The following is a 332,726-nucleotide window of genomic DNA, read 5'->3' as shown; positions in this document are numbered from 1 at the left end:
CACGGCACGGCACGGCACGGCACGGCACGGCACGGCACGGCACGGCACGGCACGGCACGGCACGGCACGGCACGGCACGGCACGGCACGGCACGGGCGACGATCGCATCAGGCAGCGAGGAAAGCAAGCCTCGCACCAGATCCCCAGGCGAAAAGATCCCACCAGCCGCCCATCACGCCCTCGCCGCGGGAACCCGAGCAGCGCAGCGAAACCGGCTCAGGCCGAGGGCCAGAACTTCCGCCAGCCTTCAGCTTCCAGCGTCGCCGGTTCGACCCCGGCCCGCCGAGCGGACGTCTCCGCGGCGCGGATGTCGCGGGCGAACTGCTTCGCCACCGCCCTCAGTTCGCCTTCGGGATCCAACCCGCCCCGGCGGGCGGTGGCCGCCGTTCGGAAGAGCTGGGCGGGGGCCGAGGAGTCCTGCGGGAACAGGTCCAGCGGGATCCCGGCCCGGCCGCTGCGCTGGCCCAGTTTTCCGGCCAGTGCGACCGCGGGCTGGCCAAGCGCGACGCCGTCCACAATGGACTTGCGTTGCTTCTCGGCCTGCTTCAGCTCTTCCCACTTCAGTTCCTGGTGCTCGGCCGAGGCGATCCGGGCCGCGTCGGCGAAGACGTTGGGGTGGCGGCCTACCAGTTTGTCCACCAGGTCGCTGGCTACGTCGTCGATGGTGAAGGGCGCACGGCCGTGTTCGGCGGCTACGCGGGCGTGGAACAAGACCTGAAGGAGGACATCGCCCAGTTCCTCGCGCAAGGCCGCGCGGTCGTTGTCCTCGATGGCTTCCAGCAGTTCGTACGTTTCCTCGACCAGGTACTGCCGCAGGGATTCGTGCGTCTGCCGGGCGTCCCACGGGCAGCCGCCCGGCGAGCGCAGGCGGTCCATGACCTCGACCGCTTCGACGAGCGGGGGCACAGGGGTTTCGATCAACCGCGCACCGGCGGCGAGCATGGCGGCCGCAGTCGGTTCGGTGCGGGAAGCGGCGAGCAGCACGATGTCCGCGAAGGACTCGCCTGCCGGTGGGACACCGAACTGCGCGGGGTCGACGTCGGTCGCGGCGTACACGGCACTGGTGCGAAGCAGAGGCAGAGCAGCTGCGGGCAGGGTCGCGCCCCGGACCAGGACTACGGTGCCGGTCACTGCTGCGCCGGGGCACCGCCGTGCAGCGGCACGGCCACGCCCGTCACCTCGGCCGCGCTGGGGGCGAGGTTCATGCCGACTGCGTCCCACACTCCGTAGCGCGGGTTGATTTTGAAGTTCACGCTGCCAACGTACGGCTGGAGCATCCGCACGCCGATCGCGCCCAGCTGAGCCGCGGTCGGCTGCTGGACCTGGTCGGTGGCGACTTTCGAGTCCGTCGTCCGCTTCCGCACCACGGCGGTGACCCACCAGGTCGGCGCGCTCGCCGGGTTCGGCTGGAACGCGATCGCGGTGTTCGCGGGCACGCCGAACAGCACGGTCGCGGCGTCCTGCGGCGACGAGAGCGCGGGAGCCTGCTGGCCCACGTTGCCCTGCGCGCCGCTCTGGATGTCGGCCTGGATCTTGCCCGGGTCGCTCGCGTACTCCTCAGCCTTGGCGATGGCCTGGCTGCGCGCGGCCTTCGGGTCGATCGACGGGGCCTGGCTCTCCGAGGTCGGCGCGCCGATGCTGGTGTAGTCGAAGTTCACCGAGAGCGTCGGCAGGTACTTCAGCGCGATCCGCTGCTGCAGGTACTGATCGGTGATGGCCTCGCGGTGATCGCGCAGCCGCCAGACGAGCTGGGTGACGGCCGCGGACTGGTCCTGCGTGACCGACTCGGGCACCGGCGAGGCGAGCGGATCTTGTTGCATGGCCTCGCTGACGGTGGCCTCGTCGACGGAAATGCCTTCCTTTCGCGCGGCCTTCACGACGACCTCGTGCAGCAGCGTCTGCCGCACGATCTCGCGCCCGACGAGGTCGAGCTGGTGCCGCGAGGCGAGCTGCCGGGCATACGGCTGCTCCTGCACGGCGCGGTCAAGCAGCGCCTGAACCTGGTCGATGGTGGTGACCTGACCGTCGACGACCGCGGCCATGCCCACCTGACTGGGGCCGGCACCGCATCCGGCGAGGAGGAAAGCTCCGGCGAGAACGGCGCCCAGCGCACGGCGGCGCCCCATGATCCGCATCACAGGGCCTACCCTCTCACATGGCCTCGAAACGCAACACCATCGAGGCATCCAGCGGGCTATTGTCGACATATGGACTCTTGGTTGTCGATCGAAGTCCTCGACGGGGCCTTCGCGGCGAGCGCGTGGCAACGTGCTCACGGCGACCGTCTGACCGAGGCCGCGCTGACCAACGGCGCCGAGCAGTGGACGTGGCACGTCCATCGCTGGGGTGTGACGCTGGAGATCGAGTTTTCGTCGGAAGAGAAACGGGATCGCTTCCGGCGCCTGCCCGCGGTGACCGCCGCTCTCGACGCGGTGCCGGATCCGGAACGCGGCTTGCTCGTGTACCCGGGCCGCGGCGGCGGTTCAGGCGCCCGGGTTCCGCGGCGGCCACGGCCGTTGCCGATGTCTGGGTGCGGCGCGCTGCCCACGCCGCAGGAGGAAGTGTCGCTGCGGCTGGCCACGGCGCAACCGCCGGGGTTTGAGGTCTGCTCGACGGGCTGAACCACCGCTTGGTCACGGAGGGCACGCCGTGGCCAAGGGAAACGGCAGAACCTCGCCAGGGAAGCCGCCGCGAGCACCGGTTTCGTGCGGCGGCAGCGTGGCCGTTACCGCTCAGGTTAGGTCCGCGGCGGCGGTTCAGGAGCCCGGTACCTCGCCATCGGGACCGCCGCGAGCACCGATTTCGTGCGGTACCGGCGACGGCCCAGGCGAGGTACGCCGCAGCGCTCACACCGCCGCTGGCGTTTTCGTCAGCTGCGCCAACAGCTTCGTGCACCAGTCGAGCAGTTCCTGGTCCCGCAGCACCGGCGCGCCCATCCGGCCTCCCGCCGGGCCTTCGGTCGGTTTCGGCACCGACACCGTGTTGGTGACCGCCTTGTACAACGCCTTGGGGTACAAGCGTTTCAGCCGCACCAGCTGCGAGTCCATCAACGGCAGCGGCGCGAACCGGATCGTGTTGCCCTGCACCGCGACCTCGGTGACGCCCGCGGCGCGGCAGGTGTGCCGGAACGCCGCGACCGCGAGCAGGCGGGTGACCGGGGCGGGCGGCTGGCCGTAGCGGTCGACCAGTTCCTCGCGTACCGCGTCGAGGGCCGCGGTGTCCGGGGCTGAGGCGATCTTGCGGTACGCCTCCAGCCGCAGCCGTTCGCCGGGGACGTAGTCGTGCGGGATGTGCGCGTCTACCGGCAGGTCGACGCGGACTTCGGCCAGTTCCTCGTCCTCCGCCGGTTCCGCGCCCGCATGCCGCCGGAATGCCTCGACCGCTTCGCCGACGAGCCGGACGTACAGGTCGAATCCGACGCCCGCGATGTGCCCGGACTGTTCCGCGCCGAGGATGTTGCCCGCGCCACGGATTTCGAGGTCCTTCATCGCGACCGCCATGCCCGCGCCGAGTTCGGTGTTCTGCGCGATGGTGGCCAGCCGGTCGTGCGCGGTCTCGGTGAGCGGCGCTTCCGGCGGGTACAGGAAGTACGCGTACCCGCGTTCGCGGCCGCGCCCGACCCGGCCGCGCAGCTGGTGCAGCTGGGCGAGACCGAGCATGTCGCCGCGTTCCACGATCAGTGTGTTGGCGTTGGAGATGTCCAGGCCGGTTTCGACGATCGTGGTGCACACGAGGACGTCGTACTCGTTCTCCCAGAAGCCCTGGATGATCTTTTCGAGCTTGTCCTCGTTCATCTGCCCGTGCGCGGTGACGACGCGCGCCTCCGGCACCAGCTCGCGGATCCGTTTCGCCGCCTTCTCGATCGACGACACCCGGTTGTGCACGTAGAACACCTGGCCGTCGCGCAGCAGCTCGCGCCGGACCGCGGCACCGACCTGCTTGTCGTCGTACGCGCCGACGTAGGTCAAGATCGGGTGCCGGTCTTCCGGCGGGGTGAGGATGGTCGACATCTCGCGGATGCCGGCCAGCGACATCTCCAGCGTGCGCGGGATCGGCGTCGCCGACATGGTGAGCACGTCGACATGCGTGCGCAGCGCCTTGATGTGTTCCTTGTGCTCCACGCCGAACCGCTGTTCCTCGTCGACGATTACGAGGCCGAGGTCCTTGTAGCGGACGCCGGTCTGCAGCAGCCGGTGCGTGCCGATGACGATGTCGACCTCGCCGTCGGCGAGCTGTTCGAGGGTCCGGTCCGATTCCGCCTTGTGTGTGAACCGCGAAAGGCCCTTGATGGTGACCGGGAACGACCGCATGCGCTCGATGAACGTGTTCAGGTGCTGCTGGGCGAGCAGCGTGGTCGGCACGAGCACGGCCACCTGCTTGCCGTCCTGCACCGCCTTGAACGCCGCGCGCACCGCGATCTCGGTCTTGCCGTAGCCGACGTCGCCGCAGATCACCCGGTCCATCGGGACGCCGCGCTCCATGTCCGACTTGACCTCGTCGATGGCCGCGAGCTGGTCGTTGGTCTCGGTGAACGGGAAGGCGTCTTCCAGCTCGGACTGCCACGGCGTGTCCGCGCCGAACGCGTGGCCGGGCGCGGCTTGCCGGGCGGCGTAGAGCTGCACCAGTTCGGCGGCGATCTCCTTGACCGCCTTTTTGGCTCGTGCCTTGGTGTTCTTCCAGTCCGAGCCGCCGAGCTTGTTGAGCGTGGGCAGTTCGCCGCCGACGTAGCGGGACACCTCGTCGAGCTGGTCAGTGGGCACGAACAGCCGGTCGCCGGGCTGGCCGCGCTTGGACGAGGCGTACTCCAGCAGCAGGTACTCGCGGGTCGCGCCGGCGACCGTGCGCTGCACCATCTCCACGAACCGGCCGATGCCGTGCTGGTCGTGCACCACGTAGTCGCCCGCCTTGAGCGCCAGTGGGTCGACCGCGCCGCGGCGGCGCGACGGCATCTTGGTGTTCAAGTCCTTTGTGGACGATCCAGCGGTGGCGCCGCGGCCGGTCAGGTCGGCCTCGGACAGCACCACGAGCGCGCGCTCCGGCGAGACGAAGCCCTCCGCGAGCCCGCCGCAGGTGACCGTGACGGCCCCGGCCGTCGGCACGTCGGCGAGCACCTCGACGTGTTTCGCCGGGACCTCGGCCGCCATCAGCTGCTCGACCGCGCGGCTGGCGGTGCCCTGCCCGGCGACGACGAGCACGCCGGTGCCGCCCGACGCGAGATGCGCGCGCAGGTCGGTCATCGCGCGTTCCAGCTCGCCCCGGTAGGCGGGCGCGGGCTCGATGCCGACACGGTAGACGTCCGGGTCTTCGCTGGTCAGCTGGGTAAGCGTCCACCACGGGCGCTTCGTCTCCTGTGCGTGCGACGCGATCTCGGCCAACTCGCGATACGCCGACGCGCCGAGGTCGATCGGGGCCTGTCCGCCCGCCGCGGCGGTGGTCCAGGAGGCTTCGAGGAACTCCTGCCCGGTGCGGACGAGGTCGGCCGCGCGGGCGCGGATCTTCTCCGGATCGGCCAGCAGCACGTGGCTGCCCTCGGGCATCGAATCGGTGAGCAGGGCCAGTTCGCCCTCGCAGAGCACCGGGATGAGCGCCTCCATGCCCTCGACCGGGACGCCGCCGGACAGCTTGGTGAGCATTTCGGCCAGGTGCGCGTCGGCCTCGTACGTGGTGGCGAGCTCCGCCGCGCGCTCCTTGACGTCCGGCGTGAGCAGCAGCTCGCGGCACGGCGGCGCGGTGACCCGCTGGATCTCGCCGGGCAGCGAACGCTGGTCGGACACCGCGAACGCGCGGATCTCGCTGACCTCATCGCCCCAGAACTCGACGCGGACCGGATGCTGCGCGGTGGGCCCGAACAGGTCGAGAATGCCGCCGCGGACCGCGAACTCGCCGCGCTTCTCCACCATGTCCACGCGCGTGTAAGCCAGCTCGACAAGCCGTTCGAGCAGGTCCTCGAAGCTCTGCTCCTCGCCGACGACCAGATCGATCGGCGCGAGCGAGCCGAGCCCGGGGGCCATCGGCTGGATGAGGCTGCGCACGGTCGCGACCACGACCCGCAGGTCCTCGTCCCCGGCGTGCAGGCGGTGCAGCACTTCCAGCCGCCGTCCGACCGTGTCCGCGCGCGGTGAAAGGCGCTCGTGCGGCAGCGTCTCCCAGGACGGGAAGTCGGCCACGCGATCGGGGCCGAGCAGCGCGCCGAGCGACGCGGTCAGCTCGTCGGCCTCGCGTCCGGTGGCGGTGACGGCCAGCACCGGACGGCCCGCGCCGCCGCGCTCGGAGTCTTCGGCCAGCGCGGCGGCCACGAGCTGCCGTACGGCGACAGCGCCTTGCAGTTCGAGCAGCGGGGCGCCGGCGCGCTCGACAACGCCGCGCAGCGCCGGGTCGGGAAGGATGGCTTGGAGGAGTCCGGACAGTACAGCGTCGGTCACCATCCCAGCCTACGTCGCGGCACCGACAAGTTTTCGCTCCCCGGCGATCACCTCCGCCAACAGGGGCAGCTGCTGCTCGACCGCGCCGGGTTCCAGCGAGCCGACGCGCAGCAACACGTGCTCCGCCCCGGCCTCGGCGTATCGCCGCACCGTTGCCGCGACTTGCGAGATCGGGCCGGTCACGGTCGCCTGGATGGTGCTGATCTGTGCCAATGGCCGCCGGTAGGTCGCCTGTGCGTAGTCCTCCAGGACACGACGGCCGCGGCGCGGATCGGGGTCGACATAGACCGTCAGGAACAGCGACGGCGTGACCGTGCGATCGCTGGCGGCGCGGATCGTCGCGAGGCCGGACGCGTAATCCGCGGGGTCCGGCGGATACGGAAGCCAGCCGTCGTAACGCAGCGCGGTGCGGCGAAGCGCGGCCGGCGTCGCGCCGCCCAACCAGATCGGCGGACCACCTGGGCGCGCGGGCCGGACCGCTGGCGGCAGCCAGTCGTAGTGCAGGACCTTGCCGTGGAACGACTGCGGCTGCCCGGTCCACAGCTCGCGCCAGAGGGTGACGACATCGTCCAGGTGCGGGAACCGCGTCCGGAAAGCGACCCCGGCCAGCTCGAACTCCCGCTCGCTGAAGCCCGGGAAGCCCGCGCCGACGCCGACCGCCAGCCGTCCTTCGGAGATCAGGTCGACCGACGCTAGCGTCATCGCGGTCTGCACCGGATTGCGGTGTGCGGGCAGCAGCACGGCAGTGCCGACGGTGACGCGTTCGGTGGCCTGCGCGACCGCGGTGAGCAGGGTGAGCGGTTCGATCCTGGGCCGGGAAAGCGAGTCACCGGCCCAGATCGACGCGAATCCGAGCCGTTCGGCTTCACGGGCCAATGCGACGAGGGCACGCAGGGTGCCGCCTGCTTCGAGCTGTGCCTGTCCGGCAGGAAGAAGAAGTCCGAATTCCACGCCGTCGACGATCCAGCGCGGGGTGCCGTCCGGCAATTCCCTCCGGGGAATGGCCCGGTGCCGGAAAGCTCGGCCAGAATCGCGCAGGTGCCCACTTCGTTCGCCGACGCCTTGCGCGACGCCCGTTCCCGCCGCCGGCTCAGCCAACTCGACCTTGCGCTGAAAGCCGGGACGACGCAGCGCCACGTCAGCTTCATGGAGCGCGGCCGCTCGCTGCCCGGCCGGGGCATGGTGGTGCGGGTCGCCGAGGCGCTCGGCCTGCCGTTGCGCGAGCGCAACGCCTTGCTGCTGGCCGCCGGATACGCGCCGGTCTACCCTGAAACCCGGCTGGACGACCCCGCGCTGACTCCGGTGCTGGAGTCGCTGCGCGCGCTGCTGGCCGGGCACGAGCCGTACCCGGCGCTGGCCGTGAACCGCTACGGGGATCTCGTCGCGTCGAACGACGGCTTCGACCTGCTCACCGAAGGCGTCGCGGCAGACCTGCTGGAACCGCCGATCAACGTGCTGCGGCTGGCGTTGCACCCGCGCGGAATGGCGCCGCGGATCCAGAACTTCGCCGATTGGGCGCAGCACGTGCTCGAACGCCCTCGCCGCGGTCTGGCGCACGGACCCGATCCGCGACATCAGGCGTTGCTGGACGAACTCACCGGCTACCTGCCGTCGCCTGGCGAACCGTCCGGCGACCATCTCGGATTCGCCGTGCCGTTGCAGTTGTCCAGCTCGGCGGGCGAACTGCGGCTGCTCACCGCGATCACGCAGTTCACCACCGCGGTCGACGTGACCGTCGCTGAGCTGAGCCTCGAAACCTTCCTTCCCGCTGACGCTTCGACCGCGGAACTGCTCAAGGCGCGACCCACCCGGTGACCTGCCCCATCGTCAGCTCGACGCCCGCCCACAGCACTGCCGCGCACAGGCTTCCGACGAAGAAGCGTCGGTACGGCAGTCCGGCGGAACCGGCGACGCGCGGCACCAGAGTCCGTACGCCCGCGAGGCACCGCCCCAGGACAACTGCTGGCACGCCATAACGCGCGACGGTCGCTTCAGCCTTGTCCCACTTCGCTTCGCCAATCCGCTGCCCGACGCGCGACCGTCGCAGCTTCGGACCCCACAGTCGTCCCTCCCAATACGCCAACTGGTCCCCCGCTAACGCCGACGCGACACAGACTGCGAGCGCTGGCCACAGCTGTAAAGTCCCACGCTGCACAAGGAAACCCATGAGCAGCAAGGTGGACAGCGTCGGCAGCACGATGCCGGGCAGCAGCGCTGTCTCGGCCATGATCACCAGCGCACAGATCAGGTAGACGAGCGGCACGGGAGCGTCAAGAAGTGGCTGAAGCAGGCTGTCCATAACGGTCCAGTCCCGACCGCACTGGCAAGGCCGCGCGGTACACGTACGCCGGCGGCAGGTTCCGCCAAACCACACTGGTGCGTTCGACGACCGCGAAGCGACTTCGCAGCAGCCGTGCGAACCGCCGCGCTGGAGGTGTCCAGGCGGTGTGCGCGTACGCGAAGGTGGTGAAGCGGCCTTGTGGAGAAAGCACTTCGCAGACGGCATTCAGCACCGCCGTCTGTGGCGCAGCGTGCATGGCTGTCCACGGCAGGCCAGAGACGACCACGTCGACCGGCATCGTCACATACGCGGCGACGTGTTCCGCAGAACCTTCCGCAACGTGCAGCGACGGGAAGCGCTCGCGTAGCTCCTGTACGAGGTGCGTGTTGATTTCTATCGCCGTGAAATGCGCGTCGCGCTGAAGCATGCGAAGCAGCACTTCGGTGAATACGCCCGTTCCTGACCCTAGCTCCACGACGCTGTGCGCGCTTTCGACGCCCAGCCCGGCAGTCATCACTCCGGCCAGCCGTGCCGAACTCGCCGCAATCGCGCCGGTGCGCATCGGATGCCGGAAGAACTCCCTGGTAATCGACATGTTTTCGACGGTAGGAAGAGCCTTGGTCGGCGGGGATCGGCTCGGCCGGCAGAAAAAGTCGTCCGCTCGGAGGACCACAGACATCCTCCGGAACGACGCGCGCGACGACAGTTCCGCGTTAGGTTCTTCTCGTGCGTCGATTGGTTCCATGGCTACGCAGACAGCAGTGGATGCTGGATCTGCCGCTGTACGCCGTCTTCGTCGCTCTCGGCCCCAACGTCGCCAATCAGCGAACCTGGCAGCTAGAGATGATCCCGACGGCGTTCCTGCTGCCGCTGCTATTTCGCCGTCGCTTCCCGCGCACAGTCGCGGTACTGATTCTCATCGGGGTAGCTGTCGTCTACACGAACGGAGTGTGGGCACACGATCGTGGCCGTAGTGACCTCGCCATGGCAGTGGTTCTGTACACGCTCGTCAAAGCCGGTGACAGATGGTTCATCGGTTTCACAGCAGCAGCCGTCGGGCTCGACGCTTTGTGGGGATTCACCTGGGGTGTCAACACCCTGAACCCGACGCTCACCATCTTCGGCCCGCTGCCGTTGTATTTGGCGGCCTGGGCACTCGGCGCGTTCGTCCGCGCGAAGGAGCAACTGGCCGAAGAAGAACGACTAAGAGCGGAACTGGCGGCGTCCGAGGAACAAGCCCACAGCCGCGCTTCAGTCGCCGAAGAGCGCACACGGATCGCGCGCGAGCTTCACGACGTACTCGCGCACAGCATGAGCGTGATCGTCCTGAACGCCGAAGGAGCGAAGCTCGCACGCCATCACGATCCAGACGCTGTCGACCGTACGCTTGACACCATCAGCAAAACCGGCCGTTCCGCGCTCGCCGAACTACGGCGGCTGTTAGAAGTGATGCACGCTGGCGAACCCGCGCGCGCTCCGCAGCCGACGCTCGACCAGTTGCGCACACTCGTCGCGCAGTCCGGCCGCGACATCACGCTCGAAGTCGACGGCGACATCGCCGACCTGCCGGCCGGCGTGGCGCTTCAGGCGTACCGCATCGTCCAGGAGGCCTTGACCAACATGCTCAAACACGCGCCGCCCGACGCGACCGGCCGGGTCCGGGTCGTCTTCGCCGGTCCGGAAATCCACGTCGAGGTGACGAACTCCGGCGGACGGCAACCGGTCGCGGCGGGACTGCCCGGGTCCGGGCGCGGGCTCGCCGGCATGGCCCAGCGCGTCGCGATGTACCACGGCAGGCTCGAAACCGGCGCGCTGCCGGACGGCGGCTACCGCGTGTCGGCCACCCTGCGGACGGACGCCGCATGACGTCCGTGCTGATCTGCGACGACCAGGAACTCGTGCGCGTCGGGCTGCGGATGATCGTCGACAGCCAGCCCGACCTGGAGGTGGTCGCCGAGGCGGGCGACGGCGCGGAAGCCGTCGAACTCGCCCGTGCGCGACGGCCGGACCTCGTGCTGATGGACGTCCGGATGCCGGTGCTCGACGGCGTCGCGGCCACCGCGCAGATCTGTGCCGAACTGCCGGACACCTCGGTCCTGGTGATCACGACCTTCGACCTCGACGAGTACGCCTACTCCGCGCTGCGCGCCGGGGCCAGCGGATTCCTGGTCAAGGACGCTCCTTCGGACGAGATGCTGGTGGCGATCCGCGGCGTGCTGCGCGGCGACGCGATGGTGTCGCCGTCGGTCACGAAACGCCTGCTCGACCGCTATCTCAGCGCGCACCGGACGCCGCTGGACGAGCAGAAACTGGAGACGCTGACCGAACGCGAGAAGGACGTGCTCGGCCTGATCGCGCGCGGACTGTCGAACACCGAGATCGCCGGGAAGCTGTTCATCGGCGAGACGACGGTGAAGACGCACGTCGGCCGGTTGCTGAACAAGCTCGGGCTGCGGGACCGGGTGCACGCGGTCGTGTTCGCGTATGAATCCGGATTGGTACGTCCCGGCGGCTGAATCGGGCATGCTGGACCCATGCGTCTCGTCGCGTTGCTCGCCTCCGTCCTGCTGCTCGGTGCCTGCTCGGCGGCACCAGCGAGCGCCCCGGCTGAGCCGGAGCGGGGCCGGTTCGCCGTACAGGAGGTCGCGGACGGCCTCGAACACGCCTGGGACGTCGCCTTCCTGCCCGATGGTTCGCTGCTCGTGCCGCAGCGGCCCGGCAAACTCGCGCTGGTCCGCGACGGCCGGACGGCCGACGTGCGCGCCGATTTCTCCGACGTCCTGGTGCAGGGCGAAGGCGGCCTGATGGGCCTGGTACTGGCGGCGGACTTCGCGACCTCGCGCGAGTTCACCACCTGCCAGACCCACCAGGAAAACGGCCGCGCGGTGGACGTCCGGCTCGTCACCTGGCGGCTCGCCGACGACGGCGCGAGCGCGGCGAAGGTGCGCGACCTGCTGAGCGGTCTGCCGGTGAACCCGAGCGGACGCCATTCCGGTTGCCGCCCGACGCTCGCTCCCGACGGCGCACTGCTCGTCGGCACCGGCGACACCGCGCGGTCCACGGTCGCGCAGGACCGGCACAGCCTCGGCGGCAAAGTGCTGCGGATCAACGCGAAGACCGGGGAACCGCTGCCGGGCAACCCCTTCTTGCCCTCTTCTGACCCGAACGAGCGCAGGATCTACACCTACGGTCACCGTAACGTGCAGGGCGTCGCGATCCGGCCGGGCACCGGTCAGGTGGTCACCTCCGAACACGGACCGGCGTTCGACGACGAGGTGAATCTCCTGCGGCCGGGCGGGAACTACGGCTGGGATCCGTCGAAGGGCGGCACTGACTCCAGCTACGACGAGAGCGTGCCGATGACCGACACCAAACGGTTCCCGGACGCGGTTAGTCCATTGTGGACCACCGGGCAGATCACCGAGGCGACCAGCGGCGACGCCTTCCTCACCGGCAAACAGTGGGGTGCGAACGAAGGCGCGCTGGTCGTGGTCGCCCTGAAGGGACAGAAACTCCTGCTGCTGCACCTGGACGCGGCCGCGAAGGTCACCGGAGTCACGCTGCCAGCGGAATTCAACGACAAATTCGGCCGATTGCGCGCGGCCCGAAGCGGACCGGACGGCTCGCTGTACGTGACGACTTCCAACGGCAGCAACGACAAAGTGCTGCGCGTGACCCCCAGCTGAGGTCAGCCGACGTACGCGCCGCCGTTGACGTGCACGACCTGACCGGTGACGTGCCCGGCCTCCGGGGAAGCCAGGAACCGCACCACTTCGGCGACATCCTCCGGCTTGCCCGCGCGTTTCGTCATCGTGTTCTCGACCAGCCGCTCCTGGCGTTCGGCGGAGAGCTTCCCGCGGAAGAATTCGGTGTCCACGATCAATCCGGGCGCGACGATGTTCGCGGTGATCCCGCGCGTCCCGAATTGCCGCGCGGTTTCGGTATTCCACACTTCCACCGCGGCTTTCGCCCAGCCGTACGATTCGGCACCGGTGCGCCCGGCGATCGAACCGATCGTGACGATCCGGCCGTTGTCGGCCAGTCGCTCCTTCAGCGCCGTGGTCACCAACGCGGCGCTGAACAGGTTCGCCCGGAGGTTGGCCGTCCAGGCAGCGTCGAGCGCCTTCAGGTCCCGCCCGCCTTCAAGCAGGAAATCCGTGTTGCCGCCGGCGTTGTTCACCAGCACGTCGATCCGTTCGGGCAACTGGTCGCGCGCCGCCTCGACCGCCTCGGGATCGCTCGCGTCGAAGCTCACCGCACGCGCGCCGAGCAGCGTCGCCGCCTCGGCGAGCACGTCCTCGCGCCGCCCGGTGATCGTGACCTTCTCGCCCGCCCGGACCAACGCCGCGGCGATCGCGTACCCGATTCCGGTACCGCCCCCGGTTACTACTGCTTCCCGTTTCATCCCACGTCCTTTATTGCTAAAGTACCTCTTGTGGACGACGGTACCGGCGACGGGGAAAACCCGTCAAGCGACGAGGTGGACGAGATTCAGCGGGCGTGGCTGCGGGAGCGGCCGGGCACGCCGGTGTCGTCCATCGGCGTGATCACGCGGATCTGGCACATCGCGAAACTGCTGGAGGACGACCGGCGCGCGACGATGCTCGAACTCGGAATGGACGCCTCGACCCGCACCCTGCTCAGTACGCTGCGCCGGACCGGGCCGCCGTACCGGCTCAGCGCGGGCGAACTCGCGAAACGCTGCCGGGTCAGCCCCGGGGCGATCTCCCAGCAAACCGCGCGCGCCGAACGCGACGGTCACGTCCGCCGGGTGAAGTCCACTTCGGACCGTCGCGGGGTATACGTCGAGCTGACCGAGGCCGGCCATGAGCTGATCGAGCGAACCGTCGGAGATCTGCTGGAACACGAGGAAACCTTGGTGTCCTCGCTGTCCTCGGCGCAGCGCGATCAGCTCGCCGATCTCCTGCGCATCCTGCTCGCGGACCTGGACCGGCGCGCACGGAGGTAGGGTGGCTGACATGCCCACCATCGACAAAGTCGCCTGGCTGCACGTGGTCGACGGCAAGCTGCTCGCCGCGCGCTCGGCAGGCAAGGACACCTGGTACCTGCCGGGCGGGAAACGCGAGGAGGGCGAGTCGGACGTCGAAACTCTGGTCCGGGAGATCGCCGAGGAACTGAGCGTGACACTGGATCCAGCTTCCGCGCAGCTGGCCGGAACCTGGGAAGCGCAGGCGCACGGCAAAGCGGACGGCGTCGTGGTGCGGATGACCTGCTACACCGCGGAGTACACCGGCGAGCTGAAGCCGAGCAGCGAGATCGAGTCGTTCGGCTGGCTTGCCCACGCAGATCGCGACCGCGTGTCCGCAACGGTCCAGCTGATCCTCGACGACCTGCACGCACAAGGAAAACTGACCTGATGCTGCGGCTCGGAACCACAGTGCTCGGAGTCGCCGACGTCGAACGCGCGAAACGGTTCTGGTCCGAGGCGCTCGGACTCGTCGAAGACCCGGAATGGGCGAGCGCGACCTGGCGGACGCTGGCTCACCCCGGCGGTGCGCACGCACTCGGGCTCATGCGAAGCGAGTCGCCCGCCGAACCCATGCCGCGGCTGCACCTGGACCTCTACACCGACACCGCGGCCGAACAGCGCGCCGAGGTGGAACGGCTTATCGGGCTCGGCGCACAACGGGTCGACTGGGAGCATTACCCGCCCGAGCCGGACTTCGTCGTCCTCGCCGACCCGGACGACAACCTGTTCTGCGTCGTCGATCTGAGCAACGCGCCGTCCGGCAGCTGAGGACTCAGCCGAGCAACCGGGGCTTGTTTTCCAAGTGCGACAACCCGTTCCAGGCAAGATTCACCAGATGCGCGGCGACCTCGTCCCGTTTCGGCTTACGTGCGTCCAGCCACCACTGCCCGGTGAGCGCGACCATGCCGACCAGCGCCTGCGCGTAGAGCGCGGACAGCTTCTCCTCATACCCGCGCGCGGCGAACTGCTGCGCGAGGATGTGCTCGACCTGGCTGGCGATGTCGTTGAGGACAGTCGAGAAGGTGCCGGTGGAGCTGGCGACCGGGGAATCGCGGACCAGGATGCGAAAACCGTCGTGGGAATCCTCCACGTAGCTCAGCAACGCGACGGCCGCCTGCTCCAGCATCACTCGCGGGTGTCCACCGTGGAGGGTCGAGACCATCCGGTCGAGCAGCAGCTGCGTCTCCCGGTCGACGACGACGGCGTAAATGCCTTCCTTGCCGCCGAAGTGCTCGTAGACAACCGGTTTGGACACGTTCGCCCGCGCGGCGATCTCCTCGACCGAGGTGCCGTCGAAACCTTTCTCGGCGAACAAAGCGCGTGCCACGTTGAGCAACTGCTGCCTGCGCTCGCTGCCCGTCATGCGCACCCGGGGGACCGGTACGGCCGGCCGCGCGCCGGTGACCGCTGCTTCTCGTTTCGCCCGTCGTCTCCCCGCCATTCACCGCAGGGTAGTCGTGCGTGGCAATCCCGGTTCGCACCGGGATTGCCACGCACGAGTGCTACTTGCCCTCAGCCGCGATCCGAGCCAGCCGCTGCGGAGTCGGCCACCTGACGTCGTGCACCCAGCCGAACTTTTCGAACATCCAGATCAGCCGCGCCGACATGTCGATCTGGCCGCGCTTCACGCCGTGCCGGGCCGAGGTCGGGTCGGCGTGGTGCAGGTTGTGCCAGGACTCGCCGAAGGAGAAGATCGCCAGCGGCCAGAAGTTCGCCGAACGGTCGCGGGCGGCGAACGGGCGTTCGCCGATCATGTGGCAGATCGAGTTGACCGACCAGGTCACGTGGTGCAGCACGCACACGCGGACCAGGCCCGCCCAGAAGAACGCGGTGACCGCGCCCCACAGCGACCACGAGATCAGGCCGCCCAGCAGCGCCGGTCCGAACAGGCTCACCAGCGACCACAGCCAGAACAGGTCGTCGACCTTGCGAATGGCCGGATCTTTCACCAGATCCGGCGCGAACCGCGCCTGGTTGCTCTGGTCCCGGTCGAACAGCCAGCCCATGTGCGCGTGCCAGAAACCCTTGGCGATGGCCAGCGGCGAGGTGCCGTACGCCCACGGCGAATGCGGGTCGCCGTCGCGGTCGGAGAACGCGTGATGGCGCCGGTGGTCGGCCACCCAGGTGATCACCGGGCCCTGCAACGCGATGCTGCCCGCGATCGCCATCACGACGCGCAGCCACGGCTTGGCCTTGAACGAACCGTGCGTGAAGTAACGGTGGTAGGCGACGGTGATGCCCAGCCCGCTGATCCCGTAGAACACGACGAAGAGCGCGACGTCCAGCCAGGTCAGCCCCCAGCCCCAGGCGAACGGAACCGCGACCAGCAGCGCCACGATCGGCAGCAGCACCCCGAAGTACACCGACAGCTGAACGCCGATCCCGCGTTGTCCGTCGATGATCGGCTTGGGGCCCTTCGGCGGGTCGCCCGCTGACTGAGAACGATCGAGGGTGGCCGTCATGCGCTCACTTCTTTCCTCTCACAACCCCTTGCGAAGGGTGCCCTTACCTACGGTGTCGTAAGTTACGGTACAGGAGGTTTCCGGCGCTGTGGAGGCCCGAAAAGTCCGATTGCCTGACCCCTGGGACGGCCCTGTGGCGCACGCCTCCCCCTCCTGGCGCCCCCGTCCTCGATCATCGCTATCCTGACCTGGACCGATCCGCCGTAGTGTAATCGGCAGCACTTCAGATTTTGGTTCTGACAGTTCAGGTTCGAATCCTGGCGGCGGAGCTGCACATCCGGCGAGGGCGATGGGAGTGGGGGCGGCTGAGCGAGGAACCGAGCGACCCCGCGGGCGCCCGTCGCCCGACCCTGGTCGAGATGTCGGACGCGTGGCTGGTCGGGCGCGCGCGGGAACTCATCGCGGCCGTTCAGCGCCAGGAGCACGAAAACCAGCTCGAAATCGTCAAGATCATGGACGAGCTGCTTGAGGAGACCCTGCGCCGGGGGGAGCCCACGCTCGTCGCCCAGCTGCTGCGCGCCTCCGCGTTCTCCCGGCTCGTCACCCGCGGTCTCGCCGCTGAAGCGGAGCCTCGCCTCGACGAGATGCTCGCGCACACCCGGCGGCACGGCCTGTCCCTGCTGCGCGCGGACGCGCACGCGCTGCGCGGGCGCCGGCTGGTGCTCGCCGCGCAAGAGGACGCCGCGCTCACCGAGATCGCCCGCGCGCTCGCGATCCTCGACGATTCCACGATCCCGGACCGCCAGATCGGCGTCCGCAACTGGAACCGCATGCAGTCGATGGCGCTCATCGACTGCTGGATAGTGCTCAACCAGCTCGGCGTTTACGAGGCCGCCGAAGAGGTGATCGGCCGCGCGCACCAGGCGATCCGGGAAAGCGCGAGCCCGCACGAGATCACCCTGCAGCTGATGAACCGGGTCAAGATGCTGCTCGGCTGGGGACTTCGGCTCGAACGGATCGAACAGTACGACGAATCGGCGGAGAAGTTCCGCACCGCCGCGTCGATGGCGGTGGCCGCCGAAGGCCCGTTCGCCGAATCGCTGTTCCCGCGCAAGATCGGCGTGTCCGCGGTCGACCAGGTCGGCGTGCTGGCCGCGGCGCTCGCGCTGCCCGACCCGTCGGCCGAGCACGTCGAACGGCTGCAAGGCATGCACCTCGGCCACCACTATCCGCACGAGCAGGAACTGGTCGCGATCGCGCTGGCCCGCTGTCTCGACGCGGCCGGCCGCCGCTCCGACGCGCTGCAGGTGCTGCGCGAGTCCCGCGACGTGCTGGCCGAGGACGTCTCGCAGCCCTCGATGCGGCTCACCCTCTCCCGCGAGCTCGCCCGGCTCGACCCGGAGGCCGCGAGCCAGTCGCTGATCGACTACGCGACCGCGCTGGAAACCGAAATGTGGGCGCTGCGCGAATCGCAGATCGCTACGCTGAACGCGCGCCGCGAGCATGAACGGCTTTCCGCCGAGCACGGCGCGATCACCCAGCAGGCACTGCAGGATCCGCTCACCGGTCTGCCGAACCGCCGCGCGCTCGACGAACGGCTGCGCTCGCTCGCGTCGTCGGCGGACGCCCAGCCGCTCGCGGTCGCGCTGGTCGACCTCGACGGGTTCAAGGGCGTCAACGACAAGCAGTCGCACGCCGAGGGCGACAACGTTTTGCGTGTTGTCGCAAGCACTCTGCGCGACGCTCTGCGCGGCGACGACGTGGTGGCCCGCTACGGCGGGGACGAGTTCATCGTGCTGCTGCCCGGCGCACCGGCGTCAGCGGCGAAGATGGCGCTCGGCCGCGCGGCCAAGTCGGTCGCGACGCTCCCGCATCACCTTTCGCACGGTGTGACGTTGTCCATTGGCTTGGTGTCGCTGCGTCCGCAAGAGCGGGCCGAGCAGGTGCTCGCGCGCGCAGATGCGGCGATGTACGAAGCGAAACGCGGCGGTGGCAACCAGGTGGCGTCGGCCAACTCGATGGCAGGCGACGGCATGGGCGGCTGGCCTGGGGAAACGGCTCCGACCGACCCCGCGTGGAGCGCTGAGGACCCCACGTAGGATCGTTGGTGCTCGTCAACGCACCGGTGAATCGTTGGGAGACTCGTGAGCGGCCCGCTGAGCACGCTGATCCTCGCTGCGGGTGAGGGCACCCGCATGCGTTCCTCCACTCCTAAGGTGTTGCACCCGATCGCCGGAAGGCCGCTGGTGGAACACGCCGTGCGCGCCGCCGCCGGCCTCGCGCCACAGCATCTGGTGGTCGTGATCGGACACGGCCGCGACGCCGTGCGCGCCGAACTCGACCGGGTCGGGCAGGCGCTCGGCCGCGAGGTCGCCACCGCCGTGCAGGAAGAGCAGAAGGGCACCGGGCACGCCGTTTCGTGCGCACTGGCCGAACTGCCGGAAGGACTCACCGGCACCGTGGTCGTCAGCTACGGCGACGTTCCGCTGCTGGACACCGAAACCCTGGAATCCCTGCGGGCCGAGCATGCCAAGACGGGCAACGCGGTCACCGTGCTCACCGCCGAGGTCGCCGATCCGACCGGCTACGGCCGCATCGTCCGCGGCGCCGACGGTTCGGTCAGCGCGATCGTCGAGCACAAGGACGCGACGCCGGACCAGCGCGCGATCACCGAAATCAACTCCGGCGTCTACGCCTTCGACGCGGCCGTGCTGATCGACGGCCTGTCGCGGCTGTCCACCGACAACGCGCAGGGTGAGCTTTACCTCACCGACGTCCTCGGCATCGCCCGCGAGGACGGCAAGGGGGTCGGCGCGCTGGTGGTCGACGACCCGTGGGTCACCGAGGGCGTGAACGACCGCGTGCAGCTTTCAGTGCTCGGTGCCGAGTACAACCGCCGCATCGTGCGCCGCTGGCAGCGCGAGGGCGTCACGGTGACGGACCCGAACACCACCTGGATCGAGGCGGACGTCACGCTCTCCCGTGACGTGCTGATCGAGCCGAACACCCAGCTCAAGGGCCATTGCTCGGTCGGCGAGGGCTCCGTCGTGGGTCCGGACACCACGCTGACCGACGTTCGGATCGGCGCGGGCGCGTCGGTCGTCCGCGTGCACGGTTCGGGCTCTGAGCTGGGCGACGGCGTCAACGTCGGTCCGTACACATACCTGCGTCCGGGCACGAAGCTCGGCGCGAAGGGCAAGCTGGGCGCGTTCGTCGAGACGAAGAACGCGCAAATCGGCATCGGGACGAAGGTGCCGCATCTCACGTACGTAGGCGACGCGATCGTCGGCGACCACAGCAACATCGGCTGTTCCAGTGTCTTCGTGAACTACGACGGGGTGAGCAAGCACCAGACCGTTGTCGGTTCGCATGTCCGGCTTGGAGCGGACAACACGCTGGTCGCGCCGGTGCGGATCGGGGACGGCGCTTACAGTGGAGCCGGTGCGGTCATCCGCGACGACGTTCCGCCGGGCTCTCTGGCGCTGTCGGCCGGTCCGCAGCGCACCATCGAAGGCTGGGCGGTCCGGCGCAGGCCGGGCACGCCCGCGGCGGAGGCGGCGGAAGCTGCTCTCGCCGCCCAGCAGCAGGACACCGTTGTGTCCGAGTCAGCAGCAGGAACCGACGGGGAGTCGCCAGCATGAGTCCGAAGTCAGGTACGCCGAAGAAGAATCTGATGCTCTTCTCCGGCCGTGCGCACCACGAGCTCGCGGAAGAGGTCGCCAAGCACCTCAACGTGACGATCACCCCGCAGACCGCGCACACGTTCGCCAACGGCGAGCTGTTCGTGCGGTTCGAGGAGTCGGTGCGCGGTACCGACGCGTTTGTGATCCAGGCGCACACCACGCCCATCAACGAGTACGTGATGGAGCAGCTGATCATGGTGGACGCGCTCAAGCGCGCCAGCGCCAAGCGGATCACCGTGGTCATGCCGTTCTATCCGTACGCGCGGCAAGACAAGAAGCACAAGGGCCGCGAGCCGATCTCGGCGCGGCTCATCGCGGACCTGTTCAAGACCGCGGGCGCGGACCGGATCATGACGGTCGACCTGCACACCGCGCAGATCCAGGGCTTCTTCGACGGCCCGGTCGACCACCTGATGGCCCAGTCGGTCCTCGCCGACCACATCAAGTCGACGTACGGCAACGCGGACATCACTGTCGTTTCGCCGGACTCGGGCCGCGTGCGCCTGGCCGAGAAGTGGGCGCAGCAGCTCGGCGACCGGCCGATCGCGTTCATCCACAAGACGCGCGACCCGGACAAGCCGAACCAGGCCGTCGCCAACCGCGTGGTCGGCAAGGTCGAGGGCAAGGTCTGCGTGCTGATCGACGACATGATCGACACCGGCGGCACGATCGTGAAGGCCACCGAGGCACTGCTTGAGGAGGGTGCGGCGGACGTGGTCATCGCCACCACGCACGGCATCCTCTCCGACCCGGCCACCGAGCGGCTCTCGCAGTGCAAGGCCCGCGAGGTCATCGTGACGAACTCCCTGCCGATCCCGGAAGAGAAGCGCTTCCCGGGCCTGACGGTGCTGTCCATCGCGCCGATGCTGGCTGAAGCCATCCAGCAGGTCTTCGAGGACGGCTCGGTTACGTCGCTGTTCGACGGCAACGCCTGAGTCTCAACAGCTTTCCGAACGACGCGGCCCGAGTTGGCGGCGCGGCCCGAATCAGGCCGCACCGGCTGGCTCGGGTCGCGTCGTTTGGCGTCGGCGCCCGTTTGCCGGGGTGAGGCTTGCCTGCCCATGCCGCTCTGGGCAGCGTTCGCCCCGGACGACGGGGGCAGGGGCAGAGCGCACCGTCGCAGGCAGAGCCCACGGCTGGCCGAGGCTGCCCGTCCGGGCCGACTGCCCTCGCTGGAACTCCGGGCTCGGTGCTGCGCGCGGTGCCGTCGCTCGGGCGGGGCTGCACGCGCTCGGTGCCGCGCCCGGGCAGAGGGCACACACGGGTCGGCACCCACGCGAACAGCGCTGCACGCGGAGCAGGACCGCACATGAGCAGCACGCCGCTCGGACAGAGCCACACGCGCTCAGCACCGCACCCGGGCAGAGGACACATACGGGTCGGCACCCACGCGAACAGCGCCGCGCGCGGAGCAGGACCGCACATGAGCAGCACGCCGCTCGGACAGAGCCACACGCGCTCGGTGCAGCACCGGCCGGAGGGCGCACGCTCGATGCCGCGGCCGGGGCGGAGCGCGCGCCCCACGCGGGTACAGCCGCACACGGGCGCGGCAGTACCGCATTTAGCGCCGCGCGCCGAAGGGCACACCCTCGATGGCGCACCCGGGCAGAGGGCACACACGGTCAGCGCCTACGCGAACAGCGCTGCACGCCGGGCAGCACCGCACCCGTGCGCGTCAGCACGCGGGACACGACCGCACGACTCAGCGCACCCGCGCGCGTCAACACGCGGGACACGACCGCACGACTCAGCGCACCCGCGCGCGTCAACACGCGGGACACGACCGCACGACTCAGCGCACCCGTGCGCGGCAGCACGCGCTCACCGCAGCACCCGAGCAGGGCCATGCCCGCTCAGCGCCGCCCGTGTCCGGCACCCGCTCCGAGCAGCCATCCCACCGTCGTCAGCCAAAGGCACCCCTCCTTCTCTCCTCCCCTACGCCGTCACGCGCCCAGATCCGCCGACAACCACCGCTCCGGCCGCAGATGGATCGCCATGTGCTCCCCCAGCTGCGTCCGCTCGAACTCCACGTACCCCGCCACCTTGTCCTCTGGCAGGTACCGCGAAGCCATCTCCCACGTCAGCTCGTAGCTGCCCGGCCGAGTCCGCACCACCGGCCCTTCCACCGACACGTACCGGACCGTCGGCTCGACCCGCTGCACCATCAGGCTGAACCGTCCCGCCGCCTCGATCGCCTTCGCCTTGCGCGATTCCGGCTGCGTGATCACCCACAGCTCGCCGCCCGGCGTGTACTGGTACCAGATCGGCACCGTCAGAGGCGCCCGGTCCGGGCGCTCGACCACCGAGAGCGCGCCGATGTGCGGTTCGGCCAGAAACTGTTCCCGTTCTTCACTCGACAACACCATGCCCCGAAGGTAGCCGCGGGGTACGACAAAAACCGGGTTCCGCCGGCGGCGAAAACCGGTGCGTCACCCATCCGGGAGTAGCTACCGTCCTAGCCATGGGGAAATTCGAATTCGGTGTCAGCCTGCGGCTCACGGCCAACGGCACTGAGTGGACCGAAAAATGCAGGCGGGCCGAGGAACTCGGCTACGACCACCTGACCGTTCCCGACCATCTCGGGCCGGGGCGGCTGTCGCCGTTCCCCGCGCTCACGGCCGCCGCGGCGGTGACCGAGCGGGTGCGGGTCGGCACGTTGGTGTCCAATGTGTCCTTTTACAACCTCGCGCTCTTCGCCCGCGATGTCGCTACTACCAACAAACTCACCGAAGGCCGCTTCGAACTCGGTCTCGGCTCGGGCCACATGAAGCACGAGTTCGACGACGCGGGGCTGCCGTGGCGCAAAGCCGCCGACCGGATCACCTACCTCACCGAAGGTCTCGACGAACTGCGCACCCGCGTCGAGGACGAGGGCGGCATGCCGAAGCTGCTGATCGCGGGCAACAGCGACGGCGTGCTCAAGCTCGCGGCGGAACAGGCGGACATCGCCGGATTCGCCGGTCTTCGCCAGGACCGCGGTCGTCCGCCAGGCACGTTCGTGCTCGACAACGACGTGGCGATGGACGAACGGATCGCGTATTTCCGTTCGCTGGCAGGGGATCGCGAGATCGACTACAACATGCTGATCCAACGCGTCGTGGTCACCGACGACCGGCGCGAGGCCGCTGCGGAATGGCATGCCGAGACCGAGGAACGCAGCGCGGCGGACCTCGACGAACTGCTGCGCGCACCGCAGCTTCTCTTCGGCACGGTGGACGAGATGGTGCAGCAGCTGATCGCGCACCGCGAACGGTACGGCTTCTCCTACTTCACCGTTTTCGAGGCGATGATGGAGACTTTCGCTCCGGTGGTGGCTGAACTGCGGGGTCGTTAGCCGCCGCCCGCACCTTCGCGACGGCGTCTCCGGCGATGAGCGTGAGCACCCGGCCGAGGAGCCCGTCCGGCACCGCTTCGTCGTCGATGTCGGCTTCCACGGCCAAACCATTGCTCAACGCGAGCAGCACGACGGCGAATTCCTCGGCAGGCAAAGGAAGTTCGAGGTCCAATCCCTCGGCAAGCCGGTTCAAAGCACGCGCGATCGTGTCGCGAACCTCCCGGCGGCGCCGGCGCAATGCGTCGCGCCGCCGGTCGTCGTGGTGCGCCATCGCGAAAAACTCGGCCAGCAGCCGGTGCCACACCGCGTCGGCGCGCATTTCGTACATCAGCACCGCGGCGACGTTCGCCAGCCCGGCACCACCGTCGTCCGCTTCGGCGAAACTCGCCAGGCTCGCTTCGAGCCGGTGCGCGGCGTGCTCTTCCATCAACGCCAGCACCAGCTCGTCTTTCGACGCGAAGCTTGAGTAAACCGCGCCTTTCGTCAGCCCGGCCGCCGCGGCCACCTCGGTCAGTTTCGTCGCGGCGATGCCCTGTTCCCCGAACACGGCGAAGGCAGCGTCGAGAATGCGCCGCCGGGTCTCCGCCCGGGTCGGCCGCGTCCGGCCGGTCATCGGCTTCTCCCTCATCCGGGGGTTGACACTGCCTCAGCCCGCTCAATACCTTCAGGTATCCAATACCCACGGGTATCCACTGTCAAGGACGACAGGGAAGGACCGCTCCGATGAGGTTGCGCATCGTCCTGGCCGCCGCGGCATTGCTGACCGCCGCGTTCGCCGCCCCAGCCACCGCAGCTCCGGCCGGCGGCGTCAACGATCCGGCGTGCCGGCCGAGTGCGGCGCATCCGCGTCCGGTGGTGTTCCTGCACGGACTCGGCGCCACGTCCGATGAGGACTTGAACCTCCTGCAGGATCACGTCGCGGCCAAGGGATACTGCACCTTCAGCAGGACCTACGGCGCGTATCCGCAATTCCCGGTCGTCGGCGGGCTGCGCCCGATCGCTGACTCCGCAACGGAAATCAAGCAGTTCATCGGCGAGGTACTGGCGGAAACCGGTGCGGCGCAAGTGGATCTGGTCGGCCACTCCGAGGGCGGATTCCAGACCTTGTACGTGACGAAAACGCAAGGCATCGCCGACCGCGTCGGTTCCGTCGTGGCCATCGCACCGCCCACACACGGCACCACGTTCGCCAATCTCACGAAACTGGCGTACCTGCTGGGAATTCGCGACGAAGTCGGCAAGGTGCTCACCACGTTCGGCTGCCCGGCTTGCGACAACCTGATCACCGACGGCAGCGCGGTCCAGACGCTCACGAACGGTCCCATCGCGCAGCCCGGCGTGCGCTACACCGTGCTCACGTCGCGGTTCGACGAACTGGTCACGCCCACCGAAACGTCTTTCGTGCGGGAGCCGGGAGTCACGAACGAATACGTCCAGGACACCTGCCCGTTCGATCCCGTCGGGCACATCGGCGAGGCTTACGACCGCAACGTCTGGAACCTGGTCACCAACGCGCTCGACCCGGCCCACGCCACGAAATTCCTGTGCGCCGCCGGATCTCCCGGCTGACACAACAGCAAAGAACCCGGTGGTGCCACGAAGCGCGCCACCGGGTTCCACGCGCTCAGTACGCCAGGGTGAACCGGGCGCGCGAGTGCTTCGGCTCTTCGATCTCGTCCAGGAACGCGATCGCCAGGTCCGCACCGCTGATGTGCGAGCGGCCGTCGGCGTCGCTGACCAGCACGTCGCCGCCGAGACGGAACTTGCCGGTGCGCTCGCCGGGGATCCAGGAACCGAACTCGGCCGCCGGGCTGACGTAGAACCAGTCGACGTCGTCCGGCAGTTCGCGCAGCGCCTCCAGAACCAGGACGTGGCTGCCTGCCTCCGGCTTGTACTCCTCCGGGAACTCCGGGGTGTCGATCACGCGCGGCCCGTCCTCGCTGACCCGCAGCGAACCGGCACCGCCCACGATCGCCAGCCGCGCGCCGTTCGCACGGGCCGCTTCCACCAGCGTCGGCAGGGCGTCCACCAGGCGGCGGCCCTGGTCGTCCGCGCGGCCCGGCGTCGCGACCACGAGCACGTCCGCGCCCTTGGCCACCGAAGCGACGAATTCCGCGTCATGCATCGACCCCGACCGCGCTTCGACCCCGGAAGGCAACCCGTCGGCCTTGCGCGCGACCCCGGTCACGGAGTGCCCGCGCCGCAGCGCCTCGTCGGTGATCCGGCTCCCGGCGTATCCCGTCGCGCCGAACACCACCAGCTTGCTCATTGCCGCTCCTCGAAAAGAAAATCCGTATCGACGCCACCGATGGTAAGGACCGGTCTTCGGCTACTTCAACGGAAGAAACGCACCTAGAGGTGAGCGTGCAGGTCAGCCGCCGAGCGCGGCGAAAGCGGTGGCCAGCTTCGCCTTCACCGCGTTCGCGTCGACCGGCGAGCGCACCTCGGCGACCGCCGTCGGCTTCGCCAGCACCTGGTAGCTCGCGGTGCGGTTGGGCAGGGTGAATTTGACCGAACAGGACATAGTGATGGTCGCGTCCGCGGCGGCGTCGCCTTCCGTGGCGCAGCTTTGCGAGCCGAGCGTGTCCGCGCTGATCTCCACCGAGAGCTTGATGTGCACGCTCGGTTTCGAGCCCGGCTGATTGCCGACGACGCTGTTCGAAACGTCCACTGTGGTCTTGCAGGAACCGACGTAGTCCTGGCAGTCGAGCTTGTCGTTGAGCACCGTGACGCTCGCCTGCGCGAGTCCGTCGAACGGCTGTCCGATCGCGTCGACCGCGGCGTTGAAATCGGTGTGGAACTGCTTGATCTCGGCGTCGCCCAGCGGCCGGACGCGGAACGCGGCACCCAGCTTCGGGCCGCCGCGCGGATCGAGCAGCGCCGGCGCGAACCCGGTGACCCGGTGCGGTTCGGCGGTGGTCACCTGCAATGCGCCGCCGAGGTCGTACACCTCGGTGCCGTCCGGCAGCTTCTGCTTCTGCGGCGCGCCGGAACCGAGACCGACGAGCGCCTTGCGCAGTTCGCCGGCGAGCTTCGGCGGGGCCATCCGCGCGGCCGGGTCGACCGGCAGTTCGCTGGCGACGGTGTGCACCCATCCGCTACCGAACTGGGTGCTGTTCTCCTCCAGGCCGTGCGACTTCCAGTAGTCCGCGTCGGCCGCGAGGTACAGCTGCCCATCCGGTTCGGTCAGCCGCACCGACTTGCCCTCCAGCGGCAGTGCGCCGAAGCCGTTGCCGTCGCGCGCGACGCGGTACGTCAGCGTCGCCGGATTGCCGGTGCCGTCCTTCAGCGTCGCGTCGTATTGCAGCGCCGGCGCCTCCTCCAACGCCGCCAGCGCAGCGTCGATCGCCGTCTGCTGCTGTGTACGCTGCGTAGCCAGCTGCCGGTCGGCATCGGACAGTCCCGCCGTGCCGGTCACCGCGACCTGGCAGCCCGCGAGAAGCCCACCAAGCAGCACCAATGCTGTCGCAGTCCATCGAGCCCGCATGTCGGCCGCCCCTCTTTCCGCGGAAATCATGCCACCCCCACCAGATCGGTGAGCGGGACGGGATTTGTGTCGTCACCCACCCATGCGGGGGAGGCTGGGCCGACCCGGTGCACGCCCGCGCGGACCGGCTGGTTTACACTTCTCGGGTTGTCTCGGCGAGGCGGGTGCGCCTGTAGGTGCCCGGCGTGATCGACGCGGCGGCTTGAGAAGCCCCGTGGTCAATTCACGCCCGCAATCTCGCCGCCGTGCCAACCGCCCCCGAGCAGAGATCGACGATCCCCGCCGCCCCCTGCCGCACGTCGTGTGATTGAAGGAGTGCTACACCGTGTCCGAGGTACGTCTTTCCGTCGAACCGCGCACCGAGTTCGGAAAGGGTGCCGCCCGCCGCACCCGTCGCGCCGGCAAAATCCCCGCGGTGCTCTACGGGCACGGCTCGGACCCGCGGCACTTCGCGCTGCCGGCCATCGAGTTCGCCCGGGTCGTCCGCGAGAACGGCGCCAACGCCGTCATCACGCTCGACCTGGAAGGCGCCAGCGAGCTGGCGCTGACCAAGACCATCGTGGTCCACCCGCTCAAGAACTACATCGAGCACGTCGACCTGCTGGTCGTCAAGCGCGGCGAGAAGGTCACTGTCGACGTCCCGATCGTCGTCTCCGGCACCCCTGGCCCGGGCACTCTGGTCGCCCAGGACATCGACACGATCCAGGTCGAGGTCGAGGCGCTGCACATCCCCGAGCAGTTCGAGGTCTCCGTCGAGGGTCTCGAGGCGGGCACCCAGATCACCGCGGGCCAGATCACCCTGCCCTCGGGTGCGGAGCTGGTCACCGACGCCGAGGCGCTCGTCGTCGCCGTCAACGAGGCCCCGCGCGGCGCTGCTGACGAGGACGCCGAAGCCGAGGAAGCCGCTGAGGAAGCGGCCGAATAAACTCGCTTTCGTGAGTGAAGACCTGCCCGGGGCCGGCGAGCTGATTCTGCTCGCCGGCCTTGGCAATCCAGGGCCCCAATACGCCGGCAACCGGCACAACGTGGGATTCATGGTGCTCGACGAACTGGCCGGCCGGATCGGCGGGAAGTTCAAGGCCCACCGCAGCGGGGCCGAGGTGCTCGAAGGCAGGCTGGCCGGTTCCCGCGTGGTGCTGGTGAAGCCGCGGTCGTTCATGAACCTCTCCGGCGGGCCGGTGGTCGGCGCGGCCCGGTTCTACAAGGTGCCACCGTCCGGTGTCGTGGTGGTGCACGACGAGCTGGACGTCGATTTCGGCGCGCTGAAGCTCAAGCTCGGCGGCGGCGACAACGGGCACAACGGACTGCGGTCCATCACCAAATCGCTCGGCACCCGTGACTACTACCGCGTGCGTTTCGGCATCGGGCGGCCGCCGGGCAGGCAGGATCCGGCGGATTTCGTGCTGAAGGACTTTTCGACGGTCGAGCGCAAGGAGCTCCCGTTCGAGGTCGACCGGTGCGCGGACGCCGCCGAGGCGTTGATTTCGCGGGGACTTGCCGCGGCGCAGAACGCGTTTCACGCCGCCTGACCTGCCCGGTTCCGCCCCCATGCGGCGTTGGGTGTGCTGGACGCACCGAACGCCGCTTTGGGTGCGTGGGATGCACCGAACGCCGCATGGGGTTTCTCAGTAGCTGTGGCGATGCGCGGAGTCCGGCCGGGTCGAGTGGTCTCGCCAGCCCGACCAGGGGCAGCGGCAAAGGGCAGCTTCGCGCACTGCGGCCGCGCGGGTTCACAGACCTCAGCAGGAGAAAAGCCGCCCGGCACGTCTCGCCAGCCGGTACGCCGCAGCGCCCCGACCAGCACCGCTACCGCGAACCCGCCGCCCGCCGCGCCACCGAGAAAACCTCGACGCGGCATTCAGTGCGTCCCACGCACCCAATGCGGCATTGGGGTTGAGTGAGCTGTTGTGCGTGTGGGTGAGTCGTTGTGGCCGTCCGTGATGGATTTCTCACTCGATGGGCGGCTTCTGGGGCCCTGATCGAGTCGTCCGGGCGGGTGCGGGCTTCCCGGGGTGGCCGGGAACGGTTAGGACGGACTGCAGGAGTTCGCACCACCCCGACCTGAATCGGAGAATGATCCATGCCGTTTACCGCCGAGGATCTCGCTGAGGTCGCTTTCGGTAACGCCCCGATCGGCCGCCGCGGCTACGCCAAGCAGGAGGTCGACGACTTCGTGCGGCGGATCGCCAAGACGATCGCCGACGAGGACGATCTCACCGCTGCCGAGGTCCACCACGTGCTGTTCTCCAAGCCGCTGATCGGCAAGCGCGGATACGACGAGCGCGAGGTCGACCAGTTTCTCGACGAGGTGGAGACGCAGCTGGCCGAACGCTCCGGACGGCGAGCACCCCTGATTCCGGGAAGCCGGGACCACAGCGAGGCGACCGCGGGACGCGCTTCCTGGCCCGTGGTCACCGAGGCACCGGCCGAACGACTGCCCGGCCGATAGGTCTTGACGCGAAGACCGCTGCGAGGAGCCGCAGCGGCCTTCGTCGCGTTCGGGCGCTGCCCGAGCGCCCCGCGAACGATCAATCGTCCGCGTTCTTGGCGATCTTGTCCGCGTACTGCACCGCAGTAGCCGCCCGCTTCACCTTGCCGGAAGGGGTTTTGGGCAGGCTCCCGGCCGGAAGCACCACGACCGCGAACGGGCGCATGTCCACGGCGTCTCGCACGCGGGCGGCGATTTCCTTGGCCAGGCGGTTTTCCTCGGTGGCGTCACCGGCCAGTTTGGACTCCACGACCACGGCGAAGCGTTCGCGGCGGCTGCCTGCGTCCAGGCGGACGGCGACCGCGTTGCCTGCCCGGACGCCCTCGACCGAGCCCGCGGCACGTTCGATGTCGGTCGGGTACAGGTTGCGGCCGCCCATGATGATGACGTCCTTGCGGCGGCCGCAGATGACGATCTGGCCGTCGACCAGGTAGCCGAGGTCGCCGGTCTTCATCCAGCCGTCCGGGCCCTGGGTGTCCAGCGGGCCGTTGGCGGTCAGGTAGCCGGGCGTCACGGCCTCGCCGCGCAGGCGGATCTCGCCGACCTGCCGTTCACCCAGTACGGCTCCGGATTCGTCGACGATGTCCGCTTCCAAGCCGTCCAGCGGGCGGCCGAGCAGGGCGAACGAGCGCGCCTCGTCCGTGCCGCGGCGGGGGTCGCCTTCCGGCACCGGCACCGCGCGGTTGTCGGCTTCCAGCGCGTCGGCTTCGACGACGTCCAGCGTGAGTCCGGTGAACAGCGGCGCGAACGAGACCGCCAGCGTCGCCTCTGCCATGCCGTACGCGGGGAACACGCACTCGGGCGGCATGTTGAACCGCTTTCCGGCGTCCACAAAGGTCCCGACGGCCTTCTCGTCGATCGGCTCCGCGCCGTTGAGCGCGATCCGCAGCTTCGACAGGTCGTAGGCGTTGTCGTCCTCGACCCGGGCCATGCGCTTGCCGACGATGGCGTACGCGAAGTTCGGCGCGGCCGTCGTGGTGCCGCCGTACTTGCTGATCAGCTCCGGCCAGATCAGCGGGCCAGTCAGGAACTCCACCGGGGTGATCTTGACCAGTTCGACGCCGAACGTCATCGGCACGGTCAGGAAGCCGACCATGCCCATGTCGTGGAAGGTCGGCAGCCACGACACCATCACGTCGGTTTCGAACTCGAACTCGGCGCGGTCGACCATCGCCTTGACGTTGGTGTACAGGTTGCCGTAGGTGATCCGGACGGCCTTCGGCTCCGCGGTCGATCCGCTGGTCAGCTGCAGCAGCGCGGTGTCGCCCTCGGCTGTCTGCACGATCTCGGCCAGCGGTTCCGCGTCGGCCAGTTCGGAGATCAGCCGGTAGCTGATGTCCTTGCCTTCGAGCACCGGGGCGAGCTGGTCGAACGGTTCGCCCAGCACGACCAGCTCGGCCCCGATCATCTCAAGCACCTTCACCGTGTCCTCGGCCCATTCGGCGAGGTCCGTGCGCGGGGTCGGCTGGTGCAGCATCGTCACGCTGCCGCCGGTGAGCCACACCGCCTGCACGGTCGGCGCGATCAGCACCGGCGCGGCGGCCAGCACCGCCACCGCGCTTCCCGGCTTCAATCCGCCGCTGACCAGCCCGCCCGCGATCCGGCGCGCTTCGTCGTGCACCTGCGCCCAGGTCCGGCGCACCGGCTCCTTGGGCTCGCCGGTCACCATGCCGCGCCGTTGCCCCCGGCCCGCCGCGTTCCCGACGAGTGTGTCCACAAACCGACTCATGTGCGTCAGATTACTGTCCGGTTTTTCCGGCACTGCTCGCGGCGGCGTGAACAGCGGATGTCCGGCGTCCGGCGGGTTGCGGACGCACCCGGTCCGGATAGGCCCGCGGCAGCTCGTCGCGGGTTAGTTTCCGGAACTCCAGCGGCCCGGACGGGGGTAGAAATCCTCCGCCGCAATCAGGCCGTCCGCGTCGACCGGCCACACGATCAGCTGCCTGCTGACATACCGGTAGTCCGCGTCCGGATCGTCGATCGGGAAGCTCATCTGCCGCGCGGCCGCGCCAGGAGGCAGCGTGTGCAGATCGCCTTCCGTGACCAGCGCATGATCGTCAACAATGAGCCGGTCCATCCGGGATTCGAGGTGATTCGCCTTGCTCGCTGCGAATGCCGCGTAGTACTCGCGGACGGCGTCGTGGCCCTTCGGTCCGGTGTCGCCGCAGAAGTGATACGCGGCGTCCTTGCTGACCGTCGCCATCAGCCGGTCGAGATCCGGTTCCGCTTCGGCCTTCAGGTGTTCCAGGACGATGCCGAACACCCGCCGGTGCCGGGGGTTCACGGTCGTCTTGAGCCGCTGTTCGAGCATCTGCCAGGTGCGGGCGAGGTCGATCATGAGCGTCCCTCCGGGAAACGCGCGCCGCCGGACCCGCCCAGTCCGAGCGACGGGCGTCGCCTACCCGACGTCGCCCAGCGTGCGATCCGAGGTCACCAACCGCCGGGCCAGCAGCGCGAACGTCGCCTGGAACCGGTCCATCGCGTCCTCGAGCCACCAGCCGGTCGCCGCTTCGATCCGGTCCAGGCGACGGCCCGGCGATCGAACACAGTGGACGATGCGAAGCGCAGCGCGGTGCGGGCTTGCTGCCACTACAGGGGTGCGGCTGACTCGCCGTAGCGATCCAGACGTCCACGGCTCGGTCCAGACCGGTCGAGGCGGGCGGGCGGCGAGGTCGTCGTGCAGGCCCCGGCCAATTCGCGGGGTGCCGGACCGCCTTGGGTCAGTGCTCGGGTCGGGCGGCCGAGGCGGTGGTGTCGCGGCCGACCGGCACCGGCGCGGGCGAGTGCGTCCAGGCCGTCCTCTGGAGCACCGGTGCGGACGAGCGCGGCGACTGGCTGGGCGAGGTCGTGGCCGAGCAAATGCAGTGCACGCAAGCGATCCCGGTGTTATTCGCGGGTCGATACCGCGATTTCCAGCAGGCTGGGTTCGCCGGGCCGGAGCGGCGGGCAAACCCGCGCCGTCGAGCCACACGGATGCTCCGTCGATGACAGCGCCGACCGGACCACCGCGTCTGGCGCAAGGCCGGCCGGACGCGTTGAAATGCGCGATCGGCCGGAGTCGTGAGTCACTCGGCGAGTTCGGACGTCTCCAGCCACCGTGCTTCGACGTCGTCCTTCTCCGCCAGGACGGCCTTCAGGTCGGTGTTCAGCTCGATCAGCTTCTCCGGGTCGGTGGCCGCTTCCGCCAACGCGGCGTGCAGCTTCTCTTCCCGCTTCGCGAGCTGGTCCAGCTTCCGCTCCAATCGGCCCAATTCCTTTTGCGCCGCACGGGTTTCCGCCGCACTGCGCTTGGCTTCGGCCTTCTCCGCCGGAGGTGCCTCGCGACGCGGCGTGGCTTCCTTCGCCCGAGCGCGGCGTTGCAGATACTCCTCGATGCCGCCCGGCAGATGGGTGACCTTGCCGTCGCCGAGAAGCGCGTACGTGGCGTCGCAGACGCGCTCGACCAGGTACCGGTCGTGCGAGACCACCACCATCGTGCCCGGCCAGCCGTCGAGCAGGTCTTCGAGCTGTTGCAGGGTGTCGATGTCCAGGTCGTTCGTCGGCTCGTCCAGCAGCAGCACGTTCGGCTCGGCCATCAGCAACCGGCACAGCTGCAGCCGACGACGTTCGCCACCGGACAGGTCGCCGACCGGCGTCCATTGCCGAGCGGCGGGGAAGCCGAGCTTCTCGCCGAGCTGCGAGGCGGTCATTTCCTGCTTGCCGAACACGACGCGACCGGAGATCTGCTCGATCGCTTGCAGCACGCGAAGGTCAGCGGGCAGGTCGTCGAGTTCCTGGCGCAGGTGCGCGAGCGCGACCGTCTTGCCTTGCACCCGCCGTCCGGTCGGCGATTCGACATCACCGCCCAGCAGCTTCAGCAGCGTGGTCTTGCCGGAGCCGTTCACCCCGACGAGACCGATCCGGTCGCCCGGGCCGATCCGCCATGTGACGTGGTCGAGCAAGGTCCGGTCGCCAACCCGCAGCGAAGCGTCTTCCAACTCCAGTACCGTCTTGCCGAGCCTGCGTTTCGCGAACGCCATCAGCTCCACCGAATCGCGCAGCGGCGGCACGTCGGCGATCAGCGCCTCGGCGGCTTCGACGCGGTAGCGCGGCTTCGAGGAACGCGCCTGCGGTCCGCGCCGCAGCCACGCCAATTCCTTGCGCGCCAGGTTCTGCCGCTTCTCCTCCGCGGTCGCGGCGAGGCGGGCGCGTTCGGCGCGGGCGAAAATCCAGTCGGCGTAACCGCCTTCGTACTGCTCGACCCGGCCGTTCGCGACCTCCCAGGTGAGGCTCGCGACGGTGTCGAGGAACCACCGGTCGTGCGTCACGACCACGACCGCGATCCGGCGGCCCAGCAGATGGTCGGCGAGCCAGCGAACGCCTTCGACGTCAAGGTGGTTAGTGGGCTCGTCGAGCACCACGAGGTCCAGTTCGCCGGTCAGGGCGGCGGCCAGCGCGACGCGACGGCGTTCGCCGCCGGACAGGTTCGCGGTCGGGGTGTCGAGACCGATCGCGGTGATGCCGAGACCATCCACAATAGACCGGACGCGCGCGTCGGCGGCCCATTCGTGCTCGGCTCCGTAGCGCTGCAGCACCACGTCGCCGACCGTGCTGCCCGCGGGCAGTTCGGTGCGCTGGGTGACGACAGCCATCCGCAGGCCGCGCACCTGGCTCACCCGGCCGGAATCCGGCTCGCTCAGTCCGGAAAGGACTTCGAGCAGCGTGGTCTTGCCGCCGCCGTTGAGCCCGACGACGCCGATGCGCTGCCCCTCGGCGACACCGAGGGAAACGTTGTCCAGCAACGGCTTCACGCCGTAGGACCTGCTCACCGATTCCAGGTTGACCAGGTTGGCCATCCGGATCCTTTCCACTGTGGACTATTGACTCAAGCTTGCGGTTCAGGCGTGCACGCGCGGCGGCGCGTTGCGCGGCGCGTCGTCGCCGCCGACCACCCTGGCCCCGGGCACCGGGCCGTGCGCGACTCGCACCGTCCGGCACACTCCCGCGCCGGACAGTTCAGCGGCCACCTCGACCGCGGTTTCCGCGTCGGAGCACAGGAACGCGCACGTCGGCCCGGAGCCGGACACGCATCCGGCGAGCGCGCCCGCGTTCACCCCGGCGCGCAGCGTGCGGCGCAGGCCGGGCCGCAGCGACACCGCGGCCGCTTGCAAGTCATTGCCGAGCAACAGCGCGAGTTGGCGAGGATCACCCGAGGCGAGCGCCTCCACTACCGGCGTGTGCGACCCGATCCGCGGCGGCTTGCCGTCGGCGCGCAGCCGGTCGAGTTCGCCGAACACCTGGGGCGTGGACAGGCCTTCCTCGTCGAAGGCCAGCACCCAATGGAACGTGTGCCGCGCGAGCACCGGCACGAGCTGCTCGCCGCGGCCGGTGCCGAGCGCAGTGCCGCCGTACAGCGCGAAGGGCACGTCGCTGCCCAAGCTGCTGGCGATGGTGGCCAACTCGTCGCGGGTGACGTCGAGCTTCCAGAGCGACGAGAGCCCGACCAGTGCCGCCGCCGCGTCCGCGCTCCCGCCCGCCATGCCGCCTGCGACCGGAATGCCCTTGCGCAGCACGATTCGTACCTTCGGCTCATCCGCGTCCGGCCGTCCGGCGTAGGAGGCCAGCTCGCACGCCGCGCGCCAGGCGAGGTTCGCGCTGTCGGTGGGTACGGTGCGCTCCCCCTCGCCGTACACCTCAAGCCCTGGCTCGTCGGTGGCCGCGACGGTCACCTCGTCGGTGAGCGAAAGCGCCTGGAAGACGGTGACCAGCTCGTGGAACCCGTCCGCCCGCAGGTCGCCGACGGCCAGGTGCAGGTTGACCTTGGCCGGGACCCGGACGGTGACTGGTGGTGGAACGACGGCGAGCACCCGTCCAGCCTACGTGGCTGTCGCTGACCAGGCGCCGCCAGGAGAAAACGTTGGCACGGAAGTTCCCCCAACCGTCGCTCCGAAGTGGCCAGGCGGGCTAATTTGGAACTACTTTGTAACTATGCGCGCGCCGGAGGTCAACCTGTCCGAGCTGTCCCTGCACCCGCGCCGGGTCGTGGAACAGCTCGAAGGTTCGCCGACCCGTTCGGTCCGGATTCGCCGCCGGGAGAAGGACAAACCCGATCTGGTGCTCGTAACCGCCGAGCGCGCCGAGCAGGCGGCGGCCGGGTTTTCGGCGACCGTCACGATCCTCGTGGAGCTGATGCGCCGCAGCGCCGAGACGGCCGCGCTCGCCGCCGAGGCGCTGCCCGCCGCGTTCCCGTGGGCGCGGTACCTGTCGGCGGACGAGGTGCGGACGTTCGCCGGCGAACTGGCCGAAACCCTGGAACGAGCCGAATCCCTCGGCAACCCGGTGCCGTTCGCCGCCCTCGTGGCGAAGTGGAAGCAGACCGCCGAGGCGCACGCGGATCCGGAACTGGCGGAGATCGTGCGCCGGAGCGACCACAATGGACAGACTTCAGGACGCATGTCCTATAATTTTGACCACGCGACCTGATTCCTCGGGCGACGCGTCCCGCAGACGTGGCGAGGGCCGTCCCAACCGAATGGGACGGCCCTCGGAAACCGCTCAGGCAAAGGTTAATCAGGCGGCGACGACGCTTTGCGGGCCGCGAGCCGGCTGGCTCACGTGCGCGCCCCGGTCGGAGATCCAGGACAGCGCGGCGTCGGCCCGCTCGCCGCGGACGCCGAGGCGGAACCGGGCGATCGGGGTGTCCCCGATGCGGGTGAGGCCGCCGCCGATGGTGGCGAGCTCCACGTCGAAACGGCTGGCCGCCTCGGGCAGCAGGGCACCCACCGAAGCGAAGCCGATCAGGACGACGTCGACCGCGCGGTCGTACTTCGCGGACTGGGCGCGCGAGGTCTCGACCGACGGCAGCACCGCCTGCGCGGTCCAGCTGTCCGGCGTCGAGATCAGGTCGAGCACCGTGCCGCGCTCGACGATCGCGCCGTTGTCGAGCACGGCGACGTCGTCGCAGACCCGGCGGACGACGTCCGCGTCCGGAGTGGTGACGACGACCGTCACGCCCAGCTCGGCCCGCGCCCGGTCGAGCACGGCGAGCACCGCGCCCGCGTCCTCGGCCGCGATCCCGGCGGTCGGGTCGTCGGCGAGCAGCACGGCCGGTCCGGCGGCGAGCGCCTTGGCGACCGCGACCCGGCGGAGCTGGCCATCGGTGAGTTCTTCCGGCTTCTGCGCGGCACGGGCGGTGAGGCCGACCAGGTCGAGCAGCGAGCCGACCCGGCTGCGCCGCTGCGGGCCGTCGACACCGAGCTGCTCCAGCGGGCTGGCGATGTTGCCCGCGATGGTGCGCTCGGCGATCAGCTCCGGCTTGGTCCCGACGACACCCAGCTGGCGGCGGATCTCCCGCAGCCGCTTGCCGTCGAGCGTCGCGGTGTTGAGGCCGTCGAGCCGCACGACGCCGCGGTCGGGACGCTCCTGCAGCGCGATGCACCGGGCGAGGGTCGACTTGCCGGAACCGGACGGACCCACGACCCCGAACAGCGAACCGGCTTGCACGTCAACGCTCACGTCGCGCAGCGCGGCGACACGATTTCCGTGGAAGGGAAAGGACTTGGACACGTTTTCGACAGTGATCACGAAAGGGCTCCAGGCAAACGAGGCGCAGCGCCGATTCCGGGCGCGCCAGGCGTCATCGAATTACCGTCCACTGTGGACGGCGCAAGAAACTGCGGAAAAAACGATCAGGCGATGACCATGAAGCGTGGACACGCACATACCGAGCGGCGACCTTCGTCGACTACGCGCCGGCGGGTCAGCAGGAGCGGGCGGGTGACCCTCTTCATCGAAAACAGCCTCCATCGGTCCTGGCGGTAGCACCTGCCCCGCGGAGGGTGGTTGCTGCGACTTCGGCGAGCCAGGTCTCTCAGTCGCTCGGGATGGACGCTTCTGAGTAAAGCCGATCCCATTGGCTGAACGCAAGCGCGTTGGTGCAGATCACACGTCTGGTGGTGCCCGCATACCGGAACACCGCGTCCAGAACCCGGAAACCCGGAACCTCGGCCGCCGAACAGTGCCTCGACCTGCGAAACACTCGCGGCGATGGCAGGCGGCGAACTAGTTCGGTCTACTGTGGACGATCCAGGTTCTTGATGGAACAGGAGTTTTCCCGTTGTCAAGGGGCGATGGTCCGCAGGCCTCGGCACTCGGGCCGCCGAGGCTTCGGCCGGGCTGAGATAGGTCAGCGGAGCGAAGCACCTCGGGTCGGCGCCGCCGAACAATCCGGGGTGCGGAGCAAGCAGACTCGCCCGAATGCCAAGGGCCGGACGAGCTGCTCGTCACAGGAACACGGCTGCCTTGGCCGTGCTCGCACGATGACCGAAAGTAGCTAGCCGCTCACGGAATACCTGTCCCGGCGCCGCCGTTGGATGTCACAAAGCGCACGCGATTCGGGGATCTCTGCGACGGGGGGTGCTTGCGATGCCCGGCTACCACCGGTACCGCTTCTTCGACGCGAAGTAGGCCACCGGAATCCCGGCCAGCACGCGCACGAAGGAGATCCCCGCGACGTACGGGCCGCGGTCGTAGGAGGCTTGCTGTGCTCGCGCCATCGATTCGTACGTGCCGCCACCGCTGCAGAAGTACGACGGATCGCGCGGCATCACCCGGTCACCGCACATCACCGCGTCCGGTTCCGTGAACCGCATCGAGACCCCGGCCGCCGTGCCGACGAGGCCGCCGACGATCAGCACCGCGCCGACGAGCTGAAGCAGGGCCAGCGAAAGATTCCGGACCATGCCGGGGAACCTAGCCTCGCCCCTGCGGGAGGGGTCTCCGATCAGTTACCGGCGACCGCGATCCGCGCGAACGCTTGCACGTCCAGCTGCTCCCCGCGCGTCTTCGGATCGATCCCCGCCTCAGCGAGCAGCTCGCCTGCCCGCTCGGCAGAACCGGCCCACCCCGCCAATGCGGCCCGCAAAGTCTTGCGCCGCTGCGAGAACGCCGCGTCGATCACCGCGAACAGCCGTGCGCGATCCACTCCGGAAACCGGGTCGGTCCGGGTGAACGAGACCAGCGCGGAATCGACGTTCGGCACCGGCCAGAACACCGCGCGCGGCACCGCGGCCACCTTGCGCGCCGGGCCGTACCAAGCGAGCTTCACACTCGGCACGCCGTAAGTGCGGCTGCCCGGCCCGGCCGCCATCCGGTCGGCGACCTCGGTCTGGACCATTACCAGCCCGCTGCGCAGCGAGGGCAGTTCGGCCAGCAGGTGCAGCACCACCGGCACCGCGACGTTGTACGGCAGGTTCGCCACGATCGACACCGGCTCAGCCGGCAGGTCAGCCGCCCGCACCCGCAGCGCGTCCGCGCCGACGACGGTCAGCCGCTCCGCTGCCTCAGGCGCGCGCTCGGCCACTGTGCGCGGCAGGCGGGCGGCCAGCACCGGATCGATCTCCACGGCGACGACCTGAGCGCCCGCGGCCAGCAGGCCCAGCGTCAGCGAGCCGAGACCGGGCCCGACCTCCAGGACGACATCCCCCGGCCGCACGCCGCCGAGTTCGACGATGCGGCGGACCGTGTTGGGGTCGTGCACGAAGTTCTGCCCGAGCTTCTTCGTGGGCCGGACGTCGAGTTCGTCGGCCAGCCCGCGGATTTCGGCAGGCCCCAGCAGTTCCACCACCGGACGAGCCTACCCAGCGACAACGCGGCGGACGAAAACAGGCGGCCGGGAGCGCGAGGCTCCCGGCCGCCTGCCGGAAAATCAGCGAGTGCTCAGGCCTTGTAGCCGCAGCCCCAGGCGCTGTAGCCACCGCGGGCGTCGCGCACCTTCTCGGCGACCGCGATCTGCTGCTCACGGGTGGCCTTGTCGGCCGTCGGGGCGTACTGCTGGCCGCCGTAGGCGTTCCAGGTCTGCCGGTCGAACTGCAGGCCGCCGTAGTAGCCGTTGCCGGTGTTGATCGACCAGTTGCCGCTCGACTCGCACTGCGCGATGCGGTCCCACACGCCGGTGTCGCCGATCGCCGGGGCCGGCGGCTTCTTGGTGCCGACCTTGATGATCTTGGCCTTGGCCTCGACGAGAACCTTCTCCGAGACCTGCTCGCGCGCGACCTCTTCGCCGTTTTTCTTCGTGACCTTGTAGGTCACCAGCTTCTTGCCCGGCGTGCCCGGGTCCTCGACGCTCTGCTGGCCCTGCAGCTGCGTCGGGTCGTCGACCTTCTGCACCTCGGGGTCGATGGTCTCTTCCTGGTTGACCATCGACACGCCCATGCGGCTGACGTGGACCTCGGCGCCGTTCTTCAGGCTGACGTCGAGACCGCCCTCGATCGCGTCGTCCGGGCCGAGGTTCAGCTTCAGGTCGGAGGCGAACTCCTTGGTGGTCACCGCGGTGGTGTCCACCTTGCGGGGCGCGTTGGTGCCGTCGAAAAGCGTGATGTGCTTGAGGGTCTTGACCTGGACGGTCGAGCCCTGCAACGGCAGTTCGCCGGACGAGGGCATCGACGTCCACGCGCCCTGGGAAAGCATGCTGCCCATGCCGAGCTGGTTCATGGCCTCGCTGAGCGTGGTCGCGCGGACCCAGGAGGGCCGGGACACGCCGTCCACGACGAGGTTCAGCTGGCGGCCGCGCTCAAGCTTGATGACGCCGCCGTCGCCGACCGCCGCCTGCGGCGAGGGCGAAAGCGCGTCGTGCTCGCCGACCGACAGGCCCGCGTCCTTGAGGACGTCGCCGACGGTGCCGCCGAAGCTGTGCACGGTCTGCTGGTGGCCGTCGACGTCGACGGTGATGCTCTTGTTCATCGCGAGCGCCGCCGCACCGCCACCGCCGACGGTGACCAGCAGCGAAAGCACCGCGCCCTTGAGGAAGCGCCGCTTCCAGGTCTTGGTCGCCTCGCGCAGCCCTTCCTCGACCGCGGCCTTCTTGGCCTGCGGGGAGGCGGTGCGGTCCTGCTCGACCTCGTCCGGGAGGACGAGCGGCGGAAGCATCGTGGTTTCCGCGTTGATGAGCCGGATCAGCTCGTCGACGTCGACATCGATTTCCGACATCAGCATGTCGGCGTCCGGGCCGAGCGCGGCGAGCACGTCCTGCTCGGTCACGCGGAGCTCGTCGGAGAAGTCCAGCTGCCCGTAGGCGGTGTCCTCCAGCTCGCGATCGAGCACGGCCACCGAGGACTCGGAGGAGGAGAAATACGCCGAACCCGCGTCAAGACGCGAGTCATCCTGCCGACTACCAGTCACCGGGTCGTTCCCTTTCCCAAGACACCGCGCGTCATGCGCGCGTCGTCCTTCGTTAGCGACGCGCCCTCGGGCGCGCCTCTCAAGTCCGACACCCCCAGCCAGCGCCATCGTCACGGTCCCGAGTCGTACCAACCCCGGTTCCGCTTCCCCGACGTGCACTGACGTGACTGGTGGGCGTATCAGCCGGCATCCGCTGCGCGGTACCGACCGGCACGATCACGGGACAGTAACGGGTGTTGGCAGGTTGCGCAAACACCCCCCGGAGTGTCGTGACTTGCGTCACTCATCAGGTGGACGAATGCGCGGTCTCGAATGTCGCAATCCGTGCAACCCGTTGTGACACTACGGAATCATGCCGGCAGCCGGTATGCGCGTTCGGCAGTGGTCCGGACCGCTTCGGCCACCTCGTGCACCGCTTCGCCGCGCAGCTGAGCGAGGAAGCGAACGGTGTAGGCAGTGCAATACGGCTCGTTCGGCCGCCCACGGTAGGGATGAGGCGTCAGAAATGGTGCGTCAGTCTCCGCGAGGAACTGCCCGCGCGGCACGAGCCGCGCGGCCTCGCGCAGCCCGCGCGCGTTCTTAAAGGTGACCGTGCCCGCGAAGGACAGGATGTAGCCCTTGTCGACACAGCGGCGCGCGATGTGCTCGTCGCCGGAGAAGCAGTGGAAGACGACCGTCTCGGGCGCGCCTTCCTCGTCGAGGATGCGAAGCACGTCCTCGTGCGCGTCGCGGTCGTGGATCATCAACGCCTTGCCAAGCCGCTTCGCAAGGTCGATGTGCCAGCGAAACGCAGCCTGCTGCGCATCGTGCGGCGAGTAGTCCCAGTAGTAATCGAGCCCCGTCTCGCCGACCGCGACCACCCGTTCCCCGCGCGCCAGACGCTCCACTTCGGACTGTTCGGCAGGCCCGAATTCCTTGGTGCGCGTGGGATGAATAGCGACCGCCGCGAAAACCCGCGAGTCCCAGGTGGACGCTTCGGTCGCCCATCGAGCGGCAGCGAGATCATCCGCGACCGTGACAACACGCGCGACACCAGCCCGCTCCGCGCGGTCAACCATCTCCGCGACATCAGCCGCAGTCTTCGCACCACACGCGTCCAGATGAGTGTGCGCGTCAACCACCGTCACCGGCAGCCGGTCGGGAATCGGGGGAAGTTCGCGCTTTTCGTCACCCATGGCCCCCAAGTTACTGCGCGCCTGACCCCCGAATGCCGTGAGGGGAACCCTCACAGACGCTGTTTCCCCCAGGGTCCCCCTCACGGACCGTCGAACTTAGATTCCCTCAAGAGCCCTTCACCACCCCACCCACAAACCGCAGCCGCTGCACCCACGATCGAGGCACCCAGCCCCTCCCCCGCACCCCGATACGAAGCCTCCCTGCGGGCGGCGGGTGCTTGTCAAGGCATCTTTCCCGCCTTGACAAGCACCCGCCGCCCGTCAGCACACTCAAGCTTCGGGGTGCCCCACGCCAGCCCAAAGGCAATGTCGCCGCCAGGCGACGAGCCCCCCAGACTCAGTCAGTCACGATCGGAGCCCACTCCGGCCCAGTCTCCCCCAGCTTCGGGTCCAGCTTCGTGAACAACGGCGTCGGCTTCTCAAGCGGACGCCCGACCTCGACCGGCTTCGACTCCCACTTGGCCTGCTCACTCTGGTAATCACCGGTCAAGATGGGATTGACCCGATCCGGCAGGTCAAGATCCTCGACCTCCTGCAGCTCAGGCTGCGCAGCCCACACCCCAGTCCCGCCAAGCGCCTCATGCACCTTCTGCGCCGAATGCGGCAGGAACGGCGTCAGCAACGTATTAGCGTCGCTAACCACCTGCAACGCCGTATGCAGCACCGCGTCCCGCCGATCCGGATCGTCCTTGAGCTTCCAAGGCTCCTGATCCGACAGGTACCGGTTAGCCGCCGTAACCACCCGCATCGCCTCAGCCGCAGCCAGCTTGAACCGCGACCGCGCCAGATGCCCGCCCGCCGTCTCGAACGCCTGCCGAGACAGCGCCTTCAACTCCTCGTCAGCGGGCGCGGGCTCGGTCGGAGCCGGAATCGCCCCATTGTTCTTGTGCGCCATCGAAATCGACCGGTTGACGAGGTTGCCCCACTCGTTGGCCAGCTCGAAGTTGGTCCGCCGAACGAACTCGTCCCACGTGAAGTCCGTGTCCTGGGTCTCCGGCCCGGCCACCGAGATGAAGTACCGCAACGCGTCCGGGCCGAACTCGCGCAGGAAGTCGTGCACGTAGATGACCGTGCCGCGCGAGGTGGAGAACTTCGAGCCGCTCATGGTGAGGAACTCGCTGGACACGATCTCGTCCGGCAGGTGCAGCTTGCCGTACTTGCCCGGCTCGCCGCCGTGGTCGCCGTCGCCGTTCTGGCCGAGCAGCAGCGCGGGCCAGATCTGGGCGTGGAAGGTGATGTTGTCCTTGCCCATGAAGTAGTAGGCGCGCGCGTCGGCGTTGGCCCACCACTCCTGCCAGGCGTCCGGTGTGCCGTTGCGGCGCGCCCATTCGACGCTGGCGGAGAAGTAGCCGATGACCGCGTCGAACCAGACGTAGAACCGCTTGAGCGGCTGGTCGCGCCAGCCCTCCAGCGGGATCTTCACGCCCCAGTCGAGGTCGCGGGTGATCGGCCGCGGCCGCATGTCGTCGATCAGGTTCTTGGTGAAGTTGAGGACGTTCGGGCGCCAGTCGGTCTTGGTGCCCAGCCAGTCGCCGAGGGTCTGGGTGAACGCGGGCAGGTCGAGGAAGTAGTGCTCGGTCTCGACGAACTTCGGCGTCTCGCCGTTGATCCGCGACTTCGGGTTGATCAGCTCGGCGGCGTCGAGCTGGTTGCCGCAGTTGTCGCACTGGTCGCCGCGTGCGCCGTCGTAGCCGCAGATCGGGCAGGTGCCCTCGATGTAGCGGTCGGGCAGCGTGCGGCCGGTGGACGGGCTGATCGCGCCGCGGGTGGTCTTCGGGACGACGTAGCCGTTGCGGTTGAGCGCGAGGAAGATCTCCTGCGTCACCGCGGCGTGGTTGCCGGTGGTGGTGCGGGTGAACAGGTCGTAGGAGAGGCCGAGACCTTGCAGGTCCTCGTCGATCTGGCGGGTGTACTTGTCCGCGGTCTGCTGCGGGGTCATCCCCTCTTTGTCCGCCTGGACGGTGATCGGCGTGCCGTGTTCGTCGGTCCCGGACACCATGAGCACCCGGTTGCCGGCCATTCGCTGGTAGCGGGAGAAGACGTCGGACGGGACGCCGAATCCGGACACGTGGCCGATGTGGCGGGGGCCGTTGGCGTAGGGCCAGGCCACCGCGGTCAACACAGGGGTGCTCATACCTGTTTAGCCTACGGATGCGTTCCAGGGCGTTTCCTGGCGGTCGGGGAAGGGAGAGCCGGTGTCGGCGACGCGTCTGCTGGTGCTCGGGGTCGTGCGGATGTTCGGCCGCGCGCACGGCTACCAGGTGCGCCGCGAACTGCTGTCGTGGTCGGCGGACAAGTGGGCGAACGTCCAGCCCGGTTCGATCTACCACGCGCTCAAGAAAATGGCCGCCGAGGACCTGCTGGAGAAGATCGACGTCGAACCGGGCGACGGCGGCCCGGACCGGGTCGCCTACCGGCTCTCTCCCGCGGGCGAGCAGGAGTTCCAGGTGCTGCTGGCGAAGGGCTTGTCCGATCCGAGCGCGAGCAACGCGGAGCTGTGCGCGGCGATCAGCCTGATGCCCGCGCTCCCTCGCAAGCACGTGATCAGCCTGCTTCGGCAGAACCTCATCCACTTCGAGGCGGAAGAGCGCCGTTCGCAGCTGGGCCTGGAGGACGACACCTGGAACAAGCCGCCGCATGTGTCCGAGCTGTTCCGGCTGTGGGGCGGGATCGCCAGGGCCAGCACGGAATGGCTCACCGGGCTGATCGCCAGGCTCGAGGCGGGCGAATACGTGATGGCCGACGATCCGGGCTCGGCGTTCGGCCAGCCGCCCCAGTAATCAAATTTGACTAACCCTTCGGTTCCGGGCACAGTGTGCGCGTCAGCTATTCAAAATTGACTAGCTGATCTTCTGGGAGGAGAGGGCAATCCATGATCACGGCACGCGGACTTGAGCGGCGGTTCCGCCGCAAGGGCCGAGCCGGTGGCGAAGTGCACGCGGTGCAGGGGGTCGATCTCGACGTCGAGGCGGGCGAGCTGGTCGGCTTCCTCGGCCCGAACGGGGCGGGCAAGACCACCACGCTGCGCATGCTCACCACCTTGCTGAAACCGACCGCGGGCACCGCGACCGTCGGCGGGCACGACCTGCTCACCGATGCGGCGGGGGTGCGCCGCACCATCGGGTACGTCGCCCAGGGCGGCGGGACCGCGCCCGAATCGCGCGTCGGCGAAGAGCTGGAGCTGCAGGGCAGGCTGTACCGGATGAGCAAGGCCGACGCGATCGCGCGCGGCAAGGTGCTCACCGAGCAGCTCGACCTGGCCGGGCTGGAGCAGCGGGCCACGAAAACGCTGTCCGGGGGTCAGCGGCGGCGGCTCGACATCGCGCTGGGGCTGATCCATTCGCCGGGGCTGGTGTTCCTCGACGAGCCGTCCACCGGGCTCGATCCGCAGAGCCGGGCGAACCTGTGGGAACACATCCGGCGACTGCGCGCCGAGCAGGGCGTCACGATCTTCCTGACCACGCATTACCTCGACGAGGCCGACGCGCTGGCCGACCGGCTGATCGTGATCGACGACGGCCGGATCGTCGCCGAGGGGCATCCGGACGCGCTGAAGGAGCAGGTCTCCGGCGACGGCGTGGCGATCGAGGTCGATCCGCGCTCCGCCGCGGCCGCCGCGGACCTGGCCCGGCAGCTGCCCGGCGCGCACGAGTTCGCCGTGCGCGAGGGGTCGATCCGGTTCCGGGTGCCGCGCGGCGACACCGCGATGCCGGAGCTGCTGCGCGCGCTCGACGCCAAGGAAATCGCGACGACCTCGATGCAGGTCACGCGGCCGACCTTGGACGACGTATTCCTTACGCTCACCGGCCGGTCGCTGCGCGAAGCCGAGCAGCCCGCGCCGGCGGAACCGGAGGTGTCCGGTGTGGCATGACACCTGGCTGATCTTCCGCCGCGACATGGCGGGCGCGCTGCGGAATCCCGCGTGGCTGCTGATCGGGCTCGCCCAGCCGTTGCTGTACCTGTTCTTCTTCGGCCCGCTGCTGGTGAAGTCGCTCAGCGCGCAGGGGATGTCCGAGGTCGACGGCTGGATGGTGCTCACGCCCGCGCTGATCGCGCAGCTGGCGCTGTTCGGCAGCTCGTTCGTGGGCTTCGGGCTGCTGGCCGAGTTCCGGTCCGGCGTGGTCGAGCGGCTGCGCGTCACCCCGGTGCACCGGGCCGCGCTGCTGCTCGGGAAGGTGCTGGCGAACGCGTTGCAGGCGACCGTGCAATCGGTGCTGATCATCCTGCTCGCCTACCTGGTGTTCGACCTGAACGCGCCGTTCGGCGGCGTGCTGCTGAGCCTCGCGATCGTGTTCCTGCTCGCGCTCACGCTGGCGTCGTGCTCCTACGCGCTGGCCCTCACGCTCAAGAGCGAGGAGGCGTTCCCGGCGCTGCTCAACGCGGTGCTCATGCCGTTGCTGCTGCTGTCCGGGATCCTCATCCCGATCACCGCGGGCCTGGCTCCGAAGTGGCTGTACACGATCTCGCAGATCAATCCGTTCCGGCACGTGGTCGACGTGGAGCGCAACAGCTTCCGCGGCGACTTCTCGATGGACGCGCTGTTCACCGGCAGCGTGGTCGTGCTGGTCATGGCCGTGGTGGCGATCTGGTGGGGAACGCGCACCTTCCAACGGGAAAACGCCTGATCAAAGCCTATCGACACGCCGGGTGAAAGGTCACCCCGCTCCGGAATTCCGGACGTAGGGTGGCCTTTCACCCGTCGTGGGGCTTGTCAGGGGTGCGAGGTGGCGGAACCGGAGAGTGGGCGCGGACTCACGCTCACTCATCGCGAGCAAGTGCTCGACTGGACGGCGGTGCGCGGTGCCGACGTGCGGTTCGCCTCGGTCACGATCAGTGAAAACGTCAACTGGAGCGATCCGGGCGCGGAGCGGACGCTGGCCGCGGCCCAGCACGCGGGCATCCACACCGGGGCCCGGCACTACGCCCGGCCCGGCGCGGTGCACGACCAGGCCGACCATTTCGTCCGGACGGCGAGCAGGCTCGGCGCGTTCGCGCCCGGATCGCTCGCCCCCGCACTGGAGGTGGACGCGCAAAGCGTCGACGACCGGTTCGTGAAGGCGTGGATCAAGCACGTGCGGCACGCCGCGAAGATCAGCCGGGTGCTCGTGTACGCCGGGCACGACTGCTGGGCGCACCGCCTGCACCCGGACCGCTGGGCCGATTCCGAGGTGGTGCTGTGGCTCGTGCGGCACAACGGCATCCCCGGGCGGCCCGGCTGGTTCCATTCGCGGCTCGGGCTGCACCAGCACGCCTTCGCACCGGACGTGCCAGGCGTCGACGGGCCGGTGGCCCAGGACGCGGTGGTGTATCCGTTCGCGCTGTCCGATGTGCTGCTCTGATCACCTTTTCCGCTGGTCACCGCCGGATTCCGGCACAATGGCGCGATGCGTTTCCAGCGGCTGCGGACCGACCTGACCCCTTCCCGGGTGCTCGTTCTGCTGTCCACGTACGCCCGGGCGCACGGCCTGCCCGATCCGGCCGCGGTATGCGGGAACTGGTTCGGGTCGCGGGCCGTGGTGGCGCCGTTCGTGGCGGTGACTCCGCGGCCGTTCCCGGCTGATTTCCCGGCCTCGGGGCCGTCGGGCCGGATCGGCGGTGGATGGTTCGGGTTTCTGGCTTACGACCAGGCGGATCCGTCCGGCCGATCGACCGGGGTTCCGGCGTCGGCCTGGGGCTGGGCGGATCACCTGCTGCGCTGGGACGCGGCGGGGGTGTGCTGGTTCGAGTCGATCGAAGGTGACGCTGACGCGCAGCTCGCCGTGGTGGAGCGGGCGTTGGCCGGGTCCGCGGAGGTGTCGTGGTCCGCTAGTGCGTTGGACCGGCCGTCCGGGCACGCGCAGGCGGTGAAGGCGTGCGTGCACGAGATCGAGGCGGGCGAGCTGTTCCAGGCGAACATCTGCTCGCGGTTCATCGGGGCGTTCGAGGGCTCGCCCGCCGCGCTGTTCGCCGAGGGGGTGCGGCGGCTGGCTCCGCGGCGGGCGGCTTACGTCACCGGTGAATGGGGTTCGGTGGTTTCGCTGTCGCCGGAGCTGTTTTTGGAACGCCACGGCCGCCGCGTGCGGTCGTCGCCGATCAAGGGGACGCTGCCCCGCCGCGGTCCGGCGGACGACGGCAACGCGCTCCGGCTGCGGCAGTCGGCGAAGGACGTCGCGGAGAACGTGATGATCACCGACCTGGTGCGCAACGACCTCGGCCGGGTGTGCGAGGTCGGCAGCGTCGTGGTGCCGGAACTGCTCGCGGTGCACCCGGCTCCGGGGGTGTGGCATCTGGCGTCCACTGTGGAGGGTGTGCTGGCGGACGGGGTAACCGACGCCGCACTGCTGGCGGCGACGTTCCCGCCGGGTTCGGTTACCGGGGCGCCGAAGATTCGGGCACTGGACCTGATCGCCGAGCTGGAACCGGCCGCGCGCGGCGGGTACACCGGCGCGGTCGGGTTGCTGTCGCCGCTGGCGGGGCTGGAGCTGAACGTGGCGATCCGGACGTTCGAGATCGCCGGGGACCGGATCGCGTTGGGGGTCGGCGGCGGGATCACGGCGGACTCGGACAGTGCGGCGGAGTGGCAGGAGTGCCTGCACAAGGCGGCGCCGTTGGAGGAACTGCTGGCTAGCCCTCGTGAGTGCTGATCGCGGTGAGAACCGCGATCAGCACTCACGAGCCCTACCTGCGCGGGTCGAGCAGCAACTTCCCCGTCGTGCCCCGCGACCGCAGCGCCTCGTGCGCCCTCCGCGCGTCCGCCAACGCGTACTCGCCGCCCGCGATCGCGCGGAGCTTCCCGTCCCGCACCATGGTGAACAGCTCGCCGAGGGCGGTGCCGAAAACGTTGCCCGGCAAGCGGAACACGTGCGGCAACCACATCCCGGCGACGGTCGCGCTGTGGCCGAGCAGATTGCGCAACTCGATCGGCTTCGGCGACCGGCGGCCGGCCATCCCGTAGAACACCAGACGGCCGAACGGGGCGAGCGCGGCGATGCTCTGGTCGGTCGTGGTGCCGCCGACCATGTCGAGAACGATGTCCACCCGCTTGCCGCCGTTGGCTTCCCGCAGGACTTCGGTCATGTTCTCCGCGCGGGAATCGACCGCGACGTCCGCGCCGAGCTCGATCGCCAGCTCGCGTTTTTCCGCACTGCTCGCGGTCGCGATGACCCGGCCCGCTCCCCACGCGTTCGCCAGCTGCACCGCGATCGAACCAACCCCGCCGGCCGCGGCGTGCACGACCACCGTCTCGCCGGGCTCAAGGTGAGCGTTCTTGCGCAGCATGATCCACGCGGTCGCGCCCTGGACCAGCATCGACAGCGCGTTCAGGTCGTCGACGCCGTCCGGCACCGGGAACGTCATGGCCTCGTCGGCCGCGACGCGCTCGGCGTACCCGCCGCCGTCGTTGAGCAGCGCGACCACGCGCTTGCCGTCCGCCGTGCGGCCGACCACCTCGCCGCCCGGCACGAGCGGCAGTTTGCTCGGAGCGAGATACGAGTTCTCCGCCTGATGCGTGTCCGCGTAATTCAGCCCGACGCGGTCGACCTCGATCAGCACCTGCCCCGGCCCGGCCACCGGATCGGGCAGCTCGACCGGCTTCAGCACCTCGGGACCGCCGAACTCGGTCACCTGCACAGCACGCATCTTCGCGGCTCCTCTCGCTCTCCGTGAGACATTCTGCCACATGTCTCATTCTCGGGACACTTTCTGCTAACGTCTCACCCATCGACACGCCACTCTCCGCCCGCACCTCGCGACCCGACGCCGTCGCGGCCTTCCGCCTCGCCCGCGCCCGGTTCCTCGCCGGAGACCGCGTCGACATGCGAGACCTGGCCGGCGACCTCGGCGTCAGCCGCGCCACCCTGCACCGCTGGGTCGGCAGCCGGGACCATCTGCTGAGCGAAATCCTGTGGGCGGAGACCTCGGCGGTGCTGGATAACGTGAGTTACGCGGGCCGCGGCGGCGACGGCATCGCGGAGGCGATCGGCGCGTTCGTGCGGACAGTCAACGCTTCTGAGCCGTTCCGCGCGTTCTTGCGCCGGGAGCCGGAACGCGCGCTGAGGTTGTTGACCACCAAGGCGAGTCTGGTGCAGTCGCGGACTATCGAGAAGGTGCAGGCGTTGCTGTCGGCCGAGGCCGCGGCCGGGCGGCTGGCATCTCCGCTGCCGGTAGCGGATCTGGCGTATCTGCTGGTGCGGGTCGGCGAGTCGTTTATCTACACCGACGCGATCACCGGCGAGGAGCCGAACGCGGAGAAGGCCTTGGTAGCGGCGAAAATGCTGTTGCGCGGTCGCTAAAGTCTTCTGGTGACCGCTGTCCAGGCCATCGCCCGGATCCCCACCGCTTCGATCGGCAAGCTGGTGTGCCATCCGAAACTGCCGCTCGTCGCCGGGATCGATCAGGACCGGCCCGCGGTGCGCCTCTACTACGCCGAGCGAGTGCTTCGCGAATTCGGCGCAGTGGGCGCGGATTCCGCGCAGTACGGGAAGTTCGACCGCTGGCCCGTCGTCGCCTGGCATCCGGAGCGGCCGGAACTGGTCGTGTCCGGCGGCGGGGAAACGGTGCGCTGGACCCGGAACGGCACCTCCGTGCTGGATATCGCCGTCTCCGACGACGTGGCGTTCAGCCCGGACGGCCAGTCATTGTGGACGTCGCCGACCCCGCCCGGTCTCTGCGATCGTTCGGACGTCATCGACCTCGGCACCGGCATCGTCGAATTCGCTCCGGTCTGGGACACCGGCATCGTCGCGCATCCGGCGGGCGGGCTGATCGCCACTAAGCAGAGCGATCAGGGCGCGACCTTTGTGCTCTTCTCCCGCCCAGGCGACCGGCTGCGGTTCCGCGACCGGGCCCTGATTCTGGACGGCGGCGGCTACGGGCTTCCGGTCTTCAGCCCCGACGGGCGACACCTGGCGATTCGCGGCGACGACCCCGGACACCTGGTCCTGGTCTTCGAGTTCCCCTCGCTGCGCCGAGTCCGCAAAACCACGTTCTCCGTTCCGGAGCCAGACAGCATTGACGACATGAACTGGGTCGCCGAGTACCGCAGCTGGGCCTGGCACAACATCGCTTTCGGCACGCGGCCCGGCGCACTGTGGATCGGGACGCCGTCCGGCACCGTGCTGGAGCTGGACGTGGAGCGCGGCCGAACCACGGAGCACAAACTGCTCCGCTCGGCAGTGACCGCGCTGGCCGCGACGTCGAGCGGCGACCTCGTGGTCGCCGGAGACGGCGAACTCGCGCTGGTGCCCGTTCCCGGTCCGCGCACTGTCGCGGATCCGGCCACCGTCGCCGAGTTCCTCGCCAGCACCGCGGAAATTCCCGGCGACGGCCTGCCGGAAGACCACGTCGTGCACACCGACGGCATCAGCACCTGGGGGCAGGAGGACCTGGCCACGATCACTGAAGCCGCGCCCGGCGACCCGCACTGGCTGCAGACCCGCGCCTGGCTCAACGCCCGCCGGAGCTGACTCACTTCCGAGCAGCGAGCACCGCCGCGTAAAGCTCCTTTGTAGACACCCCAGCCGCACCCGCCACCTCGGCCGCGACGGTCTTCAGCCGCTCCCCCGACGCGACCCGCTCCGCCACCTCCGGCACCAAGTCCGGCACCGATACCTGCCGAGGCGGCGCGCCCTCCAGCACCACCGAGATCTCGCCGCGCACCCCGTCCGCTGCCCACTCGGCAAGTTCCGCGAGAGTGCCGCGTTTGACCTCTTCGTAGGTCTTTGTCAGCTCCCGGCATACCGCGGCCCGCCGCGACCCGCCCAGCGCGGCGGCAGCGTCGGCCAGCAGGGACGCGATCCGGTGCGGCGATTCGAAGAACACGACAGTCCGACGCTCGCTCACCAACTCCGCGAACCACTTCGTCCGCTCGCCGGGCTTGCGCGGCGCGAAACCCTCGAAGCAGAACCGGTCGCACGGCAGCCCGGACAACGCGAGCGCCGTCGTCACCGCCGACGGGCCGGGGAGGCAGGTGATCGGCAGGTCCTCCTCGACGCAAGCAGCCACGAGACGGAAGCCCGGATCGGACACGCTCGGCATCCCGGCATCGGTCACGACCAGCACCGTCTCGCCGCCGTGCAGTGCTTCCAGCAGCTTCGGCAGCCGGGCCGTCTCGACGTCCTCGTAGAAACTCACCACCCGGCCGGAAGGCGACACGCCGAGCGCGGAAGCGAGGCCGCGCAGGCGCCGGGTGTCCTCGGCCGCGATCACGTCTGCCGAGCCCAGCGCCTCGATCAGCCGGGCGGACGCGTCGCCGGGATCGCCGAGCGGGGTGGCGGCGAGCACGAGCCGTCCGGACGCAGAAGTCATGGCAGTCAGCCTAACCAGACGCCACCGGTGGATCAGGCCGTACTATCGGGCCCCGTGACCGCGCTGCTGACCCGTGCCGACGACGAGAGCGTGCGGCCGGACCCGGTCGACGCGCGCCGTCCCCCGACCGACCGCGAAGCCACCTTGCTCGGCCGGGCCATGCCCGCCGACCGGCTGCGCGGCTGGATCGTCACGATCGTGCTGACCGTGATCGGCGGCGTTGTCCGGCTGCAGAATCTGGGCCTGCCCACTGACCACGGCAGTCCCGTCTTCGACGAGAAGCACTACGTGCCCCAGGCCGCGCAGATGTTGCGCAACGGCGGGTACGAGGACAACGCCGGGTACGAGCTGATCGTGCACCCGCCGCTGGCCAAGGACTTCATCGCCTTCGGCGAGTGGCTCTTCGGCTACAACGGCTGGGGCTGGCGGCTGATGTCGGCCGTGGCCGGCACGCTGATCGTGCTGCTCACCGTGCGCATCGCACGCAGGCTGACCCGCTCGACGCTGCTCGGCGGTATCGCGGGCGTGCTGGTGATCTGCGACGGCGTGCTGCACCTGCAGTCGCGGATGGGGATGCTCGACATCTTCATCGCGTTCTTCGTCCTCGCCGCGTTCGCCTGCGTGCTCTGCGACCGCGACCAGGTTCGGCAGCGGCTGGCCGTCGCGGTGCGCGAGGGCTGGATCGGCGAATCGCAGTGGGGGCCGAAGCTCGGCTTCCGGTGGTGGCGGTTCGCGGCCGGGCTGATGATCGGCCTGACCTTCGGTGTCAAATGGTCGGCGCTGTACTACATCGCGGCGTTCGGCCTGCTCACCGTGTTCTTCGACGTCGCGGCCCGGCGTGCGGCGGGCGTGCGGCGGCCGTGGGTCGGCACGATCCGGCGCGACGTCGCGCCCGCGCTGTGGGCGATCCTCGTCGTGCCGGTGCTGATGTACCTGGCGGCGTACTGGGCGTGGTTCGCCAGCGAGACCGCGACCGACCGGCACTACACCGAGATCAAGAACCTCGGCCCGGGCATGTTCGGCTGGATCCCGCCCGCGCTGCGCTCGCTCGGCAGCTACACCGCCAACGTGCTGCATTTCCACGAAACCCTGCTGACGCCCAAGGACAATCCGCATCCGTGGGAGTCGAAGCCGTGGACCTGGCCGATGGGCCTGCGGCCGATGCTCTACTACTACGACGGCAACGTCACCGGCTGCGGCGAATCGCGCTGCCTTGGCGCGACGATGCTGATCGGCACCCCCGCGATGTGGTGGCTGGCCGTCCCGATGCTCGGCTGGGGTCTGTGGCGCTGGTTCTTCCGCGCGGACTGGCGCTACGCCGCCGTGCTGACCGCCTACTTCGCCGGCTACCTGCCCTGGTTCACCAACATCGACCGGCAGATGTACTTCTTCTACGCCACGCCGATGGCCCCGTTCCTGGTGCTCGGCCTGGTGCTGGCCCTCGGGCAGATCCTCGGCAGCGCCAAACGCGGATTCGAACGCCGGGGCACCGGTCTGCTCGTCGTCTCGCTCTACGTCGGGCTGGTGGTCGCGAACTTCGCCTGGCTGTGGCCGGTCCTCAATGGCATCCCGATCACGAACGCCCATTGGCAGGCGGAAATGTGGCTGCCTTCGTGGCGCTGAAGTAGGCGCCCGGCGGCACTCCGACCGCCCGGCGGAAGGCGGCGACGAACGCGCTCGCCGTCGCGTATCCGACCCGGTGCGCGACGGTCGTCATCGGCGTTCCCCGCGCCAGCAACGGCAATGCCGCGCGCATCCGCGCTTGCGTGCGCCAGGTCCCGAACGTCATCCGGCAGTCGCGGACGAACGCGCGGGACAGCGTCCGCTCGCTCGCACCGACTTCCCGGCCGAGCTCGGCCAGGCTGCGCGAGTCGGCGGGGTCGGCGAGCACCGCGTCGGCGACGTCCCGCGCTCGTGGATCGGCAGGCACCGGGACGACGATCGGCGCCACGTCCATCGGCTCCAGCAGATCGAACGCGACGGCTTCGGCACGGCGGCGGGCGTCGTCGCCGATGCCGTCCGCGGACAGGTGCTCCAGCAGCTCCCGCAGCAACGGCCGGACGATGACGATTCGCGGCGACGGCCAGTCGACCGGGCACTGTTCGGGATCGGCGTAGATACCGCGCAGCTCGACGTTCCCGGCCGCGCCGGTGCGATGCCGGACGCCGACCGGGATCCAGAGCGCGCGCGTGGACGGCAGCACCCACTGCGCGTCGCCGACCATCACCGCGGCGACCCCGCGCGCGGCCCAGACCAGCTGGTGCGCCGGATGTTCGTGCCAGGGGAACCAGGCTCCGGCCGCGATCGGGAGGTCGCCGAGCAGCATCGCGCCGGTTTGACCGTACTGCGACATGAGGTGACAGCCTATCGTCTTCCGGTCAGCGCGGCTCGTCCCTAGCGTCGGGACCATGCCGATGAACCTGATGCACCGCAAGCTCTGCAGCTCGGAAAAATGGGCCGCCGCGGTGGCCGAGGTGCTGCCGGACTGGCTCGCCCGCTTCGACCTGGGCGACGACGTGCTGGAAATCGGGCCGGGTTTCGGGGCCACCACGCGGGTGCTGGTCGACGCTCTCCCGCAGCTGACCGCGCTCGAAATCGACCCCGCGTCGACCCGGCTGTTGCAGGAGAAATACGGGGACCGGGCGGACATCGTCGAGGGCAGCGGCGCGGAAATGCCGTTCGAGGACGGCCGGTTCTCCGCGGTCGTGTGCTTCACGATGCTGCACCACGTGCCGACCGACGAACTTCAGGACCGGATCTTCGCCGAAGCGTTCCGGGTGCTGCGGCCCGGCGGCACCTATTGCGGGGTGGACAGCCAGCTCAGCTTCGGATTCCGGCTGCTGCACATCGGGGACACGATGAACGTCCTCGACGCGGAAGCCCTGCCGGGGCGGTTGGCGACGGCGGGGTTTGAGCAGGTGCGGGTGCGGGTGGAGCGGAAGCGGCTGGAGTTTTCCGCGGTGCGGCCGTCGTGAGTGTTGATCACGGTGCGCACCGTGATCAACGCTCACGAGCGTCAACGGGGTGAGCGGCGGGGCACGATCTGCGTAACCGGCCCGTCAAGCGCCTTGCCCGCCCGGCTCAGCCAGCCGTCGACCTCGCGCCGCACCGAGTTCAGCGTCGGGCGGCGGCGCGGCTCCGGGTCCAGCGAGGCCGCCAGGATCCGCGCGTGCACTGAACGCTGCGGCAGGTGCGTGACCGGATCGGCCCGCGCCGCGGCCATCAGCGCGGCCATCGGCGTCTCGCGGGTGCCGCGCGGCGGCTGGCCGGACAGCGCGTAGCTGACCGTGGCGGCGAGCTGCCAGGCGTCCGACGCCGGGCTGGCCGGGGAGCCCATCGCCTGTTCCGGCGCGACGAAATCGGGCGTGCCGATCATCATTCCGGTGGCGGTCATCTTGGAGTCGCCCTGGCTGCGGGCGATGCCGAAGTCGATGAGGTGCGCGATGCCCGCCGGGTCGAGGATGACGTTGGACGGCTTCACGTCGCGGTGCAGCACGCCCCGCTCGTGCGCCGCGACCAGCGCGCCCGCCATCGTCGACCACAGCCGTCCGGCGGCGACGTCGTCGATCGGGCCCTGTCCGTCGACCACCTCGGCGAGCGGTCGGCCCTGGAGGTACTCCATGACGAGCGCGAGCCCGTCCGGTTCCTCGACCAGGTCGTACACGCGGACGCAGTTCGGGTGGTTCACCACGGCCAGCGCCCGCGCCTCGCGCTGCATGCGCTCCTCGGTGTCGCGGTCGGGCGCGTGCGCGATCTTGAGCGCGACAGTGCGGTTGAGCTGCGTGTCGACGGCTTCCCAGACCGTGCCGAACCCGCCGTGCCCGAGCTGGCGGACGCGCCGGTACCGGCTGCTGCCCGCGTTGCGCGAACCGGGCGGCGGCGGGATCGCGCCGGGCGCGGCGGCCAGCATCCCGGCGGGCGGTGGCTCCGGAGCGGACGCCAGCGCGGTGGCCGGGTACTGCTTGTTCTGCGGCGGCGGAGGCGGCGGCAGCTGCTCCCGGCGCGACGGCGGCGGCGCGGCGGGCGGTTCGTCGCGGCGCGGCTCCGGCCGGTTGATCACCGACCACGGCGGCGGGCCGACCAGCGCGACCGGGATCAGTCCCAGGATGCTGAACGGAAGGAACCCGAGCCAGAAGTGCACGGCGGTGTTGGCCGACATGCCCGAGGTCGCGACCGCCATGACCACGAAGGGAATCCAGAAGAACCGCGACGGCCACTTCGGCCCGCGGCGGAAGGCGGTGCGCGCCTGCAGCATCACGAACAGCAGCGAGCCGACCGGCAGCACGGTGAAGGCGAGCAGGTACAGCGCGTAGGACAGCTTGAGGCCGCGCGGGTAGAAGAGCGTCTCGAAGACGTTCGGCCCGCCGCCGAGGTAGGTCTTCTGCACGCCGATGAACGAGCAGTAGTTCGTGCTCAGCTTGGCGGTTTCGGAGGCGGACAGCCCGCTCGCGCTACCCGCGTTGGCCGCGCGGAAGGTCTCCGAGATGCCCGAGGCCATCAGCCACGGCAGCACCAGCACGCTGACCACGCCGATGAGCCCGAACACGGTGAGCGTCGTCGCGTCGTACCGGTTGCCGGTCCCCTTGCGGACGATCGCCACGATCAGCGCCCCGGCCGCCGGGAAGAGCGCGACGAGCGCACCCGCTGTGGTCGTCGCCCACACCCAGTCGCCGGGGCAGAACCCCGGGCCGAACAAGGTGTGCGCGAGCGAGAGCAGCGCGCTCGCGATTCCGCTCACCGGCTGGTTCCCCTCACTGTCAGTGTTGTCTTCGTGCCGCTGCGCGGCCGTTCCCCACGGTCCAGCTTAGGACGCACACGGCCTTCGCGAGGTTGCCGGGTCGCGCCGGGATCGTGATCCGCCGCATCGATGTCGCCTGACCTCGCTGACCTGCGTTCCGCCGGGGGAAAGGCCATTATGAGGGCAGATCCGGCCGGCTGAAGTCAAAGGAGACCACGTGGGCGCGTACACCGAGACTTATCGGCGCAGCCTGGACGACCCGGAGCGGTTCTGGCTCGAAGCGGCCCGGGCGATCGACTGGACGCAGCGGCCCACCCGCGCGCTCGACTCGTCCGCCGCGCCGTTCTACCGCTGGTATCCCGACGGCGAGCTGAACACCTCCTACAACGCGCTCGACCGGCACGCGGACGGCGGCCGCGGCGCACAGGACGCGCTGATCTGGGATTCGCCGGTCACCGGACGCAAACGCCGCTACACCTATGCCGAGTTGCGCGACGAGGTCGCGACCTTCGCCGGCGCGCTCGCGTCGCTCGGGGTGACCCGCGGCGACCGCGTGATCCTCTATCTGCCGATGATCCCGCAGGCCGTCATCGCGATGCTCGCCTGCGCGCGGATCGGCGCGGTGCACTCCGTGGTGTTCGGCGGGTTCGCGCCGAAGGAACTGGCCGCGCGGATCGAAGACGCCAAGCCGAAGCTGATCCTCGCCGCGTCGTGCGGGATCGAGCCGGCCCGGGTCGTCGAGTACAAGCCGATCATCGACGCCGCTCTCGAAACCACTGAGCACCAGCCGGAGCACGTCGTGGTGTTCCAGCGCGAGCAGGCGCGCGCGGAACTGTCGGGCGCCGACCTCGACTGGACCGGCCTCGTCGCCGACGCCGACCCGGTGGATCCGGTTCCGGTGAAGGCGACTGACCCGCTGTACATCCTCTACACGTCCGGCACCACCGGGCGCCCGAAGGGCGTCGTGCGCGACACGGGCGGGCACGCGGTCGCGCTCGCGTGGTCGATGGGCGCGCTGTACGACATCCACGCCGGGGACGTCTGGTGGACGGCTTCCGACGTCGGCTGGGTCGTCGGGCATTCGTACATCGTCTACGCGCCGCTGCTGGTCGGCGCGACAACCGTGCTGTACGAAGGAAAACCCGTCGGGACTCCGGACGCGGGTGCGTTCTGGCGGGTCATCTCCGAGCACGGCGTGCAGGCGCTGTTCACCGCGCCGACCGCGTTGCGCGCGGTGAAGAAGGTGGACCCGGACGCGGACGAGCTCAAGAAGTACGACCTGGCCCAGTTCCGCACCCTGTTCATGGCGGGCGAGCGGCTCGACCCGGAGACCTACCACTGGGCGCACGACATCCTCGGCACGCCGGTCGTCGACCACTGGTGGCAGACCGAAACCGGCTGGCCGATCGCGGCCAACCCGCGCGGGCTCGAACCGATGCCGGTCAAACCCGGCTCGGCGACGAAACCGGTGCCCGGCTGGGACGTGCGCATTCTTGACCAGGCGGGCGAGGAACTGCCGGCAGGCCGCGAGGGCGCGATCGCGCTGAAACTGCCGCTGCCGCCGGGTTCGCTGCCGACGCTCTGGGGTGACGACGAGCGCTACCGCGAGGCGTACCTGTCGCGCTACCCCGGCTACTACCTGACCGGCGATTCGGGCTACCTCGACGAGGACGGCTACCTGTTCGTCATGGGCCGCACCGACGACGTGATCAACGTGGCCGGGCACCGGCTCTCGACCGGCTCGATGGAGGCCGTGCTGGCGTCGCATCCAGCGGTCGCGGAGTGCGCGGTCATCGGGGTCGCGGACCAGCTGAAGGGTCAGGTGCCGCGCGGTTTCGTGGTGCTGAAGTCCGGCGTGGAGGTGCCCGAGGAGCAGTTGCGGGACGAGCTGGTGGCGCTGGTTCGCCGGGACATCGGGCCGGTGGCGGCGTTCCGGGACGTCTCCGTGGTCAATGCGCTGCCGAAGACGCGCTCGGGGAAGATCCTGCGCAAGACGATGCGCGGGATCGCCGACGGTCGTGACGAGGCGGTTCCGTCGACGATCGAGGACCCGTCGGTGCTCGACGCGCTGCGGGCGATCCTGCGGCCCTGAGGACCGCCCAATGCGGTTTTCTCGGTGGCGTGGTGGGCGGCGAGACGCGCCGGGCGGCTTTTCTGCTCCTGAAGCCGCGCGGCCGCAGTGCGCGAAGCTGCCCCTTGCCGCTGACCCCGGCCGGGCTGGCGCGAACGTCTGTGAGGGGAACCCTGGCGAGACCACGCGACCCGGCCCGATGCCACGCACCCAATGCGGCATCGGGTGCACTGCGGGCATCCCGGCGAACGGGACATCCGGCACCGGCCGACCCTTTCGGGCGTTGTCAGCCTCCCGGGTAGTGGTCTATACCTCTTGGAGTCCGCCTTCTCCGCGACGCGACCGGAGGTATGCCGTGAGGAAGACCCTGTCCAGGGCCGTGCTTGGGGTGACCGTGCTCGGGCTCGCCGCGGTGGGAGTGCCCGGGCCTGCCGCGGCGACTCCCGCGCCCAGCGAACGGCAGGTCACCGATCTCGTACCGGTGCCGGTGCACGCCGTGGCGAAGGCGGACGCCACCTTCCGGCTCACGCCGCTGACCGTGATCCGCGCCGGGCACGGCACCGGCGAGGTCGCCGCGTACCTGCGCGGCCTGCTGCGGCCCGCGACCGGCTTCCCGCTGCCGGTCGTCCCGGTGAGCCCGGGATTGTCCGCGATTTCGCTCGACCTAGGCCACGCCGACCCGCGCGTCGGCGACGAGGGGTACCAGCTCGATGTCACGAAGAACGGCGTCCGGCTGCGCGCCAACACCTCCGCCGGGCTGTTCACGGGCGTCCAGTCGCTGCGGCAGCTGCTGCCGTCAGCGATCGAGGCGAAGACCGTGCAGCACCGCACGTGGACGATCGCGGGCGGCAGCGTTCTCGACTACCCGCGCTTCGCCCACCGCGGCGCGATGCTCGACGTCGCGCGGCACTTCTTCACACCAACGCAGGTGAAGAAGTACATCGACCAGATCGTCCAGTACAAGATCAACACGCTGCACCTGCACCTCACCGACGACCAGGGCTGGCGCATCGAGATCAAGAGCTGGCCGCGGCTGGCGACCGAAGGCGGAAAGACCGCGGCCTACGGCGACCCGGGCGGTTACTACACGCAGGAGCAGTACCGCGACATCATCGCCTACGCCGCGAGCCGCCACGTGACGGTCGTGCCGGAAATCGACATGCCCGGACACACGAACGCCGCGCAGTCGGTGTACGCGGAGCTGAACTGCGACGGGGTCGCCGTCCCGCCGCGCACCGACATCGAGGTCGGCTACAGCTCGCTGTGCATCAATTCGCCTACGACGTACCGATTCGTGGCGGATGTGATCCGCGAGCTCGCCGCGATCACGCCGGGCGAATACCTCAGCATCGGCGGCGACGAAGCACATTCGACGTCCGCCGAGGACTACAAAACCTTCTACGAGAAGGTGAGCCCGATGGTCGCCAAGTACGGCAAGCTGATCACCGGCTGGCACGAAATCGTGAAGACGCCGCTGCCGACGTCCGCCGTACCGCAGTACTGGGACCAGGGCGGCCCGAACGAGGACATGGCCGCCGCCGCGGCGCGCGGGAACAAGTTCATCATGTCGCCCGCCAACCACGCTTATCTCGACATGAAGTACACCGAATCGACGAAACTGGGCCAGGATTGGGCCGGCCTGGTCGAAGTCCGCGACGCCTACGAATGGGACCCGGCGACGCTCGTTCCCGGTGTCGAGGAGAAGTCGGTCGCCGGTGTCGAAGCTCCACTGTGGACGGAAACCATCCGGACCGGCGACGACATCGAGTACATGGCCTTCCCGCGCCTGCCCGGCGTCGCGGAAATCGGCTGGTCGCCGCGAGCGTCCCGAACCTGGGACGGATATCGGGAACGAATCGCCAAGCAAGCGCCACGCTGGCAAGCACAGGGAATCGGCTTCTACCGCTCACCGCAGGTCGACTGGAAGTAACCCCTTCGCCCGGTCCACTTTGGACTTGATCCCTTCGCGATAGCTTTCGGGCAGTGCGGTCGACGTCAGCACGCGCTCGGCCAGCTCCAGCATCGGCCCCGGCTCAGGCAACCGCGCGTAATTCGCTGACGCGACGAGGAAGGTCTCCGCGACGGTCGGCCCCTCGGCCCGCTCCACGAGGTCGAGCGGCCCGGCCGCCGGGACCGTGCCCGGGCGCAGCACGCGCAGATACCAGCCGCAGCGGTTCGTGCTGATCATCGCGGGCACGACATCCTTGCGCCCGGTCCGCATCGCGAGCTTGAAGCACGGATGCCGCGGCTGGGCGATCTGCACGAGCGCGTCGCCCCAGCCCCAGACGTCGCCGATCCGCGCGTCGCTCTCAAGCGCGCCTTCTACGGAGAGGTTCTCGCCGAAGTCGCCGTGCGCCACGGAGTACCCCTCCGCGGTCCACACCGGATAGTGCTCGACCGGGTAGACGTAGACGGCTTTGTCGGGACCGCCGTGCACCGAAAGGTCGGCTTGGCGGTCGCCGTCCAGGTTGAGTTCGGACAGCGCCAGTTCCGGATCGCCGACCCGGGTTTTCCGGATGGCGCTCAGGACCGGCTGGTCCCGCTGGCGGCCGAGGACGGTCGGCTCGCCCACGTAGACGTCTTTCAGCGACAGCATGCGGTGAACCTAGCAAGTTTCCCCGGCTACTTGGAGCGACCGGGGAAGCCAGCGGCAGGACTCCGCACGTAGACCGTCTCCTCCGTACCGGATTTCACGAACGCTGAGAACGTCGCGTGGTACGGCGTATCGAGGTGGGGTAAAGGCCGGCCTTCGCCCAGCCGACCTCCCGCATCTCGTCCGCGTCGAACGAAGGCCGCGGCGACCGCCATTGCCAAGGAGCTACGGAAAGATTTCACGGCATTCCCCCTGGACACAAAAATAGCGAACTGATGATTATCAGCAGGAACTGGCCGGGATTTCCCGGATCGCAATTCGACGAGCGGGGTGAACCCGCGTGGCGACGTCCTTGACCACCACGGTCGCCTTGAGCTGGTGCTGGTCGCCGGTGACGGCGTAGACATCCGGCACGTCCATGGTGAGGTAGCCGGACTCTCCGGTGATGCGGAAGCGGAAGAAGTCGTTCGCCGCGGCACGGCTCCACACCTTGACGAGCGTGCCTCCGGAGGCGCAGTCGGCGAACAGGATGTGCCCGTCCCCCTTCAGCAGCCGAAGGTGGTATTGGGCATAGATCTGATCCGCGCCGGGATAGTCGAAGCCTTCGACGATGGGCGACGGAGCGTCGTCGGTCGCGGCGATCTCGGAAACGAATGGAAAAACGGCAATGAAAAGCGTCGCCGTGGCGAGTACCCGCCCGGACAGTTTCCCTGGCATCCCCGAACCACCAGGAAGCTTAATGGCACGCTCAACCAGGCGTCGACAAACAACCGGCGACACCCGGTGAGCGGGAAACACTCACCGGATGCCGCCGCAGCTGGCCTGCCCGGTTTATCCGTTCAGCTCCGCCGATTCCTCGTCACTGAACAACCGGGACCGGATCAGGAACCGCACCCCCTCCGGGGCCTCCAGCGAGAAGCCGCTGCCCCGCCCCGGCACCACATCGATCGTCAGATGCGTATGCCGCCAGTACTCGAACTGGGGCCCCGACATCCACACCGGCACCGCGTCGATGCCGTCCACTGTCAGATCGCCCAGATGCACGTCGCGAGAACCGACCCGGAATTCGCCGATCGGGTAACACATCGGGGCGCTGCCGTCGCAGCATCCGCCGGACTGGTGGAACATCACCGGCCCGTGGACTGGCACCAGCCGCCGCAGGAGGTCGGCGGCGGCCGGGGTCAGGTCCACCCGCTCGGGCATCAGAAGAAGCCCAGCGCCTGGTCGGAGTAGGAGACCAGCATGTTCTTCGTCTGCTGATAGTGGTCCAGCATCATCTTGTGGTTCTCGCGGCCGATGCCGGAGGCCTTGTAGCCGCCGAAGGCCGCGTGTGCCGGGTAGGCGTGGTAGTTGTTCACCCACACGCGGCCGGCCTGGATGTCGCGGCCCGCGCGGTAGGCGGTGTTGCCGTCGCGGGACCAGACGCCGGCGCCGAGGCCGTACAGGGTGTCGTTGGCGATCTTCAGCGCGTCGGCGTAGTCGTCGAACTTCGCCACGGACACCACCGGGCCGAAGATCTCCTCCTGGAAGATGCGCATCTTGTTGTCGCCCTCGAACACCGTCGGCTGCACGTAGTAGCCGCCGGACAGGTCGCCGCCGAGGTCGGTCTGCCCGCCGCCGGTGAGGATCTTCGCGCCCTCCTGCTTGCCGATGTCGATGTAGGACAGGATTTTCTCGAGCTGGTCGTTCGAGGCCTGTGCGCCGATCTGCGTCTCGGTGTCGAGCGGGTTGCCCTGCTTGATCTTCTTCACGCGCTCGACCGCGTCGCCGAGGAACCGGTCGTAGATGCCGGACTGGATCAGCGCGCGCGACGGGCAGGTGCAGACCTCGCCCTGGTTCAGCGCGAAGAGCGCGAAGCCTTCCTGCGCCTTGTCGTAGAACGCGTCGTTGGCCGCGGCGACGTCGTCGAAGAAGATGTTCGGGCTCTTGCCGCCCAGTTCGACGGTCACCGGGATGATGTTTTCGCTGGCGTACTGCAGGATCAGCCGCCCGGTCGTCGTTTCGCCGGTGAAGGCGACCTTGCGCACGCGGTTGCTCGACGCGAGCGGTTTGCCCGCCTCGACGCCGAAGCCGTTGACGACGTTCAGCACGCCCGGCGGGATCAGGTCGCCGATGATCGACAGCAGCAGGTGGATCGACGCCGGGGTCTGCTCGGCGGGCTTGAGCACGATCGCGTTGCCCGCGGCCAGCGCCGGGGCGAGCTTCCAGACTGCCATCAGCAGCGGGAAGTTCCACGGGATGATCTGGCCGACGACGCCGAGCGGCTCGTGGAAGTGGTAGGCAACCGTGTTGTCGTCGATCTGCGAGATACCGCCCTCCTGGGCGCGCAGCGCGCCGGCGAAGTAGCGGAAGTGGTCGATCGCGAGCGGGATGTCCGCGGCGAGGGTCTCGCGGACCGGCTTGCCGTTCTCCCAGGACTCGGCGACCGCGATCTTCTCGAGGTTCTGCTCCATCCGGTCGGCGATCTTGAGCAGGATGTTCGCGCGCTCCTCGGCCGAGGTGCGGCCCCAGGCGGGCGCGGCGCCCTCGGCCGCGTCGAGCGCCCGGTCGATGTCGGCCGCCGTCCCGCGGGCGATCTCGGTGAAGGTCATCCCGGTCACCGGCGTCGGGTTCTCGAAGTACTGCCCGCCGGCCGGCGCGACGTATTCGCCGCCGATGTAGTGGTCGTAGCGGGTTTCGTAGTCGACGACGGAGCCGTCGGTGTTCGGTGCGGCGTATACGGCCATCTTGCCCTGCCTCGTTGCTGGTCGGTGACGGTCGGCGACGACCGTAGGCCGGGCAACGTTGCGCCGACGTTGCAACCGTGTGACCAGGGTCTCTACTCTCGTTGATGTGGCGGAGCTGCCCGAAGCCGATCTGCTGCGCGATCCGGAGTCGTACGCGCGGCTGCTCCGCCATGTCCGCGAGGCGGTGCTGTCCGGGACCACCGCGCCGCGCTCGCCACGGTCGGTGGTGTCGGCGTCGTGGGAGCGCTCGCTGGCCGCGCACGTCGACCCGGACGCCGGAGAGGCCCCGCTGATCTGCGAGCCGGACGAACTCACTGACCTGCGCGCGGAGCATCCGCTGGCCCCGGTGCTGCCGCTGTTGCGCGAGATGCTGGTGAGCATCGCCGACGACGCCGAGCACATGATGATCGTGACCGACGCGAACGGGCTCATCCTGTGGCGTGAGGGCGCGACCGGCGTGCTGCTGCGCGCGGACCAGGTCGCGCTCACCGAGGGCACGCGATGGAGCGAAGAGGCGATCGGCACGAACGCGATGGGCACCACGCTGGCCACCGGGCAGCCGGTGCAGATCTACTCCGCCGAGCACCTCGTCCGCCGCTATCACACGTGGACCTGCGCGGCGGCCCCCGTGCGCGACCCGGACACCGGCGCGTTGCTCGGCTCGATCGACGTCAGCGGACCCCTTCGCACAGTGCATCCGGCGATGTTGTCGCTGGTCACCGCCACGGCGCAGCTTGCCGAGGGACGGCTGCGGGCCCAGCTGGCGGTCCGCGACGAGAAGGTGCGGCGGGCGAACATGCCGCACCTGGCGTCGTTGCGCGGCCGCCCCGGCGCGCTCCTTTCGGCGGGCGGGCGGGTGCTGGCCGCCGAAGCGTGCACCCTTCCATCCACTGTGGAGGTACGAAAAGGCGGCGGCACCGTGACGCTGCCGGACGGCCGGGTCGCCACCGTCGACCCGCTCGACGAGGGCTACCTGCTGCGCATCGCCACGTCCGGCTCCGCGACCCGGCGGAAGCTGTCGCTCGAATACCTCACCGACGGCCCCGGATCGACCACTGTGGACGGTCGAGACATCCCGTTCACTTTGCGGCACGCCGAATTGCTGACTCTGCTTGCCCTTCAGCCGCGCGGTTTGCCGGCGGAAAAGCTGGCGTTGCAGCTGTATGGCGAAGCTGGCAATCCGGTGACCGTGCGCGCCGAAATCCACCGGTTGCGCACGCAGCTGGGCACTGGGGTGTTGCAGACGCGTCCGTACCGCCTCGCGGCCACAGTGGACGCGGATTTCCTGCGCGCCAAAGCCGCCCTGCGCACCGGAGACGCCGCGGCAGCGGTCCGGTCGTTCCGGGGCCCGCTGCTCGCGGATTCGGAATCGCCCGCGATCCTGGAGGAACGCGAGTCGATCAGCGCGCAGGTCCGGCAGCTGGCGTTGAACAGCGGGGACGCGGATACGCTGTGGGCGTTCTGGGAAACCTCCTGTGGTGCTGATGATCTGGCGATCCTGGACGCGCTGTCCGCGGTGCTCGCACCGTCGGATCCACGGTTGGCGGCGGTACGGACGCACCGGGCTCGGCTGGGCTGATTCTTACCGCGCCACAGCGGTTTCCCGAATCGCCTCGTCCACCGGAGCCGGGTAATTCAGCTCCAAATACAACTCCCGCAGCAACAATCCGTCCATGTGCCGCACCGTCAGCCCCGGCTGTTTCCCGCTCAGCCCGTTGAGGAATCCGCCGAGTTTGACCGCACCGCGCACTGGCCAGGACGGCAGCGGCCGCACCCGGCGCGGTCGTCCCGCTGCCGCGGCCAGCCGGGCGAACATGTCGGTCCACTGGAGATTTTCCTGTGCTACCGGGACATCCGCGCCCGACGCCTGCTCCAGCGCATCCACCGTCGCGACGCCGACGCCGCGCGCACTTGTCGCCGCGGTCCCGCCGGGAGGCGCGAAGAGCGGGGAGTTGGAACGGACCCACTTGACGATCGGCACCGACCACTGCGGCACCCGGTCCTCCGCAACACCGAAGACAAACGGCACCTCGATCACCGCCACCGGCAACCCCGGCCCAGCCGTTTCGCGCGCGACGCGGGCCTGCTCCAGCCGACTGCGCACGTACGGATGCTTAGCAGCCAATCCCCACTCAGGGCGTACGCGATCGAAGTACGTGTAATACGACCCGAGCACTGCCGCACGCGTACAGCCTGCTTCGCGCGCCGCGCGCAACAACGCGACGACAGGTGCGACGTTGCCCGCGCGCAACCGAGGCTCGACCGGTCCTCGTCCGACTGCACGGTCGTCCATGCCACCGGCGAAGACGACGCCGTCGTATCCGTCGAGCGCTTCGCGCAGTTCGGCGTGCGAAGCTTTCGAGACGTCGAGCGTCCGGTCGACCCCTTCACGTGCCGTACGCGCGACGGCGGTCGTCTCATGACCGCGGTTCCGCAGCTCGTCGAGCACATGTTGGCCCAGCAGACCGCTGCCGCCTACCACCAAGATCTTCATGGTTCGTTCCATTCGGGCTTCGTCAGCCGCACTGCATCGAGCAGCGGGGCCGGATGAGCCAGTACAGCATCTCGACGTCGCCCCACATCATGTCAGTTTCCTCGGCGCTGTCGAACTGGGCGAGCAGCACCCAACGGGCCGCTTCCTCCGTGAGGTGAGCTGTCCGAACACGTGACGGCTTCGGTGATGCGGTCCAGCCGGACGCGCCCTCGCTCCGGGGCGGTGGCCACGATCTCCGCGAAAACGTCGCGGGTAGGGCGCGAGGCCGGACGAGGGCGTTCGTTCGGCGACCGGAGTGCCCGCGGGCACGAAGAGCACCCGATAGCCGTCGGCGTCGCCGGGCAGAATGTGCTGGCAGCGATCAGGTGAGCAGCGGCGGTCGAACCGTTTCGCCGCCACCTCAGCGGGCAGACGATCCTGAGCGAGAGCGCTGAGCCGATCCTTCCGTGCCGGCACGCCGCCATGATGGCGCAGCGCACCGGCGAAACCGCTTGCGCGGTGCCCTCCGGTCCGGCCGACCTTGCCCGGCAGAGGTTTTCGCTGCCTCTGCCGGGCCGCCGCGATCAGGTGAAGATCACGTCCGAGCAGGAGTAGAAGGCCTCGCCGGAGTCGGGCCAGTGGCGTTGCCAGATCGAGTAGATCAGGTGCCTTCCGGTGCGCCCGCCGGGCAGGTTCGCCTGGAGCTGGTAGGCGTTGCCCGCGATCGGCGGGTTGTCCTGCCGGTAGAACGGGGTGTCTTCCAGGTCGGACCACTTGAGCGGTTTCGCCGGGTCGTAGCCGGGCTTGGTGACGTACAGCTCGAAGGTGCCCTCGTGGGCGGCGGTCAGCTGGTACTGGAAGGTGTACGGGCCGCTGCTCGGCAGCGTGGTCGCCGGCCAGTCGTCGCGGGCGAGGTCGAGCCCCTTGTACTTGTCCCGGCCGGCGCTGCACAGCTTGCCGTCCGGGATGATCTCGCGGCTGTGGCCGCTGGCGTCGCCGATGTTGACCTCGTCCCAGTCGTAGATCGGCCAGCTGTCGCCGACCGCGACGGCGGCCTTGCACGCGGCGGACTGCGGATTCTCCGGACCCTCCTGGAAACATTGCATGATCCGGCTGATCGGGTTGCCCATCGAGCCGTGCGCGAGGGCGGGGACGGCGGTGAACACCGAGACCGTGCCGAAAACGGCGGTCAGTATCCCGGCTTTGACGGCGGAGCGGGAAAACTTCATCGCAGGATTCCTCTCTTGAGAGGTCTAGACCACACCCACGGTAAAGGCGCGGACACACCGGCTTGTAGGCCCGAAAGTCGGACACCCCGAGGTAGACACCGTCTACTTACTTTGATAGACAGTGTCTACAACATGAACCAGGGGTTACGGAGAGCGGAATGGGTTTCCACACGTTCGTCGCCGTCGGCGACAGCTGCGCGGAGGGGCTGGACGATCCCTATCCGGATCACAGTCAGTACCGCGGCTGGGCGGACTACGTCGCCGGGCGGCTCGCGCGCGACGAAACCGCGTTCCGCTACGCCAATCTCGCCGTTCGCGGGCGGCGGCTGGACCAGATCGCCGCGGAGCAGCTGCCCGCGGCCGAGCGGCACGAACCGGACCTGATCGCGTTGTTCGGCGGCGGCAATGACGTGCTGAGCCGCGGCTGGGACGCTCGCACCGTCGCTCGTCGCGTCGACACGGCGATCCGGCAGTGCACGCACGTCGCGCCCACCGTCGTCACCTTCACCTTGAGCGACATCGCGCATCGCATGCCGCTGGGCGGGCGGATGCGGCCGCGGGTCACCGCGCTCAACGACGCTATCCGCGAGGCTTCGGTCAGCTACGGCACGAAGCTCGTCGACCTGTGGCCGGACCAGGCCGCGCACGACTCGCGCTACTTCGGGCCGGACCGGCTGCACCTGTCGCAGGCCGGACACCTGCGCGTCGCCGGCCACGTGCTCGACCGGCTCGGCGTCGCGCACGACGGCAGCTGGCTGCGGCCGCTTCCCGGAGCCCCGGCCCAGGGCAGCGCGATCGCCGACCTGCGCTGGCTGTGGCAGGAGGTGCTGCCGGTGGGGATCACGCGGCTGCGCAACCGCCTCACCGGCCGGTCCCCTGGCGACGGCTTCCTGCCGAAGCGCCCGGAGCTGCTGCCGGTGGCCTTCTCCGAAGCTCAGGCATGAGCGCACGACAGCGGTTGATCCGCACCGCGGCGGATCTGCTCGTCGGCTCCGGCGTCGAGGCCGTGACGTTGCGCGGTATCGCGAAGGCAGCAGGTGTGTCGCACGGTGCGCCGCTTCGTCACTTCTCGGGACGCGCGGAGCTGCTATCCGCCGTAGCGACGCTTGGCTTCACACAGCTGCTCCATCGCGGCACACAGTTGCCTGACGGCACTCCGCGCGAACGCGTCACGGCCGCCTGCCACACGTACGTCGACTTCGCGGTTACGAACCCCGCGATGTTCGAGCTGATGTTCCGTCGCGACCTCATCGACCCGGAGGAGCCGGGGTTGGTCGCGGCCAGCAGCGCCGTCTTCGACACCTTCGCCGAGCTAGTGCGGCTCGACCGCGCCGAAGCGGACGACGACCGGCTGCGTCCCGGTACGGATCCCCGGCTGGTCGCAGCGTCGCTGTGGGCCGCGTTGCACGGTCTCGCGCAGCTGTGGTTGTGGGGCGGGCTGGCCGGAGCCAGCTTCGCGCCTTCGCCGGAATCGGCGTTGGCGGTGACGCTCGACGCGTATCTGGGGTGAAGCTCAGCGGAGAGCCCGGAATCCTCCCCACCCCTGGCTCTCCGCCGAACAGCGGGAATGGGATGACCATTCAGCACCGACCGTAACGCTCGATCCCGTCCGCGGAATCCGCCCTTCGCCGCAGCCCTGGGTAAACCCTGGCGGTAGGCGGCCTGCCGCGATCGCGGTACGGAATTGGGAAACCGCCGGTCAGGAAGGTAGTTTCGGCGTGTGATGCGGATCCTGCGGGCGCGGCCGCTGGGCACGGATTCGCTGCTGGCGGCTGCGGTCGGACTATTCCTTTTCGCCGGGGCGGCGGTCCACCACGGTTCCCTCGGCGACCGGCCGGGACTATTCGGACTGCTGTTCGCCGCGGCGGGCGCGGTGCCGCTGGCGGTCCGGCGGCGCTACCCGATCAGCGTGCTGCTCGCGGTGACCCTGCTGGTCGGCGCGTTCGCGCTGGCCGGGTACCGTGCGACGCTCGGCCGTCCTGACCTGCTGATCGCCGCGTACACGGTGTGGGCGCGTTACCCGGCGCGGCAAGCCTGGCCGCCGTCGCTGTTCGCGGCTGCCGGTTTCGAGGTCACGATGCTCCTCGGCGACAGCGCGAACCCGATCGGCGACACGGTGATCGCGGTGCTGCAAGCCTCCGCGACCGTCCTTATTGGACACTCCATCTATCTCCGCGGGCTCGCCCTGCACGCGACCGCGGAACGTGCCGACCGCGCCGAACTGGCGGTCGTCGAGGAGCGGCTGCGCATCGCCCGCGAGCTGCACGACGTTGTCTCGCACCATCTGTCGGTGATCTCCGTGCAGGCCAACCTCGCGCGGTACGTCTTCGAGTCCGCGCCGGACACCGCACGTGGCGCGCTCGACACGATCACCGGCACGACCACCGAGGCGCTCGACGAACTCCGCCGCCTGCTCAGCGTGCTGCGTCCACCGCACCACGAGCCGGGCGAATACCGCCCACAGCCGGGTCTCGAAGAGCTTCCCTCGCTGGTCGGCCGGGTCCGCGAGGCCGGGCTGACCGTGCGGCTGCGGGTCGCCGGAACGCGGCGGACGTTGCCTTCTGGGCAGCAACTGTGCGCGTACCGGGTCGCGCAGGAAGCGCTGACGAATGTCCTGAAGCACGCGCCGGGTTCCTTCGCCACGCTGGACGTCGAGTACCTCTCCGACGCACTGCGGCTGAGCGTGGCCGACTCCGGCGGCGGTCCGCGCGCCGAGGGCAATCCCGCCGGTCATGGCCTCGTCGGCATGCGGGAGCGGGCACGTATGTACGGTGGCGAGATCGAAATCGGACCGCGCGAGCCGGCGGGGTTCGAGGTGGTGCTGACCCTCCCGTACCCGGACCGGACCGGCGGAGAACCGAAGTGACCAGTGTGCTCGTGGTGGACGACCAGGATCTCGTCCGCGCCGGCCTCGTCGCGCTGCTCAACGCCGCGCCGGGCGTCGAAGTCGTCGGCGAGGCGCGCGACGGGCTGGAGGCCGTGCACGAGGCGGCGCGGCTGCGGCCCGAGGTGATCCTCATGGACATCCGGCTGCCCGGCCTCGACGGCGTGTCGGCCACCGCCCGCATCCTCGCCGGGCCGGAGAACCCGCGTGTGCTGATCCTGACCGTCTTCGACCTCGACGAATACGTGTACCGCGCGCTGCGGGCCGGCGCGGCCGGGTTCCTGCTCAAGGACAGCCCGCCGGAAACACTGATCTCCGGCATCCAGGCAGTGGCGCGCGGGGACCTGCTGTTCGGCCCGACAGTCACGCGGCGGCTGGTGGAGGCGTACACGAGCGCGCCGCCCGCGGAGCCCGCACCGGAGCTGAGCGGGCTGACCGAGCGCGAACGCGAGGTGCTCCGGTTGGTGGGCACGGGGATGCCGAACGGGGAAATCGCGACCCGGCTGCTGGTCAGCGAGGCGACGGTGAAGACGCACCTCAACCGGCTCATGCCCAAACTCGGCATCTCCAGCCGGGCACAAGCGGTCGTCGTCGCCTACGAAACCGGCTTGGTCCGGCCAGGGCGATAGCCGAACTCGTTGCGCAGCACGCGTTCCGCGGCGTGTTGGCCGGCCATTCCGTGCACCCCCGGCCCGGGCGGGGTCGCGGCCGAGCACAGGTAGACGCCGCGCAACGGGGTTCGGTACGGGTCCCAGCGCAGGACCGGACGGCCCAGCACCTGGCGCAGCGTGACCGCGGCGGCCGCGATGTCCCCGCCGACGTAATTGGCGTTGTAGGCCTCGAAATCGCTCGCCGGGATCGCCCGCGAGGCGAGGATCGTGTCGCGGAAACCGGGGGCGAAGCGTTCGACGCGGCGGATGATCGCGGCGGTCGGGTCGAGCGGATCTCCGTGCGGGACGTGGGCGTAGGCCCAGATCGGCTGTTTGCCTGGGCGGCCGCGCGAGGAGTCGGCGATCATTGGCTGGGAGAGGAGGACGAACGGATCCCGCGCCCGCTTTCCGGCAGCGACGGCGTTTTCCGCCGCGTGCACCTCGGCTTTCGTCCCTCCGATGTGGACAGTACCGGCTCGGGCGAGTTCCTTTTCGCGCCACGGGATTGCTTCGGAGACCAAGAAGTCGACCTTCGCCGCGGCCGGTCCGTAGCGGACGTTCTCCAGCGCTCTGCGGTACTGCTGGGGCAGCAACGACCCCGCGATGTCGAGGACGCCTTTAGGCGCTAAGTCCAAGAGGACAGCACGCGCGTGCGCTAACTCGCGTACGTCGGTGACGCGCGCGTTGGCGCGTACGCGGCCACCGTGGGCCTCGATGTCGGCGACGAGAGCATCGGTGATGCGTTGCGAACCGCCGCGGGGAATTGGCCAGCCTGTGGTGTGCGCGAGATGGGCCAGCAGGACCGCGATACCGCCGCCGATGAGTGAGGGCAGCTTGCCGAGCGCGTGCGCCTCGACGCCAGCTATGAGTGCTGCCGCTTCCTTGCTCTTGAAGGAATTCGCCATGAGAGCGCGCGTCGCGATGTACGCCGCCGTACGCGGATGCGGGGGGCGGCGAAGGTCGCCGAGGAGCACTTCGGTGATCTCAGCACTGTGCTCGATCAGTGGTGCCATGAAGCGACGCCAGCGCGCACCTTCGGTTCCTAGCCGCGCACAGGTGCGGTCGAGGTCCGCGTACGCGATCGCTGTGGTCTTCTCGTCGATCGGGTGCGCGTACGGGATTTCGGGATGGCAGAGGTCGAGATCGAACTGCCGGAGGAACGGCGAAGCCGCGGCCATCGGATGGACTGCCGAGCAGATGTCATGGATAACGTCAGAGTCGAACAACCGTTTCGACCGCGCCCCGCCGCCTGGCCCGTCCGCCGCCTCGTACACCTCGACCGACAACCCCGCCCGCGCCAGCAGCACAGCCGCGGCCAGGCCGTTCGGCCCCGAGCCGACGACCGCGACGTCCAGCGTGACGGGCGGAGACACGTCCCGATCGTAGGACCGCGACGAACCGGGCGCCCAGTGTCACGCCCGAACATCTGATCGAATATTGTCGTACCCCACGCCTACCGTGCACCCCATGCCGGTCCGCACGGGCCGCGCCTGCTGGAGAGGGGGGTCATGCCCGACCACGACACGCTGCTGGAGCGCGTGCGGAAGCTGCTGGCCAAGGCCGAGGATCCGGCCGTCACGCCCGCCGAAGCCGAGTTGTACAACACCAAAGCGGCGCAACTGATCGCGCGGCACGGGATCGACAACGCGATGCTGGCCGCGTCCGGTCAGAGCGGCGACGACATCACGGTGCTGAAGCTGCCGATCTCCAATCCCTACAGCCGCGACAAAGCCAGCCTGCTCACCAGCATCGCGTACCCGTTGCGCTGCCGGACCTTGCTGCACCGGGTCGGCCAAGGGGTCGAAGAGGTCACTGTGTTCGGCTTCCGCACCGATCTCGCGCGGGTCGAGCTGCTGTTCACCAGCCTGTTGCTGCAGGCGAGCACGCAGCTCACGCGGGTGCGGCCGGAGGAACGGGTGTTCCGCGAATCGCTGGCGGCGTACCGGCGGACCTGGCTGCACGGGTTCGCGCGTGCGGTGCACGAGCGGCTGACCGCGGCGGAGGAGAATGCCGCGCGGACGTACTCCGATGTCGCAGGCGGAAAGTCGGCGGAACTGGTGGTGCGGGACCGGACGGCGTTGGTGCAGCAGGCCTTCGACCGCGAGTACGGCGACCTGCGTTCGGCAGGCCCGCGCCGGTTGTCGGGATCGGGGTACCGGGAGGGGCACCGGGCCGGAACCCGGGCGAATCTCGACCCGGCGGCGCTCGGAAGGCGGAGGTCGGCGCTTCCGGTGCGCTGAACTGGAGGGCGTCGTGCTGCGCATCGAAGACCTTGCCACCCGGCCCGAGCTGCGCGTTCTCGCGCTCCAGCTGGGATTCGTCGGCGGAGAGTTCCTCGGCCGAGGCCTCACCGCCGGGCTGGCCAGTTCTCGGCGGATTGCTCCCGAGTTCTTCCTGGTCCTCCTCGACGACGGCGTTCCGGTAGCGCGAGCGGCGGCGATTCCCGTCGCCTTCCCCGCCCCGGAGCGACCGGAACTGCCTGACCACGGCTGGGACGGCGCCCTCGTCTGGGCTGCCGAAGACCACCTCGACAGGCGGGAACCCACCACGCTGGTCGCGCTGGAGGTATACGTCGCGGAATCCGCGCGCGGGCAAGGCATTGCCGCCCAGGCGCTCGTGGAGTTGCAGAACCGGGCACGCCGGGCTGGGCTTTCCCGGCTGGTCGTGCCGGTGCGGCCGACCGGCAAACCACCCATGGAGTCCATTGTGGACTATCTCGGCCGGGGAGCCGATCCCTGGCTGCGCAGTCACGAGCGGCTGGGCGCGGAGTTCCGGAAGATCGCGCCGTTCGCGATGACCGTCACCGGCACGCTCGCGCAGTGGGAGCAGTGGACCGGCATCCGGCTCAACGACGGTCACACCGTCGTGCCCGGCGGAATCGCACCGGTGCTCGCGTCAACGGAACAGGATCTGGGCGTATACGTCGAGCCGAACGTCTGGTACGAACATCCGCTCTGATTACGCCTGCTCCCAGCCGGGCAGCCAAACCCCGTCTCCTGGTTCCTGTCCGGTCACCAAGTGATCACGCAGTTTCCGCACGTCCGGATGCGCGGGCTCCCGCCGCCACAGCAGCGACATCGGGTACACCGGCGTCGGGTCCACCACCAGCACCCGGCGGAGGTCGTATTCGTCCGGCCAGAAGTAACGCGAGCCAGCACCCACGAAGGTCGACAGGCCGGGCGACGTCGCCAGTTCGTCCAGCATCGTTTCGTTGCCGAAGACCGGGCCGGACACGTCGATGGTCAGGTCGAACGCCTCGGCCAGCTCCGCGTAGTACGCGCCCCATTCCGTGCTCGCCGACAGCCCCGGCATCCAGATCCGATGGCCGACGAGCTTCGCGATCGGCACCGACGGCAGGTCAGCGAACGGATGGCGCGGGCCGACCAGCAGCTCGTGCGCGTCGTAGTCCACCACCCCGCTCGTCACGCCGCCCGGCAGGTCGCGCTTCGGCACACCGCGGAACGCGGCGTCGACCGAACCGGCCGCGACCGCGGCGACGGCTGCGTCGAAGCTCAGCTCGGCACCGGTGGTCACGACCTCCAGCTCCACCTCCGGGAACGCCCGGTGGAAGCTCAGTGCGAGATGCGCCGACTTGGTCCGCCGGTTCAGCACGTCCACCCGCAGCGGACGCTTCTCCGGACGCACTGCGGCGAGCGCGCTTTTCTCCGCGTCGAGCAGCACCCGCGCGTGCGGCAGGAACGCCTCGCCGTCGCTGCTCAACCGGGCTCCGCGGGCGGTGCGGGTGAACAACCGCACGCCTAGCTCGCGTTCCAGCGCACCGACGCGTTTGGACACTGCTTGCTGCGTGATCCCCAGCTCCGCGGCCGCTTCCTGGAACTGCCCTCCGTCCACGACGGCGACGAAGGTCCGCACGAATTCCAGCTCCACGGGCCAATCCTAAGCGCTCGCGCCGCCCGCCGCGGCGGCCTGCCCTAACCCCGCTACTTGTCTGAGGAGTTGTGCTACGCTTCGCCTCGATGTTCACACGCTTCCTTCTCCTTCGCCGCCACGGCGGGGCCTGACCGGACCGGCCCCCCGCCGTGGGGCAAGCACGCGCGCCGGTCGGCTTCCGACCACCTGAAGGACCGCAGATGAACACCGTTGGGAACCGGCAGCGAGCCTCCCGCATGCCGTCGTACCGCTACCGCGACGTCTACCAGCGCGTCGACGTCCCCAACACCGGCCGCGCCTGGCCCGGCAACCGGATCACTCAAGCCCCGCTCTGGGTGCCGGTCGACCTGCGCGACGGCAACCAGGCACTGGCCGAACCGATGGACCCGGCGCGCAAACGCCGGTTCTTCGAGCTGATGATCAGCATGGGCTACAAGGAAATCGAGGTCGGCTACCCGTCCGCCTCGCAGACCGACTACGACTTCGTCCGGCTGCTCGCGGACACCGAGCTGGCCCCGGAAGACGTCACCATCGTCGTGTTCACCCCGGCGCGGCGTGACCTGATCGAGCGCACCGTCGAGTCCGTTCGCGGCATCCGCAACGACGTCGTGATCCACCTGTACACCGCCACCGCGCCGACCTGGCGCACGGTGGTCCTCGGCCACGATCAGGCGTCGCTGAAAGAACTGATCCTCGACGGCGCCCGCGACGTTCTGCGCGCGGCCGGCGACCTGCCGGACATCCGCTTCGAGTTCTCCCCCGAGGTCTTCAACCTCACCGAACCGGACTACGTCCTGGAAGTCTGCGACGCGGTCACCGAAACCTGGCAGGCGAGCCCGGACCGTCCGGTGATCCTGAACCTGCCAGCGACCGTCGAGATCGCGACGCCCAATGTGTACGCCGACCAGATCGAGTACATGCACCGCAACCTCGCCCGCCGCGATTCGGTGATCCTCTCCGTGCACCCGCACAACGACCGCGGCACCGGTGTCGCCTGCGCCGAACTCGCCGTGCTGGCCGGAGCCGAACGCGTCGAGGGCTGCATCTTCGGCAACGGCGAGCGCACGGGCAACGTCGACTTGGCGACGCTCGCGCTCAACCTGCACGCACAGGGCGTCGACCCGATGATCGACTTTTCGGACATCGACGAGATCCGCCGCACTGTCGAGTACTGCAACCGGATCGAGGTCCACGCCCGGCATCCGTACGTCGGCGACCTCGTGCACACCGCGTTCAGCGGCACCCATCAGGACGCGATCAAGAAGGGTTTCGCCGAACACCACGCGCGCGCCGCGGAAACCGGCGTGCCCGCGCACGAACTGGACTGGCGCGTCCCGTACCTGCCGATCGACCCCGCCGATCTCGGCCGCGACTACGCCGCCGTGATCCGGGTGAACTCGCAGTCCGGCAAAGGCGGAATCGCCTATCTGCTGGAAAACGAGTACGGAATCACGCTGCCACGGCGGCTGCAGATCGACTTCGCGCGCCGCGTCCAAGACCACGCCGACGGCTCCGGCCACGAGGTGACCGCGACCGAACTGTGGCAGCTCTTCGAAGCCGCCTACCTCCAGCCGAACCCGGCAATCGCGTTGTCTCGCTTCGAAAACTCCGCCGACGAACACACCAGCATCACCCTGCGCGTCGACGGGATCGAGCACACCAGCACGCACACCGGAACCGGACCGGTCGAAGCGCTCACCGCGGCGCTCGGCGAGCACGGGCGGAAGGTGGACATCGTGGCCTTGCACCAAACGAGCATCGGCTCCGGCAACGACAGCGAAGCGTTGACTCTGCTGGAGTATCGCACTGACAGCGGTACACAATGGACAGCCGGGCGCGATCGTTCAGTACTCGCGGCCAGCTTGACCGCGGTGGTGAACGCGGCCCACTGTGCCGATCGTTACTAATCCGGCCACAGCCACGGCCGAATGACTTCGCTGCAACGGTTGCGTGCCGCTTCAGGGTCGGCCTGCTTTAGCCCGGATCAGTAAACCCAGCGGTGCGAGCGCGAACCGCGCTCGCACCGCCTCAGCCGTTACCGCGAAGAAACGCCAGCACCGCCAGCACCCGACGGTTCCCGTCGTCCGTCGGCGGGAGGTCGAGTTTCGACAGGATGCTCCCGACGTGCTTGCCCACCGCGGCTTCGGACACCACCAGCCGCCGGGCGATCGACGCGTTGGAGTGCCCCTCGGCGATCAGCGACAGGACTTCCCGTTCCCGCGCCGACAGCCGGGCGAGCGGGTCGGCCCGGCGGCGCAGCAGCTGGCGCACCACCTGCGGATCCACCGCCGTGCCGCCGTCCACGACCTGGCGCAGCGTCCCGACGAATTCCTCGACGTCGACCACCCGGTCCTTCAGCAGGTAGCCGACCCCGCGCCCCTCGGCGGAGTCGAGCAACTCGGCCGCGTGGTGGTGTTCGACGTATTGGCTCAGCACCACCACGGCCAGCTCCGGGCGCGTGCGGCGCAGCTCGACCGCGGCACGCAGCCCCTCGTCCGAATGGCCGGGCGGCATCCGGATGTCGGTGAGCACCAGGTCCGGATCGTGCTCGCGCACGGCGGCGTGCAGGCCCTCGGCATCGCCGACCGAGGCGACGACCTCGAAGCCGAACCGCTCCAGCAAACCGCACAATCCCTCGCGCAGCAGCACCTCGTCTTCGGCGAGGACGACCCGCATCGGCTCGCCCCTCAGCACGGCAGCTCCACTCGCACGACAGTCGGCCCGCCGATCGGACTGCGCACCCACATCCGTCCGCCCAGCACGGCAATCCGGTCGCTCAACCCGGTGATCCCCGTGCCGCGCGACGGCTCAGCACCGCCAGCTCCGTTGTCCCATACCTCAATGGTAAGCACCCGGCCGGCAATTCCGGCGGTCACCGAGGCGCAACTGGCCGCGGAATGCTTGGCCACGTTGGTCAGCGACTCGGCCACCACGAAGTAGGCAGTGGATTCCACCGATTCCGGCAATCGCACCGGCACCACCACGTCCACGGTGACCGGCACCGCGCAGCCGTCGGCGAGTTCCTCCAACGCGGCGGGCAAACCGAGTTCAGCGAGCGCGCGCGGGTGGATTCCGTTGATCAGCTCGCGTAGCTCGACCATCAGCTTCTTCGCCTGGTCATGCGCGTCCGACACCGCTTTCGCCGCCGCGGAATCCGGTGGCAGATCGACCTTCGCGAGCCCGAGTTGCAGGCTCAGCCCGACCAGCCGCTGCTGCGCGCCGTCGTGCAGATCGCGTTCGATGCGCTTGCGTTCCGCGTCGAACGCCGACAACAACCGGGTGCGGGATTGCGACACCTCGGCCAGCTCGCCGCGGAGCTTCTCAGCGGCCCCGTCGGTGAGCAGCGAACGGGCCAGCATCGCGTGCAGACCAGCGAAACCGGACAGCAGATAGCCCGACAGCACGAGCAGCACCACACCGGCCAGCGCGTACGGCACCGCCGCCCCCGGGGTGGAAACTTCAGTGAAGCCAAAGGAAATCGTGTCATTCGCGTTGACGAGCAGCGGACTTGCCACCAGAACCACCGCGAACAACGCGACCATTCCGGCCACTGAGTACAACGCGGGAATCGCGGTGCACAACAGAACCGCGTACCCGAGTTCGCGCCATGCCGCCGGTTCCGTGTACCGGGTCCGCATTCGGGGCCACCAGCCCGGTTCGCCGATCGGTCCCAAGGGGACAGTCACCGGATTGAGGTCGACGATGCGCAGCCGCTGCCGTTCGACCCCGGCGACCACCGCCGCCCAGGCCGGGCCCGCGCTCAGGAACAACAGCATGCCGAACACCGAGAACACCGCGACGAGCCCCAGGTCGGAGGTTTGCCCGTGCACGACGCGGCTGACCAGCACCGCGAGCGGCAGCAGGCAGCACCCGAACGGAAGGCCGAACAGCAGCGTCATCGGCCCGGTGCTGAGCCCGTAAAGCAGCGCCCGCCACGGCCAGGAGGAAATCAGGAACGTCCGATGCGGCAAGGCATCCAGCACAGTGCGCGGTTTCGCGGTCGTAGAGACGGTAGCCACGAGATCCAGATTAGCCAGCGTGCTGCCCGGTTTCGATCAGCTTTCCCATAGTCTTGGAGGTAGGGCTAGGCATACCACGGGGGCAGGTTGCCTGCCCGCGCGAGCAAGCGGCGCAGGGGCGTGCGCGTGAACATCCGCATCGCCATCGCGCTCCGCCGCGCCTGCCTCACAGTGTCGGGAGCCCACCGCTTGAGCGTCGTCGTCCCCAGTGGACGAACCGGCGCATCCGGGTTTCGTGACTGCCGAGGTCGCCTGCCTCGACCGCAGCGGCCAACGCCTCCGCGCCCATGATCGCCATCGCGGTGCCGTGCCCGGCCATCGGCGAGCAGCACCGCCCGCCCAGCGGACCGCGACGGAGCGGCGACCTTCACCAGCTCGTCGCAGTAGAATCCGGGGTCGTGCGCGATCGCGTCGAGCGCTGACGGCAGGTGCCAATCGTCCGCTGTCCCGGCCCGTTTGATGCTGTCCGCGACGAATTTCCGCTGCGCCGCACCACCTCGGGCAAAGTCTTCGCGTCGCGGGGCGCGTACCGCGATCAACGCTTGGCCACCGCCGCGCCCCGGTCGGATGGCGACCGTCACCCCGCCGCCAGCGAACATCCGCATGTCGGAGCCGAATTCGCGGGGAGGGAAACACCCGTGTCCTGACAGGTGACCGGGTTCCCTCAGCAACCACCAGGAGGTCCGCGCCGATCCGGTCTCCACCCGAACGCCAGCGGCCGTGACGTCGACGTCTACCAAGTGTTCTCCATAGTGGACGTCCGCGGTGGACGCCTTCTCCAGCACCGCGTTCAGGTCCCCGCGACCAATCTCGACGTCCTATGCGGGCATCCGCCACAACTCGCGACCGTCCCGGCCGACCGAGACCATCCGCTCCTCCGCCGCCCGCGACGCGAGCACGTCGTCGAGCAGCCCCATTCGCGAAGGACGTCCTGACCGTGCCCGCGCAAGCCCACCGTGTGGCCGCCGATCGGCGGCCCGTCCGCGCGTTCGAGCACGGCGGCGCTGATCACCATCCTTGGTGTTTTCACTGGTCTGAAGGTGATGCCAGCCTAGAACATTGTGCAAGACGTCGTCTCAGACAGCCGGGTGAGGTGTGGCCCGCGGGCAACCGAGAGGATCTTCTGGAAGCCGCTCGCGTCTACTTGCGCGAACGCGGCCTGAGCACGACCGCACGCGACATCGCGTCCGAAGCGGGCGTCAGCCTGGCCGCGATCGGCTATCACTTCGGCACGAAAGACGCGCTGCTGGCGCAAGCCGCCACCGAAGCCATCGGCGACGCACTGGGCGCTTGGATCGAACAAACCCTCCGCGAGACCCCGGCCGGAGCCGAACCCGGCAAGACTTTCGCCGAGTTCTGCGGACGACTGCCCGAGGCGTTCGCCTCAGTGCACACCCACCTGCTGACGTCGCTGGAACACCTCACGCGTCTCGTCCGTAGCGGCGATCCGCAGACAACGATGGCACCGGCGATGCGGCAGAGCACCGACGCGCTCACGAAGATCCTCGGCGCCGTCCATCCGCAACTTCCGCCGTCCGAGCTGGCCGGGCTTGCGCAGCTGTACCACGCGGTGCTCAACGGCGCGTCCCTGATCTGGCTCGCCGTACCGGATTCCGCTCCCACCGCACCCCAGTTCCAGCACGCGGTCTCGGCATTGACTTCAAGTTAACTTTAGGTTCTATCTTCGGCCTCGTGACCGAAACGACTGACGCCGGAGTACGGCGCCCACCGAGATCCCTGCTGGCGACGCTGCTCGGCGTCAGCACCATGACCATCATGGCCAGCGCCACGATCACGCCCGCCCTGCCGGGCATGCAGCGGCACTTCGCCGCCGAACCGCACGCGGAACTTCTCGTCCGGCTGGTGCTTACGTTGCCAGGGCTGGCGATCATGGTGTCCGCACCGTTGCTCGCCAAGCTGAGCGGCCGGACCGGACGCGTACCTCTGCTGCTCGCCTGCCTCGCCCTCTACACCGTCGGCGGCGGATCCGGTCTGCTGCTGGATTCCCTTCCCGCGCTGCTCGTCGGACGGGCCGTGCTCGGGATCGGCATCGCCGGGATCATGACCACGTCCACCGCATTGATCGCCGACCACCATGATCCCGAGGAACACGGCCGGGTGCTCGGATTACAAGGTGCGGCAATGGGTTTCGGCGGCGTCGTCGCACTGCTCCTCGGCGGATTGCTGGCCGCGCTGGACTGGCGGGGGCCCTTCGCCATTTACCTGCTGGCGATTCCGATGCTGGCGCTCGTGCTGCGATTCGTTCCCGACGCACCCGGCCAGCCAGCCGACCCGACGGACACCACCACTGCCGCGTCGCCGTGGCAACCGCGCCTGCTCGGATTGTACGCGCTGATCTTCATTGGCGTCGTGGTCTTCTACACCGTTCCGACGCAGGCTCCGTTCTGGCTGGCCGAAGTCGGCGGCGCGGGACCGGCTGTCGCCGGAGCCTTGATCGCCGCGGTCAACCTGGTGATGACCTTGGTGGGACTGAACTTCCGCCGGCTGCGTGCCCGCTGGTCCTTCCCCGTGCTGGCCATCGCGATGTTCGCCGCGTTCGCCGTCGGGCTGGTCGTCCTGGGTAGCGCGGGTGCGTTGTGGACGGCTGCGCTGGGCATGGTCGTGGTCGGACTTGGCGTGGGGTTGCAGAACCCGACCGTCAACGGATGGCTGGTCTCCACCGCGTCGCGTGGGGTTCGGACCAGGTCGCTGGGATTGCTGACCTCCGCGTTGTTCCTCGGACAGTTCTCGTCGCCGCTGATCGCGCAGCCGGTGATCGACGCCGTCGGGATGGGGACGACGTTCGTTCTGGCTGGAGCGTTAGCCGCGGCCGTCGGCATTGTCGTGGCTGTCATTCATCGGCGTTGACACGTAGTCGACGACTTGCGCGTGCGTAGCGAACCAAACCCCGTCGTGCGAAGCGATGTGCTCCAGCAGCTCGGCGAGAATCGTGATGCGGGAACGATGTCCGATGATGTGCGGGTGCATGGTGAGCTGGAAGAGGCCGCCCTCGGCCAGCGCGAGGTCGAACTCGTCGCGCCAGATCGGCAGCACTTCCCGCGGCGGAGTGTAGGGGCGCTGCGAGCCGAAGCGGTTCATCGTGAAATACGGCGCGTCGTCGCGGATCCATTCCACCGGAAGCTCGACGATGCCGGTCGGTTCGCCGTCGGCGAGGATCTCGTAGCAGTCGTTGTCCGCCATCAACGAGGAGTCGTAGGCAAGGCCCAGTTCGCGGATGATCGCGAGGGAGCTTTCGGAGAAGTCCCACGACGGGGTGCGGATGCCGACCGGACGCGTGCCGGTGAGCCGTTCCACCGTGTCGGCGGCCCGGAAGGTGAGGTCGCGTTCGGCGGCGGGCGGCAGTTGAGCGTTGCTTTCGTGGATCCAGCCGTGCAAGGCGACCTCGTGTCCGGCGTCCACATAGGACTGTGCCTCGCCGTCGTGCAGCAACGCCGAAACCGCGGGCAGGAAGAACGTCGACGGCGCCCCGAACCGCTCCAGCAGCTTCAGCACCCGCGGCACGCCGACCCGCGAGCCGTACTCGCCTTGCGAGAGCTTGCCCGGCAGCACGTGGCCGTCGCGCAGCGAGATCGTCTCGTGGTCGGAGTCGAACGACAACGCCACGGCCACCCGCGCCCCGCCCGGCCAGGATTCCGGCCGCAACGGCCGCCCGGCACGCACGCGATCGACGTGGCCCCGCCAGGTCTGCTCGTTCCACTGCCACGGTTCGGTCATGCCTGCTCCCCCTGCGACGCGAGGCTTCATCGTATCGCTGTGCCACGATGAGGCACATGCACGACGAGGAGGCCGACAAACCGGCCAGCGGGGTCCGGACGATGAACAGCGTCCTCAGCACGCTGCGAGTTTTCGAGGAAGTCGCCCAGCGACAGCCGATCGGCGTCTCCGAGCTGGCGCGTTGCACGGAGATCCCGAAGAGCACCGTGCAGCGCGGGCTGATGACGCTTCAGCAGGCAGGATGGCTGAAAGTCGTGGACGCCGAACGCGCTCGCTGGGGCGTCGCGCCGCGGGTGCTGGCGCTCGGTCTGCGCGATTGCGGAAAGCCGGATCTCAAGGAGGTCGCGGGCCCGGTCATCAAACGGCTCGCCGCGGAGACCGACGAAACCGTCATGCTGGCCGAACGCGACGGCGACAACCTGGTCATCGTCGCCACCCAGCACACCGACCAGATCGTGCGGGTTGTGCTGGACGTCGGCACGCGCGTCCCGCTGCTGGCCACTTCCGGCGGCACGGCGATCATGGCCCGGCTCGACGAATCCGAGGTCGAGGAGCTGTTCACCCACGAACTTCCCGAGTTCGCCCAGAACCCGGGACCGGATTTCGTCGCCCTCCGCCGCGACATCGCCCTGACTGCGAAGCGCGGATACGCGCTCAACGGGTCCTCGTCGTGGTACCGCCCGCAGGTGTCGTCGATTGGTGCGGCCATTACGGATCCGGCCGGACGGCCGGTGGCGACGATCACCCTCGCGATTCCGGACATGCGCTACACCCGCGCGCAGGAGAAGACCTTCGCGCCGCTGGTCGTGGCGGCAGCAGCAGAGGTCAGCCGCCTGCTCGCCGAGAACTGACACCTGTGTGCCGCATTGCGGAATGAGGCGTACCGTCTAGTGGCATGAGTGAGTTCAGTGCGTCCAGCGCGGAGTTCCCGGAGACGACCCCGTTGCGCTTGCGCGATGTCACCTTCGGCAACCGCGTCTGGATGTCCCCGATGGCGCAGTACGCGGCGGGCCCGGACGGGCTGCCGACCGAATGGCATCTCGCGCACTACGGCCCCCGCGCGATCGGCGGCGTCGGGCTGGTCATGGTCGAGGCCACCGCGATCAGCCCCGGCAACCGGTGCACCGCGGCCGACCTCGGGATCTGGAACGAGGAACAGGCGCTCGCGCACCGGAGGCTGACCTCGTTCGTCGCGGGCCACGGCGCGGTGCCCGCGGTGCAGCTGAACGCCGTCGGCCGCAAGGGATCGCACCAGGTCCCGTGGGTCGGCGACGGGCAGAACGGGCCGGTGCCGGTCGCCGACGGCGGCTGGGAGCTGATCGCGCCGTCGGCGATCCCGTTCGGCGACCTGGCGGTGCCCCGCCCGGCCACCGCGGCTGACCTGGACCAGGTCGTCGAGGACTTCGCACACGCGACCCGGATGGCCGAACTGGCCGGTTACCAGGCCGTCGAAATCCACGCCTCGCACGGCTATCTGCTGCACCAGTTCCTGTCCCCGCTGTCCAATCACCGCACCGACGAGTACGGCGGGAGCCCGCGGAACCGGATGCGCTTCCCGTTGCGCGTGGCCCGCGCCGTGCGGGAGGCGTTCCCCGAGGACAAGCCGGTGTTCGTTCGCATCACCGCCACCGACTGGGTCGAGGGCAGCATCGCGCTCGACGACGCCGCGGAGTTCGCCAAGGAACTGGCGGCCATCGGGATCGACCTGCTCGACGTAACGTCCGGCGTGCTCGTCCGCGACCGGGGCGCCCGCCCGCCGAGCCGGGAAGGCGTGAACGTCGATTTCGCCGCCACGCTCAAGGAAGCGTCCGGGCTGGCCGTCGCGCCGGTCGGCCAGATCACCGATCTGGCGGCCGCGGGCCAGATCATCCGCGAGGGCAGGGCCGATGCCGTGCTGATGGGCCGCTCGCTGCTGCGCGACCCGTACCTCGCCCTGCGCAACCAGCCCAAAGACGCCTGGCCCGTCCGCTACCACCGCGCTTTCTGATGGACTGCACCATGAATCACGAAACCAGCCGTCCGGATGGCACGAGAATCCATTACACCGCGACCGGTTCCGCCGATGGACCCACGCTGACGCTCATCCACGGCTGGGGCTGTGACCGCGGGGACTTCGACACGATCGTCGAGCACGGCGACTCACGGTCGCGGTCGAGACCGCCCGGCTGCTTCCGGACACGGTCACCCGGGTAACCGCGCTTGAGGTGTTGCACTACTTGAATTTGTTCCCCGCGCAGAGCGAGGACGACGTGCAAGCGTTGCCGCGGCCGTTCCGGGAGAACTTCGCCGGCGCGATGCGCGGCATGGTCGAAGCCGGTGCGCCCGAGGGCACCGATCCGTCCTTAGTGGACCGTTACACCGAGAAGATGGGCTCGGCACGCCAGCCGGCTGGACTGCACTCGCTCGAAGGCCTGGTGCGCTGGGACCTGGACGCGGCGCTGCGCGAGGTCGCCCAACCGGTCGCGCTGTTCGTCGTGCGCTCGATCATCGCCAAGGAGGCGATCGAGCGCTACGGCGACCGGATCCGGATCGAGCTGGTCGACCTCGGCAGCCGCCACTTCCCCGTCGAATCCCCCGCCGAGACCACCAAGCTCCTGGCCGGCGAACTCTAGGCGCGGTGCAGGTGGGCCGCGCACCGTCAAGAGCTACGCCCGCCGTCCGCCATCGACCGACAACGTCGTCCCGGTGACGTACGACGCGGCGTCCGAGCAAAGCCAGACCACGGCCGCGGCGGCTTCCTCCGGAGTGGCCAGCCTGCCGAGCGGAGTGATCGCCTCCTGCCGGGCGATCACAGCGGGGTCGGCAGCCCACTTGTCGAACCCCGGCGTCCGAGTCGGCCCAGGGCACACCGCGTTGACGCGGATGCCGTCCGCCGCGTAGTCCACCGCCGCGACCTTGGTCAGGCCCACAATCCCGTGCTTCGCCGCGACGTAAGCCGGTGCGTTCGGGATCGCGTACAACCCGCCGTTGGATGCGACGTTCACGATCGCGCCGCCCTTCAGGTGCGGCAGTTCGTACTTCATGCAGAGGAAGGTCCCGGACAGATTCACCTGCACGACGCGCTCGAACTCGGCGAGGGTCAGCTGGTCGACGCGTTTATGCGACGACAACCCGGCATTGTTGACCGCGAAGTCGAGCCCGCCGTACGCCTCGACTGCCTGCTTCACCGCGGCCTGCACCGAAGACTCGTCGCCGATGTCGACCTGGACGGCCAGCGCTTCCCCGCCGTCCTTCTTGATCATCTCGACGGTTTCCGCCGCGGCCGCCTCGTCGAGGTCCAGCACGGCCACCGCTGCCCCGGTGCGCGCGAACCCGATCGCCGCTGCCCGGCCGATCCCGCTGCCCGCCCCGGTGACGAGCCCACGCCGCCGGTTCACCCGAGCGACTCGTGGTTCGCCCAGGCCACGCGGTACGAATACCGCGCCTGCCACTTCTCGATCACCTCATGCAGTTCAGGTGCGGTGAAGCTCTTGGCCAGCGTGTCGAGGTCGGCGAGGGTGACCTGGACGATCGCCGTCGCGATCAGCGCCGGGATGGCGTCTTCACCGGGGATCGGCAGGTGGCGCCTGGTCTGTACCGACTCGGCGAACCCGGTCGCCAGCATGGCCTGTTTGATATCGCTGAGGTACTGATCCAGCTCACCGTCGGGTAGCGGCTGTTCGAACGAAACAAGCATCGTGTGCGTTATCATGCTTCAAGTTTTGCCCTGTTTCCGACCGGAAGTCCAAGACCGATTCGCTATTTGGCGATAACCTGGAGGCATGGCTGAGCTGGAGACGCGCGAACTTGAGTACTTCCTGGCTGTCGCCAACGAACTGCACTTCGGCCGGGCTGCCGTACGGCTGTCGATCGCCCAGCCAGCGCTCTCGAAGGCGATCCAACGCATCGAAACCCGGCTCGGCGTGCAACTGTTCGCCCGCTCAAGCCGCCACGTCGAACTGACCGCGGCCGGCGAGGCGCTCCAGGAACACGGACGGCACGCGCTCAACGCGGTCAGCGCCGCCGCCCGCAACGCCCGCCGCGCCGGGGAAAGCCACCTGCGCCTGGTGCTCAAGCCTGGCGGGGACGCCGGACTGCTGTCCGGAATCCTCGCCGAGTACTCCCATCATCCCGACGCGCACCAGGTCGACATCCTCTTCAGCGGCCCCGCCGACCGCGCCGACTTCCTCCTCAGCGGCCGCGCGGACGTCGGCCTCCTGTTCGTCCCGTTCGACAACCTGACCAGGCTTGCGCACGAAACCCTGCACGCCGAGGACCGCGTGGCCATCGTCCCCAGCACGCACCGGCTGGCACAGCACGCGTCCGTCCGGCTGTCCGATTTGGACGGAGAACCGCTGCCGTCCTGGAAGGGCGTGCCCGGCCTCGACGGAACCGGCCCGGAGGTGGCTGACGTGGTCCAGCTGCTGCACCTCATCTCGCTGGAGCGGATGGTCGGCGTACTGCCGCGGTCTTTGGTCGGCCAGGTCCCGCCGGACGTGGTCTGCGTGCCGATCGAGGACGCTCCGCCCAGCCAGCTGGTGCTCGCCTGGAATGAGCAGGACCGGCGGCCGCAGGTGGCCTCGTTCGTGAACGCGGCGCTGGATTCGGTCCGGTGAAGCTCGGTTGAAAGCCGCCAGCGGCAACCTGGCAGGGGGCTTCCGGGCCTGAACACGCGAGCAGGCGAAACATCCGCCCGCGGTCGATCGCGGACAGCCGTCGGGCTAATTGCGTTCAGTCCTGCGGCCAGAAGTGTCATGCTGGCCTGGTGGAGGACATCATCGCCGCGGTCGGACCCCGGCTTCGGCACTTCCGGCGGCAACGGAACCGCACCCTGGACGAACTGTCGAACGCGACCGGCATCTCCATCAGCACCCTCTCCCGGCTCGAATCCGGCCAGCGCAAGGCCACCCTCGAACTGCTGCTCCCCATCGCCCGCGCGCACCGGGTCCCGCTGGACGAACTGGTCGGCACCGCCCCGCTGCAACCGGTCACGCGCAGCGACCGGACCGTCGTACCGCTCACCCGGCAGCCCGGCCGGCTGCAATCGCTCAAGATGATCTTCGACGCCGCCCGACGCGAGCCCGAACCGCGCACTCATCCCGGTCACGAATGGTTCTGCGTGCTCAGCGGCAAGGGCAGGCTCGTGCTCGGCGAACACGACGTCGTCCTCAAAGCGGGCGAGGTCGCCGAATTCGACACCCGGATTCCGCATTGGTTCGGCAGCACCGGCGAGGGTCCGGTCGAAATCCTCAGCATGTTCGGCAGTCAGGGCGAGCGCATCCGCGTCCGGGCCAAGACACGCTGATTGCTCCATGTGGCGGCATAACCCAAGGCGTAGGGGAAAACCTATGCCCGCGCTGACCTGCGCCGATCCGAACCCACCATCGAAAGTCGGTGCCTAGCACCAAAAATCCCGGCTTAACATCCGTGTCCCGCGGACGGACACCCTTTTCCCTCCGCGCGTTTCCTTCGCCCACGACGAGGAGATGCATCGATGCGGAAACTCTTTGCCCTGCTCACTTCCGCCCTGGCGGCCGCGGCCGTCGTCGCCGGCAGCCCGCCGGTTTCCGCGGCGCCGGACAGCGGGGTGGTGCCCGGGCTGACCGGGGCCGCCGCGAAAGCCGCCGCCGGGACCGCGGCGGACAAGTTCCTCAAACTGCGTCGCGAAAAAGCCGGCCGCTCCGTCAAACCGCGGCTCGACGCGCAGCAGCACACCTTCTGGGGCCCTGAACCGCAACTCTCCAGCGGCGCGGACGGAATTCTCGTCACGCACAGTGTCGTCCCCGACCTCCGGCTCTCGAACAGCGCGGACGTCGTTTACGCCCCGACGGTCAAGCCCACCGGGCATTCCTGCATCGAGGTCGTCACCGCGTACGGGCTCGACCAGGGCGGTCAGGTCTGGGCCTGGGACTGGTGCGGGACGGTCGGACCGGCGAAAGTAGTCCCACTGGACAGCTCGTTCCTCTCCACCTACACGTCCACAGTGGATGGACACCCGGCGTTCACCGTGCAGGAGGTCCAGACCGACGCGGGCAGCAACCGCTGGACCGCCTCGCTCTACAACGTGAAGACCGGCAAGTGGGACGACCTGTTCTCGCAGAGCGGGAGCGATCAGAGCACCCTCAACGAGGGCTGGGACATCTTCGAGCTGTACTCGACCGTCGACCCGTCGACCGGCCAGGCCTACTACTGCTCGGATGCCAAGGGCAAGGTGTTCGAATCCAGCCAGCTGCAACTGCGCATCGGCGGCCAGTGGACGCCGGCGACGGAGTCGAACTCGCCGTTGCAGCCGACCGCCAACCCGAACCCCAGCGACTACAGCTGCTCGTCGCTGCGGTTCGAGGTGCCGACGCCGAACAGCAACTGGCGCGTCACCGTCTAAGCCCCGGCCGGCAGGGGTGCGTGCCACCAGCGGTCGAACGCGGCACTGCACCCCTGCCGGTCGGCGTAATCGCGGGCCACCTTCCGGGATATCTCGCCGGCCCGGTCCGCGACCGCCGTGCCCGGCCGGTAACACAACCGCAGCTCCTGCCACAGCGGTGCGTCCTCGATCGCCCGCACCACGATCCCGCCCTGCCGATCCTCGCGAGTCGCCAACGCCGGCGCGACCGCCATGCCCTCGCGCACCAAGTCCAGCAACGTAGCCAGGCACTGCGGCCGGTGCGGCTGATCGAGTACGACGCCGCGCTGTCGGCAGACCTCCTGCAAGTACACCGACCACCGAGTCGTCCACGGCGGATCGTCCGCCCAGGGATACCCGGCCAGCTCCGCCAGCGGTATCTCCCCGCGCGAGGCCAGCGGATGATCTTCGGCCAGAATCACGAAAACCGGCTCCCGCGCCTGCACCACGATGCTCTCGACGCCGTCCGGAACGATCCGGTCCGGAAGCGGCGCAAGATAAACCAGCGCGAGATCAAGCTCCCCGTCCGCGAGCGCCGCCAACGCCCGGGCTTCGTCCTGCTCCTCATGCACCCGGACCCCGGCACACCACGGCTGATCCCGCAACCACCTCGCCAACGCGAGATGCAAAAACCCGCTATACCCGCCGATGCGCACCGCTCCACCCGGCTCCCGCCGCACGCCGGCCCGCTCGGTCAGCGCGGACATCCCGGCCAGCACCGCCCGCGCGTCCGCGACAACGTCCTCGCCGAGCGCCGTGGGCACACACCCGGTCGGCGAGCGCGCGAACAAACTCCCGCCGACCGACCGCTCGACGCGCCGCAGCAACCCGGACAACGCCGGTTGAGACACGTGCAACGTCTTGGCCGCGCGAACGAGACTGCGCGCGTCGGCGATGGCCACGAGCGCGCGCAGATGGCGCAGTTCCAGCTCCATGACTCCTCCGGCCGCAACCCCTCTCGCCTGGTCACTGTAACGCCGCAGATCGTGAGGAATTACCGACGCGAGTCGGTACTCGGCCGCGAAATCACTCCTCCGCTGCCAGACGGGGTTCCGTTGGAGAGGGAGAACTCCGAAACGCTGGAGGAACCGCCGCCGCGCGCCGTCGGCTGGGCTGAAGACCACCGAACTGGCCGATGCCACCTGGGCGAACGTCCTCTCCCTGCCATCGCTGGCCTGGAGGCCGCTCCTGGCCGCGAGGAACCCTTGCGGTACTCGACTGACGCCTCCGCGGCCGAAATCCGAGGAGACTTTTCGCGACGGCAAGAACACGCGCCGCCCTGGCACCAGCGATCCTGGCCGCGTGCGGTTCGACCGAAGCGGCCAGTTCGCCGGACCAGCCGCCTCGGCGCCGAACAGCGCTCCCCAGCCGTCCGGGACGCGGCAGCCCGCGTCCGGTACCCGGCCTACCAGACCGCAGTCGAACGCTGGGTCAGCCAGATCCTGCGGAAGCACTACGCGAAAGCCTGCCTGTCAGCGCTCCCGTGCTGCCGCCCGGCAAAGACGCTGTGCAAGAGCGCCGAGCCGCTGCACGACGCCTGGGCCAGGCCCGGCGGCACGCTGCCACTACCAGGGAAAGTCACCGTGGACGAGGCCAACGCGTCCGGAGAAGTCAAGCTCGACGGCCACACCCTGCGCAGCCTCGAACTCGTCGGAGCCACCGGCTCACCTTCAAGGCGGAAGCCCGAGGGCGCCTAGTACGTCCAGGGCTTCGACCTCAACATCTGATCCCGACTTTCGTCGGTCCGATAGGTCTGGACAACTTCGCGAGTGGTCTAGACAATAACGAGCCAGGGGGTCGCATCGGACCGGAGGAACCGCAATGAAGCGTGCTCGTTTCCTCGTCGTGCTCCTGCTAGCCGCAGCCGGACTTGTCGTCGGCGGGCCAGCGCAGGCGGCGAACCTGCTCGCCAACCCCGGTTTCGAAGCCGGTTCGACATCCGGCTGGACCTGCCCGGCAGGTGCCGCCGTGAAGACGCCGGTGCACTCGGGAACCTATGCCCTAGCCGTCGCCCCCGGTGCCTCTGACCAGGGTCAATGCACCCAAACGGTGCCCGTGCGCCCCAGCACGACCTACTCGGTTTCCGCCTGGGTGCAAGGCGCGCCGGTCTACCTCGGCGTCACCGGCGGCTCCTCCACGTGGACCAACGCATCCGCGTACAGCCAGCTTTCGCTGTCCTTCACCACCACCGCGAACCAGACATCCGCGGAGCTGTACCTGCACGGCTGGTACGGCGCCGGCACGTACCACGTCGACGACGTAGTACTCGACGGCCCTGGCGGCGACACGCCCGACGCCCCCGGCGTCCCAGGAAGCCCGACAGTCGGCACCGTGGCCGACACGTCGATCGCGTTGAACTGGGGCGCAGCCGCAGGCACCGTCACCGGCTACCGCGTCTACGAAGACAACGCCCTGCGCGCCACCGTGCCCGGCACGTCCACAACGCTTTCCGGCCTGACCGCCTGCACCTCGCACAGCTACTCAGTCACCGCCTACAACGACAAAGCCGAATCCGCCCACACGCCCGCAGTTTCCGCGACCACCAGCGGCTGCACCAGCACCGGCCTGCCGAAACACTCATTGATCGGCTACGTCCACGCAAGCTTCGCGAACGGCTCGGGGTACCTGAAGCTCGCCGACGTCCCGAGCGCGTGGGACATCATCGACCTGGCCTTCGCCGAACCAACCTCGGTGACCTCCGGCGACGTGCGCTTCAACCGCTGCTCCGCCACCGAATGCCCCGGCGTGGAAAGCGACGCGGACTTCATCGCGGCGATCCGCGCGAAGCAGGCGCAGGGCAAGAAGGTCCTGATCTCGATCGGCGGCCAGAACGGCGAAGTCCAGCTCACCACTACCGCCGCCCGCGACAACTTCGTCAACTCGGTCGCGGCGATCATCGACAAATACGGCCTTGACGGCTTGGACGTCGACTTCGAAAGCCAGTCCCTGTCCCTGAACTCGGGCGACACAGACTTCCACAACCCGACCACACCAGTGATCGTCAACCTGATCTCGGCTTTGAAGACCCTGAAAGCCCGATACGGAGCCAAATTCGTCCTGACGATGGCCCCCGAAACGTTCTTCGTCCAGGTGGGCTACCAGTTCTACGGAGGCGCCGGCGGCGGCGACAGCCGTACTGGTGCGTACCTGCCGGTCATCTACGCCCTGCGCGACTCGCTCACGGTGCTGCACGTCCAGGACTACAACTCGGGCCCAGTCATGGGATTGGACAACCAGTACCACACCATGGGCGGCGCGGACTTCCTGATCGCGATGACCGACATGCTCAAGTCCGGCTTCAAGGTCGCGAACACCGGCCAGACTTTCCCCGGCCTACGCGAGGACCAGATCGCCGTCGGCCTCCCCGCAGCCGTCAGCGCAGGCAACGGCTACGTCTCTCCGTCCGAAGTCCAAACCGCCGTGACCTGCCTGGCCCACGGAACCGGCTGCGGCTCATACACCCTGCGCGGCGGGCCGTCGCCCGCACTGCGGGGGTTGATGACTTGGTCGGTGAACTGGGATCGGTACTACAACTGGGCTTTCCAGAACGCGCACCGGCCGTTCCTGGACGGACTCGGCTGAGCGATCGAAAGCACGATGTGAGGCCTAAACGCGGATGGTCATGGGGACACCTACCGGAAATTCTCCAAGGTTGCTCTTCAGCGCGATATTTGAGATGGAAATTGAGGTGATCCGCGCATCCGGCTGCGCGGGTTTCCCGAAAAGAGAAAACAATGCATCGCATTGAACTTCATACCCCAATATTAAGTCTGCTCGATTGCGAGCAAGCGCAGCTGGACATTGCTGGCGAAACTGCCCATCCTTGAAGCCGAACAGACGGTCCTCGGGAAAGCTTTCGCGCGCAGACGCTGACGAAGCCCGCCGTGAAGCTCTTCCGCACAAGCCCGATGCTCAAAACGTCCGCACCAGCGCCATCTGCTTTAAAATCGACGACTTCTCCGTCCTTCATTATTACGGCGGCAACAATATAGGCACTGATCCTCCTTATGGTCGGACCCGCACGAAGGGGAACCGTCATTCGCGACCCCGCGAGCCGAACAGTCCGTCCAGTGCGCCTAGCACGCGATCAACCGCCGCATCGAGCAGCACCGTGTCATCCGCAGACGACCAGTAGGCGACCGTCCGGGCGAGTTGCTCTCGCCAGAACGACTCCGGATCGGCAACCTCGAACCCCAGCGAGGCGGCGAACTGAGCGAACCCCTTGCCAGGCTGGCCGTCATCCATGCTGGTGGCCAGCGAACTCAGCAGCGGCCGACCGTGCTCGTGCTCGTATTGGCTGACCCGGCCTAGGGCGTCATTGAGCCCGCCGGAAGGGTGGCCGGCTCATCGGACAGCGCCACCGGCCGGCTGGATCAACCAGCGACCCAAGGTCTCGGTAGTAGATGCGGGCGTCCTCGGGCTGGTCCGGGGACCCCGCCCGAGCGCAGTCGCGCAGCCGCCGCCAGATAAGCCGCACGTCGGTCGTGAGCTGAATCAAGAGGGCCTCCGGACCATCCTCACGGCGCAGCCTCTCCGCTCTGTCGCGATCCGGGTCGGCTCGTGATCGTCGAACGTTACAAAATTGGCCGGCGACCGGTAACAATCGCAGTGATGCGGCGCTCCGCATCAAGCGCCGCAGAAGCGCAGGCCCGCATGCGCCGGAGTACTTCGGCAACCTCGGTGCCGTGCCCTCCCCAGTTCGCTCCGGGCAGTGCGGCTCTCTCGCTTCCGCGATGGTTGTCGACGATCTGGACGGAATACTCCATGACGCACAGCGGCAACCCGCTGCCGGAACCGAAAATCCCTACGCCGTCCACCAACCGGAGTCCCCGAAAGCGACGGCCAGCTCCTCCGGACTACGGAACTCCTCGCAGTAGTCACCCAGCGCCAGCACGGTCCCGTCCAGCCAGAACCGCGCCCGCTCCGCAGTCGTCAAGCCATCCACGATCGCCTCCGCGCCAACCCGGTGCGCCAAGCCCCGGCAACTCCCGCAGCACGCCGGCCCCGGGCGCGTCGGGCGCGATCCCGTCCAGCAGCCCGGAGTCCAGCCGCACGCTGAGCACCGGCCGCGCGCCCAGGCCGGACATCGGCCCGCAGGTTGTCCCTGTCCTCTCCAACAACCCATTTCGAGAAGAATGATCGCCCGCAGGTCCGCGAGGTCACGACCCACTACCACTGCTGTACTTTGCCGCTGTACAGGCACGAAAAAGGCTCTTCCCGATTTCCCGGAAAGGGCCTCTGACTTGCGGTGGAGGTTAGGGGACCTTACTCGAACATAAAAGACCAGTTCAGGGCACTGGAAGAGCTCCGTGAGAAGCTTCCCAGCCTCGATACACCCGAGCCACCGTCGATGAAGCGCGACAGCCCCGGCCGCGCCCGGCAACTCGGCCCCGAGCAGGTCGAGCAGCTGATCGCCGGCTACCGGTCCGGCGCGACGGTGTACGAGCTCGGTGACCGGTTCGGCATCGAGCGGCGGACGGTCAGCACCATCCTTCACCGGCGCGGCGTGCCGATGCGCCGCCGCGGCCTCACGCCCGACCAGGTCGACGACGCCATCCACCTCTACAACCTTGGCTGGTCCCTGGCCCGAGTCGGCGACCACCTCGGCGTCAACCACACCACCGTGCTGAACAAGCTGCGCGAACGCGGCATCCCCACCCGAGACACCCATGGGCGTCCACGCGTCGAAGCAGGTGGTGCTCGATGACCAGGCGTGCAGCTGTGTCGACGCGACCTGCTTCGGACGGGGCCTCCGTCGTACAGGCCGTCACCGTGATCATGGGCGTCGTCGTTGGACTCACTTTCCTCTTCGGCTTCGGCAACGTCCTCAACCTCGCGCTGCGGCTCGGCGTGCCCACTTGGGTCGCTCCGCTCGTGGCTCCCGCGGTTGACCTTTCGATCCTCGGGCTTCTGCTCGGCACCCGGCATCTGGCTCTCACCGGTGCATCCTTGGAGGTGCTACGGCCAGCGCGTCGACTGCTGATCTTCGCCAGCGTGGTCACGCTCGCGCTGAACGTGGCAGAGCCTCTCGTCGCGAGCGAATTCGGTAAGGCGGCGTTCGACGCGGTAGGGCCGCTCCTCCTGATCGGATGGTCCGAGGTCGGCCCTGGCCTGTTGCAAGCGATCGGCGCAACAAGTCGTACGCCAGTCGCACGCGAGGTCGAGCGGTCGGAGTCGGCTGCCGATGTGCCTTCGAATGACGGTGCGCCGGAGACGCAGGCGCAACCTGACGAAGACGTTCTGCAGCAAGGTCGAGAGAAAGCAGCCGTTGAGCGCACGCCGGAGGCGCTCTTGGCTCAGGCGCGGCGCGAGGACGCCGCTCATCGTGCGGCTCACCAGAAGCCGATATCCGCCGACACCTTGCGCGTCCGGCTCGGGGTGGGGGCTGCTCGGGCCCGTCACCTCGTCAAGACCGTCCGGGCCGAGTTCGACGAGCAGGTCGGGGCCCAGCGAGCCGAGAGTGACGTGGCGGATGAGACGCATGCGAGAGCGATGCTCGTGGCCTAGCGGTGGCAAGCGTAACGCCAGGTCGAGCAGGTACGACGCTTGGTGATAACCGAACGGGTGAGGTGATGGCGTGGGTGGTGAGGACGACGAGCTCGCTGGATTGCTGGCTGCCTGGTGTGAGGACATCGACAGCGTTCCAGCGCCGACCATGCTTGAGTTGGAGGTCGCGCTCGTGCTCCATGCCGACTCAGTTGTGACGCCCGCGGTGCGTCCTCCCACCCAGTCCCGCCGGTTCGGGACGACGGAGTTGCGTCGTCCGTGCTTTGGTGGCCGCCGTCGCCCTCGGCTCACTCATTCTCCAGGGCGACGCTGACTCTTCCCGTCCGCTCGGGCCACGGTCTTCAAGACGTTCGGCAGCGGGCCGCCAGACGGAGCAGAGGACCACGAAAGTGTCGAAGGTGAAGCAAGGTCTAACGCTCAGTGACTGTCGCGGCGGTCGGAACGGATCCGGCGCAGACTGTCGTGATGTAGGTATGACGCAGATCGACGAACGGCCAGCACAACGGCACGCGGAGGACCGGGTGAGCGATGAGCGCGAGCCAACCGCGGCCGAGATCCTGGAATGGCGCCGCGACGGCGTGTTCCTTCCCGATGGGAAGGCAACCCCGGAAGAGTTTCCAAGCCTGAAGAACATGTCGGCCGGCTTCCTGTTCAATGGCGTGCTCCGTCCGCTGGAACCCGCTCCGCCCGAGTACGTGGCGCTCCCGATGGCCCGATCGGACATGGAGCTGGTCGGAGCGGTCGGGCAGTGGAACATGCTGTGGGAGTCAGCCCAGTTCCGGCGACGCTTCTTCGACATGGACGACCTGCCCAAACCGATGGCGAAGATCGCAGACCTCGGCGACGTCAACGTCACGTTCGTGCCTCGGACACGCGCCCGGTACTTCGAGTACGCGCCGCTCTTCCACCTGCTGCCCAAGCGCGTCCTGGACATGTTCGGACTCCCGCTGTTGCGTGGTGGCCAATGGCCGTTCATGGCTGACTGGGCAGGCATCGACGACTTCCTCCCGACCGACTTCGAAGCCCGGCTGGCCCACGCCTGGGCGTGGACGGTCTGGCCGCACCTGATGTCCGGGTCGAAGATGAAGGCGTTCTCGGCCGACGACCCGATCCGGCTGCTGGCCCACAACCTCGACTTCTGGGTGCCCGCGGTCACCGCGACGATCCAGGACCGGCTGAGGGACTTCCCCGAGGTCGACAAGGGCAAGACCCCCAGCCCGGTCACCTTGGAGGACGAGAGCGTGCTCGCCGGAGCTATCGCCGGCAATCCGCGGATGGGCGGGCCTGTGTGGTTCGGTGAGGATGACGCCCAAGACGCCGTGGTTGAGACCGTGGATGCCGCCGACCGGACCGGCCAACTCCGCGGCATCCTGGACGCCGTCCGTTCCCACCGCGTAGAGGACGACTTCTCCAGCCAGTGGTCGTATGCACGCGAAGACTTCGAACGCAAGCTGCACGGCAAGCGACGCAAGGTCACGGTGAAGCTCGTCGAGTTGACCGACACGATCCCGGTCCAAGGGCCGGAGAGCGAGGTGTTGGGCAATCTGGTCACCAACGACTTCCTCGCGCTCATGGATGCGCGTAACCAGCAGATCGTGGTGCTGCTCAACAGTGGCATGACTAAGAAAACCGAGATCGCCGAGGTTCTCGGCTACGCCAACCACAGCGCCATTTCGAAGCGGCTGGCACAGATCCGCCGAACCGCGGAGGTGTACTTCGACGGGACCTGAGTCGCTGGGCGAGCCGTATATCGGATGCAATGACGCTGCCGATGTCGCTCCTGACTCGTTGTGGACACGCTGGACCCTCGGCGGGCCGAATCTGTGCCGATCACCGCTGAGGTATTGCTGTGACCGGTCGTCGCGCCGGACGGCGGCCAAACGTACTCGAACTGGTCGTTTACGCCCGATATGACCCAGCTAGGAGCCGGTCGAAGAAGTCTGAGACGGTCTTAGTGGCGCGGTCTTCGCTGAGTTCGTAGCCGCTGAAGCGGTAGACCTCGTATCCGGCCAGGCGAAGGTCGCGATCGCCGCGGGTGGTCTCGCTGTAGATACGAGGGCTCGGTTGCCGGGAGGGGGTCGCGTAGTGCTGTTCCCCATCGACTTCAAGCACGACTCGCCTGAGCCCAGGCAACAACATCAGGAAGTCCATGCGTTGGTTCAGGAAGGCGTCCTCGCCGCGCTGTCTCCGCGAGATTGGATCCCAATGCAACCAAACCTCCGGTAACAGCGCGAACAGCGGGTCGTGGTCCTTCGCGTAGTCGTAGTATGCAACGAGTAGCGCGTGCTGAGCTGGTGACGCATCGGCACAAACTGTCACTAGCCGTCGCCAAAGCTCAAGCTTCGCCTGGTCGGCGGGGATGCCCTTGCGGTGCGACCACCATGACTCTACGTCTCGCCAGGTCAGGCCGCGATCGCCGACGGGGACGTCGTAGGTGAGTACGGCGTCATCCCCAGTCAATATCTCGATGCTCTGATCAAGCACGTCGCGCAGCCGCAGCGCAGGCTTACCGTGCCGACCGGCAAAGAGGATAAGTTGGGCTGGCCGAGGTCGGGTTCCCAGCGCAACGATCGTGAAGGTCGGGTAGCCGTCATTCGTGCCGGACTCCGTAACCTTCAGGCCCGCGCGGGCAAGGATCGGCGAGATGGCTGCGACCATCTCCCGCTGTCGTGCCTCCCTCGGGTTCACCGACGCAGACAACAGCCCTTCCAGGAACAGCACGAACCGGCGATCTCCACCGTTTAGAGCACCGATCTCCTTGAAGAACTGCAGCGTTGTCCAGTCGCCCGGGAAGCGGAACATGTGCCGCACGACCGGCTCATACGGGTCCGTGGGCTCGAACGACCACTCGGGTGAGGGCAACACCCAGTGCCGCTTGACCAGGTTGAGAAGTCCGTCCGCCTCCAACCAGATCGCATCGAACGCGTCCAGCGCTTCGGCGACTTCACGGCGTGTCCGGGCGGTAATCTGCGGCCAGTTTTCGCGTGACCAAAGCAGGTCCTCGACTCGGTTGCTCAGTTCGATCGTTAGATCACCATGCTTGAGGAAGCTGGCACACACGGCCTCGTAATCACTCGGTGCAATGGCGTCGAACGCCATGTCGAGCCGCTGCCGTTTGGACAACGGCTTCCCCTCGCCGACCTGTGACGGGTCCGGATGCTCCGGTGGTATGACCAAACCCAACGCTGTACCCGCTTTGTCCAGGTCGACGTGCCGAAGATGGTGCAGACCTGACACGAGCTCTCTGGTTAACTCGCGGGCGTCGATATTCGCCTCAATCGGGTCGGCTGCCATCTCAGACCCCAGCGCTGCGCGGACGAGCGAACACGGCATCGGACCCAGATGGCCGCGTCAATACGACCGGTTTCGCCTGACCCGACAGGTACACCGTCTTCACCATGACCTCATCGTGCACCGTCGTAACTGACCATCGTGAGCCACCTTCGGTGGAAGATGCCGATTCCGCCGAGCTGGCAGGCAAACGGAGGATTCGTCGTGCCCGAAGCCGTGAACTTCGAACAGTACCGACCGTCGACCTGCAGACGTCGTCACCGCAGTCAGCCGTCTTCGGTCGCCCCTAGGAACCAGTTGATCTTCGCCGCGTTCTTGAGGGTCCAACGCTTGACCTCCTCGCTCACTAGTCGGAACCGACGATTTCGGGAGCCACGAAGTGCAAGTCGTGGCCTTGCATGGTTATGACGATGTCAAGCCCGCTCGCTAGGACAGCATCGACATCTGCATGTAAATCGACATCGACAACTGCGACCGCTAGGCCGGAGTCGCTGACGATCTGCAGTTCGGAGGGTGCATCGGTCGTTGTCGAAATATAGACGATCTCCGGCACCTGATAAGCAATTGCAAGCTCACTGCGAAGTGTCACTTGGGCGCGTCCTGTCTCAAGCAGAGATCGCAGCACATTGTTTCGACGAGCCCGGATGAACTGCAAGAGATCGAGGATCTCGCGTGCCACCGCGTCAAATGTGCTCCGCCAGCCTCGGATATGGAGGCTCGCGAGCCATGACCGTACGTCTTCAACCTCGACACCTTGGCGCTGCGCCTCGCTCCCGACGGCATGTGCCAATCGACGAGAACGCACTCCTTCGTTGAGCAACGCCAGAGCGTGCGGTGTGTTGACCCCGTGTCGGATGCACCATGCGGTGTCGGGCCGAAGGCGGCTTACAAGCCCGGCTTCCTCAAGGCCGGCGTTGACTTGCTCGACGAGCACGCCGACAGTCCAAGCCAAATAGTGTTCGAATGTTGAGCTGATGGCGTCGACAGTCTGTTCCAACTGCCACTCGACGGCAAGACCGGGAAGGATCCGTTCGGCAAGAGCAGGAACGTCAAGGCCGTCTATCCAGCCGGTCAATCCATCTACGATGGACACATCGATTAGGTTCTTGGTTCCCTTAGCCCTCGTCGACCAGAACTTCCAGCAGTTGTCGGCTTCTGGTTGTGCCAACAGTAATGTGAGTACTTGTTGTTCTGACAACAGTAGAATAGTCTCGTTGAGTGGCCAGTACCATGCGTCATCAGGGATAGCAACGCCCTGTTGGCGAAGCTCATATTCCCGTGCGGCAACAGCACCAACTACCCGACCGGCTATAGCATCTAGCCGCGCCGCGGTACCGAGCGAGGTTCCGGCAGCTGTCCAACGCCGTCGCTGCGCTGGGCTTGCACGTTCATAAGTGGCTCGAACCTGTTCGGCCAGCCGCAGCCAGCGTTGCCGAAGCGCCGGGTCCATCTGCTGAAATGCCAGTAGTTTGTCGAGGACGATGTCCATCTGGATGGGATCGTCGAAGACCGTCCACAGTGGCTGCAGCGTCGTTAGGACAAACCATGTATACGAGACGAAGTCGGACGCGACTGTGTCCGGCGCAAGTTGGAAGACCGCGTCAGCCGTAGTGGCGATGAGCTCCTCTGCATCGGCAAGGGCTGTCAGCGACTCGTCTGCCAAAAGAGTGGAGCGGGCTTCCAGCGCCTCGTCATTCGGGCGAAGCTCATCAAAATCCTTGAGTTCGGAGCGCTTCTGTAGCGCGAGCACGATCCAGCCTTCGGACTCACGGCCGGCCCGTCCAGCTCGCCCGATGGCGTTCATAAGCCGCGCGGCTCCGAGTTGAGCGCCAGGGTGTTGACCTTCAAACCGAGTTTCGGCGATCACGACTGTCCGAACCGGCAGGTTTACCCCGTCGGTCAGCGTGCTCGTAGAAACGATCGCCAATAGGACCTCGGTTCGGACTGCCTCCTCGATCGCGTCGAGAACGTCGACGGGCAGGCCGGCATGGTGGTATGCGACGCCGTGTTCGGCACACGCAATCAGCGGGTGCTGGTCGCCGAGCCGCTCACGGAGAAATTCGACGAGCTCACGCGCGACTTCACGCAGCGGTAGGTGATCTGCCAAGGATTTGGCAGCGTCACGCGCCATGGTTCGCGACGACACGATCATCAATAGACTGCCCGCGTGCGTCAGTATGGAAGCTGCCGCGGCGAAGATCTTGTACCCAGGCGTGCCGCCATCCTTACTCCTGACTCCAGTCGATGTTTCCTTGAGAATCAACTCACCCAGCGGCTGTTGAGGGCTTGTAGTAAGTGTCGTGACCGGCCCCGCCTCGGCAGGACGAAGACGTAGCTGCGCCACCTGTGGCACAGTGACCCGCGTTGGGTACTGTGCCGACTTTCGGAGACTCCGCACCGCGGAGTCCCAGACTGGCAAGGTGTTGAGTAGCGCATGGAGACGGCGGGGTCCCCGCCAATCAGACGTAAACAATACTTCTGGACGCTCAGAGTCAAGCCAGGACGCGAGCGAGGCAGCATTTCCGAGTACGCCGGAGAGAAGCACAATCCGCGGGTTCTCGTCCGCCGCCATGAGGTAAGCGAGCAGTCCTTCTACCGTGAACCCTCGCCCTGGTTGCGCCAGTAGGTGCGCTTCATCGATGACGAACAAGGAAAAGCGTTGCATGACAGCGTCGGCGTCATGACGCAGCAGGTGCATCAGTCGTTCGGGTGTCGTAACCTCGACGTCGGCGGGGTCTTGCGAGAACGACAAGATGTCGAACAGGTCGCTGTCGTCACTCAACTCGCGGTTGAGTACCCGAAGCCGTCCCGACAGCGCTTTTCGCATCTCCCGTCCAAGGCTGCGCAACGGGGTGACATAGCAGACTCCCCCCGGCTGCGTCGCGATGTGAGTGCAGATGATCAGCTGCGCGAGCAACGTCTTCCCTGCACTGGTAGGTACTGACAAGAGCAGCCGGCGCGTGGCTGGGTCCAAAGGGTTCATTCCTGGCCGCTCAAGCAGTTCTCTTTGAGGTGGCCACAGAGTCAAGACCGGCGGGTCAGCAAGGCAAAACGCCTGCGCCACGGCGCTCGGGGTTCCAGGGGGAAGGATCGAGTAGAGGCTGCCAGATTCAAGGCCATCGGCGATCGACAAGAGGTGTGCGGCTACCCAGCGGGCGTCGAGGTCTCCGGTTCCCGCAGTACCGTCCAGGACGGACACCAGCGCCGCTCGCGCTACTGGCAGCTGGCGGGCGGTGCCGAATGCTAAGAACCGGAGCAGCGACCACACGGCGCGCACGATCTGTTGTGCTGGACCAAACATCGTCGACTGGAGGTCGTCGAGCTCGACTGTTGTGGCGAGTTCGGTGAGTTGGCGTCGCCAACTGCGAAGTAGGGGGAACAGGAACCTCGTGTCGAGGCCGAGGAAGGCAACGCCGGCCTCGACCGCCAGTGTGTCAGCGTGATCGACTAGTGGTGTGGTGTCGACGAGGAGGTCCGAGACACGGCGGTATACCGCCGTGGCGTTCGGGTCGAGGTCAGCGCGTCGGTAGCCGACTTGTGCGCCGAAGGCAAGGTTCAGGCGTTGGCGTGCATCATGGCGGGGGTCTGCCAAGGTCAAGTCGAAGACGTGTGCGCTTACGGCAAAAGCTCGACGTTGTCGTGCCGGCGTATACAACTCGGCGGCTTCCGATGCCGACGCAACCGCGTGGAGGTACCACGCAGCACGTTCGAGGTTCTCGTCAACGGCGAAGTCTCCGCGGAAGGCCCTTATTTCGACGTCGGCGATCAGGCTCGCCAGTTCTTGTGGCGATGGCAGGACGCCCGTCTGGTGGACACCAAGTGCCTCGACGAGGTCCGGCAGGTTCAGAGCGCGCTCCATACCATCCTCCTGACTTCGTTGGCGAACTCAGTGAAGTTTTCGATCACGCAGAGCAGTCCTTCAAGTTGCCCCGCATCGGCGAACTGATCCAAGGTGCTCTCCAGCGGGGAGAAGCACGTCGCGGGAGGGGTTACGGTGTTCGTGGCGACCCCGACTCCTGCTCCTGCTCGTGGGTCTGCGTTGATCCACAGATCACCTAGCTCAGCAAAGAGGCTCCCGAGATCACCGTCTGTCTGGCGATGAGCGCTGGTGAGCTTGGCCAGATACTGCAGGCCCCTGATATTGAGCTGGTCCGAGGCGCGCTGCACGGTCGCAGTGACTACCGAATTTTCGGTATTGTGTTTCTTTATTTCCCACAGTCTGAAGAACAGTGAGGTGTTCGCGCCTGGCGGTGCATACACCACGAAACCGTCTTCACCTTGTTCAGTAACAGAGTAGCTCGGTTCGCTAAGGTATTGGCGCACGCGATGTGAGGCTTGCTGTTCTTTCATGATGAGATGCCACAACCACTCGGCGACGAATCCCTCCAGATGGTTGCTCTTTCCCTTTTTTTCCTTGGTGTCGCCGGACTGGACAGCGTTGGGCCGACCAAAGACAGAGATGATAAACGATGAGACAAGTTCTAGATCGTCGTCGGCTACGGCGTTCCCGGACAGGGCTGCCGCTTGCCAACAAGGGAATGCTCGTGATTTTCCGCATCGGAACCTCATGATCGCCTCTGCGAGGATCCACGCGACTGCACTGCGGCGGTCGGCGGAGAGGCCAACCATCGCCACGAGGTCCCATGCGCATTTACCGGGTGCATGCTGACCTCTGAACTCACTCACCAAGAGGCGACTGACCTGGTTGTCATGCTGAGCCGCGAGTCGGGCGGCCTCGGCCGGGCTCGTCGGCGGCACGACGGTTGCAACGGGGTGGTCACCTCGCGAACCGTCCGCCTCGGACGCGCTTCCGACGACGCTCTCCATCCGGTGGACCCTACGCCGATGTCACCTCTGACCTGGGGAAGCTCGCCGACGGGGCGCCCAAACGGCCTAGTGCGGCACGGCGAGACTCACCCCAGAGTGCCGACGTCTGGCTACAGCCCTGCCTACTCACGCTTCCGTAATGCGGAGAACGGAACGAGTTGGTCGACTAGCTGCAGCTTGCTGCCTCGGCCGTCTGCGAACGGGATCTCATAGTTGACGACGCGAGCCAGTCCCCTTCGACGCTCGGGAAGCGACCATGGAGTCGTCCTTGGACCTCGCCGGTCAGGTCGAGGCCGGTCTCGATGACGTGACGAGGGGCATCCGAGGCACGAACGAACAGCGCGTCCAGTCGGACCCAAACTGCGGTGAGCACCGGCCTGCATCCGTGGAGGTCGTCGCCTTCCCATGCTGTGAACGGGCTGTCGAGCAACTGGATCACCTGCCTACCGCGGAGCCGGAGGGCGCGGTAGGCGCAGGTCAAGGTAAGGCTCGTCATCAAGTTCGGCGCGCATCGGGCTCGTGCCGTTGACGGTTAGCCTCCAGCAATGGTCTGCGCCTGGCGTAGCAGCGCAGGCCGGACAGCTGACGTGGACCTCGTCGTCAACCACGATCGCACTGCACTCCGCCGGACGTAGAACGTGAAGGCCGAGCTTGCACGTGGCGGGCAAGACGGCGACCTGCGTGCCAGTTCCGTCGACCCGGCAGCGCAGTGCGCCGTCTGACCGAGTATTTGAACGCATCTGCAGGTCCACGACCGACAACATACACCCGAGTCGCACATACGTTCGAGGAACGTGGGTGATCTCTACAGTTGATCTTCGGATGCGTCCGTGAAGCCGAACGCTTGTCCCATGTACACGAACGCCTGGCGAGTCAGCGCTCGCCGGAGTTCCCGTGGAAGCTGCGGTGGCGCGGTGATCGTCACGGCCATGCTCGTGAGCTGGGCATCGACGCGCTCGCCGAATGCCGCGAAGTCGACCAGGTCGGTCAGTAGCGGCGGTGGCCCCGGAACATCGTGCTTCTGCTCGGCGCTCAACCGCAGCTCTACGGTCGGAGGGCCGGCCCACCGGCCGCCGCGCGGATCAGGAGTGATGATTGCTGGCAGTACCTCGGTCGCGGTCTGCCATGCAATGGAGAGGAACTCGGTCAACTCCTCCAGCGAGAGCCGGAGATCGGCGCTGGCTGCTACCTCACCTGACAACCCCAGCACGTCTGCCCAGGCCGCGAGATCGTATATCCGCAGCTCGGCGCAGGTCACGACAGCCGAGGACGTCGCGTTCGGCAGCGCAGCCATCACCTCGCCAGACAGCGCCGAGCGGTGGTCGGAGGTCTCGATCGTGGTCGAGAAACTGGCAGCATCACGAGCGTTCCGGTTGGGGCCTGGCTTCCACTGAGCGGCACGCAAGTCGGCACCACGCCGCTGCGACAGGATGGTCACGGCGCCGGCCAGCTCGCTGATCGGCAAGGTCATGGCGAACTCGCGCCGCCGAGCGGTCGGTATCTCTCGTTCTCCATTCCCAACCGAGGGCAGCGTTGCGATCGCCCGAACACGTAGCAGCGGCGGCGCGCCCCCGCCGGTCCAGTTCCCGGCGTAGCGGGTCGTGGTGAGGCTGAAGCTAGGGCTGGGCTCCCACGTCCAGGTCCGACCGGAATCAGCGCGGACCAGCAGGCCAGTTCCCCAGCGTCCTCCGCGCAGCTCGACCACGGTGGCCAGTTCGTTGACGACCCGTCCGGCCCGCGTGCTGTCCTGCTCGATGAACGGAAGCCCGAGGGCACCGAGCACATCACCGTCCGGTACTCCGCTCCCTGCAGCGTGCAGCGCGTCCCATACCGATTCTGCGATCGTGACGGGCAGCTGGTCAGGTAAGGCACAAATGATCCACCCGTCAGCCGGTCCACCCGATTCGAACTCCTGGGCGACACCTGGGCCGATCCGGTAGACCTCGGTCGTTGGCCGACCCAGGTGAATTAGCTGACGCGCCCGCTCGTATGCCTCCCGAAACGGCCGTCTCCAGCCCGGCTCGCCGACCCCGACCTCGTGTGCCGGTCGAGCTGCGTCCGCGGCGCGACTGGCGGCGGAGACCGCCTCGGTGACCAGCGCAGAGAGCACTTCCTCACTGGGGCCGCCGGCCTCCGCCCAGCCGAGCGCCAACAGCCGGCGGATCTCAGATTGTGGCAACCAGTGGGTACCATCGGCCTCCCGCACCGGAACCGCTACCGAGCGCTCACTCGCCTTGTCGTTGCCCGACGGCCCTGGTACGACGAACGGACGTTGTGTTTGCGATTGGGCGGGGATGTCGATCACCAGGACACCTCGTGCGTCGCCGCAGTCGATCCACTCGACGGTGAAGCCGCGTGGGGGCGGCATCACGCGGGTCCTGATGAGCTTGCGGTGCTGGTCGAGGTCCACCTTGTCCCTGGGAATCGGGCCCAGTTCAGAGACGATCTCTTCGCCGTTCTCGACCTGCGTCTTGAACCCGATCAGGAGCAGGCCGCCGGTCGCGGCGTTCGCGAACGCCGCGACGTCCTTGACCAACTCCTCCTTCCCGGTTGCGCTATCCAGCCGATATGGGCCGCCCTTGACGTCGAGCCAGGCGCACTCCCGCAGACCGATAACAGCGGCTGGATCGTTGATGCGCAGGGCATGCCGAACGTCGTCCAGGCTGGTAGCTGACATGCGATGCATTCTCCCTGGCCCGCGTCGGTGGCCTTCGGCAGCTGGGCTCTGCGACGAAATGCCATGTCGAAGAGGCGTGGGGGTTCGTCGGTCGACGGAGCAGCGGCGAGCGCAGCGTAGCTGCATGCCTTCTTAGTCTCAGTTTTCATCGCGGTGCACTTCCGCCGCCATCCGGCGCACGTACGCAGGACCCGTGCTGGTCGAGGCTGGCGAACTCATGGAATGATCAAGCACTTCACATCGAGCGTGTTCGTCTTCGGGCTGGTCGGTGGAGTGTGGCGCCTTGGATTGATCGAGCATCCTCGCCTCAGGCGTTGGATGATCCCAGGTGGTCATGCCGAACCGGGCGAGTCGCAGGTTGATGCTGCACTTCGCGAGGTCGAAGAGGAAACTGGCCGACGGGTTCGGTTGGTGCGGCCCCCCGGCCCAGCAGTCCCGCCCGACTTTCCCCGCACCGTTCTGACGATGCCGTGGTGGATCACCGAGCAGCCGGTGCCGCCGGATGGGCACTGCGGGAATCGTCACGTGCATGTCGATCACCAGTACGTCGCCTTCGTCACCGATCCGGACGAGGTGACCCGGAAGCCTGAGCACCCCTTCCGCTGGACCGACCGGGATGAACTCGACGGCCTCGCGATGTTCGCCGACACGCGGCTGCTCGCGGCCGGCTTGTTCGCGGTCGTGCCGATGCTCGGCGCTGGCGACTTCGACGCGGTGTCCGTTCTGACGTCGCTGGCTAGCGATGGGCAGTCGTGATTCAGCCTTGAAGGGCGCGAACCCGGTCGTGCAGAGCGGTGAACTCCTCGACCCGCTTGGTGCGCTGTTTCCAGAGCACGGCAAGCCACCGCAGCGCGATGGTACGCCGCGCGGCCTCGAATCGGGCGCGGTTTGCCGGCGTGACGCCAAGGTCCGCTTCGGCGCTGGCCCAGACGTCGTCGGGAACGACGCGGGCGCTGATGTGCTCGATGTGGTCGGCGGCGTCGACGGCGATATCGGAGAAGCCACTGAACTCGAAGTCTGCGACGTAGGTGGACTCGCCGTCGTGGAGCCAGTTAAGCAAATTCGCGTCGCCACGGGAGTAGACGCGGGCAGCGGGCTGCGCGAGCAGTTCGGCGTCGCCGCTGTTTTCCCAGCGGTGCAGGAGGGCGAGCATCTCAGGGGTCTGGGGATCGTCGGCGGCGTCGGCGAGCTGGCCGGGCCAGACATCAGTGAGCCGGGCGATGTAGTGGCCGATGGAGTCGACGCGCTCCAGGCTGGCCAGCGGCTCTTTGAGCGGAACGCTCTGGAGAGCGCGGGTGGTGGTGGCCAGCGACTTGATGGCTGTCGTCGGGTCGAGAACGTCAAGGATCGGTGCGCCGGGCAGCAGCGTCATGCCGAGGGCTGGCTGTTCGGGGTCCTCGTCAAGCCACAGCGGTTCCGGTGCGCTCCCCAGGCCGGCGGCGTGGGTGAGGCCGTGCCACTCGCGCTCGACGCGCTGCCGGTCGGTCTTCTTGTAGAGCTTGATACAGATCGGTGTGGGGGCCGCGGTCCAGACGAAGACGTCGTTGTTGCGACCACCGTCGAGTGCGCGCAACCCGTGGTCGTCGAGCGTGGCGGCCAGTGCGTCGGCTCCGGCCGCACGCGCGGTGCGCAGGGCGCTGAGCAGGTCGATGGGAGCGGTGTTCTCGCGGTGGCTGGCCAACGTGGTCATCGTCTCGGACTCTCGGTTTCGGCTCGGCACGGATGGACGTGGTCTGGCGGGGCCAGCGTAGGAGACGGGCTCGGCGGTTTCGTGGTGCCCCGCACACGGGCTCAGGTCGATGTCGCCCGTCTGGCTGATCTGACGCAAGGCGGCATGAACGGCGAGGTGAGTGTCGACCGGGTCGAGGTCGATGACGTCGAGGACGGTGAGCTGGGGGTCTCGTTCGGCAAGCAGTGCGTAGGCGTGGTCGACCCAGGTGAGGTGAGCGCGCTGCTCGTCGGTGGATGCGGGACGGCGGTCTCCGCCGCGTTCGTCGGCGCGACGGGCGGCCACGTTCGGGGGTATCCGCAGCCACAAGGCTCGGGTGGGGCGCGGCCCGGCCAGTGCTGTGAGGGCGTTTAGCCAGTCGAGGGCGATCTCGGCAGGCGCGCGGTGCTGGCGGAGTAGGGCGGCGATCGCGTAGGAGGCCATCGTATGGATGCCGCGGTCTTCGATCACGACGCCGGCAGGGTTCTCGGCCAGCGCCGGATCGAGGACGGTGGCGACGAGGTCAGCCCGAATCGCGGCAGTGATCATGGTGTCGGTGATGGCGTCGCCCGTGCGCAGGAACGGATCGTCGCCGGTGCGCAGCAGGTCGACGAGGGTAGCCGAGATGGGCTCGGTGTCCAGGGTGGCCAGGTCGGGGAGGACGGTGACGTGGTGGCCGTTTGCTTCCAGGCACCTCGCGAGCATTCGGCTCTGTGTGCTCTTGCCGGCTCCGGGCAGCCCTTCGAACGTGATCAGCACGCCACGACCTCCTTGCCGGTGAAGCCGTTGATCGCGCTCGCACGCTGGACGATGTCGAGGATCTCCTCGATCAGGGCGGGTGCGGCGGCGATGGTGCAGCGTGAGGCGGTGGTGTGGTCGGTGCCGTCCAGATCAGTCACGTGGGCGCCGGCTTCGCGGGCGATGACCGCTCCGGCGGCCATGTCCCAGGTACGGTTGCCGAGGGTGATCGACGCGCCGAGCGCAGAGTCGGCCAGCAACGCGAGGTCGGCCGCGGCGGTTCCGAGCATCCGGATGCGTTGCGCTCGGGGCGCGAGGGCGGCGTGGATCGCCAGCATCGCCGCATTTCGAGCGGCGGCGTCGGGTCCGGTGCCGTAGTCGCCGATCGCGATGATCGCCTCATCCAGCCGGTCCGGGCCGGCGATGCGGATCGGGTTGCCGTCCCGGCAGGCGCCGAGGCCGTCCGCCGCCCAGTACGTGCGGTCGAGCTGGGGTAGGGCGATTACTCCGAGCAGAGGATCCTCGTCAACGACCAGGGCAAGGGAGATGCCGATCAGCGGGATGTCATGGGTGAGGTTGGCAGTGCCGTCGACCGGGTCGATGACCCAGCGGGTGCCGCTGGTCGGGCCGCCTTCTTCTTCGCCTTGGACGCCGATACCGGGAGTGGCGCGGCTCAGCTCGTCGCGCAGGATCCGTTCGATGGCGAGGTCGACGTCGGTGGCCATGTCCCGGTCGCCCTTGCCAGTGCAGGTACGAGGGCGGTGGGTGCGCAAGAACTCCGCGCCGTGCGCGACGGTCGCCTGGGCGATCAGCAGCAGTCCTGGCAGTTCGGTGGTCACGAGGTCTCCACGGTGGTCGGGGCCAGCAGATGAATCACGGCGTCGGAGGGCGCGAGGGTGTCCAGGTGCCGAAGGACGATGTCGACGTTGGTCGCGACGGGCTTTCCGGAGTCCAGCAGCAGTTTCGGGCCGGTAATCGGCACGGCGGTGGCAGCGAGTTCCTGGTGTAGCTGCGGGGTGCGGTTGGCCGCTGGGTGCCGGCCGTGCTGGTGATCGACGGCCAGCCGGGCGTGCGTGACCTCGACCGGGCAGACGCATTCGAGCAGCAGCAGGGGTTGGTGGTGCGTCGCGGCGAAGGCGCGTAGGTCTTCGATCTGGCCGGGGGCCAGCCAGGTTCGCCCGTCGAGCACGACGGTCGTGGCGGGAGCACGCATCCACTGCCAGACGGCGGTGGCGAACAGGACCTGGACGCAGTGGTCGTCCTGGTCGCGGGTGTAGGTGGTGTGCTCGGTGCCGAACAGCGCGTGTCGGACGGTGTCTTTGCGCAGCAACAGCGCACCGGTGATGTGGCTGGTGAGCTGCTCGGCCAGCGTGGTCTTGCCGACGCCGGGTAGTCCGGCCAAGGCAATGATCATCGGTGCGGCTCCTCGTCGATGGCGCAGCGGGCCGGGTGGGCGGGCAGCAATGGCCAATGCGAGCGCAGCACCGACCAGCCGGCGAGGACGTCGGCGTGGTGCGGGGCGGGCGGCGACGTCGTACGTAGCTGGCGGATCGCGTCGGCGGCGAGTGCCCAGCCCGGCTGGGTCGCGAGCCGGGCCAGTGTGTGGTTGACCGCGTCGGACGGGGCGAGGACGGGGAGCGGATGGTCGTGCGGGGGAACCTTGACGCTGGTGCGGCGAGCCAGCAGATCGGGGACGTCGTCTTCGGTGCCGCTGCGAGGCAGGGTCGTGGCCAGGTCGACGACGATGAGCGGGACGATCGGGTCGCCGGTCGGCCGCGTCCAGGTCCCGCTGTCCCGGCTGGGCTGGTAACCCTGGGAGCGGAGGACGGCGTAGGTGCGTTCAGCGTCGCCAGGCGCGATAAGCAGGTCGATGTCGCTGAACTGCCGGGCACCGGTGCTGGCGTAAAGGGAATGTTCCACGCTGAGTCCCCCGAGCACGACGGCGGCTACGCCAGCGGTGCGCAACTTCGCGGTGTCGGCGAGCGCGGCCACGCGGCAGGTATAGGTCTTGTACCGGTTGGTTCGCAGCGTGCTGTCGAGGAATCGCGTCACCGTGCGATCCAGCTCGGCGACGGGGTGGTCGTGCAGGTACGCGGCCAGTAGGCAGAGGGTCTTCGACCGCACCGACTGCCCAAGTACCGCGCCCAGTTCGGCCACCACGGCACGGGCGATCGTCTCGTGGTTGTCGGCGCCGGTGCCCCAGCACAAAGCCCGGACGGCGTCCTCGGCGAAGCGGCATGCCCGTCGGTCGGTCATCCCCAACCACCCGGCCTGGCCGCTTGGGTCGCTGCGTGGTCGAGGAGGGCAACTACACGGGCTGCCAGCGCCGCGGGCGAATCGGTAACCGGGATCCGAACACACGGCACGGTTCGAGCGAGCTGGTCTGCGACGGCGGTGAGCGAGAGCGCGGTCCGATCTTGGTCGGGCGGCAGCAGCCAGTGGTTGCGGTGCGAGGTGGTGCTGGTGACCGGTTCGTGCATGAAGAACTGGGTGCGTACCAGGACGTCGCGGACCTCGGCCGCAGGTACCGGCTCGGGCGGGAGGTCGCTGGCACTGCGGTAGGGCCAGAGCATCAGCGTGGGCCGGACCTCGCCAACGATCCGCATGTCGGGCAGCGTGGCCCGTAGCTCGTCTGGCTCGATCGCGATCTTGCCGCTGAGCGCGGCCTGGCCGGCCAGGCCGTTCTGCTGCTGTTCTGCGGACAGGAACCTGCTCATCCCCGGAACGGCGTGCAGCGTGCTGGCGGTGGCGCGCAGGTGCATCGGCCAGGCGTGGCCGACCGTGCCGCCGTCGGGGTCGCAGTGGAGCAGAAGCCGGTCGTTGGTGACGAAGTCCCCGCCCACCAGCCGCAGCGCGCTCAGCAGGGTGGTGGTCTTGCCCGCGCCCTTCGGCCCGGCGATCAGCAGGCCGTGCCCGGCGTGCACGAGCGCGGCGGCGTGCGCGTAGACCGCGTCGTGCTCCAGAAGCTGGGCGGTCATCGCCTGTCGCACGAGTCGGGCGGCGAAGAACCGCGCGGCGTCCAGGTCGCTGGCGTGCACGGTGATCGTGCCGAGCAGGTGGTCGAGGTGCACGAGGGTGGCGTGTTCGCGGATCCAGAACGCTCTCCCGCCGGGCATGCCGATCGACTGCGCCTGCAAGTTCGGGCCGATGTCATGGTCGTCCGTGTCGGCGAACAGGGCGGTCGCGCCGGCCTGGTCGACGGGAACGCCCGTGTGCAGGGTGATGGTCCACCGGCTGGCCGCGGTCCTGGTGCGCGCGTAGGAGTAGAGCGTGGTCTCTGCGTCCCTGATCAGCTCGCCGCGGTCTGCGCGCAGGGTGACGCTGGCCGCTCCCTGGGTGAAGCGGCGCGTCGCGCGAGCGGGTGCGGCGTAGCCGATCAGCGGCCGGATCGGACAGGAGGCATCGGTGGGCGCGGGTTGATGCTTGCGCGAGCTCGTCATGGCGCCGTGGCGAGGACTGGGCGGTGGCCGAAATGCGCGGCGTGCTCCTGCAGCCGAGCCAGTTCGGCGGCCGGAGCATGGCGGTAGAGCGCGGCCAGTCCAGAGGGCATCAGCAGGGCCTCGGCCCAGCTCGGGAATTCACCGCGCCGCAGAGGTCGCTCGGTGAGCTCGCGGCTGGAGCCGACAACGGCGATCTCCGAGGCCGTGCGCGCGATGGTCAACTCGGGAGCGGGCGCCGCCCGGTACTTCAGGTCACTGTCGACCGCCTCCCGGCTGGTGTGTCCGGTCCGCAGGTCAGCGACATCGGTGTAGATGTTGAACACCACCGCCGGGGCGTCGAGCACGGCGGTCAGGTGCCAGGCACCGAAAGGGATGACGACGTGATCACCGGCCTGACATACGTGATAGTCCATTGTGGAGTTACCGTCGTCGTCGATGTTGGTGTGCAACATGAGAACCCGGCCGGACAAGCACTGGAAGATTTCGACCTGAGCCGCGGTGTTCCAGTGGCCGAGCGACCGGCCGAGTTCCGGGCTGTGGCCGAGGTTCGCCGCGGTGTAGACGACGAGGTCGGCGAACCAGGCGTGCGTGCCGTCCGCGTCCGCGTCCGTCTGGTCGGTCTTGGGTCGGGGCGCGGCGATGTCGCGATAGGCGAGGTAGAGCTGCGGGTCGATGCCGTGAAGAAGCATCGCGCGCACCTCGTCGGGGTTGGCCAGGTAGACCGACCCGTCGGCGTCAGCGCCCGCCAGCAGGTCGCGGAGGTGGCGGGCCCGGCCTTCGCAGGTTGATGCCGCGACGAGCAGGTCCAGGCCGCTCGGCGGCAGCAGGCGGGGAGCGACACGGGCCGTGGGGATGTCCAGCGGCGTGATCATCAAACGGGTTCCTCGGTTGGGTGATGGGCTCAGGAGCAAGTGGCCAGGACGGCGATCGGCATCTGGTCGAGGCTGGTGATGGCCCGCACGCCGGCAGGACAGGGCTTGCCAGCCGGGTTGAACAGCACCGCGCGGCATCCGGCGTTCAGCGCGCCGTGGATGTCGGTGGTCACGCTGTTGCCGACGTGCACCACCCGGCTCAGATCCGTACCTGCGGCGGTGGCGACCGCGGCGAACATCTCCCAGCGTGGTTTGGCCAGCCCGACGTCAGAGGAAAAGACGGTCTCGTCGAACACGGTGGTCAGGTCGTGGTCGTCGAGGATGAGCCGGGATACCGACGCCGGAGTGGCCAGGGTGTTGGAGGTCAACACGAGCCGAGCTCCGGCCTGCCTCAGTGCCCAGAGCGCGCTGTGCGCGCCGGGGATGATGTCGGGGCAGGCTCGCAAGACCGCATGAGTGTGCGGGACGAGCAGGGTGTCGATCAGCCGCGTGTCGAGGGGCAGGCCCATGACGGTGAGCATCTGCTCGACTTGGCCACGCACCGGAGGTTGTTCGCCAGTTGTACGTTGACGTCGTTGGGTGTCCGCGCGCACGGCGAGGATCGCTTCACGGACCTTGCCGTCGGGAAGGTCGTGACCGAACTCGGTGAGCACGGTCTCGAACTCGCGAATCCGCCAGGCGGCTTCGGCCTCGCGATCGCCGTATGTGATCAGCGTCCCCCACAGATCGACGCTGACCACCCAGCCCTCCAACGGATCTGCCGCGACCGGTGTCACGTCCGCTCCTCGACGCGCTCTCCGTCGAACGCCACGTCGCTCCGTTGGCGGTGAAGCCAGGTGGTGGTGGCGGCGAGGTCGTCGCTGCCCAGCAACAACGATCCGGCGACCACAGCGTCGGCACCCGCGTCGGCGAGCTCGGGAACGGTGTTCTCGCGGATGCCGCCGTCGGCAATGACCGGAAGCTGGTCTTGGCCGGTGCGGGCGGCCAACGCCCGCAGCTGCCGCACACGATCCGGCGCGGCCGGATCCATCGTGGTGCCCTTGGTGCCCAGCGGTGTGCCGATGAGAACCACGAAGTCGATGTCGTCGAGGTGCGCTTCCACGGTGTCGACGGGCGTGTCCAGGCGCAGCGCGAGGCCGGCGGCACCGCCCCGCGTCCGGATCGCTTGCAGGGCGTCGGCGACGTCGTCGGCTTCCGCGTGGACGGACAGCAGGTCTACCCCGGCGCGGGCGAAGTCCTCGACCAAGGGCAGGGCGTGCTCGGCCATGACGTGGACGTGGAAAGGCACCTGCGTGTGCGAACGCAGCGCCGCGACGAGGTCGGGGAAGAACAGCGGGCTGGGCACGAACCGGGTGTCGGAGGCGTCGATGTGGAAGACGTCTGCGTAGGGGGTCAGCCGGGCGACCTCCGCGCCGAGGTCGGCCAAGTCAGCCGACCACAGCGACACCTCGACCGCGAGCCGGTCGCGCGGGTACAGGTCAGCCAGCGGCAGCATTGCTGACCACCTGGGTGGAAACGGGGAAGTGGGCGCGGCAGTGCTCGACGGAGCTGGCGATCAGCTTCAGCACCTCGGTGGAGTCGTCCTCGAACCGCGGGTACACCTCCAGAATTACCGAGATGTCGGCCAGGTTGTTGTCGACCAGGCAGGTCGCGAGCGCGCCGACGTCGAAGGTGCCCTGCGGGTGCGGCCAGCCCCAGTGCGGGTCGCCGTGGCCGTCGGTGTTGTCCAGGTGGATCTGCCGGATGCGCGAGCCGAGGTTGTGGATCCAGCTCTCGATCCCAGCGTCGGCGCCGTGGAGCCGCTGGAACAGTGCGTGTCCGGTGTCCAGTGTGAGTCCCACGTTGTTGACGCCGCGCCCGCGCAATGTGTTCAGCAGGGTCTGGCAGTGGTCGATGTAGGCCGGGTACTCCCGCAGGATCGGGGTCGGCTCGACCAGCAGCTCGCGGACTCCGACATCGGTGGCGCGGCGGGCGAGTCGTTCGAGGTGGTCGACGAGTTCGTCCTGGCGGTCGGCTCGGCGGGCGGGATCGGCTGCGTCGGTCTCGCTGATCGTGCCCATCGGGCCGCCGACGGCCGGAGCGCCGAGTTCGGCGGTGAGGTCGATGGCGCGTTGCCACCAGGTGAGGGCGGCGGCACGGGCGTCGGCGTCCGGGTCGAGCAGGCCGCTGGGTACGTAGTGCGCGAGCCCGACGAAGCACGAGTCGATGATCAGGTCGTGGGCTGCGGCGGCGTCGCGCACCCGGCGGGCCAGCCGGGCGCGCTGCTCGTCGGGCCACCAGGGGTCGAGCAGGTCGAAGGTGAACTGCACCCGGTCGAGGCCGAGGTCTTCGCGGACGAACGCGGCCCAGCGTTCCGGTTCTGGCATCCGCTTGACGGCGAAGCAGAGGTTGACGCCCAGGGGCATGACGGCTCCTTGTCGGATCGGTGGTGGAGTGGAGGGCTTGGTCAGGAGACGGGCGTGAGCGCGTCGAGGTGGGCGCGTAGGAGCGCGCTCAGCTCGTCGATCGAGTGGGCGATACCGCCGTTGAGCGAGTAGTCGATCATCAGGTTGTTGGAGTCGGTGCCGCCGAAGCGGCGCGAGTCGGTCTGCACGCCGAAGCAGTCGGCGCCGAGGGCGCGGGCCATGCCAAGTTCCACGCAGCCGCCTTCGTCGGGGACGCGGCCGTCGAGGATGAACACGAAGATCGGGCACTCCGCGATCGCGGCGCAGTCCAGCTCGTAGAGCCGGCGCCGGACGGTGTCTTCATCCAGACCCTGGCGGACCAGCGGGGCGGCTTCGCCGCCGTCGCGCTGGGGAAGAAAGGTGGCGAGGCCCAGGGCGCGGACCGCGGTGTCGACCTGAAGGTTGAACGCTTTCTCCGCGTCGCAGAACAGTGGTGCGGCGATGTATGCCTTCATAGGGATGCTCCTCATTCGAGGGACGGCGGGGTTGGGTCAGCTCGCCACGGCCGCACCGACGGTGGCCAGTGCTGCGAAGAACTCATGAGCCCGGTGGTCGGGGTATCGGCCACCGCGCATGGCCGGGATGTAGAACTCGCGGACCCGATCCCAGGTCCAGGGCTGGTGCTCGAACTCGGCTTCGACGCCGTTGTTGACCAGGGACGTCCAGCGGCGCAAGCAACTGGAGCAGCGGCCACAGTGGACGGTGCTGCCGTCGGTGCGACTGCAGGAGAACGTCAGCAGCAGGTGCTCGACCGGCAGGCCCTGCGCCAAATACCAGGCGATGATGTCGGTCTTGGTCATGTCCCAGAAGGGGCTGTCGACTCGGGTCGGTTTCTCCGAGAAGCGGGCGATGAACCGGCCCATGTCGGCGAACGCGTCGCGGCTCTTGTCGAGGGTGTGGTCGCCCTTGACGCCGATGCACCACACCATTTCCGCGCGGTTGGAGGCGAGCATCGCCAGGTGCACGTTGCGCAGCGGGATGATCGCGTCCTCGGCTTCCCACGCTCCCAGCCGGAGCTCGTCGCTGATCTCGATCTCGATACCGGCGGCGTCGGACAGCGCGGCGACGGCGGCGCGTTCCTGGCTGGCGTAGCGGTGACCGAGGTCGAAGTACAGGCCCGGTGGGCGGCCGAGATAGTGCCAGGCGGGGTAGGAGTCCAACCCGGCGGAGAACAGCAGGACCTCGGGGATCCGGGGCTCGGTCATCGCAAAGCTCCTGTCTGGATGTGCAACACGGGCGCGAGCAGTTCGTCGATCTCGGCCAGCACGCTCGGCGTGGTCCGGGTGCCGACCCGGATCCGCCGAACGCGGTCGGGGAGGGCGTCGGCGAGCAGGCGGTAGGCGTGGCTGTAGCGAGGCAGGAACAACAGCCGTTCCACCGAGCCGGGATTGCCTCCGCCGCGACCTCGGGCGATGGCGCGTTCGCGGGCCAGCGGCCAGGGAGTGTCCAGCCACAGCGCGACGTCGGGGTGTAGAAACCACGGAGCGACTACCTCTCGAAGCTGGTCCAGCAGCAGCGTCGGGTCGACGTCCGGGTGTTGCTCAGACAACACCGCCAGGGCGTAGGCGAGCTTGGAGTACACGCCGTGGTCGATGACCACGACGTCATGCTCGGCCAGCGCCGGCCGGTAGAGGACGCGGTGGTTGTAGGACTCCCGACACAACCGCAGCAGGACATCAACTGTGGCGTGGTGCGCCGAGTCGTAGCCGCCAATACCGTCGCGGCGACGCAGCGGAGCTGTGTCGAGGATGTCCGAAAGGCGTTCGATGACGCCGTGGCGGGGGCCGTAGTGCAGCACGCGCGTGGAGAACCCCGCGGCGGTGAGCCGCGCGCTCAGCGCGGTGGCGGTCGTGGTCTTTCCGCCGCCCCAGATTCCTTCGACGGTGATCAGCACACCGCGGGCGGCCTCGTATGGCGGCACTTCGGCACGGCTGGCGGCGGGGTCAGCGGCCACGCTGGTCTCCCCACGTGAGCAGGTGCAACCGCGTGCTGAGGTGGAAGCCCCGCTCGATGGCCGGGTCGGCGATCTCGGCGAGGCGTCGGGTGACCTCTTCGGCGGTGCGGCCTTCGGGCATCACGTAGACCGGCGCCAAGTCGTGGCTGGAGACGAGCTCGGTGATCTCGTCGAGGTCGGCGATGCTGGAGACGACGAACTTGAACACCGCCCGGCCGCTGACCGCGAAGTGGCCAAGCACCCGTCGCTTAATCCGTTTGGAGGCCGGCATTCCGGCTCCGAACGTCGACAGCTTCGGCGACACGTTGAACTGGCTCACCCAGGCGAGCAGGTCAGGTGCGGGCGCGATCGTGCCGTTGGTCTCGATCTCCACCCGCAGCCCGGCGTCCACGAGTCCCTGAGCGAGGGCGATGAGGCGACGTTGCTGGATCAGGGGTTCGCCGCCCGTGATGACCACGAGGTCGACCGGCTGGGCCGTCGCCCAGGCCAGGAGATCGCTGACCGAGGTGACGGTGGCTTCGGCATCCAGGTCGAACCGGGAGTCGTCCCAGGTGTAGGGGGTGTCGCAGGTCTTGCAGGTCAAGTTGCAGTTCATCAGCCGGACGAACACGGCACGTCGTCCGGTCGACGGGCCTTCGCCTTGCACGGTCGGGCCGAACCTCTCCGCGACGAGCAGTTCGTCATCGGCCAGCGTGATCGTCACCGGCCGCTCCGCTCGTCCTGGGTGAACTCGGCCCATCGGCGCGGCGACTCCCAGACGCGAAGCGCCTGGACCGCGGCGGCCTCTTGTCCTTTGGCCTGGCTAAGGGTCCAGGCATACAGGTGCTCAGCAACCAGCTCCGACGTCGGCTGGAACTGGAGCACGGCGTTCAAGTCGCGGTGGTCCAGTTGACGGTCGAGATACTCGGCGAGCAGGGCGCGAATCCTGGCGCGACGGCGGGGGCTTGTCTGCTGGTCCAGCCGGAGGTCCACCCGATAGGAGTGACCGTGAGGCCGGCCGCACTTATGTCCGTCCGGCAACCCCTCCAGGTGGTGAGCCGCCTCGAACGCAAACGAGTCGACCGCGGTGTGCTGAGGCGACCTGGTAGTTGTGCCGATGTTGACGTGGATGGCGTGGAGCTGCTTCCCACGCTCGGACGGCATGTGGGCCAGGAACCACGCGGTGATGTGCTGTGCGAGCGCGTCGGTGGTGGTGTCGAAGGTGAATATGGCATTGAGGTCGCGATGATCCAGTTCGCGCTTGAGGTATTCGCCGAGCGTGGCGAGTTCGGCGTAGTCCGCCACGAAACCGGGTGCCCGCAGTTCGGTGTCTGTGAGCTCGACCTCGACAGTGAAGGTATGACCGTGGGACCGCCCGGCCTTGTTCTCGGCGTCAGGAAGATCGGTGAGGTGGTGCGCCGCGGCGAACGAGAAGGTGCCGTCGCCGATGCTGTAACGTCCCCGAGCCAGGTCGCTCACCGCGACTCGGGTTGAGCTCACTGGATGGGGTTTCACATTCCGTCCTCTCGTTGCGAACCGCTTAAGACCAGCTCTTATGGAATCGCGATGTGGATCGGGGCGGGAGGGCTCACGAGGGGGCTCACGAATCACCTGGCGGATGGCAGCGTGCGCTCCCAGCCGGCCTGACGGGCTACGAGGTGGATGGGCAGGCAGTGGGGCAGCCGTACGCGCAGTTCAGCGCCGACCCGCGTGCGGACCTGCGTGTTCGCTGGCGCAAGCCGCGCGTCGAGCGCCATATCGGCGGCAACACGTGCGATGAATTCCCAGGTTGGCCGTGTTTCGGCGAGAACGGCGGGGTGGCGCCGGAGTTCGTCGACAGGGTGGCGGAATACCCATTCGTGCGGGCGAAGTTGCTCGACCTCGAACCAACGATCCGGGTCAGAATCGTCAGGCAAGGCGTGCTCGAACCCGATTGACTCCGTTTGTTGACTGTCCAGGCGAAACACCCAGGAATAGCCTTCGTTGTCAATGTCGCGAAGCGTTTGTTTGAACAGTTCGACGTTCTGAGCAAGGACGTCATCGCGTATGATGCTAGCCCGACTATCAATGCGCGCTCGACACCACTCCGCGCTGGCGGTGAACACCAGGGCGACTGTAGGTATCTCGAATTCTGCTGCGATGTCGAGGAGTTCCGCGCGCCGATCCCCGCGGAGATTGGTGGAGTCGACTACGGTAGTGACCCTGTTCCGGAGACGCTGACGGAGCATGTCAAGCAGTTGCCTGCGCGCCGCGGAGCTGTTCGACTGACTGGCCGGGTCGTTGCACATTCGGGCACGAAACTCATCCATCGAGAGGATTTCAACAGGGGCGAAGTGCCGGTATGCCAGGGTGCTCTTACCGCTCCCTTGCAGGCCGACTAGAATTATCAGAGCGGGATTCGGGATGTTGATTTTAAAAGCGTCGAAGGTCTTCATGATCAGGTTCTTTCCGCTCTCAAGCCGTAGATATTTCGGTCTTTATCCGACGTGTCAGTTCGACAACGCCGGGTTCGGTGCGCCAGCGTGACATCCGGGAAATCAGAGCCTGGAGGTAGTCCACAGCGCGGGCCGAACTGACGATAGCGAGAGCGGAGACGGCGCGGTGGCCGTGGTCCAGTGCCTGTTCGAGGTCGGGCTGGTACCCCTGCAAGTAGGTGCTACCGAGGACGCTTTGGCGGATGGCGTACGCCCTGGCGAAGGTGTCGATAGGCATGGCGGCGAACTCGTTCCACCGTTGCGCCTCGCGCGGCCGGCCCAGATCGCGGTGGATCTCGATTGCGTCCGAGGCGAGCCGGTGCTCGTCGAAGAAGTCGATCCAAGCGGGGTCGTCGCCGGTACAAGAGCGTGCGGCGTCGAGCAGGCGCTCGGCTGTGGTCAGGGCGCCGTCGGCCATGCGGGCGTTGCCGCTGCGTGCCCAAATGCGGGCCTCGATCAGCTTGAAGAAGCCCTTCACGCGCGGCGTGGCGTGCCCACCGACGCGGTGAAACGCGCTGTCGGCCATGTCGATCGCGTCGTCGTGGAAGCCGCCGAGGCTGCACTGTAGGGCGATGCAGGTCAGCACGTAGCCGCCGAGCTGGACATCCCCCGCAGCGCGAGCTTGACGTAGCGCCTGGATGTAGTGCCGTTGGGCGTTGGCGTGGTCGCCGTTGTCGAACGCGGTCCATCCGGCGAGCCGGGCGAGTTGCGCCGTGGCGGTGAACAGCCGGCGCCCGACGGTGTCGCTGTAGGAGCCGTGCAACAGCGGAGCCGCCCGCTCCTTCAGACAAACAGTGAGCTGCGAGGTTCGCCAGTTCCCGCCCCCGTACCGGGAATCCCACTGCCGGGCCTGCTCGGCTGTTTCGAGCAGCTCGACGACATCCGCCTTTCCAACGCGCCGGAAGGCCGCCGGTGACTGCGAGGCTGCGCTGGCGTCAGCGGGGAGCGCCAGCCAGCGACGAACCGGGGTGTTGTAGTTGACCACTGCGACGCCGGGGCCGCGGACGTCGCGGCTGTCCACCTGGCTCCAAAACCTGGTCGCGACTTGCACGGCGGTGCCGAGCTCGCGTGGGAACTCCAAGCCGATGCCTGAGTCCACGCCAGGGTCGTGATCAAGGTCGATCTCTGCCAGGCTGACCGGCCGCCCGAGTCGTTCTTCCAAGACCTGGGCGATGAGCGGGCGTACCGCCTGTGCCGGGCGCGTTCCCCTCTTCATCCAGTTCGTCCAACTGGTGTGGGTGTAGTGCGTCTCCAGGCCGGCGGTCTCTGCAAGCTGGTTGAGCCGGAAGGCCAACGACTTCTTCGCCGCACCAGACGCCTCCACCAGGCGGGTCAAGGCGATGTTGGGCCGGGCCGTGGCGCTCATCGACCGTGGTGAGCCGAGCGCTCCCGCCAGCTCGCCCGCGAGCGGAATCTCATCGAAGTGGAAGTCGATCTCACCACCACTCTCCCCTCAGCGGCGTGTTTCCGTGAACGGTTCCGGAGACCTGGGCTGCGTCGAGCGGATCTCCGTTGGGGCGCCGCATGCGCACCACTGCGCGGCGACTCGTCGTTGTCATCGCTCCTGTTCCTCCCGGCCGAACCAGTCGCCAGGGTTCTGGGTAGAGGATGGTGGCGTTCGCGCCCTCTTTAGCGGCCATAGGCGTTCGTGCAAGTCGAGAGGAACCAGATCGCCGAGCCGCAAGCCGGCTGCCAGCACTCGGTGTGCGGCATCATCGAAGAGGTCGCAGGGCCAGGATCGATCCGAGCACAACGGGCACGCCCGCGGCTCATCCGGTGCCGGCAGATGCGCCGCCAGGTCGTCGACCGCTTGACTCACTCGACCAAGTGGGCTGTCTGCCGCAACGATCACGGCGCGAACCTCGCGGACCTCCACCTGTCACCTCGCCGCGCCTTGAGCATCGCGCCATCGCACCTGCCCTTCGACCAGGTACGCCTCTACGTCATCCACCGAGCCTTCGTCTGCCTGCCATGCGATGCAGCCCTTAGCTTCCATCGCATAACGCCCACGCTGGACCGCGCCGAACAGGAAAGCCCCCGCTGCACCACGCGGGCGTTGCACGACCCAGGCGGGAAACTCAGCCAGGGGTAGTTCTCGCTCGATCCAAGTCTGCGCATCGCGCGACGAGGAGAACTCCCTCTCGGCAAGCGTGTCCGCGGTGTCGTCGTCGCCGATACCCACCCCGATCGTCGCCAAGAAGGCCGTTGCTCCGACAACGCGTTTTCTTGCAGGCCGCGCAGTCGAGGCTGTCTCGCCTTCGGTTGCTGAAATCGGCCAGTATCGAGTACCGCGAAGGATGCGCAGAAGCGGGAGCAGTGCGTCCCCCAAGCTCGGTGTCACCGCAACGGCACAACGCGAACTGGTGTTGTGCTGGCTACCGTCCGCGTCAACGACGAGTGCGCCGGCTTCGCGGGCGATGATCGCTCCAGCCGCCGTGTCCCAACTGCGGTTGCCAAGCGTGAGACTGGCATCGAGAGTGCCGTCAGCCACCCAGACCAACTCGACCGCCGACGACCCGATGCGCCGAACTCGTTGTGCGCGTTGAGAAAGCGCCTGATCGAGCCTGGCGGACGCCCCCGTTCGCGCTACACCTCCCTCTCCTGCTCCGTAGTCACTGAGCGAAATAAGTGATTCCTCAAGGGTTTTCGTGCGCGAGACAGCTATGGGGTCGCCGTCTCGGAATGCCCCGTGGCCTCTCGTTGCCCAGTACCGGTGGTGAAGGAAGGGCGTGTCAATGACGCCGAGAAGGGGTTGATCAACGTGGATGAGCCCGAGAGCCACCGCACACAACGGAACCCCGTGGACGAAGTTGACAGTCCCGTCGACAGGATCGAGGACCCAGTACACCTCCGGGTTGCCGGTCCCCCCGGTTTCCTCACCGACGAAGCCGACGTCCGGCGTCTGCTCCTGGAGGTGGTCTCGTACAAGTCGTTCGATGGCCAGCTCGACCTCGGTCACCAGATCGCGATCACCCTTGGCCTGAACTTCGCCGGCCCGGTTGCGCATCAGGAGGTCGATCGCTTTGTCCATAGCGCCATGCGCAACGTCAAGCAGGCGTGTTGTGTCGAACGTGCTCATCGAGATCGCGATTGCCCTTCTGAGGAGACGTGTACCCGGAACGAATGCAGGGCGTCCTGCGTCGTCGTTCCGATGGGCAACCGGCCGCGGCAAGGTCGGGGGGCGTCCCTCGCCGCAGCCGGTGCGTTCGTGAGAGCATGACCAGGCACGATGTGGTCCGATGACCTTCGACGACACTCGCAAAGGACCAGGCGAGCGTGGCGCGACACGTGACGATCACAGGTACCTGCTCGGTCCCAGCCGAGTTTGAGGCGCAGCTCGCTGCGTTGTTCGACGACTACGTCCGGCCGTTCGCCGGTCCGGACGCTCACTTCTACCTCGGAGGCGCCGGACAGTTGCGCGGGCGGCACGAGTACCGGGTGCTGACCAGCGACGGCGCGATCGGTGCGCACGATCGCGGGCCAGGACTGCCACCAAGGCCGGGGACTCTGCGTGTCCGACACGTCAGCACCTTCTATAACCATGCGTGCATGAACCGAGACGCATAGTCAACCCGCCAAGATCGTGACGAGGTACCGTCCACAACCCGTCCGCTGGACGTCCGCAGGACAGCCTGCTGAGCATCGCGGCATCCACGTCGGGCACCATGGCGGTGACCGTCATGCAGGACAGGGAGGGACCTTCACGTGGCAAGGATCGAAGCGGTCTTCTTCGACGTCGGTGAGATACTGGTCGACGAAACCCGCGAGTACGGGACCTGGGCCGACTGGCTCGGAGTTCCTCGCCACACGTTCTCAGCTGTTTTCGGCGCCGTGATCGCTCAGGGTAAGGACTACCGGGAGACTTTCCAGGTCTTCAAGCCTGGCTTCGACCTCGCGGTGGAACGCGAGCGACGGGCCGCTGCCGGCCAGCCGGAGACCTTCGCCGAGGAGAACCTGTACAGCGATGTGCGGCCGTGCCTGCGGGCACTCCAGGATTCCGGCCTTCGGGTCGGCCTAGCCGGCAACCAAACCGCGCGGGCGGAGGAGATCCTCAAAGCGCTAGAACTGCCGGTCGACGTGATCGGCACTTCCGACGGCTGGGGCGTCGAGAAGCCGTCGCCCGGATTCTTCGACCGGGTCATCGAGGAGGCCGGGGTCGCAGCGAGTTCGGTCCTCTACGTCGGCGATCGGTTGGACAACGACGTCCGGCCGGCCCAGGAGGCCGGCATCTCGACTGCGCTCGTCCGCCGCGGGCCGTGGGGACACATCCTTCACATGCCCGAGGTTGAAGAGCGCTGCCTGTTCCAGTTGACGAGCCTCGCCGAACTACCTGCGCGCGTTGCCGCCCACAACGCCGAGTTCAGCTGATCAAGCTTTAGCAGTCGGGCCGGCCAGCGCTCGGACTCGTTCGTCCAGCTCGCGGACGTAGGGAGTGGCGCTCAGAGCTGCACGAACTTCGGGCACGCGTTGGAGTGCGGTGCTGTAGGGAGCCCTACTGACCACGTCGCATGCTTGTCGGACGGTCGTGACGGCGCGTTCCGGATCAGTCGGTGCGTGCGCCGCGGCGAGGTCGAACAGCAGGACAGCCCGCTGTTTCGTGGCGTTCTCGGAGAGGTTGTCCAACGCGCGCTGGAGCCGGCCTGCTGCCTCGCGGGTTCGGCCCGCCAGCAGTAAGGCGTTGCCGGCAAAACCGTCGAGTCGGGAGGTGTCGAAGAAGTCGAGCCAGGCGGGGTCGGTTCCGGCGCTCGCCAGCGCATCCTCGGCCGAACGGACACGAGTAAGGCTCGTATCCGACTGCCCGACGCGAGCGGATACCTCGGCGTCGACGCAGTGCAGCCACGACCGCAACAGCGGGCCGGCCCCGTAGCGTCCGTGGGCATGCGCGGCCGTCAGGTATTCGCGGGCCGGTTGTTCCTGTCCGGCGAAGCCGGGAACGAACGCCCGGTGCGCCAGTACCGCAGCCGCCAATGGGTGATCTTGCGAGCTGGCTGACGCGTCCTCGGCGAGCTGGAAGAACGGTTCGGCCGCATCTACTTGGGCCAGGTCGAAAAACAGTAGTCGGGAAGCGAGGAGCGCCGACTCAGCGACGGCAGAAGCTAGCCGGCGAGCATGCGGCGAATCTGCATCCGACGTCGACTTAATCATGCTCTCACCGAGGTGGGCATGAGCGGTAACCGAGGGCAAGAGTTCAGCCGCAGCGCTCGTCCAGTACAGGTCACGATGGGAGGCGGTGATCGCTCCGAACGCCTCGACGGCTCGCGGATCCAACTGCGTCCGTTGCTTGCGGGCAAGTGCTTCGGCACCGTCGGGAATCGCGATGTCGTTCGAGAGCAGTGCTGCGATGCTCGCCCCGAGCAGGCCCTTTAAGAACACCGGCCGGCTGAACTCAGCGTTGCCGCCCAGCAACACCATCATCACCTTCTTCACCACAGCGTCGATGAGTTGCTCGTTGACGAGCATGTTGGCGGTAGGCGCAGGGGCCGTCAGATCCGCAGGACACAGCGCCATCTCCTCGGCTGAGAGCAGACCGAGGTCGCTGGCTGGTAGCCCGAAGACCAGGACGAGGTGCTTCTGGTACCTCGGGTCGGGCTTGCGGTCGCCGGTTTCCCACCGTCGGACGGTGTCCGCGTTCAGGCCAGACGCGCCTTCGTCGGCCTGCTCCATGCTGCGCTTGATCTGCTCGACGACTTCTTCCTGACTCCAACCACGCTGGAGCCGTTGCCACCGCAGCCGCGTGTTCGGAGGGTGCTTCGGCGCCGACGTTCGACGTGTCCCCACCGTGTCCTCCTCCGATCGACTTGGTGATCTCGCCTTACCCGAGGGTAGGAGCTGATGTAGCCGTGCGCGACGCTGGCGGGGACCTGGACGGGCAGTGGACGGGTCCTGGACGGTAGTCCTTGGCCCACAGTGGGGGTTCGATCAATAGTGGACCGCTACCAGCGCAAACGCAGGGATGCCGAGGACAGTGACTGAAGACCACCGGGTGCTGACTTGCGGGCGGCGATGGGATCGCCGCCCGCGCGCACTACTGGTTCTTCGGCAGGTTGAAGCTCCCGGCTGCGGCCCCGCCGAGGAACGCCTCCCACTCTCCGAAGTCGAAGACCAGCACGTGTCCGTCCGGGTTCCGGCTGTCTCGCAACCCGACGGCGTTGCTGCTGAACGACACCTCGACGCACTGGTTGTCCGGAGGGTTACTCAGCGGCGACTTGCGCCATTCGGTGAAGTTGGTGTCGAGGTGCCGCTTGTTTGCGTCCTGGATGTTCATCTGCTCCCTCGTACCCTTTCGATCTCAAGCCGCAGGTCAGCTACAACGACGCGGCGATCTCCAGCAAGGTCCGTCGCGTCTGCTCGGGCCCGCTGGCCGCCGCCTTCTGGTGATCCCACAGAGTCAGGTACCGCGCGGTCCTCTTGCTGTTGTCGACGTACTCCCCGCCGTCATGCTGCTCCAGGTAGATGATGTCAACCGCCGGCTTCGTGTCATAGCCGAAGATCGTGTAGTCGTGGCCTTGGCCCATGTAGTAGCCGACGCTGAACGGCACGATCTGCAGTTCGACGTTCGGTCGGTCGATGATCTCGACGAGCTTCATGATCTGGGCCTTCATGACCGGACCGCCTTCAGTTCGGCGCAGGGCTGCCTCGTCGAGGATGAACCAAAACTCCTGGTCGACGTGGTCCAGGACGGGTTGCCGGGCGATGCGGTCGGCGACGTACTTGTCGATCTCCTCGGGCGACAGCGAGGGCCTCCAGGCCCGCGCGTTCCTACGCATGTAGTCCTCGGTCTGCAGCAGCCCAGGGACGACCAGGGCCTGGTACGCGAAGTACCGGTTGCAGCTCGGTTCCATATCGACCAGCAGGCGCATGTACTGGCGGAACCTGGTGCTGAAGGCGCCACGCTTCGTGCGGTGCTTGCTCTCGGCTTGCAGGTCTCGCGTGTAGGCCCTGTCCGCTTCGTTCGCGGCGTACCGATCGAGTAGCGCGTTCAGCTCGATCAACTGGATGCCGCTGCCACCCTCGATGTGCGCGATCTTCTGCTGGGTGCATCCGAGGACGCCGGCCGCTTCCTCCTGCTTGACGCCGGCTTCCTCCCGCAGGCGAGCGAGCTGGTTGCCGAGGACGACCTTCATGACGGCCGGCGGCAACTCCCGGTGCGGCTGTGTCACGGACTCCTTCACCTCCACAGGGTGTCTGGTTGCAGAACGTATCCGCAATTCACCCGATTGGTCGCCTAGTTAATCTGAGTACACAAGTTACGGTCTAAGTGCAGGAGCAACTAAGCCCCAGGTCCCGAAGGAGCGCAGAGCGATGAGTACACAAGTTAGCATCGCGGCTGCGGTGACCATGGTCGCCCCCAGTGCCGTACAAGCCCCCACTGAGACGTGGTGGGGGCCTGGGCTGGCGATCGCAGCAGCGCTCCTTCTCATGGTGGGCTGCGTGGCCGGAGTCGGTGCCGGCTGGTGGTACCTCAGCGAACGGCGTCGGGTCCGGCGCTGCCGCGGAGGACTACCGATGAGTCCGCGCCCCGAGGCACCGCTGACGACGGGCACCACCCTCGCCTCCCAGGGTGGCGATCTTCCCGTCGCCCGGCCACGCAGCCCCCGGCACGCCGCCGCGTCGACCAGTGGTTCACCGGCTCGCCGCCGATTGGCTTCGCACAGCACATCTCCGCAGCACAGCACTACGCGCGCTGCCTGACACCCTGCCCTGTTGAAGGAGGTGGCTCGTCGTGACAACGTCGACCACTCGCGTTACAGCTACAGCCTCGGGCTCGACTCCCGAAGACCGCTGCGACTTCTACCGCAGCGAATACGGACTACCAGCTGCTCTCGATCGCGCGACGGAACGCATCCTCATGCCCGTCGGCGGTCTCGTCGGCGCCGTCACGATGCCTGTCGAACTCGGTCGCCGCGTCCAAGCCGGCCTCCGGATCCGGATGCTCGCCGGACCGGTTGTCGAGCGGACTCAGACGCAACGGTGGACGTTCATCACGGGTCCTGGTCACACGCTCGACGACGTCATCTACGCCGAGCTCCTTCGGCTCGGAGCATCGGTCGCCCCGCAGGGCGACAACGTCGTCCTTCCGTCCCCGGACGATGAACGTCTCGGACTTTGGCGCTGGGAGTCCGCGCCGAAGGCGCTTAACGACTTCCCGCCGCAGTCGGCGGTGATTGCCACCACCCGTGCCATGGCATCCGCGGCAAAGTGACCGATCTGCCTCAGCGGCATCGCGGCGACCGCTAGACCGCCGGTGTTCCGGGCCGGACCCCCGACCTGGATCGGAACACCGGCTCCCAAACACGGCTCGGCCTGCATCGAGCAAGCGACGAAAGGACATCGACGATGAGCCAAACGGCCTTGCTCTCCCCGTCCCCGCTGGCCCAGTCAACTATCACCTTGACAGGCAACACTTCTGACACAGCGACATTGCGCGTCCTTCCGCTTGGCGGTCCACACTGGTCCGCGGAACTGCTGCGCCCCGATGTGGTGCACTTGCAGGAAACCGAAGATGGGCAGCCAAGGCGAGTCGCCATCGACAACCAGATCGCTCGGACTGCGCCGGCACCTTGCCGCGCCTTGCTGACGGATCATGAGCTCACATCACCTTTCGGTGTCGGAATCGACGTCTGCCCGGAGTGCAGGTCGATCGCCGAGCTCATGCACGGGCAAGCCTGGGCAGGATTCCAATGACAGCAACGTCTTCCGGCAGGCGCCGCTATCACTGTCCAATCAGGTCTTCTCGGTGAGCCATGCCCGAACCGTCGAACCCGCCTCAGCCGCTGCTGTACTGGGGCACGAACCAACCGGGCGGCACAGCGGATCGCTATGCCGGACGTGTTCACGTGGTCTGGCCATCCAACGAGTGCGTGGGCCTATGCGGACTACCAATCGAGGAGATCTGGGAGCAGCGGCCTCCGGTGCCAGACAACTTGTGCACGTTGTGCTGCGTCCGCGCGATGGCTGCCCTGTTTCCAGCGTTCTCGGAGTCCCTGCTGGTCCTGCAGCCAGCGCCCGGCAAACACGAACTGCTCGCTCAGGAGCACCACGCTCCGCCAGAGCACTCCACGGAGCGAACCATGTTGATCCCGGCCGTCAGACCCGAGGATCCGCTTGTCTGAAAGGAATCTGACTGAAACCGCGGGTAAGCCCCGCGCTCTATGGGCGTAGAAAAGACTTGGAGTGGGTTATGACCATCAGTCTCGTCGACGGTGGCAGCGAACCGGATGGTCAGCTCGCCACATTTGACGGTCCACGACGTAGCTGCTCGGTCAGTCGAGCCCGTGCTCCCCGGCGACAGTCTCGCGCGCACGAGCTGCTTTCGTTTGCGCGGCCGGCAAAGCCATCCGAACCACCCGGTGCCACCGAGGAAACCGTCGCACCGATCTACCAGGTTCGCGAGCGCGACGATGCAGAACTGCTTGAGGCCGTCCGGCAGGGGGACATCGAAGCGTACGGCGACCTGTGGGCACGTCACGTCAGCTCCGCTTGCAATCTTGCTCGCCAGCTGTCCCGGACAGCGGCAGAAGCCGACGACCTTGTCTCAGAAGCCTTCATCAGAGTTCTCCACACGCTACGTGCTGGTGGCGGCCCGGACTCAGCCATCCGTGCCTACCTGCTCACGGCGCTTCGTCATGTGGCCTACGACCGGACTCGAAAAGAACGTCGCATCGAACTGTCCGAGGACATTGGGCAATCGGTCGACCCTGCTCTGATCAGCATCCCCTTCGACGACACGGTGACGGCAACTACGGAGAGGGCCTTGGCGAACAAGGCGTTTGGGCAACTGCCCGAGCGTTGGCGGACAGTGCTCTGGCTGACCGAGGTCGAGGGGCGGACGCCAGCTGAAGTTGCGCCCAGCCTCGGACTCACAGCCAACGGAGTGTCGGCGTTGGCATACCGGGCTCGGGAGGCTCTCCGTCAGGCGTATCTGCAGGCTCACCTGGCTGCTGCTCAAGCTGAGCAGTGCGCCCCGACGATCAAGGTCCTCGGCGCGTGGACAAGAAGTGGCCTGCCGAAACGGCAGGCCAAGAAGGTCGAGGCTCACCTGGACGAGTGCGCTTCCTGCCAAGCGCTCTCCACGGAACTCACTGAGATCAACAGTTCGTTCCGCGCCACTACGAAGGCGCCTCCGAAGCGTTCAGCTGGGAGCAACGGCGTCAGTCAGTCTGCCTCTCGTCAACAGTGCCTCGTGATCGAGACGGGGCGCGGCCTCCTCAGCATGAAGTTGGCGAGCTAACGGACGCCCAGTCGCGCCACAACTCCCTCGATTGGGTTGCTTCACTCGCGGCTTGCGGTGAGGGCCAGTCACCGGCGTACCGTTGACTACTTCGGCGGTGTCGACCCTCCCCCTTGCGACGCCGTCCAGAGCCGCCGGCCGGCGCAGTACCCCCGCTGCGAACCGGTCGGCGGCTTCATTCAGGTCATCGAACTGACCAGCACGGCAGCGAACGCCCCGATGATCAAAAAGGGGCCGATGGGGATGTCCTGGCTCGCCTCAGATCCTCGAACGAAACGAAGTACGAGCAGTGCGAGTGCCGCGGTGAGCCAACCGAGGAGGGTTCCCGTCAGGATGGGCATCCATCCAGCCCAGCCCAGTGCCAGCCCGAGAACTCCGCCGAGTCGGAGGTCGCCGCCGCCGAGCCCACCAGGGCGAAGGACGTACAGCACTCCGTAGAAGATGAGGAGTGCAAGCATGCCGGCTACGGAGCGGACGAGCGGGTAAGCGTCACGGTGGAGCACAGCGGCCAAGCCGAAGAGCACGACCAAGAGGAACCCGGTTGGCCAGACCAACCTGCTGGGTAGGGCGTGGCTCTTCCAATCGATCGCGGCAAGCAGGACGCCGGCTGCGGCCAGCCAGGAGTAGGCGAACAAAGCGGGTTCCGTGCCGATGCGCCAGGCCAATGCAGAGAACAGGACCGCCGTGGCCGCTTCGAGCACGACTGGTGGCGCGAGCCGACCGGTCTCTGCGGGGAGGATCGAGCTTCGCTTGACGGCGACGCGTAGAACGCTGGCAAGTACGAGCCCGATCAGACCCCAGCCGATCGTGCCGAGCGTGGTCACCGTCGAACTCGCGCTGTTCATCTGCTCACGAGAGTGACAGACCTGGCCACGCTGTACCCCCTCTGCCCGCCGGTTGCGGCTGTCCGGTGTAGCGAACCTACTACTCAGCGGCATTTGGACACGGAGTTGTTAACCCATTCGGGTGAACCTTGTCCAGTTTTCCCAGTTCCGACACCGGTGTCCCCTCATAGGGACATTGCAGTCTCCTGGGGGACGGCAGGTAGACGTGGGGTGTAACACAGTAGATCGAAAGGAATTTTCGCAGATCTGAGGGGGTGCACGTGGTCGGGGGGAATGTACAAGGCCGCAACGGCTGGCGCAGGGTGGGACTAGCGCTTGGTGGACTCGCAGCGCTGACGTTGGCGGCCTGTAGCTCGAATCCGTCTTCGACGCCTGGGGGCACCACTGGGGTGGCACCTTCGTCGCCGACGAGCAGCGCTCCGCCATCGTCGGCGTCTCCGGCTGACAACGCTCGGCAGCAGGCTTTGGCTGCCTACACCGGCATGTGGCAGCAGATGGTCAAGGCCAGCGAGACCTCGGACTGGCAATCGCCCGCGCTTGCGAACTACGCGACTGGCGACGCGCTCGGGGTGATCAACCGCAGCCTGTACACCGACCATCTCAACGGCGTCGTCTCCAAGGGACAACCGCTTACAAATCCGCATGTCACGAAGGTCGACCCGGAGAGTAACCCCAATACGGTCATGATCTCCGACTGCGGAGATGACTCGAACTGGGTGAAGTACAAAAAGGACGGCTCACCGTTCACCGACGCGCCAGGAGGGCGGCGGTCGATCACCGCGGAGGTCAAGAAGCAGGCGGACGGCTCGTGGCGGGTCACCCGCTTTGCAGTTGAGGGGGTCGGGTCATGCTGAAGCGTGCACTCGCGGTAGCAGGTTTGACGGCGTCCGCCTTGATTCTTACGGCTTTGCCCGCGATGGCAAGCGGTTGGGGCTATACGGACTGCACTCAGTACCCCAACCCTGGTTGCGAACTCGGTGCAGGCACCAACCCTCAGCCAGGGAACGGTAACCAGGGCAACGGAAACAGCAAGCCAGGAACCCACGGCAACGGAAATCCCGGTACGGGGCAATCCAACGCCAACGGCGATACGATCATCGGTGGCAACACCAACTTGGCCCAGTGTGCGTACGAGCTCAGCGACTACCAGGGGCCTCCGCCTGGAGGCGCGCAGCCGGCGGCGTTCCATGTTCCGCCGAAGACTGGAGAGGTCACGGCGGTGCACGCGGTGTACCGGCCACAGAGCGAGCCGGCCACGGTGCAATTCGCAGTTGCGCAGCCGCGACTCGCACAGGCCCAGCCACCATCCGGCGCCTGGTACGTCTACAAGTGCACTGGGCCTGGGTTCCACGACGCGTTGTACCGGCCGCCGGTCTGGATCGCGAACGGCCAACCTGGTCCGGCACCCCTACCGTCGCCTGCCGAACTCGCGGCACAGGCGCGGAGCCAGCTGCGCCTGCCCGCACCGAAGATCAAGGCGAATCCGGCCGGGGACCAGTTGGTTACCTTGCCGACGTGGTTGTGGCTGGACCGCGGCAGCTGGGGTGACGTGTCGGCGACCGCGTCGGTGCCAGGCGTCTCGGTGACCGCGGTCGCGAAGCCGACCTCGGTGACTTGGTCGATGGGTGACGGTGGCTCTGTGACCTGCACCGGCCCCGGTTCGCCGTTCCCTGCCGGTGGTGATCCGAAGAGCGCGTCACCGGATTGCGGCTACACCTACAAGACCTCCTCAGCCGGTCAGCGTGCCGATGCCTTCCCCGTGACCGCCACGGTGAACTGGACCGTGACGTGGGCGGGTGCTGGCCAGGCCGGCACATTCCCGAACATGACGACCTCGGCCACGGTGGCGTTCCGTGTGGCGGAAAGCCAGGGAATCGCGACCGGCTGAACCGAAGCCTCCCGCCTCACGAGGGCGGGCGTGCACAACGCAAAACGACCCCGTTGAGACCAAGGCACGTCGAACACCCGAATCGACGCGTCGCGATGGCGTCATGCCTGAAGGAGGTCGGTGGTGACCACTACCGCAGGTTCGACCAGCACGGACGCGACGACGCAGAAGCCCGCGTCGCCGAACGCGTGGGCCGGCCGTGACGGCAAGACACCGTCGCGTCTGAGTGGCGGTGGCCGGCGTCGCAGCGTGCCTTATCTGCTGCTCGGCGTCTTGCTGGTCGTTGTGTGCGCGGCCGGCGGCGTGTTCGCTGGCATGCAGCTCGGTGACCGCGAGAGCGTCATTGCGCTGGCTCGCCCCGTTGCCGTCGGCCAAGTTCTGACGGCGCAGGACCTGAAGCAGGTCAGCATCGCCGCGGATTCCGGGATGGACGTGTTGCCTGCATCGACTGCGTCCACAGTGGTGGGACAGCCGGTCGCTTTCAGCCTTCCCGCCGGCGCGCTGGTGACCCGTTCGGTGCTCGGCGCACCGCAGATTCCCGTCCAGGGCAAGGCAATCGCCGCGGTCGGGCTCAAACCGGGACAGTTCCCGCCCGACTTGTCGCCCGGCACCACCGTCGCGGTCCTTACCACGCCAGGACAAGGCACGGCGACCGGAACGACGACAGGCTCCGGGCAGACGTCGTCGTGGACCGCGGTGGTGACGGGCGTTGCCACACGCGAGACCGAGCAGATCACGGTGGTGTCCTTGCAACTGTCCGAATCAGACGCTCGCGCGTTGGCTTCGGCCCCGGCAGGGCAACTGAGTCTGGTCGCAATCGCAGGAGGCCGCTGATGCTCATCGCCGTCTGCTCGCTGAAGGGATCGCCAGGGGTGACCACCCTCGCGACCGCGCTCGGGGCTCGCTGGCCGGGCCACCAAAGCCCGATTGTGGTCGAGGTCGACCCGGCCGGCGGTGACCTCATGGCCCGCTTCCGGCTACCCGACACACCGGGCCTGGTCAGCTTGGCCGCAGCGGCCCGAGGCCGCGGCGGGACCGACCCCACCCTGCTGGCCCAGCACACACAGCTGCTGCCGGGCGGCCTGCGGGTGGTGCTCGGCCCGGTCGGTGCCGAACAAGCCCGCGCCGCGCTGATGGTGCTGGCCTCGGGCCTCTCGTCGCCGCTGCGGCGGGCGGCCGACCACCCGGACACCACGGTCATCGCCGACTGCGGCCGGGTCGATCCCGACTCTCCCGCGCTGCCGATCATCCGCAGCGCGGACGCGATGTTGCTGCTCGCCCGCCCGCACGATGACGAACTCGCGCACGTGGCGCTCAAGCTGCAGGCCGCCCAGCAGTGGTCTCGCCGCCCATGCTTCATCCTGGTCGGCGACGGCTACCCAACCGCAGAGGTCTCCCAGGCGCTGCGCATCCCGGTCATGGGCCGAGTGCCACGCGACGCCAAGGGCGCTGCCGTCCTGTGCGGCCAGGGCACCAGCCGACGCGGGCCGGACAAGTCCGCACTCGGTCGGGCCGCCGCCACGATCGCGCTCAACCTCGCCGCGCACGGGCTCCAACCAGCCACCGCCAACAGTCCCCAGGCCCCGCATCTGCGGCTGGCGGTCGCAGGCGAGCCGGTCTCGGGCGCGAGCCTGCAACCGCTCGGTCCGCAGACCCGAAACGGGGTGACGCCATGACCCGCCCCGAACTGAGCGATCCCCGCCTGACCACCTCGACCAACGGCACGGGCCCGCACCCGCTTCCTGCTCAGCACCTACCCGGCCCGGCCGAGCCTCCGCACCGGCCGGCCGGTGAAACCGCGGCCGTGGAACGGCTGCGCTCTCACCTGCGCACCGAGTTGTCCACCCAGCTCAGCCAGCGCATCCGAGCCGACGAAGCCGCTGGTCGCCCGCCGATGGACGCCCCGGCGCGCCGCCGACTGGCCGAGGTCATCCTGACCGACGCGGCCGAGGCGCACGCCCAAGCCGAGCTGCGCAACTCCGCCTCGGGCGGGATGCTGCTGCACCCCGATGTCGAGCAGCGCGTGATCGGCCAGGTGCTCGACGAGGTCTTCGGCCTGGCCGGCCTGGAGCCGCTGCTGGCCGATACCGACATCGAAAACATCAACATCAACGGCGACCGCGTCTTCGTCAAGTACGCCAACGGCCGCCGCAAGCGTTTGCCGCCGGTGGTCGGTTCCGACACCGAGCTGATCGAACTCATCCGCGACCTGGCCACCCGCAGCGGCGTGGAGGAGCGAAGGTTCGACCGCGGGTCGCCGATCGTCAACTTCCAGCTGCCCGGCGGTGAGCGCGTCTCGGCGGTCATGGCGGTCACTGCGCGGCCATCCGTGTCGATCCGCCGGCACCGGTTCACCAAGGTCACGCTGGCCGAACTGCGCGAGAACGGCACGATCGACCTCGCCCTGGAGAGCTTCCTGACAGCCTTGGTGAAGGCGAAGCGCAACATTCTCGTCACCGGCGGCACGGCGATCGGCAAGACGACCATGCTGCGCGGCCTGGCCTCGGCCATCCCGCCATGGGAGCGCCTGGTGACGATCGAGGACGTCTTCGAGCTCGGCCTCGGCGAGGACAGCGATGCGCACCCGGACGTGGTCGCGCTGCAGGCCCGCGAACCGAACATCGAAGGCCAAGGGGAAATCTCGCTGTCGGACCTGGTGTGGCAGTCCCTGCGCATGTCGCCGGATCGGGTCATCGTCGGCGAGGTCCGCGGCCCGGAGGTCATCCCGCTGACCAACGCGATGTCCATGGGTAACGACGGCAGCATGGGCACCCTGCACTCCTCCAGCAGCCAGGGCGCGTTCACCAAGCTCGCCGCCTACGCCGTCCAGGGCCCCGAACGCCTGCCCATGGAGGCCACCAACTTGCTGGTCGCCGCCGCGCTGCACTTCGTGGTCCACCTGGAAAAGCCCCGCGACGACCCGAGCAAGCGCGTCGTGTCCTCCATCCGCGAAGTCGTCGGCGCCGACGGCGCCCAGATCATCAGCAACGAGGTCTGGCGTCCGGACGCCACCCTGCGTGCCGTACCGGGTGCGCCGCTGCGCACCGACACCGTCGACCTGCTCGTCGAAGCGGGCTACGACCCGGACCTGTTCGAGCGGCGCGAAGGGTGGTGGACCCCATGACCACCACTGCCGCCTTGTTCGGCCTGCTCGGTGCCGGCGTGGCCGTCGGGGCCCTGCTCATCGCCGTCGGTCTGCGCGGTCGGCCCGCTCGTCCGGCGACACCGTCGCGGCTGAACACCTGGTTGGCCGCACGGCACGACCGCAAACAGGTCGGCCTGCTCGTCGTGGCCGTGCTCACCGGGCTGGCGGTCGGCGCGGTCACCGGCTGGGTGGTCGGCGCCATCCTGACCGTGGTCGCGGTGATCGGCCTGCCGCGCATCCTTGGCTCGAACGTCGACTACAAGCGTCAGCTCGAACGCATCGAGGCGATCGCCGGGTGGACGGAGATGCTGCGCGACACCCTGGTGGCCGCGGCCGGGCTGGAGCAGGCCATCCTCGCCACCGCCCCGGCCTGCCCGGAGGCGATCCGCGAGGAGATTACCGAGCTGGCCGTCCGGCTGGAGCGCGGCGAACGCCTCGCGCCGTCGCTGCGTCACCTCGCCGACCAGCTGCGGGATCCGACCGCCGATCTGGTGATCTCCGCGCTCGTGCTGGCTGCCGAGCACCAGGCCCGGCAGCTGGCCGACCTGCTCGGTGAACTCGCCGGCGAGGCCCGTGAACAGGCGTCGATGCGCATGCGGGTCGAAGCCGGCCGCGCCCGCACCCGGACCAGCGTGCGCGTCGTCGTGATCACCACGCTCGTCTTCGCGATCGGGCTGGTGCTGCTCAACCGCGGCTACCTCGCCCCCTACGACTCCGCGTTCGGGCAGATCATGCTGCTGCTCGTCGGCGCGCTGTTCACGGCCGCTTTCGCGTGGCTCGCACGGATTGTGCGCCTGCGTGAACCCGAGAGGTTCCTTATCGAGCTGAGTGTGATCCGCCCGCACGACGCCCAGGTGGACGTCGATGACCTGCTCATCGGGAAGGAAACGTCGTCATGATCAGCGCGTTGGTGTGGGGCGCCGGGCTCGGCATCGGCCTGTGGGCACTGGTGGTCTACGTGTTCCCGCCACGGCCACCACTGCGGGCCCTGGTCGACCGGCTGCACGCAGCTCCCGCACGGCCGCCCATCCTCGCTGCGGACTCCGATGGCTGGGCGCTGCGCGTGGGCCGTCCGTTCGTCAAGCCCCTGGCCGCGCTCGGGTTGCTCAACCGCAAGCTCCGCAATGATCTCGCCGTCACCGGCAAGAGCGTCCAACATCACTTGGCCGAGAAGGCCACGTTGGCGCTGACCGGGCTGCTGTTGCCGATCCTGATGCAGCTGCTGCTCGTTGTGGCCGACGTCGGGCTCTCCTGGGAGGTCCCGGCGGTCGCCAGCCTGGTCTTCGCGCTCGGCGGGTTCCTGTTCCCGGACATCAACGTCCGGCAGGAAGCCGAGCGGCGTCGTTCCACCTTCCGGCACGCGCTGACGGCCTACCTCAACCTGATCCGGGTCCTGCTGGCCGGTGGCGCCGGAGTCGACGGTGCGCTGTCGGATGCCGTCGGCATTGGCAAGGGCTGGGCCTTCCAACAGCTGCGCCGCGCGCTGGTCACCGCGAAACTCACCCGCACCACACCCTGGTCGACACTCGGCCAGCTCGGCACCGAGCTCGACGTGCACCAGCTGTCCGAGCTCGCCGCCTCAGTCAGCCTCGCGGGCACCGAAGGCGCCCGCGTCCGTGCCAGCCTCGCGGCCAAAGCCGCCGCCCTGCGCACTCGTGAACTCACCGACGCCGAAGGCGACGCTCAGGCAGCCACCGAACGGATGAGCCTTCCCGTGGTGATGCTGTTCATCGGATTCCTGATTTTCATCGGGTTTCCAGCTCTTGCCAGCGTGTTGGCCGGCCTATGACAGTTCCACAAGGACTGTCCACACAGGACTCCAAACCATAGGGAGAAGCTGATGCTCACCGAAGTCCAGATCCTCATCGCACACATCCGTGCCGAGCTGCAGCGCCTGCACCGCGACGACGGCGGATACTCCACCGAAGCCGTCGTGGTGACCGCCGCCTTGGTCCTCCTGGCGATCGCCGTCATCGCGATCATCGTCACCAAGGTGACCCAAAAGGCCAACGGCATCAACCTGTAGGTCGGTGACCACGATGCCTCGTTCCGAGACGGCACACCACCTGCCCGACCATCCGCGCTGGGCGCGGGTGCGGGCCGCGCTGCGCCGACTGCGAGCGGATCAGCGAGGCGCCGGCACGGCCGAACTCGTCGTCGCGACCCCGCTGCTGTTGCTGCTGATTTTGCTCATCGCTCAGTTCGCGCTGTACATGCACGCCAGCCACATCGCCCAAGCCGCCGCGTCCGAGGCGCTGTCCGCGGCGCGGGTCTCCGGTGGCAGCGCCGCCGCGGGCAACACCGAAGGGCAACGTGTCCTCGCACAGCTGGGAAGCGGCCCGTTGCACGGAACGTCAGTGAACGTCCAGCGCGGAGCCACCCAAGCATCCGTGACGGTCACCGGGACCGTGATCAACGTAATCCCGTTCGCGACCTTTACGGTCCACGCCGAAGCCGTTGGGCCCGTGGAGAAATTCACTCCGCCGACCGGAACCGGGGCGGTGACACCATGACCGCGGCCTACAGTCTCCCAGGGTTCGCAGACGCCGCCCGTCGGCGAATTCGTACGCTGCACCGGGACGAACGAGGGTCTGCCGCGGCCGAGCTCACTCTCTTGACGCCGCTGCTGATCGTGCTGTTGTTGTTCGTCGTGTTCTGCGGCCGGCTGGCCGACACCAAACTGCGGATCAACGACGTCGCCCACCAGGCTGCCCGTGCCGCCACCCTGGCCCGCAGCCCATCGCAAGCAACCTCCAACGCCCAGGCCACCGCCAGCGCAGCCTTGGCCTCCGCTGGGATCACCTGCCAATCACTGTCGGTGTCCACCGATACCCAGGGACTCAAACCCGGCTCGACGGTGACCGTCACCGTGTCGTGCAGCGTCGGTCTGGGGGACCTGACCTCGCTCGGCGTGCCCGGCAGTCGGACGTTCGAATCCAGCTTCTCCTCACCGGTCGACGTGTGGCGTGGCACCTCGACGCTGGCCCAAGCGGGAGGCGCGCCATGAGGTCAATCGCTGTGCTGCGTCGCCGGATGCACCGGCTGCACGAGGATGAGGACGGCCGAGTGACTGCCTTCGTCGTCGTCGTAGCGCTCGCCGCCCTGCTGTTCGCCGGGCTCGTCCTCGACGGCGGACTTGCCCTGGCCGCCAAGGTTCGCGCGATCGGCGAGGCGCAGGAAGCCGCCCGAGCCGGCGCCCAGGAAATCGACCTGACCGCCTACCGCGCCGACGGCACCCTGCGCCTGATCCCGCAACAAGCCAGTACAGCGGCCCGGAACTACCTTGCTGCGGCAGGCCACACCGGCACGGTGTCCGTCGCCGGCAACACCGTCAACGTGACGGTCAGCATCACCCAGCCCACGCAGCTGCTGGGTCTGGCCGGCATCGGCTCGATCACGGTCACCGGAACCGGGCAAGCCCAACCGCAACGCGGAATCTCCGGAGTACTCCCATGACACCTCGCGCACCATCGCGCCCAGCTCAGTACACCCACGGGAAAGGAGACCGGGATGGCGACGACTGAAGAGATCGAACGCCGCGTGGAGGAAGCCGACGCTGCCCGCAGCGCAAGGAGGGCCGCCGCGGCCAAGCGTGTCGGCGAGCTCGCGCAGCGGCGGGCCGAGGTGGCCGAGACGCTCGCCGACATCGAACGCGAACTTGGCGATGTGCTCGCCGAGTCCAGCGACGTGATCGGTGTCGACGAACTAGCCAAGTTCACGGACGTGCCGGCCGCCGACCTCGACCAGTGGTTCACCCATCGCAAAGCGGCCCGCCCCAAGCGCAAGCGGGCGACGACCACGTCCGCGACGAGAAGCGAGACGCGCGCAGGAACGCCATCAACGAAGAAGCCGTCGGTAGGCCAGCCGGCAACGCCACCGGAGGTCGCGCCGCCCCGCACGGCCGTGGAGGAGTCCACCCGCACGCCCGTGCCGGTGACATGACCTCGCATCGCCGACGTAACCGGGATGTCGTCGGCTCACGTGGCGACTGCTGAGTCATAAGCCTGTACACCCCAGGGAATCGAGCTCACCGTGACCGCACACCCGCACTTCTCGCGCCGGAAGCTGACGCAACCGAGCCCAGGCCGCCCCGCCTGGTGGCTGCTGTCCGCCACGATCCGGTTCGTCCGCGGTCTGCTCGCGCTCGTCGTCCTCCTGGCGCTCGTCGCCGGGCTGCCATGGGCACTGGTGCGCTTCGTTGGCTGGCCACTGCCCAACCACGTACCGACCTGGGACGAGATCCAGGCCGTCCTGCTCAACCCCATGAGCTCGGAGTTTCTGCTCGACACCTTGGCGGTGCTGTGCTGGATCGTCTGGTTCTTCTTCGCCCTGGACGTCGCGCGCTGCACCGTTGACGCGGCACGCGGGATCACCTGGCCGCAGGTCCGTCCGCCTGGCCCGCTGCACGGGCTGGCCGCGGCGCTGATCGGCACCATCGTGCTGACCCTGCTCGGCAGCCGGACCTCGTCCACGGTGCCGACCACCGCCATTGCCACGCTGGCCGGTGACCTCGCTCCCGTCGCCGTCGTGGCGCCGCTAACGCCAGGCCCCACCACGGCAACCACGGTGCACCTGGCCACCGCGGTCCAACCAACGACCACGATGGTCATCGATCGGACCGCGCCCGCCCCGCCGGGCACGGTGCAGGTCACCGAGGAGGTCCGGCTTCCCCACGACGGGATCTACGACAGCTTGTGGCGGGTCGCCGAACGCGTCTACGGTCCCGGCGGCGGCAGCCGCTGGCCCGAGCTGTTCCAGCTCAACCGCGGCGTCGAGCAACCCGACGGCCGCGCGCTCACCAACCCGAACCTCGTGCGACCCGGCTGGAAGATCACCGCCTACATCCCAGCTCCGCCAGACGACCATCCGCCCGGCGAGCAGCAGCAGGTGCCGCCCCAGCAACCCCCACCGCCGACGAGCACCGCGCCGAGCACACCAACGCCATCAACCCAGCCAGTGCCGGCCACCACCCAGACACCGGCCGCGACGAGGGATGCTGGCGACCACAGCAGCAACAACCAGTCCGGATCGGGGCTGGACCTGCTGACTGGGGCGTTCGTCGGCCTGGGCCTCGCCGGAGCGATCACCACCGCCATGGTGTCGGCTCGGATGTGGCGACGCCGCCGCTACCGCATCGGCAGCGGCGACCGCGCCGACCTGCAGCGCCCGATCGCGCCGGTAGTTCGCGCCCTGCGCGCCGCACACGACGACGGCGGCCAGCAGGTGAATGACGACGTGGAGTTCGTCGACCTCGCACCGGCCCCGCCACGGATCCACATCACTGCGGCCGGTGCCCTGGAACCCGACGACGAACCGGTCCCCGTCCCCACGCGGGTCGGCGTGCGGGGCGGGCGCGAGCTTGCCCTGAACCTCGCCAGCACCCGCGGCCTCGGCCTGGCCGGCCCCGGCGCCACCGCTGCCGCCCGCGCGCTGCTGCTGCACCTGCTGACCGAACAGCAGCCCGGCGACGGTATCTGCGTTCTCGTGCCCGCGGACGACCTGCATCTGGTCTTCGACGGTGTTGCCGTCCAGGAGCTTCCGTCCACGGTCCGCGTCGTCGCCACGCTTGACGCCGCCCTGGATGAGATGGAAGCGGCTCTGCTCACCCGGACCCGGCACGCCATTGAGGAGACCGACGCCCAGACTGCCCCGGCCTCGCTCGTGCTGCTCGCCAGCCCGCAACCGCACGCCGAACGCCGCCTGCAGGCCGTCCTCGACAACGGCTCGACCCTCGGTCTGGCCGGTGTACTCCTTGGCCAATGGCGCCCCGGCGCGACCGTGCTCGTGCGCCACGACGGCACCGTCAGCGCGACCAGCCCCGGTCTCGGCGATGCCCTCACCGGCACGCGGCTGTTCAACCTGCCGGCCACCGACGCCACCGACTTGCTTACCGTGCTCCGTGACGCCGAAGGACCCGTCGATCTCGTCGCAGCTGACCACGTCGACCTGAGCGGCGAACAACAGGTGCCGTTCACCGAGGACCACGAAGACGGCGACGCGGCCGTTGCGCCGGTACCGGAACAGCGCTCGGTCGAGGAAATGACGCAACTGGAATCGACGCGTCCACCCAAACCGGAGGAACGCCCGCAGGTCGCGCCAATCCCGAGTCTCCAGTTGCTGGATGTCCAGCCCATCCCCATGGATGTCCAGCCCGACCAGCCGGTTTCCGCGGCGACACCCAACCGTACCGACGAACCCGCCACAACCGGAGAGACCAAGTGCAGGAGCGGTCAGACAACGCAGCGCGACCAGCCGCCGTCGCCGACCACCGGTGACCAGCCGACGGCGCGCCGGCACCTGGTCGTGCGGCTGCTGGGGCGTCTTCAGCTCACGCTTGAGGACGACGCCGGTGAACGCGAGCTCAACGGCGTGCTCACTCCGAAGCAGCGGGAACTCCTCGTCTACCTCTCCCTGCATCCCCAAGGCGTTCGCCGGGAGGTCCTCAACGAGGCCGTCTGGCCCGACAGCCGGCCGCCCAGGCCGTACAACTCCTTCCACAACACCCTGTCGATGCTGCGCCGCGCACTCACCGACGCCACCGACGGCCTGATCAGCAATCTCATCCTCAACGACGATGGCCGCTACCAACTCAACGCCGACCTCGTCGTCGTCGACTTCTGGCAACTACAGCGTGCCCTGCAGGCACCCCGGCGAGCCGGCGCCGACGTCCGGGCTCAGCTGCACGAGGCCATCGAGCTCTACCACGGCGACCTCGCCGAAGACCTGCTCGTGCCCTGGATCGAACCGTTCCGCGAGGCCACCCGCCGCGACGTCCTGGACGCACTGGGCACGCTGATCCGCGCGCACGGCGACACCGACCCCGAAACGATGCTCACCCTGCTGGAACGCACCCGCAAGCTCGACCGGTACAACGAAGGCGTCTACCGCGACATCGTCCGCACCCAGGCTCGCCTCGGCCAGTACGCCGCGATTCCGCGCACCCTCGCGCTACTGAAGACCACGCTCGACGAGATCGACCAGCACCCCAGCGCCGACACCCTCAACCTCGCCGACTTCCTCCAACGCCGTGGAGGCACCCGCCGGACTGTGTCCTCGGACGCCGCCGCCAGCTGACCCAAGGAGCCAGGCCGTGCTTCAGTCGGGCTGATCGTCGTCCTGCGTCTGGTCGCCCTCTGCTTGTGCCTTCTGCAGACGCTCGAACAGATCGGCATGCTCTTCCGCCCAGTCGATCAGTGGCCTCGTCCGAGCCAACAGGTCGGCGGCGGCCGGCGTCAGCGAGTAGACCACCGAGCGCGGAAAGGTCCTCTCCTCGAACCGGTCCACCAGCCCGGAGGTCTCCATCCGCCGCAGCGTCCGACCGAGCGCTCGGCTCTGAATCCTGCGGACGGTTCCCGTCCACGGATCAAAGGTTGTCATTTCCTGGATGGCGGCGTGAAGCTCGTTGTAATGCAGCGGACCAGCACTCAACGCCACCAACGTGTGCACGATCCACTCCCCATTCAGCAGGTGGCGAAGATCCCGCGACCGCTGCAGAAACCTAGCGTCCCCCGTTACCATCTACGCACTCCATGTTCAGTCGCTTCGGCCCGCCGGCACCCCGCCCCCGCGGCACAGGCGAGCCCCCACATCCAAAAATCTCCATCGCCTCCTTTCCGACCAGAGGGCGTATAATTTCGGTCGTCATCAGCCACCTCGGTTGATCAGTGTCAAGGTTGTCAACGCTACGCCGAACGGGGTACCCGGCGCAGCGTATTTCTACTTAGTACACGCCAGTGTCACCACATCGAGTGATCAACTAGTAGATCAACGGCACTCTGCGTGAGCGAAGTGGAGTGTCCCGGTGACATACCAGGCCACGGTCTTGTCGAGTTGCCTATTAGAGCGGTAACCGCCCGGCGCGCCGAAGCACCTGGTCACAGGCGTGCCAGGGGCTACCGATGTGACCCCCGACTCGGTGGCCGGCAGGCATATGAACAGTCGATTTGGGTGGGTGGTCGCCTGCCGCTACTCATGATCATGTGGTCACCTTGGCCGCGCAGGTTGCCATCTCCTCGTACCCCACTTCCCGCTGCCTGATGGTTATACATTGCCTCACCTCTCGCTACTCGGCCGCCACGGCGCTGCAAATCAGACAACACTTCGCCGGTGATCAACCTCGACTGAACCCGATACTCATAGCAATTTGCACCCACTTATTGCTCGGGCTTGACAAACACATTTTCGAACGCTTGTCAATACTCAACTCGCTTGAGTTCTCCATGGATTGAATCGCGAGGGTGAAATCTGGAGATCAGAACACTCACGGTTCGCCATTCTCGGCATTTCGCCATTTCGTAAATAAAAAAACCAAGAGATGAGCTGTCCGCGTCCGCCGGGGGCTCCGCCGTGCCCGGTCGCGTCCGCCGGGGGCTCCGCCGTGCCCGGTCGCGTCCGCCGGGGGCTCCGCCGTGCCCGGTCGCGTCCGCCGGGGGCTCCGCCGTGCCCGGTCGCGTCCGCCGGGGGCTCCGCCGTGCCCGGTCGCGTCCGCCGGGGGCTCCGCCGTGCCCGGTCGCGTCCGCCGGGGGCTCCGCCGTGCCCGGTCGCGTCCGCCGGGGGCTCCGCCGTGCCCGGTCGCTCGCTCCGCTCGCTTCCCTATGCAACCGCGTGTTGCCGGCACGAACAGCGCCTGACCAGCACTCGCACAAGATCATGTAACGGCAAGGTCACGGCAAGGCCGTACCCTCTTGCGGAGTGTCCTACTTGGGTGTCTAATAGACATGCCAGAAGGACAGCTACCGAGGAGGCGACGAGGACCAGGGCACGGCGTCCCTGCGAGTCGATCACCACGGCGTCTTTCCTAACGACAACAACCATAAGTCCCGTATAGCGCGGGCAGCGGCTTGGGCCGTGCGGACAGCAGCGAATCCGTGCAGAGCAGCGTGAAGAACGACGCGTAGCCAAACGCGCATTTCTATTCTGGAATGCGTAGTAACTACGCTTGCAGCTTCGCGACGTAAAGCTCTTGCTATAGAGCGGAGTAGCGCGCATAAATGGCATGCCTGCCACAGGTGTGTCCCCAAGATAAGTCAATGGTGGTCTAGCACCGACAAACGTCGCAATGTGTAGGCGTTCGGGGTTGTCTTAGGCGGTTGCCGACATTGGGTTTTTCTGGCTTGAGAGCGTCGCTCTCGCCCACCCATAGCACGCCAAACCCATACGGGCATGGTTCCTTGCGTTGCGCGCTAGACATAACGGCTTATCCCAACAGTGTTTAGAGATTCAGGGAATGTGCCATCGGAACGCGCAACCCTCACCACGCGAGTAGTGCCGTATTGCACGGATACAGGATATGTCCCCTTTGCGGAGATCTCGCAACGGCGAGAGTTGCGCGTTTCGATGCCAGTTCACAACTGGCCTGAATCGCTGCCAGGCAACCACTTTCGTACACGAAACGGAGTACCGCCATGACTATGACCCTGATCGATTGGTCCACCCGGATTAACGCCATGGCGGACGCTCTGTCCGTTCCCGACGGTGGCTTTTCCGTCAAGCCTGACGACGGTTCCGACGTCCGTACCGGCTACGCGGTTGCCGTACACCCGGAACACGAACGCATTTTTGATGGTCCCGTGACCAGTAACGACCTGCACGAGTACATCGGGCAAGCGAAAGACGCGCTCTCACTGCCCGGTCGCGTTCTCGGCGGATGGCGCGACCCTGCGACCGGTCGCGTCTACCTGGACGTTTCCGTCGTGACCGCAGACCTGTCCGAGGCAATGACGCTCGCGCGGGAAACCGCCCAGCTCGCCATTTTCGATTTTTCCGCCATGGAATCCGTTCCAGTCACGATCGCGGCGTGAACCAAGGGGCAAACCATGAGTGCAGTTATCGTCATGATCAGCGACGGGCAAGCGCGACGCATTGCGTCCGAGTGGCACGGCGGCATGTCGTCCGCTCTGTATTCACTCGCGTCATCGGGCGCGATTGACCTTGACCGCGTGCGGGACGAGATCTCCCGTGAACTGTGGAAATTGGACGTCGGAGAAGTACGACGCGAATTGCTCGCCCTGGACAAATACGTACGGACGGCCGCCGCACGTCCCGCGCAGTCGGGATGGTCCCGCTTGTGGGACGACTCGCCGGTGACCGTGAACCAAACCTAAGGATTGAATTGTCATGCCTGCCCCCAGCGATCACCCCTGGTTCCGGGCACACCCCGTGAGCCACGAAAACATCGTGTGGCACTGGGAACAGGCCACACCCGACGAAATCGCGCAAGGAATGCGCTGGTATGCCGACGCGCACCACGTGGCAACCGCCATCGCGAACGGTGACGCCCATCTGGGCGCCGGAATGCTCGCGATCTACTCGCCTCAGCAAGGATGGATCGGCAACGTCCTTAACGCCGCTCGCGTACTGCGAGAGGGTAAGGGAATCGGTGGGCCCGGTTCCGGGATGTTCGCCACGACCGGGCAGAAACGCGCCGCTGACCGGTTGCTCGCCGGTGAGCGGTATGAGGACATCCTGAACGGTCCCAAGATCCGCGACTTTGCCCACCTGATCGAGTTCGGCGGAGATCAGGACCCGGATGACCCGCGCGTCGTGATCGACCGGCACGCGCTGTCGGTGGCGCACGGTTGCGCGCTCACCTCCGAGGAGTACGACTCCGCGCCGGTCAACGGGTTCCGTCGCAAGGACGGAACGGTTTCCCGGCGGCAGTACGACCACGTGGTGAGCCTGTACCGCCGTGCCGCGGAGCTGGTCTCCGCACGCACGGGAGAACGGGTCTCGGCACACCAGGTGCAGGCCGTGACCTGGCTCGCCCGTCAACGGCTCAACCAGGAAGCCGAACAACGGCGCGGCCCCAACCGGCTGGACCGTGGGCGCAACCGGGCCCGCGCGAATTCCGAACGCGCATGGAACGACTTCCGAACCGTCTACCTGCCCCATCTCGCCAATTGCCCCGGCACGGGTTACCAGTCCGCCGCCTAACGCATCCCGAGTGAGGTATCGCAATGACTGACACGCAACGCCATTCGATTCGGATGACCGTGATTCGGATCGGTGATCTTATCTTCCTTGACAGTTTTCCCGGACTCGTACCGGCCAAGGTGACCGGGTACACCCCGCGCGGCGAAATCGCCGTGCTGGTCACCGCCACGCGCGGCGCCTACCGCCGCGGCGAACACACCACGTTCACCCCAAGCGGTTGTGTGCCGTGCGGACACGTGCGCGTGCGTTGTGGAAAGTTCCGCATTTTCGGCGCGTGGACCTTTGACGGACTGTCCGAGGAATTCCAACCGCGCTGGGCCTGAAACCCGCGCACGCGACCTACCCAGACCGGACAACGCCAAGGGAGAGCACATGTCCACCGACACGGACAACGTCGTTGAGCTCCACTTTCAGTACGCCCAGAACGGCTACGTCATGACTGACGACACCTACGGCGAACAGGACGCCGATAGCGCGGTCGCGTTCACCCGTGACGGGTGCGCGTTCGTCGCCTGCGAACGCGCACCGCGCGGACGTTGGCGCATCGATTCCACCGACGGGGCGCCCGTTCCGGTGCCGCTGTCCGCCTACCGCTACCGATTCTCAACCCTGGCGGATGCTGCGGACTACGTCGCCAAGAAATGTGGCGCCACCGTCCACCGCGTCGATTCCTGGATCTAACCATAGTCCGGCTCGCCCGGACATGTCACCGTTAGTTAGCCGCGTTTCTCGGCGCCCGTTCATGACGGGCGCCGCGCAGCTCTCACCCCCGCGCAACGGTTGCAACGGCCTGATTTTCCGTTGCGGATTGTTCGACTCATCCGCGCGCACGTCATCACCACCGTTTCCGAATCAGTAAGGAGCTCAACCATGTTCGTGTACGGCGTGTCCCTCACCGATATCCACCACGTCGTACGCGACGTGTCCAGCGCGCTCTACGACGGAAACATCACCGTGCGCACGGGCGAGGATCGCAGCAACCGCGCCGGCCCCCGCGCCACGTTCACCCTCCGCGCCACCGACACGGCCGGTTGCGGTGCCAAGGGAAGCGCGTCCGCGTTCGGCAAGGGCACCGGCCCGAACGGCAGGCGCCGCACGATTTCGGCGTGTTGGCACGCCCACTACGACGTGTTGGCCGAGTTGTTCGCCCGATTCCCGGCCGCTCGTGTGGTCACCGCGATTGCCACCTACACCGCGCCAACCTTCCGTGACCGCGCGCTGGCTACCGCGTCCCGGAACGTCGGCAGTCAGTTGTACCCGGTGACCGCGCCGGACTGCTGCGAATGCAACCACTCCGACTACGTCGACACCTTCGACCAGGTCGCCAGCACCGGTTACGTCGACGACTTCGACTGGATGCCCTCGGGCGACGCGATGCGCCCGAACACGGACGTCGACTACTTCCTTGATCAGCTCGACCGCGTGCTCGCCGAACAGTGACCCCCTTTCCCATCACCTTCGCACATTCACGCAATTCGACCGACGAAAGCGAGCACCCACAATGACCAGCGACCACCCGACCACACTGGACACACTGCGCGCGGAACTCGACCGGGAACGCGCACGGGCCGAGTCTCTGGAGACGGTGAACCGCGTGCAGGCCGCCAGCCTCACCAGCCTCGCCAGGCTCGCGGAGGAACTCCGCTGCCAGGTCGCCGACCTGCACGACGACGCACTGAGCTCGCACCCCATGCCGGTGCAGGGCCTGCGCAACGTCACCGGCCGCATGAACGGCTTGGCGGACACGTTGAGCCGCGCGGCACGCGGCTACTCCGGCGCCCGGACCACAGACATGATCTACCCGATCGTGGACGACGACCTCCGCGCACACGGGTGGACGCCCCGACCGGACCGGGGCCTGGACGGCGTGTTGCCGCCGATCCCGATCACCGAGTTGGGCGACCGGCGCGGCTATGCGCGCGGCTGGCATCGCGGCCCGCAGTGGATCACGTTGTGGTTCACCGGGCCGTGCGCACTGGCCTACGCGGACAGCAGCGACCACGGCCGGCTCACCGACGCCGACGCCGTGCGCGCCGTGATCACCTCCCGCCGGCCGTTGTCCGCGGACGCACTGGCCGAATGGGCAGCGACCCGACAGGAAGCGCACACCGCGCCATTCGACGCCTCGTACGTCCGGGTGTTCGCGCACCTGCGGTCGTCCTGGGGTGGGGGCCTGGTCGTCGATGACCGATGCGACGAACACGGCGCCCCCGCGCCCAACGGGCCCGGTCAGCGCTCCGTGTGGGCCTGCCCAAGCGACCCCGATTTCCGGCTCTCCGTCTGGGGAATCGGCAACGAACCGGCCCACGTCCGCTACTGGGCCGGGCCCGTGGTCGACATGGCCCACCTGGTCCAGATCACCGGCCACTGCCGCTGACCTCCGTCTCTCCTTTCCCGCCGGTCGGCCGTCCCCGTTGACGGTCGGCCGGCGCCCCGTCGTGCGCCGGTTGCCGCCGTACCTCACCACCAGTTCGGCCGGCGCGTCTCGGGCTGGCCGCCGACCCACGGGAGAACTCCATGACCACCCTCGACCTCGCGCACACCGTCGCCGAGCACCTCGGAACCGGGTGGCGCGCCTACACCGGCAAGGCCGACGACGGCTCGGAAGCACACCTCGCCGGACCGAACGATCAGGTCCTCGACCTGATCGACGGCACCACCACCGGCCGCAAGACCGACCAGGGCCGATTGATCATCACCGGTCACCTCGGCTTCCTGCGCAACCACGTCCCGCAGGACCACAAGCAGGACCACAAGATCACCGTCGACCAGGGCAAACCGCCCGACATGATCGCCCACGAGATCCGGCGCCGGCTGCTGCCGAACTACGAGGCCGCGCTGCACGCGGCCCGGGACGAGAAGCACGCCAGCGACGGCATCGCCGCCGCTCGCGAGCAACTCGCCGTGACCGTCGCGGCCCGCCTGGGCGTGCAGCGCCGAGACCAGGCCACCGACTTCCACTTCGGCACGGTCGACGCAGGCGTCCACGGACGCGTCTGCGTGCGCTCGGGCGCGTCCGACTCGGTGTTCACGGTCCGCGTCCCGCACGACCGGGTGGCCGAGTTCGCCCGGCTGCTGGACACCTTCGGACACCTCACTTGATCACCTCCGGCCGTTCGAGCCGCCTCCGGTGGCCGAACGGCCGGCCTACGCATTCCCGATTCCGCTCGTCACCGGCCTGAAGGGACCGATGCCGCCATGACCACCTCCTTCACCGCCCCCGTGGCGGACATCCTCGACTGCGGCCACCCGCCCACCCCGGACCCCAGCGGGATCGGCACCGGCCGCGCGATCGACCCCACCACCGGCGCCACGAGCTGCTACCCGTGCTCGGACGAACGCGAACGCCACGCGATGACCCGCGCGAACACGTTCGTCGCCTACGTGTCCTCGGCCGGTCGCGCGCTGACCACCTGGCCCGGCGGGCACCTGGCCACGATCGACCCCCACGACGTCCACCAGGTCGGCCGGCGCACTTACACCCCGTCCGGCGGGATGTGGACCCGCTACGTCTGGCACGCCACCGACGTCGACGGAGGCCGCTGGGCCGGCATCAACGGCGGCCCTGGCCTCGTCATCCGCGTCCACCGGTTGCGCGCGTGCACCTGGCAAACCGAGTTCGGCGACGGCCGACCCCCGCGCTACTGCCACCGCCGCGCCACCCACGCCGGCCAGGGCGGCGCCTTCGACCTCTACTGCCGCTCCCACGCCCGCCAGGTCTTCGACCTCTACGGCTGGACCACCACCGCTCTGCCACCCCGCGCACTCGCCCATACCCGCGCCTGAACCCGCTCCACCACACCGAAAGGGGAGTCCCTCGTGTTCGTGAAGTTCTACGACCGCCTCGACCTGTCACGGGCCCACCTGGACGACGTGCTCACCGTGCCCGCCAACCGCGCCAAGGCGCTCGACGTGGCACGGGCCCGCCACCTTCCGCGCCAGTCGCTCACCCGCGCGACCACCTGCATGGGCCTCTGGGTCTACGTCTTCCAACTCGGCGCCGACGTCCAGCTCGGCGCGGTCACCCTGGCCGGCGCCGAGCCCGGACCCGAGAACGTGGTCACGCTGCCGGTCCGCCAGCTCGACCACTACACCACCCCCGGCTTGCCGTTGACCGAGATGGCCGGGCTGCTGGCCGCGGTCGCCGAGGACTACCCGCCCACCGCGCTGACCGCGCTGCTGGCCGACAGCCTCACCAAGGTCCTCGACCTGTGGGCCGACGCCCGCCGCACCGGCCGGACCGCGATCGACATCCGCGACCTCGACCGCGCCGTCACCAGCGAACTCGCCCCCGCCATCCGCGCCTGGCGCACCGGCGACGCCTTCCCACGCCCCCGCCTGGCCGACACGGCCTGGCCCGAACCCGTTCCGAGGTGAACCACCATGCCTATCGACGACCCCACGACCGCAACCCCGTCCGAGATCGACGAAGAGCTCGCCCGGCTCGGTATCGAGCATGCCAAGGCCACCGACACCGTCAACGGGCTCACCGCCCGCGTCCGCCGTCTGGTGAACGACGGCATGGCCGAGTACGCGACCGAGTTGCAGCCCCGGATCGAACAGGCCCGCCAGACGATCGCCGAGTGCGAGGCCGCCGCGCGCCCCCTCGATGCGGAGTTCGAACGCCGGGGCGGCTGGACCCGCGCCTGGCTGGTCCTCAACACCGGAGGCCACGTCCACCGCACCATGCTGTGCCGAACGTGCTTCCCGTCCACGCGGTTCGCCTGGCTCACCCAGTTCTCCGGGCACGACGAGACCGAGATCGTCGAGCAGGCCGGCAAGGCCGCGTGCACCGAGTGCTACCCCAGCGCGCCGGTCGAGGTCCGCAACCGGCCCAGCCGGATCAAGACCCCCGAGCAACTCGCGCGGGAAGCGGAGAAGGCCGAACGCGCGAAAGCCAAAGCCGCCAAAGCGATCACCGCACCTGACGGAACACCCTTACGCACCAAGCAATACGGGCAGATCGACACCGAGTTCACCGCGCGGCGCTCCTACATCGACGCGCTGTCCTACGCCCGGCTCCTGACCAAGCGCAACCTCGCGTTCCACCGCGACACCATCGCCGAGTACCACGAGGATGCGCAGCTCATCCTGGCCGCGCTCGCCGCCAAACACGGCCGGACCGAGGACGACCTGCGCGCCGAACTGGCGCCCAAGGTCGAAGCCAAGTGGAACCGCGAACACCGCAACTGGGGCTAATCGCTCCCGGCAGGCAACCCGTTCTCGCGAAAGGATTCACCGATGCTTCTGGTCGAAACGCTGGAAGACCTGGTGCACAACTACCTCGAAAATCCCGCTCGGCCCGGCTCGGCCGTCGGCAAGGTCAACGCGCAAGACCTGGTCAGCCACGTCGTGCAGCATCTCGCCGAGCGCGGGGTCGACGTGGGATTTCACGACGGCTCACGCCTTACCCTGCCGGGCAACGCGCCCCGCCGCCCGGAGCCCGAGCGGCACCGACTTCCCTTGGTACTCCAGGAAAACGACGACGGGCACGTCCGCATCTACTGCGACGGGCGCGACTGCGTCTGGTCCTGGCCGCTCTACCAGGACGCGAGCGTGCAGACCAACGGCGACACGATCACCATCGCTGTCGAGCATTCCATCCGGCGACACCGCCACTTCTGACCACTCCGGCAACCAGCTACGCACCTCAGCGCGGTGCCCTCCCCAGCACCAACTCGCCACGGAGCGGGCATCGCGCTGCATGGGCTGATACACATCCGAAGGAGCTCGAACCGCCATGACTACCTACGACATTCACGATGCCCGGCAACTCATCGCCGAGATCGACGTCCCCACGGAACGCCCGCGCTGGGCGTGGTGGGCCCCCGGTGACGCCACCCGGTACCACGCCACGCTGATCAACGCAGCACCCAGCGCCAGCATGATCGGTCCCGCGTCTGGCGGCACCTTCCGCGCTCTCGTGATCACGATCGACCTGTTCAGCTTGAGTCCCACCTCGATCGTGATCCCGCGGCCCGCTGCCGACCTAGACCGTTACACCGCCGAGGAATGGCTCTTCCGGCGGTTTCCTGGTGGGTGGTGGGCCGGTGTCCGGCCGCTGCTGGCCGCGCTGGGCTGGACGCCCACGAGCGACCGTGACACCAGCTACCGCAGCACGGACCACCGCGACATCACCGCGGCGGAGCGCGGGCCAGACGCCGCCCGCTAGCACCAGGTACCGCGGTTCCCCGGCCACGCGGTCGGACCACCTACCCGCATCCACGCCACACCGGCCCGCGTCCGCGCGGGCCGGCGATGAGGGGCTGCACGCCTTCCGAGGAGATCATCATGAACAGCGCCGCCAACACCGATCTGTCTGTCGTCGCCGATACGGCCAACCGTGCCGCCATCTTCGAGCCGATGACGAACGAGGACGAACGGCCGACGATCACCGTCGCCGGAGTCCACGTCGCGCTCTACGTCGATCCGGCCAGCCGGCAGTTCCGAGTTTCGATCGATCTCGACGACACCGAGTCGTGGCTGCTGCGCAGCGACAAGGACAGCACGGTTCCACTGCGCATCTGCGTCCAGGGCGACGTCACGTTCGAGGGCTGACAAACCGATCGCGCGAGCGTCGACCCCGCGCTCGCGCCATTCGCGCACCGCCGGACAGCTCCATTGTTCGTCCACTCAGGACATCAAATCGCGTCACGTTAATGAAGAGGTGACTCATGCACGCGTCAACCACCGAAATGCCGGACCTCGCCGCCTATGACGTCATCCTCGTCAACAGCAGCGGCGGCAAGGACTCGCAAGCAATGCTCGATGAGGTCTGTGTCCTCGCCGAGGCCGCGGGAGTTCTCGATCGCATCACGGTCTTGCACTGCGCGCTCGGACACGTCGAGTGGCCCGGTACCAGTGAACTCGCCCGTGCCCAGGCTGGGCACTACGGGGTGCGCTACGAACAACGCCACCGCGAGCAAGGGCTGCTCCTCGACCAGGTTCGCCGCCGCGGGCGTTGGCCTTCGGCCTCGGCTCGCTACTGCACTTCGGATCAGAAGCGAGGTCCTGCAAGGAAACTCATCACGCAACTGGTCGCCGAGCTCGGTGATCTGGGCCGTCCGGCCCGCGTGCTGAACTGCATGGGCCTGCGCGCTGAGGAATCGCGGGCACGGCTGAAGAAGGCTCGCCTGAGCCGTGACGAGGCCGCCAGCAGCGGCCGGCGCACCGTCGACACCTGGCTTCCGATTCACGACTGGACCGAAACCCAGGTATGGCAACGCATCCATGCGTCCGGCGTGCCGTACCACCCGGCCTACGACCAGGGCATGACCCGGCTGTCGTGCTCCCTCTGCGTACTTGCCAGCCGCGCGGATCTCGTTCGCGCCGCGCAACTACGCCCGGAACTGGCTGCCGAGTACGCCGACTTGGAAGCCGAGATCGGGCACCGGTTCCGCAACGACCTGTCCATGGCCGACATCATCCCCGCCGCCGAGCAAGACGCAACCGCGGAATGCACCGAGGAAACAGCCACGATCGACCTCGGCCAGGGCCGACTATGGTGGCCGAGGTTCGAGCGCCAGTCCGACCGTTACGGCACCGTCTTCCTGCTCACCGGCCCGGACGCCGAGGACTACGTCTCGTTCGACAACGCACCCGTCGGACAACCGGGACGACTCGTCGCGATCGTGGTCGAGACCCGCCACTCCGGCCACTGTGGCGACATCGCGCGGTCCCTCGCACCCGTCACGCCCTCGGTCGGTGAGGAGATCACGCTCGGCGCCGGCACGTTGTTCACCGACGCTGATGATGATTTCGGCGTACGCACCGCCATCGGCCTCGTGCCGGACGACGGCCGGGACACCGACTGGCTCGACCCGCGCGCCTTGTACCGCTGCCACAACCAGACCGTGCGGCTCGAACTCCGTATCGGCAGCCACACCAACAAGCGCGCACGTGACACGACGTCACGCGCAGCCTGACAGGCCGGCAGTCGAGTCCGACGCGGGCTAGTCGCCTGGCCGTCATTCACCCACTTTCAGCGTCGCGCACGGGCCTTCGCGTGCGTGCGCGATGCCATAACCCCATGGAGACAGGAGAAAGGATCATGAACGACGTCACCGTGCCCCCGATCCCGTTGTCGCTACAGCACCTCCCGACCGTGGGCGGTCTCGTCGTGCCCTGGGTCACGCCCCGCACGACCGACGGTCGATACCTGTTCGGCTCGGTCGACCGCGAACGAATGGGCCGCGCCTTGCTCAACCGGTGGTGCGGAGTATGTGGCCTGCCACTGGAGCACCGCGCCGTGCTGATGATGCGACTGTCCGACCTACCACGGCAGTGCACGAGCGAGCCAGCGCTACACCCGTGGTGCGCCGCGTACACCAGCGAGTCCTGCCCGATGATCGGCGGACGACTGGAGCACTATCGCTCGTCCCTGCCGCGGCTGGACACGAACATGCTGTCAGCGCCCGACGCGGCGGCCCGCCAAGGCGCTGCTGCCGAACCGTGGTTCGCCGTGTGGCTCGCCGGCTATCGGGTCATCACCGACCACGGCAACCTCGCCGCCTCCTACGCCGGCACGCGGCCCCTGCGTATCCGGCCCATCACCTGGCGCCTGCCGAACATCTTCTAACCCCGCAGACGACCCACACAGATCGCCTGTCCGGCAACGACATCCACACGGAGGACAACATGCAAAGGAGGACACGAACAACTGCCGAACCCCTCGACCTAATGCCCTACGTTTGGTCGTACGGGATGGGCGCGGAATCAACAGCAGGAATCCTCCGCATGCTCACCGATCCGTCCGCTCGACCTGAGACGATCGCGCCCGACTTCTCGAACCTGGTCGTCGTCATCGCCCAGACCGGAGACGAGTGGAGCACCACCGGAAGACTGGTCCAGCACTACGTTCTTCCCTTGCTCCGCAAGCACGACATCCGCCTGGTTGAAGTCGCCCGCAACGGCCCGACCAGAAAGGACGGCGTCGCCGTACTCCAGGACACCCGACAACCGTACCGGCTGCACCTCGACGGGGTGTACAAGCTGTCCCGCGAGAACCGCGTCACCGGCACCATGCCGCAGCTCGGCGGAGTTCGGAAGTGTAGCCAAAAAGCGAAAGGCGCACCGCAGGATGCGTGGCGGGCCAACGAGTTCGGTGACAGGACCTACATTCACGCCATCGGGTTCAACGTCCACGAGGGAACCAGGATCACGCGCGATTCCGCGTATTCCATGGGCGGACAACGCATCCCAACGTACCCGCTCCACGAATGGGGATGGAGCCGACAGGACTGCCTCGACTACCTGTATCGCAAACTCGGCGTGGCGTGGCCGAAAAGCTGCTGCCGACACTGTCCCTACGCTGGCAACAAATCCGGCTGGCCCGAGCAACTCGCACGGTTTGCCGCGCTCCCAACCGAAGCAGCACAGCACATCATCGACGAGTACGTCTGTCTGGCGCTCAACCCTCGATCGGGCCTGTTCGGGCCCGGTAAGTCACTGATCACGCGACTGCACCGTGACCAGGTGACCGAGCCCATCACCCTCGCCGTCGCCCGCATGAAGACGATGCCGTGGGCCATCTACCGCGTACGCCGGCTCTACTACGCGCCGGCCAACGCGGCCCGGTCCGTGGACAGCGTCCTGCTCGGTGGACACCGCACCGTCCACACCGCGCTGACAGAACTCAGCCGGCTCGTCGACGTCCCGCTGACGAAGAACGAGGAGATCGCCGGAGCACCGGCCCGCGATGGCGATCGAGATACCCACCGCCGGCTGTGGCTTCGCAGACGCTCCGACGGGACTTATCCGACCCAGGAGGAGTTCTACGCGGTCGCTCCCGCCCAGGCGCTGGACAAGGAGCTCGACAGCTTCGCCGACGCCTGGGCCGACCACACCGACGAGGCACTGGCCCGGCTGGAACGCCGCGTCGACACGGCCATCGCCGTCGTACAGCAAACCCTCGTCGAGGGCCAAGGCCGTAGCAACGCGGCCTGAACCGCTCACCGAAATTTCCGATCTCTTGAAGGGATACCGTTATGTCTCGGTTCGACCTGCACCCAGCGCACATCGACGGACTCGTCAACGCCGGCCTGCAATTCGGCCTGATCGGCGTCTTCGACGACCTCGCCCCGGTCGGCCAGATGCTGCTTCAGCAGCACCGACCCCGCCGCTACGTCGAGCAGGAAGACGGAGAGCCGCCGGACTACGTCGCGACGGTGACCGACCGCGCGCTACATCCGATCGCGGTGCTGTGCCTGCTGGAGTGCTACGAGTACCAGGCCAGCGGCACGATCGGCTGGCATACAAGCGAGGCGCAAGCCTGGACGAACCGCCTACGCGAGACGGTGCTAACCCGGCTGCCCGCCGAGGCCAAAGCCACTGTGTGCCATGGCGCCGACTACGTCCCCGCCTACCGGCTTCTCGCGGCGTACACCGAGACACCCTGGGGCATCACGGAACTCGACCAGATCCCCGAACTCGGAGACGGCGTCATCGAGGTCCCGGTCGTCCGGAAGGGACTCCGCGCGGAGATCCTGACTGGCCCGATCCACTGCCCGAACAACGGTCTGTCCTCCCGCGTCCGCTACGTGACCATCCTCGGCGTCGGGAAGGAGCGGACGCTGCCCGCGTTCGCCCGGATTTTCGAACCCTCGAACGACGCGCCGGGCGTCTACCTGCTTTTCCAGTACGGCCGATACGTCGCGCGCCCGGCCGATGCCCCGCCCGGCACGTGGTTCATGGCCTCCGGTGCTCACATCCACACCAGCGATTCCCGCTGGCGCGAGCTGATCGGTCACCGCCTGCCCATCCCGCTGCACGACCGCACAGAGCCCTGATCCGGCCCAGCGCCGGTCAAGGCGCGGAACCTCACCGACCCACCAAACCCAACCATCCAGGAGTGCCACCATGCCTTCACGCGATGAAATGCACGCCAGGCTGTTCCTGCTGCGCGCAGCCGAACCCCCAGCCCCCGCCATCCACCAGTATGTCGCGGTCCACGGGCCAGTCGACGCCGTCGCGCAGATCCGGCACCGCACCGCCCCTACCGCCGTGCTCAGCGAGATCACGCGGCCCGATGCCCAGATCGACGACGACCTGCGGGCACTCGACAACGGCATGGCGCGGCTGCTCACGCCCGAAGACGGCGACTGGCCGCTCGGGCGGCTGACCGGCCTGGCCAGCCTCGGTGCTCCGCTCGCGCTGTGGGTGCGCGGCAGCGGCTCATTGGCCGAGCTCACCAGCCTCGCCGTCACGGTCACGGGCGCCCGTGCCTCCTCGGCGTACGGAAACACGATCGCCGCGGACTTTGGCTACGAGCTCGCCCGCGCCGGGGCGACCGTCGTCAGCGGCGGCAGCTTGGGTGTGGACGAGGAGGCGCACCGCGGCGCACTGGCTGCTGAGGGCCGGACGATCGCCGTGCTCGCCAACGGCGTCGACCTGACCCATCCGCACCAGCACGCTCGGCTCCATCAGACCTTGATCGAGCAGGGCGGCTTGCTGGTCAGCGAGTACCCGATCGGCACACCACCGGCCCGCATCCGGTTCCACGCGCGGTGCCGGCTGTTGGCCGCTCTCGCTGCGGCGACCGTCATCGTCGAGGCAGGGCAGCGCAGCGGCGCCCTCGCCGTCGCCCGAGCCGCTGGAGAACTCGGCCGCCGGGTCTACGGCGTACCCGGCCCGATCCACTCAGCGACATCGCAGGGCGTGAACGAGCTGCTGCGCACCGGCGCAGCCACGGTGGCCAGCTCGGTCGAGCACATCAATTACCAGGAGGGAGTGCGATGACCGACCCCGACGCCGTCCGAGCCGCTCTGGCCGCCCTCGACCTGCCGCCCGAGTGGCAGGTCGAGGTGGCCATCCGTCCACGGCGCCGTACAACCGGCATCCAGGTCAATCCGGGAGGAGGTATCGCCGTGCTCATCCCGCCGACAGCCGTCCCGGACCAGGTTGCGCGGTTTGTCGACAGCCATCGTCGATGGATCACCGAGAAGGTCGACACCGCCACCCGGTTGGCCCCGGACCACGCGGTCAAGGAATTCGCCGACGGCGAGGAGTTCGACCTCCTCGGCCGGCGCTACCGACTCCAGCTCGTCGACGCCCCGCCCGCGGGCAACGCACAGCTGCCCCTGATCACGCCCGACGGCGTCCTCGCCGCGCGGAGACAGCGGCCAGAGCTGGTCCGCCGAGCGGTAATCGAGCTGTACCAGCAGGTCGGGCTCGCCTGGCTGCGCCGCGAGGGACGCCAGTACGAACTGGGCGGCCGCATCACCGGCCTAAGCTACGTCGTGCGCGACCTCGGCCGGTGCCGCTGGGGCATCTACGAGGGGCCGCCGAAGCACAGGACCACGCTGCACTGGGCTGTGTTCGGCCTGCCGATGCGGCTCGTCGAGTACGTGCTCGTCCACGAGCAGGCGCACGCCACCCAGCCCGGCGGACGCGCCCACGGCCGCGGATGGCAACGGCGGATGTATCTCTGGATGCCGGACTGGCGGCAGCGCCAGGCCGAACTCGCTGAGGCGGGCCGGCACGCCTGGCTCGGAGACCACAAGCCAGACGCGTTGTCGGCCTAACCCGAGCAGGCAAACGGCAGGCGACCTCGTCGGAGACGACCGAAGGTCGCCTGCCAGCACCAAATGTCCTAGATGCAGGAATGATAGACATGTGTGATAGACACTGTGGGACGACGAAAGCTCACCGTAAGCAAGACGGTGACACTCTGCGAGAGAGGCTCCCCGATGAGCGACCCCGAGGAAGTCCTTCAGCTTCGCGCTTGTCGAGCCGAGGTCGAGGGGATCAAGAAGGAGCTGGACGACGCTCGCGCCCAGCAGGCCGAGCTCGAAGCGAGGATCAACGGCCTCCTTGCCAAGCAACGAGAAGCGCGGAAGAAGCGGCGCGAGGCTGTGCTGGCCGCGGACGCCGCAGGAGTGCCCCGTTTGAGGATCTCCAAGGAAGTCGGGATGCAGCGCAGCAACGTCTACAAACTCCTTGAGGGTGACAGCACCGAAGAAGCATAACAACCTTCCGTAGCCTGACGGGCGAGATTCAATATGCTTAGCCTTCTCATTGACACGTCTGTATGGCTGGATCTAGCCAAACGGCGAGATGGTCAGCAGACGATTGTGCCGATTCGGGTCCTAGCGCATTCGAGCCGACTGGAACTACTGGTTCCATCGATAATACTCGAAGAATTCGAGCGCAACCGGCCGCGCGCCGAAGCGGCGGCCACTACGAGTGTCCGTGAGCGCTTCCGACTGCTCAAGAAAGATGTCCAGGAGTACGGCGGAGACGCCACCTTGCAGTGGCTCGACGAGATGACGCATCAAGTTCCCTATGTTAGTGCTCGCTCACTCCAGAATTTTTCGGAGATTGCAGACCTACTTCGCAATGGTCACCGTCTGGAGCCGGGTCCGGAAGAGCATCGGGCAGTCGTCGAGCGGTCGCTCAAAAAGAAGGCACCCTTCCATCTTAACAAGAACAGCGTTGCAGATGCATTACTCATTGAGCTATATGGCTCCACGGTAAGTCGAAATGACGACTCAACGCACTACTTTAGCTTCGTCACTTCGAACTATCAAGACTTCTCTCTTCCAAATGGTGACCGTCGGCAGCCTCACCCCGACCTTGCCTCTCTATTCGACGGTGAGCACTCCTGCTATTTTTATGACGTTGATGGACTCAATGCTGCGCTCCTTGAACATTTTGGGGACGAGTTCACCCAGGAAGCCGAAGAGGTCGAAGCGGTCCAGTCCGAGCCGCGCTCGTTCGGTGAAATCGTCGATGCGCAGCGCGAATACTTCGACAAGATCTGGTACGCGCGGAGGGTAATGCACGATCTGGAGGTCGCTGAAGGAAATCAGGAACTGCATCCTGATTTAATTGATCGGGTGCAGAAATTGATGCGAGCCACCGAGGAGCGCTACGGCAAAGACAACCTTCTTCCTGCAGACGAATGGGAATGGGGTTATATGCAAGGGAAGCTGTCGGCGCTGCGATGGGTTCTCGGCGACGAATGGGACTTCCTTGATACATGATCTCGACGTCTCGTATTCTGCACAAGAAGACCAGAATTGCGGCATGGCTCTAGGGTCAGCTCATGATCGTTACTCTGTCGATCCGTCCGTACGAGACCGAGCGACCATTGCGACTTGACCCGGCAGTGTCACGACCAGTTCGCTGAACTCGAACCAACACAGAGGCTTAATGACCAGGCGCGAGCGCATGGACCAGAATTGGACCCACTTGGCCGCACTGCTGTGGCAGGAACACAAGTTCAAACTCGTACTACTGGAAGCGTCCGGCAATGAGTTTGAAACTATGTTCACCCGCCTGATGCGTTTGTCGAATCCGAACCACTTCAACGTTTCGCGTGCGGGTGGCAACGTAGGTGATCGGGCATGCGACGGCTGGGATTCCAAGAATAAGATCCTCTACTCCGTATATGCGCCACCCTCTAGAAAAAAGAGAGACGAAATAACCCGTAAATTGTTGGGCGATCTTCGAGGTGCCAGACAAAACTATCCCGAGATGCGAAAATGGCGACTAGTGCACAATGATCTCTTTGGCATGCACGCGAACGTGGCGCGTGCGCTGGAAGATCTCAGGGGAATGACCGAGTTTTCCAGTATTGAAATCCTCTCAGACTGGGGTCCGCAAGAGCTTTGGTCGCTTCTCTCCTCTCTCGACCACTCCGTGCGATCAGAGTTTCTTGGCGGTCCTCAGTGGGATCGTCTCCAGCGTGAAGACGGCAACGATAATTGGGGGGATTTGAAGCTTCGATTCGGTGGCAATCTTCCGGAATCTAGCCTTAGACCAGCTCTGCGTTCCTTAAAGCAGCTCTGCAACAACTTTGAACCCGGATCTGCAATCGACCCAATATGTGCGTCAGCCTTCGCCGGGTCTATTGTTGTCTGGTGGCTGGACGACAAAGATTTGGCGCATGAGTACTTAAACTTTCTTGCGGAGCGTTCGGACGAGTCCCCTATGGAGTCCCAGATCACTTCCTTGGGCGTTTTGCTGCAATGTATCACAATCTCCTCGCGTCAACTCAACATGAGCGTCAATGCACTATTGAGCAGCCAGCTTGCTAGTGGCGAGCCAGCGCCGGCAGAACGCTTTGCTCTTGAGCTTGCATATGACGAGATCGTCGGCAAAAACAAGGGAATCCGAGTAGATAACCCCTTGATTCGCTTCAAATTCATTCTATCTTGCTTCAAGGCCGTCAACTACCTGATCGGCGTGCTGTCACGTACTGACTATCCGGCAGTATTCGCCCTCCAGGACCTGGTTATTTCGTTGCAACGCATAGATCATCATCACGGCGGACTTATGTAACCGATAGAACGGTTTCCGTCGCATCCAATAGAACTGTCAAGTAGTTATTACATTCCTTCGGATCATGGCATTCGTGCACGGAAGCTACAGGCGAGGGTCAACGACGGGACGGGTCGCCGCGAGATAGTCGTCACCGTTCCACCGATACTCGCTGACCTGGATCGGCTGTCCGAAGTCTGGCGCGTGCACCATCTTGCCCGCGCCGATGTACAGGCCGACGTGGTGGACATTGCCCGGCGTGCCGTAGAAGACCAGGTCTCCGGGAAGCAGCGGCTGCCCGGCGGGCACCAGCGGGCCGGCGTTGTACTGGGTCTGGGCCGTTCTCGGCAGCGAGATGCCGGCTGCGTTGTAGGCCGCCATGGTCAAGCCGGAGCAGTCGAAGCCCTTGTCGCCCTGGGCTGGTCCATTGCCGCCCCACTGGTAGGGCAGTCCGAGTTGGCCGCAGGCGAAGTTGATTGCCGTGATGGCCGCGGGTGTCGGTGCCTGGATGTTCTTGCAGTCGCCGGTTCCGACCATTGCGTCGCCGTACTTCTTCGCCTGTGCAAGAACTTCGTCGACGTACCAGTCGGCGTGATTGTAGGCGAAGATCGCCTTACGAAGGTCCTTCGGTGCTCCCGAGTCGCAGAGGTAGTACGCCGCGGCGTAGATCGCGTCGTGCGGGTTGTACCGGGACGGCGGTGTGGCACCCCCTGCTGGCAACGGATGCCGGGCCACGACGCCGTCGAATGTGGACTGCAGAAACTGCATGGGCCCACCGGCGCCAGCATAGTTTTCCCCGCTGGTGACGCCCGGCAACGTTGAGCGTCCATGGTTGGTTTCGATCTTGCCGATGGCGGCGAGGATCGACCAGTCCAGGCCGGCGCACACGCTCGTGGCTTGCCGGTAGAGGGCGAGGTAGTCAGCAGGGATGTCGGCGAGTGCTTCCTGGCTGGGCTGGGTGCTGCTGCTGCCGAAGAGGGCATTGACGACGGCTTGGCCGATGCCGCCGATGAGCATCAGGATGGCGATGACGACCGCGACGGCGGCAGTGGCGATCTTCACGGGGTCACCTCCGGAAGCGGCTGGCTGGTGCGCCTGGAGGGAGCGGGTCCGGCGCGGTGAGTTCCGCCGGTGCCTGCGGGCCTGGGACCGCGGCCGAGGGCGGCGCTGGGCTGGGCGGGTCGATCTGCGGCCAGAGCTGCGCCAGCTCGACGAGGCGGAGCCGGCCGGGGCGGCGAATTGCCGGGCCGGAAATCGGCAACCACCGTGCGACGGCGGGGTTGTTCTCGCCGGCCATGCCCGCGACGTCCGCGGCGCTGGTAGCCACCGGCACGAGTGCCGGGCGGTCGAGCTGGGACAGCGCGTCGGTGAGCGCCCGGCGCGCGGTCGTTTCGCGGCGGTTGGTGGGCAGCCACACCAAGACCGGGGTGGTGATTCCCGTTGCGGTGGCGAGTTTTTCGTAGCCGTAGAGCTTGCGGCCGAGCGTGGCGAGATCTTCGGTGCCGAAGTCGAATTCGAGGAAGAACTCGATCTGCTGTCCGTCCTCGCGCCATCGGCCGTAGGCGTCGGGTCGGACCATGTCGCCGAACAACCGGCCGCAGCGCAGCTCGGACCACCACGCGGTCAGCCGCCCGCGGGCGCCGGGTCGCCGGCTGAGCGCGATCAGGGTGGTGAAGAAGCCGTTGACCCCGACGGTGTGGGCCAGGCGCAGGGAGTGCGCGATCCCGATGGCGTCTTCGTGCCGGTAGCCGATCTTCTTCGGGTCGAGACCGTCCTCGTAGGCCAGGGCGACCGCTCCGGCGATGTCGAGCACGTAGTGCATTGGCGCGGTGCCGGAGCTGACGAATGGCTGGAACCGGTCGATCACACGCCACTTGAACAGGTCGAGCAGCCGGTGATTGGCCGCGCGCATGCTCGGGTAGCACAGTTCGACGATCTGCTGAGTGGTGAAAACCTTGTGCTCGTGCAGCATTCGGGCCAGCCACCGGTCCCGGAGCGTGAGCCGGCCAGCGAGCTGGGCGTGGTGCTCTCCGGTGGTGGCGGCTCGTGGGGTGGGGCGCTGCGGCATGTGGCCGCGCAACGCTCGCTGAGGGGTGGGGTTCGAAATCATGGGTACGCACCTCCCGGAGACGGGCAGCAGTGGCAAATGGCAAGGGCAACGCATGCGGTCCCACCCAGACGTGTCGTCCCTACGATTGATGAGTCCGCATGCGTTGCGCGAAAAGACAATTGGTCTCGCTAGGCCGCGCGGCGCGGGTCCACAGTGGTCTGCGTTGTGTGACCCGCGACCGCGTTGGAGTCGGTGGCGGGCGGACGGGTGTTGACTCTGGCGGCCTTGCGGATTGCCTTAGCACGGCCGGGAATCGCGGGCGGGAGTTTCTCGGTGACCGCGGTGAACGGCGGTGCTTCCTCACCGCCCAGGACGAGCCGGGCTGCGACGTGGTAGACGCCGAGGTTGGACAGGTCGTGATCACTCAGCCGCGGCATGGTGTGCCGGGCCAGCTTCTTCGCGTCCTCGGGTGAGGCGTTGAAGAAGATCTTGCTGCGGGCGTTGGTGCTGATGCCCTCTTCGAGCTCCTTCGGTAGCTGCCCGAGGTACTGGTGCGCCAACGCCATGGAGAGCCGGTAGCCACGGGCCTCGGCGAGCATGTCCTCCAACGGATAGGCCAAGTTCAAGAAGTTGTGGCATTCGTCGATGTACAGCCCGCAGTCGCGGCGTTGACGCTGCGGTACGCGAGCTCGGCGAGTCGCGGCCTGCCAGGTGCGCGCCACGACGATGGAGCCGACCAGCCGTGCGGTTTCCATCCCCAGTGCGTCGCGAGCGATGCGCACCAGGCAGATGCCGCCGGTGTTGAGCACTTCGTCCATGTCCACGGTGGACTGACCATCGGCGATGGCGGCGCGGACAAAGGGACGCAGGAGAAAACCGCGGACCTTGTTCATCAGCGGCGCGATCACTTGTGCGCGGCTGGCTTCGGACAGGTCGTCGTACCAGGACCAGAAGCCCTTGAGGACCTCGTCGTCGATCTGGTCGCAGGCTCGTTGCCGGAACGCCGGCACGGTGAGCAGCTTGGGCAGGTCGACCAGGGTCGGCGTGCCGGGCATCGCGGTCAGCGTGAGCAGCCCGGCGCGGAGGATGTCGTCGGTGCGCGGCCCCCAGGAAGAGGCGTAGATCCGGGAGAAGATCGACACCAGGTTGTCGACCGCGCGGGCCTTGTCCGCACCCTCCAAGGGGTTCAGTACCGGTGGGCGGGCTCGGGAGTCGGCGTCGAACAGCACGACCTTCTCGCCGAGTTCCTCGGGCAGGCGCATGAGGATGTCGCTGACCAGGTCGCCCTTGGGGTCGACCACGACGACACCGCGGCCGGCCTCGGCGTCGGCCAGGATCATCCGGGCCATCAGCTCGGACTTGCCGGAGCCGGTGGCGCCGAGGATGTGCAGGTGGTGTCGGGCGTCGGCGACGTGCAGGCCGACCGGGCGGGAGTGCCCGGAGTCCGACAGCCCCAGGGGCTTGATCTGCTCGCCGATGGTGGCGATGCCCGGCGGGGGCGGCACGGCCTTCGCGCCGGCCCGCTGCAGGCCGGGAGTGGACTCGTCGATCGGCAGGTGCGCGATCGCGGCTAACTCGGGGATGGAGAGCAGGTCGCCCTTGCCGAGTCGGCGTTCGGCCAGCACGGCGACCGGCTCGCGGCGCAGCCGAACCCGGCGGTAGTAGTTGTGCTCGGAGTAGGCGGCGAACGCCGAGGCGATCGCGTGCCCGCGGCCCCGCAGCACCTCCCGCACCGCCTGAACCTCGCCCGAGGTGGCGTCTTCGGGCACCGTGGTGGCCACGGCGTAGCGGATGCGGGTCTCGAACTGGTTCGCCCGCAGCTTCTCGACGACCGCGCGGTCCTGGGCGGCGTACTCCAGGCTGGTTTGCCGATCCAGCTGCGGTGTCCGCGTGCTGGTCGAGGGTTTCGGGGTCTTGCCCGGCGTGATGGCGTCGAGCAGCCGCCCGATCAGGTGGACCGAGCCGCCCGCGTGCACTCGCCGGGCCGCGCGGCGCGCCTTGGTCACCCGGTGGCCGGCGACGGGGCGGGCGAGGATCTGCACGCAGGCCCGCTCGTGCGGGCCGAGCCCGACCGGTGCGCCGAGCATCGCCCGGATGGGGTCGGCCGGGTGCTCGGTGCGGATCGGCAGGGCTTCCGAGCGGGCCAACCGCAGCTCGCCGCCGACGGCTTCGACGCGTCGGCCTGCTGCCGCCGTGGTCGGGATCGGGGGCTTGGCGGGGGTGGTGCGGGTGTGAGCGCCGGGCCAGGCGGCCTCGATGGCGCGTTCGACCATGCCGGGCGGCACCAGGCCGGGTACCCACAGGCGGATCTGCACGCCGTCGTCGGTGAAGGTCAGCTCGAAGGCCAGGTGCGGTTGTCCGCCGAAGCGGCGCAGCCATCCTGGTCGCAGGAGGCCGACGAGGTTGGACCACACGGTGATCGCGCCCGTGGGGTCGACTGTGGGCGGCGCGAGCACGGTGACGAGGCGGGCGTCGGTCATCAGGCGCTGGTGGTAGCGGCGGCGCCACCGCCGCCGCGCGATGACCGCTGCGGCGACGGCGACCGCGAGCACCGGCCCGACGACCGGGCCCCAGGTCAGGGCGAGGTCGCGCAGGTGCGCCAGCACGTTCTGGAATGCGCCGAGCGGGTCACGCAGGTAGTCGCCGACCGGTGAGGCGAGGACCTCCGCGGCCTGCTCGACCCGTGGAGGGACCAGGGTGGACAGGGGTGTGGTGGTGATTGGCCAGGACATCGGGGACCTCCCCACGCAAAGCGGTCGACGGGACGGGCGCGAGCTGCGGTCAGGCCGCCCGTGGCTGGTCGCCCGGCATCGAGCTGGGCTCGGCTGTGGGCGGCTGGAGGTGGTCGGAGCGGGTGTTGTCGACGACGAGCCGCAGGTGCTGGCGGCCTCGGCGGGCGGCGCGTTCGGCGTCGACCTCGGCTTGCCACTCGGAGAACCGGCGCCCGGCCAACCGCTTGAGGTAGGCGGGAATGCGGTTGGCAGGCACCCCGACCAGCCGCGGGCCCAGGACCGCGAGCAGGTCGCTGGCTTCCTGCGAGGCCCAGCCCGCCTCGGCGATCGCGGACTCGTCGGGAAACACATCCGCGACCCGATCGACGGCAGGATTCAGCGCGGCATCCTGGGTCCCGCCGTAGGAGTAGACCCACAGAAAATTCGGCGGCGGGTCAGGCTCGACAAGTGCCCGGAAGCGAGACACCTCTTTGGTGTAGGCATAGAAATTCGTGTCGGGGCGTGCACGGCAGATATCCAGCCATGCCTGAAGATAGGAGTCGGAAAAGAAATCGCCGCTGTCATGAATTCTGATCCACGCGCCGCGGAACTTGGTCGCGCTGAGTTCGGCGACCATCGCGGCCTGCCAGCCTGCCAGGTCGTCGAGGACATAGGTGAGGTTCGCCTGATGCTTGGCCCGGACGACCGGCCAGGTATAGGTTCCGTGCCGCGCGTAGCACGCTTGGGCGCAGATTCCGGCGCTGGGACAGGTGTTGTAGGTACGACCATCGGGCAGTCGCCCGGCCCAGGCGGGCAGCGACCAGTTCCATACGCCGATCTGGCGCATCTCGCTGTTTTGCGTCAGGAGCCGAGCAGGTCGCCGGACTGTGGCGGAAATGGGCAGTGATGTAGACATGGGTATCCCCTGAGTGTGATTCGGTGTAAACGGATTAGCGCTTGCGATGAGGGCGGTCAGGCGGCGTCGAGTTCGATGTGCGACGCGTCGCCGTCTCCGAACGAGTCCGCGATCCCCGCGGCGTCTCCTGAGCCGAGTTCGACGAAGGAGTTCTCGATTCCCGACGCGGCGTCGGAATATCCAGCGATTTCCGCGGGGTTCGACGTGACCAACTCGTGCTCGACCGGCGAGGCGATGGACTGGAACGCCACCCGCTGCGTGCCGGTCGACAGGAGCCCTTGGCCGCGGTCGGCTGAGAGCAGGAACTGGCGTTCACCCATGGACAGGTCGAAGGTGCGGGTGATCTCGTCGATCGCCTGGGAGGCTTGCCGTAGCAGGATCTGTGTTGCCGCGTTCGCGACGACGGCTTTGCCCAGGTCCGAACCCAGTACGTCCGCGGTGTCCTGGGTGGCGACCGTGAGGCCGGCCCACTGCTTGCGGCTTGCCTTGGCCATCCGGAACAAGAACTCGGCCCCGGCGGGTTCCTTCATCAACAACCAGGCTTCGTCGACCACGACCAGTCGGGGTTTGCGGATGGCCGGGTTGGAGACCTGCCGCCAGACCGCGTCGAGCGTCAGCAGGGTGCCGATCGGCTTGAGCTCGTCGGGCAGGTCGCGCAGCGAGAACACGACCAGGTGCCCTTCCGGGCGGGTCGAGGTCGGGCCGGAGAACAGGCCGGAGAACGCGCCGGTGACGTACGGGTGCAGCCGCGCCGCGAGCTCGACCCCGGCGGGGTCACCGGTGTCGGCGAGGACCTCGGCGAGGTCGGCCAGCAGCGGCGCCGGGCGGGTCCAGGTCCGCGGATCGGACGTGATGCCGGCGCGTTGGTAGGTCGCGGTGATCGCCCGGTCCAGCGCTGCCCGTTCGGTCGCCGCCAACTCCGCGCCGAGTAGTACTGAGATCACGGTGTGCAGGAACAGCGACCGGCGGATCAGCGCGTCGCGGGGCGCGGTGCGGCGCCCGTCCGGGCGCGTGTGGATCGGCAGGTCCATCGGGTTGAGGCGGACCTGCTCGGCGCCGAGGTGCACGTACGTCCCGCCGACCGCGGCGCCCAGCCGGGCGTACTCGTCCTCGGGGTCGATGACGTGGATCTCGATCCCGCGGTACAGCGACCGCAGCAACTCCAGCTTCACCAAGTAGCTCTTGCCCGCGCCGGAGCGGCCGAGGATCACGCTGTTGTGGTTGTCCAGCGCGAACCTGTCGTGATGCACGAGCCCCTGGCTGCCGACGTTGAAGCCGTAGAGCACGCCGCTCGGCGCACCGACCGAGGTCGGGTCCGGCGGCGGCAGGTCGGGCGAGGTGAACGGGAACGCCGCGGACAACGCCGAAGTGTCGAACGTCCTCCTCATTCCGACCAGATCGAGGCCCATGGGCAGGCTGGTGATCCAGCCCTGCAGGCTGCGGTACGTGGTCGGTTTGCAGTCCAGCAGCAGCGACGCCGCCAACGACCGGATCGCCGCGACCTCGTCGCCGAGGGCTTCCTCGGTGGGGGCGTGCACGGTCAGGTACAGCCCGAGCCGGTAGAGCTTGCCCTCACCGCGAGCGACCCGTGCGGACAGGTCGTAGGCATCCTCGGTGGCTGCTTCGACGTGCGGGTCGATCAACCGTCCCTTCTCGCTCGTGTGCCGGCGACCGGACTCCAGTTTCGACAGCTGCTTCTTGAGCCGGTTGGCCGCGGTGATCGGGTCGATCGGCTCGATGTGCAGCGAGACGTCGACCCGTCCGGGGTAGGTCAGCAGCGGCTGCAACCAGCCGGGGTGGACCTCGCGCGGGTAGCCGACGACGGCGAAGCTGGCGACCCATTCGCCGCCGACTTCCAGCGCGCGGGGGCGCACGGAGATGGCGTCCGGGGTGAACGCGCTGGCCCGCCCGAGCGGCGGCTGCACGGCCTGGGCCTTCCGGCCGCGGCGCTTGGCCGTGGTCTTCATGAGCGGTACCTCCCCGCGGAGTTGGCGTAGTCGTCGGGGTCCTCGGCGGTGTCGTCGAAGTCGTTGTCCCAGGCGTCCTCGGCCTCGCCGAACTCGGCGTCGGTGGGGAACGCGGCGCGGCCGAACGCGCTTGCGTCCCAGCCGTCGTCCGGGGCGGTGGTGATGACCTCGTCCGAGCCGGCGAGACCGGAGTTCGGCGGGATCACGCTGTCGGGGTTGCAGGCCGCGGCGAGCACCGCGGTGGCCTGTCCGGCGTCCAGCGGGGTGACCACGATCCCGGACGGGGACAGCAGCTCGACCGCCTCGCCGAGCCGGCGGACCAGCCGGGCTTCGGCGGCACGGCGGGTGGCGTCGTCGACCGAGGCGGCTTGCTTGGCGGCCCGGCGTTTCGCCGTCAACGCGGCCAGCGGTGAGGCGCCGCCGAGCCCGTCAGTCGGCGTCGTGGTCAGCAGCGGTTCGCGCAGGATCAGCAGGACCTGGCGACGCAGCAGGTCGGTGGCGCGGCCGAGCTGGTCGAGGTACTCGGCGTGCTCGCGCGCAGCCCGTTCCAGCGCCGGGTGCGGCAGGCCGCCGGCCTGGTCGCGGAGCTCGGCGATCTGCCCGGACAGGTCCAGCCGTTCCGCCCGCACCAGCACCTGCACCGGTGCCGTCAAGCTGTGTAGGTAGCGTCCGAAGGAGGCGACGAGGGACTCCTGCTCGGCCGGGGTCCGCAGCCCGAAGTTGATCGTGGAGCAGACCGCGACCACGGCGACGCCGTCCTTACCGAGGTCGATGACACCGGTGTCGGTGACCGCTTCGGCGGGCAGCCGCAGCGCGGCCGGCGAGACCGTCGATGCCGCGGCATCCGTGCCGCCCGCGCTGTCCTTCCGCTTGGCGCGGCCCGTGCTGCTGGTGTTCGCGACCTGGCTGCCCAGCCACTCTGGGGCCGGGCGGATGCCTTCCGGCGCGGCCACCCGGTGCTGCGGGCTCATCCGCTGCCGCAGCGCCGCCAGCACCAACCGGTCCATGGTGATGCCGTCGCGCTGGCCCAGCGCGAGGAACGCGGCGGTCACCCCGATCGGGATGGCGACGATGAGGAACGCCACCAGCGGCACGAACTCGCGGGTGAGCGTGTACGCCCCGTACAGCACGATCCCGGTGACGGCGAGGATGAGCAGCTGCCGCGCGGTCAGCGGACCGATGACGCGGTCCTCGCGATCGACGTCGGCGGGAATCCTTACCGGCTGGCTCATTTCCCTTCACCTCCTGAAGTGGGCTTCGGTGCGCGGAACACCGGCGGCGGAACGGACTGGGTGCGCCGGTAGGCGTCACCGATGCGCGGCTCGGGCTGGGCTTGCCGGAACACCGGCGCGGCAGGAGCGGATGCCGGCCTGGGTGGCGGCGACGGCTGCGGCGCGGGTGGCGTGGCTGGCCGGAACTGCAACTGCGGGGGCACCGACGCGGTGCGGATCGGGCGGGCCGGCGGTGCCGTGGCGCCGCGACGACGCGGCCCTCCGGCGGCCTGAAACTGCGGTGCCGATCCAGGCCGCGACCCTCGCCGCGGCGGGGAGATCGGCGTGGCTGGCGTGGGTGCGGAACTGAACTCAGGAGGCATGGCTGGTCCCTGGTTCGCCGGGGTGACGGCGGGGTCGTGGGTGGTGTCTTGGGGTGAGGGCTGCAGGAACTGCGGCGCCTGCGACGGCAGCCGCGACCGGCGGGCCGCGCGGGCGCGCTCGGCGTCATGGGCCGCCTTGAGCCGCTTGTTGACCATCTCCGGCGTGGGGGCGAGGCGCGGCTGCGCGGGCCACGGCGGATCCGCCGAGCCGCCTCCGCGGCCCCCTCCGCCTCCGCCTCCGCCGCCCCGGCCGCCGGTCTTCGCGGTGCCTGCGGCACCGGCCTTGCCAAGCGCGCCGGTCTTGCCGGCGACCATGCCGAAGGTCTTCGCCGCGATGTAGGCACGGGCCAAGCCACCGAGGAAGGAACGGCCAGAGCCGACCTTGACCGCCTTCAACAGCCAGAAGGGGATCTTGAACAGGATGAAGAACAAGGCGATCGCGGCGACTAGCGTGCCGAGCGCGGACAGGGTCGAGCCGAACAAGTGCACGCCGCCGGAGAGGAACGTTCGGACCGCGGTGATCAGCACCAGCGCCTGGGCGAACTGAATGGCCAAGGTCGCGGTCAGGGCCTTCCACCACCAACGCGCGAGCGGGTCGGTGTGCGGTAGGGCATGGCACATCAGGAACAGCGGTCCACTGATGATCAGAACCAGGGTGATGACGATCCGGACGACGTAGACGACCAACAGTGCGAGGCCGACCACGACCAGCACCAGTCCGACCAGGATGATGAACAGCCCGCCGCTCGCGATGCCCTGGACGGCGTCCTGGAGCGTGTTGCCCAGCGAGGGCGCGTTCACCCCGTCGCCGAGCACGCCCAAGGTCAGCGCGTTGGCCAGCTTGATGAACTTGTCAGCGAAGAACAGCGACAGGGCCGAGGCCAGGAACGCGATCGGGATCCGCGGGCCGATCTCCTTTATGGAGTAGCGCGCTTGGACGCTCTCGTGACCCATCAGCAGGATGCCGCCGCCGAGGATGAAGAAGCCGTAGAGGGCGAGGACGAGCTCCCAGGAGTTGTTCCAGAGCTCACCGATGCCCGGCAGGTCGCTGATGGCCGGGGTGGACAGTGCGGTGTGACCGATCAACTCCAGGATCGGGGAAAGTGCGGCGTCGACGATGCTGCGGAACGCCGAGTTGATGGCCTCGGTGATGCACGCGCCGATGTCGGTGATGCCGCAGTCCGAGTCGCTGTCGCCGTTGCCGGCGCCCGGCTGTTGCGGGCCGGTGTTCGGTGGCGGCGTGGTCGGCTGCGGGATGCAGTCCTCACCGGTGCACGGCTTGCTCGGCGCCGTGGTCGGTGTGGACGAGGTGCAGCCGATCTGGCCGGGGAAGGTGCATGTCGTTGGCGCGGGCAGCCCAGTCGGCAGCGGCAGTGGCGCGGTGGGAAGCGGCTTGGTCGTGGTTGGTGCGGGCAGGTGGCAGACCGGCAGCGGCGAATCCGGCGTGCACGGGTCGACGGTCGGGAGCGGCAGCGGCGGCGGAGGCTGCTGCGGCGCGGCGGGCGAGGCCCACGCGCTCACCGCGAGGACGCCGACCAGGAGCACGACGATGCTCAGCGCCAGCATCCAGCCCGCGCGCCAGCGCCGCCGCGGACCGGCCGGCGGCCGGTCCGCGCTGCCGTCGGAGACCGGGGAGAGCGTCGCTCGGTCTGCGGCGGCAGCGGTCGCGACCGGGCCGCCGGACCGGCGGTGCGGGCGAACCGTGGGCGGGGTGCTGACGGCCATCGGTCAGGCCCCCACGATCCCTTTGAGGATCTCCACGACCAGCGGCGCGAGCGCCGCCAGGCCGTAGCCCCAGCCCGCGGACTTGAACGCGGTCTTGGCCTTCTCGATCTCGCCGGGGTCGCCGCCGCCCATCACGTAGCGGACGCCGCCGATCGACAGGAACACCGTGGCCAGACCGGCCAAGATGCCCATGATCCAGTTGCGGACGTTGTTCAGGACGTCGGTGACCGAGCCGGCGAGGGCGACGACCATCGTGTCGGCGTGCGCCGCCGACGCCGACGCCAGCAGCGCGAGGATCGCCAGCTCGGCGATCAGCGCTACGTGCGACCACCGCCGGGGACGGACCGGAGTCCAGTCCTCCGGCGAAATGATCGGAGCATTCGACGGCCCGCCGCTGGTGAGCTCGTCCGGCGTACGCGCCTCCGTGTGCTGGGCCAACGGCTGCGGATTGCCGTCGAGACGGGCGCTGTGTGGCCCGCTCACGGCGGGGAGGAAACGATCGATCAGGCGCATTGAGGCACCTCCGAAGGTCGGGCTGAGCGCGGGTGTGTCCCGCAGCCCTGAACTCCGGATTTCGCGTCCGTTTTGGACACGCGACCCTGAACTTTCTGCTCCGATCCAACCTCGGCGACGGATACGGACAGTGACGAACGTGGCAAGTCGCGGGTCGGCGTGACCGGGCGCGCCAGGGCCACCGCAGTGGCCACCTGGTCGGTCAGCGGGTCGGTCGGATCGGTCTCGGCGGCGCCGTCGCGCAAGTACGCGGCGAGCCGGAGCTCGGCGCGTTTGCGCGTCTTGTAGACCGCCCACTCGCCGGTCTGGTGCGCCGCGGCCCAGTCCGCGACGGGCACCTCTTCCAACCGGGTCGCACCGATCAGCGCGGCCTCGGTCTGGGTCAGGACTCCGTCCGCGACCGCGCGAGCGAGGACCAGATCCGGGTGTCCCCACGGCGTGTGCGGCGGGGTGGATCGGAAGCCCGGCGCGACCGGAGTCGGACCCGCCAGCGCCTCGGCGAGCGCGTCATATCCGGACCGGTAGGCGGCCCACCGAAGCCGCAGCATGATCCGCGGCGGACGCAGATCGATGGTCGACAACGCGGTCAGAAAGCCGCGCAAGACCTCGGCGTGAACATCGGCCGGATCGCCGGCGAACCGATCGGACAGGGTGGCCGCGACCGAGGTCAGCGCGGGCAGCGCGACCCCGACCGCGGCGACCGTCCAGGTCGCCCCTTCAGTACGGGAGCGCAGCACCAGATGCGCCCACACCGCGTCCCGCGTCGCCTGCGGGCACCGGCGCGCCAGCAGCCGGTCGCGGACCTCGTCCAGCGGGATGTGTCGGTCGGGCAGGCCAGGGAAGAGCCGGCCGTTCAGCGACACCGGGTGCGGCCCGGTCACCAGCCAGGTAAACGTGTCCCGCGCGATATCCAACGAGTTCGGGACAGCCTCGTCGCCACGGCGACGAAAAACGGATTGTGCTGCCATGTCGTGACTCCCACGGCGTCGATGTGAACAACAACGACGTCAGGAAGCCACGACCGATACCACGGAAATACCACGGCATTACTAGGCGCCAACTAGCAAACCGCGCCGAGGCTACTAGCGAACTACTATTTCGCCCCGCGAACGGGGTCGATCAAGATCAACAAACCGGCTCCATGAAGCGAGCGCCTTGATCGACGCTAGTAGCCGATTATCTGCGGTCATAGTCGCTCGCTAGTAGTGCTCTAGTAGGCGCGCGGGTGCCGGTGCGAGCCAGGAGTGAAGATCAACCTGGTGGCGGCGAAAAAATCTTGAAAATTTGACTCAGGGCCGGTCCAGAGGACAGTTCTGGGCGGGCCCGGAGTGGCCGAACCGGTAACTCTCAAGCCGTAGCTTTGACAGAACTGTTCGGGCCCTTTTGAGGTGCGAGCAACGCGGGCAGTCGTGATGCAGAGAAATTTGACGAGGCGTGTCCAAAACGGGGTCGAAATACGGAGTTAAGGGGCGTCAGAACGCACAGCACCCCCTCGCCGGAGGAGACCCGCGATGACCCCGACACACGGCAACGACTCACCAGGAGACGGCTCCCAGGAGCATGGCCCGACCGACCCGCCGACCATCCCGATCCCGCTCCCACAGAGGCGGCGAACACCGCGTCTGCGAGCCCTGCGCCTCACGCTGCGCCATCCGCGTCCGGTCCGGCCGAGCACCGTCTGGCCGTGCGCTCAGGACGACCTTCAGGAAGGCACCGGACTGCTCGCCAACTGGCTGCTGACCGCAGTCATCAAGCTCGTCACCACCTACACCCAGCCCGGCCAACGGGTCCTTCTGCTCGACCCCGCGCCCTACCTCGCGCCACCCGCGTCGTGGTCACCCACCGGGAGTCGCAGCCAGTCCCGGCCCGGCCCGTACGCCGGACTGCACGAAGCCGGCTGGACCGTGGTCCGACTCGGCCGCGGCGTCCAAACCCAGACCGCCGTCGCGCACCCCGACCCGGTCGACGAACCCGCCGATGCCGCGGCAGCCGAGTCCGAGTCCGGACCCCGACCGAACCCCGACAGTCCGACCATCGACCAGCCCGCCGGACCGTCGACAGGCCGCCGGACCGGATCCGATCCGACTGCAACCGGCGTCGGTCCGGACCGCTACGACCTCGTCATCACCGCGGCCGACCCGCGCACCCTCGACTGGTTCCGCCCCGCCGACTGGGCAGGCTTGCTCACCCCGACCGGCACCCTCGCCGTCATCACTCACGGTGACCGTTCCCGTGATCGACTCACCGACCCCGCCGGCTCGCTAGTGCGCGCCGCGCACCGCACTGGACTGCGCTACCTCGATCGCATCGCACTGCTGCGTGTCCCCGTCCGCGACGGCGCGCTCGCGGTCGCGACCCCCGCCCCGCACCCCCGGCCGCAGGGCCCAACGCCACCGCTCGCGACCCCCGCTCGGCACACCCAGGTGCATGACGACCTCCTGGTGTTCACCCGCCAGCCGGCCCTGACCGACTCCGCCGACGGGGAGGAGACCTCCGATGCCTGACCGTCCCACGTCGCCCTGGCCGCTCCCCCTACCGCCGGGGGAGGAGCCGCTGATGCCGCCGCTGTCGGTCTGGCCGACCGGCCAGCGTGACCCGCTCGCGCAACTGCGCGACGCCGGCTGCGTGCCCGGCACCGAGACCGACACCGAGCGGATTCCGCCCGCCGTCGCCGCCCACGCGATCGCCCTCTACTCCCGTCCCGGCGACCTCGTTCTCGACCCCGACTGCGGCGCGGGCACCGCCCTCGTGGAGGCGCTGCGCACCGGCCGTCACGCGCTCGGACTGACCGCCCGCACCCGGTGGTGGACGCTCACTCGCGCCAACGTCACCGCCGCCAAGACCGCGGGCGCCTGGCGCGACGGCTCGGTCCTCGACGCCCGCCCGAAAGTCCTCGCGACCGTCCGAGCCGCCGGGTTGATCGGCCGAGTCGGACTCGTCCTGACCGCCCTGCGCACCGCGCCAGCCGACCCCAACACCCAGGCGAGCGGTCCGGACCGCGACCCGGTCGAGTCCGCCCTCGCTGACCTCGCCGCGACGCTGCTCTACTGCGAGCCGCTGCTGCGCTCCGGCGGGCACGTCGCCGTCATCGCGCGACCGTTCCGGCACCCGGACGGCTCGCTGGTTGACCTGACCAGTCGGCTCATCGCCGCCGCCACCGCGGCCGGGTTGGCGCCGGTCGAGCGGTGTATCGCGCTGACCGCCGGCCTGCGCGGCAGCCGATTGGTCACCCGAGCCTCGCTCGCCGAGCGTCGCGCTGCTGCCCGAGCCCGCGCCGCCGGTGCGCCGACCGCGCTGACGGCGCACCACGAGGTGCTCGTCTTCCAACTCGCCCACGACGCCGAACTCGCCGCCGCGACGGCAGCCGGCATCCCGTGGCCGACTGAGGACGACGTCATCCGGCCCGCCGTCAACGGCGTCACCTACCCCGGCTGGAGGCGAGCGGCATGACCACCCGCCTGTACTGCCGCGAGTGCGGCTGGCACCCCGAGTTCCGCCGCAAGCGCGCTGCCCTCCGTGCCGCCGCCCGGCACCAGTGCACTGGCACACCGGTGGCGGAGATCCGTCCACCGTGGTGGTCCCGATTGTGGACAAATCTGTGGACAACTAGGTCGGATGCATCCGTCATCGACACCGAAGACGGGGCGGTCGACCAGGCCGGTGACGACTTACTGGCCGACGCTCACGGCAACCGGATCCAGTGGGCTGCGCTCTCGGCGCACCACGCCGAGACCACTCGTCGCGCCCGCGCCGCGATGGTCGAACTCGTCCGGGCCGGCTACCAGATCGGGCCGCCGCCCTACGGCTACCGTGCCTTGCGCATCCGGGTCACCGACCCCAGCGGACACAGCAAACTGCGGGCGGTCCTCGTCCCGGACTGGCAGACCGCCGCGGTCGTCAAGCAGATCTTCATCTGGCGCGCCGACCGCGGCCTGACGTTCGCCGTCATCGCCGCACAGCTCAACAACGACCCCCGCCAGTACCCGGCTCCGGTGCCCAACGGGCGGTGGACCGCCAAGGCCGTCCGGCGGATCGTCACCAACGTCAAGTACACCGGGCGCCAGGTCTGGGCCCGCACCGTTGCCGGCCGCCCGGCACCGGTCGAGCAGTGGGTCACCTCGGCGCCGAAGGTGCACGAACCACTGGTTGACGAACGCACGTTCCACCGCGCCCAGCCCGGCGCCGCCGACAGTCCGCCCGATGCGGAGAACTCGGCCGATACCCGGCCGAGTGCGGCATGACCACCCGCCGGTGGCGCGTCGCCGCCGGGATCCTGGTCGCCGCGTACGCGGCGACGATCGCCGGAGCGAACTGGGCAACGACGCTCTGGCCGGCGGTGGCGGTGGCGGTGGCGGGCCTGCACGTTCCCGCAGGCTCGCTCCTCGCCGGGCTCGCGTTCACCGTCCGAGACCTTCTGCAGGACGCTGTCGGCGCCCGGACAACGCTGCTCGCGATCTGCCTCGGCGCGGCGTTGTCCGGCCTGGTCGCCGAGCCGCGCATCGCGCTTGCCAGCGCGGCGGCGTTCGCCGTCTCGGAACTGGTCGACCTCGCCGTCTACACCCCGCTGCGCGACCGGAGTCGCCTTGCCGCCGTGGGTGTGTCGAACGCGGTGGGATTGCTCGTCGACAGCCTGCTGTTCCTGCCGATGGCCTTCGGCTCGCTGACCTACCTCACCGGCCAACTCGTCGGGAAGACCGCCACCACGCTCTTGGCGGTCGCTGTGCTTGGTGTTGTCCGCGCTCGCCGGAGGGCGGTGCCGGCGTGAAGTTCTACCTCGGCGTCCACCAGCCCATCTGGCTGACCCGCGTGCCGGACATTCCCCTGCTGGTGTCGCACCGGCGGCTCGGCCACCGCCGCACCCTGCCCCGCGCCACCACGGAATGGGCCCTCGACTCCGGCGGCTTCACCGAGCTGCAGCTTCACGGGCGCTGGCAGATCGAGGAGAAGGACTACGTCCGGGCGGTCCGGCGCTACGCCGACGAGATCGGCAACCTCGCCTGGGCGGCGCCGCAAGACTGGATGTGCGAACAGCGCATCCTGAAACGCACCGGCTTGACGGTCCGCGAGCATCAACGGCGGACCGTGCGCAACCTCGTCCGCCTGCGGGAACTCGCGCCTGAACTCCCGTGGGTGCCGACGCTGCAAGGTTGGACTCTGTCGGACTACGAACGCTGCGCCGACCTCTACGAGCGGGCCGGGATCGACCTGGGCGCCGAGCCGCTCGTTGGGATCGGCACGGTGTGCCGGCGGCAGAGCAGCGCCGACGTCGAGCGCATCATGCGCGCCTTCGCCACGCGCGAGTTGAACCTGCACGGTTTCGGCATCAAGATCACCGGCCTTAGCCGGTACGCCGAAGCTCTCTCCAGTTCGGACTCGATGTCCTGGAGCATGCGCGGTCGATACGTACCCGGATGCGGTCCGAGCCATCGCACCGAGTCGAACTGTCTGCGCTTCGCGCTCAGCTGGTATCGGCAGATCCGAACCACGCTGGGGTCGGCAGGACTGTCCGCGGACAACGTGTCCCCGCAGGTATCGAGGAGGGCTGCGTGATGGCCGTCGCCGCGTCCGCAGCCGCGAGCTCACTGCTCGCCGCGGGACTCCGTGGTGTCCGGTTCGACGAGCGAGACATCGCGTGGCGTGTCGATCCCGAACAACTCGTTGGGCGTGCACCGCAGCGTCGTGCACAGCGCCTGCAAGGTAGCCACCTTCACCTGGATCGGCTGCTTCTTGATCAGCACGTCAACCGACTGGAGGGACAGTTCGAACCCAGCGCGCTGGATGAGGAGTTCGCGCAGCTGGGTCGCGGTCCAGACGTCGCGGGAGGCCATGACCTTCCGCAGCCGCCACTCGATCTCCACCCGCTGCCGCCCGTGTTCGTCGCTCCGAGGCGCTTCGCGCCGTCGCCAACCGACGCTCAGTGTCCCCGATGGCGACGAAGGCCGGCCGCCGCACGTCCGGCGTGTTCAGCAGCCACGCACGATCAACAGGCAAAGCATGAGCTATTCAGGCTGTACCAGATTTACTCAGGTGCTACCTTAGTTGAATGACAGACCTATCCCCGGTTCGGGAGAGAGGAGGTGCTTCGGCGCACGTCACGTTCATCGCCATGCCGACGCGCCGCCGTCCGCGGCCAGCGCCGGTAGAGATCTTCTGGACTCGCGTCGACCGCTCATCTCGCGCTGACGAGGTGACCCAGTACCCGTTCGGCCAGGCTCACGGTCCTGTCGAACGGCAAGAGTCCAGCACGGCCACGAGCGCCGGCCCCGCACACGTGCACTCGGGGAGTAGAGGCCCGTTGGTCGTGACAGCTTCGGCGGTCCCAGCTCATTCAACGCATGTCATGGTGCGTGCCCGCGTCGCCGCGAAACCCGCCTCGCGCGGACCGGCGACCGCAGGTGTCGGCGGCTGGGAGTGCCCGCTGTGTCGACGGTTCCTGTCGCCGACCAGCAGTCCCATGAACCCCCGCCAACCGCGGACTTCATGGGCACGAAGGGGGCGCTCATGTGCGCTCAACCTCGCACCCCTGACCAGCCCAACGACAACTGCGCCGACGTTCCTGCTCCGGCCAACCAGGAGCAGGAAAGCCCCATCAGTGCGCCGAACAGGCAACCCCGACGACGCGTTGGCGCGGGCCGAGCCGTGCGCAATGTGGTGGTGCGCGGCGTCCGCCGCGATCCACCCGACATGCACAAGCTCGCGCGTGTGGTCGCCAGCCTCGCAGCTGACTTGGTGCAGGCCGAAGCCGGCGAACAAACGCTGCCCGCCGAGCCAGGCACTGCGGGCGTCGACCACCGCGACCACCGCCGCGACGCGGCATGACGCCGCGCATTCGCGCTTGCGCAACGAACGCAACAGATCGAAGCCGCACGCCATCGACTCGAAAGGACGGTCCAGCACAATGCCGCCTGTCACTTGCGATCCCCGCAGTCCTCGCGACACACACCCGCGGGCTCGATGCTCGATACGCGTCGGTCTCTACCAGCGGTGGCCCACTCTCCGCGAAAGTGACCACCTGCAGACCTACGTCGCGTCTCAACCCGGTTGGTACATCGCTCTCCGCGGCAGCGATTACGCATCAGGCGGCACGCTGAAACGTCCAGGGCTGCAACGGATATTGGCAGCGGCCCGATCCGGTGACCTCGACGTGCTCGTCGTCAATCACCTGTACAGCCTGTCCCGCAAGACGCAGCACCTCGCCTTCGTTCTCAGCGAGCTGACGTCCCGAGGCGTGCGGGTCGTCTCGGCCGCTGATCCCGCCCTCGACACAGAGACCGCGCACGGCCTCTTTCTCGTCCGCGTGGTGACTGCCGTCGCGGAGATCGAGCAGACCGGGGCAGTCGCAGATCGACGCGACCGTCGTCGGCACGAGCAGCGATCCGGCGACGAGTCGCCGCTCGCGGGCTAGCCGCAATCCCGCCGCGGCCCACTCCGCCGAACAACACCATCCAATCCGAACGACCCACAACGAGGTGTCATGACCAGCGCCTACGCCAACTCGGTCAACGAAGGTCAGCAGCGCTGTCCTGTCCCCACACAGCGACCGTCGGATGCCCCCGCGACCGACGCCCGAGCCGTGATCTACAGACGCGTGGCCTCCGACCGGGCCGAGAGCGAGCACAGCGTCACGGCCCAGCGTGAGGCATGTCTGCGCAGGGCCAGGGAACTGGGCTTGTCGGTCATCGACGAGTACGTCGCCCCACGCGCTCGACTCTGGCCCTGGCCGAAGTGCCAACCGTTCCGACGCATCCTCGCGCGGTTCCGCAGCCGGTGAGACACAGCAACCCGTCATTACTTCGCCGCTCGTCGGTAGCGCGCGATCCAGCCGCCAGGACCCACTCGCCGGTTGCCCGGTCCTCCGTCCAAACCGCCCCCAGAAGGAGGTGTCATGACCAGCGCTTATGCCGACTTCATCGATGAACTGCAGCAGGACGTCACCATCCCCATCCAGCCACCGATGGACGACCTTGCCCCCGGCACCCGCGCAGTGATCTACCTGCGCGTGTCCTCGACCGGGCAGGTCCGAACCGACTACAACCCGGAAGGCATCTCCATCCCGGCCCAACGGGAAGCGTGCCTTCGCAAGGCGCGCGAACTGGGCGTCACGGTCATCGACGAGTACGTCGAACCCGGACGCTCGGGAACGGAGATGACCAAACGCGAAGCATTCCAACAGATGCTCGCGCGGGTCCGCAGCCAGGGCGACGTCGACGTCATCATCATCTACCAGCTCTCGCGCATGGCGCGGAACCGCTACGACGACGCGATCGTCATGGCGGACTTGCGCAAGCGCGGCGTCACGCTGGTCTCGGCCACCGAGGCCATCGACGACACCCCCGTCGGCCAGCTGATGCACGGCATCCTGGCCACGTTCAACGAGTACCAATCCCGCCAGTCCGGTGCCGACATCGCCTACAAGATGGGCCAGAAGGCCCGCAACGGCGGCACACTCGGCCGCGCGAAGATCGGCTACCTCAACCACATCGACCACTCCGACGGCCGCGTGATCCGCACGATCATCGTCGACCCCGAACGGGCGCCCTTTGTCCAGCTGGGTTTCGAGCTCTTCGCTACCGGCGACTACACGCAAGAAGAGCTAGCTGACGAGCTCTACGACCGCGGCCTACGCACCAGGGCCACCCGGCGACACCCCGCCAAGAAGATCTCAGAGAACAAGATCTCGCAAATGCTGCGCGATCGCTACTACCTCGGATACGTCGAGTACGACGGCGAAGAAATCCAGGGGCGGCACGAGCCCCTCATCGACGAGGACCTCTTCGACACCGTCCAGGAGATCCTCGAATCTCGCATGACGGCACAAGAACGCCGTCGCGTCCACCACCACTACCTCAAGGGCTCGCTCTTCTGCGGACGCTGCCAACGCGACGGCATCAAGCGACGGATGATCATCCAACGCACCATCAACTCGAAGGGCGCCGAGTACCTGTACTTCTTCTGCCGCGGCCGGCAAAAGGGGCTGTGCCAAGCACCCCACGTCAATGTCACGCTCGTCGAGGACGCAGTTGAGCGCCACTACTCCGCGATTCGCTTCAGCCAGCCGTTCATCGCTGACATGCGCGACCAGATCGATGCCGTGCTCGGCGAGCAGGAAAAGTCCGCACGCCTACTGCGCAAGCAGATCACCGCACAGCTCAAGGAACTCGACACGAAGGAGGAGAACTTGATCGACCTCGCCGCCGACAGCACACTGCCTCGGACCAAGGTCAAGGAGAAGCTACGCGACATCGCCCGCGAACGCCGCCGGCTGGAGGAGCGCCTCGACACAGCCAACGCCGACCTCACCGACAGCGCTCAGCTCGTCAACGCCGGCCTTGCCCTCCTCGAACAGCCCGACCAGCTGTACCGACGCTGCAACGACCAACAGCGGCGCCTCCTCAACCAGGCGATCTTCCACGCCCTCTACATCGAGGACGACAAGATCACAGACGGTGAGCTCCGTGAGCCCTTCGGCGAGCTCCACGCCATCCAAGATCAGCGGGCCGGAGCAACCGGCGCGGAGGGTGCAAGCAAAAGGACCACCCGCGATGCGGGTGGTCCTTGCACGCCTTCAGGCGTCGCGGTCCTACTTCGTGGCCTTCATTCAGGCACTTGTTCTAGTAAGACCTCTAAGGTGGAGCTGAGGGGAATCGAACCCCTGACCTTCTCGATGCGAACGAGACGCGCTACCAACTGCGCTACAGCCCCTCAGGAGCGTGAGCCCCTGTTGTTCAGTGCTTGGAAAGCTTAGCAGCGCCCTCCAGGCACCGAACAGCGGGGGTCACTCTCCGACTGCCCGGCGGTACGGGCTCGCACTGGGCTCGGCGAGTTCCTCGAACGCGGGATCCTCGTCGTCCAGGTCGACCACGACCGCCTGGCGGCGAATGCGGGACATCGGGGACGGTTTGCGCTCCACGATGTCGCGCGGCACCTCGGGTGCGACGACCTCGACGTCCTCTTCTTCCTCCTCTTCGAGGGAGTCGTACGCCTCGTAAGAGGGAGCAGGAGCTGTCGTCGAGTAACGGGCCATCCGGCGCTGCCGGATCTCGTTCTCGATGCGGACCTGACGGCGGAGGTACACGAGGTAGCCGACGAGGGCGAGGTCCACGGCGACGTGCGCCCACCACGCGAGCGAGATGGCGAATCCGGCGATCGCGGCCGTCACGACGGCGGCGATCAGCAGGATCACGACCACCCGCTGACGGAACGCGTACTTCGCCTTGGCCGCGATCTCCGCTGCCTCCGGGTCGAAGCCGCCCCGGCCAGGCCGGTAGCTGCGGCGTTCGCGGCGCGGCTCGGCGGCGCGTTCCGCGCGCGAGGGCTGCGGGAGCGGCTCCGGTTCGGCTTCGGGCTCGGCGTCCAGGTCAGCGTCGAGTTCCGCCTCGAGTTCGGCGAGATCATCCTCCACCGAAGGATTCGCATTGTCGGGCATGGCGTCGTCCTCCTGTCCCTCGTTGCGAGCACTGCCCCTTCGCACTACCCGGGCGGCCAGCGCGGAGGTTGGCGTCCGCGCGACTTGCTGGCGTTTGCGAGCCACCATGGGCACGAGAACGACGAGCCATGCCGCGGCGAGCGCGACGATGATCACCGAGCTGGGCATCTCCCGTCACCTCCCCCGATCCTCTGCTGTAGTCACGCTAGCCACAACAGTCACACAGGAGGCGCAGACTCGCCGGGTTCGATCACGAAAATGCATCACCGCATTAGGTGAATCTCACAGGATGTGGTAACGCGTGATCGGTTTAGCACGCGTAGTCACCGTTAGGCCAGGTCGGCGCGGCCGGACGCCACCAGCCGGGACACCAGGCCGTCGCCGGTCTCCTCTTTTGTCACGGCGAAACACAGGTGGTCACGCCAGGCTCCGGCGACATCGAGGTACCGCTCGAACAGCCCTTCCTGCCGATATCCGGCCTTGGTGAGCACGCGGATGCTGGCGTTGTTCTCCGGCCGCACGGTGGCTTCCAGCCGGTGCAGCCCGGCGGCATCGAAAGCGTGATCTGTCACGAGGGCGACGGCCGCGGTGGCCACGCCTCCCCGGACGATCTCGGACGACACCCAATACCCGATCCAGGCCGACCGGAGTGCGGCGCGGATCACATTACCGACAGTGATCTGCCCCGCGAACTTTCCGTCAACCGTGATTGTGAACGGCAGGCACTGCCCCCGCCGCGCGAGCCCGCGCAACGCCGCCCATTGCGACGGCCACGACCAGAACGCGTTGCGGTCGGCCCACGGCCCGATCCCGGTCGGCTCCCACTCCTCAAGGTGCTCGCGGTCGCGCAGCCGGACGCGGCTCCACTCGCCGGCGTCGCGCAACCGCACCGGGCGCACGGCCAGCACGCCTGCCGGGATCCGCAGGGGGCCGAGCGTGGCGGGCCAGCCGGGATGCCGGTTTTCGACCGAGTCGGCGAGTGCGGCCACGGATCAGGCGCGCTGGGCGAGGAAGGTGACCTTGACCTGGTCGCCCGCGGCCACCTCGGTGAGATCCTCCTCGACGGTGATGAGGCAGTTGGCCTCGGCCAGCGACGCGAGCAGGTGCGCCCCCGAGGTCCCAAGAGGCTGCACCAGGTACTCGCCGTTCGCCTCGTCGCGCAGCAGCTGGCCGCGCAGGTAGCCGCGGCGGCCCTTCGTCGAGGTGATCGACGACAGCAGCCGCGCTCCGACCACCCGGCGGTGCGGGTTGCGCGTGCCGCGCGCGGTGCGGATCAGTGGCCGTACCAGCACCTCGAACACCACGAGCGCGCTCATCGGGTTGCCTGGGATGAGGAAGGTCGGCACCGAGTCCGGGCCGAGCCTGCCGAAGCCCTGCACCGATCCGGGGTGCATCGCGACCCTCGTCAGGTCGATGTGCCCGAGGTCGGACAGCGCGGCGTGCACCTCGTCGCCGGAAGACCCGCCTGCCCCGCCCGCGACGACCACGATCTCGGACATCAGCAGCCGTCCTTCGACGACCTCGCGCAGCCGCTTCGGATCGCCCGGCACGATGCCGACCCGGCTCACCTCGGCGCCCGCGTCGCGAGCGGCCGCCGCCAGCGCGTACGAGTTGACGTCGTAGACTTGGCCGACCGACGGCGTGCGGTCGATGTCCACCAGCTCGTCGCCGACCGACACGATCGACACCCGCGGCCGCGGGTAGACCAGCACCTTCGCGCGGCCGACCGCGGCCAGCAGCCCGACCTGCGCGGAGCCGATGGTGTCGCCCTTGCGCACCGCGACATCGCCGATCTGCACGTCCTCGCCGGCCCGCCGCACGTAGCCCGCTGACGGCACGGACCGGGTGATGGTGACCTTGGCCTGGTGGCCGTCGGTGTAAGCGGTCGGGACCACGGCGTCCGCGAGCGTGGGCAGCGGCGCGCCGGTGTCGACCCGCACCGCCTGGCCTGGCTGCAACCGTCGCGGCTGCCGGGAGCCAGCCGGGATTTCGCCGACGACCGGCAGCTGGACCGGTTCCTGCCCGGCGGTCTGCACATCGACGCTGCGGACCGCGTAACCGTCCACCGCCGCCTGGTCGAACCCGGGCAACGCGTGCTCGGCGACCACTTCCTCCGCGCAGAGCAGGCCCTGCGCTTCGGAGATCGCGACGCGAACCGGACGCGGGCGCACAGCGGCGTCGAGGGTGAGCGCGATCTGCTCGTCGACCGAGCGGAAATCGCCGGGCTCGGCGGATTCTTCCGGCGAGGCGACGATTTCCGCCGATTCCGCCGCGGGGACGGCCTGGACTGCCGGTTCGGCCACGTCTTCGGTCGGGACGGCGGGGGTGGAATCGAGGGAGTCCGTCATGGGCGATCGTTTCCGATCCGTTCGGTCAGCCAGGTGCGCAGCGACGGCCCGTAATCCGGGTCCTCAAGCGCGAAATCGACGGCGGCGCGCAGGAATCCGCCCGGGTTGCCCAGGTCGTGCCGCCCGCCGCGGTGGACGACGATGTGCACCGGGTGTCCCTCCTGGATCAGCAGCGCGACGGCGTCGGTGAGCTGCAGCTCACCGCCCGCGCCGGGCTCGATCCGACGCAGCGCGTCGAAAATCGCCCGGTCGAGCAGATACCGCCCAGCCGCGGCGTAGGTCGAGGGCGCGTCCTCCGGCTTGGGCTTCTCGACCATGCCGTGGACCTGCTTGACGTCCGGGTCGTCGGTGTCGGTGACGTCGAAGACGCCGTATGGGGAGATCTGCTCCTTCGGGATGTCGAAGGCACAAAGCACGCTTCCGCCGTACTGGGCGCGAACGGCCGACATCCGGTCGAGGACCCCGGCGGGCAACACGAGGTCGTCGGGCAGGAGAACGGCGACAGCGGTGTCTTCGTCGGTGAGGTTCGGCTCGGCCTGCGCGACAGCGTGCCCGAGCCCGAGTGCCTGTTCCTGGATCGCGACCTCGACGTCCAGCAGCTCCGGCCCGCGACGCACCTTCGCCAGCAGTTCGGTCTTGCCCTTGTCCTCGAGCGTCTTCTCCAGGTCCGGCATCGCCTCGAAGTACCGGACGACAGCTTCCTTGCCCGGCGAGGTGACGATCACCAGCCGCTTCGCTCCCGCGCTCGCCGCCTCGGTCGCGACGATCTCGATCCCCGGCGTGTCGACCACTGGCAGCAGCTCTTTGGGCACCGCTTTCGTAGTCGGCAGGAATCGCGTGCCGAGGCCTGCGGCAGGCACGATGGCGGTTCTGAAGGTCTGGGTGGTTGAGGCGCCCGTCATGGGCGCAAAGCCTAACCTGGTCTCATGCACGAGCCGGGCAATGAGACCCCGAGCAAGGCGGAGTGGCGGACACGAATCCTTCGCGCCCGCGCCGAACTGCCCCCCGAAGCCCACGCTCGCGAGGCAGCCGCCCTGGCGGCAGCGGCATCGTCGATCCACGCGGAAACGGTGTGCGCGTACCTCCCTTTCGGCACCGAACCCGGCCAGATTTCCCTGGTGAACGCCCTGGCCGCGCGCGTTCTGCTGCCAGTCATCCCGGACACGCCCGGCCCGCTCGACTGGGCCGAGTACACCGGCCCGGACGCCCTGGTCCCCGGACGCCTCCGCGGCGTCCTGGAACCATCCGGCCCACGCCTGGGCACCGCCGCGGTGGCCTCGGCACAGGTCCTGTTGATCCCAGCCCTGGCCGTCGACCGCCACGGCACCCGCCTCGGTCGCGGAGCGGGCTACTACGACCGCACCCTGACCGCCGCGCCCAACACCGCCCGCGTGGCTGTGGTGCGCGCGGAGGAGGTCGTCGACCGTCTCCCGGCCGAACCCCACGACGTGCCCATGACCGCCGTCCTGACACCCTCCGGCCTCATCCAGCTGCCAACGGCTGCCGCTGCTCGGTGAGACTGCCGCTCGGCTCAGCGCGAGCTGCCGCTCGGCTTAACGCGACACAGTGCGAGCTGCAGCTTGGCTCAACGCGACACAGCGCGAGCTGCTGCTCGGCTCGGCGCGGGCTCTGCTCGGCTCAACGCGGCTCGGCGCGGAAGTGGTCAAGACCACTCGATCGGTCACCGTGTTCGGCGCCGCCAACCGAACCCGATGACCGCCGTCATAGCCCACCGCCGAACCCGATGACCACCATCGTGACCCGCCGCCCGAACCCGATGCCGCCGCCCAGCCACGAACCGCCCAAACCACGCATCCGCACACAACCCACACCAGCACCCGCTCCCTCGCGACCGCCAAAACCCGCCGCGAGCAAGCCCGCCCACAGACCTCGCAGGCCCCGCCAAACAGCCCAGCAACGGCCCACCCGACCGGACCAGCCGCAGTCCAGTCACCCAGCCGCCGCCACCCATGACGCCCTGACCAGCGCTAACTCGCCATCATCCCTTCCGCGCCCGCACTGTGAGCAAGGGGTAATTGCGCAGAGGGAATGCTGTCCAGCACAATTGGGTTAGCACTCTCGTAGGTCGAGTGCCAGTGCATGAAGGAGCTTCAGTGCCCACGTACCAGTACGCCTGCAAGGAATGCGACCACCGCTTCGAGGCGGTGCAGTCCTTCTCCGACCCCAGCCTGACAGTCTGCCCGCAGTGCTCCGGTCCACTGCGCAAGGTCTTCAGCTCGGTCGGCGTGGTCTTCAAGGGCAGCGGGTTCTACCGCACGGATTCGCGTGATTCGAGCAAGTCGAGCGCCTCCGCGACCCCGGCCAAGACCGAGAGCGCCACGTCCGACTCGTCGTCCACCACCTCCTCTTCGTCGACGTCTTCTTCGTCCTCGAACACATCCTCCACGACGAGCACGACAAAAACGGCTCCCACGCCCTCCTGACCCCCGAGTTATCCACAAGGGGCCAGTTGTCCACAGGTTCGCGAATCGGCTCTTCCGGCCGGTTCGCGACGTCCTTAACGTCGGATTCGTGCGGTATCCCGCCGCACCGGAACCGACGAGGGGACAACCGTGAACACCTTGCTCAGCCGCCTTCCCGCGCTGCCTGACCTCCGTCTGCCGCGCGGGCGGCGAGCCCGGATGCTCCGCCGGTGTCTCGCGGCGGCCTTGTTCTTGGCCGGCCTGCTCGTCCTGTTTCTCCCGCCCTCTGCGCGAGGCGCACCCGCCACCTCGACGGTGGTCTCCGCGCGCGACCTGCCCTCGGGGTCGGTCCTGCACGCTGCTGACGTGCGGACTGTCGCGCTGCCCGACAACCTCCGCCCGTCTGGCGCGCTCGCGGCCACTGACGCGGCGGTGGGTCGGCTTCTGTCCGGCGCGGCCCGCGCCGGCGAGCCCCTCACCGACGTTCGGCTTCTGGGCAACAACCTCCCCGTAACGGGTGAACCCGGCGCGGTCACCGTGGCCGTCCGGCTCGCGGACGCGGCCGTCGCCGAGTTGCTTCGGCCGGGCCAGCGCGTCGACGTCGTCGCGGGCGCGGATACCACAAATTCCGCGTCTGTGCTGGCCAGAGGGGCTTCGGTGGTCACCGTCCGGCGTCCCGACGATACCGGGAATCGCGCCTTGGGCCCGCCGCAGAAGGGTCCGCTGGTACTGCTCGCGCTGCCGACCCAGGTTGCCACGCAGGTCGCTGCTTCCTCGCTCGAACGACCGGTAACGGTTACTCTCCGCTAACCCGACCCTGTTCCGACGGGCGACAGCTGTTTGAAGACGGCCAGCCGCCTGTCCCGAATCCCCTGGGAGCAGCAGTGCTGAAAGGTTTCAAGGACTTTCTGATGCGCGGCAACGTCGTCGACCTCGCTGTCGCCGTCGTGATCGGCGCCGCGTTCACCGCGATCGTCACGGCGTTCACCAACGGCCTGATCAAGCCGCTGATCAGCGCGATCGGTGGTTCCGACGCGGCGCAGGGGCTCGGTTTCCGGATCCTCAAGGAAAACGGCGCGACCTTCATGGACTTCGGCGGCGTGATCAACGCGGCGATCAACTTCGTGATCGTCGCCGCGATCGTCTACTTCCTGGTCGTGCTGCCGGTGAAGCACCTGCAGGAGCGGCGGAAGCGCGGCCAGGAGCCCGGCCCCGCCGAGCCCACCGACGTCGAGCTGCTCATCGAAATCCGCGACCTGCTGCGCGCGCAGCAGGGCAACGGCCCCTCCAGCCGCGGCAACTGAGGGTTCACTGATCGTGATGCGGGGGCCGGTTCTCGAGATACCACGAATCCGGAGTGGTCTCCGGGCTCCGGCCCCGCTCATCGGACGTGGTCTCCGGCAGGACGTCGCCGAAGATCTCGTCGACCCGGCGGCGGCGCTGGGCCTCGTCTACGCGGGGGCGTCGTTCCTCGTGCGGCATGGGTCCATCGTCCCACCTGTTGTTTGACAAGTGCAGAGAGACATCCGCCGCGAAACGGCCGGGCTCAGACCTCTTCGAGGCCGGAAAGCTCGTCGATCACATGCGGCACCAGCGAGGAGAGGGTCGCCATGCCGTCGCGTACAGCCGCACGTGAGCCGGCCAGGTTGACCACCAGCGTGCTGCCCGAAACTCCGGCCAGGCCGCGGGAGATCCCGGCGTCGACCGCGCCCGCGGCCAGTCCGGAGGCGCGCAGGGCCTCGCCGATGCCCGGGATCGGGCGATCGAGCACCCCGGCGGTCGCGTCCGGCGTGCGGTCGCGCGGCGACACTCCGGTGCCGCCGACCGTGATCACCAGGTCCGCCCCGCCGATCACCGCCGTGTTGAGTGCGTTGCGGATGCCCGCGGTCTCGGCCTCGACCACCACGACGCCGTCGACGATGAATCCGGCCTCCTCAAGCAGCTCGGTGACGAGCGGCCCGGAGGTGTCCTCGTGCTCCCCGTGCGCGACCCGGTCGTCCACAATCACCACGAGTGCCCGGCCCAGCCGCTGTGCGCTCCGTTCCATGCCGACACCGTATCCGGTTCCGGGCTCGCTTCGCCGCCACGGGCCCGGTGATTTCTGACGATTCGGTGACGTGGTCCGCGCAGGCCGCGCGCGTCCTGGGGCAAGCGGCCTAGCGTCGGCGAGGTGCGAGTGCTCATCACCGGCGGCGCCGGGTTCATCGGGTCCCGGATCGCTGATCAACTGGCCGACGACGGCGACGAGGTCGTCGTGCTGGACAACCTGCTGTCCACCGCGCACGGCTCCACCACGCCGCCCGAATACACCCAGCGGCACCGCTTCCTCCGCGGTGACGTCACCGATACCGAGATCGTCGCCGAGCTGCTCGACGGTGCCGACGCGGTCTGTCACCAGGCCGCGGTGGTCGGGCACGGCGTCGATCCCTCCGACGCGCCCTCGTATGCGCTGAACAACGACTACGGCACTGCCGTGCTGCTGGCCGCGATGCATGCGGCGAAAGTGCGCAAGCTCGTGCTCGCCTCGTCGATGGTGGTCTACGGCGAGGGGCGTTACGCGTGTGCGGAGCACGGTGTCGTTCCGCCGTCGCCTCGCCAGCAGTCCGATGTGGACGCCGGACGATTCGAGCCCGCCTGCCCGCACTGCGGTACCGAGTTGGGCTGGCAACTCGTGCCCGAAAACGCCCCGCTGTTGCCTCGAAGCACGTACGCGGCAACAAAACTGGCGCAGGAACACCTCGCGGGCGCATGGGCTCGGCAGACCGGCGGCACGGTCTGGGCGTTGCGCTACCACAACGTCTACGGCCCCCGGATGCCCCAGAACACGCCGTACGCCGGCGTGGCGTCACTGTTCCGTTCGGCATTGGAGCGAGGCGAAGCGCCGACCGTGCTGGAGGACGGGCAGCAGCAGCGGGATTTCGTACACGTGGACGACGTGGCCCGAGCCAATGTCCTCGCGCTCCGGAACGACGGTCCGGAGGCAGACCTCACGCCGCTGAACATCTGTTCCGGACGGCCGCACAGCGTCGGCGACCTGGCCCGGGAACTGGCCCTTGCCTGCGCAGGGCCGGAGCCGCGGATCGTCGGCGGTGCGCGGCCCGCTGACGTCCGGCACGTGGTCGCCGACCCGGCCCGAGCACGGGAGCTGCTCGGGTTCCAGGCGGAAACGTCCTTCTCGGAAGGCATCGCCGCGTTCGCCACTGCGGAGCTGCGCGCCTCCGTCACCTGATGAGGTGAAGATCACGTTCCGGAATGAATCGGCCGTGCCGGATCTTGATGCTGGGCATGCGTTCCATCGTGGTGGGGGACATCGAAATCCACGCGCTGAGCGACGGACGGCTGCAGTTGCCGTCGTCGTTCTTCCCGGGACTTCGGGGCAAGCGCTCGGCGCCGAGCACCGTGCCCGTGGTCATCGGCGCATTCCTGATCCGGACAGGCGACCGCACCGTGCTGGTCGACACCGGCTTCGGACCGCGTGCGTCCGGCGAGCCGCATCTGCCGCAGCACTCCAAAGAGCAATTGCACCCGGTGGTCGGCGCCGCCGAGCCAGAACACACCGGAGGCTTGCCCGCGGCGCTCGCTGAAGCCGGGGTTGCCCGTGAAGACATCGACACCGTCGTGCTGACTCATCTGCACGCCGACCACATCGGCTGGGTCGCGCCGAACGGCGCGCCGTACTTCCCGAATGCCGAAGTGCGGTACGGCGCGCCCGACTGGGCAGCATTCATCGAACCGGCGGGGCGGCACGACCGCGGCCGCGTAGCGCTGGAAGCCCTTCGCGCCCAGGGCAAACTGCGTCCGCTGTCGGACGGCGAAGTGGTCGCTCCCGGCGTCACCGTCCGGCATGCGCCGGGGCACACGCCAGGGCATCACGTGCTGGAAGCCGCAGATCAGGACCGTCGCGTCGTCCTGCTCGGCGACGTCTTCCAGATTCCGGAGCAGATGGCTGATCCGGCGATCGGCGGGGCGTCCGACTTCGATCCCGGGCAGGCGGAGCTGACCCGCCGCCGCTGGCTCGGCGAGGTGGCCGGCACCGGCACGATCGTCGCGGCAGCGCATTTCCCGGAGGAGCCGTTCTTCCGGATCGCGGCGGACCGCACCGTGGAGCCGGTCTCGGCGGTTGCCGCTTCTTGACTGTCCACAATAGACATATCAGGAGACCGCCAACGGCAACCGCACCTCGAAGCGGCATCCTGGGCCGTGGTTCCGCACGCCGATCCGTCCCCGGTGTGCCTCCACCAGGCCCTTCGCGATCGCCAGGCCCAGCCCGCCACCGCTGGTGGTGCCGCTGCGGTCAGGGGTGCGGGCTTGGGTGCCGCGGAAGGCGACGTCGAAGACCCGGCTGATCTCGTCGTCCGGAATCCCGCCGCAGCCGTCGTCCACGGCCAGCAGCGCCTGGTCGCCGTCGATGCCGATCTGCACGGCGACCGTACCGTCCGGCGGAGTGTGCCGGATGGCATTGGACACGAGGTTCCGCACGATCCGCGCCAGCTCCGGATCGCTGCCGGACACCACCGGCCACGCCGAGGCGTTTTCCAGTACCCGCACGCGTTTGCGGTCAGCCACCGGTGCCTGTGCGGCGACCGCGTCGCTCACCACGTCGCGCAGCGGCACGGCCGACATGCTCAGTTCGAGCGCTCCCGCGGTGATCCGGGACAGCTCGAACAAGTCCCCCACCATGCCGGACAGCCGGGTGGTCTCGCCGCTGATGCGCTGGGCGTAATCAGCCACCTCGGCGCGCTCCGAAACCACGCCGTCGGCCAGCGCCTCCGCCATCGCCTGGATCCCGGCGAGCGGGCTGCGAAGGTCGTGGCTGATCCACGCGACCAGTTCGCGACGCGACGCCTCCGCCGCGCGTTCGCGTTCTCGCGCCTCGCGTTCCCACACACTGCGCCGCGCGATGACCCGGCCCAGCACCATCGCCGCGGGCACCGCCACCAGTGCCACGAGCAGGCACACCAGCAGTTCAGTGGTCAGGGCCTCAGTGAACATGAAGCCGCTCACGCCGAGGATCCCGATCAGCATCGCGGCGATCGGAGTCAGCACGAGCGTGGTCATCGTGGTGACCAGCGACCGGTGCCGCAGCAGGTAAAGCGCGAGTCCGCCCAGCGCTGCCACCGGCAAGGCGAACAGCAAGGCGAGCGGCAGGATGCGCAGAACGTGGACGAACATGTCCCACGCCGTCTCGCCCGAGCCGATCACGGCTGCGTCCGGTCGTAGCGGTAGCCGACGCCCCACACCGTCGCGACGCGGACCGGTTTGGCCGGGTCACGTTCGATTTTCTCGCGCAACCGGCGCACGTGGACAGTCACCGTGGACTGGTCGCCGAAGTCCCAGCCCCATACCTTTTCCAGCAGGTCAGCCCGGCTGAACGCGGTGCCGGGATGGGAGAGGAAGAACGCGAGGAGATCGAACTCGCGCGTGGTCAGCGGCAGCACCGCGCGGTCGAGCGTCGCCTGGCGGGCGGTCATCTGGAGCCGGAGGTCGCCGTCGGTCAGTTCAGCCGTGGGCGGCTCGGGCCGCGGCATCCGGGCCCGCCGCAGCACGGATGCCACGCGCAGGGTCAGTTCCTTGGGGCTGAACGGTTTGGTGACGTAATCGTCGGCCCCCAGCTGCAGTCCGGCGATCCGGTTTTCCTCCTCGCCGAGCGCGGTGAGCATGACGATCGGCACCTGGCTCGTCTGCCGCAGCCGACGGCACACCTCCAGCCCGTTCAGTCCGGGCATCATCACGTCGAGCACCACCAGGTCCGGCACGCGCTCGGCGAACTGGGCGAGCGCCGCCGTGCCGTCGCCAGCCAGGTCGACGGTGAAACCGGCGGTTTCGAGGTAGCGACGGACGACGTCGCGCACGGTCTCGTCGTCGTCCACCACGAGCACGCGGCCCGCTTGGTCCTCCATGCCTCACCTCACCAGTTCGTCAGCAGCAGGTGGTTGACCGCGAGCGCGACAACCGCCTGCCCGGCCAGCCACCAGCGGCGGTGGCCCGCCGGAAGCAGCGCCGTGGCCGGGATCAGCCACGCGCCGAACGGTAGCCAGATCCGTTCTACCTCAGCCTTCGACAGGCCGGACGAATCGGCGAACACGATCGTGAGCACGGCCGCCACCACGACCAGGAGCACCGGATCGCGCAGGATCGTCCGGCGAGAAGGCAGAAAGACCGCCGAAGCCACCCCTCGGCGGGCGGCCGCGACCACTGCCGGTCCGCAGGCGACCGCCACCGCGGCGAGGTCGGCCCACACCCAGTAGGAATACGGCCGCACCAGCGCGACGCCCTGGTAGTAGCGCTCGACCACGAGGTGGTAGCCGTCCACCCACCAGAAACCGGCGAGCGCGAACACGGCGACCACTGCCAATGCGCCAAGGACAGCGACAACCGCGGCCCGCCACTGCCTGCCGAGCACGGCAACGGCCAGCGCGATCAGGCCGAGCAGGACGAGGCCGTAGGAGAGGAAGATCCCGAAGCCGATGAGAATCCCGGCTGCCAACGCCGTGGGCCAGGCGTAACCACGGTGCTCTCGGAAGCCCACCGACGCGAGGGCGAGCAACCCGATACCGGTCGCAGTCACGCCAGCGAAGAGGCCGTCCGCGGACACGCCCAACCACACCGCGCCTGGGCTGAGCACGGCGAACGGAAGCGCCGCGCGGGCGGCGTCGGGACGGCCGAGCAGGGCGATCGTCGCCGGCACCGCGACCGCGACCAACGCGGCCACCAGCACCACGGCGGTCGATGCCCAGGCACCGCCGCGGAGACCGAGACGGTCGAGCCAGACGAAGACGAGGGTCGCGCCGGGCGGGTGGCCGGACACGTGAGTGGTCCACGAGTTCGGCTGGAAATCGAGGATGCGCGAGGAGAACTCGCGGAGGAACCGCGGGATGTCGGTGATGCCGGGGACTTCGTGCAGGTACTCCTGCGGAGTGGTGAGCCGGCCGGTGAAGCCGCGCGTCCAGCCGTCCACCATGGCGAGCGAGAAGATCCAGGCGAGGGAAGCCAGGTAGCCCGCGGCCAGGGCGCGCCGCCATCGCAGCCGGGCGGCCAGGGCCGGGCCGTGCAGGACGACACCGGCGGCGATCAGGACGGCGAACGCCGAGCCGGGGCCGACGTGCGGCAGCCAATGCGCGAACAACGGCGGCGCGAACGCGTAGATCACCACGTCCGAGCCTGGCCGGTTGTAGTACACGCCAACTGCGGTCGCGGCGGCGATCACCATGAGAGTGACGCCGACCGTCACGAGATCGGCGCGGAACCGGGGACGGACGGGAACCGGGGGCGACGGCTCGGCGAGCCGGGCAGCCTTCGTCGACTCGCTCATCGCCGGTCACGATAACCCCGCGCGCGGCCGTCCGGCAGGTTTTCGGCGGATCTGTGAGAAGTTGGTAAGATCTTGGCGAACGTCAGGATTTGGTAAGCACAGCAAGGGTTCTGCACTGTCCTTTCCAGACTTACCGTACGCCTCGTGAACGAATTCGGAGTGGACGTCGTCCTCCCCTGCCTCGACGAGGCGGCCGCACTGCCCGGCGTGCTCGCCAGCCTGCCGCCGGGATACCGCGCGATCGTCGTGGACAACGGGTCGCGCGACGGTTCCCCCGGCGTCGCGGCCGCGCATGGCGCGAAAGTCGTCGACGAGCCGCGGCGCGGTTACGGTGCCGCCGTCCATACCGGGTTGGAGAGCACTACCGCCGACATCGTCTGTTTCGCGGATGCCGACGGGTCGCTCGACCTGGCCGAGTTGCCGCGTCTGGTCGCCGCGGTCATGGATGGCGCTGACCTCGCAGTCGGGCGACGGGTGCCGGTTTCCCGGGCGGCTTGGCCGTGGCACGCAAGAGCAGGCAATGCCGTCCTCTCCTTGCTCCTGCGGTCCCGAGGACTGCCAGTGCGGGACATCGCGCCGCTGCGGGCGGTGCGTCGCCGGGAGCTGCTGGCTCTCGGCGTCGCAGACCGGGCGTTCGGCTATCCCCTTGAGCTGTTGGTGAAGGCTCAGCGCGCGGGCTGGGCGGTCCAGGAGTTCGACGTTGCGTACCGGGAACGGGCGCAGGGCACGAAATCGAAGGTGTCCGGTTCGGTGCGCGGCACATTGCGAGCGGTGCGGGACTTCGGGCGGGTGTTGGCCCGATGACATTCTGCCTGCTTGTGGTCGCGAAAGCCCCGGTGCCGGGGTTCGCGAAAACTCGGTTGTGCCCTCCTGCGACGCCAGAACAGGCCGCGGGGATCGCTGCCTCCGCGCTGCTGGACACGCTGGACGCCGCGTTCGCCACTGACGACGCGAACACTGTGGTGGCGATGACGGGCGACCTCGCGGAGGCAGCGCGGGGCGCCGAAATCGGCCGAGCATTGCGGAAGGCGACCGTGATCGCCCAGCGGGGCTGGGATTTCGGTACCCGCCTGGCCAACGCGCACTCCGACACTGCCGCGGTGCATGCCGGGCTGCCCGTACTGCAGATCGGCATGGACACGCCGCAGGTCTCTCCCGTTTTGCTGGCTTCGGCGATCAACCCGGTCGTCGACGGGGCCAGCCGCGCAGTGCTGGGCAGCGCGGAAGACGGCGGCTGGTGGGGGCTTGGGCTGGCTGATCCGCGGCAGGCGCAAGTGCTCGCCGGAGTTCCGATGTCGCGTCCAGACACCGGGTCCCGCACCCGAGCGGCATTGGAAGGAACAGGTCTCCGTGTTGGCGAGCTGCCGACACTGTCCGATGTGGACACGATGGCGGACGCGCTGCGGGTGGCCGCGATCCGGCCGGACAGCAGGTTCGCGACCGCGGTCGACGCAGTGGGAGCGGTCGCATGAAACTCGCGACCGGCCGGGAATTCGATCGCGGGCTGCTTGGCCATCACTGCTGGCTGGAGCTCGCGAACGGCGACCGGATCGAACTTCCGGTCGGTCGTTGGGCGGACGGTTGCGGCGCGGGTGACGCCGTACTGCTGGACGCGTGCGCGGGTCCGACGCTCGACGTCGGCTGCGGACCCGGTCGGCTTACTGCTACTTTGGCGCGTCGAGGCGTGGTGGCTCTCGGCGTGGACAGTTCGCCGGTCGCGGTGCGGCTTACTCGACGGCGCGGGGCAAGCGCGTTGCAGCGCAACGTTTTCGCTCGCCTGCCTGGCGAGGGACGATGGAATCACGTGCTGCTGGCTGACGGCAACATCGGGATCGGCGGCGATCCCGATGCGCTGCTGCGGCGAGTACACGAGTTGCTCACGCCAGATGGCGATGTGCTCGTGGAACTTGAGGAACCGGGCCAGGGGGTGCGCCGGGACCACGTCCGCCTGCGGCCGGATCCCGCTGGCGGACGGTGGTTCACCTGGGCTTGGGTCGGAGCCGACGCGATTGCGGAAATCGCGGTGCGGACTGGCTTTCGAGTGGTGTGGACGACCAGCCGCGGTCGTCGCTGGTTCGCGAAGCTGGCACGCGCGTGAACCGGCTGGCAGCCGCGTGGCGCGGGCTCGATGCTCGGGTTACCTCGGTACAGGCCAAGATCGGTGAACGGGCCCGTGCCGTCGATCGCCGGGTCCCGAAGGCGGAGCAGTTCAAGGGCGGCGCGCATGGCGAGCGCGCGACGGCCCGGGTCGGCAGCCTGCTCGGGCTCGCGTTCCTGATCTGCTTCGTCACCGGACTGCTGAGCCATGTGATCCAGCATCCGCCAGAGTGGTTCTTCTGGCCGAGCCGGCCGGTTTGGCTGTACCGGGTGACGCAGGGTGCGCACGTGCTGTCCGGGATCGCGGCGATTCCGTTGCTGCTGGCCAAACTGTGGAGCGTCTATCCGAAGCTGTTCGAGCGGCCGCTGTTGCGCTCAGTGCCGCACGCGGTGGAGAGGCTGTCGATCCTCGTCCTCTCCGGCGCGGCCTTCTTCGAACTGAGTTCGGGACTGCTGAACGTTGCGCAGAACTACCCGTGGAATTTCTACTTTCCGCAGGTGCACTACGCGGTGGCGTGGGTCGCGATCGGGTCGATCTTCGTGCATGTCGCGGTGAAACTCCCGGTGCTCCGGCGGGCGCTGACCCGGGAACGTGCCCCCGCCCAGCCGCCTGGCCCCGGGTTGTCGCGCCGGGGATTCCTGACCACCACCGGAATCGCGACCGGGGTCGCCGTGCTGGCTACCGCGGGCGCGACCGTTCCCGCGCTGCGGAACGTCTCCGGGTTGTCCTGGCGATCGGACAAGGGCACGCAGAAGCTGCCGGTCAACCGCACGGCCGCGGCAGCGCAGGTCACGCGGACCGCGCAGGACCCTGGCTGGCAGCTGTCCGTGGTGACTCCGGCGCGGACCCGGCAGTTCACGCTGGCCGAGTTGCGGGCGTTGCCGCAGACCACTGTGGACCTGCCGATCGCGTGCGTCGAAGGGTGGAGCCAGATGGCGACCTGGCGCGGCGTCTCGTTCCCGGACCTGCTGCGCGCGAACGGCAGCTCACCCGGCGTGGACGTGCGTGTGTCGTCGCTGGAGAAGACCGGCCTGTACGGCGTCAGCGTGCTGCCTGGCGAGCACACGGCCGACCCGCTCACGTTGCTGGCGCTGGAGCTGAACGGCGAGGTGCTGAACCTCGACCATGGTTATCCATGCCGCGTGATCGCGCCCAGCCGGCCGGGCGTGCTGCAGACGAAGTGGGTCGAGAAGCTGGAGGTGCGGTGAAGACCGCGCGAATTCTGCTGGCGCTGCCCGGATTAGCGGCGTTGGCGTACGGGATCGTGCTGTTCCTCGACTACGCGGCACCAGCGTGGCCGGACAGCTTCACGACGTTGCTGTGGATCGGCGGCGGTCCGATCGTCAACGACGCGGTATTCGCTCCGATCGCGGGCGTGGCCGGCCTGCTGCTCGCTCGGGTCCTGCCGCAGCCGTGGCGGGGGCCGATGCAGGTCGGCGCGGTGTTGACCGCGGTGCTGGGTTTCGTGGCGTTCCCGCTGCTGTGGCGCGCTTATGGCGTGCCGCCGGAGCCTGGCCTGCACGACGGGAACACGTGGCTGGGGCTGCTGGCGACGCTCGCCGTGGTGTGGAGTGCCGTCCTGGTCGTATCGGTCGTCCGGATTGTCGGGGTCCGGCGTCGTGCGGCGCGGAAAGTTCGGTCGCACGCACGTAGTTGACCTGGGTTTTCTTCCGGTACCGGAATTTTCCCGCGGATTAGGCGTTTGGGAGAACTGGCGCGTGGGCACCTCACCGCACGCGGAGAGGCTCTCCGTGCCGAGTCGGAGGCGGCACGGAGAGCCTCTTCGTGTTTTCGTGTGCGAGCCGGTTTTCGGGCGCTGGGCATGAAAAACGGCCACGCGCGACCGGCTCTTGTGCTCCGGTCGCGCGCGGCCTGCAAAGGTTCGGCCCCAGCGCGGATAGGGGGTCGAGCCGTGGCTGGTCTCGGCCGCGCCTCGGCGGCCGAGCGAACTAGTTGGCCGGTACCGCCTGCCCGCCCAGGGTGACCTGCACCGTGCGTCCGCCGGCGAGGGTGAAGGTCGTCTGGTCGTTCGGGGCGCGCGTGCGGATCGCGGCGACAAGCGTGTTGGCGCTGTCGATGACGCGGTCGTCGATCTTGGTCACCACGTCGCCGGACTTCAGGCCCGCCTTCTCCGCCGGGCTGCCCGGTGTGATGTCGCCGAGCTGGGCACCGCCCTGGGGTGCGTCGGTGACCTTCGCGCCGATGAACGTCTGGGTCGCGTGGCCGGTCTTGATGATGTCCTGCGCGGTACGGCGCGCCTGGTCGATCGGGATGGCGAAGCCGATGCCGACGTTGCCGCCCTCGCCGCCGCTGCCCTGGCCGCGGCCCGAATTCGGGCTGTAGATGGCCGAGTTGATGCCGATGACCTGGCCGCTCATGTTCGACAGCGGGCCGCCCGAGTTGCCGGGGTTGATCGCGGCGTCGGTCTGGATCGCGTCCATCACCGTGGTCTGGTCGGTTTCGTCCCCGCCTGCCTGCACCGGGCGGTGCAGCGAGCTGACGATGCCCGAGGTGACCGTGCCGGTCAGCTCGTACGGCGAGCCGATGGCCACCACCTGCTGCCCCACCCGCAGGTCGTCGGAGCGGCCCAGCTCGACCGGCGTGAGGTTGCTGACGCCGGACACCTTGACCACGGCGATGTCCGTGGTCGGGTCCCGGCCGACGACCTTCGCCGCGGCCTTCTTGCCGTCCTGGAACACGGCCTGGATCTGGCCGCCGTTCGCGGCGACCTGGACGACGTGGTTGTTGGTGAGGATGTAGCCGTCGCTGCTGAGCACGAAGCCGGAACCCTCGCCAGCCGCGGTCCGGCCGGACACCTGCAGCTCGACCACGCTCGGCGACAGCTTCTGCGCCACCGATTCGACCGAGCCTGCGGGCACGTTGCCGGTTTGCTGCGCGGGTTTCGGCGCGTCGAGCGCGCTCACCGACGAACCGGACCCGCCGGTCAGGTACCCGACGGTACCGCCCGCCACGCCGCCGATCACGAGCGAGATAGCGGCGACGCTCGCGAGGAGCTTGCCCGCCGAACCCTTCTTCTCGCGCTGCGCGGGGACGCCGTACACCGAGGTTCCCGGCGGCGGGCCGTAGGGATTGGCCGGGGCTCCGGCGGGGGGAGTGTGCGTCCCGCCGGGGTACTGGCTGCCGTACGGCTGGCCCGCTGTCGACTGCTGAGCGCTGGGGATCGGCCCGGTCTGGGGCGCGCCAGCGTGCGGCGCGGCCGCACCTTGGGCCGACCACGGATTCGGCGTGCCTCCAGCCGGAGCAGCAGTCCCATACGTCGGGGCAGCACCGTACTGCCCCGCAGGCGCTCCGTACGCGCCGGAAGCGTCGCCGCTCGCTGTGCCGGTGCCGGACGTCCCTGCCGAGCCTTCAGCGACCGAACCGTACGCGGCAGTCGAACCAGTCGCGCTGGAAGCCGGCTGTCCCGCTTCTCCAGCGGAAGAGGGTTGGTCCGGCCGTGCCGGAGTCTGCTGCCAGGCCGCCTGGCCTTCGGCGCCCGGCTGGGCACCCGGGTCCTGGCGACCCGCCGCGGAGTCGGGCACGTGGGGGTCGTTCTCGGTCATGTCCTCACCTAAGCGGCTGGGCCTGAGAGGTTCCTGAGTCGAACCTGTGTTTCGTAGATGAGTATGCCGCGAGTTCCGGTCAGCCTGCCGAACGAAGCCGTTCCGCGATCTGTTCCGGGGTGGCGTCGTTGATCCAGACCGCCATGCCCGACTCGGATCCGGCCAGGTACTTCAGCTTGTCCTTGGCCCGCAGCACGGAGAACAGCTCCAGATGCAGCCACGACAGCTCCCGGTCCCGCCGCACCGGGGCCTGGTGCCAGCCCGCGATGTAGGGCAGCGGCCGGTCGTACAGCGCGTCGCACCGGCGCAGTACGTCCAGGTACACGCGGGAAAAGTCGTCGCGCTCGGCGTCGGTGAGCGACGGGAGATCCGGTGCCCGCCGGTGCGGCACGATCTGGATGTGCACCGGCCAGCGCGCGGCAGGCGGCACGAAAGCCGTCCAGTGCTCGCCGGTCGCGATCACGCGCTCGCCCGATTTCTGTTCCGCCGCCAGCACGTCGCCGAGCACCGATCGGCCGTGTTCGCGCGCGACCGCCAGCATCCGCTCGGTCTTCGGCGTGACGAACGGATAACCGTAGATCTGGCCGTGCGGATGCGAGAGCGTGACGCCGATTTCCTCGCCGCGGTTCTCGAACGGGAAGACCTGTTCCACGCCGGGCGTCTGCGCGAGCGCGGCGGTGCGATCGGCCCAGGCGTCCACCACGAGGCGCACCTGTTCCGGAGTCAGCCGGGAGAAGGCACCGTCGTGGTCGCTGGTGAAGCACACGACCTCGCAGCGGCCGAGTCCCGGCGCGGTCGGGACGAGACCCAATCCGTCCACTGTGGACGGTTCGCCGGTCGCCTGCTGCGAGAACGACGGGAACCGGTTCTCGAACACGACCACGTCGTAGTCGGCTTCGGGGATTTCGCTCGGTTTGCCCGGCCGGGTCGGGCAGAGCGGGCAGAGGTCGGCCGGCGGCTTGTACGTGCGCGTCTGGCGGTGCGCCGCCATCGCGACCCACTCGCCGGTCAGCGGGTCGCGGCGGATCTCCGAGGCCGCGGCGACCGGCGGCAGGTCCCGGGTGTCGGCGGCGAGCCGTTCGTGGGCGTCGGTGTGGTCGAAATAGATGATCTCCCGGCCGTCGGCCAGGTGCCGCACAGTGCGTTTCACGCTTCTTCTGCCTCGAGGTTCTCCGCCGTTTCGGCGATCATGAGTTCTCCGACCCGCTCCGCGAGGTCTTCCCGCGCGCGGTCGTCCAGTCCGTCGTCGGTCACCACGACCTGCGCTTCTTCCAGGTCCGCGATCGTGGAAATGCCGACGGTGCCCCACTTCGTGTGGTCGGCGAGCACCACCAGCCGCCGTCCGGCCTCCACCAGCGCTCGGTCGGTTTCGCTTTCAGTGAGGTTCGGGGTGGTGAACCCGGGACCTACCGCCATTCCGTGCACGCCGAGGAACACCAGGTCGAGGTGCAGCGTCCGGAGGCTCTGCACGGCGACCGGGCCGACCAGCGCGTCCGACGGGGTGCGCACCCCGCCGGTGAGGACCACTGTGCGGTCCGGCTGTCCCGCGTTGCGCAGCACGTCGGCGACCTGGATCGAGTTGGTGACGATGGTGAGGCCCTCGATGCCGTCGAGCGCGTGCGCGAGCGTCCAGGTGGTGGTGCCCGCGGACAAGCCGATCGCGGTGCCCGGTTTGACGAGGGTGGCCGCCAGTTCCGCGATGGCTTCCTTCTGCGCGCGCTGACGCACCGATTTCGCCTCGAACCCTGGTTCGTCGGTGCTCTTGCCGACCAGCGACGTCGCGCCGCCGTAGACCTTCTCGACCAGGCCGCGGCCCGCGAGTACGTCGAGATCGCGGCGGACCGTCATATCGGAGACGCCGAGCCTCGCGACGAGGTCACTGACCCGGACCGCACCGGTCCGGCGTGCTTCCTCGAGGATCACCGCCTGTCGCTGCCGCGCGAGCACCGCCACTCCCCAAGCACACCCATCAACTGCACAAAATCCTACACGATTCAACATCAGGTGTGCGCGACGTGCAGATCAAGGGTCCCCCTGCCGGGCGACCGCCAAGCGTGGCAGACAGCTCAGGCGACGGGCACCCCCGGTAGCCGGATGGTGAGCAGCGCCCCGCCCTCCGGTGCCCGGTTGGCGTAAACCGTGCCGCCGTGCCGTTCGGCGGCGTGCTTCACGATCGCCAGCCCGAGGCCGGATCCGGGCAGGGTACGCGCCTCCGACGAGCGGTAGAAACGGTCGAACACCTTGGGCAGGTCTTCCTCGGCGATGCCGGGTCCGGAGTCCGCGACCTCGACCACCGCGGTGCCGTCGCCGAGCGGACGCAGCGTGACCCGCACCCGCGAACCCCGCGGCGAGAACTTCACCGCATTGTCCAGCAGGTTCAGCACCGCGCGTTCGAGCGAGCTGTTGTCGCCAGTGAGCACCCACGGCTGCAGCGCGACCTCGAACTCGATCTCGCCCGCCCGTCGGCGCGCCCGGTCGAGCGCGCGCTCGACCACGTCCATCAGGTCGACGCGTTCGGCCTGCTCGCGCGGTTCGTCCTGCCGCGCCAGCTCCACCAGGTCGCCGATGAGCTGGGTCAGCTCGTCGAGCTGGCCGCGGATATCTGCCTCGATGTCGGCGCGGTCGTCCTCCGGCAGCGAGGGTGCGCCCGGGCGGCTGGCCGACAGCAGCAGTTCCAGGTTGGTGCGCATCGAAGTCAGCGGGGTACGCAGCTCGTGCCCGGCGTCGGCGACCAGCTGCCGCTGCCGTTCCTGCGAGTCCGCGACCGTGCCGAGCATGATGTTGAAGCTGTGCGTGAGCCGGGCGAGTTCGTCGTCGCCGCTCACCGGGATCGGACGCAGGTCGCCGGTCGCGGCCACCCGTTCGGCAGCCGACGTCAGCCGGTCGACGGGGCGCAGTCCGGCCCGCGCGACCGCCGTACCCGCGCCCGCGGCCACCACGATCCCGGCACCGCCGACCAGGAACAGCACCACGGAAAGCTGGTTCAGCGCGCGCATCGTCGGAGCCATCGACTGAGCCAGCACGATCGCCTGCCCGTGCCCAAGCGGCACCGCGACCACGCGCATGCCAGTGGTCGCGTCGGTGCGCAACGACTGCGGAAGCACCCCGGTCGCGACGCGCATCTCGGACGGACCCACCGGCGGCCGCGTGCCCGGCTGCGGATAGATCAGGTCGCCGGTGAGGCCGTTGAGCTGGCCGATCTGCAGGTCAGCGCTAGCGAGCAAGGCTCCCGGGACCTCGCGCAACTGGTCGGTCGGCACCTGGGGCGAGTTCGCCGCGGCTTGTGCGCGGGCCAGCAGGTTGTCGTCGAGCTGGGTGAGGAGGTTGTTGCGCACCACGAGGTAGGCGCACAGGGAAACGAGGGCCACCGCACCCGCCACGCACGCGGCGGCCAGCAGCGTGACGCGGCCGCGCAGTGAGAACCGGCGGGTGCTCCACCGGGTGCCCCGCGGATCCGGGACCTCCCCCTCCGGCGCGGCGTGCGCGCCCGCCGGGTGGTCGGTCACGGCGGGGTCTCGCGCAGGACGTACCCCACTCCACGCACCGTGTGGATCAGCCTCGGTTCGTTGTCCGCTTCCGTCTTGCGGCGCAAATAGCCGACGTAGACCTCCAGCGCGTTGCCCGACGTCGGGAAGTCGTAACCCCATACTTCCTCCAGAATCCTTCCGCGGGTCAGCACGTGCTTGGGGTACGAGAGGAACAGCTCGAGCAGCGCGAACTCGGTGCGGGTGAGACTGATCTCGCGTCCGCCGCGGCGGACCTCGCGAGTGCCCGGGTCCAGCGTGAGGTCAGCGAACGACAGCACCTCCGACGTCTCGCCCTGCTGAGCGTCCGGCGCGGCGCGGCGCAGCAGCGCGCGCAACCGGGCGAGCAGCTCCTCCAGGGCGAACGGCTTGGGCAGGTAGTCGTCCGCGCCCGCGTCGAGGCCGGAGACCCGGTCGGAGACGGTGTCGCGGGCGGTCAGCACGAGAATGGGCAGGTCATCGCCGGTGCTACGGAGCCGGCGGGCCACTTCGAGCCCGTCGAGGCGCGGCATCATCACGTCGAGAACCATCGCGTCCGGACGGTTGGCGAGGATCGTCTCCAATGCCTGCGCACCATCGCTCGCGAGCTCCACGGTGTAGCCGTTGAACTCCAAAGACCGCCTGAGCGATTCACGGACGGCACGGTCGTCGTCCACTACGAGGATGCGCATGCCGTCAGTCTTACGCAGAGTGCTGAGACCCGCCTAAGAACACACGCAGAACACACAAAGAGCGTTTCCTAGGAGTGCGGCGCGTAACAGGTAACGACTCGGCCCCGGCTGGTCGGTCGCGATCTCTGAAGATCCCCGTCGACACCGGAAGCTAGGTCCGGCGTCCCGCACGGGCCGTCGGGGGAAGCACATCCACGTCCGCAGCTGACGTCATAACGAGCGCTCTTCCGGCGGCCGGGCGACCGGGGCGTTCCAGTGTCGCCAGAGCGCGAGCACGCGGATCGCGACCACGACCACCGCCGAGACGGTCGTGACCGCGCCGGCCGGGAGGTTCAGCGCGTGTCCCACCCAGACGCACACCGCGCCGGTCAGCGCGGCCATCGCGTAGATCTCCTTGCGCAGCACGAGCGGGATCTCCCGCAGCAACAGGTCGCGGACCGCGCCGCCGCCGATGCCGCTGGTCATGCCGATCAGGCACGCGGCGTACCCGGTCGCGCCCGCGTTGAGCGCCAGCGTCGTGCCGGCCGTGGCGAACACTCCGAGCCCGACCGCGTCCGCGAGCAGCACCGCGTGCCGCAGCCGGGCGACCTGCGGGTGGAAGGTGAACACGACCAGCGCCGTCACCGCGCAGACAGCCAAGTACGGCCAGTTGCGCAGGGACGTCGGCGGATGGATGCCGAGGAGCACGTCGCGGATGATGCCGCCGCCGAGCGCCGTGGTCAGGCCGACCACGACGACCCCGAACACGTCCAGCCGCGCCCGGACCGCGGCCAGCGCCCCGGACGCCGCGAACGCCACCAGCCCGAGGAACTCGAGCGCGGTCAGCAGCATGTGCTGGTTCTACTGGTCGAGAAGCCCGCCGCGGTAGGCCAGGAGCGCGGCCTGCACCCGGTTGGCCGCGCCGATCTTCGACAGCACCGCCGAGACGTAGCCCTTCACCGTCGCCTCGGACAGGTGCAGCCGCCCGCCGATCTCGGCGTTCGACAGACCCTGTCCGATCAGCGCGACGACCTCGCGTTCGCGTTCGGACAGCGAGGCCAGGAGCTTGCGCGCCGGCTGCGCGGCCCGCTGCTCGTCGCGGTGGCTCTGCACCATGCGCACGGCGACGCCCGGATCGAGGACGGCACCGCCCTTGGCCAGGTCGCGCACGGCCCGCAGCAGCGCCGCCGGGTCGATGTCCTTCAGCAGGAAGCCGTTGGCACCGAGCCGCAGCGCGAGGCTGACGTACTCGTCGATGTCGAAGGTGGTGAGCATGGCCACGGTCGGCGGATCGGGCAGCGCGAGAATGGCCCGAAGCGCGCGAATGCCGTCGTCAGGGGCGCGCATCTTGATGTCGAGCAGCGCGACGTCAGGGTGATAGCGACGGGCGACCTCGACCGCCGATCTGCCGTCGCTTGCCTCGCCCACGATCTCGATGTCCGACGCCCCGGACATCATGGCGCGCAGCCCCGACCGAACTAGTTCCTCGTCGTCGGCGAACATGAGCTTGATCAACGAAGCCCTCCGGCAGACCGTGGGTTGGAGGCGGCTCCCCGCACCCGTTACGGAAGATTACCTACTGTTGTTCACGGTTTCGAAACCAGACACGACCAGGTGACTCGACTGGTCCACCGGAGCGGCCGAGAACAGCGGTCGACCCTGTTGCTGGTCACCCACTTGAGTGACTTCTTCGGATGGGGACCGCCGAGTTGCGTAACCGATCCAGAAGAAGCGGATGTTCATCGGCCGCACACCCTCGGCTGGTTCGGAAGGCTCGCCGCCGGGAGTCCGCGCGAAAAGGCGACCGCCAGGCGTGCCGCCGCTGATACGGTCGCGGCGATGTTCCAGTTCATCGTCCTCTTCAGCTGACGGTCCCGCGACCCGCCCCTCGCAGACCCAGCACCGGCCCGGGCGAGTCTCAGCGCGCCGTTTCCGGCACAGGACCCCCGTCAGCCGCGCGCCTCGACCCGCGCTGTGCACCGGAGAACGATGTGTCAACCGAACACCTGTCCTACTGGGCCGCCCTGCGCCAACCCCACGTGGTGCGCTCTTTCCTGCCGAGCGTCCTTGGCCGGTCGTCGCTGGCGATGTCCGGGCTCGCGCTCGTGTTTCTCCTCGAATCCGGCAGCGGGTCGTTCGCCGCCGCCGGAGCCGTCACGGCCGTGCCGGGAATAGCCAACGTGGTTGCGACCCCGTGGCGAGCACGCGCCGTCGACCGGCTCGGTCAGACCGCCGTCTTGTCCGCGCTGGGCGCGGTCCACACGGTGGCGCTCGTGGTGTTCGCCGCGAATCCGGGTGCGTCGCGGACCGCTGCGCACTCGAGGATTGAGCCTGGACGCGGTCGCTGAAAAGTTGGTTTTCGCAGTCGGTCCCTTGACTTCCGCGGCCCTCACCGCTCTCGCGGATGCGTCTCGGCGGGCTTCGTCGCCACGGCAGTGGCCTTTTCGTGTGCAGTCCGCTGTCCCGGCAACAGCACGGACACCGTGCCAAGCAAACCGGGGAGGCGCCGAAACCTCTACGGTCGCCCGGATTTCTCCCGGTAGTCGTCGCCATCATGCACCGGGAATCATCCTCGGCGCGGTCGAGATCATGGCACCAGCCATACGGCCGAGGGTTCCACGGTTCTCCCGGGTGTCGTCTTGGCCTTGTTCGCAGGGGCCAGCGCGCTCGGCGGTTTGCTGTACGGCCGTCTCAATCCGCGAATGGCGGTCGAACGGCAGCTGCTCGTTCTCGGCACAGCGCTGATCGGCGTCAGCGCGACTGCTGGGCTCATCGGATCCACGCCAGCGCTCGTCGTCGGCAACGGCATAGCGGGCGGCTTCATCGCACCGCTGCTCATCGTCGGATACCTCGCGGCGGACGCTCGCACCGATCCCACCGTCCGGACCGAAGCGAGCAGCTGGATCAACACCGCGATCAACCTCGGTGCCGCCGCTGGCTCTGGCCTCCTCGGCGCGACGACGGAAACCACGGCGCCCGGCACCGCACTCGCGATCTGCGCCGCAGCCGCAGCGTTTGTCCTGCTCGTCAGCGCGCCAAGACGCCGTCGCGCAGTGCGGTGAACAGCCGGTCGAGGCGAACGCGATGGTCCTTCGCCGCCGCACGATCCGACTCGCCATCGATGCGGCAGCGGACGGTTTCCACCAGCACCGCGCTGTAGCCAGCGATAAAGAAGGCTGCGAGCAACATCCCGTCGCCGTCGAAGGCGGGGTCTTGAGTCAGCTCCTCGGCGAGGACGGACTGAAGTTCGGAGCCGATAGCTCGCGCTCGGGCGATCAGCGCGGGCGAACCGGCGACTGTCTGGAAGAACGGTACGGAATTGGCGCTGATTCCGGACAGCGGCGCGCGGTCGTCGCACAGCCGGAAACACAGGTCCTGCAAGGAGGTCAGGGCATCGACGTCCGGCGCGCGGTCGCGGACCGCCGTGCGCAGCAGGTCTACAGCGTCGGTCGCCCGATCCAGGAAGAGGTCTTCCTTTCGCGCGAAATGGTTGAAGACCGTCACGCTGGAAACCCCGGCCTCCCGCGCGACCTCGGCGACGGTGACGGCTTCGTACCCGCGCTCAACGAACAGCCGGTTCGCGACCGACAGGATCCGGGCGCGCGTCCGCGGGCCGCCGCGTTCGCTGGTTCTGGGCATCCGGAATCACTTCCTTGTGTCACTAAATTTAGTCAGCTAAGATAGTAACAGGCGGAGGGGAGCCCAGTCATGAGCGAGCGCGCGTTTCCGGCACCGTCGACGATCAGCGAGCAGGCACAGTCCTGGCTCGCCTTCGACGTCGGCGAGTTGGCCTATCCGGCAGCCGAGGACACGGATGGCTGGCTCGCGATGGCCGCCCAGGCGAATCAGTCGACGGCGCAGCGGTTTCCGTTCTCCGAACTGCCAGTGACCGTCGAGGACTTCGAGGTAGACGGAGCCGTCGGGTATGCCGCTAGGCCGCGCGGGGTCGATGACGACGCCGTCTTCCTGTGGATGCATCCCGGCGGTCTCTTGGTCGGCGGCGGGGACGCGTGTCGGGCGACAACGGTCAGGACGGCGTTGTCAACGGGCATGCTCGTGTGGGGTGTGGACTACCGGCTGCCGCCGCTGTATCCGTATCCGGCGGCGCTGAACGATGCGATGTCCGTGTACCGGCACGCGCTGCGGGAGCGTGATCCGTCACAGGTGTTCGTCGGCGGCGATTCCGCGGGAGGGAACATCGCGGCCGCGCTTTTGTTGTGCGCCAAGGACGCCGGGCTGCCCATGCCGGCCGCACTGGTGCTCAACACGCCACAGATCGACCTGACCGAATCCGGCGACACCTTCCAGACGCTGGACGGCGTCGACAACGTCCTCCGCAGCCTGGCACCGACGAACGCCCTCTACGCCGCGGGCACCGATCTGCGGGATCCGTACCTGTCCCCGATCTTCGGCGACGTTTCCGGCTTCCCGCGCACCTTCCTCCGAAGCGGCACCCGCGATCTGTTCCTCTCGAACACGGTCCGGATGCACCGGAAATTGCGCGCCGCGGGCGTGGCGGCCGAACTGCACGTGTTCGAGGCGATGCCGCACGGCGGGTTCGGCGGCGATAGCCCGGAGGACTCGGACGCGGCGGCGGAGCAGCGGCGTTTTCTCGGCCGGAGTTGAGAAAACCGTTTGCCGTCATGCCATCCCGTTCGCTATTGCTGGAGAGGATCAGGGAAGGCCGCGCAGTGACGGACGCAAGACTTGCGATCAGGGTGGGCGTCTAACCGGGCGAGGGAGCTGATCGAGCGACGCGGACCATACCGTCAAATTATCGCCGGATAGCGAACCAGCCCCGATGACAGCCGGTACCGGACCGCGTATTTCGACACATTTCCGGGACTGTGGCGGCGCGGCGAGAGGTCATGGAAGCGCTCGTCGTCGGCGTTGAGCTCGACGATGGCGGGGACTGGATGTCGTTTTTCGTCACCCTGACCGATGGGGCACGTCCCGACGAGGCGCTGCGGCAACGGATCCTCGCGGCCATCCGCCGAGCTGCCGGTGAAACGACTGTTACGCGACGAAGAGCCGGGCGGCGTGGTTGATCCTGGGAGCATTGATCAGCCGGATCTTCTTGCCTGGTATCGGCAGGTCGGCATGGCTCCGCCTATGTGGGAAGGGCAAACGGTGCCGGGGTGTGTCGCTCCCAAATCTTCCGTGAAGCTTCTTCCGGATAGGGAACGGTCTTCGACTCGGTGTCCATCACGCGGGTCAGCCGTTGCCCGGGACGATAGGCAGCCCACCCCGGATCGCCGGTGGCTGCGAAGCTGGCCCAGGCCCGCCGAAGCTCCTCGGACACCCGAAGCGTTGCGGCAGTAGGCATCTCGCCGAACACCTGGCGGCCGACCGGACTGTCCAGCGTTCCGAACGCGAGAGACACGTCGAGGCTGTGACACGCACCCAGGCCGGGGGCGGCTAAACACAGCTCGAAGAGGTACGACCGACCGCCGACCAAAGCGTTCGCTTCGGCCAGCTGCTGGCTCGGCATCCGGAAAAGGGCGTCCGAGTAGACGATCTCCATCAACTCGGACGGGCTGGCTTCCGGGTAGCCCGCGCGGTAGCCGTCTGGCGACGGGGCAAAGAGGTCGAGCGCCAGTTGCGCGTCCTCGGCAGTGAAGGTGCCGGCGCGGCCGGCCATGACAGAGAACAGCCGGAACTCGTCGCGGGTGTGGCCGAGGAGAAGGTCGACACCGTCGGAGAGAGCCGACCAGGGTGTCCGCGGCAGGGAAGTCTCGTCCAGAACAGGACAAACTCCGGCCCCGATCTGAGCCATCGGCCCCCAGCGGTCGTGGTGGCCGGACAGGCTGGCGTTGAACGCGGTGAGGCTGTCGGCCAACTCCCACGGGTCGACGTTCCGGAGGTCTTCCCCGTTCGCAAGCGCCGCGGTGACCTGCTTCGCGAGCGAGGGGAGGACGAACGCACCGGGTACGGAATGGGCGATGGCGCGCTGGAACAAGCCTTGCGCTTCGGTTGTCACGAGCAAGCACGCGACCGATCCCGCTCCCGCGGACTGACCGGCGACACACACTCGCGCGGGGTCGCCGCCGAAGTGGGAAATGTTGCGCTGCACCCATTCCAGAGCGGCGATCTGGTCGAGGAACCCGCGATTGGCCGGAGCACCGTCGATGAACGCGAACCCTTCGACGCCGACCCGGTAGTTGACGCTCACCACGACCAACCCGTCCGCGCACAGCTGGGTCGGATCGTAGGTCGGGTCGCCGCTCACCGAGATGACGTATCCGCCGCCCGGCAGCCACACCAGCACGGGCAGGCCTGCCGCTCCTGGGTCGGGCGTTGAGACGTTGAGGGTCAGCCAGTCCGTTTCGGGTGCCGACCCCACCTGAACTGGCCCGGACTGCGGAGGCAGCGGACCGAACTCGGTCGCCTGTCGCGTGCCGTCCCAGTGCGGAACCGGGACCGGCGCGGCGAACCGGAGATCGCCCACCGGCGGCTGGGCGTACGGGATTCCGCGGAACTCCGCCATCCCCGCTCGCCAGCGGCCCGCCACGGCCCCCTCGACCGTCCGGACCGCCAGCTGCGTCTTGCCGTCCATTTTCATCCCCCTCAGGTTTCAAGTCAAGTGTATTATGTCACCTGTATTGGAACGAGGGAAAGGGCAACCGTGCCGAAAAAGGTCGACCACCGCGAGCGCCGGGAAGCGATCGCGCGCGCACTGTGGCGAGTAGTGGCACAGCAAGGCTGGAACCACGCGACCATGCGCGAGGTCGCCCGCGAGGCGAACGCGTCGCTCGGCCAGGTTCAGCACTACTTCTCGACTCGGACGGCGATGCTCACATTCGCAATGGAGTTCGCCGGGGAGCAGGCCTCGCACCGGGTCGCCGAGAGCCTCGCCGACGTGACGCACCCCCGAGAAGTGCTGCGGGTGACGCTCACCGAGATGCTGCCGCTGCACCCCGACGCCCGAGCCACCAGCCGGATGAGCGCCGCGTACGTCCTCGAAGCACTGCACGACCCCGAGTTGCACGCGAAGCTGCGCGATGACCTGCGCGAGAAACGAGCACTCGTGGAACACCTGATCCGGCAGGCCGTCGCTGACGGACACATCGCCGCGGACCGGGACCCAGCCGTTGAGACGAATCTTTTCCTTGCGCTGACTGGATTAACGCCGCTGCTTGAGCTGGACGTGATCGATCCTCATGCCGCGCTCGCGGCTGTCGATCGGCACCTGGACCAGCTCTTCGCTTAGCTTGCGTCGGTCAGGCAGTGCTACGCGGCCGGCTACGGCCGAATCGTTTGCAGTGCTTCCCCGTTCTCGGCGATGAACCAGAACGACCATCCGTTGCGGTTGTTGTGCACGTTGGGGTTGAGCGCTTGAACAACCCCCATCGCGGCACCGCTCGGGCTCTTGTACGAGCGCCCAGCAAGCACACCACTCGTAATGTCGACTCGCTTAGTAGCTTTGTGGTAGCGCGCCTCGACGCGCTCGCCTCCGTAGTCGGCGTAGATGGGCACGCCGTCATCGGCAGGTTCCTGACCAGCGGCGGGCGTTCCGACCTCGCGGACGAAGTGGTCGAGCAGGCGTCGCACCGCCTCGCCGCCCGAGACCTGCCAGGCGCGTGCGAGCAGCATGACTCGGTCGTAGTCGCTGTCCGCGAGATCCAGCTGGTTCAAAACTCAATCCTCTCTAGTTGATGAGAAGATAATAATCTGCTCTACTGGGTTGCGCAAGCGACGGCAGCCCGAAGCCGCTGTCCGATGAGTGAAGGGTTGCCACCCCATGACCAAGCCCCGTGCGACGCGGTCCCGCCAGCGGACTCTGCTTGTCCTGGTCGCAGTGCTCACTGGAGTGATCGCCTGCCTGGTGGCCGGAATCGTGGCGGCCGCCGTGGGCACCCCAACGGAAGCCGTGCTGATCGCTGGGGCAGGTGCCTTTGTGGTGACCGTCAAGCTCGTGCTCCATATCCTGAAGGAGCTCCGGCAGCTGTGAGCGATCCCGGGTGGCGCACCGCAGAGAGAGGGGCGTCGCGGCAGAGAGGCGGCTGCCCTTAACCGATCGGAAGCGAGGGCATTTCCGCGGGCCAGAGGACATGCCGATCACCAGGTTTTGTGCCCCCCGGCAGGACTACCAAAGGATGGGAACGGGGCTGACCAGGGAGTTTTCATCGGCACGTTGACGGTCGAGGCGACCTTCGAGCGTCCAGGCTCCGGTGGGAGCACCTGATGAGCGCCAACTCGCAGACAGTTGCCCGGTTTGCCACGGTCGCTTCCTCGCCAGCTCGTCGTGCCTGGACAGCGTCGCGTCCAGGCATCGCGGCGCTCCCGGCCCGCCACGGCGGGAAGAAGGGTCTACGAACTCGGCGAGGCGACGACGGTCATCCCGTCAAGAAAGACATCGACCATGTTCTGGGTCTCGTTGGCTTGGTCGAACTGGCTGGTGACGCAGAGGTTGCCGACCGCGCGCAGCAGGAGCGCGGCAGGGACGCCTGGGCGGAATTCACCGGCGGCGATGCCCGCATCCAGGATCTGGGAGCAGGCGGGGACGAGCCGGTCGAGGAAGTAGGCGTGGAGGGTGCCGAACTCGCCCTCGTCCGAGCTCATCGCGGAGGCGAGCCCGTGCTTGGTCGTCAGGAACTCCACGAACAGGCCCACCCAGCTGCGCAGCGCCGCGAAAGCCGATGACGAGGACGCGAGAAGCTCCGGGGCGGCGGCAGCGCATGCCTCCACTTGATGCCGGTAGACGGCGACGATGAGGTCCTGCCGGGTCGGGTAGTGACGGTAGATGGTGGCGATGCCGACGCCGGCACGGGACGCGATCTGACGGATCGGCGCGTCCACACCGGATTCGACGAACACCGCCGCCGCGGCCTCCAGCACCGTCCGCGCATTGCGGAGGGCGTCTGCTCTCTTCGACGCATGCGGTTCCCCGTTGTTCGCTGTCAGCGTTCTGCCCTCGTTGTCTCTCATGCTTGCTAAACGGATCATTGATCCGTATCGTTGTGGATCGATGATCCGTTTAGGCAATGTTAGCGGAATCCATCTCGAAACACCGCCTCTGTCCACGACTCCTCAGAAAGCACGATGATGACCACCATCTCCGCTCCGACTCCTGTGACCACCGTCTCGCCCGTCACGATTCCCGCCTCGTACCGGGGTCAGGATCTTCAGGTGAAGGTGTCGGCGCCCACCTCCGGCGATGGGCTGCCGACGATCGTGTTCGCCCACGGCTTCAGCCTCGCCTCCCGCGACTACGCGCCGCTGGCCGACTACTGGGCCGCCTGCGGCTTCGTGGTCATCCAGCCGACCTTCCTGGACTCCAAGACGCTCGGCCTTGCCCCCGATGACCCGCGCACCCCGGACATCTGGCGCCTGCGCGTCCAGGACATGAGCCATGTCGCCGACAGCCTCGAACTCATCGAGCGGACCGTTCCCGGACTCGCGGGGCGGATCGACCGGACCCGGCTGATCGCCGCCGGCCATTCCTACGGCGCGCAGACTGCCGGCATGCTCCTCGGCGAGCGGGTCCGCGACGCCGCCGGCACCCCGGGCGAGAGCATGACGGACGCTCGTTTCACGGTCGGCGTCCTGCTGGCGCATCCGGGCGATGGGGACAGCCTCAATGAGCTGGCGCAGACGTACTTCCCGTTCATGCGCCCCGACTTCACCGAACTGACCGCGCCGGCGTTCCTCGCCGCCGGGGACCACGACCAGTCGCCGCTATCCACCCGAGGCCCGGACTGGTTCACCGACGTGTACACCATGAGCCCCGCGAACAAGACCCTGCTCACTCTCTTCGGAGGCGAGCACGGACTCGGCGGCATCAACGGCTACGAAGCCGCCGCGACCACCGACGAGAACCCGCAACGCGTGGAGCTCGTGCAACGCCTCAGCACCGCCTGGCTGCGCGCCGCCGTCCTCGGTGATGCAGAGGACTGGACCGTTGCCGCGGACGAGCTGCGCTCCGAGCCCGAGCCGGCCGGACGCCTGGAGAGCAAGTGACAATGAAAAACGCGGGCACCGCGATCCCACGCCCGCCGTTCGATCCGGAGCTGGAGGCCGCGCTGGAGTCCCTGGCCGCGCAGCTTCCGCCCACGATCACCCCCGAGATGATCCACCCTCTGCGGCAGACAATGGGCGACGGTGCCGACGCGAGACAGGCGCTCGTCCGACGTGGCCTGGAGGTGCGCGACGTCACCGCGCCCTCGTCCGACGGCGGTGCCATCCCCCTCAGCATCGTGCAGCCCGCCGGCCATGTCGGGGCGGGCGTTGGCTTCTACTACGTCCACGGCGGCGGCATGGTGTTCGGTGACCGACTCGGCGGGGTCGAGGTGCTCGCGGACTGGCTCTTGCGCTACGACGCCGTCGCGGTCAGCGTCGGCTACCGCCTCGCGCCGGAGCATCCCGATCCGGCCCCCGTCGAGGACTGCTACGCGGGGCTCGTCTGGACCGCTGAGCACGCCGAGGAGCTCGGCATCGACGCGGGCCGGCTCGTCATCGCCGGCAGCAGCGCAGGCGGTGGCCTCGCTGCGGGCACGACCCTGCTCGCCCGCGATCGGCGCGGCCCAGCCCTCGCCGGTCAGTTGCTGATGTACCCGATGCTGGACGACCGCGACGACACCGCGTCGACGCGGCAGATCGACGGCGTCGGCGTGTGGGACCGCGGCAGCAACCGCACCGGCTGGTCCGCACTCCTCGGGGATCGCCGCGGCAGCGACGAGGTGTCGGTCTACGCGGCTCCCGCTCGCGCCGGCGATCTGTCCGGCCTGCCGCCGACCTTCATCGACTGCGGCTCCGCAGAGGTCTTCCGGGACGAGGACATCGCCTACGCCTCCGGCATCTGGGCGGCAGGAGGACAAGCCGAGCTTCACGTCTGGCCCGGTGGATTCCACGCCTTCGACGCCTTCGCCCCCCACACCACGCTCGCGAAGGACATGACCGGCGCCCGCGACCAGTGGATCGACCGACTGCTCTCCTGAACCAACCCGTCCCGATGCCGGACACCGGCACCGAAACCGAACGGAGAATCTATGCACTACCGCGCTCTAGGAAAGACGGGCATCAAGGTCAGCCCCTACGCACTCGGCGCCATGATGTTCGGCCGGCTCGGAAACCCCGATCATGACGACGCCGTCAGGATCATCCACAAGGCCCTCGACGCAGGCATCAACCTCATCGACACCGCCGACGCCTATTCGGGGGGAGAGTCAGAGGAGATCGTCGGCGAGGCACTCCGCGGTCGTCGTGACAACGTCGTCCTCGCCACGAAGCTTCACCTGCCGATGGGCGATGACCCCAACCAGCAGGGCAACTCCCGCCGCTGGATCATGACGGAGGTCGAGAATTCCCTCAGGCGGTTGAAGACCGACCACATCGACCTCTATCAGATACACCGCCCCGATCCCGCCACCGACATCGAGGAGACCCTCTCGGCCCTGTCCGACCTGATCCACAGCGGCAAGGTGCGCACCATCGGCTCCTCCGCGATGCCCGCCTCCGAGATAGTGGAAGCGCAATGGGTCTCCGAGCGCCGGGGCCTCGAACGTTTCCGCACCGAACAGCCCACCTATTCAATCCTCAATCGGGGGATCGAGGCGGAGGTCCTGCCGGTCGCGCAGGGGTACGGAATGGGCACGCTCGTCTGGAGCCCTCTCGCCGGTGGCATGCTGACCGGCCGGGTGCGCAAGGGACAGCAGACCGATCTGCGCCGCGCCGCTCACTTCTCCTACCTGAGCGACGAGCGCCGTCTTGACGTCGTCGAGCAGCTCATCCCACTGGCCGAGGAGGCCGGCATCCCGATGACCCATCTCGCCCTCGCATTCGCGATCGCCCATCCCGGGGTCACCGCGGCGATCATCGGACCTCGCACCATGGGACAGCTCGACGACCTGCTCGCCGGAACCGAGGTGTCACTCTCCGACGAGCTCCTCGACCGGCTTGACGAGATCGTTCCACCCGGCACCGATGTCTCGCCCCTCGACATGGCCTACCGCACCCCCGCCCTGCTCACCCCGAACCTGCGTCGTAGACCGCTGGTTGAGCGTGCCGCAGGAGTCAAGGCCTAGCCGGGCGAGCTGTGCCCCGGCCCGAACGCAGTTACCTGCCGCGCAGCTACCTGTTCTTCGGCACCTACCGCCGCGACCTGCTCGACAGCACAGTGCGCGACCTCGCCGCCCAACGGGAACAACATCTCGCCGCCCTGCGCCGCGAGATCGACGACACCACCCGAATGATCAAGACCCTCGTCCGCGACTTCTCCCGTAACGACACACCCAGCGAGGACTTCGTGCGCGACATCAACACTGAACGCGCCGAACTGCACCATCGCAAGATCGAACTCGAAGCCCAGCTCGCCGAAGCCGAGGAGGCCAACCAGCGGGCACCCAACCCCGACCGCTCGACACTCTGCCCGTGAGCGAGGTCCGGATCGAGGAGATACACGAAGACACCGAGCGCCAGCTGTTCGAAGCCCTTCGACTCGAACTCCCCTACCACAAAGACACCAACCAGATCGAGTGCACAGTCACCCTAGCCGGAACGACACCGCCAGCGACGCGTCACGCCACCCACTAGGCCACTGTTCTGCCGTTCGACCGCGAACAGTGACTCAACCAGCACACATGCAATAACGAGAACAAGGAGGGCACCGTGACCAGCCCCGCTGCCGTTCCCATCCTTGTGGTGCCCCCGGCAGGATTCGAACCTGCGACACCGGCTGTCGCAGAATCGTGGCCATGTTAGCTCCAATTGTGTTGCAGCGTATGGGTTTTGGACTCACAGTGGCCCAGTTAGGCATCGTTGTATCGAGTTGATTTTTGACGGTTTACTGACACTAGCGGCCCCTCGGCCCGGCGATCTTCGGCTCGGCGTCGAGCAACGCCTCCAGCAGCGCCGCGGCCCGCTCGTTCGTCACCTGCTTCCGAGATGCACGCCTGCATGGTGCCTCGCAGGTCGACCACGCCCCACAGGCCGCCGGACGGCTCGGCGAGCGTCCATGTGAAGCCGCCGCGGCCGAGCTCGTCGAGCCGCCGGTTCATCACCGCGGCCGGATCGCATGGAGGTTCCGTGCTGGCGGCCGGCGTCAGGCTGGCCGACTGCGCGGTCTGGTCGACCGGCGGCGAGAAGCTGACCAGCCCGAAGGCGACGACGAGGATCGCCAGCAGTGTTGAGACGGACCGCGACGTGAAGTAGGTCGGTCTGTCAAAGTCCCCGTCCGTCACGATGTCTCCCCCTGATTCGTGGCTCGCCAAGAAGGATCGGCGAACCCCCGCGCGTTGTTACGCGGCGGATCACCGTTTCTCGCGCGACGATTGGGCAGACAGGAGAGGCGACAGCGCTAGCGCGTTCTGTCCGCCGTGCGGGCGAATCGTGACCTTCTCTCGGAGCAACAGCCGTCGGATCGTGCAGTACGACGTGTCGTGCTGGTCGGCCAGCGCCTGCATCGAGGCTCCCTGCTCGTAGCCCTGCACGATCGCGTCCGTGTCGAGTTCTCGCCGAACTCCTTGGCGGATAGGCGGCAGCACCGCCCCTTCTTGACGCAGCAGTCGCCCAGTCCAGCTCAGCGACCGGCCGAGCTCGCGAGCTATCTCCGTGATCGACGCGCCATTCCGCCACGCTTGCAACATCTGCGCGTTGCGCGAACGCCGGTCCTGCCGCGCGGCGGTTACCTGATCGTCTGTGGCCATTCGGGGCCGCCTCGATGCTGGGACCCAGCCGCCACGCCTGGCGTCGGGGTCCGGACGTGGCGGCTGGGCTGTCTTTGAGCGGCTACTCGTGCACCGCTGGGGTCTCTCGACCGTTGTGCATTGCCTTGAGCTTGGACTAGAACGACAAGGCCCACTGCCTGTCGGCGTCGGGCAAGCTGACGGCTTGCTCGCCGGCTGCGGAAACCGTGATCGCGAAGTCTGCGGGTGATGGCTGGTTCAGCCGGGTCCAGAGTTCGTGGGCGGTCTCCAGTTCGTCCCACAGTCGCCGGTCTCCGCCTTGTGTGACTTCGTGTTCGGTGTCGTCGGTGTCTGCGTCGACCCGTGCCCACGACTCGCTGCGTGGGTCCGTGAGGCAGTAGTACATCGGACCGCCGTCGATCCGGACGCGACCGGCTCGTGTTTCCGGCATCGAGAGTTGCGCGAGGAAGGCGAAGTCCCACGTACGCAGCGCGGCAGGGGCGAGGCTGGTCCGCCGTTGCTGGCCTGGAGCGCTGACCGCACGAGACGCCAGCTCGGACAGCTCGCGGACGTGTTCCTCCTTGTTGCTGCGCAACGGCATGAAGTTCACCCGCTCCCGCAGGAAATGACCACTCGCGGACCCGTCCTCGCTCACGGTGAGGCGGGCGAGGTTGCCGGCGAAGTCGCCGCGCATGTCGGCCAGGATGGTTCCGCCCGGCCGTACTTGGGTCAGCCAGGCTGGCGGCACCTTCCGCAGGGACGTCGTGGCGATGATCCGGTCGTACTGCGCGCGTGTCGGGTAACCGAGGTAGCCGTCCGCGACAGCGAGCGTCGGGGCAAAGCCGAGGTGATCCAGCCGTTCCCGCGCCTCGCGCACACACCGCGGGTCAATGTCCACGGAGGTGACGGCGTCCGGCCCGAGTCGGTGGGAAAGCAGACCCGCCGTCCATCCTGTGCCGGTACCGATTTCGAGCACGGTGTCGCCTTCGGCCGCTTGGCTGGACTCCAGCATGATCGCCACGACCGAGGGCGCTGAGCACGAGGTCGTGACCATCTCGCGCTCGTCGAAAATCGTCAGCAGCGCCTCGTCGTGGTAGACCGCGTTGAGCCATTCCTCGGGCCGCGTGCCGTCCGCGATACCCAAGACCATGCCGCCGAGGTTGTCCGGGAGGGTGAACCGCGGCGCGAAGAGGTGGCGAGGGACGTCCTCGAACGCGGCCCCCCATGCGCGGGTGGTCAGCTTTCCGGAGGTCTCCAAGCCCTCGACGAGGTCCGTGTTGAGGTCGGCGGCCAACTGGCTGAGCCTGCTGTCCTGCTCGATCACGTCGGTCACTGGTCTTCTCCTGTGAGTAGGGCGGCGATCGCGTCCGCGATGGGAAGTGCCGTCGCGTCCTCTATCCAGCCCCATTGCCCGCTGGGGTTCAAGTCCACGAAGTAGTGGGTGTCATCGGCGGTGACGACGAAATCGGCCGCGGCGAACGCCAGGCCGAGGTGATCGGTCATCTTGAGCAGCGCCGACTCGACGCTCTCCGGGAGGCTCACGGGCTCATAGCGCAATGCCGTGTAGTCCGCGCGCCAGTCGAGCAGTTCCCCCGCGTCCTCGTCGGCGACGAGGATGTTCGCGGCGAACACGCGCCGGCCGACGACGGTCGCCCGAACATCCCGGATCTTCGGCATCCGTTCCTGAAACTGGTGCGCGGTAAGCGCAATCCGGTCGTCGGCCATGTCCGCCACGGTGACCGGAGTCGTGTACACCAGCGACACCCGCTGCCCATCGGGGACCGAGGCACCCGAGAGCGTCTTGTAGACGACCGAGTCTCCGAGCCGGTCGCGGAGTCCGACAGCGTCACCGGGAACGTTGGTGATCGCGGTGCGCGGCACGCGCAGGCCGCACGCCGCGGCGGTGGCGAGCTGGAGCGGCTTGTACTCCGCGTCGGCCGCCTTTGACGGGTCGTTCACCCACGAGCACCACGGCAGGCTCATGAGCAGCCCGCCGAACGCTCGGCGAGCTTCGCGCGCGGCGAACCGTTGTTCGGCGTCGTTCATCGTCGCCGGGAGGTGAACGCGGTCGGCCTGCGGACATACACGCTGCGAATGTCGCGCAGGCCGACCGATCCGTCCGGACTGCGGATCTCGCCTTCCCACGAGCCGTCGAACCAGGCGCTCACGTTCACTGAAAGCGGGAAGTCGCCGGTGTCCGCCCGGAACACTCGCGCGTTCCGCCGCTCCAGCTCGCGCACGACGAGATCGGCTGATTTGTCGGTCGGCTCCGTCAACACCAGCACGGTGCTGGCGGCGAGGTCTGATTCGAGTTTCATCGCGTCAGCGAGTCCTTATGGTCGTCGTGCCGTTAGATGTCGTTGGCGACGTCGAAGCGGGTGTCGCCTTCGTCCTGGCCGTCGGTGGACTGCTCGGTCACGCTTTCGGTCGCCATCGTGGCACCGCTGCCGGTGCGCAAGACGACGACATTGCGAGGAGCGGGTGCAGTCCGCAAGGTCAAGCCGAACGGGGTGCTGTCCGTGTCCGATACGGGTTCCGCCGTCGGAACGAATCCCCGGCGGACGCCGAGCCCGAAACGCTCGTCCGCGTCAGCGAGTGACATACGGGTCGTCATGCTCTCGTTCTCCTTTTCCTGTCACCACACCGTTTTCGGCGTGGGGTCTTGGACGAGGCCGGTCGGCCGGATCGTGACCGGCCAGCCGAGTTCGAGGGGGACCTGCGCGTCCGGCGCTGGCACGAGGACCTGGCGCGGTGCGTCTGCGCGGCCTGGCGCGCCGATGGTGAGGACGGCGCGCAGTGCCCAGAGGGCATCCGCTCCGTACTGCCAGGCGACCACGGTGGGTCGGAAGGGGTCAGCGTTGGGGAACCGCAGCGTACGGTACGCGGTCGCACGTTCCTCGCTGCGGATGATCAGCACGTCCGTGCACGTGTTCCACTGGAGCGTCGCGGCGTACAGCTTCGGCGCGTCCCGCCGGCCGAACAGCCACAGCGTCCACTTGTGGTAGCGCAGCTCCCGGAATAGATCATCGAGCCCTAGCCCGGTCACCGGTGCCGAGCCTCCTCCACCAATCGGGAGGCAACCCGTTCCCATCGGCGTTGTTTCCGCTGCTGCCGTGCGCGTTTCCACTTCGAGACCCATTGGATAGCCACTCCGATCACGTACGCCGACAGCGCGATAGCGGCGACCTCGGCGCCGAGCGCCAGGCCGAGCGTCCCGACGTTCACTCGTCCCCCCGCATCAATGGAGCGGGGACGGAAGCCAGCGGGCGTGATGGTGTGTACCAGCGCCGACCCCCGTCCCTGGTGGAGCGCGGCCCGCGGTGCAATCGGGCCGCAGACGCGGGGGCTGTGGAGGAACCTGGAAAGGGCCACCCCCGCGTCCGGAAAGTCACGGTACGAGGGGGCTGCCACGCGGAGTGACAAGAAAGTGACAACACGAATGGACTAACGGTCACCCGCGCCCTGCGTGGGGGATGATGGGGAGTGTGGAGTCTGGAATCGGGGCACGGATCGCTTCTGCGCGGAAGCTGGCAGGGCTGACGCAGGCCAGCCTTGCGCGCCGGATCGGCTACAGCAAGAGCATGGTGTCGAAGGTCGAGCAGGGCTCGGAACTGCCGACGCCCGAGTTCGTCGGCCGGGTCGCCGAAGCTCTAGGCGGGCACGCAGACCGGCTGGAATGGAACCGGTTCGAGTGGCAACGCGAGGACGACCGGCTCGCCGACCAGCTCGGCCCCGTCCGCGCCGCACTCGACCTGCTCGACTTGCCGCCGGATTCGTCCGTCGCACCGCGGCCCACGTCGGTACTCGATGCCGACGTCCGCGACCTGAACCTGCTAGCGCAGGCCGCGCAGTACGAGCCCATGATCGCGCTGTTCCCGCCGTTGCTGGCCGAGGTGCACCTCGCCGCAGAAAAGGCGTCCGGCCGCGAGCGCGAAGACCTGTGGGCGCTGCTCGCGCTCGCCGCGCGTTGCGGCCACTCCGTGGGAATCGCGGTGGGAGACAACGACTTGTCGGTCTACGCGCTGAGCCGGATGGACTGGGCGGCGAAACAGGCCGGACGCCACGCTTCCGGGCTCCGTGCCGCCCGCGAGTATTTGCGCGTCACGGCCTACCTGCGCAACCGCGACTATGACGCCTGCTGGCGGCTGAATCGGGCGGGAGTGGCGCACCTCGACGGCGCGGAGGACACGCCCGGTGCGCTGCTCGCGCGCGGGCAACTCCACCTCGGTGCCTCGGTGATCGCGGCCCGCACGGGCGACCGTGATTCGATGGCCGGCCACCTGGACGAAGCGGCCCGGATAGCCGCGGTGACGGGCGAGCAGCCAGAGCAGTTCTGGTTTGGCTTCGGGCCGACCAACGTGCAGGTTCATCGGACCGTGACGCTGGGGACGATCGGCGAGCACGGCCGGGCTGTCGAGGCAGGGCGGGACATCCGGTTTCCGAGTGTCTGGCTGCCGACGCGGATCGGCCACCACCACCTCGACATGGCCCGCGCGTACCGCTGGCTGAACAAGCCGGAGCACGCGCTCCGAGAGCTGGAACGCGCCCGCCTGGTCGCGCCGGGGCAGGCGCGCCGACACCCGATGACCCGAGACACCGTCGCCGCGCTGGTGCGTTCCTCCCGCCGCCAATCCGACGCGCTGACGGATTACGCGGCGTGGCTCGGGCTGACGCCCTGAAGCTGGCGACCGCGGCTAGCGCGACGCTTCGCCGTTCGTCGCGCAGTCGGTCGTCAGGTCGAACTGCCGGTGCGAGTGCATACGGAGAGGTACAGCCGGGGCCCGAACCGTCACGCGATGAATTCTGACAGTTTTCTGACTCTTGGGCCGTCCCGGTTCGAACTTCTTGGATCGAAATAGGGTCTGACCAGCGAAGATGTGCCCCCGGCAGGATTCGAACCTGCGACACCGGCTTTAGGAGAGCCGTGCTCTATCCCCTGAGCTACGAGGGCAGTCGTGCGCTGCAGGCTACATCCTAGCGGGGCCCGTCGCCGGTGAAGCCAGGTACGCCAGTGCCATCTCCGCCGCCTCCTCGGCCCACGTCTCCCATGGGCGGTCGTCCGGCCAGAATCTGCTGGTCGCGGCGCGGTGGACGCAGGCGCCGATGATTGTCCGGGCGGCCATTTTCAGGTCGGCGGTCTCGGCCGAGGGGAGGACTTCCAGCAGGGCGTCTTGGATCGCGGACAGGGCGGCCAGGCCGCGGTCTCGGCCGTCGGAGCGTTGGGCGTCCAGGAGTTCCGGAAAGATCCGGTCGTGCTCCTCGAAGGTCTGCGCCAGGGCCGCCACGAAGGCGGTGAAGATCGAGCGGAGGTCCGGGGGCGCTGAGCGGAGGGCGTCTCGGACGCTGGTTTCCAGCTGGGTCAGCAGCCGGTCCTTGACGGCGCGCAGCAGCTGTTCCTTGCCGTCGAAACGGCGGTAGATCGTGCCTACCGACATGCCTGCTCGCGAAGCCACCGCGGCGACGGTGAAGGACTCCAGGCCCTGCTCGGCCAGGACTTGTTCGGCGGCGGTCAGGAGTTTCTGCAGCGCGGCCCGGCTGCGCGCTTGTTGCGGCGGGCGGAAGCCCTCGCTCGTCTCGCTCACTCGCGGCACGTTACTGGTAGCGTCGCGAATATGCGAATGATAATTTCGGTTCGCATCTAGGAGGGGGAGTCATGGTCAGCATCGAGGTGCGCAACGCCTACGTCGACTTTCCGATCTTCGACGCCAAGACCCGGTCGGTGAAGAAGCGCGTGCTCGGGAAGGTCGGCGGGAAAATCGCCGGCGGGGCGAGGGTGCCGGTGATCGAGGCGTTGCGGGACGTGTCGTTCCGGCTCGGCGAGGGCGATCGGGTCGGGCTGGTGGGGCACAACGGGGCTGGGAAGTCGACGTTGTTGCGGTTGCTGTCCGGGATTTACGAGCCGACCCGCGGCTCCCGGCAGGTCGCGGGGCGGGTCGCGCCGGTGTTCGATCTGGGGGTCGGGCTGGATCCGGAGGTGTCCGGGCGCGAGAACATCCTGATCCAGGGGCTGTTTCTCGGGATGAGCCGACGGCAGATGGCGAAGCGGGTCGACGATATCGCGGAGTTCACTGAGCTGGGCGACTATCTCGAACTGCCGTTGCGCACCTACTCGGCCGGGATGCGGGTGCGGCTCGCGCTCGGGGTGGTGACCACGATCGATCCGGAGATTCTGCTGCTCGACGAGGGGCTGGGCGCGGTCGACGCGGCGTTCCTCGCCAAGGCGCGCGATCGGCTCAAGGACCTGGTGCGGCGGTCCGGGATTCTGGTATTCGCGAATCACTCCGACGAACTGCTCGCGGAGTTTTGCGACACCGCGCTGTGGATGGACGAGGGCCAGGTCCGCCGGCACGGTTCGTTGTCCGAAGTCCTTGCCGCCTACAGCGGGAAGCCTGCGGCTTAGAGCGGGAGCAGCGATCCGCTGCGTTTCACCGTGCGGACGACGGGGGCGGTTTCCATTTGCTGGATCCCGTCGAGCGATCCGACGTCTCCGGTGAGGTATTCGTACAGGTGCGTCGCGTTTCGGCAGGCGATCGCGGCGACCAGGTTCGCCGGGCCGGTGGTGACCGCGGCGAATTGCACTTCTTCGTGTTCCGCCAAGGCGCTTGCGACCGAAGCGACGGCTGAGGGGCGAACGATCATCCACAGTCGCGCTTCCGACTGAAAACCCAGGGCTCGCGGGGAAATGTCCAGCTGATACGACAACAATCCCGTCCGGCGGAGGGTTTCGATTCGGCGCTTCACGGTCGACTCGGAAAGACCGGACACGGCGGCCAGTTCGCCGTAGCCGGCGCGACCGTCGTCGGCCAGGACTTGCCCTAGGCGCCGGTCTGCGTCGTCGAAGGTGATCTCTTCGGTTGGATCTACTGGAACTCGCAGGGCGGCGATCTGTTCGTCAGACAGGGCCGACCACCGGCCGAGGCGCGTGAAGCCGTGCAGCATCTGGTGCGCGGACACCGAAGTGATCCGGCTGCTCCGCGGGAGCTTGTCCAGCAGCAGCACGTCGGTTTGCTCCACAATGGACGATTGCGTCGTGCACGCGATTTCCGTGCCGCCGGAAAGCAAATGCACCCAAAACGTATCCGGGCGTTTGGCCAGTGCTGTCGCGATCGGGATGCCAAACGCGGGCGCACAGGTGAATCGGACCGTCCACAGCGCGTACCCCAGTCTCGCGCTCGCGACCGCGCCGACTACCCGGAGCACTCCGGCCTGCCGCAGCCGCCGGTAGCGCCTGCCGACGGTGTTCTCCGAAACGCCGAGCACGTCGGCGATCCGCGCGAAAGGGGCGCGGCCGTCGAGGTCCAGGGCGTGGATCAGCTGGCGGTCCACGACATCCAGCGTGACGGGTTTCATCACCTCACGATAGCTGATGACGGAATCCGTCACTGCAGGCCAGTTAGCTTGAGGTACCCCTGCGGGCGAGATCACTCTTCGAGCAGAGAGAAAGGGAACTGTGATGCGCAAATGGGGGCCGTTGGCGGCGATCTGCCTCGGGTCGTTCATGTTGATCCTCGACACCACCGTGGTGACGGTGGCGTTGCCGGAGATGGCTCGCGGGCTGGGAGCATCGCTGGTCAATCTGCAATGGGTGGTCAACAGCTACACCTTGGTACTCGCCATTCTCGCGTTGAGCGCGGGCGCGATCGGCGACATCGCCGGACAGCGCAGGGTTTTCGGCGGTTCGGTTACGGTGTTCGCGGCGGCGTCGCTGGGGTGCGCGCTCGCGCCGAATGTCGGCGTGTTGATTGGCGCGCGGACGGTGCAAGGGATCGGCGGCGCGGCGATGATGGTGGCTGCGATGTCGTTGCTCGGAGCCAATTATGCGGGCAAAGAGCGAGGTGCCGCGTTCGGGATTTGGACGGCGGTGCTCGGTGGCGCTGGTGCGGCGGGGCCGTTTCTCGGCGGCGTTTTGACGCAGTGGGCGGGCTGGCAGGCGATCTTCTTCCTCAACTTGCCGTTGAGCGTGCTGACTCTGCTGCTGACCCGGACGTATCTGGCTGAGGCTCCGAAACGACCGGCTGGCACCCGGATCGACTTCGGCGGCATGCTGGCTTTCGGAATCAGCTCTGGCGCGTTGATCTACGCAGTGATCCAGAGCGCCTGGCCAGTGTTCGCCGTCGCGGCCGTGGCGTTGATTGTTTTCGTTGTGGTCGAACGACGAGTGAAGCACCCGATGCTCGACCTCGCGTTGTTCCGCCGGGCATCATTCGTGACTGTGCTGATCGTGGTCGTCGCGAGTTCTTTCGTCTTCGCCTGCCTGATTTACGCGTCAATCTGGCTGCAATCAGCAATACACCTCAGCCCGGCCGGGACGGGACTCGCGCTGATTCCTTTGGCGGCAACATCTTTCGTCGCTTCACTGCTGATCGGCAAGCGGCTGCACGCGGTTTCGCCAGGAATCGTCCTCGGACTCGGCGCCCTGCTGGCGACTGCTGGCTGCGGGCTGGAGTGGATCCTGCTCGACCGCGACTCGACGTGGCTCGGCCTGCTTCCCGGACTGATCGTGACGGGTGCCGGGATGGGGATCGCGGGACCAGCTGGCAGCACCGCGATCCTCAGCGCGGTTCCGCAGGACCGTGCGGGAATGGCGTCCGGTGCCATGGCTACGTTCCGGCAGCTCGGCCAAACCCTCGGCGTCGCTGTCCTCGGGCTGGTCTACGCCGCCACCGCGGACCTCGGCGACGTCTTCCTGGTCACCGCCGGGCTCAGCCTTGTCGCCGCAGTGCTCAGCTGCCTGGTGCTTCCTCGAAACAATGCCGGTGCGCCGTCACGAACTCGCGGAAGCTCCGCGGCCGCTGACCGGTGACGTCCGCGACCGTGGAAGTCACGGTTTCCGCGCCACCGTCCAGGTACGTATTGCACACCTCAACCAGCGCTCTGGCGTGAAACGAGGACATTCCGGCTTCGGCTAACGCGGAAAGTGCTTGCTCGTTCGACATTCCGCGGTACGCGATCGGACGGCCGAGCACTTCGGACAGCACTGCCGCGGCCTCGTCGTACGTCAGCGCCTCGGGACCGCTGAGCGCGTACGCCTTGCCTGCGTGGCCGTCCTCGGTCAGCGCCCGAAACGCCACGCGGGCAATGTCCTCGGCGTCCACGAAGGCGATCGGACCGCGAATCAGCGGGCTGGCGAAGAAACTCCCGGACCGGATGGTTCCGGCCCAGTTTCCCGAGAACGTCTGGAGATAGAAGTTCGCCCGGAGAAAGGTCCAGGACAGCGGCGAGGTTTCCAGCATCCGCTCGACCGGACGGTGCAGCCGGGCAATCGGCGTGAGTTCCTCGTCCGCCCGCCACAGCGACTGTTTCACCACGTGCGAGACCCCGGCGGACACGGCGGCTTCGACCATAGTGGACTCGTTGCCGGTCTGCCCGGGGCTCATCGCGCCCAGCAGGAACACCTTCGACACTCCGGCCAGCGCCGGTTGCACAGTAGCCGGATCGGACATTTCGATGGTAACCGCGTCGATTCCGTCCACGGCGGCTTTCGTTGCCTTCTCCGCGGAATGATAAGCGGCCCGGAACGGCACCTCGGCCGCGCGCAACTGCTTGACCAGCGCCGATCCCACATTGCCGCTCGCACCCGTCACCAGGATCATGCGCTCCGCCTTCGCGCGTCGAGGGAATCACGTTCGCGTGTAGACGATTCAGTGTAGTGGATCAGCGACCGGCTACCCGGCGTTCGCCTCCGCTCGCGCTCGCCGCCGCACCAGTTCCTCGACCGCGGACGGCAACGTGGTCTCGAAGTCGATCAGTTTCGCCCAGGTCGGGGTGACGACGATGCGGACCATGCCCTCGACGTAGAGGGAGCGGATTTCGGCCTCCCATTCGACGCGCTGTTCGGCCGTCATCTCGTAGGAACCGTTTATTTCCAGGTACTCCTGCGGGATCCCGTCGACATAGTCCAGTTCGGCGCGCCCGCGCACGAGCAGGATCTTCGGCGGGTGCGACTCGGTGTCGATCGTCAGCGCGACCATCGGATTCGCCCGCAGCGACGGCAGTTTCGGAGCGTTCTTGGTGGTGCACAGGACAACCTCGGCACCATTCCAGCTGAACGCGATCGGGATGCTGCGCGGAGTGCCGTCCTTCGCGACGTAGGCCAGCCGGGTCAGGTCGCGGGCGAGCAGTTCACGGCTGAGCGGGCGGTTCAGGACTTCGGCGACTTCCTGCGGTTCCATCGCGGTCTCCTTCTCAGATGCGGTCAGATGCTGCGGGGACGGAGCCCGGACGGCGTTCTCGACATCAGCCCGGCAGTGACCTGGGTCACCTTGATAACTAAAACACTTGTACAATTGATTGACAGTTGTCCGGCCGGTGGCGTTGAGTAGCCCGCGAGCCGGGAAACGCGGGGAGGTGAGGGCGATGCGAGCCTGGGGCGAATCTGCTCCCGGCGATGGCGCTCGTCGCCGGGAAGCTCGTCCACCTGGCTCTGGGTTAACTCTGCGTGAGCTTCCTTCTCAGCGTGTCCACAGCGAGTGTGCAGAACAGTGGTTAACCATGACGCCCCGGCACCGGAAGGCCTGATGACCGACCCTCACGACAGACGTGGCGTCGCTGCCCGCGCCGCGGCCCGGCGAAGGCGAATCACCGGCCGGGTCGCGCTGGCCCTCGCGGCCGCGTTGACGCTCTCGCTGACCGGGTACGGCTGGGCGGCCTACCACGGCGTCGTGTCCGGGCTGCAGGTTTCCGACGTGCTCGACGGACAGTCGACCTCCAGCGGCGGCGACACCAACATCCTGATCATGGGCCTCGATTCGCGGCTCGACGAGAACGGCAACCCGCTGCCGAAGGACATCTACAACTCGCTGCACGCCGGGGATCAGCAGGACGGCGGCTACAACGCCAATGTGCTGATGCTGCTGCACGTCCCCGGCGACGGCGGCAAGGCCACGTCACTCTCGATTCCGCGCGACGATTACGTTCCGCTGGCGGGCTGCCCGGACAACGTGTGCAAGGGCAAGATCAAGCAAGCCTACGGGCTGGCGTTCGACGAAAAGGCCAAACAGCTCGTCTCGCGGAATGCCACCGACAAATCCCAGCGCGAGCAGCAAGCCAGGGACGCGGGCCGCCGGGCGGAAATCGACACCGTGCGGAAATTCCTCGGCGGCGTCCCGATCGACCATTTCGTCGAGGTCACCCTCGTGGCGTTCTTCGAGATCGCCCAGGTCGTCCAGCCGATCACGGTGTGCCTCAACGAGGACACCCAGGACAGCTACTCGGGCGCGAATTTCCACGCCGGCCAGCAGGAGATCAGTGCCGAACAGGCCGTCGAATTCGTCCGGCAGCGCCGCGACAACGTGCATCCAGCACTCAATTTCACCGACCTCGACCGCGAACGCAGGCAACAGGCGTTCATCTCTTCGCTGGTCTATCAGCTCAACCAGGGCGGAACCTTCACGGATCCGGCGAAACTCCAAGGGATCATGGACGTCGCGAAGCAGAACACCGCGGTCGACAGTTCACTGGACCTGCTCGCGCTCGCGAAACAAGCGTCCAGCCTGACCGGCGGGAAGGTCAGTTTCGTAACCCTTCCGGTCGACCATTTCGGCAAGAGCCCGTCCGGCGAAGACGTCAACTTCGTCAATACCGGGCAAATCCAGTCCCTGGTCGCGCGACTGCTCAGCGGTGCTCCGGTGCCGACGCCGGCCGCGTACGTGACCCCGATGACGCACAGCAGCGGCGCTCCCGCTCCCCCGCCGGCGCTGAGCGGAGGCGGAATCCCTTGTGTGAAATAACTTCAGCGACGGAAACCCGCGCGCCTCGGTGTCCTATCCGGACGGTTAGGGCATAATCGGCCCGGCGCGTTCACTCCCGCGCCCGAAAATCGGCGGACGGCGGTGCGCGAGTGGCTACGACACGGAACAGACGGACCCGGGTTCCGGTCGCGATCGTCGGCTGGCTCTCCCGGCCGCTGGCGTCGTTCCACCTCGTGCTCGCGCTGTGCGGTCTGCTCACGCTGCTCGGCGTCATCATGGTGCTGTCGGCGTCTTCCGCGCAGCCGGGCGGCGTGTACAGCACGTTCCAGAAGCACGTCATTTTCGTCCTCGTCGGCCTGGTCGCGCTGTGGGCCGGGCTTCGGCTCCCGTTGCGGCGGATCCGGTCCCTCTCGCCGATGCTGATGCTCGTGACACTGGCGATGCTCGCGCTCGTGCTCACCCCGCTCGGCGCGAAGGTGAACGGGGCGCAGCGATGGTTCGCGCTCGGACCGCTGACGCTGCAACCGGTCGAGGTCGCGAAGGTCGCGTTGACCTTGTGGGGCGCGCACATTCTCGTGGTGAAAGCCCGGCTGCTGCACCACTGGCGGCACCTGCTGGTCCCGCTGGTGCCGGTCGCGCTGCTGATGTTCGCCCTGGTGATGGCGCAGCCGAACCTCAGCGGGACGATCTCGCTCGGCATCGTGCTGCTGTCGCTGCTGTGGTTCTCCGGCGCGCCGGGACGACTCTTCGCCGCGCTGCTGGCCGGCGGCGTCGGCGGGTTCGTGGTGCTCGCGCTGATCGCGGACTACCGGCTCGCGCGCGTGCTGTCGTTCCTCTCCCCCGACGCGGACACCTCCGGTGCCGGATACCAAGCGGTGCAGGCGCAGTACGCCCTCGCCGAGGGCGGGTTGTTCGGCGTCGGGCTCGGACAGGGCGCGTCGAAATGGAAGTACCTGCCGAACGTGCAGAACGACTTCATTTTCGCGCTGATCGGTGAGGAGCTCGGCTTCCTCGGCTGCGCGGTCGTGCTGCTGCTGTTCGGTGGGCTCGCGCTGGTCGGCCTGCGGATCGCGACGCGCAACCTCGACCCGTGGATCCGCATCGTGGCCGCGACGATCACCGTGCTGCTGGTGGCGCAGGCGGCGGTCAACATCGGGTACGTGGTGAACGCGCTGCCGGTCACCGGGGTGACGCTGCCGCTGGTGTCCTACGGCGGGACGTCGCTGATCGTGACCATGTTCCTGTTCGGCGTGCTCGCCAGCTGTGCCCGGCACGAACCCGCGGCAGTGGCGGACTTGAACCATCTCGGGCCGGGAAAGATCGGGCGGATCCTGCGGTTGCCGGTGCCGGAGCCGTACCGGCCGGTCCGGACGCCGGGGAAGACGACTCGCGCACGACGACCCGTTCGGCCTCGCTGACTCTTACACCGTGGAGAACCCTGTCTGGGAGGTCGCGCGGCCCAGTCACGCGGGCCCGTTCCCCCTTGGCGGATTCCGGCACCGGACGGGCGGGACGGTCGAGCTGCGGGTCGTGCCGCATCCGGCGATCACGGTGGTGCTGGAGTTCGGCGACGGCAAGCTCCTTCTCGACGACGGCGCGCAGCACGGCAGTTTCGTCGCCGGGCTCGCGCCGCGCGGCGTGCGGATCCGGGAGAGGGCGTCGCATGCGTCGAAGTCCGGTTGCCGCCGCTCGCTGCTGCCGGGTTGGGTACTGGGCCCGCGGAACTGGACCGGACGGCCGGGCTGGCCGAACTGTGGGGCCGGGACGCCGATCGGCTTCGGGACCAGCTGAGCGAAACCGGTTCATGGGACACTCGGTTCGCGCTGGTGGAAGCCGCTTTCGCCCGCCGGATCTCAGCGGTTCCGGCGGCGGATCCCGAGGTTGCGTGGGCTTGGCGGCGGATCGTCCAGAGCCGCGGCCGGGTGCGGGTCGAGTCGCTGGCGGCCGAGTTCGGGTGGAGCAGGCGGCGGTTGTGGGACCGGTTCCGGGCGCGGGTCGGAGTGCCGCCGAAGCGAGCGGCGAAGCTGGTGCGTTTCGACCATGCCGCGCGCCGGCTGGCGGCCGGGGCCAGTGCGGCCGAGGTCGCTCCCGGGTACGGGTACGCCGACCAGTCGCATCTGCACCGGAATGTCGTGGCGTTCGCCGGGGTGAGGCCAGGTGTCCTGGCCGGTGACCCGGGGTTCGCGGCGGATCGCAGCGCGTTCGCCTGAACATTTGTGCAATACCCGCCGGTTCCACTCGCGGCTCCCTGCGGGCATGCCGAAAAAACTGCGGGGCGCGAAGACCTTGCTGACCGGAGCGACCGGCGGAATCGGCCGGACGCTCGCCCGCACACTGGCCGCGCACGGTGCCGATCCCGTGCTGACCGGACGCCGGGCCGAACTGCTCGAACCGCTGGCCGCGCAGGTGGGCGGCCGCGCGGTTCCGGCTGACCTCGCTGATCGTGGTGCGGTCGAGGAACTTCTCGCTGCTGCTGGGGAAATCGACATCGTCGTCGCGAACGCGGCACTTCCCGCGACCGGGTTGCTGGCCGGCTATTCACTCGACCAGGTCGACCGGGCGCTTGAGGTGAACCTGCGTGCGCCGGTCGTGCTGGCGAAGCTGGTCGCCGAGCAGATGCTCGCACGGCGGCGCGCGCACCTCGTCTTCATCTCGTCGCTGTCCGGGAAGACCGCGTCCGGGCAGGCTTCGCTGTACAACGCGACGAAGTTCGGGCTACGCGGCTTTGCACTCGCGCTGCCGGAGGACTCGCGCCCGTTCAATGTTGGTGTGTCGTCGGTGTTTCGGGGTTACATCAGCGATGCGGGCATGTTCGCTGATTCGGGTGCGATCTTGCCGCCCGGCGTCGGTGCCCGGACAACGGACGACGTCGCGCGGGCGACGGTGCGGGCGATTGAACGCGACATTGCCGAGATCGACGTGGCTCCGTTCGGGTTGCGGCTGACGGCGCTGCTCGGCGGGATCGCGCCGCGGTTGGCGGCGGCGGTGCAACGCCATCTCAGTGCGGAGGCGATCACCGAGCAGCTGGCGGAGGGGCAGCGGACCAAGCGCTAGCGTTTCGGCCAATGCCAAGCCGGTTGGTCCAGCCGTCCCTGTCCAGCGACCACCGTCGCGCCGAAATCCTTCTCCAGTTCCAGTACCGAGGCGTCCTCGAGAAACCGGACCAGCAGCTGGGAATGCGACACCACCAGCAGCTGCGTCTTCTTCGCCGCGGCGGTGATCAACGCGGCCAGCGCTGGCAGCAGGTCCGGGTGCAGGCTGGTTTCCGGTTCGTTCAGGACCAGCAGCTCCGGCGGGCGCGGGCTCAGCAGCGCCGCGGCCCAGAGCAGGTAGCGCAGGGTGCCGTCGGAGAGTTCGGCGGCGCTGAGCGGGCGCAGCAGGCCGTGTTGGTGGAAGAGGAGGTCGAAACGGCCGTCGGTGACGGCTATTTCCACGGACGATCCGGGGAAGGCGTCGTCGATCGCGGTGGTCAGGGCGTCGGCGTCGGTGGATTCCTGGATGGTGCGCAGAGCCGCGGCCAGGTCGCCGCCGTCGTGGTCCAGAGCCCAGGTGCGGGTGCCGATGCGGCTTTGCCTTCCCGGGGCGTCGGCGTCGGTGCGGAAGTGGTCGTAGAACCGCCACCCGCGGACTCGGTCGCGGACGATCAGGAGTTCCGGGCACCGGCGCGGGTCGGCGAATTCGCTCAGCATGCTGTCAGTGAGGCCGATCGAGTGCCCGCTCTCGACCCAGGATCCGGACTCGTCGCGGATGCGGACTCTCGTGCCGGAGCGGTCGGCCAGCAGTGCGGACGGGTGCGGTACCGGGCCGTGCCAGACGCATTCGCGTTTGTATTCCGGGTCCAGGTTGAAAGCAGTTGGAGAGGGCTCGCGACTGGGCACGGGCAGGCCGAAGTCGAGGGCGTAGCCGAATTCGTCGCCGGAATAGCCGAGCCGCAGCCCAACCGAGGTGGTGCGCTGCACGGGTTGCACCGGTGACCGTCCCTCGCGAACGGCTCGGCCGATCTTCTCCGGACCCGCCCACAGCGTCGAGGGCAGACCGCCTTCTCCGGCCAGAGCGGCGACCGCGCCGTTGCGTCCCGCGTCGGCCAGCAGCCGCAGCGCGCGGTACAGGCTGGACTTGCCGGTGCCGTTCGCGCCGACGATCACGGTGAGCTGCGACAGCGGCAGCACCAGGTCACGCAGCGAGCGGTAGTTCTGGATCGCCAGGGTGGTCAGCACACCTTCACCTCCGCGGGCAGGCCGAAGCGCGGGAACAACTCGGGTTCGAGGAACCAGGTGACGGTGCGGATGCGGTCGCCCCACGGCGCGAGGACGAGGATTCCGGCGGGACACCCCACCGTTCCGTCGGGTTCGGTGAGGTAGCAGGCGAAGGCCGGATGGGTGTTGGCGCGGGTCGGGAACAGGCGGAACCGTCGAGTGCCGCGCCACTGCCCGAACCTGGTGAGGAACGCGGTGATGGCCTCGCGGCCGACGTATTCGTGCGGGGCGGGCGGCATAGCGAGCCAGCCGTCGTCGGTCAGGAGGGCGACTACGCCTTCGACGTCTCCCTCGCTGAACGCGTCCGCGAACCGTTGCGCGATCTCCCGTTCGCGTGGTGCTGGCGGAGCGGGTTCGACGGTCTGCCGCAGCTTGGCTCGCGCGCGTTGCAAGGCGCCTTTGACCGCGGTGGAGCTGGTCTCCAGCAGGTCGGCGACCTCGGCGGTCGAGTAGTCGAGTACGTCCCGGAGCAGGAGGACAGCGGCCTGGCGCGGCGGGAGTTTCTGCAGGGCCGCGACGAACGCCAGCTCGAAGGTTTCCTTGGCGCTGTAGTGCGCGGCGGGGTCGTCCGGCACGGGCTGCAACCAGGTCACCTCGGTGCGGCGCGTGGGCTCGGTCGGGGTGAACGGCGGCGACGGTTCGGCCGGGACGCGACGGCCTGCGTCGCGGAGGGCGTTGAGGCAGCGGTTGGTGGCGATCCGGTACAGCCAGGAGCGCACCGAGGCGCGACCGGCGTAGCCGTCCAGCCCGCGCCAGGCGGCGAGGAGCGTTTCTTGCAGGAGGTCTTCGGCGTCGGCGAGGGAGCCGAGGATGCGGTAACAGTGCACTTGCAGCTCGTGCCGATAGGGCTCGACCAGCTCGCGGAAGGCGTGCGCGTCTCCGGCCCGTGCGCGATCGAGAATGTCCTGGCCCACCTCTGGCATCCTGCCATCGTTCCGTTTCCCGGGCGGGCGGTGTCGGTACTGGTGGCCCCTGAGAAAGGCGAAACGATGAACCCTGTCGACGATCTGGCCGCGGTCCTGGACTCCACCAGCGCGCTGGTCGCTGGCGTGTCTCGCTGGGACGCGCCGACGCCGTGCCCGGAGTGGACGGTCCGCGAGCTGGTGAACCATCTGGTCCTCGGACACCGGCTGTTCACCGCCGTCCTGCGCGGCAAGGAGGGCGGCTCGCTGGACCCTCATACCGCCGAGGCGCTCGGCGGCGATCCGGTCTCGGCCTATCGGGACGCGGTTGCCGGTCTGCTCGCGGCGTTCCGGCAGCCGGGGGTGCTGGAGCGGACTTTCGAGATCCCAGCCGGGACGGTTCCGGGGATCGCCGCGCTGCATCTGCGGATCGTCGAGGAACTCGTGCACGGCTGGGATCTCGCTCGCGCCACTGGGCAGGAGGCGAAGTTCGAGGATGCCTTGGTGGAGCGGGAAATCGCGTTCAGTGCGGCGAAACTCGCTGACCTTCCGCCGGAGCGGAGCCCCTTCGCGCCGCCGGTGCCGGTCGCCGAGGACGCGCCGCCGTTGGATCGGCTGGTCGCGTTGCTCGGACGGTCGCCGAGTTAGGCGACGCGGAATTCCAGGAGGCCTCGTTGTTCGGTCAACGGGGTCGCCGATTCCACAACCAAACCTGTCGAATCGGCGAGAGCACGGAATTCTTCCACACGTCGTTCACGGCCACCGAAATGGACCAGCATGACCAAGTCCATTTCGGTGCGCGCGTGAATTCCGCTGACCGCTTCGATGGCGAGAATCCGCCCGGACCGGCCTGCCGCTTCCGCACACCGGTTCAGGATGCGGCGGGCGTTTTCGTCGTCCCAGTTGTGCAGGATGTCCACCAGGACATAGGCATCCGCGCCAGCCGGGAGCGGACCGAAGAAGCTGCCGCCGCGTACCTCGACCCGGTCCGCGAGGCCGCGGGCGGCGAAGGCGGCGCGGGCCTCGCTCGCGGTCGGTTCGAGGTCGATCAGGTGGGCGCGCAGTTTCGGGTTTTCTTCGAGGATTGCGGCGAGCAAATCTCCTCGACCGCCGCCGACGTCGACTACCGCGGCGAAAGAAGACCAGTCGATTCCGGCGACCACTTGCGGTATCTCCGTGCGGAACCGGTTGGTCATCTGCTGGTCGAAAGACTTCCGCAGATGCGGTTGTTCGGCGAGATCGGCCCAGAAATCCCTGCCATAACGGCGGGAGTAAGCCGCCTCGCCGGTCCGGATGCTGTGCGCCAGCTCGACGAAAGCGAGTTCGGCGCGACCGGCGGCGCGGTCCAGGTGCAGGAGGTTGGCCACGCCGTTTTCCTTGTCCTGGCAGAGATTCGCGCCGTACGCAGTCGTCAGGTAGCCCTCGTCGGTGCGCTCGACCACGCCGAGGGTGACCAGGTGGCCGAGCAGGACGTCGAGCGCGATCGGCGAGAGATCCAGTTCTGCTGCGACGTCGTCGACAGTGCCAGGAGCGCGCAGCCGGTCGGGCAGGCCGAGCGTCACCGCGACTCGCAACGCCATCGGGGTCGCCAGGCTGGCAGCACGGAGGAGGCGGTTCGCGTCATCACTCACGTGACTCCACTTTGCCAGCCTGGTCAACGGGCTTTCCTGGCTATGCGGCGGCCCGGCGGTTCACCGAACAGGTCGGCGAGCCTCCGATGGCCTGCCTTTCACTGGCGGCCGAACTGCTCCGCACCACATCGATTCTCCCTGCGAGACAACGAAATCCTAGGCCGGACGACCTCGGCAGATGATCCGGAGCATTTCGTCCGCTTAGCCAAGCTAGCCTAAGCTGACGGGCAGTGTCCAGGCACCGCGAGGAGAACCGATGTCCCGCCCGCGCAAGGTCCGCAAGGACGCGGAGGCCAACCGTGAACGGCTGCTCGCCGCGGCTGCCGCGGCGATGCTTCGCGGAGGCCGGCATGTCCCGCTGGCCACCATCGCCGCCGAGGCCGGTCTCGGGATCGGCACGCTCTATCGCAGCTACGCCGACCGCGACGCGTTGCTCCAAGCGCTGGAGCACCGCGCGTACGGCCTGCTCAACAGCCTGCTCGACCAGCTCGACGACGACAGCACCGGCCTCAACCAGGTCCGCCGCTACCTCGAAGGCACCGTGGACATCGCCGACCAGCTCGTCCTTCCGCTGCACGGCGCACCTCCGCTCGGCACACCGGAAGCGGTAGCAGCCCGAAAGTCAATTTACCGACGGCTCGAATTCTTCCTCGCGACCGGCCGCGAGGACGGCACCATCCGCGGTCCGGTCAACGCCACCGATCTCCTCGCGTTCAGCACCCTGCTCACGCAGCCGAAGGCGTCCGTTCTCGACTGGGCCCACCTGGCGAGACGGCAGATCGCGCATTTCCTCAACGGCCTCGCGGCCGAGGGGCCGATCGAAGTGCCTGGCCCCGCTGTCGAGCGCGACGACGTCGAGCGAGCCTTCGAAGGCCGGACGAACAGTTAGAACGTCTTCCGAACGATCGGCCATGTTACCGTCGGGCGTCGTCAAGGAGGTGGGGATGCCCGCAGCAGGCACCCGCAAACCGATGCGCGAACGGTTCCGCGAGCAGGTGCGCGAGGAGGTCAAATCCGCCGCACTCGACCAGCTCACGGCCGGGGGCGCGCAGGCGATCTCCATCAACGCCATCGCCAAGCAGCTCGGCGTGTCCGGGCCGGCGCTCTACCGCTACTTCTCCAGCCGCGACGAACTGCTGAACGTCCTGGTCATCGACGCGTACAACGACCTCCGCGAGGCCATGGCGCACGCACTCGACACCGACGCACCCGACACGGAAGCGCGGATCCGGCTGCTGGCCGCCGCCTACCGGGGCTGGGCGCGGAAAGAGCCGCACCGGTACGAATTGCTGTTCAAGGCACCGTTCCCCGGCTACGACGCGCACGCCAAGCCGCTCGCCGACGCGGCCCGTGCGCTGATGGGCGTGGTGCTGGGGGTGTTGCACCACCTCGATTCCGCCGCCGAGGCGAGGCCGACCGCCTACGAGAACGAGGAAGTGCTCCTCGCGCGGCGGGCGAACACCGAGAACCACCAGCTGGCGGTCGCGTTGTGGTCGCGGCTGCATGGCTTTGTCAGCCTCGAAATCGGCGGTGGCTTCACCGCGATGGGCCTCGACGCCGACGCGTTGTTCGAGACCGAAGTACAGGTGCTGACGGACCGGGCCCGCCGCGCCAGCTGATCACCGGCGAGACGCGCGCGGCTTCGCCCCCAACGCCACTGCCAGCACGGCTCCGGCGACCATGCACGCGCCGACGACCCACAAACCGGTCCGCTGCGTACCGGTCAGGTCGCGCAGCCAGCCCGTCACGTACGGCGCGACGAACCCGCTCAGGTTGCCCAGCGCGTTGATCAGCGCGATCCCGCCGGCAGCCGCCGCGCCGGACAGGAAGTTCGAGGGCAGCGCCCAGAACGTCGGCAGCGCCGCGCACACGCCCATCGCGCAGATGGTCACCGCGGTCATGGTGGCGTAAGGGTTTCCGAGGTACAGCGCGACCGGGATCGCCGCGCCGCCGACGAGCATCGGCAGCGCGACGTGCCACGTCCGTTCCCCGGTCCGATCGCCGTGACGCGCCCACGGGACCATCACCAGCGCACCCGCGACGTACGGGATCGCGTTCACCAAACCCGCCTGCAGCACCGTGAGTTTGGTGCCGAACTCCTCGCCGAACCCGGCGATGATCGTCGGCAGGAAGAAGCCCAGCGCGTACAGGCCGTAAACCACCGCGAAGTACACGAACGCGAGCCCGAGGATCCGCGGGTGCGTGAGCGCTTTCCGCAGCGGCCAGTGGTGTTCGGCTTCGGTGGCCCGGCGTTCGGCGTCGAGTTCGCTGGTGAGCCAGTCGCGTTCCTCGGCCGACAGCCACTTCGCGGTTTCCGGCCGGTCGCTCAGGCAGAACCACGTGACGACGGCCAGCAGGATCGCCGGAACGCCTTCCACCAGGAACATGAACCGCCAGCCGGACAGGCCGAACACGCCGTGCCCGCCGCTGATCAGCAGGCTGGAGACGGTCGAGCCGATCGCGCTCGACACCGGCACCGCGCACATGAACAGCGCGACTGCCTTCGCCCGCTGCGCCGCCGGGAACCAGTACGTCAGATACAAAATGATGCCTGGGAAGAATCCCGCCTCGGCGACACCGAGCACGAACCGCAGCACCACCAGCGTCGTGGTGTTCGGTACGAACGCCATCGCGACGGCCACCGCGCCCCAGGTGATCATGATCCGCGCGATCCAGCGGCGCGCGCCGAACCGGTGCAGCGCGAGATTGCTCGGCACTTCGAGGATCAGGTAGCCGATGAAGAAGATCCCGGACGCGAGCCCGAACGCCGTCGCGGTGAGGCCGAGTTCCTTGTTCATCCCGTTCGGACCGGCGAACCCGATGTTGACCCGGTCCAGGTAGTTGACGAAGTACAGCAGCATCAGCAGCGGCATGACCCGCACCGCCGCCTTGGCCATGACCCGGTTGCCCAGTGCGCTCGTCTTCGTCGGCATGTCCGGATCTCACCCGCGCGGACCCCGCTGAGTCAAGATTTCGCGTAGTGCCCGGCGACCGCGGCGAACGCCTCCTTCGGTTCCCAGTTCAGCCCCGGGTACGCCGTGCCCGAACCGTCCTCCAGCATCCGCACCAGCCCGAAGCTCGCGAGGTCGAGGTCGCCGGGGTAGTTGTAGAGCGCGAACAGGAACACGAACGCGCTGTCCACGCCCTCCGCGTCGAAGATCTCCAGCAGTTCGCGCAGGTACGCGGCCTGTCCGGCTTCGTCCCGCTCGTACTCGCCGTCGATGCGGAGCGGATCGCCGGTTTCCTTGTCGTACTCCACGATTTCCATGCTCCGCGGCGCGACATCGCCGGACCCGCGCCAGGTCGCCGTGCCGAAACCGGTGATCGCGACCGGTTTCCCTTGCGCCACCAGGGTTCGCACGCCTTCCTGGAAGATGTCGGCGATCTCGGCGGAGCGGATGAGCTCCACCGTGACGAAGTCGAACCGGCTCCAGTCCACCTGCTCGAACTGGATACACGCGTAGGTGACCAGGCCGTGGAACCGTTCCCGCACGACCTTGACCGCGGCGTCGAGGAACGGGTCGAGCCGTTTGCCCACCTCAGCCAGCCGCTCGGCGCGGCCCTCGGGTTCGGCGAGCAGCAGGCTGACTCGTTCGGCGGTGTCCTTGCCGGGCAGGAAGCCTTCGTTCATCACGCTCAGCTCGACGCCGGTCACGAACACGACGTTCGCCCCGGTGGCGCGCAACCGTTCCGCGCGGGTGGCGCAGTCGGCGAAGAGGGCGAGGATCTCGTCGTGGGTCTGCTCCAGCGGATACGGCGAGAACCAGACCTCCAGCCCCAGTTCGGCGGCCCACCGCGAGGCCTGCTCCAGCCGATCCGGATCGCCGCCGACGACGTGCACCGCGGTGCAGTGCAGGTCGTCGCGGATGATCGCCAGCTCGCGCTTCACCGTCTCCGGCTCGAAGCTCTCCCGCGACGACCGTCCATAGCGGACGAACCCGGTCTCGTAGGTCATTCCCTTGCCGCGCATGGCGGTTTCCTCTCGCTCGGGGACGCCGCCCACCTTACGCACGAAACTTGCGTGTACGCAAGTTTGCGTAGGCGCATGAACACTGCGAGACTGGTCAGGTGACCGGATTGCGCGAACGGAAGAAGCAGGCCACTCGCGTCGCCTTGCGCGAAGCAGCCCTGCGGCTGGCGATCGAACACGGGCCGGCGAACGTACGCGTCGACGACATCGCCGAAGCGGCCGGAGTGTCACCGCGGACCTACAACAACTACTTCTCCAGCCGCGAGGAAGCGATCGTCGCGGCGGTCACCGCGGATCGCGAGAACCGGATCGCCGCCGCGGTCGCCGAGCGCTCGCCGGACACCCGGCTGGCCGAGGCGATCCTCGACGCGATCGCGGAGCAGTACACCGATCCCGGCGAGCAGAGCCGCGACGCACTCCTGCTGATCACCACGAATCCCGGGCTGCGCACGGCATTTCTCGACGCTCCGGCCGCCCTCGAAGACCCGCTGCAGAAGGTGATCGCGGCCCGGGCCGGCGACCCGCGGATCGCGCGCGTGCTGGCCGCGTCCGTCGCCGCGGCGGTCCGGGTCGCCTTGGAGCAGTGGACGCAACCAGCAGGCAACGGCCTGGTCGTGGTGTCCGGTTCGCTGCCGGATCTGTTGCGGCGAACGCTGGAGCCGCTCGTTCCGGCCCTCGACGCCGCAGAGGCGGACTAACCGCCCGGAGCCGCCCGGCTCCCCGGCGCGAGGCGAATCCCGGCTGAGCCTTCATGAACTCGGCCTGATACCCGGCTCTCCAGCAGCACCAGAGCCGACCCAGGCCAGTGAATCCCCACCCGTCCCGCCGTTAGCTCCGACATTCTCTTCACAAGTTTGTGAAAGATGTGTACATTCTGAACTATTCAGAGGGGAAGGAGCGACGATGACCCGTCAGGCAGGACTCCCGCTCGAAAGGGGCACGTGTCCGTTCGATCCGGTACCGGCCCAGCGCACCCAGGCTCCGGTCGAGCCGCTGACGTATCCAGACGGCGCCAAGGGCTGGTTCGTCACCGGATACCAGGAGGTGCGGGCGATCCTCGCGGACAAGCGGATGTCCGCACGGGCCGAGCTGGCGAAGGTCCCGTTCGACCTCGGCCCGCTGCCGCCGCCGAAGCCGGCCGACCCGGGCGTGTTCACCGGGATGGACGACCCGGACCACCATCGCTACCGCAAGCTGCTGACCGGGGCGTTCACCGTGCACCGGATGCGCAGCCTGGAGGACCGGGTCGGCGAGATCGTCGACGCCCACCTCGACGCGATGGCGGCCGCGGACGGCCCGGTCGACCTGGTGGAAGCGTTTGCGCGGCCGGTGCCCTCGCTGGTGATCTGCGAACTGCTCGGCGCCCCCTACGATCGCCGCGCCGAATTCGACGGCTACACCAGGACCATGTTCGCCACGGACATCCCGGTCGCCGAGCGGATCGACGCCACCCAGGGCGTCGTCGCGTTCATCGCCGGGCAGATCGAGCGGAAGCGGAAGGACCCGGGCGACGATCTGCTGTCCGACCTGGTCCGCGGCGGCGAGCTGAGCGACGAGGAACTCGCCAACATCGGGATGATGCTGCTGGTCGCCGGATTCGAGACGACCCGCAACATGATCGCGCTCGGCACGCTGGCGCTGCTGGAGAACCCGGAGCAGCTGGCGAAGTTCAAGGCCGACCCGGAGCTCACCGCGGGCACGGTCGAGGAACTGATGCGCTACCTCAGCGTGATCCACATCGGACCGATCCGCACCGCGCTGGAAGACGTCGAACTCGGCGGCGTGACGATCAAGGCGGGCGACCCGGTCGCCATATCGCTCCCGGTCGCCAACCGGGATCCGGAGAAGTTCCCGGATCCAGACAGCCTGGACGTCACACGCAAGGCGACTGGGCAGCTCGGCTTCGGCCACGGCGTGCACCAATGCCTCGGGCAGCAGCTGGCGCGGGTCGAAATGCGGATCGCGCTGTTCCGGCTGTTCGCGCGGTTCCCTGACCTGCGGCTCGCGGTGCCGTTCGCCGAGGTGGACCTGCCGCACGACGCGTCGATCTACGGTCCGGTGCGGCTGCCGGTGACCTGGCGGCGGGAGTAGCCTGGCAGCGGCGGATCGAACACCGGAATCGAGGTTTTCCGCGCTGTGCATGCGATTGCGCTGATTGGCGCCTTCACGTTCGTCTGGTTCGGGATGGTGCTCGCCATCTCGTTCCTGGAAGCCCCGCTGAAGTTTCGCGCGCCGGGGGTCACCATCCCCCTCGGGCTCGGCATCGGCCGGATCGTGTTCCGCGCCTTGAACATCGCCGAGGTTCTGCTCGCGGCGGGCATCGTGGTCACTGTGGCGGCCGGGCAGCCGAGCACTGCGGTGACGGTGCTGGCGGCGGTGGCGGCCGTGGTGCTGATCGGGCAGCTGGGGGCGGTCCGTCCGGCGTTGAACCGGCGGACGGACCGCGTCCTCGCGGCCCCGGAAGGCGTGGAGCTGCCGCGCTCCCGGGCGCATTTCGTTTACCTCGCCGCGGAAACCGTGAAGGTGCTCGTGCTGCTGGCGCTCGGGGTTCTGACCGTGGCGGGTTAGGAGCTCAGGCGAACCCTTCCAGTTCCGCGCTGTGGCGGAACACCTCGCGGGCGGCGGCACCTACTCAGCCCTGGCGCGCACCTCGGCCCTGCCTCGAAGAAGGCGACCATCTCCGTCGGGACTTCGGTTTCCCCTTGGCGCAAGGCCCGCAAGACCCGCGCCGAATCCACGACAGCATCGCCGTGCAGCACACCGAGCCGGGTGACCAGACGCACCGCAGTCTACTTGAACTTGAGTCCATGTTTGTACTTGCGTCCAATAAGTGAGCCGCGACGGACGCGGCGTCAAGGACGCCATTCAGCAGGCGCCGCGAAGAAATGATGGTTGACTGCGAGGCATGACGGCAGAAGCGACGAGCGATCGGCGGACCAGGCAGCGACACGAACGCCGGGACCGGCTGTTCCAGTCGGCCGTCGAGCTGTTCGTGGAACGCGGCTACGACAACACCACGATGGAGGACATCGCCGAACGCGCCGACACCGCGCGCGCCACCGTGTTCAACCACTTCCAGCGCAAGACGGCGTTCCTCGACGAGTGGAGCCTGCGGCGCCGCGAACGCGCGATGACCGCGGTGCGCGCCGAGAACCTGGAGGACCGGCCGCTGCGCGAGGTGCTCAGCCGGTACCTGATCGAGCTGGCGCGCAACAGCCTCGACTCCCGAGCGGAAACCGTCGCCTGCATGGGCGCGGCGATCCACTCCACCAACGTGTTCGGCAATCCGGAACTGGCGCGTCAGTTCGGCGCGTTCGTCGCGCGGGCACAGGAGGCTGGCGAGATCCGGCCGGATATCGACCCGGCGCAGGCGGGGTTGCTGCTCGCCACGGCGTATTTCGGGACGCTCAGCTCATGGATCGAGAGCGAGGCCGCGCCGTTCGATCTGCAGGAGCATCTGCTGAACCTGGTGGAGATGATTTTGCGCGGAATCGCGGCGGACTCGCCGTCGTGAGTGTTTATCCCGATTCCAACCGGGACAAACACTCACGACACCCGCACCCCCGCGACCCCAGACAGCAACTCGCCCATCTCCACCACCACCCGCGGCTCACCGCCGCTCAACGGCACCGCAGTGATCCGCCCGCCAAGGTCGGACACGTAGGCGACCTCGTCGTCCACCGCCAGGCCGATCGCCTCGGTGAAGCCGCTCGCCAGGATCTCCGGCTCCGCGCCCTTCTCCCCTGGGCCAGGAATCAGCGCACGGTTCAGCGTGTTGCCCTTCGGAGCCGCACCACGGTCAGTCCAGTACAGGTACCCGCCATGGATTTCCAGGTCGATCGGTTCCGGCAGGTGATCCCACAGGGTCTCGGCATCGGACCGATCGCGTGCGGTCTCCCCCGAAGGGATCTCCAGCCCAGCACGGAAAATCCGGCCAACGCCGCCCTTAGCCGGCCCCTTCTGCGTCCAATACAGATGCGTAGCGTCCACAGTAACGCCGACGCATTCCTGCATCCCGCTGTCGTCGGGCTCGTTCACGATCAGGTCCGTGAGTCCCGTGCCGTCCGGACGCACCCGGGTGATCCGGTAGCCCTCCCGGTCACCCCAGTACAGGGAACCGTTGTACGCCAACTGTTTCCCAGTAGTCAGAGTTCCATTCGGGACCACATCGCGCGCACCGGTGCCGTCAAAGGAAACCGCGTGCAGGCCGCCATTTCGCGCGGAGTAGTCGAGACCGGCTTCGCCCGGCACCGACGGGTCGCGCGAAGGCATGCCCATGGTGGTCCAATAAACAGTGCCATCGGCGACGACAACGCCATCCGGCGAGACACCAGCGTCTTTGTACAGCGGGGTAACCTGCCCGTCGGGAAGTCCGACGCGGTAAATCGTCCCGGTGCGAATGCCCAGCACCACTAGCTCGCTGAACATGTCACCTCCACTCTGGACGGTGCGATCCTCTCGGGATCAACGGATTCGTGTAGTAGCCCGGAGTCTCGGACATCCGGATTTGTTCGGTGACGCCGCGGTAGCGACCGAGCGGGGTGTCCGCGGTGAACGTCTCGGGGTCGAAATATTCGTGCCCGGGAGCGACACCGGCGACCTCCGCGGCGAAGCCCTTGTCGAAGATTCCCAGGCTCAGCAACCACAAGGCGACGCGCGTGAGCGAAACCTGCACTCGGTAAGAACCGCCCCATTCGGCGCGGAGCATGAGCGCACGCAGGATTCCCAGTTGCAGGAACCATGACGTGATGTAGTCGTTCACCACCGGCACCGCGGGCAGCGACGGAACTCCGCCCTCCCCTTCCAGCAGCATGACGCCGGACAGGCAGCCGGCTGTCTGGTCGAAGCCGACTCGGCCGGACCACGGGCCGGTGCCGCCGTTGAGCGTCACCTCGGCGTGGATGATTCCGGGCCGGATCTCGGCGGCGGTTTCCGCGTCGAGACCGTGCCGCGCAAGGTATCCGGGACGGCGGTTGGCGTAGAAGATGTCCGCGCCGGTGAGCAGCCAGTGCATTCGTTCTTGATCGGCGGGACGACGGAAATCGAGCCTGGTGGAGCGAACGCCCACATTGGACGTCGCATAAAGCACCGGCAATTCGTACTCGCCCGGATCCCAGACGTTCAGCACGTCCGCGCCATGCAGTGCCAACGCCCGGCCACAGCCAGCGCCCGCGATGATGTGCGCCCGGCCGAGTGCGCGGATTCCTTCGAGCGGCGTGGAAGGGTTGGGGTGCAACGGTTCCGCTGGGCTGTCGCCGATCCGCTCGACAATCACCGGCGGCATCGTCGACAGCACTGATTGGTACTGCTCGGTCGCCATCAGCTCTTCGGTCGTCCGCACCACCGGCATGATGACGCCCGCGGCCTCGGCGGCGTCCTCCAGCTCGAAGGAGTTCCACTGCGCGATCGCTTGCCGCACCGCGCCGTCCCGCTCGGGAACGCCCAGCAGTGCGGCAGCATCGTTGCGCAGCTTCGGATACGGGCTGATCGGGTGCACCCAGCGGCCGTCCGCGGTGGCGTAGAAGCGATCCGTGCCGAACGCCGGATCGACACGCGCGGGGTCGCCCTGCGGGTAGCCGTCGAGCAGTTCCCACTTCTTGTCGTAGAACGGGCACAGCCGGTGCGGCGCGGTCCGCAGGTCCATCGAAATGTCCTGCCCGCGTCCGCCGCGCAGTTGCCAGATCTTCGCCACCGCGACGGATTTCGCCGCCAGCGCGATCGACGTCGCTCCGGCCAGCCGCAATGCGCCCGGCAGTACCGGATCGGCTCCGGAGAACTCGATCCGGCCGCCGGCATCGGATTCTTGCAGGCCGACCGAGCCGAGCAGATCGGCCAGCGGCTGGTGCAAGTCGTACTCGTCGGTCGTGGCCGGTTTGGCGAGCGCGGCTTCGAGTTGCTCGGTGAGGCTCATTTCTTCTCCAGCGCGTCCAGCAGCGCGCGCGTCCGGCTGTCGCGCGCTTCGACCCGCTCGGCATAGGTGTCCGCGGCCCCGTAGTCCTGCTCGACCTCGTCGATCACCGCGTCGAGGTGCTCCCGGTCCGGACGGCCGATGTCGAACTTCATCTGCGAACCGACGTGGCTCACCAGGTGCCGGATGCCGTCCGGGCCGCCGCCGAGGTGCATGCTCTCGAACGGCCCGATGGTCGCCCACCGCGGCCCGAGCGACGCCTTGACCAGCTCGTCCAGGTCCGCCGCGGAGATGACGCCCTGCTGTACGAGGTACATCGCCTGGTCGTTGAAGACCTTCTGCAGCCGGTTCCCGACGAAACCGGGAATCTCCTTCTTCAGGGTGATCGGCTTCTTGCCCAGCCCGCGGTAGACCTCGACGGCCTTCGCCACGGTCTGCTCGGCGGTCGAAGCTCCGGGCACCACCTCGACCAGCGGCATCAGTTCGGGCGGGTTGAACGGATGCCCGATGACGATCCGCGAGGCCGCCGCGTTGCCCTCGGCGATCACCGAGGGCAACAGCGACGACGAGGAGGACGCCAGTACTACGTCGTCGCGCGTGGCGGCGGCGAGCGTCGCGAACATTTCCCGCTTCAGCTCGATCCGCTCCGGGCCCGACTCCTGGACGAAGTCGGCTCCTTCGGCGGCTTCCGCGAGGTCCGCGACTGCCGTGGCGGGCAGCCCGGCGAGGTCGCGAGAGACGATTTCCCGCAGGTCCGGGCGTGGATCGGTGACCCGCACCGTCCAGCCCGCCTCGGCGAACAGCCGAGCCCACGACACTCCGATGACCCCAGCGCCGACGATCGCGACGACCGGCATGGCGCGCTCCTTTCTCAGGCGGTGACCGCGTCCGCGTTGTTGAGCAGCGCGCTCGGCGGCGTCAGCAACGCGTCCGACGCTAGCGCGCGGCGACGGGCCGCGCTCACTCCGCCGTAACTCTCCGTAATAGCGATGAGGCGCGCCGCGTGGTGCGCGACCTCTGATTCGTAAGTCATTCCGATGCCGCCGTGCAGCTGGACGATCTCCTCGGCGGTCGCGGTCGCCGCGTCGCACACGAACACGAACGCGTCGTCGGCCGCGGCGTCCAGGTCCACGGTGGACGCACCGTTGTCGTACGCCTCGACCGTCGCGGTGGCCCACAGCGCCAGCGAACGAGCCAGCTCAACCTTCGCGTACAGGTCAGCCGCACGGTGCACGAGCGCCTGAAACGCCGCCAGCGGGACACCGAACTGCTTGCGGGTCTTGAGGTATTCGACGGTCATGGCGAGCCCGGTCTCCATCAGGCCGATCGCCTCACCGATCACCGCGACCCGCGCCCGCGAGAACGCGCGACGCAACGCAACCGGCGCGTCGGAGTCCGAGGTGCCGAGCAGAACCGCTGGCGTACCAGCGAATTCAACCTGCGACGTGTGTCCCCAGTCCGCGGCCCGGCCGTCGGCGCGAGTGATGCCTTCAGCGGTCGCCTCGACCAGGTACACCCCGGTACGGCCGTTCTCGTCGACCGCGGTGACCAGGAACTTCTCCGCCTGATCGGCGTTGCGCACCGGCGACTTCACACCGGAAAGCGCGGAACCGGCCGCCGACACCGACGGCGCGACGCCCCACGGACGTCCCGGCTCGGCGTGCGCGACCGCGATCGTGGTGCCACCGCTGGCGAGCAGCGGCAGCAGCTCCTTGACCTGGTCGTCGGTGCCCAGCTCGGCGATGATCCACGACGGCAGGAACACGCCGTCGAGCAGCGGTTCGGCCGCCGCGTGCTTGCCCATCGCTTCCAAGGTCGCGTAGACCTCGACCGGGCCGGCGCCCGCGCCGTCGTGGTCCGCGGAGATCGGGAGGCCGGCGAGGCCCAGCTCGCCGAGGGTGCTCCAGACCTGATCGTTCCAGCCGAGTTCGCTGCTCGTCGCGGCCGCGCGGCCGCCTGCCGGGTAGCCGCGGCCGACCGCTGTGTCGACGGTCTCGAACAGCAGCTTCTGGTCTTCGTTGAATTCGAGGTTCATGAGTCGCCGTCCCTTACAGACCGAGGATCGTCTTCGCGATGACGCCGCGCTGGATTTCGTTGGAGCCGCCGAAAATCGACAGCTTCCGCTGGTTCAGGTACTGCGCCGCGGCCACGACCGCGGCCTCGTCGGCCCGCACCGGCGATTCGGTGTCCAGCACCATGCCGTCGGAACCGGCCGCGCGCATGCGCAGCTTCGTCAGCGCCTGAAGGGCCTGCGTGCCCTCCATCTTGAGCAGCGACGACACCGGGCTCGGCTGGCCGTTTTCGGAAGCGGCGGTGACCCGCATCTGGGTCGCCTCCAGCGCGAGCAGTGTGGTCTTCGCGGTGTGCATGGCGGCGCGGAATTCCGCGTCGCCGGAGAGCGGACCATCCTCGGTGGGCAGATCGGCGGCCGCGGCGGCGAGGTCGGCGAAGATCCGCTGACCGGTGCCAACCTGGGCGATGCCGTTGCGCTCGTTGCCGAGCAGGAACTTCGCGTACGTCCAGCCCTTGTTCTCCTCGCCGACGAGGTTCTCCGCCGGGATCACCACGTTGTCGAAGAAGAACTCGTTGACCTCGGCGGACCCGTCGACCAGCTTGATCGGGCGGCGCTCGATGCCCGGCGTGTTCAGGTCGAGCAGCAGGAAGGACAGCCCCTGCTGCTTGCGCGGCGCGTCCGGGTTGGTCCGCGCGAGCACGAACATCCAGTCGCCGTACTGGCCGAGCGTGGTCCAGGTCTTCTGTCCATTGAGGACGTAGTGGTCGCCGTCGCGCTTCGCGGTGGTGCGCAGCCCGGCGAGGTCGGACCCGGCCTCCGGTTCGGAGAAGCCCTGCGACCACCAGATGTCGAGATTCGCGGTGGCGGGCAGGAACTTCTGCTTCTGTTCCTCGCTGCCGAACTCGGCGATGATCGGGCCGACCATGCTCGCGTTGAAGGCGAGCGGCTGCGGCACCGCGTTGCGCTGCAGTTCGGAGGCGTAGATGTGGGACTGAGTCGGTGTCCAATCGCGACCGCCCCATTCGACCGGCCAGTGCGGGACCGCGAGACCGTGCTCGTTCAGGATCCGCTGGCTCGTGACGATGTCGTCACGCGTGATCAGGCCGAGTGCGCTGCGCTTGCGGATTTCCTCCGGAATCGCGCCGAGGAACACCTCCCGCAGTCCATCCCGGAACGCGAGGTCCTCTTGAGACAGTTCGAGATCCATCGATCAAACCCCTTCAGTGGTGCGTACGGCTCCGACGACTTCGGCGGTGCTCGCGCCGGCGCGTTCGGCGTGCCTGCGGAACCCGGCCGGGGTCCGCGAGAAATGCAGCGGGCTCTCCACGACGCGGATCGTGCCCTCGGTCGGGTGCTCCCGCTCGGTGATCAGCCCGGCTTCCTGGACGTACGGGTCGGCCGGCAGGTCGGCGATGTCGACCACGACCGCGTACGGAACGTCGTGGGCGGTCAGGTACTCCTCCCACTCCGCGGTGGTGCGGCTGGCGGAGTTGGCCAGCACCTTCTCCACCCCCGCGGTGAAAATCTCCCGGTCGATCACCGGGGAGTCCCAGGCCGGATCGGCCGCGGCGTCGTCGAGGCCGGCGCCGATCAGCAGCGTCCGCACGGCGTCGTTGGTGTAGGGCACCGCGGCGATCGCGCCGCCGTCGGCCGTGCGCATGGCCGCGTGCGTGTCGCTGAGCGAAAGCGGGTTGCCGACGTCCCCGGCGGCCGGGACGAAGACGTCGCCAGCCAGGTGCTCGACCAGGTTGACCGCGATCATCGCGTCGGCCATCGCCAGTTCGACCTGCTGGCCCTTGCCGGTGCGCTGCTGGTCGAAGAGCGCGGCGAGCACGCCGTTCAGCAGGTACAGCGCGGCGGTCTTGTCGGCGATGAAGGTCGGGACGAACTGCAGTGTGCCGCCCGCCCGGTCCTGGAGGCTGACCAGGCCGGACGTGGCCTGGATGACCTCGTCGTAGGCGGGCCGGTTGGCACGCGACGAGCCGGGCGCGAAGCCCTGCGCGTGGGCGTAGACCAGGCGGGGGAACCGTTCGCGCAACTGCTCGTAGCCGAGGCCGAGCCGGTCGAGCGCGGCGGCGCGCATGTTGGTGACGAGGACGTCGGCGTCGGCGAGCAGGGCGAAGAGGTCCTCGCGGCCGGCGGGGTCCTTGAGGTCGAGTTCGATACTGCGCTTGTTCTGGTTGACCTGCATGTACAGCGGGGCCATCCCGGGCGTGCGGCCGGTGTTGGCCGGTGAATGCCGGGCGACGTCGCGCAGCGGTTCGACCCGGATCACCTCGGCGCCGAAGTCGCCGAGGATCTGCGTGGCGTACGGGCCCATCACCGCGGACGACAGGTCGAGCACCTTAACCCCGGAAAGCGGTCCGGTGGCATCCATCTTCGCGGTCCTCCCGTTGACGATCTTTGGCTTCGTCACTGACGCTAAGCGCTTGCTCACCGGAAGGGAATGACCGACTGCATCAGATCGGTATGACCACCGTGATAACACCGTGGGTACGCTGCTCACCGTGGAGATTCACCACCTGCGGTACTTCCTCGCGGTCGCGCGCGAGCTGAACTTCACCCGTGCGGCGCGGGCGCTGAACATGTCCGTGCCGCCGCTCAGCCAGCGCATTCGCGACCTCGAACGCGAGCTGGGGGAACCGCTGTTCGACCGCTCCACTCACCACACCCGGCTGTCGGAGGCGGGCGAAGCACTGCTGCCGCTCGCCGAATCGGTCGTTTCGGGCTTCGACGCCATTCCGGTCCGCATGCGCACCCGCGACCAGCGCGCCGACGTCCGGCTCGCCATCCCCGACGTGCTCAATCCCGCGCACCGCCGCCAGCTCAGCGAATCGATCCGGGCACTGGAGGGCTCCTACCGGTTCACCCTGCGGCAGATGCCGTCGCTCGGGATGGAATCGGCGCTGCTCAGCAACTCGCTCGACCTCGCCGTGTCGCATCTGGGCACTTCCGACGACCGGCTGTCCACGATCGTCCTTTACCGCGAGCCGCTCGGTGCCGTGGTGGACGCGTCACGGTTCCCCGGCCGGACCTCGCTCACCCTCGCTGACCTGCGCGGATTCCAGTACCTGCAGGGTCCTCGGCACTGGGATCTCGGCTCGCGGCGCGCGGAACAGCTGGCCGCCAAGGGCGTGCTGGTCGATCCGGAAGCGCAGTTCTCCGACGTCAGCGGGCTGTTGATCTTCCTGCGCAGCACCAAAAGCTTCACCCTCGCGCCGGTTGAATCCGCCACCGCGCTGGCGCTGGACCCGAACGAATGCGCGGTCCTGCCGATCGACGACCTCGTCGCCACGCTCACCACGTTCCTCATCCGGCGCACCGCCGACACCCGGTTGGACCCGGTGGTCGAGGTGCTGCGGCACGCCCGCGTGTCGTGACCTGGCCGAGCGTCCCGCACTCCCAGAGCAACATCTACGACGCGCCGCACCGGCTGTCGAAGTCCATGCACACGTGCCGCGACGTTCTGCAAACCCGCGCCGACCTCGATCCCGAAACAGACGAGGACGTGCGGATCTTGACCGCCGTAGTGCACGGGATCCGGGTCGAACTGCTGAAGATCCTGCACGCGGAAGCCGCCGCGAGATCACCGAACGGGAGCGGGAACTGTTCGGCCAGACCCGACAGCACCTCGCCGCAGGGACCCGCCAGGCGAACGAACTGGTCGAGACCATGACCACCGGCTGGAGCAGGTGCGCACCGCGTCGAAGGTCGCGGTCCGGCTGGTCTGGCAGGTCGCCACCGACCTTCCGCCCGGCACGAAGGCGGCCCGTGATCTCCGGCCGAAGGATCCGGTCCGGCTGACCGCCGCCGATCGGGAATCCCCGCACCAGTTCTTCCGCGACCGGATCGAGGAGGCCAAAGCCGATGACACCGCCACTGGGCGGGAACAGCAACTTCGACTACACCGCGTGGCACCGGTTCGCGGTGAAGGTCGACCGGGCCAACGGCGAGGTCCGGCAGCTGCTGACCCGGAAGATGCCCGGCGGCGAGCGGGCCCTCGCGCTTCACGTGGGACGGACACCGACTGCTCTCGACAGACGCGGAATAACCGCTGCCCGCCCACCCCTCACGGACGGCTCCACCTGCGGATTCACCCAGGTGCGGCGACTTTACATTTCAGTGGCTCTTGTCAATCGTGGTGTACATGTCTTACCTTTGTGTAAAGCCAGCCAACGCAGGAGGGCGCGATGAGCGAGATGACCGGCACGGTGCCGCTGGGGTCGACCGAACGCTGGACCGACAAAAAGCGGTACCTGTGGCTGATCGGACTGGTCGTGCCGTCGCTCGCGTTCCTCGCGATCGGCCTGCACGCCGCGACCGGATGGGGCGTCTGGTTCTGGATCGGGCCGATCGTGATCCTGGCGATCGTGCCCGCGATCGACCTGGTGGCCGGCCTCGACCGGAGCAATCCGCCGGACGACGTGATCGAACGGCTCGAACAGGACCGCTACTACCGGTGGATCACCTACCTGTTCCTGCCGATCCAGTACGTCGGGTTCGTCTTCGCGTTCTGGCTCATCGCCCGCGGCGAACTGTCCGTTGTGGACAAGGTCGGGCTCGCGATCTCGATCGGCTGCATCGGCGGGATCGGCATCAACACCGCGCACGAACTGGGCCACAAGAAGGAAAGCCACGAGCGCTGGCTGTCGAAGATCGCGCTGGCGCAAAGCTTCTACGGGCATTTTTACATCGAGCACAACCGCGGCCACCACGTGCGTGTCGCGACTCCGGAGGACCCGGCGTCGAGCCGCGTCGGCGAAAGCTTTTACCGGTTCTGGCCGCGCACTGTGTTCGGTTCGCTGAAGTCCGCGTGGGGACTGGAGCGCAAGCGTTACGCCCGCCGCGACAAGCATCCGTTCCGGATCGGCAATGACGTGCTCAACGCCTGGCTGATGTCCGCGGTGCTGTGGGTGGCGATGGTGGCCTGGCTCGGCTTCGGGATCCTGCCGTACCTGGTGATCCAGGCGGTGATCGGGTTCTCGCTGCTGGAAGTCGTGAACTACATGGAGCACTACGGGATGCTGCGGCAGAAGGTCGGGCCGCCGGAGCGCCGTCGCTACGAGCGCGTGGATCCCAGTCACAGCTGGAATTCCAACAACATCGCGACGAACGTCCTGCTGTATCACCTGCAGCGGCACAGCGATCACCACGCCAACCCGACGCGCCGCTACCAGACCCTGCGCGATTTCGCCGAATCTCCGGTGCTGCCGACCGGGTACGCCGGGATGATCGTGCTCGCGCTGTTCCCGCCGCTGTGGCGGCGCGTGATGGACCAGCGGGTGCTCAACCACTTCGACGGCGACCTCAGCCGGGCGAACATCCAGCCGTCGAAGCGGGATAAAGTCCTTGCCCGGTATGGAACTTCCGCTACCGAAACCGCTGCCGTGCCGGATGACGTGCGCGGGGACGCCAGCGAGGGCGGGATGTGCCCCGGTTGCGGATACGTGTACGACGAGCAGCGCGGCGACCCGCGAGAAGGCTTCCCGGCCGGCACGCCGTGGGCGTCCATTCCGGACAGCTGGTGCTGTCCGGACTGCGGAGTAAGGGAAAAGGTCGACTTCGTTGCTCCCGGAAGGATGAGTGTGTGATGCGGATCGAAGCGGATTTGAACAAGTGTGACGGCCTGGGCATGTGCGAAGCGATGGCTCCGGACTTCTTCGAGGTGGGCGACGAGGGCACGGTCGTCGTGCTCGACGGGAACCCCGGCGAGGAGCACCGGACCGACCTCGCCGCGGCGGTCGACGCCTGCCCGGTGCTCGCGTTGAAGCTGGTGTCATGACGCTCGCGGTGGTCGGCGCGTCGCTGGCGGGACTGCGAGCGGTCGAATCGGCGCGGCGAACCGGATACGACGGCCGGATCGTGCTGATCGGCGCGGAGGACCATCTGCCCTACGACCGGCCGCCGCTGTCGAAAGCCTTTCTCGCGGCGGACGGACCGGTTGCGGTGGAACCGTTTCTCAGCGCGGACGACCTGCGCGAACTCGGCGTCGAACTCCGGCTGGGCACTCCCGCGACCGGGCTCGACCCGATCGCCAGGGAGATCCGCACCGGCGACACGACCGTCCCCTACGACTCGGCCGTCATCGCCACCGGAGCCGCCGCCCGAGTTCTCCCCGGCACCGAAGAGATCTCCGGCATTCACTCGCTGCGCACCGCGGACGACGCGGTCGCCATCCGGTCCGCATTGGACAGTGGCGCCAGGACAGTCGTGATCGGCGCTGGGTTCATCGGCTCGGAAGTCGCTTCAGCCGCGCGCAAACGCGGCCTTCCGGTATCCATTGTGGAATCATTGGACACGCCTCTGGTGCGCGCGATCGGTCCCGAAGTCGGCGAGGTCTGCGCGGACCTGCATCGCGCGGCAGGCACCGATCTCCGGCTGGGCACCAGGGTCACCGGTTTTACGGAGAAAGACGGCGCGGTGACCGGCGTCCAGCTGTCCACCGGCGAAGTCCTCCCAGCCGACCTCGTCGTCGCCGGAATCGGCGCGGCCCCCGCCACCGGATGGCTGCGCGACAGCGGACTCCTGCTGCACGAGCGCGACGGCGGCGTCATCTGCGACGGCACCCTCGCCGCCGCACACGGCGTTTACGCGGCCGGAGACGTCGCGCACGTGGCGAACGCGCTGTTCGACGGCGAGCTGATGCGGCTGGAACACTGGACGAACGCGGCCGAGCAGGGTGCGGCCGCGGCTCGGCACGCGCTGGACCCCGCGAGCGCGCGGGTGTTCAGCGCCGTGCCGTATTTCTGGTCCGATTGGTACTCGCACCGCATCCAGTTCGTCGGGACGCCGCGCGCGGACGAGGTCGTCGTCGCGGTCCCGGCCGAGCACGGCTTCACCGCGCTGTACCGGCGCGGCGACCGGCTCGTCGGCGCGTTCACCGTCGACCGGCCGCGCGACATCATGAAGTACCGCAAGCGGATCGCCGCACGGGCGCCGTGGTCCGAGGCGGTCGCCTTCGCACTGGAAACGGCCGCCTAGAATGACTGCCATGAGCGTGCTTCCGGTGCCCGCGGGCGGCCAGTACCGGCAGCCCATCATCACCGCCGCCATCGAACTCACCGCGAAATCCGGCTGGTCAGCGGTCACCATGGCGCGGCTGGCCGACCTGGTCGGGGTGAGCAGGCAGACCGTCTACAACGAGATCGGCTCGAAAACCGCGCTCGCCGAGGCGATGATCTCGCACGAGCTGCGCCGGTTCCTCGCCGTCGTGAGCACGGCGTTCGACCGGCATCCCGACGACCTGGTCGAGGCGATCTACGACGCCGTCCGCGCGGTGCTCGAACTGGCCGACGACAACATCCTGCTGCGCGCCATCGCCTCCGCGACGCACGGCACCGACAACGAATTCCTGCCGCTGCTGACCACCCGCGCCGGCACTTTGCTGACCGAAGCGAAAGCCGTCCTGCGCGGCCGGGTCCGCGGCTACGCGCCGCCACTCGACGACGGCCAGCTCACCGTGGTCATGGACCTCGTCGTGCGCACCGTGCTCAGCCACGTCATGCAGCCGTCGGGCACACCAGCCGAGACCGCCGACGGCCTGGCCTGGGTCGCCACTCGCGTGCTCGGCACCGCCCCGTCGGCATCGATGCGCACCCGCTCATAAACAAGATGCGCGGCTCTGGGCGCGCGTGTCAGCGTGGCGCGCGTGAACCGTGAACGACTTTCCGCACTCGCCCACACCCAGCACCCCATCGCGGCCCCGATCAGCGACGACGAGGTGCGGCACCTGCTCCACCACAGCATCCCGCACGAAGACGCTGTTGTCCTAGACCTGGGCTGCGGCGGTGCCGATTGGCTCATCCGCGCCCTCGCCGCGTACCCGAAACTTCGCGCAGTCGGCGTCGACACCTCGGAATTCGCCCTCTCCCGCGCCCGCTCCGCCGCAACCGAACGAGGCGTCGCCGACCGGCTGACCCTCCACCAGCAATCCGCCACCGAATTCCCCGCCGCAGCCGAGTTCGACACCGTCCTGTGCATCGGCTCAACCCACGCCTTCGGCGGTTTGCCAGCCACCCTCGCCGCGCTGCGAGCTCACGTCCGCCCCAGCGGCCGCGCCCTGGTCGGCGACGCCTACTGGGAAGCCGAGCCAACCCCCGCCGCGCTTGAGATCTTCGGCGACCTGCCAGACCTGCCGGAACTCCTCGACCAGGTGACTTCCGCCGGCTGGACGCCGACCCACGGCCACACGAGCACCCGCGGCGAACTGGACGCCTACGAATGGTCGTGGACCGGCAGCCTCACCGAATGGGCCCTGGACCACCCGGAAGACCCCGGCCAAGCCGAAGCCCTCGCCGCCGCGGCCACCCACCGCGACGAGTGGCTCCGCGGCTACCGGAACTCATTCGGCTTCGCGTGCGTCGTGCTGCACTCTTGACAAAACTCGCCAGAACCAGCCCAGAACGGGCATGCGGCCCCGCCAGCCACCAAGGCTGGCGGGTGCCTCTCTTCTCCCACCAGCTGCGCTACTCTGAATCGAGTCAGCCGGTCAGCGAAAAGTACGCCAGGTTGGTGCCCTGCGGCTCGCTGATCAAGATGCCTCTGTCAAGGAAACAGTTGTTGTTCTCGCAACTGGTCTCCGGCAGCAATACACACGCATGACACGCGGCAAGGTTGACGCCGTCGACTCCGCTGCTCTTCGACTCCATGCACAAGGGATCGTTCGAACACCACGACGATCGCAACAACGCGCTGCGCAAGGTATCGACAAGACGTTCCGGCTCGCCCTGCGCTACCACCCCGCCGAGGCTTCCTGCGGAGTCGCTCGTCGCCGTATAGATCAGGACACCTGCCATATCCGAGCCTGCATAGATCCGTTCACGCAACGCAGACGCCGGGTAGCCTCCGTCAAGACTCCATTCATTGATGAGAACATGTGCGAGCGTATGGAGCAACACACGTCGCGGCGTGACAGGCGACGTCACTTCGACGACCGACTTATGAGGGTTGAGGGCTGCCCGTTTCCGGAGGGCGGCGAGGTGATTTTCGCGAATCACCGAGACATGCTTCCGGACTTCCGACCTGTTTTCCCACTGGCGGAGTTCGCCTTCCGCCAACCGCAGGAAGACACCCTCACCGACCACCTCAATTGCAGGCAGCCAGGTCAAGTCTCCGCTGCACAGCGGAGCCTGGCGCGCCTCCGAACCGTCTTCCTCAGGCGGCGTGCCGCGAGTGAACGCCGCCAGCGCTCGCACTTCGCGAAGCCTTTTGACCAGCATCACTTGACCAATGTCGAACGCGCGGAGCGCATCGAGACTCCGCTCCGGTGGTTCGCATACAAACGACTGCAAACCGTCTTCGGCCCGCTCACGGCTGCCGATCACCAGGCTCCGGTACTCCTGCGTCCGGAGAGAGGATGACGACGCAACCTCGGCCGGTTCGTCGTCCTGATCACGACCGCGCGCTGCTTTCAGCTCCGCCACGACTCGAAGTACGTCGTCAACCGTCGCGTTCGCTTGCTGCAGTTTCGCGTGGTTGCTCCTGCAAAACCACTGGATTGTGTCCTCGGAAGCGGTGTCCAGCTTCTCTCGTTCGACGAGAGCGTGGACACCTCCGCTGAACGGCGGGATCGAAAGCGCACTGCTCAGCACGGGATTCCAGACTGAAGACGACCCGCGCTGCATGGTCCGCGGAGGACGGTCGCAGGCAATCGGCCGATCTTCCTGCAGCCACGGAGACCGCCCTGAACAACCAATGCCGAGCTCTCGCAATGTCTTACGCCGGAACGCTCCTTCCATCGACGCCTTTTCTCCACACGTGCACTCGATCACGATCGAACGCAACGAAGCAGACGACCCGGCGGCCTGGAGCCGGAGGGAACCCCTGCAAGCCCCGGGGCCGGCGCGCTTCCCCCGATGCACCCATTTCCAGTAGGGAAAATCTTCGATATGACCGCCGTCGCAAGCGAGCACGAACCGCGAGGGGACCAGCATTTCCTCACATTCTCCGCACCGCGCCTTCTCTCCCGCCGTGTTGAACTCGCGGAACTTCATGAGAGAACGACAGCTCGGGCAGGAGTAGTACTCAGGAAACCGTCGCACTCGAACGCCGTCCCTGGCGTCGTCCAGATCCGGCGCAGGCGGAAGTCGAAATGATTGGACGCCGAGAAGCTGCGCGAGCCGTCGCTCGTGGATCTCGGGAGCCTCCCCGACATCCCAAGAATCAAGCCCGGCCACGATGAATGATTCGTTGTCGATCGCGATGAGAGAGCCGACTCCGTACGTCGTAACGAGCTGCGATCGCCGAACTGACCCGAGGTTGCGTGCCGCGCGCGTCTTTCCCGGTCCGCTCCGACGAGCGGGACTTGTATAACCCATCGTCACTCCCTACCACTTGTACTCGAGGAACAAGGCAGATTCAGCATCAACGTCCCGTAGGCTCCACAAGGTCTCTTGCGCGTCGGCTGAAGCCGTTTCCTCAGCGCTGAATCCGATCAGCAGCGCCGGAGCCCCCGAACCTCGCTTCGCCTCGTACACGAGTTCGGGCTGGTCAACTGCCCGCTCGCGCCACCACTGGACGAAATTGTCGATTTGTTCCGCGGCTGCTTCCGCTTCCTCAGGGTTGATCTTCTCGACGCGATCCAAGATCGCCGCACGTACCGTCGACTCCACCTCAGCGACAAATTTCTCGATTCGATGCGCGTCACTGTTCTCGCGAAGGCCAGGGATCAACATCCTGGCCAAGGCGACTACGACCGCGTGCAGTCCTCGATCCCGAGCCCGGGCAGAGAACGGGGTAACGCTGGTCGACTCGACCTCACGATAGAGCGCTGAGTGGAACGTCGGGAAACTCTCATAGTGCGAACGATCCCTCGATCGCATCGAGTTCAAGATCACCGTCACCAGCCCAGGATGGAGCCTGCCGACTCGGCTAGTGGCCTGGATGTACTCCGCAGTGGTCTGCGGCTGTCCCATCACAGCCATCAGCCCGAGCCGGTCGATGTCAACCCCGACCGAGATCATGTTGGTCGCGAGCAGGACGTCGAGCACTCGACCAGCCGGAAGTCCCCGTTCGATCATCTTGAGCAGCTCGGGGATCTTGGTGGAATCAGCCCGACTGCTGAGATCCTCGACGGACAGGTCGGCTCGTTTGGCCGAGCCATCGCGATCCGACAATGCCTCCAGGCGGTCTTGGACGTCGTCACGGACCTGAAGTTCGGCTGCTGACAACAGCCGAAGGCTGTTGAAGTAGCCGACGAGCGTCCAGTACGGATCCAGCAACTCCGGCGTCGCCCCGTCTTCCCGTGCTCGAGCAGCCCCATGGAGCAACGCCGCATACGCGCGAACCAGCAACGTTGTCTGACTGGTGCTCGCGGTCAGCAGGCCCAGGTAACGTCGCGAGGCTTTGGCTGTCCTGGGCGTTTCAACCGCGAACCAGGAATCACGCGCGTCCAGACCGGCTGGCGGGAACTGGGCTAGGCGACGGTCGAAGAGCGCGGTTACCTGGTCGGACGCACGCCTGATCGTCGCGGTTGACGCCACTACCTTGGGTCGTTCGGCAAGGATGTCGACCGCCGTTTCGTACATCCCGGTCAGCGTTCCGAGCGGCCCGGAGATCAGGTGCAGCTCATCCTGGACGATCAGCTCAGGCGGCCGCACGCCGTTGAGATCACGATTGAACAGCGCTTCGGTGGTCGGACGCCACGGCAGCGACGCGAACTTGTCGACGGTGGCGATGACGAGCGTCGGATGCCAGTGGTAAACAGCTTGATCGACGACATGCACTGGAAGTCCGGGAGCAGGCGAGAACTCGCACAATGTGTTGCGACAGCGCATCGTCATCCGGCGTTCCGCCTCGACAACCTCATAGTCATCGGCCGTCAATGCGTTTCCGCACCACGGGCAGACCCGTAGCTGGATCGGATTCTTCCTGCTCAGCTGCTTTCCATGATTCCGACGAAGCTGCGCCAACGAGTCTTTCGCGCTTTGCAAATCGTTCGGTGTAGCCGACTGACCGACCCACATGCCGATCGAGATGGACTCCTTGCCCAACTGGGCAGTGTCCTTGGCCCGGATGACGTCCATGGCGCAGATCAAGGTAGCCGCGCGTTCGAACTGTTGGAGCGTCAGCAAACGGAGGGTATACCGCATCAAGACAGTCACGCCCGCTCCATCGGCACCGTCCCGAAGACGACGCAGAAAGACCGTGAACGCGATCAGCCCGAGATACGCCTCAGTCTTGCCACCACCGGTCGGGAACCAAAGCAGGTCAGCGACCTCGCGGTCCTCATGCTCCTGGTCGACGATACCTGCGAGGCACTGGAGCATGAATGCGATCTGAAACGGGCGCCAGCGAGCAGCCGCGAGATCGGGCTCACCCGGTCGACCGCCCTTGATCCACTGGGTCCGCGCCCGTTGCTCGGCCATCGCGCGATTTGCCAGACGGAACGCTTCCGCGAGCTCCGGACGCGTTTCGTCGACGAGAAGGCTCAATCCTTCACGCATCCGGGCAAGCGCACTCCGGCAATATGAAATCTGGTCGCGGGCGGCCGCGACGTGGTCAGGGTCACCAAGGAATGCGATATCCCGATCTCGAGCCTCGATCCACCCGGCGTAGCCGTCCAAAATCGACCGAAGCCTCTCGCCGATCTGGTCTGCTGACGCGACTCCGAGCCCGCTCATATCGAGAGCTGCGTTGTCGATATCACCGTTCGAATCGGTAAGTAAGACCTCGTAGGTGGGAATGAATTCGGTGCGGATACTCGCCACAGCACAGGACGCGATGGGCTCGTACAGCGCCGGCACCTCCCAATCCCAGGCCACCGAGCAACCATGTCCAGTTGCGAAGGACGGAACGTGCCGATGCAGCAGGCGGCTTAGAGCTTGTTCTTGGTCCACCGCGCCCCGAAGCGTGGGACGTTCGACGAAGGCCAAGCTCCCATCGGGCCCAGTCGCCGTCAAACCTGCCTGAAAGAAGCAGTACGCATCCTGAAGGTCGTACTCGCCGCACGTCAGAGTGTTGACCAGCGTCACCGTCGCCGTGACCACGCCATCGGCCGGAGCCCGCACCAGGGCGCGCAGCTCCAATCCGGCTGCGAGATCCTCAATCTTCCGCGTACCCGCAACAGTTACGTCGAGTACGACGGGTTCGATCTCGACGGGAACCCGACGCCAGCGTTCGCGTTGATCGTCGGTACTCCTAGCCTCGGTACGTCCGGCCTCCACGGGATTTCCCTCAGCATCTTCCGGGACGTAACGCGCACCTTCGACTACGATGCTGATGTACGGGGCCACCTCGGTATCGACCGAGAAGGTCATGCCCATCGACGACGGCCTGCGCTGGTTCGACAGCGCCACCCCGAGATCGACTTCGTCCTGCTCGATATCCTTGTGCGCGGATAGTTCCGGTACCGGGTACGCCCCGCCCTCTTCGATGAACCCTGGCGGCTCGTTCGGTTCACGCTGAGGGAAGAGGACACCGATCGGGTAGGCAGTGATCGGCGCGTCAGAAGCGAGTACTTCATGAACGCCGTCGACCGGCCCGAGAAGATCCGCGCGCAAGGCGGTTCTCAGTTTTCCGCGCAGACCGTAGTGCTGATGCCGAAGTGCCGTCACTGTTGGATCGTCCCTTCCCTGGTTTCGACGCGCGCACACCAGATGATTCGACCGATGCCGCCAAGCCGGGGCATCAGCCAGATGTCTCCCTCTGCGAGCCTGGGCTGCGCATTCGCACCCGCCCGCCTCGCGGTCGTGTGCATCGCGTCCACTCGCATGCCTTCGATGGAGATCGGCCAGACGTCGCGCTCTCTTCCACCGATCAGCCGTCGTAGGTCTCGCCGGAACTGCTGTGAGGCTTCCCCGACGCGAACACCGTCGTGGAACAAGCCGTACTCCGGTGTCTCGTCTACTGCCATCGGGAGATCGTGCAGCTTGCGAAACTCCATCAGGTCGCCACAGCTCACCTGCTCTCGGAGATACTTCTGGATCGCAGCAGGCTCCACTTCTATCGAGTCGGACGAACGGGCAGGCACGGCGTCGAAGTCGAGAACCTCGATGCCGTTGCACTGCGCCTTCTGATACGAGAGGTACCAACGCTCGGCCCGCGAGGGCAGCAAGTTCGCCTTTCGATACATCCAAGTCTTCGGTGTGTCGAGGCGGTACAAGTCCAGGCGCGGCCTGGTCATGGCGACGTACTGGAGCCTCGCAGCAGCTTGTACGTCATCGACATCACGCAGCACGCGGCTTCCTTCGACGAAGAGCACTCGGTCGAACTCCATGCCCTTTACCCGATGTACGGTCGAAACCGTCAGACGATGCGCGACGAGCGCGGTGAGATCGTCGGGAAGGCGTTCCTCTACGATCGCCCGCCGCAACGCGAAGAGGTCGAGTCTGTTTCCGGGCGCATGTGCAACTCGCCGCAAGGAACGCCATGCGAACGCAGGGGGCTGAGACACTGTTTTTTCGAAGCGCTCGGTGGCGTCGCGGAACTCCCTTTCGGTGATCTTACCGTCGAAGACGACTTCGAGAAGGGCAGCCAACCACGGCGGCGCGGCGCGGTCATGCGCACCGCGTTTGACCTGATGGGAGATCGAGTGTTTATCGAGTTCTGCGGATAACGCCAACACCTGCGCGTTGTCCTGGCACAGGATCGCAGTTGTGCCTTCAGCTTCACGCAGCGAATCCTGCACAAAGCGATCTTCAAGAGAACCGAATGACGGAACGCCCGACAGCAACGAGGATAGCTCTCGAAGCAAGTCCACGGCGTCGGCGTCGGTCCTCATCCGCTGAAGCCGTGGACCCAAGCCCAACGCTGCGCGCGCTTCTGGCGTACGGGCTCGGAAGTTGACGTCGAGAGTATGTTCAACCAGTTCATCGGGGAAGCTAGCCCGAAGCCAGTCGAAGAATCGACCTGTCTCACCTGCACGTGCCACCGGATCCGAAACCTGGAAGCTGTAGATCGATTGTGCTACATCGCCCACGACAGTGAATCCGGAGTGCCGGAACCGGTCGAGGACGGCTTCGACGAGATCGCGACGAACCCCGACCAGGTCCTGGATCTCGTCCACCACAACGTGCTGCGGTTCCCCGCGCTCGGATTCTTCGACTACTCCGCGTTCAACCACCTCGGCCGCCATCTTGATCCGCTGGTCATAGCTCACCGACGAAAGGTCAGTCCGCTGCGGATCCTCCTGGTATAGGACCGAAGTCGCCCAACTATCGAACGTCTGCGCACGAACACGACGCGCGACCGTCCCGGCCTGAACGAGTCGTTCGGAGAGCTCCCGTACCGCGGCTCGCGAGAAGCTCAACACGAGGATGTCCGCGACTTGCAGTTCCTCCTCCTGGACCAGGTGCTCTATTCGCCGGACCAGGGTCGTCGTCTTCCCAGTCCCCGCGGCCGCATTCACCAGAACCTTTGTGTGCCAAGGCAAATCGACAACAGCCTGTTGAGACGCAGTCAGCGAGATGGATTCTTCAGTCGTCATCGCCGGCGCTCCTGCCACAAGTGTTCGAAGTCAGTGAAGGCGAGGGCCGCAGAAAAGTTCGTGATGTTGTCCCGGACATCGAGGATGAGGCATCCGTCTTCACCACCGTTAAGGGGACCGCGAAGACCGCGGCCGATCATCTGCTGATAGCTGTTCGCGCTGTACACTGGTCGCGCGATGACCACCGCTCTGGTCGCGGGCGCGTCAAATCCTTGCGACAGGACCCCATAGTTGGTGATCACACGGATATGGCCTGCCCGGAACTCGTCGATTTTCCGCCGCCGATCCGACAACGGTGTCGACGAATCGATCGCCGCCGCCCGGATGTTGCGGTCCCCGAGTTTGGCAGCGAGGAACTTGGCGTGATGGACCGACGTAGCGAACACAAGAACTGGCCAGTCCTGCGGCAACGATTCGATCTCGTCCAGGAGGATCTTGTTCCGAACCTGGTCCTCGGACAGGCGCTGTTCAGCTGCCTTGGGCAGAAAGTTGATCGACCCGTCACCCATCATGCCTGCGAGCTCGTCGGGACGGAGCTGGAGATCCGCTCCTGGGAGCTGCCGGTGTTCCACGGTCGACAACACACCTCGCTTCTGCAGCGCGAGGATGGGTTCGCCTTCGAAGACGCCTTCGTCAAGGCGTTCGTTGCCGAACCGCGCTACGAGCCGCTCGGTGGTCGTTTCATTGCTGCGGTAGGGGGTCGCGGTGAGCCCGATCAGGTGCCTGGACGTCTCGCGGTGAGTGAGCCCCAGCTTTTCGAAGATCGCGGTGTAGTTCTTCGAGATGGCCACATGGGCTTCGTCGACCAGAACCAGCGATGCCTGGCGCAGCCACGTGTACTGGTCCTCGCCGAGAATGGACGTGAGCTTCGCGTCGGTGGCGACCACCAGGTGCGGACGATCGGTGACCGGCGTCGCCGAGTTGGTGTGCCAGAGACGGTCGATCACCAATTCGGACTTAGGCCCGACCTTTTCCCAGACGAACTTCCACGACTGGACCGCTTGTTCGCAAAGCTCACCGGTCTGTGCGATCCACAGGATCGGCCCGTCAGGCACCCCGGAGTCGCGAATCCACGTGATCACGCCCTCGCCCGCGGTGCGGGTCTTGCCTCCGGCAGTAGGCAGACTGAGCATCGCGCGGCGGGGGGTCGGGGACCGCAACAGTGCCGCGATCCGGGCAGCGATGATTTCCTGGTAGTCGTGCAGGCGCGGGAATTCCACTGGCCCTTCTGCCCGCTCTCGCGCAGGCGGAGCCGGAATCCGCGCGCCCGCGAACGAGTCCGGCAGTTCGAGGGACGCGACGAAACGACGAGCAGCCTGGTCGCCGTCGAACCGTGACGGAGCCGTCGTCGTAAACTTCGCTTGGATGTCCTTTTGATGTACCCGAAGAACACCGTCGTCATGGGCGTTGTAGGCCATCTCGGCAACACGCCGAGCATCTGGTTCGCGGCCGGTCTCGGCCAGTTCGCTCTGCAGCAGGCCTGGGGGCAGGCCTGCACGCAGATCAGCTTCGTCGATGAGCAAGGAAAGCTTCTCCGCCACCGTAGCCGCGTTCCGCACAGCGTCCAGCTTCGCCTTCAGCTCGAGGTCTTCCTGCTGTTTGCGGTATACGTCGAGCAGAGTCCGACATCCGTCGACCCCCAGCTTCCAACCGAACTCTTTGTCCGCCAACGCGAGGACAGCCTCGAAAGACGCGTCCTCGGGTACAAGTACTGTCGTCCGGTCGTGCAGGGCGCTGCGCAAGGACGTCGTGCGAGTACCGCTCGGAGCGTGGACGACTTCTTCCAGTTCCGTGCAGCGCTGCAGGAACAGGCCACTGACTCGGGAACCGAACCGCTGCCGCAGCGGAGGAAACTCATCGACTACCGCAACTGGCGAGCCTGCGGGGACTGACCGCACCCGCTTGGAGATCACATCCGAGACCCGGCGCATGCCCCAATCAGAGATCATCGCTTCAGCCTCGTCGCGATCCTCGGCGCGATCGATAAGGAGTGCCGGGTGGTTCTCCTTCACCAACTCGATCAAGTCATCCCGGCTGAAAGCGATGGCGATATCTTCGTCGGGACGCAGTTCCCACCGGTCGCCCACGCGGCAACGCGTGCTGAACTCCTCGCGCAGCAGACTGCACTCCGCCCTTACCAGCAGAGCGTAGGTGCGTCCGATGAAACTGTCGTCATCGCTCTCCTTCACCCGCTGCAGCAAATCGGCCCACTGCGCGTCTCGCACTTGCTCTACTTTCGCGGGCAGCTTCAACCGCGCAGCCTTGCTCGGACTGATTTCCGCGACGGGCAGCGCATCCCGGTAAACGGACAGTTGCGGAGCGACTGCGTCGCGGACCGGCACGATGCCCTTCGAGGTCGCAACCCAGCCGTATTGGTCCAGCAGCCACCGAATCGGCGACTTCACCGCGACGCGAGTGGCCGCGGACTTGCCGATCTGCCGCGTCCAGTTCTCCGTCAGTCCTTCATCGGGCATCGCGTTCAGGAACGCGGCCCGGCCTTCCTTCGACAGTTCGAGGAAGACCGAGGTCGGCCCTGCTATCGGGCCGCCCTCCACCTTGACCGTTTTGGTGGCTGGACGGTGCTCCGTCGGCTTCAGCTTCCGGACGTAGCTCTCGTAGACCGCCTTGTGGTACTCGTCAAACCACGTTTCTCCATCGGGACGGTGACCCCGCCGCGGGGTGGCAACGGCACCGAACTCGATCAACACGCTGCGGTCGTCGCCGTGGAATCCCGGGTCTATCGCGATCTCGGCGTCACGCGACCCGTCTTCGGGGACAACCGCTCCGGTCAGCAGGCATTGACCGATAGACCGCCAGTTTCCGGCGACAGTTCGAACTTTCAGCGTGTCCTGTGCCGACGGCATCGCCTTCTCGATCGCAGGCACCTGAGATGTCTTGCCGGCCGTGCGCATGAGTTCCCAGAACCGGGTCCAAGACTCGGCCGAGTAGTAGTCGAAGCCTCCCTGGTCCAGAACGCTCCGGAAACGTCCCTCCGCGTCGGCATCTCGGATGCCCAACTGACCTAGGGTACGCTGGAGGGACACATCTTCAGCCAACGCGCGGTGGACGTAAGTCAGGTCGTCCCGCAGTCCATCTTCGACAGTCCTCCTGAACACGCTCCCGGCGATCGGGGACACAAACTCGCATTGCTCGGTCAGCAAGATCTTCGCCTGGCGGGCGTCCGCGGCAGCGGCGTGGTCGTGGAGCAACTCATCTTCCAAGAGAGCGGCCAGGACTTTCAGCGCGACGGCAGATCCGGCGGGAGTCCCGTTGACAACCAGTGCCTCCAGCCATTCCCGGATGGTCGCCGGCTCCTGTCCCGCGGCATCGAGGACGTGGGTCACCTTTCCCCGCCGCTCACGCGTGGCCTCGACGGAGTGGTGGATCCAGTCACGAGGCCTGCCGCTGTGACTCCGCCACAACTCCAACGTGCCGGGCTTGAGCTTCTCCGGGTGAATGAGCAGGTCAGCGGGACGGCGCAACACTCCGTCCTGATCAGGCAGCGACGGACGAATCGCTGCTTCCTGCCAGATCCGCGTCGTGAGGTAAGTACATGCCCAGTTCGGCGATTCCTTAGCGCGACCAGGAAGCAACGGCAAGTAAGCACCGGGATCCTCGTCGACCACGAGCTCGCCAAGCGATGAGACCACCAGATCGGCAGCGACCCGCAAGAGTTCGTTGTTGAACGGGCTCTGCAGCAGGTTCTGCCGATCTTCGTTCGTCTTCCACGCCGCGTTCAGCGCACCGCTCAACGTCGTCGGGTAAGTGGTCGGGAAGTATGCCCAGAAAGCACCGCGGTCGTTGGGCACCGTGTGCAGCGTCTGCCCCTGGACGTTGGTCATGACCCGATAGTCCGGCACCGACCAGGATACGTCGATTGTCACTCGGTCGTGCAGTTCACCGGCACCTTGCCGGATCTCGTCGTCGACTCGGTGCGGCCGGGAGAAGACCCGATGCCGTTCGATCACGGGTTTGGCACCGCTGCGGGCTTCCTTGATGATGCGTTCGTCACCTTCACGGGCAACAGTGATCTCCCTGCGCACCAAGGGCATTCGCCGCCGGTCCTCGAGTACCAAAGTACCGACGTGCGATGAGAAGACCTGAAAAAGGTGCGGGAACTCCCGTGGCGGCAGATCTCCTCCCCTGATCCGTCCAGACTGTTGAATGTCGTGTCCCAACCCCTCGCTGGCTCCCGGCAGAAGCGGCAGGCGGACTACGGTGACCGCCCAGTCGAGCAGCTCATGCAGAACCTGGTCGAGGCGACGTTCCGCGGCGACGTCGAGGGGCCGTGCCAACCGAAGCACTGGCGTGTTTTCCAGCGCGGCCAGCTCCGGGAGTCGCTTTTGTCGACGGCCCTCGTTCACAGCTGAGAGGATCTGCTCGCGCGCCCATTCGGCGTCGAACCCGAAAGCTCCGGTGCGGCTGAAGAACTGCGGTGCCCGCGTCACCGACAGAACCGACTTCACCCCGACGCCGAACCGCCCGATCTGGCCACCGCGCTTCCGCGACACTCCCATGCGGAGGATGGTTTCCGCACCCTCGGGCGTGATCGGTCGGCCTTCGTTCGCGCAGTACAGATGATCATCGGTGAGCACTACCTGGATGCGTCCGCCGGACTCTTCCGGCTCGCGCATTTCATCCGCGGCGTTCTGCACCAACTCGAAGATCTGTCGATCGCCGTAACCACCCTGGTGGATGCGGCGCTCGCCGTTGGCGTCTTCCTCCACCCGCCCTTCGCTGAGCGCATACGTGCTCAAGGCCAGGTCGGAAAGCTCGACGACTGTGCCGAGCACGGTTCCGTCCGACGTGTCCACCATCCGATTCGCTCCCAACGACAGGCATTAGCGTGTGACGACGGCCGGTCGTTCTCCATCCGGAGGCCCGACCGTCGAGATTCTGATGATCAATCCTCAAACTGTGTTGCCGTCTCCCCGGCGACAACAGTGATCAGAAAAGGACTTGCATGGCGAAGAGCTGTGTTGTATTCGCGCAAGCGAGCCCGTTCACGGAACCCTGCGTCGTTCTCGCACACTCGGCTCCGAGCCCGGACCCCGCCGGAGCGAGATCGAGTTCTTACGATCATTGCGGTCGTCCACAAGTCGGCCTGTGTTACGACCCAACGCTGTCAACCATAATTTGACACGACCTCACGTGTCAAATCAAATCTGATAAGATGCCGACAAGAGGCCTTCTACCAGCGAAAGCAGGAGGATGTGGATGTCCGAGGGGCAACCCGCCAGCGACTTCGGGCCATGGCTGGCGCGCCAGCTACGACGCGCGGACATGACGCAAGCTCAACTCGCGGATCGGCTAGGGCTCACCCGGGCAGCCGTCTCAGCTTGGATCACCGGGCGAGCGCAACCTCGCGAGGAGACAAAGCGGGCGATCGCCGAAGCCTTCGACAGCGATCCAGCAGCCGTCTACAACCGCTCTGAAGACCTGGCTCCCGCACTCGCCCGCAAGTGGTACCACCGCCCCGCGCATGCCGACGGGGGACGAGAATACGGCAACGCCGCCGCATTCGCTTTCGACGCAGATCTCTCCGTGCTGGCCAAGGAGGCTACCCAGAACTCCCTCGACGAGAGACTCGATACCGATCGCGCTGTTCGGGTGCGCTACGTCCTGCACGAACTGACCGGCGAACGGTTGGACGCGTTCCTGCGCAGCATCCAGTGGGACACGTTGCGGCAGCACTACGAACAGGCAGCGGCGACCGAACAAAAAGTCTCGAAAAGCCTGCGTTCAGCACTCGACGACCTCGCGGCCACCAGAACCTTGCGACTCCTGCGCGTAGACGACTACAACGCGACCGGCCTGGTCGGGCCCGAATACAGTGACGGCCAGTTCGCGGCGGTCGTCCGACGCCAGCTCGACAGTTTCAAACAGCAGGCCAGCAGGGCAGGCGGTTCTTACGGGCTGGGCAAAGCTACGCTGTGGGGCACGAGCCGGTTTGGCCTGGTCCTGATCAACTCAACTCTTTCGAAACCGTTCGAGAGAAGAACTGCCCGCCGTGTCGTCGGCAGGCTCGACCTGCCCTGGCACACGATCGACGGCGACGCCTACGCCGGGCCGGCGTGGTTCGGCGAGCCCGACACCGAGGACGAGCGCCGCGGCACTGCCCGTTCCTGGTGGGCCGACGAGGAAACCGTCCAAGCTCTCCATCTCGAGCGGCCCAACGATGATCCGGGAACCTCGTTCCTGATCGTCGGCGCACACGACGCTTCGGGGACCGCCGACACCTTGGACGAGATGCACGACAAGCTCGTCCGGTCGTTGGCCAAAGACTTCTGGGCCGCGATGGTGTCGGGTAGCGGCGGAGAACCGATGCTCGAAGCGAGCGTGACCGCATTCCACAACGGACAGACCGTGATCCCGGAGAAGCGAGTCGATCCGCATGAACACTACCCAGCACTCAGCCGAGCTCTCGAGGCTCACCTCGACGGAGAGACCGTGGAGGAACTGACAGAAGGCGAACAGGTAGCCCGAGCGGGGGTACCGTTGACGGTGGTGCCGCGGCGGACCGACAGCCGCAGAAAGCCCGCCAGTATCGAGCACGAAGCCGTTCTCTTGATCACGCCCGCAGGCGAGACAGATCAGCCGCTGAACCAAGTCGTCCTCATGCGCGGTAACCGGATGACGGTGCGCGACTATCGCCCGAGGGAACTGCCTATCGGGGCGATGGCCTTCCAAGCTGTCCTGCTGGCGGGTTATGCAACTGGTCGAAACAATGAAGAAGTCGAGCTGGCCGAACAATTCTTGCGTGCTTCCGAACCTCCTGAGCACAACCGATGGGGCAAGACTGAGGAGCTGACCGCCACCTACGTTCGAGGTGCGCAAAGCAGATTGACCGACTTCCACCGAGCGATCGACGACGCCGTCCGACGACTGGTCGGAAAACGGGAGCGCATACGCCGCGATGGTCCCGCACTGTTACGCGAACTGCTGAAGTTCGACAGTCCGACTGCAGGTCCGCGTCGGAATCAGCCCATTCCGACAGTGCGCGCTGTCAACGCCCTCATCAGTGACGACGGCGCATGGAACGTCACGGTCTCGCTGAAGTTGCCCGACTCCGAGGACCCGTGGTCGTTGACTCCGGTCGCGAAGTTCGACGTACGCTCGGGCAGCAGGCCGGATGTGCCCTGGCGGCTGGTCTCCGCCGAGAATTGCTCGATCGAGGCTGATAACCTCGTGATCGATCCCGGTGTGCGTGCCGCATCGTTCACTGCGATCACTGATCCCGCCAAACATCCAGTGCCCAGTCGAATGTCCCGGCTCGTCGTGGATATCCAGCGGACTCGTGGAGGCGTGGCATGAGGACCGCTTTACCGTATCCGGTCGTGTTCGGTGATGTCGATCTCGATATCACGGCGGTGACAGTCGACGGTGTGCCGTTGCCGTATGCCCAAGTCTCCAAGACAGAACGGACCGTGGCACTGCACCAGTCGGGCAAAGAGCGCTGGCACGCGGCAACACTACTGCTCGAAGCGAAACTCCCCACAAAGGAAATTTCCGAAGGACCGTGGAAAGACGTTCAATGTCTGGCAGTACTGACCGAGAGTGCAACCAACACTAGAACTGTCACCTCGTTGGGAAGCGGCACCGGCGGGTCCTACCGCGGGTCCGTCGAGCTGGCGCGGTCCGCACACCTGGTCCGGGCAACGCTCTCCCTCGCTGTCGTCGGCACCTACGACGAGGTGCCCGGCCGACTCATCGGCAGCACCGACCGGCACTGGTATGTCGACCTGAAAGCCGATACGCCGGCGCGGCAGCGCGAGATCGACATCGTCGAGATCGACTTCCGCAACGGCCCCGAAGCGTGGCTTCGACAGTTCAAAGACGCGCCCTGGCTTGTCGACACCTCTGGCGAGATACCCAAAGTCTTGCTGAACACCTCCGCCGTCGAAGGATTCACAGACATCTTGAACAGCGCAGGTGGCTCTGCAATCGAAAGAGCGTTGCGGGAAACGATGAGCAGTCAGATCGCACAAGATGCTTGGACTGCCATGTTCCATACTGCCATCGCCTCGCTGGAGCTTGACGAGGACGGCACGCCTCAAATTCCAGGCGGCTGGAAAGGATCGGTTCTCATGGCGATGCTCCCCGACGTGTTTCCAGATCGGACTCCGACTGACGCTCTCTATGAGATCAACCAGCGCAGAACGGAGGGCTACAGCTGGTCTGAGCTGCAGACTCGCCTGCAATACGCGGCGGGGAAACGGAGTCAGGTACCCAAGCGGCTGACCACAGCGATCCGATCCGTCCACCGTGCCGCCGAAAACGAGGAACGATGACCAGCACCGTCATTGTCGAACCGCCCGCGACCCTCGGGCTGTTGTCGAACGCGGCCGTCGCAGCTCACCTAGGTCGCGGCATCCAGTCTGGCGACGAGGTGCCGCCGAGGGCCGCGCTGCAGAAAACGGCCACTGCACTGCCGGTGAGCGCACGATGGCAAACGGAACCGTTTCGTGAACTGGTCGACGAGGCGATGCGTCGTTTCCACGACCGGAGGACCGCTGCCGATGCATGGTTGGCTCCCCGCCTGCATGCCACATTGCGAATGAGCCGCAGCGAAGCCGCGCAGGGCGAGCTGTGGAACTTCATTGCTCTGCTAGTCGCCCCGGATTACGTGGTGTGGCGTCACCGCGGTAAGTCGATCGCGCAGGCATCCCGTTTCAGCGGCCCGCACTACACCCAGGCTTTCGCGCGTCTGTGGTGGGCAGCGGAGTTGTTCCGGAACGGTGAGGACTACCGCCCGGCCGAAGCGGCATGCCAGGTTCAGGAGATTTTCAACAGCACGATGAGGCTGGACGTCATCGATCACCGACCGACCGCGGTCGCCATCGTTCGCCTGTTGGAGCGAATGCGAGACGAACAGACTCCGCGGCTAGGCGATCATCTTCATGCCCTTTCCGCTGCGATCAATATCGCGGGAAGCACGCTGGTTTTCGAAGCACTCGCGCCAGATTCCGGCCCCGATCCTGAGGGCACCGAAGCGTGGATTTCCAGCGCAGAGAGCGCTGCGCAAGTGCCGTGGGATCGTCTGCCAGACGGTCCAGACGACGGCTATGTCGCCGAAGCGAGCATCCAAGCGCTGCTGCCGTTGTTCCAACGACTTCAGAAAGACGCGAACGTCCGCGTCCGGAAGAAGAAAGAAGACGATGACGCTTAGCCTGCATCGACATCGTCGGAGACCACGGCTTTCCGGACCGCTACCGGGCGAGTATTGTCAAACTTCTCCCAGGAACCGCGAACCGCCTCGTCCAAACGTCGAGGATCGATAACCAGGTCCAGCGCTGCCGCAAGTACGTGGGCCGCCAACCTTGGCGGGATAGCATTGCCAATTTGCTGAGAAACGTCTTTCCCTGCCCACGGGTAGTCTTGAGGAAAAGTTTGAAGTCGACCTGCGGCATAAAAGTCGAGACGAGGCAGATCTTTCCCGGCGAGCGTTTCAAGGCGGTTACGCGAAATCTTGCCTGTCACAGTCGCTGATGGCTCATCGAAACGTCGACGTCCACGCGCTTTAGGATTGCCGCCGGTCCCGTAATTCGAAACAACGACGAATTCGTCAGTCCGTTCGAGTGCTTGCCCCATAGCGACCCAGCGAGACAGCTTCTCTTCGACCGCCGCCGACCGTACGTCCCCTCGTCGAAACCGCCGGTGCGTCGGCGTGGGCAACTCGGGTTTCTCCTTCACGCCGAACTTGGCGATAAGAATCGCCCGACGCCGAGTCTGCGGAACACCGTATTCTTCCGTATGCAAAATACCGGAGGTGCTCTTGTATCCGATTCCCTCGAGTGCTTCTTCCATCGCCTCCCAGACCGGCAGGACAGCTGGAACCTGCTCGAGAACGATCGTCTGGTAAGGGCGTTCCAGCTGCTTGGCGCGCAATGCCCATCGCAATGGCTCCAACACCAGCGCGGTCCGCTCGTCCTCGAGATCCTCGAGACTGGGCCGGACATCCTCGCCTGCCGCCATCCGCTTGACGAAGCCGAGCACCTGGTCAAGCGCACGACGTCCCGCACCGCCGCCGGCAACAGTGTAGGTCTGACACGGCGGACCGCCGGTAAGGATTGTCGCCGAGGGAAAGTCCTCCGGCCCCAGTTGGCGAACGTCGTTCTGCCAGGTACCCAGACCTGCGGCCCGACGAGTCGCGCACGCTCCGGCGTCCCACTCGACACCGTCCGCGACGATCCCCAACCAATGAGCAGCTACGTCAAGCCCTCCCGGCCCGGCAAACAGATCGACGAGGTGAAGCTGCTCGTCGAAGTCGAGCGTCTGCTGCTGAGGGGTCATGACCAGCGATTGTAACGAGCCGCGTTCCAGCCGGACGGAGGCGCTCCGGTCACAAGAGGACCTTTCGCAGGGCCTCGCCGAGAGCGCGCGCGACCGGCGGCGGCGAAGCGTTGCCAACCTGACGGTATCGCGCGGTCTTGCCTCCCGCAAACTTCCAGTCCGACGGGAATCCTTGCAGGTGCGCCGTTTGGTCCACGGTCAACCGGATCAGTTCGGATCGGACAAGATCTGGTCGCCACCGGTACTCAGGTCCAGGCAGCTCGTCGGCAAGCGAGCCCCCGTTGACGCCCATCCTCGCCCAAGCGTTCTTCGTCCCCGTTGGTCCCAGGTCCCCGCCTCCGCGGTTCCATGATCCGCCGACCAAGGTAGGCGCGAGACGATTAGCATAGTCGGCCCACTCGTCCGCCTGCGCCCATCCTCGGGATGCCATGGAGGCCCGGAGAGCGTCACCGACCGTGATCGGCGGCTCGAGCACGCGGGCAGGTTCCTCGAAGGCGTCGATGCCGTCGCCCTTCATCGCTACGAAGATGCCCTGGCGTCGATCCTGAGGCACTCGGTAGTCCGCGGCGTTCATGACGAACCACCGCCCCCGGTACCCGAGGTGGTCCAGTTCCTCCTCCACGAAGTCCCGGATGTCCCGATGCTCGTCATCTTCGATCAGCTTGGCCATGTTCTCGATGAGCAGCGCCCGCGGTTGCACCGCATGCATGAGCATGATCGTCGCCCGGATCAGAGTGATCTCATCACTATTTCCCGCGGGTCGGTTCACAGCGGCTGACGCACGCACCCTCGGGAGGCCCGCAGAAAGCAAATCCACGTCATAGACCTGCTTGGCGTCGACGGGATCGAACTCGACCAGGTCTACCTCGCAAATGTCCCACCACGGCCGGTTCAGTCTCAACGTCTCGCAGGCGACGGGAAGGTTGTCGATCAGCATCACCGGGTCGAATCCCGCCTGCTCGAGCCCCAGTGCCAGACCACCGGCCCCCGAACAGACATCGAGCAAGCTCAACCGTCGTGCTCCGTCGAGCGGCCGAGCCCGACTTCCCTCGTCTGCCATCGCCCATCCTTCCTTGCACGGTGCAGTACACAACATACTCGCTGAGCAAGGTCATCATGTCGCCTTTTGCGAACTCTCGGGCTACGTGATCACTAACGTGCACACACCCACGAAAATCGAAGCTACAAGCGACTAATTTTGATCTTTAAGTAGCAACAGGACGGATACGTGAGGTTTTTTGCACTTCGCCAACCTTGGCTTGACATAGCTGCCGCATCAGCAGAGACGTACGAGCGGCGCCGTGCGACCAACCCCGCGTCACGACGGCAGGACATGTAGCTCTTCGAGCAATCCAGATGTCCGCCGACCGCCGCACACCCCCAGGACCTCGTCAGGCGGTCGGACCGTGCCTCACCCCGCAGAGCTGCACGCTTGACAAAACTTCTTGTCAATGCGACGTTCGGGCCTGACCCACCCCGAGAAAGGGCAGTCCGATGACCGACCTCGTCCCGTTCCTGATGTTCCAGAAGCGCGACGCCGCCGAGGCGATGGCCTTCTACACCTCGCTGTTCCCCGGCGACTCCGTGCTGTCCGAGGAGCGCTACGGCGCCGACGGCCCCGGTCCGGAGGGAACGATCGTGATGGCCGAGTTCACCGTGGCCGGTCAGCGGGTGCGGTGCAGCGACAGCTTCGTCCAGCACGCCTTCGACTTCACGCCGTCCGCCTCGCTGTTCGTCACCGTCGACTCGACCGACGAACTCAAGCGGATCTACGAAGCCCTCGGCGAGGGCGGCGGGATGCTGATGCCGCTCGACGATTACGGCTTCGGCCCGTTCGCCTGGGTGAACGACCGATGGGGAGTGTCGTGGCAGCTGAGCACCAAGGGCTGAACATTTTTGGAATATTCCACCGGTATCCCCTTGCGGTTTCTCAGCCGTCCGCTGACCGCAAAGGCGGACCATAATCCTCAGGCGGGTGACGCGGGAGTATCCTTCCGCCGCTATGGTGATCACGAAAGGTTGAAAATCAGCCCGAGGGGGGCCGGTGGAAAACTCAACACCAACGCTTGAACTGCGCGTCCAGGCTGGCGGCGACATCATTCGGGAAGAACAGTTAGCTCGCGCACTACGTGCGGAAATCGAAAAGACTCGCGGCGCAGAAGTGCGGATTGCGCCGTCCGGGCCAGGTCTGGACGGCGCAAAAGGAAGCAGCGTCGGCGGTGCTGACCTGTGGGTCTTCCTGGCTGCCACTGCGGCTCCGCTCGGCACCGCGCTCGTCACGCTGATCAAGGAGTGGTCGAAGACCAAGCGTGCGACGGTGCGATTCAGGATCGACGGTCTCGAGCTGGAGATGCCGTCCGGGACAGACGAAGCACAGGAGCGCATGCTCGCCCGGCTCCTCGACAAACGGCACCAGTGAGCGGCGGCCGCAAACGCGCGCTGCTGATCGGAACGGCCGGCTACCGGGACACCACCGAATTCTCCGCTTTGCCCTGCACGCACTCGGACGTGGCAGAGCTGCGCCAGGTGCTGGAAGACCCGGCAATCGGCCAATTCGCCGAGGTGCAGACGGTTCTCGATCCGGACGCCGCCACGATGCGGGATCGCATTGCCGCGTTCCTCGGCGACCTGGACGCCGATGAGCTCGGGCTGCTCTACATCAGCGGGCACGGTCATCGGCTTTCCGACAGCACATCGGAATTCCATTTCATCGCTGCCGACAGCTGGAAGGCGTCCTGCGAGCAGACCGCGGTCGGCGCGTCGTTTGTCAATGAACACCTGGAAAACAGCTACGCCGCACAGAAGATCGCCATTTTCGACTGCTGCTACAGCGGCGGCTTCAGCCTCGGCATGACCACGCGCCTCGCCAAAGGCAGCGCGCACCGGAACGGCTTCCCGCAACCGCGCGGCGTGTACGTGATGGCATCGAGCGGCCCCAGCGAATTGTCGTGGGTTGACTCCCGGCCAAGGTCCGGGCCGCCGCTTTCGTTGTTCACTGCCGAACTCGTGACCGCCCTGCGGACCGGCAAAGCGGACACCGACGGCGACGGGATCGTGTCCGCCAACGAGCTGTTTCACTACGTGAACGACCAGGTCCGCACGGTGCAGCCGCCGGAAGCGGCCCCGCGGCAGGTGCCGGTGTTCTCTGCGGACCGGGTCAATGGGCAGATCCACCTGGCCCGCTGCCGGGCCGGTCAGGCGATCCGTCCAGGCACGCAATTGCCTGCCCGGTCCGCGACGGGGCACCCCGCGGGCAAAGGCACAGACAGCAGCTCTTTTGGTGCGCCGACGCCAGCCGCGCTCTTGCGCTACTACCAGGCCTGTGTCCAGAAGGACGACTCCGAGCCGAAGCCGCTGCTTGCCGCGCACGCGCAGCGCCAGTACGCTTGTTTCCGGGGAGCGGAAAGGCTGCTGGTCCGCGACCTTGACCCCGACGGCGCGGTGTCGATGCCCGCTGAAGCCGCACAGCTGGTCGATACGGCCGACGAATACACCGAGTTTTGGTACGGCTATCCGGCCGTGGTCCTGCATCAGGGTCGCGGTCGTCCACAGTTCGCCCCGCTGTTCCTGACCCAGGTCGAAGTCGTGGACAGTGCGGACGGACGACGGCTCCGGCCGGTCGGCGAAATCGTGCCGCACGACGGCCTGGTGAACGCCTTGCTGGACAATGACGAGGCCGCGGCGCTGCTCAGCACCTACCAGTCGACCTGGCAAAGCGGGATGCACTCGCATCTGTTGCGAGAGGTCCAGCACTTCCTGCGCGAGGACTTCGGGCTGGCCACGGTTCAGCCGCTGCGCCCTAGCTCGCTGGAACCCGAGATCGAGACCGACACCCCGACGTCCGGGGCGCGGAACGCGGCGGTGCTGTTCGCGCACCAAGCAGGCGGCTCGGCCAGCAACGGCTTGGTCAAGGATCTCGACTACATCGCCGAGCACGAGAGGGAAATCCAGAAGACTGCGCTGGCCCCGCTGTTCGGCCTTGCCGGCAACGCAGCCGTCCGGCCGTGGCGGCCAGTCTATGTCGAGCAGTGCAACGACGGACAGCGCGCGGTGCTCGAATCTGCGATGACCCAGCAGCTCACGGTCGCCACCGGCCCGCCAGGAACCGGGAAAAGCCAGCTCGTCACCAATGCTGTCGCTACCGCGCTGGTCAACGGACAGTCAGTGCTGGTCGCATCCACCAATAACCGTGCGGTCGACGAGGTGTGGGAAAGGTGCGAAAAGCTCGTTCCCGGTGCGGTGGTCCGTACCGGGAACCTGCAGATGAAAGAGCGGGAAAAGCGCACGCTGACCGACTATCTCGCCATGCCGCCGCCGAGGCAACACTCAGCGACCGCGGTTGCGGAGCTCGACCGAGCGTTCGCCGTCCACGCCGAAGCAGTCCGTGCCTTGGCGGAAACTGCAGAGCAAGAAGCCCGCCTGCTGACCTTGGGGCAGCACCGCAAGGCAATCGCCGAGCAACTTTCCACCACAACGACTGCTCTCGCGGCGGCTTTCTCCGCCGCCGACCTCGCCGTGTTGCACCGCCGAGCAAGCCGAGCAGCCAACGCGAAGTTCTTCGGCACACGCCGACGCGCGAAGTTCTGCGCTTCGGTCGGGTGGCACGGCGAAACGACCGCCGAGGTTTGCCAGCGCCTGGCGACGTGGGCGTTGGCGGAAGCGCAGTGGCAGCAGGAAAGAACGCGTCCAGCTCCGTCCGACGACCAGCTCGCCGCCAACCTCGCGCAGGCAGAGAACCAGGTACTCGCCGCCTCCCACACAGCGTGGGAGACCGTCGTGCGAACCTCTGCACGCACCGGCAAAGCCGAGATCGAAGCCCTGCTGCGAGCGTCGTCGACCGGAGGCTGGGCAGTGATGCGCCGTTGCCGGGAGCACGTCAAGGGCTGGGCACTCACCGCGCTGAGCGCCCGTCGGCTTCCTGCCGACGCGGCGTCGTTCGACCTGGTGATCGTGGACGAAGCAAGCCAGTGTTCCGTCCCGCACCTGCTCCCGTTGCTCTACCGTGGCGCGCGGGCGCTGGTGATTGGAGACGTGCAGCAACTAGGCCCGGTGATCAAGTTGTCCGAGCAGGCCGAGGCCGAACTCGTCAAGGCGCATCGGGTGTCGCCGGTCTGGTTGGATTCCCGCCAGCTTTCCTACCGCCGGCATTCGGCTTTCCACGCGGTCGAGCGGCTGGTCCGAGCTCCTCTCCTGCTGGACGAGCACTACCGGTGCCATCCGGAGATCGCGGACCTCGCGAACCGGCGTTTCTATCGGAGCCAGCTCACCGTCCTGACCGACGAGGCTCGACGCACGCAGCTGCCCGGGGCTCCGATCAGCTGGATCGACGTCGCCGGAGCAGCGGCCCGAAGCGCGAACACTTCCTGGCAGAACGACGTCGAGGCATGCCGCGTCGCCGAGGTCGTCGAACGTCTGCTGGCAGAGCTGCCCGAAGCAGCGACGATCGGTGTCATCACGCCGTACAAGGGCCAGGCCAGCGTGCTCGGGAGGCGCCTGCCGAACGATCCGCGAGTCGTCCCCGGCACCGTGCACACGTTCCAGGGCGGGGAACGGGACGTGATCGTGCTGTCCCCGGTCATCAGCCGAGACTTCCCTCGACAGTCGAAAGGGTGGCTGCAGCAGCAGGACACGCTGTGGAACGTGGCTGTGACGCGGGCACGCAGCCGACTGATCGTGGTGGGCGACCGTCTCGCGTGGCCGGAGGATGACAACATCGGCACCGCGCTGGTGCGAGCTGCCGAGCGCAGCGGCAACGCAGAGCGTCAGGCGAATGCGGATCCTCTTCTGTCCACTTTGTACGCATGGCTCCGGAACCGCTGCCCAGACCAGGTCGAACTCCTGGTCTACCGCAACGGCTATCTGGCCGACGCGGTCGCCGGCGAGTACGCATTCCTTCTCGACCGAGGGCCAGCCGACGGACGTCCTCGGCACCAGCACTTGCGGGTCCAACTGCTCCGCACCCGGCTGCTCAACACCTCTTCCAGCACCACGATCCGCGTCCCGGCGTGGCGCTTGTACGACAACACCTGACCGCTAGGAGATCTCTGATGTACACCGCCGAAGTCAACCGCGCCCAGCCTGCTTGCCTCATGCTGCTCATCGACCAGTCGTATTCGATGTCGGAACCATGGTCGCACGCCGCCATGTCGAAGGCCGCCGCGCTCGCCACTGCGGTCAACAACGTGCTCACCACCTCAGTCGTACTGTGCACTAAGGGCGGCCGCCGCGTCGTGGACTACTTCCAGGTCGGCGCGCTCGGCTACTCCGACATCGTGTCCTCGCTGTTCCAGGACAGCACAGTGGATGAACCGCTGCGACCGGTCAGCGCCCTGGCAGACAAGCCGCGTCGAGTCGAGAAGATCGTGCCTGACCCCGCCCGGCCGGACGAGTTCGTCGTCCAGCCGGTGTGGGTCGAAGCGGTGCACGGCGGGCGGACCTCGATGACAGGAGCGTTGTCGGCCGCGGAAAAAGCTGTCTCGGCCTGGTGCGTCGACCATCCCGACAGCTTCCCTCCCATTGTCATCAACCTGACCGACGGCATGGCCACCGACGGTGACCCGATCCCCGCGGCACAGCGCATCCAGGCGCTGGGCACGAACGACGGCCCCGCGCTTCTGCTCAACGTCCACCTGTCTCGGAACGGCGAGGGGCGCATCAATTTCCCCAACTCTGAGGTGTCGTTGCCGGACAAGGAGGCCCGTCTGCTGTTCGAAATGTCCAGCGAACTCCCCACGCCGATGGCGGAAGCTGCGTCCAGCTTCCGCTACGACCTGGCCCCCGGTGCTCGTGGTTTCCTCTACAACGCCGACCCGTCGGCGGTGGTGCAGTTCCTCGACATCGGCACTCGCGGGATCACCCCGGGCGGATTCCCCGAGATCACCGACGGCGAGTGACCGCCGACCGCGGGACCGACCTGCGCGTCGTCACGGCGTCGGTGGCCAAACAGGGAAGAGACAACGCGGAGAACGAGGACTTCGCGGCGATGAACCTTGCAGCGCAACGTTTTGCTGTCGCCGACGGAGCATCGGACGCCGCTCGCCCGGAGGTCTGGAGCCGCCTGCTCGCACAGTCCTATGTGGATGGCGAGCTTGATGCGACGCAGCTCGACGAGCTGGGCGATCGGTGGCACCAAGAGGTCTTCAGCGCGGATCTGCCGTGGTTCGCCATACAGAAACTGTCCTACGGCAGTGCCGCAACCTTCGCCGGGCTCGCGCTGAGCGACTCCGCGTTCGACGGCGAAGCCGTGGGTGACTGCTGTCTGTTCCAACTGCGCGAGGGAGCGATCATTCTGGCTTTCCCGCTGGACGATCCCGCCCGGTTCACCAATTTCCCGGACGTGCTGCGCACGCATCCGCCCGCCGGACGCGACTTGGACCCGGTCCACCGCCAGCACGGCTCCTGGCGTACTGGCGATCTTTTCGTCCTGGCCAGCGACGCGCTCGCCAAGTACCTGCTGGAGCGCCCGGATCCGGCACGACCGCTGGAACACTTGCTGGCCAGTCCCGACTCCTTCGCAGAGTTGGTAGCCGAGTTCCGCGCGGACGGCCTCGCCAACGACGACACGACGATTTGCGTGGTGCGCCCATGACACTGCCGAGTATGGACGCCTATCAGCAGGCCGTCCAGCTTAAGCAATCGTTCACCGACCCGGTGCTGTCGCGTGGCAAGCTGGAACGGACGCCGCTGATGACGCCAGTCGTGGCGTCCGGCGGATTCGCACTGACCTACCTGTTCGCAGTGGACGGCCAGAAGGTCGCCGTGCGGTGTTTTCACAAGCAGGGCAACCATCTTGAGGAGCGCTATAACCAGGTTTCTCGGTTCGTGCGCGTCCACTCGGAGCTGCCGTTCTTGATCCCGGTCGACTACCTGCCCCATGGCATCGAGGTGGAGGGCGCTCGCTATCCCGTTGTCAAGATGCCGTGGGTAGACGGCTTCCAGCTCGACCATTGGGTGGAAGACCACCTGCGAGAGCCGGCCGCGTTGACCACAGTGGGCCGCGAAGTGTCCAAGGCGGCGACGCAGCTGCGCGCGGCCGGTGCCGCACACGGCGACCTCCAGCACGGCAACATCTTGATCGACGACGACAACGCGGTCCGGTTGATCGACTACGACGGCATGTATCTGCCGGAACTCCGCCGGTACGGCGCGGCCGAGCAGGGCCATCGGAACTACCAGCACCCGTCCAGGCAAGACAGCTACAACGTCGGCCTGGACGAATTCGCCGCGGCGACCATCGAACTGTCCCTCGATGCACTCGCCCACGACCCGTCTTTGTGGGACCGGTTCCACAACGAGGACAACCTTCTCTTCACCGCGCGCGACTTCGCCGAACCCGACACCTCGAATCTGTTCTTCGCGCTGTCCACGATCCCGCCGGTCGCCGAGGCAGTCACCCGGCTCCGGCGAGCTTGCCTGGCGCCGATGCCCGAGATCACTCTCGCCTTGTCCGGCGGCACGGCGACCGAGGACCACGACCGAGTGGTCCAGGCCGCCCCGAACGAACTCGTCTGCATCGAAGCGGACGATCGGAAGAAGCTCTTCCAGCACATCGGCGACAAGGTCACTGTCTTCGGCCAGATCGAGTCGATCAAGCGGAACCGGGCCATGCGCGGCGGCACCATCACGCTCCTGAACACCGGCGACTACCGGAAAGCCGCCTTCGTGTTCATCTCTTACGACGAAGCCCGAAGTCATCTCGAAGACCGCTTCGGCCCGAATCTCGAAGGGCTGGACGGCAGCTGGGTTTCGGTCACCGGCTTGCTGGCGACCTACCCGACCCGCTGGTGCGATGACCACACTCCGCAGGTCGAGATCTCTCGCGGCTCTGAACTGCGGACGGTTTCCGGCGAGGAACTGATCGCGCTTCGAGCCCGCAGCCGCGGTGAAGAGCCGCCCGCACCCTCGAAATCGCCAGTCAAGCGAGTGCGGGCGTTCCCACCGATCGATTTCCAGGCGCGCTTGAAGGAGCTGTACGCCGACTCGCCCGCCGTCCAGTCGCCCAGACCGGCTCCCGCTCGGCCGGCCGCAGCTCCGAACACCCCCGCTACGCACCCATCGGGGTCGCCGCGGCCTTCGGTGCCACCGCCGACCAGTTACCCACCGTCCGTGGCGAGCCATCCGCCCCGGACGCAGAGCCCGCCAGCAAACACGTGGGCACCGCCGCCCGCGCCGGTCCGGCAGCCTGCTCCGCCGCCGGGCAACCCCTGGGCACCGCCGAGAGTGCCCGTTCGCCCTTCCTGGGGGGTCCGGCTTCGCCGGTGGTTCCAAGGACGTTGAGTCCGGCACGGCCCTACGACCTCCACCAGCCGCTCAGCCAGCACTGAGGCACCAGGATCCACGTACGGTTTCTTTTTGCGATTGCTAATCGGGGCAAATCCGCAGCTCGAGCGCAATTAGCAACACTATTGACAGGATGTCAGATACCGTGAAAATGAATGCCGCCTAGTTATCCACCGACGGGTTAAGCGGCAGTATTCCGGCACCGCTATGGTGGACATCGGGAGGTTGGCGATCAGCCTGAGGGGGGCCGATACCGCATCCCAGGGCCAGTCGTTTGATCTGCGAGAGTCCGCCTAGTCGGGGCGACTCGAAGACAAGCGGCTGGCCCTTTCGCCACGTTACGAAATCAAGAGCCGCGACCGTGTGAGAAACACGGTTTCCGATGCCGGAACCCGGACGATAGAGAATTCCGGAGAATTCCCTAGCCAGCGCGGTTCCGGTACAGCCACCACACGTCGCGCCCGAATGACCAGCTCAGCGTCGCTGCCGCAATCCCCGCCAAGACCGCCGGTGCGGCTCCCGCCACCGCGGCGGTCAGGGCGATTCCCTGCAAAGCCGCCACTGCCTTCCGTGCCCGGCTGGGGCGCAGCGGGGCGCGAAGCCATGGCCACAGCCGGGCTGCGGCGACGAAGGCGTATCGCATCAGGCCGATTGCCAGCACCCACGGACCGGCCGTGGTGGCGACCAGGACGCTCAGCACCAGGATCAGGAAGGCGTCCGCTTCCATGTCGAATCGGGCGCCCAGCGCGGAGACGGTTCCGGTGCGGCGGGCGACGTAGCCGTCGAGTGCGTCCAGGGCCAGGGCGACCGCGGCGACGGGGACGATCAAGGTCAGCGGCGGATGCCCGCCAAGGCGGTCGGCGACCAGGGCGGTCACGGTGCCGATCAGGGCCGCTCGGGCGAGGGTCACCTGGTCGGCCGGGCCCAGCCGGTACCCCCTGATCCGCCAGGCGCCCTGGGTGAGCAGGACTAACAGGCCGAGGAGGTAGGCCACGCCGACTGTCCAGCCAAGCAGGCCGAGGCCGGTCGTCACCGTCAGCAGGGTCAGCAGGGCGAGTTGCGCCAGCAGCGCGGGAGCCTGCTGGACGACGGTTGAACCCAGCTCGGCCGGGGTTCGTGTACAGGTGGAGACAGCCATTTCTCCTCGATCCGGCAGCAACGGAGGACAACCTTGACACGGGCGGCGCAGGCCTTCTGGTTCACTTCGGCCGCGGGCGGGGAGCTCCGATCGGCCGAGGTGGCTGCTCCGCAAGCCGGCGAAGTGCTGGTCCGCACGCGATTTTCGGCGTTGAGCCGCGGCACGGAAAGTCTCGTGCTGCGCGGCGGGGTGCCGGAGAGCCAGCACGGAATCATGCGCGCGCCGTATCAGGAGGGCGACTTTCCGTGGCCGGTCAAGTACGGCTACCTGAACGTCGGGGAGGTCCTTTCCGGACCGCCGGAACTGGCCGGGCGCACGGTGTTCTGTCTCTATCCACATCAGACCGAGTACGTCGTGCCCGCGTCGGCGGTCACGGTGGTGCCGGACGACGTCCCCGCGGCGCGTGCGGTGCTCGCCGGGACTGTCGAGACCGCGGTGAACGCGCTCTGGGACGCGGCACCGCTGATCGGCGACCGGATCGCGGTGGTCGGGGCGGGGATGGTCGGCTGCAGCGTCGCGCGGCTGCTGTCCCGGTTTCCCGGCGTGGACGTCCAGCTCGTCGACCCCGATCCGGACCGCGCGGAGGTCGCGAACGCGTTCGGCATTCGTTACGCCACCCCGGAAACCGCGAGCGGCGGCCTCGATCTCGTGGTGCACGCCAGCGCGACCGACGCCGGGCTCGCGCGTTCGCTGGAACTGCTCGGCCACGAGGGCACAGTGGTCGAGTTGAGCTGGTACGGCGACCGTCAGGTGTCAGTTCCGCTCGGCGAGAACTTCCATTCGCGACGACTCACTGTGCGCGGCAGCCAGGTCGGCACCGTTTCGCCAGCCCGCGCGGCGCGGCGCGGTTACGGCGACCGGATGGCGCTGGCGTTGCGGCTGCTCGCGGACCCGGCGTTCGACACGCTCGTCACCAGCGAATCCACCTTCGCCGAACTGCCGGACGTCGCGGCACGGCTAGCGGAGGGAACTCTGCACGGACTGGCTCACCGGATCACCTACCCGTAAAGGAGAACGCGTTGTTCAGTGTCACCGTGCGCGATCACATCATGGTCGCCCACAGTTTCCGCGGCGAGGTTTTCGGCCCGGCGCAGCGGTTGCACGGCGCGACGTTCGTGGTCGACGCTACGTTTCGGCGGTCCGAATTGGACTCGGACAACATCGTCGTGGACATCGGGCTCGCCACCCAGCGGCTCGGTGCGGTCCTCGCGGACCTGAACTACCGGAACCTGGACGACGAACCCGATTTCGCCGGGATCAACACGTCGACGGAATACCTCGCCAAGGTGATCGCCGACCGGCTCGCGGACCGGATCCACGCCGGGGAACTCGGCGAGAACGCGCGCGGGCTGGCCCAGATCTCGGTGACCCTGCACGAATCCCACGCCGCTTCGGCCGGATACGAGCGTTCCTTGTGACCACAGCGGACTCTTCCGGTTACGCGCCGGAATGGCTGCGGCTCAGAGAACCAGCCGACACCGCGGCCAGGGCGGCCGATCTGGTCGCCTTGCTCCCGGCCGTCCCGGCGGTCATCCGGGACCTCGGCTGCGGCACGGGTGCGATGGGACGCTGGCTGTCCGGCCGGCTTCCGAAACCGCAGCGGTGGATTCTGCACGACCAGGACCAGCGGCTGCTCAAGATCGCCGCCCGCAGTCTTCCGCCGGGGATCAGCGTCGTGACCGAACAAGCCGACGTGACTCGGCTGGGTTTCGGCGGCACTTCTCTCGTAACGGCTTCCGCCTTGCTGGATCTCCTTACTGAGGAAGAGATCCAGCGATTAGTGAAGTCCTGTGTGGACGCGCAAAGCCCAGCGCTGTTCACATTGTCCGTGACCGGATCGGCTCGCCTCACGCCAGCGGACGCAGCAGACGAAGCACTCAACACCGCCTTCAACGACCATCAACGCCGAGACGGAAAGCTGGGCCCAGAAGCCGTCGCCGTCACCGCAGCAGAGTTCCAGCGGTACGGTTGGACCGTCCACACCAGACTGTCACCGTGGCAGCTCGGCCCGGAACACCGCGAACTCATCGACGCCTGGTACCGCGGATTCGTTGCCGCAGCACGAGAAGAACAACCAGACCTGACCGTACCCGAGGATCGGCAGATCACCGAGGTCACCGTGCACCACCAGGATTTACTCGCTCTCCCCTGATTCCCGGCGCGCCCGGGCGCGACGCTTGCCCTCGTGCATCGCCGCGACCCGGGCGACCGGGATCATGTGCCCCTCGGCCACGAGATCCGCCGGGAGTTCCTGCGGTTCCGGCAATTCCTCCACCCACGGATCGGCACTGCCGAGAAGGCCCGCGGCGGTCTTCACGGTGAAGTCCGCTGGTTTGACATTGTCCGCGTCCGCCCAGCGGACCGGGAACGACACCGGCGCACCCGGCCGGATCCGCGGGCTGTAAACCGCCGCCACGGTCGCTCCGCCCGCGCGGGTCGAATCGAGAAACACCTTGCCGTGCCGGTCTTCCCGGATGAACGCCGTGGTCGCCAGCCGCGGATCGATCCGTTCCGCCCGCGCGCCGACCGCCCGGGTCGCCGCCGCGACGTCGGCAAAGGACAGCCCGGGAACCAGCGGCACGAACACGTGCACACCCTTGGACCCGCTGGTCTTCAACGCACCGGCGAGCCCGACGTCGGCCAAAGCCTGCCGCACCAGCCGAGCCGCCGCCACCGCGACGCCGAAGTCCGCGCCCTCGGGCGGGTCGAGATCCATGATCAGATCGGTCTGGCCGATCGGTTCCACCCGGGTCAGCGCCGGATGCAGTTCGACCGCACGCTGATTGCCGAACCACAACAGGGTCCGGCGGTCATTGCACAGGCCGTAGGTGACTGTCCGTTGTGAACTCTCCGCCCACAGTTTCGCCCGCGGCACCCACTCCGGCGTGTACTTCGGCAGGTTCTTCTGCATGAACGCGTCCTGCCCGCGCAGCACGCGCACCACCGACAGCGGACGGTCGCGCAGCACCGGCAGCAACCGGTCCGAAACGGCGTCGAAGTAGTCGACGAGGTCGCGCTTGGTCACCCCGGCGTCGACGAACAGCTCCTGGTCGAGGTTGGTCAGGGAAACCCCTTCGCGCACCTCATCCGGTTTGGCCATAGGTCAACCCTTGTCCACCAGCTCATTCCGGTCAACCGCTGAGACGAGGGGTTTTCCTTTACGCAACCGCCGAGCCGATCGAACCGGCGCTGGTCCGCGGCCGAGCACGGCAGCCGCATCCGCTCGCGGTACACCTGCGGCAGGAACCCGATCGTGACGAAGCGATGGAACCGTCCGAAGAGGAACGAGAACGGCCGCGGCAGGAATTCCAGATTCGCGATGGCGGTGAGGTATTCACGGAGCCGGTCGTCGATGTCCACTTGGGCCAGTCCGTCCGCCCAGTACGCCGCGAAGTCCTCCGGACGCATTTGCAGCGTCGTTCCGAGCACCGCGGCCTCGGCGTACCAGGATTCCGGAGCGGGCCGACCGAGAAACACGCGATGCACGTCCTCGACGCCATGAGCCAGGCAGGCGGCGACCCACAGCTGCAGCTCCCGGTCGAAAGCCCGGTACCGCACCGGACTCGACTCAGTCGAAACCACGTGCGCGTGCACCGAATTCACCGCCCGCCGGTACGCCGCCCGATCCGCGTCGGTGCCGAGCACGGCGACCGCGAGGTAGGTGACGGTGGTGCGGGTGCGTTTCAGCGGATGCTTGAACAGATTCCCCGAATCGACCCGGCTTTCCAGCACGCCGTACCCGACCTCGGGCCGGCCCAGCTGCATGATCACGTTCGCGCCGCCCGCGAGCAGGCTGACGCCGAGCACGCCGTCCTGGAGCATCCGTCCAGGGGAACGTCTCGTTGACGTGTTGCCAAGAGCCCTCAGGCGCGCACGACCCGCACGTCCGAGACCTCCATCAGCCCGTCCAGGTGCACCCGCGCCCGCGTTTGCGCCGGATCGACGACCAGACCGTCGCGCCGGACCAGGTCGAGGACGCGTTCCGCCAGCGGCAGCACCATGTGCCGTCCCCAGCAGCGTTCGTTGCTGTGCCCGAACGGGAAGTAACCGGGATGGGTGTCCGGGTCGAGCGAGGCCCAGCGGCTCGGCCGGAACTCGTCCGGCGCGTCCCACAGTTCGGGGTCGCGGTGGCTGAGCAGCGGCAGCAGCAGGACGTCGTCGCCCGGGCCGATCCGGGCGTCCACCTCGGCGAACTCCGGTGAACGCACACGCAGGATGTTCCACGACGGCGGCAGCAGGCGCAGCGCCTCGTTGAGCACGTATTCGGTGGGCACGTCGTCCTTCAGCGGCGAACTGAGCCACAAAGCGTTCGTGACCAGCGCGGCGACGGTGAAGCAGACCGGCCCGGCCACGCGCCGGTAGAGGTACATCGCGAAGCGGCGCTGTTCGTAGGTGTCGGCCTCCAGCACCATCCGCGCCAAGGTGGACAGTGCGACCTCGGGCGCGGGCCGTCCCCAGAGCGCGGCTCCGGTGGCGACTGCCGCCCAGGTGATCTTCGGCGTCAACTCCAGCCGACGGTCGACAAGGACCCGGAACCGCCGCTGTTCGCGGCCGAACACCAGGTCGCGCAGGTAGTTATGCGGCACGGCGGGCCACGTTCCGGAGAGATCAGCCTCGCCGAGCGGCTTCTTGAGCGCGGCGCGCACGTCCGCGCCGACCGCGCGCATCAACGCCGACGATTCCGGCCGCGTGACCACCCGGCCGCGCACCGGCTTGAAGGTCGGCCGCTCCTCGGCGTTCGGCGGCCGGCTGCGCAGCACCGCGTCCATCAACTCGGCCCCGGCGACGCCGACGGTGTCCGGTTCCAGCCGAAAGAGGGATTTCCCCCGATAACGGTCGAACAGTTCTTGAATCCGCGGCGCGAATACCACCTGACGCACTTTGTTCCGTTCAGCGGGAATGGTCACCGCAGTACTCCTCAAGGGCGCGGGGAGGCCGGTTCCGGAATTCCGGAACCGGCCGATCCCTTTCCGGCGAGAGCGATCAGATCCAGCCGTACCAGGCGTAAGACTTGAGACTCTTGCTCGGAAGGGCCTTGCGCACGAGACGAACAAGCTTCACGGAAATACCTCCGGATTATCCCGAACTCCCGACCGCACTCGCGGCCGTCGCCGACAGTACTTCGAATTCTCCGGCCATGCCGCAAGAGGACCTGAACGGACTACTCCGAGCGGGCTTTTCGAGAATTGCGGGCCGAATTCCTTGGCACCGCCGGGGCGGCGTGGGTATGCTCCGCCGCGCGCTAAAGCTCCGACCGGGCGAACTCGATCAGCGCGCGAGCCGCGGGCCCGGCCGGGCCGTCGGACCGCCACGCCAGCGCCAGCTGCCCGCGCAGCTGCGGCCGCAGCCGCAAGGTGTGCAACTCCTCGGCGTAGTAGCGAGCCAGCGACTCCGGGACCATGGCCACGCCGAGACCGCGCATCGCGAGCTTGGCCAGCACGTTCGGGTCGCTCGCCTCGATCGCCACCCGCGCCCGCAGCCCGGCCGCGGCGAACCCGCGCTCCAGCACGCCCCGCATACCGGTGCCCTTCGGCAGGCAGATCAGCGACCGTTCGGCCAGGTCAGCGAGGGTGAGCGAAGCCCGGTCAGCGAACTCGTCACGCAGCGCGGTGACCGCGACCAGTTCCTCGTCGAGCACGATCTGAGTGGTCAGCCCGGCGGGCACGCCGTCGGCCAGGCCGATCACCGCGACATCCAGCCGTCCTTCCCGCAGCGCGTCGGCCATCAGATCGGAATTCGCTTCGCTGAGCGTGATTTCCACTCCCGGGTAGCGCTCCGCGAACCCGGCCAGGAACTCCGGCAGCGCCACGGGTCCGGCGGAGGTCACCATCCCCATCGCCACCTGGCCGCGCACCAGCCCCTCATGCTCCGCGACCGTCTCGCGCACCGCCGCCACCGCCGCGAGCGCGGCCCGGGCGTGCGGCAACGCGGCCTCGCCGACGCCGGTGAGCCGTACTGTGCGCCCGGACCGGTCGAACAGCGCCTGCCCCAGCTCGCGTTCCAGCCGCCGGATCTGCGCGCTGACCCCGGGCTGCGCGACGTGCATCCGGGCCGCCGCGCGCGTGAAGTTGGCTTCCTCAGCGACCGCGACGAAGTATTCGAGCTGATGCAGTTCCATAACCAATAATTCTAACTGGTGGAACTAGTATCTCTTGGACTTATCGTCAAGCAGCCAGCACGCTCAAGACATGCAGACGTTCACCCCAGACCAGCCTGGCTACCGCGAAGAGATCGCCGGGTTCCAGACCGGCATCGCCTCCACCCCGCACCTGGTCGTCGCCGCCGCCAACGCGGACGACGTCGCCGCCGCAGTCCGGCTCGCGGCCGAGCGCGACCTGCCGGTTTCCGTGCAGGCGACCGGGCACGGGCTGCGCGCACCGGCCGAGGGCGTGCTGATCTCGACGCGCCGGATGACCGGCGTGACCATCGACCCGGACCGCGCCGTGGCACGCGTCGAAGCTGGAACCACCTGGGGCAGCGTCATCACCGCGGCCGCGGAACACGGACTCGCACCGCTGAGCGGTTCGGCCCCGGGAGTCGGCGTGGTCGGCTACACCCTCGGCGGCGGTTTCGGCCTCCTCGGCCGGCACTTCGGCTTGGCCTCGGACCGCGTCCGCTCCGCCGAGATCGTCCGTCCCGGCGGCACGCGCACGACCGGCCCGGTCGACGCCGGGATCGTGACCGCGCTGGAGTTCGAACTGGTGCCGGTGACCACGCTGTACGGCGGCGGGCTGTACTTCGACACCGCCAAGATCCCGGACGTCCTGCGCACCTGGCGCGACTGGACCCTCGACCTGCCCGACACCGTCGGCACCTCGGTCGCGATGGTGCCCTACCCGGACCTGCCGATGGTGCCGGAGCCGTTGCGGGGCAAGCACATCGCGCACGTCCGGGTGGCCTATCTCGGCACCGGCGGCGACCAGCTCGTCGCGCCCCTGCGCGCGCTCGGCCCACTGCAGGAAACGCTGACCACGATGCCGTTCACCGACTCCGGCAAGATCGCCGCGGAACCGCCGAACCCGCACTCCTACCTCGGCGACAACCGCGTGCTGCCCGAGCTCCGGGACGACGTGCTGAGCACGGTGCTCGACCACGCCGGCCCGGCCGCCCCGGTGCCGACCGTGCTGATCATCGACCTGCTCGGCGGTGCGTACCAGCGCTCGTCCGCACCGGATTTCACCGCTGATTCGCGCTACACCGTGCGCGCGCTGTCGATGATCGAGCCGGACGCGGCGACCGTGCGGGCCGCGCACGCCAAGCTGTTCGCTCCGCTGGACCCGATGTCTACTGGACGGTTGCGGAGCTTCGTCTACGGACAGCCGCTGGACTGAGTCAGCGCTCGAGAACGAAGACCGGGATCACGCGCTCGGTCTTCTTCTCGTACTCCGCGAAACCCTCCGAGTGCGCGACCATGCCGGCATACAGCCGGTCGCGCTCGGCGCGGTCGGTTACGAGCTTCGCCTTCGCCGGGAACTTGTCGGTGCCGAGCTCGACCGTGACCGACGGGTTCGCGACGAGGTTGTGATACCAGTCCGGGTTGGTGTCCGCGCCGCCCTTGGACGCGACGATCACGATCCGGTCGCCGTCGGTGGTGTACACCAGCGGGCTGACCCGCTGTTTGCCGCTCTTCGCGCCGGTGTGCGTGAGCAGCACCATGTTCTTGCCCTCGAACATGCCGCCGACCTTGCCCGCGTTCGCGCGGAACTCGTCGATGATCTGCTGGTTCCAGTCCGACATCGGAAAACTCCCTGGTTGATGATGTAACAACAAACCTAGGATCGCGCGAATCGGGCTGTCAACACACGCGCAGGTACTGTCGCGGCATGGCCACCGAATCCGGCCCGACCGTCGAGGACGGCGTCCGTGAACTGCTGCTTCTCATGCCCCGTCTCGTCGGGCGCGCGAAGCGGACGCCGCCGCCTCCGGAGCTCGACGACGTCGCGCTCGCGCCGCGGCACTTGTCCCTGCTGGCCTACTTGTTGTTCGACGGCCCGATGACGGTCAACGAACTCGCCGGACGGCTCGAAATCGCGCCCACCACAGCGAGTCTGATGATCGGCGACCTGTCCCGGCAAGGCGTGCTGGAGCGCGCCGAGGACCCGGACGACCGGCGGCGCACCATCGTGAGCATCCACGCGGACAAGCGGCCCGCGGTGGACGCGTGGCTCGCGCGCGGGGCGAAGGCGTGGCAGGCGGCGTTGTCGCCGTTGAGTCCGGGGGAACGGGCGCTGGTGATCAGGACGTTGAGGGCGTACGAGGAGTACAGCTCGTGAGTGTTGATCGCGGTTCTAACCGTGATCAACACTCACGAGGCGACTAGCCACTGCGCCTGCGGGCCCGCGCACTTGCGAGGCCACGCCGCGTCGTGCTGGTACCACCAGGCCTCGCAGGCCCGCCCGTCCGGCAGCGTGTACCGCGGCGGCCCCGGAGCCCGGCGCAGTCCGGCCGCTTCCAGCGAACGGCCGCTCGCGACGTTGCCGACCTCCGCGCCCGCGCGTGCCCGCGAAAGCCCGAGATGCTCGTGCGCCAGGACCAGACCGGCGGCGAACAGGTCGCGGCCGAATCCTTGCCCGCGATACCCCGGCGCGAGATAGCCGCCGGTTTCCGGGCCGCCGTCCTCGCCCGCGTGCACACTCACGAGACCGGCGCAGCGGCCAGCCACGAGATCGATCGCGACGACGTCCACCGAATGCGGGTCCGGCGTGGTCCAGTCCGGTCCGGTGCCGGGAATGACGCGCAGCGCCTCGCCGCGCATCGGCTCTGCCACCACGGACTCGGCCAGCCAGCCGAGCCAGCGTTGCGCGGCCGGATCGCTGCCGCCGGCGACCGCCGCCGCGTACTCCCACGCGGTGGGGGTGCGGAAGAGGAACCGGCCGAGCGCGAAGGCGTGTCCCCGGCGGTCGCAGGTGCGTTTCGCCATCAGCCGTCCGCGGCGGGTCAGCCGGTTCACCAAAGGTGCATTGCTCACAAACGCCATCGCGCCGGAAATGCTACCCCTAGCCGGTTGCTCATCCGACCGGAAGCAGGCGGAGACGGTCCGCGGCCGATGTGCTCGCCGAAACCCGTCTCCGCCGTGGCTGTAGCCGGGTTGGCAACGAACGGCGCTGTATGGTGATCGGGTGACGGCCGTACCGGAAGCAGCCGATGCCGACGGCGGGCGTGCGGCCCAGCCCCGGCACCTCATTGTGTCGGTCTACGGCGTGCATCACCAGGCGGGCGGCGAATGGCTTTCGGTCGCCTCGCTGATCGATCTGCTCGCCGCGGTCGGGGTCGACGAGCCCGCCGTGCGGTCGTCGATTTCCCGGCTCAAGCGGCGCGGGGTGCTCGAAGCGGTGCGCCGCGACGGAGCCGCCGGGTACGAATTGTCCGGTACCGCACTGGATTTGCTGCGCGAAGGCGACGAGCGGATCTTCCGCCGGGACCGCGCGAAGCTCGCCGACGGCTGGCTGCTCGCGGTGTTTTCGGTGCCGGAAGCCGAACGGCACAAGCGGCACGTGCTGCGGACGCAGTTGTCGCGACTCGGATTCGGCACCGCGGCCTCAGGCGTCTGGATCGCGCCGGCGCACCTGTACGAGGCCACTGTCGGCACCCTGGACCGCCTCGGGCTCGCCGAGTACGCCGACCTGTTCCGCGCCGAGCACCTCGCCTTCGGCGACCCGCGCGAGAAGGTGCGCGAGTGGTGGGACCTGGATCAGCTGGACGAGCTGTACACGGCGTTCCTCGAAGAGCACGAACCGGCGCTGCGCCGGTGGCAACGCCGCCGCACGACGCCCGCCGACGAAGCGTTCGCCGACTACCTGCGCGTGCTCACCGGCTGGCGGCGGATGCCGTATCTCGACCCGTGCCTGCCCGCGGAATTGCTGCCCGAGGACTGGTCCGGCATCCGCGCCGCCGAGGTGTTCTTCACACTGCACGACCGGCTGGAGGAAGCCGCGCGCACGCACCTGCAGCAGGTGCTCAGCGGTTGACCACCGCGTAGCCCTGCACTTCCACCAGCGCCTCGACATCCCACAGCCGGTGCACGCCGATGCCCGCCATCGCCGGGTAATCCGCTCCCACCAGCCGCTTCCACACGCGGCCGATCTCGCGCGCGTGGGCCTGGTAGTCGTCCATGTCGACGATGTAGACGGTCAGGCCGCACAGGTCCGAGGGTTCGCCGCCGGCCGCGCGCAACGCGGTGAGCAGATTGCCGAGCGCGCGCTCAAACTGCTCCACGACGCCGTCGCCGACGATCCGGTTGTCCGAGTCCAGCGCGGTCTGCCCGGCGAGGAACACCAGCCTGCCCTGCGCCGCCACCGCGTGCGAGAACCCCGACGGCTTGCCCAGCTCGGGGGGATTGATCCGCTCCATGCCGGGGAGCGTAACCCATCTATCGCATTCTTGACGACCGTACTTCAGACGACATATCCTGGCCTGCGTGCGGATCTCAGTAGTCGGCGGCGGGCCAGCGGGCCTCTACTTCGCCGTGCTCGCGAAACAACTCGGCCCGGACCACGAGATCACGGTCTGGGAGCGCAACGCGCCGGATGACACGTTCGGCTTCGGCGTCGTCTTCTCCGACGAGACACTCGGCGGCATCGAGCACGCCGACTCGGCCGTGCACGAGGCGATGAGCCGGGAGTTCGCGCGCTGGGACGACATCGACGTGCACTACCGCGACACCGTGTCGACCTCGGGCGGGCACGGCTTCGCCGCGATGAGCCGCAAACGGCTGCTCGCGATCTTGCAGCAGCGGTGCCACGAAATGGGCATTGATGTCCGATTTCGCAGTGTCGCGCCGGAGCCAGCCGAACTGGCTGCTTCCTCGGACCTCGTGGTCGCGGCGGACGGCGTGAACTCCGTGGTGCGCACGGCGTTCGCCGATTCGTTCCGGCCGAGCGTCGAGACCCGCCAGTGCCGCTACATTTGGCTCGGCACCGATCTCGTGTTCGACGCGTTCAAGTTCTACGTGCTCGAAACGCCGCACGGCATCATGCAGGTCCACGGCTATCCGTACGGCCGGGACGGCAGCACGTTCATCCTGGAGATGCACGAGGACGTGTGGCAGCGGGCATTCGGGCCGATCGCCGCCAGCGGACTCGGTCCGGGCGAGAGCGACGAGAAGTCGATCAAGCTGATCCGCGAACTGTGCGGTGACATTTTCGACGGACATCAGTTGCTGGCCAACAACTCCAAGTGGGCCACCTTCGGCACAGTCCGCTGCGACAACTGGGTCCACGACAATGTCGTGCTGCTCGGCGACGCGGCGCACACTGCGCATTTCTCGATCGGATCGGGCACGAAGCTCGCCATGGAGGACGCGCTCGCGCTCGCCGCGTGTCTGCACGAACAGCCGAGCGTTCCGGAAGCCCTTGCGGCGTATGAAGAAGAACGACGTCCGGTGGTCGCGTCCACGCAGCGTGCGGCGCAGGCGAGCCTGGAGTGGTTCGAGAATCTGGCGCAGTACACGCATCAGGAACCGGAGCAGTTCGCGTTCAACCTGCTTACCCGCAGCCGTCGCGTCACCTACGACAACCTGAAGCTGCGGGACAAGGAATTCGCCGCCTCGCTGGATCAGTGGTTCGCCGATTCGCTCGGCACTTCCCTCGCGCCGCCGATGTTCCAGCCGGTGCGGATCGGTTCGCTGGAATTGCCGAACCGGATCGTCGTGTCGCCGATGGACATGTACTCCGCGGTCGACGGCGTTCCCGGCGAGTTCCACTTGGTGCACTTGGGAAGCAAGGCACTCGGCGGGGCCGGCATGGTCATGACCGAGATGATCTGCGTGTCCGCCGAAGGCCGGATCACGCCGGGATGCCCCGGGCTGTACAGCTCCGGGCAGGAAGCCGCGTGGAAGCGGATCGTCGAATTCGTGCACCGCGAAACCCCGGCGAAGATCGGGTTGCAGCTGGGGCATTCCGGCCGCAAGGGCTCCACGAAACTGATGTGGGAAGGCATTGACGACCCGCTGCCGGAGGGCAACTGGGAGGTCTGCGCGCCGTCCGCGCTGCCGTACTCGCCGAACAACCAGACGCCGCGCGAGCTGTCCGTCGACGAGCTGAGCGAGATCCGGGACCAGTTCGTGTCGGCCGCGGAAGCCGCCGCGCGCGCTGGGTTCGACCTCCTGGAGCTGCACTGCGCGCACGGCTATCTGCTGTCGTCTTTCCTGTCCCCGCTGACCAACCATCGCACCGATTCCTACGGCGGCTCTCCGGAAAACCGGCTGCGGTTCCCCTTGGAAGTCTTCGACGCGGTCCGCGCGGTGTGGCCAGCCGATCGTCCGCTCACCGTCCGGATCTCCGCCACCGACTGGTTCGAGGGCGGCAACGACGCCGACGAAGCCGTCGCCATCGCGCAGGCGTTCGCCGAGCACGGCGCGGCCGCGATCGACGTGTCGACCGGCCAGGTGGTCAGCGAGGAGAAGCCGAAGTTCGGCCGCAGCTACCAAACGCCGTACGCCGACCGGATCCGCAATGAGGTCGGCCGCCGCTATGGCACCGCAGTGATCGCCGTCGGCGCGATTTCCTCCTACGACGACGTGAACTCGCTCATCCTGGCGGGTCGAGCCGACCTGTGCGCACTCGGCCGCACCCACCTGTTCAATCCACAATGGACTCTGCACGCGGCGGCCGCGCAGGAGTACCCGGTGGCGTGGCCGAAACAGTGGGCAGCGGGCAAACGGCCGCCGCAGACCGGCCGCAGCGACGGTCCAGAGCCGCGACTCGACCTGGTCCGCACCGGCGGCCACCAGACCGCCCACGCCCGCTGGCGACCGGAGGACGCCCGATGAACGCTTTCGCTTTCACTCCGGAACAGACCGCCTACGCCGCTTCCGTCCGGAAAATCGCCGCCGAACAGCTAGTCGACCTGGCCGCCGCCGGTGCCGAAGGCGCGGTAAACCGCCCGCTGCTCAAGGCCATGGGCTCCCACGGTTTGCTCGCCCGGCTGTTTCCCGGGGTCGAAAGCGGACAGCCGACCAGGCAAGCCGCCGCGACCGATCTGTGCCTGCTGCGCGAAGCCCTCGCCACTCAAAGCACCGAAGCCGAGACCGCTTTGGCGTTGCAAGGCTTGGGCAGTTACCCGGTGCTTCAGTCCGGTTTGGACGAACAAGTGCAGCGCTGGCTCCCCGCCGTCGCAGCCGGTGACGCCGTCGCCGCCTTCGCGCTGACCGAACCAGATGCGGGATCCGACGCCGCGGCCCTGCGACTCGCCGCCGAACCAGACGGTGCCGGCTGGCGGCTCACCGGCACGAAAATGTGGATCTCGAACGCCCCGGAAGCCGACTTCTACACAGTCTTCGCCCGCACGACTCCCGACGCCGGTTCACGCGGCGTCAGCGCCTTCGTCGTCCCTGGCGACCGCGCCGGACTCAGCGGCGAACACCTGGATTTGGTGAGCCCGCACCCCATCGGCACGGTGGTATTCGACGGCGTCCGGGTGAATCACGACGAACTGCTCGGCGAGGAGAACCGCGGTTTCGCCGTAGCCATGCGGACTTTGGACCTGTTCCGCCCGAGCGTTGGCGCTTTCGCGGTCGGCATGGCACAAGCCGCCCTCGACGCGACCGTGGAGTACACGGCTTCGCGCGAAGCCTTCGGCGGCCCGTTGATAAAGCAGCAGACCGTGGCACACACGCTGGCCGAAATGGCGACGCGGACCGAAGCTGGCCGTCTGCTGGTGTACGCCGCGGCAGCCGCTTACGACGCGGGCGAGCAGAACCTGGCCGGCCGCGCGGCAATGGCGAAGTTGTTCGCGACCGAGACCGCGCAATACGTGGTGGATCAAGCGGTGCAATTGCACGGCGCACGAGCACTGCGGCGGGGCCATTTGCTGGAGCACCTCTACCGAGAGGTCCGAGCGCCGCGCATTTACGAAGGCGCGTCCGAGATCCAGCGGACGATCATCGCGCGGTCGCTGCAGCCGCGCGGATGAGTCCGTCATTCGGTGTACCCCTCGCGCCGAATACATCCGCGTTATTCAGCCAGGACTAAACCCGCGCGCGGCGGTTCGGCTTCCGGTCGAGCCACAGCTGCGCCGCGATCAGCGCGACCGTCCAGCTCACCCACGCCCCGAGCGCCGCGATCGACTGCGTCAGCGCGATCTCGCTGCCGCCGAACGTGGTGGCGAGCTGCGGTCCGAGGAAAATCGCCGCGATCGGGCCGATCAGCCGGTTGAGAATGATCGACATCGTCAGCGCGAAACTGCGGACCATCCAGCGCCGGTGATCGCCGAACCGGCGTTCGCGAGCGGCACGGTAGCCCGCCCACGTCGTACCGAGCCACAGCACCGCGAGCAGCACGTCGCTGGCCCGGGTCACCGGCCCGTACGGGGTGGCCGCGCCGATCGTCAGCGCCAGCAGCCCGGAGGGCAGCACGCCGGCGAACACGTACGCGCGGCCGGAATAGCGGTGCAGCACCGGGTGCTTCCGCCGGATCCACGGCCAGACCTGCAGCAACGCGGTCACCATCGCGATCGACCCGAACACCACGTGCCCCACCAGGAACAGGTAGTGCGCGGGGAAGGTCGACGGCACCCGCGAGCGCGCCGGGTCGAACGCGAGATACGGCGGCAGCGAATACGCCAGGAACGCGACCACCACCAGTCCCAGCGGCCCCAACGGTGCCCTCCACGGACGCCGCCACCAGTGCTTTCCCGGCTCGACCCGTTTCGTTCGCTCCGCTGCGGGCTGCACCCGCGGTGGTCGAAGATCCGTCCCCGCCGTCATGTCGGCCTCTCTCCTGCGTTCGGTCTCGGCTGGCACTTCCGAACGTAGGACGGGGGCTTCCGGCGAACCATGGTGCCGACTGGCGTCACCGCGGTGGGGACAGCCTTACCCTCGGCCAGGTGACCCCGCGGGCCGTCCGTGCAGGACCTTGGCCATTGCCGCAGAGGTCCAGACCAGGCATACTTCTCCTGCTTTGTTGCCCGCCACAACAAAGCACTCCCTCGCTCTAGGTTCCTCCCCGAAAACGAGGTGCCCACGCATGCCCAGTTTCCTCAGCCGTCTCCCCACCGCACTCGCCGCGACCGCGCTGCTGGCATTCGGCCTCCAGGCCGCTCCGGCCGTCCTGTCCCCGCCCACGGCGGCAGCCGCCGACAGTTTCACCGACGATTTCAACGGCCCCGCCGGAGCCGCCGCCGACGCGTCGAAATGGACCTACGAAACCGGCGACAACAACGGCAACAACCACGAACGCCAGTGGTACACCGCGGGAGCCGCGAACGGCGCCCTCGACGGCCAGGGCCACCTGGTGATCACCGCGAAACGCGAAAACTCCGGCCACACCTGCTGGTACGGCACCTGCCAGTACACCTCCGCCCGGCTCACCACCGCCGGGAAGTTCAGCCAGGCCTACGGGCACGCCGAAACCCGGATGAAGATCCCGCGCGGCCAGGGCATGTGGCCCGCGTTCTGGATGCTCGGCGGCGGAAACTGGCCCAACGACGGCGAAATCGACGTCATGGAGAACATCGGCCGCGAGCCGAACACTGTGCACGACACGATCCACGGCCCCGGTTACTCCGGAGCCGGCGGCATCGGCGCGGCGTACAACGGGCCGGTCTTCGCCGACGCTTTCCACACTTACGCGGTCGATTGGTCGCCGAACAAGATTGTCTGGTCGGTCGACGGCAACGCTTACCAGACCCGCACCCCCGCCGATCTGAACGGCAACCGCTGGGTCTTCGACCATCCCTTCTACCTGATCCTGAACCTCGCGGTCGGCGGCGACTGGCCGGGCGATCCGGACGGCAACACGCAGTTCCCACAGCAACTGGTCGTCGACTACGTGCACGTGAGCACGAGCGGCACCGGCGGGTCAAGCGGCCGGATCATCGGCATCGGCGGCAAATGCGTCGACGTGCCGTGGGCCAATCCGGCGAACTTCACCCAGCTGCAGATCACCGACTGCAACGGCAACGCCGCGCAGGCCTGGACCATCGGCGGCGACGGGACCATTCGCGCGCTCGGCAAGTGCATGGACGTCAAGTACTCCGGCACCGCCGACGGCACCCCGGTCCAGATGTATGACTGCAACAACAGCGACGCACAGCAGTGGGTCGTGACCGCCGCGCACGACATCGTCAACCCGCACGCGAACAAATGCCTCGACGCCGCCGGGGTCAGTTCCGCCAACGGGACGAAACTGCAGCTGTGGACGTGCACCGGGAACGTCAACCAGAAATGGTCGGTGAACCAGTAGCCGTCCACTATGGACATCGTGGACGAATGAAGCACGGCGGGCCGTAACCTCCCCCCGGTGGCCACGGCCCGCCGCGGACACCGCGCGGGCCGGGCGGGAACCAAGATCTGCCGCCCGGCCGTAGGCCGCCCTCCGCGCGTCGGCTGGGGGTCCCGACGCCCGGGGCGGCACGCTCCGCGCGGCCCACTGCCGAAGGTAGCCAGACCGCGTGCGCCGTGGCGTCTCCCGGGCACCAGGGAGGGCCGAACGGCCATTCTCGCTGCCTTCCCGGACAAACCGGCCGGTTTCGACTGAACCGCTCAGCGGGTCTCGGCCAGCCCGGACAACTCCGCGTAGGCCTCGACCAGCTGTGCTTCGGCGTCGTCGAGGTAGATGGCGAGCATCTCCGCCGTACGGATCCCGTCGCCGGTCGCGAGCACGTCCAGGATTTCGTGGTTCCGCGGCAGATACCGCTCATGGAAACGGCGCGGGTCGGCCATCACGTGGAACACCAGCCGCAGCTCCGCGGCGAGCGCCTGCATCAACTCGACGATGCGCTCGCTGCCAGTGAGCGCCGCCAGTTCCGCGTGGAAACGGATGTTCGCGGTGCCCAGGTCCTGCCACTGCGCCTGCTTCGCCGCACGATCGCCGTCCGAGACCGTGCTGGCGATCTTCTCGTACGCGGCCGGCTTCTCGGTCACGTCGCGGACCGCCGCGCATTCGATGATCTTGCGGACGCGGTAGATGTCGCGCACGTCTTCGACGCTCGGCACCCGCACGAACACGCCACGGTTCAGCTCGTGCACCAACAGCCGTTCGTGAGTCAGCAGCCGGAAAGCTTCACGGAGCGTGTTGCGCGAGACCCCGAGCGCGCTGCCGATGTCCTGCTCCGAAAGCCGTACCCCGGGCAGGAAGTACCCCTCTGAAACGCGCGTGCGCAGCACGCCCGCGACTCGTTCCGCCGTGCTCGTCCGGCCGAGCAGGCCGCGATCCGCTTCCAGGCCCATCGGCTCTCCGTCGGTGACCACGTCGCCCAGCGTAGCCAGCGGACGATGAACAATAAAATGAGAGACTTGTGGAATTGTTGAACGATCCGTACGGTAGCGGCCATGTGACTCGTGCCACCATGAGTTCGTCCCCCTTGTGAGGTGCCCCATGAACGTCAACGTCGCCGACGGCACCGCGAACGCGGCCCGCCCGTTCGGCTGGTATCGCTCGCTCGGCCACAAGGGCCGCCGCGCCTTCCTCGGCGCGTTCGGCGGCTACGGCCTCGATTCGTTCGACTACCAGACCCTTCCCTTCGGCCTGGCCGCGATCACCGCCTACTTCGGCATCACGTCCGGCGAAGCGGGCCTGCTCAGCACCGTCACGCTGGTCGTGTCCGCGATCGGCGGCGTCGGAGCCGGCGTGCTCGCCGACCGCATCGGCCGCGTCCGCACGCTGCAGCTGACCATCGCGATGTACACGATCTTCACGGCGCTCTGCGGATTCGCGCCCAACTTCGAGACGCTGCTGATCTTCCGCGGCCTGCAGGGGCTCGGCTTCGGCGGCGAGTGGGCGGTGGGCGCCGCGCTGGTCGCCGAGTACTGCTCGGCCAAGTACCGCGGCCGCACGGTGGCGTTCGTGCAGAGCGCGTGGGCGGTCGGCTGGGGCCTGCTGGTGATCGTCTACACGGTGTTGTTCAGCGTGCTCGACCAGGACATCGCCTGGCGCGTGCTGTTCTGGGTCGGGGTGATTCCGGCGCTGCTCGTGCTGTGGGTGCGGCGCAGTGTCGAGGACGCGCCGGAGGCGGCCGCGCGACGGGTGTCCGCGAAGGTCAAAGGCTCACTCGCCGGGATTTTCCGGCCGAAGCTCCTGCGTACCACCGTGTTCGCCGCACTCCTCGCCACCGGCGTCCAGGGCGGTTACTACACGCTGTTCACCTGGATGCCGAAGTACCTGCAGAGCAGCCGCGGCCTGTCCGTGGTCAACACCGGCGGCTACTTCGCGCTGCTGATCCCGGGCGCGTTCATCGGTTACGTCTGCGGCGGCTATCTCACCGACCTGCTCGGCCGGAAGAAGACGTTCCTGCTGTTCTCCGTCGTTTCCGCACTGCTGATCGTGCTGTTCGTGCAGCTGCCCTACGGCGCGAACGGCCTGATGCTGCTGATCAGTTTCCCGCTCGGCTTCTCGACTTCGGCGATCTTCAGCGGCTTCGGAGCGTACCTCGCCGAGCTGTACCCGACCGAGCTGCGCGCCACCGGACAGGGCTTCACCTACAACTTCGGCCGCGCGGTCGGTGCCGCTTTCCCCGCCGTGGTGGGCTTTCTCGGCGCGGGCGGCGCGATCGTGCTCGGCGCGGTCGGCTACGCGATCGCCGCGGTGGCGCTGCTCGGCCTGCCGGAGACGCGAGGCAAGGAACTGGTGGAGTTATGACCACTTCTTACGATCCTTCGACGCTCACTCCGGCCGAGGCCCGCGCGCTCTTCCGGGCCGGCACCGAACGCCCGACCACCGGCTGGTCCGCTGGCTACGCCCAGACGAACCTGATCGCCGTCCCCGCGGACTGGGCCGGCGACGTCCGCGAGTTCTGCTCCCGCAACCCGCGGCCGTGCCCGGTGCTCGACGTCAGCGAACCCGGCGATCCGACCACGCGGCTCGCTCCCGGCGCGGATCTGCGCACCGATCTGCCGCGCTACCGCGTCTGGCACAACGGTGCCCTGACCCGCGAAATCACCGACGCCACCGGGGTGTGGCGCAGTGACATGGTCGCGTTCTCCATCGGCTGCAGCTTCAGTTTCGAGACGTTGCTGCGCGCCGCGGGCATCCCGCTGCGGCACGGGGAACAGGGCCGCAACGTCTCGATGTACGTGACGAACCGGCAGTGCGAACCGGCTGGCCGGCTGAGCGGCCCGATGGTGGTGTCGATGCGGCAAATCCCGGAAACCCTGGTCGAGGACGCGGTAGGCATCACCGCCGCGATGCCCGCGGTGCACGGCGCTCCGGTGCACGTCGGAGACCCGGCCGAACTGGGCATCGCCGACCTCGCCCGGCCGGATTTCGGCGATCCGGTCGACGCCGAACCCGGTGACGTGCCGGTGTTCTGGGCCTGCGGCGTCACCCCGCAGGCGGCGCTGATCGCGTCGCGTCCGCCGTTCGCCGTCACGCACGCCCCCGGATACATGTTCTTGACCGACCAATCCGATCGCGATTACCAGGTGGGATGACATGGACCTCAACAGCGACCTCGGCGAAGGCTTCGGTGCCTGGACCATGGGCGACGACGAAGCCATGCTCGACATCGTGACCAGCGCGAACGTGGCGTGCGGCTTTCACGCGGGCGACGCGAACGTGATGCGCCGCGTGTGCGAACGCGCGGCCGAACGCGGCGTCACCATCGGCGCGCACGTCGGCTACCGCGACCTGGCCGGCTTCGGCCGTCGCGCGCTCGACATCGCGCCGGAAGACCTCGCAGACGAAGTGCTGTACCAAATCGGCGCTCTCGACGCCTTCGCGCGCGCGGCGCACAGCTGCGTGCGTTACGTGAAGGCGCACGGCGCGCTGTACAACACCGCAGCTGTCGATCCGGAGCAGGCAGCTGCGCTTGTCGAAGGCGTACGGCGTTACCACACCGATCTGGCATTGCTGTGTCCTCCAGACTCCGAAATGCTGCGCGCGGCTCAAGCGGCGGGCGTGCCTGCGTACGCAGAAGCGTTCGCCGACCGCGCGTACACGCCTGAAGGACGCTTGGTGTCGCGCAAGCTTCCGGGTGCGGTGCTGCACGACGCGGACGAAGTCGCCGCGCGAGCGCTCACCATGGCGACCACCGGCGAGGTCGTCGACGCTGACGGCGGCAAGCTCACGCTGCGGGCGGATTCCCTGTGCGTGCACGGAGATACGCCCGGCGCGGTCGAGCTGGCCCGGCGGATTCGCGAGCTGCTCGCCGAATCCGGCGTGGTGCTGAGGTCGTTCGTGTGAGCCAGATGAGCGCGGTGTTGCGCTACGGCCGTTCCGCGTTGCTGGTGGAGGTCGACGACGTACTCGGGTTCCAGGCGGCCTGCGAAGCCGCCCAGCCCGAAGGCGTCGTCGAACTCGTGCCCGCCGCACGCACCCTGCTGGTCCGGTTCGATCGGGCCCGCACCGATTCGGCCACGCTAGCTCGTTCGCTTGCTTCACTGTCCACAGTGGATGTCTCCGAGCGCTCAGCGGACACCGTCACCCTGCCGGTGCGCTATGACGGCGCTGACCTGACGGACGTCGCCGAGGCTGCCGGACTGTCGGTTTCCGAGATCGTGCAACGGCATTCGGCAGCCACCTACGTCGCGGCGTTCTGCGGTTTCGCGCCTGGTTTCGCCTACCTGACCGGCCTTGACCCGGCGTTGCACCTGCCGCGCCGCAGCACGCCGCGCACGCGCGTGCCCGCGGGCGCGGTCGCGATCGCCGGCGAGTACAGCGCGGTCTACCCGCATCCGTCGCCCGGCGGCTGGAACCTGCTGGGCCACAGCGACGCCGAGGTGTGGGATGTCGGCCGCGAGCAGCCGAACCTGCTGGTCCCGGGCACCCGAGTGCGGTTCGAGGCGATTCGGTGACCGGGAAGATCGAGATCCTCGCGCCCGGCCCGTTCGCGACCGTGCAAGACCTCGGACGGCCCGGGTACGCGGCAGTCGGCGTCGGCCGGTCCGGCGCGGCCGACCGGGGTTCGCTGAAGCTGGCGAACCGGCTCGTCGGCAATCCGGAAACGCACGCGGCGCTGGAGGTCACCCTCGGCGGCCTGCGGCTGCGGGTTTCGGAGCACACCGTCGTCGCGGTGACCGGCGCCCAGCTGCCGATCCGCGCTGGCGGACGGGCCGCCGCCGTCGGTGCGCCGATCATCCTGCGCCCTGGAGACGAACTCGAACTCGGCGTCGCGTCGCTCGGTCTGCGCAGCTACCTCGCGGTACGCGGCGGCCTGGACGTACCGCCGGTGCTCGGCGCGCGAGCCACCGACACCCTGGGCAAACTCGGCCCGCCCGTCCTCGCCGCGGGAATGTCGCTGCCGATCGGTTCGGTGGTACAGAGCAACCCTTGGGTCGATCTCGCCCCGCTGCGCCGGCTTGCGGAAGAACCCGTGCTGCGCCTGGAGCCCGGGCCGCGGCTGGACTGGTTCACTCCGTCCGCACTGTCCACTTTGCTCGCTGGCACCTACGCCGTGACCCACGACCTCGACCGCGTCGGCGTCCGCCTTGACGGCCCCGCGCTGACCCGCGCCCGCGTCGGCGAACTGGCCCCGGAAGCCGCTGTGCCGGGCGCGCTCCAGGTACCGCCTTCCGGAGTGCCGATCCTGTTCTTGGCGGACCATCCGGTGACCGGCGGCTATCCCGTCGCCGCTGTCGTGGACGAGGACGACCTGGATCTCGCCGCCCAGCTCCGGCCCGGGCAACGGGTCCGGTTCACCTCCCCGACACCCGCACCGTCAGGTTGAGCCGCCCGGTCAGGCCAAGATCCGGATCCGCCGTGCCCGGCAGGGTTTTCGGCACCCCGTGAAACGCCAGCCGCGCCGGGCCGCCGAACACGAACAGGTCGCCCGAGCGCAGCTCGACGTCGGTGTAGGGCCGGTTGCGATGCTCGGTGTTGCCGAAGCGGAACACGCAGGTGTCGCCGAGGCTCAGCGAGACCACCGGCTCCGTCGAGTGCTCGTCTTTGTCCTGGTGCATGCCCATTTTCGCGGTGGCGTCGTAGTAGTTCACGAGCGCCACGTCGGGCTGATAGTCCTCAGCTGGCCGGTCGTAGGCGTCGGCGAGCGCGCGGCGGCCGAGGTCGGCCAGCCAGTCCGGGAACGGCTCCACCGGCGAACCGTCCTCGCGTAGCCGGTCGTAGCGGTACGGCCGCCACTGCCAGCCCAAACAGACCGTGCGCACCGACATCACTCCGCCGCCCGGCAGCCGGGTCGCCCGGTAGCCGCGCCAGCCACGACAGGCCGTGACGAGGTCGCGTTGTTCTTGACCGGTGAGCCAATCCGGGACGTGCACCGCGCCCGGGGCGATTTCCCGGCGCGGACGAGGCAGCAGCTCCATCACGCCGCCTCGCGGCCGGTGGCCGCAGGAGTCACCCGGACGGGCGCTCCTGCGGCGGGTTCCCCTCGCCACTTGCCGCCAAGCTTCGGAGAATTCCACACCGCCGCGGGTCCCGCCAGGTCTTGGCCAGCTACAACTCGGACTCGCCACCCAGGGTGTTTGCCGGTCACCACTCGTCACCCGAACTCGACGACAGTTACCCCGGCCCGGGCAGGCACCGGATCACTCATCGCAGCGAGCGCCGCTGGCACCCCGTCCAGCCCGATCCGTGTGCCGATCAACCCGGCCAGATCGATGCCGGACCGCTCGACCACGCCGAGCAGTTCGGGGTACTCATATGCCTGCAGGCCATGGATCCCGACGATTTCCAGCTCGCCGCCGACCACGCGATGCATCGGAATCGGCGGCACTCCCTGACTGGGCGGCATCAATCCAGCCTGCACGTGCCGGCCGCGCTTGCGCAAGCTGCCCACCGAAGCCGCACAGGTGGCCGGGGAGCCGAGGCAGTCCAGCGACACGTGCGTACCGCCGTCAGTGCGCTCACGAACGTACGCGGCCAACTCTTCGGGCCCGTCAAACGCACTGGCGTCGACGCTCAACACTGCGCCAGACCGCTCGGCCGCGGCGCGCGCCTGCGGCGAGACGTCAACCGCAACCACCTTCGCACCGGCAGCAGTCGCTAGGAGGACCGCGGAGATGCCTACGCCGCCACAGCCGTACACAGACACCCACTGCCCCGCGCGTACGCCGCCCTGGCGCAACACTGCGCGAAAAGCCGTCCCGAAGCGGCAACCGAGCGCAGCAGCTTCCGCCGACGACATCGAGTCCGGCAACGCGACCAGGTTCGTCTGCGCGTGCTCGATGGCGACCTTCTCGGCGAACGAACCCCAGTGAGTCGCGCCAGGCTGGAACTCGTCGTCGCAGATCTGCTGGTCGCCCTTGGCACACTGGGCACAGACGCCGCACGCACACACGAACGGGACGGTGACCCGGTCACCCTTCGTCCAGCCCACGACGCCCGCGCCGACCTCGACGATCCGCCCCGCGAGCTCGTGCCCGGCCACGTGCGGCAGCCGGACCGCCTCGTCGTGCCCCTGCCAGGTATGCCAATCACTGCGGCACACGCCGGTCGCTTCGACCGCGATGACGACCCCGCCGTCGGGGGTCGCCGGATCCGGTACTTCCCGCACTTCGGGAAGCACGCCGAACTCTTCGATCACGACCGCACGCATGGGTCCGATCGTAGAAGCCGCCTTGCGGGCCACTGGCTTCAGCTCACCCGGGCTTGCGTGCCCCCAATGTGGCATTGGGAGGCATCTCACACACCGAACACCACACGGGGGTTTCTCCACGCGCGGGTCTCGCTCGATGCGCAGGTTCACCGGCCGATAGCTGCGGTCCGGCGCGCGTGCCTGGGCGAACGCGGCGGACGACGGTGCGCAAGCGTCGGGATACGCCTGCGCGCTTCGCCGTCCGCCGCGGCCGGGCGCGCTCAGGAGAGCGGCTGGCCCGGCTGATGGAACTGGCCCCGCGGACGCGGCGGGCCGAGCAGCCTGCGCAGCGACCCGTCCGGGACGCCGAGGATCTGCTCAAGATTTCGCAGTGCCCGCAAGGATTCCGGGCGTTCCGGGCGGCAGCGGCCGGATTGCCAATGGCTCAAGGTCGCGAGACTGACCGTGGTTCCCCTTACCCGCAGCCGATATCTGATGCGTTCAAGGCCGAGCCCGCGGGCCCGGATGGCCGCGCGCAGCGCTTCGGCGAACGGGCCGGTTTCGAGCAATTGCCCGAGATCCCGTCCCGCGGTACTCCCCCGGTCGATCGTCGGTGTTCGCTGACCGGTCATCGCACACGCTCCGAACCACGTCGCTGGGAAACCTCGGAGCGTAGGCCGGACAACGCATGATCGGAAGGGCTTTCACCCTTGTGCGGAGAGTGCGCGGGCAATCGCGGCGAACGGTTCGACGTAGCCGGAATTGACCGTGACACAGGAAATCCCCCACCGCTCCCGCCAGCGGAGAAGCATTTCCCCAGCGGCGTCAGGGTTTTCCGGCACCACCGTGACAGCTTTCTCCTCGACCAGTTGTGGCACGTCAACCCCGATGTAGCGGGCCAGCTGCGGAGAAGGCCTGTCCCCGATCGCGGTGAGGTTCACCGCCAATTCGACGTCCCGGCTTCCCGCGAACGAGCGAAAAGTGTCCACAATGGAGTCAGCCTGTTCCTCGGTCGTGCGCGGCCCCCAGGAAAACGTCACGACGTCGGCGGTGCGCGCGGCGAGCGCGAGCATTTTGGGCCCGGAACCCGCGAGCAATAGCCGGGGCCGCTCGGGGCGCTGCGAAAGCACCTCGATGGTGTCCGCCAACCGGGCGACGCGCTCCCCCGGCGAAGGAAAATCGCGGCCCAGCGTCGCGGCGTGCTTGCCCGCTCCGGGATGGCCGACGCCCAGCCCCAGCAGGAAACGGCCGCCAGTCGCCTGATGCAGTGAATCGGCCTGCCACGCGAGGTTCCGGGCCGCACGGAACGGATCGGCCAGCACGAAGGTGCCGACGGTGAGCTTGCTCGTGACCGCGGCGGCGGCCGGAACGAGCGTCAACGGGTCGAGCCCGCCGACCGGGTCGGTCGCGAACATCGTGTCGAGACCCAGCTCCTCGATCCGGCGGGCCTGCGCGGTCCAGGACTCCAGATCCGGGGCGTACCCGGCGACGATGCCGAAGCGGAACGGCTTGGTAGTGGTCATGCCGACCATCGTCGGCGGCCGGGCGGACACGCACATCCGCCCAGCGGCGACACTCGCGCGTACGCTCCTCAGCGCAGCCCCTCGTGAGCCCTCAGCGCAGGGTGACCGACAACGCCTGCGCGATCTCCTTGCCGATGGCGTGCGTGGCAGCGTCCGGCGGCTGGCCGACCTTCACCACCATCGGCCCGCCGAACGGCTGCCGCTCGACGACCTCGATGCGCTCGCCGAGCCCGATCGCGTGCTCGGTGAGGTAGCGCAGCAGGTCCGGATCGGTGTCCCACACGCGGACGATCTCGCCGACCGCACCGGGCGGCAGGTCGTCCAGGATGCGCATCGGAAGCTCCTCGACGCTGCCGTCCGGAGCCGGGATCGGGTCGCCGTGCGGATCGCGCACCGGATTGCCGAGCTTGGCCGCGATCCGGTCGACAAGCCGATCGGAGACGGCGTGCTCCAGCGCGTCGGCCTCGGCATGGACCTCGTCCCAGGTGTAGCCGAGTTCGGAGACCAGGTACGTCTCGATCAGCCGGTGCCTGCGCAGCACCGACCGCGCGAGCTGCCGCCCCTCCGACGTCAGCTCGATGCCGCGGTAGGGCACGTGCGCGACCAGACCGAGCTGCGAAAGCTTCGTGACCATCCCCGACGCCGACGACGGACTCACCTCAAGCCGCCCGGCCAGCGACGCGTTGGTGACCGCCTCGCCCCGTTCGACCAGCCCGTAGATCACCCGCACGTAGTCCTCGACCGACGACGACCTCCGGACGGAACCATCTTCCATGCCGCATACGATACGGGGCCCAGCCTGCCGGGGTCGCCCGGTCAGGGACGCTGGCGGCGGGCCGGGATGGTCTTGTCGCGGAGCACCGGCCGGTGGGGCTGTTCGGCGGTCCGCGAGGTCCGGCGTTGTTGTCCGGATGCTGCTGCTGAGTCTTCGCAGCTGTCCGGTCAGTGAGAGCGTTGCGCGGCCGCGGCATGACCGATGTCGCCTGTCCCCGCCGTCGCAATCGCGCGGCTCTTCGCAGCTGCCCGTCGCGTGTCCCTCCGGTCAGCCGGTCGTGTGCCGCCCTGGCCCAAGACCGACCCGGCCGTCCGGTCAGCCGGAGCGTTGCGCAGCCGCCGGTACCCGGCCATGACTTACGCGGCCGTCGCGATCGCGCGGCTCCTCGCAGCTGCCCGTCGCGTGTCCCTCCGGTCAGCCCGTCGCGTGCCGCCCTGGCCCAAGACCGACCCGGCCGTCCGGTCACGGCCGCCAGCGGTAGCGGATCCAGCCCGGGACCGGCTCCGCGCCGAGTTGCGCGTAGAACGCCTCCGCCTTGGCGTTGCCAGCCTGCATGTCCCACTCGACGCGCCCTGTCGTGCGGGCCCGGAGCGCGTCGAGCAGTTCCCTGCCCAGCCCGTGCCTGCGGTGCTCCGGACGGATGAACAGATCGTCGAGCCAGATGCCGGGACGACCTTCCCACGTGGAGAAATTCCAGCTGCAGAAGGCGAACCCGGCAACGACGTCCGGACGTCCCGGCGGCGTGCACATCAGCACCCACGCCTTCGGTTCCGGACCGAACAGGTGGCTGCTCATCTCGGCGCGGTCGAGTTTGAGGTCGTGCTTGTCCTCGTAGACCGCGTGTTCCTCGATGAGGCCGCAGATCTCCTCGACATCCTCGAAGACGGCTTCGCGAACGGGCATCAGGCACCCCTTTTTTGTCGGTGGTGGCGGCTACGGTGCAGGTATCAGAGCAGGGCAATGGGAATCCGGCGCGGCGGAGCCGGTGTGAAGCGGTACGAGACGGAAGGAGTTGGTGACGGTTGATCGGTGAATCGACAAGTGAATAGGCGGATGAGCAGGCCGGGGAGCTGTCGAGCGGTGGCGAGCATGCACGCCACCGGCGAGCGGCGGCGGACGCACAAACCGATCGCCGAGCGGTGGGGAGTGCGCGGGCAAGCTGACGGATGCTGGCGAACACACGCACCAACCTGCGAGCGGCGAAGAGCCCACGACCAAGCCGCCCAGCGGTTCTCGCACGCGGAGCGTGCGCCGAGCGCGCAAGCCGACCAGCGATTCTCGCACGCGGAGCGTGCGCCGAGCGCGCAAGCCGACCAGCGATTCTCGCACACGGAACGTGCGCCGAGCGCGCAAGCCGACCGGCGGTGCCGAGCGCGCAAGCCGACCAGCGGTTCTCGCACGCGGAGCGTGCGCCGAGCGCGCAAGCCGACCGGCGGTTCTCGCACACGGAGCGTGCGCCGAGCCGACCAGCGGGCGAACGCGCAAGCCGTCCAGCGGGCGAACCAGCCCACCCGCCGACCGCAACACCGACGTCCTCATCACGCGGCCTCGTAGAGGAGCTCTCCACCCACCGCGGTGCCGAGCACACGAACGTCCTCCACAGTGGACAGTGGGTCCGCGGACAGCACCACGAAGTCCGCGAGCTTGCCTGGCTCCAGGGTGCCGAGGTAGCTCTCCGCGAAGGTCGCGTAGGCCGAGCCGTACGTGTAGGCGCGCAGGGCCTCCGCCGGGGTCAGCGCTTCCTCTGCCGCGAACGGTTCGCCGGTGGACGTCCGGCGGTGGACCATGTCGGCGAGGCCCAGCAGCGGGGCACCGTCGACGACGGGGCGGTCTGAGCTGGCGGGCAGGACGCATCCGGCATCGAGGACGCTGCGGAGGCGGTAGCACCACGGCACCCGCGCTTCGCCGAGGGCCGCGCGCATGCCGTCGCCCAGTTCGTTCACGAACCGGCCTTGCGGGGACGCGATCAGACCCAGTGCGGCCAGACGGGTCAACTCCGTCGGCGGGAGTACGGCGCAGTGTTCGATGCGGTGGCGGTGATCGGCGCGCGGGTTGGCGGCTAGGGCGGCTTCGTAGGCGTCCAGGACGACCGTGATGGCTCGGTCGCCGATGGCGTGGGTCGCGATCTGCCAGCCGGCGTCGTGGGCTTGGCGGATGGTGCGCGCCAGTTCGTCCTCGGGTACCTGGAAGTAGCCGCGGTTGTCCGGTTCGCCATCGAACGGTTCGTGCATCGCGCAGGTGCGGCCGACCAGCGAGCCGTCTGCGAAGAGTTTCATGGGCCCGATCCGCAGCCACTCGTCGCCGAGGCCGGTGCGCAGGCCTAGGTCCAGGCCGAAGCCGGCACCGTCGGGCAGGTCGTGCAGGACGCTCGCGGCGACCATGACCGTGCTGCGGACTCGCAGGACGCCGCGTTCGCGCGCGAGCTGGTACGCGGCCAGCTCCGCCGGTGTCTCGCCGACCAGGCCGCCGCCGATTCCGGCTTCCTGGACGCTCGTGATGCCCTCGGACAGGTACTGCCGGCTCGCCCGGTCGAGGCCTCGGACCACCGATTCGAGCGGCGTCGGGTAGGTCAGCGGGCGCAACAGCAACTGTGCCTGCTCGCGCAGCAAACCGGTCGGCGAGCCGTCGGCGGACTGGACTACGTCGCCGCCGACAGGGACGTTCGCGAGGTCCAGCCGGTCCAGCACCGCGGTGTTGACCAGCGTCATGTGGCCGGACGTGTGCTTGAGCCGCACGAGCATGCCGGGGGCTGCGCGGTCGAGACCATGCCGGTCGGGGTGCTCGCCGCCGGCGAGTTTGTTCTGGTCGTAGCCGCTGCCGACGACCCAGCTCCCGGCGGGCAGCCCGGCCGCGCGCCGCGCCACCGCGTCGTAGACCTCGTCGACGCTGCGGCAGTCGCTGAGCGGCACGTCGTCCAGGCCCATGCCGAACCAGGCCATGTGGTTGTGCGCGTCGTGGAACCCGGGCGCGACGAAACCCCCGCCGAGGTCCACCCGGCGGCGGGCGGACAGTTCGCGCGCGTCGTCGCCCAGTACCGCGATCCGGCCGTGCAGCACCGCCAGCGCGGTGTCGCCGGTGACCAGCCTGGCGTTCTCGTACACCGCGTCAACCTGCATGCCTCCGACACTATCGATCGATCGATCGAACGTCTAGGCTCCCCTCCATGAGCACCGTTGACCTGGCCGTCGAGGGCGGCATCGCGCAGATCCGGCTGAACCGGCCCGAGCGGCTCAACGCCGTCGCGCCCGTGCTGGTGGACGACTTCCTCACCGCGCTGGAGGAGGTCGCGCACAGCGAAGCCCGCGTCGTCCTGCTCTCCGGCAACGGCCGCGCCTTCTGCGCCGGGCACGACCTGAAGGAGCCCACCCCCGAGGGTGACTCCCGGGCGAGGCTGGAGCGGCTCCAGGACGTCACGCGCCGGCTGCGTGCGCTGCGTCAGCCGGTGATCGCCGCCGTGCACGGGTACGCGATCGGCGCGGGCGCGGAGTTCGCGCTGGGCTGCGACCTGATCCTGGCCGCCGAGGACGCGGTGTTCGCGTTCCCCGAGGTGTCGCTGGGGCTGAGCGTCACCGGTGCCGCGTCGAGGCTGCTCCCGCTGCTGGTCGGGCCGGTCAAGGCGAAGGAACTGCTGCTGCTCGGCGACCGGTTCGACGGCCGTCGCGCGCACGACCTCGGCCTCGTCAACGCCGCCGTACCAGCGGACGAGCTGATGCCGCTCGCGCTCGGCTGGGCCGAGAAGATCGCCCATCACCCGCCGGAGGCCGCCGCGATGGCGAAGCGGGCGCTGGACGCTGGGATCGACCACGCCTTCGATTCGGCGCTGGAACTCGAGGTCACCCACGCCCTGATCACCGAGCACTCGGCCGCCGTCCGCGAGTCGACCGAAGCGTTCCGGAGCCGGGCGTGACTCCGCTGCGGAACGTCGACACGCTGGTCGCGCTGGTCACGCGCGCCGCGCAGCTCTGGCCGAAACGCACTGCGTGGATCTTCGACAGCACCGGCGCCCGGTTCACCTTCGCCGAGGTCGACGACCGCAGCGGACGCCTCGCGAAAGCGCTCCAGGACCAAGGCATTCAGGCAGGCGATCGGGTCGCGGTGATGCTTCGCAATGACCCGGAATTCCCGCTCCTGTGGCTCGCGCTCGCCAAACTCGGCGCCGTTCTGGTTCCGGTGAACATCAACTACCGTGAATTCGACGGCGCGCACGTCCTGCGCCACTCCGGCGCGCGCTTGGCGGTAGCCGCCGAAGAGTTCGTGGAACTGCTGGAGAAAATCGCGCCGGAAACGACTGTGGAACGCGTCCTCACGCCGGACGCATTGAAGGCGGAAACGCGCTGCGAACCGGACTCGGTGGTGGCCGAGCAGCCGGTCAACATCCAGTACACCTCCGGCACCACCGGCGCGCCGAAGGGCTGCGTGCTGCCGCACCGATACTGGACCACGCTCGCGATCGGACTCGCCAGCGACTTCCCCGCCGTCAGCGAAGACGATATTCTGCTTACCGCGCAACCGTTCCACTATATCGATCCACAGTGGAACGTCGCACTCGCGCTGGCCGCCGGGGCTGCGCTCGTCGTGCTGGACCGCTTCCACCCGTCCACGTTCTGGGCAAAGGTCCGCGAGCACGAGGTCACCTGGTTCTACTGCCTCGGCCTGATGCCGACGCTGCTGCTGCGCCAGCCGCCGCATCCAGACGACCGGAACCACCGCGTCCGCGCGATCAGCGCGTCGGCGATCCCGCCGGACCTGCACGCTCAGCTGGAAGAACGCTGGGGCGTGCCGTGGTACGAGGCGTTCGGGATGACCGAGACCGGCGGGGACATCCGGGTTTCCGAGTCCGATCACGACGCCGCGGTGGGCACCGGCTGCATCGGACGGCCGACCCGCGATCGCGAAGCGATGATCGCCGGAGAGGACGGGAACCCGTTGCCTCGCGGCGAAACCGGCGAACTGCTGATCCGCGGCATCGGGCTGATGCACGGCTACCACGAGGACCCCGAAGCGACCGCGCGCGCTTTCGCGGGCGGCTGGTTCCACACCGGCGACCTCGCCCGGATGGACGACGAAGGCCGGGTCTACTACCTCGGCCGCACCAAGGACATGATCCGGCGCAGCGGCGAGAACATCTCCGCCGACGAGGTGGAGCGCGCGCTGCTCCAACATCCGAAAGTGCAGCTCGCGGCCGTGCTCGCGGTTCCGGACGAGCTGCGCGGCGAGGAAGTGAAGGCGTACGTCGTGTGCGGCGAGAACCGGCCGTCGCCCGAAGAGCTGGCGGAGTTCTGCGCGCAGCAACTGGCGTACTTCAAGGTGCCGAGGTTCTGGGCCTTCGCAGACGACCTGCCACGCACGCCGTCCGAACGCGTCGCGAAGGGCGAACTGCGGAAGGCCGCCGACCTCCGCGCCGGTTCCTGGGACCGCAGCACCGGGGAGTGGCGATGAGCAGCGCCGAACGCGTCCGATCCGCAGCCGTGAAACTGTTCGCCACCAAGGGTTTCCACGGCACAGGCATCCGGGACCTGGCCCAGGAAGCCGAACTTTCTTCGGCGACGCTCTACCACTACATGGGCACCAAGGAAGATCTTCTTGTCGAGATCATGACGACCTCGCTGCACCGCCTGATCGACGCGGTGGCTAAGGCCACCGCGGGCAGCGACGATCCGGTGGTCCGGATGCGCACGCTGGTCGCGCTGCACGTCCTCGCGCACGCCGTCCAGCCGGGCGAAACCCGGGTGGTGGACAACGAAGTCGACGCGCTTTCGGCTCCGGCGCGTGCCCGGGTCGTCGCACTGCGGGACGAATACGAGCAGTTCTGGGCGAAGGCGATCGAGGACGGCGCCGCGGCGAACGTGTTCCACACCGCACAACCGGCCGTGACGCGGCTCGCATTGCTGGAAATGTGCAGCGGCGTGGCCAGGTGGTATTCCCCGACGGGCCCGCTCAAGCTCGAAGACCTGGCCACGCACTACGCGGAGCTGGCATTGCGGGCCCTCGGACATCCGGTCGCGGTGCGTGCGCACGACCTCCGGCAATGCCTCGAAGTGGTCGCCCAGGTGTGGGACTTGCCTGTCCAAGAGGGCTTTTAGGGCCATACGCCTTGCTCAGACGGCGAACGTGGGGGACGCTCGAAGGGTGACTGAGCAAACGATCCAACTCGAACTGGACGACTCGGGTCTCTCCCCTGGCCTGCCCGCGCCTTCAAACCCGCGCGATCAGGTCCAGGACGTGCCGTATCGACCAGTCGAGTTTCGTGACGACGACCTGCCCAGCGCGCTTGAGCGCTGTGCAGTATGGCTGCGCCAAGCGCAGGAGTGGCTGGGAGAACCGCTCGACGTCCTCGCGATCCACCTAGACTACGACGAGCGACAGGGTTCGCCCTACTACGACGTGAAGCTGCTTTGCAATGAGGAGGACCTAGCCGGGGTCCCCATCGCAATGCGCAACAAGAAGTAGCACTCGTCATCCACGCCGCGAAGGCCCTCTCGGACTCCGAGGGGGCCTTCGCCGCGTTTGGAGATAGGGGCATGACAAACCGCTGCGCACCCCGGCAAGATCGGAGGCGGACGAGGGAGGGTATGCCGGTGACCGAAATCGTGGTGCGCTGGTCCGAACCGCTGCCTGCGGAGGACCGCTACCTGAAGCTGCTGGACGAGTTGGAGCGCGGCCGCTACGACGCGTACCGGCTCGAAATCGACCAGCGCCGCTTCCTGACCGGCCGGGTGCTCGCGAAGACCCTCGCCGCGGAACGGCTCGGGGGTGCGGCGGAGTCCGTGCGCTTCGACGCGACCTGCGACGACTGCGGCAAACCGCACGGCCGTCCGCGCGTGCCGGGTTCGGACCTCGTGCTGTCGATCTCGCATTCGGGCAATCTGATCGGTCTCGCGGTCGCTGACGGCGTGCCGGTAGGCCTTGACGTCGAAACCGCCAGCCGCAAGGCGGACGCCTCGCTCGTGGAGTACGCGCTGAGCCCGGCCGAGCGGGAAGCCGTCGCGGGCCTGTCGGACGAGGAGCGTTCGGCAGCCTTCTTCATCTACTGGACGCGTAAGGAAGCGGTGATGAAGGCCACCGGCAAGGGGCTGAAGATCCCGCTGCAGAGCATCACGTTCTCCCGCTATGACGCCCCGGCCGAGCTGGTCGCGTCCGGTGACGAGGCACTCGACCCGGCGCGAACCCGGCTCGCCGACCTCAAGGCGGCTGACGGGCACCGGGCGGCGGTGGCGGCGTTGACGACAGGCAGCCTGAGCGTGACTGAGGAGCGCTGGCTGCCGTAAAGCTCGTGAGTGGTTGTGCCGGTTCTCACCGGCACAACCACTCACGACGCGCTGTCGTCCAGCCCCATCGCGCCGAGCAGCGTGCGGAACTTCGCGATCGTCTCCTGGTACTCGGTGTCCGGGTCCGACGCGGGCACGATGCCACCGCCCGCGAAGAGCCGCATCGACGTCTCGGCCACCTCGGCGCACCGGATCGCGACGGCCCATTCGCCGTCTCCCGCCGCGTCGACCCAGCCGATCGCGCCCGCGTAGTAACCGCGGTCGAACGGCTCCAGTTCCTGCACCAGGTCGCGCGCGGCGACGGTCGGGGTGCCGCAGACCGCCGGGGTCGGGTGCATCGCGGCGGCGAGGTCGAGGGCGGTCACTGAGCGGTCCGCCAGTTCGCCGGTGATGGACGTCCGCAGGTGCCAGATGGCGGGCGTGGAGACCAGCTCAGGACCGGCCGGGACGTCGAGCCCGCGGCAGAACGGCCGCAGCGACTCGATCACGTAGTCGATCACCAGGTCGTGTTCTTCCCGGTCCTTCGCGGACGCGAGGAGGGCTGCGCCGTTGGCCCGGTCGGTCTCCGGGTCGGCCGAACGCGGCATCGACCCGGCGTGCGGGGTCGTGAACACAGAGTCGCCCGCCCGGGAAAGCAGCAGCTCAGGGGTGGCCCCGACGAGGGTGCGGCCGCCGGGCAGTTCGGCGGCGTAAGTGAAGTGGCGCGGGTTGCCGCGGGCGAGGTTGCGCACGATCCCCTCGACCGGGATCGGCGCGTCGAATTCCAGCTCCAGCGCGCGGGCCAGCACGGCTTTGCGCAGGTCGCGGTCGCGCAGAGCGTTGACGGCCGCCCGCACGTTCTCGCGGTGGCCGTCGGCGGACGGAAGCCGCCGGGTGGCCGCCGGGGCGGGCAGGTCGACGGAGGGCGGCGCGACCGGGGTCTCGGAGCCGGCCTGGGCGCGATGCACGGTCCGGGGCAGCACGAGGTGCCCCGGTGAGGCAGCGCCGGGTCCGGTGTCGAACGGCAGCACGCCGACGGCGAGCGGCACGCCGGAACGGGCCAGCTCAGCGGCTGCCGAACGGGCGAGGCGGCGAGGGTCGGCGTCGGTGACGGTCCCGAGCGCACCGCGGGCGAGCAGGGCACGCCGGGCGGTCGCGAACAGGAAGTCGCCACGCTGGTAGCGGACGGTGGTCTCGGCCGGGGTCGCCGGCTCGGTACTGGTCGTCACTCCACCAGCGTCTCAGGATCCGGGAGCGCCGCGGGGAAAGTGTCGTCGGTGCAACACCTTCGCGCACACCTTCCCCGCGGCCGCCGGATCAGCGTTACTTGAGCGCGTCGATCAGCGCTTCGCGCTGCCGTTCGCCCAGGCCAGCGGCCCGGCGGTCGGGGTCGATCCCCGCCTGCTCGAGCAGCGCGGCGACCTTGACCGCGCCCAGGCCGGGCACCGCCTTGAGAAGCTGCGTGACCTTCGTCTTGCCGACGGTCTTGTTCTCCTTGGCCCGCTTGAGCACCGACTCGATGCTCTCCTTGCCGGACTTGATCGAAGCGAGCAGCTCCGAACGCGCCTTACGAGCCTCTGCCGCCTTGGCGAGGGCCTCGGCGCGCTGCTCCGGAGTCAACGTGGGCAGAGCCAACGTAATGTCCTTTCCTCTCAGGTCTCCGCTTTCGCGGCCGACGGTCTCAGCCGATGCTTGCAGCTGCAAGCGCTGGCCAGCCGTCACTTACCACGGCCCCAGTAAACGCCACGTGCCCGCAGTACGCGCAACCGACACGCACTTATCACCCGTCGACGGGCGCGGCGGACCTGCGCGAGGGGACCCCTCGCGACCTGTGAAAACGGCCTCAGAGGGCTCATTTCCGCCCCCATTACCTCACCCGAACGGGAGTGTATTTCGACGCAGTTAACACAACGCATTTTCTTGTCTCGCAACAGGAATCGCGACAGAAGTGGATCATGAAAGCGCGCGGCCGCCACCCGATGGCGGGAGAGGGCCGACAAGCCGTGACCGAACTTGTTCGTGCCCGATCCGGCGGATCCGCATTAGAGTCGGGCGCACCCCAGTTCACCGGCGAACGAGCACCACGGGAGTCACCCATGTTGAGCACGATGCAGGACGGACAGCTGTCGCTCGCGAAGCTGCTGCGCCACGGCACGAAGGTGCACGCGAAGAGCGAAGTCGTCACCTGGACCGGTTCAGAAGCCCGCCGGGAGACCTATGCGGAGCTCGGCAGGCACGCCGCCCGGCTGGCGAACGCGCTGCGCGGTCTCGGCGTCACCGGCGACCAGCGGGTCGGCACGTTCATGTGGAACAACGCCGAGCACCTCGCCGCCTACCTCGCGGTGCCCGCCATGGGCGCGGTGCTGCACACGCTGAACATCCGGCTGTTCCCCGAACAGCTGGTCTTCGTGGCGAACCACGCGGAGGACCACGTCGTCATCGTCGACGGCACGCTCGTGCCGCTGCTGGCGAGCAACCTGCCGGGGATGAAGACGGTCAAGCACGTGATCGTGGCCAACGGCCACGCGTCCGCGCTGACCGCGCCCGAGGGCATCACCGTGCACTCCTACGACGAGCTGCTGGCCAAGCAGTCCGACGAGTTCGACTGGCCGGAGATCGACGAGCGGGCCGCCGCCGCGATGTGTTACACCTCCGGCACCACCGGCGACCCGAAGGGCGTCGTCTACTCGCACCGGTCGATCTGGCTGCACTCGATGCAGGTCTGCATGACCGACAGCATGCGGCTCGCCCAGGAAGACCTGGCGCTGGCGATCGTGCCGATGTTCCACGCGATGTCGTGGGGCCTGCCGTACGCGGCGATGATGGTCGGAGCCTCGCTGCTGATGCCGGACCGGTTCCTGCAGCCGGCTCCGATCGCGGCGCTGCTGGCCGCGGAGAAGCCGACCTTCGCCGCCGCGGTGCCGACGATCTGGCAGGGCCTGCTCGCACACCTGGACGCGAACCCGCAGGACATCAGCCACGTGCGCGAGGTGGTCGTCGGCGGATCGGCCGCGCCGCCGTCGCTGATGCACGCCTTCGAGGAGCGCTACGACGTGCCGATCCTGCACGCGTGGGGCATGACCGAGACGTCGCCGCTGGGCAGCGTCGCGCGTCCGCCCGCCAGCGCGACCGGAGAGGAGCGCTGGGCCTACCGCTACACCCAGGGCCGGTTCCCGGCGTCCGTGGCGGCCCGGCTGATCGACGACGACGGCGAGGAACTGCCGTGGGACAACGAGGCGGTCGGCGAGCTGGAGGTGTCCGGTCCGTGGATCGCGGGGAGTTACTACGGAGGATCGGACGGTGCTCCCACGCCTGACCCGGAGAAGTTCCACGACGGCTGGCTGCGCACGGGTGACGTCGGCAAGATCAGCCCGGACGGCTTCCTGACGCTGACCGACCGCGCCAAGGACGTGATCAAGTCCGGCGGCGAATGGATCTCGTCGGTGGACCTGGAGAACGCCGTGATGGGCCATCCGGCGGTAGCCGAGGCGGCGGTCGTCGGCATCCCGGACGAGAAATGGGACGAACGCCCGCTGGTCGCCGTCGTGGTGCGGGAGGGCCAGCAGGTCACCGCTGAAGAACTGCGCGAGTACCTGTCGGGCAAGGTCGCGAAGTGGCAGCTGCCGGAGAACTGGACGTTCGTGGAGGAGGTGCCCAAGACGAGTGTCGGCAAGTTCGACAAGAAGCGGCTGCGCGCGTCCTACTCCGAGGGAAAGCTCGACATCTCACACCTCTGAGCGGTAAATCTCCGGCGAGTTGTCGGCCTGGGAAGGGCTTCGTACGGAAATCTGGTGCACGCAAGGAGCCCTTCCCAGCACGTCGGAGGAGAACTGGGGATGCAGCAGCGGAGCAGGAGGTCGTTCCTGTCGTTGGCGGGAACGGCGGCGGTGGGCGCGGTCGCGGCCGCGTGCGGGTCGAACACCGGGCGTCCCGGGGATCCGCCGCCGTCCACGGCGATGTCGGCGGGAGCCTCGACCCCGTCGCAGGCCCCGAAGGTCACGCTGCAGCAGTGGTACCACGCCTACGGCGAAGACGGCGTGCAGCAAGCCGTCAAGAACTACGCGGCCAGCTACCCGGCCGCGAAGGTCAACGTGGTGTGGAACCCCGGCGACTACGACTCGAAGATCGTCACCGCGCTGCAGAACAGCCCGGTGCCGGACGTGTTCGAGGCGCAGGTGAAGATCGACTGGGTCCGGCAGAACCAGGTGGTGCCGCTCGACGACATCATCGGGCCGGTCAAGAACGACTTCAGCCCTGCCGTGCTCGCCGCGCAGACCGTGGAGGGCAAGGTCTACGGCATTCCGCAGGCCACCGACACCCAGGTCCTCTTCTACCGCAAGAGCATGCTGCAGGCCGCCGGTGTGCAGCCGCCGCAGACCGTGGACGAGCTGATCGACGCCGCGAGCAAGCTGTCGAAGGACGGCGTGAAGGGGTTCTTCGCGGGCAATGACGGCGGCGTCGGCACGCTCACCGGACCGCTGCTGTGGTCGGCCGGGCTGGACTACCTGAAGAACAACAACCGCGAGGTCGGCTTCGACGATCCGCGCGCGGCCGCCGCGTTCGGCAAGCTGCACACGTTGAACACCAACGGTTCCCTGCTGCTCGGTGCGCCCGCCGACTGGTCGGATCCTGGCGCGTTCGTCGACGGGCTCTGCGCGATGCAGTGGACCGGGCTTTGGAACGTCCCGAAGATCCGCGACGCGCTCAACGACGACTTCGGCGTGCTGCCGTTCCCGAAGCTGGACGACAGCGGCAAGCCGTCGGTCCCGGTCGGCGCGTACGGCGCGATGGTCAACGCGAAGAGCGCGCACGTCAACGAGGCCAAGGCGTTCGTGAAGTGGCTGTGGATCGACCAGACCGACAGCCAGCTGGAGTTCGCCACCCGCTACGGCTTCCACGTGCCCGCCCGGCAGAGCCTGATCGACAAGGCGCAGACGCTGCAAAGCGGTCCGGCCGCGGACGTGGTGAAGTTCGTCAAGGAGAACAGCCACCTCATCGGCGGTCCAGTGTGGACGCAGACGTCGAACACCGCGCTGTCGGACGCGGTCGCGAAGATCGCCAAGGAGGGCGCGGACCCGGTGGCGCAGACGAAGGCCGCGGTCACCGTCGCGCAGTCCGAGCTGAAACGCCTGTTCGGATGAGACTGTCCCGGAAAACCCGGGACACGCTGGCGTTCTGGGGGTTCGTGGGCCCGTTCGTGCTCGGCCTGGCGATCTTCGCCTACGTGCCGATCGGGTGGAGCCTGTACCTGTCGTTCTTCGACGCGCGCAACACAGTCACCCCCAGCGTCTTCGTCGGACTGGACAACTACGCGCACATGCTCTCCGACGGCCCGTTCGTCGCGAGCCTCGGCACGTTCAGCGTGTTCGCCCTGTTCATCGTGCCGCTGACGTTCGTGCTGTCGCTGGCCTTGGCGGTCGGCGTGAACCAGCTTCGGTTCGCGAAGGCGTTCTTCCGTTCGGTGTTCTTCCTGCCCTTCGCGTGCTCGTACGTGGTGGCGTCGCTGATCTGGAAGACGTCGCTGTTCTCCGGCGTCCGCTACGGTCTCGCGAACACCGTGCTCGGCGTCTTCGGCATCGACCCGGTGGCGTGGACCGGCACCGTGCACCCGCCGCTGTACTGGGTCGTGCTGGTGACCGCCCGGCTGTGGCTACAGCTCGGCTTCTACATGATCCTGTTCCTCGCCGCGCTGCAGCGGATTCCGCGGCATCTGTACGAAGCGGCGTGGCTCGACGGCGCGAAGCCGGGTTGGCAGGTTTTCCGGCACATCACGCTGCCGCAGCTGCGCGCGACGTCGGTGGCCGTGCTGCTGCTGAATCTGATCAACGCCTATCAGGCGTTCGACGAGTTCTACAACATCATGGGTGATTCCCGGGGTTACCCGCCGTTCGCGCGGCCGCCGCTGGTGTACCTCTACTACACCTCCCTCGGCTCCGGCGGCCAGGATCTTGGCCGCGGCAGCGCGGGCGCGATCATCCTGGCGCTGCTGATCGCCGCGGTGACTCTCCTCCAGGGCAAGCTTTTCCGGTTCGATCGGAGCGCGACATGATCCGCGCGGTGCTTCGCTGGACAGCGCTTGCCGTGTCCGCGATCCTCTTCCTGCTGCCGTTCTACCTGTTGCTGCGCAACGGTCTCGCCTCGCGCGCGGAGCTCACCGCGCCCGGTTGGACGCTGTGGCCGAAGCAGATCCACTGGGAGAACTTCACGAAGCTGTTCGACCAGCAGGACGTGCCGTTCGCGCGCAGCATCGTGAACTCGGTCGTCGTCGCGGTGCTGCAAACCGTGGGCCTGCTGGTGGTGTGCTCGCTCGCTGGCTACGGCCTGGCGCGGGTGCCCTACCGCTACTCGAAGCCGGTGTTCTACGCGGTGCTGGCGACGCTGATGATCCCGACGTCGGTGACGTTCGTGCCGAGTTTCGTGGTGGTGTCGACGCTCGGCTGGCTCTCGGATTTCCGCGGCCTGGTCATCCCCGGCCTGTTCAGCGCGTTCAGCGTTTTCCTGTTCCGGCAGTACTTCCTGGACTTCCCGAAGGAACTGGAAGACGCCGGCCGCGTTGACGGCCTGTCCCGCTGGGGCGTCTTCCGCAAGATCGTGGTGCCGAACTCGCGGGGCTTCTTCGCGGCGATCGCGGTGATCACCGTGATCGGCAGCTGGAACGCGTTCCTGTGGCCGCTGATCATCGCGCAGTCGCCGGACTCGTGGACGGTGCAGGTCGCCCTGTCCGGGCTGCTGACCGCGCAGAACCCGCAGCTGAACCTGCTGTTCCTGGCCGCGTTGCTGTCGATCGTGCCGATCGCGGCGCTCTTCGCGTTCCTCCAGCGATATCTGGTACGCGGGGTCACCGAATCCGGGTTGAAAGGCTGAAAACCGTCACATCGACCGGCGACCGCGCGTAGCGTTTCGCCGTTAGCCGCCGACGACTCACCGTCGCCACAGTCGTAGCAGGAGTGCAGCCATGACGGACCCTTATCAGCAGCAGCCTTATCCCGGCCAGGACCCGGCGCAGGGGCATCCTTCCGGGCCGGTGCCCTCGCCTGGGTATCCGTCCGGGCCCACGCCCACGCCGGGATACGCGCCGGCACCCTATGGAGCGCCGATGTACGGGGCGCCGTATGCGGCTCCGTATCCGGGGGGCGCGCCGTTGAAGACCAGCGGGCTCGCGATCGCCGGGATGGTGGTCGGGATCGTCGCGTTGATCTTCTTCTGGGTTCCGTTCTTTGACGTGGTCGCGGCGATTACCGCGATCGGGCTGTCGTGGGCCGGGATGGTGCAGGGCGGGAAGCCCGGGTGGACCGGGCAGGGGATGGGGATCGCCGGGCTGGTTTGCGGGATCCTGGCGGCTATTCCGGCGGTGATTTTCTTGGTGTGGTTCTTTGTGTCGTTGTCGGCGGTGGGGGCCACTTGCGCGTTTTACTGCTGAGGTCGGGGGCGGCTCGTCGCCTGGCGGCGACACCGCGCCCGGTTGCTTGCGTGGGGCACCCCGAAGCTTGGTTGTGCTGACGGTCCGAGGGTGCTTGTCAAGGCGGGAAAGATGCCTTGGCAAGCACCCTCGGACCGCATGTGGGCTTCGCAGCGGGGTGCGGGGGTGGTGCGGGTGCACCGTTCGCTGGGTGCACCGGCGGCGGTTTCGCGAGTGGGGCTAGCGCCCCGAAGCGGCATTCGATACGTCGCCTGCACCCAATGTCACCTTGGGGCGCATCCCGGCGGGGCGCGGGGCGGGCGGGTCCGTGCGGGCCCCTCCCGGCCCGGTAGCTGGTCGTGAGGGGAACCCTCAGGGAATCAGCGGCGGTGAGGGCGTCCCTCACGTACCGCTGGGCACGGCCTGGCCTCCCCTCCGTTCGGCGGTAGTGGCACCCGGGTCGGCGTGACAGAGTCTCCCGCATTGTCACGACAAATGTGAGATACCTTCGCGTTCTGCTTCGGCGTAGTTCACCGGCCCGTCATGGGCGTCCAGGAGCGTGCGAGGGGCCGGCGAGACGGGGAGCGAAAACATGGCGGAACTGACCAGGCGGGCGTTCACCACCGCGGGTGCGGCTGGGGTGGGGTTGCTGCTGTGCACTCCCACGGCCAACGCGCTGGACCGTGCGTTGAGGCGGACCGCTCAGCGGGCCGTGCGGACTGCTGGGACCACGCTTGACCAGGCCGCTTCCGGGGCAGCCACTGGGTACTCGCGGCTTTCCGCCGGGCCGGGCTGGCCGGTCGCGGTCCGGGCGGACCTCGTTGAGGGCAAGTCCGGGCGCGACGACCGGCGGACCGCGCTCGGGGCGTTCGTGCAGTTCACCGACCTGCATATCACCGACACCGAATCGCCCGCTCGGTTCGAGTATCTGCATCCGTTCATCGGGTCCGCGCACCGGCCGCAGGAAACGCTGGGCACCGTCGCGACCAGTGCGCTCGTCAAGCGGGTCAACAGTTTGCGCGTGGGGCCGTTCACTGGGCGGCAGTTCGACTTCGTCGTGACCACTGGCGACAACACCGACAACCACGAACTGCTTGAGCTCGACTGGTTCCTCACGACGCTCAACGGCGGCGCGATCACGCCCAACTCCGGCGACCCGAACCGCTACGAGGGGGTCCAGGCTTCTGGCAATCCAGAGTTCTGGAACCCGGGCACACGGCTAGCCGATGACTACACCAAGAAGGGCTTTCCGCAGGTCCCCGGGCTGCTCGAAGCCGGGATCGCGGCGTTCACCGCGCCTGGGTTGAACCTGCCCTGGTACTGCACGTTCGGCAATCACGACGACAGCGTCGTCGGCACGCTGCCGGAGGGCATCCCGGGCATCGAGGGCTGGTACACCGGCAAATACAAGGTCGTCGGCAAGGACGAGAGCAGCGCGCGCAAGCTCGGCACCGCCATCCAACAGGGCAAGAGTGTGCCGCTCGGCGAGTTGTTCGGCGGCGGCACCGTTCGCGAGGTCACGCCGGATCCGCGCCGGCGGCCGTTCAGCACGTCGGAGTTCGTCAAGGCGCATCTCGCCGCGAAGAACACCGGGCCGGGGCCGGTCGGGCACGGCTTCACCGACGCCAACTCCGACGGGCGCGACGTCTACTACGCCTTCCGGATCGCTCCCGGCGTCACCGGGATCAGCCTCGACACCACCACGCAGGGCGGGTTTGCGGACGGTTCGATCGGGCTCGCGCAGTTCAACTGGGTCGAAGCGACACTCAAGCGCAACAGCTCGACGTACTACGACTTCTTCGGCCGCAAGGTGACCCATTCCGTCACCGACGAGCTGTTCGTCCTCTTCAGCCACCACACCAGCGGCACCATGGGCAACCTCCTGCCCGACGCGCGCCACCTGCTCGACCCGCGGCTGAACGGCGACACGTTCGTCGCGATGGTGCAGCGCTTCCCGAACGTCGTGGCATGGGTCAACGGGCACACCCACCTCAACAAGATCACCCCGCACGTCGGCAAGACCCCGGCGCAGAGCTTCTGGGAGATCAACACCGCCAGCCACATCGACTTCCCGCAGCACGCGCGGATCATCGAACTGGCCGACAACCACGACGGCACGCTGTCGGTGTTCACCACGCTCATCGAGGCCGACGCCCCGTACGCCGCGGACTACTCCGCCCGGACCCCCGACGCGCTCGCCTCGATGTACCGCGAGTTCTCCTACAACGACATCCACGCGAACCTCAGCCACGTCGGCGAGGCAGGCGACCGCAACACCGAGCTGCTGCTGACCAACCCGCTCAGCTGATTACCCGCGAGGTAATCGACTCCACGCGTCCGGCTGCGGTTGACTGCTCGGCATGACCGACGTCGAAGGCACGCAGCTGTTCCATAAAACGATGCCGTTCAGCGAGCGGCTCGGCATCGAGGTGCTGGAGCACGGCCCGGCCCTGGTCCGCAGCCGGATCGCGTGGGACGAATCCCTGTGCACGCTCGGCGGAGTGCTGCACGGCGGCGCCCTGATGGCGCTGGCCGATTCGACCGGCGCGGTCTGCGCGTTCCTCAATCTTCCCGAAGGCGCGCAGGGCACGACGACGCTGGAGTCCAAGACGAACTTCCTGCGCGGCGTCCGTTCGGGGTATGCCATTGCGTCGTCCACACCATTGCACGCCGGACGCCGCGTCGTGGTCGTCGAGACCGAAATCCGCGACGACGACGGCAAGCTCGCCGCGAAAATCACCCAGACGCAAGCAGTGTTGTAGCGGCGGCTCTTTACTTACCCGCTCCGGAAGGCGAAAATCTTTGGCTACCACTGGGGTCTGGGGACGGAGCCGGAATGCGGGTTCGCGGGTTGGTCACGTTACTGTCCATCGTCATGCTCACGGCTGGTGCGGCACAGGCCGCCGCGGAACCGCAGCACGCGCGTAACGACGAGTCCATCGACTACCACGAATGGTCGTCCGGCTCGTTCTTCGCCGGCAAGCTCGACGGGCTCGGCTTCGGCTACGGCGGCCTGCGGATCACGCATCCGATCGGCAGCGTCGCGCACACCGAACCGGGGCTCGGCACCACGCGCACCTACGACTACGGCACCTGGACGTCGCCGAAGTACCGGCAGGGCTTCGACGCGACGCAGCTGATCGCGTCGTGGAACGCGCGCACCCCGGCCAAGACGTGGCTTGAGGTGCAGGCGCGCGGCCGGACTTCGGCCGGGGCCGAAACCACGTGGTACACGATGGGCCGCTGGGCCAGCGGGGACGCGGACATCCACCGCACCAGCGTCGACGGGCAGAGCGACGACAACGCCTCGGTCGACGTCGACACGCTCGCCACGAAGGCAGGCGTCACGCTGCGCTCGTACCAGTTGCGCGTGACGCTCTACCGCGAGCAGGGTTCGCCGACCACGCCGACGCTGTCCTCACTCGGCGCGATGACCTCGAACGTCCCCGACCGGTTCGACGTCCAGACCACCAAGCCCGGCCGAGCGCGCGGGATCGAGCTGAAGGTGCCGCCGTTCGCCCAGAACATCCACAAAGGACAGTTCCCGCAGTACGGCGGCGGCGGTGAGGCCTGGTGCAGCCCGACCTCGACCGAGATGGTCGCCGAATACTGGCACCGCAAGCCGACCGCGCAGCAGATGGACTGGATCCCGGCGGACTACCAGGACCGGTCGGTCGTCTACGCCGCGCGCGGCACCTACGACTACGCCTACGACGGCACCGGCAACTGGCCGTTCAACACCGCGTACGCCGCTTCGCTGGGCTTGCGCGGGCACATCACCCGGCTGCACGACCTCAACGAACTCGAAGGCTACATCGCGCACGGCATCCCGGTGATCACCTCGCAGTCGTTCCTGGCCAGCGAACTCGACGGCGCGGGCTACGGCACGGCCGGACACCTGATGGTCGTCGTCGGCTTCACCCAGGCGGGCGACGTGATCGCGAACGACCCGGCGTCCAGCTCCGATGGCCGCGTGCGCACGGTGTACAAGCGGGACCAGTTCGAGAAGATCTGGCAGCGCACGAAGCGGCACACCGAGAGCGGCGCGGTGGCCAGCGGGCCGGGCGGCGTGGTCTACCTGATCACCCCGTAAAACGCGCTGGTTCGCCTCGCCGGTCCGGGGTTGGTGTGCCTCCGGGACCGAACCCCCGGATACCCTGTCGGACCCCCGGAGAACTGCTCCTCGCTTACCTCGGCTATTACCGGGCCGCGCTGCTGCACGAGCTGGACGGCCTGGCTGAGGCCGGCTGCGCTGGGGATTCCTGGGCGAGGACGTGGATCCGGTCTGGGGCGAGAACGACCCCGAGACCGGGAAGTGGTCGGTCGGCGCGGAGGAATCAGCGGACGACATCAGGGCGCTCTTCCGGAAAGAGCGCACGGCGTCCCGCGAGATCGTGGGCCGGGGCGCGGCCTGAGGACATCGCCGGTGGCGGCGGGCGCTTCAAGGGTCCGGGGCGGGTGCCTGCGTTGGGTTGGATTCTGTTTCGTCTGTTGCAGGAGTATGTGGGCAGCTGGATATGGTGAGGGAGGAGTAGGTGGCTCGTGAGCGGCAATCCCAGTGCTGACCGCGATCAACACTCACGAGGCTGGGCTATGGCGATATGCGCATGATCCGTGGTTAGCTGCGGCTGGGAACGCCGTCGCGGGTGAAAGGTTGTGCGCATGCCGTACGAGGTCCAGGGAGTGGTGTCGCGGGCCAAGGGTGAGCCGGTCACGCTCGAAACGGTGGTGGTGCCCGACCCCGGACCGGGCGAGGCGGTCGTCTCGGTGCAGGCGTGCGGGGTGTGCCACACCGACCTGCACTATCGCGAGGGCGGGATCAACGACGAGTTCCCGTTCCTGCTCGGGCACGAGGCCGCGGGACGGGTGGACAAGGTCGGCGCGGGCGTCACCGATCTCGCACCTGGCGACTACGTGATCCTGAACTGGCGCGCGGTCTGCGGCACCTGCCGGGCCTGCAAACGCGGTAAGCCCTGGTACTGCTTCTCGACTTTCAACGCCGAGCAGCCCATGACGCTCACCGACGGCACGAAGCTGTCGCCCGCGCTGGGCGTCGGAGCGTTCCTCGGCAAGACGCTCGTCCACAGTGGACAGTGCACCAAGGTCGACGAGCGGGCCGAACCCGCCGTCGCCGGGCTGCTGGGCTGCGGCGTGATGGCCGGGCTGGGCGCGGCGATCAACACCGGGGCGGTCGGGCGCGGCGATTCGGTCGCGGTGATCGGCTGCGGCGGCGTCGGCGACGCGGCCGTCGCGGGTGCGCGGCTGGCCGGGGCGACCACGATCGTCGCGATCGACACCGACGACCGGAAACTCCAGTGGGCCAAGGACTTCGGGGCCACGCACACGGTCAACAGCCGCGGACTGAGCGAGGAGGACGTGGTCGCCGCGATGCAGGACGCGACGAACTCGTTCGGCCCGGACGTCGTGATCGACGCGGTCGGCCGCCCGGAGACCTGGCGGCAGGCATTCTACGGCCGCGACCTCGCCGGTACCGTCGTGCTGGTCGGCGTGCCCACGCCGGACATGAAGCTCGACGACCTGCCGCTGATCGACTTCTTCTCGCGCGGCGGTTCGCTGAAGTCGTCGTGGTACGGCGACTGCCTGCCGTCGCGGGACTTCCCGATGCTGGTCGACCTGTACCTGCAAGGCAGGCTGCCGCTGGACAAGTTCGTCACGGAGCGGATCGGCGTCGACGGCGTGGAGCAGGCTTTCGAGCGAATGCACCACGGCGACGTGCTGCGCAGCGTGGTGGAATTCTGATCCTTTTCGCTGACGCGGACTATCCGGCCGACCCGTACCCGGGAACCCAGCCGGACTGCTCGTACGTGCACCTCGACGGCGCGGGCCACGCCTTGGACACCGCGCCGCCGGGGTGGCGTTCTCGCACGCCGGTGCTCGCGTACGGGTCGAACGCGTGCCCGTCGAAGATCACCTGGCTGCGCACCCAGCTCGGCCTGACCGGGCCGGTGGTCGCGGCGCGCGTGCAGTGCACCGGGCTCGCCGCGGTGTGGGCCGCCGGGTTGCGGCGACGCGACGGCCAGCGCCCGGCAACGCTCGCCGCGCTGCCGGGCGTGGCGGAGAACCACTTCGTCTGGTTCGCGACGCCAGAACAGCTGGCGGTGCTGGAC

The 332,726-nt window shown here is 67.9% G+C and carries 331 protein-coding genes, 3 tRNA genes, 1 pseudogene and 1 riboswitch (1 of these 336 running past the window's edge); of the genes and pseudogenes, 179 read left to right on the top strand and 156 right to left on the bottom strand.

What is annotated here, in order from left to right; genetic code table 11:
* Positions 1-216: 216 nt before the first annotated feature.
* Both BM362_RS31360 and BM362_RS31355 read right to left on the bottom strand, forming a co-directional pair.
* Entirely contained in the window at positions 217-1,131 is a 915-nt protein-coding gene (locus BM362_RS31360; RefSeq protein ID WP_067575608.1) for a nucleoside triphosphate pyrophosphohydrolase, read from the bottom strand.
* Positions 1,128-2,126 carry a SurA N-terminal domain-containing protein gene (locus BM362_RS31355; protein ID WP_338080525.1) on the bottom strand — a complete coding sequence of 333 codons (999 nt, stop codon included), beginning with the start codon at positions 2,124-2,126 and terminating at the stop codon, positions 1,128-1,130. Before BM362_RS31355 ends, BM362_RS31360 begins: the two co-directional genes overlap by 4 nt.
* Positions 2,127-2,207: 81 nt before the next feature.
* Between BM362_RS31355 and BM362_RS31350 the strand changes: the two genes are divergently transcribed.
* Positions 2,208-2,621: a hypothetical protein gene (locus BM362_RS31350; protein ID WP_067575606.1), complete on the top strand. Its 414-nt coding sequence runs from the start codon at positions 2,208-2,210 to the stop codon at positions 2,619-2,621.
* A 225-nt stretch (positions 2,622-2,846) separates the two neighbouring features.
* On the opposite strand, the gene mfd is transcribed toward BM362_RS31350, so the two are convergent.
* Positions 2,847-6,425 carry a transcription-repair coupling factor gene (mfd, locus tag BM362_RS31345; protein ID WP_167545502.1) on the bottom strand — a complete coding sequence of 1,193 codons (3,579 nt, stop codon included), beginning with the start codon at positions 6,423-6,425 and terminating at the stop codon, positions 2,847-2,849.
* Positions 6,426-6,431: 6 nt separating this feature from the next.
* Positions 6,432-7,373 carry an LLM class flavin-dependent oxidoreductase gene (locus tag BM362_RS31340; RefSeq protein WP_093575574.1) on the bottom strand — a complete coding sequence of 314 codons (942 nt, stop codon included), beginning with the start codon at positions 7,371-7,373 and terminating at the stop codon, positions 6,432-6,434.
* 87 nt (positions 7,374-7,460) lie between these two features.
* Here BM362_RS31340 and BM362_RS31335 point away from each other — a divergent pair, with 87 nt between their 5' ends.
* Positions 7,461-8,237 (top strand): helix-turn-helix transcriptional regulator, encoded by a 777-nt coding sequence (locus BM362_RS31335; RefSeq protein ID WP_067576513.1) that lies wholly within the window; start codon positions 7,461-7,463, stop codon positions 8,235-8,237.
* On the opposite strand, the gene BM362_RS31330 is transcribed toward BM362_RS31335, so the two are convergent.
* Positions 8,215-8,721, bottom strand: coding sequence for a DedA family protein (locus tag BM362_RS31330; RefSeq protein WP_067575605.1), 507 nt, complete (start codon positions 8,719-8,721; stop codon positions 8,215-8,217). The two genes, BM362_RS31335 and BM362_RS31330, sit on opposite strands and share 23 nt — an antisense overlap.
* On the bottom strand, positions 8,693-9,298 hold the full coding sequence (locus tag BM362_RS31325) for a class I SAM-dependent methyltransferase (RefSeq protein ID WP_067576514.1): 606 nt from the start codon (positions 9,296-9,298) through the stop codon (positions 8,693-8,695). The genes BM362_RS31330 and BM362_RS31325 overlap by 29 nt, the downstream gene beginning before the upstream one ends.
* Before the next feature lie 131 nt (positions 9,299-9,429).
* Here BM362_RS31325 and BM362_RS31320 point away from each other — a divergent pair, with 131 nt between their 5' ends.
* The 3 genes from BM362_RS31320 to BM362_RS31310 are packed head-to-tail and all read left to right on the top strand — an operon-like array spanning position 9,430 to position 12,389.
* Positions 9,430-10,569, top strand: a complete 1,140-nt coding sequence (locus tag BM362_RS31320; protein WP_425285738.1) for a sensor histidine kinase — start codon at positions 9,430-9,432, stop codon at positions 10,567-10,569.
* Positions 10,566-11,219, top strand: coding sequence for a response regulator (locus BM362_RS31315; protein WP_067575603.1), 654 nt, complete (start codon positions 10,566-10,568; stop codon positions 11,217-11,219). The genes BM362_RS31320 and BM362_RS31315 overlap by 4 nt, the downstream gene beginning before the upstream one ends.
* Positions 11,220-11,237: 18 nt before the next feature.
* Positions 11,238-12,389 carry a PQQ-dependent sugar dehydrogenase gene (locus BM362_RS31310; protein WP_093575540.1) on the top strand — a complete coding sequence of 384 codons (1,152 nt, stop codon included), beginning with the start codon at positions 11,238-11,240 and terminating at the stop codon, positions 12,387-12,389.
* Between the two features lie 2 nt (positions 12,390-12,391).
* Here the strand turns inward: BM362_RS31310 and BM362_RS31305 are convergent, their stop codons facing one another.
* Positions 12,392-13,108, bottom strand: coding sequence for an SDR family NAD(P)-dependent oxidoreductase (locus BM362_RS31305; protein ID WP_067575602.1), 717 nt, complete (start codon positions 13,106-13,108; stop codon positions 12,392-12,394).
* A 30-nt stretch (positions 13,109-13,138) separates the two neighbouring features.
* On the opposite strand from BM362_RS31305, the gene BM362_RS31300 reads away from it, so the two are divergent.
* From BM362_RS31300 to BM362_RS31290, 3 genes are read left to right on the top strand one after another with little or no spacing between them, the layout of a single operon-like run.
* A complete protein-coding gene (locus tag BM362_RS31300; protein WP_093575539.1) occupies positions 13,139-13,672 on the top strand; it encodes a MarR family winged helix-turn-helix transcriptional regulator in 534 nt (177 codons plus the stop codon).
* A gap of 10 nt (positions 13,673-13,682) precedes the next feature.
* The gene (locus tag BM362_RS31295) at positions 13,683-14,081 is read left to right on the top strand and encodes an NUDIX hydrolase (RefSeq protein WP_093575573.1); all 399 of its coding nucleotides are present in this window, start codon (positions 13,683-13,685) and stop codon (positions 14,079-14,081) included.
* A complete protein-coding gene (locus BM362_RS31290) occupies positions 14,081-14,461 on the top strand; it encodes a VOC family protein (RefSeq protein ID WP_067575600.1) in 381 nt (126 codons plus the stop codon). The genes BM362_RS31295 and BM362_RS31290 overlap by 1 nt, the downstream gene beginning before the upstream one ends.
* A gap of 4 nt (positions 14,462-14,465) precedes the next feature.
* Here the strand turns inward: BM362_RS31290 and BM362_RS31285 are convergent, their stop codons facing one another.
* Together BM362_RS31285 and BM362_RS31280 are read right to left on the bottom strand one after the other, a co-directional pair.
* On the bottom strand, positions 14,466-15,056 hold the full coding sequence (locus tag BM362_RS31285) for a TetR/AcrR family transcriptional regulator (RefSeq protein WP_033288150.1): 591 nt from the start codon (positions 15,054-15,056) through the stop codon (positions 14,466-14,468).
* Between the two features lie 139 nt (positions 15,057-15,195).
* The gene (locus BM362_RS31280; RefSeq protein WP_067575599.1) at positions 15,196-16,155 is read right to left on the bottom strand and encodes an acyl-CoA desaturase; all 960 of its coding nucleotides are present in this window, start codon (positions 16,153-16,155) and stop codon (positions 15,196-15,198) included.
* Positions 16,156-16,352: 197 nt separating this feature from the next.
* On the opposite strand from BM362_RS31280, the gene BM362_RS31275 reads away from it, so the two are divergent.
* From BM362_RS31275 to BM362_RS31260, 4 genes are all read left to right on the top strand, one after another.
* A tRNA-Gln gene (locus BM362_RS31275) sits at positions 16,353-16,424 on the top strand.
* Between the two features lie 90 nt (positions 16,425-16,514).
* Positions 16,515-18,194: a GGDEF domain-containing protein gene (locus BM362_RS31270; RefSeq protein ID WP_067575598.1), complete on the top strand. Its 1,680-nt coding sequence runs from the start codon at positions 16,515-16,517 to the stop codon at positions 18,192-18,194.
* Between the two features lie 45 nt (positions 18,195-18,239).
* Positions 18,240-19,736, top strand: coding sequence for a bifunctional UDP-N-acetylglucosamine diphosphorylase/glucosamine-1-phosphate N-acetyltransferase GlmU (gene glmU / locus BM362_RS31265; RefSeq protein WP_067575597.1), 1,497 nt, complete (start codon positions 18,240-18,242; stop codon positions 19,734-19,736).
* The gene (locus BM362_RS31260) at positions 19,733-20,713 is read left to right on the top strand and encodes a ribose-phosphate diphosphokinase (RefSeq protein ID WP_067575595.1); all 981 of its coding nucleotides are present in this window, start codon (positions 19,733-19,735) and stop codon (positions 20,711-20,713) included. The genes glmU and BM362_RS31260 overlap by 4 nt, the downstream gene beginning before the upstream one ends.
* Before the next feature lie 1,008 nt (positions 20,714-21,721).
* On the opposite strand, the gene BM362_RS31255 is transcribed toward BM362_RS31260, so the two are convergent.
* On the bottom strand, positions 21,722-22,144 hold the full coding sequence (locus BM362_RS31255) for a pyridoxamine 5'-phosphate oxidase family protein (RefSeq protein WP_093575537.1): 423 nt from the start codon (positions 22,142-22,144) through the stop codon (positions 21,722-21,724).
* A 95-nt stretch (positions 22,145-22,239) separates the two neighbouring features.
* Here BM362_RS31255 and BM362_RS31250 point away from each other — a divergent pair, with 95 nt between their 5' ends.
* The gene (locus tag BM362_RS31250) at positions 22,240-23,112 is read left to right on the top strand and encodes a TIGR03621 family F420-dependent LLM class oxidoreductase (RefSeq protein WP_093575536.1); all 873 of its coding nucleotides are present in this window, start codon (positions 22,240-22,242) and stop codon (positions 23,110-23,112) included.
* Here the strand turns inward: BM362_RS31250 and BM362_RS31245 are convergent.
* Complete coding sequence (locus BM362_RS31245) at positions 23,048-23,725, bottom strand: TetR/AcrR family transcriptional regulator (protein WP_093575535.1); 678 nt, start codon at positions 23,723-23,725, stop codon at positions 23,048-23,050. The two genes, BM362_RS31250 and BM362_RS31245, sit on opposite strands and share 65 nt — an antisense overlap.
* Positions 23,726-23,835: 110 nt before the next feature.
* Here BM362_RS31245 and BM362_RS31240 point away from each other — a divergent pair, with 110 nt between their 5' ends.
* A complete protein-coding gene (locus BM362_RS31240; RefSeq protein ID WP_067575587.1) occupies positions 23,836-24,681 on the top strand; it encodes an esterase/lipase family protein in 846 nt (281 codons plus the stop codon).
* Between the two features lie 55 nt (positions 24,682-24,736).
* Here BM362_RS31240 and BM362_RS31235 read toward each other — a convergent pair whose 3' ends face one another.
* Positions 24,737-25,381, bottom strand: coding sequence for an NAD(P)-dependent oxidoreductase (locus BM362_RS31235; protein ID WP_067575585.1), 645 nt, complete (start codon positions 25,379-25,381; stop codon positions 24,737-24,739).
* A gap of 102 nt (positions 25,382-25,483) precedes the next feature.
* Positions 25,484-26,599 carry a hypothetical protein gene (locus tag BM362_RS31230; RefSeq protein WP_208865392.1) on the bottom strand — a complete coding sequence of 372 codons (1,116 nt, stop codon included), beginning with the start codon at positions 26,597-26,599 and terminating at the stop codon, positions 25,484-25,486.
* 325 nt (positions 26,600-26,924) lie between these two features.
* On the opposite strand from BM362_RS31230, the gene BM362_RS31225 reads away from it, so the two are divergent.
* The 3 genes from BM362_RS31225 (at position 26,925) to BM362_RS31215 (ending at position 29,048) form a co-directional block, all read left to right on the top strand.
* A complete protein-coding gene (locus BM362_RS31225; RefSeq protein WP_067575583.1) occupies positions 26,925-27,524 on the top strand; it encodes a 50S ribosomal protein L25/general stress protein Ctc in 600 nt (199 codons plus the stop codon).
* A gap of 10 nt (positions 27,525-27,534) precedes the next feature.
* The gene (gene pth / locus BM362_RS31220) at positions 27,535-28,128 is read left to right on the top strand and encodes an aminoacyl-tRNA hydrolase (RefSeq protein WP_067575582.1); all 594 of its coding nucleotides are present in this window, start codon (positions 27,535-27,537) and stop codon (positions 28,126-28,128) included.
* Positions 28,129-28,679: 551 nt separating this feature from the next.
* Positions 28,680-29,048, top strand: a complete 369-nt coding sequence (locus BM362_RS31215) for a DivIVA domain-containing protein (protein ID WP_067575581.1) — start codon at positions 28,680-28,682, stop codon at positions 29,046-29,048.
* Positions 29,049-29,127: 79 nt separating this feature from the next.
* Here the strand turns inward: BM362_RS31215 and BM362_RS31210 are convergent, their stop codons facing one another.
* From BM362_RS31210 to BM362_RS31185, 5 genes are all read right to left on the bottom strand, one after another.
* Positions 29,128-30,816 carry a fatty acyl-AMP ligase gene (locus BM362_RS31210; RefSeq protein WP_067575579.1) on the bottom strand — a complete coding sequence of 563 codons (1,689 nt, stop codon included), beginning with the start codon at positions 30,814-30,816 and terminating at the stop codon, positions 29,128-29,130.
* 123 nt (positions 30,817-30,939) lie between these two features.
* Positions 30,940-31,425, bottom strand: coding sequence for a nuclear transport factor 2 family protein (locus BM362_RS31205; protein WP_202508063.1), 486 nt, complete (start codon positions 31,423-31,425; stop codon positions 30,940-30,942).
* A gap of 60 nt (positions 31,426-31,485) precedes the next feature.
* Positions 31,486-31,677 (bottom strand): hypothetical protein, encoded by a 192-nt coding sequence (locus tag BM362_RS31200; RefSeq protein ID WP_093575533.1) that lies wholly within the window; start codon positions 31,675-31,677, stop codon positions 31,486-31,488.
* Between the two features lie 475 nt (positions 31,678-32,152).
* Positions 32,153-33,922: an ABC-F family ATP-binding cassette domain-containing protein gene (locus tag BM362_RS31190; RefSeq protein WP_093575531.1), complete on the bottom strand. Its 1,770-nt coding sequence runs from the start codon at positions 33,920-33,922 to the stop codon at positions 32,153-32,155.
* Between the two features lie 42 nt (positions 33,923-33,964).
* Positions 33,965-34,933 carry a 4-(cytidine 5'-diphospho)-2-C-methyl-D-erythritol kinase gene (locus BM362_RS31185; protein WP_067575570.1) on the bottom strand — a complete coding sequence of 323 codons (969 nt, stop codon included), beginning with the start codon at positions 34,931-34,933 and terminating at the stop codon, positions 33,965-33,967.
* Between the two features lie 121 nt (positions 34,934-35,054).
* Between BM362_RS31185 and BM362_RS31180 the strand changes: the two genes are divergently transcribed.
* A complete protein-coding gene (locus tag BM362_RS31180) occupies positions 35,055-35,549 on the top strand; it encodes a hypothetical protein (RefSeq protein WP_093575530.1) in 495 nt (164 codons plus the stop codon).
* An 87-nt stretch (positions 35,550-35,636) separates the two neighbouring features.
* Here the strand turns inward: BM362_RS31180 and BM362_RS31175 are convergent, their stop codons facing one another.
* The 6 genes from BM362_RS31175 to metG form a co-directional block, all read right to left on the bottom strand.
* The gene (locus BM362_RS31175; RefSeq protein ID WP_067575561.1) at positions 35,637-36,650 is read right to left on the bottom strand and encodes a methionine ABC transporter ATP-binding protein; all 1,014 of its coding nucleotides are present in this window, start codon (positions 36,648-36,650) and stop codon (positions 35,637-35,639) included.
* Between the two features lie 215 nt (positions 36,651-36,865).
* A riboswitch (SAM riboswitch) is annotated at positions 36,866-36,956 on the bottom strand.
* A 542-nt stretch (positions 36,957-37,498) separates the two neighbouring features.
* The gene (locus BM362_RS31170; protein ID WP_093575529.1) at positions 37,499-37,807 is read right to left on the bottom strand and encodes a hypothetical protein; all 309 of its coding nucleotides are present in this window, start codon (positions 37,805-37,807) and stop codon (positions 37,499-37,501) included.
* A 41-nt stretch (positions 37,808-37,848) separates the two neighbouring features.
* Positions 37,849-38,691 carry a 16S rRNA (adenine(1518)-N(6)/adenine(1519)-N(6))-dimethyltransferase RsmA gene (gene rsmA / locus BM362_RS31165; protein WP_093575528.1) on the bottom strand — a complete coding sequence of 281 codons (843 nt, stop codon included), beginning with the start codon at positions 38,689-38,691 and terminating at the stop codon, positions 37,849-37,851.
* 92 nt (positions 38,692-38,783) lie between these two features.
* Positions 38,784-40,166 carry a resuscitation-promoting factor gene (locus tag BM362_RS31160; RefSeq protein WP_067576510.1) on the bottom strand — a complete coding sequence of 461 codons (1,383 nt, stop codon included), beginning with the start codon at positions 40,164-40,166 and terminating at the stop codon, positions 38,784-38,786.
* 428 nt (positions 40,167-40,594) lie between these two features.
* Positions 40,595-41,419, bottom strand: coding sequence for a TatD family hydrolase (locus BM362_RS31155; protein ID WP_093575526.1), 825 nt, complete (start codon positions 41,417-41,419; stop codon positions 40,595-40,597).
* 337 nt (positions 41,420-41,756) lie between these two features.
* The gene (gene metG / locus BM362_RS31150) at positions 41,757-43,553 is read right to left on the bottom strand and encodes a methionine--tRNA ligase (protein WP_067575553.1); all 1,797 of its coding nucleotides are present in this window, start codon (positions 43,551-43,553) and stop codon (positions 41,757-41,759) included.
* A 61-nt stretch (positions 43,554-43,614) separates the two neighbouring features.
* On the opposite strand from metG, the gene BM362_RS31145 reads away from it, so the two are divergent.
* The 5 genes from BM362_RS31145 to BM362_RS31125 all read left to right on the top strand — a co-directional run bounded on the left by BM362_RS31145 (position 43,615) and on the right by BM362_RS31125 (position 48,042).
* Entirely contained in the window at positions 43,615-44,199 is a 585-nt protein-coding gene (locus BM362_RS31145; RefSeq protein WP_067575552.1) for a PadR family transcriptional regulator, read from the top strand.
* 92 nt (positions 44,200-44,291) lie between these two features.
* A complete protein-coding gene (locus tag BM362_RS31140) occupies positions 44,292-45,290 on the top strand; it encodes an ATP-binding cassette domain-containing protein (RefSeq protein WP_067575551.1) in 999 nt (332 codons plus the stop codon).
* Positions 45,280-46,044 carry an ABC transporter permease gene (locus BM362_RS31135; protein ID WP_067575550.1) on the top strand — a complete coding sequence of 255 codons (765 nt, stop codon included), beginning with the start codon at positions 45,280-45,282 and terminating at the stop codon, positions 46,042-46,044. The genes BM362_RS31140 and BM362_RS31135 overlap by 11 nt, the downstream gene beginning before the upstream one ends.
* 99 nt (positions 46,045-46,143) lie before the next feature.
* The gene (locus BM362_RS31130) at positions 46,144-46,758 is read left to right on the top strand and encodes a glycoside hydrolase family 25 protein (RefSeq protein WP_067575549.1); all 615 of its coding nucleotides are present in this window, start codon (positions 46,144-46,146) and stop codon (positions 46,756-46,758) included.
* Between the two features lie 45 nt (positions 46,759-46,803).
* Positions 46,804-48,042 carry an aminodeoxychorismate synthase component I gene (locus tag BM362_RS31125; protein WP_067575547.1) on the top strand — a complete coding sequence of 413 codons (1,239 nt, stop codon included), beginning with the start codon at positions 46,804-46,806 and terminating at the stop codon, positions 48,040-48,042.
* A gap of 34 nt (positions 48,043-48,076) precedes the next feature.
* On the opposite strand, the gene BM362_RS31120 is transcribed toward BM362_RS31125, so the two are convergent.
* Positions 48,077-49,036: a quinone oxidoreductase family protein gene (locus BM362_RS31120; protein WP_093575525.1), complete on the bottom strand. Its 960-nt coding sequence runs from the start codon at positions 49,034-49,036 to the stop codon at positions 48,077-48,079.
* Between the two features lie 176 nt (positions 49,037-49,212).
* Here BM362_RS31120 and BM362_RS31115 point away from each other — a divergent pair, with 176 nt between their 5' ends.
* Positions 49,213-49,689 (top strand): QsdR family transcriptional regulator, encoded by a 477-nt coding sequence (locus BM362_RS31115; protein ID WP_093575524.1) that lies wholly within the window; start codon positions 49,213-49,215, stop codon positions 49,687-49,689.
* Between the two features lie 9 nt (positions 49,690-49,698).
* Positions 49,699-50,862, top strand: coding sequence for a TolB-like translocation protein (locus BM362_RS31110; protein WP_208865391.1), 1,164 nt, complete (start codon positions 49,699-49,701; stop codon positions 50,860-50,862).
* Between the two features lies 1 nt (position 50,863).
* Here the strand turns inward: BM362_RS31110 and rsmI are convergent, their stop codons facing one another.
* Positions 50,864-51,703, bottom strand: a complete 840-nt coding sequence (gene rsmI / locus BM362_RS31105; RefSeq protein WP_067575536.1) for a 16S rRNA (cytidine(1402)-2'-O)-methyltransferase — start codon at positions 51,701-51,703, stop codon at positions 50,864-50,866.
* A 54-nt stretch (positions 51,704-51,757) separates the two neighbouring features.
* On the opposite strand from rsmI, the gene BM362_RS31100 reads away from it, so the two are divergent.
* The gene (locus BM362_RS31100) at positions 51,758-53,326 is read left to right on the top strand and encodes a dolichyl-phosphate-mannose--protein mannosyltransferase (protein WP_067575533.1); all 1,569 of its coding nucleotides are present in this window, start codon (positions 51,758-51,760) and stop codon (positions 53,324-53,326) included.
* Here BM362_RS31100 and BM362_RS31095 read toward each other — a convergent pair.
* Positions 53,277-54,056: an AraC family transcriptional regulator gene (locus BM362_RS31095; protein WP_244287349.1), complete on the bottom strand. Its 780-nt coding sequence runs from the start codon at positions 54,054-54,056 to the stop codon at positions 53,277-53,279. The two genes, BM362_RS31100 and BM362_RS31095, sit on opposite strands and share 50 nt — an antisense overlap.
* 55 nt (positions 54,057-54,111) lie before the next feature.
* On the opposite strand from BM362_RS31095, the gene BM362_RS31090 reads away from it, so the two are divergent.
* Entirely contained in the window at positions 54,112-54,678 is a 567-nt protein-coding gene (locus BM362_RS31090) for a class I SAM-dependent methyltransferase (protein ID WP_067575532.1), read from the top strand.
* A 41-nt stretch (positions 54,679-54,719) separates the two neighbouring features.
* Here the strand turns inward: BM362_RS31090 and BM362_RS31085 are convergent, their stop codons facing one another.
* The gene (locus tag BM362_RS31085; RefSeq protein ID WP_067575531.1) at positions 54,720-56,441 is read right to left on the bottom strand and encodes a serine/threonine-protein kinase; all 1,722 of its coding nucleotides are present in this window, start codon (positions 56,439-56,441) and stop codon (positions 54,720-54,722) included.
* 217 nt (positions 56,442-56,658) lie between these two features.
* On the opposite strand from BM362_RS31085, the gene BM362_RS31080 reads away from it, so the two are divergent.
* Both BM362_RS31080 and BM362_RS31075 read left to right on the top strand, forming a co-directional pair.
* On the top strand, positions 56,659-58,533 hold the full coding sequence (locus tag BM362_RS31080; RefSeq protein ID WP_093575523.1) for a propionyl-CoA synthetase: 1,875 nt from the start codon (positions 56,659-56,661) through the stop codon (positions 58,531-58,533).
* A gap of 334 nt (positions 58,534-58,867) precedes the next feature.
* Complete coding sequence (locus BM362_RS31075) at positions 58,868-60,442, top strand: beta-N-acetylhexosaminidase (RefSeq protein WP_093575522.1); 1,575 nt, start codon at positions 58,868-58,870, stop codon at positions 60,440-60,442.
* Here BM362_RS31075 and BM362_RS31070 read toward each other — a convergent pair.
* The 4 genes from BM362_RS31070 to exaC form a co-directional block, all read right to left on the bottom strand.
* Positions 60,419-61,108 (bottom strand): MOSC domain-containing protein, encoded by a 690-nt coding sequence (locus BM362_RS31070; protein ID WP_093575521.1) that lies wholly within the window; start codon positions 61,106-61,108, stop codon positions 60,419-60,421. The genes BM362_RS31075 and BM362_RS31070 overlap by 24 nt on opposite strands.
* Positions 61,109-61,387: 279 nt before the next feature.
* Positions 61,388-61,885 carry a hypothetical protein gene (locus BM362_RS31065; protein WP_143132521.1) on the bottom strand — a complete coding sequence of 166 codons (498 nt, stop codon included), beginning with the start codon at positions 61,883-61,885 and terminating at the stop codon, positions 61,388-61,390.
* Positions 61,886-61,936: 51 nt separating this feature from the next.
* The gene (locus tag BM362_RS31060) at positions 61,937-62,308 is read right to left on the bottom strand and encodes a DUF779 domain-containing protein (protein WP_093575519.1); all 372 of its coding nucleotides are present in this window, start codon (positions 62,306-62,308) and stop codon (positions 61,937-61,939) included.
* Positions 62,308-63,831, bottom strand: coding sequence for an acetaldehyde dehydrogenase ExaC (gene exaC, locus BM362_RS31055; RefSeq protein WP_093575518.1), 1,524 nt, complete (start codon positions 63,829-63,831; stop codon positions 62,308-62,310). The genes BM362_RS31060 and exaC overlap by 1 nt, the downstream gene beginning before the upstream one ends.
* Positions 63,832-63,937: 106 nt before the next feature.
* On the opposite strand from exaC, the gene BM362_RS31050 reads away from it, so the two are divergent.
* Entirely contained in the window at positions 63,938-65,410 is a 1,473-nt protein-coding gene (locus BM362_RS31050) for a helix-turn-helix domain-containing protein (RefSeq protein ID WP_167545501.1), read from the top strand.
* A gap of 3 nt (positions 65,411-65,413) precedes the next feature.
* Here BM362_RS31050 and BM362_RS31045 read toward each other — a convergent pair whose 3' ends face one another.
* The 3 genes from BM362_RS31045 to BM362_RS31035 all read right to left on the bottom strand — a co-directional run bounded on the left by BM362_RS31045 (position 65,414) and on the right by BM362_RS31035 (position 67,533).
* Positions 65,414-66,325, bottom strand: a complete 912-nt coding sequence (locus BM362_RS31045) for an NAD-dependent epimerase/dehydratase family protein (RefSeq protein ID WP_067576505.1) — start codon at positions 66,323-66,325, stop codon at positions 65,414-65,416.
* Between the two features lie 22 nt (positions 66,326-66,347).
* Positions 66,348-66,683 (bottom strand): DUF1963 domain-containing protein, encoded by a 336-nt coding sequence (locus tag BM362_RS50065; protein WP_093575516.1) that lies wholly within the window; start codon positions 66,681-66,683, stop codon positions 66,348-66,350.
* A gap of 205 nt (positions 66,684-66,888) precedes the next feature.
* Complete coding sequence (locus BM362_RS31035; RefSeq protein WP_067575520.1) at positions 66,889-67,533, bottom strand: lytic polysaccharide monooxygenase auxiliary activity family 9 protein; 645 nt, start codon at positions 67,531-67,533, stop codon at positions 66,889-66,891.
* A gap of 158 nt (positions 67,534-67,691) precedes the next feature.
* On the opposite strand from BM362_RS31035, the gene BM362_RS31030 reads away from it, so the two are divergent.
* The 4 genes from BM362_RS31030 (at position 67,692) to BM362_RS31015 (ending at position 71,046) form a co-directional block, all read left to right on the top strand.
* Positions 67,692-68,477: an SGNH/GDSL hydrolase family protein gene (locus BM362_RS31030; protein ID WP_093575515.1), complete on the top strand. Its 786-nt coding sequence runs from the start codon at positions 67,692-67,694 to the stop codon at positions 68,475-68,477.
* Positions 68,474-69,043 carry a TetR/AcrR family transcriptional regulator gene (locus BM362_RS31025; RefSeq protein ID WP_093575514.1) on the top strand — a complete coding sequence of 190 codons (570 nt, stop codon included), beginning with the start codon at positions 68,474-68,476 and terminating at the stop codon, positions 69,041-69,043. Before BM362_RS31030 ends, BM362_RS31025 begins: the two co-directional genes overlap by 4 nt.
* A 213-nt stretch (positions 69,044-69,256) precedes the next feature.
* Entirely contained in the window at positions 69,257-70,399 is a 1,143-nt protein-coding gene (locus BM362_RS31020; protein ID WP_093575513.1) for a sensor histidine kinase, read from the top strand.
* Complete coding sequence (locus BM362_RS31015; RefSeq protein WP_093575512.1) at positions 70,396-71,046, top strand: response regulator; 651 nt, start codon at positions 70,396-70,398, stop codon at positions 71,044-71,046. The genes BM362_RS31020 and BM362_RS31015 overlap by 4 nt, the downstream gene beginning before the upstream one ends.
* Here BM362_RS31015 and BM362_RS31010 read toward each other — a convergent pair.
* Entirely contained in the window at positions 71,013-72,440 is a 1,428-nt protein-coding gene (locus tag BM362_RS31010) for a phytoene desaturase family protein (protein ID WP_093575511.1), read from the bottom strand. The two genes, BM362_RS31015 and BM362_RS31010, sit on opposite strands and share 34 nt — an antisense overlap.
* 135 nt (positions 72,441-72,575) lie before the next feature.
* On the opposite strand from BM362_RS31010, the gene BM362_RS31005 reads away from it, so the two are divergent.
* Both BM362_RS31005 and BM362_RS31000 read left to right on the top strand, forming a co-directional pair.
* Positions 72,576-73,307, top strand: a complete 732-nt coding sequence (locus tag BM362_RS31005; RefSeq protein ID WP_067575511.1) for a DUF2786 domain-containing protein — start codon at positions 72,576-72,578, stop codon at positions 73,305-73,307.
* Between the two features lie 16 nt (positions 73,308-73,323).
* Positions 73,324-74,025 carry a GNAT family N-acetyltransferase gene (locus tag BM362_RS31000; protein WP_167545508.1) on the top strand — a complete coding sequence of 234 codons (702 nt, stop codon included), beginning with the start codon at positions 73,324-73,326 and terminating at the stop codon, positions 74,023-74,025.
* Here the strand turns inward: BM362_RS31000 and BM362_RS30995 are convergent, their stop codons facing one another.
* Entirely contained in the window at positions 74,026-74,955 is a 930-nt protein-coding gene (locus tag BM362_RS30995) for a LysR family transcriptional regulator (RefSeq protein ID WP_093575509.1), read from the bottom strand.
* 203 nt (positions 74,956-75,158) lie between these two features.
* Between BM362_RS30995 and BM362_RS30990 the strand changes: the two genes are divergently transcribed.
* The gene (locus BM362_RS30990) at positions 75,159-76,865 is read left to right on the top strand and encodes a 2-isopropylmalate synthase (RefSeq protein WP_093575508.1); all 1,707 of its coding nucleotides are present in this window, start codon (positions 75,159-75,161) and stop codon (positions 76,863-76,865) included.
* A 121-nt stretch (positions 76,866-76,986) separates the two neighbouring features.
* Here BM362_RS30990 and BM362_RS30985 read toward each other — a convergent pair whose 3' ends face one another.
* The 3 genes from BM362_RS30985 to BM362_RS47745 all read right to left on the bottom strand — a co-directional run bounded on the left by BM362_RS30985 (position 76,987) and on the right by BM362_RS47745 (position 79,296).
* On the bottom strand, positions 76,987-77,634 hold the full coding sequence (locus BM362_RS30985) for a response regulator (RefSeq protein ID WP_093575567.1): 648 nt from the start codon (positions 77,632-77,634) through the stop codon (positions 76,987-76,989).
* Positions 77,635-77,645: 11 nt separating this feature from the next.
* Positions 77,646-78,977 carry a sensor histidine kinase gene (locus tag BM362_RS30980; RefSeq protein ID WP_208865389.1) on the bottom strand — a complete coding sequence of 444 codons (1,332 nt, stop codon included), beginning with the start codon at positions 78,975-78,977 and terminating at the stop codon, positions 77,646-77,648.
* 166 nt (positions 78,978-79,143) lie between these two features.
* Positions 79,144-79,296, bottom strand: coding sequence for a hypothetical protein (locus BM362_RS47745; RefSeq protein WP_167545500.1), 153 nt, complete (start codon positions 79,294-79,296; stop codon positions 79,144-79,146).
* Positions 79,297-80,070: 774 nt separating this feature from the next.
* Between BM362_RS47745 and BM362_RS30975 the strand changes: the two genes are divergently transcribed.
* Positions 80,071-80,646 (top strand): TetR/AcrR family transcriptional regulator, encoded by a 576-nt coding sequence (locus BM362_RS30975; RefSeq protein WP_167545499.1) that lies wholly within the window; start codon positions 80,071-80,073, stop codon positions 80,644-80,646.
* 23 nt (positions 80,647-80,669) lie between these two features.
* A complete protein-coding gene (locus BM362_RS30970; protein ID WP_067575503.1) occupies positions 80,670-81,845 on the top strand; it encodes an MFS transporter in 1,176 nt (391 codons plus the stop codon).
* Here the strand turns inward: BM362_RS30970 and BM362_RS30965 are convergent.
* Positions 81,798-82,712: a polysaccharide deacetylase family protein gene (locus BM362_RS30965; RefSeq protein ID WP_093575506.1), complete on the bottom strand. Its 915-nt coding sequence runs from the start codon at positions 82,710-82,712 to the stop codon at positions 81,798-81,800. The genes BM362_RS30970 and BM362_RS30965 overlap by 48 nt on opposite strands.
* Positions 82,713-82,768: 56 nt before the next feature.
* Here BM362_RS30965 and BM362_RS30960 point away from each other — a divergent pair, with 56 nt between their 5' ends.
* The 3 genes from BM362_RS30960 (at position 82,769) to BM362_RS48460 (ending at position 85,324) form a co-directional block, all read left to right on the top strand.
* Positions 82,769-83,563 carry an IclR family transcriptional regulator gene (locus tag BM362_RS30960; protein ID WP_208865388.1) on the top strand — a complete coding sequence of 265 codons (795 nt, stop codon included), beginning with the start codon at positions 82,769-82,771 and terminating at the stop codon, positions 83,561-83,563.
* Positions 83,564-83,607: 44 nt separating this feature from the next.
* Positions 83,608-84,699: an NADH:flavin oxidoreductase/NADH oxidase gene (locus BM362_RS30955; RefSeq protein ID WP_093575504.1), complete on the top strand. Its 1,092-nt coding sequence runs from the start codon at positions 83,608-83,610 to the stop codon at positions 84,697-84,699.
* A 229-nt stretch (positions 84,700-84,928) separates the two neighbouring features.
* Complete coding sequence (locus BM362_RS48460; RefSeq protein WP_208865387.1) at positions 84,929-85,324, top strand: hypothetical protein; 396 nt, start codon at positions 84,929-84,931, stop codon at positions 85,322-85,324.
* A 33-nt stretch (positions 85,325-85,357) separates the two neighbouring features.
* Here the strand turns inward: BM362_RS48460 and BM362_RS30945 are convergent, their stop codons facing one another.
* Positions 85,358-86,089 carry an SDR family NAD(P)-dependent oxidoreductase gene (locus BM362_RS30945; RefSeq protein WP_244287347.1) on the bottom strand — a complete coding sequence of 244 codons (732 nt, stop codon included), beginning with the start codon at positions 86,087-86,089 and terminating at the stop codon, positions 85,358-85,360.
* Complete coding sequence (locus BM362_RS30940; protein ID WP_244287346.1) at positions 86,086-86,388, bottom strand: hypothetical protein; 303 nt, start codon at positions 86,386-86,388, stop codon at positions 86,086-86,088. Before BM362_RS30940 ends, BM362_RS30945 begins: the two co-directional genes overlap by 4 nt.
* A gap of 85 nt (positions 86,389-86,473) precedes the next feature.
* Here BM362_RS30940 and BM362_RS30935 point away from each other — a divergent pair, with 85 nt between their 5' ends.
* From BM362_RS30935 to BM362_RS30925, 3 genes are all read left to right on the top strand, one after another.
* Positions 86,474-87,307 (top strand): LysR family transcriptional regulator, encoded by an 834-nt coding sequence (locus tag BM362_RS30935; protein WP_093575503.1) that lies wholly within the window; start codon positions 86,474-86,476, stop codon positions 87,305-87,307.
* 149 nt (positions 87,308-87,456) lie between these two features.
* Positions 87,457-87,996, top strand: a complete 540-nt coding sequence (locus BM362_RS30930) for a helix-turn-helix domain-containing protein (protein WP_067575482.1) — start codon at positions 87,457-87,459, stop codon at positions 87,994-87,996.
* Between the two features lie 189 nt (positions 87,997-88,185).
* Positions 88,186-89,073 carry a carbohydrate-binding protein gene (locus BM362_RS30925; protein WP_093575502.1) on the top strand — a complete coding sequence of 296 codons (888 nt, stop codon included), beginning with the start codon at positions 88,186-88,188 and terminating at the stop codon, positions 89,071-89,073.
* Here the strand turns inward: BM362_RS30925 and BM362_RS30920 are convergent.
* Complete coding sequence (locus BM362_RS30920; protein ID WP_093575501.1) at positions 89,070-90,026, bottom strand: LysR family transcriptional regulator; 957 nt, start codon at positions 90,024-90,026, stop codon at positions 89,070-89,072. The genes BM362_RS30925 and BM362_RS30920 overlap by 4 nt on opposite strands.
* Positions 90,027-90,912: 886 nt before the next feature.
* On the opposite strand from BM362_RS30920, the gene BM362_RS30915 reads away from it, so the two are divergent.
* On the top strand, positions 90,913-92,673 hold the full coding sequence (locus tag BM362_RS30915; protein WP_093575500.1) for a chitinase: 1,761 nt from the start codon (positions 90,913-90,915) through the stop codon (positions 92,671-92,673).
* Positions 92,674-93,126: 453 nt separating this feature from the next.
* Here the strand turns inward: BM362_RS30915 and BM362_RS30910 are convergent, their stop codons facing one another.
* Together BM362_RS30910 and BM362_RS50060 are read right to left on the bottom strand one after the other, a co-directional pair.
* Positions 93,127-93,336 (bottom strand): hypothetical protein, encoded by a 210-nt coding sequence (locus BM362_RS30910; RefSeq protein WP_093575499.1) that lies wholly within the window; start codon positions 93,334-93,336, stop codon positions 93,127-93,129.
* 559 nt (positions 93,337-93,895) lie between these two features.
* The gene (locus tag BM362_RS50060; protein ID WP_280142752.1) at positions 93,896-94,027 is read right to left on the bottom strand and encodes a hypothetical protein; all 132 of its coding nucleotides are present in this window, start codon (positions 94,025-94,027) and stop codon (positions 93,896-93,898) included.
* Positions 94,028-94,441: 414 nt separating this feature from the next.
* Here BM362_RS50060 and BM362_RS30905 point away from each other — a divergent pair, with 414 nt between their 5' ends.
* From BM362_RS30905 to BM362_RS30895, 3 genes are all read left to right on the top strand, one after another.
* Positions 94,442-94,798 (top strand): helix-turn-helix domain containing protein, encoded by a 357-nt coding sequence (locus BM362_RS30905; RefSeq protein WP_167545498.1) that lies wholly within the window; start codon positions 94,442-94,444, stop codon positions 94,796-94,798.
* Positions 94,795-95,598: an MATE family efflux transporter gene (locus BM362_RS30900; RefSeq protein ID WP_093575497.1), complete on the top strand. Its 804-nt coding sequence runs from the start codon at positions 94,795-94,797 to the stop codon at positions 95,596-95,598. Before BM362_RS30905 ends, BM362_RS30900 begins: the two co-directional genes overlap by 4 nt.
* A 521-nt stretch (positions 95,599-96,119) precedes the next feature.
* On the top strand, positions 96,120-97,328 hold the full coding sequence (locus BM362_RS30895; protein ID WP_093575565.1) for a hypothetical protein: 1,209 nt from the start codon (positions 96,120-96,122) through the stop codon (positions 97,326-97,328).
* Positions 97,329-97,497: 169 nt separating this feature from the next.
* On the opposite strand, the gene BM362_RS30890 is transcribed toward BM362_RS30895, so the two are convergent.
* The 4 genes from BM362_RS30890 to BM362_RS30870 all read right to left on the bottom strand — a co-directional run bounded on the left by BM362_RS30890 (position 97,498) and on the right by BM362_RS30870 (position 106,393).
* Positions 97,498-98,892, bottom strand: coding sequence for an AbiJ-related protein (locus BM362_RS30890; protein WP_093575564.1), 1,395 nt, complete (start codon positions 98,890-98,892; stop codon positions 97,498-97,500).
* Between the two features lie 343 nt (positions 98,893-99,235).
* Positions 99,236-102,748 carry a DEAD/DEAH box helicase gene (locus tag BM362_RS30885; RefSeq protein WP_013673440.1) on the bottom strand — a complete coding sequence of 1,171 codons (3,513 nt, stop codon included), beginning with the start codon at positions 102,746-102,748 and terminating at the stop codon, positions 99,236-99,238.
* Positions 102,733-103,716, bottom strand: a complete 984-nt coding sequence (locus BM362_RS47010) for a hypothetical protein (RefSeq protein WP_013673439.1) — start codon at positions 103,714-103,716, stop codon at positions 102,733-102,735. Before BM362_RS47010 ends, BM362_RS30885 begins: the two co-directional genes overlap by 16 nt.
* A gap of 805 nt (positions 103,717-104,521) precedes the next feature.
* On the bottom strand, positions 104,522-106,393 hold the full coding sequence (locus tag BM362_RS30870; RefSeq protein WP_143132520.1) for an AlbA family DNA-binding domain-containing protein: 1,872 nt from the start codon (positions 106,391-106,393) through the stop codon (positions 104,522-104,524).
* 222 nt (positions 106,394-106,615) lie between these two features.
* Here BM362_RS30870 and BM362_RS30865 point away from each other — a divergent pair, with 222 nt between their 5' ends.
* Positions 106,616-107,149, top strand: a complete 534-nt coding sequence (locus BM362_RS30865) for an NUDIX hydrolase (protein ID WP_083845099.1) — start codon at positions 106,616-106,618, stop codon at positions 107,147-107,149.
* 1 nt (position 107,150) lies between these two features.
* Here the strand turns inward: BM362_RS30865 and BM362_RS30860 are convergent, their stop codons facing one another.
* The 17 genes from BM362_RS30860 to BM362_RS30780 all read right to left on the bottom strand — a co-directional run bounded on the left by BM362_RS30860 (position 107,151) and on the right by BM362_RS30780 (position 123,081).
* Complete coding sequence (locus BM362_RS30860) at positions 107,151-108,860, bottom strand: phosphotransferase (protein ID WP_093575494.1); 1,710 nt, start codon at positions 108,858-108,860, stop codon at positions 107,151-107,153.
* A complete protein-coding gene (locus BM362_RS30855) occupies positions 108,854-109,678 on the bottom strand; it encodes an inositol monophosphatase family protein (RefSeq protein WP_013673434.1) in 825 nt (274 codons plus the stop codon). Before BM362_RS30855 ends, BM362_RS30860 begins: the two co-directional genes overlap by 7 nt.
* Complete coding sequence (locus BM362_RS30850; protein WP_013673433.1) at positions 109,675-110,253, bottom strand: P-loop nucleotide/nucleoside kinase family protein; 579 nt, start codon at positions 110,251-110,253, stop codon at positions 109,675-109,677. The genes BM362_RS30855 and BM362_RS30850 overlap by 4 nt, the downstream gene beginning before the upstream one ends.
* Entirely contained in the window at positions 110,250-111,095 is an 846-nt protein-coding gene (locus BM362_RS30845; RefSeq protein ID WP_093575493.1) for a nucleotidyltransferase family protein, read from the bottom strand. Before BM362_RS30845 ends, BM362_RS30850 begins: the two co-directional genes overlap by 4 nt.
* On the bottom strand, positions 111,092-112,279 hold the full coding sequence (locus BM362_RS30840) for a hypothetical protein (protein WP_013673431.1): 1,188 nt from the start codon (positions 112,277-112,279) through the stop codon (positions 111,092-111,094). The genes BM362_RS30845 and BM362_RS30840 overlap by 4 nt, the downstream gene beginning before the upstream one ends.
* On the bottom strand, positions 112,276-113,151 hold the full coding sequence (locus tag BM362_RS30835; RefSeq protein ID WP_013673430.1) for a cupin domain-containing protein: 876 nt from the start codon (positions 113,149-113,151) through the stop codon (positions 112,276-112,278). The genes BM362_RS30840 and BM362_RS30835 overlap by 4 nt, the downstream gene beginning before the upstream one ends.
* A 29-nt stretch (positions 113,152-113,180) precedes the next feature.
* A complete protein-coding gene (locus BM362_RS30830) occupies positions 113,181-113,927 on the bottom strand; it encodes an HAD family hydrolase (protein ID WP_093575492.1) in 747 nt (248 codons plus the stop codon).
* Positions 113,924-114,646 (bottom strand): ribulose-phosphate 3-epimerase, encoded by a 723-nt coding sequence (locus BM362_RS30825; RefSeq protein ID WP_013673428.1) that lies wholly within the window; start codon positions 114,644-114,646, stop codon positions 113,924-113,926. The genes BM362_RS30830 and BM362_RS30825 overlap by 4 nt, the downstream gene beginning before the upstream one ends.
* Positions 114,630-115,556 carry a sugar phosphate isomerase/epimerase family protein gene (locus BM362_RS30820; RefSeq protein WP_093575491.1) on the bottom strand — a complete coding sequence of 309 codons (927 nt, stop codon included), beginning with the start codon at positions 115,554-115,556 and terminating at the stop codon, positions 114,630-114,632. The genes BM362_RS30825 and BM362_RS30820 overlap by 17 nt, the downstream gene beginning before the upstream one ends.
* A 41-nt stretch (positions 115,557-115,597) precedes the next feature.
* Complete coding sequence (locus BM362_RS30815) at positions 115,598-116,050, bottom strand: nucleoside 2-deoxyribosyltransferase (protein ID WP_093575490.1); 453 nt, start codon at positions 116,048-116,050, stop codon at positions 115,598-115,600.
* 36 nt (positions 116,051-116,086) lie between these two features.
* On the bottom strand, positions 116,087-116,800 hold the full coding sequence (locus BM362_RS30810) for a 7-cyano-7-deazaguanine synthase (protein WP_093575489.1): 714 nt from the start codon (positions 116,798-116,800) through the stop codon (positions 116,087-116,089).
* Entirely contained in the window at positions 116,797-117,549 is a 753-nt protein-coding gene (locus BM362_RS30805; RefSeq protein WP_093575488.1) for a dTMP kinase, read from the bottom strand. Before BM362_RS30805 ends, BM362_RS30810 begins: the two co-directional genes overlap by 4 nt.
* On the bottom strand, positions 117,539-118,252 hold the full coding sequence (locus tag BM362_RS30800; RefSeq protein WP_093575487.1) for a 7-carboxy-7-deazaguanine synthase QueE: 714 nt from the start codon (positions 118,250-118,252) through the stop codon (positions 117,539-117,541). The genes BM362_RS30805 and BM362_RS30800 overlap by 11 nt, the downstream gene beginning before the upstream one ends.
* Positions 118,249-119,007: a 6-carboxytetrahydropterin synthase gene (locus tag BM362_RS48455; protein WP_143132519.1), complete on the bottom strand. Its 759-nt coding sequence runs from the start codon at positions 119,005-119,007 to the stop codon at positions 118,249-118,251. Before BM362_RS48455 ends, BM362_RS30800 begins: the two co-directional genes overlap by 4 nt.
* 128 nt (positions 119,008-119,135) lie before the next feature.
* Positions 119,136-119,963, bottom strand: a complete 828-nt coding sequence (locus BM362_RS30790; RefSeq protein ID WP_093575485.1) for an ATP-binding protein — start codon at positions 119,961-119,963, stop codon at positions 119,136-119,138.
* Between the two features lie 19 nt (positions 119,964-119,982).
* Positions 119,983-121,368, bottom strand: coding sequence for an NsdA family TPR-like regulatory protein (locus tag BM362_RS30785; RefSeq protein WP_093575484.1), 1,386 nt, complete (start codon positions 121,366-121,368; stop codon positions 119,983-119,985).
* Between the two features lie 513 nt (positions 121,369-121,881).
* On the bottom strand, positions 121,882-123,081 hold the full coding sequence (locus BM362_RS30780) for an inositol monophosphatase family protein (protein WP_093575483.1): 1,200 nt from the start codon (positions 123,079-123,081) through the stop codon (positions 121,882-121,884).
* A 626-nt stretch (positions 123,082-123,707) separates the two neighbouring features.
* Here BM362_RS30780 and BM362_RS30775 point away from each other — a divergent pair.
* The gene (locus BM362_RS30775; protein WP_093575482.1) at positions 123,708-124,370 is read left to right on the top strand and encodes an HAD family hydrolase; all 663 of its coding nucleotides are present in this window, start codon (positions 123,708-123,710) and stop codon (positions 124,368-124,370) included.
* Here BM362_RS30775 and BM362_RS30770 read toward each other — a convergent pair whose 3' ends face one another.
* The 3 genes from BM362_RS30770 to BM362_RS30760 form a co-directional block, all read right to left on the bottom strand.
* Entirely contained in the window at positions 124,371-125,780 is a 1,410-nt protein-coding gene (locus BM362_RS30770; RefSeq protein ID WP_143132518.1) for a helix-turn-helix domain-containing protein, read from the bottom strand.
* A gap of 247 nt (positions 125,781-126,027) precedes the next feature.
* Positions 126,028-126,267, bottom strand: a complete 240-nt coding sequence (locus BM362_RS30765; protein WP_093575480.1) for a DUF397 domain-containing protein — start codon at positions 126,265-126,267, stop codon at positions 126,028-126,030.
* Positions 126,268-126,307: 40 nt separating this feature from the next.
* Positions 126,308-127,162 (bottom strand): helix-turn-helix domain-containing protein, encoded by an 855-nt coding sequence (locus tag BM362_RS30760; RefSeq protein WP_093575563.1) that lies wholly within the window; start codon positions 127,160-127,162, stop codon positions 126,308-126,310.
* Between the two features lie 563 nt (positions 127,163-127,725).
* Between BM362_RS30760 and BM362_RS30755 the strand changes: the two genes are divergently transcribed.
* Entirely contained in the window at positions 127,726-128,205 is a 480-nt protein-coding gene (locus BM362_RS30755; protein WP_093575479.1) for a hypothetical protein, read from the top strand.
* Between the two features lie 978 nt (positions 128,206-129,183).
* On the top strand, positions 129,184-130,233 hold the full coding sequence (locus BM362_RS30745) for a sigma-70 family RNA polymerase sigma factor (protein ID WP_093575477.1): 1,050 nt from the start codon (positions 129,184-129,186) through the stop codon (positions 130,231-130,233).
* A gap of 179 nt (positions 130,234-130,412) precedes the next feature.
* Here the strand turns inward: BM362_RS30745 and BM362_RS30740 are convergent, their stop codons facing one another.
* Positions 130,413-131,078 carry a prepilin peptidase gene (locus tag BM362_RS30740; protein WP_167545496.1) on the bottom strand — a complete coding sequence of 222 codons (666 nt, stop codon included), beginning with the start codon at positions 131,076-131,078 and terminating at the stop codon, positions 130,413-130,415.
* A gap of 464 nt (positions 131,079-131,542) precedes the next feature.
* On the opposite strand from BM362_RS30740, the gene BM362_RS30735 reads away from it, so the two are divergent.
* The 13 genes from BM362_RS30735 (at position 131,543) to BM362_RS30675 (ending at position 143,185) form a co-directional block, all read left to right on the top strand.
* On the top strand, positions 131,543-131,932 hold the full coding sequence (locus BM362_RS30735; protein WP_244287345.1) for a hypothetical protein: 390 nt from the start codon (positions 131,543-131,545) through the stop codon (positions 131,930-131,932).
* Positions 131,926-132,966: a hypothetical protein gene (locus BM362_RS47735; protein WP_167545495.1), complete on the top strand. Its 1,041-nt coding sequence runs from the start codon at positions 131,926-131,928 to the stop codon at positions 132,964-132,966. Before BM362_RS30735 ends, BM362_RS47735 begins: the two co-directional genes overlap by 7 nt.
* A gap of 123 nt (positions 132,967-133,089) precedes the next feature.
* The gene (locus BM362_RS30725) at positions 133,090-133,800 is read left to right on the top strand and encodes an SAF domain-containing protein (RefSeq protein WP_093575562.1); all 711 of its coding nucleotides are present in this window, start codon (positions 133,090-133,092) and stop codon (positions 133,798-133,800) included.
* A complete protein-coding gene (locus tag BM362_RS30720; protein WP_093575473.1) occupies positions 133,800-134,642 on the top strand; it encodes a CpaE/TadZ family protein in 843 nt (280 codons plus the stop codon). Before BM362_RS30725 ends, BM362_RS30720 begins: the two co-directional genes overlap by 1 nt.
* Positions 134,639-136,090, top strand: coding sequence for a TadA family conjugal transfer-associated ATPase (locus BM362_RS30715; RefSeq protein WP_093575472.1), 1,452 nt, complete (start codon positions 134,639-134,641; stop codon positions 136,088-136,090). Before BM362_RS30720 ends, BM362_RS30715 begins: the two co-directional genes overlap by 4 nt.
* Complete coding sequence (locus BM362_RS30710; protein WP_093575471.1) at positions 136,087-137,010, top strand: type II secretion system F family protein; 924 nt, start codon at positions 136,087-136,089, stop codon at positions 137,008-137,010. The genes BM362_RS30715 and BM362_RS30710 overlap by 4 nt, the downstream gene beginning before the upstream one ends.
* Positions 137,007-137,900 carry a type II secretion system F family protein gene (locus BM362_RS30705; protein WP_093575470.1) on the top strand — a complete coding sequence of 298 codons (894 nt, stop codon included), beginning with the start codon at positions 137,007-137,009 and terminating at the stop codon, positions 137,898-137,900. Before BM362_RS30710 ends, BM362_RS30705 begins: the two co-directional genes overlap by 4 nt.
* 51 nt (positions 137,901-137,951) lie before the next feature.
* Positions 137,952-138,137 carry a hypothetical protein gene (locus BM362_RS30700; RefSeq protein WP_093575469.1) on the top strand — a complete coding sequence of 62 codons (186 nt, stop codon included), beginning with the start codon at positions 137,952-137,954 and terminating at the stop codon, positions 138,135-138,137.
* Between the two features lie 13 nt (positions 138,138-138,150).
* On the top strand, positions 138,151-138,624 hold the full coding sequence (locus BM362_RS30695) for a TadE/TadG family type IV pilus assembly protein (protein WP_093575561.1): 474 nt from the start codon (positions 138,151-138,153) through the stop codon (positions 138,622-138,624).
* Positions 138,621-139,118 carry a TadE/TadG family type IV pilus assembly protein gene (locus BM362_RS30690; RefSeq protein ID WP_093575468.1) on the top strand — a complete coding sequence of 166 codons (498 nt, stop codon included), beginning with the start codon at positions 138,621-138,623 and terminating at the stop codon, positions 139,116-139,118. Before BM362_RS30695 ends, BM362_RS30690 begins: the two co-directional genes overlap by 4 nt.
* The gene (locus BM362_RS30685; RefSeq protein WP_244287344.1) at positions 139,115-139,567 is read left to right on the top strand and encodes a pilus assembly protein TadG-related protein; all 453 of its coding nucleotides are present in this window, start codon (positions 139,115-139,117) and stop codon (positions 139,565-139,567) included. Before BM362_RS30690 ends, BM362_RS30685 begins: the two co-directional genes overlap by 4 nt.
* 54 nt (positions 139,568-139,621) lie before the next feature.
* Positions 139,622-140,053 (top strand): hypothetical protein, encoded by a 432-nt coding sequence (locus BM362_RS30680; RefSeq protein WP_093575467.1) that lies wholly within the window; start codon positions 139,622-139,624, stop codon positions 140,051-140,053.
* Between the two features lie 90 nt (positions 140,054-140,143).
* Positions 140,144-143,185 (top strand): AfsR/SARP family transcriptional regulator, encoded by a 3,042-nt coding sequence (locus BM362_RS30675; protein ID WP_093575466.1) that lies wholly within the window; start codon positions 140,144-140,146, stop codon positions 143,183-143,185.
* Between the two features lie 21 nt (positions 143,186-143,206).
* Here the strand turns inward: BM362_RS30675 and BM362_RS30670 are convergent, their stop codons facing one another.
* On the bottom strand, positions 143,207-143,629 hold the full coding sequence (locus BM362_RS30670) for a winged helix-turn-helix transcriptional regulator (RefSeq protein ID WP_093575465.1): 423 nt from the start codon (positions 143,627-143,629) through the stop codon (positions 143,207-143,209).
* A 1,892-nt stretch (positions 143,630-145,521) separates the two neighbouring features.
* Here BM362_RS30670 and BM362_RS30665 point away from each other — a divergent pair.
* From BM362_RS30665 to BM362_RS47005, 23 genes are all read left to right on the top strand, one after another.
* Positions 145,522-145,911 (top strand): hypothetical protein, encoded by a 390-nt coding sequence (locus BM362_RS30665; RefSeq protein ID WP_093575464.1) that lies wholly within the window; start codon positions 145,522-145,524, stop codon positions 145,909-145,911.
* A 15-nt stretch (positions 145,912-145,926) separates the two neighbouring features.
* Positions 145,927-146,214, top strand: coding sequence for a hypothetical protein (locus BM362_RS30660; RefSeq protein ID WP_143132516.1), 288 nt, complete (start codon positions 145,927-145,929; stop codon positions 146,212-146,214).
* Between the two features lie 13 nt (positions 146,215-146,227).
* Entirely contained in the window at positions 146,228-147,043 is an 816-nt protein-coding gene (locus tag BM362_RS30655; protein WP_143132515.1) for a DUF7178 family protein, read from the top strand.
* A gap of 23 nt (positions 147,044-147,066) precedes the next feature.
* Positions 147,067-147,366: a hypothetical protein gene (locus BM362_RS30650; RefSeq protein WP_093575461.1), complete on the top strand. Its 300-nt coding sequence runs from the start codon at positions 147,067-147,069 to the stop codon at positions 147,364-147,366.
* Between the two features lie 49 nt (positions 147,367-147,415).
* Positions 147,416-147,724, top strand: coding sequence for a hypothetical protein (locus tag BM362_RS30645; protein ID WP_093575460.1), 309 nt, complete (start codon positions 147,416-147,418; stop codon positions 147,722-147,724).
* 189 nt (positions 147,725-147,913) lie between these two features.
* The gene (locus BM362_RS30640; RefSeq protein ID WP_093575459.1) at positions 147,914-148,483 is read left to right on the top strand and encodes a hypothetical protein; all 570 of its coding nucleotides are present in this window, start codon (positions 147,914-147,916) and stop codon (positions 148,481-148,483) included.
* Between the two features lie 61 nt (positions 148,484-148,544).
* The gene (locus BM362_RS30635; protein ID WP_093575458.1) at positions 148,545-149,420 is read left to right on the top strand and encodes a hypothetical protein; all 876 of its coding nucleotides are present in this window, start codon (positions 148,545-148,547) and stop codon (positions 149,418-149,420) included.
* 140 nt (positions 149,421-149,560) lie between these two features.
* Complete coding sequence (locus BM362_RS30630) at positions 149,561-150,145, top strand: hypothetical protein (RefSeq protein ID WP_093575457.1); 585 nt, start codon at positions 149,561-149,563, stop codon at positions 150,143-150,145.
* Between the two features lie 96 nt (positions 150,146-150,241).
* The gene (locus BM362_RS30625; protein WP_013673419.1) at positions 150,242-150,829 is read left to right on the top strand and encodes a hypothetical protein; all 588 of its coding nucleotides are present in this window, start codon (positions 150,242-150,244) and stop codon (positions 150,827-150,829) included.
* A gap of 33 nt (positions 150,830-150,862) precedes the next feature.
* Positions 150,863-151,420: a hypothetical protein gene (locus BM362_RS30620; protein ID WP_093575456.1), complete on the top strand. Its 558-nt coding sequence runs from the start codon at positions 150,863-150,865 to the stop codon at positions 151,418-151,420.
* 6 nt (positions 151,421-151,426) lie between these two features.
* On the top strand, positions 151,427-152,242 hold the full coding sequence (locus tag BM362_RS30615) for a hypothetical protein (RefSeq protein ID WP_013673417.1): 816 nt from the start codon (positions 151,427-151,429) through the stop codon (positions 152,240-152,242).
* Between the two features lie 42 nt (positions 152,243-152,284).
* A complete protein-coding gene (locus BM362_RS30610) occupies positions 152,285-152,668 on the top strand; it encodes a hypothetical protein (protein WP_013673416.1) in 384 nt (127 codons plus the stop codon).
* 115 nt (positions 152,669-152,783) lie between these two features.
* The gene (locus BM362_RS30605) at positions 152,784-153,215 is read left to right on the top strand and encodes a hypothetical protein (protein WP_093575455.1); all 432 of its coding nucleotides are present in this window, start codon (positions 152,784-152,786) and stop codon (positions 153,213-153,215) included.
* Between the two features lie 119 nt (positions 153,216-153,334).
* The gene (locus BM362_RS30600; RefSeq protein ID WP_013673414.1) at positions 153,335-153,601 is read left to right on the top strand and encodes a hypothetical protein; all 267 of its coding nucleotides are present in this window, start codon (positions 153,335-153,337) and stop codon (positions 153,599-153,601) included.
* 137 nt (positions 153,602-153,738) lie between these two features.
* Positions 153,739-154,968: a phosphoadenosine phosphosulfate reductase domain-containing protein gene (locus tag BM362_RS30595; RefSeq protein WP_244287343.1), complete on the top strand. Its 1,230-nt coding sequence runs from the start codon at positions 153,739-153,741 to the stop codon at positions 154,966-154,968.
* 125 nt (positions 154,969-155,093) lie between these two features.
* On the top strand, positions 155,094-155,621 hold the full coding sequence (locus BM362_RS30590) for a hypothetical protein (protein WP_013673412.1): 528 nt from the start codon (positions 155,094-155,096) through the stop codon (positions 155,619-155,621).
* Positions 155,622-155,779: 158 nt separating this feature from the next.
* Positions 155,780-156,988 (top strand): hypothetical protein, encoded by a 1,209-nt coding sequence (locus tag BM362_RS30585; protein ID WP_093575453.1) that lies wholly within the window; start codon positions 155,780-155,782, stop codon positions 156,986-156,988.
* A 41-nt stretch (positions 156,989-157,029) separates the two neighbouring features.
* The gene (locus BM362_RS30580; protein ID WP_093575452.1) at positions 157,030-157,830 is read left to right on the top strand and encodes a hypothetical protein; all 801 of its coding nucleotides are present in this window, start codon (positions 157,030-157,032) and stop codon (positions 157,828-157,830) included.
* Between the two features lie 70 nt (positions 157,831-157,900).
* Positions 157,901-158,779 carry a DNA-processing protein DprA gene (gene dprA, locus BM362_RS30575; RefSeq protein ID WP_093575451.1) on the top strand — a complete coding sequence of 293 codons (879 nt, stop codon included), beginning with the start codon at positions 157,901-157,903 and terminating at the stop codon, positions 158,777-158,779.
* Positions 158,776-159,564: a M48 family metallopeptidase gene (locus BM362_RS30570; protein WP_093575450.1), complete on the top strand. Its 789-nt coding sequence runs from the start codon at positions 158,776-158,778 to the stop codon at positions 159,562-159,564. The genes dprA and BM362_RS30570 overlap by 4 nt, the downstream gene beginning before the upstream one ends.
* 165 nt (positions 159,565-159,729) lie before the next feature.
* A complete protein-coding gene (locus BM362_RS30565) occupies positions 159,730-160,008 on the top strand; it encodes a hypothetical protein (protein WP_013673406.1) in 279 nt (92 codons plus the stop codon).
* Positions 160,009-160,041: 33 nt separating this feature from the next.
* Complete coding sequence (locus BM362_RS30560) at positions 160,042-161,025, top strand: PIN domain-containing protein (protein WP_013673405.1); 984 nt, start codon at positions 160,042-160,044, stop codon at positions 161,023-161,025.
* 208 nt (positions 161,026-161,233) lie between these two features.
* On the top strand, positions 161,234-162,325 hold the full coding sequence (locus BM362_RS47005; protein ID WP_143132514.1) for a hypothetical protein: 1,092 nt from the start codon (positions 161,234-161,236) through the stop codon (positions 162,323-162,325).
* 84 nt (positions 162,326-162,409) lie between these two features.
* Here the strand turns inward: BM362_RS47005 and BM362_RS30555 are convergent, their stop codons facing one another.
* The 9 genes from BM362_RS30555 to BM362_RS30515 all read right to left on the bottom strand — a co-directional run bounded on the left by BM362_RS30555 (position 162,410) and on the right by BM362_RS30515 (position 174,748).
* Complete coding sequence (locus tag BM362_RS30555; RefSeq protein WP_049803621.1) at positions 162,410-163,321, bottom strand: C40 family peptidase; 912 nt, start codon at positions 163,319-163,321, stop codon at positions 162,410-162,412.
* A gap of 49 nt (positions 163,322-163,370) precedes the next feature.
* The gene (locus tag BM362_RS30550) at positions 163,371-164,414 is read right to left on the bottom strand and encodes a replication-relaxation family protein (RefSeq protein WP_013673402.1); all 1,044 of its coding nucleotides are present in this window, start codon (positions 164,412-164,414) and stop codon (positions 163,371-163,373) included.
* A 128-nt stretch (positions 164,415-164,542) separates the two neighbouring features.
* Positions 164,543-167,086: a helicase HerA domain-containing protein gene (locus BM362_RS30545; protein WP_013673401.1), complete on the bottom strand. Its 2,544-nt coding sequence runs from the start codon at positions 167,084-167,086 to the stop codon at positions 164,543-164,545.
* 49 nt (positions 167,087-167,135) lie between these two features.
* Positions 167,136-167,981, bottom strand: coding sequence for a GP88 family protein (locus BM362_RS30540; RefSeq protein ID WP_013673400.1), 846 nt, complete (start codon positions 167,979-167,981; stop codon positions 167,136-167,138).
* A gap of 56 nt (positions 167,982-168,037) precedes the next feature.
* Positions 168,038-169,948, bottom strand: a complete 1,911-nt coding sequence (locus BM362_RS30535) for a VirB4 family type IV secretion system protein (RefSeq protein WP_093575449.1) — start codon at positions 169,946-169,948, stop codon at positions 168,038-168,040.
* A complete protein-coding gene (locus BM362_RS30530; protein WP_093575448.1) occupies positions 169,945-171,180 on the bottom strand; it encodes a PrgI family protein in 1,236 nt (411 codons plus the stop codon). The genes BM362_RS30535 and BM362_RS30530 overlap by 4 nt, the downstream gene beginning before the upstream one ends.
* Positions 171,177-173,267, bottom strand: coding sequence for a TrbL/VirB6 family protein (locus tag BM362_RS47730; protein WP_013673397.1), 2,091 nt, complete (start codon positions 173,265-173,267; stop codon positions 171,177-171,179). Before BM362_RS47730 ends, BM362_RS30530 begins: the two co-directional genes overlap by 4 nt.
* Before the next feature lie 3 nt (positions 173,268-173,270).
* Positions 173,271-173,582: a pilin gene (locus BM362_RS30520; protein WP_446685013.1), complete on the bottom strand. Its 312-nt coding sequence runs from the start codon at positions 173,580-173,582 to the stop codon at positions 173,271-173,273.
* A gap of 188 nt (positions 173,583-173,770) precedes the next feature.
* On the bottom strand, positions 173,771-174,748 hold the full coding sequence (locus BM362_RS30515) for a hypothetical protein (protein ID WP_093575447.1): 978 nt from the start codon (positions 174,746-174,748) through the stop codon (positions 173,771-173,773).
* A gap of 543 nt (positions 174,749-175,291) precedes the next feature.
* Here BM362_RS30515 and BM362_RS30510 point away from each other — a divergent pair.
* Genes BM362_RS30510 through BM362_RS30490 form a run of 5 tightly spaced genes read left to right on the top strand, consistent with a single transcriptional unit; the run spans position 175,292 to position 179,330 of the window.
* The gene (locus BM362_RS30510) at positions 175,292-176,284 is read left to right on the top strand and encodes a hypothetical protein (RefSeq protein ID WP_013673393.1); all 993 of its coding nucleotides are present in this window, start codon (positions 175,292-175,294) and stop codon (positions 176,282-176,284) included.
* 52 nt (positions 176,285-176,336) lie between these two features.
* Positions 176,337-177,230: a DNA methyltransferase gene (locus BM362_RS30505; RefSeq protein WP_093575446.1), complete on the top strand. Its 894-nt coding sequence runs from the start codon at positions 176,337-176,339 to the stop codon at positions 177,228-177,230.
* Complete coding sequence (locus BM362_RS30500) at positions 177,227-178,021, top strand: recombinase family protein (RefSeq protein ID WP_093575445.1); 795 nt, start codon at positions 177,227-177,229, stop codon at positions 178,019-178,021. Before BM362_RS30505 ends, BM362_RS30500 begins: the two co-directional genes overlap by 4 nt.
* Positions 178,018-178,545 carry a VUT family protein gene (locus BM362_RS30495; protein ID WP_013673390.1) on the top strand — a complete coding sequence of 176 codons (528 nt, stop codon included), beginning with the start codon at positions 178,018-178,020 and terminating at the stop codon, positions 178,543-178,545. The genes BM362_RS30500 and BM362_RS30495 overlap by 4 nt, the downstream gene beginning before the upstream one ends.
* The gene (locus BM362_RS30490) at positions 178,542-179,330 is read left to right on the top strand and encodes a deazapurine DNA modification protein DpdA family protein (protein WP_013673389.1); all 789 of its coding nucleotides are present in this window, start codon (positions 178,542-178,544) and stop codon (positions 179,328-179,330) included. Before BM362_RS30495 ends, BM362_RS30490 begins: the two co-directional genes overlap by 4 nt.
* Before the next feature lie 29 nt (positions 179,331-179,359).
* Here the strand turns inward: BM362_RS30490 and BM362_RS30485 are convergent, their stop codons facing one another.
* Complete coding sequence (locus tag BM362_RS30485) at positions 179,360-179,638, bottom strand: helix-turn-helix domain-containing protein (protein ID WP_013673388.1); 279 nt, start codon at positions 179,636-179,638, stop codon at positions 179,360-179,362.
* A gap of 466 nt (positions 179,639-180,104) precedes the next feature.
* The gene (locus tag BM362_RS47725; RefSeq protein ID WP_041759331.1) at positions 180,105-180,692 is read right to left on the bottom strand and encodes a hypothetical protein; all 588 of its coding nucleotides are present in this window, start codon (positions 180,690-180,692) and stop codon (positions 180,105-180,107) included.
* Here BM362_RS47725 and BM362_RS50745 point away from each other — a divergent pair.
* Both BM362_RS50745 and BM362_RS49435 read left to right on the top strand, forming a co-directional pair.
* Positions 180,679-181,185: a recombinase family protein gene (locus BM362_RS50745; protein ID WP_107309576.1), complete on the top strand. Its 507-nt coding sequence runs from the start codon at positions 180,679-180,681 to the stop codon at positions 181,183-181,185. The two genes, BM362_RS47725 and BM362_RS50745, sit on opposite strands and share 14 nt — an antisense overlap.
* Before the next feature lie 480 nt (positions 181,186-181,665).
* Positions 181,666-182,526, top strand: a pseudogene (locus tag BM362_RS49435) (recombinase family protein); the annotation flags it as partial.
* On the opposite strand, the gene BM362_RS50370 reads toward BM362_RS49435, so the two are convergent.
* From BM362_RS50370 to BM362_RS30450, 7 genes are all read right to left on the bottom strand, one after another.
* Positions 182,443-182,811: a hypothetical protein gene (locus tag BM362_RS50370; RefSeq protein WP_342029825.1), complete on the bottom strand. Its 369-nt coding sequence runs from the start codon at positions 182,809-182,811 to the stop codon at positions 182,443-182,445. The pseudogene BM362_RS49435 and the gene BM362_RS50370 sit on opposite strands and share 84 nt — an antisense overlap.
* Before the next feature lie 201 nt (positions 182,812-183,012).
* A complete protein-coding gene (locus BM362_RS49430) occupies positions 183,013-183,258 on the bottom strand; it encodes a hypothetical protein (protein ID WP_049803320.1) in 246 nt (81 codons plus the stop codon).
* 151 nt (positions 183,259-183,409) lie between these two features.
* A tRNA-Ala gene (locus BM362_RS30470) sits at positions 183,410-183,482 on the bottom strand.
* A gap of 73 nt (positions 183,483-183,555) precedes the next feature.
* Entirely contained in the window at positions 183,556-184,374 is an 819-nt protein-coding gene (gene sepX / locus BM362_RS30465; protein WP_093575443.1) for a divisome protein SepX/GlpR, read from the bottom strand.
* 161 nt (positions 184,375-184,535) lie between these two features.
* Complete coding sequence (locus BM362_RS30460) at positions 184,536-185,195, bottom strand: GNAT family N-acetyltransferase (protein WP_067575472.1); 660 nt, start codon at positions 185,193-185,195, stop codon at positions 184,536-184,538.
* A 3-nt stretch (positions 185,196-185,198) separates the two neighbouring features.
* Positions 185,199-186,554, bottom strand: a complete 1,356-nt coding sequence (gene glp, locus BM362_RS30455; protein WP_202507365.1) for a molybdotransferase-like divisome protein Glp — start codon at positions 186,552-186,554, stop codon at positions 185,199-185,201.
* Entirely contained in the window at positions 186,551-187,456 is a 906-nt protein-coding gene (locus tag BM362_RS30450) for a UTP--glucose-1-phosphate uridylyltransferase (RefSeq protein WP_067575470.1), read from the bottom strand. The genes glp and BM362_RS30450 overlap by 4 nt, the downstream gene beginning before the upstream one ends.
* A gap of 24 nt (positions 187,457-187,480) precedes the next feature.
* Here BM362_RS30450 and BM362_RS30445 point away from each other — a divergent pair, with 24 nt between their 5' ends.
* The 5 genes from BM362_RS30445 to mscL all read left to right on the top strand — a co-directional run bounded on the left by BM362_RS30445 (position 187,481) and on the right by mscL (position 190,281).
* Positions 187,481-188,071: a 5-formyltetrahydrofolate cyclo-ligase gene (locus BM362_RS30445; protein WP_093575442.1), complete on the top strand. Its 591-nt coding sequence runs from the start codon at positions 187,481-187,483 to the stop codon at positions 188,069-188,071.
* A 49-nt stretch (positions 188,072-188,120) separates the two neighbouring features.
* Positions 188,121-188,270 carry a hypothetical protein gene (locus BM362_RS47720; RefSeq protein ID WP_167545492.1) on the top strand — a complete coding sequence of 50 codons (150 nt, stop codon included), beginning with the start codon at positions 188,121-188,123 and terminating at the stop codon, positions 188,268-188,270.
* 398 nt (positions 188,271-188,668) lie between these two features.
* Entirely contained in the window at positions 188,669-188,998 is a 330-nt protein-coding gene (locus tag BM362_RS30440; RefSeq protein WP_093575441.1) for an FmdB family zinc ribbon protein, read from the top strand.
* A 129-nt stretch (positions 188,999-189,127) separates the two neighbouring features.
* Entirely contained in the window at positions 189,128-189,787 is a 660-nt protein-coding gene (locus BM362_RS30435) for an SAF domain-containing protein (protein WP_244287340.1), read from the top strand.
* A gap of 74 nt (positions 189,788-189,861) precedes the next feature.
* On the top strand, positions 189,862-190,281 hold the full coding sequence (gene mscL, locus BM362_RS30430; RefSeq protein ID WP_067575466.1) for a large-conductance mechanosensitive channel protein MscL: 420 nt from the start codon (positions 189,862-189,864) through the stop codon (positions 190,279-190,281).
* Between the two features lie 4 nt (positions 190,282-190,285).
* Here the strand turns inward: mscL and BM362_RS47715 are convergent, their stop codons facing one another.
* Both BM362_RS47715 and BM362_RS30425 read right to left on the bottom strand, forming a co-directional pair.
* Complete coding sequence (locus BM362_RS47715) at positions 190,286-190,459, bottom strand: hypothetical protein (protein ID WP_167545491.1); 174 nt, start codon at positions 190,457-190,459, stop codon at positions 190,286-190,288.
* A gap of 64 nt (positions 190,460-190,523) precedes the next feature.
* Positions 190,524-191,024, bottom strand: a complete 501-nt coding sequence (locus BM362_RS30425; protein WP_009083558.1) for a MogA/MoaB family molybdenum cofactor biosynthesis protein — start codon at positions 191,022-191,024, stop codon at positions 190,524-190,526.
* A gap of 123 nt (positions 191,025-191,147) precedes the next feature.
* Here BM362_RS30425 and BM362_RS30420 point away from each other — a divergent pair, with 123 nt between their 5' ends.
* Complete coding sequence (locus tag BM362_RS30420; RefSeq protein ID WP_067575464.1) at positions 191,148-192,206, top strand: NAD-dependent epimerase/dehydratase family protein; 1,059 nt, start codon at positions 191,148-191,150, stop codon at positions 192,204-192,206.
* 56 nt (positions 192,207-192,262) lie between these two features.
* Positions 192,263-193,111: an MBL fold metallo-hydrolase gene (locus BM362_RS30415; RefSeq protein WP_244287339.1), complete on the top strand. Its 849-nt coding sequence runs from the start codon at positions 192,263-192,265 to the stop codon at positions 193,109-193,111.
* A gap of 18 nt (positions 193,112-193,129) precedes the next feature.
* Here the strand turns inward: BM362_RS30415 and BM362_RS30410 are convergent, their stop codons facing one another.
* Genes BM362_RS30410 through BM362_RS30400 form a run of 3 tightly spaced genes read right to left on the bottom strand, consistent with a single transcriptional unit; the run spans position 193,130 to position 196,289 of the window.
* Positions 193,130-194,179, bottom strand: coding sequence for a sensor histidine kinase (locus BM362_RS30410; protein ID WP_067575462.1), 1,050 nt, complete (start codon positions 194,177-194,179; stop codon positions 193,130-193,132).
* Positions 194,176-194,877, bottom strand: a complete 702-nt coding sequence (locus tag BM362_RS30405) for a response regulator transcription factor (protein ID WP_093575439.1) — start codon at positions 194,875-194,877, stop codon at positions 194,176-194,178. Before BM362_RS30405 ends, BM362_RS30410 begins: the two co-directional genes overlap by 4 nt.
* An 8-nt stretch (positions 194,878-194,885) precedes the next feature.
* Positions 194,886-196,289 (bottom strand): hypothetical protein, encoded by a 1,404-nt coding sequence (locus BM362_RS30400; protein ID WP_093575438.1) that lies wholly within the window; start codon positions 196,287-196,289, stop codon positions 194,886-194,888.
* A gap of 159 nt (positions 196,290-196,448) precedes the next feature.
* On the opposite strand from BM362_RS30400, the gene BM362_RS30395 reads away from it, so the two are divergent.
* From BM362_RS30395 to BM362_RS30375, 5 genes are read left to right on the top strand one after another with little or no spacing between them, the layout of a single operon-like run.
* Positions 196,449-197,093, top strand: a complete 645-nt coding sequence (locus tag BM362_RS30395; RefSeq protein ID WP_067576498.1) for a glycosyltransferase family 2 protein — start codon at positions 196,449-196,451, stop codon at positions 197,091-197,093.
* Positions 197,090-197,761 carry a TIGR04282 family arsenosugar biosynthesis glycosyltransferase gene (locus BM362_RS30390; protein ID WP_093575437.1) on the top strand — a complete coding sequence of 224 codons (672 nt, stop codon included), beginning with the start codon at positions 197,090-197,092 and terminating at the stop codon, positions 197,759-197,761. The genes BM362_RS30395 and BM362_RS30390 overlap by 4 nt, the downstream gene beginning before the upstream one ends.
* On the top strand, positions 197,758-198,387 hold the full coding sequence (locus tag BM362_RS30385) for a class I SAM-dependent methyltransferase (protein ID WP_093575436.1): 630 nt from the start codon (positions 197,758-197,760) through the stop codon (positions 198,385-198,387). Before BM362_RS30390 ends, BM362_RS30385 begins: the two co-directional genes overlap by 4 nt.
* Positions 198,388-198,446: 59 nt before the next feature.
* Complete coding sequence (locus BM362_RS30380) at positions 198,447-199,595, top strand: molybdopterin-dependent oxidoreductase (RefSeq protein ID WP_093575558.1); 1,149 nt, start codon at positions 198,447-198,449, stop codon at positions 199,593-199,595.
* The gene (locus BM362_RS30375) at positions 199,592-200,044 is read left to right on the top strand and encodes a hypothetical protein (protein WP_067575452.1); all 453 of its coding nucleotides are present in this window, start codon (positions 199,592-199,594) and stop codon (positions 200,042-200,044) included. The genes BM362_RS30380 and BM362_RS30375 overlap by 4 nt, the downstream gene beginning before the upstream one ends.
* A gap of 292 nt (positions 200,045-200,336) precedes the next feature.
* Here BM362_RS30375 and BM362_RS30370 read toward each other — a convergent pair whose 3' ends face one another.
* The 7 genes from BM362_RS30370 to BM362_RS30340 all read right to left on the bottom strand — a co-directional run bounded on the left by BM362_RS30370 (position 200,337) and on the right by BM362_RS30340 (position 207,639).
* Complete coding sequence (locus BM362_RS30370) at positions 200,337-201,950, bottom strand: S1C family serine protease (RefSeq protein WP_093575435.1); 1,614 nt, start codon at positions 201,948-201,950, stop codon at positions 200,337-200,339.
* Between the two features lie 79 nt (positions 201,951-202,029).
* The gene (gene galT / locus BM362_RS30365) at positions 202,030-203,100 is read right to left on the bottom strand and encodes a galactose-1-phosphate uridylyltransferase (RefSeq protein WP_067575448.1); all 1,071 of its coding nucleotides are present in this window, start codon (positions 203,098-203,100) and stop codon (positions 202,030-202,032) included.
* Complete coding sequence (locus BM362_RS30360) at positions 203,097-203,897, bottom strand: DeoR/GlpR family DNA-binding transcription regulator (protein ID WP_093575557.1); 801 nt, start codon at positions 203,895-203,897, stop codon at positions 203,097-203,099. The genes galT and BM362_RS30360 overlap by 4 nt, the downstream gene beginning before the upstream one ends.
* 119 nt (positions 203,898-204,016) lie before the next feature.
* Positions 204,017-205,456 (bottom strand): sensor histidine kinase, encoded by a 1,440-nt coding sequence (locus tag BM362_RS30355; protein WP_093575434.1) that lies wholly within the window; start codon positions 205,454-205,456, stop codon positions 204,017-204,019.
* Positions 205,453-206,145 (bottom strand): response regulator transcription factor, encoded by a 693-nt coding sequence (locus BM362_RS30350; protein ID WP_037811118.1) that lies wholly within the window; start codon positions 206,143-206,145, stop codon positions 205,453-205,455. Before BM362_RS30350 ends, BM362_RS30355 begins: the two co-directional genes overlap by 4 nt.
* Before the next feature lie 210 nt (positions 206,146-206,355).
* Positions 206,356-206,976, bottom strand: a complete 621-nt coding sequence (locus BM362_RS30345) for a trimeric intracellular cation channel family protein (protein ID WP_093575433.1) — start codon at positions 206,974-206,976, stop codon at positions 206,356-206,358.
* Positions 206,977-206,985: 9 nt separating this feature from the next.
* The gene (locus tag BM362_RS30340) at positions 206,986-207,639 is read right to left on the bottom strand and encodes a response regulator (RefSeq protein WP_009083595.1); all 654 of its coding nucleotides are present in this window, start codon (positions 207,637-207,639) and stop codon (positions 206,986-206,988) included.
* Positions 207,640-208,115: 476 nt separating this feature from the next.
* On the opposite strand from BM362_RS30340, the gene BM362_RS30335 reads away from it, so the two are divergent.
* Positions 208,116-208,472 (top strand): hypothetical protein, encoded by a 357-nt coding sequence (locus tag BM362_RS30335; RefSeq protein WP_093575432.1) that lies wholly within the window; start codon positions 208,116-208,118, stop codon positions 208,470-208,472.
* A 291-nt stretch (positions 208,473-208,763) separates the two neighbouring features.
* Positions 208,764-209,186, top strand: coding sequence for an MFS transporter (locus BM362_RS30330; RefSeq protein ID WP_093575431.1), 423 nt, complete (start codon positions 208,764-208,766; stop codon positions 209,184-209,186).
* On the opposite strand, the gene BM362_RS30325 is transcribed toward BM362_RS30330, so the two are convergent.
* A complete protein-coding gene (locus tag BM362_RS30325) occupies positions 209,152-209,763 on the bottom strand; it encodes a TetR/AcrR family transcriptional regulator (protein ID WP_067575438.1) in 612 nt (203 codons plus the stop codon). The genes BM362_RS30330 and BM362_RS30325 overlap by 35 nt on opposite strands.
* A gap of 69 nt (positions 209,764-209,832) precedes the next feature.
* On the opposite strand from BM362_RS30325, the gene BM362_RS30320 reads away from it, so the two are divergent.
* Together BM362_RS30320 and BM362_RS47000 are read left to right on the top strand one after the other, a co-directional pair.
* Positions 209,833-210,750, top strand: a complete 918-nt coding sequence (locus BM362_RS30320; RefSeq protein WP_067575436.1) for an alpha/beta hydrolase — start codon at positions 209,833-209,835, stop codon at positions 210,748-210,750.
* A gap of 242 nt (positions 210,751-210,992) precedes the next feature.
* Positions 210,993-211,172 carry a hypothetical protein gene (locus BM362_RS47000; RefSeq protein WP_143132513.1) on the top strand — a complete coding sequence of 60 codons (180 nt, stop codon included), beginning with the start codon at positions 210,993-210,995 and terminating at the stop codon, positions 211,170-211,172.
* Between the two features lie 62 nt (positions 211,173-211,234).
* Here BM362_RS47000 and BM362_RS30315 read toward each other — a convergent pair whose 3' ends face one another.
* A complete protein-coding gene (locus BM362_RS30315) occupies positions 211,235-212,680 on the bottom strand; it encodes a carboxylesterase/lipase family protein (protein WP_093575556.1) in 1,446 nt (481 codons plus the stop codon).
* A 69-nt stretch (positions 212,681-212,749) separates the two neighbouring features.
* Here BM362_RS30315 and BM362_RS30310 point away from each other — a divergent pair, with 69 nt between their 5' ends.
* Positions 212,750-213,334: a TetR/AcrR family transcriptional regulator gene (locus tag BM362_RS30310; protein WP_067575434.1), complete on the top strand. Its 585-nt coding sequence runs from the start codon at positions 212,750-212,752 to the stop codon at positions 213,332-213,334.
* Positions 213,335-213,366: 32 nt separating this feature from the next.
* Here BM362_RS30310 and BM362_RS30305 read toward each other — a convergent pair whose 3' ends face one another.
* Positions 213,367-213,759 (bottom strand): hypothetical protein, encoded by a 393-nt coding sequence (locus BM362_RS30305; protein ID WP_093575430.1) that lies wholly within the window; start codon positions 213,757-213,759, stop codon positions 213,367-213,369.
* Positions 213,760-213,865: 106 nt separating this feature from the next.
* Here BM362_RS30305 and BM362_RS30300 point away from each other — a divergent pair, with 106 nt between their 5' ends.
* The gene (locus BM362_RS30300) at positions 213,866-214,075 is read left to right on the top strand and encodes a hypothetical protein (RefSeq protein ID WP_067575432.1); all 210 of its coding nucleotides are present in this window, start codon (positions 213,866-213,868) and stop codon (positions 214,073-214,075) included.
* A 359-nt stretch (positions 214,076-214,434) separates the two neighbouring features.
* On the opposite strand, the gene BM362_RS30295 is transcribed toward BM362_RS30300, so the two are convergent.
* A complete protein-coding gene (locus tag BM362_RS30295; protein WP_067575430.1) occupies positions 214,435-215,052 on the bottom strand; it encodes a TetR/AcrR family transcriptional regulator in 618 nt (205 codons plus the stop codon).
* Positions 215,053-215,166: 114 nt separating this feature from the next.
* Here BM362_RS30295 and BM362_RS30290 point away from each other — a divergent pair, with 114 nt between their 5' ends.
* The 4 genes from BM362_RS30290 to BM362_RS30275 are packed head-to-tail and all read left to right on the top strand — an operon-like array spanning position 215,167 to position 218,497.
* Complete coding sequence (locus tag BM362_RS30290; protein ID WP_244287338.1) at positions 215,167-216,084, top strand: alpha/beta hydrolase family protein; 918 nt, start codon at positions 215,167-215,169, stop codon at positions 216,082-216,084.
* Between the two features lie 2 nt (positions 216,085-216,086).
* Positions 216,087-217,061 (top strand): alpha/beta hydrolase, encoded by a 975-nt coding sequence (locus tag BM362_RS30285; RefSeq protein WP_093575428.1) that lies wholly within the window; start codon positions 216,087-216,089, stop codon positions 217,059-217,061.
* A 51-nt stretch (positions 217,062-217,112) separates the two neighbouring features.
* Positions 217,113-218,147 (top strand): aldo/keto reductase, encoded by a 1,035-nt coding sequence (locus BM362_RS30280; protein WP_093575427.1) that lies wholly within the window; start codon positions 217,113-217,115, stop codon positions 218,145-218,147.
* Between the two features lie 11 nt (positions 218,148-218,158).
* Entirely contained in the window at positions 218,159-218,497 is a 339-nt protein-coding gene (locus BM362_RS30275; protein ID WP_093575426.1) for a hypothetical protein, read from the top strand.
* 373 nt (positions 218,498-218,870) lie between these two features.
* Here the strand turns inward: BM362_RS30275 and BM362_RS46995 are convergent, their stop codons facing one another.
* The 8 genes from BM362_RS46995 to BM362_RS47710 all read right to left on the bottom strand — a co-directional run bounded on the left by BM362_RS46995 (position 218,871) and on the right by BM362_RS47710 (position 222,971).
* Complete coding sequence (locus BM362_RS46995) at positions 218,871-219,302, bottom strand: hypothetical protein (RefSeq protein ID WP_143132512.1); 432 nt, start codon at positions 219,300-219,302, stop codon at positions 218,871-218,873.
* 69 nt (positions 219,303-219,371) lie between these two features.
* A complete protein-coding gene (locus BM362_RS30265; protein WP_067575420.1) occupies positions 219,372-219,767 on the bottom strand; it encodes a helix-turn-helix domain-containing protein in 396 nt (131 codons plus the stop codon).
* Positions 219,768-219,903: 136 nt separating this feature from the next.
* A complete protein-coding gene (locus tag BM362_RS30260; RefSeq protein WP_244287337.1) occupies positions 219,904-221,079 on the bottom strand; it encodes a methyltransferase domain-containing protein in 1,176 nt (391 codons plus the stop codon).
* Entirely contained in the window at positions 221,076-221,792 is a 717-nt protein-coding gene (locus BM362_RS30255; RefSeq protein WP_244287336.1) for an MvdC/MvdD family ATP grasp protein, read from the bottom strand. The genes BM362_RS30260 and BM362_RS30255 overlap by 4 nt, the downstream gene beginning before the upstream one ends.
* Positions 221,789-222,064, bottom strand: coding sequence for an MvdC/MvdD family ATP grasp protein (locus BM362_RS49425; protein ID WP_244287335.1), 276 nt, complete (start codon positions 222,062-222,064; stop codon positions 221,789-221,791). The genes BM362_RS30255 and BM362_RS49425 overlap by 4 nt, the downstream gene beginning before the upstream one ends.
* A 32-nt stretch (positions 222,065-222,096) precedes the next feature.
* Complete coding sequence (locus BM362_RS30250) at positions 222,097-222,360, bottom strand: hypothetical protein (RefSeq protein ID WP_067575416.1); 264 nt, start codon at positions 222,358-222,360, stop codon at positions 222,097-222,099.
* A gap of 21 nt (positions 222,361-222,381) precedes the next feature.
* A complete protein-coding gene (locus BM362_RS30245; protein ID WP_244287334.1) occupies positions 222,382-222,792 on the bottom strand; it encodes a hypothetical protein in 411 nt (136 codons plus the stop codon).
* The gene (locus BM362_RS47710) at positions 222,789-222,971 is read right to left on the bottom strand and encodes a hypothetical protein (RefSeq protein WP_067575412.1); all 183 of its coding nucleotides are present in this window, start codon (positions 222,969-222,971) and stop codon (positions 222,789-222,791) included. The genes BM362_RS30245 and BM362_RS47710 overlap by 4 nt, the downstream gene beginning before the upstream one ends.
* Positions 222,972-223,231: 260 nt before the next feature.
* On the opposite strand from BM362_RS47710, the gene BM362_RS30240 reads away from it, so the two are divergent.
* Positions 223,232-224,425 carry a helix-turn-helix domain-containing protein gene (locus BM362_RS30240; RefSeq protein ID WP_167545490.1) on the top strand — a complete coding sequence of 398 codons (1,194 nt, stop codon included), beginning with the start codon at positions 223,232-223,234 and terminating at the stop codon, positions 224,423-224,425.
* Positions 224,426-224,624: 199 nt separating this feature from the next.
* Here the strand turns inward: BM362_RS30240 and BM362_RS30235 are convergent.
* Together BM362_RS30235 and BM362_RS30230 are read right to left on the bottom strand one after the other, a co-directional pair.
* A tRNA-Arg gene (locus tag BM362_RS30235) sits at positions 224,625-224,697 on the bottom strand.
* A gap of 16 nt (positions 224,698-224,713) precedes the next feature.
* Complete coding sequence (locus BM362_RS30230; protein WP_067575408.1) at positions 224,714-225,328, bottom strand: TetR/AcrR family transcriptional regulator; 615 nt, start codon at positions 225,326-225,328, stop codon at positions 224,714-224,716.
* A 71-nt stretch (positions 225,329-225,399) separates the two neighbouring features.
* Here BM362_RS30230 and wzt point away from each other — a divergent pair, with 71 nt between their 5' ends.
* Positions 225,400-226,146, top strand: coding sequence for a galactan export ABC transporter ATP-binding subunit Wzt/RfbE (gene wzt / locus BM362_RS30225; protein ID WP_067575406.1), 747 nt, complete (start codon positions 225,400-225,402; stop codon positions 226,144-226,146).
* Here wzt and BM362_RS30220 read toward each other — a convergent pair.
* A complete protein-coding gene (locus BM362_RS30220; RefSeq protein WP_167545489.1) occupies positions 226,143-227,096 on the bottom strand; it encodes an Lrp/AsnC family transcriptional regulator in 954 nt (317 codons plus the stop codon). The two genes, wzt and BM362_RS30220, sit on opposite strands and share 4 nt — an antisense overlap.
* Before the next feature lie 103 nt (positions 227,097-227,199).
* On the opposite strand from BM362_RS30220, the gene BM362_RS30215 reads away from it, so the two are divergent.
* Positions 227,200-228,549: an MFS transporter gene (locus tag BM362_RS30215; protein WP_093575422.1), complete on the top strand. Its 1,350-nt coding sequence runs from the start codon at positions 227,200-227,202 to the stop codon at positions 228,547-228,549.
* On the opposite strand, the gene BM362_RS30210 is transcribed toward BM362_RS30215, so the two are convergent.
* Both BM362_RS30210 and BM362_RS30205 read right to left on the bottom strand, forming a co-directional pair.
* Positions 228,470-229,339: an SDR family oxidoreductase gene (locus BM362_RS30210; RefSeq protein ID WP_093575421.1), complete on the bottom strand. Its 870-nt coding sequence runs from the start codon at positions 229,337-229,339 to the stop codon at positions 228,470-228,472. The genes BM362_RS30215 and BM362_RS30210 overlap by 80 nt on opposite strands.
* A 72-nt stretch (positions 229,340-229,411) precedes the next feature.
* Positions 229,412-229,918 carry a pyridoxamine 5'-phosphate oxidase family protein gene (locus BM362_RS30205; protein WP_093575420.1) on the bottom strand — a complete coding sequence of 169 codons (507 nt, stop codon included), beginning with the start codon at positions 229,916-229,918 and terminating at the stop codon, positions 229,412-229,414.
* A gap of 345 nt (positions 229,919-230,263) precedes the next feature.
* Between BM362_RS30205 and BM362_RS30200 the strand changes: the two genes are divergently transcribed.
* The 5 genes from BM362_RS30200 (at position 230,264) to BM362_RS30185 (ending at position 234,490) form a co-directional block, all read left to right on the top strand.
* The gene (locus BM362_RS30200; protein WP_244287333.1) at positions 230,264-231,475 is read left to right on the top strand and encodes an LCP family protein; all 1,212 of its coding nucleotides are present in this window, start codon (positions 230,264-230,266) and stop codon (positions 231,473-231,475) included.
* Positions 231,476-231,585: 110 nt separating this feature from the next.
* Positions 231,586-232,854 carry a putative lipid II flippase FtsW gene (ftsW, locus tag BM362_RS30195; protein ID WP_067575395.1) on the top strand — a complete coding sequence of 423 codons (1,269 nt, stop codon included), beginning with the start codon at positions 231,586-231,588 and terminating at the stop codon, positions 232,852-232,854.
* A 10-nt stretch (positions 232,855-232,864) separates the two neighbouring features.
* Entirely contained in the window at positions 232,865-233,227 is a 363-nt protein-coding gene (locus BM362_RS48450) for a hypothetical protein (protein WP_208865386.1), read from the top strand.
* 35 nt (positions 233,228-233,262) lie between these two features.
* The gene (locus tag BM362_RS48445) at positions 233,263-233,646 is read left to right on the top strand and encodes a helix-turn-helix domain-containing protein (protein ID WP_208865385.1); all 384 of its coding nucleotides are present in this window, start codon (positions 233,263-233,265) and stop codon (positions 233,644-233,646) included.
* A 46-nt stretch (positions 233,647-233,692) separates the two neighbouring features.
* Positions 233,693-234,490 carry an SDR family NAD(P)-dependent oxidoreductase gene (locus BM362_RS30185; RefSeq protein ID WP_093575553.1) on the top strand — a complete coding sequence of 266 codons (798 nt, stop codon included), beginning with the start codon at positions 233,693-233,695 and terminating at the stop codon, positions 234,488-234,490.
* On the opposite strand, the gene BM362_RS30180 is transcribed toward BM362_RS30185, so the two are convergent.
* The gene (locus BM362_RS30180) at positions 234,487-235,653 is read right to left on the bottom strand and encodes an AAA family ATPase (protein WP_093575418.1); all 1,167 of its coding nucleotides are present in this window, start codon (positions 235,651-235,653) and stop codon (positions 234,487-234,489) included. The two genes, BM362_RS30185 and BM362_RS30180, sit on opposite strands and share 4 nt — an antisense overlap.
* Positions 235,647-236,615: an RNA polymerase subunit sigma-70 gene (locus tag BM362_RS30175; RefSeq protein WP_202507368.1), complete on the bottom strand. Its 969-nt coding sequence runs from the start codon at positions 236,613-236,615 to the stop codon at positions 235,647-235,649. Before BM362_RS30175 ends, BM362_RS30180 begins: the two co-directional genes overlap by 7 nt.
* A 66-nt stretch (positions 236,616-236,681) precedes the next feature.
* On the opposite strand from BM362_RS30175, the gene BM362_RS30170 reads away from it, so the two are divergent.
* The gene (locus BM362_RS30170) at positions 236,682-237,242 is read left to right on the top strand and encodes a TIGR03086 family metal-binding protein (protein WP_208865384.1); all 561 of its coding nucleotides are present in this window, start codon (positions 236,682-236,684) and stop codon (positions 237,240-237,242) included.
* Here BM362_RS30170 and BM362_RS30165 read toward each other — a convergent pair.
* Positions 237,239-238,225 (bottom strand): methyltransferase, encoded by a 987-nt coding sequence (locus BM362_RS30165; protein WP_420867558.1) that lies wholly within the window; start codon positions 238,223-238,225, stop codon positions 237,239-237,241. The genes BM362_RS30170 and BM362_RS30165 overlap by 4 nt on opposite strands.
* Positions 238,226-238,481: 256 nt before the next feature.
* Between BM362_RS30165 and BM362_RS30160 the strand changes: the two genes are divergently transcribed.
* Both BM362_RS30160 and BM362_RS30155 read left to right on the top strand, forming a co-directional pair.
* Positions 238,482-239,114, top strand: coding sequence for a TetR/AcrR family transcriptional regulator (locus BM362_RS30160; protein WP_067575381.1), 633 nt, complete (start codon positions 238,482-238,484; stop codon positions 239,112-239,114).
* A gap of 55 nt (positions 239,115-239,169) precedes the next feature.
* A complete protein-coding gene (locus BM362_RS30155) occupies positions 239,170-239,844 on the top strand; it encodes a TetR/AcrR family transcriptional regulator (protein ID WP_067575380.1) in 675 nt (224 codons plus the stop codon).
* Here the strand turns inward: BM362_RS30155 and BM362_RS30150 are convergent, their stop codons facing one another.
* Positions 239,845-241,158 (bottom strand): MFS transporter, encoded by a 1,314-nt coding sequence (locus BM362_RS30150; RefSeq protein ID WP_067575378.1) that lies wholly within the window; start codon positions 241,156-241,158, stop codon positions 239,845-239,847.
* Positions 241,159-241,190: 32 nt separating this feature from the next.
* Complete coding sequence (locus BM362_RS30145; protein WP_093575416.1) at positions 241,191-242,195, bottom strand: glycoside hydrolase family 113 protein; 1,005 nt, start codon at positions 242,193-242,195, stop codon at positions 241,191-241,193.
* Between the two features lie 98 nt (positions 242,196-242,293).
* On the opposite strand from BM362_RS30145, the gene BM362_RS30140 reads away from it, so the two are divergent.
* The 4 genes from BM362_RS30140 (at position 242,294) to BM362_RS30120 (ending at position 245,709) form a co-directional block, all read left to right on the top strand.
* Positions 242,294-242,893 carry a TetR/AcrR family transcriptional regulator gene (locus tag BM362_RS30140; RefSeq protein ID WP_093575415.1) on the top strand — a complete coding sequence of 200 codons (600 nt, stop codon included), beginning with the start codon at positions 242,294-242,296 and terminating at the stop codon, positions 242,891-242,893.
* 205 nt (positions 242,894-243,098) lie between these two features.
* Complete coding sequence (locus BM362_RS30135; RefSeq protein ID WP_093575414.1) at positions 243,099-244,286, top strand: cytochrome P450; 1,188 nt, start codon at positions 243,099-243,101, stop codon at positions 244,284-244,286.
* Between the two features lie 93 nt (positions 244,287-244,379).
* Complete coding sequence (locus tag BM362_RS30130) at positions 244,380-244,763, top strand: hypothetical protein (RefSeq protein WP_067576492.1); 384 nt, start codon at positions 244,380-244,382, stop codon at positions 244,761-244,763.
* A gap of 337 nt (positions 244,764-245,100) precedes the next feature.
* Positions 245,101-245,709, top strand: a complete 609-nt coding sequence (locus tag BM362_RS30120; RefSeq protein WP_067575371.1) for a TetR/AcrR family transcriptional regulator — start codon at positions 245,101-245,103, stop codon at positions 245,707-245,709.
* 32 nt (positions 245,710-245,741) lie between these two features.
* Here BM362_RS30120 and BM362_RS30115 read toward each other — a convergent pair whose 3' ends face one another.
* Genes BM362_RS30115 through BM362_RS30090 form a run of 6 tightly spaced genes read right to left on the bottom strand, consistent with a single transcriptional unit; the run spans position 245,742 to position 252,494 of the window.
* Complete coding sequence (locus BM362_RS30115; protein WP_093575411.1) at positions 245,742-246,623, bottom strand: SMP-30/gluconolactonase/LRE family protein; 882 nt, start codon at positions 246,621-246,623, stop codon at positions 245,742-245,744.
* A 1-nt stretch (position 246,624) separates the two neighbouring features.
* Positions 246,625-248,106 carry a CoA transferase gene (locus BM362_RS30110; RefSeq protein ID WP_067575366.1) on the bottom strand — a complete coding sequence of 494 codons (1,482 nt, stop codon included), beginning with the start codon at positions 248,104-248,106 and terminating at the stop codon, positions 246,625-246,627.
* On the bottom strand, positions 248,103-248,960 hold the full coding sequence (locus BM362_RS30105) for a 3-hydroxyacyl-CoA dehydrogenase NAD-binding domain-containing protein (RefSeq protein WP_093575410.1): 858 nt from the start codon (positions 248,958-248,960) through the stop codon (positions 248,103-248,105). The genes BM362_RS30110 and BM362_RS30105 overlap by 4 nt, the downstream gene beginning before the upstream one ends.
* A gap of 14 nt (positions 248,961-248,974) precedes the next feature.
* The gene (locus tag BM362_RS30100; RefSeq protein ID WP_093575409.1) at positions 248,975-250,138 is read right to left on the bottom strand and encodes an acyl-CoA dehydrogenase family protein; all 1,164 of its coding nucleotides are present in this window, start codon (positions 250,136-250,138) and stop codon (positions 248,975-248,977) included.
* A gap of 13 nt (positions 250,139-250,151) precedes the next feature.
* Positions 250,152-251,324: an acyl-CoA dehydrogenase family protein gene (locus BM362_RS30095; RefSeq protein WP_067575360.1), complete on the bottom strand. Its 1,173-nt coding sequence runs from the start codon at positions 251,322-251,324 to the stop codon at positions 250,152-250,154.
* 3 nt (positions 251,325-251,327) lie between these two features.
* A complete protein-coding gene (locus BM362_RS30090; RefSeq protein WP_067575358.1) occupies positions 251,328-252,494 on the bottom strand; it encodes a CaiB/BaiF CoA transferase family protein in 1,167 nt (388 codons plus the stop codon).
* A gap of 130 nt (positions 252,495-252,624) precedes the next feature.
* Between BM362_RS30090 and BM362_RS30085 the strand changes: the two genes are divergently transcribed.
* From BM362_RS30085 to BM362_RS30055, 7 genes are all read left to right on the top strand, one after another.
* Entirely contained in the window at positions 252,625-253,497 is an 873-nt protein-coding gene (locus BM362_RS30085) for a LysR family transcriptional regulator (protein WP_067576491.1), read from the top strand.
* Complete coding sequence (locus BM362_RS50740; RefSeq protein WP_425285737.1) at positions 253,494-253,793, top strand: hypothetical protein; 300 nt, start codon at positions 253,494-253,496, stop codon at positions 253,791-253,793. The genes BM362_RS30085 and BM362_RS50740 overlap by 4 nt, the downstream gene beginning before the upstream one ends.
* A gap of 514 nt (positions 253,794-254,307) precedes the next feature.
* Complete coding sequence (locus BM362_RS30075; RefSeq protein WP_067575355.1) at positions 254,308-255,708, top strand: fatty acid desaturase; 1,401 nt, start codon at positions 254,308-254,310, stop codon at positions 255,706-255,708.
* On the top strand, positions 255,708-255,899 hold the full coding sequence (locus BM362_RS30070) for a ferredoxin (RefSeq protein ID WP_067576490.1): 192 nt from the start codon (positions 255,708-255,710) through the stop codon (positions 255,897-255,899). Before BM362_RS30075 ends, BM362_RS30070 begins: the two co-directional genes overlap by 1 nt.
* The gene (locus BM362_RS30065) at positions 255,896-257,098 is read left to right on the top strand and encodes an NAD(P)/FAD-dependent oxidoreductase (RefSeq protein ID WP_093575408.1); all 1,203 of its coding nucleotides are present in this window, start codon (positions 255,896-255,898) and stop codon (positions 257,096-257,098) included. The genes BM362_RS30070 and BM362_RS30065 overlap by 4 nt, the downstream gene beginning before the upstream one ends.
* 1 nt (position 257,099) lies before the next feature.
* Complete coding sequence (locus BM362_RS30060) at positions 257,100-257,723, top strand: TetR/AcrR family transcriptional regulator (protein ID WP_067575351.1); 624 nt, start codon at positions 257,100-257,102, stop codon at positions 257,721-257,723.
* 42 nt (positions 257,724-257,765) lie between these two features.
* A complete protein-coding gene (locus BM362_RS30055) occupies positions 257,766-258,494 on the top strand; it encodes an SAM-dependent methyltransferase (protein WP_167545488.1) in 729 nt (242 codons plus the stop codon).
* A 103-nt stretch (positions 258,495-258,597) separates the two neighbouring features.
* Here the strand turns inward: BM362_RS30055 and drmB are convergent, their stop codons facing one another.
* Genes drmB through BM362_RS30035 form a run of 4 tightly spaced genes read right to left on the bottom strand, consistent with a single transcriptional unit; the run spans position 258,598 to position 270,358 of the window.
* Positions 258,598-260,433 carry a DUF1998 domain-containing protein gene (gene drmB, locus BM362_RS30050; protein WP_093575406.1) on the bottom strand — a complete coding sequence of 612 codons (1,836 nt, stop codon included), beginning with the start codon at positions 260,431-260,433 and terminating at the stop codon, positions 258,598-258,600.
* 9 nt (positions 260,434-260,442) lie between these two features.
* Positions 260,443-263,670, bottom strand: coding sequence for a helicase-related protein (locus BM362_RS30045; protein WP_093575405.1), 3,228 nt, complete (start codon positions 263,668-263,670; stop codon positions 260,443-260,445).
* Positions 263,667-265,541 (bottom strand): UvrD-helicase domain-containing protein, encoded by a 1,875-nt coding sequence (locus BM362_RS30040; RefSeq protein WP_093575404.1) that lies wholly within the window; start codon positions 265,539-265,541, stop codon positions 263,667-263,669. The genes BM362_RS30045 and BM362_RS30040 overlap by 4 nt, the downstream gene beginning before the upstream one ends.
* Positions 265,538-270,358 carry a DEAD/DEAH box helicase gene (locus BM362_RS30035; RefSeq protein ID WP_093575403.1) on the bottom strand — a complete coding sequence of 1,607 codons (4,821 nt, stop codon included), beginning with the start codon at positions 270,356-270,358 and terminating at the stop codon, positions 265,538-265,540. Before BM362_RS30035 ends, BM362_RS30040 begins: the two co-directional genes overlap by 4 nt.
* Before the next feature lie 400 nt (positions 270,359-270,758).
* Between BM362_RS30035 and BM362_RS30030 the strand changes: the two genes are divergently transcribed.
* Genes BM362_RS30030 through BM362_RS30020 form a run of 3 tightly spaced genes read left to right on the top strand, consistent with a single transcriptional unit; the run spans position 270,759 to position 274,710 of the window.
* Complete coding sequence (locus BM362_RS30030; RefSeq protein WP_093575402.1) at positions 270,759-272,855, top strand: helix-turn-helix transcriptional regulator; 2,097 nt, start codon at positions 270,759-270,761, stop codon at positions 272,853-272,855.
* A 23-nt stretch (positions 272,856-272,878) separates the two neighbouring features.
* Positions 272,879-273,832 (top strand): hypothetical protein, encoded by a 954-nt coding sequence (locus BM362_RS30025; protein WP_244287332.1) that lies wholly within the window; start codon positions 272,879-272,881, stop codon positions 273,830-273,832.
* Positions 273,829-274,710 carry a DUF6339 family protein gene (locus tag BM362_RS30020; RefSeq protein WP_093575400.1) on the top strand — a complete coding sequence of 294 codons (882 nt, stop codon included), beginning with the start codon at positions 273,829-273,831 and terminating at the stop codon, positions 274,708-274,710. Before BM362_RS30025 ends, BM362_RS30020 begins: the two co-directional genes overlap by 4 nt.
* On the opposite strand, the gene BM362_RS30015 is transcribed toward BM362_RS30020, so the two are convergent.
* Together BM362_RS30015 and BM362_RS30010 are read right to left on the bottom strand one after the other, a co-directional pair.
* A complete protein-coding gene (locus BM362_RS30015) occupies positions 274,707-275,834 on the bottom strand; it encodes a DNA cytosine methyltransferase (RefSeq protein WP_093575399.1) in 1,128 nt (375 codons plus the stop codon). The genes BM362_RS30020 and BM362_RS30015 overlap by 4 nt on opposite strands.
* A 49-nt stretch (positions 275,835-275,883) precedes the next feature.
* Positions 275,884-276,846, bottom strand: a complete 963-nt coding sequence (locus BM362_RS30010; RefSeq protein WP_244287331.1) for a DNA cytosine methyltransferase — start codon at positions 276,844-276,846, stop codon at positions 275,884-275,886.
* Between the two features lie 482 nt (positions 276,847-277,328).
* On the opposite strand from BM362_RS30010, the gene BM362_RS30005 reads away from it, so the two are divergent.
* The 6 genes from BM362_RS30005 (at position 277,329) to BM362_RS29985 (ending at position 285,110) form a co-directional block, all read left to right on the top strand.
* Positions 277,329-277,724, top strand: a complete 396-nt coding sequence (locus BM362_RS30005) for a VOC family protein (protein ID WP_093575397.1) — start codon at positions 277,329-277,331, stop codon at positions 277,722-277,724.
* A 154-nt stretch (positions 277,725-277,878) separates the two neighbouring features.
* Positions 277,879-278,253 (top strand): hypothetical protein, encoded by a 375-nt coding sequence (locus tag BM362_RS47705; RefSeq protein ID WP_167545487.1) that lies wholly within the window; start codon positions 277,879-277,881, stop codon positions 278,251-278,253.
* Positions 278,250-281,864, top strand: a complete 3,615-nt coding sequence (locus BM362_RS30000; protein ID WP_167545486.1) for a caspase, EACC1-associated type — start codon at positions 278,250-278,252, stop codon at positions 281,862-281,864. The genes BM362_RS47705 and BM362_RS30000 overlap by 4 nt, the downstream gene beginning before the upstream one ends.
* Before the next feature lie 17 nt (positions 281,865-281,881).
* On the top strand, positions 281,882-282,727 hold the full coding sequence (locus BM362_RS29995; RefSeq protein ID WP_093575395.1) for a vWA domain-containing protein: 846 nt from the start codon (positions 281,882-281,884) through the stop codon (positions 282,725-282,727).
* Positions 282,724-283,422, top strand: coding sequence for a PP2C family serine/threonine-protein phosphatase (locus BM362_RS29990; RefSeq protein WP_093575394.1), 699 nt, complete (start codon positions 282,724-282,726; stop codon positions 283,420-283,422). Before BM362_RS29995 ends, BM362_RS29990 begins: the two co-directional genes overlap by 4 nt.
* Positions 283,419-285,110, top strand: a complete 1,692-nt coding sequence (locus BM362_RS29985; protein WP_143132511.1) for a serine/threonine-protein kinase — start codon at positions 283,419-283,421, stop codon at positions 285,108-285,110. The genes BM362_RS29990 and BM362_RS29985 overlap by 4 nt, the downstream gene beginning before the upstream one ends.
* 424 nt (positions 285,111-285,534) lie before the next feature.
* Here BM362_RS29985 and BM362_RS29980 read toward each other — a convergent pair whose 3' ends face one another.
* A complete protein-coding gene (locus BM362_RS29980; RefSeq protein WP_093575392.1) occupies positions 285,535-286,251 on the bottom strand; it encodes a CDP-alcohol phosphatidyltransferase family protein in 717 nt (238 codons plus the stop codon).
* Between the two features lie 33 nt (positions 286,252-286,284).
* Here BM362_RS29980 and BM362_RS29975 point away from each other — a divergent pair, with 33 nt between their 5' ends.
* From BM362_RS29975 to BM362_RS29965, 3 genes are read left to right on the top strand one after another with little or no spacing between them, the layout of a single operon-like run.
* A complete protein-coding gene (locus tag BM362_RS29975) occupies positions 286,285-287,259 on the top strand; it encodes a zinc-dependent alcohol dehydrogenase (RefSeq protein ID WP_093575391.1) in 975 nt (324 codons plus the stop codon).
* Positions 287,260-287,270: 11 nt separating this feature from the next.
* On the top strand, positions 287,271-287,669 hold the full coding sequence (locus BM362_RS29970) for a 6-pyruvoyl trahydropterin synthase family protein (protein ID WP_067575346.1): 399 nt from the start codon (positions 287,271-287,273) through the stop codon (positions 287,667-287,669).
* Complete coding sequence (locus BM362_RS29965) at positions 287,666-288,403, top strand: class I SAM-dependent methyltransferase (protein WP_093575390.1); 738 nt, start codon at positions 287,666-287,668, stop codon at positions 288,401-288,403. Before BM362_RS29970 ends, BM362_RS29965 begins: the two co-directional genes overlap by 4 nt.
* On the opposite strand, the gene BM362_RS29960 is transcribed toward BM362_RS29965, so the two are convergent.
* The 5 genes from BM362_RS29960 to BM362_RS29945 all read right to left on the bottom strand — a co-directional run bounded on the left by BM362_RS29960 (position 288,386) and on the right by BM362_RS29945 (position 292,369).
* A complete protein-coding gene (locus BM362_RS29960; protein WP_093575389.1) occupies positions 288,386-289,351 on the bottom strand; it encodes a DNA polymerase domain-containing protein in 966 nt (321 codons plus the stop codon). The two genes, BM362_RS29965 and BM362_RS29960, sit on opposite strands and share 18 nt — an antisense overlap.
* The gene (locus BM362_RS29955) at positions 289,312-290,073 is read right to left on the bottom strand and encodes an oxygenase MpaB family protein (protein WP_208865383.1); all 762 of its coding nucleotides are present in this window, start codon (positions 290,071-290,073) and stop codon (positions 289,312-289,314) included. The genes BM362_RS29960 and BM362_RS29955 overlap by 40 nt, the downstream gene beginning before the upstream one ends.
* A gap of 41 nt (positions 290,074-290,114) precedes the next feature.
* Positions 290,115-291,158 (bottom strand): cytochrome P450, encoded by a 1,044-nt coding sequence (locus tag BM362_RS29950; protein ID WP_244287330.1) that lies wholly within the window; start codon positions 291,156-291,158, stop codon positions 290,115-290,117.
* A gap of 76 nt (positions 291,159-291,234) precedes the next feature.
* On the bottom strand, positions 291,235-291,312 hold the full coding sequence (locus BM362_RS50735; protein WP_350539724.1) for a tryptorubin family RiPP precursor: 78 nt from the start codon (positions 291,310-291,312) through the stop codon (positions 291,235-291,237).
* A 181-nt stretch (positions 291,313-291,493) separates the two neighbouring features.
* Positions 291,494-292,369 (bottom strand): LysR family transcriptional regulator, encoded by an 876-nt coding sequence (locus BM362_RS29945; RefSeq protein WP_093575388.1) that lies wholly within the window; start codon positions 292,367-292,369, stop codon positions 291,494-291,496.
* Between the two features lie 70 nt (positions 292,370-292,439).
* On the opposite strand from BM362_RS29945, the gene BM362_RS29940 reads away from it, so the two are divergent.
* Positions 292,440-293,582 carry an FAD-binding oxidoreductase gene (locus BM362_RS29940; protein ID WP_093575387.1) on the top strand — a complete coding sequence of 381 codons (1,143 nt, stop codon included), beginning with the start codon at positions 292,440-292,442 and terminating at the stop codon, positions 293,580-293,582.
* A 1-nt stretch (position 293,583) separates the two neighbouring features.
* On the opposite strand, the gene BM362_RS29935 is transcribed toward BM362_RS29940, so the two are convergent.
* Positions 293,584-293,988, bottom strand: coding sequence for a nitroreductase family deazaflavin-dependent oxidoreductase (locus tag BM362_RS29935; RefSeq protein WP_067575334.1), 405 nt, complete (start codon positions 293,986-293,988; stop codon positions 293,584-293,586).
* Positions 293,989-294,074: 86 nt separating this feature from the next.
* Here BM362_RS29935 and BM362_RS29930 point away from each other — a divergent pair, with 86 nt between their 5' ends.
* Entirely contained in the window at positions 294,075-294,524 is a 450-nt protein-coding gene (locus BM362_RS29930) for a MarR family winged helix-turn-helix transcriptional regulator (protein ID WP_067575332.1), read from the top strand.
* A 32-nt stretch (positions 294,525-294,556) separates the two neighbouring features.
* Here the strand turns inward: BM362_RS29930 and BM362_RS29925 are convergent, their stop codons facing one another.
* Positions 294,557-295,228: a GNAT family N-acetyltransferase gene (locus BM362_RS29925; RefSeq protein ID WP_067575330.1), complete on the bottom strand. Its 672-nt coding sequence runs from the start codon at positions 295,226-295,228 to the stop codon at positions 294,557-294,559.
* A 142-nt stretch (positions 295,229-295,370) separates the two neighbouring features.
* Between BM362_RS29925 and BM362_RS29920 the strand changes: the two genes are divergently transcribed.
* The gene (locus BM362_RS29920; protein WP_067575328.1) at positions 295,371-296,219 is read left to right on the top strand and encodes a PaaX family transcriptional regulator; all 849 of its coding nucleotides are present in this window, start codon (positions 295,371-295,373) and stop codon (positions 296,217-296,219) included.
* Here BM362_RS29920 and BM362_RS29915 read toward each other — a convergent pair.
* Positions 296,209-296,601: a RidA family protein gene (locus BM362_RS29915; protein ID WP_067575326.1), complete on the bottom strand. Its 393-nt coding sequence runs from the start codon at positions 296,599-296,601 to the stop codon at positions 296,209-296,211. The two genes, BM362_RS29920 and BM362_RS29915, sit on opposite strands and share 11 nt — an antisense overlap.
* Positions 296,602-296,668: 67 nt before the next feature.
* Between BM362_RS29915 and BM362_RS29910 the strand changes: the two genes are divergently transcribed.
* Both BM362_RS29910 and BM362_RS29905 read left to right on the top strand, forming a co-directional pair.
* Entirely contained in the window at positions 296,669-299,020 is a 2,352-nt protein-coding gene (locus BM362_RS29910; RefSeq protein WP_093575386.1) for a bifunctional salicylyl-CoA 5-hydroxylase/oxidoreductase, read from the top strand.
* Positions 299,017-300,162, top strand: coding sequence for an acyl-CoA dehydrogenase family protein (locus BM362_RS29905; RefSeq protein WP_093575385.1), 1,146 nt, complete (start codon positions 299,017-299,019; stop codon positions 300,160-300,162). The genes BM362_RS29910 and BM362_RS29905 overlap by 4 nt, the downstream gene beginning before the upstream one ends.
* Positions 300,163-300,217: 55 nt before the next feature.
* On the opposite strand, the gene BM362_RS29900 is transcribed toward BM362_RS29905, so the two are convergent.
* The gene (locus BM362_RS29900) at positions 300,218-300,847 is read right to left on the bottom strand and encodes a DUF2306 domain-containing protein (RefSeq protein ID WP_067575313.1); all 630 of its coding nucleotides are present in this window, start codon (positions 300,845-300,847) and stop codon (positions 300,218-300,220) included.
* Between the two features lie 367 nt (positions 300,848-301,214).
* Between BM362_RS29900 and BM362_RS29895 the strand changes: the two genes are divergently transcribed.
* Positions 301,215-302,432, top strand: a complete 1,218-nt coding sequence (locus tag BM362_RS29895; RefSeq protein ID WP_093575383.1) for a glycoside hydrolase family 16 protein — start codon at positions 301,215-301,217, stop codon at positions 302,430-302,432.
* Between the two features lie 299 nt (positions 302,433-302,731).
* Here BM362_RS29895 and BM362_RS29890 read toward each other — a convergent pair whose 3' ends face one another.
* The gene (locus BM362_RS29890) at positions 302,732-303,418 is read right to left on the bottom strand and encodes a GntR family transcriptional regulator (RefSeq protein ID WP_067575309.1); all 687 of its coding nucleotides are present in this window, start codon (positions 303,416-303,418) and stop codon (positions 302,732-302,734) included.
* A 148-nt stretch (positions 303,419-303,566) separates the two neighbouring features.
* On the opposite strand from BM362_RS29890, the gene BM362_RS29885 reads away from it, so the two are divergent.
* From BM362_RS29885 to BM362_RS29865, 5 genes are read left to right on the top strand one after another with little or no spacing between them, the layout of a single operon-like run.
* Positions 303,567-304,826 carry an MFS transporter gene (locus tag BM362_RS29885; protein WP_093575382.1) on the top strand — a complete coding sequence of 420 codons (1,260 nt, stop codon included), beginning with the start codon at positions 303,567-303,569 and terminating at the stop codon, positions 304,824-304,826.
* Entirely contained in the window at positions 304,823-305,617 is a 795-nt protein-coding gene (locus tag BM362_RS29880; protein ID WP_093575381.1) for a putative hydro-lyase, read from the top strand. Before BM362_RS29885 ends, BM362_RS29880 begins: the two co-directional genes overlap by 4 nt.
* A 1-nt stretch (position 305,618) precedes the next feature.
* Entirely contained in the window at positions 305,619-306,368 is a 750-nt protein-coding gene (locus tag BM362_RS29875) for a LamB/YcsF family protein (protein WP_067575303.1), read from the top strand.
* Positions 306,369-306,373: 5 nt separating this feature from the next.
* Positions 306,374-306,979, top strand: a complete 606-nt coding sequence (locus BM362_RS29870) for a 5-oxoprolinase subunit B family protein (RefSeq protein WP_067576488.1) — start codon at positions 306,374-306,376, stop codon at positions 306,977-306,979.
* Complete coding sequence (locus tag BM362_RS29865) at positions 306,976-307,851, top strand: 5-oxoprolinase subunit C family protein (RefSeq protein ID WP_093575380.1); 876 nt, start codon at positions 306,976-306,978, stop codon at positions 307,849-307,851. Before BM362_RS29870 ends, BM362_RS29865 begins: the two co-directional genes overlap by 4 nt.
* On the opposite strand, the gene BM362_RS29860 is transcribed toward BM362_RS29865, so the two are convergent.
* The 7 genes from BM362_RS29860 to BM362_RS29830 form a co-directional block, all read right to left on the bottom strand.
* Entirely contained in the window at positions 307,820-308,443 is a 624-nt protein-coding gene (locus BM362_RS29860; RefSeq protein ID WP_202507375.1) for an alpha-ketoglutarate-dependent dioxygenase AlkB family protein, read from the bottom strand. The genes BM362_RS29865 and BM362_RS29860 overlap by 32 nt on opposite strands.
* 176 nt (positions 308,444-308,619) lie before the next feature.
* Positions 308,620-309,675 carry a zinc-dependent alcohol dehydrogenase family protein gene (locus BM362_RS29855; RefSeq protein WP_093575379.1) on the bottom strand — a complete coding sequence of 352 codons (1,056 nt, stop codon included), beginning with the start codon at positions 309,673-309,675 and terminating at the stop codon, positions 308,620-308,622.
* A 260-nt stretch (positions 309,676-309,935) separates the two neighbouring features.
* Complete coding sequence (locus BM362_RS29850) at positions 309,936-310,286, bottom strand: hypothetical protein (RefSeq protein ID WP_067575295.1); 351 nt, start codon at positions 310,284-310,286, stop codon at positions 309,936-309,938.
* A 72-nt stretch (positions 310,287-310,358) separates the two neighbouring features.
* Positions 310,359-311,177, bottom strand: a complete 819-nt coding sequence (locus tag BM362_RS29845) for an LLM class flavin-dependent oxidoreductase (RefSeq protein ID WP_167545485.1) — start codon at positions 311,175-311,177, stop codon at positions 310,359-310,361.
* A gap of 91 nt (positions 311,178-311,268) precedes the next feature.
* Positions 311,269-311,952 (bottom strand): metal-dependent transcriptional regulator, encoded by a 684-nt coding sequence (locus BM362_RS29840; protein ID WP_067575293.1) that lies wholly within the window; start codon positions 311,950-311,952, stop codon positions 311,269-311,271.
* A 462-nt stretch (positions 311,953-312,414) separates the two neighbouring features.
* On the bottom strand, positions 312,415-312,855 hold the full coding sequence (locus BM362_RS29835; RefSeq protein WP_067575291.1) for a GNAT family N-acetyltransferase: 441 nt from the start codon (positions 312,853-312,855) through the stop codon (positions 312,415-312,417).
* Between the two features lie 635 nt (positions 312,856-313,490).
* Positions 313,491-315,068 (bottom strand): amidohydrolase, encoded by a 1,578-nt coding sequence (locus tag BM362_RS29830; protein WP_093575377.1) that lies wholly within the window; start codon positions 315,066-315,068, stop codon positions 313,491-313,493.
* Between the two features lie 47 nt (positions 315,069-315,115).
* On the opposite strand from BM362_RS29830, the gene BM362_RS29825 reads away from it, so the two are divergent.
* The 5 genes from BM362_RS29825 (at position 315,116) to BM362_RS29805 (ending at position 319,220) form a co-directional block, all read left to right on the top strand.
* A complete protein-coding gene (locus BM362_RS29825) occupies positions 315,116-315,859 on the top strand; it encodes an enoyl-CoA hydratase/isomerase family protein (RefSeq protein ID WP_067575287.1) in 744 nt (247 codons plus the stop codon).
* Positions 315,856-317,391, top strand: coding sequence for an ATP-dependent acyl-CoA ligase (locus BM362_RS29820; RefSeq protein WP_093575376.1), 1,536 nt, complete (start codon positions 315,856-315,858; stop codon positions 317,389-317,391). Before BM362_RS29825 ends, BM362_RS29820 begins: the two co-directional genes overlap by 4 nt.
* Positions 317,388-318,035 carry a TetR/AcrR family transcriptional regulator gene (locus tag BM362_RS29815; RefSeq protein ID WP_093575375.1) on the top strand — a complete coding sequence of 216 codons (648 nt, stop codon included), beginning with the start codon at positions 317,388-317,390 and terminating at the stop codon, positions 318,033-318,035. Before BM362_RS29820 ends, BM362_RS29815 begins: the two co-directional genes overlap by 4 nt.
* 46 nt (positions 318,036-318,081) lie before the next feature.
* A complete protein-coding gene (locus tag BM362_RS29810; RefSeq protein ID WP_067575281.1) occupies positions 318,082-318,402 on the top strand; it encodes a hypothetical protein in 321 nt (106 codons plus the stop codon).
* A 128-nt stretch (positions 318,403-318,530) separates the two neighbouring features.
* Complete coding sequence (locus BM362_RS29805) at positions 318,531-319,220, top strand: 4'-phosphopantetheinyl transferase family protein (RefSeq protein ID WP_067576486.1); 690 nt, start codon at positions 318,531-318,533, stop codon at positions 319,218-319,220.
* 41 nt (positions 319,221-319,261) lie between these two features.
* Here BM362_RS29805 and BM362_RS29800 read toward each other — a convergent pair whose 3' ends face one another.
* Both BM362_RS29800 and mihF read right to left on the bottom strand, forming a co-directional pair.
* Positions 319,262-320,428, bottom strand: a complete 1,167-nt coding sequence (locus tag BM362_RS29800) for an isochorismate synthase (RefSeq protein WP_093575373.1) — start codon at positions 320,426-320,428, stop codon at positions 319,262-319,264.
* A 94-nt stretch (positions 320,429-320,522) separates the two neighbouring features.
* Positions 320,523-320,834 (bottom strand): integration host factor, actinobacterial type, encoded by a 312-nt coding sequence (gene mihF, locus BM362_RS29795; RefSeq protein WP_020664542.1) that lies wholly within the window; start codon positions 320,832-320,834, stop codon positions 320,523-320,525.
* Between the two features lie 461 nt (positions 320,835-321,295).
* Between mihF and BM362_RS29790 the strand changes: the two genes are divergently transcribed.
* The 11 genes from BM362_RS29790 to BM362_RS29745 form a co-directional block, all read left to right on the top strand.
* Positions 321,296-322,936, top strand: a complete 1,641-nt coding sequence (locus BM362_RS29790) for a long-chain fatty acid--CoA ligase (RefSeq protein ID WP_093575372.1) — start codon at positions 321,296-321,298, stop codon at positions 322,934-322,936.
* A 99-nt stretch (positions 322,937-323,035) separates the two neighbouring features.
* A complete protein-coding gene (locus tag BM362_RS29785; RefSeq protein WP_093575371.1) occupies positions 323,036-324,340 on the top strand; it encodes an ABC transporter substrate-binding protein in 1,305 nt (434 codons plus the stop codon).
* Complete coding sequence (locus tag BM362_RS29780; protein WP_067575273.1) at positions 324,337-325,248, top strand: carbohydrate ABC transporter permease; 912 nt, start codon at positions 324,337-324,339, stop codon at positions 325,246-325,248. The genes BM362_RS29785 and BM362_RS29780 overlap by 4 nt, the downstream gene beginning before the upstream one ends.
* On the top strand, positions 325,245-326,063 hold the full coding sequence (locus BM362_RS29775; RefSeq protein ID WP_067575271.1) for a carbohydrate ABC transporter permease: 819 nt from the start codon (positions 325,245-325,247) through the stop codon (positions 326,061-326,063). The genes BM362_RS29780 and BM362_RS29775 overlap by 4 nt, the downstream gene beginning before the upstream one ends.
* Positions 326,064-326,154: 91 nt before the next feature.
* Positions 326,155-326,619 (top strand): hypothetical protein, encoded by a 465-nt coding sequence (locus BM362_RS29770; RefSeq protein ID WP_067575269.1) that lies wholly within the window; start codon positions 326,155-326,157, stop codon positions 326,617-326,619.
* 571 nt (positions 326,620-327,190) lie between these two features.
* Entirely contained in the window at positions 327,191-328,906 is a 1,716-nt protein-coding gene (locus BM362_RS29765) for a TIGR03767 family metallophosphoesterase (protein WP_093575370.1), read from the top strand.
* Between the two features lie 52 nt (positions 328,907-328,958).
* Positions 328,959-329,360, top strand: a complete 402-nt coding sequence (locus BM362_RS29760) for a PaaI family thioesterase (protein ID WP_093575369.1) — start codon at positions 328,959-328,961, stop codon at positions 329,358-329,360.
* A gap of 74 nt (positions 329,361-329,434) precedes the next feature.
* On the top strand, positions 329,435-330,691 hold the full coding sequence (locus BM362_RS29755) for a peptidase C39 family protein (protein ID WP_208865382.1): 1,257 nt from the start codon (positions 329,435-329,437) through the stop codon (positions 330,689-330,691).
* A gap of 181 nt (positions 330,692-330,872) precedes the next feature.
* Positions 330,873-331,013 (top strand): hypothetical protein, encoded by a 141-nt coding sequence (locus BM362_RS48440; protein ID WP_208865381.1) that lies wholly within the window; start codon positions 330,873-330,875, stop codon positions 331,011-331,013.
* A 247-nt stretch (positions 331,014-331,260) separates the two neighbouring features.
* The gene (locus tag BM362_RS29750) at positions 331,261-332,358 is read left to right on the top strand and encodes an S-(hydroxymethyl)mycothiol dehydrogenase (RefSeq protein WP_067575261.1); all 1,098 of its coding nucleotides are present in this window, start codon (positions 331,261-331,263) and stop codon (positions 332,356-332,358) included.
* A 65-nt stretch (positions 332,359-332,423) separates the two neighbouring features.
* On the top strand, positions 332,424-332,726 hold the 5' portion of the coding sequence (locus BM362_RS29745; protein WP_067575259.1) for a hypothetical protein. The gene runs 255 nt beyond the window's last position; only the first 303 of its 558 coding nucleotides appear in the window; the start codon lies at positions 332,424-332,426; its stop codon lies off the right edge, out of view.

The organism is Amycolatopsis rubida (assembly GCF_900115345.1).
Lineage (GTDB): Bacteria > Actinomycetota > Actinomycetes > Mycobacteriales > Pseudonocardiaceae > Amycolatopsis > Amycolatopsis rubida.
The sequence above is the reverse complement of the archived record's forward strand: the minus strand, read 5'-3'. Positions and strand labels throughout refer to the sequence as shown.

What these genes read in the sequence shown, in the direction of transcription:
- BM362_RS31355 (WP_338080525.1), bottom strand. Translation starts at nt 2,126, where the DNA reads ATGGGGCGCCGCCGTGCGCTGGGCGCCGTTCTCGCCGGAGCTTTCCTC.
- BM362_RS31350 (WP_067575606.1), top strand. Translation starts at nt 2,208, where the DNA reads ATGGACTCTTGGTTGTCGATCGAAGTCCTCGACGGGGCCTTCGCGGCG.
- mfd (WP_167545502.1), bottom strand. Translation starts at nt 6,425, where the DNA reads ATGGTGACCGACGCTGTACTGTCCGGACTCCTCCAAGCCATCCTTCCC.
- BM362_RS31330 (WP_067575605.1), bottom strand. Translation starts at nt 8,721, where the DNA reads ATGGACAGCCTGCTTCAGCCACTTCTTGACGCTCCCGTGCCGCTCGTC.
- BM362_RS31325 (WP_067576514.1), bottom strand. Translation starts at nt 9,298, where the DNA reads ATGTCGATTACCAGGGAGTTCTTCCGGCATCCGATGCGCACCGGCGCG.
- BM362_RS31315 (WP_067575603.1), top strand. Translation starts at nt 10,566, where the DNA reads ATGACGTCCGTGCTGATCTGCGACGACCAGGAACTCGTGCGCGTCGGG.
- BM362_RS31310 (WP_093575540.1), top strand. Translation starts at nt 11,238, where the DNA reads ATGCGTCTCGTCGCGTTGCTCGCCTCCGTCCTGCTGCTCGGTGCCTGC.
- BM362_RS31305 (WP_067575602.1), bottom strand. Translation starts at nt 13,108, where the DNA reads ATGAAACGGGAAGCAGTAGTAACCGGGGGCGGTACCGGAATCGGGTAC.
- BM362_RS31295 (WP_093575573.1), top strand. Translation starts at nt 13,683, where the DNA reads ATGCCCACCATCGACAAAGTCGCCTGGCTGCACGTGGTCGACGGCAAG.
- BM362_RS31290 (WP_067575600.1), top strand. Translation starts at nt 14,081, where the DNA reads ATGCTGCGGCTCGGAACCACAGTGCTCGGAGTCGCCGACGTCGAACGC.
- BM362_RS31285 (WP_033288150.1), bottom strand. Translation starts at nt 15,056, where the DNA reads ATGACGGGCAGCGAGCGCAGGCAGCAGTTGCTCAACGTGGCACGCGCT.
- BM362_RS31280 (WP_067575599.1), bottom strand. Translation starts at nt 16,155, where the DNA reads ATGACGGCCACCCTCGATCGTTCTCAGTCAGCGGGCGACCCGCCGAAG.
- BM362_RS31270 (WP_067575598.1), top strand. Translation starts at nt 16,515, where the DNA reads ATGTCGGACGCGTGGCTGGTCGGGCGCGCGCGGGAACTCATCGCGGCC.
- BM362_RS31260 (WP_067575595.1), top strand. Translation starts at nt 19,733, where the DNA reads ATGAGTCCGAAGTCAGGTACGCCGAAGAAGAATCTGATGCTCTTCTCC.
- BM362_RS31255 (WP_093575537.1), bottom strand. Translation starts at nt 22,144, where the DNA reads ATGGTGTTGTCGAGTGAAGAACGGGAACAGTTTCTGGCCGAACCGCAC.
- BM362_RS31250 (WP_093575536.1), top strand. Translation starts at nt 22,240, where the DNA reads ATGGGGAAATTCGAATTCGGTGTCAGCCTGCGGCTCACGGCCAACGGC.
- BM362_RS31245 (WP_093575535.1), bottom strand. Translation starts at nt 23,725, where the DNA reads ATGACCGGCCGGACGCGGCCGACCCGGGCGGAGACCCGGCGGCGCATT.
- BM362_RS31240 (WP_067575587.1), top strand. Translation starts at nt 23,836, where the DNA reads ATGAGGTTGCGCATCGTCCTGGCCGCCGCGGCATTGCTGACCGCCGCG.
- BM362_RS31235 (WP_067575585.1), bottom strand. Translation starts at nt 25,381, where the DNA reads ATGAGCAAGCTGGTGGTGTTCGGCGCGACGGGATACGCCGGGAGCCGG.
- BM362_RS31230 (WP_208865392.1), bottom strand. Translation starts at nt 26,599, where the DNA reads ATGCGGGCTCGATGGACTGCGACAGCATTGGTGCTGCTTGGTGGGCTT.
- BM362_RS31215 (WP_067575581.1), top strand. Translation starts at nt 28,680, where the DNA reads ATGCCGTTTACCGCCGAGGATCTCGCTGAGGTCGCTTTCGGTAACGCC.
- BM362_RS31210 (WP_067575579.1), bottom strand. Translation starts at nt 30,816, where the DNA reads ATGAGTCGGTTTGTGGACACACTCGTCGGGAACGCGGCGGGCCGGGGG.
- BM362_RS31205 (WP_202508063.1), bottom strand. Translation starts at nt 31,425, where the DNA reads ATGATCGACCTCGCCCGCACCTGGCAGATGCTCGAACAGCGGCTCAAG.
- BM362_RS31190 (WP_093575531.1), bottom strand. Translation starts at nt 33,922, where the DNA reads ATGGCCAACCTGGTCAACCTGGAATCGGTGAGCAGGTCCTACGGCGTG.
- BM362_RS31180 (WP_093575530.1), top strand. Translation starts at nt 35,055, where the DNA reads ATGCGCGCGCCGGAGGTCAACCTGTCCGAGCTGTCCCTGCACCCGCGC.
- BM362_RS31170 (WP_093575529.1), bottom strand. Translation starts at nt 37,807, where the DNA reads ATGGTCCGGAATCTTTCGCTGGCCCTGCTTCAGCTCGTCGGCGCGGTG.
- BM362_RS31155 (WP_093575526.1), bottom strand. Translation starts at nt 41,419, where the DNA reads ATGGGTGACGAAAAGCGCGAACTTCCCCCGATTCCCGACCGGCTGCCG.
- metG (WP_067575553.1), bottom strand. Translation starts at nt 43,553, where the DNA reads ATGAGCACCCCTGTGTTGACCGCGGTGGCCTGGCCCTACGCCAACGGC.
- BM362_RS31140 (WP_067575551.1), top strand. Translation starts at nt 44,292, where the DNA reads ATGATCACGGCACGCGGACTTGAGCGGCGGTTCCGCCGCAAGGGCCGA.
- BM362_RS31125 (WP_067575547.1), top strand. Translation starts at nt 46,804, where the DNA reads ATGCGTTTCCAGCGGCTGCGGACCGACCTGACCCCTTCCCGGGTGCTC.
- BM362_RS31120 (WP_093575525.1), bottom strand. Translation starts at nt 49,036, where the DNA reads ATGCGTGCTGTGCAGGTGACCGAGTTCGGCGGTCCCGAGGTGCTGAAG.
- BM362_RS31115 (WP_093575524.1), top strand. Translation starts at nt 49,213, where the DNA reads ATGCGAGACCTGGCCGGCGACCTCGGCGTCAGCCGCGCCACCCTGCAC.
- rsmI (WP_067575536.1), bottom strand. Translation starts at nt 51,703, where the DNA reads ATGACTTCTGCGTCCGGACGGCTCGTGCTCGCCGCCACCCCGCTCGGC.
- BM362_RS31095 (WP_244287349.1), bottom strand. Translation starts at nt 54,056, where the DNA reads ATGTCGCAGTACGGTCAAACCGGCGCGATGCTGCTCGGCGACCTCCCG.
- BM362_RS31090 (WP_067575532.1), top strand. Translation starts at nt 54,112, where the DNA reads ATGCCGATGAACCTGATGCACCGCAAGCTCTGCAGCTCGGAAAAATGG.
- BM362_RS31070 (WP_093575521.1), bottom strand. Translation starts at nt 61,108, where the DNA reads ATGCTGTCGCTGAAAGACGTCTACGTGGGCGAGCCGACCGTCCTCGGC.
- BM362_RS31060 (WP_093575519.1), bottom strand. Translation starts at nt 62,308, where the DNA reads ATGCCCGAGCGGGTGGACCTGACCCCGGCCGCCGCCGACCTCCTGCGG.
- exaC (WP_093575518.1), bottom strand. Translation starts at nt 63,831, where the DNA reads ATGGCCGTATACGCCGCACCGAACACCGACGGCTCCGTCGTCGACTAC.
- BM362_RS31045 (WP_067576505.1), bottom strand. Translation starts at nt 66,325, where the DNA reads ATGAAGATCTTGGTGGTAGGCGGCAGCGGTCTGCTGGGCCAACATGTG.
- BM362_RS31035 (WP_067575520.1), bottom strand. Translation starts at nt 67,533, where the DNA reads ATGAAGTTTTCCCGCTCCGCCGTCAAAGCCGGGATACTGACCGCCGTT.
- BM362_RS31030 (WP_093575515.1), top strand. Translation starts at nt 67,692, where the DNA reads ATGGGTTTCCACACGTTCGTCGCCGTCGGCGACAGCTGCGCGGAGGGG.
- BM362_RS31025 (WP_093575514.1), top strand. Translation starts at nt 68,474, where the DNA reads ATGAGCGCACGACAGCGGTTGATCCGCACCGCGGCGGATCTGCTCGTC.
- BM362_RS31020 (WP_093575513.1), top strand. Translation starts at nt 69,257, where the DNA reads ATGCGGATCCTGCGGGCGCGGCCGCTGGGCACGGATTCGCTGCTGGCG.
- BM362_RS31005 (WP_067575511.1), top strand. Translation starts at nt 72,576, where the DNA reads ATGCCCGACCACGACACGCTGCTGGAGCGCGTGCGGAAGCTGCTGGCC.
- BM362_RS30990 (WP_093575508.1), top strand. Translation starts at nt 75,159, where the DNA reads ATGAACACCGTTGGGAACCGGCAGCGAGCCTCCCGCATGCCGTCGTAC.
- BM362_RS30985 (WP_093575567.1), bottom strand. Translation starts at nt 77,634, where the DNA reads ATGCGGGTCGTCCTCGCCGAAGACGAGGTGCTGCTGCGCGAGGGATTG.
- BM362_RS47745 (WP_167545500.1), bottom strand. Translation starts at nt 79,296, where the DNA reads ATGGCCGGGCACGGCACCGCGATGGCGATCATGGGCGCGGAGGCGTTG.
- BM362_RS30965 (WP_093575506.1), bottom strand. Translation starts at nt 82,712, where the DNA reads ATGACCGAACCGTGGCAGTGGAACGAGCAGACCTGGCGGGGCCACGTC.
- BM362_RS30960 (WP_208865388.1), top strand. Translation starts at nt 82,769, where the DNA reads ATGCACGACGAGGAGGCCGACAAACCGGCCAGCGGGGTCCGGACGATG.
- BM362_RS30955 (WP_093575504.1), top strand. Translation starts at nt 83,608, where the DNA reads ATGAGTGAGTTCAGTGCGTCCAGCGCGGAGTTCCCGGAGACGACCCCG.
- BM362_RS30940 (WP_244287346.1), bottom strand. Translation starts at nt 86,388, where the DNA reads ATGCTTGTTTCGTTCGAACAGCCGCTACCCGACGGTGAGCTGGATCAG.
- BM362_RS30935 (WP_093575503.1), top strand. Translation starts at nt 86,474, where the DNA reads ATGGCTGAGCTGGAGACGCGCGAACTTGAGTACTTCCTGGCTGTCGCC.
- BM362_RS30925 (WP_093575502.1), top strand. Translation starts at nt 88,186, where the DNA reads ATGCGGAAACTCTTTGCCCTGCTCACTTCCGCCCTGGCGGCCGCGGCC.
- BM362_RS30920 (WP_093575501.1), bottom strand. Translation starts at nt 90,026, where the DNA reads ATGGAGCTGGAACTGCGCCATCTGCGCGCGCTCGTGGCCATCGCCGAC.
- BM362_RS30915 (WP_093575500.1), top strand. Translation starts at nt 90,913, where the DNA reads ATGAAGCGTGCTCGTTTCCTCGTCGTGCTCCTGCTAGCCGCAGCCGGA.
- BM362_RS30910 (WP_093575499.1), bottom strand. Translation starts at nt 93,336, where the DNA reads ATGGATGACGGCCAGCCTGGCAAGGGGTTCGCTCAGTTCGCCGCCTCG.
- BM362_RS30905 (WP_167545498.1), top strand. Translation starts at nt 94,442, where the DNA reads ATGAAGCGCGACAGCCCCGGCCGCGCCCGGCAACTCGGCCCCGAGCAG.
- BM362_RS30900 (WP_093575497.1), top strand. Translation starts at nt 94,795, where the DNA reads ATGACCAGGCGTGCAGCTGTGTCGACGCGACCTGCTTCGGACGGGGCC.
- BM362_RS30890 (WP_093575564.1), bottom strand. Translation starts at nt 98,892, where the DNA reads ATGGCAGCCGACCCGATTGAGGCGAATATCGACGCCCGCGAGTTAACC.
- BM362_RS30885 (WP_013673440.1), bottom strand. Translation starts at nt 102,748, where the DNA reads ATGGAGCGCGCTCTGAACCTGCCGGACCTCGTCGAGGCACTTGGTGTC.
- BM362_RS47010 (WP_013673439.1), bottom strand. Translation starts at nt 103,716, where the DNA reads ATGGAGAGCGTCGTCGGAAGCGCGTCCGAGGCGGACGGTTCGCGAGGT.
- BM362_RS30870 (WP_143132520.1), bottom strand. Translation starts at nt 106,393, where the DNA reads ATGTCAGCTACCAGCCTGGACGACGTTCGGCATGCCCTGCGCATCAAC.
- BM362_RS30865 (WP_083845099.1), top strand. Translation starts at nt 106,616, where the DNA reads ATGATCAAGCACTTCACATCGAGCGTGTTCGTCTTCGGGCTGGTCGGT.
- BM362_RS30850 (WP_013673433.1), bottom strand. Translation starts at nt 110,253, where the DNA reads ATGATCATTGCCTTGGCCGGACTACCCGGCGTCGGCAAGACCACGCTG.
- BM362_RS30845 (WP_093575493.1), bottom strand. Translation starts at nt 111,095, where the DNA reads ATGACCGACCGACGGGCATGCCGCTTCGCCGAGGACGCCGTCCGGGCT.
- BM362_RS30840 (WP_013673431.1), bottom strand. Translation starts at nt 112,279, where the DNA reads ATGACGAGCTCGCGCAAGCATCAACCCGCGCCCACCGATGCCTCCTGT.
- BM362_RS30835 (WP_013673430.1), bottom strand. Translation starts at nt 113,151, where the DNA reads ATGATCACGCCGCTGGACATCCCCACGGCCCGTGTCGCTCCCCGCCTG.
- BM362_RS30825 (WP_013673428.1), bottom strand. Translation starts at nt 114,646, where the DNA reads ATGCTGCCGCTGGCTGACCTGTACCCGCGCGACCGGCTCGCGGTCGAG.
- BM362_RS30820 (WP_093575491.1), bottom strand. Translation starts at nt 115,556, where the DNA reads ATGCCCCTGGGCGTCAACCTCTGCTTCGCCGTCAAGCGGATGCCAGAA.
- BM362_RS30815 (WP_093575490.1), bottom strand. Translation starts at nt 116,050, where the DNA reads ATGAAGGCATACATCGCCGCACCACTGTTCTGCGACGCGGAGAAAGCG.
- BM362_RS30810 (WP_093575489.1), bottom strand. Translation starts at nt 116,800, where the DNA reads ATGACCGAGCCCCGGATCCCCGAGGTCCTGCTGTTCTCCGCCGGGTTG.
- BM362_RS30790 (WP_093575485.1), bottom strand. Translation starts at nt 119,963, where the DNA reads ATGAAGACCTTCGACGCTTTTAAAATCAACATCCCGAATCCCGCTCTG.
- BM362_RS30785 (WP_093575484.1), bottom strand. Translation starts at nt 121,368, where the DNA reads ATGAGCGCCACGGCCCGGCCCAACATCGCCTTGACCCGCCTGGTGGAG.
- BM362_RS30780 (WP_093575483.1), bottom strand. Translation starts at nt 123,081, where the DNA reads ATGAGCACGTTCGACACAACACGCCTGCTTGACGTTGCGCATGGCGCT.
- BM362_RS30765 (WP_093575480.1), bottom strand. Translation starts at nt 126,267, where the DNA reads ATGAACATCCAGGACGCAAACAAGCGGCACCTCGACACCAACTTCACC.
- BM362_RS30745 (WP_093575477.1), top strand. Translation starts at nt 129,184, where the DNA reads ATGACCATCAGTCTCGTCGACGGTGGCAGCGAACCGGATGGTCAGCTC.
- BM362_RS30740 (WP_167545496.1), bottom strand. Translation starts at nt 131,078, where the DNA reads ATGAACAGCGCGAGTTCGACGGTGACCACGCTCGGCACGATCGGCTGG.
- BM362_RS47735 (WP_167545495.1), top strand. Translation starts at nt 131,926, where the DNA reads ATGCTGAAGCGTGCACTCGCGGTAGCAGGTTTGACGGCGTCCGCCTTG.
- BM362_RS30720 (WP_093575473.1), top strand. Translation starts at nt 133,800, where the DNA reads ATGCTCATCGCCGTCTGCTCGCTGAAGGGATCGCCAGGGGTGACCACC.
- BM362_RS30715 (WP_093575472.1), top strand. Translation starts at nt 134,639, where the DNA reads ATGACCCGCCCCGAACTGAGCGATCCCCGCCTGACCACCTCGACCAAC.
- BM362_RS30710 (WP_093575471.1), top strand. Translation starts at nt 136,087, where the DNA reads ATGACCACCACTGCCGCCTTGTTCGGCCTGCTCGGTGCCGGCGTGGCC.
- BM362_RS30705 (WP_093575470.1), top strand. Translation starts at nt 137,007, where the DNA reads ATGATCAGCGCGTTGGTGTGGGGCGCCGGGCTCGGCATCGGCCTGTGG.
- BM362_RS30700 (WP_093575469.1), top strand. Translation starts at nt 137,952, where the DNA reads ATGCTCACCGAAGTCCAGATCCTCATCGCACACATCCGTGCCGAGCTG.
- BM362_RS30695 (WP_093575561.1), top strand. Translation starts at nt 138,151, where the DNA reads ATGCCTCGTTCCGAGACGGCACACCACCTGCCCGACCATCCGCGCTGG.
- BM362_RS30690 (WP_093575468.1), top strand. Translation starts at nt 138,621, where the DNA reads ATGACCGCGGCCTACAGTCTCCCAGGGTTCGCAGACGCCGCCCGTCGG.
- BM362_RS30685 (WP_244287344.1), top strand. Translation starts at nt 139,115, where the DNA reads ATGAGGTCAATCGCTGTGCTGCGTCGCCGGATGCACCGGCTGCACGAG.
- BM362_RS30680 (WP_093575467.1), top strand. Translation starts at nt 139,622, where the DNA reads ATGGCGACGACTGAAGAGATCGAACGCCGCGTGGAGGAAGCCGACGCT.
- BM362_RS30670 (WP_093575465.1), bottom strand. Translation starts at nt 143,629, where the DNA reads ATGGTAACGGGGGACGCTAGGTTTCTGCAGCGGTCGCGGGATCTTCGC.
- BM362_RS30665 (WP_093575464.1), top strand. Translation starts at nt 145,522, where the DNA reads ATGACCCTGATCGATTGGTCCACCCGGATTAACGCCATGGCGGACGCT.
- BM362_RS30660 (WP_143132516.1), top strand. Translation starts at nt 145,927, where the DNA reads ATGAGTGCAGTTATCGTCATGATCAGCGACGGGCAAGCGCGACGCATT.
- BM362_RS30655 (WP_143132515.1), top strand. Translation starts at nt 146,228, where the DNA reads ATGCCTGCCCCCAGCGATCACCCCTGGTTCCGGGCACACCCCGTGAGC.
- BM362_RS30650 (WP_093575461.1), top strand. Translation starts at nt 147,067, where the DNA reads ATGACTGACACGCAACGCCATTCGATTCGGATGACCGTGATTCGGATC.
- BM362_RS30645 (WP_093575460.1), top strand. Translation starts at nt 147,416, where the DNA reads ATGTCCACCGACACGGACAACGTCGTTGAGCTCCACTTTCAGTACGCC.
- BM362_RS30640 (WP_093575459.1), top strand. Translation starts at nt 147,914, where the DNA reads ATGTTCGTGTACGGCGTGTCCCTCACCGATATCCACCACGTCGTACGC.
- BM362_RS30635 (WP_093575458.1), top strand. Translation starts at nt 148,545, where the DNA reads ATGACCAGCGACCACCCGACCACACTGGACACACTGCGCGCGGAACTC.
- BM362_RS30630 (WP_093575457.1), top strand. Translation starts at nt 149,561, where the DNA reads ATGACCACCCTCGACCTCGCGCACACCGTCGCCGAGCACCTCGGAACC.
- BM362_RS30625 (WP_013673419.1), top strand. Translation starts at nt 150,242, where the DNA reads ATGACCACCTCCTTCACCGCCCCCGTGGCGGACATCCTCGACTGCGGC.
- BM362_RS30615 (WP_013673417.1), top strand. Translation starts at nt 151,427, where the DNA reads ATGCCTATCGACGACCCCACGACCGCAACCCCGTCCGAGATCGACGAA.
- BM362_RS30610 (WP_013673416.1), top strand. Translation starts at nt 152,285, where the DNA reads ATGCTTCTGGTCGAAACGCTGGAAGACCTGGTGCACAACTACCTCGAA.
- BM362_RS30605 (WP_093575455.1), top strand. Translation starts at nt 152,784, where the DNA reads ATGACTACCTACGACATTCACGATGCCCGGCAACTCATCGCCGAGATC.
- BM362_RS30600 (WP_013673414.1), top strand. Translation starts at nt 153,335, where the DNA reads ATGAACAGCGCCGCCAACACCGATCTGTCTGTCGTCGCCGATACGGCC.
- BM362_RS30595 (WP_244287343.1), top strand. Translation starts at nt 153,739, where the DNA reads ATGCCGGACCTCGCCGCCTATGACGTCATCCTCGTCAACAGCAGCGGC.
- BM362_RS30590 (WP_013673412.1), top strand. Translation starts at nt 155,094, where the DNA reads ATGAACGACGTCACCGTGCCCCCGATCCCGTTGTCGCTACAGCACCTC.
- BM362_RS30585 (WP_093575453.1), top strand. Translation starts at nt 155,780, where the DNA reads ATGCTCACCGATCCGTCCGCTCGACCTGAGACGATCGCGCCCGACTTC.
- BM362_RS30580 (WP_093575452.1), top strand. Translation starts at nt 157,030, where the DNA reads ATGTCTCGGTTCGACCTGCACCCAGCGCACATCGACGGACTCGTCAAC.
- dprA (WP_093575451.1), top strand. Translation starts at nt 157,901, where the DNA reads ATGCCTTCACGCGATGAAATGCACGCCAGGCTGTTCCTGCTGCGCGCA.
- BM362_RS30570 (WP_093575450.1), top strand. Translation starts at nt 158,776, where the DNA reads ATGACCGACCCCGACGCCGTCCGAGCCGCTCTGGCCGCCCTCGACCTG.
- BM362_RS30565 (WP_013673406.1), top strand. Translation starts at nt 159,730, where the DNA reads ATGAGCGACCCCGAGGAAGTCCTTCAGCTTCGCGCTTGTCGAGCCGAG.
- BM362_RS30560 (WP_013673405.1), top strand. Translation starts at nt 160,042, where the DNA reads ATGCTTAGCCTTCTCATTGACACGTCTGTATGGCTGGATCTAGCCAAA.
- BM362_RS30555 (WP_049803621.1), bottom strand. Translation starts at nt 163,321, where the DNA reads ATGCTCATCGGCGGCATCGGCCAAGCCGTCGTCAATGCCCTCTTCGGC.
- BM362_RS30550 (WP_013673402.1), bottom strand. Translation starts at nt 164,414, where the DNA reads ATGATTTCGAACCCCACCCCTCAGCGAGCGTTGCGCGGCCACATGCCG.
- BM362_RS30545 (WP_013673401.1), bottom strand. Translation starts at nt 167,086, where the DNA reads ATGTCCTGGCCAATCACCACCACACCCCTGTCCACCCTGGTCCCTCCA.
- BM362_RS30540 (WP_013673400.1), bottom strand. Translation starts at nt 167,981, where the DNA reads ATGTCTACATCACTGCCCATTTCCGCCACAGTCCGGCGACCTGCTCGG.
- BM362_RS30535 (WP_093575449.1), bottom strand. Translation starts at nt 169,948, where the DNA reads ATGAAGACCACGGCCAAGCGCCGCGGCCGGAAGGCCCAGGCCGTGCAG.
- BM362_RS30530 (WP_093575448.1), bottom strand. Translation starts at nt 171,180, where the DNA reads ATGAGCCAGCCGGTAAGGATTCCCGCCGACGTCGATCGCGAGGACCGC.
- BM362_RS47730 (WP_013673397.1), bottom strand. Translation starts at nt 173,267, where the DNA reads ATGGCCGTCAGCACCCCGCCCACGGTTCGCCCGCACCGCCGGTCCGGC.
- BM362_RS30515 (WP_093575447.1), bottom strand. Translation starts at nt 174,748, where the DNA reads ATGGCAGCACAATCCGTTTTTCGTCGCCGTGGCGACGAGGCTGTCCCG.
- BM362_RS30510 (WP_013673393.1), top strand. Translation starts at nt 175,292, where the DNA reads ATGACCCCGACACACGGCAACGACTCACCAGGAGACGGCTCCCAGGAG.
- BM362_RS30505 (WP_093575446.1), top strand. Translation starts at nt 176,337, where the DNA reads ATGCCGCCGCTGTCGGTCTGGCCGACCGGCCAGCGTGACCCGCTCGCG.
- BM362_RS30500 (WP_093575445.1), top strand. Translation starts at nt 177,227, where the DNA reads ATGACCACCCGCCTGTACTGCCGCGAGTGCGGCTGGCACCCCGAGTTC.
- BM362_RS30495 (WP_013673390.1), top strand. Translation starts at nt 178,018, where the DNA reads ATGACCACCCGCCGGTGGCGCGTCGCCGCCGGGATCCTGGTCGCCGCG.
- BM362_RS50745 (WP_107309576.1), top strand. Translation starts at nt 180,679, where the DNA reads ATGCCGCCTGTCACTTGCGATCCCCGCAGTCCTCGCGACACACACCCG.
- sepX (WP_093575443.1), bottom strand. Translation starts at nt 184,374, where the DNA reads ATGCCCAGCTCGGTGATCATCGTCGCGCTCGCCGCGGCATGGCTCGTC.
- glp (WP_202507365.1), bottom strand. Translation starts at nt 186,554, where the DNA reads ATGACGGACTCCCTCGATTCCACCCCCGCCGTCCCGACCGAAGACGTG.
- BM362_RS30450 (WP_067575470.1), bottom strand. Translation starts at nt 187,456, where the DNA reads ATGACGGGCGCCTCAACCACCCAGACCTTCAGAACCGCCATCGTGCCT.
- BM362_RS30445 (WP_093575442.1), top strand. Translation starts at nt 187,481, where the DNA reads ATGCACGAGCCGGGCAATGAGACCCCGAGCAAGGCGGAGTGGCGGACA.
- BM362_RS47715 (WP_167545491.1), bottom strand. Translation starts at nt 190,459, where the DNA reads ATGCCGCACGAGGAACGACGCCCCCGCGTAGACGAGGCCCAGCGCCGC.
- BM362_RS30425 (WP_009083558.1), bottom strand. Translation starts at nt 191,024, where the DNA reads ATGGAACGGAGCGCACAGCGGCTGGGCCGGGCACTCGTGGTGATTGTG.
- BM362_RS30415 (WP_244287339.1), top strand. Translation starts at nt 192,263, where the DNA reads ATGCGTTCCATCGTGGTGGGGGACATCGAAATCCACGCGCTGAGCGAC.
- BM362_RS30405 (WP_093575439.1), bottom strand. Translation starts at nt 194,877, where the DNA reads ATGGAGGACCAAGCGGGCCGCGTGCTCGTGGTGGACGACGACGAGACC.
- BM362_RS30400 (WP_093575438.1), bottom strand. Translation starts at nt 196,289, where the DNA reads ATGAGCGAGTCGACGAAGGCTGCCCGGCTCGCCGAGCCGTCGCCCCCG.
- BM362_RS30390 (WP_093575437.1), top strand. Translation starts at nt 197,090, where the DNA reads ATGACATTCTGCCTGCTTGTGGTCGCGAAAGCCCCGGTGCCGGGGTTC.
- BM362_RS30385 (WP_093575436.1), top strand. Translation starts at nt 197,758, where the DNA reads ATGAAACTCGCGACCGGCCGGGAATTCGATCGCGGGCTGCTTGGCCAT.
- BM362_RS30370 (WP_093575435.1), bottom strand. Translation starts at nt 201,950, where the DNA reads ATGACCGAGAACGACCCCCACGTGCCCGACTCCGCGGCGGGTCGCCAG.
- BM362_RS30350 (WP_037811118.1), bottom strand. Translation starts at nt 206,145, where the DNA reads ATGCGCATCCTCGTAGTGGACGACGACCGTGCCGTCCGTGAATCGCTC.
- BM362_RS30345 (WP_093575433.1), bottom strand. Translation starts at nt 206,976, where the DNA reads ATGCTGCTGACCGCGCTCGAGTTCCTCGGGCTGGTGGCGTTCGCGGCG.
- BM362_RS30325 (WP_067575438.1), bottom strand. Translation starts at nt 209,763, where the DNA reads ATGCCCAGAACCAGCGAACGCGGCGGCCCGCGGACGCGCGCCCGGATC.
- BM362_RS30320 (WP_067575436.1), top strand. Translation starts at nt 209,833, where the DNA reads ATGAGCGAGCGCGCGTTTCCGGCACCGTCGACGATCAGCGAGCAGGCA.
- BM362_RS47000 (WP_143132513.1), top strand. Translation starts at nt 210,993, where the DNA reads ATGGAAGCGCTCGTCGTCGGCGTTGAGCTCGACGATGGCGGGGACTGG.
- BM362_RS30315 (WP_093575556.1), bottom strand. Translation starts at nt 212,680, where the DNA reads ATGGACGGCAAGACGCAGCTGGCGGTCCGGACGGTCGAGGGGGCCGTG.
- BM362_RS30300 (WP_067575432.1), top strand. Translation starts at nt 213,866, where the DNA reads ATGACCAAGCCCCGTGCGACGCGGTCCCGCCAGCGGACTCTGCTTGTC.
- BM362_RS30295 (WP_067575430.1), bottom strand. Translation starts at nt 215,052, where the DNA reads ATGAGAGACAACGAGGGCAGAACGCTGACAGCGAACAACGGGGAACCG.
- BM362_RS30290 (WP_244287338.1), top strand. Translation starts at nt 215,167, where the DNA reads ATGATGACCACCATCTCCGCTCCGACTCCTGTGACCACCGTCTCGCCC.
- BM362_RS30285 (WP_093575428.1), top strand. Translation starts at nt 216,087, where the DNA reads ATGAAAAACGCGGGCACCGCGATCCCACGCCCGCCGTTCGATCCGGAG.
- BM362_RS30280 (WP_093575427.1), top strand. Translation starts at nt 217,113, where the DNA reads ATGCACTACCGCGCTCTAGGAAAGACGGGCATCAAGGTCAGCCCCTAC.
- BM362_RS30265 (WP_067575420.1), bottom strand. Translation starts at nt 219,767, where the DNA reads ATGGCCACAGACGATCAGGTAACCGCCGCGCGGCAGGACCGGCGTTCG.
- BM362_RS30255 (WP_244287336.1), bottom strand. Translation starts at nt 221,792, where the DNA reads ATGAACGACGCCGAACAACGGTTCGCCGCGCGCGAAGCTCGCCGAGCG.
- BM362_RS49425 (WP_244287335.1), bottom strand. Translation starts at nt 222,064, where the DNA reads ATGAAACTCGAATCAGACCTCGCCGCCAGCACCGTGCTGGTGTTGACG.
- BM362_RS30250 (WP_067575416.1), bottom strand. Translation starts at nt 222,360, where the DNA reads ATGACGACCCGTATGTCACTCGCTGACGCGGACGAGCGTTTCGGGCTC.
- wzt (WP_067575406.1), top strand. Translation starts at nt 225,400, where the DNA reads ATGGTCAGCATCGAGGTGCGCAACGCCTACGTCGACTTTCCGATCTTC.
- BM362_RS30220 (WP_167545489.1), bottom strand. Translation starts at nt 227,096, where the DNA reads ATGAAACCCGTCACGCTGGATGTCGTGGACCGCCAGCTGATCCACGCC.
- BM362_RS30215 (WP_093575422.1), top strand. Translation starts at nt 227,200, where the DNA reads ATGCGCAAATGGGGGCCGTTGGCGGCGATCTGCCTCGGGTCGTTCATG.
- BM362_RS30210 (WP_093575421.1), bottom strand. Translation starts at nt 229,339, where the DNA reads ATGATCCTGGTGACGGGTGCGAGCGGCAATGTGGGATCGGCGCTGGTC.
- BM362_RS30205 (WP_093575420.1), bottom strand. Translation starts at nt 229,918, where the DNA reads ATGGAACCGCAGGAAGTCGCCGAAGTCCTGAACCGCCCGCTCAGCCGT.
- BM362_RS30200 (WP_244287333.1), top strand. Translation starts at nt 230,264, where the DNA reads ATGACCGACCCTCACGACAGACGTGGCGTCGCTGCCCGCGCCGCGGCC.
- BM362_RS30185 (WP_093575553.1), top strand. Translation starts at nt 233,693, where the DNA reads ATGCCGAAAAAACTGCGGGGCGCGAAGACCTTGCTGACCGGAGCGACC.
- BM362_RS30175 (WP_202507368.1), bottom strand. Translation starts at nt 236,615, where the DNA reads ATGCCAGAGGTGGGCCAGGACATTCTCGATCGCGCACGGGCCGGAGAC.
- BM362_RS30170 (WP_208865384.1), top strand. Translation starts at nt 236,682, where the DNA reads ATGAACCCTGTCGACGATCTGGCCGCGGTCCTGGACTCCACCAGCGCG.
- BM362_RS30160 (WP_067575381.1), top strand. Translation starts at nt 238,482, where the DNA reads ATGTCCCGCCCGCGCAAGGTCCGCAAGGACGCGGAGGCCAACCGTGAA.
- BM362_RS30155 (WP_067575380.1), top strand. Translation starts at nt 239,170, where the DNA reads ATGCCCGCAGCAGGCACCCGCAAACCGATGCGCGAACGGTTCCGCGAG.
- BM362_RS30150 (WP_067575378.1), bottom strand. Translation starts at nt 241,158, where the DNA reads ATGCCGACGAAGACGAGCGCACTGGGCAACCGGGTCATGGCCAAGGCG.
- BM362_RS30145 (WP_093575416.1), bottom strand. Translation starts at nt 242,195, where the DNA reads ATGCGCGGCAAGGGAATGACCTACGAGACCGGGTTCGTCCGCTATGGA.
- BM362_RS30135 (WP_093575414.1), top strand. Translation starts at nt 243,099, where the DNA reads ATGACCCGTCAGGCAGGACTCCCGCTCGAAAGGGGCACGTGTCCGTTC.
- BM362_RS30130 (WP_067576492.1), top strand. Translation starts at nt 244,380, where the DNA reads ATGGTGCTCGCCATCTCGTTCCTGGAAGCCCCGCTGAAGTTTCGCGCG.
- BM362_RS30120 (WP_067575371.1), top strand. Translation starts at nt 245,101, where the DNA reads ATGACGGCAGAAGCGACGAGCGATCGGCGGACCAGGCAGCGACACGAA.
- BM362_RS30115 (WP_093575411.1), bottom strand. Translation starts at nt 246,623, where the DNA reads ATGTTCAGCGAGCTAGTGGTGCTGGGCATTCGCACCGGGACGATTTAC.
- BM362_RS30110 (WP_067575366.1), bottom strand. Translation starts at nt 248,106, where the DNA reads ATGAGCCTCACCGAGCAACTCGAAGCCGCGCTCGCCAAACCGGCCACG.
- BM362_RS30105 (WP_093575410.1), bottom strand. Translation starts at nt 248,960, where the DNA reads ATGCCGGTCGTCGCGATCGTCGGCGCTGGGGTCATCGGAGTGTCGTGG.
- BM362_RS30100 (WP_093575409.1), bottom strand. Translation starts at nt 250,138, where the DNA reads ATGAACCTCGAATTCAACGAAGACCAGAAGCTGCTGTTCGAGACCGTC.
- BM362_RS30095 (WP_067575360.1), bottom strand. Translation starts at nt 251,324, where the DNA reads ATGGATCTCGAACTGTCTCAAGAGGACCTCGCGTTCCGGGATGGACTG.
- BM362_RS30090 (WP_067575358.1), bottom strand. Translation starts at nt 252,494, where the DNA reads ATGGATGCCACCGGACCGCTTTCCGGGGTTAAGGTGCTCGACCTGTCG.
- BM362_RS30075 (WP_067575355.1), top strand. Translation starts at nt 254,308, where the DNA reads ATGAGCGAGATGACCGGCACGGTGCCGCTGGGGTCGACCGAACGCTGG.
- BM362_RS30070 (WP_067576490.1), top strand. Translation starts at nt 255,708, where the DNA reads ATGCGGATCGAAGCGGATTTGAACAAGTGTGACGGCCTGGGCATGTGC.
- BM362_RS30065 (WP_093575408.1), top strand. Translation starts at nt 255,896, where the DNA reads ATGACGCTCGCGGTGGTCGGCGCGTCGCTGGCGGGACTGCGAGCGGTC.
- BM362_RS30060 (WP_067575351.1), top strand. Translation starts at nt 257,100, where the DNA reads ATGACTGCCATGAGCGTGCTTCCGGTGCCCGCGGGCGGCCAGTACCGG.
- drmB (WP_093575406.1), bottom strand. Translation starts at nt 260,433, where the DNA reads ATGGGTTATACAAGTCCCGCTCGTCGGAGCGGACCGGGAAAGACGCGC.
- BM362_RS30040 (WP_093575404.1), bottom strand. Translation starts at nt 265,541, where the DNA reads ATGACGACTGAAGAATCCATCTCGCTGACTGCGTCTCAACAGGCTGTT.
- BM362_RS30035 (WP_093575403.1), bottom strand. Translation starts at nt 270,358, where the DNA reads ATGGTGGACACGTCGGACGGAACCGTGCTCGGCACAGTCGTCGAGCTT.
- BM362_RS30030 (WP_093575402.1), top strand. Translation starts at nt 270,759, where the DNA reads ATGTCCGAGGGGCAACCCGCCAGCGACTTCGGGCCATGGCTGGCGCGC.
- BM362_RS30020 (WP_093575400.1), top strand. Translation starts at nt 273,829, where the DNA reads ATGACCAGCACCGTCATTGTCGAACCGCCCGCGACCCTCGGGCTGTTG.
- BM362_RS30015 (WP_093575399.1), bottom strand. Translation starts at nt 275,834, where the DNA reads ATGACCCCTCAGCAGCAGACGCTCGACTTCGACGAGCAGCTTCACCTC.
- BM362_RS30005 (WP_093575397.1), top strand. Translation starts at nt 277,329, where the DNA reads ATGACCGACCTCGTCCCGTTCCTGATGTTCCAGAAGCGCGACGCCGCC.
- BM362_RS29995 (WP_093575395.1), top strand. Translation starts at nt 281,882, where the DNA reads ATGTACACCGCCGAAGTCAACCGCGCCCAGCCTGCTTGCCTCATGCTG.
- BM362_RS29985 (WP_143132511.1), top strand. Translation starts at nt 283,419, where the DNA reads ATGACACTGCCGAGTATGGACGCCTATCAGCAGGCCGTCCAGCTTAAG.
- BM362_RS29980 (WP_093575392.1), bottom strand. Translation starts at nt 286,251, where the DNA reads ATGGCTGTCTCCACCTGTACACGAACCCCGGCCGAGCTGGGTTCAACC.
- BM362_RS29960 (WP_093575389.1), bottom strand. Translation starts at nt 289,351, where the DNA reads ATGGCCAAACCGGATGAGGTGCGCGAAGGGGTTTCCCTGACCAACCTC.
- BM362_RS29955 (WP_208865383.1), bottom strand. Translation starts at nt 290,073, where the DNA reads ATGCTCCAGGACGGCGTGCTCGGCGTCAGCCTGCTCGCGGGCGGCGCG.
- BM362_RS29945 (WP_093575388.1), bottom strand. Translation starts at nt 292,369, where the DNA reads ATGGAACTGCATCAGCTCGAATACTTCGTCGCGGTCGCTGAGGAAGCC.
- BM362_RS29940 (WP_093575387.1), top strand. Translation starts at nt 292,440, where the DNA reads ATGCAGACGTTCACCCCAGACCAGCCTGGCTACCGCGAAGAGATCGCC.
- BM362_RS29935 (WP_067575334.1), bottom strand. Translation starts at nt 293,988, where the DNA reads ATGTCGGACTGGAACCAGCAGATCATCGACGAGTTCCGCGCGAACGCG.
- BM362_RS29930 (WP_067575332.1), top strand. Translation starts at nt 294,075, where the DNA reads ATGGCCACCGAATCCGGCCCGACCGTCGAGGACGGCGTCCGTGAACTG.
- BM362_RS29925 (WP_067575330.1), bottom strand. Translation starts at nt 295,228, where the DNA reads ATGGCGTTTGTGAGCAATGCACCTTTGGTGAACCGGCTGACCCGCCGC.
- BM362_RS29915 (WP_067575326.1), bottom strand. Translation starts at nt 296,601, where the DNA reads ATGGAGCGGATCAATCCCCCCGAGCTGGGCAAGCCGTCGGGGTTCTCG.
- BM362_RS29905 (WP_093575385.1), top strand. Translation starts at nt 299,017, where the DNA reads ATGAACGCTTTCGCTTTCACTCCGGAACAGACCGCCTACGCCGCTTCC.
- BM362_RS29895 (WP_093575383.1), top strand. Translation starts at nt 301,215, where the DNA reads ATGCCCAGTTTCCTCAGCCGTCTCCCCACCGCACTCGCCGCGACCGCG.
- BM362_RS29890 (WP_067575309.1), bottom strand. Translation starts at nt 303,418, where the DNA reads ATGGGCCTGGAAGCGGATCGCGGCCTGCTCGGCCGGACGAGCACGGCG.
- BM362_RS29885 (WP_093575382.1), top strand. Translation starts at nt 303,567, where the DNA reads ATGAACGTCAACGTCGCCGACGGCACCGCGAACGCGGCCCGCCCGTTC.
- BM362_RS29880 (WP_093575381.1), top strand. Translation starts at nt 304,823, where the DNA reads ATGACCACTTCTTACGATCCTTCGACGCTCACTCCGGCCGAGGCCCGC.
- BM362_RS29875 (WP_067575303.1), top strand. Translation starts at nt 305,619, where the DNA reads ATGGACCTCAACAGCGACCTCGGCGAAGGCTTCGGTGCCTGGACCATG.
- BM362_RS29870 (WP_067576488.1), top strand. Translation starts at nt 306,374, where the DNA reads ATGAGCGCGGTGTTGCGCTACGGCCGTTCCGCGTTGCTGGTGGAGGTC.
- BM362_RS29860 (WP_202507375.1), bottom strand. Translation starts at nt 308,443, where the DNA reads ATGGAGCTGCTGCCTCGTCCGCGCCGGGAAATCGCCCCGGGCGCGGTG.
- BM362_RS29855 (WP_093575379.1), bottom strand. Translation starts at nt 309,675, where the DNA reads ATGCGTGCGGTCGTGATCGAAGAGTTCGGCGTGCTTCCCGAAGTGCGG.
- BM362_RS29850 (WP_067575295.1), bottom strand. Translation starts at nt 310,286, where the DNA reads ATGACCGGTCAGCGAACACCGACGATCGACCGGGGGAGTACCGCGGGA.
- BM362_RS29845 (WP_167545485.1), bottom strand. Translation starts at nt 311,177, where the DNA reads ATGACCACTACCAAGCCGTTCCGCTTCGGCATCGTCGCCGGGTACGCC.
- BM362_RS29840 (WP_067575293.1), bottom strand. Translation starts at nt 311,952, where the DNA reads ATGGAAGATGGTTCCGTCCGGAGGTCGTCGTCGGTCGAGGACTACGTG.
- BM362_RS29835 (WP_067575291.1), bottom strand. Translation starts at nt 312,855, where the DNA reads ATGCCCGTTCGCGAAGCCGTCTTCGAGGATGTCGAGGAGATCTGCGGC.
- BM362_RS29830 (WP_093575377.1), bottom strand. Translation starts at nt 315,068, where the DNA reads ATGCAGGTTGACGCGGTGTACGAGAACGCCAGGCTGGTCACCGGCGAC.
- BM362_RS29825 (WP_067575287.1), top strand. Translation starts at nt 315,116, where the DNA reads ATGAGCACCGTTGACCTGGCCGTCGAGGGCGGCATCGCGCAGATCCGG.
- BM362_RS29815 (WP_093575375.1), top strand. Translation starts at nt 317,388, where the DNA reads ATGAGCAGCGCCGAACGCGTCCGATCCGCAGCCGTGAAACTGTTCGCC.
- BM362_RS29790 (WP_093575372.1), top strand. Translation starts at nt 321,296, where the DNA reads ATGTTGAGCACGATGCAGGACGGACAGCTGTCGCTCGCGAAGCTGCTG.
- BM362_RS29785 (WP_093575371.1), top strand. Translation starts at nt 323,036, where the DNA reads ATGCAGCAGCGGAGCAGGAGGTCGTTCCTGTCGTTGGCGGGAACGGCG.
- BM362_RS29780 (WP_067575273.1), top strand. Translation starts at nt 324,337, where the DNA reads ATGAGACTGTCCCGGAAAACCCGGGACACGCTGGCGTTCTGGGGGTTC.
- BM362_RS29775 (WP_067575271.1), top strand. Translation starts at nt 325,245, where the DNA reads ATGATCCGCGCGGTGCTTCGCTGGACAGCGCTTGCCGTGTCCGCGATC.
- BM362_RS29770 (WP_067575269.1), top strand. Translation starts at nt 326,155, where the DNA reads ATGACGGACCCTTATCAGCAGCAGCCTTATCCCGGCCAGGACCCGGCG.
- BM362_RS29765 (WP_093575370.1), top strand. Translation starts at nt 327,191, where the DNA reads ATGGCGGAACTGACCAGGCGGGCGTTCACCACCGCGGGTGCGGCTGGG.
- BM362_RS29760 (WP_093575369.1), top strand. Translation starts at nt 328,959, where the DNA reads ATGACCGACGTCGAAGGCACGCAGCTGTTCCATAAAACGATGCCGTTC.
- BM362_RS29755 (WP_208865382.1), top strand. Translation starts at nt 329,435, where the DNA reads ATGCGGGTTCGCGGGTTGGTCACGTTACTGTCCATCGTCATGCTCACG.
- BM362_RS29750 (WP_067575261.1), top strand. Translation starts at nt 331,261, where the DNA reads ATGCCGTACGAGGTCCAGGGAGTGGTGTCGCGGGCCAAGGGTGAGCCG.